The sequence below is a fragment of the Wolbachia endosymbiont (group A) of Phasia obesa genome (genome assembly GCF_964028125.1).
Lineage (GTDB): Bacteria > Pseudomonadota > Alphaproteobacteria > Rickettsiales > Anaplasmataceae > Wolbachia > Wolbachia pipientis.
In genome coordinates this window covers 57,672-519,044 of record NZ_OZ034764.1, presented here as the reverse complement: position 1 = coordinate 519,044, position 461,373 = coordinate 57,672, and the positions used below count along the sequence as shown (strand labels likewise).

General features: G+C 35.1%; 420 protein-coding genes, 18 tRNA genes, 1 rRNA gene, 3 other RNA genes and 19 pseudogenes (1 of these 461 cut by a window edge). 230 read left to right on the top strand and 231 right to left on the bottom strand.

The genetic code is table 11. The annotated features are described in order from the left end of the window. The 3 genes and pseudogenes from terL (ABWU29_RS02605) to ABWU29_RS02595 form a co-directional block, all read right to left on the bottom strand. Positions 1–10, bottom strand: partial view of a phage terminase large subunit gene (gene terL / locus ABWU29_RS02605; RefSeq protein ID WP_353280044.1) — the start only. Its footprint begins 1,442 nt before the window's first position; the window shows 10 of its 1,452 coding nt (coding positions 1–10); it begins with the start codon at positions 8–10; the stop codon falls past the left edge of the window. 982 nt (positions 11–992) lie between these two features. Beyond that, positions 993–2,567, bottom strand: coding sequence for a penicillin-binding transpeptidase domain-containing protein (locus tag ABWU29_RS02600; RefSeq protein WP_353280106.1), 1,575 nt, complete (start codon positions 2,565–2,567; stop codon positions 993–995). Positions 2,568–2,593: 26 nt separating this feature from the next. Then, a pseudogene (locus tag ABWU29_RS02595) lies at positions 2,594–3,361 on the bottom strand (polysaccharide deacetylase family protein); the annotation flags it as partial. A gap of 122 nt (positions 3,362–3,483) precedes the next feature. On the opposite strand from ABWU29_RS02595, the gene ABWU29_RS02590 reads away from it, so the two are divergent. The 4 genes from ABWU29_RS02590 (at position 3,484) to ABWU29_RS02575 (ending at position 7,373) form a co-directional block, all read left to right on the top strand. Further along, the gene (locus ABWU29_RS02590; protein ID WP_264378093.1) at positions 3,484–4,992 is read left to right on the top strand and encodes a YifB family Mg chelatase-like AAA ATPase; all 1,509 of its coding nucleotides are present in this window, start codon (positions 3,484–3,486) and stop codon (positions 4,990–4,992) included. 83 nt (positions 4,993–5,075) lie between these two features. Next, positions 5,076–5,540 carry a hypothetical protein gene (locus tag ABWU29_RS02585; RefSeq protein WP_015589170.1) on the top strand — a complete coding sequence of 155 codons (465 nt, stop codon included), beginning with the start codon at positions 5,076–5,078 and terminating at the stop codon, positions 5,538–5,540. A 238-nt stretch (positions 5,541–5,778) separates the two neighbouring features. After that, entirely contained in the window at positions 5,779–6,975 is a 1,197-nt protein-coding gene (gene ftsZ, locus ABWU29_RS02580; RefSeq protein WP_010962790.1) for a cell division protein FtsZ, read from the top strand. Continuing rightward, the gene (locus ABWU29_RS02575) at positions 6,975–7,373 is read left to right on the top strand and encodes an EVE domain-containing protein (RefSeq protein ID WP_007549395.1); all 399 of its coding nucleotides are present in this window, start codon (positions 6,975–6,977) and stop codon (positions 7,371–7,373) included. Before ftsZ ends, ABWU29_RS02575 begins: the two co-directional genes overlap by 1 nt. 33 nt (positions 7,374–7,406) lie before the next feature. On the opposite strand, the gene ABWU29_RS02570 is transcribed toward ABWU29_RS02575, so the two are convergent. Continuing rightward, a complete protein-coding gene (locus tag ABWU29_RS02570) occupies positions 7,407–7,586 on the bottom strand; it encodes a hypothetical protein (protein WP_022626337.1) in 180 nt (59 codons plus the stop codon). A gap of 15 nt (positions 7,587–7,601) precedes the next feature. Then, positions 7,602–7,733, bottom strand: coding sequence for a hypothetical protein (locus ABWU29_RS06010; protein ID WP_255322244.1), 132 nt, complete (start codon positions 7,731–7,733; stop codon positions 7,602–7,604). 24 nt (positions 7,734–7,757) lie between these two features. Between ABWU29_RS06010 and ybeY the strand changes: the two genes are divergently transcribed. Together ybeY and ABWU29_RS02555 are read left to right on the top strand one after the other, a co-directional pair. Then, positions 7,758–8,210, top strand: a complete 453-nt coding sequence (gene ybeY, locus ABWU29_RS02560; RefSeq protein WP_010082473.1) for an rRNA maturation RNase YbeY — start codon at positions 7,758–7,760, stop codon at positions 8,208–8,210. 86 nt (positions 8,211–8,296) lie between these two features. Beyond that, entirely contained in the window at positions 8,297–9,085 is a 789-nt protein-coding gene (locus ABWU29_RS02555; RefSeq protein WP_010082472.1) for a succinate dehydrogenase iron-sulfur subunit, read from the top strand. Positions 9,086–9,088: 3 nt separating this feature from the next. On the opposite strand, the gene ABWU29_RS02550 is transcribed toward ABWU29_RS02555, so the two are convergent. Genes ABWU29_RS02550 through ABWU29_RS02535 form a run of 4 tightly spaced genes read right to left on the bottom strand, consistent with a single transcriptional unit; the run spans position 9,089 to position 12,522 of the window. Beyond that, positions 9,089–10,225 carry a hypothetical protein gene (locus tag ABWU29_RS02550; protein WP_010962793.1) on the bottom strand — a complete coding sequence of 379 codons (1,137 nt, stop codon included), beginning with the start codon at positions 10,223–10,225 and terminating at the stop codon, positions 9,089–9,091. Between the two features lie 42 nt (positions 10,226–10,267). Continuing rightward, a complete protein-coding gene (locus ABWU29_RS02545; RefSeq protein ID WP_006280097.1) occupies positions 10,268–11,047 on the bottom strand; it encodes a GNAT family N-acetyltransferase in 780 nt (259 codons plus the stop codon). Next, positions 11,037–11,519, bottom strand: coding sequence for a phosphatidylglycerophosphatase A (locus tag ABWU29_RS02540; protein WP_141457025.1), 483 nt, complete (start codon positions 11,517–11,519; stop codon positions 11,037–11,039). The genes ABWU29_RS02545 and ABWU29_RS02540 overlap by 11 nt, the downstream gene beginning before the upstream one ends. 19 nt (positions 11,520–11,538) lie before the next feature. Continuing rightward, positions 11,539–12,522, bottom strand: a complete 984-nt coding sequence (locus ABWU29_RS02535) for an NAD(P)H-dependent glycerol-3-phosphate dehydrogenase (protein ID WP_006280098.1) — start codon at positions 12,520–12,522, stop codon at positions 11,539–11,541. 325 nt (positions 12,523–12,847) lie between these two features. Between ABWU29_RS02535 and ABWU29_RS02530 the strand changes: the two genes are divergently transcribed. Beyond that, entirely contained in the window at positions 12,848–13,618 is a 771-nt protein-coding gene (locus ABWU29_RS02530) for a response regulator transcription factor (protein WP_006280099.1), read from the top strand. A 51-nt stretch (positions 13,619–13,669) separates the two neighbouring features. Here ABWU29_RS02530 and rnpB read toward each other — a convergent pair. Continuing rightward, positions 13,670–14,019, bottom strand: an RNA gene (gene rnpB / locus ABWU29_RS02525) — RNase P RNA component class A. A 157-nt stretch (positions 14,020–14,176) separates the two neighbouring features. Beyond that, positions 14,177–16,192, bottom strand: a complete 2,016-nt coding sequence (locus ABWU29_RS02520; RefSeq protein WP_015589172.1) for a hypothetical protein — start codon at positions 16,190–16,192, stop codon at positions 14,177–14,179. Between the two features lie 224 nt (positions 16,193–16,416). Between ABWU29_RS02520 and nuoE the strand changes: the two genes are divergently transcribed. The 3 genes from nuoE (at position 16,417) to ABWU29_RS02505 (ending at position 20,544) form a co-directional block, all read left to right on the top strand. Continuing rightward, positions 16,417–16,917, top strand: coding sequence for an NADH-quinone oxidoreductase subunit NuoE (nuoE, locus tag ABWU29_RS02515; RefSeq protein WP_010962799.1), 501 nt, complete (start codon positions 16,417–16,419; stop codon positions 16,915–16,917). Then, positions 16,918–18,135: a tRNA guanosine(34) transglycosylase Tgt gene (gene tgt / locus ABWU29_RS02510; RefSeq protein ID WP_015589173.1), complete on the top strand. Its 1,218-nt coding sequence runs from the start codon at positions 16,918–16,920 to the stop codon at positions 18,133–18,135. It begins immediately after the preceding gene. A gap of 732 nt (positions 18,136–18,867) precedes the next feature. After that, entirely contained in the window at positions 18,868–20,544 is a 1,677-nt protein-coding gene (locus ABWU29_RS02505; RefSeq protein ID WP_255498713.1) for a hypothetical protein, read from the top strand. Positions 20,545–20,567: 23 nt separating this feature from the next. Here the strand turns inward: ABWU29_RS02505 and ABWU29_RS02500 are convergent, their stop codons facing one another. Then, positions 20,568–21,839, bottom strand: a complete 1,272-nt coding sequence (locus ABWU29_RS02500; protein WP_010962800.1) for a M16 family metallopeptidase — start codon at positions 21,837–21,839, stop codon at positions 20,568–20,570. Then, entirely contained in the window at positions 21,836–22,456 is a 621-nt protein-coding gene (locus ABWU29_RS02495; protein WP_197907379.1) for a superoxide dismutase, read from the bottom strand. The genes ABWU29_RS02500 and ABWU29_RS02495 overlap by 4 nt, the downstream gene beginning before the upstream one ends. Positions 22,457–23,293: 837 nt before the next feature. Between ABWU29_RS02495 and ABWU29_RS02490 the strand changes: the two genes are divergently transcribed. From ABWU29_RS02490 to ABWU29_RS02455, 8 genes are all read left to right on the top strand, one after another. Further along, a complete protein-coding gene (locus tag ABWU29_RS02490; RefSeq protein WP_006280502.1) occupies positions 23,294–24,700 on the top strand; it encodes a cytochrome ubiquinol oxidase subunit I in 1,407 nt (468 codons plus the stop codon). Then, entirely contained in the window at positions 24,693–25,715 is a 1,023-nt protein-coding gene (gene cydB / locus ABWU29_RS02485; protein WP_015589177.1) for a cytochrome d ubiquinol oxidase subunit II, read from the top strand. The genes ABWU29_RS02490 and cydB overlap by 8 nt, the downstream gene beginning before the upstream one ends. Positions 25,716–25,965: 250 nt before the next feature. Continuing rightward, the gene (era, locus tag ABWU29_RS02480; RefSeq protein ID WP_010082484.1) at positions 25,966–26,850 is read left to right on the top strand and encodes a GTPase Era; all 885 of its coding nucleotides are present in this window, start codon (positions 25,966–25,968) and stop codon (positions 26,848–26,850) included. After that, on the top strand, positions 26,843–27,664 hold the full coding sequence (locus tag ABWU29_RS02475) for a 3'-5' exonuclease (RefSeq protein ID WP_015589180.1): 822 nt from the start codon (positions 26,843–26,845) through the stop codon (positions 27,662–27,664). Before era ends, ABWU29_RS02475 begins: the two co-directional genes overlap by 8 nt. Before the next feature lie 207 nt (positions 27,665–27,871). Then, on the top strand, positions 27,872–29,851 hold the full coding sequence (locus ABWU29_RS02470) for a porin (protein ID WP_012673252.1): 1,980 nt from the start codon (positions 27,872–27,874) through the stop codon (positions 29,849–29,851). 156 nt (positions 29,852–30,007) lie between these two features. Next, positions 30,008–30,187, top strand: coding sequence for a hypothetical protein (locus ABWU29_RS02465; RefSeq protein WP_155975174.1), 180 nt, complete (start codon positions 30,008–30,010; stop codon positions 30,185–30,187). A gap of 100 nt (positions 30,188–30,287) precedes the next feature. Next, entirely contained in the window at positions 30,288–31,094 is an 807-nt protein-coding gene (locus ABWU29_RS02460) for a DUF2163 domain-containing protein (protein ID WP_141457018.1), read from the top strand. Between the two features lie 31 nt (positions 31,095–31,125). Beyond that, positions 31,126–31,212, top strand: a tRNA-Ser gene (locus tag ABWU29_RS02455). Between the two features lie 106 nt (positions 31,213–31,318). On the opposite strand, the gene ABWU29_RS02450 is transcribed toward ABWU29_RS02455, so the two are convergent. The 3 genes from ABWU29_RS02450 to ABWU29_RS02440 all read right to left on the bottom strand — a co-directional run bounded on the left by ABWU29_RS02450 (position 31,319) and on the right by ABWU29_RS02440 (position 32,245). Then, a complete protein-coding gene (locus ABWU29_RS02450; RefSeq protein WP_353280105.1) occupies positions 31,319–31,570 on the bottom strand; it encodes a hypothetical protein in 252 nt (83 codons plus the stop codon). Continuing rightward, positions 31,540–31,689 carry a hypothetical protein gene (locus ABWU29_RS02445; protein WP_285520262.1) on the bottom strand — a complete coding sequence of 50 codons (150 nt, stop codon included), beginning with the start codon at positions 31,687–31,689 and terminating at the stop codon, positions 31,540–31,542. The genes ABWU29_RS02450 and ABWU29_RS02445 overlap by 31 nt, the downstream gene beginning before the upstream one ends. 262 nt (positions 31,690–31,951) lie before the next feature. Further along, positions 31,952–32,245 (bottom strand): transposase, encoded by a 294-nt coding sequence (locus ABWU29_RS02440; protein ID WP_080717625.1) that lies wholly within the window; start codon positions 32,243–32,245, stop codon positions 31,952–31,954. Positions 32,246–32,602: 357 nt separating this feature from the next. On the opposite strand from ABWU29_RS02440, the gene ABWU29_RS02435 reads away from it, so the two are divergent. From ABWU29_RS02435 to ABWU29_RS02425, 3 genes are read left to right on the top strand one after another with little or no spacing between them, the layout of a single operon-like run. Continuing rightward, a complete protein-coding gene (locus ABWU29_RS02435; RefSeq protein ID WP_015589182.1) occupies positions 32,603–33,712 on the top strand; it encodes a PQQ-like beta-propeller repeat protein in 1,110 nt (369 codons plus the stop codon). Further along, positions 33,705–35,084 carry a dihydrolipoyl dehydrogenase gene (gene lpdA / locus ABWU29_RS02430; RefSeq protein WP_015589183.1) on the top strand — a complete coding sequence of 460 codons (1,380 nt, stop codon included), beginning with the start codon at positions 33,705–33,707 and terminating at the stop codon, positions 35,082–35,084. Before ABWU29_RS02435 ends, lpdA begins: the two co-directional genes overlap by 8 nt. A 2-nt stretch (positions 35,085–35,086) precedes the next feature. After that, positions 35,087–36,007, top strand: a complete 921-nt coding sequence (locus tag ABWU29_RS02425) for a tyrosine recombinase XerC (protein ID WP_015589184.1) — start codon at positions 35,087–35,089, stop codon at positions 36,005–36,007. Here ABWU29_RS02425 and ABWU29_RS02420 read toward each other — a convergent pair. The 5 genes from ABWU29_RS02420 to grxC all read right to left on the bottom strand — a co-directional run bounded on the left by ABWU29_RS02420 (position 36,004) and on the right by grxC (position 41,401). Next, positions 36,004–37,521, bottom strand: a complete 1,518-nt coding sequence (locus ABWU29_RS02420; protein WP_141457017.1) for an ankyrin repeat domain-containing protein — start codon at positions 37,519–37,521, stop codon at positions 36,004–36,006. The genes ABWU29_RS02425 and ABWU29_RS02420 overlap by 4 nt on opposite strands. Positions 37,522–37,610: 89 nt before the next feature. Next, positions 37,611–38,549, bottom strand: coding sequence for a thioredoxin-disulfide reductase (trxB, locus tag ABWU29_RS02415; protein ID WP_015589186.1), 939 nt, complete (start codon positions 38,547–38,549; stop codon positions 37,611–37,613). Continuing rightward, positions 38,536–39,135 carry a peroxiredoxin gene (locus ABWU29_RS02410; protein ID WP_012673206.1) on the bottom strand — a complete coding sequence of 200 codons (600 nt, stop codon included), beginning with the start codon at positions 39,133–39,135 and terminating at the stop codon, positions 38,536–38,538. Before ABWU29_RS02410 ends, trxB begins: the two co-directional genes overlap by 14 nt. A gap of 939 nt (positions 39,136–40,074) precedes the next feature. Continuing rightward, positions 40,075–40,947 carry a hypothetical protein gene (locus ABWU29_RS02405; RefSeq protein WP_353280103.1) on the bottom strand — a complete coding sequence of 291 codons (873 nt, stop codon included), beginning with the start codon at positions 40,945–40,947 and terminating at the stop codon, positions 40,075–40,077. Between the two features lie 115 nt (positions 40,948–41,062). Then, complete coding sequence (gene grxC, locus ABWU29_RS02400) at positions 41,063–41,401, bottom strand: glutaredoxin 3 (RefSeq protein WP_007550037.1); 339 nt, start codon at positions 41,399–41,401, stop codon at positions 41,063–41,065. 60 nt (positions 41,402–41,461) lie between these two features. On the opposite strand from grxC, the gene ribF reads away from it, so the two are divergent. The 4 genes from ribF to ABWU29_RS02380 all read left to right on the top strand — a co-directional run bounded on the left by ribF (position 41,462) and on the right by ABWU29_RS02380 (position 45,628). Then, positions 41,462–42,394, top strand: coding sequence for a riboflavin biosynthesis protein RibF (gene ribF / locus ABWU29_RS02395; protein ID WP_010082493.1), 933 nt, complete (start codon positions 41,462–41,464; stop codon positions 42,392–42,394). Next, entirely contained in the window at positions 42,391–42,867 is a 477-nt protein-coding gene (lspA, locus tag ABWU29_RS02390) for a signal peptidase II (RefSeq protein ID WP_006279329.1), read from the top strand. Before ribF ends, lspA begins: the two co-directional genes overlap by 4 nt. Before the next feature lie 303 nt (positions 42,868–43,170). Next, the gene (locus ABWU29_RS02385; RefSeq protein WP_246434407.1) at positions 43,171–44,322 is read left to right on the top strand and encodes a M16 family metallopeptidase; all 1,152 of its coding nucleotides are present in this window, start codon (positions 43,171–43,173) and stop codon (positions 44,320–44,322) included. Continuing rightward, on the top strand, positions 44,309–45,628 hold the full coding sequence (locus ABWU29_RS02380; protein WP_015589188.1) for a M16 family metallopeptidase: 1,320 nt from the start codon (positions 44,309–44,311) through the stop codon (positions 45,626–45,628). The genes ABWU29_RS02385 and ABWU29_RS02380 overlap by 14 nt, the downstream gene beginning before the upstream one ends. 9 nt (positions 45,629–45,637) lie before the next feature. Here the strand turns inward: ABWU29_RS02380 and purN are convergent, their stop codons facing one another. Further along, complete coding sequence (purN, locus tag ABWU29_RS02375; RefSeq protein ID WP_015589189.1) at positions 45,638–46,198, bottom strand: phosphoribosylglycinamide formyltransferase; 561 nt, start codon at positions 46,196–46,198, stop codon at positions 45,638–45,640. 304 nt (positions 46,199–46,502) lie between these two features. Between purN and ABWU29_RS02370 the strand changes: the two genes are divergently transcribed. Next, positions 46,503–46,919 carry a hypothetical protein gene (locus tag ABWU29_RS02370; RefSeq protein ID WP_006279382.1) on the top strand — a complete coding sequence of 139 codons (417 nt, stop codon included), beginning with the start codon at positions 46,503–46,505 and terminating at the stop codon, positions 46,917–46,919. On the opposite strand, the gene ABWU29_RS02365 is transcribed toward ABWU29_RS02370, so the two are convergent. After that, a complete protein-coding gene (locus tag ABWU29_RS02365) occupies positions 46,912–47,442 on the bottom strand; it encodes a Na+/H+ antiporter subunit E (RefSeq protein ID WP_010962821.1) in 531 nt (176 codons plus the stop codon). The two genes, ABWU29_RS02370 and ABWU29_RS02365, sit on opposite strands and share 8 nt — an antisense overlap. A gap of 68 nt (positions 47,443–47,510) precedes the next feature. Between ABWU29_RS02365 and ABWU29_RS02360 the strand changes: the two genes are divergently transcribed. The 10 genes from ABWU29_RS02360 to dapA all read left to right on the top strand — a co-directional run bounded on the left by ABWU29_RS02360 (position 47,511) and on the right by dapA (position 58,224). Then, positions 47,511–49,553: an ankyrin repeat domain-containing protein gene (locus ABWU29_RS02360; RefSeq protein WP_353280101.1), complete on the top strand. Its 2,043-nt coding sequence runs from the start codon at positions 47,511–47,513 to the stop codon at positions 49,551–49,553. A gap of 120 nt (positions 49,554–49,673) precedes the next feature. Further along, positions 49,674–50,123 carry an SsrA-binding protein SmpB gene (gene smpB, locus ABWU29_RS02355; protein WP_007548863.1) on the top strand — a complete coding sequence of 150 codons (450 nt, stop codon included), beginning with the start codon at positions 49,674–49,676 and terminating at the stop codon, positions 50,121–50,123. 6 nt (positions 50,124–50,129) lie between these two features. After that, positions 50,130–50,921, top strand: coding sequence for a prolipoprotein diacylglyceryl transferase (gene lgt, locus ABWU29_RS02350; RefSeq protein WP_015589191.1), 792 nt, complete (start codon positions 50,130–50,132; stop codon positions 50,919–50,921). A 690-nt stretch (positions 50,922–51,611) separates the two neighbouring features. Continuing rightward, complete coding sequence (locus ABWU29_RS02345) at positions 51,612–53,357, top strand: type I secretion system permease/ATPase (RefSeq protein WP_015589192.1); 1,746 nt, start codon at positions 51,612–51,614, stop codon at positions 53,355–53,357. A 466-nt stretch (positions 53,358–53,823) separates the two neighbouring features. After that, on the top strand, positions 53,824–55,263 hold the full coding sequence (locus ABWU29_RS02340; protein ID WP_015589193.1) for a hypothetical protein: 1,440 nt from the start codon (positions 53,824–53,826) through the stop codon (positions 55,261–55,263). 4 nt (positions 55,264–55,267) lie between these two features. Continuing rightward, the gene (locus ABWU29_RS02335; RefSeq protein WP_353280099.1) at positions 55,268–55,876 is read left to right on the top strand and encodes a hypothetical protein; all 609 of its coding nucleotides are present in this window, start codon (positions 55,268–55,270) and stop codon (positions 55,874–55,876) included. Positions 55,877–55,880: 4 nt separating this feature from the next. Further along, complete coding sequence (locus tag ABWU29_RS02330) at positions 55,881–56,696, top strand: hypothetical protein (RefSeq protein ID WP_065094808.1); 816 nt, start codon at positions 55,881–55,883, stop codon at positions 56,694–56,696. A 13-nt stretch (positions 56,697–56,709) separates the two neighbouring features. Further along, positions 56,710–56,783 (top strand) — tRNA-Arg (locus ABWU29_RS02325). A gap of 67 nt (positions 56,784–56,850) precedes the next feature. Beyond that, positions 56,851–57,333, top strand: a complete 483-nt coding sequence (gene ssb / locus ABWU29_RS02320) for a single-stranded DNA-binding protein (RefSeq protein WP_353280097.1) — start codon at positions 56,851–56,853, stop codon at positions 57,331–57,333. A 9-nt stretch (positions 57,334–57,342) separates the two neighbouring features. Then, positions 57,343–58,224 (top strand): 4-hydroxy-tetrahydrodipicolinate synthase, encoded by an 882-nt coding sequence (dapA, locus tag ABWU29_RS02315; RefSeq protein WP_015589196.1) that lies wholly within the window; start codon positions 57,343–57,345, stop codon positions 58,222–58,224. Positions 58,225–58,262: 38 nt separating this feature from the next. On the opposite strand, the gene ligA is transcribed toward dapA, so the two are convergent. Then, positions 58,263–60,251 carry an NAD-dependent DNA ligase LigA gene (gene ligA, locus ABWU29_RS02310; RefSeq protein WP_015589197.1) on the bottom strand — a complete coding sequence of 663 codons (1,989 nt, stop codon included), beginning with the start codon at positions 60,249–60,251 and terminating at the stop codon, positions 58,263–58,265. A 214-nt stretch (positions 60,252–60,465) separates the two neighbouring features. Between ligA and gltX the strand changes: the two genes are divergently transcribed. The 8 genes from gltX (at position 60,466) to ABWU29_RS02270 (ending at position 69,183) form a co-directional block, all read left to right on the top strand. After that, a complete protein-coding gene (gltX, locus tag ABWU29_RS02305; protein WP_015589198.1) occupies positions 60,466–61,788 on the top strand; it encodes a glutamate--tRNA ligase in 1,323 nt (440 codons plus the stop codon). A gap of 805 nt (positions 61,789–62,593) precedes the next feature. Then, complete coding sequence (gene dnaE / locus ABWU29_RS02300) at positions 62,594–65,923, top strand: DNA polymerase III subunit alpha (protein ID WP_015589199.1); 3,330 nt, start codon at positions 62,594–62,596, stop codon at positions 65,921–65,923. A 48-nt stretch (positions 65,924–65,971) separates the two neighbouring features. Beyond that, positions 65,972–66,745, top strand: coding sequence for a 30S ribosomal protein S6 (locus ABWU29_RS02295; RefSeq protein ID WP_065094495.1), 774 nt, complete (start codon positions 65,972–65,974; stop codon positions 66,743–66,745). Then, on the top strand, positions 66,745–67,020 hold the full coding sequence (gene rpsR / locus ABWU29_RS02290) for a 30S ribosomal protein S18 (RefSeq protein ID WP_007548890.1): 276 nt from the start codon (positions 66,745–66,747) through the stop codon (positions 67,018–67,020). Before ABWU29_RS02295 ends, rpsR begins: the two co-directional genes overlap by 1 nt. A 7-nt stretch (positions 67,021–67,027) precedes the next feature. Then, a complete protein-coding gene (gene rplI, locus ABWU29_RS02285) occupies positions 67,028–67,582 on the top strand; it encodes a 50S ribosomal protein L9 (RefSeq protein WP_141457004.1) in 555 nt (184 codons plus the stop codon). A gap of 42 nt (positions 67,583–67,624) precedes the next feature. Then, positions 67,625–67,822 (top strand): hypothetical protein, encoded by a 198-nt coding sequence (locus ABWU29_RS02280; RefSeq protein ID WP_236717745.1) that lies wholly within the window; start codon positions 67,625–67,627, stop codon positions 67,820–67,822. Further along, positions 67,819–69,111 (top strand): adenylosuccinate lyase, encoded by a 1,293-nt coding sequence (purB, locus tag ABWU29_RS02275; RefSeq protein ID WP_012673216.1) that lies wholly within the window; start codon positions 67,819–67,821, stop codon positions 69,109–69,111. Before ABWU29_RS02280 ends, purB begins: the two co-directional genes overlap by 4 nt. Continuing rightward, positions 69,111–69,183: transfer RNA gene (locus ABWU29_RS02270), tRNA-Met, on the top strand. Before purB ends, ABWU29_RS02270 begins: the two co-directional genes overlap by 1 nt. Positions 69,184–69,353: 170 nt before the next feature. Here ABWU29_RS02270 and ABWU29_RS02265 read toward each other — a convergent pair. Then, positions 69,354–70,634, bottom strand: a complete 1,281-nt coding sequence (locus ABWU29_RS02265) for an iron-containing alcohol dehydrogenase (RefSeq protein WP_141457000.1) — start codon at positions 70,632–70,634, stop codon at positions 69,354–69,356. A gap of 42 nt (positions 70,635–70,676) precedes the next feature. Between ABWU29_RS02265 and dapE the strand changes: the two genes are divergently transcribed. Then, on the top strand, positions 70,677–71,873 hold the full coding sequence (gene dapE, locus ABWU29_RS02260; RefSeq protein ID WP_015589204.1) for a succinyl-diaminopimelate desuccinylase: 1,197 nt from the start codon (positions 70,677–70,679) through the stop codon (positions 71,871–71,873). A 117-nt stretch (positions 71,874–71,990) separates the two neighbouring features. On the opposite strand, the gene nth is transcribed toward dapE, so the two are convergent. Further along, positions 71,991–72,629: an endonuclease III gene (gene nth, locus ABWU29_RS02255; RefSeq protein WP_006279797.1), complete on the bottom strand. Its 639-nt coding sequence runs from the start codon at positions 72,627–72,629 to the stop codon at positions 71,991–71,993. Between the two features lie 27 nt (positions 72,630–72,656). After that, a complete protein-coding gene (icd, locus tag ABWU29_RS02250; protein WP_141456998.1) occupies positions 72,657–74,093 on the bottom strand; it encodes an isocitrate dehydrogenase in 1,437 nt (478 codons plus the stop codon). 145 nt (positions 74,094–74,238) lie between these two features. On the opposite strand from icd, the gene ABWU29_RS02245 reads away from it, so the two are divergent. Both ABWU29_RS02245 and ABWU29_RS02240 read left to right on the top strand, forming a co-directional pair. Next, positions 74,239–74,775 carry an RDD family protein gene (locus tag ABWU29_RS02245; protein ID WP_006279799.1) on the top strand — a complete coding sequence of 179 codons (537 nt, stop codon included), beginning with the start codon at positions 74,239–74,241 and terminating at the stop codon, positions 74,773–74,775. A 22-nt stretch (positions 74,776–74,797) separates the two neighbouring features. After that, positions 74,798–75,274, top strand: a complete 477-nt coding sequence (locus tag ABWU29_RS02240) for an RDD family protein (protein WP_006279800.1) — start codon at positions 74,798–74,800, stop codon at positions 75,272–75,274. A gap of 166 nt (positions 75,275–75,440) precedes the next feature. Here the strand turns inward: ABWU29_RS02240 and rho are convergent, their stop codons facing one another. Together rho and ABWU29_RS02230 are read right to left on the bottom strand one after the other, a co-directional pair. After that, on the bottom strand, positions 75,441–76,844 hold the full coding sequence (gene rho / locus ABWU29_RS02235; RefSeq protein ID WP_007549497.1) for a transcription termination factor Rho: 1,404 nt from the start codon (positions 76,842–76,844) through the stop codon (positions 75,441–75,443). Positions 76,845–77,043: 199 nt separating this feature from the next. Beyond that, positions 77,044–77,646, bottom strand: a complete 603-nt coding sequence (locus tag ABWU29_RS02230) for a cell cycle transcriptional regulator TrcR (RefSeq protein WP_015589206.1) — start codon at positions 77,644–77,646, stop codon at positions 77,044–77,046. A gap of 331 nt (positions 77,647–77,977) precedes the next feature. Here ABWU29_RS02230 and ABWU29_RS02225 point away from each other — a divergent pair, with 331 nt between their 5' ends. The 5 genes from ABWU29_RS02225 (at position 77,978) to trpS (ending at position 83,152) form a co-directional block, all read left to right on the top strand. After that, positions 77,978–79,786: a peptidylprolyl isomerase gene (locus ABWU29_RS02225; RefSeq protein WP_015589207.1), complete on the top strand. Its 1,809-nt coding sequence runs from the start codon at positions 77,978–77,980 to the stop codon at positions 79,784–79,786. 401 nt (positions 79,787–80,187) lie between these two features. Further along, positions 80,188–80,508, top strand: a complete 321-nt coding sequence (gene rpsP / locus ABWU29_RS02220; RefSeq protein WP_006279266.1) for a 30S ribosomal protein S16 — start codon at positions 80,188–80,190, stop codon at positions 80,506–80,508. Between the two features lie 10 nt (positions 80,509–80,518). After that, positions 80,519–81,505 carry a polyprenyl synthetase family protein gene (locus ABWU29_RS02215; protein ID WP_015589208.1) on the top strand — a complete coding sequence of 329 codons (987 nt, stop codon included), beginning with the start codon at positions 80,519–80,521 and terminating at the stop codon, positions 81,503–81,505. A 61-nt stretch (positions 81,506–81,566) separates the two neighbouring features. Beyond that, complete coding sequence (locus tag ABWU29_RS02210) at positions 81,567–82,136, top strand: nucleotide exchange factor GrpE (protein WP_141456996.1); 570 nt, start codon at positions 81,567–81,569, stop codon at positions 82,134–82,136. Positions 82,137–82,153: 17 nt separating this feature from the next. After that, positions 82,154–83,152 carry a tryptophan--tRNA ligase gene (gene trpS / locus ABWU29_RS02205; protein ID WP_006280207.1) on the top strand — a complete coding sequence of 333 codons (999 nt, stop codon included), beginning with the start codon at positions 82,154–82,156 and terminating at the stop codon, positions 83,150–83,152. Between the two features lie 175 nt (positions 83,153–83,327). Here the strand turns inward: trpS and ABWU29_RS02200 are convergent, their stop codons facing one another. From ABWU29_RS02200 to ABWU29_RS02190, 3 genes and pseudogenes are all read right to left on the bottom strand, one after another. Continuing rightward, positions 83,328–84,089 carry an alpha/beta hydrolase gene (locus ABWU29_RS02200; protein WP_012673268.1) on the bottom strand — a complete coding sequence of 254 codons (762 nt, stop codon included), beginning with the start codon at positions 84,087–84,089 and terminating at the stop codon, positions 83,328–83,330. A gap of 1 nt (position 84,090) precedes the next feature. Next, positions 84,091–84,618 (bottom strand): c-type cytochrome, encoded by a 528-nt coding sequence (locus tag ABWU29_RS02195; RefSeq protein ID WP_015589210.1) that lies wholly within the window; start codon positions 84,616–84,618, stop codon positions 84,091–84,093. 440 nt (positions 84,619–85,058) lie between these two features. Beyond that, positions 85,059–86,314, bottom strand: a pseudogene (locus tag ABWU29_RS02190) (IS4 family transposase). A 181-nt stretch (positions 86,315–86,495) separates the two neighbouring features. On the opposite strand from ABWU29_RS02190, the gene ABWU29_RS06005 reads away from it, so the two are divergent. The 6 genes from ABWU29_RS06005 to ABWU29_RS02160 all read left to right on the top strand — a co-directional run bounded on the left by ABWU29_RS06005 (position 86,496) and on the right by ABWU29_RS02160 (position 93,184). Next, entirely contained in the window at positions 86,496–86,663 is a 168-nt protein-coding gene (locus ABWU29_RS06005; RefSeq protein WP_242049607.1) for a hypothetical protein, read from the top strand. A gap of 289 nt (positions 86,664–86,952) precedes the next feature. Next, a complete protein-coding gene (locus ABWU29_RS02180) occupies positions 86,953–87,978 on the top strand; it encodes a hypothetical protein (protein ID WP_265027879.1) in 1,026 nt (341 codons plus the stop codon). An 83-nt stretch (positions 87,979–88,061) separates the two neighbouring features. Next, complete coding sequence (locus tag ABWU29_RS02175; RefSeq protein ID WP_041573564.1) at positions 88,062–89,390, top strand: IS4-like element ISWosp9 family transposase; 1,329 nt, start codon at positions 88,062–88,064, stop codon at positions 89,388–89,390. Between the two features lie 315 nt (positions 89,391–89,705). After that, the gene (proS, locus tag ABWU29_RS02170; protein WP_015589211.1) at positions 89,706–90,974 is read left to right on the top strand and encodes a proline--tRNA ligase; all 1,269 of its coding nucleotides are present in this window, start codon (positions 89,706–89,708) and stop codon (positions 90,972–90,974) included. Continuing rightward, positions 90,971–91,327 (top strand): holo-[acyl-carrier-protein] synthase, encoded by a 357-nt coding sequence (locus tag ABWU29_RS02165; RefSeq protein ID WP_007549151.1) that lies wholly within the window; start codon positions 90,971–90,973, stop codon positions 91,325–91,327. The genes proS and ABWU29_RS02165 overlap by 4 nt, the downstream gene beginning before the upstream one ends. Before the next feature lie 360 nt (positions 91,328–91,687). Then, entirely contained in the window at positions 91,688–93,184 is a 1,497-nt protein-coding gene (locus ABWU29_RS02160) for a proton-conducting transporter membrane subunit (protein WP_041573531.1), read from the top strand. Here the strand turns inward: ABWU29_RS02160 and ABWU29_RS02155 are convergent. From ABWU29_RS02155 to ABWU29_RS02135, 5 genes are all read right to left on the bottom strand, one after another. Then, complete coding sequence (locus ABWU29_RS02155; RefSeq protein WP_015589213.1) at positions 93,181–93,834, bottom strand: type IV secretion system protein VirB8; 654 nt, start codon at positions 93,832–93,834, stop codon at positions 93,181–93,183. The two genes, ABWU29_RS02160 and ABWU29_RS02155, sit on opposite strands and share 4 nt — an antisense overlap. Positions 93,835–93,902: 68 nt before the next feature. Further along, positions 93,903–94,697 carry a hypothetical protein gene (locus ABWU29_RS02150; RefSeq protein WP_015589214.1) on the bottom strand — a complete coding sequence of 265 codons (795 nt, stop codon included), beginning with the start codon at positions 94,695–94,697 and terminating at the stop codon, positions 93,903–93,905. A 73-nt stretch (positions 94,698–94,770) separates the two neighbouring features. After that, positions 94,771–95,592 carry an AAA family ATPase gene (locus tag ABWU29_RS02145; protein WP_141457205.1) on the bottom strand — a complete coding sequence of 274 codons (822 nt, stop codon included), beginning with the start codon at positions 95,590–95,592 and terminating at the stop codon, positions 94,771–94,773. 17 nt (positions 95,593–95,609) lie between these two features. Beyond that, positions 95,610–96,197 (bottom strand): L-threonylcarbamoyladenylate synthase, encoded by a 588-nt coding sequence (locus ABWU29_RS02140; RefSeq protein WP_141457207.1) that lies wholly within the window; start codon positions 96,195–96,197, stop codon positions 95,610–95,612. Between the two features lie 118 nt (positions 96,198–96,315). Continuing rightward, a complete protein-coding gene (locus ABWU29_RS02135) occupies positions 96,316–96,786 on the bottom strand; it encodes a hypothetical protein (RefSeq protein ID WP_264378135.1) in 471 nt (156 codons plus the stop codon). Positions 96,787–96,861: 75 nt separating this feature from the next. Between ABWU29_RS02135 and miaA the strand changes: the two genes are divergently transcribed. After that, complete coding sequence (miaA, locus tag ABWU29_RS02130; protein WP_006280293.1) at positions 96,862–97,746, top strand: tRNA (adenosine(37)-N6)-dimethylallyltransferase MiaA; 885 nt, start codon at positions 96,862–96,864, stop codon at positions 97,744–97,746. Here miaA and ABWU29_RS02125 read toward each other — a convergent pair. Then, entirely contained in the window at positions 97,743–98,573 is an 831-nt protein-coding gene (locus ABWU29_RS02125; RefSeq protein WP_141457209.1) for a hypothetical protein, read from the bottom strand. The genes miaA and ABWU29_RS02125 overlap by 4 nt on opposite strands. Before the next feature lie 296 nt (positions 98,574–98,869). Here ABWU29_RS02125 and recG point away from each other — a divergent pair, with 296 nt between their 5' ends. After that, a complete protein-coding gene (gene recG / locus ABWU29_RS02120; protein WP_015589220.1) occupies positions 98,870–100,891 on the top strand; it encodes an ATP-dependent DNA helicase RecG in 2,022 nt (673 codons plus the stop codon). 752 nt (positions 100,892–101,643) lie between these two features. Continuing rightward, a complete protein-coding gene (locus tag ABWU29_RS02115) occupies positions 101,644–101,931 on the top strand; it encodes a hypothetical protein (protein ID WP_007549783.1) in 288 nt (95 codons plus the stop codon). A gap of 15 nt (positions 101,932–101,946) precedes the next feature. On the opposite strand, the gene ABWU29_RS02110 is transcribed toward ABWU29_RS02115, so the two are convergent. From ABWU29_RS02110 to cutA, 3 genes are all read right to left on the bottom strand, one after another. Beyond that, positions 101,947–102,405 (bottom strand): hypothetical protein, encoded by a 459-nt coding sequence (locus tag ABWU29_RS02110; RefSeq protein WP_022626355.1) that lies wholly within the window; start codon positions 102,403–102,405, stop codon positions 101,947–101,949. Between the two features lie 135 nt (positions 102,406–102,540). Then, positions 102,541–102,615 (bottom strand) — tRNA-Gln (locus ABWU29_RS02105). Continuing rightward, entirely contained in the window at positions 102,606–102,941 is a 336-nt protein-coding gene (gene cutA / locus ABWU29_RS02100; protein WP_015589221.1) for a divalent-cation tolerance protein CutA, read from the bottom strand. The genes ABWU29_RS02105 and cutA overlap by 10 nt, the downstream gene beginning before the upstream one ends. Positions 102,942–103,083: 142 nt before the next feature. Between cutA and ABWU29_RS02095 the strand changes: the two genes are divergently transcribed. After that, complete coding sequence (locus ABWU29_RS02095) at positions 103,084–103,275, top strand: hypothetical protein (protein ID WP_081600765.1); 192 nt, start codon at positions 103,084–103,086, stop codon at positions 103,273–103,275. Here the strand turns inward: ABWU29_RS02095 and ABWU29_RS02090 are convergent. Both ABWU29_RS02090 and ABWU29_RS02085 read right to left on the bottom strand, forming a co-directional pair. After that, positions 103,268–103,903 carry a transposase gene (locus ABWU29_RS02090; protein ID WP_264953956.1) on the bottom strand — a complete coding sequence of 212 codons (636 nt, stop codon included), beginning with the start codon at positions 103,901–103,903 and terminating at the stop codon, positions 103,268–103,270. The genes ABWU29_RS02095 and ABWU29_RS02090 overlap by 8 nt on opposite strands. Further along, positions 103,887–104,216, bottom strand: coding sequence for a transposase (locus tag ABWU29_RS02085; protein ID WP_141456678.1), 330 nt, complete (start codon positions 104,214–104,216; stop codon positions 103,887–103,889). Before ABWU29_RS02085 ends, ABWU29_RS02090 begins: the two co-directional genes overlap by 17 nt. Positions 104,217–104,460: 244 nt before the next feature. On the opposite strand from ABWU29_RS02085, the pseudogene ABWU29_RS02080 reads away from it, so the two are divergent. The 4 genes and pseudogenes from ABWU29_RS02080 (at position 104,461) to ABWU29_RS02065 (ending at position 108,643) form a co-directional block, all read left to right on the top strand. Next, positions 104,461–105,844 (top strand): annotated as a pseudogene (locus ABWU29_RS02080) (IS4 family transposase). A 157-nt stretch (positions 105,845–106,001) separates the two neighbouring features. Further along, a complete protein-coding gene (locus ABWU29_RS02075) occupies positions 106,002–107,615 on the top strand; it encodes a hypothetical protein (protein ID WP_141457261.1) in 1,614 nt (537 codons plus the stop codon). A gap of 177 nt (positions 107,616–107,792) precedes the next feature. Continuing rightward, positions 107,793–108,140, top strand: a complete 348-nt coding sequence (locus ABWU29_RS02070) for an IS630 transposase-related protein (RefSeq protein WP_022626382.1) — start codon at positions 107,793–107,795, stop codon at positions 108,138–108,140. 167 nt (positions 108,141–108,307) lie between these two features. Beyond that, the gene (locus ABWU29_RS02065; RefSeq protein ID WP_049973597.1) at positions 108,308–108,643 is read left to right on the top strand and encodes a transposase; all 336 of its coding nucleotides are present in this window, start codon (positions 108,308–108,310) and stop codon (positions 108,641–108,643) included. A 416-nt stretch (positions 108,644–109,059) separates the two neighbouring features. Here the strand turns inward: ABWU29_RS02065 and ubiB are convergent, their stop codons facing one another. Beyond that, a complete protein-coding gene (gene ubiB / locus ABWU29_RS02060; protein ID WP_012673305.1) occupies positions 109,060–110,490 on the bottom strand; it encodes a 2-polyprenylphenol 6-hydroxylase in 1,431 nt (476 codons plus the stop codon). Continuing rightward, the gene (locus ABWU29_RS02055; protein ID WP_015589282.1) at positions 110,487–111,227 is read right to left on the bottom strand and encodes a metal ABC transporter ATP-binding protein; all 741 of its coding nucleotides are present in this window, start codon (positions 111,225–111,227) and stop codon (positions 110,487–110,489) included. The genes ubiB and ABWU29_RS02055 overlap by 4 nt, the downstream gene beginning before the upstream one ends. Between ABWU29_RS02055 and ABWU29_RS02050 the strand changes: the two genes are divergently transcribed. After that, a complete protein-coding gene (locus ABWU29_RS02050; RefSeq protein WP_012673303.1) occupies positions 111,219–112,100 on the top strand; it encodes a zinc ABC transporter substrate-binding protein in 882 nt (293 codons plus the stop codon). The genes ABWU29_RS02055 and ABWU29_RS02050 overlap by 9 nt on opposite strands. A 56-nt stretch (positions 112,101–112,156) precedes the next feature. On the opposite strand, the gene ABWU29_RS02045 is transcribed toward ABWU29_RS02050, so the two are convergent. Together ABWU29_RS02045 and rpmG are read right to left on the bottom strand one after the other, a co-directional pair. Then, on the bottom strand, positions 112,157–112,432 hold the full coding sequence (locus tag ABWU29_RS02045; RefSeq protein ID WP_010082632.1) for a helix-turn-helix domain-containing protein: 276 nt from the start codon (positions 112,430–112,432) through the stop codon (positions 112,157–112,159). A gap of 25 nt (positions 112,433–112,457) precedes the next feature. Next, the gene (gene rpmG / locus ABWU29_RS02040) at positions 112,458–112,658 is read right to left on the bottom strand and encodes a 50S ribosomal protein L33 (protein ID WP_015589280.1); all 201 of its coding nucleotides are present in this window, start codon (positions 112,656–112,658) and stop codon (positions 112,458–112,460) included. 149 nt (positions 112,659–112,807) lie between these two features. Between rpmG and ABWU29_RS02035 the strand changes: the two genes are divergently transcribed. From ABWU29_RS02035 to ABWU29_RS02015, 5 genes are all read left to right on the top strand, one after another. Then, complete coding sequence (locus ABWU29_RS02035; protein ID WP_007549119.1) at positions 112,808–114,580, top strand: ribonuclease E/G; 1,773 nt, start codon at positions 112,808–112,810, stop codon at positions 114,578–114,580. An 86-nt stretch (positions 114,581–114,666) separates the two neighbouring features. Continuing rightward, the gene (gene dnaK, locus ABWU29_RS02030; protein ID WP_012673300.1) at positions 114,667–116,589 is read left to right on the top strand and encodes a molecular chaperone DnaK; all 1,923 of its coding nucleotides are present in this window, start codon (positions 114,667–114,669) and stop codon (positions 116,587–116,589) included. Positions 116,590–116,659: 70 nt separating this feature from the next. Then, positions 116,660–116,944: a BolA family protein gene (locus tag ABWU29_RS02025; protein WP_007549117.1), complete on the top strand. Its 285-nt coding sequence runs from the start codon at positions 116,660–116,662 to the stop codon at positions 116,942–116,944. Positions 116,945–116,951: 7 nt separating this feature from the next. Further along, positions 116,952–118,193, top strand: coding sequence for a cystathionine beta-lyase (gene metC, locus ABWU29_RS02020; protein ID WP_012673299.1), 1,242 nt, complete (start codon positions 116,952–116,954; stop codon positions 118,191–118,193). Continuing rightward, positions 118,168–119,613 (top strand): Mur ligase family protein, encoded by a 1,446-nt coding sequence (locus ABWU29_RS02015; RefSeq protein ID WP_015589277.1) that lies wholly within the window; start codon positions 118,168–118,170, stop codon positions 119,611–119,613. The genes metC and ABWU29_RS02015 overlap by 26 nt, the downstream gene beginning before the upstream one ends. Here ABWU29_RS02015 and ABWU29_RS02010 read toward each other — a convergent pair. The 5 genes from ABWU29_RS02010 to ABWU29_RS01990 form a co-directional block, all read right to left on the bottom strand. Next, positions 119,584–120,294, bottom strand: coding sequence for a ComF family protein (locus tag ABWU29_RS02010; RefSeq protein WP_015589276.1), 711 nt, complete (start codon positions 120,292–120,294; stop codon positions 119,584–119,586). The genes ABWU29_RS02015 and ABWU29_RS02010 overlap by 30 nt on opposite strands. A 115-nt stretch (positions 120,295–120,409) precedes the next feature. Further along, positions 120,410–121,054 (bottom strand): hypothetical protein, encoded by a 645-nt coding sequence (locus tag ABWU29_RS02005; protein WP_141457257.1) that lies wholly within the window; start codon positions 121,052–121,054, stop codon positions 120,410–120,412. 54 nt (positions 121,055–121,108) lie between these two features. Continuing rightward, entirely contained in the window at positions 121,109–123,904 is a 2,796-nt protein-coding gene (gene uvrA / locus ABWU29_RS02000; protein ID WP_141457255.1) for an excinuclease ABC subunit UvrA, read from the bottom strand. 634 nt (positions 123,905–124,538) lie between these two features. Then, positions 124,539–125,051, bottom strand: coding sequence for a hypothetical protein (locus ABWU29_RS01995; RefSeq protein ID WP_015589273.1), 513 nt, complete (start codon positions 125,049–125,051; stop codon positions 124,539–124,541). A 95-nt stretch (positions 125,052–125,146) separates the two neighbouring features. Beyond that, complete coding sequence (locus tag ABWU29_RS01990; protein ID WP_141457253.1) at positions 125,147–128,161, bottom strand: AIR synthase-related protein; 3,015 nt, start codon at positions 128,159–128,161, stop codon at positions 125,147–125,149. 99 nt (positions 128,162–128,260) lie between these two features. Here ABWU29_RS01990 and ABWU29_RS01985 point away from each other — a divergent pair, with 99 nt between their 5' ends. Further along, positions 128,261–130,924: a PD-(D/E)XK nuclease family protein gene (locus ABWU29_RS01985; protein WP_174516936.1), complete on the top strand. Its 2,664-nt coding sequence runs from the start codon at positions 128,261–128,263 to the stop codon at positions 130,922–130,924. A 290-nt stretch (positions 130,925–131,214) separates the two neighbouring features. Here ABWU29_RS01985 and ABWU29_RS01980 read toward each other — a convergent pair. Both ABWU29_RS01980 and ABWU29_RS01975 read right to left on the bottom strand, forming a co-directional pair. Continuing rightward, positions 131,215–132,095: pseudogene (locus ABWU29_RS01980) on the bottom strand (IS110 family transposase). Positions 132,096–132,924: 829 nt separating this feature from the next. After that, positions 132,925–132,997, bottom strand: a tRNA-Gly gene (locus tag ABWU29_RS01975). A gap of 173 nt (positions 132,998–133,170) precedes the next feature. On the opposite strand from ABWU29_RS01975, the gene ABWU29_RS01970 reads away from it, so the two are divergent. The 10 genes and pseudogenes from ABWU29_RS01970 to radA all read left to right on the top strand — a co-directional run bounded on the left by ABWU29_RS01970 (position 133,171) and on the right by radA (position 141,353). Then, a complete protein-coding gene (locus tag ABWU29_RS01970; protein WP_015589270.1) occupies positions 133,171–133,791 on the top strand; it encodes a ribonuclease D in 621 nt (206 codons plus the stop codon). Positions 133,792–133,907: 116 nt separating this feature from the next. After that, positions 133,908–134,231 (top strand): thioredoxin, encoded by a 324-nt coding sequence (gene trxA, locus ABWU29_RS01965; RefSeq protein ID WP_006279168.1) that lies wholly within the window; start codon positions 133,908–133,910, stop codon positions 134,229–134,231. Between the two features lie 42 nt (positions 134,232–134,273). Then, positions 134,274–134,350, top strand: a tRNA-Ile gene (locus ABWU29_RS01960). A gap of 70 nt (positions 134,351–134,420) precedes the next feature. Continuing rightward, positions 134,421–135,077 carry a CADD family putative folate metabolism protein gene (locus ABWU29_RS01955; protein ID WP_141457380.1) on the top strand — a complete coding sequence of 219 codons (657 nt, stop codon included), beginning with the start codon at positions 134,421–134,423 and terminating at the stop codon, positions 135,075–135,077. A gap of 39 nt (positions 135,078–135,116) precedes the next feature. Next, positions 135,117–135,503 (top strand): dihydroneopterin aldolase, encoded by a 387-nt coding sequence (locus ABWU29_RS01950; protein WP_007548841.1) that lies wholly within the window; start codon positions 135,117–135,119, stop codon positions 135,501–135,503. After that, positions 135,500–136,780 (top strand): dihydropteroate synthase, encoded by a 1,281-nt coding sequence (gene folP / locus ABWU29_RS01945; RefSeq protein WP_141457249.1) that lies wholly within the window; start codon positions 135,500–135,502, stop codon positions 136,778–136,780. The genes ABWU29_RS01950 and folP overlap by 4 nt, the downstream gene beginning before the upstream one ends. Continuing rightward, a complete protein-coding gene (locus ABWU29_RS01940) occupies positions 136,777–137,256 on the top strand; it encodes a dihydrofolate reductase (RefSeq protein WP_015589265.1) in 480 nt (159 codons plus the stop codon). The genes folP and ABWU29_RS01940 overlap by 4 nt, the downstream gene beginning before the upstream one ends. 1 nt (position 137,257) lies before the next feature. After that, complete coding sequence (locus ABWU29_RS01935; RefSeq protein ID WP_015589264.1) at positions 137,258–137,995, top strand: putative folate metabolism gamma-glutamate ligase; 738 nt, start codon at positions 137,258–137,260, stop codon at positions 137,993–137,995. A 116-nt stretch (positions 137,996–138,111) separates the two neighbouring features. Beyond that, positions 138,112–139,100: pseudogene (locus ABWU29_RS01930) on the top strand (IS630 family transposase). Positions 139,101–140,009: 909 nt separating this feature from the next. Further along, positions 140,010–141,353 carry a DNA repair protein RadA gene (gene radA / locus ABWU29_RS01925; protein ID WP_353280092.1) on the top strand — a complete coding sequence of 448 codons (1,344 nt, stop codon included), beginning with the start codon at positions 140,010–140,012 and terminating at the stop codon, positions 141,351–141,353. On the opposite strand, the gene ftsY is transcribed toward radA, so the two are convergent. Further along, complete coding sequence (gene ftsY, locus ABWU29_RS01920; protein WP_015589234.1) at positions 141,340–142,251, bottom strand: signal recognition particle-docking protein FtsY; 912 nt, start codon at positions 142,249–142,251, stop codon at positions 141,340–141,342. The genes radA and ftsY overlap by 14 nt on opposite strands. A 203-nt stretch (positions 142,252–142,454) precedes the next feature. Here ftsY and iscU point away from each other — a divergent pair, with 203 nt between their 5' ends. Genes iscU through hscA form a run of 4 tightly spaced genes read left to right on the top strand, consistent with a single transcriptional unit; the run spans position 142,455 to position 145,434 of the window. Further along, positions 142,455–142,838 (top strand): Fe-S cluster assembly scaffold IscU, encoded by a 384-nt coding sequence (iscU, locus tag ABWU29_RS01915; protein ID WP_007548853.1) that lies wholly within the window; start codon positions 142,455–142,457, stop codon positions 142,836–142,838. Positions 142,839–142,843: 5 nt separating this feature from the next. Then, the gene (locus ABWU29_RS01910; protein ID WP_015589236.1) at positions 142,844–143,257 is read left to right on the top strand and encodes a HesB/IscA family protein; all 414 of its coding nucleotides are present in this window, start codon (positions 142,844–142,846) and stop codon (positions 143,255–143,257) included. Continuing rightward, positions 143,250–143,708, top strand: coding sequence for an iron-sulfur cluster co-chaperone HscB C-terminal domain-containing protein (locus ABWU29_RS01905; protein WP_015589237.1), 459 nt, complete (start codon positions 143,250–143,252; stop codon positions 143,706–143,708). The genes ABWU29_RS01910 and ABWU29_RS01905 overlap by 8 nt, the downstream gene beginning before the upstream one ends. Then, positions 143,686–145,434 carry a Fe-S protein assembly chaperone HscA gene (hscA, locus tag ABWU29_RS01900; protein WP_141457223.1) on the top strand — a complete coding sequence of 583 codons (1,749 nt, stop codon included), beginning with the start codon at positions 143,686–143,688 and terminating at the stop codon, positions 145,432–145,434. The genes ABWU29_RS01905 and hscA overlap by 23 nt, the downstream gene beginning before the upstream one ends. 7 nt (positions 145,435–145,441) lie before the next feature. On the opposite strand, the gene lepB is transcribed toward hscA, so the two are convergent. The 4 genes from lepB to ABWU29_RS01880 form a co-directional block, all read right to left on the bottom strand. After that, positions 145,442–146,188: a signal peptidase I gene (gene lepB, locus ABWU29_RS01895; protein ID WP_010962911.1), complete on the bottom strand. Its 747-nt coding sequence runs from the start codon at positions 146,186–146,188 to the stop codon at positions 145,442–145,444. Positions 146,189–146,960: 772 nt separating this feature from the next. Beyond that, positions 146,961–147,092 carry a hypothetical protein gene (locus tag ABWU29_RS01890; protein ID WP_255317428.1) on the bottom strand — a complete coding sequence of 44 codons (132 nt, stop codon included), beginning with the start codon at positions 147,090–147,092 and terminating at the stop codon, positions 146,961–146,963. A 45-nt stretch (positions 147,093–147,137) separates the two neighbouring features. Beyond that, a complete protein-coding gene (locus ABWU29_RS01885) occupies positions 147,138–148,025 on the bottom strand; it encodes an aspartate carbamoyltransferase catalytic subunit (RefSeq protein ID WP_015589239.1) in 888 nt (295 codons plus the stop codon). A gap of 220 nt (positions 148,026–148,245) precedes the next feature. After that, positions 148,246–149,271: an extracellular solute-binding protein gene (locus ABWU29_RS01880; RefSeq protein WP_353280090.1), complete on the bottom strand. Its 1,026-nt coding sequence runs from the start codon at positions 149,269–149,271 to the stop codon at positions 148,246–148,248. Between the two features lie 454 nt (positions 149,272–149,725). Between ABWU29_RS01880 and ABWU29_RS01875 the strand changes: the two are divergent. Next, a pseudogene (locus tag ABWU29_RS01875) lies at positions 149,726–150,311 on the top strand (DUF6444 domain-containing protein); the annotation flags it as partial. Positions 150,312–150,318: 7 nt separating this feature from the next. Here ABWU29_RS01875 and ABWU29_RS01870 read toward each other — a convergent pair. Further along, positions 150,319–151,698: pseudogene (locus tag ABWU29_RS01870) on the bottom strand (IS4 family transposase). An 81-nt stretch (positions 151,699–151,779) separates the two neighbouring features. On the opposite strand from ABWU29_RS01870, the pseudogene ABWU29_RS01865 reads away from it, so the two are divergent. Continuing rightward, positions 151,780–152,004 (top strand): annotated as a pseudogene (locus ABWU29_RS01865) (tRNA pseudouridine(55) synthase TruB); the annotation flags it as partial. Positions 152,005–152,051: 47 nt separating this feature from the next. Here the strand turns inward: ABWU29_RS01865 and ABWU29_RS01860 are convergent. Genes ABWU29_RS01860 through ABWU29_RS01850 form a run of 3 tightly spaced genes read right to left on the bottom strand, consistent with a single transcriptional unit; the run spans position 152,052 to position 152,992 of the window. Further along, complete coding sequence (locus ABWU29_RS01860) at positions 152,052–152,459, bottom strand: transposase (protein WP_051062209.1); 408 nt, start codon at positions 152,457–152,459, stop codon at positions 152,052–152,054. A 19-nt stretch (positions 152,460–152,478) separates the two neighbouring features. Then, positions 152,479–152,679 (bottom strand): hypothetical protein, encoded by a 201-nt coding sequence (locus ABWU29_RS01855; RefSeq protein WP_010082383.1) that lies wholly within the window; start codon positions 152,677–152,679, stop codon positions 152,479–152,481. Then, positions 152,663–152,992, bottom strand: a complete 330-nt coding sequence (locus ABWU29_RS01850) for a transposase (RefSeq protein WP_007548762.1) — start codon at positions 152,990–152,992, stop codon at positions 152,663–152,665. Before ABWU29_RS01850 ends, ABWU29_RS01855 begins: the two co-directional genes overlap by 17 nt. Before the next feature lie 697 nt (positions 152,993–153,689). On the opposite strand from ABWU29_RS01850, the gene ABWU29_RS01845 reads away from it, so the two are divergent. The 3 genes from ABWU29_RS01845 to ABWU29_RS01835 are packed head-to-tail and all read left to right on the top strand — an operon-like array spanning position 153,690 to position 156,177. After that, the gene (locus ABWU29_RS01845) at positions 153,690–155,243 is read left to right on the top strand and encodes a Mur ligase family protein (RefSeq protein WP_353280088.1); all 1,554 of its coding nucleotides are present in this window, start codon (positions 153,690–153,692) and stop codon (positions 155,241–155,243) included. Between the two features lie 6 nt (positions 155,244–155,249). Then, positions 155,250–155,840, top strand: a complete 591-nt coding sequence (locus tag ABWU29_RS01840; protein WP_010082414.1) for a COQ9 family protein — start codon at positions 155,250–155,252, stop codon at positions 155,838–155,840. A gap of 4 nt (positions 155,841–155,844) precedes the next feature. Beyond that, positions 155,845–156,177, top strand: coding sequence for a hypothetical protein (locus ABWU29_RS01835; protein ID WP_006279274.1), 333 nt, complete (start codon positions 155,845–155,847; stop codon positions 156,175–156,177). On the opposite strand, the gene rsmD is transcribed toward ABWU29_RS01835, so the two are convergent. The 8 genes from rsmD to ABWU29_RS01795 all read right to left on the bottom strand — a co-directional run bounded on the left by rsmD (position 156,135) and on the right by ABWU29_RS01795 (position 171,685). Beyond that, the gene (rsmD, locus tag ABWU29_RS01830; protein ID WP_141457227.1) at positions 156,135–156,683 is read right to left on the bottom strand and encodes a 16S rRNA (guanine(966)-N(2))-methyltransferase RsmD; all 549 of its coding nucleotides are present in this window, start codon (positions 156,681–156,683) and stop codon (positions 156,135–156,137) included. The genes ABWU29_RS01835 and rsmD overlap by 43 nt on opposite strands. A 122-nt stretch (positions 156,684–156,805) precedes the next feature. Beyond that, positions 156,806–157,438 (bottom strand): hypothetical protein, encoded by a 633-nt coding sequence (locus tag ABWU29_RS01825; RefSeq protein ID WP_010082417.1) that lies wholly within the window; start codon positions 157,436–157,438, stop codon positions 156,806–156,808. Further along, positions 157,428–160,988 (bottom strand): type IV secretion system protein, encoded by a 3,561-nt coding sequence (locus ABWU29_RS01820; protein WP_015589245.1) that lies wholly within the window; start codon positions 160,986–160,988, stop codon positions 157,428–157,430. Before ABWU29_RS01820 ends, ABWU29_RS01825 begins: the two co-directional genes overlap by 11 nt. A gap of 89 nt (positions 160,989–161,077) precedes the next feature. Next, the gene (locus tag ABWU29_RS01815) at positions 161,078–164,023 is read right to left on the bottom strand and encodes a type IV secretion system protein (protein ID WP_353280086.1); all 2,946 of its coding nucleotides are present in this window, start codon (positions 164,021–164,023) and stop codon (positions 161,078–161,080) included. Further along, positions 164,020–166,407: a type IV secretion system protein gene (locus ABWU29_RS01810; protein WP_174516845.1), complete on the bottom strand. Its 2,388-nt coding sequence runs from the start codon at positions 166,405–166,407 to the stop codon at positions 164,020–164,022. The genes ABWU29_RS01815 and ABWU29_RS01810 overlap by 4 nt, the downstream gene beginning before the upstream one ends. Positions 166,408–166,416: 9 nt before the next feature. Continuing rightward, positions 166,417–168,981, bottom strand: a complete 2,565-nt coding sequence (locus ABWU29_RS01805; protein WP_015589248.1) for a type IV secretion system protein — start codon at positions 168,979–168,981, stop codon at positions 166,417–166,419. Continuing rightward, positions 168,974–171,379, bottom strand: a complete 2,406-nt coding sequence (locus ABWU29_RS01800) for a VirB4 family type IV secretion/conjugal transfer ATPase (RefSeq protein ID WP_010962886.1) — start codon at positions 171,377–171,379, stop codon at positions 168,974–168,976. Before ABWU29_RS01800 ends, ABWU29_RS01805 begins: the two co-directional genes overlap by 8 nt. A 9-nt stretch (positions 171,380–171,388) precedes the next feature. Beyond that, positions 171,389–171,685, bottom strand: coding sequence for a type IV secretion system protein VirB3 (locus tag ABWU29_RS01795; RefSeq protein WP_007548615.1), 297 nt, complete (start codon positions 171,683–171,685; stop codon positions 171,389–171,391). Between the two features lie 108 nt (positions 171,686–171,793). On the opposite strand from ABWU29_RS01795, the gene ABWU29_RS01790 reads away from it, so the two are divergent. Beyond that, a complete protein-coding gene (locus ABWU29_RS01790) occupies positions 171,794–173,329 on the top strand; it encodes a lysine--tRNA ligase (RefSeq protein ID WP_015589250.1) in 1,536 nt (511 codons plus the stop codon). 715 nt (positions 173,330–174,044) lie between these two features. Here ABWU29_RS01790 and ABWU29_RS01780 read toward each other — a convergent pair. Both ABWU29_RS01780 and alaS read right to left on the bottom strand, forming a co-directional pair. Continuing rightward, positions 174,045–174,188 carry a hypothetical protein gene (locus tag ABWU29_RS01780; RefSeq protein WP_153801319.1) on the bottom strand — a complete coding sequence of 48 codons (144 nt, stop codon included), beginning with the start codon at positions 174,186–174,188 and terminating at the stop codon, positions 174,045–174,047. 186 nt (positions 174,189–174,374) lie between these two features. Next, entirely contained in the window at positions 174,375–177,008 is a 2,634-nt protein-coding gene (alaS, locus tag ABWU29_RS01775) for an alanine--tRNA ligase (RefSeq protein WP_141457239.1), read from the bottom strand. A gap of 165 nt (positions 177,009–177,173) precedes the next feature. Between alaS and ABWU29_RS01770 the strand changes: the two genes are divergently transcribed. The 7 genes from ABWU29_RS01770 to gpmI all read left to right on the top strand — a co-directional run bounded on the left by ABWU29_RS01770 (position 177,174) and on the right by gpmI (position 183,117). After that, positions 177,174–177,617 (top strand): PAS domain-containing protein, encoded by a 444-nt coding sequence (locus tag ABWU29_RS01770; protein ID WP_015589252.1) that lies wholly within the window; start codon positions 177,174–177,176, stop codon positions 177,615–177,617. A 98-nt stretch (positions 177,618–177,715) separates the two neighbouring features. After that, on the top strand, positions 177,716–177,922 hold the full coding sequence (gene rpmI, locus ABWU29_RS01765; RefSeq protein WP_015589253.1) for a 50S ribosomal protein L35: 207 nt from the start codon (positions 177,716–177,718) through the stop codon (positions 177,920–177,922). 20 nt (positions 177,923–177,942) lie between these two features. Further along, positions 177,943–178,308 carry a 50S ribosomal protein L20 gene (gene rplT / locus ABWU29_RS01760; RefSeq protein ID WP_015589254.1) on the top strand — a complete coding sequence of 122 codons (366 nt, stop codon included), beginning with the start codon at positions 177,943–177,945 and terminating at the stop codon, positions 178,306–178,308. 12 nt (positions 178,309–178,320) lie between these two features. Continuing rightward, positions 178,321–179,220, top strand: a complete 900-nt coding sequence (gene fmt, locus ABWU29_RS01755) for a methionyl-tRNA formyltransferase (protein WP_015589255.1) — start codon at positions 178,321–178,323, stop codon at positions 179,218–179,220. Positions 179,221–179,300: 80 nt separating this feature from the next. Continuing rightward, positions 179,301–180,812, top strand: coding sequence for a bifunctional phosphoribosylaminoimidazolecarboxamide formyltransferase/IMP cyclohydrolase (purH, locus tag ABWU29_RS01750; RefSeq protein ID WP_015589256.1), 1,512 nt, complete (start codon positions 179,301–179,303; stop codon positions 180,810–180,812). 679 nt (positions 180,813–181,491) lie between these two features. Continuing rightward, positions 181,492–181,563 (top strand) — tRNA-Asn (locus ABWU29_RS01745). 33 nt (positions 181,564–181,596) lie between these two features. Beyond that, complete coding sequence (gpmI, locus tag ABWU29_RS01740; RefSeq protein ID WP_015589257.1) at positions 181,597–183,117, top strand: 2,3-bisphosphoglycerate-independent phosphoglycerate mutase; 1,521 nt, start codon at positions 181,597–181,599, stop codon at positions 183,115–183,117. A 39-nt stretch (positions 183,118–183,156) separates the two neighbouring features. On the opposite strand, the gene fabD is transcribed toward gpmI, so the two are convergent. Continuing rightward, on the bottom strand, positions 183,157–184,137 hold the full coding sequence (gene fabD / locus ABWU29_RS01735; protein WP_015589258.1) for an ACP S-malonyltransferase: 981 nt from the start codon (positions 184,135–184,137) through the stop codon (positions 183,157–183,159). Between the two features lie 128 nt (positions 184,138–184,265). On the opposite strand from fabD, the gene rpmE reads away from it, so the two are divergent. From rpmE to ABWU29_RS01715, 3 genes are all read left to right on the top strand, one after another. Further along, positions 184,266–184,469, top strand: a complete 204-nt coding sequence (gene rpmE, locus ABWU29_RS01730; protein WP_007548602.1) for a 50S ribosomal protein L31 — start codon at positions 184,266–184,268, stop codon at positions 184,467–184,469. A gap of 38 nt (positions 184,470–184,507) precedes the next feature. Beyond that, complete coding sequence (locus ABWU29_RS01725) at positions 184,508–185,302, top strand: NAD kinase (protein WP_141457245.1); 795 nt, start codon at positions 184,508–184,510, stop codon at positions 185,300–185,302. Between the two features lie 315 nt (positions 185,303–185,617). Beyond that, entirely contained in the window at positions 185,618–187,081 is a 1,464-nt protein-coding gene (locus tag ABWU29_RS01715) for a hypothetical protein (RefSeq protein ID WP_015589260.1), read from the top strand. 265 nt (positions 187,082–187,346) lie between these two features. On the opposite strand, the pseudogene tnpC reads toward ABWU29_RS01715, so the two are convergent. The 4 genes and pseudogenes from tnpC to ABWU29_RS01695 all read right to left on the bottom strand — a co-directional run bounded on the left by tnpC (position 187,347) and on the right by ABWU29_RS01695 (position 191,817). Beyond that, positions 187,347–188,709: pseudogene (gene tnpC / locus ABWU29_RS01710) on the bottom strand (IS66 family transposase). A gap of 205 nt (positions 188,710–188,914) precedes the next feature. Next, the gene (gene pnp, locus ABWU29_RS01705) at positions 188,915–191,188 is read right to left on the bottom strand and encodes a polyribonucleotide nucleotidyltransferase (RefSeq protein ID WP_141457247.1); all 2,274 of its coding nucleotides are present in this window, start codon (positions 191,186–191,188) and stop codon (positions 188,915–188,917) included. Positions 191,189–191,202: 14 nt separating this feature from the next. Then, a complete protein-coding gene (rpsO, locus tag ABWU29_RS01700; protein ID WP_006279944.1) occupies positions 191,203–191,475 on the bottom strand; it encodes a 30S ribosomal protein S15 in 273 nt (90 codons plus the stop codon). Positions 191,476–191,487: 12 nt separating this feature from the next. Continuing rightward, entirely contained in the window at positions 191,488–191,817 is a 330-nt protein-coding gene (locus ABWU29_RS01695) for a hypothetical protein (RefSeq protein ID WP_227738555.1), read from the bottom strand. Between the two features lie 229 nt (positions 191,818–192,046). Between ABWU29_RS01695 and ABWU29_RS01690 the strand changes: the two genes are divergently transcribed. From ABWU29_RS01690 to ABWU29_RS01680, 3 genes are read left to right on the top strand one after another with little or no spacing between them, the layout of a single operon-like run. Further along, on the top strand, positions 192,047–192,394 hold the full coding sequence (locus ABWU29_RS01690; protein WP_012673282.1) for a ferredoxin family 2Fe-2S iron-sulfur cluster binding protein: 348 nt from the start codon (positions 192,047–192,049) through the stop codon (positions 192,392–192,394). A gap of 7 nt (positions 192,395–192,401) precedes the next feature. Then, entirely contained in the window at positions 192,402–193,442 is a 1,041-nt protein-coding gene (locus ABWU29_RS01685) for a hypothetical protein (RefSeq protein WP_015589262.1), read from the top strand. Then, the gene (locus ABWU29_RS01680; protein WP_015589263.1) at positions 193,426–193,812 is read left to right on the top strand and encodes a cytochrome c-type biogenesis protein CcmH; all 387 of its coding nucleotides are present in this window, start codon (positions 193,426–193,428) and stop codon (positions 193,810–193,812) included. Before ABWU29_RS01685 ends, ABWU29_RS01680 begins: the two co-directional genes overlap by 17 nt. A gap of 230 nt (positions 193,813–194,042) precedes the next feature. On the opposite strand, the pseudogene ABWU29_RS01675 reads toward ABWU29_RS01680, so the two are convergent. The 3 genes and pseudogenes from ABWU29_RS01675 to ABWU29_RS01665 form a co-directional block, all read right to left on the bottom strand. Then, positions 194,043–195,031 (bottom strand): annotated as a pseudogene (locus ABWU29_RS01675) (IS630 family transposase). A gap of 214 nt (positions 195,032–195,245) precedes the next feature. Further along, on the bottom strand, positions 195,246–195,494 hold the full coding sequence (locus tag ABWU29_RS01670) for a transposase (protein ID WP_182309100.1): 249 nt from the start codon (positions 195,492–195,494) through the stop codon (positions 195,246–195,248). An 11-nt stretch (positions 195,495–195,505) separates the two neighbouring features. Continuing rightward, positions 195,506–196,327 (bottom strand): annotated as a pseudogene (locus ABWU29_RS01665) (IS982 family transposase). An 85-nt stretch (positions 196,328–196,412) separates the two neighbouring features. Here ABWU29_RS01665 and ABWU29_RS01660 point away from each other — a divergent pair. Together ABWU29_RS01660 and uvrB are read left to right on the top strand one after the other, a co-directional pair. Continuing rightward, positions 196,413–196,733: pseudogene (locus ABWU29_RS01660) on the top strand (transposase); the annotation flags it as partial. A gap of 395 nt (positions 196,734–197,128) precedes the next feature. Then, the gene (gene uvrB, locus ABWU29_RS01655; protein ID WP_141457217.1) at positions 197,129–199,036 is read left to right on the top strand and encodes an excinuclease ABC subunit UvrB; all 1,908 of its coding nucleotides are present in this window, start codon (positions 197,129–197,131) and stop codon (positions 199,034–199,036) included. 180 nt (positions 199,037–199,216) lie between these two features. On the opposite strand, the gene ABWU29_RS01650 is transcribed toward uvrB, so the two are convergent. The 3 genes from ABWU29_RS01650 to ABWU29_RS01640 all read right to left on the bottom strand — a co-directional run bounded on the left by ABWU29_RS01650 (position 199,217) and on the right by ABWU29_RS01640 (position 203,593). Continuing rightward, positions 199,217–202,300 (bottom strand): hypothetical protein, encoded by a 3,084-nt coding sequence (locus tag ABWU29_RS01650; protein ID WP_264378139.1) that lies wholly within the window; start codon positions 202,298–202,300, stop codon positions 199,217–199,219. A 21-nt stretch (positions 202,301–202,321) separates the two neighbouring features. Next, positions 202,322–202,549, bottom strand: a complete 228-nt coding sequence (locus ABWU29_RS01645; RefSeq protein ID WP_015589227.1) for a hypothetical protein — start codon at positions 202,547–202,549, stop codon at positions 202,322–202,324. A 93-nt stretch (positions 202,550–202,642) separates the two neighbouring features. Then, entirely contained in the window at positions 202,643–203,593 is a 951-nt protein-coding gene (locus ABWU29_RS01640; RefSeq protein WP_353280084.1) for a hypothetical protein, read from the bottom strand. A gap of 747 nt (positions 203,594–204,340) precedes the next feature. Between ABWU29_RS01640 and ABWU29_RS01630 the strand changes: the two are divergent. The 4 genes and pseudogenes from ABWU29_RS01630 to ABWU29_RS01615 all read left to right on the top strand — a co-directional run bounded on the left by ABWU29_RS01630 (position 204,341) and on the right by ABWU29_RS01615 (position 207,869). Next, a pseudogene (locus ABWU29_RS01630) lies at positions 204,341–205,692 on the top strand (hypothetical protein). 93 nt (positions 205,693–205,785) lie between these two features. Next, positions 205,786–206,013, top strand: coding sequence for a hypothetical protein (locus ABWU29_RS01625; RefSeq protein WP_015589227.1), 228 nt, complete (start codon positions 205,786–205,788; stop codon positions 206,011–206,013). Positions 206,014–206,188: 175 nt separating this feature from the next. Continuing rightward, complete coding sequence (locus ABWU29_RS01620) at positions 206,189–206,707, top strand: hypothetical protein (RefSeq protein ID WP_353280078.1); 519 nt, start codon at positions 206,189–206,191, stop codon at positions 206,705–206,707. Beyond that, positions 206,697–207,869 (top strand): hypothetical protein, encoded by a 1,173-nt coding sequence (locus ABWU29_RS01615; RefSeq protein ID WP_353280076.1) that lies wholly within the window; start codon positions 206,697–206,699, stop codon positions 207,867–207,869. Before ABWU29_RS01620 ends, ABWU29_RS01615 begins: the two co-directional genes overlap by 11 nt. Before the next feature lie 4 nt (positions 207,870–207,873). Here ABWU29_RS01615 and terL (ABWU29_RS01610) read toward each other — a convergent pair. From terL (ABWU29_RS01610) to ABWU29_RS01585, 6 genes and pseudogenes are all read right to left on the bottom strand, one after another. Beyond that, positions 207,874–209,284: pseudogene (gene terL / locus ABWU29_RS01610) on the bottom strand (phage terminase large subunit). Between the two features lie 77 nt (positions 209,285–209,361). Further along, positions 209,362–209,466 (bottom strand): annotated as a pseudogene (locus ABWU29_RS01605) (WPE palindromic element domain-containing protein); the annotation flags it as partial. 117 nt (positions 209,467–209,583) lie between these two features. Then, entirely contained in the window at positions 209,584–211,077 is a 1,494-nt protein-coding gene (locus ABWU29_RS01600) for a DegQ family serine endoprotease (protein WP_264723534.1), read from the bottom strand. A gap of 3 nt (positions 211,078–211,080) precedes the next feature. After that, positions 211,081–211,953 (bottom strand): protease modulator HflC, encoded by an 873-nt coding sequence (gene hflC, locus ABWU29_RS01595; protein WP_015589224.1) that lies wholly within the window; start codon positions 211,951–211,953, stop codon positions 211,081–211,083. 2 nt (positions 211,954–211,955) lie between these two features. Then, a complete protein-coding gene (hflK, locus tag ABWU29_RS01590; RefSeq protein WP_006279849.1) occupies positions 211,956–212,990 on the bottom strand; it encodes an FtsH protease activity modulator HflK in 1,035 nt (344 codons plus the stop codon). A gap of 82 nt (positions 212,991–213,072) precedes the next feature. Next, positions 213,073–213,288, bottom strand: a complete 216-nt coding sequence (locus ABWU29_RS01585; RefSeq protein WP_006279848.1) for a hypothetical protein — start codon at positions 213,286–213,288, stop codon at positions 213,073–213,075. A gap of 155 nt (positions 213,289–213,443) precedes the next feature. Between ABWU29_RS01585 and ABWU29_RS01580 the strand changes: the two genes are divergently transcribed. The 3 genes from ABWU29_RS01580 to ABWU29_RS01570 all read left to right on the top strand — a co-directional run bounded on the left by ABWU29_RS01580 (position 213,444) and on the right by ABWU29_RS01570 (position 216,567). Next, positions 213,444–215,366 carry a hypothetical protein gene (locus ABWU29_RS01580; RefSeq protein ID WP_319606912.1) on the top strand — a complete coding sequence of 641 codons (1,923 nt, stop codon included), beginning with the start codon at positions 213,444–213,446 and terminating at the stop codon, positions 215,364–215,366. A gap of 252 nt (positions 215,367–215,618) precedes the next feature. Beyond that, positions 215,619–215,948: a transposase gene (locus tag ABWU29_RS01575; protein ID WP_141456678.1), complete on the top strand. Its 330-nt coding sequence runs from the start codon at positions 215,619–215,621 to the stop codon at positions 215,946–215,948. Next, positions 215,932–216,567, top strand: a complete 636-nt coding sequence (locus ABWU29_RS01570) for a transposase (protein ID WP_264953956.1) — start codon at positions 215,932–215,934, stop codon at positions 216,565–216,567. The genes ABWU29_RS01575 and ABWU29_RS01570 overlap by 17 nt, the downstream gene beginning before the upstream one ends. Positions 216,568–216,915: 348 nt before the next feature. On the opposite strand, the gene ABWU29_RS01565 is transcribed toward ABWU29_RS01570, so the two are convergent. Continuing rightward, on the bottom strand, positions 216,916–217,893 hold the full coding sequence (locus ABWU29_RS01565) for a quinone oxidoreductase family protein (RefSeq protein ID WP_015589284.1): 978 nt from the start codon (positions 217,891–217,893) through the stop codon (positions 216,916–216,918). Positions 217,894–218,008: 115 nt separating this feature from the next. Between ABWU29_RS01565 and ABWU29_RS01560 the strand changes: the two genes are divergently transcribed. Beyond that, a complete protein-coding gene (locus ABWU29_RS01560) occupies positions 218,009–218,710 on the top strand; it encodes an ankyrin repeat domain-containing protein (RefSeq protein WP_227738557.1) in 702 nt (233 codons plus the stop codon). A gap of 253 nt (positions 218,711–218,963) precedes the next feature. On the opposite strand, the gene ABWU29_RS01555 is transcribed toward ABWU29_RS01560, so the two are convergent. From ABWU29_RS01555 to rlmB, 3 genes are all read right to left on the bottom strand, one after another. Continuing rightward, a complete protein-coding gene (locus tag ABWU29_RS01555; RefSeq protein WP_015589286.1) occupies positions 218,964–219,500 on the bottom strand; it encodes a cytochrome c oxidase assembly protein in 537 nt (178 codons plus the stop codon). Further along, entirely contained in the window at positions 219,501–220,223 is a 723-nt protein-coding gene (locus ABWU29_RS01550) for a Bax inhibitor-1/YccA family protein (protein ID WP_015589287.1), read from the bottom strand. It abuts the gene before it with no gap. Positions 220,224–220,302: 79 nt separating this feature from the next. Beyond that, the gene (rlmB, locus tag ABWU29_RS01545; protein ID WP_015589288.1) at positions 220,303–221,067 is read right to left on the bottom strand and encodes a 23S rRNA (guanosine(2251)-2'-O)-methyltransferase RlmB; all 765 of its coding nucleotides are present in this window, start codon (positions 221,065–221,067) and stop codon (positions 220,303–220,305) included. Positions 221,068–221,159: 92 nt separating this feature from the next. Between rlmB and ABWU29_RS01540 the strand changes: the two genes are divergently transcribed. Then, positions 221,160–221,654, top strand: a complete 495-nt coding sequence (locus ABWU29_RS01540) for a Smr/MutS family protein (protein ID WP_012673308.1) — start codon at positions 221,160–221,162, stop codon at positions 221,652–221,654. Between the two features lie 839 nt (positions 221,655–222,493). Here the strand turns inward: ABWU29_RS01540 and ABWU29_RS01535 are convergent. After that, positions 222,494–223,528, bottom strand: coding sequence for an aspartate-semialdehyde dehydrogenase (locus ABWU29_RS01535; protein ID WP_010962945.1), 1,035 nt, complete (start codon positions 223,526–223,528; stop codon positions 222,494–222,496). A gap of 140 nt (positions 223,529–223,668) precedes the next feature. Between ABWU29_RS01535 and ABWU29_RS01530 the strand changes: the two genes are divergently transcribed. The 3 genes and pseudogenes from ABWU29_RS01530 (at position 223,669) to ABWU29_RS01520 (ending at position 225,386) form a co-directional block, all read left to right on the top strand. Beyond that, positions 223,669–224,121, top strand: coding sequence for a hypothetical protein (locus ABWU29_RS01530; protein ID WP_015589289.1), 453 nt, complete (start codon positions 223,669–223,671; stop codon positions 224,119–224,121). A 320-nt stretch (positions 224,122–224,441) separates the two neighbouring features. Further along, entirely contained in the window at positions 224,442–224,711 is a 270-nt protein-coding gene (locus tag ABWU29_RS01525; protein ID WP_007552972.1) for an IS110 family transposase, read from the top strand. 119 nt (positions 224,712–224,830) lie between these two features. Next, positions 224,831–225,386 (top strand): annotated as a pseudogene (locus tag ABWU29_RS01520) (transposase). A 213-nt stretch (positions 225,387–225,599) separates the two neighbouring features. Here the strand turns inward: ABWU29_RS01520 and ABWU29_RS01515 are convergent. After that, the gene (locus ABWU29_RS01515; RefSeq protein WP_141456681.1) at positions 225,600–226,874 is read right to left on the bottom strand and encodes an APC family permease; all 1,275 of its coding nucleotides are present in this window, start codon (positions 226,872–226,874) and stop codon (positions 225,600–225,602) included. Positions 226,875–227,009: 135 nt separating this feature from the next. On the opposite strand from ABWU29_RS01515, the gene ABWU29_RS01510 reads away from it, so the two are divergent. The 6 genes from ABWU29_RS01510 to ABWU29_RS01485 all read left to right on the top strand — a co-directional run bounded on the left by ABWU29_RS01510 (position 227,010) and on the right by ABWU29_RS01485 (position 230,907). Beyond that, complete coding sequence (locus tag ABWU29_RS01510) at positions 227,010–228,455, top strand: hypothetical protein (protein ID WP_197907256.1); 1,446 nt, start codon at positions 227,010–227,012, stop codon at positions 228,453–228,455. A 200-nt stretch (positions 228,456–228,655) separates the two neighbouring features. Next, entirely contained in the window at positions 228,656–229,822 is a 1,167-nt protein-coding gene (locus ABWU29_RS01505) for an aspartate kinase (protein WP_015589292.1), read from the top strand. Between the two features lie 91 nt (positions 229,823–229,913). After that, positions 229,914–230,117: an IS5 family transposase gene (locus ABWU29_RS01500; RefSeq protein ID WP_007549940.1), complete on the top strand. Its 204-nt coding sequence runs from the start codon at positions 229,914–229,916 to the stop codon at positions 230,115–230,117. A 33-nt stretch (positions 230,118–230,150) separates the two neighbouring features. Next, positions 230,151–230,285 (top strand): hypothetical protein, encoded by a 135-nt coding sequence (locus ABWU29_RS01495; RefSeq protein WP_255324781.1) that lies wholly within the window; start codon positions 230,151–230,153, stop codon positions 230,283–230,285. 25 nt (positions 230,286–230,310) lie between these two features. Continuing rightward, positions 230,311–230,532: a hypothetical protein gene (locus tag ABWU29_RS01490; protein WP_022626388.1), complete on the top strand. Its 222-nt coding sequence runs from the start codon at positions 230,311–230,313 to the stop codon at positions 230,530–230,532. 162 nt (positions 230,533–230,694) lie between these two features. Continuing rightward, positions 230,695–230,907, top strand: a complete 213-nt coding sequence (locus ABWU29_RS01485; protein ID WP_065094389.1) for a hypothetical protein — start codon at positions 230,695–230,697, stop codon at positions 230,905–230,907. A gap of 154 nt (positions 230,908–231,061) precedes the next feature. Here the strand turns inward: ABWU29_RS01485 and ABWU29_RS01480 are convergent, their stop codons facing one another. Both ABWU29_RS01480 and ABWU29_RS01475 read right to left on the bottom strand, forming a co-directional pair. After that, positions 231,062–232,978, bottom strand: a complete 1,917-nt coding sequence (locus ABWU29_RS01480) for an ATP-dependent helicase (RefSeq protein ID WP_015589293.1) — start codon at positions 232,976–232,978, stop codon at positions 231,062–231,064. 100 nt (positions 232,979–233,078) lie between these two features. Then, positions 233,079–233,492: a hypothetical protein gene (locus ABWU29_RS01475; protein ID WP_015589294.1), complete on the bottom strand. Its 414-nt coding sequence runs from the start codon at positions 233,490–233,492 to the stop codon at positions 233,079–233,081. Positions 233,493–233,716: 224 nt separating this feature from the next. Between ABWU29_RS01475 and ABWU29_RS01470 the strand changes: the two genes are divergently transcribed. From ABWU29_RS01470 to ccmE, 8 genes are read left to right on the top strand one after another with little or no spacing between them, the layout of a single operon-like run. Then, positions 233,717–234,304 (top strand): NADH-quinone oxidoreductase subunit J, encoded by a 588-nt coding sequence (locus tag ABWU29_RS01470; protein WP_015589295.1) that lies wholly within the window; start codon positions 233,717–233,719, stop codon positions 234,302–234,304. Next, positions 234,295–234,603 carry an NADH-quinone oxidoreductase subunit NuoK gene (gene nuoK, locus ABWU29_RS01465; RefSeq protein WP_010962953.1) on the top strand — a complete coding sequence of 103 codons (309 nt, stop codon included), beginning with the start codon at positions 234,295–234,297 and terminating at the stop codon, positions 234,601–234,603. Before ABWU29_RS01470 ends, nuoK begins: the two co-directional genes overlap by 10 nt. 4 nt (positions 234,604–234,607) lie before the next feature. Further along, positions 234,608–236,458 carry an NADH-quinone oxidoreductase subunit L gene (gene nuoL / locus ABWU29_RS01460; protein ID WP_353280073.1) on the top strand — a complete coding sequence of 617 codons (1,851 nt, stop codon included), beginning with the start codon at positions 234,608–234,610 and terminating at the stop codon, positions 236,456–236,458. A 3-nt stretch (positions 236,459–236,461) separates the two neighbouring features. After that, a complete protein-coding gene (locus ABWU29_RS01455; protein ID WP_015589297.1) occupies positions 236,462–237,904 on the top strand; it encodes a NuoM family protein in 1,443 nt (480 codons plus the stop codon). Further along, entirely contained in the window at positions 237,901–239,265 is a 1,365-nt protein-coding gene (locus tag ABWU29_RS01450) for an NADH-quinone oxidoreductase subunit N (protein ID WP_015589298.1), read from the top strand. The genes ABWU29_RS01455 and ABWU29_RS01450 overlap by 4 nt, the downstream gene beginning before the upstream one ends. Before the next feature lie 17 nt (positions 239,266–239,282). Continuing rightward, positions 239,283–240,155: a biotin--[acetyl-CoA-carboxylase] ligase gene (locus tag ABWU29_RS01445; protein WP_141456660.1), complete on the top strand. Its 873-nt coding sequence runs from the start codon at positions 239,283–239,285 to the stop codon at positions 240,153–240,155. After that, entirely contained in the window at positions 240,152–240,289 is a 138-nt protein-coding gene (locus ABWU29_RS01440) for a hypothetical protein (RefSeq protein ID WP_167482792.1), read from the top strand. Before ABWU29_RS01445 ends, ABWU29_RS01440 begins: the two co-directional genes overlap by 4 nt. After that, complete coding sequence (gene ccmE, locus ABWU29_RS01435) at positions 240,273–240,665, top strand: cytochrome c maturation protein CcmE (protein ID WP_141456659.1); 393 nt, start codon at positions 240,273–240,275, stop codon at positions 240,663–240,665. Before ABWU29_RS01440 ends, ccmE begins: the two co-directional genes overlap by 17 nt. Before the next feature lie 77 nt (positions 240,666–240,742). Here ccmE and ABWU29_RS01430 read toward each other — a convergent pair whose 3' ends face one another. The 4 genes from ABWU29_RS01430 to ABWU29_RS01415 form a co-directional block, all read right to left on the bottom strand. Beyond that, on the bottom strand, positions 240,743–241,174 hold the full coding sequence (locus tag ABWU29_RS01430) for a hypothetical protein (protein ID WP_174516792.1): 432 nt from the start codon (positions 241,172–241,174) through the stop codon (positions 240,743–240,745). Positions 241,175–241,277: 103 nt separating this feature from the next. Continuing rightward, positions 241,278–241,646, bottom strand: a complete 369-nt coding sequence (locus ABWU29_RS01425) for a hypothetical protein (RefSeq protein ID WP_015589302.1) — start codon at positions 241,644–241,646, stop codon at positions 241,278–241,280. Between the two features lie 109 nt (positions 241,647–241,755). Continuing rightward, positions 241,756–243,243, bottom strand: coding sequence for a magnesium transporter MgtE N-terminal domain-containing protein (locus ABWU29_RS01420; protein WP_015589303.1), 1,488 nt, complete (start codon positions 243,241–243,243; stop codon positions 241,756–241,758). Positions 243,244–243,456: 213 nt separating this feature from the next. Continuing rightward, positions 243,457–243,532, bottom strand: a tRNA-Ala gene (locus ABWU29_RS01415). A gap of 327 nt (positions 243,533–243,859) precedes the next feature. On the opposite strand from ABWU29_RS01415, the gene ABWU29_RS01410 reads away from it, so the two are divergent. Further along, a tRNA-Lys gene (locus ABWU29_RS01410) sits at positions 243,860–243,932 on the top strand. Between the two features lie 19 nt (positions 243,933–243,951). Further along, the gene (gene nuoF / locus ABWU29_RS01405; RefSeq protein WP_353280071.1) at positions 243,952–245,214 is read left to right on the top strand and encodes an NADH-quinone oxidoreductase subunit NuoF; all 1,263 of its coding nucleotides are present in this window, start codon (positions 243,952–243,954) and stop codon (positions 245,212–245,214) included. Positions 245,215–245,242: 28 nt separating this feature from the next. On the opposite strand, the gene infC is transcribed toward nuoF, so the two are convergent. The 4 genes from infC to nuoI all read right to left on the bottom strand — a co-directional run bounded on the left by infC (position 245,243) and on the right by nuoI (position 248,485). Next, entirely contained in the window at positions 245,243–245,761 is a 519-nt protein-coding gene (gene infC / locus ABWU29_RS01400; protein WP_015589305.1) for a translation initiation factor IF-3, read from the bottom strand. Between the two features lie 12 nt (positions 245,762–245,773). After that, positions 245,774–247,675, bottom strand: coding sequence for a threonine--tRNA ligase (thrS, locus tag ABWU29_RS01395; protein WP_141456657.1), 1,902 nt, complete (start codon positions 247,673–247,675; stop codon positions 245,774–245,776). After that, positions 247,672–247,887 carry a hypothetical protein gene (locus ABWU29_RS01390; RefSeq protein ID WP_144054593.1) on the bottom strand — a complete coding sequence of 72 codons (216 nt, stop codon included), beginning with the start codon at positions 247,885–247,887 and terminating at the stop codon, positions 247,672–247,674. Before ABWU29_RS01390 ends, thrS begins: the two co-directional genes overlap by 4 nt. Before the next feature lie 115 nt (positions 247,888–248,002). Further along, complete coding sequence (nuoI, locus tag ABWU29_RS01385; RefSeq protein ID WP_041573606.1) at positions 248,003–248,485, bottom strand: NADH-quinone oxidoreductase subunit NuoI; 483 nt, start codon at positions 248,483–248,485, stop codon at positions 248,003–248,005. Positions 248,486–248,707: 222 nt separating this feature from the next. On the opposite strand from nuoI, the gene mnmE reads away from it, so the two are divergent. The 3 genes from mnmE to ABWU29_RS01370 all read left to right on the top strand — a co-directional run bounded on the left by mnmE (position 248,708) and on the right by ABWU29_RS01370 (position 251,356). Next, positions 248,708–250,036 carry a tRNA uridine-5-carboxymethylaminomethyl(34) synthesis GTPase MnmE gene (mnmE, locus tag ABWU29_RS01380; RefSeq protein ID WP_015589308.1) on the top strand — a complete coding sequence of 443 codons (1,329 nt, stop codon included), beginning with the start codon at positions 248,708–248,710 and terminating at the stop codon, positions 250,034–250,036. A gap of 47 nt (positions 250,037–250,083) precedes the next feature. Beyond that, a tRNA-Ser gene (locus ABWU29_RS01375) sits at positions 250,084–250,171 on the top strand. A 168-nt stretch (positions 250,172–250,339) separates the two neighbouring features. Continuing rightward, on the top strand, positions 250,340–251,356 hold the full coding sequence (locus ABWU29_RS01370; RefSeq protein WP_174516794.1) for an NAD(P)/FAD-dependent oxidoreductase: 1,017 nt from the start codon (positions 250,340–250,342) through the stop codon (positions 251,354–251,356). 735 nt (positions 251,357–252,091) lie between these two features. On the opposite strand, the gene ABWU29_RS01365 is transcribed toward ABWU29_RS01370, so the two are convergent. The 3 genes from ABWU29_RS01365 to rpmF are packed head-to-tail and all read right to left on the bottom strand — an operon-like array spanning position 252,092 to position 254,271. Further along, complete coding sequence (locus ABWU29_RS01365; protein ID WP_141456654.1) at positions 252,092–253,048, bottom strand: beta-ketoacyl-ACP synthase III; 957 nt, start codon at positions 253,046–253,048, stop codon at positions 252,092–252,094. After that, a complete protein-coding gene (gene plsX / locus ABWU29_RS01360; protein WP_015589311.1) occupies positions 253,041–254,078 on the bottom strand; it encodes a phosphate acyltransferase PlsX in 1,038 nt (345 codons plus the stop codon). The genes ABWU29_RS01365 and plsX overlap by 8 nt, the downstream gene beginning before the upstream one ends. A 10-nt stretch (positions 254,079–254,088) precedes the next feature. Next, on the bottom strand, positions 254,089–254,271 hold the full coding sequence (rpmF, locus tag ABWU29_RS01355; RefSeq protein ID WP_041573607.1) for a 50S ribosomal protein L32: 183 nt from the start codon (positions 254,269–254,271) through the stop codon (positions 254,089–254,091). Between the two features lie 339 nt (positions 254,272–254,610). Here rpmF and ABWU29_RS01350 point away from each other — a divergent pair, with 339 nt between their 5' ends. The 5 genes from ABWU29_RS01350 to ABWU29_RS01330 all read left to right on the top strand — a co-directional run bounded on the left by ABWU29_RS01350 (position 254,611) and on the right by ABWU29_RS01330 (position 259,347). Next, positions 254,611–255,393 carry an MlaE family ABC transporter permease gene (locus ABWU29_RS01350; protein WP_015589313.1) on the top strand — a complete coding sequence of 261 codons (783 nt, stop codon included), beginning with the start codon at positions 254,611–254,613 and terminating at the stop codon, positions 255,391–255,393. Next, positions 255,386–256,087: an ABC transporter ATP-binding protein gene (locus ABWU29_RS01345; RefSeq protein ID WP_006279859.1), complete on the top strand. Its 702-nt coding sequence runs from the start codon at positions 255,386–255,388 to the stop codon at positions 256,085–256,087. Before ABWU29_RS01350 ends, ABWU29_RS01345 begins: the two co-directional genes overlap by 8 nt. 320 nt (positions 256,088–256,407) lie before the next feature. Then, positions 256,408–256,905, top strand: a complete 498-nt coding sequence (locus tag ABWU29_RS01340) for a hypothetical protein (RefSeq protein ID WP_007548965.1) — start codon at positions 256,408–256,410, stop codon at positions 256,903–256,905. 82 nt (positions 256,906–256,987) lie between these two features. Further along, on the top strand, positions 256,988–258,151 hold the full coding sequence (gene dxr, locus ABWU29_RS01335) for a 1-deoxy-D-xylulose-5-phosphate reductoisomerase (RefSeq protein WP_015589315.1): 1,164 nt from the start codon (positions 256,988–256,990) through the stop codon (positions 258,149–258,151). A 284-nt stretch (positions 258,152–258,435) separates the two neighbouring features. Beyond that, positions 258,436–259,347, top strand: a complete 912-nt coding sequence (locus ABWU29_RS01330) for an Rpn family recombination-promoting nuclease/putative transposase (protein ID WP_285520336.1) — start codon at positions 258,436–258,438, stop codon at positions 259,345–259,347. 34 nt (positions 259,348–259,381) lie between these two features. On the opposite strand, the gene ABWU29_RS01325 is transcribed toward ABWU29_RS01330, so the two are convergent. The 3 genes from ABWU29_RS01325 to tldD form a co-directional block, all read right to left on the bottom strand. After that, a complete protein-coding gene (locus ABWU29_RS01325) occupies positions 259,382–260,629 on the bottom strand; it encodes an IscS subfamily cysteine desulfurase (protein WP_015589317.1) in 1,248 nt (415 codons plus the stop codon). Positions 260,630–260,719: 90 nt separating this feature from the next. Beyond that, a complete protein-coding gene (locus ABWU29_RS01320) occupies positions 260,720–260,860 on the bottom strand; it encodes a hypothetical protein (RefSeq protein WP_153296798.1) in 141 nt (46 codons plus the stop codon). 55 nt (positions 260,861–260,915) lie between these two features. Beyond that, positions 260,916–262,334 (bottom strand): metalloprotease TldD, encoded by a 1,419-nt coding sequence (gene tldD / locus ABWU29_RS01315; protein ID WP_141456651.1) that lies wholly within the window; start codon positions 262,332–262,334, stop codon positions 260,916–260,918. Between the two features lie 62 nt (positions 262,335–262,396). On the opposite strand from tldD, the gene ABWU29_RS01310 reads away from it, so the two are divergent. From ABWU29_RS01310 to ABWU29_RS01295, 4 genes are all read left to right on the top strand, one after another. Then, a tRNA-Leu gene (locus ABWU29_RS01310) sits at positions 262,397–262,481 on the top strand. A gap of 70 nt (positions 262,482–262,551) precedes the next feature. After that, complete coding sequence (locus tag ABWU29_RS01305; RefSeq protein WP_015589319.1) at positions 262,552–263,043, top strand: hypothetical protein; 492 nt, start codon at positions 262,552–262,554, stop codon at positions 263,041–263,043. 244 nt (positions 263,044–263,287) lie between these two features. Beyond that, entirely contained in the window at positions 263,288–263,995 is a 708-nt protein-coding gene (locus ABWU29_RS01300) for a uroporphyrinogen-III synthase (RefSeq protein WP_141456650.1), read from the top strand. After that, on the top strand, positions 263,995–264,774 hold the full coding sequence (locus ABWU29_RS01295) for an exodeoxyribonuclease III (protein ID WP_141456649.1): 780 nt from the start codon (positions 263,995–263,997) through the stop codon (positions 264,772–264,774). The genes ABWU29_RS01300 and ABWU29_RS01295 overlap by 1 nt, the downstream gene beginning before the upstream one ends. Before the next feature lie 36 nt (positions 264,775–264,810). Here ABWU29_RS01295 and ABWU29_RS01290 read toward each other — a convergent pair whose 3' ends face one another. The 11 genes from ABWU29_RS01290 to ABWU29_RS01240 all read right to left on the bottom strand — a co-directional run bounded on the left by ABWU29_RS01290 (position 264,811) and on the right by ABWU29_RS01240 (position 276,152). Continuing rightward, a complete protein-coding gene (locus ABWU29_RS01290; RefSeq protein WP_015589322.1) occupies positions 264,811–265,833 on the bottom strand; it encodes a hypothetical protein in 1,023 nt (340 codons plus the stop codon). 50 nt (positions 265,834–265,883) lie between these two features. Next, on the bottom strand, positions 265,884–268,460 hold the full coding sequence (polA, locus tag ABWU29_RS01285) for a DNA polymerase I (protein WP_353280069.1): 2,577 nt from the start codon (positions 268,458–268,460) through the stop codon (positions 265,884–265,886). A gap of 214 nt (positions 268,461–268,674) precedes the next feature. Then, positions 268,675–268,839: an IS3 family transposase gene (locus ABWU29_RS01280; protein ID WP_353271419.1), complete on the bottom strand. Its 165-nt coding sequence runs from the start codon at positions 268,837–268,839 to the stop codon at positions 268,675–268,677. Positions 268,840–269,077: 238 nt separating this feature from the next. Continuing rightward, positions 269,078–269,293: an IS3 family transposase gene (locus ABWU29_RS01275; RefSeq protein WP_245836010.1), complete on the bottom strand. Its 216-nt coding sequence runs from the start codon at positions 269,291–269,293 to the stop codon at positions 269,078–269,080. 79 nt (positions 269,294–269,372) lie between these two features. Further along, positions 269,373–269,717, bottom strand: a complete 345-nt coding sequence (locus tag ABWU29_RS01270; RefSeq protein WP_353280067.1) for a transposase — start codon at positions 269,715–269,717, stop codon at positions 269,373–269,375. A gap of 232 nt (positions 269,718–269,949) precedes the next feature. Then, on the bottom strand, positions 269,950–270,756 hold the full coding sequence (locus tag ABWU29_RS01265) for an SDR family oxidoreductase (protein ID WP_015589324.1): 807 nt from the start codon (positions 270,754–270,756) through the stop codon (positions 269,950–269,952). 5 nt (positions 270,757–270,761) lie between these two features. Beyond that, complete coding sequence (locus ABWU29_RS01260; protein WP_015589325.1) at positions 270,762–271,406, bottom strand: alpha/beta hydrolase; 645 nt, start codon at positions 271,404–271,406, stop codon at positions 270,762–270,764. A 397-nt stretch (positions 271,407–271,803) separates the two neighbouring features. After that, positions 271,804–272,169 carry a hypothetical protein gene (locus ABWU29_RS01255; RefSeq protein ID WP_064125381.1) on the bottom strand — a complete coding sequence of 122 codons (366 nt, stop codon included), beginning with the start codon at positions 272,167–272,169 and terminating at the stop codon, positions 271,804–271,806. Between the two features lie 121 nt (positions 272,170–272,290). After that, complete coding sequence (locus ABWU29_RS01250; protein WP_015589327.1) at positions 272,291–273,958, bottom strand: aminopeptidase P family protein; 1,668 nt, start codon at positions 273,956–273,958, stop codon at positions 272,291–272,293. A gap of 8 nt (positions 273,959–273,966) precedes the next feature. Continuing rightward, entirely contained in the window at positions 273,967–275,889 is a 1,923-nt protein-coding gene (mnmG, locus tag ABWU29_RS01245; protein ID WP_141456648.1) for a tRNA uridine-5-carboxymethylaminomethyl(34) synthesis enzyme MnmG, read from the bottom strand. A 187-nt stretch (positions 275,890–276,076) separates the two neighbouring features. After that, positions 276,077–276,152, bottom strand: a tRNA-His gene (locus ABWU29_RS01240). A gap of 150 nt (positions 276,153–276,302) precedes the next feature. Here ABWU29_RS01240 and murJ point away from each other — a divergent pair. Further along, on the top strand, positions 276,303–277,790 hold the full coding sequence (gene murJ, locus ABWU29_RS01235) for a murein biosynthesis integral membrane protein MurJ (RefSeq protein ID WP_015589329.1): 1,488 nt from the start codon (positions 276,303–276,305) through the stop codon (positions 277,788–277,790). A gap of 3 nt (positions 277,791–277,793) precedes the next feature. Continuing rightward, the gene (locus ABWU29_RS01230; protein ID WP_141456647.1) at positions 277,794–280,337 is read left to right on the top strand and encodes an AsmA-like C-terminal region-containing protein; all 2,544 of its coding nucleotides are present in this window, start codon (positions 277,794–277,796) and stop codon (positions 280,335–280,337) included. Positions 280,338–280,391: 54 nt separating this feature from the next. Here the strand turns inward: ABWU29_RS01230 and ABWU29_RS01225 are convergent, their stop codons facing one another. The 3 genes from ABWU29_RS01225 to ABWU29_RS01215 all read right to left on the bottom strand — a co-directional run bounded on the left by ABWU29_RS01225 (position 280,392) and on the right by ABWU29_RS01215 (position 282,293). Next, complete coding sequence (locus tag ABWU29_RS01225; RefSeq protein WP_141456646.1) at positions 280,392–281,585, bottom strand: phage portal protein; 1,194 nt, start codon at positions 281,583–281,585, stop codon at positions 280,392–280,394. Between the two features lie 235 nt (positions 281,586–281,820). Then, entirely contained in the window at positions 281,821–282,063 is a 243-nt protein-coding gene (locus ABWU29_RS01220; protein ID WP_227738598.1) for a type II toxin-antitoxin system RelE family toxin, read from the bottom strand. Beyond that, positions 282,060–282,293: a DUF6290 family protein gene (locus ABWU29_RS01215; protein ID WP_012673333.1), complete on the bottom strand. Its 234-nt coding sequence runs from the start codon at positions 282,291–282,293 to the stop codon at positions 282,060–282,062. Before ABWU29_RS01215 ends, ABWU29_RS01220 begins: the two co-directional genes overlap by 4 nt. Positions 282,294–282,544: 251 nt before the next feature. Between ABWU29_RS01215 and lipB the strand changes: the two genes are divergently transcribed. Further along, positions 282,545–283,162: a lipoyl(octanoyl) transferase LipB gene (gene lipB, locus ABWU29_RS01210; protein ID WP_141456645.1), complete on the top strand. Its 618-nt coding sequence runs from the start codon at positions 282,545–282,547 to the stop codon at positions 283,160–283,162. Continuing rightward, positions 283,162–284,187 (top strand): LD-carboxypeptidase, encoded by a 1,026-nt coding sequence (locus ABWU29_RS01205; RefSeq protein ID WP_015589333.1) that lies wholly within the window; start codon positions 283,162–283,164, stop codon positions 284,185–284,187. The genes lipB and ABWU29_RS01205 overlap by 1 nt, the downstream gene beginning before the upstream one ends. Positions 284,188–284,530: 343 nt before the next feature. On the opposite strand, the pseudogene terL (ABWU29_RS01200) reads toward ABWU29_RS01205, so the two are convergent. The 5 genes and pseudogenes from terL (ABWU29_RS01200) to trmD all read right to left on the bottom strand — a co-directional run bounded on the left by terL (ABWU29_RS01200) (position 284,531) and on the right by trmD (position 290,021). Then, positions 284,531–285,994, bottom strand: a pseudogene (terL, locus tag ABWU29_RS01200) (phage terminase large subunit). An 817-nt stretch (positions 285,995–286,811) separates the two neighbouring features. Then, the gene (locus ABWU29_RS01195) at positions 286,812–287,609 is read right to left on the bottom strand and encodes a phosphoribosylformylglycinamidine synthase subunit PurQ (RefSeq protein WP_141456644.1); all 798 of its coding nucleotides are present in this window, start codon (positions 287,607–287,609) and stop codon (positions 286,812–286,814) included. A 6-nt stretch (positions 287,610–287,615) separates the two neighbouring features. Further along, entirely contained in the window at positions 287,616–288,866 is a 1,251-nt protein-coding gene (gene pstA, locus ABWU29_RS01190) for a phosphate ABC transporter permease PstA (RefSeq protein WP_015589336.1), read from the bottom strand. An 83-nt stretch (positions 288,867–288,949) separates the two neighbouring features. Then, positions 288,950–289,327 carry a 50S ribosomal protein L19 gene (gene rplS, locus ABWU29_RS01185; protein ID WP_006279489.1) on the bottom strand — a complete coding sequence of 126 codons (378 nt, stop codon included), beginning with the start codon at positions 289,325–289,327 and terminating at the stop codon, positions 288,950–288,952. Beyond that, a complete protein-coding gene (gene trmD, locus ABWU29_RS01180) occupies positions 289,311–290,021 on the bottom strand; it encodes a tRNA (guanosine(37)-N1)-methyltransferase TrmD (RefSeq protein WP_007549279.1) in 711 nt (236 codons plus the stop codon). Before trmD ends, rplS begins: the two co-directional genes overlap by 17 nt. A 74-nt stretch (positions 290,022–290,095) precedes the next feature. On the opposite strand from trmD, the gene purC reads away from it, so the two are divergent. Then, entirely contained in the window at positions 290,096–290,818 is a 723-nt protein-coding gene (gene purC / locus ABWU29_RS01175) for a phosphoribosylaminoimidazolesuccinocarboxamide synthase (RefSeq protein ID WP_015589337.1), read from the top strand. On the opposite strand, the gene purM is transcribed toward purC, so the two are convergent. After that, a complete protein-coding gene (gene purM / locus ABWU29_RS01170) occupies positions 290,815–291,852 on the bottom strand; it encodes a phosphoribosylformylglycinamidine cyclo-ligase (RefSeq protein ID WP_353280065.1) in 1,038 nt (345 codons plus the stop codon). The genes purC and purM overlap by 4 nt on opposite strands. 133 nt (positions 291,853–291,985) lie before the next feature. Between purM and ABWU29_RS01165 the strand changes: the two genes are divergently transcribed. After that, positions 291,986–292,279: a hypothetical protein gene (locus ABWU29_RS01165; protein WP_006280049.1), complete on the top strand. Its 294-nt coding sequence runs from the start codon at positions 291,986–291,988 to the stop codon at positions 292,277–292,279. Next, on the top strand, positions 292,264–292,638 hold the full coding sequence (locus tag ABWU29_RS01160; RefSeq protein ID WP_158246746.1) for a histidine phosphotransferase family protein: 375 nt from the start codon (positions 292,264–292,266) through the stop codon (positions 292,636–292,638). The genes ABWU29_RS01165 and ABWU29_RS01160 overlap by 16 nt, the downstream gene beginning before the upstream one ends. A gap of 66 nt (positions 292,639–292,704) precedes the next feature. Here the strand turns inward: ABWU29_RS01160 and ABWU29_RS01155 are convergent, their stop codons facing one another. Next, positions 292,705–293,523 (bottom strand): transporter associated domain-containing protein, encoded by an 819-nt coding sequence (locus tag ABWU29_RS01155; RefSeq protein ID WP_007549273.1) that lies wholly within the window; start codon positions 293,521–293,523, stop codon positions 292,705–292,707. 402 nt (positions 293,524–293,925) lie between these two features. On the opposite strand from ABWU29_RS01155, the gene hemE reads away from it, so the two are divergent. Then, entirely contained in the window at positions 293,926–294,942 is a 1,017-nt protein-coding gene (hemE, locus tag ABWU29_RS01150; RefSeq protein WP_012673335.1) for a uroporphyrinogen decarboxylase, read from the top strand. A gap of 69 nt (positions 294,943–295,011) precedes the next feature. Then, positions 295,012–296,205 carry a pyridoxal phosphate-dependent aminotransferase gene (locus ABWU29_RS01145; RefSeq protein WP_015589340.1) on the top strand — a complete coding sequence of 398 codons (1,194 nt, stop codon included), beginning with the start codon at positions 295,012–295,014 and terminating at the stop codon, positions 296,203–296,205. 53 nt (positions 296,206–296,258) lie between these two features. Here ABWU29_RS01145 and ABWU29_RS01140 read toward each other — a convergent pair whose 3' ends face one another. Then, positions 296,259–296,747 (bottom strand): hypothetical protein, encoded by a 489-nt coding sequence (locus ABWU29_RS01140; protein WP_015589341.1) that lies wholly within the window; start codon positions 296,745–296,747, stop codon positions 296,259–296,261. Positions 296,748–296,889: 142 nt separating this feature from the next. On the opposite strand from ABWU29_RS01140, the gene ABWU29_RS01135 reads away from it, so the two are divergent. From ABWU29_RS01135 to ABWU29_RS01115, 5 genes are all read left to right on the top strand, one after another. Beyond that, entirely contained in the window at positions 296,890–297,051 is a 162-nt protein-coding gene (locus ABWU29_RS01135) for a hypothetical protein (protein WP_006280042.1), read from the top strand. Positions 297,052–297,235: 184 nt separating this feature from the next. Continuing rightward, on the top strand, positions 297,236–298,450 hold the full coding sequence (locus ABWU29_RS01130; RefSeq protein WP_015589342.1) for an MFS transporter: 1,215 nt from the start codon (positions 297,236–297,238) through the stop codon (positions 298,448–298,450). A 75-nt stretch (positions 298,451–298,525) separates the two neighbouring features. Beyond that, a complete protein-coding gene (locus ABWU29_RS01125) occupies positions 298,526–299,740 on the top strand; it encodes an MFS transporter (RefSeq protein WP_353280062.1) in 1,215 nt (404 codons plus the stop codon). A gap of 40 nt (positions 299,741–299,780) precedes the next feature. Further along, a complete protein-coding gene (glyA, locus tag ABWU29_RS01120; protein ID WP_015589344.1) occupies positions 299,781–301,058 on the top strand; it encodes a serine hydroxymethyltransferase in 1,278 nt (425 codons plus the stop codon). A 420-nt stretch (positions 301,059–301,478) separates the two neighbouring features. Further along, positions 301,479–301,619 (top strand): hypothetical protein, encoded by a 141-nt coding sequence (locus tag ABWU29_RS01115; protein WP_174517049.1) that lies wholly within the window; start codon positions 301,479–301,481, stop codon positions 301,617–301,619. A gap of 182 nt (positions 301,620–301,801) precedes the next feature. Here the strand turns inward: ABWU29_RS01115 and ABWU29_RS01110 are convergent, their stop codons facing one another. From ABWU29_RS01110 to ABWU29_RS01100, 3 genes are all read right to left on the bottom strand, one after another. After that, positions 301,802–303,106 carry a collagen-like protein gene (locus ABWU29_RS01110; protein ID WP_353280059.1) on the bottom strand — a complete coding sequence of 435 codons (1,305 nt, stop codon included), beginning with the start codon at positions 303,104–303,106 and terminating at the stop codon, positions 301,802–301,804. Positions 303,107–303,619: 513 nt separating this feature from the next. Further along, positions 303,620–303,775 (bottom strand): hypothetical protein, encoded by a 156-nt coding sequence (locus ABWU29_RS01105; protein ID WP_153296799.1) that lies wholly within the window; start codon positions 303,773–303,775, stop codon positions 303,620–303,622. A 17-nt stretch (positions 303,776–303,792) separates the two neighbouring features. Continuing rightward, a complete protein-coding gene (locus ABWU29_RS01100) occupies positions 303,793–307,170 on the bottom strand; it encodes a peptidase M2 (RefSeq protein ID WP_174516957.1) in 3,378 nt (1,125 codons plus the stop codon). A gap of 251 nt (positions 307,171–307,421) precedes the next feature. On the opposite strand from ABWU29_RS01100, the gene ABWU29_RS01095 reads away from it, so the two are divergent. The 3 genes from ABWU29_RS01095 (at position 307,422) to ABWU29_RS01085 (ending at position 310,266) form a co-directional block, all read left to right on the top strand. Further along, positions 307,422–307,494: transfer RNA gene (locus ABWU29_RS01095), tRNA-Val, on the top strand. Between the two features lie 26 nt (positions 307,495–307,520). Beyond that, positions 307,521–308,417 (top strand): cation diffusion facilitator family transporter, encoded by an 897-nt coding sequence (locus tag ABWU29_RS01090; RefSeq protein WP_015589346.1) that lies wholly within the window; start codon positions 307,521–307,523, stop codon positions 308,415–308,417. A gap of 52 nt (positions 308,418–308,469) precedes the next feature. Next, positions 308,470–310,266, top strand: coding sequence for a hypothetical protein (locus ABWU29_RS01085; protein WP_015589347.1), 1,797 nt, complete (start codon positions 308,470–308,472; stop codon positions 310,264–310,266). Here ABWU29_RS01085 and plsY read toward each other — a convergent pair. From plsY to recA, 7 genes are all read right to left on the bottom strand, one after another. After that, complete coding sequence (gene plsY, locus ABWU29_RS01080) at positions 310,261–310,833, bottom strand: glycerol-3-phosphate 1-O-acyltransferase PlsY (protein ID WP_015589348.1); 573 nt, start codon at positions 310,831–310,833, stop codon at positions 310,261–310,263. The genes ABWU29_RS01085 and plsY overlap by 6 nt on opposite strands. Before the next feature lie 73 nt (positions 310,834–310,906). Beyond that, positions 310,907–311,113, bottom strand: coding sequence for a hypothetical protein (locus ABWU29_RS01075; protein ID WP_081600804.1), 207 nt, complete (start codon positions 311,111–311,113; stop codon positions 310,907–310,909). A gap of 28 nt (positions 311,114–311,141) precedes the next feature. Then, positions 311,142–312,608: an alanine/glycine:cation symporter family protein gene (locus tag ABWU29_RS01070; protein WP_015589349.1), complete on the bottom strand. Its 1,467-nt coding sequence runs from the start codon at positions 312,606–312,608 to the stop codon at positions 311,142–311,144. A gap of 2 nt (positions 312,609–312,610) precedes the next feature. Continuing rightward, the gene (locus tag ABWU29_RS01065; RefSeq protein ID WP_015589350.1) at positions 312,611–313,954 is read right to left on the bottom strand and encodes an alanine/glycine:cation symporter family protein; all 1,344 of its coding nucleotides are present in this window, start codon (positions 313,952–313,954) and stop codon (positions 312,611–312,613) included. Between the two features lie 22 nt (positions 313,955–313,976). Then, positions 313,977–314,747 carry a CDP-alcohol phosphatidyltransferase family protein gene (locus ABWU29_RS01060; protein WP_015589351.1) on the bottom strand — a complete coding sequence of 257 codons (771 nt, stop codon included), beginning with the start codon at positions 314,745–314,747 and terminating at the stop codon, positions 313,977–313,979. Then, positions 314,744–315,436 carry a phosphatidylserine decarboxylase gene (locus ABWU29_RS01055; RefSeq protein WP_007548750.1) on the bottom strand — a complete coding sequence of 231 codons (693 nt, stop codon included), beginning with the start codon at positions 315,434–315,436 and terminating at the stop codon, positions 314,744–314,746. The genes ABWU29_RS01060 and ABWU29_RS01055 overlap by 4 nt, the downstream gene beginning before the upstream one ends. 187 nt (positions 315,437–315,623) lie before the next feature. After that, a complete protein-coding gene (gene recA, locus ABWU29_RS01050; RefSeq protein ID WP_010963008.1) occupies positions 315,624–316,691 on the bottom strand; it encodes a recombinase RecA in 1,068 nt (355 codons plus the stop codon). A gap of 624 nt (positions 316,692–317,315) precedes the next feature. Between recA and ABWU29_RS01045 the strand changes: the two genes are divergently transcribed. After that, the gene (locus ABWU29_RS01045; protein WP_077188321.1) at positions 317,316–318,278 is read left to right on the top strand and encodes a J domain-containing protein; all 963 of its coding nucleotides are present in this window, start codon (positions 317,316–317,318) and stop codon (positions 318,276–318,278) included. On the opposite strand, the gene ABWU29_RS01040 is transcribed toward ABWU29_RS01045, so the two are convergent. Together ABWU29_RS01040 and ABWU29_RS01035 are read right to left on the bottom strand one after the other, a co-directional pair. Continuing rightward, positions 318,246–319,535 (bottom strand): bifunctional folylpolyglutamate synthase/dihydrofolate synthase, encoded by a 1,290-nt coding sequence (locus tag ABWU29_RS01040; RefSeq protein WP_264953985.1) that lies wholly within the window; start codon positions 319,533–319,535, stop codon positions 318,246–318,248. The genes ABWU29_RS01045 and ABWU29_RS01040 overlap by 33 nt on opposite strands. After that, entirely contained in the window at positions 319,532–320,122 is a 591-nt protein-coding gene (locus tag ABWU29_RS01035; RefSeq protein WP_015589354.1) for a phospholipid-binding protein MlaC, read from the bottom strand. The genes ABWU29_RS01040 and ABWU29_RS01035 overlap by 4 nt, the downstream gene beginning before the upstream one ends. Before the next feature lie 101 nt (positions 320,123–320,223). On the opposite strand from ABWU29_RS01035, the gene ssrS reads away from it, so the two are divergent. The 3 genes from ssrS to ABWU29_RS01020 all read left to right on the top strand — a co-directional run bounded on the left by ssrS (position 320,224) and on the right by ABWU29_RS01020 (position 321,606). Then, positions 320,224–320,385: non-coding RNA, 6S RNA (gene ssrS, locus ABWU29_RS01030), on the top strand. 19 nt (positions 320,386–320,404) lie between these two features. Continuing rightward, the gene (locus ABWU29_RS01025) at positions 320,405–320,866 is read left to right on the top strand and encodes a type II toxin-antitoxin system RatA family toxin (protein WP_041573611.1); all 462 of its coding nucleotides are present in this window, start codon (positions 320,405–320,407) and stop codon (positions 320,864–320,866) included. Positions 320,867–320,919: 53 nt separating this feature from the next. After that, positions 320,920–321,606 (top strand): DsbA family protein, encoded by a 687-nt coding sequence (locus ABWU29_RS01020; RefSeq protein ID WP_015589356.1) that lies wholly within the window; start codon positions 320,920–320,922, stop codon positions 321,604–321,606. Positions 321,607–321,635: 29 nt separating this feature from the next. Here the strand turns inward: ABWU29_RS01020 and ABWU29_RS01015 are convergent, their stop codons facing one another. Continuing rightward, positions 321,636–321,914 carry a DUF2671 domain-containing protein gene (locus ABWU29_RS01015; RefSeq protein ID WP_007551133.1) on the bottom strand — a complete coding sequence of 93 codons (279 nt, stop codon included), beginning with the start codon at positions 321,912–321,914 and terminating at the stop codon, positions 321,636–321,638. Positions 321,915–322,165: 251 nt separating this feature from the next. Here ABWU29_RS01015 and ABWU29_RS01010 point away from each other — a divergent pair, with 251 nt between their 5' ends. Next, entirely contained in the window at positions 322,166–322,813 is a 648-nt protein-coding gene (locus ABWU29_RS01010; protein ID WP_015589357.1) for an O-methyltransferase, read from the top strand. Between the two features lies 1 nt (position 322,814). On the opposite strand, the gene ABWU29_RS01005 is transcribed toward ABWU29_RS01010, so the two are convergent. Beyond that, positions 322,815–323,468: a glutathione S-transferase family protein gene (locus ABWU29_RS01005; protein ID WP_141457290.1), complete on the bottom strand. Its 654-nt coding sequence runs from the start codon at positions 323,466–323,468 to the stop codon at positions 322,815–322,817. A 222-nt stretch (positions 323,469–323,690) separates the two neighbouring features. Between ABWU29_RS01005 and ffs the strand changes: the two genes are divergently transcribed. The 9 genes from ffs to dnaN all read left to right on the top strand — a co-directional run bounded on the left by ffs (position 323,691) and on the right by dnaN (position 331,095). Then, an RNA gene (gene ffs / locus ABWU29_RS01000) (signal recognition particle sRNA small type) lies at positions 323,691–323,780 on the top strand. Between the two features lie 21 nt (positions 323,781–323,801). Further along, a complete protein-coding gene (gene dnaX, locus ABWU29_RS00995) occupies positions 323,802–325,403 on the top strand; it encodes a DNA polymerase III subunit gamma/tau (protein ID WP_141457288.1) in 1,602 nt (533 codons plus the stop codon). A gap of 21 nt (positions 325,404–325,424) precedes the next feature. Then, positions 325,425–325,739 carry a YbaB/EbfC family nucleoid-associated protein gene (locus ABWU29_RS00990; protein ID WP_041573540.1) on the top strand — a complete coding sequence of 105 codons (315 nt, stop codon included), beginning with the start codon at positions 325,425–325,427 and terminating at the stop codon, positions 325,737–325,739. 350 nt (positions 325,740–326,089) lie between these two features. After that, positions 326,090–326,419: a transposase gene (locus tag ABWU29_RS00985; protein WP_141456678.1), complete on the top strand. Its 330-nt coding sequence runs from the start codon at positions 326,090–326,092 to the stop codon at positions 326,417–326,419. Further along, the gene (locus ABWU29_RS00980) at positions 326,403–327,038 is read left to right on the top strand and encodes a transposase (RefSeq protein ID WP_264953956.1); all 636 of its coding nucleotides are present in this window, start codon (positions 326,403–326,405) and stop codon (positions 327,036–327,038) included. The genes ABWU29_RS00985 and ABWU29_RS00980 overlap by 17 nt, the downstream gene beginning before the upstream one ends. Before the next feature lie 380 nt (positions 327,039–327,418). After that, positions 327,419–328,120, top strand: a complete 702-nt coding sequence (locus tag ABWU29_RS00975) for a P44/Msp2 family outer membrane protein (protein WP_141457284.1) — start codon at positions 327,419–327,421, stop codon at positions 328,118–328,120. A 318-nt stretch (positions 328,121–328,438) separates the two neighbouring features. After that, positions 328,439–329,332, top strand: a complete 894-nt coding sequence (locus ABWU29_RS00970) for an RNA polymerase factor sigma-32 (protein ID WP_015589362.1) — start codon at positions 328,439–328,441, stop codon at positions 329,330–329,332. Further along, positions 329,325–329,822, top strand: a complete 498-nt coding sequence (locus ABWU29_RS00965) for an invasion associated locus B family protein (RefSeq protein WP_353280056.1) — start codon at positions 329,325–329,327, stop codon at positions 329,820–329,822. The genes ABWU29_RS00970 and ABWU29_RS00965 overlap by 8 nt, the downstream gene beginning before the upstream one ends. 115 nt (positions 329,823–329,937) lie before the next feature. Then, positions 329,938–331,095 (top strand): DNA polymerase III subunit beta, encoded by a 1,158-nt coding sequence (dnaN, locus tag ABWU29_RS00960; protein ID WP_041573541.1) that lies wholly within the window; start codon positions 329,938–329,940, stop codon positions 331,093–331,095. A gap of 88 nt (positions 331,096–331,183) precedes the next feature. Here the strand turns inward: dnaN and truA are convergent, their stop codons facing one another. The 4 genes and pseudogenes from truA to ABWU29_RS00940 all read right to left on the bottom strand — a co-directional run bounded on the left by truA (position 331,184) and on the right by ABWU29_RS00940 (position 334,756). Further along, positions 331,184–331,921 carry a tRNA pseudouridine(38-40) synthase TruA gene (gene truA, locus ABWU29_RS00955; RefSeq protein WP_015589365.1) on the bottom strand — a complete coding sequence of 246 codons (738 nt, stop codon included), beginning with the start codon at positions 331,919–331,921 and terminating at the stop codon, positions 331,184–331,186. Positions 331,922–331,992: 71 nt separating this feature from the next. Then, a pseudogene (locus ABWU29_RS00950) lies at positions 331,993–332,115 on the bottom strand (IS630 transposase-related protein); the annotation flags it as partial. Positions 332,116–332,399: 284 nt separating this feature from the next. After that, the gene (locus ABWU29_RS00945; protein WP_010963022.1) at positions 332,400–333,158 is read right to left on the bottom strand and encodes a cytochrome c1; all 759 of its coding nucleotides are present in this window, start codon (positions 333,156–333,158) and stop codon (positions 332,400–332,402) included. A gap of 368 nt (positions 333,159–333,526) precedes the next feature. Then, positions 333,527–334,756 carry a cytochrome b gene (locus tag ABWU29_RS00940; protein WP_264378160.1) on the bottom strand — a complete coding sequence of 410 codons (1,230 nt, stop codon included), beginning with the start codon at positions 334,754–334,756 and terminating at the stop codon, positions 333,527–333,529. A 342-nt stretch (positions 334,757–335,098) separates the two neighbouring features. On the opposite strand from ABWU29_RS00940, the gene ABWU29_RS00935 reads away from it, so the two are divergent. Further along, positions 335,099–336,628, top strand: coding sequence for an N-acetylmuramoyl-L-alanine amidase (locus ABWU29_RS00935; RefSeq protein WP_223823148.1), 1,530 nt, complete (start codon positions 335,099–335,101; stop codon positions 336,626–336,628). 19 nt (positions 336,629–336,647) lie between these two features. Here ABWU29_RS00935 and ABWU29_RS00930 read toward each other — a convergent pair whose 3' ends face one another. Then, a complete protein-coding gene (locus tag ABWU29_RS00930) occupies positions 336,648–336,899 on the bottom strand; it encodes a J domain-containing protein (RefSeq protein WP_223823149.1) in 252 nt (83 codons plus the stop codon). 169 nt (positions 336,900–337,068) lie between these two features. Here ABWU29_RS00930 and ABWU29_RS00925 point away from each other — a divergent pair, with 169 nt between their 5' ends. Continuing rightward, entirely contained in the window at positions 337,069–337,641 is a 573-nt protein-coding gene (locus ABWU29_RS00925; RefSeq protein ID WP_015589367.1) for a NifU family protein, read from the top strand. After that, on the top strand, positions 337,638–338,861 hold the full coding sequence (gene hisS, locus ABWU29_RS00920; protein ID WP_015589368.1) for a histidine--tRNA ligase: 1,224 nt from the start codon (positions 337,638–337,640) through the stop codon (positions 338,859–338,861). The genes ABWU29_RS00925 and hisS overlap by 4 nt, the downstream gene beginning before the upstream one ends. Before the next feature lie 24 nt (positions 338,862–338,885). On the opposite strand, the gene surE is transcribed toward hisS, so the two are convergent. The 9 genes from surE to rseP all read right to left on the bottom strand — a co-directional run bounded on the left by surE (position 338,886) and on the right by rseP (position 351,506). Continuing rightward, entirely contained in the window at positions 338,886–339,638 is a 753-nt protein-coding gene (gene surE / locus ABWU29_RS00915) for a 5'/3'-nucleotidase SurE (protein ID WP_015589369.1), read from the bottom strand. A gap of 518 nt (positions 339,639–340,156) precedes the next feature. After that, positions 340,157–340,438 (bottom strand): hypothetical protein, encoded by a 282-nt coding sequence (locus ABWU29_RS00910; protein ID WP_174516868.1) that lies wholly within the window; start codon positions 340,436–340,438, stop codon positions 340,157–340,159. A gap of 497 nt (positions 340,439–340,935) precedes the next feature. Further along, positions 340,936–342,279, bottom strand: a complete 1,344-nt coding sequence (ffh, locus tag ABWU29_RS00905) for a signal recognition particle protein (RefSeq protein WP_141457276.1) — start codon at positions 342,277–342,279, stop codon at positions 340,936–340,938. Next, positions 342,264–343,823, bottom strand: coding sequence for a proton-conducting transporter membrane subunit (locus ABWU29_RS00900; RefSeq protein ID WP_015589371.1), 1,560 nt, complete (start codon positions 343,821–343,823; stop codon positions 342,264–342,266). The genes ffh and ABWU29_RS00900 overlap by 16 nt, the downstream gene beginning before the upstream one ends. Positions 343,824–344,126: 303 nt before the next feature. Continuing rightward, complete coding sequence (locus ABWU29_RS00895; protein WP_141457273.1) at positions 344,127–347,009, bottom strand: FAD-dependent oxidoreductase; 2,883 nt, start codon at positions 347,007–347,009, stop codon at positions 344,127–344,129. A 45-nt stretch (positions 347,010–347,054) separates the two neighbouring features. After that, on the bottom strand, positions 347,055–347,486 hold the full coding sequence (gene fabZ / locus ABWU29_RS00890; protein ID WP_006279640.1) for a 3-hydroxyacyl-ACP dehydratase FabZ: 432 nt from the start codon (positions 347,484–347,486) through the stop codon (positions 347,055–347,057). A 4-nt stretch (positions 347,487–347,490) separates the two neighbouring features. After that, on the bottom strand, positions 347,491–348,042 hold the full coding sequence (locus ABWU29_RS00885) for an OmpH family outer membrane protein (protein ID WP_077188197.1): 552 nt from the start codon (positions 348,040–348,042) through the stop codon (positions 347,491–347,493). Next, the gene (bamA, locus tag ABWU29_RS00880; protein ID WP_015589374.1) at positions 348,043–350,379 is read right to left on the bottom strand and encodes an outer membrane protein assembly factor BamA; all 2,337 of its coding nucleotides are present in this window, start codon (positions 350,377–350,379) and stop codon (positions 348,043–348,045) included. Between the two features lie 8 nt (positions 350,380–350,387). Continuing rightward, positions 350,388–351,506 carry an RIP metalloprotease RseP gene (gene rseP / locus ABWU29_RS00875; protein WP_012673365.1) on the bottom strand — a complete coding sequence of 373 codons (1,119 nt, stop codon included), beginning with the start codon at positions 351,504–351,506 and terminating at the stop codon, positions 350,388–350,390. A gap of 99 nt (positions 351,507–351,605) precedes the next feature. Between rseP and ABWU29_RS00870 the strand changes: the two genes are divergently transcribed. After that, a complete protein-coding gene (locus ABWU29_RS00870) occupies positions 351,606–351,884 on the top strand; it encodes a succinate dehydrogenase assembly factor 2 (RefSeq protein ID WP_006279484.1) in 279 nt (92 codons plus the stop codon). Here ABWU29_RS00870 and ABWU29_RS00865 read toward each other — a convergent pair. The 3 genes from ABWU29_RS00865 to ABWU29_RS00855 all read right to left on the bottom strand — a co-directional run bounded on the left by ABWU29_RS00865 (position 351,859) and on the right by ABWU29_RS00855 (position 354,218). Further along, entirely contained in the window at positions 351,859–352,185 is a 327-nt protein-coding gene (locus ABWU29_RS00865) for a cell division protein ZapA (protein ID WP_010082086.1), read from the bottom strand. The genes ABWU29_RS00870 and ABWU29_RS00865 overlap by 26 nt on opposite strands. 72 nt (positions 352,186–352,257) lie before the next feature. After that, the gene (locus ABWU29_RS00860) at positions 352,258–352,536 is read right to left on the bottom strand and encodes an HU family DNA-binding protein (RefSeq protein ID WP_010963035.1); all 279 of its coding nucleotides are present in this window, start codon (positions 352,534–352,536) and stop codon (positions 352,258–352,260) included. A gap of 29 nt (positions 352,537–352,565) precedes the next feature. Continuing rightward, a complete protein-coding gene (locus ABWU29_RS00855) occupies positions 352,566–354,218 on the bottom strand; it encodes a 30S ribosomal protein S1 (RefSeq protein WP_015589375.1) in 1,653 nt (550 codons plus the stop codon). A 139-nt stretch (positions 354,219–354,357) separates the two neighbouring features. Here ABWU29_RS00855 and trmB point away from each other — a divergent pair, with 139 nt between their 5' ends. Continuing rightward, positions 354,358–355,023, top strand: a complete 666-nt coding sequence (gene trmB, locus ABWU29_RS00850; protein WP_012673367.1) for a tRNA (guanosine(46)-N7)-methyltransferase TrmB — start codon at positions 354,358–354,360, stop codon at positions 355,021–355,023. Positions 355,024–355,499: 476 nt separating this feature from the next. On the opposite strand, the gene ABWU29_RS00845 is transcribed toward trmB, so the two are convergent. Continuing rightward, a complete protein-coding gene (locus ABWU29_RS00845) occupies positions 355,500–356,147 on the bottom strand; it encodes a heme exporter protein CcmB (RefSeq protein WP_015589376.1) in 648 nt (215 codons plus the stop codon). A 106-nt stretch (positions 356,148–356,253) separates the two neighbouring features. On the opposite strand from ABWU29_RS00845, the gene ABWU29_RS00840 reads away from it, so the two are divergent. Beyond that, positions 356,254–356,646: a TraR/DksA family transcriptional regulator gene (locus ABWU29_RS00840; protein WP_010963040.1), complete on the top strand. Its 393-nt coding sequence runs from the start codon at positions 356,254–356,256 to the stop codon at positions 356,644–356,646. 296 nt (positions 356,647–356,942) lie between these two features. Further along, a pseudogene (locus tag ABWU29_RS00835) lies at positions 356,943–358,086 on the top strand (transposase). 9 nt (positions 358,087–358,095) lie between these two features. Here the strand turns inward: ABWU29_RS00835 and ABWU29_RS00830 are convergent. Next, a complete protein-coding gene (locus ABWU29_RS00830) occupies positions 358,096–358,305 on the bottom strand; it encodes a hypothetical protein (protein ID WP_353280054.1) in 210 nt (69 codons plus the stop codon). Between the two features lie 131 nt (positions 358,306–358,436). Here ABWU29_RS00830 and der point away from each other — a divergent pair, with 131 nt between their 5' ends. The 3 genes from der to ABWU29_RS00815 are packed head-to-tail and all read left to right on the top strand — an operon-like array spanning position 358,437 to position 360,797. Beyond that, positions 358,437–359,762 carry a ribosome biogenesis GTPase Der gene (gene der / locus ABWU29_RS00825; RefSeq protein ID WP_010963041.1) on the top strand — a complete coding sequence of 442 codons (1,326 nt, stop codon included), beginning with the start codon at positions 358,437–358,439 and terminating at the stop codon, positions 359,760–359,762. Then, positions 359,759–360,280 (top strand): disulfide bond formation protein B, encoded by a 522-nt coding sequence (locus ABWU29_RS00820; RefSeq protein WP_015589379.1) that lies wholly within the window; start codon positions 359,759–359,761, stop codon positions 360,278–360,280. The genes der and ABWU29_RS00820 overlap by 4 nt, the downstream gene beginning before the upstream one ends. Further along, on the top strand, positions 360,255–360,797 hold the full coding sequence (locus ABWU29_RS00815) for a demethoxyubiquinone hydroxylase family protein (RefSeq protein WP_006279362.1): 543 nt from the start codon (positions 360,255–360,257) through the stop codon (positions 360,795–360,797). The genes ABWU29_RS00820 and ABWU29_RS00815 overlap by 26 nt, the downstream gene beginning before the upstream one ends. Before the next feature lie 498 nt (positions 360,798–361,295). On the opposite strand, the gene ABWU29_RS00810 is transcribed toward ABWU29_RS00815, so the two are convergent. Further along, on the bottom strand, positions 361,296–361,931 hold the full coding sequence (locus ABWU29_RS00810) for a transposase (RefSeq protein ID WP_264953956.1): 636 nt from the start codon (positions 361,929–361,931) through the stop codon (positions 361,296–361,298). Then, positions 361,915–362,244, bottom strand: a complete 330-nt coding sequence (locus tag ABWU29_RS00805) for a transposase (RefSeq protein ID WP_141456678.1) — start codon at positions 362,242–362,244, stop codon at positions 361,915–361,917. The genes ABWU29_RS00810 and ABWU29_RS00805 overlap by 17 nt, the downstream gene beginning before the upstream one ends. Before the next feature lie 223 nt (positions 362,245–362,467). Here ABWU29_RS00805 and mraY point away from each other — a divergent pair, with 223 nt between their 5' ends. Both mraY and ABWU29_RS00795 read left to right on the top strand, forming a co-directional pair. Beyond that, the gene (mraY, locus tag ABWU29_RS00800) at positions 362,468–363,448 is read left to right on the top strand and encodes a phospho-N-acetylmuramoyl-pentapeptide-transferase (RefSeq protein ID WP_007548592.1); all 981 of its coding nucleotides are present in this window, start codon (positions 362,468–362,470) and stop codon (positions 363,446–363,448) included. Positions 363,449–363,454: 6 nt separating this feature from the next. Further along, positions 363,455–364,051, top strand: a complete 597-nt coding sequence (locus ABWU29_RS00795) for a ribonuclease HII (RefSeq protein WP_015589381.1) — start codon at positions 363,455–363,457, stop codon at positions 364,049–364,051. Positions 364,052–364,054: 3 nt separating this feature from the next. On the opposite strand, the gene virB9 is transcribed toward ABWU29_RS00795, so the two are convergent. From virB9 to ABWU29_RS00780, 3 genes are all read right to left on the bottom strand, one after another. Next, positions 364,055–364,837 carry a P-type conjugative transfer protein VirB9 gene (gene virB9, locus ABWU29_RS00790; protein ID WP_015589382.1) on the bottom strand — a complete coding sequence of 261 codons (783 nt, stop codon included), beginning with the start codon at positions 364,835–364,837 and terminating at the stop codon, positions 364,055–364,057. 185 nt (positions 364,838–365,022) lie between these two features. After that, positions 365,023–365,478 (bottom strand): outer membrane lipid asymmetry maintenance protein MlaD, encoded by a 456-nt coding sequence (gene mlaD, locus ABWU29_RS00785; RefSeq protein WP_007548591.1) that lies wholly within the window; start codon positions 365,476–365,478, stop codon positions 365,023–365,025. Positions 365,479–365,480: 2 nt separating this feature from the next. Beyond that, complete coding sequence (locus ABWU29_RS00780; RefSeq protein ID WP_007548590.1) at positions 365,481–365,795, bottom strand: NADH-ubiquinone oxidoreductase subunit NDUFA12 family protein; 315 nt, start codon at positions 365,793–365,795, stop codon at positions 365,481–365,483. 64 nt (positions 365,796–365,859) lie between these two features. On the opposite strand from ABWU29_RS00780, the gene ABWU29_RS00775 reads away from it, so the two are divergent. The 3 genes from ABWU29_RS00775 to purF are packed head-to-tail and all read left to right on the top strand — an operon-like array spanning position 365,860 to position 369,894. Beyond that, positions 365,860–367,326, top strand: coding sequence for a proton-conducting transporter membrane subunit (locus ABWU29_RS00775; RefSeq protein WP_015589384.1), 1,467 nt, complete (start codon positions 365,860–365,862; stop codon positions 367,324–367,326). Between the two features lie 53 nt (positions 367,327–367,379). Further along, positions 367,380–368,483 (top strand): rod shape-determining protein RodA, encoded by a 1,104-nt coding sequence (rodA, locus tag ABWU29_RS00770; protein WP_141456677.1) that lies wholly within the window; start codon positions 367,380–367,382, stop codon positions 368,481–368,483. A 25-nt stretch (positions 368,484–368,508) separates the two neighbouring features. Then, positions 368,509–369,894: an amidophosphoribosyltransferase gene (purF, locus tag ABWU29_RS00765; protein ID WP_015589386.1), complete on the top strand. Its 1,386-nt coding sequence runs from the start codon at positions 368,509–368,511 to the stop codon at positions 369,892–369,894. Between the two features lie 21 nt (positions 369,895–369,915). On the opposite strand, the gene ABWU29_RS00760 is transcribed toward purF, so the two are convergent. The 8 genes from ABWU29_RS00760 to rsfS all read right to left on the bottom strand — a co-directional run bounded on the left by ABWU29_RS00760 (position 369,916) and on the right by rsfS (position 376,943). After that, positions 369,916–370,422, bottom strand: a complete 507-nt coding sequence (locus ABWU29_RS00760) for a DNA-3-methyladenine glycosylase (protein WP_141456676.1) — start codon at positions 370,420–370,422, stop codon at positions 369,916–369,918. Positions 370,423–370,538: 116 nt separating this feature from the next. Continuing rightward, positions 370,539–371,351 (bottom strand): hypothetical protein, encoded by an 813-nt coding sequence (locus ABWU29_RS00755; protein WP_353280052.1) that lies wholly within the window; start codon positions 371,349–371,351, stop codon positions 370,539–370,541. 77 nt (positions 371,352–371,428) lie between these two features. Then, positions 371,429–372,409 (bottom strand): Holliday junction branch migration DNA helicase RuvB, encoded by a 981-nt coding sequence (ruvB, locus tag ABWU29_RS00750; RefSeq protein WP_353280050.1) that lies wholly within the window; start codon positions 372,407–372,409, stop codon positions 371,429–371,431. Continuing rightward, positions 372,406–372,987, bottom strand: coding sequence for a Holliday junction branch migration protein RuvA (gene ruvA / locus ABWU29_RS00745; RefSeq protein ID WP_141456674.1), 582 nt, complete (start codon positions 372,985–372,987; stop codon positions 372,406–372,408). The genes ruvB and ruvA overlap by 4 nt, the downstream gene beginning before the upstream one ends. A gap of 863 nt (positions 372,988–373,850) precedes the next feature. Next, complete coding sequence (locus ABWU29_RS00740; RefSeq protein WP_007548583.1) at positions 373,851–374,180, bottom strand: SWIM zinc finger domain-containing protein; 330 nt, start codon at positions 374,178–374,180, stop codon at positions 373,851–373,853. A 963-nt stretch (positions 374,181–375,143) separates the two neighbouring features. Continuing rightward, positions 375,144–376,394 carry a tyrosine--tRNA ligase gene (gene tyrS / locus ABWU29_RS00735; protein ID WP_007548582.1) on the bottom strand — a complete coding sequence of 417 codons (1,251 nt, stop codon included), beginning with the start codon at positions 376,392–376,394 and terminating at the stop codon, positions 375,144–375,146. Between the two features lies 1 nt (position 376,395). Further along, the gene (locus ABWU29_RS00730) at positions 376,396–376,635 is read right to left on the bottom strand and encodes a hypothetical protein (protein WP_041573543.1); all 240 of its coding nucleotides are present in this window, start codon (positions 376,633–376,635) and stop codon (positions 376,396–376,398) included. Further along, positions 376,626–376,943: a ribosome silencing factor gene (rsfS, locus tag ABWU29_RS00725; protein ID WP_015589391.1), complete on the bottom strand. Its 318-nt coding sequence runs from the start codon at positions 376,941–376,943 to the stop codon at positions 376,626–376,628. The genes ABWU29_RS00730 and rsfS overlap by 10 nt, the downstream gene beginning before the upstream one ends. A gap of 173 nt (positions 376,944–377,116) precedes the next feature. On the opposite strand from rsfS, the gene ABWU29_RS00720 reads away from it, so the two are divergent. From ABWU29_RS00720 to ABWU29_RS00710, 3 genes are read left to right on the top strand one after another with little or no spacing between them, the layout of a single operon-like run. Beyond that, positions 377,117–377,722, top strand: a complete 606-nt coding sequence (locus tag ABWU29_RS00720; RefSeq protein WP_353280048.1) for an AAA family ATPase — start codon at positions 377,117–377,119, stop codon at positions 377,720–377,722. Further along, positions 377,715–378,203 (top strand): RNA pyrophosphohydrolase, encoded by a 489-nt coding sequence (locus ABWU29_RS00715; RefSeq protein WP_353280047.1) that lies wholly within the window; start codon positions 377,715–377,717, stop codon positions 378,201–378,203. Before ABWU29_RS00720 ends, ABWU29_RS00715 begins: the two co-directional genes overlap by 8 nt. Next, a complete protein-coding gene (locus tag ABWU29_RS00710) occupies positions 378,200–378,967 on the top strand; it encodes a TatD family hydrolase (RefSeq protein ID WP_006280340.1) in 768 nt (255 codons plus the stop codon). Before ABWU29_RS00715 ends, ABWU29_RS00710 begins: the two co-directional genes overlap by 4 nt. 27 nt (positions 378,968–378,994) lie before the next feature. Here the strand turns inward: ABWU29_RS00710 and mdh are convergent, their stop codons facing one another. Genes mdh through ABWU29_RS00675 form a run of 7 tightly spaced genes read right to left on the bottom strand, consistent with a single transcriptional unit; the run spans position 378,995 to position 382,821 of the window. Further along, positions 378,995–379,945 carry a malate dehydrogenase gene (mdh, locus tag ABWU29_RS00705; RefSeq protein WP_007548577.1) on the bottom strand — a complete coding sequence of 317 codons (951 nt, stop codon included), beginning with the start codon at positions 379,943–379,945 and terminating at the stop codon, positions 378,995–378,997. 3 nt (positions 379,946–379,948) lie between these two features. Further along, on the bottom strand, positions 379,949–380,521 hold the full coding sequence (locus tag ABWU29_RS00700) for an NADH-quinone oxidoreductase subunit C (protein ID WP_007548576.1): 573 nt from the start codon (positions 380,519–380,521) through the stop codon (positions 379,949–379,951). Beyond that, a complete protein-coding gene (locus ABWU29_RS00695; protein WP_006279574.1) occupies positions 380,514–381,020 on the bottom strand; it encodes a NuoB/complex I 20 kDa subunit family protein in 507 nt (168 codons plus the stop codon). Before ABWU29_RS00695 ends, ABWU29_RS00700 begins: the two co-directional genes overlap by 8 nt. A 3-nt stretch (positions 381,021–381,023) precedes the next feature. Next, positions 381,024–381,377 (bottom strand): NADH-quinone oxidoreductase subunit A, encoded by a 354-nt coding sequence (locus tag ABWU29_RS00690; RefSeq protein ID WP_006279576.1) that lies wholly within the window; start codon positions 381,375–381,377, stop codon positions 381,024–381,026. A gap of 18 nt (positions 381,378–381,395) precedes the next feature. Further along, entirely contained in the window at positions 381,396–381,764 is a 369-nt protein-coding gene (locus ABWU29_RS00685) for an HIT domain-containing protein (protein ID WP_015589394.1), read from the bottom strand. A gap of 3 nt (positions 381,765–381,767) precedes the next feature. Then, positions 381,768–382,025, bottom strand: a complete 258-nt coding sequence (locus ABWU29_RS00680) for a hypothetical protein (RefSeq protein WP_006279579.1) — start codon at positions 382,023–382,025, stop codon at positions 381,768–381,770. A gap of 16 nt (positions 382,026–382,041) precedes the next feature. Continuing rightward, on the bottom strand, positions 382,042–382,821 hold the full coding sequence (locus ABWU29_RS00675; protein ID WP_015589395.1) for a hypothetical protein: 780 nt from the start codon (positions 382,819–382,821) through the stop codon (positions 382,042–382,044). A 183-nt stretch (positions 382,822–383,004) separates the two neighbouring features. Between ABWU29_RS00675 and ABWU29_RS00670 the strand changes: the two genes are divergently transcribed. Together ABWU29_RS00670 and ABWU29_RS00665 are read left to right on the top strand one after the other, a co-directional pair. Then, the gene (locus tag ABWU29_RS00670) at positions 383,005–384,534 is read left to right on the top strand and encodes a UDP-N-acetylmuramoyl-tripeptide--D-alanyl-D-alanine ligase (RefSeq protein WP_015589396.1); all 1,530 of its coding nucleotides are present in this window, start codon (positions 383,005–383,007) and stop codon (positions 384,532–384,534) included. A 50-nt stretch (positions 384,535–384,584) separates the two neighbouring features. Then, positions 384,585–385,535: a complex I NDUFA9 subunit family protein gene (locus ABWU29_RS00665; protein WP_015589397.1), complete on the top strand. Its 951-nt coding sequence runs from the start codon at positions 384,585–384,587 to the stop codon at positions 385,533–385,535. Positions 385,536–385,543: 8 nt separating this feature from the next. Here the strand turns inward: ABWU29_RS00665 and ABWU29_RS00660 are convergent. Beyond that, positions 385,544–385,617, bottom strand: a tRNA-Arg gene (locus ABWU29_RS00660). 1,100 nt (positions 385,618–386,717) lie between these two features. Here ABWU29_RS00660 and terL (ABWU29_RS00655) point away from each other — a divergent pair. From terL (ABWU29_RS00655) to ABWU29_RS00645, 3 genes are all read left to right on the top strand, one after another. Continuing rightward, complete coding sequence (terL, locus tag ABWU29_RS00655) at positions 386,718–388,169, top strand: phage terminase large subunit (RefSeq protein ID WP_353280044.1); 1,452 nt, start codon at positions 386,718–386,720, stop codon at positions 388,167–388,169. Between the two features lie 294 nt (positions 388,170–388,463). Then, the gene (topA, locus tag ABWU29_RS00650) at positions 388,464–390,914 is read left to right on the top strand and encodes a type I DNA topoisomerase (RefSeq protein ID WP_353280042.1); all 2,451 of its coding nucleotides are present in this window, start codon (positions 388,464–388,466) and stop codon (positions 390,912–390,914) included. Between the two features lie 57 nt (positions 390,915–390,971). Next, the gene (locus tag ABWU29_RS00645; protein ID WP_353280040.1) at positions 390,972–391,958 is read left to right on the top strand and encodes a leucine-rich repeat domain-containing protein; all 987 of its coding nucleotides are present in this window, start codon (positions 390,972–390,974) and stop codon (positions 391,956–391,958) included. A 41-nt stretch (positions 391,959–391,999) separates the two neighbouring features. Here the strand turns inward: ABWU29_RS00645 and ABWU29_RS00640 are convergent, their stop codons facing one another. Continuing rightward, a complete protein-coding gene (locus tag ABWU29_RS00640; protein WP_015589401.1) occupies positions 392,000–392,806 on the bottom strand; it encodes a rhodanese-related sulfurtransferase in 807 nt (268 codons plus the stop codon). A 129-nt stretch (positions 392,807–392,935) separates the two neighbouring features. Between ABWU29_RS00640 and ABWU29_RS00635 the strand changes: the two genes are divergently transcribed. Continuing rightward, complete coding sequence (locus ABWU29_RS00635) at positions 392,936–394,534, top strand: ABC transporter permease (RefSeq protein WP_015589402.1); 1,599 nt, start codon at positions 392,936–392,938, stop codon at positions 394,532–394,534. 10 nt (positions 394,535–394,544) lie between these two features. Here the strand turns inward: ABWU29_RS00635 and ABWU29_RS00630 are convergent, their stop codons facing one another. Beyond that, positions 394,545–395,438, bottom strand: a complete 894-nt coding sequence (locus ABWU29_RS00630; RefSeq protein ID WP_015589403.1) for an Rpn family recombination-promoting nuclease/putative transposase — start codon at positions 395,436–395,438, stop codon at positions 394,545–394,547. A 234-nt stretch (positions 395,439–395,672) separates the two neighbouring features. Next, positions 395,673–396,074, bottom strand: a complete 402-nt coding sequence (apaG, locus tag ABWU29_RS00625; protein ID WP_179949601.1) for a Co2+/Mg2+ efflux protein ApaG — start codon at positions 396,072–396,074, stop codon at positions 395,673–395,675. Between the two features lie 99 nt (positions 396,075–396,173). Between apaG and ABWU29_RS00620 the strand changes: the two genes are divergently transcribed. Then, positions 396,174–397,238, top strand: a complete 1,065-nt coding sequence (locus tag ABWU29_RS00620; RefSeq protein WP_141456665.1) for a 5-(carboxyamino)imidazole ribonucleotide synthase — start codon at positions 396,174–396,176, stop codon at positions 397,236–397,238. Positions 397,239–398,356: 1,118 nt separating this feature from the next. On the opposite strand, the gene ispH is transcribed toward ABWU29_RS00620, so the two are convergent. After that, positions 398,357–399,286, bottom strand: a complete 930-nt coding sequence (gene ispH, locus ABWU29_RS00615) for a 4-hydroxy-3-methylbut-2-enyl diphosphate reductase (protein ID WP_015589482.1) — start codon at positions 399,284–399,286, stop codon at positions 398,357–398,359. 20 nt (positions 399,287–399,306) lie between these two features. Here ispH and ABWU29_RS00610 point away from each other — a divergent pair, with 20 nt between their 5' ends. Continuing rightward, entirely contained in the window at positions 399,307–401,142 is a 1,836-nt protein-coding gene (locus ABWU29_RS00610; protein WP_141456705.1) for a peptidoglycan D,D-transpeptidase FtsI family protein, read from the top strand. Between the two features lie 2 nt (positions 401,143–401,144). Here the strand turns inward: ABWU29_RS00610 and ABWU29_RS00605 are convergent, their stop codons facing one another. Then, positions 401,145–401,453: a hypothetical protein gene (locus ABWU29_RS00605; protein WP_039963709.1), complete on the bottom strand. Its 309-nt coding sequence runs from the start codon at positions 401,451–401,453 to the stop codon at positions 401,145–401,147. Positions 401,454–401,628: 175 nt separating this feature from the next. Further along, a complete protein-coding gene (elbB, locus tag ABWU29_RS00600) occupies positions 401,629–402,336 on the bottom strand; it encodes an isoprenoid biosynthesis glyoxalase ElbB (RefSeq protein WP_022626165.1) in 708 nt (235 codons plus the stop codon). Positions 402,337–402,472: 136 nt separating this feature from the next. Here elbB and ABWU29_RS00595 point away from each other — a divergent pair, with 136 nt between their 5' ends. Then, positions 402,473–403,507 (top strand): hypothetical protein, encoded by a 1,035-nt coding sequence (locus ABWU29_RS00595; protein ID WP_015589478.1) that lies wholly within the window; start codon positions 402,473–402,475, stop codon positions 403,505–403,507. A 44-nt stretch (positions 403,508–403,551) separates the two neighbouring features. Here the strand turns inward: ABWU29_RS00595 and ABWU29_RS00590 are convergent, their stop codons facing one another. The 9 genes from ABWU29_RS00590 to ABWU29_RS00550 form a co-directional block, all read right to left on the bottom strand. Then, a complete protein-coding gene (locus ABWU29_RS00590; RefSeq protein WP_015589477.1) occupies positions 403,552–404,103 on the bottom strand; it encodes a 5-formyltetrahydrofolate cyclo-ligase in 552 nt (183 codons plus the stop codon). Continuing rightward, the gene (locus ABWU29_RS00585) at positions 404,087–404,707 is read right to left on the bottom strand and encodes a hypothetical protein (protein ID WP_015589476.1); all 621 of its coding nucleotides are present in this window, start codon (positions 404,705–404,707) and stop codon (positions 404,087–404,089) included. Before ABWU29_RS00585 ends, ABWU29_RS00590 begins: the two co-directional genes overlap by 17 nt. Before the next feature lie 103 nt (positions 404,708–404,810). Then, positions 404,811–405,956, bottom strand: a complete 1,146-nt coding sequence (locus ABWU29_RS00580; protein WP_141456704.1) for a SurA N-terminal domain-containing protein — start codon at positions 405,954–405,956, stop codon at positions 404,811–404,813. A 176-nt stretch (positions 405,957–406,132) separates the two neighbouring features. Further along, positions 406,133–406,223, bottom strand: a tRNA-Ser gene (locus ABWU29_RS00575). Positions 406,224–406,612: 389 nt separating this feature from the next. After that, positions 406,613–407,128: an inorganic diphosphatase gene (gene ppa / locus ABWU29_RS00570; protein ID WP_012673395.1), complete on the bottom strand. Its 516-nt coding sequence runs from the start codon at positions 407,126–407,128 to the stop codon at positions 406,613–406,615. Positions 407,129–407,190: 62 nt separating this feature from the next. Further along, complete coding sequence (locus ABWU29_RS00565) at positions 407,191–408,414, bottom strand: hypothetical protein (protein ID WP_015589474.1); 1,224 nt, start codon at positions 408,412–408,414, stop codon at positions 407,191–407,193. Positions 408,415–409,218: 804 nt separating this feature from the next. Next, entirely contained in the window at positions 409,219–410,322 is a 1,104-nt protein-coding gene (gene mnmA / locus ABWU29_RS00560) for a tRNA 2-thiouridine(34) synthase MnmA (RefSeq protein ID WP_015589473.1), read from the bottom strand. 202 nt (positions 410,323–410,524) lie between these two features. Continuing rightward, a complete protein-coding gene (locus ABWU29_RS00555) occupies positions 410,525–411,601 on the bottom strand; it encodes a rod shape-determining protein (protein WP_141456703.1) in 1,077 nt (358 codons plus the stop codon). 23 nt (positions 411,602–411,624) lie between these two features. Continuing rightward, the gene (locus ABWU29_RS00550; RefSeq protein ID WP_015589471.1) at positions 411,625–413,046 is read right to left on the bottom strand and encodes a Thermostable carboxypeptidase 1; all 1,422 of its coding nucleotides are present in this window, start codon (positions 413,044–413,046) and stop codon (positions 411,625–411,627) included. A gap of 275 nt (positions 413,047–413,321) precedes the next feature. Here ABWU29_RS00550 and ABWU29_RS00545 point away from each other — a divergent pair, with 275 nt between their 5' ends. The 4 genes from ABWU29_RS00545 to ABWU29_RS00530 all read left to right on the top strand — a co-directional run bounded on the left by ABWU29_RS00545 (position 413,322) and on the right by ABWU29_RS00530 (position 417,948). Continuing rightward, the gene (locus ABWU29_RS00545; RefSeq protein ID WP_010081889.1) at positions 413,322–413,801 is read left to right on the top strand and encodes an OmpA family protein; all 480 of its coding nucleotides are present in this window, start codon (positions 413,322–413,324) and stop codon (positions 413,799–413,801) included. Between the two features lie 177 nt (positions 413,802–413,978). Next, positions 413,979–415,274: a tRNA lysidine(34) synthetase TilS gene (gene tilS / locus ABWU29_RS00540; protein WP_015589470.1), complete on the top strand. Its 1,296-nt coding sequence runs from the start codon at positions 413,979–413,981 to the stop codon at positions 415,272–415,274. Positions 415,275–415,286: 12 nt separating this feature from the next. Beyond that, entirely contained in the window at positions 415,287–417,125 is a 1,839-nt protein-coding gene (gene ftsH / locus ABWU29_RS00535) for an ATP-dependent zinc metalloprotease FtsH (RefSeq protein WP_012673393.1), read from the top strand. A gap of 154 nt (positions 417,126–417,279) precedes the next feature. Continuing rightward, the gene (locus tag ABWU29_RS00530) at positions 417,280–417,948 is read left to right on the top strand and encodes a hypothetical protein (protein ID WP_007548786.1); all 669 of its coding nucleotides are present in this window, start codon (positions 417,280–417,282) and stop codon (positions 417,946–417,948) included. Here ABWU29_RS00530 and tmk read toward each other — a convergent pair. Beyond that, complete coding sequence (tmk, locus tag ABWU29_RS00525; protein WP_015589469.1) at positions 417,941–418,531, bottom strand: dTMP kinase; 591 nt, start codon at positions 418,529–418,531, stop codon at positions 417,941–417,943. The genes ABWU29_RS00530 and tmk overlap by 8 nt on opposite strands. A 108-nt stretch (positions 418,532–418,639) precedes the next feature. Here tmk and ABWU29_RS00520 point away from each other — a divergent pair, with 108 nt between their 5' ends. Further along, a complete protein-coding gene (locus tag ABWU29_RS00520; RefSeq protein WP_015589468.1) occupies positions 418,640–419,212 on the top strand; it encodes a thioredoxin family protein in 573 nt (190 codons plus the stop codon). 5 nt (positions 419,213–419,217) lie between these two features. After that, complete coding sequence (locus ABWU29_RS00515) at positions 419,218–420,936, top strand: monovalent cation:proton antiporter-2 (CPA2) family protein (RefSeq protein WP_141456699.1); 1,719 nt, start codon at positions 419,218–419,220, stop codon at positions 420,934–420,936. A gap of 30 nt (positions 420,937–420,966) precedes the next feature. Here the strand turns inward: ABWU29_RS00515 and ABWU29_RS00510 are convergent, their stop codons facing one another. The 4 genes from ABWU29_RS00510 to ABWU29_RS00495 are packed head-to-tail and all read right to left on the bottom strand — an operon-like array spanning position 420,967 to position 423,245. Continuing rightward, positions 420,967–421,584 (bottom strand): SURF1 family protein, encoded by a 618-nt coding sequence (locus ABWU29_RS00510; RefSeq protein ID WP_015589466.1) that lies wholly within the window; start codon positions 421,582–421,584, stop codon positions 420,967–420,969. Position 421,585: 1 nt separating this feature from the next. After that, a complete protein-coding gene (gene bfr, locus ABWU29_RS00505) occupies positions 421,586–422,062 on the bottom strand; it encodes a bacterioferritin (RefSeq protein ID WP_007549093.1) in 477 nt (158 codons plus the stop codon). Positions 422,063–422,121: 59 nt separating this feature from the next. Next, complete coding sequence (locus tag ABWU29_RS00500) at positions 422,122–422,607, bottom strand: RDD family protein (RefSeq protein ID WP_015589465.1); 486 nt, start codon at positions 422,605–422,607, stop codon at positions 422,122–422,124. Further along, entirely contained in the window at positions 422,607–423,245 is a 639-nt protein-coding gene (locus ABWU29_RS00495; protein ID WP_015589464.1) for an HAD family hydrolase, read from the bottom strand. The genes ABWU29_RS00500 and ABWU29_RS00495 overlap by 1 nt, the downstream gene beginning before the upstream one ends. 158 nt (positions 423,246–423,403) lie before the next feature. Between ABWU29_RS00495 and ABWU29_RS00490 the strand changes: the two genes are divergently transcribed. The 3 genes from ABWU29_RS00490 to ABWU29_RS00480 all read left to right on the top strand — a co-directional run bounded on the left by ABWU29_RS00490 (position 423,404) and on the right by ABWU29_RS00480 (position 426,277). Then, positions 423,404–424,237 carry a hypothetical protein gene (locus tag ABWU29_RS00490; protein WP_015589463.1) on the top strand — a complete coding sequence of 278 codons (834 nt, stop codon included), beginning with the start codon at positions 423,404–423,406 and terminating at the stop codon, positions 424,235–424,237. Between the two features lie 857 nt (positions 424,238–425,094). Continuing rightward, a complete protein-coding gene (locus tag ABWU29_RS00485) occupies positions 425,095–425,625 on the top strand; it encodes a phospholipase D family protein (protein ID WP_015589462.1) in 531 nt (176 codons plus the stop codon). A 109-nt stretch (positions 425,626–425,734) separates the two neighbouring features. Continuing rightward, a complete protein-coding gene (locus ABWU29_RS00480; protein WP_006279913.1) occupies positions 425,735–426,277 on the top strand; it encodes a hypothetical protein in 543 nt (180 codons plus the stop codon). 338 nt (positions 426,278–426,615) lie between these two features. Here ABWU29_RS00480 and rnc read toward each other — a convergent pair whose 3' ends face one another. The 18 genes from rnc to ABWU29_RS00385 form a co-directional block, all read right to left on the bottom strand. Continuing rightward, positions 426,616–427,314: a ribonuclease III gene (gene rnc / locus ABWU29_RS00470; protein ID WP_006279914.1), complete on the bottom strand. Its 699-nt coding sequence runs from the start codon at positions 427,312–427,314 to the stop codon at positions 426,616–426,618. Between the two features lie 187 nt (positions 427,315–427,501). Next, the gene (locus ABWU29_RS00465; RefSeq protein WP_015589461.1) at positions 427,502–428,578 is read right to left on the bottom strand and encodes a quinone-dependent dihydroorotate dehydrogenase; all 1,077 of its coding nucleotides are present in this window, start codon (positions 428,576–428,578) and stop codon (positions 427,502–427,504) included. Positions 428,579–428,708: 130 nt separating this feature from the next. Then, a tRNA-Cys gene (locus tag ABWU29_RS00460) sits at positions 428,709–428,780 on the bottom strand. Positions 428,781–428,785: 5 nt separating this feature from the next. Continuing rightward, complete coding sequence (locus tag ABWU29_RS00455; RefSeq protein WP_041573616.1) at positions 428,786–429,682, bottom strand: class I fructose-bisphosphate aldolase; 897 nt, start codon at positions 429,680–429,682, stop codon at positions 428,786–428,788. A gap of 64 nt (positions 429,683–429,746) precedes the next feature. Continuing rightward, entirely contained in the window at positions 429,747–432,053 is a 2,307-nt protein-coding gene (locus tag ABWU29_RS00450) for an AAA family ATPase (protein WP_141456698.1), read from the bottom strand. Between the two features lie 203 nt (positions 432,054–432,256). Further along, complete coding sequence (locus ABWU29_RS00445; protein ID WP_015589458.1) at positions 432,257–433,483, bottom strand: DEAD/DEAH box helicase; 1,227 nt, start codon at positions 433,481–433,483, stop codon at positions 432,257–432,259. A 35-nt stretch (positions 433,484–433,518) separates the two neighbouring features. Further along, positions 433,519–433,770 carry a cold-shock protein gene (locus ABWU29_RS00440; RefSeq protein WP_006279919.1) on the bottom strand — a complete coding sequence of 84 codons (252 nt, stop codon included), beginning with the start codon at positions 433,768–433,770 and terminating at the stop codon, positions 433,519–433,521. 174 nt (positions 433,771–433,944) lie between these two features. After that, positions 433,945–435,279, bottom strand: coding sequence for a TldD/PmbA family protein (locus ABWU29_RS00435; protein ID WP_010081974.1), 1,335 nt, complete (start codon positions 435,277–435,279; stop codon positions 433,945–433,947). Positions 435,280–435,297: 18 nt separating this feature from the next. Continuing rightward, on the bottom strand, positions 435,298–436,170 hold the full coding sequence (atpG, locus tag ABWU29_RS00430; RefSeq protein ID WP_010081973.1) for an ATP synthase F1 subunit gamma: 873 nt from the start codon (positions 436,168–436,170) through the stop codon (positions 435,298–435,300). 198 nt (positions 436,171–436,368) lie between these two features. Further along, positions 436,369–437,589, bottom strand: a complete 1,221-nt coding sequence (locus ABWU29_RS00425) for a heme biosynthesis protein HemY (RefSeq protein WP_353280037.1) — start codon at positions 437,587–437,589, stop codon at positions 436,369–436,371. After that, positions 437,586–438,317: a hypothetical protein gene (locus ABWU29_RS00420; protein WP_015589456.1), complete on the bottom strand. Its 732-nt coding sequence runs from the start codon at positions 438,315–438,317 to the stop codon at positions 437,586–437,588. The genes ABWU29_RS00425 and ABWU29_RS00420 overlap by 4 nt, the downstream gene beginning before the upstream one ends. Beyond that, complete coding sequence (locus ABWU29_RS00415) at positions 438,310–439,539, bottom strand: lipoprotein-releasing ABC transporter permease subunit (RefSeq protein WP_012673387.1); 1,230 nt, start codon at positions 439,537–439,539, stop codon at positions 438,310–438,312. Before ABWU29_RS00415 ends, ABWU29_RS00420 begins: the two co-directional genes overlap by 8 nt. Positions 439,540–439,672: 133 nt before the next feature. Beyond that, positions 439,673–440,830 (bottom strand): sugar phosphate nucleotidyltransferase, encoded by a 1,158-nt coding sequence (locus tag ABWU29_RS00410; protein WP_353280035.1) that lies wholly within the window; start codon positions 440,828–440,830, stop codon positions 439,673–439,675. A 17-nt stretch (positions 440,831–440,847) separates the two neighbouring features. Beyond that, positions 440,848–440,961 carry a sugar phosphate nucleotidyltransferase gene (locus ABWU29_RS00405; RefSeq protein WP_353280033.1) on the bottom strand — a complete coding sequence of 38 codons (114 nt, stop codon included), beginning with the start codon at positions 440,959–440,961 and terminating at the stop codon, positions 440,848–440,850. Between the two features lie 112 nt (positions 440,962–441,073). Beyond that, positions 441,074–442,312, bottom strand: coding sequence for a hypothetical protein (locus tag ABWU29_RS00400; RefSeq protein WP_264378172.1), 1,239 nt, complete (start codon positions 442,310–442,312; stop codon positions 441,074–441,076). A gap of 84 nt (positions 442,313–442,396) precedes the next feature. After that, a complete protein-coding gene (gene sdhD / locus ABWU29_RS00395; RefSeq protein ID WP_010963113.1) occupies positions 442,397–442,753 on the bottom strand; it encodes a succinate dehydrogenase, hydrophobic membrane anchor protein in 357 nt (118 codons plus the stop codon). Next, entirely contained in the window at positions 442,750–443,127 is a 378-nt protein-coding gene (sdhC, locus tag ABWU29_RS00390) for a succinate dehydrogenase, cytochrome b556 subunit (RefSeq protein ID WP_015589453.1), read from the bottom strand. Before sdhC ends, sdhD begins: the two co-directional genes overlap by 4 nt. Before the next feature lie 100 nt (positions 443,128–443,227). Continuing rightward, a 16S ribosomal RNA gene (locus ABWU29_RS00385) occupies positions 443,228–444,732 on the bottom strand. A 153-nt stretch (positions 444,733–444,885) separates the two neighbouring features. Between ABWU29_RS00385 and ABWU29_RS00380 the strand changes: the two genes are divergently transcribed. The 4 genes from ABWU29_RS00380 to ABWU29_RS00365 all read left to right on the top strand — a co-directional run bounded on the left by ABWU29_RS00380 (position 444,886) and on the right by ABWU29_RS00365 (position 447,353). Further along, entirely contained in the window at positions 444,886–445,500 is a 615-nt protein-coding gene (locus ABWU29_RS00380; RefSeq protein ID WP_015589452.1) for a hypothetical protein, read from the top strand. Between the two features lie 511 nt (positions 445,501–446,011). Beyond that, a complete protein-coding gene (locus ABWU29_RS06000; protein WP_410529688.1) occupies positions 446,012–446,188 on the top strand; it encodes a hypothetical protein in 177 nt (58 codons plus the stop codon). 216 nt (positions 446,189–446,404) lie between these two features. Then, entirely contained in the window at positions 446,405–446,734 is a 330-nt protein-coding gene (locus ABWU29_RS00370) for a transposase (RefSeq protein ID WP_141456678.1), read from the top strand. Beyond that, positions 446,718–447,353, top strand: a complete 636-nt coding sequence (locus tag ABWU29_RS00365) for a transposase (protein ID WP_264953956.1) — start codon at positions 446,718–446,720, stop codon at positions 447,351–447,353. Before ABWU29_RS00370 ends, ABWU29_RS00365 begins: the two co-directional genes overlap by 17 nt. Positions 447,354–447,469: 116 nt before the next feature. On the opposite strand, the gene ABWU29_RS00360 is transcribed toward ABWU29_RS00365, so the two are convergent. From ABWU29_RS00360 to ABWU29_RS00350, 3 genes are all read right to left on the bottom strand, one after another. After that, entirely contained in the window at positions 447,470–448,321 is an 852-nt protein-coding gene (locus tag ABWU29_RS00360) for a ParB/RepB/Spo0J family partition protein (protein WP_006279814.1), read from the bottom strand. Continuing rightward, a complete protein-coding gene (locus ABWU29_RS00355) occupies positions 448,318–449,160 on the bottom strand; it encodes a ParA family protein (RefSeq protein WP_006280226.1) in 843 nt (280 codons plus the stop codon). The genes ABWU29_RS00360 and ABWU29_RS00355 overlap by 4 nt, the downstream gene beginning before the upstream one ends. Before the next feature lie 90 nt (positions 449,161–449,250). Continuing rightward, positions 449,251–451,734, bottom strand: a complete 2,484-nt coding sequence (locus ABWU29_RS00350; RefSeq protein ID WP_141456695.1) for a response regulator — start codon at positions 451,732–451,734, stop codon at positions 449,251–449,253. A 160-nt stretch (positions 451,735–451,894) separates the two neighbouring features. On the opposite strand from ABWU29_RS00350, the gene hemF reads away from it, so the two are divergent. The 8 genes from hemF to sucD all read left to right on the top strand — a co-directional run bounded on the left by hemF (position 451,895) and on the right by sucD (position 457,618). Next, on the top strand, positions 451,895–452,719 hold the full coding sequence (hemF, locus tag ABWU29_RS00345) for an oxygen-dependent coproporphyrinogen oxidase (RefSeq protein WP_015589449.1): 825 nt from the start codon (positions 451,895–451,897) through the stop codon (positions 452,717–452,719). A gap of 81 nt (positions 452,720–452,800) precedes the next feature. Continuing rightward, positions 452,801–454,012, top strand: coding sequence for an ankyrin repeat domain-containing protein (locus tag ABWU29_RS00340; RefSeq protein WP_227738571.1), 1,212 nt, complete (start codon positions 452,801–452,803; stop codon positions 454,010–454,012). A gap of 68 nt (positions 454,013–454,080) precedes the next feature. Further along, positions 454,081–454,152: transfer RNA gene (locus ABWU29_RS00335), tRNA-Glu, on the top strand. 28 nt (positions 454,153–454,180) lie between these two features. Next, complete coding sequence (locus tag ABWU29_RS00330) at positions 454,181–454,867, top strand: 16S rRNA (uracil(1498)-N(3))-methyltransferase (RefSeq protein WP_015589447.1); 687 nt, start codon at positions 454,181–454,183, stop codon at positions 454,865–454,867. A 209-nt stretch (positions 454,868–455,076) separates the two neighbouring features. Next, positions 455,077–455,150, top strand: a tRNA-Pro gene (locus ABWU29_RS00325). Positions 455,151–455,349: 199 nt separating this feature from the next. After that, the gene (gene rpsU / locus ABWU29_RS00320; protein WP_006279819.1) at positions 455,350–455,550 is read left to right on the top strand and encodes a 30S ribosomal protein S21; all 201 of its coding nucleotides are present in this window, start codon (positions 455,350–455,352) and stop codon (positions 455,548–455,550) included. 37 nt (positions 455,551–455,587) lie between these two features. Further along, positions 455,588–456,739 (top strand): ADP-forming succinate--CoA ligase subunit beta, encoded by a 1,152-nt coding sequence (sucC, locus tag ABWU29_RS00315; RefSeq protein ID WP_015589445.1) that lies wholly within the window; start codon positions 455,588–455,590, stop codon positions 456,737–456,739. Positions 456,740–456,742: 3 nt separating this feature from the next. Beyond that, a complete protein-coding gene (gene sucD, locus ABWU29_RS00310) occupies positions 456,743–457,618 on the top strand; it encodes a succinate--CoA ligase subunit alpha (protein ID WP_015589444.1) in 876 nt (291 codons plus the stop codon). 8 nt (positions 457,619–457,626) lie between these two features. Here the strand turns inward: sucD and dapF are convergent, their stop codons facing one another. Together dapF and ABWU29_RS00300 are read right to left on the bottom strand one after the other, a co-directional pair. Then, on the bottom strand, positions 457,627–458,415 hold the full coding sequence (gene dapF, locus ABWU29_RS00305) for a diaminopimelate epimerase (RefSeq protein ID WP_006279822.1): 789 nt from the start codon (positions 458,413–458,415) through the stop codon (positions 457,627–457,629). Next, positions 458,396–458,983 carry a nitroreductase family protein gene (locus ABWU29_RS00300; protein ID WP_006279823.1) on the bottom strand — a complete coding sequence of 196 codons (588 nt, stop codon included), beginning with the start codon at positions 458,981–458,983 and terminating at the stop codon, positions 458,396–458,398. The genes dapF and ABWU29_RS00300 overlap by 20 nt, the downstream gene beginning before the upstream one ends. Positions 458,984–459,068: 85 nt before the next feature. On the opposite strand from ABWU29_RS00300, the gene ABWU29_RS00295 reads away from it, so the two are divergent. From ABWU29_RS00295 to ABWU29_RS00285, 3 genes are all read left to right on the top strand, one after another. Then, entirely contained in the window at positions 459,069–459,596 is a 528-nt protein-coding gene (locus ABWU29_RS00295) for a biotin transporter BioY (protein ID WP_015589442.1), read from the top strand. Beyond that, entirely contained in the window at positions 459,593–459,982 is a 390-nt protein-coding gene (locus tag ABWU29_RS00290; protein ID WP_006279825.1) for a DUF1284 domain-containing protein, read from the top strand. The genes ABWU29_RS00295 and ABWU29_RS00290 overlap by 4 nt, the downstream gene beginning before the upstream one ends. A gap of 168 nt (positions 459,983–460,150) precedes the next feature. Continuing rightward, the gene (locus ABWU29_RS00285; protein ID WP_174516848.1) at positions 460,151–461,026 is read left to right on the top strand and encodes a tetratricopeptide repeat protein; all 876 of its coding nucleotides are present in this window, start codon (positions 460,151–460,153) and stop codon (positions 461,024–461,026) included. The last annotated feature ends 347 nt before the right edge of the window (positions 461,027–461,373 follow it).

Sequence of the window (461,373 nt, the reverse complement as noted above, 5' to 3'; positions counted from 1 at the left end):
GAAAGTTCATGATATAATGTTGAAACCAACGCGTGACGCTGGGATGACAAAAAAAGGAGCACTGAAGGCTATAGGTGAGACGTCGCGGTATCTCTAGATCCCGCTAACAAGCAGCGGGATGATGAATTACTATGCCGCCGCGAACCGTCATACCGCCGCGGTATCTCAGCCGCTAACAAGTAGCGGAATGACAACAATCCTACGTCATACCGCCGCGGCGCTAACAAGAGATCCCGCTAACAAGCAGCGGGATGATGAATTACTATGCCGCCGTGAACCGTCATACCGCCGCGGTATCTCAGCCGCTAACAAGTAGCGGAATGACAACAATCCTACGTCATACCGCCGCGGCGCTAACAAGAGATCCCGCTAACAAGCAGCGGGATGACGAATTACTTAACCATCATCTACACCGTCATACCGCGATTCATTCGCGGTATCTCAAAGCATAGATCCCGCTAACACGTAGCGGGATGACGGTTGTTGTTTAGCTATAAATATTAAGAAATTTACCAAATGAAAAAAAAGGCAAAAGAAACCCTGGGGTTATTATCCGCTTTAAAATATTGGCGTTTTTTATGTTTTAAACGCTTGACAAGCGAGATTCAGCCGCTTTTAATTGCAACTAACTTACGCTGCAAATGTTTAAGAAATTTACTAAGCAGAAAAAAAGACAAAGAATCCCCGAGTTAGCTAGTCTTTTACTATCTCTGTCGAGTATTGGCATTTTTTGATGTCTTGTAACGCTTTATAAGCGCGTTCAGCTTATTTAGATAAAAATCTAGATGTAGATGAAGTTTTGTAAAGACATACAGTATCTATATACTGCAAAAAATTGAACATAAGACGCCGATACATTAAGTAATCCTTACCTTTTAATCTGCAGATTGGCGAAAGCAAATACAATAGCTTCACTATCATGATAAGAGCGCTGGCGAAGGGTGTCAAGTAAGTTTTTTCGTTTCTATTCCCAATAAAAGTTTGTTATATGGTTATGCAAGAAGTTTAATACTCATAGTTTCAAGCATATACTGAAATATCTCATTAGCAATTGCAACATCTTGGCGTGGGGCTTTGCCGTGTTCTATAAACACAGAGATTGCATAGCGCGGGTTATGGTAAGGGCCATAGGCGATAAATAACTTATGACTTTCGCCCTTAGAGTTTATTTCTGGTGTACCGGTTTTGCCAGCAATTTGTATACCGCTTAGCCCTTTCTTATAGGTTCCAGTTTTAGAATTCACCACATCAAACATAGCTTTTCGAACTATGCTAAGATGCTCACAATCCACATCAATATCGGGAAAATCTTGTATCGTTTTACTCATCTCAATGTGGGGAATTACCTCTTTTCCTGTTGCAATCCTCGCTGCAAGAACTGCAAGCTGTAGTGGTGTTGTAAGCATATACCCTTGTCCTATAACTAAGTTGATAGTGTCACCTAAATACCACTGCGAATATAGCTTTCGTGTACGCCAATCTCTATCTGGCAACAACCCTGGAGCTTCTTCTTTAAACGTTCCAATCAGTGGCCCACTTCCAATACCAAATTTTCTGGCCATTTCTACTAGAGAGTCTACACTTATTTTTTTCCCTATATTATAAAAGTAAGTGTTGCATGATAATGCCATTGCCTCATTTAAAGATACATACCCATGGACTTTGCTTTTCAGACAACGAAATTTCCGCTCACCTATTTTCATATAGCCCTTGCACGAGAATTTCTCTTCTGGTGTTATTATCCCGTCTTTTAAACCCGCAAGCGCAACTATTACTTTAAATATTGAACCAGGTGGAATTTGATATGATAACGCACGATTCACAAGCGGTAATGAAGGAGCATTCAAGTTTTCCCAAGTCTCATTTGATAGCCTGCTAGCAAAAAGATTATTATCGTAAGAAGGTGAATTATATAATGCTAAAATTTCTCCATTATTTACATCAATTACCACTGCGGAGCCTTGGTGATCTTTAAATACCTCTGCGGTTTTCTCTTGCAGATTAATCTCAATTGTCAGTTGTACATCTTGTCCGTCTTGTTGTGGTATGCTTGATAATTCTTTTATGACGCGTTTTTTAGAATTTATTTCCTGCTCAGATTTTCCTGACTTGCCTTTCAATATATGATCATATGTATATTCAATACCGCTGATTCCTACTTCGCTTATGCCTTGCTGTCTTTTTGTATATCCGATTACATGAGAACACATTGAACCAAACGGGTAATAACGTTTATAAAGAGCAGTTATTTTTTCTGACGATTTTGCTATTTTAGACTCGACTTCTGATAATGTCTGCAAATCAACTTCCTTACCAGAACCATCAAACAAAACAACATACGAAATTTTGTTTACCGCAAGTTCAATGCTATTCCTATCTAAAATTTTGCCCCGCTTAGGCATAATAGTAGCAACTCTTATTCTATTACTATTAGATAGTGCTTCGTACTTTTGTCTGTTTCGTATTTGTAAATTATATAACCTGCAACTAAAAACCGCAGAAATGGTAAGCTGAATACCACATAATATGAATGCTCTGCGGTTAAAGACTTTGTTTTTTGTCCACATAACATTCCTTCAAAACACACTTTTTTCCCCTCTTTTATTGTTACACTTCTGGCTTTTACCGTATTACAAACCCTTTTTTCCCACTCACTTAAGGTCACAAACTTATAATCTGATTTTTTTAGTATTTTAATAATATGAGGTAAAGCTTCAATTGTGTTTGACCTGTTATTGTGATCATGAAACAGTATAACTGCTCCATTATGTACATTACTTAAAACTCTTTCAACTAAAGTTTCTGGCTTATCACCTTGCCAATCTAGCGAATCAACTGTCCATAATATTGAATACATATTTAATTGATCAGTATTTTCAATCAGATTATCGTCATAACATCCATATGGCGGACGAAACCATTTTACATCTTGTTTTATTGCATTTTTAATTGCTGTATTTGTCTTTTCCAATTCTTGCAATTGTTCCTCACTTGAAAGTGATGTCAACTTCCTATGCGACCAAGAGTGATTGCCTAACTCATGACCTGATTCATGAATTTTCTTTACTATTTCAGACGTTTTTTCATTTATACGTTCACCAAGCACAAAAAATGTTGCTTTTGCTTCATAGCTTTCCAGAACATTAATAATATCGTTTATTCTATTGTTGGAAGGTCCATCATCAAACGTAAGCGCAACAAACTTATCGTCGTTATTCAATAATTTTTTTATATTACTTAAATTTCTATATGATAGATCTAGATTACAACTGAGCCCACAGTATGGTAAATTAAAATTACAATCACTACAAAAAGCCGTACTTGAATATAGTAAGAAAAAAGTGATTATCCTTATAAACATTTGTAATCAGCAAAGTGATAGAATACTACACTTTTTTGCTAAGTTAAGCCATCTTTAATTGCTGTAGCCTTTACTTCATCGCTTCTTTAATATATTATATTAACAATTTTATATAATATATTATGATTGCAAATATAAATACCGTTGCGCTTCAGGGAATTAGCACAGTAAATGTCAATGCACAAATTCATATGGCAAATGGTATTCCAGCTTTTAATATTGTTGGCTTGCCGGATAAAACTGTTGCAGAATCCAGAGAGCGCATCAGAGCAGCGTTAAATTCAATCAATCTACTACTACCTCCAAAAAGAATTACAGTTAATCTCTCCCCTGCGGATTTGCTGAAAGAAGGCAGTCATTATGACTTGGCTATTGCTATTGGACTACTTGTTGTAATGAATGTGATACCAGTTGAAAAAGTTCAGTCTTATATAATCATGGGTGAACTGGCTCTTGATAGCAGAGTTATTCCAGTTTCAGGTGTGCTGCCAACAGCAATTAATGCAAAAAAGGACAATAAAGGAGTAATTTGCCCGAGAGGAAATGGTGTAGAAGCTGTATGGGTGAAGAATGTTTCAATTCTGGCTATAGAGAAATTAACTGATATTATCAGACACTTTAAGGGTGAGCAATTAATTCAGCCAGTAATTTTTAATTATAGTGATGCACCCAAAGAAAAAAGATTGGTTCCCGATATGAAGGATATCAAAGGCCAAGTTGTTGCAAAAAGAGCAGCTGAAATTGCAGCAGCAGGTGGGCATAATATGCTTCTTGTTGGCCCTCCTGGTACTGGAAAATCAATGCTTGCTAAGCGCTTTATAGGATTGCTGCCTGATTTAACCGAACAGGAGATAATTGATGTTAATATTATTTCCAGCATAACAAAAACTGGTAATGAAATATTCAAAGTAACTCGTCCCTTTCGTGAACCTCATCATTCATGCTCTATGCCAGCGATGATAGGGGGAGGAAAGAATGCAAAACCTGGAGAAATTACCATGGCTCACAATGGCGTGTTATTCCTTGATGAGTTGCCAGAATTTCCAAGACTTGTGCTTGATTCTCTGCGCCAACCACTTGAAGATAGAAAAGTTACCGTTGCAAGGGCAAATGCTCACATAACCTACCCTGCAAATTTTCAACTGATTGCTGCAATGAACCCTTGCAGGTGCGGTTATTTAGGTGATGCAAGCAGATCGTGCAACAAAGCTCCAAAGTGTGGCACAGATTACAAAAACAAAATATCAGGCCCATTGCTTGATAGAATAGACATATGCATTGAAATGCCAAACGTTAGCATACTCTCTCCTGAAATCTCTGTGGAGGGAGAAAGTACTAAAATCATAAGAGAAAGAGTGATAGCAGCAAGAAAAGTTCAAACTGAGCGCTATAGTGAATTAAATATTCGTTGCAATTCAGAAGTAAGCGGTGAAGCATTTAATAAATTTACTGAACCAGATCAGGCAGGGTTAGAATTGCTAAAATACGTACTGAAAGAAAATTACATTTCCAATCGAGGCCACACACGCGTATTAAAAGTTGCAAGAACTATTGCAGATCTTGCAAAAAGTGAAGAAGTAAAAAGAGCACACATTGCTGAAGCGCTCAATTACAGAATAAAGGTATATTAAAAAATTAGTTTACTTGACAGGCAATTTTTTTTACTATATGCTTCCTTAATGAAATTTTAACATTCTATTTAAGGAGTAGAGTTATGGCATTAACAAATTATGAGTATAGAAAAGGGGATGGCATTTTTCATGCTATTTCAGAAGGATATATACGAGCTGAAAAATACTGGGGAATTCCTGGTGCTGCTGGTGGAGCTGGTCAGTACGCTATGCATAATAAAGGGAGAACAGCATTATTTCCGCTTGCAGTTGCAAGTGTTGTCTTTACAGCAATGCATATGAAAGCAGGCTTTGTTAGTGCAGCAGAAGCTTCTGGGTTTCTTGCTAAGACTGCCAGTTACTTTGTTGGAACAAATCAAGCAATAGCTGCTTCATTACCTGGATTTATCGGAACAGGTGTTGCTGGTCAGATAGTTGCGGGTGCCATAATGGCAATTGCTGCAGCTGCTGTTCTTTATGGAACATATCAAATTGCCTCAAAATTAAAAGATGTTGCGGTTGAAGCATTGAAAGGGGAAGAGAAAGATAAGGAAGCTAATAATCTTTAACAAAATAAAAAGGGATAGGTTTCTGTCCCTTTTTATAAACGTTTTCTATTTTTTGCATCGGTTAAGTGATGTCATCTAAGAATCTAGTTATTATAATTAACGGCACTTATTAGTATAAATGTTAAGAATAAGTAAATCCCGTTTACTGTTTACGCCTATAGAAGTGAAAAGTATTTGCATATTATTAAAAAAGCGGTAACTTATTATCAAGTGAATTCGCTAAATTTGAGTAATTTAAATGTCTATTGATCTTAGTCTGCCGGAGTTACCTATATTGCACCCAAGGATTACCGTTGTGGGAGTGGGTGGTGCTGGTGGAAATGCTGTGAATAACATGATCCAATCTAATTTGCAAGGAGTGAATTTTGTTGTCGCAAATACCGATGCTCAAGCACTAGAAAAGTCGTTATGTGATAAAAAAATTCAGCTTGGCATTAATTTAACTAAGGGGCTTGGTGCTGGTGCTTTGCCTGATGTTGGCAAAGGTGCAGCAGAAGAGTCAATTGATGAGATTATGGAGCATATAAAAGATAGTCATATGCTTTTCATCACAGCAGGAATGGGCGGTGGTACTGGAACCGGTGCAGCACCGGTAATTGCAAAAGCAGCCAGAGAAGCAAGAGCCGCAGTTAAGGATAGAGCGCCAAAAGAAAAAAAGATATTGACTGTTGGAGTTGTAACTAAACCGTTCGGTTTTGAAGGTGTGCGCCGTATGCGCATTGCAGAGCTTGGACTTGAAGAACTGCAAAAATACGTGGATACACTTATTGTCATTCCAAATCAGAATTTATTTAGAATTGCAAATGAAAAAACTACATTTTCTGATGCATTTAAACTTGCTGATAATGTTCTGCACATTGGCATCAGAGGAGTAACTGACTTGATGGTCATGCCAGGGCTTATCAATCTTGACTTCGCTGATATAGAAACAGTAATGAGCGAGATGGGCAAAGCGATGATCGGCACCGGAGAGGCAGAAGGAGAAGATAGAGCAATTAGTGCTGCAGAGGCTGCAATATCTAATCCATTGCTTGATAATGTATCAATGAAAGGTGCGCAAGGAATATTAATTAACATTACTGGTGGCGGAGATATGACTCTGTTTGAAGTTGATGCTGCAGCCAATAGAGTGCGTGAAGAAGTAGATGAAAATGCAAATATAATATTTGGTGCTACTTTTGATCAAGCGATGGAGGGAAGAGTTAGAGTTTCTGTTCTTGCAACTGGCATTGATGGTCGCAATAATAAATCAGAAACTTCACCTATAAGTCAGAGCGAAGACTCAGAGAAAGAGAAATTTAAGTGGCCATATAGTCAAAGTGAAAGTACACAAGACAAAACACTGGAAACAAAACCAGCTGAACAGGTAAGCGAAGGAGCTAAGTGGGGCAGCAATATCTATGATATACCAGCTTACTTAAGAAGAAAAAAATAATGCAATTTTGGCTACTTAAGTCAGAGCCAAGTGAATACTCATGGCAAAAAATGGAAAAGGAGCAGGTAGTTGAGTGGGATGGTGTGCGCAATTATCAAGCTCAAAATTACATGAAAATTATGAAAGCAAGCGATCTTGCGTTTTTTTATCATACAGGTAAAGAGAAAGCAATACTTGGAATCGTTGAAGTATTTAAAGAGTATTATCATGTTAATGATCCCAAGTTCGGATTAGTGAATGTAAAGTTTTTGAAACCTTTAAATAACCAAGTAACGTTAAATAATATAAAACAAAACCCACTTTTGAAAAATATGACTATATTAAAACAACCACGTTTATCAATTGCCCCAGTTTCGGAAATTGAATGGAATGAAATAATAAGGATGAGTGATGTGTAATACCTGTCATTTCAGTTCCTAAATGATGTCATCTCAGCACACAACGCACAGCTGTATGAATATTTGTCTCGAAGGCAGTGCATTAAACGTTATAGCCGATTTTGCATCAAACACAAAGGTGTCATTCCAGTGCTTGACACTGGAATCCAGCCTTAATGCAACCACATTAAAGCCGTTGTGTTTTAATATAAGATTAGCTACTTTTATATTCACTAACTTGATGTCTAATCAAAATTCCTGGATCCCAGTGCCTAGACACTGGGATGACATCCTTCTAGTGTACAATATTCGTACAGTTGTGTACATGACACAAGGGTCTATAACTCTTCTTTTTTGGATTCCAGTGTCAGCTATTTGCATGACACCCTTACTGATGTGTCACTCATGTTAGAAGTAAATATTCTTGACAAGAAATGGTGCAGCATTATAGAAAATCCTAAAAATTTTGTATTAGGTGTCATCAATGCTTCTCTAAAAGAATTAAAAATAGACCACTATAAACCAAATATATCAATAGCTCTGGCTGATGATGACTTGCTACATCAACTTAATTTAAAATTTAGAGAAATGGATAAGCCAACTAACGTACTATCATTTCCGTATGAACAATTGTCTAATGAGTGCGATTTAGGAGACATAGCAATTTCAATAGACACAATAAAAAGAGAATCGCATGAGTATTATATACCCATTCTTGCTCACATTGCACACATGTTAGTGCATGGATTACTGCATTTACTTGGTTATGATCACCAAAAAAAAGATGAAGAAATTATAATGAAAAATCTAGAAAGAGAGATTTTAGCTTCGCTTGGCTACAATATGTGTGCGATTTAAAAGGAATTTAATAAAAATATAGTAGATGATAATAAAATATGTTATCTACAAAGGGTTTTAGCTATAAACAATAAAAGGTAAGTGATATGGTTCAGTTTTCTTTGCCAAAGAATTCTAAAATTAATCAAAAGGGCAAAATTTATCCTATTCCTGCTAGAGCAAAAAACATCAGAAGATTTCAAATTTACCGTTGGTCTGCTGATGACGAGAAAAACCCTAGAATAGACACATTTTTTATTGATATGGATAGTTGTGGCCCTATGGTACTTGATGCATTAATAAAAATAAAGGATGAAATAGATTCGACTTTAACTTTCAGACGTTCTTGTAGAGAAGGCATATGTGGATCTTGTGCCATGAATATTGACGGAACCAATACTCTTGCATGTACTAGATCTATACATGATATAAAAGGTGACGTAAAAATATATCCATTACCTCACATGTATGTAATAAAGGACCTAGTCTCGGATTTGAGCCAATTTTATGAGCAATACAAATCAATTAAACCTTGGTTACAAGCAGATAAGCCTGCCCTACCAAATAAAGAATACTCTCAATCTTCTGAAGATAGAAAAAAATTAGATGGCTTGTCCGACTGTATATTATGTGCTTGCTGTTCGACTGGTTGCCCAAGCTACTGGTGGAATAGTGATAAATTTTTAGGACCAGCAATACTATTACAAGCTTACAGATGGATTGCTGACAGCCGTGATAATAAGACAGGTGAAAGACTTGATGTTTTAAACGACCCATTCAAGTTGTATCGTTGTCATACAATAATGAATTGCACAAAAACTTGTCCTAAAGGACTTAATCCAGCAAGAGCAATAGCGAAAGTAAAACAGCTCATGGTAGAGAGAGAAGGAGTTTAAGTATTATCTTTTGCATTCTTCGTAAGAGAACAGCAAACCTTCCGAAGCGTAGGGTATTGTTAATACCCTGAACGCTTTTCCGTTTGTGAAGTGCATCGTATCATCGTACGATTCAAATAATTTTTTGAACAACTCATGTCTTTGGTTACTAATAGTTTGAAAATCCTCTTTTTCTAAAAGCTTTTTAGATTCGAAGAGGTAAAGCATAACTTCGTGATAAGTTGGGTAAGATGCCAAAAATTTTGGGTCAAATTGAAAGGTTTTTATAAAAGCATTATTATAAAATTTTAGCTTTTGATTCTTACTATATATTACTATAGCAACCGGTAACCTCTCAAGCAAATTTTTCTGTGTAGCTAAATAACTGTTTAATTCAGTATATAATTTCTCTGCATCACTAACATCTTTCCCATACATTACTATGCTACCAGAACCTTGTATTGGAATTTTAACAAAATCGAAAACCTTAGGTTCGTTCTTATAAGTTATGACATGTCTTCCTGGTTTTGTGCTATGAGCGCTACCGGTAATAGCAAATTTCTTAGAACCATCTACATATTTATCATAAAACAAGTTATAAAATTCCACCTTTCTACTCTTGTTATATCTTAGTATTGGAAATGGTAAAGAGTTGAAAACGTTTTTATAGCTCTCCACTTCCTGTGTAAGCTTACTATTTTCTAACTCAAGTCCGTTAGCCTTTATCTTACAGTCTGAGACATTCCTTATCCATAACAGCACACCTATCACATTGTTAGAATCATCTATTATGCTTCTACCGTAACATATGCAATAAACCTCACTGTCTTTTGACTTTAAATCTAGAGTAAAAGATTTATTTATTTCCTTTGCCTCAACAAAATTTTTGATTAAGCTTTCTGATTGCTCAAAAAAATTCACAAACTCATTAAATGAGTAAAAAACAGTATTAAGCAAAATTAGTAAATTGGGAGAGAACTTTTCTATACGTTTTTTTGCATCCCAAATATAAAACCCATCATTCACAGTATCAATCAAATTATTTATGATAACATTTTGATGCTGTAAGTTCTTAATCTTATTACTAATTTTTAATTTAGAATAAGAGAGAAAGAATAATATTAGAATCAATATTAAAACCACTTCATACAAAAAAAACATAGCACTTTTAAAACAAATGTAAAAATTTGTAACCGCTCAGAATTATGCTGAAGAGGTATATAAGTAAAGATTGCCTAACATTTGAAAGCCCAATCTCTTATAAAGGTTCACAGAAGATTTCATACAATGTGCTACTATATATTTGCATTCAAGCTGTTTAGCTATCTTTATTCTTTCTAAAACCATTTGGGTACCTATTCCACGATTCCTGTAAATTGGTAAAACTCCATCACTATAAAAACCAGCTACGCTATCTTGAACATAAAGACCGCATGTCCCAATAATTTCATTATTTAGTGTTACAAGAAAAAATCTTAATCTTGAGTTCTTATCATCATAATTTGATAATCCGCGAAAAAATGTGCTGACAATTCCAACGCCATGATAAAAAATTTTAGAAGTGTGTAGATCTAACTGTTCTAAGAGGTTGCTACCATTCACAGCATTTAACCTCAAGTTTGGAATAACATCAGCAGGTAAAAAGTAATTTTTCATATTAAGTAAAGCTTTTTTTGGTGTGCTAACGTGTTTTATTTCACACTTTTCTAAAATATCTCTTATTTTCATATGTGAATTTATTACCCATGTTGCTTCTATATCTCTTGTTCTGAGATAATCTAGAGTTTTTTGTATAGAAAGCTCGGTACATTGATCTCCACAGAACACAAAATTAAATAATGACTCCCTGGTACCATTTATTGTAAATATGATGTTATCAAATTCATCGTGTACTTCCCACTCAGATAAATTCGCTGTGTACAGTATATAATCCTTTAGATTTTGAACAATTAAGCTTGAATAATAAATTTTTTTATCCTGCATACACCAACAATAAACAATAAAAGGCTCCTATAAGAACACAGGCTAAAATTGCAGCTATAACGTCATCTAGCATAATACCTAAAGGACCTTTGGTATTTTTATCGATTAAATTTATAGGCCACGTTTTTATTATATCAAAAAACCTAAAAGAAAAAAAGCACAACAACAATGAAGAATAATTCATCTCTTGGCTTAACAATATCGAAACTAAAAGTATCGTCAGCAATTGACCAACCACTTCGTCAATTACTACCTCTTTTGGATCACATGAAGTCTTGTAATGTTTTATATAATTACCTGTAGACCATAATCCAATTAAGAATAAAAAAGAAATAATTGCTGCACCTAAAATTTTGTTGCTCAGGATTACAGGAACAAGCGGAAAAGAAGCCAAACTACCCACAGTACCTGGCATTTTTTTTACTGTTCCAGACAGCCACCACGTTGATATTAATTTATATAAAAATTTCACAATATATCCAAATACAAAATTAACTTATAAGAACAGAAATAGTATCCTCTATAGAGGCGCTTTCATACAATAATCTATAGACCGCTTCACATATAGGCATTTTTATCTTTAGCTTTCCTGCTAAATTAAATATGGACTCAGCAGTGCTAAAACCTTCAATCACTGACTTGCCTTCTGACAAAATCTGCTGAACATTAAAGCCATTATCACTATTACCTATTTTAAACCCAAAAGATAAGTTTCTTGAATTCAAGGATGTGCATGTCATAATTAGGTCACCCAGACATGCTGGCCCAAGTAGTGTATTTATATCCACACTACCGTCACCAATTTTTGCTGAGTATAAAGCCTTAATTTCGCTCATACTTTTCGTAATCAATGCTGCATGAGCATTAAACCCAAGTTTACTACCTAGAACAATCCCACACGCTATAGCAAAAACGTTCTTTAACGCTGCACAAATCTGTACTCCTATAATGTCGTTACTAAACTCCAATTTAACATTTTCTTGTTGCAGCTCTGATACTAGCTTTGAACCTAATGTGTTATTTTGGCATGCAAGAACCATTGAATAGGGTAATTTTCTTGCAACTTCTACAGCAAAGCTAGGACCTGAAAAAATAGCAATAGGATTGTTAGGTAAAATTTCATTTACTATTTCACTAGGTAATTTTAATGTAGACTTTTCTATTCCCTTACAAGCTAAAATTATTGCTACATCTTTTTTCAGATTACAATTATGCAATTGCTGACATACCTTCCTCAGAGACTGAGTGGGAACAGCGAGGATTGTTACTGAAGCATTAATTGTGTCTTCAATAGCCAATTTTACTGACACATTATCAGAAATTCGACAACCGGGTAGCTTGTCACTTTCTCTTTTCCCGTTGATTGATTCAAATGTAGTTTCATTGCGAGTCCACAAAATCACATCTTTCTTACTACCTAATGAAATTGCGATTGCTGTACCCCATGCACCAGCACCTAAAATTGATATTGCCACACAATATTCCTGAAAATATTACTTATACTTTAAAATAGTAGGATAAGTAAATTAAAAATATAACACAGACATATAGAATAGTTAAATATTTATTAACCGAAGTATTCTTTTAATAATAGTAACTTTAATTCAATATTTACTAAAAATATTATTACTATCATGGTATGTCTATTATATTTTAGATCTATTTATATAACTTTGGAACAATATATTTACTATTAATTAATAAGTGTAATTTTGATCATTTGTTAATAAAAATTTGATTTATTACTTTCCTTAGTTATATATATTACTAAAATTATAAATTATTTATGGGGTGTAAAATATGCGTATATTATTAATTGAAGATGATCAAGTAAGTGCAAAGACTGTGGTTAACGCCTTAACTTCTGATGGACATTTCTGTGACGTTGTTACTTCTGCACAAGATTATAACAATAATATGGTTTCCTCAAACGGAGATTACTATGACCTAGTTATTTTAGATATACACTTGCCTGGTGATATTGACGGATATGATATATTGCTAAGACTAAGAAGTGCAAAAATCAAAGTTCCTGTCTTAATACTTTCATGTATATCCGCTGTCAATCACAAAGCTAAAGGACTCGGGTATGGTGCCGATGATTACTTAACCAAACCATTTCATAAAAGTGAGTTATTAGCTCGAATTAAGGCCATAGTGCGTCGTACTAAAGGCCATCCTGAATCGGTGATAAAGATTGGTAATATAAATATCAATTTTGATCACAGGATTGTTGAGGTGAAAGGTAAAACGGTTCACCTTACTAATAAAGAGTATTCTATGATAGAATTGCTAGCACTGCGTAAAGGAACAGTATTAACAAAAGAAATGTTCTTAAATCATCTTTACAATGGCTTAGATGAACCTTCAGATAACAAGATAGTTGATGTTTTTATGTGCAAATTACGTAAGAAACTTGAAAGTGCAAATGATGGAAAAAGCCACATAGAAACCGTTTGGGGCAGAGGGTATGTTCTGAAAGAGTATATTGATGATGATGAATATTCTAATGTTAATGTAGGCGAAAGTAGTGATGGCTATCAAGCAGAACAAGTGAAGGACAACGCATGAAATGCCTACACATTTAAATATAGCATGGCTTATATCGCACGTATCATGTGAACGCCTAGGTGAAATATAAGCCGAGTTCTGTTTATGTAGCTATTTATCTGGAGTAAATGTTACCATTTACCGCATGCGATTTACCCGAGTAGATATGAGGAAAACATAAAATCTACTTCTATTTAATCTTGCTCCTAGTGTTGGTTACTCGACTACCAATGTTGCCATTGCCATGGTGTGCTCTTACCACACCTTTTCACCCTTACCTAAAAATATTTTAGGCGGTAATTTTCTGTAGCCCTATAACTGGAGTTACCTCCGGCGGGCATTACCCGTCACTATTTTTCCTTGGAGCCCGGACTTTCCTCTGCTATGTTTATCACACAACAGCAGCTACTTATTTCACCTAGGAATTATACTTTAACATGAAAATCACAAAAGCAAAAGACAATTTCCTAACAGTCTACATATTAAAAACATTTAGACAAATAGCTAAAGGTGATATTCCGGCACATCATCACTATCCCAAGATAAGCTTTTTTCACTTTTAGACTCCGCTTCAGTTAGTCAAGAGCCTGGTCCACCGCTTGAAGACGATGAGCTACTTCTTGATCGACTACTACTTTCTACTGATATACTATTTAGCACTGTTTCAGATTGATATATAGTTCGCATTCTGTTACCAGTGGTAAAAATTTCTTCATCGCTACTTGAAGATGATCGCCTTCTATAACCCAAATCAGTTAGTTCTAATACAGAAGCAGCATTACGACCCTTAACATATCTATATGCTATGAATCCTATAATTCCAACAATACCTATTGCTCCAACCAAAGATCCCCCTATCATTCCTGCCTTATTAGACCCTATAGCAAGTTGAGTAGGTTGTGGTGAAGAAGTAGACTGAGGAAGTAAAGTCGTGGTGAATATAGGAGTTGTTGACTCTTTTGTTCTAGTACTTGGTATACTAAATACTGTTTGTGTAGTTTTCTCTGAGCTTGTTGTTGGCGCAGTTGGTTCCACTGTTACTGTGCTTGTTTGAGTCGTTGACTCTGTTGAAGGTTTACTCATCGTAGAAGTCGACGCACCAGTCGCTGCTGTAGGTTTTACAGTACTTGTCTCAGTCCCTGAAGTTACTATCGGCACACTAGTTGACGTTGTAGCAACCGTGGTCGCTTGTGAAGTAGTAGTTGTTTTTGCTACTGTCGTTGACTCCGTTGAAGGTTTACTTATTGTAGAAGTAGGTGCAACGGCTTCCGTTGTCAATTTAGTAGTCTTCACAGCGTCGGTTTCTGCTGTGCTAGTAATTGCAGCAGTCGGCGTTTTCTTAGAAGTCACAACCGTTTCTGCAACAGTTATAGGAGCCACGGTACTACTAGAAATAATATCTGGCGTTAATCGACCGTTAATGATATTAACAAAATCACTGAGAGTTTTGATGCTATTTGCCGGTATTATTGTTGCTTCAGAAGATTTTCCAGAGCCGTTTTGATTAAAAGTTACAATATTTTCTCCACTTACCGCAGTTACGATAAAACCACCCTGACCGTTGCCCTTAATATATAATTGCTCTATAGGATCTGTAAATTGATAGATAGGAAAATCTGACACTGATCCATTTTTAAGTAGAGTTGCTATATGTAACCTCTGCTCATTAGCTGATTGGTCATTTTCAAGAAAAGCAACTAGATCATTTCCTTCCGTTTGTTCAACATACTGCAAAAAGCTTATTTCATGTTCTCTAGAAAGAGATAGTGCTTTATTATCTATTTGACCTTTTCGATTACCAAGTAAAAAGCCATTAACTCCATCCTTCAGACCCTGAATCACTTTAGCCATATCAAATTTAAAAATACGTGTTTTTCTCACCTCTTGATTTTCCTTAGTAATCCTTTTGCTCACTTGCGAATAAAGCATCGTGTTTCCATTTAATGCCAATTGCCCCTGATTATCAAAATTGAACAATTTTCTTTCTGTAACACCTTTTTCTCCAGTCAATACCTTAAATTTTCCGCTCTCGCTTGACTTTAAGTACCAAGAAACTAAAGTTTGATCCTTTAAGTTATGGGCGATTACAATTACGTCACCATTACCAACTTTCACTGCTCTTGGTTGAAAGTAACTATTGCCCACATTTGCAAGACTATTATTATCAATATTCTTTTGTAATTTTCTTTTATCTAAATGTTCAACTGAAGGAGTATTAACTGATTGTTTAATTCCGTAAGTGTTAAAAGATAAGCCTTTAACGCATTTTTCTCCTTCTTCGCTAATTCCTTCTTCAGGAAAGATAACTCCAACTTTATCTATTTCAGCTGAATCTTCTATTAATGTGAGAGATAATTGATCTTTGAATTCATTTGCTACGCTGATATTTGTACCACATTCGTATGTTTTTGATTGATATAATGGACTAATAAGTAATTTTACTTTACTGCTCCCATTACCATTATCTTGATAGCTGAGTCCGTAAGCAACTCCATTCCCCTCAATTAATTCTACGTTTGTTGGATTAAAACCTATCGCTTCTTTAATTTCCGGTGTATTTGAGTTGATCCCGAGCAATCTTCTTAATATAGACATAATTTTATTTAAAATATTAATAAAATGCTATTATGATTACTCCTGTGTGTTAATGTCAATGAAAATTTTAACTAAAATTAAAAAATTAATATAATATTTTATACTAAAAGGTAAATATAAGCTTGAAGAGGGCTAAGAAGCTTTATGCTATTTCTCAAAAAACCAACAATTGCAATCATTGGTTCTACAGGTATAATCTGTTAAAGTTTACACGAGTCTCATGAATGATAGAAAAAGAAGAGCAGTTTAGTTTTACATCAGAAAACCTCAAGAAAGCGGGAAAGTTTATAGAGATGTATCCCAAAGGTAGAGAAGGTAGTGCTGTTATGCCTTTACTATATCTGGTTCAAGAGCAATGCGGATGGGTTTCTGAATCTGCTATGCGTTATGTTGCTGATATGCTGCATATTCCACATATTCGTGTATATGAAGTGGCAAATTTTTACACCATGTATAATTTAAAACCAGTAGGCAAATATCTAATACAAATTTGTAGAACAACTCCTTGCTGGTTGTGCAATAGTGAAGAAGTTTTAAATACCTTTAAAAAAAAACTTGGAATCAATATCGGTGAGACTACTAAAGATAATTTGTTCACTTTAAAAGAAGTTGAATGCCTAGGTGCATGCGTTAATGCTCCCGTTGTGCAGATCAATAATGACTTCTATGAAAATCTTACTCCTGAGAAAGTAGAAAACATCATAACAGAACTTTCAGGCAAATAGATGAAAGAAGAATTTTCATTCAAGAGAATCAAGCAATCAGGTTCTGCAAGAGTTGGAACAATTAAAACTCCAAATGGAAGCGTAGAAACCCCCGCTTTTATATTCTGCGCAACAAAAGCTGCAATTAAAGCTGCAGATATTGAAAGAATAAGTGAAGCTGGTACCCAAATCATACTTTCCAACACCTATCACCTAATGCTTCAACCAGGAGAGAATACTGTTGCAAAACTTGGTGGTTTGCGCAAGATGATAGGATGGAATGGGCCAATGCTAACTGACTCAGGTGGATATCAGATATTTAGCTTAGGCCACGGATCAGTTTCGGAAGAGATAAAAGGAATAAGAAAAAAACAAAAAACTTTGATCAAAATTAATGAGGATGGGGCAATTTTCCGTTCTTACATTAATGGTAAAATTTATTGCTTAACTCCTGAAAAATCTGTACAAATTCAACAGAAATTAGGTGCAGATTTAATCCTAGTTTTAGATGAATGCACTCCATTTCACGTAAGCAAAGAATACACAGCAAAATCAATGCTCATGAGCCACAGATGGGCTGAACGTTCTTTAAATGAATTTGAAAAAAACAATAATGGCAAGCAGGCACTGTATGGAATTAGTCAAGGCGGAATATATCACGATCTGCGTAGAGAAAGTTGTGATTTTATCAACAATTTACCATTTTTCGGTCAAGCAATAGGTGGATCACTTGGTCAAAGTAAAGAGCAGATGTACGATGTAGTTTCTTTCACTATGGACCACTTGAAAAAAGACAGGCCTACTCATTTGCTTGGTATTGGTGGAATTGTGGACATCTTTCGCGGAGTTAGTCTTGGAATTGATACGTTTGATTGCGTGCATCCAACCCGTTTAGCAAGGCATGGTGGTGCGCTGATTAAAGTAAAAAATAGAGATTCTATTTCTTCAAAGTGCAAAGAGCATATCAATTTGCGAAATCAACAATTCGAGCTGGACGATAACCCAATTGAAAGTGACTGTTTATGTTTTACCTGCAGAAAACATTCAAGAGCTTATATACACCATTTACTGAAAGCTAAAGAGCTCCTGGCTTACACGCTCGTTACCATTCATAATATTTTCTTTATGAATAAGTTAATGGCATCAATAAGGCAGGCAATATTAGATGATAGGCTAGATCAGGAGAAAAATAATTGGATTAGTGAAATACCATTGCACTTTGATTTGGCCTCTCTTTAAGTCTTTTCTTCATTAGACTTCTTGCATAACCATATAACGAACTTTTATTGGAAATAGAAACGAAAAAACTTACTTGACAAACTCCGCCAGCCCCCTTATCATGGTACTGAAGCTATTTATTTATCTTCGCAATCTGTGCAGGTTAATGACAAAAAACTTAGGGTATTTGGCGTCTCATGTTTAATTTTTCGCACTACGTGCATCGCATGTCCTTAAAAATTTCTGGGTTTTTACCTATATAAGCCGAAACGCGCTTACAAAGCGTTTAAGACAGCAAAAAACGTCAAATTGACAAGGGAGAATTTGAATACTAGCTACCCTAGGGTTTCTTTGCCTTTTTTCCTGCTTGGTAAATTTCTTAAACACTTGCGGTGTAGGTTAGTTGCAAGTTAAAAGCAGCTAAATCGCTCTTAATCAAGCGTTTTAGAATAAAAAAAACGCCGATATTTTAGTACATAGTGAATAGCTAACCACCACGGGGCTTCTTTTGCCTTTTTTTTCATTTGGTAAATTCCTTAATATTTATGGCTAAACGACAATCGTCATCCCAGCGGGATCTAGAGATACCGCGGCGGTATAGCTATACCTTTTTTCTACTTAGTTTGGGTTATGCAAGAAGTCTATTCTGTTAACTCTTCCTTTTATTATTTTTCCTTCAGAAGTGCTATAATAAATAATTAATCTATTAATGTTAGCCTTTGTCTTGAATTTGTAAATGTTAGAGATAAAGATATGAATATAAAAAATAATGTTCTATTAATATTTGACTTTGATAATACTATTACTAATGGGCACATGCACAATGCTCTTTCTAGGTTAAGCAAAAGTGACTTTAATTCTACTCAAAATAATGCAGCAACTGATAACGACATAAAAAATTTTCTAGAAAATACAGACGGAATAAAAAATAAAGAGGGGTTAAAATCTGTACTGCAATCTGCACTTTCAAGTGGAATAGAAGTTAATATTGCATCATATACAAAATATCCGGATGCTGTAAAAGAGGTTGTAAAGGATCACTTGGGTTTATTTGAAGAACAAACAGGTAGCATTTCTGTATTTGGTGGGTTTCCAGGAGATTATGATAATCAGTTGCAAGAGTTAGATGTTAGAGAACAACAAAGTCAAGTCGGAAAGAATTTGCACATCTGTGAGGCAATTGTGAAGTATAAGAATAAACACGGTGAGTTGCCAAAAACTGTCATGCTAGTTGATGATGATGTAAAAAATATTCAAAAGATTAATGAGTTTGTTGCATCAATGAGCAAAAGAGGGGGATGGCTTAAAGAAAATGGGCTGAGTGTTGAAGATATAAACAATATTAAATTTGAAGGCGTTCAAGTACCTAAAGAGGACAAAAATGTTGGTTATCTAGAAAGAGTACAGGAGTTTGTCAATGCTAACTTGGTACAAGAACCAATTTATGAAAATTTAAGGAAAGAAGAACCTATATACCAAAATCTTCAAGACACTCAGAGACAATCACCTGAAGAAAAGCCACCACAATTACCTCCTAAACTTAAGAATTTAAATGCAGTATCCCAGAATAATGAGGAGCCACCATCATTACCTACTAAAAAAAGGAAATCAAGTGATGGTGTGGTTGTTGATGATGAGAGTAAAAAACAAGATATTAAAGACATGTCATCATCCAAAGCACAACCAACACGCTCAAAACGTCATGCAATGATGCTTGACCCTCAGCAAATAGAATCTATACACCAGAATGCTGAAGAGCCACCACTAGGTAAAAAATACGCACATACTGAAACCATCTCCTTATTAGAGGCATTTGAGACAATCAGAGATTTTTTTCAAGATTGTGGTCAAAAAATAATAAATACTATTCATAGATTATTAAAGAAGGAAGTAATAACAGGAGTTAAAGAGCAAGGCTATGATGTGAATAGTGAAAAAGGTAAAAGTGAAATTACGATTTATGGTAATAAATCGATAGATATTGACAAAATAAAAACGGATTTTATTGATACCTCTCTAATTCGAATAATGGAATTGGGTGAGGAGAAAATCAAAGATCTTAACAATAATTATAAAGGTGATCAGCTAGGGCGAGAGATATCGAAATTATTGAACGCTGGTTCGCAAAAGGAAAATATAAACTCAAACTATAATGATGGGGAGCCTATATTTCAGACTCGTGAAGAAGCATGGAATTATCCTCAGCAAAAGAAAGACATAAACTCAAACTCTGTAAGAGGAAACTACAATAATGGAGAGCCTATATTTCAGACTCGTGAAGAAGCATGGAATTATCCTCAGCAAAAGAAAAATATAAACTTGAATCCTGCAAGCAGCACTACACCTCAAGGTCAAGTATCATCATCTCCTCCTAGAAGCAATATAAAAGAAGCGTGTAGTTCACAGCACACCGCTTCAATTGTAAAGTAGCCAAATTAATGTAATAGAATGCGCTAAGCTTTAAGCATAGAAACCACTTTATCGTAACTTGGTAATGATTCAATTTCTCCAATTGCAGCTAGAGTGGTTTTTTCATGCTGAGATAACAATTCTTCTGCTGCTTTTTTTACGTTAGCAGTGGTAACTGCACTAATTTTTTCTATTAATTCATTTTTACTGATGTACCTATTATAGTTACCGTAGTAGTGTCCCAATGTTTCAGCACGTGAGCTAACACTTTCGCGTGACATTAAAATTTGGGATTTTACTCGCTCTTTCACTCTATTTACTTCTTCTTCCTTCAGATCATCTGTAGACAACTTCTTCAACTCTGTCGTTATAGATTTTAAAAGCTTATCTAAGTTACTACTGTCTGTACCAGCAAAAATGGAAAACATTCCTGTATTAGTATAGCTGGAATTAAATGAATAAACAGAGTAAGCTAATCCCTGCTTTTCCCTTACTTCCTGGAATAAACGTGATGACATTCCGCTCCCTAATATAGAATCAAGCACTTGAAACGTGTGATATTTATCGTCATGGCGAGAAACACTAGGTAGACCAATTAGCAAGTGTACCTGATCTAATTTACGATGTTCTAAATACTCACCACCAGTACAGCTCGCATTTTGGCTTTTTTTCAGCTTTTTAGAATGAATCTTTGAGAGAAAATCTTTGGTTAATGCAACAACTTCTTCATGTTCAACATTTCCTGCAACGGCAAATAGCATATTCTCACCAAAGTAATGCTCATTTATGTAATTATCTAGATCTCCTCGAGTAAAAGATTTTACAGTATTTTGCGTGCCTAAGATTGACCTACCAAATGGTTGGTCTTTATAAGCTGCCTCAAAATATTTGTCGAAAATAATGTCACTTGGTGAATCATTAGTTTGAAAAATCTCTTGTATTACAACACCCTTCTCACGTTCCAATTCATCTTCTGGAAACGTGGAATTCATCAATATATCTATTAATATATCAATACCAGTTTTTATGTCTTTCTTGAGGACTTTTGCATAATAGGTGGTGCTTTCCCTACCAGTGCTGGCGTTGAAAACCCCACCTATGTCATCAAAAGCTTTTGCAATTTCAAAGGCAGTTCTTGTCTTCGTCCCTTTGAAAGCCATGTGTTCTAAAAAATGGGATATTCCATTTTGCTTTGCACTTTCTGCTCTACTGCCAACACCAACTCGTATGCTTAAAGCTACGGAATCAATATCACGCACCTGCTCAGTTATTATGCGCAGACCATTATCTAATTTTGTTACCCGGGGTATATTCATCTCATATATTCTTCTAAGTTCTCTTCTGCAAAATCCCAATTAATCAAATGATCAAGGAAAACTTTTATGTAGTCAATTCTACGGTTTTGACAATCTAAATAATAGGCGTGCTCCCACACATCCATAGTGAGTAGTGGCACTTGGCCATAAATTATTGGCAAATCTGCATTTGGAGTCTTGGTGATTTTGAGCTTTCCTAACCTACCTTTTTCGAGCACTAACCATACCCATCCACTGCCAAACTGGCTTACTCCATGACTCGAAAATTCTTCATAAAATTTATCAAAGCCACCGATATCGTCCTGAATTTTTTTTGCTAAAAGACTACTATCTTTAGGCTTACCACCACCATTTTTTTTCATTGAGTTCCAATAAAAAGTGTGGTTCCAAACTTGTGCTGCGTTATTAAATATAGGCAAGTTGCTGCTATTACCATGAACTTCTGTTATTAATCCCTCAATTTTCACATGCTGATAATCCGTATTTTCAACCAGCTCGTTGAGTTTATTTAAATACCCTTTATGATGCTTATCATAATGAAAGTCTAAAGTTTTTGCAGATATGTAAGGCTCTAAAGCTGTTTTATCATATGGTAATTCAGGTAAAGTAAAACTCATAAAAACCTCTTTATTTCTAACCTACTTGGATGGTAGGGCAATATATGCTTTTGTGCAACATATAATTAATAGCTAAAACATTTAGGTATCTATTGCATTATTCTAAATTATACTACAATAACGATTATTATATAAGCCATAGAAATGGATTAAATGCAAAAGTTACTTGACACCCTTCGCCAACCCCCTTATCATGAAACTGAAGCTATTTATTTATCTTCTCTGTACAGATTAAATGACAAAAAAACTCACGTATCTGGCGTCTCATGTTTAATTTTTTGCACTATGTGCACCTTATGTCTTTATCAAATTTCTGGGTTTTTACCTACACAAGCTGAAATACGCTTATAAAGCATTTAAAACATTAAAAAACGCCAACTTAAAAAATGGATAGTGAATAATTAGCTACCCTAGGGTTTCTTTTGCCTTTTTTTCTGTTTAGTAAATTTCTTAACGTTTATAATTTAGATTAGTTGCGGTTTAAAAGTAGCTGAATCGCGGTTATTAAACGTTTAGAATAAAAAAACGCCATACTTGAAAGTATAATGTAAGTAATTAGCCAACCACGGGGCTTCTTTTGCCTTTTTTTTCGTTTGGTAAATTTCTTAATATTTATGGCTAAACGACAACCGTCATTCCGCTACGTGTTAGCGGGATCTAGAGATACCGTGACGGTATGACAAGGGAGAACAGTTGTATTCCTGCACAATTTATTCTCATGACAAAAACGTCTTAACTTTCTCTCTACTTTTTCTGGGTAAGGTCAATTTTGTGAAAAAATGGATTGAATTATAGGCAGATTTGGCTATTATTTGTAATACATGGGTATTAGGTAAAATGTTTAAATTTGATCCTTTATTATTAGCTCGAATTCAGTTTGCCTTCACAATAGGCTTTCACATTATATTTCCTGCTTTCACGATCGGGCTTGCAAGTTTTCTAGCCTTTTTGGAATGGTGTTGGCTTAAGACTGGTGATACACGTTTCCGTGATGTTTATAAATTCTGGATCAAGATTTTTGCCGTTGCTTTTGGCATGGGAGTGGTATCTGGAGTTGTAATGTCATATCAACTTGGTACCAATTGGTCGATTTTTTCTGACCGCATAGCCAATGTTCTCGGCCCTCTATTTTCCTTTGAGGTTTTAACAGCCTTTTTTCTGGAGGCATCTTTTTTGAGTATTATGCTATTTGGATGGAATAGAGTAAGTTCTCGTATGCACTTTGCTTCTACTTGTATTGTTGCAGTGGGAACGCTTATTTCAGCTTTTTGGATTATTGCGGCCAACAGTTGGATGCAAACACCCGCTGGATTCACGATTGGTGAGAATGGTCTCCTATATCCAACCAATTGGTTAGAGATTATTTTTAATCCTTCTTTCCCTTATCGCTTTATTCATATGGTAACAGCAGCCTATCTTACAACAGCTTTTGTGGTTGGTGGTGTAGGAGCATTTTATCTTTGGAGAAAACGACATGCTCCTCAAGCAAGAATTATGCTTGGTATGGCAACCATTATGGTAGCTTTAGCTGCACCATTTCAGCTGTTCATGGGAGATAGGCATGGATTAAATACACTAAAGCATCAACCTGCTAAGATTGCTGCAATGGAAGGTATATGGGAAACCGAAAAAGGGGCTGGCTTACTTTTATTTGCTTATCCGGATCAGCAAAATGAAATTAATCACTACGAGATAAAAATTCCTAATCTTGCCAGCTTGATCTTAACACATGATTTTTTAGGAGAAGTAAAAGGATTAAAGGAATGGAAAAAAGAAGATAGACCACCTGTAGTATGGGTATTCTGGTCCTTCCGTATAATGGTTGGAGTTGGAATTTTAATGATCATAATTGGGTCAGTAAGTGTTATACAGTATCTTCGTGGCAAATTATTCCAAAGTTGTTTCTTACATGGATGGTGGATATCAATGATGCCGTCTGGGTTCATAGCGTTACTTGCAGGTTGGTTTACTACTGAAATTGGCCGTCAACCTTACACTGTATATGGAATTATGCGCACAATTGAATCATTTTCATCTGCGATTACCGGTCCTCAGGTTGCATGGTCTTTGATTGCATTTATCGTTATGTATACCCTTATATTTGGAGCAGGTAGTTACTATATTCTGAAACTTATATACAAAGGAATTCCTGTCATTAAAGAAGAAGAGCAATTTTATAAACACGGTATTGGAGCTTCAGTGATTGATGCTGGTACATCTGGAAAGGACAACAATCATGTTTGATTTTTCTTCCTTAATTAATTTACCCCTAATCTGGGGATTACTAATTGCCATAGCTGTTTTACTGTATATTTTAATGGATGGGTTTGATTTAGGTATTGGTATTTTACTTCCTTTTGCACCGTCAGATAAATGCCGTGATCACATGATAAGCTCAATTGCACCATTTTGGGATGGAAACGAAACATGGTTGGTATTGGTTGGTGGAGGGTTGTTTGCTGCTTTTCCTCTTGCATATTCAATATTAATGCCTGCTTTTTATATTCCAATCATTATTATGCTGCTTGGCCTTATAGTGCGCGGAGTATCCTTTGAGTTTCGTTTTAAGGCAGAAGGAAAATACAGGCGATTATGGGATTATGCCTTTCATTTTGGGTCACTTGGTGCTGCATTTTGCCAAGGCATGATTTTAGGTGCATTTATACATGGTGTAGAAGTAAACGGACGCAACTTTTCTGGTGGCCAATTTGATTGGGCAAGTGCTTTTAGTGTAATGACAGGCATTGCTGTGATATTTGGATATGCACTTTTAGGTTCTACATGGCTCATAATGAAGACAGAAAATATAACACAAGAATGGGCACGCAAGGTTGCTTCTTATACGCTTGGTTTTGTAGGTATTTTCATGGGACTAGTGAGTGTAGTGACACCATTTTTAAATGAACGTATTAAAAACTTTTGGTTTAGCATGCCAAATTTTTATTATTTATTTTCTATTCCATTACTCACATCTTGGCTATTTTTCATGCTGTGGTTTGATCTTCAGAATACTAAACGGGAGTACCGTCCATTCTTTCTCAGTATTGCTATTTTTTTTATGGGATATTTAGGTTTAGGAATTAGTATCTACCCATGGATTATACCTTTTCAATATACCATTCTGGATGCAGCCGCTTCTGGGCCAAGTTTATCTTTAATGCTCATTGTTATAATACCGCTTTTACCAATCATTTTAACTTATACTGGTTATTGCTATTATGTCTTTCGTGGAAAATCAAATTATGAACACACATATTAAGGAGTTAGTGACCTTATGGTTAAAACGTTACCCTTAAATCAAGCAGTCATTCAGGCAATGGCGTCAACTCAAGAACCTTCATTAGCAAACCCTCCTATGGATTTTCTGAAAAGTTTTTGAGTATATTGTATTTTTAATTTGTAGAATAAGTTTTTTTCCTTTTTGCATGCTAACCAAAAAGGGTTCTGTCATCCTTCTTGTCATATAAGTAGCTTGACGCGGGCATTCAGTTTTCTTTATAATTTTCTTTGTGAAAGAACAAAAATGCTTATTTGTAACCATAGCTGGCTTACCAAATGCTGGGAAGTCTACATTAATTAACAGCATCATAGGCAAGAAAATTGCAATTGTCACCCCTAAAGTGCAAACAACAAGGACGCAAATAAGGGGTGTTGCAACATGCAACAACACACAAATTGTCTTTACTGACTCCCCAGGAATTTTCTCAGCAGAAACAAAACTTGAAAAAGCTTTAGTCAAATCTGCATGGTCGGCAGTTAAGGATAGTGACATCACTTTGTTGCTTGTTGATGTAAGCAATTATTTGAAAAATATAGAAAGAATTAAGACTATATTTATGCGGCTGCAGCGCACAAAAGGCAGATGCATTTTGGTTATCAATAAAACTGATTTGGTAAAAAGGCCTGAATTAAAGATGGCGCATGAGCATCTGAACTTGCTTTATAAATTTGAAAAGGTTTTTATGATATCAGCATTAAAGAATGATGGACTTTCTGATTTGATGAATTACTTGTCTGAAGTTGCATCGGTGAGCCCCTGGTTTTATGAAGAAGATCAAATAACCGATTCCTCGACAAATTTTTTATCAGCAGAAATTACGAGAGAAAAATTATTCTTGAACTTGCGTGAAGAATTGCCATACTCTACAGCTGTTATAACTGAACAATTTGAGGAAAAAAAAGATAAGAGTTTAGTCATCAAACAGATCATATTTGTGTTGAAAGATAGTCATAAAAAAATAGTGCTAGGAAAAGATGGCAGTAATATTAAAAAAATTAATATCGAAGCGCGTGCTGAACTAGAAAAATTATTTGAGTGCAAGGTACACCTCTTTTTATTTGTGAAAGTGCGACCTTGGATCGACCGTCCGGAGGAGTATATAGGCAATGCTTAATTCTTTATTGGTATTTGATATTGAAACTATACCAGATGTAAATTCCTGCAAAAATTTACTCAATATTAGTGATGATAGTAGTGTAGAAGAGAAGAGGGATGCATTAACAAAATATCATCTTGAAATAACAAACGGGCAAAACTCTTTTCTGCGTCAGCCTTTTCACCTTGTTGTAGTTATTAGTTTTTTACTTTGCAATATAAGCTACCAGAGTGGTTATGAGGTGTTCACACTGCAAGAAATAAGATCTGGAGGCACACTAAATTCCAGTGAAAAGGAGCTAGTGAAAGGATTTTTTAACTACATATCAGAGAAAAAGCCAAGATTAGTTTCGTTCAACGGACGCACTTTTGATATACCAGTGCTGAAGTATCGTGCTATGGTCCATGGCATTCAAGCGGAATATTTTCATAAAGCTGGCGATAAGTGGAATAGTTACAATCAGAGATATAGCAGTGATTGGCATTGTGATTTGCTTGAATCCCTCTCTGATTTTGGAGCTTCTGCGAGAGTAAAAATGAACGAAGTTTGTGCAGCATTTAATCTTCCTGGTAAGATTGGAGTTGATGGGTCACAAGTTATGGACTTATACGATAGCGGCAAGATACAAGAGATTCGAGATTATTGTGAAACAGATGTAATTAACACTTATTTGATTTACTTAAGGTTCATGCATCATCAGGGAAGGATTACTACTGAAAGCTACAACAAAAGTGCGGAAGAGCTGCTTTTAGAGTGCGAAAAAAAAGAATACCTAAAGAAATTTAAAGAAGAATGGCAAATAACTTGTGGTGGAAAAATTTTACTTCCATAGAATAAATAGTCGAGTTATAATGCACTAACAAGCGAACCTCTGTACTAAATTTTGGTTAATATACACGTTGAGCATATTAAGAAAGTTGCTTTTAAGGTATTGCATTTTACTTTTATTTTCGTTATAAGGTTGCTTTAAGTTGAATTTTCAACATTTTTATACTATTTACATTTAAGATATGATTTCGAAATTTTTTGGGGGCACTTCATGAAAAAGTCTATGTATACTAGAACTGCTCTAGTTTCTTTATTAACTTTATGTTCTTTCAGCAGTTTTGCAGCTGACTTTCCTGATGAGAGTATGAAGGAAATAAAAAAGCAAGAGAGCACAAAAACTTCTGGAAAAACAGAAGTTATGAAAACATCAAATAAAAAACTGAAAGAAAAGATGGACAGAATATGTAATGCTGATCCAAGAAAAAAAGCTGAAGAGCTTAAGAAAAAAGAGGAGCTAAGATTAGCAGCCGAGCAGAAGAAAAAAGAGGAGATCAGGCTAGCAAATGAGAAAAAAGCAAAGCTTATAGAGGATTCAAAAGCGAAAGCTCTAAACGCTAAGAATTCTAATATAGAAAAAGGTAAAGTTTCAAAAACTAAGCGTTCTAAAACTAAGAATGCTAAAGTTGAAGCTAAAGATGTAAAGAAGGATATAAAAGTTGTTAACAAAAATACAGAGGAAAAAGGTAAGGCAAGTCCTGTTGTTTCAGTTGGTGGAGTTGATATTATCGATACCAATCAAGGGCAAAGTAATTTAAGAATAACTTTTGGTGGTGTTGTTGATGCTCAAGGTTATGGCAAAGCTGGACCAAGTGGCGCAGATTATAAACGTTATAACGTTATGCCAAACAGATCTACAGAGTATTATAATGCCACTCCAGATATAACAAAAGGAGCAAATCCAATATTCTATGAAGGAATAGGAAATATTGGTGATTACAGCAACGATATGGGTATGATTGCTGATGCAATATTGCACCTCAGAGCAGAAAATAAGAATGAAGATTTAGGTCTTCTTTATGGTGCTGACGTGCAGTTTCATGTCCCAGTGACCGAAGGTAAGGGAGCTTCACAGGGTGTTTATGCTGCAAAAGGCAGAAGTGCGCATGTGTTTGTTAACTCAAAATATGGTGACGTGAAGCTTGGTTACCAATTTGGTCCTGAGGCTCTGATGAGGCTTGATGCAACAAGAATTGCGACTGTTGACGGAGCTGCAGATAGTGACTGGTTCAGAAAAGTGAACTTAGAAGGAAGCGCTGCTAGCTTTCCATTTTATGTAACACCACGTCTTTACACTGAAAGTTTTTCGAGTGAAAGTGAAAAATTCTCTTTCCGTATGGCAGGGAAATATAACAAAGGCGTTATGACTACACTGCCATTTAGAGTTGCTTACTACTCACCAAATTATATGGGCGCAAGATTTGGTATCAGCTACTCACCTCGTTATGATAGTGGTTTGTTTACTGTAAAAGAAACAGTTTCAGAAGATAAAGGCGGTAAGATAGAACATAAGGAAACGATAAAGCATGTCGGCCCAGACTATGAGCACATAGTAAGTGCTGGTGCATCATATGAATATGACTTTGATAAACATAACATAAAAGTTAAAACTTCTGCAGTTGGTGAATATGGCTTTCCAAAGCAACCAAGTAAAGATAAGCATCTTTATAAGGAATTTGTGGAGTATAATGACCTGATGGGTGTTAATTTTGGTGTAAGCGCTGATTATAAGATTAATGAAGATCAAGGCGTAAAGTTTGCTGCCTCTTTTGCATACTTGGGCAAATCTGGTCAACCGAAGGGTATTAAAAAATTAATTGGTGATACCTATACGGAAATTGATAGTAAAGATGCTACTGATGGCAAAAGAGTGGAAGGGCTGAAAGCTCAATTTGGTAAAGATAGTATAGATACCATGTATTGGACTGTAGGAGCTGGGTATCAACATGAGAATATCTACACAAGTTTGACGTATTTTGGCAGCAGAATGAATGACAAAGATATGCTTCATGATGGTGCACTTGGCGTTCAATATGATCTGTCTCCTGCATGCAGTAAGAACAAATTTGTTCCTTACGCAGCTCTCCATTATTTTATGACTAACGAAACAGGTAAGCTGAAAGATGAGTCTGATGCTGATGTACCTTCTAACCAAGGAATTCTCCTTCTTACTGGTGTGAAGTTTTCTTTCTAACCAGCCAGTACACACCACAGTTAATTGTGGTGTATTCTTGTCTGTTAGTGTTTATTTGTCGATCAAATAAACATATGGTGTCCTCTCTCCTGTCATCCCAGTGCGTGACACACAACTGTACGAACATTGTGATTTGAGGACACTCCACCAAGAAGGATGTCATCCCAGTGCCCAGACACTGGGATCCAGCTTTCCATGCAACTTCATCAAAAGCGTTTATTCAGCATAAGATCAGCCACTTTTTATGCTCACCAAATCAGTTTGCTTACTTACAAGCAAAATTTCCTGGATTCCAGTGTCAAGCACTGGAATGACACCCTATGGTCACCGGAATGACGCTTTATGGCTACTTAGATGATGAGAAAAGAACACACTGCCCTTATTCTACTGGCCGTATAGCTACTTTCAAATTTAATCAATTAAGCAGGAGGCCCCTATGCAAACCACACTAAAAAATCATTTAGCTGGAGAATTACTTACCACTGCTACGTGCTGGAAATTAACGCTTGCAGGTGGAGAAGTAATGGGATTCACTGACTATGATGAAGACTTAAATATTGATAATATACTCTATAAATCTTCAAGTGGATTTACAGCCAGTAGTATAATATTAAACAGCGATTTAAAGACTGATAATTTGGAAATTGAGGGAATATTAAATAGTGTTGATATCAAAGAAAAAGATGTTTTATCAGGAAAGTACGACTTTGCAAATATTGAGATATTTCTTGTGAATTATAAAGACTTGACCCAGGGAACAATGAATCTACATTCAGGAATTTTTGGTAAAGTGACATTAAGTAGTGGAAGATTTATTGTTGAAATTAGAGGGCTTTCAGCAAAGCTTGAGAGAAGCATAGCAGAATTATACTCTCCTGCATGCAGAGCACAATTTTGCGATGATAAATGTAAAGCCGATACTAAAAAATTTAGTAAAATAAGTACAATCACTAAAGTAATAGACGAAAGAAGATTTGAAGACACGAATTTAACTGAGAGTGATGAATATTATAAGCACGGAGTAGTAAAATTCTTTGGCTCAATAGCGTTTGAAGGTGTAGTAAAAGAATATAAAAATAAAGTAGTTACGTTGTTTACTTCGCCTCCATACCAAATTTTTGCTGGAGATAAATATTCAATACTCGCAGGTTGCGATAAAACATTTCCAACTTGCAGAAGCAAGTTTAACAATACTGTGAATTTTCGTGGTGAACCCTATATACCAGGTTTTTATATTGTTTAGCAGTACAATTTTCAATATTATGAATAAGCATGGAAAGGTGGCTGAGTGGTCTAAAGCACACGCTTGGAAAGCGTGCACATATGAAAATATGTCGGGGGTTCGAATCCCCCCTTTTCCGTATGTTACTTCTAGAATAGTATAAAACCCCCGGTCGCGCACACAACTGTACGAACATTGTAATATGGTACAATGTTACAACTATGCGGTGGTAATTTACGATAAATTCATGTAGCCATTTCAAATTTAGCCATACCAATGTCAGTAAATTGATTAAGCAAATAACACTTGAGTAGCAGTTCCTTCCCACGATTAATTTCAGATCTGTTCCGAAAATTAAACCCGAATGTTTGTTTCAGTCGCGAGAAAAAACTTTCTACATAAGATCTTTTTCCGTAGTTTGTTTGCCTTTTCCACCTCTTCATTCCATCTTCGCTGTATGACTTTATTAGTCTAATTGCAGCATTTCTCTCTGCCATACTTTGGATGCTCTGCTGCATTGTTTTTTTGGAGGAATTTTTGTCTTTATGCCGCATTCATCACACAATTTATAGAGTTTATGTCTGTCATATGCTCTGTCTGCATATAGTGCTTTTATGGCATGCTGAAAATTAACTCCTTTAAGTAAATCGCAAGCTCCATAGTGATCAGACCGTTACTGTATTTTGCAGCTATGGCTTTTTTGCTGTTTATATTCAACATTACATGCAATTTTCTTGTCTGTTCATAGCCACGATATTTTCTATCAGCGCTATTTTCCTTGCTGTGTGTTGTTATAAATGCTGATGCTTGTGCTATCTATGGCAATTTCGATATCTTCCATATTATTTTTATCAATTCTGCAATCATTGATCTTAATATTAAGTTTTTTTTGAAGCTTGCGAATAGCTGATAACTGCCAAATCTCTTCCTATTTGTTGCAAATATCCTTTTATAAACCCGACTGTTTGTCTTAAGCCAATTCTAAAAAGATTAACGATTATATGCACTAAAATCACAACTTTATCACTATAAATATAGTTGCCGCCCTGCATTTTTGGACTATTTTCATACCAATTTTCGATAGCTTTATCGATGTAACGAAAAATATTTCCTCTTTTTTCTAGAAATTTGTTATATTCATGGCAGTTACTAACTCTCATTTTTTGTGGCATATTTTTTCTTCAACAGTTAAATAGCTATTTATAATGAATTTTGTCAGTAGCCACCAGATTTTTTCAGTTGCTATGCAACAAAGCTATCCCAGTGTCAAGCACTGGGATGACAGGAAAAGAGGCTATTTGGATGACATCTTTCTTCTTGGTATAAATTATTTTATATCTCAATGTTCATACAGCTATGCACGTTGCTGCATAGTGGATGAGGTGTACTACCTCTAAGAATATACATTATCTCACATAATAATATAATATTTCGTTCATAAATCAACGTTTTTAACATGCAGCAAGAACATTTCCGTTGTAATTAAGGTTCTTAAGATGTATATTAATGAATCTTGTTTTCAATAAATAATGAAAGTAATAATTGTCATGATAATGTTATTGTGTAGCAGTTACACAATGGCAAGCGAGAGAATAAGTCTAGTGGATAAAAAACTATCTCAAGGATATGTAGCTCCAGTGCTTATAGAAAATAGCGTTATTTTATCAGACAAGCACGGCGCTTTATATTCCTTTGATATTGATAACTCAAAGGCTATGAATTGGAAATTACACCTCTCACATAGGAAAAAAATTGGTAACATGAGCCTATCACATTATGAAAAAAATGTTTTCTTTATAGTGGATAACACTTTACACGCAATAGGCGCAAAAACTGGCAAGATTGAGTGGGAAAAAGAATTGAGAGCTCCAGTAAGAGGAAAAGCAGCAGTAATAAATAATAAATTGGTAGTATTGACTATTGATAATTATCTGTACGTGTTTGATATAAAAGATGGCAGCTTCGTTTGGACTTATCAAAACGGCATCAATGAGGTTCGAGGTTTGTATTCCATATCGCCAGCAATTTCTAATGATAAAATAATAGCACCATTTTCAAATGGTGAGTTAATAGCTTTTAATGAAGACGGTAAAAAATTGTGGAGCCAAAAATTGGCTACAAACCTTTTGGATACACAGCTCACAGATGTAACTACTACACCGAGAGTGCTTGGCGATACTTTAATAGCTACAAATAATTCTTATATTTATAGCATTGACGTGAAATCAGGAAATATTTTATGGTCAAAGTCACTGCAAGTAAAAAGTGTATCAGACATTGAGTCATATTATAGTCCTCTTATTCCTGCAGAGAAACAAAAAGAAGGCGGCAGAATTTTTATAGTTACTAAAGACGATAAAATAATTGGCCTGGATATAAAAAATGGAGAAACAGTCTGGACATCTGATTTAATAGAAAATACGCAATTGTTTGCTCCAATTATGCATGCCCATACACTGTGGGTGACAAGCAATAAAGGTTCAATGTTTGCTTTTCCGGGATCTGAAAGTGCAGGAAAGGTAGTCAAAGTACCTGGTAATGTGTTTCACACTCCAGTGTTTACTCGCAATAAGATATATGTAACAACTGAGGGAAAAGGTGTTTATTCTTTAGAAAATAGGTTTGTTTTTTATGACTGATTATGATTTAATTGTTATAGGTGGTGGCCCAGGAGGCTATAAGTGTGCTATCGCTGCTGCAAAACTTGGATTGAAAGTTGCCTGTATAGATAAAAATAGCATTTTTGGTGGCACATGCCTCAGAGTTGGGTGCATACCCTCCAAAGCATTGCTCCATTCTTCCTATCAGTATGCTCACACGAAAAATGATCTGTCGAAGCTTGGCATAAAAATTAAGGACGCAAGTTTCGATTTAAAAGAAATGCTAGGCTATAAGGACGCCAGAGTTCAGGAACTTGGAAAAGGTATAGAATATCTGTTTAACCTTCACAAAATCACTAAAATCAATGGGCTTGCTTCTTTTGACCAAGGTAATCTTGAAGTTTCAGTTGAAGGTAAGGTGCTGAAGACAAAAAATATAGTAATTGCAACCGGTTCTGATGTTATTTCTTTGCCAGGAATTAATATCGATGAGAAAGACATTATTTCTTCCACCGGTGCACTATCTTTAACTGAAGTACCAAAAAAACTTGTCGTAATCGGAGCCGGGGCAATAGGGCTTGAAATGTCTTCTGTATGGAGAAGGCTAGGGTCTGAAGTCACTGTAGTAGAATTTTTTGACAGAATCGCTGCAGCAATGGATGGAGAATTAAGTAAGTCTCTACTTTCTAGTCTACAAAAACAAGGAATAAAATTTTTACTTAGCACTAAAGTCGAGGAGATAAAACAAAGTAGCAACTCTTTGAGTGTGAAAGTTTGCTCTGTAAAAGATAACCAAACAAACGTTATAGAGGCAGATAAGGTGCTGGTTGCAGCAGGACGCAAACCATGCACTGAGAATCTTGGTATTGATGAAAAAATAGAAAAAGATAATCGCGGTTTCGTTCAAGTTAACAACAGATATGAAACTAATGTAAAAGGAATATTTGCTATTGGTGATGTGATCGGTGGAGCAATGCTTGCTCATAAGGCAGAAGAAGAAGGAGTGGCAGTTGCAGAGATAATCGCTGGGCAAGTACCTCACGTTGATTATGAAATCATACCATCTGTCATTTACACTCACCCTGCGGTTTCTTCAATCGGTAAAACTGAAGAGGAGTTGAAAAGTGTTGGCCGTAAGTACAAAGTTGGTAAATGTCAATTTGCTGCAAACGGCAGAGCAAAAATCACTGATGATGCTGAAGGATTCGTGAAAGTGCTGACTTGTAGCAGAGCAGATACAATACTAGGTGTGCATATCATAGGAGCATACGCTGACACGCTAATAAACGAAGCAGCGGTTGCAATGGCATATGGCGCAGCAGCAGAGGATATATACAGAATTTGTCACTCTCATCCTGATATAAATGAAGCCTTTCGAGATGCGTGCATCGATGCTTTCTTTAAAAAATAATTGTGGACCTCGGTTCAATCATTGAAAAATGGTATGAGTGGCTGAGGTGCAACAGATCTTATTCACCAAATACTTTAGAGTCATACATGAGGGACTTGAAGGATCTTATAAGTTTCCTAAATACTCACATTGGCGGAGAAGTAAATGTTGGTACTCTGAAAAATTTAAGCATACCTGAGTTAAGAAGTTGGCTTACCTCTCGTTACGCAAGAGGTGTAAACGCAAGATCCAACACTCGAGCACTCTCAGTAATCAGAAATTTCTTCAAGTACATAAAAAATAACCACAATATAGACAATGAAGCTGTATTTTCCTTATCAAGGCCAATTCAGAGAAGAACTCTGCCCAAAGCATTATCAATACCTAATATAAAAACTTTATTGAAAGAAATGAAACTATCCGACCTGGGTGAACCTTGGGTGGTAAAAAGAGAAATTGCGATTATCGTCCTGCTATATGGTACAGGCTTAAGAATCAGTGAAGCGTTGAACCTTAGGGTTAGTGATATCAGTAGCGAAAACTTAATAATTACAGGTAAAGGAGATAAACAAAGGCAGGTATTCATTCTCCCCGTAGTAAAAAAATGTATACAAGAGTATATAAAAGCTTGCCCTTACCTTGATGAAGCACAACATCTTTTTTTGGGAGTAAGAGGAAAAAAATTGGGAAGAACTTATGTGGCCAATCGTTTGCAGAAAATAAGGAGAATGTTAAATTTACCAGAAATTTTATCTCCACATGCATTTCGCCATAGTTTTGCTACTCATTTGCTTCAGGAAGATATTGACATAAGATCAATACAACAACTGCTTGGTCACTCAAGCCTGGAAACTACTCAAATTTACACTCACCTCAATTATCAAGATGTTTTTAACATGTACAAAAATTTTCAGCAGGGCCTGGAGAAGAAATCAAAACTTTAACTTCGTTCTAAACCACCAAGCTGAGTGCTTTCAACATCACTAAGTATTGTGTTTGCTTTATATAAATTACAACATCCTAATAAAAAAAAAGCCAGTGCAACTGCTGTAAAGAAAGCACTTATTATCCCTGGATAATCTTCTATTACTAAACATGCAACAACAGTATATACTCCAAGCAATATAAAACATGCAGAAGCGTAGTTGCTTAGTTTTCTACCAGAAGAAATTGCTTGCGAGGATTTTTCGTTTTTATTACTACGGAGCAGTCTATTTTCTGATGAAAGCCTATCTCTTTCTTCCCTTACTTGTTTCAAATCTCTTTTTAATTGTAAAATTTCGACAGTGTCGCTTGCTCTTCCATACACAATTCTATTAAGTCGAGTTACTTCACTATTTAGATCATTGATTTTTGTTTTTTGAGCCGATTTTTCCTGTCTTACTTGCCCTAAATCTCTTTCTAATAGTGAAATTTTGCTAGTTTTATTCGTTAGCTCTTGCTCTTTTTCTACAAGTTGAGCTTTTGTTCTTTCAAGCCCTTGTAAAAACTTCTCAAAATCTTCTGGTATATTATTCGTATTTGCAGGAAATTTTTCATTTAAATAATCTTTAATAGAGTTAACTGGATTATCAACACCCCCCAATGCAGCAGTAACAACTGCACGATTTATAAAACAATTATCTTCTACTAATTTTTTCACATCATCTAAATCTTTTCTATTAATAGTATCAGTTAATCGGCTCTGAATAGCTTGTTCAATTGTTTGCTTTAATTGTGCATACTGCTCGTAACTAAAATCTAGGTCTTTATGTTTTAAAAGTTTTGTCAATACTTCTTTTTCATCTTCTGTTATCGTTCGTAAACATAATCGAATAATTAAGCTAAGTGGTGTTTTTATTCTTCCATCTTGGGTTCTTCTCCAGCAATTAGGATGAAGCTCTTGATTCAATAGTCTTTTCGCTTGGCAAATATTTCCGCTAGAAAGAGCAGCTAATAATTCTTTTCCTTTCTGTGCTTTTTGTATTTCTATTATCAAATGCCCAGCACGATTTTGTCTAGCACATTCCTCAGGATTTTGATGGTTTTTATTGGTTAGATAAGTGTTTATGTTTGGATGACTTAGTAAGAGTTGTAAAGTTTTCTTTTGTTGAAAGCACATTGCTAGATGCAAAACTGTATTGTTATTATTTTGTTCAGAAATATTAACATCTATGCTCCGGTGCAGTAGGAGCAACCTAATCATATTCTGATATTCTTTTTCTGTTTCAGAGCCTGCAGACAAATTAGTAACTATGGACATCAAAGGTGTCATGCCTTCTTTATCAAACGCATTAACATCCGCACCCTCTGCCAGAGCTTCTTTAAAATCTTCTAGGTTTCCATCATCAATAGCCTTAAATAGCTGTTTTGTTGATTCACTTAGCTGTCTTGAAGTTGTCGGATTTCGAGCTTGCGATGCCGTGTTATCACCACCTCCATAAGCTCCATAACATGCTACACCGTTTCTATAAGGCATACTAAACCCTCTTTATTAATGATTTACTAATATAATTATGTAAAAGAAAAGGAAAATTGCAAGCAATTTATCTAAAATCCTAGAATTAACTACGACTCCAAAAACTTTTCTGCATCAAGCGCAGCCATGCATCCTGTTCCTGCTGCAACTACTGCTTGACGATATACCTTATCTTGAACATCACCTGCAGCAAACACTCCTGCCCTACTAGTTAAAGTTGTTCCAGGTTTTGTAATGATGTAACCCTGCTCATCCATTTCAACAAAGCCTTTAAAAATACCCGTATTTGGTGCATGCCCGATTGCAATGAACACTCCATCCACTTTTAATTCTTGGGTTTCTGCTGATTTAATCGCAATACCAGCAACCCTTTTTGGATTTTCTTCTCCAAGAATCTGCTCTACGGTATGGTTCCACATTACTTTTATTTTATCATTTTTAAAGAGCCTATCTTGCATTACTTTTTCCGCTCTTAATTTATCACGCCTGTGTATTAATATCACTTCTTTGGCAAATCGAGTTAAAAATATTGCTTCTTCAACAGCAGTGTTTCCACCACCAATCACAGCTACAACTTTATTCCTAAAAAATGCACCATCGCAAGTCGCACAAGCTGAAACCCCATAACCCTGAAATTTCTTTTCACTTTCTAAACCAAGCCACTTCGCTTGCGCACCAGATGCAATGATAATTGCATCTGAATAGTAGTCATTGATATTACCAGAAGATCTAAACCTATACTCATTAGAATCCTCAAGTTGTTCAACGCTTTTTATCTCATCATCTATTATTTTTGCTCCAACCTTTTCTGCATGCAACCTCATTTGCTCCATTAGTTCTGGACCCTGTATTGAAACAAAACCAGGATAGTTTTCAACATCTGTAGTAATTGTAAGCTGACCACCAGGCTGCATTCCCGTTACTACAATTGGCTCTAAGTTTGCACGTGCTGCATATATAGCAGCAGCATAACCCGCTGCCCCAGATCCAATAATAAGAACTTTTGTACTAAATTTATAATTCTTCACTGTATGAGTTTAGATAATCAGCTACTCCTTCATCGCTTGCCTGCATTGCTGGCTTACCTTTTTTCCACCCTGCTGGACACACCTCACCATGCTCTTCATTATGTTTAATTGCATCAACGATTCTAACGAATTCATCGATATTACGCCCTAAAGGCAAATCATTTATCGATTGATGACGTACAATAAATTTATCATCAATAACGAAAGTTGCTCTCAGCGCAATTGAGTCATCATATAAGACCCCATAGTCTCTTGATATAGACTTTTTGATATCAGACACTAAAGTGTAGCTAATCTCTCCAATACCACCATCATTAACTGGAGTGTTTCGCCATTTATAATGTGAAAATTTTGAATCTACACTTATTCCTATCACTTCAACACCACGCTTTGCAAACTCATTTATTCTATTATTGAGCGATATCAATTCAGTTGGGCAAACAAAAGTAAAATCAAGTGGATAGAAAAAAAGGACAGCATACTTATTTTTTATGCGCTTACTCAGACAGAAATCATCAACAATTTCTCCGTCAGAGAGAACAGATGAAGCAGTAAAATCGATAGCAGATTTTGTTACAAGATTCATAATTAACCTATTCTTTTAAAATAACTTTAATTTTACATCTTGATAAACTTATATGCAAGTTTTCTTTGGTTTTAGTCCTATAAAAACTTCCTAAAATAGCTCTTCTTTTTTACCGATAAGATACAATCCAGGTTGGAATACTGAGTTGGTGAGTATAAAATTCTACGTCATACCGCCACGAACCGTCATACCGCGATTCATTCGCGGTATCTCTAGATCCCGCTAACAAGTAGCGGGATGACGAGGTTATCGTCATGCCACCGCGAACCGTCATACCGCGATTCATTCGCGGTATCTCGGCCGCTAACACGTAGCGGGATGACGGTTGTCGTTTAGCCATAAATATTAAGAAATTTACCAAACGAAAAAAAAGGCAAAAGAAGCCCCGTGGTTGGCTAATTACTTACATTATACTTTCAAGTATGGCGTTTTTTTATTCTAAACGTTTAATAACCGCGATTCAGTTGCTTTTAAGCCGCAACTAATCTAAATTATAAACATTAAGAAATTTACTAAACAGAAAAAAAGGCAAAAGAAACCCTAGGGTAGCTAGTTATTCACTATCCATTTTTTAAGTTGGCGTTTTTTTATGTTTTAAATGCTTTATAAGCGCATTTTAGCTTATATTAGGTAAAAACCTAGAAGTTTTATAAAGACATAAGGTGCACATAGTGCAAAAAATTAAACATGAGACGCCAGATACGTGAGTTTTTTTGTCATTTAATCTGTACAGAGAAGATAAATAAATAGCTTCAGTTTCATGATAAGGGAGTTGGCGGAGTTTGTCAAGTAAGTTTTTCGCTTCTGCGGGCTACTTGAATAACGGCTACAATGTTCATACAGCTATGTACATAGCTGGAACCCAAAAAAAGAACCAAGTAGCCAAGGCTACTTGGATGACAAAAGGTAATACAAGAAATCTATTGGCTCTCGTATATCTTAGTGAAACTTAACAAGTTTATCTATAGTTTTAGTGATGATTCTTGGAGTATCCGGAGAAACTGCTGAGCTCAGCCTATTTAACCGCTCTATAGCGAACTCGCTATTCTCATTTGCTATGAAATCACATAAAATATTTTCTATATCCTTAGTAGCACTTTCATGCTTTCTCAGAGGATGATTATGTGGATACCTACTGATGGTTTTGATACTGGAATACTCAACAAAAGCTTGATCCTTAAAAGCAAGTTGTCTCAATTTCTCTTTGAATTTTCCTTCTTCCTCTTTTGCTAAAAGGCGAGACTTTATCAGTGATTTTATAATCAAATTTATAGCTTGATGTATTTCAGAATGCACTATAACTTTAATGGTATTTTCTTCTACTATACAATCATAAATATTTTTTTCGCTCTGTAACGACTCTATTAATTTCTTGCTACTTTGTGAATTCAATTCCAAATTCTCCTCACTCATAGGAGTTATTATGAAGGTGTTCTTACTCACTCTGATGTTAAATTGTGGAGAGCCTTCAGAAAAGGAAAATGCTACATCCTTAAATTCAAGTGCATGATTGTATGCAGCAAAAAGGGTGTGTGCTATAACACTGCTGGGCACCTTCATTCCATGTTTACTCAGGTGGTTCAATACATTTTCAACCTCATGATATGTAAAGTCTGTATCTTTTAGCAATTCAACAACTTCTATGCCGTTGTGTTGTTTATACTCTATTCTCACTTCTTCTGTAAAAAGTGTTTTAGCTGCTATATGTTTATCAAGCACTGTGAAAATCTTGATGAAATTCTCTAAATCTTGTTTGTTAACTAATTCGATACTAATTAAGTTTCTGCTAATAATTGAAATATTTTTTGTCATTTTTTCCCACTAAAAAAACTCACTGAATGAATTGTATTTTTAATTCATTAAGAATTGTTTAAAGTGAGCATACTAGTTTTCATTTACGTATTACACGACAAAACAAGATAAAAAGTTACATAAAATCATCATGTGGTATAACACACTCTCCACATTCATCATTGCTGTTTGTGTAGGTTGTGACATCAGTGTGATTGTCATTATTATTTAGCATATCATCCAACTTTCCTTCTTTTTCAAGATCCATCAATTTGTCACACCCCCCAATGTGCTTATCGTTGATAAAAATCTGTGGAACTGTTCTAACGTTATACTTTGATTTTATGTCGTTAAATAGATCTGAGTTTTTGAGCACATCAATTTCTTCATACTTCACACCTTTTTTATCTAGTAAATCCTTTGCCCTTATGCAGTATGGACAGCCCTTCTTTACATATATCACAACATTTTTCACAATTTATCTCCGTAGCTTACTAAAATATAGTTATTATATATAAGAAACATATCAAATTGTATGAAAATTATTTATAATTGTGAGCAAGGAATAGAAAATAATATAGCACTAACCTTCGGAAATTTCGATGGCATTCATTTAGGACACGAGTTTGCAATTTCTACTCTAAAGAAGGTAGCACAAGAAAGAGGATTACCCTCTGCAGTTTTAACTTTTGAGCCTCACCCATCAACTGTTTTATTTGGTAGAAACAATTTTAGGTTAATAGACCAAGAACAAAAAAAGGAACTAATCAGCAGCTATGGTATAGATTACTTATATATTATTAATTTTAATAGAGGTTTTTCTGAGGTTAGCTGCGATGACTTTATCAGTGAGATTTTAATAGATAAATATGGCGCTAAACACATAATTGTCGGAGAAAATTGCACTTTTGGTCATAAACGATTGGGTAATATATTAACTCTAGAGAAATATTCTGAAATATATGGATACTCTTTGACTAAATTAGAGCCATTAACAATTGACGGCAAAATTTGCTCTTCTTCTTCAATAAGGGAGTATGTACAAAGGGGCGAAATAGAAATTGCTAATAAATTGCTCGGCAGGCCTTATCAAGTTTCTGGTGTTGTGACAAAAGGTGCATGTAGAGGTAGAGAAATAGGATTTCCAACCATAAATATTCCTATAGAAGATTGCATGATAAAACCTAAGTTTGGCACATATTACGCTAGAGTGACTTTTCCTGATAGTAATCCAAATTGGTTATATGGAGTAGTCAATATTGGTATGAGACCTACTTTTAAGGATCTGAAAAAGCCTATAATAGAAATGCACATATTCGATTTTGATGAAGACGTATATAGTCATAAAGTCAATATACAACTTTTAAAATTCATAAGGTCAGAAAAAAAATTCCATAGTATTGAGGAGTTAACAAAACAGATAAATTATGATATACTTAAAGTTTATAGGTTAAAGGCAAATTTATGAAAAAGTTATGCTTAGTTGTTATATTAATTATAGTATTGATTGACCAAACGAGCAAATTGTACATAAACTCATTGATTGATGAAGGAGAATCAATTGAGATCGCTAGTTTTATAAAACTAGTTGAAGTTTGGAATTCAGGTATTAGTTTTGGAATGTGTAGCGCTTTACCACATGGCGGTTTCTTTTTTTCAGCATTTTCAATACTAATAATTGGTATACTTGCATATTTGATATACAAGTCTGACGATCAGTCAACTTACCTTGGTTTTTCTCTGATGATTGGTGGAGCAATCGGAAACGTAGTTGATAGGATCTATTGGGGAGCTGTATATGATTTCATATATTTTCATATTGATGATTGGTATTGGCCAGCCTTTAATTTAGCAGATTTATCTATAGTTTGTGGAATGTTTACATTGTTATATAAGTGGTATATATACGATATGCTTATTTCTAAACAAAATGAGGAATAAAATAATTATATTCACATAATGTTGACATCGCTATATAAGTGGTATACATACGATATGTTTATTTCCAAACAAAATGGGGAATAAAGTAATTATGTTTATATTAGGTTAGGATAATGCTTCATAAGCTTTTTAGTTTTCTTATACTACCTGCATTTTTTTTTTACTTACCCAATTTCTTCGAATGCTTTAAACATAGAGCACAACATAAAACATGCTAAACTCGATAACGGTTTGGATGTTTATATTGTTCCTAATCATCGGATTCCAGCCGTTTTACATGCAGTAATATACAAAGTTGGGGGAATGGATGATCCAATCGGCAAAGCAGGATTGGCTCACTACTTTGAACATTTAATGTTTGAAACTACAGGAAAGTTCACAGATATAGAAGCCACTATGAGTAGCATTGGGGCTCAATTTAACGCGTTTACCACTAAAGAATATACCTGTTATTTTGAGTTGATCCCCAAAAAAGATTTACCACTTGCAATGGAAGTTGAAGCAGATAGAATGGGCAGCTTTAATGTTACTCAAGACAAAATAGATAGAGAAAAAAACATTGTGTTGGAAGAAAGAAAAATGAGATTTGATAATCATCCTAACAACTTGTTATGGGAAGAAATGAATAGTGCATTTTACCGTACTGGCTATGGTAGGTCTGTTATCGGCTGGGAGAGCGATATCAAAACTTACAATTTGGATGACATAACGAGGTTTCATGATAACTATTATCACTCCGGCAATGCAATATTACTGATTGTGGGTGATGTGGAACTTGATGAAGTAGTGAAATTAGCAGAAGAAAAATATGGCGAAATTAAAGCTAAGCCTGTAATGAGAAATTACCCAAATCAGGATCCAGTGCATAATGCAGGTCTATCGGTGACCTTAGAGAGCACTGAAGTAAAAGAACCAGTTTTATATTTTCGTTATCGTGTACCCTTATTTGAGCATATAAATGAAGCTTCCGCTGCTCATTTAGCGGTTGAAATTTTAGGTGGCGGCAAATCCAGCAAACTGTATAATGATCTGGTTTTAGATGAAGATGTGGCAGTATCAGTGTTTGCTTATTATAATAGCCTAGCTTTTAGTGATGGCTACATTGATATTCAGGTCATTCCAAAAAGCGGAGTTAATTTAGATATTGTTGAAAGAGAGTTAGATAATGCTATTAATAACTTCATGTCTAAAGGAATAACGGATGAGGAGTTGCAAAGCTCGAAATATAGATACAAAGCAGCACAGTTTGATAATCTATCTGACTTAACTCATATAGCGATGTTCTATGTGCCACACCTTGCACTTGGTATTCCACTTGATGAAATAGATATTTCATATAGCAAAATAGATGATGTTAATTTAGAGGATGTAAATAACAAAATTCGTACTATCTTTTCTTCCAATAAGTTAATTGGTCGTTTATTACCAAAAGGAGATAACAATGAGAATAAGTAAATTTGTACTTCTGTTTTTTTTCTGCCTAAGCTTTAATTTACAAGCAAGTGGTAGCTTAAATATAGAGGAGGTCACTACCCGTAAAGGATTTAAGTTTTTATTTGTCGAAAACTGTGCTTTACCAAAAGTTTCACTGAATATATCATTTAAAGATGCAGGTTATGTGTATGAGAATGCAGAAAAACAGGGACTTACCTGGTTTACTTCTCTTATAATTCAAGAAGGGGCAGGAAAAAATGATGCCAAAGATTTTGCGAAAAAGCTTGAAGATAAAGGGATTAGTTTAAATTTTATTGCTGATTTAGAAGCATTTAGGGTTTCATTAAATACTTTGTCTGACAATCTAGAGGAAGCAATTTCATTACTGAGCGATACTATAATGCGTCCTAAAGTTGACCCTGAAGGGTTGAATAGAGTTTTCGAGAAAGCCAAAGTTAATTTTAATAATCTTGAAAAAAGTCCTTATTTTGTTGCTGGAAAAGAATTAGATACGTTATTGTTTAAAAAACATCCTTACTCAAAAAGTGTGTACGGTACTCTTGACACTATAATGAACATTACTAGAGATGATGTTTTAACATACATAAAGCGTAATTTTGCTAAAGATAACATAGTTATCAGTGTTGCTGGTTGTGCAAAAAAAGAAGAAATTATTACATTATTAGATAAATATTTATCTAAATTGCCGTCAAAAAGATCAAAAGTTAGAAAAATACCTGTAAAAAATAATTTTGGTTCTGCAGAAAGTAAGAATATTTTTATGGATATACCACAGAGTGTGATACTTTTTGCTCAAAAAGGTATAGCTTATGAAGATCCTAATTATTATAACGCTGGTGTCTTAATTGATGCACTTGGTGGCATGAGGCTGAATTCAATATTAATGACAGAACTGAGGCAAAACTTGGGTATTACTTATGGTGTTTATGCAAGTATTATTTCCAATAAACATGGAAATATTATATCTGGATTTATAAGTACTGATAGTTCTACTGCTGGCAAAGCTATATCAGCAGTAAAAGATACATTTAGCAGAATAAAAAAGCAAGGAATTGACGAACAATTGTTCAAGGATGCAAAAATTGGCTTGGTAAATAATCTTGTCCTTTTCCTGTCCAATAACACAAATACAGCAACGCTGCTAGATAATATGCAGATAAATGATCGTGATGTTAACCGTATAAATAATTATGCGAATATCATTAATGATGTTAAATTAGAGGAAGTAAACGAACTGGCAAGTTCTTTACTGGAACCTGAAAATTTATTTTTTGTTGAAGTTGGAAAAAACGCTCAAGGTCAATAATTATTACAGTCATATATCTTCTGCTATTGACCTTACTGCTTCTACATAACACTTATGCTCCTTAGCTAGAATGCGTTCTGAGAGGCTTTGAATATCATCAGCTGGTAACACTGGTACAACAACTTGAGCAATTATGGCTCCAGCATCAACTTCAGGAGTGACATAATGTACAGTACAACCTGTAATTTTTACACCTGCTTTTAGAGCTTGCTCTTGAGCGTTTAGACCTTTAAAAGACGGAAGTAAAGAGGGATGAATATTTATAACCTTGTTATGCCATTTACTCAGAAAATCAGCTTTGAGAATTCTCATAAACCCTGCAAGGCAAATTAAATCAACCTTATGTTGAACAAGTATTTCGTGAATTTTACCAGCATCAAGCGGTTTATCTTTAACAATAAACGCTGAGATTCCTGCTTGCTCTGCTATTTTCAGACCAGCAGCTTCGCTATTATTTGTGATAACACATGCAACTTCTGCGGAAAAATTCTGATCTTGACATGCTTCTATTAAGGCCTGCATATTCGACCCCCTACCTGAAATTAGTATTCCGAGTTTTATCTTTTTCATTATAGCACAGTTAGTTTAGAATTTAGTTAATACTAACAAAACAGCTCAAAAGGAAAACTTATTTTATAGCAAAGAAGGCAGACTAAACTCTTTATATAAGTGGACCTCTAATTTTGAACCTCACTGGACAACACAAAATAACGAATAGCCCCATGTACCCAGCTTAAACTAGCTTTAATGCTTAGATATTGTGCTATTTTTGTATAATATACTACTATAAGTATATATTTTTGTAATCGCGTTATTATTTATTTAACAAAGTATTAGTATAATTTATTACACTGGATTAAATGGAGAAAGTTCAATGAGTAAATTACCGAACAATGCAAAAATAGGTAAATCTCAGGTTACTCAGTGGGAGGTAATAAAAAATTGTGAATATGCTGATAATTGCTTGTCAAAAATAGTAACTTTGTACGTTATTAGAATAACTCAGCTATCAGATTTTTATACGAGTGACGAACCTGAAATTAACACTGTTTTAGCAAGAATAAGCGTGACAAGTGAAAATGTATTTTTAAACAAGGCTACTACTATTGAAGTTATGGAAGGTATTTTTCCGTATAAATTCAACAGCAAGAAGAGAAATAACATATTAAGGTTAGAAGATTTGTATAATTATTTATGTTCTATTGTTAACAATAGCCTTCCAAAAGAAATGCTTGAAAGTCTTGTAAGGGAATATAAGGATGCTGTTAACTTATTTAAAGCAATTACTTAACTGAACGTAGTATTTTTAAGATTTTATTTTCTATTTCAGAAATGCCGCTTTCAAGATCTTTATCTATCAAATACATGGTAGAGAAATATGTTTTCTGCTTACTTTCAACATTGATAGTTAAAGTTCCGGGAGTGATTGTGACTGAATTGGCAAATAACGCAATGCTTTCATCATTATGCCCTTTGCATTTTCTTAGAATAATGATTGGCTCAAGCTTAGATTTGAGTTGTAGCACCTTTTTTGTTACATAAACACTTGATAAAATGATTTGGTACATTAACCATGGTATATAACTTACTAACTTATAAAACGACAGTCTACTCGTACTATTTAAAATCTGGCTAAGAGCTCTTTCAGCGTTTATCAACCTTCTAAAGATAAACGATGTGAATATAGAGGAAAACACTCCACAAAAAATAAAAAACGGCTCAAAATAACCAGACAATACAGTCCATAGAACAAATAAAATTATAAATGACAGAGAAAAAAACTTGATTTCCTTCCTAAAGTTGAGGTTTTTCATAGTCTGTAATATAACTTAAATGACTCTTTAAGGAAAGATAATAACGAATATTTAGGTTCTTGACTTCTATGTTAAAAGATATAACAACTAAGTTATGTATTTTAAGTGAGGAAGTTATGAAATATGGCAAATTTATGGAAATATTAAAAAAAATAAATGACCTTTCAGATTTGAGCAAGGACAATATAGTTGAAAAAATAAAAGCTAAGTTACAAGAAGAAGATCCAGATTTATGTCAAGAGTGGGAAAAGAGTAAACCTGACAACGATAGTGGATCTGGCATAAATTACATATTTACTATATCTTGTGGTCAAAATTCTAAGAAAGTCAAATTGTTACATCTTGCTTCTTATTGGAACTATGCAAATGTAGCAAAAGCTCTGATTGAAAACGGGGCAGATATTAATGCAGAACATGATAATAAAATTACTCCTTTACATATTGCTGCTCACTATGGCCACGAAGATGTAGTAACCATTCTAACTGGAAAAGGAGCAATTGTTGATGCAAAAAATGGTGATGGATGGACTTCTTTACATTTTGCTGTTGAAAAGAACCACAAAAATGTAGTAAACACTCTAATTGGAAAAGGAGCAAATGTTAATGCAGAAAATGATAAAGGATGGGCTCCTTTACATCTTGCTATTACAAATGGCCACAAAGAGATAGTACAAGTTCTATCAAAAGCAGAAGGAATCAACGTTGATGCAAAAAATAGTGATGGGTGGACTTCTTTACATCTTGCTGCTGCAAATGGCCGCAAAGATATAGTAGAAACTCTAATTGAAAAAGGAGCAGATGTTAATGCGAAAGACCATTATAAATGGACTCCTTTAACATTTGCTTCTCAAAAAGGCCATGAAGTGGTAAAAGGAGCTCTATTAAAGGCACAAGAGAACATCAAAGCTTTGCATTCAGCTGTTAAACATAATAATGAGGAGGAGGTGAAAAACCTATTAAATAAAGGAGTAAACGTTAATGCAAAAGATGATGATGGATGTACTCCTTTACATCTTGCAGCCAGAGAGGGCCATAAAGATGTAGTAGACATTCTAATCAAAAAAGGAGCAAAGGTTAATGCAGAAAATGATGATAGATGTACTGCTTTACATCTTGCTGCTGAAAATAACCACATAGAGGTAGTAAAAATTCTAGTTGAGAAAGCAGATGTTAATATAAAGGATGCTGATAGATGGACTCCTTTGCATGTTGCTGCTGAAAATGGCCACGAAGATATAGTAAAAACTCTAATCGCAAAAGGAGCAAAGGTTAATGCAGAAAATGATGATAGATGTACTGCTTTACATCTTGCTGCTGAAAATAACCACATAGAGGTAGTAAAAATTCTAGTTGAGAAAGCAGATGTTAATATAAAGGATGCTGATAGATGGACTCCTTTGCATGTTGCTGCTGAAAATGGCCACGAAGATATAGTAAAAACTCTAATCGCAAAAGGAGCAAAGGTTAATGCAGAAAATGATGATAGATGTACTGCTTTACATCTTGCTGCTAAAAATGGCCACGAAGATGTAGTAAAAACTCTAATCGCAAAAGGAGCAGAGGTTAATGCAAACAATGGTGATAGACGTACTCCTTTACATCTTGCTGCTGAAAATGGCAAAATAAAAGTGGTGGAAGTTCTGCTACACACTGAAGCAGACCCTTCATTAAAAGATGTTGATGGAAAAACGCCAAGAGACCTTACTAAATATCAAGGTATAATTCAGCTTTTAGAGGAAGCGGAAAAAAAGCAAACGTTAAAAAATGAGAATAAAAAAACGCCAAAGGATCTTACTGAAAATAAAGATGTAATGCAGCTTCCAGAGAAAAAGGAAGAAAAACAAATTGGAAAAAATGCAATTGTGAAAGAAAAAGAACAATCTGCAAAAAATGCAATTGTAAAAGGTATTATTGTGTGTTTTGTAACTGCAGTGATAGTTGGTGTTGCACTTGCATTTGCTACTGCCCTATCTGTACCAGCAATAATTGGACTAGCTGCAGGATCTGCGCTCATAGTTGGTGCTGGTCAATATATAATGTCAAAGCCTAAAACTGAAATGAAAGAAGTAAAGGAACTTGTGCCTAGAGAGACAGAAAAAGCACTTACTTGATTTTTGTTATCCTGTTGCTATCAGACTAGCCTGGCACCTTATATTTATTGGGATAACTGTTTTATTATGAATTAAGTCAAAAACTCTGTAATATATTGAAGCTTAAAGATATCTTTAGATATGGAAGTTATTGCAGAAAATAGGAAAGCAAGGTTTGAATATTTCATCTTAGAAGAATTTGAAGCGGGTATGGTCTTATTAAGCAGTGAAGTTAAATCGCTAAGAGAAAGAAAAGTAAATATTTCCGACGCCTACGTTGTTGAAAAGAATAGCGAAGTATGGCTGCACAATATGCATATTGCAGAATATAAAGCTGCGAACCGCAAAAATCATAAACCAAAAAGGGAACGTAAATTACTCTTGCATAAAAAGGAGATAAATAAACTAATTGGTCAAATCAAGACTGCTGGGATAACTGTTGTGCCGCTTTCGGTCTATTTTAACGATAAAGGATTTGCAAAAACTAAAATTGCCATTGTAAAAGGAAAAAAACTCTACGATAAGAGAGCAACCATAAAACAGAGAGAGTGGGATCGTGAAAAAAGTAGATTGTCTAAAAATAATTTATAGCAAAATATGTCTTTAAATCCAGTAATTTTCAGCATCGGTCCTGTTTCTATATATTGGTATTCCTTAGCCTACGTTTTGGGTATAGTGTTTGCATATTGGTATTTACATAGGCTAGATGACCAAAAAATATTTACTAAGAATTTTTACGATTCGTTATTAACAGCCACTATTATAGGTATTATCCTTGGAGGTAGACTTGGCTACGTATTGATATATGATCCAGTTCTTTATATAAGCAACCCTATCGAGATATTGAAGACCTGGGAAGGAGGGATGTCATTTCATGGCGGTGCTATAGGAGTTTTGCTTGCAGTAATAATCTCCTGCAGAAGACATAACATTCCTATATTTTATGCACTGGACCTAGTTTCTTGCGGAGTTCCCATAGGTTTATTTTTAGGTCGCATAGGCAATTTTATAAACGGAGAGTTATTTGGCAGAGTTACAACTATGCCATGGGGTATGGTATTTCCAGAGAGTGGTGATAATTTGCTGCATCATCCAAGCCAGCTTTATGAGGCACTTTTTGAAGGACTGCTACTTTTTGCAGTTGCAAATTCACTGTTTTTCTTAACTAGAATAAGACTGTATCACGGTGCGTTAACTGGTATTGCAGTTATGTGGTATGGAATAGCACGTTTTTTCGTTGAGTTTTTTCGCGAACCAGACTATCAAATTGGCTATTTGTGGCTTGATTTAACTATGGGGCAGTTGCTTTCTATACCTATGGTTTTGCTAGGAATGCTTGTATATCTAGGCGCATTAAATTTAAAATTTAATACGAAATCTGTCACATAGAGAAAAGGTGAGTTCAATAGAAAAATGTAGCCAGAAGCCCCACATTATGCACAATTGTACGAATTTTCTGCGTTGCAGTAGAATGAATCGGTGGGCTTTGTTGCATCGCTAGCTATGATGGATTAAAGATAAAAAAGGTGGAGAATATCAGTAGCTTATTATTCTGGTATTTATAACAAGAACGGTCAGTGAATACCTAAATTTGAGTAAAAGAAATTTCACTACCACTCACTAATCTGGCTAAAATTCAAGAATTTCAATGCTTTAGCTATTTTCAATAGAATTAAATTTATTAATATAAATAACAAATTACTATTCTTAAACTTGATCAGATTGATTGCAAAAAAACAAGATTTTCAATAAGTTGCTTATAATCCTAATTATAGTTAGCCTTTCATAAGTAGCGATGCAACAAAGCCATCCCAGTGTCAGCTACTTTCATGACACCATTTGCTGTGCAGTTTACCTTCAAAAATGAATGTTCGTACAGCTATGGAATGAATCGCGGTATGACGTAGCTTCGCTATAGGCAATGAAGGAAATATTAACTATACTTCTTTTTACCATTGTTTATATTTCCTATTCACATATATTAATATTTTACTCACTTAAAGTAAGCTAACTACCGTTATTAATATTTTTGTAATAAAAATTGTATATGGTGCATGTAATCAAATTAAGAGGAAGATTGTGGAAATTACGCCATCAATAAAAAAAGAATTGAAGCAAAGTACTCTATATGTTTGCCTAGAAAAATGCAAAAGTGCATTTTGGTTTATCTTTTGGTTTAGTGCGGGAATCAATTTATTAATGTTATTCCTACCACTTTATACCTCTCAAGTGCTTGATCGGGTGATATCGAGCGAAAGTGTATCAACACTAACTATGCTGACAATTATCACTTTATCTGCATTTGCATGTTCTGCAATGCTTGAAACTTGTCGATATTTAGCCATGGCAAAAATAGGTGATTGGATCGATAAAACTGCAACACCAGATCTGATAGTAAGGTCAATCAGGCTAACGTCAGTGCAGAGCTCAACTTCAAGTGGTGAAGCAATACGAGATCTCGGAGTGATAAAAAATTTCATTACAGGAAATGGTATATTCTCACTGTTTGATACTCCATGGTCGTTAATTTACCTTGTTGTGATTTTCATGATACATACCTCCACGGGGTTTATAGCTATTACTGGAATTATTATATTAGTCTCTATGGCAATATGGAATGAACTTGCCACTAAACGAATATTACAAGAAACCAACGAAGAAACTATACGGAATATCAATGCTATAGATGTTGCAACAAGAAATGCAGAAGTGGTTGAAGCTATGGGCATGTCAGAATTCATAGTCTCTGATTGGTGTAAACGAAATGATCAGAACCGAGCAATGCAAATTAAAGCACAAAATCGCTCTAATGTAATTACTGGAATCACTAAATTTTTGCGCTCAACTCTGCAAATATCAGTGATTGGAACAGGTGCATTACTTGCAATCACAGCTCATAAGACTGCCGGTAGCATCATCGCTGCTTCAATTTTAATGGGTAGAGTATTAGCACCATTTGATGCTGCGGTTCATACTTGGAAGTTTTTAAATCAGGCTAGAATGTCATATGGAAGGCTACAAAGACTTATATTAACATCGCCAAAAAGAGAGCAAACGATGGCTCTACCAGAACCTGAAGGAAAATTGGAATTTGATAGAGTATTTTTTACTCCTTATGGAAGCAATAAGCCGACAGTAAAAGGAATATCATTCATTATAGATCCTGGAGATGTAGTTGGTGTTATTGGTGCAAGTGCTTCTGGTAAATCCACTATCGCAAAATTAACTGTTGGTGTATGGAAGCCAATATCTGGTGTAGTCAGACTAGATGGCGCTGATGTATATACTTGGAATCGAGAAAATTTTGGTAATTATGTTGGCTACTTACCTCAGGATATTGAGTTATTTAACACTAGTGTCAAAGCTAATATTGCTCGCATGAGGCCAGATCCAAATCCTGAAGAAATAATCAAAGCAGCAAAAATTGCAGGAATACATGAACTAATACTAAGCTTACCAAATGGATATGATACAACAATAGGAGGTCCTGGAGGAGTAACGCTCTCTGGCGGCCAAAAACAGCTTCTTGGACTTGCCAGAGCTTTTTATGGTCACACAAAACTTTTAGTACTTGATGAACCAAACGCTAACTTAGATAGCAATGGAGAGGCATGCTTAATTAATGCAATTGGCATTGCAAGAAAACAAAATACTACTACTGTTATCATCACTCACAAGCTACCGTTATTGTCCGTAGTTGATAAGGTGATCCTCATGTCAGATGGTGTCATTTACGCTATGGGACCAAAAGATGAGATTTTGAGCAAATTAGTTGCTCCATCATCAAGTACCACAGAAGATGAGCGCTCTTCAGCAAATGGTTAGTTTATAGCCTTTCTTATAATAGTCCGAATGCGATAAGATATGTGTTTATGGCTATAGCAGGCCAGTAGCATATTACGGTCTGTTCGGATTATTGTAAAAAGAGCTATACTTACAATAAATTCTGTATCTGAAATAACAACTGTTCCAGAAAAATATATATTTCTTTACCATTAGAAATAATATTACAAGAATAGTAAATAGATTAATAACTCTTATTAATTAAAGTCAATCGGCAGATATAGCCAAAGTGGCTTAGGTTTACCTACAATTTGAAAAACAACAAATTCGTCTTAATGAATTTTCTTAATTTGTTATCTAAATAACTTAATATTAGTGGTAATTTTATAAAAAAAATTATAATATAAATAATGTTGCTGCGAAAATTTATAACAATATTTCCCTCTAACGTTTAATGAATTTCAATAAATTGCCTTTTTAATTCTAGATAAGTATATGCTTTGTTAATATGTTTAGTTCAAAATCCAAAAGTAAGTTTATGCTTTCTATTGGAGAAGAAGGCATAATGTTACTATATTTTAAAAATAATACTTTAAATAAAAGGTATTTTGTTAAGGGCAAAAACGATAAAGCAGTTTCCGATTTAATTTCATGTCTTTCGTCAGATAAAAAAGCACCTTTATACCTGGTGCTTAATCATGCAGATCAAAATTACTCGCTACAGTTTATTACAAGGGCAAACAAGATTAGTGCCTATCTATCAGCAAAAACAAAGATGGAGCATTTTTCTCGTAATAATGACATAAGTTCAGTTTTTTTGGTTGAGAAGCCAAACAAATTCAATCAAAACTGGTGCTATCTTCTTGTTTCATCAAAAGCAAAGCATTTAGTAGAATATTGGTTGAATGTGTTTATTGAGATAGGCTCCAACTTTAAGGGAATATTAATGTTTCCTATAGAAATAAGTAATATAACAAAAAAGATTCTACATAAAGATCCTAATAATTGGAAAATTATAGTTGCTGCAACTAAAACGGGAGGCTATAGACAAGTGGTTCTTAAAGAGAATAAAATGGTATTTACGCGCTTAACATCATTTACTAATGATAATTTACCAGGAATTATCGCTGGTGGAATATATCAGGAAGTGCAAGATACTATTCGATCCTTAACTAAGTTTGGGTTTGAAAAAAATAACCCTATCGACCTTTGTATCATAGTGTCAGAAGATATCAAAGCTAGTTTATCAGTCATAAATTTTTCAGAGAACAGTGTGAACATATTAACTCCATATGAGTTAGGCAAACTATTAGGAGCAGAACTAGCTATAAGTGAAAAAGATAACTTTTGCGATACCATAATTTTGTTTCATAGCTTTAAGAATAAATTAGCAGCTATTTTTAATACAAAGGAAACTAAAGAATTTTATCTATTCAATTACCTTTATTTAAACTCTCCTCGAATTTTTCTATACTTCGCCCTGGTTTTAGTTATAACAAACACCCTTTGTTTGCTAAATTTGTATTCAAATTTCAATGTCGCTGATAATTTATCAGCAAAGCAGAACACCTTAAATAACCAATTAACAAAACTTAGCCAAAGCTATAATGTAAAAAAAATAGATGAAATTTATGATTTTATTAATATCAATAATATTTTATCAAAAATAGAATACTCTCCTCTTACACAAGTTAAGTATGTAGAAAAGTTAAAAATACCAGGTATAGAGCTTCGATCATTTGAATGGAATTATAATGAGGCAAAAAGTTATATTACCACAACTTTAAAGTTTAATTTTCAATCCGGTAAAAATATTTCTCATCAATACGAGAAACTACGAAAAAATTTAAACGATAATTTTCGTACCTATGACATTAATATTTCTAGCTTACCTGCTGCTAAAGAGCAAAATCTATCTATTGATGTTGAAATAGGAGAGGCAATGTAGATTAATGACTATCTCTCAATTAAAAAGAAAAGCTACAATTCAGTTTATATCGTATTTGTTATTATCTGTTGGATTAATAGGGTTATTAACATATGTTGTTATCTATAACGAAAAGATTTATAATAAAAACCAAATTGCGATTGATAAAATACGTTCTATTAATTTACAGATTACTGGAATTCAAAAAAAGGAAGTTGTTCTAAATAAAAACCTAGATTTATGGAAAAAAATTTCTTCTTCAAATTTACATAGTAGCAGATACATTGCAAATTTAAATTTCGAGCTTAGCAAGTTATATAAAAAGCACTATATATTAGAACCTGAAATATCAATTTCTATACCCGAAGAAGTTGAGCTCCACAACAAAAGTGAACACACAAAAGTAATAAAAAGTGAAGTGGTCCTAAATTTAAGCTCAATCAGCGATAAGCATATTTTTTTATTTCTACAGTCTATTCCAAATCTGCCCGGTTATGTTATGATCAAATCTCTTATTTTAAATAAGCAGAGAAATATTGATGCTGCAACTATGAATCAGATTTTGAATGGTAATATGATAGAGATAGTGAGAGCTAATATAGTCTTTGATTGGTATACTATATTAAGTAGATAAGGTGATGAACATAAAGCTGTTTTTTATTTTTACGCTACTCATTTCCAATGTTAATGCATATTGCAGTTGTGAAGATATCATAGAAAGCATAGAAATTTGTAAGGAGTATTCTTGCCGACAATATATTGGCAATGAAGATTTTATTGAGCATAAAATATTAGGATTAAATAGTGGAAATTTATGCGTATATATAGAAAAACAAGGTAATGATGAAATGGTTTGTCATCATTCTCAGTATGGAATGATGATAGAAAAAAGATATTTTGAAAGTATTCTTAAAGTTGGCAATCAAGAAATCGACGATTTTATTGATATAGCAAATTTGCGTGCAAAAGAGTGTTTCTTTATCAACAATCAAAAACTAAGCTATACAGATCGGGACGATATAATAAGAGAAGCAGTGGAAAGTGACTTTGACGTTTTGTCACAATATAGTAACGTAAAAAGCATTTTTTTTGATGAAGAGCCAGTTAATAGAATGGTCAATGAAATGGAAAAGTTCAATTTACGATCTTCAAGAGCTGTAAAAGAGGAGGTATCAGATAATTTCAACTGTAAGGTAGTGAGTTTAGACTCAATTTTATATCTTTCTCCCGATACATGGAAAATATGGGTAAATGGAAAACTGTTTATAAATACTAAGGATTTAAAAGTGCACTCAGTCACTGAAAATTATGTAACTTTTGTATGGACCGTAGATCAAAAAGCAATAAAAAAGCATGCGAATGATTCTCAAAATGTATATTTTGGATATGGGAGTATTATGTTTACGCTTTATCCAAAACAAAAATTTGACTTGGATGGCTTATCTATTAAATAACTTAAATATATATGCGCTTGTAGCTCAGTTGGATAGAGCGTTGCCCTCCGGAGGCAAAGGCCGTGGGTTCGAATCCCTCCAAGCGCACTTTTAATTAAATTTGACAATAGTATTTTCACATAAGATAATAAAAGGATTTATTTAGAGCATAATTATGTCTGGTGGTACCATAAACAAAGTCATACTAGTTGGTAATTTAGGAAAAGATCCTGAAATTAGGACTACACAAAATGGAAAAGAAATGGCAAGTTTTTCAATAGCCACGTCTGAAAGTTGGACTGACAAACTTTCCGGTATGCGCTCTGAAAAGACAGAGTGGCATAATATCGTAATTTTTAGTGAAGGATTAGTAAAAATCGTCAAAGATTTTGCACGCAAAGGCAGTAAAGTTTATGTTGAAGGTTCTTTGAGAACTAGAAAATGGACTGACCAAAACGGTGGTGAAAGATACACAACAGAGGTGGTTCTATATAATTTTAATAGCGCTCTTACTCTCTTGGATTCACGAAATAGTGCGCCAAATTCTGATTACAAGCCAAGTGAATACAAACAAGGTGAAACAGAACAAAAAGATAAACACGAAAGTTTTTACAACGATATAAAAGATGAACTACTCGACGATGAAATACCATTTTAACAATTTAAATTGAAATCTACATTTTTATGGACTGCTTGTGTTACTCCTTTTAATTGCAATGGAGATAGTATAGATTATAGCAGTTTGCAGCGTTTACTGACAATGCAAGTTAAAGCTGAAAATGGCGTAGTGTTGCTGGGTAGCACAGGTGAGAGCCTATCGCTTACTGATTCTGAAAAGCGTACATTAGTTGAATTCGTATGTAAGCTAAAATTAAATACGAAAATTATAATTGGCGTACCAGGAGTGAATCTATATCAGACTCTTGAATGGCTTGATTTTTGCAAGGGTATGCCTATTCATGGCTATCTAATGACAACTCCCATTTATGCAAAGCCCGGAATTATGGGGCAGACTTTATGGTTTGAAAAGCTACTTGAGAAAGCACATGTGCCGGTTATGTTTTACAATATTCCATCAAGAGCAGGAATAAATCTTCACGCTGAAACTGTACGCAACTTATCTAGTCACGAAAAATTTTGGGCTATCAAAGATTCAAGTAGCACTGTTGATACTTTAGCTCAGTATAAGAAAGTTGCACCAAATATTGAGGTCTTTTGTGGAGATGATAATATGATATCCGATATGGCCGCTTATGGTGCGGCTGGCCTGGTTTCCGTTGCTTCCAATGTTTGGCCATATGTAGCACATGAATATGTTAAGAAGTGCCTCAATGGCAGGAACCCTCAGGCAGATATCTGGCAACAGGCTTGCGAAGCGTTATTTACTGCCAGCAACCCAATACCTACTAAAGCACTTTTGCATGATATTGGTCTTATAGAACATCAAACTGTCCGCCTACCGCTCAGCACAGAAGACTTGCCTTCTGTTGAAAAATTGAGGCAAGTCAATAAAATGATTCTTGGATGGAAAGAATTGGCTACTCTCTAAATAGTCTTGCAACTTTGATTTAATATACAATCCAAGTTTCATTTGAACACTCCCAAACTTATCACTTTATGCCACTGGTCTTCATCTAAAATTTCTACACCTAATTCCACTGCCTTTTTATATTTGGATCCTGGTTTTTCTCCTGCAATTAGGTAGTCAGTTTTAGCAGAAAGATGTGAGCTGACCTTTGCTCCCAGAGTTTTGGCTCTTACTTTTGCCTCTCCTCTACTCATAGCAAGTAGCTTACCAGTAAACACTATAATTTTATTATTTAAAACAGAGTTACTAGAGTTGGAGCTCACAGGAAGAATTTGAAGACAAGCAGTAAGATCATTTAACATTTTGATGTTATGTTCCTTAGAAAAAAATGATTCCAAAGATTCAGCCACTTTTTTTCCTATGCCGTCTATACTGACTAGCTCAGTATTATCTGATGACAGTTCAATCATCGAATTATACCAGTTATTATAAGAAACATAATAATCTGCAAGCAATTCTGCTGCAACTTGACCAATAAATCTAATACCTAAAGAAAATATAAACCTATCTAGAGTTATTACCCTTCTGCTTTGTATAGAATTTAACAAATTAGCTATAGATTTCTCGCCCCAGCCAGACTGTCCTTCCAGATTAAATTCATCCAATTTTTCTTCTAAAGTAAAAATATCATGGATTTGTTTTATCAGACCAAGGTCGTAAAAAAACTCTATCTGCTTATCACCAAGGCCAACAATGTCAAATGCATCTTTCGATACAAAATGCTTTAGTTTTTCTATTATTTGAGCTTTACAGGCAAATTCCTCAGGACATCTTACTGCCGCCTCTCCCTCAACCTGACGTACTTTACTACCACATTCAGGGCATACTTCAGGAAACACAAATTCAGGTGTATTTGGAAGACGAGAATCTCTGCTTACTTCAACGATCTGGGGAATTACATCACCTGCTCTTTTGATTGTTACAATATCTCCCTCTCTTATGTCTTTACGTTTTATCTCATCTTGGTTATGCAGACTTGCTCTACTAACTAGCACCCCACCAATATTGACTGGCACTAAATCTGCAACTGGAGTTAAAACCCCTGTTCTGCCCACCTGTATAAATATCTTATTTAACTTTGTTTTTGCATAAACCGCAGAAAACTTGTATGCAAGTGCTGAGCGCGGTGCTTTGTGAGTATTCCCTAGACGATTTTGTAGTACCAAATCATTTACTTTATAGACTATTCCATCAATATCATAATCCAAGTTATAGCGACAGTTATAGACCTCGTTATAGAACTTCAGCATTCCATCTAAACTACTCGTTAAGGACTGATGCTCATTTACGCAAAAACCAAGTGCCTCAAGCTTATTTAGTACCTCACTTTGACTTTTCTCTGCTCCACCAATTAAAGAATAAGCAAAATATCTAAGTGGTCTACTTGCTGTAATGTTTGCATCCAATTGCTTCAGAGAACCAGCGGCTGCATTTCGAGGATTGGCAAATTCATCGTTTTCATTTAACTTTAAAAAGTCGCTGTTACCGATGTATATTTCACCTCTTACTTCTAGTCTTCCTTGCACACCTTGCAAAAACTTAGGAAAGCCTTTTATTGTTGCAACATTGTGAGTGACATCTTCCCCTACAAAACCATCACCTCGAGTTGCAGCTTTAACAAATCTTCCATCCTCATAAATTGCAGAAAACGACAACCCATCAATTTTTGGCTCACATAATATCTCTATTTTGTCCTCAATTAAAAACCTCTTTATTTTAGACAAAAATTTCTCTACACCTTGTTCATCATAAGCATTCTCAAGAGAAAGCATAGGTTCTTGATGTTCCACCTTAGAAAACCTCTCATCAGGTGGAGCACCAACACTATCTTGTGTTGCATAAATTTCTGGCTCTATTTCAGCTAACTTTTTCTTCAGTTCATCATATTCAGCATCACTTATTTCTGGCTTATTTTTTTGGTGATACAAAACATTATGATAATTTATTTGATCTTGCAGTTTTTCTCTCATCTTTTCTAAGTTAGTCATGATACCAATATAATGCTACATTAGCCTTTGTCGTCAAGCTGTGAATTTTCTTGAATTTATCATATGGTCTTAATCCATCAAATATCAAAGGTGCCACAATGCTATAGCCATACTTATTCTTCTCTCGCTCAATTGTATTAGCAGATCTCACTTGCTTTAGCCATATATTTATATAAAATTAAAATAAATTAGAGTAAACAATATTGCTGTTTAAATGCTAACAAGATTCGCTCCAAGCCCAACTGGCTACCTCCACGTAGGAAACGTACGAACTGCCTTGGTTTGTTGGATGTACACACGCAATCAAAATGGAAAATTTTTACTCCGTTTTGATGATACTGACCTTCAGCGTTCAGATGTCAAATATATAAATGATATCATACAAGATTTGAAATGGATTGGTATCAATTGGGATGCAAGTTTCAAGCAATCAGAGCGCTTTGAGCGTTACAATGAGGTGTTTTTGCAGTTAATAAAAGAAGGGCATATTTATGCATGCTATGAAACAAGAGAAGAGTTAGACATTAAACGAAAATTGCAGTTAAAACAAGGACTTCCCCCTGTATATGACAGAAGCGCGTTACTTCTAACTGAGCAAGAGAAAATTAGTTATGAGCAAGAAGGAAGAAGACCACATTTTAGATTTAAGTTGGATAGAAATGAGGTTGTTAAATGGAATGATGAAGTTAAAGGTGAAATAAATATTGCAACCAGTAGCATAAGTGACCCTGTGGTAAAAAGAGAAGATGGAATTTACACATACATGTTACCTTCTGTTATTGATGATGTTGACTTTAATGTAACCCATGTTGTACGCGGGGAAGATCATGTAACTAATACCGCAGTTCAGCTCCAAATGATTAAAGCATTAAAAGCGAAAATCCCTACATTTGCTCACCTTTCTCTGCTACATTTTGATGATAGCAAGATATCCAAGCGAGCCGGCGTGCTAGATATCAAATCTATAAAAGAAGATGAAATTGAACCGATGGCACTAGTTAGTTATTTAGTGAAGCTCGGAACATCCAATCCAATTGAAGCTTGTGCCTGTATGCAATCTTTGATTGATTCATTTAATATTAAAAAATTTAGCTCAGCATCTGTACAATTCAGCTTGAGTGAAATATATAAGCTAAATAGCAAAGTTCTGCAACAAATGCCATTTGAAATGGTGCAAGACCGTTTAAATCAAATTGGAGTGGACTCCTCAGAGTTTTGGTATTTTATAAGGAACAATATAGAAAGGTTTTCTGAGGTGGCCAAGTGGTGGAAAATATGCAAATCTGATATAGAGCCTGTGATTCTTGATAAGGAGCTTATAAAAATTGCGTTCAATGCATTGCCCCAAGGTGATTGTAATGAAAACACGTTGTCAGAATGGGTCAAAACTATTCGACAAACAGTGGATATAAAGGCAAAAAACCTATTTACGCAGTTGCGTTCAGCTTTAACAGGAACAGAAACAGGACCAGAGCTCGCTAAACTATTAATTTTTATCGGCAAAGAAAATATCATTGCAAGGTTAAAAGAAAAGTGAAAACTAAAGAATTATAGCTAATGCAATCCCTACGTCATACCGCGATTCATTCGCGGTATCCCTTAACATAGATCCCTTACTTAACCGTCATACCTTAACATAGATCCCGCTAACACGTAGCGGGATGACGAGCTTATCGTCACGCCGCCACGAACCGTCATACCGCGATTCATTCGCGGTATCTCAGCCGCTAACAAGAGATCCCGCTAACAAGCAGCGGGATGACGGTTGTCGTTTAGCCATAAACATTAAGAAATTTACCAAATAAAAAAAAAGGCAAAAGAAGCCCCGTGGTTATTATCCGCTTTAAAATATTGGCGTTTTTTATGTTTTAAACGCTTGACAAGCGAGATTCAGCCGCTTTTAATTGCAACTAACTTACGCTGCAAATGTTTAAGAAATTTACTAAGCAGAAAAAAAGACAAAGAATCCCCGAGTTAGCTAGTCTTTTACTATCTCTGTCGAGTATTGGCATTTTTTGATGTCTTGTAACGCTTTATAAGCGCGTTCAGCTTATTTAGATAAAAATCTAGATGTAGATGAAGTTTTGTAAAGACATACAGTATCTATATACTGCAAAAAATTGAACATAAGACGCCGATACATTAAGTAATCCTTACCTTTTAATCTGCAGATTGGCGAAAGCAAATACAATAGCTTCACTATCATGATAAGGGCGCTGGTGGAGTTTGTCAAGTAAGTTTTTGTATTTTAATTTTAGAATTTTATAGGCTTTTGTTCTCATGAAAATTATGTTCTCATGAGTAAATTAATGTTATCCTTTTTTGTTGATCTAAAGTTTCTTATGTTCATACACTTACGTGTTCATAGTGTTTATTCGCTGCTTGAAAGCTCGGTTAAAATTGAGGAGCTGATCGGCCTTTGTTTGCGAAATAAAATGCCAGCGGTTGCAATTACTGATTCAGGTAATTTATTTGGTTCACTTGAGTTTGCAGAATATGCGGCAAGTAGGGGAATACAGCTAATAATAGGATGCAATATTATAGTTAAACATTCAGAACAAAATTTACCTATATTATTGCTTGCAAAAAATGAGCAAGGGTACACTAATTTAGTCACTTTGGTGAGTGAGTCTTTTAGAAAGCGCAAGAATAACAGCGATATTCCTTACGTTGATTTTGATGAGCTATTGAATTTAAGTACGGGTCTGATCGCTTTAACCGGTGGATGTTTGGCTCAACTATTGTTGGGGCAAGATAAAGAAACGGTTGAAAAACTGCTTTCAGCATTTAATGGTCATTTATATGTTGAATTGCAGCGTCATGGGCTGAGCAAGGAGCTAGAGCTTGAAGAAACTTTAATAGATTTTGCTTATCAGCACAATATACCACTGGTTGCAACAAATGATGTATTCTTTACAAATAGATCTGACTATGAAGCTTATGATATATTAACGTGTATATCAGAGGGTAGTTATGCTCTCGAAAATAACAGGAAAAAGCTAACCTCTGAGCATTATTTCAAATCTGTGGCAGAAATGGAGGAGCTGTTCAGTGATATTCCTGAAGCAATTCATAACACTTTAGTAATAGCTAAGCGGTGCTCTTACATGCCAAGAAGCAGGCAGCCTATTCTGCCTAAATTTCCTTGTAGAGAAAATAAAACTGAGAATGAAGAACTGAGGGAGCAGGCAGTTGCGGGATTAGAATTCCGCATTACGAATGAGACAGACATAGACCTTAAACAATACTACGATCGGCTAAATTACGAACTAAGCGTAATAACTTCAATGAATTATTCCGGGTATTTTCTAATAGTTTCTGACTTTATCCGTTGGAGCAAAGCAAATGGCATTCCAGTTGGTCCAGGAAGAGGCTCTGGTGCTGGATCAATTGTTGCTTGGGGCTTGCAGATTACAGACCTTGATCCAATAAAGTTTGGCCTAATATTTGAAAGATTTTTGAATCCTGATCGTGTATCGATGCCTGACTTTGATATCGATTTCTGCCAAGAGAAAAGGGACCTGGTTATTGATTATGTTCAGAAAAAGTACGGTTATGTTGCTCAAATAATCACTTTTGGAAAATTGCAAGCAAGGGCAGTATTGCGTGATGTTGGTAGAGTATTGCAAATGCCTTACTCTCAAGTGGATAAAATATCTAAAATGGTTCCATTTAATCCAGTAAATCCTGTAACTTTATCACAAGCGATAGAGTTTGATCAAAACCTGCAGAAAGAGCGGGATAGTGATGAGGTAATTGCAAAGCTTCTTGATATATCTCTTAAGCTTGAAGGAATATATCGTCACGTTTCAACCCATGCTGCTGGAATTGTAATATGTGATCAAAAGTTGGAAAATTTTGTTCCTGTGTACTACGATCCAAATTCGGCTCTGCCAATCACTCAATACAGCATGAAATATGTGGAGAAAGCTGGGCTAATAAAATTTGATTTTCTTGGGCTTGGTACGCTAACGCTAATAGATCATGTATGTCGTTTAATTAATCGTGATGGAAAAAAGATTGATATTTCTTCAGTTCCTTTAAATGACCAAAAAACCTATGAGATACTCTCAAGCGGTGATTCAATTGGAGTGTTTCAGCTTGAAAGTTCGGGAATGAGAGAAGCTTTAATTAAACTAAAACCGGACTGCATTGAAGATATTATCGCTTTAATTTCCCTTTATCGTCCAGGACCTATGGATAACATTCCAACTTATGTTGCAAGAAAACATGGACTTGAAAAGCCAGATTATATTCATCCGTTACTTGAGGAAGTATTAAAAGAGACATTTGGGGTAATAATTTACCAAGAACAAGTGATGGAAATAGCCCGTATTCTTTCCGGGTATAGCTTAGCGGAAGCAGATCTGCTGAGACGTGCCATGGGTAAGAAAATCAAGGAAGAGATGGATAAACAACGTGAACTTTTTGTCCAAGGGGCAACAAAAAATGGCGTTGATTATGACAGGGCAAGTTATATCTTTGACCTTGTTGCAAAATTTGCTGGTTATGGGTTCAATAAATCTCATGCTGCAGCATATGCGGTTATATCTTATCAAACGGCTTACCTTAAAGCTAATTATCCATTAGAATTTTTTACAGCACTAATGAATCTGAATATTGATGATAGAGATAAACTGAATTTATTTTATCATGCAGCAAAGTTTAGTGGCGTTACCGTTCTTCCACCTGATATAAACAAATCTAAAGCTGAATTCTCAATAGAGAACGAACGCATACGTTATGGTATTGCTGCCTTGAGGAATGTTGGTTTTTCTATAGCGGAAGGAATAGTGAACGTACGTTCAAGCGCTTGTAAGGACATATGGGAATTCATTCAAAATTCAGGTCATATAATAAATAAGAGAGCGCTAGAAAGCCTGATTAAATCCGGAGCATTCGATAGCGTGCATAAGAACAGAAAGCAGCTATATGAGTCAATGGACACGCTGATTTACTTTGCAAATAAAAACAAACAGGATAGAGAATCAAGTCAAGCTGCTTTGTTTGGTAGCCTTGATGTCCTCAAACCGAAACTTGAGAATGTGGAAGATTTTGATGAAGAGAAAAAATTAGAGCATGAGTTATTTTCACTAGGATTTTATTTAACTAATCATCCACTTGAAAAATTTAGAATTCTTCTGGAAAAGTTAAATATTGGGTTTATCGGAGAAAATAGAACAGCAAAAACTGCTGGGGTAATATTAAATGCACGTATGAGAACTTCAGAGCGTGGAAGGTTTGTTATCCTCACACTTTCCGATCCCCATAACGTTTCTGAAATAGCATTCTATAATAATGAAATAATAGAAGAAAAAAGAGATTTATTTTCACCAGGAACATTTGTGATAATTGATCTTGAAGCTTCGGAAAATACGACAAGATTAGCAGGCAAGGATATATCTGAGTTTACAAAAAGAATCGCTTCTACAATAAAAGAATTAGTTCTCACCACTGAGTGCACGGATTCGCAAAAAGCCGCTATGGAATTAAACGCAATATTGAAAGATGAAGGCAGAACCAAAATAATGCTAAGACTTCTTCTCGAAAAACATAAAGTGAGCATCTTATTACCAGGTGCGTACTCAATTGCTCCTCAAGTTATGTATGAAATATCTAACTTAAGCTGGATTAAAGGCGTAGAAATTAACACAAATAACTTGCTTATATAAAAAAGCTTTATATAATGAAATATTTAATCGGTATTAAAGGAAGATATAGTGAATCTTTATGAATTTACTTTTATAACACAACAAGGATTATTACAGCAAGAAGTAGAGGAAATGGTCCAAGAGCTAGCTGTTTCATTGAAAAATATTAAAGCAGATGTTATGTTCCAGCAAATCAGGGATATTCTGAAAAAAGGAAATGACAAGCTTACAACACAAGAGTTAGAAGTGCGTGCTGAAAACATTAAAGAAGGTCTAGTTGCTTACTCTGATTTCTTGGAAGATCTTACAAAAATTTTATGGGTTGAATTGGAAGAAGATCTTTCAAATTTGAAAGAAGTGAAGTCAAAAATCGATAAAGAGTTGAAAGATGACCTAAAAGATTTAGGAATAACGCAAGATTTTACAAAATTTCTAGGAGGCAGTACTAAAAGTGCGTTTATCCATAACGCAGTAAATGCTTTGAAGAGAAATATTTCAGAACATCTAATAAAGATTTTTCAAGATATTTTGAAAGATTTTAGAATAAACGGTCCAACTCAATCGAGCAAAGCGTTGGAAATGCTTTTGAAAAACATTGAAGCATCAGGATTAATCAAGTATGAACATTGGGGTCTTTTGGATTTTGCATATCACAAAAATAAAATGAAGAGCGGTCATTATTGTATAATGTGCATAAGTTCTACTGCAAGCATTCTGGATGAATTTATGCGTAGAATGAAACTTAATGAGAACGTTATTCGCCACTTTCCTGTGCAGGTTGATAAAATTTTTGAAGGTAAATCTCATATGATGAATAAACAAATTGAGGAGCAAAGCGCATAATGATGAAAAGACGAAATAGTTTTAATAATTCTTACGTATCTGTAAATAATAGGACTGGCTTTAGGCGTTCTAAAGTTTGCCCTCTTGCTGCGTCTAAAGATGAAGACATAGATTATAAGAATATAGATTTATTATCCAAGTTTACCTCTGACTATGGTAGGATATTACCTAGAAGATTAACAGGCGTATGTGCAAAAAAACAAAGGAAGTTACGCTTAGCGATCATAAGGGCACGTTTTTTAGCTCTTATTCCTTACTGTACTAAAAAAGTTTAGGTAATTTATGTTGATAATTTTAAAGGAAAATATAAGGACTTTAGGTAAGCTTGGTGAAGTTGTCAAAGTTAAACCAGGTTATGCACGTAATTTTCTTTTTCCACAAAGAAAAGCGGTGAAAGCTACCAAGGAAAATTTAACAAAGCTAGAGGAGCAACGTTTATTACTGGAAGAAGAGAATATAAAAAGATTAAATGTAGCAAAAGAGCTTGCATTGTCACTACATGATAAGTTTGTGGTATTGATAAAGCAAGCTTCAGAGGATGGTAAAATTTTTGGTTCTGTAACAACACGTGAAATTGCGAAAATTTTACTACAAGAAGGACATGTGATAGACCACCGTAGTTTATCTTTTGGTGGAGTAAGCATCAAAAACTTGGGTGAATACCAAGTAAACGTAGAATTACATAGTGAAGTAGTAGTACCAATTACTATATACGTCGTGAAATCCGAAACAGATGCAAATGAGCTAAGGCAAGTAAAATTGCAAAATCAGAAGTCTGAGCAACAAGAGGCAGAGCAAGATGCGAATAAAGAAGCTGCTGATGGTGATGATAGCTGATCAAAGATGATCCCTTGTTATAGCCGAAAAGAAATGTCTGCCATGGCTAAGCTGGTGTCATCCCAGTGCTTCCCTCATGTCATCCCAGTGCGTGACACTGGGATCCAGTTTATTTCATCATGGACATTATTTTATGCTTCTAGAATCCGTTGTCCATTGAATAATTTGCAAATACTTTTATACCTGGATTCCAGTGTCACGCACTGGAATGACACCATTATTGGAATAAATCAAAAATGATTCCCCGCTATAGCAGAAAAGAAATGTCTTCCATTTGGGAGGAAAATAATAAATTTAATATATGGCTTAAAATAGAAAAATTAGCGTGTGAAGCTCAAGCAAAGTTAGGAGTGATTCCGAATAATATTGCTGAGAACCTCTCTGGTGCTATTGAATTTGATGTTGAATGTATCAACGAAATTGAATCCATTGTAAAACATGATGTTATAGCTTTTCTGACATATATTGCTAAAAAAGCGGGAGTTGATGTTCGTTATCTTCATTATGGAATGACAAGTTCTGATGTTTTGGATACATGCCTTGCGGTGCAACTGAAAGAGTCCTGTGATATTTTGCTCGAGAATCTAAAAAATTTACTTGCAGCATTGAAAAAAAAAGCTGAGGACTATAAAGATATTGTTTGTGTTGGACGCAGTCACGGAATGCATGCAGAACCAACAACTCTTGGAATAAAATTTGCCAGATTTTATGCTGAATTTAAACGCAATTATCAGAGATTAATTAGCGCGCAAAAAGAGATCTCAATTTGTAAAATATCAGGTGCAGTAGGCAATTTTGCAAATGTTGATCCGTTTGTTGAAGAATATGTAGCGAAAGAAATAGGACTCATACCTGAAATCATATCGTCTCAAGTCATTCCTCGTGATAGACATGCTATGTTCTTTTCAGTTTTGGGAGTGATTGCAAGCTCAATAGAAAATGTTGCTGTTGAAATTCGTCATTTGCAAAGAACTGAAATCGGCGAAATTTCTGAGCATTTTTCCACGGGGCAGAAGGGAAGCTCTGCTATGCCACACAAATGTAATCCTATTTTAAGTGAAAATCTGACTGGACTCTCACGTTTAATACGCAGTTATGTTTTTCCTGCGTTAGAAAATGTTGCATTGTGGCACGAACGTGATATATCACACTCGTCTGTGGAAAGATGCATTGCTCCTGATGCTTGTATAACAATGGATTTTGCTTTAGTGCGATTAACAGATTTGATAGATAAATTGGTGATCAATAAGGAAAACATTGAAAAGAACTTAAATTCTTCAAAAGGTTTAGTTTTCTCACAGCGTGTATTGCTTGAGTTAGTAAATAGTGGTTTGGCGAGGGAAGAGGCGTATAAAATTGTTCAGAGCAATGCAATGAAAGTGAAACAAAACAACAGTGATTTTCTGGCCGAATTGAAACAAGATAAACCCTTACTTAAGGTTATTAACTCGGAAAAACTTGAATCTTTGTTTGATTTGAAGTATTATACGAAACATATAGATCGTGTGTATAATAAGGTTTTTAATTAGGCTGAGTAGCTCAGTTGGTAGAGCAGGAGGATCATAATCTCTTGGTCGGGGGTTCAAGTCCCTCCTCAGCCACTCGAACTAAACTATGTTTAGCAAAGCAGTGCTACTGGTGAAACCCAGTGTCAGTTACTTGGAATGAGTTGTATATCCACTCAGGTGAGGAGACAATGGATAAGAGATTGTGAAAAGGGTTTAGCTTTTGGCCTATGATCTCTTTAAATGACAGAATTTCACTACAAAACTTAACTTTCTTCTATGCAGTTAGCTAAGTCAAGAAAGGTGAATCTATCTCTTGTTGTAAACGCAAGATCGACCACTTTACAATATTGTTCTTTATTCCAACTGAGGTGCTCTGGTAAGTGTGGAATTGATAGATCTTCAAATATTTTTTGCAGGTGTTTTGCAGGTAGTAAATTTTGCTTAATTAAACTGGAAATATTATGCCATTCTTTACAAATAATCTCTTGGATTTTTTGCTGCATAATTTGCTTCTGTTCAAAAGTTCTTACAAATTCGATATTATCAAAGCACTGAGTTATATGTTCTACATCTAAAGTGGTCGGTTTGATAATCGGGTTTTGTATTGATAATATCTTTTCCTGCAAATTAGCCATGGTAATCGTCGTAACAGCAATTTTTTCGCCATGTAGTAAGGAATGATCTCTTGTTACCATTTCCATTGCGTGAGCTATCATATGCTCTCCTTGGCTTGCAGAATAGCTGCCTTTTGATATTACCATTCCAAGTCCTGAAATTAGTAGAACTTCCATAAGTAATAGGACCACTTTTCTACTTCTTTTAGTAAGCGCCGTATACTCTCTTAGCAAAATTTGCTCCAAATCGCGAACAAGTGTAAAAGGTAATTCATTGTATTCTGTGCCAAGCAACAAATGAGATAGTAGCCAGTCAGCCTGAACTGTTGAACGACAAATGAAATCTGCAAATCCGCTTAATGTGAGACGCAGTGGTGCATTGGCAAGTATGTCTATATCTATATATACTGCTCTTGGAAGATGTGCTTTGAACGATTTTTTATATCCATTTACTAATATTGAAGCATTTGCAGAGGTATATCCATTCATAGAAGCGGCTGTTGGGAACGATATATAATCTTTTTTCTCGAGGTAGCTTGCATATTTGCAGATATCGTTAACAGTGCCGCTACCAAATGCAACTATTAAGTCACTGTCTTTTGCTTTGTTTCTAACTAGATTTACAGTTTCAAGAGAGGCAGCTCTGCTTGGTGTCATGCAAGTAGCTGACACTGGGATCCAGGAAAACAACTTATGGATTCCAGTGTCACGCGCTGGAATGACAGGTGGAGCTGGAATAATTAAGTTAGGAATTTTATTAAGTACGTTTTTGTTTAAAAGTTTTGCTGTATTTTTATCTGCAACTAGAAAGACGTCATTTCCGTGTCGTGTGCATATTTCATAGATATCATCAGCAAGGTAGTAATCTGTTATTACTTCCCTTAGAAAAGTTTGTTCGGTTTGATGTAATATTTGTTTTAAATAGTGCATAGAGTGTTTACAATATAGCAGTATAAGTATTTTAAGATTGACATGAAAATTGACCCTGTAGAGCTAACTAGGAAATTGATCTCTTTTGAGAGTATAACACCAGAAGACAGCGGGGCAATAGAGTATATAGCAACAATCTTCAAGAAGAGCGGCTTTGATTGTGAGATTTTAGAATTTGGTGATAAAGTTAAAAATCTTTATGCGAAATATATAAATGGAGTACCAAATTTGTGCTTTGCTGGGCACGTTGATGTTGTACCACCGGGTCAGTTAAAAGATTGGGCATTTGGTCCATTTAATCCAGAAGTGAGGGATGGAATGCTATATGGAAGAGGGGCCGCTGATATGAAAAGCGGAGTAGCTGCATTTATTGCTGCTATGGTAAATTTGATTGCAGAGAAGTTTCAATTTAATGGTTCGATAAGTGCATTGATTACCAGTGCTGAAGAAAGCATGGAAGAATATGGAACAAAGGCAGTTTTGGAATGGATGAAAAATAAGCAGAAAAAGATAGATTTTTGTGTGGTTGGCGAACCAACCAGTAGTGAGAAATTAGGTGATACCATAAAAATAGGCAGAAGAGGTTCTGTAACATTTGAATTAATTTGCCATGGAAAACAAGGGCACGTTGCCTACCCAGACCTAGCAGACAATCCAATATATAAGGTAATATCGATATTGAGTAAGGTAAAAAATACTACTTTTGATCATGGTAATAAATATTTTCAGCCTTCACATTGCGAAGTTACTACTATCGATGTTGGAAATAATACTAGCAATCTAATACCTGGCTCAGCAACTACACGTTTTAACATTCGATATAACAATGAACAAACACCGGGTGGCTTATATAAGCTGATTGATGAAATATGCTCCAGTGTAACTAGCGATTATAAACTTTCTGTGCATAGCAGCAGGGACGTTTTCCTCTCTACTCCCGATAGAAATACTGATATTATGCTTGATGCAATAAGTAAGGTTACCAACATTGATGCTATACTTAGCACAAGTGGTGGCACATCTGACGCTGCGTTTATCAAAGATGTTTGTCCAGTGATTGAATTTGGTATAATCAACAAAACCGCACATCAGATAAACGAATGCGTATCAGTAAACGATATACACAAGTTAACAGCTATATATAAGGAATTTATAGAAAATTATTTCAATCCCACTAATAAAATATTGAATCAGGTCAACGTGGTTAGGAATATATCTAGTGGTCCATTGTTAGCTTAGATGTAATCAGATCTCTTGCATAACTGTTGTCTGAATAACAACTGGTGTCATTCCAGCAAAATGTGTCAAGTAAGTTTTTTCGTTTCTATAGCTACTTGGATGACAAAAGAAGAAATACTAGACTTTATACCTTTTGCACTCAAATTCACATAAATCATGAATTATGCACGTTTCACACGAAGGTTTCTGTGCTTTGCAAACATATCTACCATGCAAAACTAGCCAATGATGAGCATAAAGCAGGTATTTTTTGGGAACCACATTTAAAAGAGATTGCTCTGTTTTAAACACATCTTTTTCTTTCACAAGCCCAATTCTATTGCTCACTCTAAAAACGTGAGTATCAACTGCCAATGTTGGAATGCCAAGCCCCGAATTTAAGAACACATTAGCGCTCTTTCTCCCCACTCCAGGCAAAGACACCAAATCATCAAAATTAGTAGGTACTTTGCTGTTGTATCGTTCTACCAATATTTTACTAAGCCCGATTATATTTTTTGCTTTGGAATTATATAAACCAATACTGCTTATGCATTTTTTCAGCTCACTCTGCCCAAAGCTCAGCATTTTTTCTGGCGTATCAGCGATATTAAATAGTTCTCTTGTAATTTTATTAACGCTTACATCAGTTGTCCGCGCTGATAAAACTATCGCAACCAGTAACGTAAAATGATTGGTATAATTTAGCTCTATTTTTGGCGCAGGATTTGATTGTTGAAACTTTTCAAATATTAGTTCTACTTTTTTTGAGTCCATCTCATTTACCACACCTCTTTTAAATATTTAAACAAAGAACCCCTCTTTCCCATCATACAAATACAATTTGTCCATTCTCACCACGTCAAAATTGTGTTCTTCGAGTTTGATTAGCAAGTTATTTACATCACTATTTGTAATAGCTTGCTTTTCATTATTTGCGATAAACCTACAGGTTATTTGGTCACTTGAAGGTTTTGAGTTTCCTGGCCAAATCGCAAGTCCTTTTGAGTATATTGCTATCATTTGCAGATTACTTGATTCAAATAATCCTACTATTTGATCAACATTACTGGATTTGTCCCAAGCGAGAGTTATATCACTACCCACTAGCTTTTTAACTTTGTAATCTTGTTCGTAATTGTCTTGTACTTTATTTATTTTACTATCCAAATTTATTTTACTATCCGAACCACTGCCAATTATAAGCTCAGCAGGTTTCTTTCCTAAATTATCTATAACAGCTTCTGCAAATTCTTTGGTACCAACTTTCTGTTTACTTCTTTTCTCCTTATATAAATCGGCAGTGTGTATTCCATCCTCCAAAGTCTTGAGCCATGCATCGTAGATTAGTTTTGCAGTACCCACTTGACCTATGTAAATTAGCATATGCACTGCAGCATTTAAAAGACCAGAAGGATTGGCTATGTTTTTTCCTGCAATATCAGGGGCAGAACCGTGCACTGCTTCAAACATTGCGTATTCATTCCCGATGTTGCTACTTCCGGCAAGCCCCACAGATCCAGAGGTTTGTGCGACTATATCTGATAATATGTCGCCATATAAGTTCTCGGTTACTATAACATCAAAATTCTCCGGTTCTGTTGCAACACGCGCCATTCCAATATCAACTATATAATGTTCTGCCTTTATATCTGGGTATTCCTTTGCAATGCGATCAAACGCGGCATGGAAAGTTCCGTCAGTCATTTTCATGATGTTATCTTTAGTCAGGCAAGTTACTTTTTTTCTGTTGTGTTTTTTTGCATATTCAAAAGCGTACCTGCATATCTTCTCTGAGCCAGATCTAGTAATAATTTTAGTGCATTGGTAAGAGTCACCAGTGAGCCTATGCTCTATTCCGGTGTAAACGTCCTCTTCATTTTCACGTATCACTACGATATCAAACTTATCGAATTTATTTTCTATAACAGGATGATATGAAATGCATGGTCTGATATTTGCATACAACCCTAGATTTTTTCTGAGTGCAACGTTTAAGCTTTTGTGCCCTTTACCTTGAGGAGTTGTTGTCGGAGATTTTAATAATATTTTTGTCCTTTCAATTGATTCCCAACCACTTGGAGAAATTCCGTGAGACCATTCTTTACTGTAAACACGCTCCCCTATTTCAATAATATCTATTGAGATTTCCGCTTCTGCTTCGCGCAATATCGACAGCACCGCTTCCATGATTTCTGGTCCGATACCGTCGCCATATGCAACTGTGATTAGTGTTGACATAACTTCCCTAGTTATAAATGATTTAATATTAATTTAAATAATAGAGTGGCACAAGTAGCTAATATTACCCAAGTTAGTATATTTACGGTTATTTAATAACGTATTTTTATATCATATGATGATATTATGAAATATAGGTGGGGTTATGAATACTGAAATAAATGTTAAAGTAAATTATGTAGGATTTACAAGGCGTATTGTAGCAGAAATACTTGACCTCATCATATTTTCCCCTCATTTTATCTTCGGTTTTATCTATGGTGTATTCATCGTATCATTACAAGATCAAGATAAAGACTCTTTTCAGGAACTTGCACAACTAGCAACAGAAATACCATTTATAGTTTCTACAGTGGTCGCAACATTAGTACTAACAATATCCAAAATATTAATGGTAACAAAACTTGGTGGTACCCCAGGAAAACTATTGTGTGGTATGCATATTAAAGATGCTAATACATTTACAAATGTTACCCTTATGCAAGCAACAATAAGATGTATTTCTAAGGGAAGCATCTGGATTATTTTTCGCTTTTTGCTTCATCTGCATTATCATGGTTATACTTTTCTATATCTTTTAATTGTGCTAATTTTATTTTTGTTTGCAGTATTTGATCAACGCAAACAGACTTTTTACGATAAAATTGCAAAAACAGTAGTGATAGACTATAAATCTAGTTGATATTTTTCTTTATAGGTAGTACATGGATAAAAAAGTAAACTACTCAACGATGACAAGACGTACTCTAGCATTTATAGTTGATTGTATTTTATTTATCGCAATACCATTTGGTTTAATGGCGGTGGGTTTCTCACTTACACACGCAATACAAGGGATCATGGGTGCAATAATTGTAATCACCACGATTGTATTTTCTTTATTTTTAATGATACCATGTATATTTCATATATTCATGCTAGTAAAATTTGGCGGCACTCCAGGACACTTGTTATTTAGCATGCGTGTAAAAGACAAAGATACATTTGAGTCAATCACTACAATGCAAGCAATGAAAAGGACTATAGCTCTTTTTATAATTTATTGCATATCACTTTGTAATCCCATTTTATTCTTAGCTATACTAATCTTAGTTTTAGTATGTGCAGTAGGTGATGAACATAAACAAGCTTTTCACGACAAAATTGCAAACACGGTAGTGATAGATTATAAACCTAGTTGATATTTTCCTTTAGCTGTCTGCCACCAAGGGTGTCATTCCAGTGTCACGCGCTAACTTAAGGTAAATTGCCAACTTAACTATAAATATATTTTGGTAAATCCAAATTATTTTAGCTATAAGAGCGTTTTACTTTTTGCTCAGCATATCCATCATAACTGGCTTACTTTTAGTGATTCATGGAGTTAAAAAAGTCAGCATTGCTCTTTGTTAAAAGTAGTTTGTCACGTAAAAATTCCATTGCTTCAACGGGTCCCATAGGATTGAGTATCCTACGCACCACCCATATTTTATTTAGTATAGCCTTATCAACTAATAGCTCTTCCTTCCTTGTTCCGGATTTTGTAATATCAATAGCTGGAAATATACGTTTATCAGAAAGTTTTCTATCAAGTATGATCTCAGCATTTCCTGTACCTTTAAACTCTTCAAAAATAACTTCATCCATTTTTGAACCAGTCTCTATAAGAGCTGTGGCGATTATAGTTAAAGAACCCCCATTCTCAATATTACGAGCTGCTCCAAAAAAGCGTTTTGGTCTCTGCAGTGCGTTTGAATCTACACCACCAGTTAGAACTTTCCCAGACGAAGGAATAACCGCATTATAAGCACGTGCAAGTCTAGTAATATTGTCAAGTAGAATTACCACATCTTTTTTATGCTCAACCATTCTTTTAGCTTTTTCTATTACTATTTCAGCAAGCTGTACGTGACGGTAAGCAGGCTCATCGAACGTAGAACTTACTACCTCACCTTTTACAGAACGTATCATATCTGTTACTTCTTCAGGTCTTTCATCTATAAGTAACACTATTAATTCTACTTCAGGGTGATTTATAGCTATAGAGTTAGCCATTTGCTGAAGCAATACAGTTTTTCCTGTGCGAGGTGGAGCAACTACTAACGCTCTTTGCCCTTTTCCAAGAGGAGCTACTATATCTATAGCACGCATGCTTAAGCCTTTTTTATCATCACCATTATTACACTCAAGTACTATGCTTTCCTCAGGATAAAGAGGAAGCAAATTATCAAAATGGACGTACTTTCTTAATTCACTTACTTCAGTAGAGTTTATACTTTGAACCTTAGTTAAAGTAAAATATCTCTCTTTATCACCAGGTGGCCTTATTTCTCCATATGCCATATCTCCTGTACGTAAATTAAACTTCTTTATTTGCCCGTTAGAAATATAAACATCATCGGTACTTGGGGCATAATTTGCACTTGCTGAACGTAAGAAACCAAAACCATCAGGCAATATTTCCACTATTCCACTCCCTGTGGTTATGCCTCCTTCTTCACTCATTTTTTTCATTAAGCTGAATATTATTTCCTGCTTTAGCATTCTACCATTGCTTTTACCATTAGTTGAAATTTTTCTTTCTTCAGCTAACTCTAACAATTCTTCTGCTGTTTTCTCTTTTAATTCGCTCAGATCTAATGTTTTTCTGTTTTTCTCAGTACCTTCATTGACCATCTGTTTTACTGTATCGTTATTGTAAATTTGCTCACTTTTTTCAGGTTGAGCTGTAACCTTTCCTTTTGCCAAAACATCTTCATTGATTGTTGTCATAATCCTCCAAAAATTTTAATTGATGCTTACTAACCTAAAATGTGACTATAAGATAATAAATTAGGCTGAGTTAGTTTCAGTGCGTATTAAGCTTAATTATCATTAAACCCCGTACTTTACTTACATTATACTAATAAACACTAGCAAGTCAAGTTAATTTAATGTTAACAAAGCACAAAAATTTGAGGATTTTCAATAGCTATTCTTTATATTTTTTTAACCTTTCTTGCTTCTCCTCTTCTACTTTTGCTTTTTCCACTTCTGCTTCTAAATTTTCTTGACTACATAAGCCGAGTAGTACAGGATCTTGGGGTTTTATATTTTGCATGTTATGATGAGATCCATCTCTTACCTGCTCAACTGTGTAATTTGTTGTACTAATTAATTTAGCTATAACGTTATTGTCCAAGATAGGAAATTTTTTTACTAAATAATAAATCGCATCAGGTTTATCTCTACGTCTTGCCGTAGAGGCAAAGCCAAGAATGCTACCAATCGCTTTACTCCTTTTTTTTATATTTTTTATAATCAAATTTGGTACACGATTTGGATTTTTTTTGCAATCATCGATTTCTTTTTCAGTAATTATTCCAGAAATAATAGGGTTATATTTTTCTACTCCTATTTCCTCATCAGCTATGTCTTGTACTTCTTCAAGGGCCAATCTGCAACATTGTGCTATTTGATTAAAAGTTAAACCAGTGTTGTCTACTAACCAAGCAGCTATTTGCACTAGAAACTGTTTATTTCTATCGTTATTGCCCTTAGAAGATTCCATTGACATCAAAAAAGCATCTCCCATTTAAAGTATCCCTTACTGTTATACAGAGCTAAAATATAAACTATTAAAACTAAAAAAGCATTAATTTTGTCATTCAATAACTTTTTGTTTGTCATTTCCCACCTCTTAAGTTAATTAAATGCGCTTACCTTTAAGCATATTTCAAACAAAATATTTCCCCTTCCTAAGGTATAGTATAACTCAGTTAAACATATGTTCCTATTTAAGATTAGAGAGTTAAATTTTAAGTTAATATATTGTAATATTATATATATTAGCTAATAAAGCAACAGGTTTACAAGCATTAAATTATCACTATTCTATAATTAATCATTAATTAACTGGGTTTAAAATGAATGTTAAAAATTTTTTCACTAAAGTAACCGTTGTCCTTTTAGCTTGCTTGTTAATCTTCATGGGAATTGGCAACCTTTTATCAGGTGATGATGAAAAAGAAGAGGTAGCTAGGGTTGGAAAAGAAGTTATAATGTCAGATGAGTATAAATCACTATATCAAAATTATGAAAAGCAAATTTCTGGATCTGATGCGAGTAGAGAACAAGTAAAAAAGCTGAAATATGATTTGCTTAACGCACTTATAGAGCAAAAACTATTGTTTAACCTAACTAGTGAGCTGGGGTTGACAGTTGGAGAAGAATCTATAAAAAACCATATTAAAAACACCAAATACTTTCAAAATGATAAAGGTGAATTTGACAAAAATAAATTCTATGAAACGCTAAATGACCTGCATATGACAGAGAAAGAGTATATAGCAAAGCTAGAGAAAGTCCTGCCTGCAATGATGTTCATGACTTCATTATTTAAAGATAATTATCCAGTAACTTTTGGCGAGAAAATTGATGAGCAGATATACAAAAGTCGCTACCAAACTAGAGTAGTTGATATTGTTAAAATAACTGAAGATGCAGTTACAAACATTCCTGAACCAGATGATCAAGCCTTACTTGATTTGTACGAAAGAAATAAATCCCATTTTTATTATCCTGAGTATCGAACTGCGCAATATATTTCCCTAGGCCAAAAGTATTTTGAAGATCAAATCAAGATCTCAGATGAAGAAGTTGATGGTATAATAGAACAACAAGAACTTAAAAATCAAAGAGATATATTCAATGCAATATTTTCTACCAAAGAAGAAGCTGAGACAGCAAGAAGAGCATTTGAGGAGGGTAAAACAAGCTTTGAACAGATAGTAGAAGAGTTTGGCAAAGCAAAACTTGAGGAAACTAGAGTAAATAATATAACTAAGGATTTTTTACCAGAAGACGTGAGAGAGAAGGTATTTGCTCTTAAAGTAGGTGAAGTAAGTGAAGTTTTAGCAAGCAGTTTTGGTTGGCACATAGTAAAAGTGGAAAGTGCGCATCAAATCTCTGATGAAGACTTAGTTGATTTAAAAAAAGACATAAAGTCAGTTCTAACTAACCAAAAGTCTTTTGAAAGAGTCAATGATTTCATAAACCAAGTGAACTATAAGATATACAATGGTTCAGAAATTGAAGAAATATTGAGTGAATATAATTTACCTATACAAACTATTGGTCCAGTAGATGCGAGTGGAAAAGATCAAAGCGGTAATAACGTAGGAGATTCTGGTGATTTGATTTCTTTCATTTTTTCGCGAGAAAAGGATCAGAAAGGTTATTTTAAGGGCGTTGGGGACGCCGTTGTTAGTGTAAAAATCGTCGATATCTTTCCACCCAAATTGCAAAGTTTTGAAGAAGGCAAGGCATTAGCGGTAGAGCTTTGGCGTAGTGAGTTTATAAAAGAAAGAATGTTTAAATTCGGGCAAGAGGTTGCAGTTCAACTAAGAGAAAAAACAGATTTGGAAGAAATTCAAGGTGTGGAATTAGTTAAAGGTCAGCAGATGCACCGCAATAAAGTGGATCAACAAAACTACCCCTTTTCTTTTGTAGAAGAGATTTTCAATATGAAAACAACTGGTTCAGTGACAGATCCTATTCAATACAATAATGAAATTATAATAGGTGTTCTAAAAGAAATGCATTCATCAAATGGCAAATTAAACACGCTTGACACCGGAAAACGTGTGATGATATCGCTAAAAGAGCAATTAATTAGCTATCTGGAATCAAAGTATAAAGTCGAAGTTAATCACGCTATACTTGATGATATATAATCAAAAATCTTATAAGCTGCTTCAAACGCATCCAGTGCCCAGACACACAACTGTACGAACATTGCGATTTGAGAGCAATCTTCACTAGAAAGGATGTCATCCCAGTGCCCAGACACTGGGATCCAGGAATTTTATTAAGTTGGTAAGCATAAAAGTAGCCGTTTTATGTTAAAATACAACGTTTTAATGATTAAAAAAAGGCTGGATTCCAGTGTCAAGCACTGGAATGACACCATTTGCTGTGCAATTTACCTTCAAAAATGAATGTTCGTATAGCTGTGCGCCCGGCACTGCCCTACATTATTGGTAATTATATTATAAGGTGCAAAAGTTGTATAATTCATTTGACTTAAAACGGCTCATTGTATAAAATTGTGGCTAATATATGAATAAAGGTTAACATGGCAGTTAAAATAAGGTTGGCGAGGTTTGGCGCAAAGAAACGCCCTTTTTATAGGATAGTTGTAGCTGATTCACGAGCACCAAGAGATGGGCGTTTTATTGAGAAAATAGGACAATATGATCCAATGTTACCAAAAGACAATAAAAATCGTGTTGTGGTGAAAGCTGATAGATTAAAACATTGGCTAAGTGTAGGCGCGCAGGCAACTGAAAGAGTACTGTGGTTTATCAAAAAAGGCATAGTAACTTTAGAAACAGAACCAAAGAAAACAGAAAAGAAGAAAGTAGAGAACGAGAAAGCACAAGGGCAAGAGGCATAAGTCTCTTAAAATGCTAAATACTGATTTAACAAACAGCGATAAATTAGACGATATTGTATCTTCTGATTTGTCAGCTATGAATGACTTTGTCTTCAAAAATGTCAATGATGAAGATGCTAAGCTTGCTACTGATATTATATCTCATCTTGTTAGGTCAGGTGGAAAAAAAATAAGGCCTAAACTAGTTTTTATTATATGTAAAATGCTAAACTATTCTGGGGAGAATAGGATCAACGTTGCTGCATCGGTAGAGTTTATACACAATGCTACTTTACTTCATGATGATGTGCTCGATGAAAGTGAGGCACGCCATGGAGTTAAAACAGCGAATAAGATTTGGGGAAATAAATCAAGCATTTTAGTTGGTGATCTATTGTTGACTCTAGCATTTAGATGGCTTATAGAGTGTGGAAATTTAAATATTCTCTCTATTTTATCTAAAGCATCGCATTTACTTGTGAAGGGTGAAATAAAGCAGATGACAGCACGTTTTGACCCCCACACAGTCAGGGAAAATTATTTTGATATCATTGGAGAAAAGACAGCATCTTTATTTTCTGCATGCTGTGAAGCTGCATCAACAGTATCTGGTGCAACAAATGACGAAACAGAGAGGCTAAAGAATTTTGGTTTTAATTTTGGTATGGCATTTCAAATAGTTGATGATATGCTCGATTATACTGCTAATCAAGGCACTTCTGGAAAGCAAGTCGGAAAAGACTTTTTCGAAGGTAAAGTCACCTTACCTGCTATTATAGCATACGAAAAGGGCAGTCCAGCAGAGCAAAAATTCTGGGAAAAATGCTTTTCTTCAGCTAGACACAATTTTGACCAAGCATTACACTATATTAATCACCATAATGCCATTCAGCTTTCTATGGAAAAAGCTAGACACTACATTAATATGGCACAAAATGATATTAGTACTTTTTCTGATTCTTTTTATAAAACTACTTTAATTGACTTTTTAAATGCGAGCATAGAAAGACGAATGTAGCTGGCGCTTGATATTTTCGAATTAATTGCTATATATTTATTAGATTCTTAAGGGTAATAATATGTCAGATAGCAGTAAAGAGAAAAAGAAGAAGTTTGCTGATATGGTAAGTAGGCAGAAAGGTGACGACCAACAAAGTGATAACCATAAGCAGACTGATGATTTAAATGAAGATCTCAATACATTAAAAGAACGTGCAGCTCAGCTTGAAGATCATTTACGCCGTGCTGTTGCAGATAATGAAAACGTCAAACGTATAATGCAAAAGCAAATTAGCGATGCAAGTGACTACGCAGTCACAAAACTTGCACGTGATATGATCGACTCGTGCGACAATTTAAAAAGAGTAATGGAAATTTTGAAAGACGGTGATCCTGTTCATGAGGGGATTAAAGTAGCTTATCAAAAAATTATAAATGATCTAAAAAAACATGGAATAGAGGAAGTAGATCCACTTGGTGAGCTTTTTGATAGTAATTTACACCAAGCTGTTGTGGAAAGAGAAGACAATGAAAAAAAGCCTGGCACCATTGTAGAAGTACTACAAACTGGTTATACTATCAAAAATAGGTTGCTCCGTCCTGCAATGGTTATTCTTTCTAAGAAATCTGCTGATTGTGGAAGCGATTAGCATGAGGTAAATGTATAATGACAAGTATTGTCTTTTCAGGTATCCAGCCAAGTGGCGTACTACATTTAGGTAATTATCTTGGTGCAATCAAACAGTGGATAGACTTACAGGATAAATACAAATCTCTTTTTTGTATTGTCGACCTACACGCAATCACAGCAAATAAGCTTCCCGCAAGTGAATTAAAAAGTAATATTTTCAAAACAGCAGCAGCTTATATTGCATGCGGAATAGATACAGAAAAGTCCATTATTTTTAGTCAGTCCACAGTTAGTGGTCATGCAGAACTGGGCTGGCTGCTTGGATGCTATACACCAATTGGTTGGCTTAATCGCATGACTCAATTTAAAGATAAAGCTGGCAGCGATAAACAAAAAGCCTCTCTTGGATTATATAGTTATCCAGTACTTATGGCTGCAGATATATTGTTGTATCAAACTAAATACGTTCCTGTTGGTGATGATCAAAAACAGCATTTGGAGCTTGCACGTGATATTGCATCAGCTTTTAACAATCATTATAAGCTGGATTATTTCATCGTACCTGAAATCTTAACTTTGGATTGCACATCAAGGATAATGAGCTTAAGGGATGGCACAAGCAAGATGAGTAAATCTGATCCTTCAGAACATTCGTGCATTAACCTTGATGATACGGATGACTTAATTGTCAAAAAAATAGAAAAAGCAAAAACAGATTCAATTCTAGGCTTTGCTACTTTAAAGTGCCGACCAGAAATAAGCAATTTGATAAACATTTATTCAGTGCTTAGTAATGTAAATGCAGAAAAAGTATGTGAAGAAGTGAACAAACATGACATGAAGCACTTCAAAAAAGAGTTAGCTGATTTAATTATCAGTGTTATATCACCCATACGTGAGAAAATGAATGATCTTTTAAAAGACCAATTCCATTTACATGAAATATTAAAAAAAGGCACAAAGAAAGCAGCAGAAATTGCAACCCATAATATAAAAGAAATCAAGGATATTATTGGATTTGCTCAATATCTGTAAGGTTCCAAAGTGTGATGGTGCGAACCGTCATACCGCCGCGGTATCTCAGCCGCTAACACGTAGCGGGATGACGGTTTTTCAAATTGTCGGTAAATCTAAGTCAGTTTAGCTATAGGCAGCAATTTTCTGTATTTATTTTAAGTTGAAGAAAGCTCAAATGAAAAATCGTGTTTTGCTAAAAATCACAGAATGCAGTCTGGTTACAAAATTCTCTAATGGTCTTAAATAAAACTTCCAGTGAATGATTGTCAGACATATTGTGCTCTGCTGATTTTATTAAGTGTACTTCAACATCGGTTGACTTAATTTTTTCAGCTAAATTCAATGAAGTTTGATAAGGAACATCTTTATCATTAATGCTATGCAGCAAGCGCACAGGACAGTTTATATCTATTGTCTTTTTGTTTAAAAGAAGGTTCTTTCTGCCATCTTCGATCAAATTTTTAGTTATTTTGTATGTACAATGCTCTGAAGTAAAATCTATTACACCTTTAGAATCTAGTTCTTCTTTTTGCTTGCCTGACAATTGCTTGAATATCAAATCTTCAGTAAAATCGGGAGCAGACGATATACCAATTAGTGCTGCAATTTTTTCTGGAAATTGAAGGGCAGTGAGCAACATCAGCCATCCTCCCATACTTGAACCTATAATTATTTGTTTATCGCTAGTTAATTCACTCATTACTTTAGCACAATTTTTTTGCCAATCACTTATCGTGTAATCAATAAAATTACCACTTGAATGACCGTGACCAAAATAATCAAATAGCACAAGTGCTACGTCATTTTCTTGGCAAAATTTGTAAATAGCAGTTGCTTTAGTTCCATCCATATTGGATGCAAATCCACCGAAAAAAACTACAGAAGCTTTCTTTCCTTGTAGCTTTCGATATGCTATGTGACCATTATTTCCATCAAACAATTTACAATAATCCATACTACTTTGGCAAAGCAACCGGGCTATCACTCAATTGATGCAAATAACTAACTAGATCTGCAATTTCTTGTGGATTGGAAATACCTGCAAATGCCATACGTGTACCTTTTATATAGGCTTTTGGGTTCTTTAAAAAGGCAAATAGCTCCTCATACCCCCATTTTCCACCTCTGTCAAGCACTGCTTTTGAGTAATTGAATGAGTTACCAAGATGGGCCTTTTTATTTCCAACTATGTTCCATAAGTTTGGTCCTACTTTATTCATTCCACCTTTCTCAAAACTATGGCAGGCTATACATTTTTTTGCTGCTGATTTACCTTTCTCAAAGCTAGCATTCTGCATGAGCGCTCCAATATCAAGCGCCACTTGCTCGATTTTTTGCTGGAACTCATTGCTGCCAGCAGCTACTATCGTTTGGTGTTCAATCTTATATTCTTCTGGACTGTAAAGCATATCAACTACATTACTAACTATCATAATGATTAGCCCAGAAAGTAAAATCGATGCTGCAATCTTATTAAGCTCCATAGTTAATTTTTATTAAGTAATGTTACTTAAATTATGCGAATATTTTCGCAAATAGCAACCAATTACCTTGAAGCTCGCTAAAGATGAGAGTCTCTATAGCTGACCCAAGAAAGGTTTTCTTACGTCCATACCGCCGCGAACCGTCATACCGCGATTCATTCGCGGTATCTCAGCCGCTAACAAGAGATCCCGCTAACAAGTAGCGGGATGACGAGGTTCACTGCCATTAAGTTAAGGAAAGAATGGTTAAAAACTGAACTAAAAAGTCAGAAATAATTAAGGATTTATGACAAATGCTGAAACAGAATAGAGTAAACTTTAAAGCAGATAAACTCTGAAGTGTAAATTACTTAAGAAATAGTTTGTTTAGAAGTCATTTTACAGGAGCTATGGCAATAAGCTACCCAGTTATTATCAGAAGATATGAATACTACCTCTAGTCAAAATATGTGTTTTCTAACCCTTTTTTGGTAATTGAACGAACGAAGATAAGGTACCTTATGACGATCAACTTTCCTTCCCTTTCTTACCGCCAAAGTGTTCATCAAAAATAGCTTTGATAATTGATCCATAATGCAGTCAGTATCTGATTCCGTAGCAAAAATGTCGAAAGCCAAGTTTTTGATCGCGTTAAATGAGACAGATTTGTTAATGCTCCTCTTAAGCTTATCATCGGTTAAGTCCATATTCAACGCTTCTTCTACATCTTCTGTCATAACACTTTCTAGGTTGCTAATAAAGATAGCTGACCAAAAATCCTGTTTAACAGACTCAACACTTTTTCCTGTAAAATTTTCTAGACTTAGTCTTCCTTTGAGTTTTGCAAAAAATGTCTCAACTCCCCAGCGTAAAAAATATAACTCCTTAAATCCTCCAGTTTGAAACTTTTGTTCATCCATTAATGATGTAGCTAACACTTCAATTTCACCAGATGGCAGTACCACTTTGAAGCGTTATTCCACTATTTTCTTGTTTTATCTTACGCTGAGCACATATGGTAACCTCAACACTAGATGGGCTTTTTTCTTCAAACATAGCATTCACTTCATTAAAAGATGATCTGGGACATCGAATGACATAAGCAATTTTTCTTTTTGTAAGGCTAGAAAGAAATTTATAAGATAAATATACAAATCAGTAAGTCATTAGTATTTACAACTTTAAGCATTTCATCTGCTAAGTTAATTTCATGAGTGTTACCTCTATCTAACACTGACCTTATGGCAACATTATTTAGCACATCTTAACAAACCGCAAAGGTTGCACTTGCATAATCACCTAAATCTTTTGGTTTTTGGTTACGTATTTTTCTTGAGCCAAATTCATTTTTTATTTCAACGCTTGTTGGTAAAATGATTTTGGAGGCATCAAGAGCTAACACTCTAAAGCCAAAACAAGTTTTAAATTTTTGGTCTTGGTAGTACAAGGAAACCACACCTTCGTTAATTTCTGAAAATGCACTGTGTTTCATTTTTTTTCTTGCTTGACTAAAAGCACTAGCAGTAACGGTATAGTCTTTTTTCCTATATAAAATAAATTCGTTTAGTATTACTTGCAGCGACTTTACACTTTTTCTTAAAATTAAGATAAATATGTCAATAAAAGATAACTTCCTCTTTCTCATAAAATCTTTTGAAGATGATTTATGGGATTCTATAAATTCTAGACTTGCCAATTCATTTTGAATAAATTTTATTACTGCCTTTTTTACTCATACTACCTTTAAACTTATTGGTATACATCATTATCCCATAAAATCTATCTTTTTTCCTTAACTTAATGGCAGTGAGACGAGGTTATCGTCATGCCGCCACGAACCGTCATACCGCGATTCATTCGCGGTATCTCTTAGCCGCTAACAAGTAGCTGGATGACGATTGTCAGGGTGTAATCCCAGTGTCCCTATGATGTCATCCCAGTGCCCAGACACTGGGATCCAGGAAAAAGAATGGTGTCATGAAAGTAGCCTCCTGTCATCCCAGTGCCTTGACTACTTGGATCCAGAAAACTTAACTTTAAATAAGTGGCTGCATAATAAAGACTAGATTCCAGTATCAGCTACTTGCATGACACTATTTGTTGTAAACTCACTTTTACTCTATGGTTATCTTTTTATACTACCTTGTCTACCTTATTTTACCGCTTTCCTAAACGGATACAACTTGGAGCTATTTTGCCTTTTTTCTATGCAAGAAGTCTATTGTATAGCTATTGCCGGTTGTATATTACTTATAGTTTATCTATTCAAATTTTGACTTTATTTTTCATAATTAATTATTGACACTGTTGATAATCTAGTTATTATTAATATTCTAGTGGTTAATGAGGTAAAAAATGTCTACATCTAACCTTAAAATTTCGATTGCTGCTTTATCATTATGTGTATCTGCCGTTGCAATTTATATACATCTCCCTTATGTTATTGCAGCAGTTTCTGGTTCTGGTGCCATTGCAGCAGTTCCTTTAGCAATCTTTGCTGTTTCTGTGGTTGTTGCATTGGCTTCAGTAGCATATCTTATTAAACTTGCCGTTTCTAGAGATGATAATAAGAAAGAAGCAGGTCTTAATGGACAGGAATTTGGCCATACTGCATCTCAAGAACCACAAAAATCTGCGTGTAAAAATTGTAATAATCTGGACAGTGAACTAATTAGAAAAGGATTGTCTGTTAAGCAAGATAGTGGATCACAGACGGAAGTGAGAAGTTCGGAACATGTTCCGAACCTTACTCCTCAACAACCTCCGCTAACACTTGGTACAGCAATTCCTCAAAATAATAATGCACCTCCGCCACCACCTCCACCTCCAAGTTCAAATGGAACTTCTTCATCAAAGAATGCTAGTAGTCCTAGTGATCCTGACGTTAAACCTGACATGAGCGCTGTATTTAATAAAATAACACAACAAAAACCAAATCTCATGAGCAAGGAAGAGCGTGATAAGAAGTTAAAGGAACAGGCAGCAAAGAAGTCAAGCAATAAAGGAGGTGGGCAACAAGAAAAAAATGAAGATCTTATGGCTGATTTGAGTAAAGCACTTCAGAAACGAAGGGCAGGCGTTAATGGAAAGCAAGGGAGCGACGTACAACAGCCAAGTCACCTGGGCAGGGCATTCAGTAAAGTGTTAGCTATGATCCCACCACCACGGAGTCGTAGTAGTAGTGTATCAAGTGATAGTAGTAATGTATCTGATGATGAAAATTGGGAGACAGACCCAGAACCTATTGAGCAGGCATCTTCAGGCTCCCAATCGCTCCATAGAGAAAGAAGCGGGAGTCTTGACAGTGGTATAGGATCTGGTTCTGAACCCACATCTCCGTCACATTCGGGAGTGTTAAATAAACCATACGCGTCAAGTTAAGGAAAAGTGTAAGTAAAGTTGATAGAGTGAAGGAAAATAATAAGGTATAAATTCTCTTGGATATATGAATGAGAGAACTTACAATGGACAGAATAGCTTGCTTATCAAAAGACCTCAATGAATTCTTTAATGAAAAAGCAGACGAAATATCAATTGCAGTAGGTTTTATAAAAAGAAAGAGAAAACTTAATGGCTCATCATTCATAAAAGCTATGGTTTTTGGTAACATAGGAGTTGATGATTGCAGCATAGAAACAATGTGCCAATTGCTAAATGAAGACTCGATAGAAATTACAAAACAGGGTTTAGATTTTAGGTTTAGTGAAGAAGCAGTTGAGTTCATGAAAAAAATGTATAACGAAGCTTTGTGTTTATTTAAAAAAAGTCTACAGATTGATTGCAAAATTTTACAGCAATTTGGAAGCGTTAAATTATTGGATAGCAGCTACATTAGCCTGCCCAGTAGCATGGAAGATATGTACAAAGGATATGGCAGTAGCTATAGAGATTGTGAGAATAATACCAAATCAGGAATAAAGCTACAGTTAGTCTTTGATTACCTGAATCAAGCGCTAGATAAGTTAAATTTTATGGAAGGAATAAGGTCGGATCAAGGTTATAGGGATTATCTGAACGGTTTATCAGCCAATGATTTGCTAATATTTGACTTGGGCTACTTTGTGCCTAGTTCTTTTAAACAGATTGATGAAGCAGGTGCATATTTTGTTAGTCGTTATAAGTCTGATACCAATATATATGATATAGAAACAAATCAAAAAATAGAGCTATTGGAGTATTTGGAAGGTCAATTATCTTCAGAAAAAGAAGTATTATTAGGAAAGGAAGTAAAAATTAAGGTAAGAATTATATGTCAAAAGCTAACTGAAGAACAGTCTATGGCTAGAAGAAGAAAGGCTAATAAATTAGCAAAGTCACATGGATATACATCTTCTCAAAAGAATCAAAAGTTATTAGATTGGTCAATATTTATAACTAATGTTCCAGAGAGTAAAATTAATGCTGAACAAATATTGACGGTTTATAGAGTAAGATGGCAAATCGAATTACTATTTAAACTATATAAAAGTCATATCAATCTTGATAAACTAAAAGGAAAGACAAATCCATTTAGAGTATTGTGCGAGCTATACGCAAAATTATGTGCTATTCTCGTATTTCACGGAATGATTGGCTGTGTAAAACTAAAAAAGAACACGGAGCTCAGTTTAACAAAGGCATTTATTGAATTGAAAAGGCGGGTTAGAGAGCTCTTTTTGATATTAAACAATATTGTCAATAATTTAAAAATTTTTCTAAAAAAGCTTACTATAATCTGGTCAAAGTTTTCTTTGAAAGACAGATATAGGAAGACCAGGGTATCTACTTTAAGCTCTCTACATTCCTTAACTTGACGCGTATGGTTTATTTAACACTCCCTCACATTCTGCGCCAAAGGCAGATAAACCACTGATATCGCCTAAGCCTGTTAATTTAAAAACGAAACCTGAAGCTCTTCCTGCAACAACAGTGACTAATGAAGCAGGAAAGCTACCAGCTTCTTCTGTTAAGGACCGTTGTAAAATGTTTGGTGGAGCGGCTACTAAATTTGAGAGGGGATCGGTATTAGTACGTTAAGGAAAGCACCACACACTTCCCTTCTTTTTCAAAATAAGTTTACCTATAGATCTGATTGTATTAAGATTGTTTAATACAATCAGATCTATTATATGCGTTTATCCAAGTATTACTTACCAACTCTAAAGGAAAAGCCTGCTCATGCTAAAATTATCTCCCATCAATATTCTTTACGTGCAGGTTTAATAAAGCAGATAGCATCTGGCATTTATTCCTGGTTACCACTTGGTCTCTTAGTGCTTAAAAATATTGAAGACATTATCAGAGATGAAATGAACAAATCCGGTGCTATTGAAGTGTTGATGCCTTGTGTCCAACCAGCAAATCTTTGGCGAGAATCAGGGCGTTACGATGATTACGGTAAGGAAATGTTACGTATAAGGGATAGGCATGAGGAAGACATGCTTTTTGGTCCAACGCACGAGGAGGTGGCAACTGATCTAATTAGAGATATGGTAAAAAGTTACAAAGATTTGCCACTTTGTTTATACCAAATTCAATGGAAGTTTCGTGATGAGGTAAGACCACGTTATGGCGTTATGAGGGGCAGGGAATTTTTGATGAAGGATGCATATAGCTTCGATGTAGATTACGAAGGTGCACTGAATTCATATAATTTGATGTACAAAACTTACATAAAAATCTTCAAACGCATGGGACTTACCCCAATTGGAGTTCGAGCTGATACGGGGCCAATTGGAGGAAATTTGAGCCACGAGTTTCATATATTGGCAAACACTGGTGAAAGCACTTTATATTACGACAACAAATTTTCTGAGTTGCTAGAAAGCGAAGATGTTGAAAGTTTGAAGAGTATATACGCAGTTGCAGATGATATGCATGATCCTGAGACTTGCCCTATATCACAAGAGCAGTTAAATGTTAGTAAAGGTATTGAAATAGGGCATATTTTTTATTTTGGCGACAAATACTCAAAGCCTATGAAGGCAAGTGTTACTTCTCAAGATGGAAAAAATGTCAATATACATATGGGTTCGTATGGCATTGGAGTTTCAAGGCTTGTCGGTGCAATAATAGAAGCTTTTCATGATGATAAAGGAATTATCTGGCCAGAATCGGTGGCTCCTTTCAGAATTGGTTTAATCAATTTACAAACGAAAGTAACGGAGGCTGCAGATAAAATATACAAAGCTTTGAAGAGCGATGAAGTGCTTTACGATGACACGGAAGGAAGTGTAGGAGTAAAATTTTCTAGAATGGATCTGATAGGCTTGCCGTGGCAAATAATTGTCGGAAAAAAGGCAATAGATGAAAAGATAGTTGAAGTAAAAAATAGAGCAACTGGAGAGGTAAAGGAAATGCAGATTGAGGAAGCAATAAATCACTTTAGCACAAAATGATACACGGTATCGGCACTGACATAGTATATATACCAAGAGTATCGAGGATATTACAAAAATACGGGGAAAAATTTCTCAATAGAATCTACACTGAGAAAGAAATAGAGCTAAGTAGAAAGTATAATAGTCAAGAAATGCGAGCAAGGTATTTCGCTAAGCGTTTTGCGGCAAAGGAGGCTTTTGTTAAAGCACGAGGTAGTGGTCAGGGTATTATAATGAAAGATATAGAAATATACAATGATGTAAGAGGCAAGCCATATCTTACCGTTAGCAAGGATTTTATCTCCAAAATTCATCTTTCTCTGAGTGACGATGGAGATTACGCTACTGCATTTGTTGTAATTTGCGTCTAGCAGATATTGTTTCAATTTATGCAGTTGACTTTATGCTATCTATATAGCTAAACCGACTTACAACAATTTGAAAAACCGTCATTCCGCTACTAGTTAGCGGAATCTATGCTGAGATACCGCGGCGGTATGACGGTTCGCGGTGGCATGACGATAAGCTCGTCATCCCGCTACTAGTTAGCGGATGAGATACCGCGAATGAATCGCGGTATGACGTAACGACAAATTCGTCATCCCGCTACGTGTTAGCGGGATCTAGAGATACCGCGGCAGTATAGCTATAGCATATGCAACAACTAAAAAAACATAGCAGTTTTTCTATGATTTTAGTATAATTCTAGCTTTACCTAAACAAAAAATTTAATGGACTATATCTTAATGTATCTTTCCTTACCATTTTCAATTACTGAGAATTATTTATTAATTACTGCGTTGATTCCACTTTTAAGTGCGTTAGTTATTTTTTTTACTGGTAAATGGCCCGGAGTGAACAATAGTATTACTGTCACTTCTTCTGTACTTCTGTTTACGTATACGTGTCTGTGCACTTTATATTGGGTGTATGGTGATCATTCTCAATTTATCCTCATGGATTTTGGTAATAATTTGCACATTAGTTTAAAGCTAGAGTCTACCGGAGTAATATTCAGTTTATTAATATCGTTTTTATGGGTGCTGACCAGTATATATGCAATATGTTATATGCAGAATAACTATGCTGATAGCAATCACTCAAGTTTTCTATGCTTTTTTTCAATATCAATTAGCTGTGCAATGTTTATTGCTTTTTCTGGAGATTTGCTCACTACATTTGTCTTTTATGAGCTTCTAACTATTAGTACATACCCTCTGGTTACTTACAACTCAACAAATGAATCAATGATTGCAGGGCGCTATTACTTTGGCGTGCTATTTTTCTCTTCTTTGGTATTGTTTTTTCCTGCAATAGGCCTTTTATATAATGAATTTCATACTTTAGACTTTGTAAGTGGTGGAATATTCAAATTTGATACTTCACTCATCACTTTCATTGCAGTGTGTTTTGCTATGCTGATTTACGGAATAGGAAAAGCTGCATTAATGCCAATGCATTTTTGGTTACCAAAAGCAATGGTTGCACCAACTCCTGTAAGCGCACTACTGCATGCTGTTGCTGTTGTGAAATCCGGAGTTTTCATCATCATAAAAGTTATATTATACACTTTCGGTATCGGTAACATGCAACGTTTTGCGCAGCAAAGTTGGTTTGCTGGAGGGTGGCTTCCGTACGCTGCTGGATTTACTATTATTACTGCATCATTGATTGCATTAAAGCAAAAAGAATTAAAAAAATTGCTTGCTTACTCTACCATCTCTCAATTGTCGTATATTATATTATTCGCTTCAATTTTTAGTGAGCTCAGCATGAGGGTTGCAATTTTCCAATTAGTTTGCCACGCATTTGCAAAAATCACTTTGTTTTTCGTTGCAGGAGCAATAATAACAAGAGCAGGTGAGAAGTATATAGATAAGATTTACGGTATAGGACGCAGTATGCCAATTAGCATGACAGCATTTGCTATAGGTGCGTTGTCTATGATAGGGGTGCCGCCTGCTCCGACTTTTTGGGGTAAATTTCTCATTTTTCAAGCTGTTTTCAACTCTGGCAATGTAATACTTTCTGTGTTTGTAACTCTAGTGTTAATTGTTAGTACTATACTCAACGCTCTGTACTTTTTACCGATAATTTACAACGCCTTTTTCTTAAAACCTTCTCAGAATTACTTTATTAAAAAAACACCAATTCTTCTAGTTTTACCTCCAGTTATTACTGCTACATGCACTTTGGTTATTTTTTTTAGCTACCAAGTAATATTTTAAAATCTGTATTTATAACCATTAACAATAAATTTAAATGGTATTATACCAGCCAGAGTTGCTTTTATATTCGACAAAGTGAAGCTAATCTCCACAGTATCCTCCTTATTTTGCTCGGTTGTAAAAACTACAGTAGCATTTCCAGCAAATGTAACTAGGTCCTTGGTCGATCGGTCAATAGATAATGTTATTACGTTTATGTTGGTAATTTTTCTTTTGGATGAAACAGCTTCATTATTCGTTTTTTCCTGAAAGCCTTGATGGATTTTATGTATAGAATTGTTTCTTATAAAATTTTCTTGGTACTTCGGTTCAACGGTCTTAATGGACTCGTATACTTCAATGTATTTACTTATTAAGTACCTCGCTGTGGAAGTGTATTCATCTTCCTTTTTACTGAAACTAAGCTTATGCATTGCAGAGAACTCATCTTCTGTGTGGTTCATATACTTCACAAAATTTAAATCTTTTTTAACAGGAAATAACAGGTATATGTTTAATGTTAATAAACATAAGCATACTAGGAGAAGCGATACTATTAATGCCATCCAAGATCTTTCTGCTACACAAAACAGATACCTATGGCAGTACCATTCGACTGCTTTACTGAAATAACTTTTGTTTTTTACTGATTCAAGCAATTTATCTTCCATAACACAATACTACCAGACCTAATCGGATCATTATAATAACAATAAGCTTAGATACTCTAAAAAAAACTTTAAAATATGTCTAAATTTTCCCAAATAGGATGAATGATTATATCACCTTGTTCTGCAATGAGGTAGAATTTATCGATTTTGCTCACATCTATATTTATCATTTTTACACTGAAATTTTCAGGATCATAAGTATTACTTTCTACACTTTTGTGATAATTATAATAATGTAATTTATTTTGATCATCAAAATAACCAAATTCATCAGCAAAGGTTCCCACTTTTCTACCTTTACCACTTTTGACTAGCTCAAATAGATCAATTACATGGTTTTGGGATCCAGGCTCAATAGGCCCTTCTGCAGCAAAAAATTTAGGTGCATGACCAACGTATTCCTTAAATTTTAGATTATGAGTCTTTTTTACACTACCAAAATCCACAAACTTATATTCATCTGAAACGCCAGAATATTGTGGATCATACTTTTTATATTCAAAAAACTCATTACCTAAAAAATTACAAAACGTTAATTTATAATTATCATGATCGGATTTTACGACTTTAAGGTAATGAAAATCTCTAGGAATCCTTACTTCCTCTTCCGTGATATGATTACGTACAACAAACTCACCATTTAGCATATGATAGCCAATTTTTGGCAAAGTGGCTATATTGATTGCCTTGTTTAGCTTAAAATTTGCCTCATAGATGCCACTTAATAACTCCTTTCCTTTTTCTAAGGTGACGTCCTGGTCTAAAGCTATATTCTTGATTGAACTCAATTCTTTCTGCATATTCAGTATAGCTTTCGTCAAAACTTCTATTGATTGCCATACAGTTAATTTATTATCAGTCAAATTATATACTTCAAGTATTAAATTAACAGGATTTTATCATGAATTTATGTTAAAAGTATTATACTTTGCAAACTTATGTCATGATATTAACTACATTAGCTAAAACATGCTTTTTATCTAAGTGGAGTTGCTTAGCAACAACAAAAAGTTCATCTATTTTTTTCCACTGACTTAGCAGAATTTCAACATCATTTACCTCTCTCTTTATGCTTTCTAAAATGAAGGCCTGAATTATATATGATGCTAGTTCTAGTTCGATTTCGCTATTAATTACTTTATTAATCATATTGGGATTCTTTAAATCATGAAGAAATTTATAAAAGCACTTGTATGCTTCATAAGCATCACTACTTATTGCATTTATTATCATTCCTGGCATTCCAGGAAATAAAGTAATGATTTCATCAAATATTTGATCATCAAATTTACATTGAGATGAAACAACTTGCTTTGTTTCATCATAAGTTAATGGGAGTAAATTCAGCTGAAAGCACCTACACAAGATAGTGGTTTGTATATCATATGGCTTATGGCTAATTATAAATATCTTAGAATTTTTTGGCGGCTCTTCTAATATTTTCAATATTGCGTTTTTAGCGTTATTAGTCATTGCCTCTAAGCTATCTATTATAGCTATTTTGTGTTCTGATTGAATGGGACTTAAGTGTAGAAAGTTTTTCATTTCTCTGACTTTTTCTATTCCGATAGTATCACCTTCAACAATGTGTAAGTCCAATGCTACTTCATTATAGCTTTTTATGAGTAACCAATTGGAGAAGGATTTTGCAAGTGTTGCTTTTCCTATACCTTTTTTACCACAGATCAGCCAAGACTGAACAGATAAGTTGTTCATTAATTTTTTTTTGGCCTGGTTGTGACCTATTACTTTTTTCATTCTTTCTCCTATAGATCTTAGTTTGAAAATGCATTGTTTACTGTTTGTAATAAAATTGCACCTTCCCTTAAAACCTTAATCTTATCTTCGGTTAAGTCAATAATAGTAGATTCTATACCAGAAACTAATTCGTCATCTTCAATCACTGCAGATAAATGTTGCTTAATGGATTGTGGTATATCGTCTGCCTTACATACACTTTTTTCTCCTGAAATATTTATACTAGTTGCAACTATTGGAACTTTCAGTTTGTTTAGTATTGAAATTGCAATAGGATGCTCAGGAATTCTGATACCTATACTATCTTTAAAGAATTCGTTTGGCAATATGTTGTTGTTTTTAAGTGGTAAAATATAGGTAATTGGTCCAGGAGAAAAGTGGTTTATTAAATCAATATATCTTTCCTTTACCTTTGCTATTTTTGTCAAATTGTAAATATCACTAACAAATATAGACAGTGGTTTATTTTGAGAGCGTTTCTTTATCTGATATATTTTTCCTATAGATTCATTATCTAGTGCATTACAAGCAAGAGCATACACTGTTTCTGTTGGAAAACACACTAATAAATTGTTCTGTATTGCATTTATTATTTTAGATACCATATAGCTAAAAACTTATTCATAACAACTAGATCAGTTTTGTTGCACTGTATCTTATATAGTAACTGCTAGTTTTTGTAAACGTAATGCAACGCAGCTTACCATTTGTTATGCAGATTTGCTACAACCCAAACTCTTCATTGACTTCATCAATTATTGCCTGTGGTGGATCCTCTCCCCATCCTGAATACAAAATCTCTCCATAGTCTGCAACATCTATAGAGCCAGTTCTGCTTTTTGCTAGAAACATTTCTCTTTTCTCTTTATCAACTAACACATAATGCCACGCTGATTTTCCACGATCTTTACCACGGACTAAGTATACAAGATCTGACCTACTTCTTTTTGTTGCATCAGCAAAAGATCTTTCATTGACAGTTCTGCTTTTACTTTTTATGCCGCCACTTTCAGAAAAAGCTTCCTTGGATTCGGTTTTTTTGCCTGCTAATTCAGAAATTTTTCCTTTTTCCCCTAATGCCCGTTCTTTGGTGTTTTGAGACGAATACTTACTGGAAAAACCTTCCCCTGTACCGCCAGGAGTCCTGTTTGTGAAACGCTTAGTAAATGAATTATTGTCGTTGTTTTCTGCCATAAAAATCTCCAAACTTTAGATTGTAGAATCCAAACTTTTACTACACTTTATCATATGTTAATTAAATTAATATAAATGAAAAATAATATAGTAATTATTACAGGAATTACGGCCTCAGGTAAATCAGAATTATGCGATAACCTGATAGAAAAATATGGAAATATTAGTATAATAAATTGTGATTCAAAGCAGGTATATGAAGAAATTCCCATAATTACTGCTCAACCACCAAAGCAAGAAGTATTTTATAAACTATATGGTTATGTTTCAGCAAAAGAAAATTATTCCGTGGGTCTATGGTTAGAAGATTTAGAAAAAGAAGTTAATCACGCATTAGAAAATGCTCAAATACCTATCATCACTGGAGGAAGCGGGCTTTACATCAGCAGTTTAATCAAAGGCTTATCATCAATGCCACAAATAAGTCAGAAAGTGAGAAAAAACGTAAGTGAGCTCAGGAAAAATTTAAGTAAAGAGGAGTTTTACAAATTAGCGCTAAGCAAAGATCCAAGGATTCAAGGTAAAGTGTTCATGAATGACTCGCACCGCCTTTCAAGGGCACTTGAAGTTATCACTGAAACTGGCAAGTCAATTTTTGTATGGCAAGAGAATAGACAGCCTCCTTTATTCAATAATTTTAAGATATATACAATTCTGCCTAAACGTGAAGATGTATACCGAAAAATAAATTCTCGTTTCATTACAATGATTGAAAATGGAGCAATTGATGAAGTAAAAAAGCTACTTAGCATGAACCTAGCCCCACATTTGCCAGCTATGAAAGCACACGGAGTGCCAGAAATTATAAAGTACTTGAAAGGTGAGATTACTTTAGACGAAGCGATACAAATTGCTCAAACAAACACAAGACACTACGCGAAACGTCAGTATACCTGGTTTAAAAAACAATTTCTAAATGCTGAAGTGATTGATTGTGCAAACAAGCTCAAGATATTTTAATTCAGGCCGTGCTCATTACTACGAATAGGGGGTTCCATATTTTCCAGATGGTCGCTTACTTCTAGTGGATCGCCTAAACCATGCTCTATTTTTATTTTAAAAAATCCAAGCCTCTCGCACAATTTCTGAAAGTATTCTTTTATAATGTCAAATAAGCTTTTATCACCTATATTATAGTCCTTCAGTCTCTCAGGAACAGTAAGTGACAAGTTACCATTTGTGTATGTTACATTTTTATCATCTTGAGACTTAAGCGTGAATTCTAGTGAGCTGGATAGATCACACACCTTGTCACCGAATGTACCGTCACTCCTTTGGAAAAATATTGGTAATGTCATATCAGATTTAACACTCACATTATTTTGGCTAACACAGTCAATACTTATCACTTTTTCAGGTCTTTCTATTATGAATGAATGCTGGCTAAGTGCACCTTGAAACTCTATATGTACACCAGCTTCATATCCTGCTTGATTACAATTGATAACTAATTCTTCCAAGATAGAGTCACTTGGAACTTCTGCCTTAGCGTATTTGAACATCTCCTTAAAAACTTTTCTTGCAAATGGGCGGTAGTCTTCATTTTTACCTTCACTTTTTGGCAGTAAACTATCATGTTCTTTGTATAGCTCGGCAATCAAATCTCTACTTATACTTTTGCCGTTAATAACAAAATCCTTTCTCTGAAAATCTAAGAACGCTGTATTACCAGAATTCGCTTCAGCATTGTCTTTACCAGCTCTTAACTTGCTAAAACCAAACTTTTCTGCTTGAGCTCTTAATGTAACTACTGGATTTTCCTTTTCTTCTGATATAGAGCTACTCATTATGAATACCTTGATATAGACTGCTGATAGTATAATAATACATAAAAATGATTAATAAGTTAATAAAATACCTACTATAAGCCCTATGATAGCAAATATAGTTAGGGGTAACTTAGGCTTACCGATGATTTTAAAAACAACAAATTCGTCATTCCGTTACGTGTTAGCGGCTGAGATACCGCGAATGAATCGCGGTATAACGTTAGAGAGCTGTGCTAGCTATAGTGCATACCTGACCATAAGGTGACAAGATTTTAAAAAGGCTCTATAACAGTTTTACACATGTATGAATCTCAATGAGCAATCAGATTTTTCTAAATAGCAGGCTGGAGAATATACCTAAGTTCCATTCCGCAATATTGCCTAAACTTTGTGGTGGGGACAAGGTGGTGGATCTGCTGTTTTATAAGCCACTTAGTTATGTGGATAGAAGCAAGTTACTATCTGATGCTCGAGTTGGAGAATTTACAACTTTCATTGCAAAAGTTTATGAGCATCAGTCGCCCACTTTTAGAGGTAGACCATATAAAATAGTCGTTGAAAGTGAGAGTCAGTATATATTCATAGTCTTTTTTAATTACTCAGTTAAGTATTTATATAAACTATTTCCAATTGGAGCGAATGTGATCATCAGTGGCAAACTCGAAAAATTTGCTGAACATTGGCAAATTACTCATCCAGATTACGTGTCGCTTGACATCAACCAATTTAAAAAAATAGCTTGCATAGAGCCAGTTTACCAATTATGCCGTGGCATTACCAATAAGCGCATTGGGAACATAATAAGCTCTAATCTAAAGGAATTGCCTGATTTACCAGAGTGGATAGATGATACATTAATCAAGCAAAAAAAATGGTTAAGTTGGAGGGAAAGCATCATAAAGTTGCACAGACCAAGCTCATTGGTGGAAGCTGAGGTTTGTAGAAAAAGGCTTGCTTATGATGAATTGTTTGCGTATCAGCTAGCGCTGAAACTTGCAAGAAAAAATCATGTGAAAGAAAGGGGAAGAGAATTTATAATATTGAGTAAATACAAAGAGCAAGTTTTAAATGAATTGTCGTTTCAATTAACAAATGATCAAACTCGTGCAATAGATGAGATCTCAGAGAGACAAAAATCCAAGTATCGCATGATAAGCTTGCTGCAAGGTGATGTTGGTAGTGGCAAAACCGTAGTTGCACTTTTTGCAATGATAAATGTGGTAGAAAACAACATGCAGGCAGCTCTAATGGCACCGACTACTATCTTGGCGGAGCAACATTATAATTGGATTGAGGAAGTTTTATCCTGTACCGATATAAAAGTTGCGCTGCTTACTGGTAAAACTTCGCGCAAGGAAAGAAAGATTATCATGAACGAACTTGCAAGTGGTGTTTTAAATATAGTGATTGGCACTCATGCACTATTTCAAGCTAACGTTACATTTAAAAATTTAGGGCTTGCAGTCATAGACGAGCAACAGCGATTTGGAGTGATGCAGAGAAATCGCTTGGTAGGAAAAGGAGAAAATGCCGATATACTTTTCGTTACTGCAACTCCCATTCCAAGAACTTTGCAGCAAGCTATGTATGGTGACGTTGAATGTTCAATTTTGAAAGAAAAACCAAAATCCAGATTGCCAATAAAAACTGTAACTATGAACATTAGTAGGGTGCCAGATGTTATTGAAAAGCTAAAAGGTGCTATAAACAGGGGCGAAAAAGCATATTGGATTTGTCCATATATAGAAGAAAACGAAGAGACCAATATTGCTGCAGCAGAGATGCGTTTTCAGGAATTACAAAAAACATTTCTTGATAAAGTCGGGATAATACACGGAAAATTGACTCAGGAGCAGAAAGATCAAGTTATGTTTTCCTTCAAAAGGAATGAATTTTCTCTGCTTGTTGCAACCACTGTGATAGAAGTTGGTATAGATGTGCCAGATGCAACCATCATGATTATAGAAAATGCAGAGCAATTTGGGTTATCACAATTGCATCAGTTAAGAGGCAGAGTAGGGCGAGGAAACAAGCCATCTTTTTGTGTATTATTATACGATAATTTAAGTAAAAGCTCATCTTCAAAGTTAAAGATCATGTGTGAGTCACAAGATGGATTTTACATTGCTGAAAGGGATATGATGCTAAGAGGCAGTGGAGATATTTTAGGCACAAAACAATCAGGATGTATGGAATTTAAATTTGCTGATTTATATCAGGACAAAGAGCTGCTCAATCTCGCGTATAATAACGCAAAAGGCGCAATGGCTGATTTTGAATTACTGCTTGATATATTTGAATATAGGAGTAGATTACATTTTTCAAAATTTCAGTAGAAAAACCAGGTAGCCCGCAGAAACAAAAAAACTTCCTTGACAAACCTCGCCAGCCCCCTTATCATGAAACTGAAGCTATTGTATTTGCTTTCGCCAATCTGCAGATTAAAAGGTAAGGATTACTTAATGTATCGGCGTCTTATGTTCAATTTTTTGCAGTATATAGATACTGTATGTCTTTACAAAACTTCATCTACATCTAGATTTTTATCTAAATAAGCTGAACGCGCTTATAAAGCGTTACAAGACATCAAAAAATGCCAATACTCGACAGAGATAGTAAAAGACTAGCTAACTTGGGGATTCTTTGTCTTTTTTTCTGCTTAGTAAATTTCTTAAACATTTGCAGCGTAAGTTAGTTGCAATTAAAAGCGGCTGAATCTCGCTTGTCAAGCGTTTAAAACATAAAAAACGCCAATATTTTAAAGCGGATAATAACCACGGGGCTTCTTTTGCCTTTTTTTTATTTGGTAAATTTCTTAATGTTTATGGCTAAACGACAACCGTCATCCCGCTGCTTGTTAGCTGATGAGATACCGCGGCGGTATGACGGTGTAATGATGGTTAAGTAATTCGTCATCCCGCTGCTTGTTAGCGGGATCTCTTGTTAGCGGCTGAGATACCGCGAATGAATCGCGGTATGACGGTGTAATGACGGTTAAGTAATTCGTTATCCCGCTGCTTGTTAGCGGAATCTGCTGTGGCGACATAAACTCAAATCATTTCAAATTTCAATCCAAAGAGGTATCATTATGTCAAACAACTTCAATTTTAAAGAATTTTTTAACCACTATGAAACAAATAGTACGTCAGATGATATACAAAGGTATTATTTGCTGTGGAAATCAGTAATAGCGCAGGCAATGATTGATGCAGCAAGTCACTGCAAAAAAACAGAAAGCTTGGTAGAAAAACGTAAGGCAATTTCTTGGTTATCAGACTTTAGTCAAGATTTTGTGCACACATGTATATTGGCTGATTGTGATCCGGTATACGTAAAAAATAAAATACAGCCAACCTTAAAAAGCCTTACTAGATAAAGCCTTTTTATATACTTAATGAGGTTTACTCCTTTTACCGAAAAAAATATAATTCAATCTCCTATCTATAGTTGCCTCTATATCTTTGATTAATAGCTGCTTTATCATGTTTACTTTTCGCTTTGCATCTTGAGCTTGACGCTCATTGTTACCACTGTTATTGCTGTAATTATTCTTATCACTATAACTACTGCCACTTGGTTTGCTACTGTTACTGAACTCACTACCCTTTTTTCTTCTTGTGTTGAGTATCTGTATTATCTTTTCCTTTAAAAAGGACTTCCAGCCTGTGCCAAGTAATAATTTATAGAGAAAATGCGGAGTAAGAAACGCCACTAATATTCGAATAGAAATTCCGTAACCGAGATCTTCCCTATTTTCATAATACCACTTGCAATATTGAAACAAACGGTAAAACGCATTTTTGAAAGAGCAAAATTCTACAGCATACCAAAAACCATTGCTGAGAAACATGAGCACAATGCTGAATGTGTAAAGATACATTGTGAAGAGAAACAGTTTCACAATTATATCTTTTAGACTACCTAATATATAATTCAATAATCTTAATTTATAGAAAAGTGATATCATTTCACACCCACTTCAACATGGCTGGGGTGGAAGGATTCGAACCTTCGCGTGGCGGTATCAAAAACCGCTGCCTTACCACTTGGCTACACCCCAATACTACTTACATCAATAACACTATTAGCCCAATTAGTAAAAGATTTATTTGCTTTTTCTATGGGCATCACAGCAATAGCTGGCTGATCATAAGAATGCATTGCTTCAATTTTTTCTACAATTTTATCAACTTGATCATTTTTGCTTTTCATAATTGCTACTACTTCACAACTATTACTAATTTTACCTTCCCATAAATACAGAGAATTCACTTCGGGAAATATATTTACACATACAATTAATTTCTCGTTTAACAATTCTTCAGAAATAGTTTTAGCTTCTTCAAAATTTGAAAAAGTTGTATAAATCAAAACTAAACTACTCATTAGAATCTATATAAACGCACTGCTACTATACTCTACCGAGGTTTATTCATCAAGAGAAAATAACGCCAGCGCGTACTGTATGAACATTTGTTTGCAAAGGTAGTATGTTAAGTGTTATAGCTAGTTTGCCTCAAACGTAAAGGTGTCATCCCAGTGCTCCTATGATGTCATTCCAGTGCTTGACACTGGGATCCAGCCTTTCACGCAATCCCATCAAGAACGTTGTATTTTACATAACACTTTTATGCTTACCAACTTAATAAAATTCCTGGATCCCAGTGGGCTTTGTTGCATCACACTTTATGAGATGGTGATTTATGGTAAATTCATGTAACTATCTCAAATTTAGCCATACCAATATCAGTGAATTTATTAAGCAAATAGCATTTGATTAGCAGTTCTTTTTCTCGATTTATCTCAGATTTATTCCTAAAACTAAATCCGAATATTTGCTTTAATCTTGAGAAAAACCCTTCAATATAAGATCTTTTCCCATAATTTACTTCTTTTTTCCATTCTTTCATGCCATCTTCACCGTATAATTTTATTAACCTAATAGCAGCATTCCTGTCAGACATATAATCTATTTCTGGATGTTCTGCCGCATTGTTTATTGGTGGAATTTTTGTCTTTATATCATATTCGTTACACAACTTATAAAACTTGTGCCTATCACATGCTCTATCTGCATATAGTGCTTTTATGGCATGCTGAAAATCAACTTCTTTTAGCAAATCACAAGCTCCATAGTGATCAGAGTAGACACCGTTACTGTATTTTACAGCTATGGCTTTTTTGTTGTTTATATTCAACATTACGTGCAATTTTCTCGTTTGCTCATAGCCACGATATTTTCTGTTAGTGCTATTTTCCTTGCTGTGACCAGGAGTGTTGTTGTATATACTAATTCCTGTACTGTCTATAGCAATTTCGATATCTTCCATATTATTTTCTGCAATCATTTATCTTAATATTAAGTTTCTTAAACCTTCTTGATGCTTGTGAATAGCTGATAACTGCCAAATCTCTTCCTATTTGTTGCAAATACCCTTTTATAAACCCGACTGTTTGTCTTAAACCAATTCTAAAGAAACTGACGATTATATGCACCAAAATCACAACTTTATCACTATAAATATAGTTGCCGCCCTGCATTTTTGGACAATTCTCGTACCAATTTTCTATGGCGTCATTGATATAACAAAAAATGCTTCCTCTTTCTTGGAGAAATTTGTTATATTCATGGCAGTTACTGACTCTCATTTTTTGTGGCATATTTTTTCTTCAACAGTTAAATGGCTATTTATAATGAATTTTGTCAGTAACTGCCAGTTCTTTTCACTTGAGCGATGCAACAAAGCCCACTGGAATCCAGTTTCACCTTGTGATGGTGTCATGAAAGTAGCTGACACTGGTTTCCATCCAAGACGGTGTCATTCCTTACTATTACCCACAAATATAAATGGACTAAAAAGTAAAATATTACAATATTAAAGTTTGCAAATATTGAGGGTGTAAAATGGCAAGTAAAAGTAGTGAATGGGCTAAAAATGAATTTGGAGATAAAAGATTAACTGACCGATTAGTAAAGATTGCTGATAGTTTGATAAGTTTACCTGAAAGCTCAATTAATGAGGCATGCGGAAGTTGGTCAGAAGCAAAAGCAGCATACCGTTTTTTTCAAAATGAGAATGTAAAAGAAAGTGATATTTTAGCTACACATATTAATAAGACGGTTGAGAGAACAAAAGCTCACAAGAGGGTTCTTGTCATTCAAGATACCAGTTACATTGTATATAATAACCATAAAAAAACAAGCGGATTAGCAAATTTGTCCAGTTATGATACTGCAAAAGGTATTATAATGCATACAGCTCTTGCCGTTAGTATAGAAGGTTTGGTACTAGGGATACTAGATCAAAAAGTTTATTCAAGACCTGAAGAAACTGAGAACCTTAAAAAAAAGAGCGATCGCATTGAAGATAAAGAAAGCGTAAAGTGGTTGGAAACTTTAAGAAAAACAAATAATATTATTGATCCAACTCAAACTGAGACTATAACTGTATGCGATAGAGAAGCAGATATATATGACTTTTTTGAGCTTGCACATAATCTTAATTCGGCAGTGCTAGTTAGAGCATGCAGAGATAGAGCAGTAAATAGAAAATCTCGATATCCTGAAAAAGGTGAGCAGAAGTTATGGGCATTTATTAAATCCTCTCATTGTGCAGGTACGGTAGAAGTTGAAGTTCCTGTAAAAGATAATAAGCCAAAAAGAACAGCACGTTTGGAAGTTAGATTTGGAAAGTTTATGATGAATCCATCTAAGAATAATATTAGGCATAAGACGGAAGAACTACCTAAATTACCACTTTATGCAGTTTATGTTGTTGAGAAAACTCCCCTTCCCTTAAAAAAAACCGCTAGAATGGATGCTATTAACGAATCTTTCAGTTAATACTTTCGATGAAGCTGTTGAAAAAATTAGTTGGTATTGCCTTAGATGGAAAATAGAGATATTACATAAAATTTTAAATTCGGTCTCAAAGTTGAAGAATGTAGGCTTGGAATAGCAGAAAGACTAATGAGATATCTAACAGTTATGAGTATTATTGCTTGGAGGATCTTCTTTATTACATCAATTGCAAGAGCTAACCCAACATTACCATGTACTACCTTATTAGCTGAAGAAGAATGGAAAGTTTTATACGTTAAAATACACAGAAAACCATGTCCAAGTGTAGTTCCCAACATAAAAGAAGCTGTTTCATGAACTTGGAGGCCATTTAGCAAGAAAAAATGACCCAAAACCAGGACCAATTACTCTTTGGAAAGGATATAAACGTCTCTTTGATTTAGCAGAAGGATGGCGACTTGCTCACGAACCTCATATTTGTGGGTAATAGTAAGTTGTTAGGGGGATCTGGAGATACCGCGGCGGTATGACGTAGGGAAATCTTACTTATTATAGCTATAGTTCTACATGAATTACAAAAGTAATATTTACTAGATCTTAATATTTTAGATCTATATTTTAATAAATAATGAGCTGTAATTAGTATGAATAATCCATTTAAAAGTGAGAACTATAAAAAAAATCTCGATTCTCTGATCAAAGCTGTAAAGCTAGGAAATGCAGAGAAACAATATAACAAAACGTTAAGGGATTTATCTCATGCATTAGAAGGTTTTACAGGTGAGGCAAAAGGTATAGCTGAGTTTGTTATATATACTGACTTGAACAATTATGTAGAACAGCCATTAGGTCTTTTTAAAACATTAATGAATAGAATTTTGGGAAAAAATTTTCCAACCAAGAACAGTAGTATAAGTAATTTTGTAAATGATGAGTTGTCAAGTTTCACTTTAGAAACAGCAGCTAAGTATACAAGAATTTTAAAAAAAATTGATCTCTTGGAACAATTAGAAAAAGATTTCAGAAAAAATAATATTTTAAAAGATTCTTTAAATTTAGAACAAAGTGAAAAGAGTCAAGGAAAAGATAGATCACACGAAGTGAGTTTGGAAGGTAGAAAGCAAAAGGAAGGTACTTTTGAGCTGCGAAAAGAAGAACAGCCGAAAGAAAAATTAGGTGGTAATCGCATGAGGCAAATAAAGCGACCAACAACAGCACCTCCGGCTGCTCCAGATTCGAGGAAGGTACGCTTTAAATCAGAAATATCCTCAGATGGAGAAAGCAAGGCAAAGTCTACATCTTCTTTACTAAAAGGAGCTAATAGTTTTAGTATGCCTGATGCTAAGGAAAATCCTTCTGAGGATTCAGGCTATGAAAGTTCATTAGATCAGGGGTCTGAATATGAAGACATATCAAATTATCAAGAGAAAAAGCAAAAGGAAAATCCTTTATATGAGCAGAGAGAAGATTCAGGCTATGGAAGTTCATTAAATGAAGAGTCTGTATACAAAGAGATATCAAATTATCAAGAGAAGAAGAGTAAAATTTTAATAGAAAATTCGCAGAGTTCAAAATCGCCCAAAGAAGAGCCAATTTATGCAACAGTTCCTAAAGAACATATAGAAGCAAAAAGAGAACGTAAGCAGAAACAACAACCTCAATCCCTCGTACCACCAAAACCACCGCAAGTGCCAAAAAAAATGTTTACTACTGGTCAAGAAGTTAGACAAGAATCGAAAGTGGTAATCAAAGATAAACCTGCAGTACCGCCAAAGCCTAAAAATCTAAGCCGTGCTAATCAAAAAGTAAGCACAGAGCCAAAAGTAGTAGGAGTAATTCTTAAAAAATCAGCTGAAAGAGTACCACTAGAATCTGAAAATCAAGACAATAGGAAATCAGCACAAAAAGCTGCTGGTAAGGCGATACCAAAAGTAGCAGCAGCTACTATGAAAGGAGGAGCTAATCGCGAGATGGGCAGTAAAGTAAAGGCATTAAAAGAAAAATTTGAGCAAAATCAAGCAAAAGGAAATGCTAATGTACAGCTTGCTGAAAGCAAAACCACTCCAGCAGCACAAGCGGATATCGGTGTGAAGAAAAAACAATCTCATTCATTTCTAACAGAGAATAAAAGATCTGCAACGAAACACGTAACAGCAAAATCTGATCCAAAATCTCATATCAGCAAAAATTCCCTTCTCACGCATGCAAATGTAAAGGAAATGGTTGCACAAATTGAGAAAGGAAAAGGAGGAAGATAGTAACATTTGGGAAAAAAACATATGTGTCAAGTCAAGAGATTGTGAGCAAATTTAGGAAATTATAGCTAAACTGACTTAGATTTACCGACAATTTGAAAAACCGTCATTCCGCTAACTATAGTATTTTCAAAAGCGAATGATAAAGGTATAATATGTTTTTTTAAAGTAGGGAAAGCGATGGTATATAGTGTAGATTTAAGGGAAAAAGCAGTGTCTTTGGTAGAAAAAGGAAAGTCAAAGGTTGAAGTTGCAGAGGTTTTTGAGATAGGGATAGCAACACTATATAGATGGCTAAAAAAGAAAGCTACTGGCCAAGGTCTCAAAGCGGTAAAAAGTACTGGTTTTATTCGAAAAATAGATCCAGAAATACTCAAAGAATATGTCAAAAAACACCCAGATCACACACTAGCAGAAATGAAACAAAACCTTGGCTTTGGGATAAGTGCAATTTGGTATAGATTAAGACAGCTAAAAATAACCTTTAAAAAAAGTCACATTCTATCAAGAGCGCAATCAAGAAGATAGGCAGCAATTTATCGATAAAGTCTCAAAAATAGACCACTGTAGCATTTTATATATAGATGAAGCAGGAGTTGATAATAGACTATACCGAGAATATGCACGAGCTCCAAGAGGAGAAAAAATATATGCTGATGTTCCAGGAAAAAAGCGGGAAAGAGTGAGTATAATAGGTGGATGAGAAGTTTATTGCACCAATGACCTTCACAGGAGGGTGTAATAAAGATATATTTAATGTATGGTTAGAGCGAAGATTACTTCCACAATTACAGCGTGATACAACCATAGTTATGGATAATGCTACATTCCATAAAACTCCCAAAACAAAGTCATTAATAGAGTCTTTTGGCTGTCATTTGCTTTATCTTCCAACATATTCACCTGATCTAAATCCGATAGAGCATTGTTGGCACACCATCAAAAGTTGCCTCAGACCTCTAATGCATCAATGTACAGACTTACACCTTTTAGTTGGTAATACCATTTTAGACGTTTATCATTCGTTTTAGAAAATACTATAGTTGAAATAGCGCAGTTACTCACCCCATAAATTTGGTGCTCTCTTTCAATCAAAGGTGTCTTGCTGCTTGAAATGTTTTCTTTGTAAAAATTTGGCTTATCTTTATATCATCTCATTCAAACAGCATTAACATAACTTATGCCTTTTTTGGATGTAGAAATTTTCTAGGAATTGTCTTTTTGAATTCTATGGTATTTTGTTTAACATTGAAACAGGAGGCCAGTGTCACGCACTGGCATGACACCCATTTGTTCCTATAGTTGTCTTTTCTCGTCTACCTTATTTTGCCACTCTGCTGAACAGATACATAAAGAAAGTGGAAAATTGGACATTCTCAACTCGGCTCCTGCAGATTAAAAATTAAGTTGAATAAAAATTGGATTTGACGCAGTTTTTTCCCATAGTTTAAGAAATTAAAAGTTTAACGATTAGAATTATAATTACAAACCACAATAAAAAATAGACTTTTCCATTTGATTTATTTTTAATTTGGATGTTTTCTAATTTTTTATCAGCTATTAGGTTCAATTTTTCTATAAGGCTAAATATCCCTTGGATTGTTTTTACAGGATAAGAACTTCTAATTTTTTCCCTATACCCTATTTTACTTTCATGTTGACTGCTTATCCACGCTTCAACTACTTTCCACATATTGATTTCTGGGTAGATCTTTCTACATGTCCCTTCCAGTAAAATCATAGTTTTCTGCAGCAATAACAATTGTGTTTGAACTTTCATATCAAAATCACCAGTTATTTTTAATAGCTGAGCAAGTAAACTAGCAAATGAAATCTTCTGTATAGGCTGCCCAATAATGGGTTCACCTATTGCCCTGCAAGCTGTGACAAAATTTCTATGCTGTGATGAAACGTAACCAGCTTTAAAGTGCATTTTTGCAACGTGATCATAATCCCGATTTAAAAAGCCTTTGAGTATCTCTATAACGTAATAGCATGTCTCACGATCTATTCTACCCATGATTCCACAATCCAGAGCAATAATATTGTTATTACTATCAACCATTAGATTTCCAGGATGCATATCAGCATGAAAAAAACAATCCCTGTATACCTGATTACAAAACGATTCTATAAGATTGATAGCTATTTGCTTATGATTATTCAGTTTTTCAACTTCGTATATTGGCGTTGCTTCTATCCATTCTAATGTTAAAACCTTTTTTGCAGTTCTATTCCAATCTATTTCAGGTACATAAAAACCTCTGTCATTTTTTGTGTTTTCCTTTAGTTCCGAAGAGTGAGCAGCTTCAAAACGTAGATCTAACTCTAATCGGCAAATTTCAGCAAAAGTTTTAACTAATTCAATTGGCCTCAGCCTTTTTGATTGTTCGCTAAATTTTTCTGCAATTTCTGCAAGCCAAGAAAGCATTTTTATATCTCTTGAGAATGTTTTCTCAATATTTGGCCTTAAAACCTTCACAGCAACTTCCTTACCCTCAGTTGTAACCGCTCTATGCACCTGAGAAATCGATGCTGCTGCAATTGGCTTTTCAGAAAAGCTTGAAAAAATGTCGCTCAATTTACAATTAAACTCACTTTCTATAGTTTTAACTGCTATTTTATGTGAAAATGATGGCAATCTATCACATATCAATAACAAGTTATTTGTTATATCTTCATTTAAAACATCAGTACGTGATGAGATAGACTGCCCAAACTTAATGAACACCGGACCTAATTTTTCAAGAGCACACTTTAGCTTGTGGCCTTGTATTTTATTTATTGATTTTTTTGATGGTGGAAGTAAATAAGGTAATATATTGTAACGCGTCAGCACCGTAGTTATGTGCAGAAGACGCAAAATATTTTGAATCATTTCGCTGCGTAACTGCTAAATATTTCATTTAGGGTTCTATTTTTCATAATCTCATCAGGCTTGCCTTGGCAATAGATAGTATTATTTATACAAATTATGTAATCTGAGGATGGTAGAGCAGAGTTAAGATCATGAGAAGTCATAAGAATCGATACCAATCGTTTTTTTGCTATTTTATTTATAATATCATAAAATTTAGCCCGCGCGTTAATATCCATTGCACTAACTGGTTCATCTAGAATGATCAAGTCAGGCTCTGCAATTAAACAACGTGCAAGTAGCAATAATTGTGTTTGCCCTGCAGAAATTTCTAACACTTGATTCTTCAAAATGTTACCGATACTAACCAACTCTATCGTTTCTGTAATAATGGATTGATTTTTCTTTAGTCTTTTCAAGGAGCTATTTAAAAGGAAATATTCAACTGTTATTGGCATCAAATTACTAATACTAAAATTTTGCGGCATATAGCCAATTTTTATGTTGTCAGCAAATACGATATTACCGGTACAGCTTTTATTTATGCCAGCAATTGCTTTCACTAAAGAGGTTTTACCTCCACCATTTGGACCAAGTATTGTAATTATGTCTCCTCTTTCCATGAACATATTGATATTGTCAAGGATTCTTTTACCATCATATGTGAGAGCAAGATTTTCTATTTTTAGAACACGATTATTGACATTATTCAACTTATTGACAAAATTTAACTTCTTCTCAACGTTTATATGAGACATTTACTGACTTTTTTTCTATTACTTTCATTTACACTATACTATAATATCGCCTTTTCATCCAATTTAAAAGTTGTAGCTACAATCAAACCTATCCACTCACTTGTAGCTTCTATTACAGAAGGGATTTTAGAACCGGAATTGCTTGGCTATGCAACATCTGCGCATAATTATATATTAAAGCCATCTGATGCGAGTAATTTAGAATCAAGTGACGTTATATTTTATGTTGACGATAACTTAGAGACGTTTGTTCAAACTTTCGCCAAAAATAATAAAGAACTAGTGCAATTGTCAAAGGCAATCAACCTACTTCCTACTCGGCCACATTCATTTTCTAGAAAAATTACTCACATTAAAGATGAAAAAGATTTACACATTTGGCTGAGTCCCGAAAATGCAAAGAGCATGATACTTTCTGTAAGTGCAACATTGTCTAACATAGATAAAGAAAATTCCCATCGATACAACTCTAATGCAACAAAAGCTATAAAAAAAATAGACCAAGAAGTAAAAGAAATTATGAAAGAACTGAATGATTTTAAAAATCAAAAATATATCGTCACTCACGATGCTTATCAATATTTTGAAAAATATTTTGGTTTAAATCACCCAAGTGCCATTCTTTCCATAGAAGAGGATTCTTACATAGGTATGAGGAGTTTAATGAAGCTAAAAAAGATAATGAAGGAAGAAAACGTTAAATGTATATTTGCTCATTCACAGGAAGACAGCATAAAGCCTAATGCTCTTTCTAATGACGCAAAAATGGTAGTTCTTGATCCTATTGGATCAGACATAGAGCCTGGAAAAGATGCATATCTAGCTATAATCAATAACATTGCACAAAATTTTAAGTCTTGTTTTGTTGAGTAATAAGTTCCCTTTTAGCTTACTGTTTTATTGTTCTGCATTTATTTGTCCTTTACATATTATGCAGGTTTAGAATTATGCTTTATTCTTACGTTTATGTCTTGGCCCAATACAATCAATAAGTTAAGCAAGTATTCTAAGGAGAACCCTTCGATTTTTGACCTATTGATTTGAGATACTTTAGGTTGATCAATCTTTAGAGCGTTTGCTGCTTTTTTCTGTGTTGTGTACTTCTTACTTATTAATTGTGCAATGACCTTTATTAATTTCAGTTTTGTATCTTTCACATCCCCCAACTCTACTATTATAGGATAACTTAATTGTAAATTTTGCATAATAATAAAATCCCTTATAAAAAAATTACTTTAGTTTTTCTTCTTTAAATAACACATGCCTTCTGACTACTGGGTCATACTTCCTAAACTCCAGTTTTTTGGTAAGCTTTTTTGGATTACGCTTTTTTACATAAAAATAACCTGTTGATTTTTCTTCACCAGTTTTTGTTGTCTTGATTGCAGTGCTAACTAACTTAACGAGCAAAGAAGCATTTTTTTTCGCCATACTTATAATGATATAATAAATTCTATGCGAGTTTATTACGCAAAACACTAAAAGTCAACCGAATAATGCAGATCGTAAAATTCTTGACAATCAACAGTGCATTAAGTAGCATGAAGTTAACTTCAGAATGAAAAGCAAACGGTAAATAAGTGGTAAATAGTGGTAAAAGGTTATTATTGATAGAAAATTCCACCTGTTCTAATGAGGTAAGAGTTGCCTTGTCAGTTAATAATAAGGTTGTAGAATTTGAACAAGAATTCAAGGAAAAAAAACAATTAAGAGGTAATATATACGTTGCTTATATAAAGCGTATAGAGCCTTCTTTGCAAGCCGTATTTATCGAATATGGAAAAAATAAGCAAGGTTTTTTGTCTTTTTCCGAGATATCTCTAGATTACTTCAATATTCCAGAAAAAGAAAAGGAAACTATCTTTGAGAGCTACTCAAATGACGATTATACAGAAAAAGGGAACGATACCATAGCAAATGTCTCTTCAGATTCTGCAGCTAGTAAGAATGTCAACGAGTCAGGTAGTGGTTTTGTAAGAGAGGTACCTTTATATAAAAAATACAAATTACAAGATGTTATTTCAGTAAATCAAAAAGTATTGGTTCAGCTAACTAAAGAGGAACGAGGCAATAAAGGAGCTTCATTTACAACATACATAACTTTAGTGGGTAGATACTGTGTTTTCATGCCAAATTCCATGAGTAAAGGTGGAGTGTCTCGCAGAATTGAAGATGCTAATGTCAGAAAGCAGTTAAAGGAGATACTGAGTTCAATAAACTTGCCAAAAAGGTCAGGTTTAATAGTAAGAACTGTTGGTTCAGGAAAAAATAAGAAAGAAATTGAGCAGGATTACAATTACTTATCCTCATTATGGCAGAGCATTCAAAAAAATGCCTTCTCTGTAAACGTTCCATCATTAATTTACAATGAAGCAGATGTAATTATGAGATCTGTTCGTGATTTTTGTAGCGATGGTATAGAAGTTATAGTGTCTGGAAAGGAAGCTTTTGAGGCAGTTAGGCAATATGCTAACAATGCACTAAAAGGTAGTAAGTTGCGCTATAGATTGTATAGAGGTTATGCTCCGATCTTTACTTACTACGGAATCGAAGATCAAATTTCTGAGTTATATAGCAATAGAGTAGAATTGCCATCTGGTGGGTCTTTGATAATAACTTTAACTGAGGCGTTTGTTTCAATAGACGTAAATTCAGGAAAGATGACAGGAGAAGATAGCATAGAAGAAACAGCTTATAGAACCAACATGGAAGCAGTACCTGAAATATCAAGACAGGTGAATCTTAGGGGCCTATCAGGATTAATAGTAGTCGATTTTATTGATATGTTGAAATATCAGTATTGCAGAGCTGTTGAGTCTGCTATAAAGCAAGCGTTTAAAGATGATAAAGCTAAAGTTCAATTTAGCTACATAAATGACTTTGGTTTAATGGTATTTTCAAGACAAAGAATTAAACCAAACATACAAGAAATTAATACTACAGAGTGTTTACACTGCAAAGGTACTGGAAGAGTAAAATCAAACGAAGTAATTGTTTCATCAATACTAAGGGATTTACAACATATTGCTAACAAGAATCGAAATAAGTCTTTTGATTTAGTAGCACACAGTGCAGTTATAGCGCACATTTTTAATAACAAACGCAATACAGTTTCTACAATCGAAAAAGAGTTTAATATTACATTGAACGTTAGTATTGATAACAGTTTAGATGTAAATACATTTGTTTTAAAACAAGGAGATGATGTTAATTTAAACGGTTATAAGCCATTACAGAACTCTGGATACCAAATTGGGGATAGCAGCAATGAAGAAGCTGATAATTCAAATAAACTACGAGGCAATTTTTGGCTGACTAAGTGGCTTTCGCGCCTTTTAAGTTCTAATAACTAATTAGAAACCTAAATTGGGCTTGTAATTAATGAGCCCTATACTTATATATTCTTATATCAGATAATATTTACAATGGGGTACTCATTATGGGAAGAGCAATAGGCATAGATCTCGGAACAACAAATTCTTGTGTTGCAATAATGCAGGGCAAGGATACAAAGGTAATAGAAAATAAAGAAGGGGCAAGAACTACTCCATCTATAGTTGCATTGACTTCTTCAGGAGAAAGGTTGATTGGTGCTCCAGCAAAAAGGCAAGCAACCACCAATGCAAGTAATACCTTTTTTGCTACTAAGAGATTAATAGGCCGTCAATATAGTGATCCTGAGATGAAAAATCTAAGTGTACCATACAAAGTATTTGCAGCAAAAAGTGGTGATGCATGGGTTAAAACAACTGATAATAAAGAATATTCTCCTAGTCAAATTGGTGCATTTATACTACAAAACATGAAAGAGGCAGCAGAAGCTTATCTTGGAGAGGAAGTAAAAGATGCTGTGATAACAGTGCCAGCATACTTCAACGACTCTCAACGTCAAGCAACAAAAGATGCAGGAAAAATTGCCGGATTAAATGTACTCAGAATAGTAAATGAACCGACTGCTGCAGCACTTGCTTATGGTCTTGATAAGAAACATGGGCACACAATAGTAGTATATGACCTTGGTGGTGGTACATTTGACGTTTCAATACTTGAAATAGGTGATGGAGTTTTCGAAGTGAAAGCAACAAACGGTGATACCCATCTTGGAGGTGAAGACTTTGATAATGGAGTAGTGAGTTATTTACTAGATGAATTCAAGAAAAGTAATGGCATTGATTTGAAAAATGATCCAATGGCTATGCAAAGAATCAAAGAAGCTGCTGAAAAAGCGAAAATTGAATTATCAAGTGCAATGGAAACGGAAATAAATCTACCGTTTATTACAGCTGATGCAAGTGGTCCAAAACACTTAAATATGAAATTAACGAGAGCAAAACTTGAAAGCTTAGTGAATGATTTAATCGAAAGAACTATGGCTCCTTGTAAAAAAGCTCTTGAGGATGCTGGTTTATCTGCTAGTCAAATTGGCGAAGTGGTTCTTGTTGGTGGCATGACTCGTATGCCAAAAGTCATAGAGAAAGTTAAAGAATTCTTTGGCAAAGATCCACATAGAGGAGTTAACCCTGATGAAGTTGTAGCAATTGGAGCTGCAATACAGGCGGGGATCATTCAAGGTGATGTAAGAGATGTGTTACTACTTGATGTGACCCCACTTTCTCTTGGTATTGAAACTCTAGGAGGAGTATTCACTCCACTTATTGAGCGTAATACTACAATTCCTACTAAAAAATCTCAGGTGTTTTCAACTGCAGAAGATAACCAAACAGCTGTTACAATTAAGGTGCATCAGGGTGAAAGAAAACTGGCAGTTGATAATAAGCTACTCGGTCAGTTTAGTTTGGAAGGGATACCTCCTGCTCCGCGCGGAAGGCCACAAATTGAAGTGACATTTGATATAGATGCAAATGGAATAGCACACGTTTCTGCAAAAGATAAAGCTACTGGAAAAGAGCAAAAAATACGCATTCAATCTTCAGGCGGTTTATCTGATGATGAAATAAATCGCATGGTAAAAGAAGCTGAAGAAAAAGCGCAAGAAGATGAAAAGCGCAAAAAGTTTATTGAAGTGAAGAATCAAGCGGATAGCTTAGTCCATTCTACAGAAAAGTCTCTGACAGAGTATGGTGATAAAGTTTCACCAGAAGATAGATCTGCTATTGAAAATGCAGTTAACGAATTAAAAGAAGTTAGTAAATCTGATAACATTGATGACGCTGATTCAATACAGCAGAAAGTCACTAATCTTTCTCAATTATCTATGAAACTTGGAGAAGCTATGTATCAAGCATCTCAACAAAATAGTGCTGAAAATGGCTTTTCATCAGAAGGAAATCCAAATGATAAAGAGGAAAAAGTAGTAGATTCTGATTATCAAGACATAGATAATAAAGAAGAGAATAAGTAATTGCGATTGTCATCCAAGTAGCTGATACTGGGATGACAAGAGGAGCATATTGTTGCTTAAAGAAACCATTATGGATATTATTAAAACGATAGAAGAAAAGATACACGATTCGATAGATGTAATTGATATCAACATTATCGATGAATCAGCAAAGCATGCTGATCATTATTTTGCTTCATCTTCAACACTACCTTCACATATCAAGCTAATATTGATATCTGACAGCTTTATCGGAATGAACACTCTCAAAAGGCATAAATTGATCTATGAATTATTAAAGAGTGAGATAGAGCTAATACATGCAATTTCTCTTCACTTGTATACGCAAAACGAGTACAATTTAAAAAATAAATAATAAAAATGTGAAGGAAGAGTCTTTATTAGTTAAAGCAGGAAGAAAATTTAAGGACTATAAAGGTTCTATGAACCCGCCAGTTTATCATTCTTCTACCATATTATTCCCTACTTACAAGGACTACTTAAATGCAGCAAATGGAGAAAGTATATACGATGTAATCAACGATGATGTTGCAAGAGATTACAGCTATAGTAATGTTGGTACTCCCACTGTTCATTATTTTTCAAATGCACTGGCTGAAATTGAAGGGAGTGGACAAGCGCTTATTTTTCCTTCCGGACTATTTGCACTTACTTTTGCTATTTTGACTTTCACTAAAGCAGGTTCTCATGTTTTAATTCAGGATAACAGTTATTACCGACTCAAGAGATTTGCCGAAAATGAGTTACCAAACAGGGGAATAGAAGTAACTTTTTATGATCCAACACAGGATATAACTGATTTAATTCAGAGTAATACTTCATTGATAATGATCGAGACTCCTGGTTCTGTAACGTTTGAGATTTCGAATATAGAGCATATAGTAAAAGTTGCTAAAGAACGTGGAATCGTAACCGTTTGCGACAATTCATGGGCCACTCCTTTGTTATTTAAGCCGCTTGATTATGGAATTGATGTTGCACTATATGCGGTAACAAAGTATCTAGCCGGTCACTCAGATTTATTGATGGGGACTATGATTGCTGAAGGTGAAATTTTTAAATTGCTTTATGAGAGCTATAAAAATTATGGAGTAACCATTCAATCGCACGACTGTTATCTTGCACATAGGGGACTAAGAACACTGCACACACGTATGAAAAAGTACCAAAATACAGCAATGGAAGTGGCAAAGTGGCTAGAAGCACAGCAAAAAGTTAGAAAGGTTTTATATCCAGCACTTCCCTCCCATCCTCAACACGAATTATGGAAAAGTTACTTTAAAGGAGCAAGCGGCGTATTCAGTATAGTATTGGGTAGAGAATATTCATGTGAAGAACTAAGCTGCATGGTTGATCACATGAAAATTTTTGGTATCGGTGCTTCTTGGGGAGGGTGCGACAGTTTGATATTACCAATAGATCGTAGATCTATGTCAAGATCTGTAATGAATTCAGATTATGGTGGAAGTTTTATACGGATATTTTGTGGACTGGAAGATCCTGAAGATTTAATCTTTGACCTTAATGACGCACTAAAAAGGTTACCATGTTTAGACTTTCAAAACGATGAAGTAGGACATGAAACTGAGAGAATTACTGCATAACATTATTGATGTTAACTTTGATATTGAAATCAAAGGCGTCACATGTAATCCCAAGAAAATCAAGGAAGGTTATCTTTTTGTTTGTGTGTCAGAAAGGGATAGGATTTACATAGATCAGATATTATCTTGTGGAGCTAAAGCGATAATTGCAAGTGATTGCATAACAGAAGCTTCAAGCCTTGGTATCATTCCAACGCGTGATGCTGGAATCTGTATCTTCCACCCAAACCCTCAAGAAATATACAGCGAAATAGTCAGCAGGTTTTATCAATTCAAACAGCCAAAATATGTTGCTGCTGTAACAGGCACAAATGGCAAGACTTCAGTAGTAGAATTTTGCCGCCAGATCTGGCAAAACTCTGGCTATAATGCTGCGTCTATTGGAACACTTGGAACATGCATCAATAATGGCAGAAAAGGTAATAGCAACAGCCTTACCACTCCAGGTGCAGAAGACCTTTACGCAACATTGCGTGGTATAAGTGTAGAACACTTAGTGTTGGAATCATCAAGTCATGGGATTGATCAATACAGAATCCATGGATTAAAGTTGAGTGCTGCAGCTTTTACTAATTTCTCGCAAGATCATTTAGATTACCATAAAAGTCTTGGTGGATATTTAGAAACTAAAAAAAGGTTATTTTACGAAGTATTACCAGAAGGAAAAACAGCGATTTTAAATGCGGATATAGATGAATACGGCGCATTGCTTAAAATAGCTGAAAAACGCAGTAATAAAGTTGTGACTTATGGAAAAAAAGGCTCTGATATTACTTTATTAGAGCAAATACCAACTCCAAGTGGTCAATACCTTACAGTAAAAGTTGATAACCAAATTTACAATACATTTTTCCCAGTTTTAGGAAAATTTCAAGCATATAATCTGCTATGTGCAATTGGTATATCTGGATTAAATTACAGAGAAATATGTGTGGATAAACTCATTTTCCCGTCAGGAAGAATGGAGAAAGTGAAACCTTTTGCATTCGTGGATTACGCTCATACTCCAAGTGCGCTTAAACAAGCCCTATTGTCTTTAAAATGGCACTTCAATAAAAAAATAGTTCTAGTTTTTGGATGCGGTGGCAATCGTGATCAAACAAAACGCGCAGAAATGGGTAAAGTAGCACAAATATATGCAGACAAAGTGATAATCACGGATGACAATCCGCGTGATGAGAATCCTGCAGAAATTCGTCGTGGTATTTTACTACATTGCCCTGATGCGCTAGAGATAGAAGATAGAAGAGAAGCTATAGAGAAAGGAGTAGATATTGCCTATAATGAGGGTATGATTCTGCTAGTTGCAGGAAAGGGGCATGAAGGATACCAAATCGTGAGCGGCCAAACTTTTGAATTCAGTGATGTTGAGGTTATTAAAAATCACGTTTTAACATGCTACCGTTCTTGCAAGCGATAGCACTCTCACTTCTCTTGCACCAGAATTTAAAATTTCTTGAGAGCAGGACCTTACAGTTGCTCCAGTTGTTACTACGTCGTCAACTAATATCACGATTTTATTTTCGATAATTTTCTTGTTGCTTATGCTAAAAGCCTTCTTTAAATTTTTTTCACGCTGCTTAAGTGAAAGACCAGCCTGAGGGATAGTATGGCGAGGACGTTTTATTGCAAATGGCGTATAGGATAAATTGGATAACTTAGTCAACTCTTTTGCAAGCAGTGCTGCTTGATTATATTTACGTTTAAACAAACGCATTTTATGTAACGGTATAGGAATTACGACCTCTGCGTTCTGAAACGTATCCTGATTAGCTTGGTGTATCCACTTTGCATAGATTTTTACGTAATTCAAATTATCAAAAAATTTGAAATTTATAATCATGTTTTTACTATGTTGATCATAAGCAAAAACTGATCTTAATACTTTAAACGGTGGAGGATTGATGATGCACTTACCACACGTATAAATATTGTCTGAGATTACTACGCCACAAACATTGCAGTAATGCTTAGTTAGAAAATTGATTTTTTTGTTGCATTCACTACACAGATTAAGATTTTCATCAATGATACATTCGCAACTTACGCATACGCTTGGAAATATGAGATTTGTAGCTTTTTTTAGTAAGAGAAGGTTCACAACTCATTAAATATATTATAAAATAATTTATATAGTATAGCTAAAGTAACTTAAGCTTACACTCTTTCACTTTTTATTCCATTTCAATATAGTTCATGCTGCTGAAAAGCAGAACTTATAACTCAGTTTGTGGTATACCATTGACTGAAGTAGTCTTTGAATTATCCTTAGATAAAAATTGATGTTTTTCTGGCTTCTGTACTTCACTCAACTTACTTTGCACTTTGTCACAAGCCCACACAAGTGGCGTTATGATTGACGCGGCAGCCCAAATGATAGCAGCGCAAGCATAACTTACAATCTTGTTAAATACTCTAGCTACTGCATTAGCACAATCTTGCCCCATTTCTAAAAATATGTTTGAATAATTAACGAATGATTTTGTATCCGTTTTAAAACAATAGTCCCCTGTTATTTTTGACAATAACTTGACTGGAAAGTATGACAAACATGCCACTATCAAAAATAAAGGTTGCAATATTATGTTGGCTGCTAAAATAGCACTCAGTGCACACAATGAATACACTTTCTCTGCTCTGTAACCCACGTATTCACAATTATCATTGTTTTTATAATACTTGTTATAATCATCTTTACTCTCAACTCCACAAATTACATCTTTCACAGGTCCTAGCACATTATCAACGTAATGTACGGACTTATAGAAACTACTTTCTGGAACTAGTGTGCAATCTTCTGCTCTCTTAGCAGGTACAACTCCATATTCAACGTACCTTTTAAAGTATCGATATACTGACATTACCCTCTCCAAATCATAAATATGCAACATAGTCAATAATGATTAAGAAATAGTTTATAATAAATATGTTTTAAGATACCTGCCTGTAACACTTTCTGGAATTTTTACCACTTCTTCTGGAGTTCCAGTAGCAATCACTTCTCCGCCTTTTATTCCGCCCTCTGGTCCGATGTCTATTATATAATCTGCAGTTTTTATAACGTGCAAATTGTGCTCGATAACTATAACAGTGTTTCCCAGATCGACTAATCTATGGAGTATTTTTAGTAAGTTATTTATATCTTCAAAGTGTAATCCAGTTGTTGGTTCATCAAGAATATACAATGTTCTTCCGGTAAATCGTTTTGATAGCTCTTTAGATAGCTTTATTCGTTGTGCTTCCCCCCCAGACAACGTTGTTGACGACTGTCCGAGTTTTATATAGCCAAGTCCCACTTCCTGCAAAGAAACCAACTTTTCTTTTACCATTGGAAGGTTTTCAAAAAAAACACAAGCTTGATCTATCGTCATATCAAGCACATCAGAGATTGATTTTTCTTTATAAGTAACTTCCAATGTTTCCCGATTATACCTTCGCCCTTTACATTGCTCACACTTCACATAAACGTCCGGTAGAAAATGCATCTCTATCTTTAAGTGCCCATCACCTTTACAAGCCTCACACCTTCCCCCTCTGGTATTAAATGAAAACCGGCCTATATTATATCCCCTTGCTTTTGACTCCGAAAGACCTGCAAACCAATTTCTTATATGAGTGAACATACCAACATATGTTGCTGGATTTGACGCAGGAGTTCTACCAATTGGCGACTGATCAACTTCTATAACTTTATCTATATATTCAAGGCCTTCTATTCTATCACACTGACCATACCTTGCAGACGAATGATGTATCTTATGTGCTGAATATTTATATAACGTTTCTATGACTAAACTTGATTTTCCCCCTCCTGATATTCCAGTAACACAAATAAGATTCCCTATAGGAAATTTAACGTTCACATTTTTTAAGTTATTTTCACATGCATTTATTACTTTTATGAACTGAGTTGCTTGCTTTCTTCTCCTTGGAATTAAAATTTTTTTCTCTCCACTCAAATATTGCCCTGTTATGCTCCCCGAATTTCTTTGCACCTGGTCTGGTGTTCCTTCTGCAACAACTTTTCCACCATTTACGCCAGCTCCAGGACCAATATCAATCGCATAATCAGCAGCCATTATTGTATCTTCATCATGCTCAACAACGATTACAGTGTTACCCATGTCTCTTAAGTTTTTTAGTGTGGCAATTAACCGATCATTATCACATTGATGAAGGCCAATCGAGGGTTCATCAAGAACATATAAAACCCCCGTTAATCCTGAGCCAATTTGCGAAGCAAGTCTGATCCTCTGACTCTCGCCGCCAGAGAGAGTGCTAGATTCTCGATCAAGCGTTAGGTAATTCAACCCTACATTCTTTAAAAATGTTAGCCTCTTGATTATTTCACTTAGTATTTTATTTGAGATTTGCTTCTGTTGTTCTGTGAGCTTGTCTGGCAAATTTTCAAACCACTTAAGGGATTCATCGATACTAAGCCCTGATATTTCACCTATATGTTTGCTATCAATTTTTACTGTAAGCGCTTCTTTTCTCAATCTATAGCCAGTGCATTCTCTGCAGTGAGTAACAGAGCAATATCGCTCAACAAGCGTTTCATCATAATCCATCTGGTTTTCTAAGATACTGACCAAACCTTGAAATTTACCGAAGCCAAAGAGTATCATATCTTTTACTTCTTGATCTATGTTCTTCCACGGAACATCAAGGCTAAATTTACAATTTTCAGCCAGTGATAGAATTGCACTTTTTAAAAATCCATAACCTGTGTGCACTTGACGGAACATTGATCCCACTGGCTTTAAAGCGCCTTCAGATATTGAAAGAGTTTCATCTGGCACTATCAGCTTCACATCAATAGCCAGCTTTTTACCAAGCCCATTACACGAACCACATGCACCGTAAGGGCTGTTAAAAGAAAATAATCTTGGTTCTATTTCCTCAAGAGTGAAACCAGACTCGGGGCATGCAAAATTCTCTGAAAAAGTCAGAATTTGACCATTTTTATACTCGGAATGATGGTTGTCAGGTAGGTTTACTATTTCTACATACATTAGACCATTACCAAGTTTTAGTGCGGATTCTATACTACTTGGCAGTCGATTTCCTATATCGCCCAATATTGATATTCTATCTGCAACCACAAAAATGTCGTGTTTCTTGTTCTTATCGAGTTTAGGCAAGTCATCTACATTGTACACTTCACCATCTATTTTGAACCTTACGTAACCTTGTCTTTTAATTTCCAATATCTCTTTAAGATGTTCTCCCTTTCTACCACGCACAACAGGGGCAAGTATATATATCTTAGTTTCTAAAGGTAACGCAATTATAGTATCTACAATTTGAGACACCGTTTGTTTTGTTATTGGTAATCCAGTTGCAGGTGAATAAGGAACTCCTATTCGTGCATATACTAAGCGCAAGTAATCGTAAATTTCGGTAACAGTTCCAACTGTTGACCTTGGATTTTTTGAGATCGATTTCTGGTTGATAGATATTGCAGGAGAGAGACCTGTAATCGACTCAACATCTGGTTTATCCTGAATGTTGAGAAATTGACGCGCGTAAGCTGACAGGCTTTCAACGTACCGGCGTTGGCCTTCTGCATAAATCGTATCAAATGCAAGGCTAGACTTGCCAGAACCACTTAGCCCAGTTATAACAACTAGCTTATTTTTCGGTATATTGACGTCTACACCTTGCAGATTATGTTCCCTTGCGCCCTTAACTCTGATAAAATCGTCCATATTATACCATATAGCGTATTAACCATTATAGCCTCAAAATACGTGAATTTATAGTGATATATTGATTTTCTATTGATTTTTTCAACTGTTACGGAAAATTAAGCAGCGTTTGATAAATCGTCATTCCGCTACTTGTTAGCGGCTGAGATACCGCGACGGTATGACGGTTAAGTAGGCCAGTGTCCCTATGATGTCATCCCAGTGTCAAGCACATAGCTGTACGAACGTTGTAGTTTAGGAGCAATTCCCACCAGTGGGCCAGTGCCCAGACACTGGTTCTATGCAACTTAATTAAAAACGTTTGTTTTAGCGTAAGACAACTACCTTTAGCTCATCAGCTCAGTTATAAGCAAAATTTCTGGATTCCAGACTGGAATGACACCATTTGCTGTGCAATTTACCTTCAAAAATGAATGTTCGTACAGCTATGTGTCAAGCACTGGGATGACACCATTCTTTTTTCTGGATTCCAGTGTCTGGGCACTGGAATGACACCCCCCTGATAGGCTCAAATCATAGTGTTTGTACAGTTGTGGGTTTAGGCTACCTATAAATTCTAAACTGTTGTTACGTATTAGGACCACCAAATACACCCCCAGGACCCAAAGTCAGTTTAGCTATATCAGAAAACAGGTTATGTGGAAATCTTAAAATACTTCTTGTTCGCCAAGCAAAATAAATACATTCCTACAAACAAGCAGATGCTCAATACTGACACATAAGAAAACTTAAAAATTAAATCTCTAATGTATATTGATAAGCATTTACCTGCAGAAAATTTGTATAGTAATCCAACACATACAACGGCACTATCAACCACTGATGCTATAATTAAAGTAATGAAATTTGCCATATGAAAATTCAACTTGGACTTCAATTTTTCAAAAATAATTATGCTTGAGAGAAGAGATACTAAAATTGCAGTATATGAAATCAATATCATCAAATTAAAACTTTGCCATTTAAAAACACAACATAGCGCTATACACACTATTAAGTTGTACGTAGCTTTGCTTCTGCCATAAAATTCAACCATTGAATTTACAACTAAAGCAGCTCCCACAAATAAGGCAGCACATATCATCAATTTATTTGAAGTGTTGAGTAAAGAAAGACTGATAAACAGGAGTATCGATAAAATAGACATAATTACCTACCCAAAATTAATAACATACATTCATTCTAAATAAACATTACATATAGTAAAAGAGTTATTTAGCATAATAAGAAAAATATTTTATATTAGCATGCCACATCTTTCAGATCTACTTTTAAAACATCCTTTATGTTTAGCACCTTTTTCTCTGTTACTTTGCCAATACATGAATAAACTGCACCTTCAAACAATTCTTCAAACCTCTTCTGATTTTGTGGTGCAATAGTAACCAAAATTCTACTTTGCGATTCAGAAAACATTATTATCTTGTTTATTATGTCTGTATTTTGTATTTTTCCTATTGGCACTAGTGAAAGATCGATTTCAGCACCAAGGTCTCCTGCAATTAGCGATTTTGCCAGAGCAATAACTAATCCGCCTAAGTTTGGTGCAATTGCAGAGGCAATTATGCCATCTTTTATTGCTTGGTTGTAACGCTCATACAACTTCCTAGCGCTCTTTGCATCAACTTTTGGTACGTTGTTATTACCTATTCCACTATATAACTGATATTCAGATCTACCAAGTTCATCAAGTGTTTCTCCAAGCACGTATATTAAGTCTCCCGGCATTTTCACATCAAGCGATACCGCATTTTCAATATTTTCTATAATTCCAATTGCTGAAATGAGTAATGAAGGTGGTGCAGATATCATCACTTTCTCGCCATTTTCATCATATCCCTTAAAGTCGTTAAACATACTATCTTTTCCGGATATGAATGGTGCTTTAAATGCGGTTGCGTAATCATAACAAGCCTCTGCAGCTCTCTTTAGCTGCCATAGCCTTTCTGGATTATAAGCGTCACACCAGCAAAAGTTATCGAGCAACGCTAGATGGTCTATATTTCCTCCTGCGGCTACATAGTTACGTATGGCAGTGTCGATCGCACATGCTGCCATATGGTAAGTGTCAATTTCCCCATAACTCGAGCCAAACCCTTGCGATTTTACAACACCTTTATTTGAAGAAAGGATTGGCCTTGAAACAATAGCTTCACTGCACACTCTTCCCTTGCCCTGCAGTGGTTTCAGCACTGACGACCCTTGAACCTCATGGTCATATTGCACCACTATGAACTCTTTACTGCATATGTTTGGTCTGCTCAGCATTTCTTTTAGTTCAACATCTATTGAACTAAGTGGGAGCTCAGAAGCTCGGTCTGGTGTCATGCAAGTAGCTATCCACTCTCCAGTCCACGGCTTTGTCTGTAAATGCATTTTAGGATTACCGTCATGCAGAAATTCAGTTTCGATGTCCATTATTACTTTCCCTTCAGGACATTTAACAACAGCTTTACCACTCTCATTGAACTCTCCAATCACACAAACCTCCACATCATGTTTTTTCATAATTTGCTTAAACATAGGAAGATTTTCTTCTGGCACTGCTAAGGTCATTCTCTCTTGTGATTCTGATATCCATATTTCCCACGAAGCCATACCATCGTTTTTAAGGAGAACCTTGCTCAAATCAACTTCAAATCCGTCTTTTCCCATTTCACCAATAGACGATGATAGACCACCTGCTCCGTTATCCGTTATTGCATTATAAAGACCAAGATCTCTTGCTTTTATGACGGCATTGGATAGTTTTTTTTGTGTTATGGGGTCACCAATTTGCACAATTGTTGAAGGGCTGTTTCCCGACAAAGCCTCTGAGGAAAACGTTGCGCCGTGAATTCCGTCCCTTCCAACTCTTCCACCAATAATTACGATTTTATCGCCATTTTTTGGTCCTTTAATGTGTGAAGGTGCGTTATTTATGTTGCGCGGAATAATTCCGACACTGCCAACAAAAACCAGCGGCTTGCCACAAAATCTATCGTCAAAATATACCGATCCAAGTTGTGTTGGAATACCAGAGCAATTACCAGCAACATTAACACCATGGATCACTTTTTTCATTATATATTTTGGCGGTAAGATCTCATCAGTGCGCTCTTTATCCCTATAAAATTTGCCTTTTGCTTCTTTGGCAAAGCAAAAGTAATAGGTATTCATTATAGGCTCCGCGCCTTTCCCGAAACCAACTACATCACGATTAACTCCAAGCACTCCGGTCATTGCTCCACCAAATGGATCAAGAGCTGAAGGGCTATTGTGGGTTTCAACTTTATCTACAATCAAGTAATCGTCATCAAAAATTATTCCTCCTGCGTTGTCAGAGAAAACTGACACACATATGTCAGAATTTATCTCACGCGTTGCACGCTTGATATAATGTGCGTATAGGCCATCTTTTATTTCATCAATGGGAGAGCAAAAGATATTGTGCTTACAATGTTCAGACCAAGTCTGTGCCAGAGACTCAAGTTCAATATCATATGGATTTCTATTAAGTTTTTTAAAGTAATCCTTTATAGCTTTCATTGCTGCCAGAGAGAGCCCTAAAGTGCCATTACCATCGATTCCATCTCTGCTGATTTTCTCAAGTTCTTGGTCACTTACATTTAGGTTAACAGACTTAGCCCCATTACTACTTGATATCACTCCAGTGCTCTCTTTTGTCATTCCTGTTTCCCCCTCTGTCATTCCAGTGCTTGACACTGGAATCCAGTTTTCATTATACAATTGCTTGAAATTTTCTGGATCCAAGTAGTCAAGCACTGGGATGACGCCTTTTAACTTACCGTAATGCCTCCAATAGTAATTGCCGTTTTCTTTATAAACAAGCGTGCAATACTCAGTGATAGGGTTGAATTCTTGCTTTATATCATCTTCAGTTGCTTGACTTAGAATCAATTTTGAACTTCTTGCTTTTATACAAACATTTTCATCAATGTAGTCCTTGTTTATTAAATATTCTCTAACAATTTGTTTCGCTGTGTTGCCTACATTATCGGTCATGCCAGGTAAGAAGCTTATTTCCAAGCCCCACTTTGCTTGTGGTTCTATGAAATCATACGGAACTTCTTCAAGGTTTTCATTGTAGGAATAATAACGGCAGTCTTGTATGACTTTATTATAAAATAGCCCGCAAATTTCTTCATATAATTTGGATGGTAATCCTTTGCGTATGTAAATCGAGTAAACGTTGACTAACCATCTGCATCCAATTTGCTCGCATTTATTTAAAACTTCTATTCTAATGTTTGCCATGTAATGTTATAAAAAATTTTAATATATAATAGCATACAAGCACGTTTATATTTTGAATAATTTCTATACAATAAAATATTGTATTAATTGTTACTGTTAGTGGGAAGAGTTTTTACCGTTAATGTGGATGAATCCCTTTTTGATGTGCTGGTTCAGCACATATTTTCTGAATATGAAAGAGAAAAAATTCCCGAGATAAAGGTCATACTTCCTTGCAAGAGGGATGTGATAGCGTTACTCAATGCATTCAAGAATTATAACGCTGAAAAATGCATAATTTTGCCAGAGATAGTTTCGCTAGAGAACATTGATGAGGAAGATTTAATATTAAATCTTGATAGAGTTAAAGTTATAAGTCCAATAAAAAGGACGCTGCTACTCATTCAATTCATATTGGAATGGAATAGAAAAAATAACGACAATTTCCCAGTTGATTTAGCTTATAGCCTGCCATCACTGCTTGATAAAATTCAATCTACCCAAACAACGGATTATGATCAATTTAATGAGCATTCAAAAAAAATAGAGAATTTCATAAGCTTACTCACTGAGACTTGGAGTAAAACTTTAAAAGGTTTAGAAGTAGTAGATATATTAAAACATAAGAGTGATTACATAAACAATATGATAATCTCTTTACAAAAAGACCAATATATAATCTTTGTTGGAATTGGAAAGGATAAGTCGTTAATTAAGGCTATATATGACCTGCCATTTGGAAAAATAATTTTGCCTAACCTGAATTTGAAAATTAAAGAGAAAGACTGGAAATTGCTTGATAAAAAACACTATCAATATTGTCTGAAAGATCTGCTCGATTATTTAAATGTAGATAGAAGGGATGTTAGCTGCTTGAACACTATAGAGAATGAAATAACTGACTATGTCTTTGATACAACTGCCGATCTAAGCAAAGTTAGTAGTGGACATGTTGGCAATATTGAAGTCATCACTTGTGATTCCAGAGAGGAAGAAGCACAAGTGACATCATTAATTATAGAAAATGAAGGTTATGAAAACATTTCTTTGGTCGTCTTTGATAAATTACTTGCAGCTCGTATAGCATGTTTATCAAGGCAACACAGTGCCATACCGGAAAATTACCCTTATATAACGCTTCTGCTTTATAGTATCGAAGTTTTGACCTCAAATTGGAGCAGTGTGTCATTACTTTCGCTCCTTAAACATAGGCTAGTGACTTTTGGTTACACTCAAGAAGAGTACACTCGGATTTTATCTGAATTTGAAATAGAGGTATTACGCAACTTTAGTACAAATGGCCTGAGCGATATTATAAATGCTATCAATGCCCATAAAAAGCTAAAACATAAAGAAGATATATTACTTATTATCAGTAAGTTAGAGGTTGTATTTAATCCTTTGCTTAACATTATAAATTGCCCTATTTCTGATGTGGTGGCAACTCATTTGCAGTGTGTTAATATGCTATCTGGTATAAATTTTTCAGAGCTAAATGGTGAAATAGGTAATTTCACCTGTAATTTCTTGAATGCATGTGAGGGTGTAGAAATTAAGTGCTCCTTAGAGTTATATAACCAAATTCTGACCTTATTTTTAGAGAAAGAGTTTTTCTCTGTAGCAAATGACTTAAATAAATTCAGCTTATATCACAACAAGGTTGTAATACTCGCTGGGTTTAATGAAGCGCCAAGCTTTCAAAGTCCGCTTTTGAATGCACTTACGAGAGAAAAATTTAGTCTTCCTTCTGCGCAAGAAGAGCAGGGGTATTTTTTTTATACTTTACACAATTTGTTTTGTGCAAGTAAGGTTTATATTACAAGATCGCTAAGCCATAGAAAACCAATTCTATTGCAGCGTTTGGAAATTATGTTACAGGGGTCAAAATATCCTTATCGTGATTGGCTAAGGATATTAAATACGCCTGAATGTACTGTTCCATGTACTCAGCCTATGCCAAAACCTCAAACCGAAGTTAGAAAAGAAAAAATGCAGGTGATGTCTTGCAGTGCAATAGAAAAGCTAATTCGTAATCCTTATTCATTTTACGTTGAATATATACTGGGCCTTAAACAATTAAGAGACTTGAATTTTAAGCCATCGATGTTGGAATTTGGCACTATGGTGCACAACATTCTTGCAAGATATTTACGCAACAAAAAGTCGCCAATGAGCATTGCACGAGAAACATTCTCGACTAGTCAGTTTAATTTTTCAAATATGTGGTGGATAAGACTACAGAGGGTAATTCAATCTTTTGTCGAACTTGATGAAACTCGAAGCAACTATGTTGAGTTGGAAAAGAGCTTTTCCTGTCCGATATTTCATATTCCAGTGCGTGATGCTGGTTCTTGTGATCAGTATGAAACTGCTGGGATGACAAATAGGCCACAAGAAATTTCACTGACAGCAAGATGTGATAGAGTTGAGTATCTACCAAGTGGGCAAGTGGCAATTATAGACTATAAGCTTGGTACACCACCTTCCAATGAAGAAGTAATGTCGGGATTTTTTCCGCAATTAATTTTACAAGCCTTAGCGGTAGAACATATAACAAAAAGAGAAGTCTCAGAACTTGCTTATTGGAAACTTGATTATGATAAAATAAAAGTTATTTCTATACAAAATTATAGATACAAAATGCAAGAATTAAAAAATGATCTGCCTGGTTTTTTATCTAATTATTTAAGTAATTCCACACCCTTTATTGCCTCTCCATATTTTGATAAATTCCTGAGATTTAACAGCTATAAACAGCTAGAAAGGGTAGGAGAGTGGTTGTAAATGGTGTCATCCGAGTAGCTGACACTGGGATCACCGCGAACCGTCATACCGCCACGAACCGTCATATCAACTATGTTTTTTTTAAATTTTTTGAATTTAGTTTTATTACAACTCTTGTTTATAATTTTGTATTTTTATTCAATTAGAAAATGCATTTTTGACAATAAACACCCTAATTTATCATAGAAAAATTTTATATCAAACAACAGTTACTGCTTAGATTTTATGGTTTGTGCTTTAAGTGTGTGTGGACGCACATATTCGTTAACTTATTTCCTATGCAGATTTTTTTAATTCATATTAACTGCTTCTTTAAGCCTGGCATTAGCAATAACCATAATTTTACGCATTAGAGCTTACCATCTTCTTCTTACCACTTTCAATGAGCTTGGAATAAAATGCACCAAGTGCAGATTTGAGCAGCCATTGCAGCCGTTAGTACGAACATTGCTTCTACCGCCTGTTATTCTTCGATAACCAATAGCTTTTCCACTTTCTTTTGGATGCGCCAGCAAGACTTGCTACTTCTTTTCTGTTTAAGTAGCCAAGCTCTGGCATTAAACACAGAAAGTCTTGAGATAACTTTTCCAGGAACTGTTTTAAGGATTTTTTGACGTTGTTGTAACTCACGGCTTTCATCAATAATTTTTTGTATAGTATTATTGAGTTCATCTATTTGACTATTAAAGAATCCGATAGTTTTTTGACAACTTTCTTTTATATGGTCGTTTTCAGGTGCTTCCATTCTACATTTTTCCTGAGTTCTCATTTGCGTAATGTCATCACGACGTTGACAAAGTGCAACCAAGGTTGATTGTTTTTCAGAAGTGGGGAGAGAGAGTTCCATGACGCATATTGAGCAAGAGCCCTTGCATCTGATTTATCGGACTTTGCTAAAGTTCCGTGTGACAAGATGAAGCTTTTTACTTTACGGGTATTAGCTCGATGTACAGCGATATTCTTGTCAATAAGAAAATGCGATAAACCAATTTCCTGTATTTTCTAAAGTTACTAAAGAATTAGGTAAGATATCTGAAAACTTTTTAAACAATTGTTGCCAACCAGAAGCATTATTATCAAATTCGACAACACTCTTCTGTGTGTGAACCGCAATAACATTTTTAAATTTTCCGATGTCAATACCAATAAAATTTTGATAAGATGTAACCATATTAATAACCTCGATAGTTTATTGATTTAAGATTGTAAACGGGTGCATACATATGTCCCATGCAACTATTCAAACGTATCGAGGGATAGCCTTGATATAAACGGTTGTCAACGCCGCGTCGGTCGCACACGCCCGCTATTCCTATAGTGAGTAGTTCCCTCTTGTTTCTTTTATAACATATTTTTAACTTACAGCCGCCGCGGTATCTCTTAGCCGCTAACACGTAGCGGGATGACGAGCTTATCGTCACGCCGCCACGAACCGTCATACCGCGATTCATTCGCGGTATCTCGGCAATAGATCCCGCTAACACGTAGCGGGATGACGGTTGTCGTTTAGCCATAAATATTAAGAAATTTACCAAATAAAAAAAAAGGCAAAAGAAGCCCTGGGGTTATTATCTGCTTTAAAATATTGGCGTTTTTTATGTTTTAAACGCTTGACAAGCAAGATTTAGCTGCTTTTAATTGCAACTAACCTACGCTGCAAATGTTTAAGAAATTTACTAAGCAGAAAAAAAGACAAAGAATCCCCGAGTTAGCTATTCTTTTACTATCTCTGTCGAGTATTGGCATTTTTTGATGTCTTCTAACGCTTTATAAGCGCGTTCAGCTTATTTAGATAAAAATCTAGATGTAGATGAAGTTTTGTAAAGACATACAGTATCTATATACTGCAAAAAATTGAACATAAGACGCCGATACATTAAGTAATCCTTACCTTTTAATCTGCAGATTGGCGAAAGCAAATACAATAGCTTCAGTTTCATGATAAGGGGGCTAGCGGAGTTTGTCAAGGGATTTTTGACGAAATGATTTTGAAAGTAAAGAGCGGGAGAAGGGGTTCGAACCCTCGACCTCAACCTTGGCAAGGTTGCGCTCTACCAACTGAGCTACTCCCGCAATTAAATTAACCTAAATTTACTTAATTATAGGCATATACAGCAATTTGTAAACCCCCGTGTACACGAAAAATGTGAGAGCCCATAAACTTGTGTGGTTCCTTCTATGATCTTTTCGTATACTTAAGGCTTATTTTTGATTATCATAAGTTTTTAATTATTCCACAAAGCTTTATGGGAATATTTTTATATAAAGACGACTTGCCAGCTAGTTCAATACCAGATGATGTAAGGTCTATAGCTGTTGATACCGAGGCAATGGGGCTACTTCATAGCAGAGATAGATTATGCCTTGTGCAGCTCTCTTTTAATGATGGCAACGCTCACTTAGTTCAACTCAAGAACGATTATACAGCGCCAAATTTGAGAAAAATATTAGAGGATAAAAATATAACTAAAATATTTCACTTCGCGCGATTTGATGTGAGCATAATACGTTATTACTTGGAAACTTGGGCACTTCCGTGCTATTGCACAAAAATAGCTTCACGTTTAGTTCGCACTTACACAGATAATCATAGCTTAAAAGAGTTGTGCTTAGAGCTGCTTGATACCAAACTAAATAAGCAGCAGCAATCTTCTGATTGGGGAAATGAAAATTTAACAGACAAACAAAAAAGTTATGCTGCATCTGATGTTTTGTATCTCCACAGGATAAAGGAAAAGCTAGACTTAATGCTGGAACGTGAAAATAGAAAAGAATTGGCCCAAAAGTGCTTTGAATTTCTTCCTACTCGTATTGAGTTAGACTTAATGGGTTGGGAAAACGTGGATATCTTTAACCACCAGATGTAATAGAAGTTTTTTGTTTGTGCAAAACACTTTAGGGCAATTTTTCAAGCTCTGCGGTAAGAATTTAGTTGATTAACTGCTAATAGATATGCTATATTTTACAAAAATTTAGGTATTTTATGAGTGATGATATTACATCGGTAAATGATCAAAATTTCAAATCTGAAGTCACTGACTATAAAGGGTTTGTTCTGATAGACTTTTGGGCAGAATGGTGTGGGCCATGTAAAAGTCTAATGCCACGTATCGAACAATTGGCTAAAGACAGAAAAGGCAAGATTAAGATCTGCAAATTCGACATAGATGAAGGGACTGAAGTGCCAAGTAAGTATGGAGTGCAATCTATACCCACTTTAATCATATTTCAAGATGGTAAGGAAATTGCACGCAAAATTGGTGCAACAAATGATTTGTCAAGTTGGGTTGATAGTGAAATAAGCTAATAGACAAATTTGCTTTTGTGTGTATTATAAATATTGATAAAAGGGATTGTAGCTCAGTCGGTTAGAGCAGTTCGCTCATAACGAATTGGCCGTAGGTTCGAGTCCTACCAATCCCACCATTGTTAGCATGATCGTAACAATGAGAAAGCTGTAGTATATGAACTATATGTTGATATAATGGAGGAAATAATGAAATTTACTAAGTCTCTAAATAACAAGTTAGATGAATTGCACTTACTAAATCATCCATTTTACCAGTCATGGAATACAGGAAGCTTAAGCTTGCAAGCTTTACAAACCTATGCTAAAGAATATTATCACCACGTTGCTGCGTTTCCTCGTTACATCAGTGGTATACATTTTTTGTGCCCAGATCTAAAAATGCGACAGGTTTTACTTGGTAATTTAATAGAAGAGGAACAAGGTGATGAAAATCATCCAGAATTATGGCAACGTTTTGCTGAAGGGCTTGGCGTTGCGCGATCTGATCTTCGTGAAAGTGCACAGATTAAAGAGACACAGGAGTTAGTTGATGGTTACTTTGATATTGTAAGATCAGGTTTTGCGGCAGGTCTTGGAGCCTTATACGCTTACGAACGTCAAACTCCAGAGGTTTCTAAGTCTAAAATTGAAGGTTTAAAAAAACACTATTCAATAAGTGATGAGTGTTCTCTTCAATTTTTTACGGTTCATATGGAAGCTGATGAGTGGCATTCTGAGGAGTGTGCAAATCTTATTGAAGATCTAGATGAAAAAGAGCAAGATAAAGTTATGCAGGGTGCTCAAAAGGGAGCAAAGCTCTTGTGGGGTTTTCTTGATGGGATGATAAATGCCAGTGTGTGTTAGTAGTTGTAAGTAGCTTAAACTCAGTGATGTTGGAATGCAATGTCTGCATGTAATCTTCTTATATCTGACTTACGGCTTTGGGTTCATTTAGGCTATAGTGCAGAAGAGAAGTATCATTCTCAATTAGTTAGTGTTAATATTGATTTTACCTTTAAATCCCCCCCTTTAGGACTTACAACTGACCGGCTTGAGGATACTATATGCTACTTGGAGGTAGTTCAGAGTATTCAATCTCTCGTTCAAAGCAAGCAATTCAACTTAATCGAGCATTTAACTCATGATATATACAGGACCATTAATAACCTTGTGATGCAAAAAAAGCTTATTATTTCTTCTATAGGCGTAACTATTCACAAAGTTGCACCACCTGTCCCCAGTGTGCATGGAGGTGTTTTCTTTACTTATCGTAATGCGTTGCAAGAATGATTTACATTTCTATTGGCTCAAATATGGGGAATCGCTTTTCCCATTTACAAAAGGCTGCTCAGTTACTGCAGGAACGCTATTTTAAAAATTTAAAATCTTCAATTATTCTGGAAACTAAGGCTATTTTACCAAATGATGCTCCACCTGGGTGGGACAGGCCATTTCTAAATATGGTTGTGTATGGAAGTTGTTCTTCTTCTCCTGAAGAGCTGTTAAAGGGCCTTAAACAAATTGAGTGTGACATTGGCCGCCCGCAGGTCTATGAAAAATGGGCACCTCGCGTTATTGATTTGGATATTTTGTTATGGGATAACCTGACACTTGATACATCCTACCTTAAGATTCCTCACCCAGAATTGATAAACAGACCATTTTTGCTTCACTTGATGGCAATGCTGAGTCCCATGGCAGTAGTTAACAAAACGTTTGGTACTATTAACCCTAACATTAAGGATTGCTTTTTAAGGAGTTTTACGCTTTCACCAGAGCTTGTAGGTATTGTTAATATTACTCCTGATTCATTTTCAGATGGTGGTCTTTATTATGATGCAGATCAAGCAACCAAGCAAGCACTGCAACTGGTATCAGACGGTGCAAGTATAGTTGATCTTGGTGCTCAATCAACAAGACCTGGCTCCTCAATACAAACTCCAAAAGCAGAATATGCACGCTTAAAACCAGTGCTTGATAATCTCAATCAGTATATGAAAGTTGGTGATATTAAAGTCAGCATTGATAGTTTCTGGCCAGACGTTATTTTAAATGTTTTGGAACACTACAACATTGCCTGGATAAACAATCAGAAGGGAGATCTAGATGATAATACCTTAAAAGCAGTTGCTAGTAATGGTTGCAGCATCGTTATTATGCATTCACTTTCAATACCACCACATAGAGACAACATTATTCCAGACGACACTGACCCAATTGATATCATAAATAATTGGGCAGAGAAGAGCATTAGCAGGTTACTTACCCTAGGTTTTGATCAAAGCTCGATAATTATTGATCCTGGTATTGGTTTTGGAAAATCTCTATATCAGAATATCTGGCTTTTATGCAATATAGAAGCATTGCAAAGTTTTGGCTGCAAAGTTCTGGTTGGCCATTCTAGAAAGTCATTTATTTCTTCTTTTTCTACAGAACCTGTCTTTAACCGAGATTTAGAAACAATTGCTTTATCATCTGCATTGCACAACAAGGTTGATTTCCTTCGAGTGCATAATGTGCGTGATCACATGCGATTCTTTGTAGCTCAAGCTGCTTTACAGGGATGATAGTTATCGGAATTATGGCTGTTGATCCCAAGGGGGTAATTGGAATAAATAATGGATTGCCCTGGCATTATCCAAGTGAGTTAGATCATTTTCGTCAGGTGACTGACAAACAAGTTATTGTTATGGGAAGAAAAACATTTGAAACTATGTCTCAAAACATATTAAAGGATCGTATCCCTGTTGTTTTTTCTCGTGACAAATTAAATTCTTGTTTTAACAGAGGAGTAAAATGCACTATTATTTCTTCTATGCAAGAGTTTTTGTCAATCCAAAGTAATTCTAAAGTCTTCATGATTGGTGGAGCACAAATAGCGCATCTTTTTTTGGAGTATGATCTAATCTCAGAATTTATCATAACAGAAATTCACAAACCCTATAAAGGTGATGTATATTTCAACTTAACACTTCTTGATGGATGGCATAAAACTATTCTCACCAAAACGAAAGATTATACTATATGTAGGCTAATACGTTAATATGCATGTTAAAGCAATTTATACCCACCGCATTGAATGTGGGGAAGTATTAGAGCAGGTTCTTGATCGCTATGTTTCAGAGTTGCTAGGAGAGGAAGTTGTTCTTGCTATCACATCAAAAATCATTTCTATTTGTCAAAAACAAGTGGTTTGCAAAACTGCTTGTTCTAAAGAAGAGCTAATCAAAAGAGAAGCTGATGCAATTGTTGATGTAGACCATAATTCTTACGGCATCTATTTAACAATCAAAGACAATATCTTAATTCCATCTGCTGGTATTGATGAATCAAATGGTAATGAAATGTATATTTTATACCCAAAGGATGTTCAGAAAACAGCTCTATCAATATGGAACTATCTCAAGACAAAACACTGCATAAAACATCTTGGTATTTTGATTACAGATAGTAACATAACACCTATGCGCCTTGGGGTTACGGGCGTTGCTCTTGGTTGGTGTGGATTTGAACCATTTTATTCCTATATAGGCAAGCCAGATCTTTATGATCAACCACTGCAAGTAACACAAGTCAATCTTCTTGATGCGCTGGCAACGTCTGCTGTTTTAGTTATGGGAGAAGGGGCGGAGCAAACACCAATGGCAATAATTAGTGGCGCACCAAAGATTCACTTTCTTACTCGTCTGCCAACTACAGAAGAAGAAAAAAGTGTGAAGATATCTATGGAAGAGGACCTTTACTCTCCTCTCCTCATGCGAGCCCGCTGGTTAAAGAGTTAAAGAGGAACTTAAAAATTTGCTATTAGACTTCTTATACCAATTCCTGCTACACAAGTAACGGATAGACAATAATAGAAAAAAAGCCATACTGAAGTAAGTAAAGTAGCGAGGTTTAAATGGCATTAAGATCAAAATTATTGGATGAAAAAGTGGTGGAATCAGCAAAAGAAATGCTGAAGAAAGTAAGAAATAACGCATATGTTGCAAAAAAACTAAATGCTGTAATTGCAGCAAAAAAGCACAGTATAACAGCCGTAGCAAAGATATGCTGCATTTCAAGAAAGGCACTTACTGCATGACCTAAAATTTGGCAGAGAAGAAAAATTATTTGCTCCGCCTCAACGCCGTAGAAAAACTATATTGAATCAAAGTCAACGTGAACAAGTTGAGGTGTGGATAGAGGAAAACCCCAATATTACTATAAAAGAAATGAAAATAAGAATTCAAGAAAAGTTTGGTTTGAATATCAGCAAATCTACAGTACACCGTAATATGCAAAGAATGAAATTCTCATATATCACACCAAGACCAGTGCATAACGGACAAGATAAAAGTAAACAAGAGGAATTTAAAAAAAAATCTTAATGAAACTATTGTCATGTATCCTGAAAAAGAGCTATTTTTCTTCGATGAATCGCGGTTTGGCACACATTCAAAGATTGGACACGGGTGGTTTAAAAAAGGCATTAGGACACAGGTTAAGGTAAAACTAGGTAGGCAAAATTTTTATCTCTATAGTGCAGTTAATCCCAGAAATGGAGAAAGTTCTAGCTCAAACGTCAATACTGATTGTATGAATATATTCCTTGAGCAGATGTCACAATATTTAGGAACAAGGGAGGCATTTCTTATCATGGATTGTGCTAGTTGGCATAAGTCAAAAAATTTAAAAGTACCTAAAAATATCGACATTATATACCTACCACCATACTCACCTGACCTCAATCCTGTTGAGAGGTTTTGGTTATATATAAAACAGAACATTTTGCGTAACAAAATCTACGACACAATTGCTTTGCTTGAGAGCGCTTTGTGCAAATTTATTACCTCTCTTTCTCACTCCACAATTAAAAAACTCTGCAATGCCGCTTATTTGATTCACTAGTAATGAGAATTGGTATTACATAACCATATAACATTGGGAATAGAAACAAAAAACTTGCTTGACACCCTTCGCCAGCCCCCTTATCATAAAACTGAAGCTATTGTATTTGCTTTCGCCGATCTGCAGATTAAAAGGTAAGGATTACTTAATGTATCGGCGTCTTATGTTCAATTTTTTGCAGTATATAGATACTGTATGTCTTTACAAAACTTCATCTACATCTAGATTTTTATCTAAATAAGCTGAACGCGCTTATAAAGCGTTACAAGACATCAAAAAATGCCAATACTCGACAGAGATAGTAAAAGACTAGCTAACTCGGGGATTCTTTGTCTTTTTTTCTGCTTAGTAAATTTCTTAAACATTTGCAGCGTAAGTTAGTTGCAATTAAAAGCGGCTGAATCTCGCTTGTCAAGCGTTTAAAACATAAAAAACGCCAATATTTTAAAGCGGATAATAACCCCAGGGTTTCTTTTGCCTTTTTTTTCATTTGGTAAATTTCTTAATGTTTATGGCTAAACGACAACCGTCATCCCGCTACGTGTTAGCGGCTAAGAGATACCGCGGCGGTATGACGGTTTGCGGCGGCATGACCTCGTCATTCCCCTACGTGTTAGCGGGATCTAGAGATACCGTGACGGTATGACGGTTCGCGCGGTGGCATGACCTCGTCATCCCGCTACGTGTTAGCGGGATCTATGCTTTGAGATACCGCGAATGAATCGCGGTATAACGGTTCGCGGCGGCGTGACGATAAGCTCGTCATCCCGCTATTTGTTAGCGGGATCTAGAGATACCGCGAATGAATCGCGGTATGACATAGGGAACCCTTTCTTGGGTTAGCTATAGATTTACTTCGCATATTCAGCTAATTTTTATTACAATTACAACAAAATAATTTTGGCTTTGATGAAAACTGTATATGTATGTCAATCCTGTGGTCACAGCACTGGTAGGTGGGTAGGGAAGTGCATCGCATGTGACAATTGGGATACAATTGTTGAGGAAATAGCAGTAAAAACGGGCAAAAGAAGTATATCTGCACCAATTTTAATAAAGACGTTATCGGGTAGCGAAATTATCACTCCAAGTCGTTTTTTAACAGGAATAGAAGAATTAGATAGAGTTTTTGGTGGGGGTATCGTTCAAGGTGCTAGCATTTTAATTGGTGGCGAACCTGGTATTGGAAAATCCACCCTTTTGCTTAGAATTGCAGCTAATGTTGTGCAACTTTCCTCTTTTGAATGTCTTTATGTATCCGGCGAGGAGTCTTTAGAGCAGGTGAGTCTCAGAGCAAAGCGTCTTAAGATAAATGAACCTAAAATTAAGCTTTTATCTACAGTGTCTTTAACTGATGTAGTAGCAACAATAAAGGAAAACAAAAGTATTAAATTCTTAGTAATTGACTCTATACAAACAATGTATGATAGCAGAATTACATCGGCACCAGGAACTGTAACTCAGGTTCGTACTTGCGCACATGAATTAACTATTCTTGCGAAACAATATGGTGTTTCTCTTTTAATAGTTGGTCATATAACTAAGGATGGACAAATAGCTGGACCCAAAACTCTGGAGCATATGGTGGATACGGTATTATATTTTGAAGGTGAAAATAGCAATCAATATCGCATTTTGCGTACTATTAAAAATAGATTTGGCCCTGCAAATGAAATTGGTGTTTTTGAGATGTCTGAAGCAGGACTTGTGCCTGTTGATAATCCATCATCATTGTTTCTGATGGCCCATGACAGAGAAGTAGTTGGCAGCGCCGTATTTGCAGGAATTGAAGGTTCAAGACCAATTTTAATGGAAGTGCAAGCATTAATAGCAGGGACTAATATGGCAACCCCAAGAAGGGCAGTAGTTGGGTGGGATATTAATCGATTGGCTATGATCATTGCGGTGCTAAATGTTCGTTGCAAAATGTTTTTGCATGATAAAGAGGTATACCTAAACATTGCAGGGGGACTCAAAATACAGGAACCATCGGCTGATCTTGCTGTTGCTGCTTCCCTTATTTCAAGTGTAGTAAATTTACCGCTGCCAACTTCTTCAATAATCTGCGGTGAAGTTGCACTTTCAGGAGAAATTAGGAATGTCTCGCATGCTGATCTCAGACTAAAAGAAGCACAAAAGTTAGGATTCAAAAAAGCAATTATGCCTAAAAATGGCAATTATTCTTCTCATGATATTGAGATAATTAAGCTTGGTCATGTAAGGGAATTAAGAGAAGTCTTTAATTACAATTAAATAATGCTTCAGCAAATTCTTTACTAGTAAACTCCCTTAAGTCCTCTATATTTTCGCCAATTCCTATAGCATGTAACTTTACCTTATAAGCTTCTGCAAGTCCAATTACTACTCCGCCCTTAGCGGTGCCATCTAGCTTTGTTACGATTAGCCCGGTAACATGGACCATCTTACTAAATGCCTCTAATTGGCTATAAGCATTTTGGCCGGTAGTTGCGTCAAGAACTAAAATAACGTCATGAGGGGCAGTATCATCCAATTTCTTTATCGTTCTATATATTTTTGATAACTCCTCCATAAGGTTCACATTATTTTGCAGCCTTCCTGCTGTGTCAATTAGAACAACATCAACGTTATCTTTTATAGCTTGACTTACAGCTCTATATGCCACACTTGCAGAGTCGCTACCGTACTCTCCAGTAACAATCAAGCAATCAGAACGTTCTGCCCAAATGTTTAACTGCTCACTAGCAGCAGCTCTAAATGTGTCACACGCAACAAGCATAACGGATTTTCCCATCTCCTTATATTTATATGCAAGCTTACCTATAGTCGTGGTTTTACCATTACCGTTTACTCCGCATACCATTATTATATGTGGTTTTTTATTTAAAATTAACGGCTGTACAACTGGGCTCAATATAGCTTCTATTTCGTTCATTAACTGCTGCGAGATAATATTATGTTCAACTTCCTTGTCAAACTTGATGCTTGTGAGCCTATCGATAATCAACTTAGAAGTTTTATGACCAATGTCCATGCTAATTAGCAATTCCTCTAATTCATCTAAAAGCGACTGATCTAATTTTTTTTTGCCAGAAAAAATACTTTTCACCCCGTCGCTAAAGCGAGAAGAAGTTTTTAACAAGCCTTTATAAAGGTTACTAAACAAACTCAAGGGAATACTCCTTTTTAAATTATAAACTTAATGACAACATAGAGACGCTGATTGTAAAGAAATACACGTATTATGTGTATTTGTAAAGTTAAACAGTCGTTTTACGGGAATTTTGAAAGTAAAAATCACGTAAAACGATTGTTTTCCTTTAGTTTTTAACCTAAATATGTTATAATGTAAAATAGCAGTTTATAGGTAATTTTATGAGTTATAATGAGAAAATTTTAGATCATTATGAAAATCCAAGGAATGTTGGCTCTCTGGATAAAAATGATCCAAATGTTGGTACTGGTTTAGTTGGTGCACCATCGTGCGGTGATGTAATGAAATTGCAGATAAAGGTCAATGACAAAGGTGTTATTGAAGATGCAAAATTTAAAACTTTTGGTTGTGGTTCTGCCATTGCTTCAAGTTCCTTGTTAACAGAGATGATAAAGGGAAGAACCATCAGTGACGTTACACAGATAAAGAATACTCAAATAGTGGAAGAGTTGTCTTTACCTCCAGTGAAGATACACTGTTCGGTACTTGCTGAAGATGCTATAAAGGCTGCTATTCATGATTATCAAAGTAAGCAAAAGAATTAAGAAGCATGAGTGAATATCAAGAAGTAGGCGGAGGTGAAACTGTAAAAAAGAATAGAAAACTTATCACTATAACTGCGGAAGCAGTAGAAAGGATAAGGTATTTATTGGACCAAAAGAAGCATACTAACCTTGAGAAACCGGAAGAAGCAATAGGAATAAGAGTGCTAATTAAGCAAAAAGGATGTTCTGGTTTAAAATATGATATTGAATATGCGTATGATACTCGTCCTTTAGAGTCGATAATTGAGGAAAACTGCAGTGATGACCAAAAAGTTAAAGTGTTGATCGATCCAAAATCCGTCATGTTTATTCTTGGCTCTGAAATGGATTATGTAGAAGAAAAATTTTCATCGGGTTTTGTTTTCAAAAATCCTAATGAGAAAGGAAAATGTGGTTGTGGAGAGAGTTTTCATGTCTAGCAGCTATTTTACATTGTTTGAAATTGAACCAACTTTCAATATCAGCTTTGATGAGTTAGAGAAAAAATATATTGAGCTAAGCAAAACTGATATAAATGAAAGACAGTCCCAAAACATGGAAAATATTAACAGAGCTTATCAGATACTAAAGTCACCGCTAAAACGTGCCGAGCATTTGCTAGATTTTTTTGATGTGAAAAGCCAAAAGGACCACTTAAATTCTGAAATATTAAGTGAATCAATGGAAATAAGAGAATATTTGCTGGACTGCGATGATTTACAATTTGCAAGCAGGATGATTGATGAAAAAATAAAAGATTGCGTTAAAAACCTAATTAACACTTTTGCTATAAAGAATTTTGATGGAGCTGCTACACAAGTCTTAAGATTGAAATATTTATATAAGTCATTTGAGGAGGTGAAAAAGAATGCAACCAATTCAAATTTCTGAACCAAATTCAAGTGAAGTAATTTTTGGTATAGATCTTGGTACTACCAATTCTTTGATTGCTATGGTAAATAAAGCTGGTAACGTGGAGATATTTGAAGATGAACAAGGAAGAGAACTGCTGCCTTCTGCTCTTTCATATGAAAATAATACATTAAAAACTGGCTACGATGTCGGTCAAAATGCAATCTACTCAATAAAGCGTTTAATGGGTAAAAGTGTTGAAGAATTAAATAAAGAAGGCGTCAATTTTGAAATAGATCATGAAAGCGAAAAAGTTATTAGAATAAAATGCGCAGAGGAAAAGTATCTTACTCCTGTTGAGATTTCTGCTGAGATATTAAAAGCTTTATGTGAGAGGGTAAAAAAGTCTAAGGGACTGGAAGTAAAAAAAGCAGTGATTACTGTGCCAGCTTACTTTGACGATTCAGCACGTAACGCAACTAAATATGCGGCAAAATTAGCTGGAATAGAAGTTCTTCGCCTCGTTAACGAGCCAACCGCTGCAGCGCTTTCTTACTCCATTGAAAAGAACAATAGCAGTGGAATATATGCAGTGTATGACCTTGGTGGCGGAACGTTCGATATTTCGATATTGAAATTGCATCAAGGAGTGTTTCAAGTTCTTGCAGTTGGTGGTGACACCAAACTCGGCGGTGATGATTTTGATCATTTGCTGAGTTCAATTGTGATTGATAAGTATAGAGAAAAGACGGCCAAGCAACTAAATTCCTTACTTATCGAATCACGCTCTGTGAAGGAATATCTGAGCAAAAACACCTCAGGCATTTTTGAATTCAGCATTAACGGCAAGCCATTTGAATGTGAAATTACCAGAGAAGAATTCGAGCAGGCAATCAGTTCTTTGGTCAATAAGACTATCAATATAGTCACTCGTACTATAAGCGACATAGATCTTAAAATTGATAATATAAAAGGAGTAATTTTAGTTGGTGGTGCAACTAGAACACCATTGGTTCAAAATTCACTAGTCAAACTCTTTGGAAATAAAGTGCTGAATGACGTGGATCCAGATAAAGCAGTTGCCATTGGGGCAGCTCTGCAAGCTCATGATTTAACTTCGAGCTCAAAAGATAGGAATATTCTCCTGGATGTTCTACCTTTATCACTTGGCATAGAAACTATGGGAGGCATAGTTGAAAAAATCATACCAAGAAATACGCCACTACCAGTTTCAGAAACAAAAGAGTTTACAACTTATTTTGATGGGCAAACAGCAATGAAAATTCACGTTTGTCAGGGAGAACGTGAAATGATAGAGGATAACAAATCTCTAGCGCAGTTTGAACTAAAAGGTATACCGCCACTACCTGCAGGTTCTGCAAGAGTTGAAATAGAATTTACAGTTAACGTTGACGGAATCTTGACTGTTACTGCAAGAGAAAAAACTACTGGAATCGAGCAGACAGTTGAAGTAAATTCAAGTTTTGGCTTGAGTGAAGCTGATGTTCAAAATATGGTTAACCAGTCAATAAACAGCTTTGATGAAGATATGAAGGCTCGTTCCCTTGCAGGCGCTAAAATTAATGGAAATAAACTCATACACTTGGTTGAAAACAATAATAACCTTTCCACTGATCAAAAGTTGAAAAACCTATTACAAAATGCAAAAAACGCTTTACAAGGCAATGACTTGAATGAAATTAACAACACTATCGCCGAGTTAGAAAATTCTTCTTTAGAGTTGTGTGAATTAACAAATAGGTAGAAAAAGCTTACACAACCTTGTGCAATACCCTATTTAATCTCAAAGCAACAGGTAACCTGAAATTAAATGGTAACCAATCGACCTTCCCCAGTTTAAACGATAAACCAACTATACTTACACGCCCAATGATATTTTCCATTGGTACAAAACCAACTTCAGGAAACCTGCTATCCAAAGAATTATTTCTATTGTCTCCCATAACGAAAAATTGATCGTTAGGTACATAATAAACCGGAGTGTTATATGATAGCTTATTAGAAATGTCATCTACCAAAATCTCATGTTCCTTGCCACTTAAAAGCGTTTCTATATATCTTGGTATGTTACGATTTGACTCATAATCAAAAAAACTTTCAATTTGCCTTCGCTCTACTTTCTGATCATTTAGGTATAATTCTCCCTCTATCATTTGCACTTTGTCACCTGGTGTTCCTATTACTCGCTTAACAAACCTGATGCTGTCATTTCTTGTGGGTTTGAAAACTACTATGTCGCCACGCTTTGGAGGGGTATAAAAAATCCTGCCGCTAAAAATGTTTGGAGAAAATGGAAATGAGTGTTTACTGTAACCGTATGAATATTTACTAGTAAAAATGTAATCCCCTTCAAGTAGGGTGCTTTTCATTGAACCAGAAGGTATATGAAATGGCTCGAATAAAAAACTACGTATTGACAGCGCAATCAACAGTAAAAAAAACAATGAAGATAAAAATCTTCCCGTTCTTATCACCCAGTTTTTGCTTAGTTCTTCCAACTTTTCCAACTTTGTTTTTCTTATAGATTAAGCTTATTATAATACATAAATTAAAAAATGGTAATATGAAATTTTACTTGTGAATGTTATTCCTCTATTCAAAACGATTTTGAAAAGGCGGTTCATTTCTTTCAACGGTGTCATCCAAGTAGCGTGACACATAACTGTACGAACATTGCAATTTGCAGGTGGCAGATGAAAGTAGCTGATGCACATCTGTACGAACATTTGCTTTTGTTAAGGTAATATGGTGTTATGAAAGTAGCTGACACTGGAATGGCTTTGTTGCATCGCTACTTATGAAAGGCTAACTATAGTTAGGATTATAAGCAACTTATTGAAAATCTTGTTTTTTTGCAATCAATCTGATCAAATTTAAGAATAGTAATTTGTTATTTATATTAATAAATTTAATTCTATTGAAAATAGCTAAAGCATTGAAATTCTTGAATTTTAGCCGGATTGGTAAATGGTAGTGAAATTTCTTTTACTCAAATTTAGGTATTCATTGACCGTTCTTGTTATAAATACCAGAATAATAAGCTAATGATATTCCCTATCTTTTTTATCTTTAATCCATCATAGCTAGCGATGCAACAAAGCCCACTGGAATCCAGGTTGTAACCGTTCACGGATTGTGAGAATGAATAAAGAACTAAGCAGTCGTAACTTTTGGAAGGGATTTTGGCCATTGAGACGTGATGTCAAAAATATCGACAACATTCTTTCCACAAATCTTTCTCCATGTTCCGACCAGGTGAAAAAGCTGTTTTTACGATAGCCTTCTAATTTGCCGTTCTGCAAGGTTGTTGATTGACTTCAGGCTTTCGTAAAAACTTCCACACCATATCCTCGGCCTTAACATCTTAATGGCCATTCTCAAACCATTTACAAGCCTTGTCATTTCATGCCCCCCCTTTTTGCATTAGTTGTGTAGCATCTTTTAATATTAGCAAGGCCTATAATAGTGCAACACTGCCTTACGTATTGCCAATCCAAATTCTACTTGCTGTAAAATAACACAATCTGCTACATCGCTGCTAATCTCAATCCCTCTATTTATTGGCCCTGGGTGCATAACAATCGCATCTGGTTTTGCGTATGATAGCTTTTGTAAATCAAGTCCATACAAATGAAAATATTCTTTCTCTGAAGAACTATTATTCATGCGCTCTTTCTGCAATCTCAAAAGCATAATTACGTCAGCATCCTTTATACCTTCAATTAATGAATAATGGACTGAATCTACTTCAGGAAAATGCTTACAAATCAAAGTTGGTGGTGCGACCAAGTTTATCTCTGCTCCAAACATTTTTAGCAATCTTATATTTGATCTTGCAACTCTACTGTGCAGAATATCTCCACATATCACAACTTTGAGGTCCTTTATTTGCTTTTTGTGATTGCTGATTACAAGATAGTCTGCAAGAGCTTGAGTTGGATGTTCACTACTTCCATCGCCTGCATTGATTAGCGAGCAGTTAACATACTTTGCCAGTGTATTAATGATACCACTACTTTTATGCCTGATTATTATGTAATCAGGATTCATTGCATTTAATGTTTTGATCATGTCTTTTAGATCTTCTCCCTTGTTAATAGAAGAAGATCTTATTGGCAAAGTTACAACATTTGCTCCAAGGCTTTTTGCTGCTATTTCAAAAGACGCAAGTGTACGCGTTGAATCTTCAAAGAATAAATTTATTACTGTCTTATTTTCCAAGATATGACTATTTGCAACTTCTTTTTTAAGGTACTGGTTGGCCAACTTAGTTATATTTTCTACATCATCGACTGTAAGGTCTGAGATGTTTAACAAATTCCTTCTCTTGTTCATAATTTCCTTTTAACATGCAATTGTTATCCAACTACTTGAACCAATTCTACTTTCTTATTATCGTTTTTCAATAGACCTCTTGTGCAGCAATTGTTTTGGTGGAAGAACGGAAAAAGATAGTAAAGTCAAAATTAAGTTAGAAGGAAGAAAAAGTTCAGCAAGTTAAGAGTAAGGTACATTAGCATAAATCTTTCATCCCAATGTTTAGTGGCACTGGAGATTACTTCCACTTACACTCATCCGCTATCATAACAGCCTCAAAAAGATGCTTCTCAAGTTCACTTAGAGGCAAATCACTTTGTGAATAATTTCCCCAAGATTTTAGTATATCGGAAGTTTCAACGCCTTCAATAATAGGATATTCTTGGTTTTTTTTAGCGTATAACTCTTGAGCCTGCTTGCTTACTAAAAATTCCAATAAGACTATAGCATTTTCCCTGTTTTTTGCGTTTTTTGTTACTGCTGCACCACTGATGTTTACCATTACACCGTGATCGTTGCGATTAGGAAAAAAAGCCCCTAGCTTGTCTGCAACATTCTTTTTATTTTCTGATGAAAGAATTCTCGCAAAGTAGTAGCTGTTTACTATTGCAACATCTCCCTCACCCGCTGCTACGGCGTAAATTTGATAAGTATCACCACCACTTGGTTTTCTTGCCATATTGCTCACAATTCCGCTTACCCATTCTTTCGTCTTTTCAAAACCATTATTTGCAATCATAAAAGCAATTAACGATCTGTTATATGGACTTGTAGAAGAACGCACTAATATTTTTCCTTTCCATTTTTCATTTGCTAAATCTTCATAAGTACTTAAGTCCTTAGGGTCTACTGACTCTTTATTGTAAACCAATATCCTAGCTCTTTTTGTAAGACCAAACCAATAATCTTCACTGTCTCTAAATCTTGCAGGTATAACACTTTTTAAAACCTCTGAATCTACTTGAGATAAAAGTCCTCTTTTTTTTGCTAGAATTAAGTTGATTGCATCAGCAGTCAAAAATAAGTCAGCTTCACCACCGTTTTCCATTCGTGAAAGTAGCTGAGAATAATCATCAATGATGTAACGTACTTTAATACCTGTATTTTTCGTGAATTCATCAAACAAAGTACGTACTAATTCTTCTTTGCGCGATGAATAAACATTTACCACTTGTGAGTCATTAGTTCCGTCGTTTCTGTATAAATAAGTAATAACTATCAATATAATTGCTATTAAGGATGTGAATATAAAGGCTTTTTTCATATTGGATAAAAAATAACTTCTTTCAGTTAAAGTTACCAAGATGGTACAACTTTAGCAAGTGTAAAGTTCGTTAGATAAATCATAAAAACTTCCTTGACAAGCTTCGCCAGCCCCCTTATTATAACACTGAAGCTATTTATTTATCTTCGCAATCTCTGCAGTGGATTAATGACAAAAAACTTAATGTATTTGGCGTAAATCATGCTTAATTTTTTGCATTATGTGCACCTTATGTCTTTATAAAATTTCTAGGTTTTTACCTAATATAAGCTGAAATGCGCTATTTAAAACATTAAAAAACGCCAACTTAAAAAATGGATAGTGAATAACTAGCTACCCTAGGGTTTCTTTTGCCTTTTTTTCTGTTTAGTAAATTGTATCCGTTCAGCGGAGTGGTAGAATAAGGTAGACAAAGTGATCTAAAAAGATAATCATAGAGCAAAAGTGAGGTAATGTGGTAAACCTTTTAGAACTTTGCAAAAATTTACAGCAAAAAATAGAAAAACTGGAAGCAGAGATAGAAAACTTAAAAGCAGAAAATAAAGCTTTAAAGATAGAGAACGCTGAATTAAAGGAAAGGCTTGGTTTAAACTCGAAAAATTCATCTCTACCGAGCTCTAAAGAATTGTACAAAACAAAAAAGGACAAGCCAAAAAGCGAAAGGAATGTTGGCGATCAGGTTGGGTATAAAGGAAATTTTCATGCCACAATGGAAGCGGATAAAGTAGTAAAAATAGAGTTGCCTAATATTTGCGAATGCGGAGGAGAGCTTGTAATATGCGAAAAACCTTATGTTCACCAAAAAGTTGATCTTCCGGAAATTAGGCCTTATGTAGTAATTGGAACATGGTCGTTGTTGGAGATGCAGAAAAAGAAAAAGTAGCAAGTTACCAGAAGGTGTTACGCCAGATACATTTGGTCCAAGGGTTAAGTCTATAATTGCAGCACTCAGCGGATTTTACAAAAACTCAAAGCGTGAAGTGGCTAGTATCATAAATGACATTTTTAATTTGAACATAAGTGTTGGCAGCATATCAAATCTTACTATTACCCACAAATATGAGGTTCGTGAGCAAGTCGCCATCCTTCTTCTAGATCAAAGAAACGTCTCCACCCTTTCCAAAGAGTAATTGGTCCTGGTTTTGGGTCGCTTTTTCTTGCTAAATGACCTCCAAGTTCACGAAACGGCTTCTTTTATAGTAGGGGCTATATTTGGACATGGTTTCCTGTGTATTTTAACATATAAAACTTTCCATTCTTCCTCAGCTAATAAGGCAGTACATGGTAATGTTGGGTTAGTTCTTGCAATTGATGTAATAAAGAAAATTCTCCAAGCAATAATGCTCATGACTGTTAAATACCTCATTAATCTTTCTGCTGTTCCAAGTCTACATTCCTCAACTTTGAGACCAGATTTTAAAATCTTATGCAATATCTCTATTTTCCATCTCAAACAATACCAACTAACTTTTTCAACAGCTTCTTCAAAAGTACTGACCGGAAAAAAGCATCCACTCTAGAGGACTTGCTTCGGGAGGAGAGTTTTTTTCAACAACATGAATTGCGTGAAGTTGTAGACTCTGTCGGTTTATATTTTATGTGACCTTCTTTACATTTTATATGGCCTTCATGTGATAAATTTTCCGAATCTAATTTCTAAAAACGCTGTCCTTTTTTGCTTGTTATCTCTAGCAGGGATTTCAACTTCTACTTTTCCAGCGCAAGGGAGGCCTTGGATAAATGACCATAATTTTTGCTTGTTCCTGGTATGCATGAATTTTTTATTTACATTTCTGTTGTGGCGAGCTCTTACTAAAATTGCTGAGTTAAGATTATGTGCAAGTTCAAAAAAATCATGCATATCTGCTTCTCTGTCACATACAGTTATAGCTTCGGTTTGGGCCAGATCTATAATATTATTTGTTTTCTTTAAACTTTCTAGCCATTTCATACTTTCTTTATCCTCAATATGAACGTTGTTACGATGGCTCTTTAGTCTTTTTTCTTCTTCAGAAATGAGTTGCCTCGAGTAAATCTTTTGATCCAGTATTCCCAGCTTCCGTACTAACAGCAAGGGCTGTATGCATTACTGCTCCTTTTCCAGCAATAGTTCCCAATCCGCTTATGGCTTGAGTATGAAATATAAGTTGTATCTTGAATCACAAGAATTCTTTTATGAGCTTTTGTTCTTTCAACTGTTTTATCAATGTGTGAAGCTAGAATATCGACTTCTTTTACGTTCTCATTTTGAAAAAAACGTTATGCTGCTTTTGCTTCTGACCAACTTCCGCATGCCTCATTAATTGAGCTTTCAGGTAAACTTATCAAACTATCAGCAATCTTTACTAATCGGTCAGTTAATCTTTTATCTCCAAGTACAGCATCTCCAAATTCATTTTTAGCCCATTCATTACTCTCGTTTGCCATTTTTATACCCTCAATATTTGCAAACTTTAATATTGTAATACTTTATTTATAAGTACATTTATATTTGTGGGTAATAGTAAGATAAATAATAGTGCAAATTTTTCTATGATATGCGGTAGTGGTGTATATGTAAGATCAATTGCTCGTGATCTTGGAATTGCATTAAATTGTTTTGGACACATTACAAAATTAAGAAGAACTATGGTAGGTGACTTTAGAGAAAATGAATCAGTGACAATTGAGCAACTTACTAAAAAAAACACAACAACTTACTCTCCGATGTCATCCCAGTGCTTGACACTGGGATGGCTTTGTTGCATCGCTCTTCGGATAGTAGGTAACGCACAATAAATTTATGAAGCTATCTCAAATTTAGCCATGCCTATTTCAGTAAATTTGTTAAGCAAATAACATTTGAGTAGCAGTTCCCTCTCACGATTCATTTCAGATTTGTTCCTAAAACTAAATCCAAATGTCTTTTTTAATCGCGAGAAAAAACCTTCTATATAAGATCTTTTTCCATAACTCATCTCTTTTTTCCACTTCTTTATACCATCTTCATCATATGACTTTATGAGCTTGACTGCAGAATTTCTCTCAGCCATATAGTCTAACTTTGGATGCTCTGCTGCGTTGTTTTTCGGAGGAATTTTCGTTTTTATACCATATTGATTACACAGCTTATAGAGCTTTTCTCTGTCATATGCCCTATCTGCATATAGTACTTTTATGACATACTGAAAATCGACTTCTTTTAGCAAATCACAAGCTCCATAGTGATCAGCCGTTACTGTATTTTACAGCTATGGCTTTTTTGCTGTTTGTATTCAACATTACATGCAATTTTCTTGTCTGTTCATAGCTGCGATACTTTCTATCTTCGCTATTTTCTTTGCTATGACCAGGAGTGTTGTTGTATATACTAATTCCTGTACTGTCTATAGCAATTTCGATATCTTCCATATTATTTTCTGCAATCATTGATCTTAATATTGAGTTTCTTAAACCTTCTTGATGATTGTGAATAGCTGATAACTTGCAAATTTTTCCCAATTTGCTCAAGGTATCCTGCTATAAACCCAACTGTTTGCCTCAGGCCTATTCTAAATAAACAAGTTATTATGTGCACCAAAATTACAACTTTATCGCTATAAATATTGTTGCCACCTGGTATTTTTGGACCATTCTCGTACCACTTTTCTATGGCTTCGTTGATATAATGAAAAATATTTCCTCTTTTTTCTAGAAATTTGTTATATTCGCTATGGTTACTGACCCTCATTTTTTGTGGCATATTTTTTCTTTCAAGGTTAAATGGCTATTTTATAATGAATTTTGTCAGTAGCCACCAGATTTTTTCAGTTGCTATGCAACAAAGCCATCCCAGTGTCAAGCACTGGGATGACACCCTCCTAGTAGAAACGCTTTTGTAATTGCAACATTCGTGTAATCTTTAGCCATAAACATTAAGAAATTTACCAAATGAAAAAAAAGGCAAAAGAAACCCCGTGGTGGTTGGCTATTTACCATGTACTAAAATATCGGCGTTTTTTTTATTCTAAAACGCTTGATTAAGAGCGATTTAGCTGCTTTTAACTTGCAACTAACCTACACCGCAAGTGTTTAAGAAATTTACTAAGCAGGAAAAAAGGCAAAGAAACCCCGTAGTAGCTAGCATTCAAATTCTCCCTTGTCAATTTGACGTTTTTTGCTGTCTTAAACGCTTTGTAAGCGCGTTTCGGCTTATATAGGTAAAAACCCAGAGATTTTTAAAGACATGCGATGCACGTAGTGCGAAAAATTAAACATGAGACGCCAAATACCCTAAGTTTTTTGTCATTAACCTGCACAGATTGCGAAGATAAATAAATAGCTTCAGTTTCATGATAAGGGGGCTGGCGGAGTTTGTCAAGGAAGTTTTTTGTTTCTATTGAATGACAGTTGTAACCTACGAAAGAAGTCTGTTGTAATTTGTACGATATCTTTATAAAATGGTTCGCATAAGTTATCTAGCAGTGCAACTAAACAAATACAAAAATCAAAACGTCGCGGTTTTTGGTCTTGGTAAAACTGGTTTATCCACCATTAACGCTCTAACAAAGAGTGGTGCAAGAATATATGCATGGGATGATCATGAAGAGCAAATAGCAAATACAAAAATGATGTATAAAAAATGTAATTTTATTCATCCCAAGGAATACAATTGGCATGAGATCAGTGCATTGGTTTTAAGCCCTGGAGTGCCAACAGAGCCACATTGGATAGTAAAACTTGCAAGGAGATTTGATTGCAAAATAAAATCAGACATTGAGCTATTTCTTGAAGCTAAAACTACGAACCAGAAGGTAATAGGCGTCACAGGAACAAATGGTAAATCAACCACTACATCACTAATAGGGCACATATTAAAATCTGCAGGGAAAAAAGTAGCTATTGGTGGAAATTTAGGCGTTCCTGTTTTGGATCTAGAAAGAGATGCAGAAATTTATGTAATCGAACTCTCCTCTTTTCAATTGGAGTTGATGAATGAAATTAACGTGGACATTTCAGCACTGCTCAATATTACACCAGATCACATAGATAGGCATGGAAGTATGGAGAACTACATAGCAACTAAATTAAAACTGATAAACGGTAGTGAGGTTGCCGTAATAGGATGTGACAATGAGATTACTGCTGATATATTCAACAAATTCACTGGAGACAAAATTCCAATCTCAGTAACATATTCCCCGATGTCATTCCAGCGCGTGACGCTGGAATCCAGAAAAGAAAAACCATTGCCAACTACTCAGATGACAGAGGGTGGTGCAAGAGATCTAATATCATTGGCAGGTAACAATTTGCTTGATTATAGTGAACAGATTACTGGTATAGATCGAAATTATCTGGATCCCAGTGTCAGCTACTTGGATGACAAAAGGGGCACTGGGATCCAGAAGATCTCGTTAAAACTAGAGAATCATAGCTTATCAGTAAGCGACGTGAAAATAAACCTAATATCCAACGCAGAAAACATAGCAGCCACATATGCCGTATGTAAGGTACTTGGAGTAGATAGCAACACTATTATCAATGGAATCAAGTCCTTTTCAGGACTGAGGCATAGGAATGAACTGCTTGGCAAAATAAGAAATGTGTTTTTCGTGAACGATAGCAAAGCAACTAATGCAAAATCGAGCGAAAAGGCGATCTTATCTTATGAAAACATAAATTGGATCGCTGGTGGAAGAAGCAAAAAAGGTGGAATAGAATCATTAAGCAAGCATTTTACAAGGGTTAGAAAAGCTTTTCTTATTGGAGAATCAACCGAAGCTTTTGCAAATGTTATGGAGAATAAAGTAGATTATGTTAAATGTTGCAATCTAGAAGATGCATTCAGATTGGCTTTTGAAGAGGCCTTAAATAGCGCAGAAGAAGTAACAATATTACTTTCTCCCGCGTGTGCTTCTTTTGATCAATGGAAAAATTTCGAGGAACGTGGTGAAGCATTTTGTAGAATGTTTGAAAATCTCAGGTACAATCACACATGCTGTTTAGTATGATGTTGCGTGGAACAAAAGTTAATAATAGATAAGCTAATTAGGGTTATTCCATTTGAAGGGATAAGCGATGAAACCCTATTAAAGGTGTGCACTGACCTTAATCTAGCTAATAGCTTTTGCAAATTTCAGAATGGAATATATAGCGCTTTGGAGCACATAGCAGAGGACTTAAATAGCTCAATGGAAGCTGAATTAAGAAATTCTAATTTAGAAGATATGAAAGTGCGAGAGCGAGTAAAGTTAGCTATTCAAATACACCTTTCAAACTATGCTAAGCTACCGAATTATAGAGAACTTTTAAAAAATGTTTTATCATTTTCTGTATCACCAAAAAATACATATTTTTCTAGTAAACTTTTATACAGAACTATTAGTGCGATTTGGTATGGCATTCATGACCAATCAACAGATTTTAACTACTATACAAAAAGAGCAATATTAGCTGGAGTGTACTTAAGTACGATACTTTTTTTTATCAATGATTATTCAGAAGATTTTGTGGATACTTTATCGTTTCTTGATAACCGTATCAACAATGTCATGACATTTCAAAAATTCAAAACTCGCTTAAAAGGAATCATAGGAAATTTCTTATAAGCTATTGATTGTTGGTAGAAAAGTACTTGAGCACGATCCTGAAAAGGTTTGTGAAAATAAAAATATTCATGCTGATCATAAAGAACATTTAGTTTATCGTGAGGATAATAATGGTACAACAAAATACACCAGTTACGAAGAAAAAGAAAATAAATTTATTGAAGAAGCACATGAATATTTAATAGACTCTGAATTTAATAAAAATTTTGATCTAGGGCAGTACAGAATAAGTAATTTCTCCGGAAACTTGACGAAAATAGAACTGGAACTCATCAATGAAAAGTATATGCAAGTTCAAGTTAATAGAGAAAGAAAAATTATTCTCGCTATACCGTAGGTGCGTTCCAAGATTATACTGAAGTTTTTATTGCACTCAAAATCTTCGTTTTTCCTAATCTCTAGAATTATCAATGCATCATCACTTAACCAGCCTGAGTGAGCTAGTCCATTCAACGTTGATTCAACTAGATTGCTATTGTAAGGTGGGTCTATAAAAACTATGTCACATTTTGAAATAGGTTGTGGTAAGCAGTTAGCACTGCAGCAAATTAGCGTAACATTGTCCGTAATTCCAAAATCTTCTGCTGTTTTTTTAGGCAATTGCAAATTGTAATAATCTGAATCTACCATAAATGCATGTTTAGCGCCGCGAGAAAGCGCTTCAAATGAAAAAGAACCACTACCACAGAATAAATCAAGTACATTCAAGTTATAAATAGGTTTTCTTGAGGAAAGCATATTAAATATTGCTTCTCGGACAATACTCATAGTTGGCCGTGCAGCTAAATGCTTACCTGTAGTTATTTTTCTTCCGCGATATTTGCCTGCAATGATGCGTAGCATATTAAATAAGCTCCAAAATAATTAATTATTTATACTATATGATTAATGTCAATATGGCTTTAGCAGTTTAATAGAGAGAAGCTATCGAGTCGCTTGTAAGAAAAACACAAACACAAGACTCATCAGTTATCTTTTTCTGATTTGCCTGCTGCATTAATTGCTTGACCAATCTCATCTTGTAAATCATCATGATCATTTTTTTCATCATGATTTAGCCCTTCAATTCTGCTTTCTAACTCTAACTTAATTATAGTATTGATTTTATCTATATTATCAAGAAAGCCTCTACATTCTTCTTCACTATACTCTTCACCAGATGCTTTTTTTTCAATAAATAGGTTTTTAAATCCTGCTAGATCAGAATTCTGATCGGTATTTAGTACAACATTTCTCTCTATGAAGCTAAGATCTGACAGCAGTAAGCTAACCTCTAACAGATCTTCACTTTTCACGCTTTTAAGGTCTTCAAGACTTTCTAAAATACTAAACACCTTAATCCTTTCTTGTACAATCTCTTTGTCTTCCTTATCAAATTCAGACAATAAACTATGATTATCTACAAATTTCTCACTCAAAGCTTTATTCAATTTAGCAAAATTGACATCCTTGTCAAGTGATGTGTTATCCCGCAACAAGTCTACCCTTGCCCTACGCGCATTTAAAATGTCGTCGTAGTCATTTAACTTTATGTTGCCATCTTTGTCTTGCTGCAATTTATAATAATCAAGGCCTTTGAAATTTTTATTAGTCTTCATCTTCAATCCTCTTCTCATCTCCTTTTGCATCTGGTTTCCTCATTGGTTCCGGTAATTTCCTTTTACTGTCTTCTCGATTTCTTTTTTCCTCTCTTTCAGCACGTTTTTCTACAGCTTCTGGAGTGTTCATTTCAAAAAGTGGTGAGAGGTTATAAACTTTATCTTGATTTCTTCTGCCTTCTCTTTCAGCACGTTTTTCCATACCTTCAAAAGCAGATCCAAAATCATCAATTTCATCTGAACCTTTTGGTTCCGTGCCTAAATTTCGTGTCACTTCATTTGATTGATCAGGCTTATCTTCTTCTGTTGGCTGATCATGCTGTAGTTGATTAGGCTTGTCTTCTTGTTCTGTGCTTAGTTCTCGTACTACCTTATCTGGCTGACCTCCCCCTCGTAGTCGAAGAGGGTCGCCTTCTTCTAGTGGCTGATCATGGTTATCTCTTACTAGTTCCGTGCCTAACTCTCGTTCTACCTTATTTGATTGATCAGGATTGTCTTTTTCTGGTTCTCTCTTACGGCCTATGGTGTCATCATGAAGCTTATTCAAGAAATCTTGCCTATGCGATTTTGCTCTAAAAAGTAAGTTATTTGGATAACCATCTTTTTCTCCTGTACGACGGCTAACTCCTATAGAATCAAGGCCATGCTCCCAAGTAAACTTCATAGCATCTTCTATTGTATAGCCCAAATGTGATCCTACGTATCCTTTATAATAATCTAAATATTTACCGATCCTTCTGTGTGTAATATCTTCCTTATCAACTCCAAATGCCCTGTAGATCTTTTCCTCAAGTTTATCAACGTCATTTTTAGGTGATGTTGCAAATTTTGTTGCTTCAATAGTAGCACCTACAAATTTACGTGGCACATCAATAGCGTATTTCAGCACTCCTCCAACTCTTGGTACTCTCCCCAGCAGATTAGCTGCACCTCCGGCTAATCTATCCGGTAAATGAGTAGCCCAACTGCCTAAAGACTCAAGTCCTCTACCAGCAAAATTTTGCCACTGCTGTTTGAATTCTTCCATTATGCCAGTCAAAGGCGATGCCTGATACATACTAGATATATTGTAAACGCTGAATCCACCACCAGCGATACTTGAGCCCATTTGTTGTACGAACTCGCGTAAAGAGAACATTAAAAATGAAAGCAGGAATAATACAAAGATTTCCCCTGCATTGATTAAATAACCTCTCTGTATGTCTTGCACCCTTTGGTAATCACTATTTTCTTGATAGTTTCTATTTACCTTATAAAAATTCTGTGATTGGCAGCTCCCATCTTGTCTAATTATATCTTGCACTAAAGACTTTATTTCACTTTTTAAACTTGGCTGTAGAATTACTTTTTCTATGATTTCCTTGTAATTAGTACACCTGCTTTCATTTCCTGGCTGCTTACAATAGATTTCTGTCTTTTTACTTATATTATTAATCAATAATAAGATATCAGCTTTTTCTGATGCATGGGATAAACTATTTGTTAAACGCACTAAATCTTTTACACTACAGCTATTATCTACTACCATATCACTTTCTGCAATATAATGGTCTGCTGGATTCTCTTTAGTACCAGGAATTGGGTTAAAGAAAGGATAATCTATATAACGAAACCCTTTTTCAATGTAATCCGGTGGAAGAGGGATATACCCAGCACCGCCAGTAAATTTTATTGTACCACCTTCTCTGCTTATCTTTTCTATACCTTCTATGTTCTTATCTACGTTCAGCGGAGAAGCTTCTCCAAGAGTGTAAGGTACGAAAATTTGCCCTGGGGTCCAACCAAAGTACTGCTTATCAACGATACAAAAACCACCAAACACCCATTTTGGAGCACATAACTTTACCTCGAACCATTTATTGTAGCATACAGTAAAACCTAACTGCCTATAAAAGGTATTCATTATAATGGAAGCCAGTAATGACAAGAGAGCAAATATCATAATCGACTGTAAACAAAAGCTGATGCAGAATTTTATCCAACCTTCAAATAGACTTTTCAGCGGTGAAAATAAAATAGAAATTAGAAACAGTGGCATAATGGCTATAAGAAAAGCTATACCCATAAAACCAGAGAGAAATATTATGTAAGCATATAAGCACAGCAAGAAGTATAGCACAATCCCTATGAAAATTGCCGGTATCATAAGAAGGCTTGCCCACATTTGGTAATGTAAAAACGCTGCAAACTTTTTCCAAACAGAATAAGCAAAAAACTTATTGAACATGTCCTCCATGAAGCTAAACAACTTAGCTTCATCTCCTTGAACAATACTTCCGGTGTTCATGTTGGGAGCAAAATTAGTAATTATACTTATCAATTGTTCAAGACCTTTAACAAATAAAACAAGAAAATGATCATAGAAAAATCTAAAACTTCCAGGAGATATAAGCACTATTACTAGAGTGATTTTCATCATTCTGATGAGCATATCATGCTTAGTTTCTTGTATCATGCCAAAAAGATAAAGAAGCGATGAAATCATTACAAATAGAACAAGCAAGGAAAGAACAAAATTGTGAAAGCTCGTACTTTTTTCAGCTATATTTTCGAACATAGCTTGTGCAACTGCAGGATCATTGCTATTAAAATGTTCTTTGCAATTTTCGTTAATCAATAATACACATTTTAGATAGTTATAAATATAATCAAAAAACTCAACCCCACTCGGTTGCCGCACTCCACTTAAGAACTCAAAAGAGTAGCCACCTACATTATCTAAGTAATATCTATCTAATATTTTTACATATATTTTCCATCCCTTTTTTAATTTCACCGGGTCACAATTTCTGTCCTTTAATTTAGTGCTATCTCTGTCTAAAGCAAAAAGACCGCTCCCATTCTCTGCCACGGAGTTGTAACCTAGATGTACAGTAGGAGATGAAGGATTGCGCATAGATTTCAAATCTTTGTTAGGACTATCGTCACCAGGCCTTTGAAACAAAAGATAAGCACCATGACCGTTGGTAAACCAACATGGAGCACCACGTGATACTGTATTTGCGCTATCATCTTCATTAATGCACTTGCACTTTACAGTGCAACTTGCATTAGACTTACTTGAAATTTTCTGTGGCGCACTAGGTTTGTAATCATTACAAACTAAGTGAAAGTCAGGTAGACTATTATCACCTGACTTGCCTTCAAATTTAGTTGCATATTTTAACTGCTCCAAGCTTTGTAAGGTATAACTGCCTTTTTTAGATTCCTTCTTGTTATTATTACTCCAAGATGTCCATGCACCATTCACTCGCACTTTTAAACTATCTCCATTGGTTTCGAGCCCGGTATCCTCCCACTCCACCACTTGGTTATGGTGAAAACCATAATTAATTTCACCAGTTTCAGGATCAACAACTTCTCCATCTCCTGGAATAAACGCATCGTGGTCGCTTGAAAAATGAGCGCTTACTGCAATAGGTTTAGGACCAAAATAGTCAGCAGATATACACCTTGGAAAAGGCATATCGTTTTTACTACAACCTGTGATCAGCACATAAGCTGCAAGAAGTAATACCCTAAACCAACATTTGCCTAAACGTGATTGCATATCTAAACTTTTTCCAAATACAGAATAAATTTCTAAAACTTTACTTAAAATATCTTTTTAATTAGTTACTCCATAATATCATTTATATCTTACTCCTCTCCATTTTCTTCCTTGTTTTTAGCTTTAGCACTAGGATCACTTCTTATTGTTTCATCAAAATTTTTTTGCTGATCTGATTGTTTTAATGTTTTAGGTCTATCACTCGTTGTTTTATCAGAACTTCCTTTAGAATCTTCTTTTTTGTCTGGTTGCTTTGGTGTGTTAGGTAATTTAGCCTCAATTTTTCCCCAATCTTTACTCATTTTCTGCTTGATACTCTGTATCATACTTTGGGTCTTATCATCAAGGCCAACGGTTGACAGCATAGCTTGCGATGCGCTCTTAGCAACTGTACCAACACCGCCAGTAACTCCATAACCAGAGCTAAATAGTGTTTGTACCATAGTTTCCGATATAGAAACAAAAGCTTCCATTGCACCGGCAATAATGAGGTATATAAACGCCTGGATTAGGTCTATAGGTAATGCTGCAAAGTGTCCACCAGCCCTTTCTCCGGTACTGAGTGCAACATCAACGCTAGTGCCAGGACTGTATCCAAGAGGCAGTATTGATTTCATCAAGCACAGATCATACGATAAGAAATTTACGCTAATTAAACATTGATAGCATGCAGAAAAATTTGTGAGGTTATATAAAACTGAATACATCAACTGATTTAAAAGAGATAAAAATGAAAATAAAATGACTGGTTCTAATGAAACATGAGCCAACGTTTTTATCCAATTATCAAACAAGGGTTTAGTCTTTTGAAATAGAATAAATACGATAAATAAAGGTGTTAATGACAGTAAAAACGCTACTAGAACAGTAGATATTACATATTTCAATGTAGCACTAATAATGCATTTTAAAAACGCATAAGTAGCGCAGAGTATTGCCAAAAATGCAATAACGCCAAAAGGACCAGAAAGCATCAACGATAAAAACTTTAGCCAAGTTTCTGCTGTGAATAATACTCCTGCTGTCAAGTCTAAGAATGCAAATTTTCTCTCCCCTTCTCCTACATAGCCAGAAAAACTATCAACTAAATAAGTGCTACCATCTATAAAAAGTCTGGATAAAGTTGTACCAAAAAGTTCCCAGCTTCTATCGCTAAAGGCAAAAGCTATAAATGCTATCTTGAACATTCTTACAATGAAATCAAATTTACTTAGCTGTATTGTTCCAAGCATATAGCCAACGACAGTAAATATAACGTATAGAGTAAGCAAAGCTCTTACCCCTTGAAGAAGACCTCTTGCATATCCTTTGTATGAATCTTTAACGCTGTCCCCAATTACTTCTTCTTTTATAAGTTTAAATACCCCGTTTACATTCGATGAAATAAAATCATTAATTTTTCTTTTAACAAATAAAGTTACTGTGTACTTATTATTTTCATAATATTTGCCATTTTTATCTGTAATGTCATCTCTCTCTACGTTGCTTACATTGATGCCGAAATATATCTTCTTAGATTCTTCGTTCTGAAAGTGTTCTCCGCTTATTACATCTAATATGGTGTACTCATCTTTTCCGTTTACTCTTTCTCTCACTCCTACCACTTTAAAATCATTAGTTCCCACACCATGCAAATCTTTAGGTGGCTCATCACCTAAATATACATATAATTTTTCGCCATTAATATATTCACATGATCTAATCACCTTAACATGGTACCCTCCTCTATTATAGTAATAATGACCATAATCTGCGATAGCGAGCATCACACTACTACCGGGCGTTACCTCGTCATTTACTGGATAATCATTGTTCAATTCCAGAGAAAAATCCTCGAATTTATTGTTATCGCCAATTTGCAAACACATATTATCCCCTTTTGCACCCTCTTTCTTTGGAAGACATTGAATACCTTTAGCGATATTTTTATCATCAGGATCACCAATTTTTGCAACAAGAGCCTCAGCCCAAGATTTATCATCTTCAGTAAAACTACCTGCTTTAACATTCCCTTCCATTTTTTCTAGATAAGAATACATATCACATTTATTTCCTTTATCGTACTTCTTATACCTTATAGAGGAGACACAGTTCCGTTCTCCTGCTTGACCTAAACCATAGTTCCATATACCCTTCTCAGTATAGCATATATTTTGATGGTAACAGTTAAGCTCATAGGAGGAGTACTTTTTTCTCTCATCAAGACTACAGTTTTTTCCATCACATAACTCGTTCAATCCTATTTTAGCGCGGCGTAAATCAAGTAGTGAACCATATACCCATGGTTCGTTGTCTTGAATATAACCTTTATTAAAATGCACCTTATTATCATATGGGGTATACCCATTGCCAACTAGCACTTTGCTTTCCTTTGCTTTTGTTTTATCAAGAGGTAAAAATTGTATTTTATTTTTTGTACCATCTTTACCATCACAAAAAAACTCTCCCCCCTGATGTACTTCACTCACTGTAGCTTTCTTATATACAGTTTCCTTACGGTCATTTTCTACAGCTTTATAACAATTGTCATCAAAATTGATGCCTTTCCCTTCTGGATTGTCGTAATCAATTGTTATTTTTCTGGGAACTAAGCTGAAGCTTAACTTGTCACCAGGATTTACTTTAATTCCAGTGTCCACATAACGTCTATTGCTGCCAAATCCTTTGCCACCACATAGTTCGTTTTTACTTTCATTAACACCATAATTGTTAGGTACACTATTAATATCCGCAGCCTTACTATAATTTGGTTCTGAGCCATCAGCACAAAAGCTAGCTGGCACAAGTACTTTCCTTGGATTTTTGTCTTCTTTAAAAGGGCAAAAATTTACTGATCCATCGAGGGTGAATTTGATTTTCTCACCCTGACTAATTACCTGACCAGAATCAACCCAATGAATTTTATCGGCTTTACGAACTGGAACATCCACATTAACGCTGGTGTTTTTGCTCTGCAACCCAGGCTCGACACAATCCATATTACAACCAGTGATTGCAAGACACAGTATCAATAATAGTGATCTTTTACTTATCATTGCTGTCTTCCTGGTTGTGGTATCTGAGGCGTTGACCTTTGAGTCCCTTGTGGTATTTGAGGTCTTGACGTACCTGACTGTTGAGAGGCATCTCCTCTTTCTCTTCTTTGAACGCTTCGTTCATCTAACCCTACTGTTCCCATTAAGCTTTGTTGATACTGTCTTCCAGGTTCGCTTGCTACATAAGCACCAAACAACGAGTCAGATATTGCCGAAGAAGCTTCAACTAAAGCTTTCATAGCGTGTCCCAAAATAACAAAAGCCATCATAGCGGTAATATTAGGTGTATATTTGGAAGCATAACCATAAAAAATACAAGGGTTAAAAATCTTTAGGTTAATATTAAGTATACATGTAGAGCAGACCTCAAAATCAAATACTGAATACACAATATAATCCATAACCTGACTTATCAGTGATATAAAAATTAAAAGGACCACTGGATGAATTGCAAATCTTGCTAAATTTTTAACCCAGTTTTGAAACATCTGCCTAGTATACGCAAATAAAAGACAAATAATAAAAATAGGTGCTAAAGAAAGTAATAACGCAACTATTGCTATAGATGTAATAAAAGAAAATAAGGCATTAAAAATAGATAAGCTCACTGTGATTAAACCCCAAATCACCAAGCAAAAAGATACAATGCCCAAAGGGCCAGAAAATATAAGAGATACTATTAACAATACTGAATGCGATGACAAGAACCTATTGAGCGGCAAATCAAGAAACTCAAAAACATTTGAAGTAGTGCCTCTAAAATTTGCTATTTCTATTAGTTGTTTTGGAGTGTTAATAAATATAGAGAATGCGTTGTTATAAAAAAAGTCCCAGCTATTATCCTGCAATAGCTGAGCGATGATTCCTATCTTTACGCATATAATTAAAAACTCATATATAGAAATATGAGTTAATCCAAAAAAGTAATAAAGAGTATATAAGATTATATATAGTACTAATAGTGATATTATAGTAGATCTAATGGTATTTGTTCTGCTTGATTTTATAAAACTTTCGTAAAGAGACTTTACAGGACTAGTATCAGAGTGAATTGCGTTAGGGTCTTTATAATTAGAGCCGAAAAATGCAGTTTTCACTTTTTCATCAAAGAAATTATATATTGCACTAAAAGTTTTTGTAGGTGGCTCTTGAGTTGTTAGGTTAATGCTAAACTGACCTTCATTTTTGTAATCGCAGCCATGGTCTCTTATTCCGTAATATATGGTGCCTGTTTTGTCTTTTAATTTTCCTTTCAAGTTTTCCATGTCATGAACTTTGCTGATATCTACAGATATATCCGCTTGATTTTCACCAGGCTTATGCTCAGGGAATTTATCGGAAACACTTATATACAAGCTATTTTCCAGACTATGGTTCTTCGTTACTCTTATGTTGAACCCGCCTTTGTCATTTGTATTGTAGCAGCTCTTGTCATTTCTGCTACATAGACTAAAAGTTAAACTTGGTATTTGATGGTCATTCTCCATCTTATGATCACAACTAGTACATAAACCACCACCTGGAATGTGTTCAAGAGTTTCATTATCCATACCAACTTTTAGAAATGTAATGTCAGTTTTTACCTGTTTTCCCTTTAATACGTTACTAATAATTTCAGCAACAACAGATTCACCACTAGAATTTAAAGCATTGAATAGCTCAATTTCTATATTATTATATTCAATATACACGCAATCCTCGCCTCTACGACCAGAAGAAAATTTACATATACGTCTACAGAGTGAATTTAAAATGTGCGTATCTATCTTACTTGCACTGCTCTCTGAAAGCTTGCTGCAATCTATATTCTCTCCTTGTTTTATAGAGTTAATAATATTTTCAATTTCCTTTTTTCTTTCATCTTGATCTAACTTCGAAAACCAGTACTCTCTTCCACTCAACCATTGCGCATCGCCTATTATATATTTATTAGGACATATCCCATCCTTGCCACCTTGGCATTTCTCTTGATTTAAAACATGTGCAAAATGTTCCGTTTCTTGCTCGCTACACTTTTCGTCGATTTTCAAATACCTGATTTTTGTCTCACTCTCTTTATCTTTACACACTTTACTTCCAATCACACTAAAGCTTATCGTATCGCCTTTTTTAAGTGCAAATGGTAATGCAACGTCATTTCTCCCAGGCCCAATTGCAAAATCTGCATACTGCTTAGGACAAAAATTAACCTTACTAGGCACTATATCAATCTCTGTTACTCTTATTCTATCTGAGATATTAACACCAGAATCAACCCATTTCTGCTCTGTTGACACTATATCTAGTTTTTCACGCAAACCTGATAAATTTTCTGGCTTAATACAGTGATGTTCCCCGCAGCCTGACAGAAAAAAAAACGGTATTATCAGCAAAAATTTTAGCATAAATCCAACTCATTCAGTGCTTTTGTTAACACTCTCGGAGCTACTAGAACCAGAACCTCGAGATTTACTCTTGTCTCCACCACTCAACTTCTTAGCAGCAGCACCAGCAACTCCAGCAACACCCCCAGCAGCAGCTTTGGCAGCAGATAAAGCTTTGCCCACCATTTGTCCAGGTGTCTGACCTGAGCCAAGTGCTGCTCTATGGTTACCAGCAAGTTCAGCAGCCATGCCAGGAAGAATGTTTAAAAAGTGGTAAAAGAGGAATAATACTAAACACAATTTTAATAATTCTCCGATGAGAGAGCTGCCAAACTCCATGTATGTAAAGTCGAATAGACCAAGTATGCTGCTCTTTTTAAAGCTATAATTTTGCATCATACATGCAAGAGTAGTTTCATTTTTATCACATTCCCCATCTTTCAATTTAAACCACTGTTTTTTCTTACTATATGAGATTTCTGCTTGTTTCTTTTCATATGACTTGTCCGGTTGTTCATTTTTATATGACTCGTCCAGTTCAAAATTTAAATTTTTAAAATAGATTTTATCACATGCTATGAACATAAAGGACAAAAACGCAAAAAGGATAACCGGGTATAAGCTATAGGTAATCAACTCTTTCACCCAGCCTTCAAAATATCCTTTGGTGTGTTGGAATAAAACCATAGGAATGAACAAAGGTGATAAAATGATGATTACACTTAAAGCAACTAGAGATAAAATAAATACATAGCACAGCCACAAAATAACCATCATCATCAGAACGGCCATAAATATACAGACAAGAGCTACTAAAATTTGTCCACCAGCAAAAATAATACCGATTACCGAACCTGCAACTAATAAGACAGGAGCAGCACCAAGCAAGACTGCTAACGTTGCAACACCTCCAGTACCAATTTTGCCACCAATTCCATCTAAAGGGGCACCTAAATAAAATAAAATTCTACAATCAAGCCTATCCCAAGGTGCAAGATAACTGTAAGATACCCTCTTTCCTGCACGAGTATATTCATAATCTGTACCTGCTTTATAATTACATATGCCTTTACTTTCAGATGATGCTTTTAGCACTATCTCTGACAAACCATTTGAGAGACGAGTTAATTCTCCATAATAATGAGACATGGTACTGCCTGTTGTGAAGTAAATCACTAAAGCGAATTTTATGATCAACATATACATTTCTTGAGGCCTCTGAACTCCACCAGACATGGCTTTTATAGAGAACAGTATTAAAGCTAAAACTAAAACAGCAGTTACAGTGTTTTTCAGCCTTTTCTGTGCTACAGATATAAAACTCTCACCATTTGGTGCACCTTTACCTGCAACTAAATTATCTAATGATTCCTTAATGCATTGCACTATCATAGAAGTTACGGGAATAGGAGCTAATGATTTACTCCCTGCCTGGTTATAACAAGCTTCAGAAACATACGAGCTAAAACAGCCAGCATTATCATAACCTACAAAAATTTTCCCCCCTTGTCCGTTGAGTCCTTTTTCTTTAGATCTGATAATAGTTTTATAGTCATCATTATTACCAATAGTAACTTTTTCCTCTCCTGTACCATCTTTATTTTTGAATATCATCACAGATTTTTCACACATAGGAGCAAGTGGGTCAGGTGGCAATTCCGTGCACCCCATATCAACCCCTTGCGGCCAAGGAGTCATTTCGATACCAAGCATGCTAACACTGGCTAACTCCACACATAATCTGCCCGTTTTTCTCACTGCTTTGAATGTAGCTCCATGTATGGGTTCGCTCTGTCCTGCTTTGAGAACTCTACATTCCAGACCACCATCAACCTTCGAGGACCATGACCCATCTACGTATCCAGTGTCTTTCTCCCTGACATCAAAGTCTATGTATCCAGGTTTTCCTCTGGAATTAAAGTCTACCTTATTAAAAAGATTACCAAAAGTTAAAGGGTTTCGATGACATACTTCTATATATTCACTGTATTGCACACCATTTTTTGGCCAGTAATAACTCTCTGTACTCTCCTGAACGTTAGAATTTAAGGCTTCTTTTTCTGCTCTTTTCCCGTCATAATCTTTTTTGTTCACGTCTTCCCGAGCTTTATTTTGCAAACAAGAAAAATATTCCTCTTCTGTTTGGTAATTTTCATTGGTGCAGCCACTATAACCTGTGTCTTCTAATTTAAAATTTTTGTATTTTCCATCATGGTCACGTGCAACTGGGTGTTTAACAAAACTATGTTCACAAACAACAAGTCCTCCTATAGCTTTCCAGACTCCAACAATTGCAGCTATCATTCCAACAATAACAAGAGCGGTAAACAAACCAGCAGAAGAAACGATCAAAACAATGCCAGTAAATATTGCGCCAACAGCAATCGCTATTCCAGCAAGTGCTGCAGCTGTTTTAAACGCTCCACAATCAGGATTAGAGGCACGACTAAAACTGCCAGTGGAATTAAATCTGCTAACAAATTCTGTCTTGTCAGTACCACTTACTCCATCTGCAAGCACTGGATATGAGAGTAAAAAGTCTATATTTAGTAAAAATATCGCAATTAATAGCAATGACAGCTTAGTCTTAAACATTTTTTACCTTCTGATAAAATATAGGCAACCATACTTTTGGGTTGTCCCCAACTTCATTTAATATATCGTGTAACAATAGAACACTTTCTGCACGTCCGGATAATACGTTGATTATATCATCCAGGCCTTTTAAGTCTATTCTAGCTACTACAGCATTGACTCCTTGTTTCACCAAAAAGAATCTAGTACTCGGATCTGTGTGCTTAATTAATATATATTCACGTTCAGTTAACATAAAAACATCCCGATAGACACTAGTAGCTTTCAGATTTGGTAAAAAAATCTGTGTCGCTGTTTGTTGTACAAGCGTATCGCTAATAGTACTTTTACTTGCATCCTCAACACTCTGAGTAGCAAAAATCACAAAAGCATTTAGTTTTCTCAGTACCTTCAACCAGTCTTTTATCTTGGGTGCAAAAACTGGATTATCTATTAACGCCCATGCCTCATCAAGAACGATAATAGATGGAGTGCCATCAAGAGATATACTAATCCTATGAAATAAATAAATCAAGACCGGTCCAAGAGCAACAGGATCTTTGAGCAAGCTAGCCATCTCAAAACCAAATACTCTTGCTCGTGAAAAATCTAGCAAATCTTCTTTATTGTCAAATATTGCAGCATGAGAACCATTATCATGCCACATAGATATTGCCCCAGCTAGAGTATCAGGACCTGCAAGCCCTAAAAACGGTACGAGGTTTCTCAAGAATCTGTCTTCTTTTCTTAATTTAAAATTTCCTTCAATTGCATCATTAATTCGTGCAATATCTTCTGAAGTAAATTTATCATTATATACCGAAATTAAAGACTTTATCCACTCCATTAAAAATGTTCTATTATCAGAGGTATCATCAAGTTGTAAAGGATTAAAATTTGTTTTAGTTCTTGGTTCTATTACAGTATAGATACCACTAAGTGCTCTTAAGAAAATCTCTGCACCGCGATCTTTATCAAAAAAGAATATCCTTGGAGAAAACTTCATCGCTTGGGCACACAGGAAATTCATTAAAACAGTTTTACCAGCACCAGTTGGACCAATTATCATAGTGTGTCCAACATCCCTTATATGAAAGTTGAAAAAAAATGGAGTACCAGATGTCGTGTCAAAAACTGTAACGGCATCTCCCCAGTGGTTATTGAATTTATTACCAGTAGGATAATTATGTTGAGATGCAAATCCAGCCAAATTAAGACTACTTATTGTAGCTTTTCTCACTATATAATCGAAATTACCAGGAATTTGCGCCCAAAATGCTGGTTCAAGGTTAACTCTCTCACGTATAGGGTAAACACCGCAATTAGAAAGCTCTGATTCTACCAACGACAGAGCGTTATCCAATGATTTAGGACTTTTTTCTATACATAAAATAGTCAGGTGATGTTGACCAAACGCAATCTTACCACTCATTGCGTCATCAAGCGCTTGAGAAATTTCTGCTATTTGAGAAATAGCTTTATCTGCAGACTGTATCATTCGATTTTGCTGTATCTGCATTTTTCCAATCGCCATTTGCCTGTTTATAAATTGAAAAGATTGCGTAATTATAAACTCGTAAGGAAGTTGTAAAAACGAATCAAGCATTCCTGCAGAAGTATGATTTCCATATTCTTTGATACTAATTATTCCAGCATATTTACTCTCATTATGAGTCACAACCTGTATCATCTTACGGCCAAAGAATAACCTATGTACTGGTAAGTATCTTGATATTTCAGTTCTTAGCGGAAAAAGCGTATTTGTAACGAAGCCACAATTTACGATTCTAGATAGAAACTCCATTATTTCGCAGAACAAACCATCTGGAGTTTCTTTTACTCCAAGAATTTTAGGCGAATAATTTCTAAGGCTTGTCACTACACGATTTGTCGTTTCCTCTAAATCTTCATACGTGGCACGTATATCACTTTCCCAAGCATGTTTTGAAGTTACATGTCCGAATTTTTTTAGTAGATGTGACAAAAATTCTACTCCTTTTGTGTCCGCTCTACGGATAATCGTAATGTATAGGTCATTAATAAATGATTGCCTTGTTGCGTGTTTTTCTCTCCATTTTAGATTTACGTGATTAGCGAAAAAATTCGGCAAACCTTGACTTGCAAATTCATCAGAAAAAATATTTTTCTTACGTCTGATAGTATGAAAATACAAACTAAATGCCGGAGATGAAATGCTTCTTAGCATCTGATTCCTGATGTTGTTCTGTATGACTAAATCCTCGTCATCGGCAGTTTCAAATGCAAAACCACTTAATTTTATAACCTTAACCAACCAATTTTCTTTTGTCATCAAGGTTGTGCTATTCCAATAGCAAGAATAAGGAATAAATTCAGCAGCGTGAACTTCCCTGTTCAGAGTAGATTTATTCTTTGATTGAATAGCCCTAAACCTCAGCATCACACAACGTTAAGCAATATCATAAGAATTGGCTCCATGGTAAAAACGATTTAAACATTTCGAGCACTTTCCCAATTTTACCATAAATAATTCAATAAACAACGGTTCTTTTGCAGAAGCTATATAACCAAGTCCATGTATACCTGGTAACATTAAGAGAATCACTCTTAAATCATTTGAATTAATGAAAATTAGCATGCAAATCAGGACGTTTAATATTGCAAACATATAACTCACACCAAAGAGCATTGCAGGTCTTGTAAGACCTTTAAATAATTGATCTGTTTGTATACTACCTGTGGACATATCTTTAACCTTCTAATAATAGCTCTAACACTAATACTATATCATTATATTAAAAATCCATTGAAACTAGTAGCACTTTAAGTTAAGATACATTATTTAATCCCGATAATGACAAGTTGGCCATTTCAAGAAGCAGAAAAAATATTGCAAGAGTTTCCTAATAAAAAAGAAATAATATTTGAAACTGGTTATGGACCCTCTGGTTTACCCCACATAGGAACCTTTGGAGAGGTTTTCCGCACTACAGTTATTGTAAATGCATTAAAAAAAATAGCTCCTGGTATAAAAACCAAAATCATTGCAGTTTCAGATGATATGGATGGTTTGCGAAAAATACCAGATAATGTGCCAAATCAAGAGATGCTAAGAGAGCACTTAAATAAACCATTGACTATGATACCTGATCCATTTGGCACTCATCAGAGTTATGGTCATCATATGAATTCATTGTTGTGTAAATTTCTTGATATGTTTGAATTTGAATACGAGTTCAGGAGTGCAACAGAGTGTTATAAATCTGGCGTTTACGATGAAAAACTTTTACTCTTACTGAAAAATTATGATAAAGTGATGGACGTAATGCTTCCATCATTTCGGGAAGAAAGACAGCAGACTTATAGTCCATTCTTGCCAATATGCCCAAAAACTTCTCAAGTTTTACAAGTTCCAGTAATTGAAACAAATACAGAGAAAGGAACAATCACATATGAAGACCCAAACGGGGAAAAAATAGAAGTTCCAGTGACAAAAGGAAAATGTAAACTGCAATGGAAACCTGATTGGGGAATGAGGTGGGCCGCATTTGGAGTAAATTACGAAGCTCACGGAAAAGATTTAACTCCATCTGCTGTGCTTTCAAGTCAAATATGTGAAATACTTGGAGAAAAGCCACCACTTCTGTTTTGCTACGAGCTTTTCCTTGATAAAGAAGGAAAGAAAATATCAAAATCAAAAGGAAATGGCATTTCAATTGAAGAGTGGCTAACTTACGCACCAACAGAGAGCTTAGCATTGTACATTTTTCAGAGTCCTAAAAAAGCTAAACGTTTATATTTTGATGTGATACCAAAATCAACTGATGAATATTTAGAATTTGTAAAGCGTTATCATGAGAACAAAGAAAAGGATATAAATAATCCTGCTTGGCACATTCACCAGGGCAATGTTCCCAGTATAGAAACTTCAGGCATAAATTTCTCACTACTTTTAAACCTAGCAGCAGCTTGTAATGCTGAAAACAAAGAGATCCTATGGGGTTTTATATCCTCTTATGCACCAAACGTTACACCAGAAAATAATAAAATGCTTGATAGACTTTCAGACTTCGCAGTAAAGTATTATCACGATTTTATCAAGCCAACAAAATCATATAAAACTCCAAATGAAAAAGAAAAAGCAGCGTTACTAGATTTGAAGGACACTTTACATTCTCTATCTACAACTGCTACTGCTGAAGAAATTCAATCTCAGGTATTTTCTATTGGAAAAAAATATGATTACACCAACTTACGTGACTGGTTTCAGCTATTATATGAAACGTTACTTGGCCAAAAAACCGGTCCAAGAATGGGATCTTTCATAAAGCTTTACGGAATAGGTAATACGATTTCTCTCATAGAAAGCGCTACTAAATGTATACTTTAGAGTTTACCTCCTTTCATTTGAGCTCTTTAGTTTTAATAAGAATTCCTTGACAAACTCCGCTAGCCCCCTTATCATGAAACTGAAGCTATTGTATTTGCTTTCGCCAATCTGCAGATTAAAAGGTAAGGATTACTTAATGTATCGGCGTCTTATGTTCAATTTTTTGCAGTATATAGATACTGTATGTCTTTACAAAACTTCATCTACATCTAGATTTTTATCTAAATAAGCTGAACGCGCTTATAAAGCGTTACAAGACATCAAAAAATGCCAATACTCGACAGAGATAGTAAAAGACTAGCTAACTCGGGGATTCTTTGTCTTTTTTTCTGCTTAGTAAATTTCTTAAACATTTGCAGCGTAAGTTAGTTGCAATTAAAAGCGGCTGAATCTCGCTTGTCAAGCGTTTAAAACATAAAAAACGCCAATATTTTAAAGCGGATAATAACCCCAGGGTTTCTTTTGCCTTTTTTTTCATTTGGTAAATTTCTTAATGTTTATGGCTAAACGACAACCGTCATCCCGCTACTTGTTAGCGGCTGAGATACCGCGAATGAATCGCGGTATGACGGTTCGCGGCGGCATGACGATAAGGTTTATACCTTGTCATCCCAGTGCTTGACACTGGGATCCAGCTTTCTTTATAAATTCACCAAAAGTGCTTCATTCTATAACGCAAAACCCATACTCACCAAATCCAATGCATTACTTGCAATTAAGTTTCCTGGATCCCAGTGTCTGGGCACTGGGATGACACCATCATAAAGGAATCAGTGTCAGCTACTTTCATGACACCATTCTTTTTCCTGGATCCAAGTAGTCGAGCTACTTGGATGACAGCTAGCCTGACAACCGTCATCCCGCTACCTGTTAGCGGGATCTATGCTAAGAGATACCGCGAATGAATTGCGGTATGACGGTTTGCAACGGTATGACGGTTCGCGGCGGCATAGTAATTCGTCATCCCGCTGCTTGTTAGCGGGATCTCTTGTTAGCGGCTAAGAGATACCGCGAATGAATCGCGGTATGACGGTGTAGACGATGGTTAAGTATCCCGCTGCTTGTTAGCGCCGCGGCGGTATGACGGTTCGTGGTGGTATGACGTAGAGTGCTTAGAAGCTGCTATTTTGCTACAAATGGCTGTAATGGCATCATCTATTTTATTGCTATCACAGCCTGTTTGTGCAAGTTCAGCGTTCCCACCACAATTTTTTTCAACTGCTATTGATACTAGTTCTTTTGCACTAATTTTATTAGCTAAGTCTTTACTTACTTTAATAATCAAGACTGTTTTATCTTTTTCTGTTGCCGTGAAAGCTATTATCGTTTTTGGTTTTTGTTGCTGCAAAACAAACTCTCTTATTATATTCGCTGGAATATTGGTAAAAGCATGACTTACAAAATTTATTCCATTTATTTCAGTGCTTTTTATGCTCTCTGCGCTTATAAGTTTTTTATATAAATTTTTTATTTTAGCTTCAGATTCTTTGCGCTCTTGATTTAAAATATTTAATCGGTTTATTATTTCACTTGCTGGTGCTTTTACGAATTCTGCAACTTTTTTTAAGTTAATTTCATTATCACGTACATAATTGATTGCTTCCTGACCAGTTAAAGCTTCAATTCTTCTCACTCCAAAAGCAACAGAACTTTCTGTTACTATCTTAAATAAACCAATTTCTCCAGTATGTTCAACGTGCGTGCCACCACACAGTTCTCTTGAATCTCCAATCTTCACTACTCTTACTTGGTTGCCATATTTTTCACCGAATAACGCCATAGCTCCTTCGTCTATTGCCTGATTCATGCTCTGAATTTTTGTAGACGTAGAAAGGTTTTCTCTGATTAGAGAGTTTACCATATCTTCTACTAAGAATAGCTGATCCTGAGTAACTTGAGTGTTATGACTAAAGTCAAATCGTAACTTATCCGGTGCAACTAGGGAACCTTTTTGAGTGACATGGTCACCCAAGATTTTTCTCAATACAAAGTGCAAAAGGTGTGTAGCTGAATGATTTCTTCTTAAGGTTTGCCTTCTTTCCTTGTCAATGCTTGCTGCAACTGTGTTACCTTTACAAATTGAACCGAACTTAACTATGCATCTGTGCAAATATAGGTCATTAACCTTATTGGTATTCTCGACTATAATAATACTTCTATCAGATTTGATCAGACTGCCAGTATCTCCCACCTGTCCACCTGACTCGCCATAAAAAGGTGTTTTATCAAGTATAATGGTTATCTTTTCTCCCTCCTTTGCAGAATCAATTACTTCATTTTTAGAGGAAACTATAGCTAGTATTTTCGCATCATTTACTTCATTGAACTCATAACCAACAAATTTTGTTTTGCCAAATTTATCGATCAAATCAAACCATACTTGCTCAACAGATTTTTCACCAGATCCAGCCCATTTAGCACGTGCTCTCTCTTTTTGTTCTCCCATTGCATCATCAAAACCCTTCTGGTCAAAATTTATTTTTTTCTCTTTTAAAATATCAAGTGTAATATCCAAAGGAAATCCATAAGTATCATATAGCTTAAACGCTAATTCTCCAGGCAGAGTGTCACCTGGTTTTAAATCTGCAGTGAATTTTTCCAATAGACTAATGCCTTTCATCAAAGTGTCTTTAAAGTTTTCTTCCTCTGATTTTAACGTCGTTTCTATTAAGCTTTTAGCTCTGACTAATTCAGCTCCCATATAAGCCGAACTCGTGCTATCTATCAACACTGGAAAAATACGATGGAGTAGGGAATCATTATATCCAAGCAGGTGAATATAACGTGTGGCTCTCCTAATTAATCTGCGTAATACGTAATTCCTGCCCTCATTTCCAGGAAGCACTCCTTCTGCGATGAGAAATGCAGCCGCGCGAAGATGATCTGCTACGATCTTATGCGCTATTTTATTTTCTGTTCTTCCACAATACTCTTGAGATTTATTTATCAAAGCAGAAAATAAATCAATATCATAGTTATCATGGACGTTTTGCATAACAGCCGCTATTCTTTCAAGACCCATTCCAGTATCGATGCATTTTTTTGGCAATTTGTGTAAATTACCTTCTTCATCTTTGTTAAACTCCATGAATACCAGATTCCAGATTTCAACAATTCTATCGCCCTCTTGTAAATTAGGACTCCCATGGTCATAAAAAATTTCAGAACATGGACCGCACGGACCAGTGCTTCCCATACTCCAAAAGTTATCATCCGTTGTAATTCTTATGATTTTATCACTTGAAAAGCCACTTATCTTACGCCAAATCTCGTACGCCTCATCATCAGTATGGTAGACGGTTATGGATAGTCTGTTTTTATCAAGAGATAACTCTTTAGTGATAAATTCCCACGCAAATTCTATCGCAGTTTCCTTAAAGTAATCACCGAAGCTAAAATTTCCGAGCATTTCAAAAAATGTGTGATGCCGAGTTGTATAGCCAACATTTTCCAGATCATTGTGTTTACCGCCTGCTCTTAGGCACTTTTGACTTGAGACAGCACGTTTCATTTCAGTTTTTTGAGCACCAGTAAAAATATTTTTAAACTGCACCATACCAGCATTTGTGAACATGAGCGTTGGGTCATGTTCTGGAATCAAAGGAGAAGAAGAAACCTGCTCGTGGTCATTATTTACAAAAAATTTTATAAATCTTTCTCTGATTTCGTTTAGCTTCATCGTTTTTATTGAGGTTATCTATAAATAATAAGTTGTAATGGAAATAAAATCAATACCACTCTCTAGATCTCAGAACTTCTAGTGACATGCACCTTGTGGTAAGAAAAAATCAATATATTCACGATAAATTTACCTCATATCTGTGTTTTATATGTGGAAATTGGAATGGAAATTTATGTAGGCAAAGAAAAAAGAATAGCAAATGTGGTGACTCAACACTGGAATGACATAAAAGGATCAGACAGAGATTGGCCAGAAAGGCATGAAATAGACACTGCAGAAATAATGGAGTCATGGCAGCATTGTTTTATCATTGAAGTCAAAGATCAAGGTTATATTTGCGAAAATGCAGGAGAAAAGGCTGTTGAATTCTATGGTTTTGAGAACAAGACGCGTATTGATAATAAGTATGCAATTGATGCACCATTTTTGCGACTATATAAAATAGATGCAGTCATTGATAAACTTGATACTGTAATAGAGAGTAAATGTCCAATCAACGAAGAGGAAGAAAGTGAAAGTGTTAAAATGAGGCAAGTATTGTTGCCACTTGGGAATAAAGAAGGTATAACACATATATTGGGCGTAATTACTTTTAAACTCCTTTAATATACAATTTTAATTTGATTCTTTAATAAAATTATTTATACTACTACTTAATTACTATTAAAGAACTCAATAGTAGTGCTTGTAAATTTGTTTAGAATATGAAGAAAATAAAATTAAAAACCAAATCCTCTGTCAAAAAGCGCTTTCACCTTACAGCTAAGGGTAAAGTCATTTCTACTCAGTCAGGCAAAAGGCATGGCATGGTAAAGAGAAGTAAATCTAATATTCGTAATCAGCGCGGTACAACGATTCTTGGTAAATCTGACTCGCGTATAGTTAAGCTTTATATGCCTTATGGTATTTAATAAAATGGAGGTAAAATAAAATGGCTCGGGTAAAACGTGGAGTCACTACTCACGCTCGTCATAAAAAAATATTGAAACTGGCAAAGGGTTATAGAGGGCGCGCAAAAAGTTGTTATAGAATTGCATTACAAAGAGTTGAAAAAGCACTGCAATATGCTTATAGAGACAGAAGAAATCGTAAACGTGATTTTCGTGGTTTATGGATAATACGTATTAATGCAGCAGTAAGAGAGCATGGGCTTACTTATGGTAGGTTTATGCATGGTCTTACACTTGCCGGCATTGATTTAAATAGAAAGATTCTTGCTGAGATGGCCGTTAATTATAAGGATGATTTTGCCAAATTAGTAGAAGCTGTAAGTGGTAAATTAGCAGAGAATTCTTAAAGCAAAGACACCATGAGAATTATTTTCATGGGGTCACCAGAATTCGCTGTTAGTACGCTAAACTTACTATTGAAATCACAGAATAAAATAGTAGCAGTATACACCAAGGCTCCAAAACCTTCAGGGCGTGGACAGAAGCCAACGAAATCTCCAGTACATGTTATCGCTGAAGAAAGTAACATAGAGGTATGTACTCCTATCTCTCTAAAGTTTTCGGCAGAGCAAGAAAAATTTAGAAATTTCAAACCAGACGTTGCAGTTGTAGCTGCGTATGGATTGATACTTCCAAGAGAAATTTTGAATATTCCAAAATATGGTTGTATTAATATTCATCCTTCATTACTACCAAGGTGGCGTGGTGCAGCCCCGATACAGCACACAATTTTAGCAGGAGATCAAGAAACCGGGGTTAGCATTATGCAACTGGATGAAGGATTAGATTCCGGCCCTATTTTAAAACAGGAAAAATTTCTTATCGAAAAGAACGATAATTACAAGACATTGCATGATAAATTGTCTGAATTAGGCAGTGATTTACTGCTGGAAGTGCTAAACGAAATTGAAAAACAGCTTCTCTTAAAACAGAACGATAACGATGCATGTTACGCTAACAAAGTGGAAGACTATAAAATTTATGCAAGTGATGCCTGTGAAGTTGCTTATAGAAAGGTTAAAGCGTTTTACCCAAAAGCATTCATTAAGATAGAAAATAAACGTATCAGGATACTTGATGCTGACTTTGAAGCTCTCGCTTCAGAACAAGGTAAGATTGTTAACGATAATATGCACATAAGTTTAAAAGGTGGCACTTTAATTCCTAAAGTTGTACAAATGGAAGGGAGAAATCCTTGCAGTATTGAAGATTTTATTCGTGGCTTGAAATCAAGCATGGTAAAAAAATTTATAGAATAGACTGCTTTAAATTAGTGTAGAAATGTAATAGCTAAATTTCCTTTTCTTAGATATAATCTTATAAAATTTTCTGTACAAAAATGAAAATCAAAAGAGCTTTAATATCGGTATATGATAAAACGAATATAATTGATCTTGCATCGTTTTTAATGCAGCAACAAATAGAAATTCTTTCAACAGGAAATACTTATAAAGCACTATCTGATGCCGGAATAAAAACGCAAGAAGTATCAGATTATACGCAATTTCCAGAGATACTGGGTGGTAGAGTAAAAACTTTACACCCTAAAATTCATGGAGGAATACTTTATGATCGAGAAAAGCACAAAAAGGAAGTGCAAGATCTAGAAATTGAGCCAATAGACCTGCTTATAACTAACCTATACCCATTTTGGGAAACAGTAAGTAGCAGCTCAAATGAAGAGCAAATTATAGAACAAATTGATATCGGCGGAGTGGCATTAATTAGAGCTGCAGCAAAAAACTTTCGTTTTACTTCAGTTATTTCTAGCATTCAAGACTATGAAGCACTGAAAGCTGAGATGATAGAAAATAACAATAAAACAACATTGGAATATAGAAAACACTTAGCAACCAAAGCATTTGCTCTCACTGCACACTACGATTCTAATATTCACAGTTGGTTTTTATCCCAGAGTAAAAATAATGAGTTACCAGAGTTTTTTGCTCTATACGGGCATAAAGTACAAGAACTCAGGTATGGTGAAAATCCCCATCAAAAAGCTGCATTTTATAGTAATCAATTTACAGAATATCCGTTGGAAAAACTACATGGAAAAGAGTTGAGTTATAATAATATAGTAGATATAGAATCCGCACTTAACATAACTTCTGAATTCGAAGAACCTGCAGCAGTGATAATCAAGCATAATAACCCATGTGGCGCTGCTATTGGTAATAATGCTTTGGAGGCATATGAAAAAGCTCTATCGTGCGATGAAGTAAGCAGTTTTGGTGGTATAGTTGCCTTAAACCGGGAGATAGATTTAAAGCTAGCGGAAAAATTAAACGAGATATTTTTAGAAGTAGTGATAGCACCATCGGTAAACAATGAGGCACTAAAAATTTTACAAAGAAAGAAAAATTTAAGAGTGATTATTCATAAATCTTTTCAACAAAATGTGAAATACCAAACTAAAAATGTTGTTGGTGGGTTTTTGGTGCAAGAAAATAATGACCACACAATAAAAGCAGAACAAGTAACAGAATGCACTGCAACAGACAAAGAAAAAAAAGATCTTATTTTTGCCTGGAAAATATGTAAGCATGTGAAATCCAACGCAATAGTTATAGCAAAAGATGGTTGTGCTATTGGCATCGGCGCAGGGCAAACAAGCAGAATAGATAGTGTGAACATTGCAGTGAAAAAAGCAGGTGAAAAATGTAAAGGTGCGGTGCTTGCTTCAGATGCATTTTTCCCATTTCCAGATAGCATAGTAGAAAGCACAAAACATGGAATTACAGCTATAATTCAGCCCGGTGGCTCGCTAAAAGATCAAGATGTGATAAAAGCTGCAAATGAAAATAAAATTGCTATGTTTTTCACTGGCGTTCGCAGTTTTTTCCATTAGGCTTTGTGTCTTATCGTCATACCGCCACAAACCGTCATACCGCCGCGATATCTCAGCCGCTAACAAGAGATCCCGCTAACACGTAGCGGGATGACGAGCTTATCGTCACGCCGCCACGAACCGTCATACCGCGATTCATTCGCGGTATCTCAGCCGCTAACAAGAGATCCCGCTAACAAGCAGCGGGATGACAGCAGTCCTACGTCATCCCACCGCGAACCGTCATACCGCCGCGGTATCTCAGCCGCTAACAAGCAGCGGGATGACGGCTGTCGCTTAGCCACAAACGTTAAAAAATTTACCAAATAAAAAAAAAGGCAAAGAAGCCCCGTGGTGCGAGTTTTGACCCTCTAATACTTTAAATTGGCGCTGTAATAATGTGCTAACGCTTAAAATAAGCGCGATTTGGCTGAATGTAGAAAAAATTAAAAAGACATGCAGCCGCTATAATTTTATGTAATCCGCCAATAGATACTCCAAGTTTTTTACTGAATTTTTGTTATTGAACCCGCGCGGATCAAAAACAAGTTTTGAGTCAGAAATACTCTTAATACTACAATAAGGGGGCTGGCGGAGTTTGTCAAGTAAGTTTTTTCGTTTCTGTGACCAGTTGGACTTAAAGTCTACACAAAAAACGTTTACAACCAACGTTCAACATGGTAAATTAAAAACGGTTTATTCCTCGGTAGCTCAGTGGTAGAGCAGTTGGCTGTTAACCAATTGGTCGCTGGTTCGAATCCGGCCCGGGGAGCATTTCTCTGTGAAATTCTAGTGTTGATTTTATATGAACATTAAATCAGTGGTTTTATGTATACTAGATGGCTGGGGAAATGGAATAGAGAATAATAAATACAACGCTATTAGCAACGCAAATCCACCTTGTTGGCAATACATTAGCTCTAATTATCCAAAATGCAGTTTATCCGCCTGTGGAACTGATGTTGGGTTACCTGGTGGTCAGATAGGTAACTCAGAAGTTGGCCACATGAATATTGGCAGTGGTAGAGTAGTAATGCAAAGCCTTCAGCGCATTAATCAAGAGATTGGAACAATAGAAAACAATGTAAATCTACAAAGTTTTATTAATGATCTAAAAAGTAAGAATGGTATATGCCATCTAGTGGGATTGGTGTCAGATGGCGGTGTTCATTCGCATCAAAAGCATATTTCAACTTTAGCAAATAAAATATCACAGCATGGAATCAAAGTGGTGATACATGCATTTTTAGATGGCAGAGACACATTGCCAAATTCAGGAAAAAAATGCATTCAAGAATTTATAAAGAGTATAAAGGGAAATGACATAAGAATTGCTACTGTTTCTGGGCGTTACTATGCTATGGACCGTGATAACAGGTGGGAGAGAACAATTGAAGCTTATGAGGCTATCGCATTTGCAAAGGCACCTCGTCATGATAATGCAGTATCGTTGATTGATGAAAATTATCAAAATAACATAACTGATGAGTTTGTCAGGCCTGCAGTAATAGGTGACTATCAAGGTATAAAACCAGAAGATGGAGTGCTGTTGGCTAACTTTCGTGCTGATCGAATGATACAATTAGCAAGTATTTTGCTAGGCAAAACAGACTATATTGAGGTAGCAAAACTCTCTTCAATTCTAAGCATGATGAAATATAAAGAAGATCTCAAAATTCCTCATATTTTTCCTCCTACTTCTTTCGCTGATACTCTAGGACAAACAATAGCAGACAATAAATTGCAACAATTACGTATCGCCGAAACCGAGAAATACGCTCATGTGACTTTCTTTTTCAATTGTGGAAAAGAAGAACCTTTCTCTGGTGAAGAAAGAATACTCATTCCCTCACCAAAAGTTCAAACTTACGATTTGCAGCCCGAAATGTCAGCCTTCGAGCTCACAGAAAAGCTTGTAGAAAAAATTCACTCCCAAGAATTCGCACTGATAGTTGTAAATTACGCTAATCCTGATATGGTAGGGCATACAGGTAATATAAAAGCAGCCGAGAAAGCTGTGCTAGCTGTAGATGATTGTCTTGCGAAAGTGCTGAGTGCTGTTAAAAAGTCAAGCAACACCGCATTAATTGTCACTGCAGACCACGGTAATGTGGAATGTATGTTCGATGAAGAAAATAATACACCTCACACAGCACACACTCTAAATAAAGTGCCATTTATTGTGTCTTGCGATAATCTAAAACTAAGAGACGGAAGGTTATCTGACATTGCCCCTACTATTTTACAGCTACTTGGAATTAAAAAACCAAACGAAATGACAGGCAGTTCGTTGATTTCTTGCATTACCCTCTGTCATTCCAGCTAGGCAGCGTTATGCACCGGAATGACATCAAATAGATGTGTTTTAACTTAATCCAACTTTTAAATTTTTCGCTGTTAGTACTAATGATTCATTAAAGAAGCTGTCAATATCACCAATACTATCTATATTTTTTGTACTGATAGATTGGTCAATTCTTTTGACCAAATTAGATAAAACTTTATTAGGGCCAATTTCAACAAATTTGTTAATGCCACGGCTTGACATATACAAAACCATTTCTCTCCATTTCACTCTGCTTACAACTTGCTTGGCGAGTAAAGTTTTTATAACTTTGGGATCACTCTCCTCTTTAGCTGTAACATTTGATATCAAAGGAACTATAGGACGGGTTATTTTAATACCCTTCAAAAACTCCAAAACTTTTTCATCAGCAGGTTTCATAAGAGATGAATGAAAAGGCCCACTAACCTGTAATTTAATTAGTTTCCTCACACTCGAGTTTTTGAATAAATCGGGTAACATTTCAAGAGCTTCTCTAGTGCCACTTATAACCACTTGTCCGCCACCGTTATCGTTTGCAATTTCACAAATTCCGTCAATTTGAACTGATTTCAATATATCTTCCACTTCATTTATCTCTGCTCCAAGCAACGCAACCATTCCGCCTTTACATTTCAGTGAAGCTTCATGCATTGCTTCGCTGCGAACTTTCAGCAGCTTGATTGCAGACTCAAGCGTTAACGCTCCTGCAGCACACAGCGCTGTATATTCGCCAACTGAATGCCCACAAACATATTTAACATTGTGATCAGTGAAAAGAGATTTGCCAAACACATGCTCCATAACACGTAGCATTGCAATTGATACTGCCATTATAGCTGGCTGAGCGTTTTCTGTAATGGTTAATTCTTCAATAGGACCGTTGAAGATTAAATGAGACAGCTTTCCATCCAATATGCTATCTACTTCATTAAATACTTGTCTTGCAACAGAAAACTCACTATATAAGCTCCTGCCCATTCCTACAAACTGAGAGCCCTGACCAGGGAAAGCGAAAATCATGATAATTATTACTTATTCCTTATTAAGTATAACATTTTATTTATTTTTTGTCAATATTTTAGAATAATGATTGACTTAGTGAATTAAGTTCACTAGAATGTTAACTGACTAAAAGTTTATAAACAACAATGAATTATCATAAAATTATTATAGTTATGACAGACGGTCAAGAGTTTGAAACTCGTTCCACTTATGGAAAGGAGGGAGATAGGGTAAAACTTGATAGAGATCCTCTTACTCACCCTGCATGGACTGGAAGTTTGACAAGCGGGTTAGCAAGTAAAACTAGCAAATTAGCTAAGTTTAACGATAAATATGGAAGCATTTTCTAATTCTCCTCCTCTTTAAGTTTTAGAGAGTTTACTGAAGCATGCATAAATACAAAAATATAGGCTATGTTGCTTCTCCATCACCAAAATCGCAGGAAGTATCTAAACTATTAAAGAAACTTAATTTTATCAATATAACAGAAGAAAATAAGTCCGAAATCGATCTATTGATAGTTGTTGGCGGTGATGGCTTTATGCTACGCACCTTGCATAATTACGTTATAGAAAATAAAAACATGCATGTGTATGGGGTAAATACCGGCAATGTTGGGTTTTTGATGAATAAATGCTTTAGCCGCAGTGAAGATTTAATTGATCATATAGAACATGCAACTTCAACTCAGTTAACTTTGCTAAAAATGGAAGCAACAGACACAAGTGGCAAGAGGTATCACTACATAGCGGTAAACGAGGTATATGTTTTTAGAAAAGCAAACCAAATAGTAGAAATGAATATCACTATTAATGATAAGCTAAAAGTAGAAAAATTTAGAGGGGACGGAGTAATATTATCTACTCCCACAGGTAGCACTGCATATAACTTCTCTGCCGGTGGCCCAATCTTGCCGCTAAATTCAAATTTACTTGCATTAACCTCTATCAATAGCTATTACCCAAGGCATTGGAATGGAGCGTTAATATCAAACGATACAATCGTACAAATTGACATTAACGACACAAAAAACCGTCCAGCACTTGTAGTATCAGATTACAAAGAATTTCATGATATATCACAGATAAAAATACAAAAAGACCATGAGAACACAATCACTTTGCTTTTTGACAAAGATTACCCTCTGAATGAAAGAATCTTTGATAGACAATTTCTATACTAATAATGTATCTGTTCAGATACATGGCTAATGTACAAATATTGAAACAAAAATTCCAGTGCCCCTGTGATGTCATTCCAGTGCTTGACACTGGAATCCAGCTTTTGATCAAAAATGTTGTATAGTACACAATCAAATTTTCTGGATCCCAGTGTCTGGGCACTGGGATGACACCCATTTGTTCCTATAGTTGTCTTTTCTCGTCTACCTTATTTTGCCACTCTGCTAAACAGATACATTATCTGTAAATTGGTATTTACTACATCTTAATAACTATAGCGTAATCAATGCAGCATAGTAATTAACTTTGGAGTGAATATGCATGGGTCAGTCGAAAAATCAACAGTAAAATTAACTTCTTACGAACAAACAGGTGACAATAGCAAGATAACACTAAAAGATCCACCATCGCCTGAAGAAGCAGGAAATGCTATCTCAAGTGTACTGAATGTAGTACCACGTGTGCAGGGAATGTCACATGAAGAATCAGATGATGAGGAAGTGGATCCTACTTATGCATCTGTAAATCGACAAAAAGATGGTGATGGAGCACCACCGATTTTGCCAAAAGCTCCAGGTTTACAAGACAAAGAAGACAAAAATTTGTTTGGTCTTAGTACTGAAGTACTACCTCCTTCCCTAGAAGAAACAAAAGGTGAGACTCATGATTGGGTATCACAAACAGCAAGTTTAGGTTTAGGAGGATTATCTGGTAATGGATCAGAAGAACATATTTATGCAGCTATAGACCCAAATGCAAAATCTTCGAAAAAGAGTTTAGACAGTGGAATAGGTGGTCAAAACTCAAAAGATGATTTAGGTGCGTCTTCAAATACTTTACCATCGTATAAAAGCAAAGATGACTCTGAAGAGTCTTTGTCACTAAATTCTGATATAGGTAGCACAACAAATAAAAAAACAAACAGATTCTTGCCAAGAGCAAAGTATGCCATGCAGCAGAAGGGTTTTATAATTTTTGGTGCAAGTGCTATTATACTCAGTATATCTGCAGCTTTATTATATTTACAAGATAAAGCAAAATTTATTGCATTTTTTACAAACAGCCCAAAATATATCACTATACCAGTTATCGCACTTGCTGCATTGCTTGCAATTGGTCCAATATTTTTTGCAACAAGGCAATTTATAGATACTGAAGAACATTCCATTCAAAAAAAAGATGCGGATAAAATTTTAGCTGAGGTGTTGGAGCACCAGCCAAAAGATAAAGCTATAAAATCTGTAAGACTGGAATATAGCAATGGCACTCATTCAAATTTTGTACTTAATGCTTGGGAAGCTAAACAAGGCTTCACTAACATTGACGAAAAAGTAATTACTAGAACTAATAAAATAAAATCAGTAATTAACGACAGACCAATATTTACTGCATTATTTACTGGTGTAGTTGCTGCAAATATAGCGTTTCCTCTAGGGCTACTTGCAACACATGGTGTTAATGGTGTACAAAAATTTTACCAAAACCCTTTGACTAATAACATAGGATTATCATTACTTATAGGTTCTGGTATACTTGCATTACTCATTGTGGGTTTTGGCATACATTATTATAGAAAAACAAATTGCACTAATCTTATATATTCGCAGGAAAAGATTGACCCTGAAAGCGTTAACAAGAAATTCATTGAAGAAATAAAACACGAAAGAACAAATGTTCTTGGGGAAAACCACGGTAAAGACGCTAAACGCAGCAGCTTAACGCTTGAGCAAGTTGTGGTTCAATCTCATAATTGTAAGGATGTTGTTTATAGTGTCGGTTAATAAAATGCATGATATAGCTAGTGCAGCCCTACGTCATACCGCCGCAGACCGTCATACCGCGATTCATTCGCGGTATCTCTAGATCCCGCTAACACGTAGCGGGATGACGATTGTCAGGGTAGCACCTCCCTCCCCTGTCATCCAAGTAGCTGACACTGGGATGACAAAAAAAGGAGCACTGGAATGACATCACAGGGGCACTGAAATGACATCCTCCTAGTAGAGATCGCTTTTGTAATTGCAACATTCACGTGTATCCGTTCAGCTAAGCGGTGTAAGAGATGATAGATAAGAGGTTTTGGAAAGGATTGAGACCCCTTTGTTTCCATGTCAAGTATAATGAAATTATCCGTTCAAGGAATGCATTTCCCCGCTTCGATTGGGTAAAATATGAATTTTTGCGATAAACGACATAATGCCGAATTTGCTGTTCAGCATGGTTATTTGTCAGCGGAATATTTTCTGGGTCATCTAAAAATTTCCACATCATTCTTTCAGATTTCAAAATATTCTTTGCAACTCGAGAAGCTCCAATTGCTTCAGGTAAGCGAGATATTTCCTTCAAATAATACCTTGTACGTTTTCGCAATTTTCTTGCACGTCTGGCAAATCTTAAAATGTCTATCTCATTTTTTAGTAAAGCTTTTTTTAGTGCAAATAATTCAGTAGTGACATCTCTTACATAACAGCCAAGAATCTTAACTTCAATGTTCCAGCTATGAGCCAGCCTTTCAAAATCTCTTATTAAATAAGCCCAGCAGATTTGCCTTTTCTTATCATTAAAGTAGTTGTAGGCTGAATATCTATCAGTTACTATCAAACTATTGCGATTGCAAAATGTGCTGTCTTGCAAAACCTTCATTCCTCTTGATTCTGTCAATTTTACAAAACTTGCCGTATTGCTTGCAAACATCCAACACCAGCCAAGTTTTCCTTTGTTATAGTGACTGGTTTCATCGATATGCAAAACCTCACTTCTGCTTATTTCTTGTTCGATTTGCTCATATGTTTTTTCGCATTTTAATGCAACTCTGTGTTCACTATTTGATATGCTGCCAACACTTATGTTCAAATTAAAAATGTCATTTATGATACTAGCCACTTCATGCTTTGAGTTTTTGTAAAATCCGCTGAGTGCTGCAATTATAGACTTAACCCTTGGACCAAATGTATCTGGCGTAACACCTTCTGGTAACTTGCTACTTTTTCTTTTTCTGCATCTCCAACAACGACCATGTTCCAATTACTACATAAGGCCTAATTTCCGGAAGATCAACTTTTTGGTGAACATAAGGTTTTTCGCATATTACAAGCTCTCCTCCGCATTCGCAAATATTAGGCAACTCTATTTTTACTACTTTATCCGCTTCCATTGTAGCATGAAAATTTCCTTTATGCTCAACCTGATCGCCAACATTCCTTTCGCTTTTTGGCTTGTCCTTTTTTGTTTTGTACAATTCTTTAGAGCTCGGTAGAGATGAATTTTTCGAGTTTAAACCAAGCCTTTCCTTTAATTCAGCGTTCTCTATCTTTAAAGCTTTATTTTCTGCTTTTAAGTTTTCTATCTCTGCTTTCAGTTTTTCTATTTTTTGCTGTAAATTTTTGCAAAGTTCTAAAAGGTTTACCACATTACCTCACTTTTGCTCTATGATTATCTTTTTAGATCACTTTGTCTACCTTATTCTACCACTCCGCTGAACGGATACCTTGGGTTAGCTATAGCTAACACCACAATTGTACTAACATTGTGATTTGAGAACAACCTTCACCAGAAAGGGTGTCATTCCAGTATTAAGCACTGGAATGACGAGAGGTAACGCAAGAAGTTTACTCTTAATAAAAACCTGATGATGAATCATTATTACCAAATTTCGGCCTATTTCTGTTGCTGAAACCAGAACGAGGACGAGGAGGCCTCTTATGGTGACTTCCTCCAGGTTTTCTACTAAATGAATTATTGTAATAATTATCCCTGTCATTTGGACCATCTTTCCTTTCCTCGTTGTAAAGCTCACCTTCAAAAAACTCTCCCGTCTCTTGATCAACCCGACGTCTTGACAACTTTGGACACCCACCTTTTTCGAAGTCAATTACTAGTGCTTTGAAAGTATCATCTTGTTTAAGTACGCTCTCTATAGAATCTATATGTTCATTAGCTACTTCACTTATGTGCATTTTTCCTTTTCTGCCATTAAGAAATTCAAGCTCTACAATAGACTTCTCTATTCTTACAACCTTGACATCAACTATAGAACCTTGTTCTAGTTCTGTTATTGAATCAATCATCATACTCTTTGCAATTTCAGCTTCAGTGCCACTCGTAGCAAAAACAGAAACTTTACCATCATCTCCTATTTCAATTTTTGCATTACTTCTTTCACACACACTGCGTATATTTTTCCCCTTAGAACCTATAGCAGCAGAAATTTTGTCTTTATCTATGTAAAATGATAACATCCTTGGTGCATGGTCTTTGACATCATCACTGTGTTCTGAAATCACTGCATTCATTTTTTCTAAAATAAGTAATCTTCCAGCTTTTGCCTGTTCTAAAGATTTTTCAACAATTTCAAAGCTTATACCAGAAATTTTCATGTCCATTTGTAGCGCCGTAACCCCTTCACTAGTTCCTGCTACTTTAAAGTCCATATCACCAAGATAATCTTCATCACCAAGTATATCGGAAAGTATTACATACTCGTCTTTATCTTTGATGAGACCCATAGCAATTCCAGCAACAGGGGCCTTTATTGGCACACCCGTATCCATTAAAGCAAGAGAAGTCCCACAAACTGTTGCCATAGAAGAAGAACCATCAGACTCCAAAATTTCGGACACTACTCTTATTGTATAAGGAAATTCAGACTTATCGGGTAAAACAGGATGAATTGCTTTCCAAGCAAGTTTGCCATGACCGATTTCTCTTCTTCCTGGTGCACGCGCAGCAGAAGTTTCTCCAACAGCAAATGAGGGAAAGTTATAATGCAACATGAAATGCTCACGTCTATCCCCTTCAATATCATCCACAATTTGCTCATCTTGAGTGGTGCCAAGAGCAGTAACAACCAGTGCCTGAGTATTGCCTCTTGTAAATAGTGCAGAACCGTGAGTTTTGGACAGAATATCAACTTCAACTTCTATCTGACGTATCTCATCATGCTTACGACCGTCTATCCTTACACTTTTCTTCCTAATTATTTCACGTACTAAAGATCTTTCAAAATTTTTTACTGCATACGTAATTAACTTTTCGTCTTTTCCAGTTTCTTTAAGAGTATTCAATATATTCTCTCTGATCGCTTCTAGAGCTTGAACTCGCTCTTGTTTTACTGTTTGCGAATATGCTTTTTCAAAATCTTTACCGTATTTTTCGAGCTCTTGTGTTATATCTGATGCATCAATAGGGGCAAAGCTCTCAGGTTTATTGCCAATTGTATCAGCAAACTCTTTTATGAGCTTAATGACAGGCTTAAGGTGTTCATGGCCAAATTTTATTGCATTAAAAACATTTTCTTCAGAGAGCTCTTTCACTTCTGATTCAACCATTAAAATTGAATTTTCATCACCAGACAAAAACAGATCCAAGCTGCTTGCTTTCATCTCTTGAACAGAAGGGTTGAGTATATAGTTATTATTTTCATCACAACCAACCATCACTCCAGCTATAGTAAAGTGAAAGGGAACACCAGAAATTGCAAGAGCTGCAACAGCACCAATCAATGCTGGCACTTCAGGAGGATTGACTGTATCATAAGTTAATAGATTGCACACCACACTAATTTCATCATGAAATCCTTCTGGGAATAGTGGTCTTATACTTCTATCTATTACTCTTGAGATTAAAGTTTCTCTATCAGATGGCTTGCCTTCTCTTTTAAAAAACCCGCCAGGGATCTTACCCATGGCATAGCTTTTTGCGATAAACTGCACATTTAAAGGTAGGAAATCAACGCTTTCTTCCTTCTTTTTACGTACAACAGTTACTAAAACAGAAGTATCACCGTAATTTACAACTACTGAACCATGAGCTTGGCGTGCTATTTTTCCTGTTTCTAAAGATAAGGCACGACCACCCCACTCTATAGATTTTTTTATAATTTTAAACATATTAAATTCCTCGATTATTTTCTAATGCCTAACTTCTCTATTAATTCCTGATAGGCTTCATTACCAAATTTACGCTTTATATAATTTAAGTGCTTGCGTCTTCTACCTATCAATATAAGTAAACCACGCTTAGAGTGATGGTCATGCTTGTGCACTTTAAAATGCTCAGTTAAGTTACTGATCCTCTCGGTCAAAATTGCACATTGTACAAAAGATGAGCCTGTATCATCTTCTTTAATTGCATATATATTTATCAAACTCTTTTTCTTTTCGGATGTTATCGACATCTAAACCTCATTTTAAATATTAAAAACACGAATAGGTTTCACACAACCATAAATAAAACTGCAGATTGCAATAGGTACACTACCCACCACCGTACAACAAATATCATGATTCTTTAAATTACGCAAGTTATTTAATACAACTTCCTGACCTTTTCTGATTTTCCCCGCATCTTCTAGGGAAATTTCAACTTTGAACATCGATTTTAAAGCCGATTCAATGGGGATGACGAAACTTTTTGTATTACTCCCTGTCACTCCATCATCTTCTGTCATCCCACCCCCCTCTGTCATCCAAGTAGCTGACACTGGGATGACGAGAAAGGAGCACTGGAATGACATCATAGGGGCGCTACCATCATAAAGGAACCAGTGTCAGCTACTTGAATGACATCATAGGGGCGCTGGGATGACACCCTGACAATCGTCATCCCGCTGCTTGTTAGCGGGATCTATGCTAAAGGAGATACTTGGATAACAAGAAATATAGGTACTGGAATTGTAAAGAGTTTGCAAATATTAGTTATTACCTGTAGGATATAAAGAAATTAGTAAGGATTTTAATAGGAATAATATGCCATCTGTTACTTTTATTTTACCTGATGGGAGTAAGAAAAGCTATGAAGCTGCAGAGGGAGAAACTCTGCTCAATTTAGCCCACAGAAGTGATCCAGATCTGCTTGAAGGTGCATGTGAAGGTTCTCTTGCTTGCTCTACATGCCATGTAATTGTTGATCCAAAGTTTTATAATGCTGTAGAAATACATAACCCTATATCTGATGAGGAAAATGATATGTTAGACCTAGCTTTCGGCTTAACAGAGACGTCGAGGCTTGGATGCCAAATAAAAATCACAAAAGATATCGACGGCTTGTGTGTAACCATACCAAGGGGTACAAGAAACATATCATTAGATAAATAGGGGAATCATGCGTAAGATTTTTATCTATATTATCATCTCTTTACTTTTGTTTATTCCTGTAGCGTATAGTGGTTTTTGGTATTTTTCTGCATGTAAGGTAAAAAATCTTTTAGCTGAAACAATACTATACATTAACGACGAAAAATTTGATATTTCACATGATTTTAGTGGATTTCCTTCTAACCTAATTTTCCGTGTGACAAACCCAAAATTTTCCAATGAGCAATTAACCATCTCATCTGATGCTTTATTGATAAAAAATAGATTGTTTGATAAATCAGTATATATCTACATACCAAGCAATGAAGTCAACATTGCTGTTCATGATGATGAGAAAAAGAATATAAAATGCCACACAAACGATAGCAGCCACTTTGTTGTTAGACTAAACGATTTACCATCTTCATTGCGATTCAACAAAAATAGTACCGTGATAGACTATATAGATACACTTCGTTACGAAGATTATGGATTAAAATGTGATGTTTTAGAAAATCAGCAAAGTGTTATAACTGAAGTGAATGATAAAAGCAATTACATTCAATTTCACCTCGATAAAGAACCAAGTGGAAATACTAAACTAGGATTTGATTTTTATACTTATCGGTATAAAAATACTGCAAGTCCTGAAAGTTACCTTAGTATCGACACTAAATTTGATTACGAATTTGTAAACCACATCTCAGCTTCCAGAATTAATTTCAACATAGAGAAATTTTTAATTCAAAGTAATAATTTTTCTCTTGCTGCAGATGGTGGAGTGCGAAATTATAATTTGGTTACGTCTTCATTTAAAGACAAAATCAACGTGGCTATATCAAATTATAAAGAATTAATCTCGTTTATGATTGGTGACTCAAAAACTTCAGATGCGTTTGAAAAATTAATGTCTTCCTTATCAGAAAAAACAACTGATGATGGCATTCAATTTTCAATAAAGTACGATGATGATGTAGGGTCAAGCTTTATTGGAAAGTTATCCACCACTGATTTTATGAACCAGCTCAGTAAAATAACCCAATTAACCAAGGATGAGAGCAGTAGTTAGTTTACTTTTCATATTGATATTCCACTCAGGCGTAAACGCTTTTACTCTGGATAATAAACTCAGAGATAAAAGCATGGAAAAACGAGCAACCAGTTTATTTGAAATAATAAGGTGTCCAATATGTTCTGGCGAATCATTGTCTGAATCTGGATCTCAGATCGCGTATGATATGCGAGAAGCAATTCGTAAAAAAATCAATGATGGATACACAGATGAAGAGATAATCTCAGAGTTAAAAAATTCTTACGGCAATTCAATTATAATCGTACCGCCTATAAAATCTAGCACTTACATTTTGTGGTTTATTCCACTTACAACTCTGCTTATTGGGTGTTTTTTAATACAAAGATACATCAATACAACCACTTAAACCTTTTATATATAGCTAAAGTGACTTAGGTTCTCTAATTGCACATAAGTCAACAATAATTTTCACACAAATCAAAACAGCATATCTTCTCCATAATCCTTGGTAATTTTACATAAGTTAAAAGTAGCATATGGTTCTCTCCGCGGTCTGAGATGACAATAAATTTGTCAAGCCGCATTATACTTGTTAGGCGGAAGTGGACGGCAACATGTTTATACCAATTCTCATTACTAGTGAATCAAATAAGCGGCATTGCAGAGTTTTTTAATTGTGGAGTGAGAAAGAGAGGTAATAAATTTGCACAAAGCGCTCTCAAGCAAAGCAATTGTGTCGTAGATTTTGTTACGCAAAATGTTCTGTTTTATATATAACCAAAACCTCTCAACAGGATTGAGGTCAGGTGAGTATGGTGGTAGGTATATAATGTCGATATTTTTAGGTACTTTTAAATTTTTTGACTTATGCCAACTAGCACAATCCATGATAAGAAATGCCTCCCTTGTTCCTAAATATTGTGACATCTGCTCAAGGAATATATTCATACAATCAGTATTGACGTTTGAGCTAGAACTTTCTCCATTTCTGGGATTAACTGCACTATAGAGATAAAAATTTTGCCTACCTAGTTTTACCTTAACCTGTGTCCTAATGCCTTTTTTAAACCACCCGTGTCCAATCTTTGAATGTGTGCCAAACCGCGATTCATCGAAGAAAAATAGCTCTTTTTCAGGATACATGACAATAGTTTCATTAAGATTTTTTTTTAAATTCCTCTTGTTTACTTTTATCTTGTCCGTTATGCACTGGTCTTGGTGTGATATATGAGAATTTCATTCTTTGCATATTACGGTGTACTGTAGATTTGCTGATATTCAAACCAAACTTTTCTTGAATTCTTATTTTCATTTCTTTTATAGTAATATTGGGGTTTTCCTCTATCCACACCTCAACTTGTTCACGTTGACTTTGATTCAATATAGTTTTTCTACGGCGTTGAGGCGGAGCAAATAATTTTTCTTCTCTGCCAAATTTTAGGTCATGCAGTAAGTGCCTTTCTTGAAATGCAGCATATCTTTGCTACGGCTGTTATACTGTGCTTTTTTGCTGCAATTACAGCATTTAGTTTTTTTGCAACATATGCGTTATTTCTTACTTTCTTCAGCATTTCTTTTGCTGATTCCACCACTTTTTCATCCAATAATTTTGATCTTAATGCCATTTAAACCTCGCTACTTTACTTACTTCAGTATGGCTTTTTTTCTATTATTGTCTATCCGTTACTTGTGTAGCAGGAATTGGTATTACCACGAAGTCTAACTAAGTTCTTGCTTGTCCCTTCCATCGGCATTGCTATCTTTATTTTCAATAAAATTATTGTCCTATGCTCTTTTGATGTTTATTGATAATAAAATTCTGTTTTATCAACCAACATCCTATGCATAATTACAGCTAATTTTCTTGCTACTGCTACAATTGCTTTTTTCATTCCTTTTTTCTTCGCAACCCCAGTTTTTTAATTTAAATGTCCTCTTGGTAACTGTAAGCATTGTTTGTGCAGCTTCATATAACATACTTCTACATTCCGCTGGTCCCATCTTTGATATGCTGCCATGCCGATCAACTTCTCCAGAAGAATATTGCCTTGGTGTCAACCCTATATACCCCAGTTGCGGATTAGCCAACGAAGTAAAGCTTAGAAATGCAGCGGCTGTATGGAATATGAAACAAGCGTAGAAAAAATGTGTACCAAAAAATTTATCGGTGATCTATGGCGAGTATGCTCAATCTCAAATTTGTTTTTCAGAGAGCCAAAAACTGTCTCAATAATCGATCTTTTTCTTAACAAAATCTTCTCATTTAGCGCCATTAATGAGTTTTTCATACCCTTTTTTATACTGGTTACAAGCTTTAACCCTCTATCGAATAATTCGTGAAAAAGATCTTTTTTGATATATCCTTTATCTCCAAACAATAATCCAGTCAATTTCTTAGTTAAATTTGGCACAGGTATCAACGTTGCCTTTTATCACCGTAACCCCTTGAATTTCGCCAGTTTCATTGATTACTAGATGTACCGAAAAACCACCCATAAGTAGTCTTTCCAATCTTTGCCAACCCTTTGAAAACTTTGTTTCTCGAGGTCCTTTTTGGATGGCAAACAGCGATAGATGTTGCATCTATGTACGAAATCCCTGTCACTTTTGACTGTTCGCAAAACCATTGCATTAAGAGCGCTAAATACCATAAAATCCGCGATTTTAACCTGATAAACCTACTATAGGATGGCAATTTTGGAAACGCTGATTCGTATAATAATTTCAAATAATGCACATAGAAAATTTTAAAATTGTCGCACTTGATATAGCAATATTATGGTAAAAATCTCTGAATGCGTAATCTCTGGCGTCCTGGTTGGTTTTTTGCCACTTGGTAGAAGTTTTTCTGCAAAATTTTCATCGACTGTATTGCAAAAATCATCGACTATACAAAAGATTTCTGTTACTTTCTCTTTCATTGGTAACCTCCTATTTTAGGAATGAATATCAAATACCTCGGAGTTTACCCTATTTCCTTACCCTTTCTATTTTTTCTAATTTACAACTGGGGTTAGCAGTGCTGTGAGAATGGTTGAAAGCGCAAAAGAAAACCTCTCGGAAGTTAAAAATATACTGGTCGATGCAGGTTATACAGGAGAAAATTTTGCAACTAAAATAAAAACGATTATTGGAGCAACTGTAGAAGTAATAAAACGAAGTGAATTACATTCCTTTGCTGTATTGCCACAAAGATGGGTTGTAGAGCGATCTTTCGCTTGGTTAGAAAAATGCAGACGATTGTGGAAAAATTGCGAGCGAAAACTTAACACTAGCCTACAAATGGTCGTTCTTTCCTTCATTTCTCTTCTATTGAGAAGATTTTAAACAGGTTCTAAATCTTTATTTTAAAAATGTCATATTGACCACCGGTACCTGAAAATACTATTCCAATTGATCAGAGCTATCCATTTCCTTAATTTTTGTAACGTTGTCATAGGAGTACTATAACTTTAGTATCAACTATGTTTTATTGTTTTTGCATCTAAAAAAATTTAGCTTATTCAAGCAGCATTTTGCCTTTTTTTGGATGTAGGGATTTTTTAGGAATTGTCTTCTTGAATTCTATGGTATTTTGTTTAACATTGAAACAAGATTCCAGTGTCAGCTACTTGCATGACATTGTTGGTTAATGTTTTATGGCTTTACGATAGCTATACAACTTATCTTAAAAGCAATATAGTGTTTACTATACAATGAATCAAAGATAGTAAGTAAAGTCTATGGAATTTCAAATCGCTACACATTTTCAACCGGCTGGGGATCAACCACAGGCAATCGATAGCTTAATTGCAGGGCTAAATAGCAATAAAAGAGATCAGGTTTTGCTTGGAGTTACTGGTTCTGGGAAAACTTTTACTATGGCAAATGTTATTGCAAGGACAAACAGGCCTGCATTAATTATGGCACACAATAAAACTTTAGCAGCACAGCTTTATGAGGAAATGAAAGGATTGTTTCCCCATAATGCTGTTGAATACTTCATTTCTTATTATGATTATTATCAACCTGAAGCCTATTTACCACAAACTGATACTTATATCGAAAAAGATTCTGCAATTAACGAAAGAATTGAGATGCTGCGTTATTCCACCGTCTGCTCCCTTTTGGAGCGCAGGGATACGATCGTAGTTGCCAGTGTTTCCTGCATATACGGTCTTGGTTCGCCTGAGAGCTACCGCAGCATGATCATACCGCTTAGTGTTGGAAATAAAATTCGTATTAATGATTTCCTGAGCAACTTAACTGATCTTCAATACAAGCGCTCTGATGCCAGGTTTGAGAGAGGATATTTCAGAGTGCGCGGCGATATTATTGATATATTTCCTTCCCATTATGAAAATAAAGCTTGGCGTTTATCGTTATTTGGCGATGAAATAGAAGAAATTTCTGAAGTTGATGCTATAACGGGCAATGTTACCAAAGGCGTAAATAAAATCACCATTTTTCCAAATAGCTATTACATAACCCCGCGTGAGGCTTTGTTGCAGGCAATTGAACTAGTCAAAAAAGAGCTGCATGAACGCTTGGATTATTACTACTCGCAAAATAAGATTGTTGAAGCAAAGCGCCTCGAGCAACGCACTAATTTTGATATCGAAATGATGAGAACAACAGGAATATGTAAAGGTATTGAAAATTATTCGCGTTATCTCTATGGAATGGAAGCTGGGGATCCACCGCCTACTTTGTTTGAATATTTACCCAAAGACGTAATTTTATTTGTTGATGAGAGTCATGTCACCGTTCCTCAGGTTGGTGCGATGTACAGTGGTAATGAGGCGCGTAAAAAGAAATTGATTGACTATGGCTTCAGGCTCCCTTCCGCTTTTGATAATCGTCCATTAAAATTTGAAGAGTGGGAGGGAGTTAGGCCGCAGACTGTTTACATTTCAGCCACTCCAGGAAAGTATGAGTTGGCAAAGACCAATAATGTATTTATAGAGCAAGTTATCCGTCCAACAGGGCTTACAGACCCAATCTGCATTGTAAAACCAATAGAGAGTCAAATTGATGATGTAATTCATGAGGCACAAGTGACAATAGGGAAGGGATTTTGTGTTTTAATCACTACATTGACGAAAAAGATGGCTGAAAATTTAGCTGAATATATGAGTGAATTGAATATGAGAGTGAGTTATTTGCATTCTGATATTGCTGCGCTGGAGAGAATAGAAATTATATACAAATTGAGATCTAAAGAAATCGATGTTTTAGTAGGTGTTAACTTGCTGAGGGAAGGTCTTGATATTCCAGAGTGTGGGTTGGTTGCAATTTTGGATGCTGATAAAGAAGGATTTTTGCGATCGGAAACTTCATTAATTCAAACGATTGGTCGTGCTGCACGTAATGCTGAAGGTAGAGTAATTTTGTATGCAGATAAAATCACTGGTTCTTTAGATCGTGCATTGAGAGAGACCGAAAGAAGAAGAAAAAAACAAGAAGAACATAATATATTGCACAATATTATCCCGAAGACTATAATAAAACCTATATCAAACACCTTACAGGAGAGGGCAATAGCAGAACCGAAAGTAAATACTAATAAGGATGATTTGAGAAAGCAAATGATAGAGCATGCTAAAAATTTGGAGTTTGAAGAAGCAGCAAGAATAAAAAAATTATTGTAAGGTTAAGTAATATATGATGCTATGGGCATAGCATGAAAGTGTAAATAATTTTATTGATATCTTTATATTAATACTTTTTAAACATTTAGTACCATGCAATACTTACAATGGATGAGAAAAATTAACACCAGTGCTCTCAGGGTCAGCTAATAAAACACTTAGGTGGCTGAGAGCAGTGGATTAGGTACAACTGTTAACTTTTTTCTCCTGCAAGTATTGCTCGATCTTAGTAGCATCCATTTTAGTTCTAACAGTGGAAGTACTGGAGTTCGATGAGACTGACGACCCACCACTAGCTTCTAGTCCATCTTCATCACTTCCAGTATCACTAGTCGATTTTTGTGAAGACGATCCTGAATAACCACTATCTTTAGAATTTGTAGAAGTGTTACCACTAATTTCTTGTTCATCAAAGAACTTAAAAAGTAAGCCTTTTTCTGCCTCCGAAGGTAAACCTGGGTGTAGTTGCTTTCCCTCCTTCTCAGGAGAAGAAAGGAGTAAGTTTAGCTTCTCTTTCCCACCAGGAGTATACAGCAAGTATTTTAACTGTGCATCCTCAAGAGAGTTGGAATCTAGTTTCTTCTGCAGCTTAGGACAAAGAAATGGGCGTAGTTCCTTCTTCTCGTCATTAGTAAGAGGTTTTTCTTGAGGAGAAGCCACTTTTGAGAGTGAAGAATTACGGTGAAGCCATTTTGCTAATTTGTCACGAAATGAACGGTGTGACATATTTTTAGGTTCTACACGAGAATAAATAAGTAAGGATATTATATTGCCTGCCTCAGGAGAGAAAGGTTTGGATATTCGCTCTCCCTCAGGAGACAAAAGTAAGGGTAATCGCTCCTTCCCTTCAGGAGAAAGAACTAAAGGTATCGTCTTTTGCCCCTCAGGAGAAGGTGAAAACAGCAGCTCTTTTCCCTTAGGAGAAAAAAGTGAATGCAGTTGTTGTTTATTCTCAGAAGAAAAAAGCGAGCATAGTTGCTTATTCCCCTCAGTAGAAAAAAGAAAGTCTAGTAGGTTTTCCTGTTCACGAGGATCCGAAATCGAGGATAACTGCTTTCCCGCCTCAGAAGAAAGAAGTAAGGGTAGTTGCTTCTTCCCTTCAGAAGAAGAAAAATAATCTAGAAAACACAAAAAAGCTTTTACTGTTTCATTACTAGCACAAGTAGAAAAATCCGCAAGTGGCAGTGACTGTGGCCGCTTATTGTCTACGGGAGGATTTAGATCTTTCCTTGATTCAGATATCCCTGGAACAGTACTAGTAGTTATAGAAGAATTCGACTGTGGCCGCTCAAGCGACCCTAAACCACTATCTACAGAAATTTTAGAACTACGGTCCCCGGGCACATTTGGCTTGCTTACGGCATCTTGTGGCAAGTGTTCTGGAATACCACCAAAAGACGTGTTCTCTAGAGACTCTAATATACTAGATTGTCGTACCTTTGATGGAGTGCTACTACCTGAAAACGAATTACTTTCTGACCCTTTCCGGCTACTCGGAGATTCACTCTGTGGCTTTGCTTTAGAACACTCATCGTTACTTTCTAGATCACTTTCATCAGTAACTTGCTGTTTTTCAGGTTCCTCATTAGAAGCCACAGAATTTAAGGACATTGAATCATTCCATGCTGTAGGAAAAGGAGTCAATGATGGCCTATAGCTCACTTGCTGACCCTGAATCTTTATTAGCATACTTTCATCATCTGCCTGATCACCTTCCAATGCTCTCACACCCACCTGTGAGCAAGCCCCTTGCTCGCTTTTATCATGTTCTTCAGATTTCATACCCAAAATGTTCACATCTTTCAAACATGGAGAACGTGCAGAAAACTCAAGACTTGAGGACTTTTGATCATTCTTTGTCGTAAGTAGAATTGGTTTCGTCGATATTGTGTAATGAACTGGAGGAGTTATAACACGTGGAAAAGAAGTTAACGTTGATGGCAAAAAGTACGAATCCTCTGGCATACTTTCATCTCGTTTATCTATGTACGCGTATGAACTGGATGGCATGTCCGTTTGCTGAGAAGAAGTACTAGCCTGACCTATCTCTTCCCCCAGCACCCCCCGAAAAGGCTCTGTTTCTTTCTCTCTTTCTGATCCTTGCCTGGGATGCTTCTCTAACCCTTCACCACAACTTCGCTTGGGAAACTCCTGTGTCGGTGATGCTTCAGCTAATAGCGTTCGAGGAAGCCCAGGATCAATCTCTATTTGACCATCTTTATTGATTACAGAGTTTTCTATAATTACAGGAATTAAAAGAGCAATCTGTCTATTGGAAAAAGCATATACACCACCAAATCTACCTGATCGTGTGGTTTCAGTTTGACCTTTAATATCAGTCAAAAGATCATAACCAAATTGAGCATTAATCTTATTTGCCTCACCACGATTTAGGTACCTTGAAATATTACCCTCTTTGATTGTAGGTATAAAAGCAAAGCGATCTCCATTACTTATCTTGTCTTTATCGATAAACTCATCATAGTAATACCTGTGGATTGATATTTCAGTTAAGCGAAAGATTAGCTCGCCTATAGCATCCTTGTAGTGTTTAGCTTTCACTTTTAAATTATCACTGTGCTGAAGGTAAAAATTATACCCCACCTCTTTTTTAGAAGCTTCTGTTATATTTCTAATGAAACCAATATTTTCAACATCTTTAACATATACCTTATTGCCATCAATATGATAGAAATCTGAATAACTACAACCATGCTCCTCCATTTGTGCTTGAAGTGCCATCACAAAATACGTTTGCAGATTTGGGCCATTAAACAACAGACATTTTATATAACTAGATGACGGATCCATTTTTGCCTGCTTTATACTTGCGTTTAAAGTCTCTTCAATGCGTTTTTTACCAAGATGATGTTTTTCATCAATTTTCTTAATCACTCGGTCTTCGACATCATTTTCAAATTCCTCAGCAAAGTGCACCTTGAGATTAAAAATTACTCTAGAGTCTATAGGAACTGTGAGCTTAGTTATTCTTGTTTTCTTGTCATACTTTAACCATTTCTTATCAAAGTGAAATGGAAAAGATTCAAGATCAAAAACGTGACAAGCTACAAACTCATCAGAATAATATTCTCTTACTAAGTCTCTTGCCATCTGTGATAAGTACCTCTTTGCAGAGCGCCGACCACAATTAAACTTAACGACGATATTATCGCCCTCCACAACAAAATTAGTGTTGACTTTAGAGCCGTAATTACTAACGTTAAATGCATTAACCAGCTCCTTAACAAAATCTAAACTAGTCATAACTCCTCCCCTATCAAAATATTACTTTTCTTTATTTTTACTCCCAGCCTTATCAGCTTTAGTACCACTCATCCTCGTATAAGGATACTTACCACAATCATCAAACCTACTACGACCCTCGTGCATGTCTGGTCCACCACCTTCTCTAGGATTAGCTTTTAGCCAGGCAGCAGAATCATACCCACCAGAGCCTACCTTAAAACGAGGATCTCCTTGTGAACTAGAGCTCGCTTGTTGTTTTTTATCCATAATACCCTCCGTTAATAAAAATATTATGTAATCTATATATTATAAATAAATCATAAGTGCAACAACTTTTTTGCATTTTCATAAATTTTTTTTTCATTTCCCTTTATAACCTCCTTTAGGCTGAACATTTATAGAATTAAGTTCTGATTCTGGTGAAATTTGATCCTGCTCAGCAAGTAATTCACCGCAAATTTTATCTATATCAATTGTTTCTTTGCCAGTATTACTACTCTTTTGTCCACCAATTGACCCTACTGTTTCTTTGCTAGCATTACCACTATTTCTCATATTTTGCTCACCAGTTGACCCTACTGTTGGTGTCTGCCCGCTAATATTCATGCTTTTCTTTTCTGATTTTTCACTAGACCGCCCTGTCTTTTCAACAAATATTGGCCCCTTCTCCGCAGGTTTCTGTGGACACACCTCTTTCTTCTGTTCCTCCGGCTTCGCTTTTTTCTCTTCTTTGTCCACTTTTTGTTTTTGTGAATTTTCATGAGATTTTCTTTCAAGCTCAGTAAGACGCAATAGATGTTTCAAAGGATCTGACACAATTTCAAGTTCTGGTTTGCTCAGAACAACCGGCCTTACAAATCCTGGTGAAATTTCAAAAAGGAAAACTGGCACTTTAGGTTTTTCTCTTTCATCCACTTTCATTTCTACGTTTTCGCAAACTTCTTTATTTTCTTCCTTTAATGATGTTTTTTCTGCTTTTTTATCTTCTTTTTCTGTAGATGCCTCTACCGCAGCCGCCAACTCAACTCCAAACATCTCTGCGAACATTGTAACAATCCATCCGACAACAGCCATTTGTAACCTGAGTTTCAGATCTTGCAATGCAGTTAATCTTTCTAACGCCCTTGCAAACTCTTCTTCTGATAACTCACCACTGCCTAATTTCTCCTGCAATTCTTTTATCTCTTTGTCCAACCTCTGATTGAAACTTAAATCGCGTGCAAAAATCTTCTTGATTAACTCCTTAAGCTTATCACGCAAAAACTTCATTATCGCAGCAATCAGGTTTTTTTCTTTCTTCTCCTTGAGCATTTGGTAGATTTTCGGATCATCTACATCTACTTCAAAAAGGGTAAAGAGAGATTCAAAGAAATTCCAGAAATCTCCGAGTACTCTTCCTTTTTCACCAGTGAAGTAATCCTCATCATCACCTTGCCCGATATGTAGCTCTGCTTGAGATGATATTTCATCGATACAACTAGAAGCCTGACGCTCACAACTCGAGCCTCCTGAGCAAATCTTGTCTGGTGAGCTCCTCTACGCACTGCCTCTATTGTCTGATATAGCTAAAGTGACTTACGATAATTTGAAAAACAAAAATTCGTCATTCCGCTACTTGTTAGCGGAATCTATACCGCGAATGAATCGCGGTATGACGTAGGACTGCTGTCATCCCAGTGCGTGACACTGGGATCTCGTTCCTTAACTTTATAGTGTAAATTATTTCAAATTGTGTCTAGCTGCAAGTATAATAATTTCCATTTATAGATAAAGTATGTTGCAAATGTTATGCCAAAGAGTATAATAAAATCTATATCAAATACTTTACAAGAAAAAGTGGGATAGAGGCAAAAGCAAATATTAATAAGGATAATTTAAGAAAAGTGCATGCTAGAGTTTGAAGAAGCAGTAAAAATAAAAAATATTATTGAAAGGTTAAATAGCACATGATATAATATATATATAGTGTAAAAATGTAAATAATTTTATTGACATCTTTACATTAATAGTTCTTAAATATTTAGTACTGTAGAATTAAGTTTTATGAAGGAAGTAAAAATGGTGGAAAGCTTTTCAGGTAACAACAAAGGCAGTAATTTTATTGAGGAGGCAAAAATAATGGAAAATTTTTCAGATAATAACGGAAACGGGTAGCTCGATCTTCCAAGGAAAAATCAGGGAGCAAGATTTCTCTGCAGAGCAGAAGCTAAATGAACTAAAAGCAGCCATAGAGGAGCTCACCAGACAAGATTTGCTCAGGAGGCTCGAGTGTGAGCGTCAGGCTTCTAGTTGTATCGATGAAATATCATCTCAAGCAGAGCTACATATCGGGCAAGGTGATGATGAGGATTACTTCACTGGTGAAAAAGGAAGAGTACTCGGAGATTTCTGGAATTTCTTTGAATCTCTCTTTACCCTTTTTGAAGTAGATGTAGATGATCCGAAAATCTACCAAATGCTCAAGGAGAAGAAAGAAAAAAACCTGATTGCTGCGATAATGAAGTTTTTGCGTGATAAGCTTAAGGAGTTTACATTCTAAGAAGATTTTTGCACGCGATTTAAGTTTCAATCAGAGGTTGGACAAAGAGATAAAAGAATTGCAGGAGAAATTAGGCAGTGGTGAGTTATCAGAAGAAGAGTTTGCAAGGGCGTTAGAAAGATTAACTGCATTGCAAGATCTGAAACTCAGGTTACAAATGGCTGTTGTCGGATGGATTGTTACAATGTTCGCAGAGATGTTTGGAGTTGAGTTGGCGGCTGCGGTAGAGGCATCTACAGAAAAAGAAGATAAAAAAGCAGAAAAAACATCATTAAAGGAAGAAAATAAAGAAGTTTGCGAAAACGTAGAAATGAAAGTGGATGAAAGAGAAAAACCTAAAGTGCCAGTTTTCCTTTTTGAAATTTCACCAGGATTTGTAAGGCCGGTTGTTCTGAGCAAACCAGAACTTGAAATTGTGTCAGATCCTTTGAAACATCTATTGCGTCTTACTGAGCTTGAAAGAAAATCTCATGAAAATTCACAAAAACAAAAAGTGGACAAAGAAGAGAAAAAAGCGAAGCCGGAGGAACAGAAGAAAGAGGTGTGTCCACAGAAACCTGCGGAGAAGGGGCCAATATTTGTTGAAAAGACAGGGCGGTCTAGTGAAAAATCAGAAAAGAAAAGCATGAATATTAGCGGGCAGACACCAACAGTAGGGTCAACTGGTGAGCAAAATATGAGAAATAGTGGTAATGCTAGCAAAGAAACAGTAGGGTCAATTGGTGGACAAAAGAGTAGTAATACTGGCAAAGAAACAATTGATATAGATAAAATTTGCGGTGAATTACTTGCTGAGCAGGATCAAATTTCACCAGAATCAGAACTTAATTCTATAAATGTTCAGCCTAAAGGAGGTTATAAAGGGAAATGAAAAAAAAATTTATGAAAATGCAAAAAAGTTGTTGCACTTATGATTTATTTATAATATATAGATTACATAATATTTTTATTAACGGAGGGTATTATGGATAAAAAACAACAAGCGAGCTCTAGTTCACAAGGAGATCCTCGTTTTAAGGTAGGCTCTGGTGGGTATGATTCTGCTGCCTGGCTAAAAGCTAATCCTAGAGAAGGTGGTGGACCAGACATGCACGAGGGTCGTAGTAGGTTTGATGATTGTGGTAAGTATCCTTATACGAGGATGAGTGGTACTAAAGCTGATAAGGCTGGGAGTAAAAATAAAGAAAAGTAATATTTTGATAGGGGAGGAGTTATGACTAGTTTTAGATTTTGTTAAGGAGCTGGTTAATGCATTTAACGTTAGTAATTACGGCTCTAAAGTCAACACTAATTTTGTTGTGGAGGGCGATAATATCGTCGTTAAGTTTAATTGTGGTCGGCGCTCTGCAAAGAGGTACTTATCACAGATGGCAAGAGACTTAGTAAGAGAATATTATTCTGATGAGTTTGTAGCTTGTCACGTTTTTGATCTTGAATCTTTTCCATTTCACTTTGATAAGAAATGGTTAAAGTATGACAAGAAAACAAGAATAACTAAGCTCACAGTTCCTATAGACTCTAGAGTAATTTTTAATCTCAAGGTGCACTTTGCTGAGGAATTTGAAAATGATGTCGAAGACCGAGTGATTAAGAAAATTGATGAAAAACATCATCTTGGTAAAAAACGCATTGAAGAGACTTTAAACGCAAGTATAAAGCAGGCAAAAATGGATCCGTCATCTAGTTATATAAAATGTCTGTTGTTTAATGGCCCAAATCTGCAAACGTATTTTGTGATGGCACTTCAAGCACAAATGGAGGAGCATGGTTGTAGTTATTCAGATTTCTATCATATTGATGGCAATAAGGTATATGTTAAAGATGTTGAAAATATTGGTTTCATTAGAAATATAACAGAAGCTTCTAAAAAAAGAGGTGGGGTATAATTTTTACCTTCAGCACAGTGATAATTTAAAAGTGAAAGCTAAACACTACAAGGATGCTATAGGCGAGCTAATCTTTCGCTTAACTGAAATATCAATCCACAGGTATTACTATGATGAGTTTATCGATAAAGACAAGATAAGTAATGGAGATCGCTTTGCTTTTATACCTACAATCAAAGAGGGTAATATTTCAAGGTACCTAAATCGTGGTGAGGCAAATAAGATTAATGCTCAATTTGGTTATGATCTTTTGACTGATATTAAAGGTCAAACTGAAACCACACGATCAGGTAGATTTGGTGGTGTATATGCTTTTTCCAATAGACAGATTGCTCTTTTAATTCCTGTAATTATAGAAAACTCTGTAATCAATAAAGATGGTCAAATAGAGATTGATCCTGGGCTTCCTCGAACGCTATTAGCTGAAGCATCACCGACACAGGAGTTTCCCAAGCGAAGTTGTGGTGAAGGTACGCTAACAGAGGCTAATATTCAGGATCAGAAAAGATCATCATCGATTCCTTCTTTTAGAGCATGGGATAGTTCAACATTCTTAAATTCTGAAGATTCTCTAAAAGATACGGAGAACATTTGTAATGAGGAACCTGAAAAACAGCAAGTTACTGATGAAAGTGATCGAAAAAGTAGTGATGAGTATTCTGAAGCAAAGTCACAAGATAGTAAATCTCCGAAGAAACATGGGGGTGGTGTTCAAAAAATAAAAAAATTTTTCTTTTCACATTTTAAGAAGCAACATGACGTAAACCTTAAGCGACATGATGAAGGGCGTGATTCGGTGTGTTCGATATCTTCAAGTGTAAGTGCTCCTGGGGGTTCTGTAAGTAAAAAGCCACCTATTTCTAAACGACTTTCATTACCAAATAGAGTAAGAGCAGAAAATAATTCACCCTCAAAAGAGACTTCTCCTGTAAGTTCTCTAGATGGTAATCCAGGCCCGTCACAAGGTACTATTTCGGGGAAAGGGGAGGTACTACCTGTAGAGTATAGATCTGATAACTCTAGTTCTAAAAAAGTTGATAGAGATAGTGGTTTTTGTTCTATGGGTTCTCCTGATGTGCAACATAAGGGAAGTGTCTCTTCAGAGCTTAAACATCCGCAACAGGTAAAGCATACGTCAGAAGCTTTGGGGAAAGAAATTTAGGTTTTTAGATATATCTTAACCACCCAAGTGTTTTATTAGGGTTGGGACCAAAATCCCTGACCCTGAAAGCACTGGTGTTAGTTTTTCTCATCCATTGCAGATATTGCACCGTACTATCCACTTGATCATCGTAGCGAGCTTCTGGGAACATTAAAATTTCGTACTCAAAATCATTGAGCCATACCGCTTGATGCGGCAGAAAAACCCTGCCAGACTCTATCACCGGAACAATTTGATAAAATCGAGTGAGTTTGTCATTGTGTGGCACAATTTCAATAATCGGTAGATCGCTATTTGCTTTTAGCTCTTGTGTTAATTGTTGACTACTCGTTTTTGCTTCGATCAAAATTGCGTGTGGTGCCCATCTTGCAGCTAGTGACAGAACTTGCTCTTTAAGCTTTGGGTACTCAAGCTTTGCTCGATATACATCAAGTAAATAGAATTTATTATCTATTTTTGCCCAGGTGGTGCAGACGCTAAAGTCGCTGGAATCGTTTGTTGAAACTGCAGTGTCCCAGCTTTGAGTTACATGTGAGAGATTATCAGGGAAATTTTTATAGCGCTTTAGCCACTCTTGTTTTATTATACCACTTGAAAGCGGCAGGGGGTTTTGTTGATATTGAGCAGCAAAAGCGTAACTCCCGAGTTCAACTTTTATCATCTCAACTTCTTCTCTTCCTCCCTCCAGGGGATATAATAACTCATTCTCTTCTCTTGAATATAAACCTTTTTCTTGTGTTATAATTGAGTCGATTATCTCCACTTTTTCAGAAATCATTGGCAAACAAATGTGATGCCATATGTTTTTTGGCTTGGATAAGAGGTGCCCTGTTAAGTCTTCCAGGTGGAGCCTATGCATCACAAGCACAATTACTCCTTTTTTTCTATCGTTGAGTCTCGTTACTAAAGTCTGATCGAACCAGTTTGTGGCACGTTTTCTAAATGTTTCACTCAAAGCTTGAGCAGGGTTAAGCGGATCATTCACAATAATAAAGTCACCACCTTCACCGGTTAATGTTCCTCCAACTGATGTTGCGATTCTGTATCCTCTCTGTACTGTTTGGAATTTGTATTTAGTGTTCTGGTCTTTGGATAGTTCTACCTCTGGAAATAGCTTTTTATACCAATCAGATTGCATTATGCACCTGGTATCGAGCGAATGTTTTTCACTAAGCAACTTAGAATAACTTGCAACTATTATTCTTGCAGTTGCCCAGTATCCATGCGGGCCACGCAACACTCATACATATGGACTTCATTGAACGCGGAGGCATATTGAATATTATGCGCCTTACTTCGCCAGCATTCGCTGCTTCCAGCCTGTCTGCTATGACTTTTATGTACTGATAATCATTATACTCACATCCCGGCACCACTGTTTGAAAGCACAGTTCAATGAATTTTAGAAAGTTCATGTTAGACCTCCTATAGTATCACCCAAGTAACCCCTATGGTGTCATCCAAGTAGCCGACACTGGTTCCTTTATGACGGCGTCATGCAAGTAGCTGACACTGGAATCCAGTTTTTATTATACAGCTGCTCAATGTGCTCATTACAGTGAAGTTTCCAGTGTCTGGGCACTGGGATGACATCCTTTGGTTTTTTATATGGTTATGCAAGAAATCTAGTGTAGATTTTAATTTATTTTATAAGATTGAAGTGTTACAGTAGCGAGCTTACAACACTACTGTTTTGTAAATTTAGTGAATAAAATTACTTCTTTAACTTTATTGAAGCGAAAAATTGATTTCCATTGCGGTAAATGAGCAACATTATTGAATCTTTACCGTTTTTCTTTACTGCTGAATCAACTTGTTTTTGAAAATCATTAGTATTTTCTATATCGGTTCCATCTAATTGGATAATAATGTCTCCTTTTTTAATACCACGCAACGTGGCATTACTGTTACTATCTACATTGGTAACTATCACACCTTTTGTAGGTACATTATTTTTACTTTCTTTTGATTCTTTTGGCAGATTTGAAACAGTTAAACCGGTTACATAATCAGATGTTGATTTATTTTCTTCTTGATTGTTATCTTGGCCATCATTTGTAGATTCTCCGATCACAACTTTAATATTAACCTCTTTGCTCTTTCTAAGTAACTTAACTTGCACTTTTTTCTCAGGTCCAGCTCTTGAAACCATTTGAGGTAATTGTGTCATTCTATCGATTTTTTTACCGTCAAATTCTAATAATATATCACCTACTTTAATCCCACCTTTTTCTGCAGGACTATCCTTTACTATACTTGCAACCAATGCGCCTTTTATATCTTTTAAACCCAAGGACTCAGCAAATTCTTTCGTTATAGGCTGAACTTGCACACCAAGCCAACCATGTTTTATTTTTTTGCCACTTTTTAATGTGTCAATAATTGACATAGCTAAATTAGATGGTATGGCAAAACCTATACCCACATTGCCGCCAGACTCAGATGGAGAATAGATAGCAGTATTAATACCTATAACTTTTCCATTTAAATCAAATAACGGTCCTCCAGAGTTACCCCTATTAATTGCAGCATCAGTTTGAATAAATTCATTCATAGTGTCAATACTAATGTCCCTGGACCTTGCAGATATAATTCCTGTGCTTACAGAGCCACCCAAACCAAATGGGTTACCTATTGCCATAACCGTATCACCAACCCTTGCTTTATCAGAATCACCAAATGCAACAGAAGAAAGATCTTTATCAGAATTAATCTTAAGCACAGCAAGATCAGTTCTTGCATCATAGCCTAAAACTTCTGCTTTGAAATAAGTATTATCGTTCATAGTAACTGTGATATCTTTGGCGTTTTTAATAACGTGATAATTGGTTACTATAGTTCCACCTTTATCTATAATAAACCCAGAACCAAGCAACACCACCTCTTTGTTAACACTAGGGCCCCTATCCATAAAAAACTGATCAAAATGCTCAAAAAACTCTCTAAAATCATCAAAAAAATTATTTCCCGGCATAGATGGAACTCTAGTTCTGCTGTTATTTTCTTGTTTGATGATTTGTTCGCTTGAAATATTTACAACCGCAGGAATGAGTTCTTCCACTAAATCGGCAAGTCCTTGATTACAGTTGCATGCAGTAGTGCTAGCATCAACGACCTTTTTTGCATTCCAATCAAACATATTAGCATACGAAGAAAACGCAATTAGAAAATATGCAAATATAGATAAAATAAATGCCTTACTTTTCATAAATTATTTCCATCCTTTATTTAAAATATCTAAAAAGTTATTGTTTGGTGAAAGTACAAATTTAGTATTATTTTCGGCAAATGATTTACTGTAAGCGCTCATAGAGCGATAAAAGTTAAAGAACTCTTCATCAACCTTAAATGCCTCATTATAAATTCTAGTTGCTTCAGCATAACCACGGCCCCTTATTTCGTACGATTCTTTTACTGCACTGGAGATAATTTCCCTTTTTAATTTATCAGCTTTTGATCTAACTTCCTGCCCAGCTTGCTCTCCTTCTGCTCTAATTTCTTTTGCTTCTTTTTCCCTTTCAGTTTGCATACGGCGAAATATTGCAGAACTATTTTCTTCTGGTAAATCTGCTCTCTTAATTCTTACATCTATTATTTCTATGCCAAATTTTTCAGCTTCAGAATAAACTCCACGCTGAATCAATTGCATAACCTCTGATCTTTTTTCATTCAACAAGCTAATCAACGAAAATCTGCCTATATTTTCTCTTATGTGAGCTTCTATAACCGGATATAATCTTCTAACCAGACCTGATTCATTCCTCACAGCCTGGTAAAAAGTAATAGGATTCGTTATTTTATATTTTGCATACGCATCTACTATAATACGTTTTTGATCTGCAGTTATCACTTCTCTTGGAGTTTTGTCAGGACTTAAATCTAAAACTCTTTTATCAAGAAACTCTACACTATTTATGAATGGCAACTTAAAATATAAGCCACTTTCCCTAACATCCCTTACAACTTTACCCAGTTGTATAACTATTGCTTGCTTTGTTTCTTGCACAACAAATATTGAATTAGATAAAGCAATCAATAAAACAACAAATACAGAAACAAAAACAATTTTAATATTACTACTCATGGTTATTTTCCTAAATTTGTAAGAGGTAAATAAGAAAACATACCTTTCAGATCATCAGTTACAACAACTTTGTCTACCTTACTGAAAATATTTTCCATAGTTTCAAGATAAATACGATTCTTAACGAGAGAAGGATTCTGTCTATATTCCTCATAAAGAGATAAAAAGCGATTTGCATTACCTTTTGCTTCATTTATTACTTCATTTTCATATGCTTGTGCATCTAATTTTATCTTTATCGCTTCACCCTTTGCTCGAGGTATAATATCATTATTATAAGCATATGCTTCGTTTATAGTACGCTCTTTGTCTGCACGAGCACTTTGTACATCTCTAAACGAACTGATTACTTTTTCTGGTGGATCAATTTTTTTCATTTGAACAGATAAAATCTCTATACCCATTTGGTATCCATCAAGAATCTGCTGCAATAGAATTCTAGTATCTCTAGAAATTTCTGGTCTGCCTTGACCAAGTGCAAAAGAGATCGTGTTTTTACCTATTATTTCTCTCATGGCACTTTCAGCAGCATTTTTAACACTGAAACCGGGTTTGTAATCCCGCACTTTGAATAAATAGTCCTTAGCATCTCTAACGCGCCATTGAACCTCGAAGTTAACGTTGACTATATTTTCATCTCCAGTTAGCATCACGCCTTCACCGCGATCTGTATCTCGCCCATAAGAACTACTTACCCCAATTTCTTCACGATTTACTTCCTTAACGTTCACTTTAAAAACCTTGCCAATAGGGTAGGGGAAGTGATAACGCAAACCAGGTGTTTCCGTATTAGAATATTTACCAAAGGTAAGTTCTATACTTTCTTCACTAGGATGGACAATATAAAAGCCAGTGCAAGCATAGAACAGCAAAATAATGAAAATGATGAAATAAGGTTTTTTGCCCCTGTTTCTGGTTAATCCATTAAGAAAGAACCTTATATCAGATACAGCTTTACTTAAAATATCTTCATTATTAGGAGTTTTGTTCCCTACCGGTTTCTTTCCCAGATTCCAAGGATTATTATCATCAAACATAATGATTGATTCTATAATTAATACGCTAATATTACTTCTTTAATAAGAAAATGCAAACATAAATTGCTATTTTATTTACAAATTAATCATCAGGATGGAAAACATGATCGTACACTTCCTTTTCTCTATGTAATATGGTCGACTCTATGGAATTTTCTGGCTTTTTTTTGAATTCTTTGTTGTCACTCTTTAAGTGCACTACGTCTTTGTGAAAATGGGAATTATACCTAAATAGTAAAGCTATTATTATTAAAGTTATAACAGCCAAAAAGATGAGTGTTCTTTTTCTATACTTCATAAATGCTGCAGCTTCTTGACCTAATTTTCTATGTTACCACAAAACACGTCAAGCGAAATTATTTGAAGACAAATAAATACTGGCAATCAATTTAACACTAACTTAAGAATCAAGGAATACAATTATAATATATTTAATTAATAGTGAGGTTTAAAATGTTACATAATGAAAAAAATTCAAATTCTGTTGGAACTCAACAAAACCAACCAGAAGATAGTTTTGATTTGAATAAAACGATGCAAAATCTACCAAATTCAGATATTGCTAATGATCCCAAGAAGCTAAAAGAAAGAATTACTGACCTGTTAAAAGGGGATACAGAATTCTCTAAGATGAAACAAGGAGATAAGATTCTTGTAGTAAGTGCAGCAAGTGGATTATTTACGGCAGTACTACCACTTTTGGCAGTTGGTGCAACACTTGCTATACCAGGTGCTATAGTTGGTCTTGCTTTATATTTCGCTGTAAAAGTCGCTGTAAAAACAGTTCAATCTGGATATAAAGGGCTCAAGTGGTCAGCAGAAAAAACAGTTGATGGGGCAAAATATACTGCTGGGAAAGTTAAGGACGCATCAACATACGCTGCCGGAAAAGTTAGAGATGGTGCTGTGCATGTTAAAGATAAGGTGAAAGAAGGTTATGAACATTCAGTAGATTCACTGAAAAAAGGCGCTAGTTTTGTAGGCGAAGGAGTGGCAAATAAATTCCATAAGGCATCTGGTGAGACGGACTATTTAGATAAGGTAAAAAGGTTTACTCCAGATGCAATTAAGAAATCTGACGAAATAAGAAATGATATGAAAGCAATTTTTGCTGATAAAGGAAATAATTCTGGGTTAGTGAAAAATGTACTTTCTGGAATATCGTCAGAAATTGATTTAAAAATGGCAGAGAAGGCAAAATCAGGGGAGATTGAACATACTTCTGGATGGCAAGTACAGAAAGAATTCATTAATAATTTAAATGAAAAAAGCTTGCATAACTTGTTAACACAAAGGTCATTACCTAAAGGTAGTTATTTCATCGACAGTGTTTTCTCTGAACATTACGATGAAATTAAGAAGGTTATTAAAGAATGTAGAGAAAATCATTTGTACTCAAGCGTAAGCAATATGTTTGACAGAGCAGAGAAAAAAGCTAACAGGCCTTCTGTCAAAAGTTTAACTAGGTCTGTGTCATCATCATTCTCTTCACTGGGAAGAAAAGGCTCTGAACAATCTAACAGCTTGTCAAAAAGCAATTCACTAAATTCTGTAAAGACTGACAGTACTGTTAGCAGCGAAGCGGAATTGTTAAATCCTGCGGAGCATAAAGAAGTAAAAGCACCTTCTTCACTTTGGGATAGGGTTTCATCACCTTTCAAAAGTGGCAAAAAGTCAGAAAAAACTTCTGAAGTTAAATATCAAGTTCTTTCTGAATCAGACACGTTGCCTAGAAAAATAGGAAATAGCACTTTTTACGTTGATACTCCTACTCCAATTGAGAATACTAATAAAACTGCAACAATAGGAGGAAGACCAGGAGTTGCACGACGTAATAGTACTAGCAACCTTACTAGGGTAGGAACTCCAGAAGTACCAACTAGAAGCGCCTCATTGACTAACTTAAATGGACAAAGTTCTTTCAGTGAAGATGTTCTCAGTGATCCTAAAGTAAACCAATATCTTGGTAATTCGAATAAAGGAACTCTAACTCGCAGTAATTCTTTTGATAGTGCAAGAGGTTCATCTGGTCCTTCTACACCAACAAGCTCATTAGAAAGATTGGAACAATCTTTCAGTAAAGATGAAGTTGGGGCAGCAATGGAGAAAAACTTAAAAGAATTTAGTTTAAGTGCTAAAACTGAATCTACATTACACAATTCTTTTAGTAATCGTAATGGTTCTGATAGTGGATTCAATTCACCAACTTCTTCTCCAACACATACAATGTTTACTGAAAATGGCAAGGCAAAAACCCAAGCTGACTTAAGAAAGACAGGTCATCTGGACAAACTGGTGGGACAGCCTTCTACGAAAGTAGCTGTTGACACTGACGTTCAACAGCAAGCTGCACAAACAGCTGTGAAAACGAACTAAACAAAGCTATCCACCTTCTCCAAAAGGATGTTACTCAATGAGTAACATCCTTTTTTGTTTTTAAATTATAGAAAAATCCTAGATCCCAGCGGTATGCGTACAACCGTATGAACATTGTGATTTCTCTGCTAGGAAAGGTGTCATCCGAGTAGCTGACACTTGGATGGCTTTGTTGCATCGCTCAAGTGAAAAGAACTGGCAGTTACTGACAAAATTCATTATAAATAGCCATTTAACTGTTGAAGAAAAAATATGCCACAAAAAATGAGAGTCAGTAACTGCCATGAATATAACAAATTTCTCCAAGAAAGAGGAAGCATTTTTTGTTATATCAATGACGCCATAGAAAATTGGTACGAGAATTGTCCAAAAATGCAGGGCGGCAACTATATTTATAGTGATAAAGTTGTGATTTTGGTGCATATAATCGTCAGTTTCTTTAGAATTGGTTTAAGACAAACAGTCGGGTTTATAAAAGGGTATTTGCAACAAATAGGAAGAGATTTGGCAGTTATCAGCTATTCACAAGCATCAAGAAGGTTTAAGAAACTTAATATTAAGATAAATGATTGCAGAAAATAATATGGAAGATATCGAAATTGCTATAGACAGTACAGGAATTAGTATATACAACAACACTCCTGGTCACAGCAAGGAAAATAGCACTAACAGAAAATATCGTGGCTATGAGCAAACGAGAAAATTGCACGTAATGTTGAATATAAACAACAAAAAAGCCATAGCTGTAAAATACAGTAACGGTGTCTACTCTGATCACTATGGAGCTTGTGATTTGCTAAAAGAAGTTGATTTTCAGCATGCCATAAAAGCACTATATGCAGATAGAGCATGTGATAGGCACAAGTTTTATAAGTTGTGTAACGAATATGATATAAAGACAAAAATTCCACCAATAAACAATGCGGCAGAACATCCAGAAATAGATTATATGTCTGACAGGAATGCTGCTATTAGGTTAATAAAATTATACGGTGAAGATGGCATGAAAGAATGGAAAAAAGAAGTAAATTATGGGAAAAGATCTTATATTGAAGGGTTTTTCTCAAGATTAAAGCAAATATTCGGATTTAGTTTTAGGAATAAATCTGAGATAAATCGAGAAAAAGAACTGCTAATCAAATGCTATTTGCTTAATAAATTCACTGATATTGGTATGGCTAAATTTGAGATAGTTACATGAATTTACCATAAATCACCATCTCATAAAGTGTGATGCAACAAAGCCATCCCAGTGTCTGGGCACTGGGATGACAAGAAGAGAGCACTGGAATGACAGGAGAAGGGGGGCTACTACCGTCATAAAGGAACCAGTGTCAGCTACTCGGATGATACCTTTTTCTACTTAATTTGGGTTATGCAAGAAGTCTATTCGCGGTATAGATTCCGCTAACACGTAGCGGGATGACGGTTGTCGGTAAGCCTAAGTCAGTTTAGCTATATGCTTTTAATTCCCTCAAAAGGAGAATTAAATATGTGAAGTTCTAGTTGATATGATTTAATGAATGGTTAGTTTAAATTACTAGTTTATTTAAGAGATTTTGATAATATTTAACCCACTTGCTTTTCTGTTTTCCATATCGCGATGGGCTTGAATTATTTCATCAAATTTATATTTTTTATTGATCCGTACAGTTAAAAGTTTTTTTCTTATCATCTCGAAGATTTCCATTGTGGTAAGCACTAATGTGAATCTATCATGCTTATAATGATATATTAAGGTTCCAGTTGCAAATAACGAGCGTGAACTAAGTAAAGAAAAACTAATAGGAGCGTTACCTGATATCTGCCCATAGGAAACGTATATGCCGAACCTGCCTAAAGATTCAAAAGAGAGCTTGCTTGTAGCGTAACCTATGGGGTCATATACTGCACCTACTCCTCTGTTTTGCGTAATCTCCATAATTTTAGAAACGAAGTCTTTATCATTGTAGTTTATTGCGTATGTGCAGCCACTTTGTAAAGCTATCTTCATTTTTTCATCAGAGCTTACAGAACCTATCACTACACCTTTTTTATCCTTCGCCCATTGACATATTATTTGCCCTAAGCCACCATTAGCTCCATGAACTAGCACAAAAGCACCAGGCCTGATTTTATAAGATTGATTAACTAAATAGTGAGCTGTCATACCTTTAAACAGCACTGCAGCAGCAACTTCATCAGATATGTCATCTGGGATTTTTATCAGATATTTCTGGTGTATAATGCGCTTTTCACAATATGCCCCTGGAGGAGCTGTGCAATATCCAACTCTATCTCCGACCTTCAACCCATCACTGATTTTTTTACCAAGCTTTTCAATAACTCCCACTGCTTCTACCCCAAGCACTGATGGTAAATTTTTAATTTTGCGCGTACCTTTTCTGTGCTCTAAATCATAACGATTTAAGCCGATAGTTGTGTGACGCACTAAGACTTCCTCGCCTTTTGGCTCACCTATATTCTTATCTACAAATTCTAATACTTCTGGTCCCCCAGTTTTTTTAATTTGTATAGCTCTAACCATGATGAATGTAAGATAAAAACTTTGATTATGTTATCTAACAATTAATATTTTGCAAAATGTTATTTAGAGTTTATATACTATATAAGTGCATATTAATAGTTTTAAGGTATAAATTATGATGGATAGAGAAAATTTGCTTTATAGTGTTTTGTATAATGTGTTGTACAAAGTGGATAAAGATAACGGTTTAGATACTAGTAATATAATAAAAAAAATAAAAGAAAGGCTAGAAAGTGGAATGCGAACTTCAAGCAAAGAAAACTATTATGAATATTTATATGCTTCTTGGGAAAAAAAAGGTTTTGATATTAATCACAAATTTGATTTGAAAGACTATGATGGCTTTCCAGTAGATAGTCTTTTTTCTATTGCTATTAATAACAAACCTCACGCTTTACCAAATCTAGCGCAAGTTTTAATAAAAGCAGGTACTAACGTGCAAAATGAAAAAGGATATTTACATGCCTGCGCTTTGACTCGTTCTCCAGACGTGTTAAAGGCTCTCATAGAAGCGGGGGTAAGTGATAGCCCACATGAACACTACGGTGGAAATACCGCTTTAGATTGTGTTACTGAATTATATGATGCAGAGAAGTCAATTGAATGCAAAGATTGCTGTAAGATTCTAATTAAGCATACATTGGAAAAAAAACCTCATGAAAAAATGCCAGATTCTGTAAAAAATAATAAGGAATTGGCTCAATATTGGAATGCTTGTGAAGCAAAGAATGAAGGATGGGAATTGATAACACCAAGCACTGAGACACAAGTAGTCGGTGCGCAAAAAGCAAATAAGAACTCCTGCTCAATTCAATAGATCTGTTGCATAATCATTATTTGAATAACAACGCACTCCTTCTATAGCTAACACGTCATACCGCCGCGGAGATCCCGCTAACAAGTAGCGGGATGACGAGGTTTACCTTATCGGATTACGTCATACCGCCGCGGTATCTCAAAGCATAGATCCCGCTAACGGGTAGCGGAATGACAGTTTTTCAAATTGTCGGTAAATCTAAGTCAGTTTAGCTATAGCTCACGCTGCTTGGGTGACAATAGGAAAAAGTTTATTACTTAAGCTTAAAAAACGTGTATGATAGTGTTATTTCGCTCAAATCTTTTGTATTACTATCAAGCATTATCTCAGGATCTATATAGAAAGATACGGGCATAGCTGCTTTTTGTTTTGCTAGCAACATTTGCTCTTCAAAACAAAAGCATGCAACTTTATTGAAATACTTACCTGCTTTGAAAGGCGTAACATTATACACCGCCATACCAAATGAAGGCTGATCAGATAGATTTTTTGCGTAATAAAACGCTAAACTTTGTTCTCCTATGTTTACGTCAACGTAGTTAGTTTCTGATTTAAACTCCCAAGGTAGATCGGACATTATATCAGCATTGAAATGGACCCTGATCTTTTGGTTAGTTATATTTGTTGTTGTGTTAGTTACTTTTCTTATTGTGCCACCATACCCAGTAGCTTTACAAAAAATGCTATATAGAGGCACCGATGCATATGCAAGACATAACATCAATACAACTAGAGATATTAGAAAGAAAACTATAGAATTCTTACTGCCTTTCCTTAAAAAGGAAAACATCTAATCCCTATTGTTGAACAAGTTAAGTAACCTGAGTAGATTGAGAAATATATTAATAAAGTCAAAATAAAGATTAGTTGCACCGAGTATTGCCAATTTAGTAGTAGCAACTTCTGATCCGTCATTATGTTTATAATAAACGTCCTTGATTCTTTGAGCATCATACGCAGTCATTAAGGTAAATACTATTACTGATATAAACGATATTGCAAAGTAGAGAGGACTACTTCCAAGGAATAAATTTACTATAGACGCAATGATTAACCCCCAGATTCCCATAATCAAGAAAGAGCCCATACTTGTAAGATCTCTTTTTGTAGTATTACCATATAAAGCCATAGAGCCAAACATGATTGATGTAATGAAAAACGCCCTTGCTATATTTTCTGCAGTATAAACTATAAAAATATAAGATAAGGAAAGCCCCATTAACACTGAGAACGAGAAAAATATAGTAACGGCAGACTGAGCACTTAGGTGTTGAATTCTATAAGACATGTAGAACACCAATGCAACTGGAGATAACATTACCACAAGCGATAGGACGGGATTAGAATGAATCACCTGAAAAAGACCAGAAAACACTGTTAGGAATGCAACAAGCCCTGTGACGCCCAAAGCTAAAGCCATGTAATTATATACTTTAGTTAGGTAACTTCTAAGCCCAGCACTATAATAAGCGCCTTGAGAGCGAATATCCTGTTCATTTCTCATATAAGACATAATATAACTCCTTTTATCCATTACTTAACACATTATAATATAAAACCATATTTTTATCAAGTGTTTTTATTATAAACAGCTATGCGCTGGCATTTGTTTTAATATAAATAGAATATAGGCCTATTGCTGCTGCATTTGAAACATTTAAGCTGTCAATTACGTTTGATATTGGGATTTTTAAAAGATAATCACAGTTTTCTTTAACTAGTCTTCGTACCCCTTTCTCTTCAGAGCCAAAAATGATTACTCTTTTTTTTTCAAAGCTCTTTATTTCATCTATATTTTCTTTAGCATTGCAATCAAACCCGTAACACCAGTAGCCGACCTTTTTTAAATACTCCATAGTTTTCACTATATTTGTAACGTATATTAGCGGAACGATATCTAAAGCTCCACTTGCTGCTTTTGCAATAGATGCATTTTCACTCGGTGAGTGGTTATGTGGTAAAACCAATGCATTGACATTAAAACAAGCTGAAGTTCTTAAAATTGACCCAATATTGTGCGTGTCAGTGACTTGATCTAAAATGACTATAGTAGAGCTGTCGTTTGAGCTTTCAGCTACTTCTTCGATGCTTAAGTTATGAAGGATAGGAGCAACTTTTAAAGCAATCCCTTGATGATTAGCACCTTTGGGTAAAACGTCATTAAGTATTTTGTTTTCTACTAATCGAACTTTAATGCCCTTACTATTTGCACATTGCTTAATTTCTTTTTCGTGTTCTCTATAGAAATTTTCTGTTACTAACAGTTCTATACACCGCCTATTTTTATTCTTCAGTGCTGACATGCAGGTGTGCTTTCCATACAGCCAAAAATTCTCATTAGTTTTTGACGATTTCATCGTATTATCGAAAATCTGGTTTTTATAGAATAAGCAACATTTTACTATGTTTGAATATTGTTGTAAAATTATACAATTCGATTAATGCGTTTATGTCGGACGATGAGTTGGATTGGCAAAAAAATGTTAAGCCAATAAAATGTGGAAAAGTTACTTTGAAAGTTGATCATAAAGTAAATATAAAGTCTATGGTTGATAAAGGTACCTCCGACTTACAAGGGAATTTTCTTAATACCAATAATGGTAACTCATCATTTTGTCTTGACCAAAACACAAAATCAAAAGTTGATAGGGGTAAATATTTTATAAGCGACAAGCTCGATTTGCATGGCTATAATATAGAGGATGCTTACTGTAAATTGATAGATTTTATTATCAAAAATTATCGAGCAGGGAATAGATGTTTATTGGTAATTACGGGATACGGCAGTGCAACAAATAAAACAGACACTATAAAGAATAACTTAAATAAGTGGTTAAATGATACTAAAATCCAGCATATGGTTCTATACTACCAGCAAGCTACGAAAAAACATGGTGGTAAAGGAGCTTTTTATGTTTTATTAAGAAGGCTTAGGTCCTATTAGCTGCTTAAGTTTCCTTTTAAGCCTTAATTTTTCTTGTATAACCATACAGTGTTCGGCAGCGCGTGACGCACAACTGTGCGAACATTGTGATTTGGGTCTACCAGGAAGGATGTCTCCCAGTACCTCTTTTCCCGTCATCCCGCTACGTGTTAGCGGGATCTCATTTCACTTTATGAGGGTGTCATCCGAGTAGCCCCTTTCTCGTCATCCCGCTACGTGTTAGCGGGATCTCATTTCACTTTATGAGGGTGTCATCCGAATAGCTTGACTACTTGGATCCAGATTGGATACTGAGTTGGTGAGTATAAAAGTATAGCTTCTACGTCATACCGCCGCGGTATCTCAGCCGCTAACAAGTAGCGGGGTGACGAGTTACTATACCGCTGCGAACCGTCATACCGCGATTTATTCCATAGCTGTACGAACATTCATTTTTGAAGGTAAACTGCACAGCAAATGGTGTCATTCCAGTGCTTGACACTGGAATCCAGCCGGCTTTGTTGCATCGCTAGCTATGATGGATTAAAGATAAAAAAGGTGGAGAATATCAGTAGCTTATTATTCTGGTATTTATAACAAGAACGGTCAGTGAATACCTAAATTTGAGTAAAAGAAATTTCACTACCACTCACTAATCCGGCTAAAATTCAAGAATTTCAATGCTTTAGCTATTTTCAATAGAATTAAATTTATTAATATAAATAACAAGATTTTCAATAAGTTGCTTATAATCCTAATTATAGTTAGCCTTTCATAAGTAGCGATGCAACAAAGCCATTCCAGCGTCACGCGCTGCCATGTGATATACAATTTCCTTCGAATTACAACGTACGTGCGCTCTATATGCACTTGATTGACAAATGCTCTCTTATCAAAATCTCAAGAATCTGCACTATATTTAATGCTGCGCCTTTGCGCAGGTTGTCAGCCACTATCCACATATTTAATCCGTGCTCAACAGTATTGTCTCTTCTAATACGCGATACATATACAGCATTCTCCTGTACAACATCAATTTGAGTTATGTATTCACTATCTTCACGCCTGTTGTACACTAAAACTCCACTATCTTCGGCTTCACTTAGCACTTCACGAGCTTGTTCTTCAGTGATATGTTGATCAAATTCCACATTTACTGCCATAGCGTGACCGATAAAGACGGGTACCCTTACACAAGTTGCAGTAACTTTTATATCTTCCTCTAAAATTTTTTTTGTCTCCTCTTGCATTTTCCATTCCTCTTCTGTAGAACCATTTTCCATGAATTCTCCTACATGGGGAATGCAATTGAATGCTATTTGCTTAGAGAATATCTTGGGTTTTTTAGCTTCGTTCATAAAGATTTTTTTTGTCTGGTCATAGAGCTCATCCATTGCTGCTTTGCCTGCACCAGAAGTTGATTGATAAGTTGAAGCAACGATTCTCTTTATTTTTGCTTTTTGGTGTAATAGATGTAGTACTAGCAGCATCTGTATTGTAGTACAGTTTGGATTGGATATTATGTTGTGGTTTTTATATTCCATAATTTTTTCTTTATTAATCTCTGGAATAATGAGTGGCACACCCTCTTTCATTCTAAAATGGGAACTGTTATCTATCACGATGCATCCAGCCTGTGTTGCAATTGGTACATACTCTTCAGAAACATGAGATCCAGCACAGAAAATGGCTACATTAGTTCCAACGAAGTCATAATCCTCAAGGCATAAAACTGTTAACTCTTTGTCACCAAAGCTCACCTTCTTCCCTTCTGATTTTTTCGATGCAAGTGCAATAACGCAATCTATCGCCTCATCTTGAAATTCAGCAAGCGTGCTTAATACCTCACGCCCTACTCTTCCGGTTGCTCCAATAACAGCAATTTTGTATCTCATATAGATGAACCTCTAATTTTAAAGTTCTATTATATTTTTACTGACAAAATTTACAATTGTTTTAATATTTTTACCTTGCAATTAATTGTAATTTAGCTATTATTATGCAATATTAGTAATATTACATAATGAAATGAAAGATGAGTAAGGAATACGATGAAACTAAGGTTAAACCTGCAATGTCTACACCTCAAGGGCCTGAAGGAACCAATGGATCAAAGGCCCAAAGTGTTCTTTCAAATAAAAGAAAGCCTACAATAAATTTTGATGATAAAAAGTATGGTGTAAAAACCTCTAAAATAGACCAACAGTCTCTAAACAAAAGACAAGAATCTTCAAAGCTAAGAGATCTCTTAAGGTCAATACCAATAATAAGGAGATTTTTAGCAAGGATTTTCACACCTGAAAAAATAGAAATCATCAGTAACCCTATATATGACAACATGGAAGCATATAAAAAATCGCAGGAAGATTACCCTAGTAAGATAAAAGATGAAACTAGTATAGATGATGAACACACAAAAGAAGTAGATAGTAAACTTGAGAAGGGTAATGTTGAACAAGTGGACAACAAGAAAAGTCGTAGTTCATAAATATCAATCATTTAAAAATTATCTCTAGTTATAACATTGTATCTGTTCAGATGCATGGCTCATGTACAAATATTGAAACAAAAATTCCAGTGCTCCTTTCTCGTCATCCCAGTGCGTGACACTTGTATCTTTATGATGTGAGGCATTAGAGCTAAAATACCTCACAGGGAGGGTGAAGCTGATGCGACACTAATGCCATTAAGCCAGATTTTGCTTCCCTCCCATAGAGTTAAAGACTGAACAGTATCTTTTGGAATTATATCCCGTATTACAAGGTTAGTCTAAACTCTCAGTTTATTTATAGTCTTGGAGGCAATTTTATGCAAGTAAATGCTATTTTGGGTGTGGATATTTCAAAAAAGAAATTTGATGTTTGTTTGTTAGTGGACAGTAAAAAACGACACAAAGTCTTTCAAAATAATCAAGATGGTTTTGCAAAACTTGTAGTTTGGTGCAATGGCCATGGAGCAAATCTTACTCATTTATGTCTTGAAGCAACTAGTTGGTATGGAGAAGATTTGGCTACTTTTATGCATGATTTAGGACATAATGTCAGTATAGTAAACCCAGAAAGCTTTTGGCAAAAGTGAGCTGCTCAGAAATAAGACAGATAAATCAGATGCAGCTATGATAGCTAGATTTTGTATCGCCAACAAACCTGCTCTTTGGAAGCCCATTGCACCTGAAATGAGGCATTTGAGGGCGTTGCATGCAATCGCTAAAAGATGATAAGGTGCAACAGACAAATCGCTTGGAAAACAAAAATATGCATTCCAGTTGCAAAGAAGCTATATCTAAAGTAATTTTGGCAATAGAGGAGCAAATTATTGTTCTCGAAAAAGAAATTAATGAGCATATAAATAACTATCCACATCTAAAAAATATGGTGGAAAACCTTAAGACTATAAAAGGTATAGGATATCTTACTGCTGTTGCTGTTGTCGCAGAAATGCCATCAGTTGATAACTTTGACAATGCTAAACAATTTACAGCTTTTGCTGCCAGGACATTATCAATCGGGATCGTCAGTAAGTAAGAGAAGTTGCATATGCAAAATAGGATCTGAGCGTATTCGAAAAGCTCTTTATATGCCAGCTATAGTAGTCAAAAACCATAATAATCATTTTCAAAAGTTTTGTCAGCGTCTAGCAAGTAAAGGCAAATGTCCAAAAGTCATAGTTCTTGCGTTAATGCGAAAATTAATGCATGTCTTTTTTGGTATTCTTAAAAAGAATCAACCATTTAATTGTAATTTTGTTGGATAATTTGTTTGACAGCAGAGACAGTATCTGGGATCCAGATTGGGCACTAAGTTGGTAAACACGAAAGCGATTAATCCTTTACAACGTTTTTGATGGAACTGCGCGAAAGAACTGGATGCCAGTGTCACGCACTGGCATGACACCCATTTCTTCCTATAGTTGTCTTTTCTCGTCTACCTTATTTTGCCACTCTGCTGAACAGATACATAACATTTGCTATACAGAAACTCTGCGATACCAAAATAAATAAAGAGGTACGCCACTTGCAGTGAATAAGCTTGCGATCAGCAAGGTATTCACAGAAGTTTCAAATATTACCCAGCAGCAAAAGGTTGTTGCTATACTGCCAATTAAAAATTTGTAACAACTCTTTTCTTGCACAATAACTTTGAGAAAAGCAAGACTGCATGCAAGGTAAACAAATAAAAATGAAACTACAGAAAAGTCGATAATTGATGTGATCTGCTTAGCAAAATTGTTGCTTGAAGTGAGGATTAGTAGAACTGAAGTGCCAACGGAGCTGATTGTTATGCCCCAGAAAGGAGAACCGTGCTTGTTTCTTTGAGCAAAAAACTGTGGCATCAGTTTATCTTTTGCAAGGCCAAGGGCCACTTGTCCACTAGCTAGTACCCAAGCGTTTAAAGTACCAACACAAAAAATGAACGCAGTTATAGAAATAATCAAGTGCCAATTGCCAGAGGCCATAATTTTTATTGCGTCAACATATGGTGCTCTTGAACTTGCTAAATCATTGCCATTTATTAATCCCATAATTGCAAGATTGTTGATAAAATACACAACAGCAACAGAGATTGTTCCAAGTACCACAGCTCTTGGTATTGTTCTAGCTGGATTATCAACTGACCCTGCAGGTGCTGTTGCCAATTCAACTCCAATAAAACCCCATAGAGTAATAAGTGTAGAACGTGCAAGAATCTGCGATGTTGTAAGATTTGATATTTCTTCACTTATGATGAAGTTATTTCTATCAAAAAAAAACAATGCTGCTATAGGTATTACAAGCAATACAGAAATTTTTATCACCGTCAATAAAAACTCAACACGTCCAGCAGTAGCTACTCCTCTAAAATTTATTAGTGTAATAATTGTAAGTAATAACATCTCTAAAAACAGATGTACGTTTTGAATATCTTCATGGAAAAATGGTGTAAGATAACCAACACCCACAACTATTACGGCTGTTGTGCTAACCCATGAGATCACCCAATACGTCCAACCAACAAAAAAAGCTGCAGCAGGGCCAAAAGCATGCTTTACATAGACGTGAGGGCCACCCGTTTCCGGAAATTTTGCGCAGAGTGAGGCAAAAACTAAAGCAAGAGATATAGCACCAAGCCCTGATATTATCCAGCTTATAAGGCTATACATGCCATATGGAGCAAGGCTAATTGGAAGCATAAAAATTCCAGAGCCAATTTGGCTGCTAATCACTAAGGCAAAAATAGCCCAAAAACCTATTTTATTTGACACAATAATTCTTATCTAAATAGATTAACAATATACCCTAAACTCAGAAATTTCAATTGATCTTTTAACATAAAAACTTGCATTTTTTTCAATTTATTCCTAAAATAGATTATATTAACAGATTATTAAGAGGGGGTTATGAATCCGAGATTAAAAGCATTTTTGGTTGTTTGTAGTATTATTGCATTTTTGATTGCACTTTTGTTTCTCGTGTATTATTTAAATCTTCTTGTTAACTATATCCTTGACCCGATTCTAGTTCGTCCCTTTGAAAGATTATACAAAAACTTAATTGTTGATGGTCTTTATGCCTATTTATCTACAAGCACTTCTAGCCCTGCACTAGCATTTTTGGCTACAGGTTTTATTGTTATTGCTGCGTTTATTTGCCTGAATAAAATGCTTCTTCCCTTGCAAGAGAAGATCATAAACAACTATACCTCCTTTAAAAACAACAATATTGATAGCAATAGCATGTTGTTTGAGGTTTATAAAGATCCAACAATAAAATTAAAGGACAAAATCTTATTCTTCAGTATACACTTGATATATTACCTACAGCTTCCATTTTTGTATATTGCATCAAAGGTATCAGCTCTACGTGGGTTTCTTATATTTAATTTTGGTTTATTATTGTTAAATTATGCACTGCTAATTCCAGTGGCACTTCTTGAATTGATAAAGTATCCATTAGTGAGGCTTTTCTCACCTTTGGGTTTGAATGTAAAGCAGCTAAGCTTTTTGTTTAATGTAAGTGATGTGGGCACTGGCAGTCAGAGCGTTCACACGAGTAGTTTTGAACATAGTATTCTCCAATGCGCTCAAGAGTTAAAACAGAAATTTGGAGCTCAACCAAATGTACTCAATAAAGAGTTTGAAGACTACATAAATAATTCAGATGAGCTTACAACTGAGCAAAAAGAGCAATTAAAACTTTATCTTAACTTTAATGGTTCCAATGAAGCAGCTTGGCAAGAATCAAAAACTGGACTAACTCTCACACAAGCTGCAAACTTAGTTTCAACTGCTGCTAAGAATCAAAAATCAGATGTGAATTCACTATTACTAATGAATTTAAAGGATGGACTTGGTTTATGTACTCTGGGAATGTTCGATCGTATTATTTATTCGCTTAGTTGTCTTGAAGCGAAAAATAATTTCTTGGTTCAAATAAATGGAGCAGTGAACGTATTAACACCTAAATTTACTGAAAGATTTTTAAAAGAATATTGCAATTATAAAAAATTAAAAATTTTGGTAGACAAGTTTGAAGATTTTTACTCCGAAGATTATGCGGATAAAAATAATATAAGCGATGAGGTGAAGAGCAACATTAACCAATCAATAATAGAAATAAGAGAATTTGTCTTTAAAGAGCTTTACATAAAATTTTACGAAGAGTATGGAAAAAGTATTCAAAGAGGTGCCATAAAGCAAAAATTAAGGGAATTAGTTACAGATGATAGTATAAAGGAAGCAGTGTATTATTCAATGTATAATATAGAAATCCCTGCAGAACCACCTACTTATCTTGAAAGAGTAAAAGCATTTTTTGGAGGTCATGCAAGGTCTTCTGCTGCTTAGTGGTTTAGTTCGTGCTATATAGCTAAACTAACTTAGATTTACTGACAATTTTAAAACAACAAATTCGTCATTCCGCTACTAGTTAGCGCCGCGGCGGTATGACGTGTTCTATAGCTTTGTCTTCCCTTTTCTGAATGGCTTGCAAGCTGCTATCTCTACAAAAACTATATTTTTCTTCAGAAGAGAGTTATATTGTAACTATGGACAAAATAATCATAAAAAAATTTGGTGGGACTTCGCTAACTGATTTAAACCGAGTTGCAAATTTGATAAAAAACGATATTGAGAAAGGTTGTAATGTAATCGTTGTTGTATCTGCTGTTGCAGGATTTACTGACCAAATGGTTTTTCAGGCTAGGCAAATCTCAAATTTAAGTTATAGACAAGAGTTATCAGAGTATGACGTTATGCTTTCAGCAGGAGAACAAATCTCTTGCGGTCTATTAGCTATCACTCTCCAATCGATCGGAGTTAATGCTAAATCGTGGCTTGCCTGGCAGTTACCAATTGCAACTGATGATTTTTATTCTGAGTCTAAAATAAAAACAATAAAGATTGAACGTGTGAAAAGATCTTTTGCTGAGGGTTATACTGCTGCGATCATTGCTGGTTTTCAGGGTATAAATGATGATAGAATCACTACTTTTGGAAGAGGAGGCTCTGATATATCAGCAGTTGCCTTCGCGGTAGCCTTTGGTGTTAGAACTTGCGAAATTTTTACTGATATTGATGGAATATATACAGCAGACCCGAGAATTGTTCCAAAGGCACGCAAGCTCAAATTTATCTCTTACGATGAAATGTTGGAAATGTCGTCATCTGGTGCTAAAATACTGCATAATCGTTCAGTACAACTTGCAATGAAACATAACATTAAAGTGCAAGTGCTATCCACTTTTAAGGAAGTAGAAGGCACCACAGTGCTACACAAAAGGGATGTACTAGAGAGATACTTAATTACTGGAATAACTTATAGCACTAATGAAGCTCTTGTAACTTTCACTAACCTTGCAAATAACTTGCGTACTTTAAGAGATATAGCAGGAGCAAACGTTAAAATTGATATGATACATGGGTCAAGTTTTGTTATCTCCAAATTTGATATTGATTCAATGGAAAAGTTACTGAATAAGAATGAAAATTATGCTATAAACGATAATGTAGCTAAAATTTCAATAATTGGTATTGGTGTTATGTCTAACACTGAAGTGATGCACCGCACACTCAAGGTTTTAAGCGAAAAAAAGATAGAAATACTTGCTATCACAACATCTGAAATCAAAATCAGTATAATTGTTCAAAAAGAATGCGCTGTAGCTTTAGTCAAAGATTTACATACTGAGTATGAGCTTGATATGCAGCACTAGGATAGGCTTGACGTCCAGTTGTCTAAGAGTATGTCTTGAAAAGGAATGAGGAAAAAAATATGATAGTGTAAGTAAAAAATAGGAGGGAAAATTGTATCCAAGTGATATAAGTGATAAGGAATGGGAAATTTTGGAGCCACATGTTGCACAAGGAAAGATAGGGAGGCCAAGAAAGCACAATATCAGAACAATTATTAATGCAATAAGGTATATAATGAGAGGTGGTTGTCAATGGAGAATGCTGCCGAAAGATTTTCCTCCATGGAAGACGGTGTATGACTATTTTCTCAGGTGACGTAGTAATGGCAAATTGGAAAAAATACATAATATGCTAGTAAAAGAGGTAAGAAAAATGTTTGGTAAAAATGAAACACCTTCAGTAGGAATAATTGACAGTCAATCAGTAAAAACCACTCAAAAAGGGGATCCAGAGGATATGATGCTGAAAAAAAATAAAGGGTAGAAAACGTCATATTGTTGTAGATACAGTGGGCTTAATTATTGCGGCTGATGTTCATAGTGCAAGTGTTCAAGATCGTGATGGTGCTCTAAATCTTTTCACTCAAGCTAAATACAAGGCTCCAACTTTACGTAAGTTTTTTGCTGATCAAGGATACATAGCAAAACCGCTGTTTATTGGAGACAGGATACGATTACCAAGAAAGCTGTTGATGTTACAGGATTTTTCGACAATCTGGACCACAATTTAGCACTGCAGGCTATCAAGAAGCACACAGACTGCAAATGGGTCATACTGTATGTTGAAAGGTGGATGAAATCCCCTATTCAGCAAGCAGATGGCAGTAAGGTAGTTAGGGAAAAAAGGAGTTCCGCAAGGAGGTTCAATAAGCCCAATCATTTCAAACATATTTATGCACCATGCATTTGATATATGGATGAAACAAAATCACCCAACAGTACCATTTGAAAGATATGTGGATGATGCGATAGTGCACTGCAGAACTAAAAGACAGGCAGAATTTATGCGAGCAGCAATTGAAGAAAGATTGGCACAATGTAAGCTAAAATTGCAACCTGATACCAATGCCATTCCAAAACTCCATCATTATACTGCCTTAGTATAACCTTCTCACTTCTATTGTCTATTTGTTTGTTATGTAATAGAAATTGGTATGAGATTGAAGAATTAAGTGTGAACGGTTACAGAATTTTTGCCAAGAGAAACATATAGTTAAAGTAATTCAGATTTGTAAGATATGTTTATCTGCAATTATAGCTTCAACAGTAGGCAATGTTGCTTTTAATTACCTCAACATTTTCTCTTGGCAATTCTTTAATGAACCGAGAAGTGCGCATCGGTTGCCACTGGTTGTTAATTTCCCTCCTATCTGCACATGAAATGATTAACCTTTCTTTGGCTCTGGTTATGCCAACATATGCGAGTCTCCTTTCTTCTTCTAAAGCTTTACCACTTTTGTCATCAAAAGATCTTTGATGAGGAAATAATCCCTCTTCCCAACCAGGTAGAAACACGCACGGGAATTCAAGTCCTTTGGCTGCATGAAGAGTCATAACATATACGGTGTCATCGTTATTCATATTATCCACTTCCATCACCAGACTTATATGCTCCAAGAAAGTTGTGGCATTATCGAAATTTTTTAAAGATGAGATGAGCTCTTTAACATTTTCTATTCGTGCTAAGCCTGTTACCTCCTCATTTTCAAGCATTTCAATATATCCTGATTGGTTTGCTACGATTTTAACGAATTCATGCAGTGGTTTTACGCTTACTATTTCTTCCCAAGCTTTAATTTTATTTAAAAAATCGTTGAGTGAGAGTTTAATTCTTTCGGTTACCTGATTACTATTAACTAATATTTTTGCTGCCTCAAAAAAAGAAATTTTGTTATCCTGAGCAGTCGTGTATATTTTCTTTAGAGTTGTAGCTCCTATGCTTCTTTTTGGCCGATTTACTATCCTTTCGAAAGCTAAGTCATCGTTATTGTTTGTAACAAGTCTTAAATATGCAATTATATCCCTGACTTCCTGACGTTCGTAGAATTTTACGCCACTTATAATCTTGTAGGGAATTGAATATTTTATAAAATACTCTTCGAGAACTCTAGTTTGAAAAGTGGCCCTTACCAGCACTGCAATGTCACTAAATCTGTATTTATTGAGTTTCAATATCTGTTCGCTTATGAACCTTGCTTCAGCTTTCCCATCCCATAATTTTATTAGATTTACCTTTTCCCCTTCAATGTTTGTTGTCCACAATTTTTTTTCTAAGCGAGTCTTATTGTGATTGATAACATATGACGCAGTTGCAAGTATGTGGGATGTTGACCTGTAGTTACACTCTAGTTTAACGGTTTTTGCATTTTTAAAATCATCAGAAAACTTCAAAATATTTTCAACTTCTGCACCACGCCAACTATATATCGACTGGTCATCATCTCCTACACAGCAAATATTTGAGTGCTCTTTTGCAAGGTATTTTAGCAAAAGATATTGTATCGCATTTGTATCTTGATATTCATCTACCATGACATATTTAAACTTGTTTTGGTAGTAGGACAGAACTTCGGTCTTTTGATTAAAGAGTTGTATGTTATATAGCAATAAGTCACCAAAATCGACAGAGTTAAGGAATTTCAACCTTTCCTGATACTGGTGATAGACCTTGAGTGCAGTTACATATACTGGCCTAAATGATTGAATATCTTCCACTTCAGATGGCAATAAGCACTTCTCTTTCCATTGCTGAATAATATTCATAATGGTCTTACATTTTTCTGATAGGTAATCAGGATTTATTTCATTGATAATATTTTTTATTACCTGTAATTGGTCATCCACACCAATGATTGTAAAATTGGGGTTTAAGCCCACAATTTCTGCGTGCATGCGCAAAATTTTTGCTGCAATTGCATGGAAAGTGCCAAGCCATGGTATGTTTGTGCCCGTTAGCTCAAGTACCCTTGATACCATCTCATTTGCTGCTTTATTTGTAAATGTAACTGCTAATATCTCATCAGAATAAGCGTGACCGTTTCTAATTATGTGTGCTATTCTTGAAGTAATCGTTCTTGTTTTTCCCGTCCCGGCTCCTGCCAGTATCAAAACTGGTCCATCTATGTTAGTTACAGCTGATTGTTGTTCTGGATTTAGCAGTGAGAGATAATCGTTCATCGTAGCCCTATAGATTATAACTTCGTAAAGTTAAACCTATGATTGAAATATTGTAAAGGTTTTATTGAATAGAACAGTTAAAGAATGCTTCACTCAAGTGTTACGTTTTGTATATACCTTTGTTAGGCAGCTTGGATGTGGTGGGTAACGATAAATTGATCTGATCTAGGCTGCTGTTTGTTAGGTGGATAGGTGGAGTTTGGAATGACTTATATGTACGGTTTAGCTCCTCCATTTCTCTTTCTTCAACTTTAACAGGGAACTTTGAGGCATAGTGGTTATGCGTTGCAGGTCGTTCAGTGAGATTTTCATATGTTTCTTTCAACCAAGTTCCGATATCATACATAAATCCATACGCTTTTTCTTTAAATTCTCTCCATGATCTACTGAAACTTGCTAGTGTGTTATTGAAGTAAATTGTCATGTAATCTCTTGTAGTGTACTGATAACTTTCACTATTTAATTTACCACTTTGTGTGTTACAAGTTTTGAAATAACCAAATATGTTGTACATTTCGCGCTGCCATTAATTATGAATATACATATATTATACGTTAATAAATTAAAATTATCAAGAACAAGTTAAGTGTTTATTGCATTACTGAGAAAATGCTCTATATAATAATTTAAAATGGAGCTGGAGCTTTGTAGTACAATGTTTTTAAACGTTTAATATAATATTGACTTTACCACGATAGTTACTTTAAATTAGTAACTATTGTTGCAGTTAAAGTATCGATGCCTTTTTTCTTTTATTTTTTTGCAATTCTTAGCATTTTATCTGCTGTATGCGTAATTAGTGTAAGAAATCCTGTGCATGCAGTATTATTTTTAATTTTCACCTTCGTTAACTCTGCAGTGCTTTTTATTCTCCTTGGAGCTGAATTCATTGCTATGATGGTGCTGATAGTATACATCGGTGCGGTTGCGGTGTTGTTCCTCTTTGTAGTTATGATGCTCGATATTGACTACATAAGGTTGCGCCAGGGTTTTGCAAAGCATTGCACTCTTGGTGCTATGTTGTGTGTTGTGTTTTTTCTAGTCATCAGCTTTGTAATCCGCAGCTCAGCACCGAATATAAGCAATGTTATAAACTATAATACCAATAATGTGAAAGCTATTGGTAATTTGCTGTATACCGACTACATGTACGCTTTTCATCTTTCTGGAATTTTGCTACTTGTTGCAATTGTCGGTGCAATTGCTCTTACTTTGCAGGACAAGAAAAAAGGAGTTAAAAAACAGAATGTATTAAAGCAATTGACGCAATCTTCATCTGTAAAATTGGTTAAGGCTAAATTTGGAAAAGGAGTGGAATGGAAATAGGATTAAATCATTTTTTGATAGTTGCTGCTATTTTGTTCACTGTTGGGGTGTGCGGTATTTTCATCAACCGTAAGAGCATAATCAATATATTGTTATCAATAGAAATATTATTGTTGGCGATTAACATCAATCTAGTTGCTTTTTCTGCCTTTATGAATGATATAGTTGGGCAAATCTTTGTGATGTTTGTGTTGACTGTTGCGGCAGCAGAGTCAGGAGTTGGACTTGCAATATTGGTTGTATATTATAGAAGCCGTGGCAATATAGATGTTGAACAAGCGAACTTAATGAAAGAATGAAAGTATGATGGATATACTGAAATTAATAGTATTTTTGCCACTTTTTGGTTCACTATTTGCAGCACTTTTTAGAAACGATGTTTTTGGTCAGTTAATTACAACGGCAGGGATTGGAATATCTGCAGTTTTATCTTGGTATGTTTTTCTTACCTTCTCTGAAAATTATCACTTGAGTTTATTTCCTTTATTTTCATTAAGTGTATTAAAAGTAAATTGGGCAATTAGTGTGGATGCTCTCTCATCCTTAATGCTGATTGTTATTACCACCGTTTCGCTGGTAGTGCATCTCTATTCTATCGGCTATATGGAGCATGGGAAGTCGAGGTTTTTTTCTTACCTATCGCTGTTCACATTTTGCATGATTGTGCTGGTTGTAAGCGATAATTTCGTGCAGCTTTTTTTTGGCTGGGAAGGAGTTGGCCTGTGTTCTTATTTACTCATAGGATTTTGGTTCCAAAAATATTCTGCAAATAATGCAGCAATTAAAGCATTTGTTGTGAATAGGGTAGGAGACTTTGCACTATTGATTGGAATCTTTCTTATTTATTATACATTTCACTCTTTGAAATTTACTGAAGTTTTTGACACAGCTGATCTTCTTGGCGCGCAGAACATTAGGGCATTCTGCTGTGAATTCAAAGTAATTCATATAATATGCATATTACTTTTTATTGGCTGTATGGGTAAATCTGCACAGCTTGGTTTACATGTTTGGTTGCCAGATGCAATGGAAGGGCCAACCCCTGTTTCTGCACTCATTCACGCAGCAACGATGGTAACAGCCGGTATATTTTTAATAGCAAAATGTTCTTCATTGTTTGAGTTATCAAATGTGGCACGAGAATTAATAGTTATCGTTGGTGCACTTACTGCTTTTTTTGCAGCCACCGTTGCGATTACTCAGAATGATATAAAAAAAATAATTGCTTATTCAACCTGCAGTCAACTTGGTTATATGTTCATGGCATGTGGGCTTTCTGCTTACAATGTTGCTATTTTTCATTTAATGACCCACGCTTTTTTTAAAGCTCTACTATTTCTTGGTGCTGGCAATGTGATTCATGCAATGCATCATGAGCAAAACATTCAGAAAATGGGAAATTGCTGGAAGAAAATCCCTTGCACTTACACTCTCATGTGGATTGGGTCTCTTGCGCTTTCTGGAATATTTCCATTTGCAGGTTTTTACTCAAAGGATTTGATAATTGAACATGCTTATAGCACGGATAGCTTTGCTTTTGTAATAAGCTTAGTTGTTGCATTCTTCACAGCGTTTTACTCTTGGAGGTTATTGCTTCTTGTGTTCCACAGCCAAAAACAAAGTAAAATTAATATACATGAAGCACAGAAGATTATGCTTATACCATTACTGATACTTGCTTTTGGATCGGTATTTTCTGGAGTGTGGGGAGCAAATATTTTGAACATAACTAGTAATGCGTTTTGGAAATCAAGTTTAGTGGTGGTTGATGAGCATGGAGTTCATAATTTCTTTATAAAACTACTGCCAACCTTGGCGAGCCTAAGTGGAATAGCACTTGCGTACCTAATTTACCAATATCAAGTAATTAGGCAAATTAAGAGTAAATTTTTACTTAAATTTTTGCAGAATAAATGGTACTTTGATGAGGTGTATGAGTTTGTTATAATTGTACCAATAAGGTTTATATCTAGGCTTCTATGGAAGTTTGATGTTAAGGCTATTGATTCATTTGGACCAAATGGTGTTGTAAGGTTGGTTAATGAATGTTCAAAAAGTTCTATAAAGTTGCAAACTGGTTATATATTTGATTATGCACTTATTATGTTTGTTACTTTAATAATCGGTGCTTTATATATTATTGGAATTAAATAGAAGGTGTTGTTACTTAGTATATTCTTGCTTCCACTGATAGGAGCGTTGATTTTATCCTTAATCAGGATTAATCATCAATCTATACACCTAAGATTCCTTGCCCTATTTTTTGCTGTACTTCCATTTTTGCTTAGCATTGTAGCTTGTATAGAATTTGATTATAACAATGCGGACTTTCAGTTTGTCAGCTACCCAATTAGAAATGTTGGAATAGGGATAGATGGTATATCGTTGCTTTTCCTTCTGCTTACAACTTTCTTGTTTGTAATTTGTATACTCTACAACTGCAAAATGAGTTATACGACCCTCAGTCCATATATGGCATTGTTTCTACTGCTTGAGAGTTTTGTAGTCGGTTTTTTCGTTTCACTGAATGCTATAAGCTTTTATGTGTTTTTTGAAGCTGTTTTAATACCAATGTTCTTTATTATTGGCATCTGGGGAGGAAAACACAGGGTATATGCAACGTTTAAGTTGTTTCTTTATACATTAACTGGCTCATTATTATTCCTACTTGGCTTGGTGTACATCTATAGCACTTTTGGGACGTTTAATATACAAAAATTAGCTACATTAGTGCCAAGTCTTGATCTTGAAGTGCAGTCATTGCTATGGATTGCATTTTTTATTTCTTTTGCAATAAAAGTACCGATGTTTCCATTTCACACTTGGCTTCCTGATGCGCATGTGCAATCACCAACTTCTGGATCTGTGATTTTAGCTGGCTTGCTTATTAAAATGGGGGGATATGGATTTTTAAGGTTTTCTATTCCAATGCTTCCTCAGGCAAGTTTGTATTTTTCAAATTTCGTTGTTGTGCTGAGCATTATTGCGGTAATATATGCTTCTCTAGTTGCGTTTGCTCAAGATGATATAAAGAAGTTAATAGCTTATTCTTCAATAGCACATATGGGGATCGTTACTGCTGGCCTCTTTTCATTTTGTGAGGAAGGAGTACTGGGTAGCATATTTCAAATGATTAGTCATGGCCTTATTTCTGCTGCTTTATTTTTGTGTGTTGGAATGCTATATACTCGAACTGGAACTTTGGAGATTGCAAAATATTTTGGCATAGTAAACACAATGCCAAAATTTGGTTTTATGTTCATTTTATTTTCAATGGCTTCAATAGGGCTACCTGGAACATCTGGATTCATAGGTGAGTTTTTGGCTATGGTTGGAATGTTTAAGAGCATAGGGTTTTTTACAGGATTTATCGCACTTGGCACTATTTTAAGCGCAGTTTATATGCTGAATTTATGTAAGCAAATAATATGGGGGGTTAGCTATTCTAAATTATTAAATAACCGCTTGGATAGCATAGAATTTTCTGTCTTAATTCTGCTTGCAGTGTTTGTTATTTTGCTTGGATTCTACCCAACCCTTGCACTGAATTATTTGAAGCCATGTATGGCAAATTTGTTAGTCAAATATAATGCGCTATGAATTATATACAGATATTGCCGGAAACGTTCTCTATTATCTCCTCGTTAGTGTTGCTGCTGCTTGGAATTATATTTAACCGCCGAACTATCAACTTATTAGCACTTGGCTGCACAGTGGTAACTTTGATTATTTTAATTATTTCGGCAGAAAACAATGAAATTTTTCTCTTTAATTCGTTGTTAAAACTCAATTTATACATCAGGTCAGCCCAAGGGTTAATTCTCAGCACAGGAATTTTAATACTTTTGATGCTGAATTTATCAAAATATGACTATAAATATGAATTTTCAATACTGATTCTTTTTGCGCTATTTGGCATGATAACTTTGGTTTCAGCAAATAGTCTGATTTCTTTTTATTTAGCTTTTGAGTTGATGAGTATATCTTTGTATGTTCTTGCGAGCTTTAATAAAGATTCAGCTTATTCATGTGAAGCAGGAGTGAAATATTTTACACTTAGTGCACTATCTTCCTGCATTATGCTATATGGAATGTCGCTGCTTTATGGATATACAGGACAAGTCAATTTCTCTGAGCTCGGTTCATTCTTGCAAAGCCATCAGATAACTTATGGAATAGTTTTTGGATTAGTCTTTATCCTAATTGGTTTGTGTTTCAAGCTTGCTATTGCTCCTTTTCATATGTGGGCTCCAGATGTCTATCAAGGTGCACCTACCATAGTAACTGCGTTTTTTTCTACAGCTCCAAAAGCTGCACTTGTAACATTTTTAATTCGATTGATGAATGAAGAGTTAGTAAATGTAAAAAGTTATGTTCAGCCTATTTTCTTATACGTTTCAGCATTGTCTGTGCTTATCTCAGCTTTTGGGGCCTTGCGTCAGCAAAACTTAAAAAGGCTGCTTGCTTACAGTTCAATTGGTCACATTGGTTTTATATTTGCTTCACTTTCTATTTTTACACAAGCAGGAACAGATAGTGCCTTAATGTATCTGGTGATATATATCATCACAAGCATAGGGCTATTCTCATATCTCGTACAAATTGACGATGACGATTGTGATATTGCAAATTTATCTGGTATAGGGAAGAAACGCCCAATTGTAGCATTTCATCTTTCTGTGCTGTTACTCTCGATGTCGGGAATACCTCCACTTGCAGGTTTTATCGCTAAATTTTTTATATTCAAAAGTTTAATAAATTCTGGCTTTATCAGCCTGTCCTTGATCCTTGTAATAGCGAGTGTGATATCATGCTACTATTATTTAAATATCATGAAAGTTATGTATTTTGATAAAGCTAGTGGTAATAAGGTTGCTTATTCTAAGGGTCTATTCATTATTACTTCAGTGGCTTCACTGATCAACCTCGTTCTTTTCTTGTACGTTTTACTCACTCATTGAACTAAAGGACTGACAAGGTGATCCCTGAGGGTTTTCATATTCATCATTACAAAGAAGTTTCAAGCACTAATAAAGAAGCGTTGGATTTAATTGGGAGAGGAATATCAAATGAAACCGTTATTATTGCCGATAAACAAACAGAGGGTAGAGGGCGCACTGGAAAAAACTGGATTTCTCCAGAGGGTAATTTTTATGCGAGTTTGGTAATAAACCTCTTTAACGATTATCTTAATGAAAGCCAGCTTTCGGTGTCATTCCAGCGCGTGACGCTGGAATCTAGAAAAAAAGAAGAATGGATCCCAGTGTCAAGCACTGGGATGACATCAGAGGGCATTGGGATGACAGAGAGGGGTTTGGTGAATAAAATTGCGGATGTCAGCAAATTAACAGAATTGACTTTTGTTACTGCTCTTGCTGTTGGAAATACTATACTGTCATTTATAAATGGTCTAAATCTCCAGTATAAATGGCCAAATGACATTCTAATCGATGGCAAGAAAATAAGTGGAATATTGCTTGAAAAAAGATCCAATTCGAATTGGCTCATTATAGGAATTGGAATTAATGTCAATCATGCACCACTTCCAGGAACAACGTGCATTAGCAATTACGGTGAGTCTGTGTCTAACATAGATCTACTAAAAAAATTAATAATAAATTTTAATAAGCTAAGAAAGCAATGGCTATTTGATGGGTTTTATGCTATAAGAGAAATGTGGTTAAAAAAAGCATTCAAAATGCATGAACAAATCAGTGTAAAGTTAGCTGACAAATTGTATGAAGGAATTTTTGCTGATATAGATAAAAGTGGTAAATTGGTGTTGCAGCAAAAGGATGGAAGCTTAATTTATTTTGATGCAGGTGAGTTATTTATTGGCAGTGCATTATGAATACATATGTAATTTTTGCTTACCTTATTAGTTTTACGTTGATTACCGGAGAACTGATTTTTACCATTTCTTGCTATATTAAAAGTAAAAAAATTCTAGAAAGCCTGAAAGATAATAATGAAGAAGAAACATAAGCGATTACTTATAACTTCAGGAATTTTCTGCTTTTTAAGCTGCATAGTCTTTTTTATTTTAACAACGCTCAAAGAAAATATCTCATTTTTCTATACAGTAAGTGAGGCAATAGTTTTACCAAATAGTCAAAAGCCAATCCATATTGGTGGAATGGTTGTTGAAGATAGTGTGATACGGAGCGAAAGTGAAGTAGTTTTTCAAATGACAGATTTTAACAAAAGCGTTGTGGTAAAATACCAGGGAATACTTCCACCAATGTTTTCAGAAAAAAGTGGTGTTGTTGTGCAAGGTAAAATGTTTGATAATAATACCTTTCTTGCAGATACGGTGTTTGCAAAACATGATGAGAACTATATGCCGAAAGTTTTAAAATAGATTCCTTAACCTGGCTGTATTGAAACGGTATGTAGAGAGAGTCACAGCCTGCTAGCAAGCTGTGACTTTCTTAACTACTATAATATATCATGGTGAGTTGGTGCTTCCCATTCATCTATGTTGTCATCACTAACCGTTCCTATTTTTAATTTTTCAACTTCTTCTCTTAGATTATTAAAGTTTTTTTCCAAAATTTCATAATTCTTACTAGTATCGATAACTACCTTGTCCAAATCATATAAATCCTTACTCAATTTATTCTGAACATAGTTTGCATTAAGCCTCAATTGGTAATCCAAGTCAGAAACAAATGTGTCGTTTAATTCTGTGATTAGTTTGTCTAGAACTTTGTGAACATAACCAACCGACGCATTCTTTTCTTTATTGCTCTCAAAAGATTTAGGCTTAATTTTGACTTCTATGTCATCTATTATTCTATATTCGTCTTCGACTATTCTTCCTATTGATTCATAGTCTTTTTCGCTTTCTTTTACACTGTAATTACTCATATTAACTCCTATAAAAAATTATACTTTTAAAATCAACTCAGCTACACTGAAATGGTATGTGGAAAGAGTAACAGCCTGTATCAGGCTGTTACTTTCCTAACTACTACAATATATCAGGATGGGTTGGTGCCTCCTCAGGTAACATACTATTTACCTTACCTGCTAACTCACTTAGATCTTTTTTTAATCCTGCATCATCGTTGCCTATAATATCTTCCAAACTTTTAACTTTAGCTTGCTCTTCTCCTAACATAATATTCAACCCACTAATAAGTTGTTCATTTATATTATTAACTAATGCATCAACTGCTTTTTTAACAGTATGACCACTTGCTGTTTTGCCAAGGTCTTGTATATCCTTATCAGTACCTGTCTTAAGTATAATAAGATCAAGAGCGCTTATAAGTTTTTCTTTATTACCAGTAGTAAAATTATCCTCATTTTGTACAAGGTTTTGCGAGTTCTTGCTCATATAAATTACCTCCATAAATTATTAAAGTTTAAATTATTTTTTAGTTTCACATGCAAACTGTTTTTTCTTTTAACTTATAAACATTAATTTATAAGTATCCAAGTTCGCACTAAACATCTATTACTGTAAATTCAGTATTAGTATCTTGAAAGACGTAAGGTGATAGATGTGCATTATCCCAATTTGCTTCACTTTGCTCAGGAAGCATCTGGTCAATCTTATCCATAAGCTCTCCTATCTTTCCATTTTGCTCTTCAAGTTTCTCTTTTAATGCATCAATAATAGCTTTAGACTGATCCTTACTGCCGAGATCACCAATCACAGCTGTCACTTTCTCATAAGGCAGTTTGTGAATGATATCTTTAAGCTCTTCTGCACCCACGTTATCCAAAAGTTCCTTAAACTGCTCATTAGACATATTGCGAGCAAAAGCTTGAAGTTTTTCTGGGTTGTTAGCTAAAGACTTAATGATAATCTGGATCCTATTAGAATCAGTTAAATCCTGAGCAATTATGCCAAGTTTATCATGATCAAGCTTATTAACTAAGTCTTTCAGTTGGTCTTCTTGCAGACTATTTACTAAAGCTTTCAACTGGTCACCTTCTAATTCTTTAGAAAGTATTGTCAAGTGGTGCTCAGCCAAGTCTTTTGCAAGCACTGTAAATTGTTCGTCATTTAAAGTTTTAATAAGTGCTTTGAACTGATCCACTTTTAAGTGAGGTAAAATTTCTTTTACTTGCTCTGGATTTAAGTCTCTAACTAGAGCTTCAAGCTGAGCATCATTTAAAATAGGAACAATTATTTGTAACTTTTCTGGATTTAGTTCCTGAGCAAGAGTTTGTAATTGGTGATTGGTTAGATGATCCACTAAAGCTTGGAGTTGTTCATCTGTTAAGTTCTTTGCTAAGGTCTGTAGTTGGCTTGAGCTCAGTTCAGGAATTATTTTTTGCAGTTGCTCGTTACTAAGAGTATTGGTAAGAGTTTTTAGTTGGTCGTCTGTTAGGCCCTGAATAAAAACTTTGGTAAACGTGCTTGATAGCAACAGTAGCACATCTCTTATATGTCTCTCACCGTAGTATAACATAATGTCTTGTAATACCTCATTGTCAGGTGAATCGATTATATTTCCTGCCTCGTCTGAAAAATAATATTTATTGTTGCCAGTATCTGAATCTTCCCATGTTACATATTTGTATTCCAATTTTTTTGATTTAATAGAACTGCTACACATAGTTTTGAAAGGCTGCACAAGTTCTCTTGTATATGATAACTTAGCCAACTCATTACCGTAATATACAAATGTATGGTTACTTTTTACATAATCTAAGTTAGAATCACTTTTATAATCTTTGGCTACCAGATTTCCTTCATTTTCTTCCTCCAGACATATGTAACTGTCTAGGCAAGAACTGCCGCAAAGTTTTATAGGTAATAAGCCTAGTGCTACATCGTTTTTATCATCCAGCGATACAAGCTCAACTTTTTTAATAGACATTGTAGGATCATAACCTTCAGGCCACTTTATCAATTTAGTCGGGGTTTTTCTAAACACCTCTTTTCCAGGTACCATCTTAAAAACATGCTTTTTTCCACTCATAGGCGTTACCAATAAATTAATTGTTAGTATTCTAACATTTATTGATTAATTTATTGTTAAGTTGGTATATATTACAATTGTAATAACCAACATTACTTGTGTAGAGAAAAGTTACGAAAAGAAATAGGGATTTTCAGGGAAGTAGTATAAAATCCTCATAGATTAAAATAAGCTGCTTTGACAGGTTTTGTGGCGGCTAGAGCTAATATAGACTGGTGGAGGCAAGCGGGATCGAACCGCTGACCTTCTGCGTGCAAAACAGATGCTCTACCAGCTGAGCTATACCCCCAGGTAATTCTTGCTTAAAGCATAAATCACTCAGGCTGAAATGCAAGAAATATTTATCTGTTAGGCTATTGCTAAATAGTGCACAAATTCTGCAGTTATGTACAATTCTCTATCTTTTTGTCTTCTCAGATTTTTACATCACACTATAAGCTTTGCCAAATGAATCTGTGAATTGAAAATTAACAAGAAGTTTTCCTTTAAAAATTTTTTAACTAAATTATCACTAACGCAGTATATTATATAATTTATTTAACCACACATGAAAATTTTAGTTTGATTAAAATGGATAAAAACTGTATTGATGTTTAGTATAGCTGAAAAATGAAATGATCCCGTAGCTCAGCCGGTAGAGCAACTGACTTTTAATCAGTGGGTCACGCGTTCGAATCGCGTCGGGATCACTCACAAATTTTGAAAAACATGCTAAAAGAACAAGACAAAATATTCACCAACCTAAATGGTAAAGAAACTCCACTACTTGAGGGTGCAAAAAAACGTGGTAGCTGGCAAAAAACAAAGGAGTTACTAGATTTAGGATCAGAAAAAATCATTGATGAAGTAAAGAAATCTGGTTTGAGAGGTCGAGGAGGTGCAGGATTTTCTACCGGCCTTAAGTGGAGCTTTATGCCCAAAAATCTTCCAAAAAAACAACCAACATATTTAGTAGTCAATGCAGATGAGTCAGAACCTGGTACATGTAAAGATAGAGATATATTGCGATATGAGCCACATAAGTTACTTGAGGGAATTCTCCTGGCCGGCAGAGCGATCAGCGCATCAGTTGCATATATTTATATCAGGGGTGAATTTTATAATGAATATTTAGTTCTAAAAAAGGCACTTGAGGAAGCCTATAAAGAAGGTTTAATTGGAAAAAATGCCTGCAAATCAGGCTATGATCTTGATGTGTTTATCCATAGGGGTGCAGGAGCTTACATATGTGGAGAAGAAACAGCTCAACTTGAATCAATTGAAGGAAAAAAGGGCTTTCCTCGCATGAAACCTCCATTTCCTGCAGGTGTTGGACTTTTTGGCTGCCCAACTACAATAAACAACGTTGAAACTATAGCCATGGTTCCAGATATTCTGAATCGCGGAGGAGAATGGTTTGCATCTCTTGGTAAACCAAATAATACTGGTACCAAGGTCTTTTGTATTTCAGGGCACGTAAACAACCCGTGTAATGTTGAAGAAGAGCTCGGAATTCCATTACGTGAATTGATTGAAAAATACGCAGGTGGAGTGCGAGGGGGTTGGAATAATTTACTTGCTGTAATACCTGGTGGGTCTTCAGTGCCATTAATTCCAAAATCTATATGCGATACTATTGAAATGGATTTTGATTCATTAAGAACTGCACAATCAGGGCTTGGTACTGCTGCTGTAATAGTGATGGATAAATCAACTGATATAATAGCTGCAATAGAGAGGTTATCACACTTTTATATGCATGAGTCCTGTGGGCAATGCACACCATGCCGTGAAGGTACTGGATGGATGTGGAGGATTATGAAGAGGATGGTGGCAGGAGATATTAAACCTGATGAAATAGATAAGCTGCTTGACCTTACAACTCAAATAGAAGGACATACAATTTGCGCGCTTGGCGATGCTGCAGCTTGGCCGATTCAAGGATTAATAAGACATTTTCGCCATGTTATCAAAGAGAGAGCGATAGTTTAACTCTACTTATACTTCTTAAGCCGTCTTGCTACTTAGCAACCAGAGCTAAAAAATATTGATTCCCTTCCCTTTTAGGTGCTAATTCTACCTTTGCGATATCTTCAGTGTCTCTAATTAGCCGTTCTAATTTTTCCAATCCAACTTCAGTGTTTATAAGCTCTCTGCCCTTAAATCTCATTGTAACTTTGATTTTATGTCCGTGGGCAAGTAAGTCTCTTGCTTGACGCAATTTTGTTCCGTAATCGTGATCACCAATATTGGGACCCAGTTTAATTTCTTTTATAGTTAATGTTTTTTGTTTCTTTTTTGCTTCACTTGCTTTCTTTTTTATATCATACTTTTGTTTGCTATAATCCAGTATTTTACATACTGGAGGAGTTGAATCAGGTGCAATTTCTACCAAGTCTAAACCAACACCCTGTGCAAGTTCCAAAGCTCGTTCTATTAGCACGATTCCGACCATTTCACCACTGTGATCAACTAAGCGTACCTCCTTAGCTGTGATGAATCCATTAATTCTGTTTTTATTGTTCTTTTTAACTTGCAAACTTTAACTCCCTTAATTCAAATTAATACTTTTTAACAGCGATTCATTAGCCTTTTCCAAAGAAAAAGACTCCTGTCTTTCCGATCCTAAATTTCTCACTGACACAGTTTTACTTGTAACTTCATTTTTGCCTACAATCCACAATATAGGAACCTTGTTTAGACTATGCAAACGTATCTTATAACTAATTTTTTCATTGGTCAAATCAGTCTTGACTCTCACACCTTGTTCTTTTAAGACATTGCTGATTTCTGTGGCGTAACCGTCAGCCTCATTTGTAATGGTCAGAATAGCAAGTTGCGTTGGAGCAAGCCAAACTGGAAATTTTCCTGCATAATTTTCTATCAAAATTCCAATAAAACGCTCAAAAGTCCCAAGAATTGCCCTATGTAGCATAACAGGGTGATGCTTGTGTCCATCTGCCCCTATATAAAAAGCTCCCAGACGTTCTGGTAAAATGAAATCAACTTGCAATGTTCCACATTGCCAGCTTCTGCCTATTGCATCTTTTAAAACAAACTCTAGCTTTGGACCATAAAATGCACCTTCACCAGGATTAAGTTTATAACTCAAGCCCGCTTCTTTAACGGCTTCAAGCAGCGCTTTTTCAGCTCTATCCCATACTTCATCATTACCTGCTCTAATACCTGGACGGTCTGAAAATTTCACAGAAATTTCATTGAACCCAAGCTCTGAATATACTTCTTTTAAAAGGTCACAAAACTTTATAGTCTCAGAATTCACTTGTTCTTCCATACAAAAAATGTGTGCATCGTCTTGCGTAAAACCACGCACTCGCATCAGTCCGTGCAATGAGCCTGAGCTTTCATTTCTATGGCATGTGCCAAACTCTGCCATACGTATTGGTAAATCACGATAGCTTCTGGTGTGAGAATTAAAAATCTGCACATGACAAGGACAATTCATGGGTTTTATTGCTAGCTTTTTGCTTTCAGATTCATCAACAATAAACATATTTTCACGAAACTTATCCCAATGTCCAGATTTTTCCCACAGCTCTTTGCTTACTAAAATAGGAGTTTTTACCTCAAAATAGCCATTATTTATTAGCTTCTTTCTGATGTAAGACTCAAGAACATTATATAGAATATATCCTTGTTCATGCCAAAAAACCTGCCCAACAGCTTCCTCTTGGATGTGAAATAAATCCATATCCTTGGCAATTTTGCGGTGATCACGTTTCTCTGCTTCTTTGAGACACTCAAGATAAGCGTTTAATTCATCCTTATTTCTCCATGCTGTGCCATATATTCGCTGCAACATTGGGCCCTTTGCATCACCTCGCCAGTATGCACCCGCTACTTTCATAAGTTTAAACGCTTTAACTCTGCCGGTTGATGGTGAGTGCGGACCACGACATAGGTCAATAAAATCACCTTGCCTATAAACAGTTAGGTTTTCACCCTCTGGTATGGATGAGATAATATCAACCTTATATTTTTCGCCTATACCACTAAAGAAATCAATTGCCTGCTTGCGAGTCCAAACTTCTCGAACAAATCTGTGGTTACTTTTTACAATCTCTTTCATTTTCTTTTCTATTGCGGTAAGATCGTCCGTAGTGAAGGTACGATCTGTAGCAAAATCATAGTAAAAACCGTCCTGAATTGTTGGGCCGATAGTAATCTGAGTATTAGGAAATAGCTCTTTCACTGCCTGCGCCATTATATGAGCAGCATCATGCCTTATTATATCTAAACCCGCTTCGTCACTCAGTTGTATTACCTCTATCTCTGTATCAGATTCAATTTCACGTGAGAGATCATATAACTCACCATTTACTTTCAATGCAACTGCTTCCTTTAAAACATTCGGCTGTAGTATATCAAAGCCAGTGACTTTACCACTGTATTCTTTTACTTTTTGTTCGGTTGAGAAAGTAATCCTAATCATTTATCGACCCTTTTGTCTAACCCTCTCTTTGTCATCCCAGTGCGTGACACTGGGATCCATCTTATTTTTATAATGGAAATTAGTTTAACGTATGCTCCTAAAATCTGTTGTCCATTGCACAATTTGCAAATATTTTTATACCTGGATCCCAGTGTCAAGCACTGGGATGACACCTTTGTGTTTGAGGCAAAACAGGCCATAACATTTAACATACTGCCCTCGCAAACAAATGTTCGTACAGTTGTGTATCAGCTACTTGGATGACACCACCCCTAGTGGGCACTGCCCCTAAATCATAATGGATAACAGGGTTATAAGCTCTGAACATTAATAATAAGGTCTATTCTTTTTTAACCTGAGTGCAATTGCGTCTTCCCAAATTTCACCATTACGCAATAACTTTTCTTTATTGTACATTAGCTCCTCTCTCGTTTCAGTAGCAAATTCAAAGTTAGGACCCTCCACAATTGCATCAACTGGACATGCCTCTTGGCAAAGCCCGCAGTATATGCATTTTGTCATGTCAATATCATAGCGTGTGGTGCGACGACTACCGTCTTCTCTTTCCTCTGCTTCAATAACTATTGCTTGAGCAGGGCAGATAACTTCGCATAATTTACAAGCTATGCACCGTTCTTCACCGTTTGGATACCTACGCAACGCATGCTCACCACGAAACCTTGGACTTAAAGGGCCCTTCTCCATAGGATATCTTAACGTAACCTTTGGTTTGAACATATATTTCAATGTAATAGCAAACCCTTTGATTAACTCTGCAAAAGACCAATACCAAGCTAATTTCTTGAGCATAAAATATTTAAAACTTGTGTCAGTCATTATAAATCATATTATCAGTTTTCAAAATAAATATTTTCACCTGGGTGACTTTTACAGCTTTTCTATATAATACATTCACTAGTATGATAGTACTGCATTAATATAAACTAGCAAGATAGATAAAAATTTTGAATATTTTCAAATTAGGTATTTTGGTTTCTTAAGTGTAATATTGCTAAGTAGTTTATATAAATAATGACAAACACAAATGAAACTATTTTCGCTTTGTCGACCGTATTTGGTAAGTCAGGAGTTGCAGTAATCAGAATTTCAGGCAATTACGCGCTTAAAGCTTTAAATCATTTTCATATTAAGAAAGAAATTAAACCAAGATTTGCTACTTTAGTTGATCTATATGATGATTTCAATCAATTGATAGATAATGGAATAATCATCTATTTCCCTGCTCCAAACAGTTTCACTGGCGAGAATGTTATAGAGTTACAAGTGCATGGAAGTAAGGCAGTCATAAAAATCATCTTGGAGGAATTATCAAAAATTTTCGTTATGGCCAGGCCTGGAGAATTCTCACTTAGGGCTTTTCTAAATGGTAAATTTGACTTAACTCAAATAGAAGGAATTGCAGACTTAATTGACGCTGAGACGAAAATGCAAGCTAAACAAGCGATTAAGCAGATATCAGGAGAATTGGAGAGACTATACAGCAATTGGAGGCAAAGATTGATAACGATACAATCCAAAATCGAAGCATATATAGACTTTCCAGAGGACATTTGGGCAGAAAAAAGTGAGTTGGAAAAAATTAATAATGAAGTGCAATCTCTCGTGCGATTGATACAAGAGCATTTAAATGATAATAGACGGGGCGAAAGGTTGCGTGAGGGTTTACATATTGTAATAACTGGTAAACCAAATGTCGGTAAATCAACTCTGTTTAATTTCTTAGCCAAGCGTGATATTGCTATTGTTTCTGAATATGCAGGCACAACAAGAGATATACTTGAAGCTCATATTGACATTGGCGGATACCCAATCATTCTCTCTGATACTGCTGGAATTCGTGAGAGTTCAGATCCAATAGAATCAGAAGGTATAAGTCGAGCGAAAAAGAGGTCTTTTGAAGCTGATTTAAGAATAGAACTATTTCCTTTTGAACAGCGTCATAATATCAATTGCAACGTTGTAAATAGCGATACTATTTATGTATTGAGCAAAGCTGACGATGTTATCAATAATCACAATATAAAAATTAATGGCATAGATCTTTTACCCATTTCTATTCTAAAGGAAATAGGTACAAACAAATTGATCTCTCTCATAAAAGAGAAGGCAGAGGAAAAATTTGGGCATGATAGAGACACCCCTGTAATCACTCGGCAAAGACATAGGAATCACATGAAGAAAGCACTGGAACATTTACAACGTTTTAATATCGATAATCCAATTGAGTTGATATCTGAAGATTTGAGGCTTGCTGCATTTGAACTTGGTGCGGTGATTGGAATTATTGATGTTGAGGAAATATTGAGTAGTGTGTTTAGCAACTTTTGCGTGGGCAAGTAAAGCTTTTATAGATTGCTTAAAATCAAATGTTGTGATAGAAAAGAAATGGACGGATGGCCGAGCGGTTTAAGGCACCAGTCTTGAAAACTGACGTACGTGATGAGCGTACCATGGGTTCGAATCCCATTCCGTCCGCACAGCATCTCGCTATGCTAGCTGATTTTTAGAGCTTATTTGGACTATGTGGTTCATAACGCTGGAAATCTTGTCTAATCTAGCCACATCTTTTAAAAATACATCCCTTTGTAAATTGACCTTGTTAGCAAAGAAAGCTAATATCTATAAATAGATCACCATCTGAATATGAAAACCGATATAGTAATAATAGGTGCAGGACCTGTTGGAATATTCACTGCTTTTCAAGCGGGAATGCTTGATATGAAATGTCATATAATAGATGTTTTGGATCAAGCAGGAGGACAATGCACAGCTCTTTACCCAGAAAAGCCAATATATGATATACCTGGTTATCCTGTAATTACTGCCCAAAAATTAATTGAGCAGCTAATGGAGCAAGCTTCGCCATTTAAGCCTATTTACCATTTAAGTCAAAAAGTAGAAAAGATTTCGAATAACTGCGATCAAAGCTTTATTATCATAACTAATACAGGTACAGAGGTAAAATGCAAAGCCGTTATTGTTGCTGCAGGTAACGGAATGTTTGAACCTAACCGTCCGCCCTTGAATGGTATATTAGAATATGAAAATAAATCTGTATTTTACAGTGTAAATAAAATTTCTGATTTTCAGGATAAAACTATAGTCATTGCAGGGGGGGGTGATTCTGCGGCTGATTGGACTGTAGAACTTTCTAAAGTTGCGAAGAAAATTTATGTGATACATAGGAGAAAGGAATTTCGCTGCACTCCTGAAACTAGAAATAAATTAGAATCACTTGAAAGTGATGGAAAGATAGAACTGGTAGTGCCATATCAATTACACGAACTAGCAGGAGGTAATGGGCAATTGAGCACAGTGATAGTAAAAAACATTGCCTCTAAGGAAGAAAAAGAAATATCCGCTGATTTTTTGCTGCCATTTTTTGGATTGTCAATGAATCTTGGTCCAATAAACAATTGGGGTATACAGTTAGAACATAGCCGCATAGTTGTCGACCCAGCTACACTTAAAACCAGTAGAGATAGGATATATGCAATCGGAGATATAGCTATTTATTCAGGCAAACTAAAGTTAATATTAAGTGGTTTTGCTGAGAGTGCCATGGCTTGTCATGACATATACAAAGTAATCCACAATTCTCCAGTCAATTTTCAATACTCGACTTCGAAGGGAATTCACGGGAAAGAAAAACTTCCTTGACAAACCTCACCAGCTCCCTTATCATGAAACTGAAGCTATTGTATTTGCTTTCGCCAATCTGCAGATTAAAAGGTAAGGATTACTTAATGTATCGGCGTCTTATGTTCAATTTTTTGCAGTATATAGATACTGTATGTCTTTACAAAACTTCATCTACATCTAGATTTTTATCTAAATAAGCTGAACGCGCTTACAAAGCGTTACAAGACATCAAAAAATGCCAATACTCGACAGAGATAGTAAAAGACTAGCTAACTCGGGGATTCTTTGTCTTTTTTTCTGCTTAGTAAATTTCTTAAACGTTTGCAGCGTAAGTTAGTTGCAATTAAAAGCAGCTTAATCTCGCTTGTCAAGCGTTTAAAACATAAAAAACGCCAATATTTTAAAGCGGATAATAACCCCAGGGCTTCTTTTGCCTTTTTTTTCATTTGGTAAATTTCTTAAATATTTGTGGCTAAACGACAACCGTCATCCCGCTGCTTGTTAGCGGGATCTAGAGATACCGCGAATGAATCGCGGTATGACGTAGGACTGCTGTCATTCCAGTGCTCCTTTTTTTGTCATCCGAGTAGCTGACACTGGGATCCAGGAAACTTAACTTTACACCAGGTGAATGTACAATAAGAACTGGATTCCAGACTGGAATGACACCGAAGGGGCTACTGGGATGACAGGAGAAAGAGGCACTGGAATGACAAAGAGGGTACTTGGATGACAGGAGGTAATGCAGGAAGTCTAATAGTGCAGCAACACGGAACCCCAGGTCAGGCCTGCACCTATTGAAATCAGCAGTACCAGATTTCCTGATTTTATTTTTGATTCTTGTATTGCATAGTCTAAGGCCAGTGGAATTGATGCCGCTGAGGTGTTTGCATGCTTATCAACGGTATTAATCACTTTCTCTATAGGAAAATCTAATTTCTTTACTACTGCTTCAATAATACGAATGTTTGCTTGATGGGGAATTAACCAGTCAATATCAGTGATTTTCAAATTATTGCATTTCAGAGTTTCCTCTACTGAGGCTGTTAACTTATCCACTGCATGTTTAAACACTTCTCTTCCATTCATGCATATTTTTCCAGAATCACCAGTAGAGGATACCCCTCCGTTCGTACATAGTATGTCCACATTGCCGTCAGAGTATAAGTTTGTTGATATGATGCCGCTTCTACCCATTTCTGATTTCATCACCACTGCACCAGCACCATCACCAAAGAGTACACAAGTTGACCTATCTTCCCAATCAACAATCCTAGACATTATTTCAGCACCTATAACCAATGCATATTTAATTCTATTGTTAGATTTTATGAGCGAATCAGCAACTGTAACTGCATATATAAAACCAGAGCATGCTGCTTGTACATCAAAAGCAAATGCGTTTTTACATTTTAACTTACTTTGTACAATCGTTGCACAGCTAGGAAAAGTTTTATCAGGAGTTGTTGTAGCAACTATAATCAAGTCAATTTCATCTACTGAAATTTTAGCTTTTTCTATAGCACTTTTTGCTGCATTTACAGCTAGATCTGACGTTAGTTCTCCTTCATCTGCTATATGCCTTTGAACTATTCCTGTTCTCTGCCTTATCCATTCATCGCTCGTCTCAACTATCGATGCAATTTCGTTGTTACTCAACATTTTTCTTGGTAGGTAAGATCCAGTGCTTAATATGAAACTTTTATTCAATATGACTTACCCCGTTAATTATCTTTTGATTTAAATTTTCACTAATTGCATTTACTGCAAATTTTATGGCATGGGCAAAAGAAATAGCATCAGAATTTCCATGACTTTTAATGATGATACCATTCAGCCCTAAAAACATAGCTCCACTTCTAATTTTGGGATTAAAACGCGTTAAAGCTTTATTTAGTTTGGATTTTAACAATATACCAACAAGCATTTTCGCTATCCACGAATTGAATACTTCCTGCTTTATTAGATTGATAAAGGTACTAGCGGTTGCCTCAGCCGTTTTGAGCATTACATTGCCAACAAAACCATCAGCAACAATCACATCTATACTACCCTCTAAAAATTCACTTGCCTCTATATACCCTTTGAAATTAATGCCTGGAGCGTTTTTAAGCAACTCAAAAGCGCCGCGCACTGAGTCATTACCTTTAACTTCTTCTGTGCCGATATTTAGCAAAGCAACTTCAGGATTGTCAATTTTTAATGCTATTTTTGCAAATATACTACCCATTAACGCAAATTGAAATAATGAGTCGGCATTACAATCAACATTTGCACCAAGGTCAAGCAAAGCGAAGCTTTTTGTCTTAGTTGGACAGATAGAGGCAATAGCAGGACGATAAATGTTTGGTAATGTTCCTAAAATAAATCTGGAAATTGCCATCAATGCTCCGGTGTTGCCTGAAGACACCACTCCGAAAGCTTTACCTTTTTTTACTGCCTCAATGGCAGCTTTCATACTTGAGTCTTTACGATGCCTCAGTGCAAAAGATGGCTTATCATTTGCAAGAACATTGTCAGAACAATGAGTAAACTCAGAATTGTTACTTACTTTTTTGTATTTTGAAAGCAAAGGAGATACTTCTTCCTTATCTCCATAAATATGAAAAAAAACTTTAATGCCTGGGTCAACAAGGTTGTCTAAAAAAAAACCAGCACCATGAATTACGGAAAGAGGCGCAAAATCGCCCCCCATAGCGTCAAGTGCAATAACTATATTATTATTGACCGTAGGTAACATATCATAATAGTCACTCTGCCTGTTGCTTGATGAAAACCCGTTTTCCTTTGTAACTGCCATCAACTGCTACGTTATGAGGCAACATGAATTCCCCAGTTGTTGAACATACCACAATATTCTTAGGCTCAATAGCATGATGAGAACGATGCATATTACGCCTTGACTTTGACTTTTTTCTTTTTGGAACTGCCAAAACTTCCTCCATTCTACTACAAAATTCAATTCATTAGTAACATGTTTTTTACAGGAAGTAAACAGGGATAGTAAAATAAGTAAGGTTTGCTTATGTAATTGAGTTCTATAGCTAAAGTGGCTCTACAATTTGAAAAACCGTCATTCCGCTACTCGTTAGCGGAATCTATACCGCGAATGAATTGCGGTATGACGTAGGGAAACCTTTCTTGGGTTAAGCTTTAAATTAAAACATCAAGTATATTGAACTTAAAACATATCTCAGCTATACTTTGCGATAAAGTTAATAAAAATTTTAATAAAATCAGTAAGACTAACCTCTAGCTAAAATGAATACAAAGTGAGCTTTTTTGATATAAATAGTGTTAGAATAATTGGTAGGTACTTTATCAATTTTTTGTTAAGGCTTGGTAGTGCATTCATATTTTTTATTCAATCTCTATACCACTGCCTTGTGCCACCATATTATTTTAGCAACATAGCAAGACAAATTATAGAGATAGGCTTTTTCTCTCTGCCAATTGTTGGGCTCACTGGAGTTTTTATAGGAGCGGCAATAGTTTTACAAAGTAGCTTGAGTGACCCATTAATTAACCAAGAACAGATAATACCCAAACTTGTTACGATCACTATCATTAAAGAGTTAGGACCAGTTTTGATCAGCTTAATAATGGTAGGAAAGGTTGGATCATCAGTTGCAGCAGAAATTGGTACAATGCGCATCACCGAGCAAATAGATGCACTTACAACCTTGAACATCAACCCTTTTAAATATTTAATTGCACCAAGGATTTTAGCGTCAATCATAGTATTTCCCATACTTACAGTATGTGCAGATTTAATAGGAATATTTGGAGGATGTATCACTGCAGTCTTCGAATTTAACCACAATTTAAATATATATATTAAACACACAGCTCAGTTCTTTAATACGTATGATTTTATAACTGGGCTAATAAAAGCAACTGTATTTGGCGCCATAATTTCTGTCTCAAGCTGCTATTACGGTTACCATTGCAAAGAAGGTGCACGAGGAGTAGGTGTTGCTACAACATCAACTGTTGTTTTATCGTCCATACTGATCATTTTAGCAAACTACATGATTACTTTGATACATGCGTAACCCCATAATATCAATATTGAACTTAAGCTTATCTTTTGATGATAGGACAGTACTAAAAGATCTAAATTTTGATATATTAAAAGGGGAATCATTAGTCATACTTGGTGGCTCAGGAAGCGGCAAATCTGTATTAACAAAAACAATTATCGGCTTGCTTGCTCCAGACTCAGGGTCTGTTAAAATAAATAGTAAAAGCAAAAATAAATTTGGGGTTTTATTTCAAAATTCCGCTTTATTTGACTACGTTACAGTGTGGGAAAATATATCTTTTAATTATAAAAAGCGCTTTAATATCAGCAAAAAAGAGGCAAAACAGCTAGCAATCGAGAAGTTAAATGATGTTGGACTGGAGGAAAGCATAGCAGATATGTTTCCAATAGAGCTATCAGGTGGAATGAAAAAAAGAGTGGCACTTGCAAGGGCGATTGCACACAATCCAGAAATCATTATTTTGGATGAACCAACTTCAGGATTGGACCCAATTATGTCAGATATAGTAAACGAGATAATAATAAAATTATCTAGAGATCTTAACCCTACAATTATCACGATTACACATGATATTCATAGCGCATTTAAAATAGCTGATAAAATAGCAGTATTATATGAAGGGGAGATCATTTCCCATGGAACTGTTCAGGAAATACAAAATACTAATAACGAATATATAAAAAAATTCATTCATTATATATAGCTAAAGATATATACACTATTGCTAACAGTCATATTTTTAAGTTTTAACTTTGTAAAAGGTAGTGGACATTGGAATTCAGATTTTTTTCAAACTGGATCCTATAGCTAACACGTCATACCGCGATTCATTCGCGGTATCTCGGCATAGATTCCGCTAACTAGTAGCGGAATGACGAATTTGTCGTTTTTCAAATTGTCGTAAGTCAGTTTAGCTATATATAGGATGACAGAAATTGTTTGTATTAGCTATATTCAAAAGCTCTATTGATATTTTGCAATATTTGTGATAAAATAATAGCTTAAGGTTGAGAGTAAAAATTTATGAGTGAAGCTCAAGGTCCAAATATTGCAGAATGGCAAGCGCAGCAGCAACACCAAGAGGCTGCTGGTGAGAAAAGTGGTTTTGGTCTTGGTCATAGTGACTCTGTTTCAACAGTCGTGGATGGAATGAAATGGTTGTTCAACTTTCATGAAGGAGCAATTGCTGCTTATAGTAACGTGTTTGAAGGTTTGGTGAGTGGTAGTAGTCTAGTAACGCTGTTTGGAAAATCAGGTAATATGTTTGGCATAAAATTTCTTGAAGGCCTTGCAGAATATTTTTCAGGTGGAGGTGGGGAAGATATGCCATCAGAAGGAATGGATATGGCTCATGGTGATGATGGACATCACTCAGATGATTACCCTCATGCCAATAACGAAATAGCTCATAATGCTGATGGTTTGCAAGACATGCATGATGCAGGTGATCACCATGGTCAATCTTTTTCACCTGGTCCTTCACCATCTGTTGGCGATGACCACGGACATGAACTTGGTTAAACGCTTAAAAACTGCTGAATAGTATGCGAGAAGGCCTAATAAGAAAAGTTGCTGTTGTTATAATTAACATGAGTTTGTCTTAGTGAAAAAGGTTTCAGTTTTAGGGTCAACAGGAAGTGTTGGAAAAAAGACTGTAGATTTGCTCTCAAAGAGAAAAGAAGAATACCAAGTGGAAGCACTAAGTGCCCATTCGAACTTTGCTCTACTGGCACACCAAGCAAAACTGCTAAATGCAAAATATGTTGCTATCTCCGATGAAAGGCTTTACAAAGATTTAAAAGAAAATCTACTTGGTACAGATGTAAAAATAGCAATTGGTGCTACAAATATTGCTACCATACCTGTTGATCTCTCAGTTGTTGCAATAGTTGGCATTGCAGGCCTTGAGCCAGTTATGGAGGTTATAGAAAGCGGTACCAAAGTCATTGCATTGGCAAACAAAGAAAGCATTGTTTGCGGTGGAAAGTTATTACTTAAAAAAGCTAAAGAAAAAAACGTACAAATAATCTCTATTGACTCTGAGCACAACGCAATTTTTCAAATTTTGCAAAATGACGACAAATGCATAGAAAAGATCATACTTACTGCTTCTGGTGGACCATTCTTAAATTATAGTTCTGAGCAATTAAGAAATGTCATAGTAGATCAGGCGCTTAGTCACCCCACTTGGAATATGGGAAAGAAAATCTCGATTGATAGCGCAACAATGATGAATAAGGCACTAGAGATAATAGAAGCACATAACTTGTTTAACATCAGCCCGGATAAAATTGAAGCAATAGTGCATCCTGAGTCAATAGTACATGGAATTGTAACTTATAAGGATGGGTTCAACTTTGCTGTGCTTGCAGAGACTGACATGGCAATTCCCATTTCATATGCTTTGTCTTGGCCGGAAAGATCAGCTTTAAATCGTAAATTAGATTTAACAAAGCAAGGAAAATTGACCTTTCAAGAACCAGACCATAAGCGTTTTCCTGCGCTAAAGCTTAGCATGGCAGTGTTAAACTCTTCTGCTCCACAAACAAACAGTATTGTGCTCAATGCTGCAAATGAAATAGCTGTTAATGAATTTTTGAAGTCACGAATCGGCTTTTTAAAAATAGTAGAAGTAGTGGAATCAACAATGGAAAGTTTTGATAGTTATACTGATATTAATTCACTATCTGATATAATAAATATTGATTGTGAAAGTCGTATTATTGCTCACAAAATTGTTGAAAGTAAAGTTGTTGCGTATAGCTAGAGTAATGTAACCAGACTGCATTCTGTGATTTTTTTTTTAGCAAAGCACGATACACAATCGTCATTCCGCTACTAGTTAGCGGAATCTATGCCGAGATACCGCGGCGGTATGACGGTTCGCGGTGGTATGACGGTTAAGTAATTCGTCATCCCGCTGCTTGTTAGCGGGATCTAGAGATACCGCGGCGGTATGACGGTTCGCGGCGGCATAGCTATCTTCAAAAATATGGTTGAATAATTGTTAATAATAGTGTATAATTATTAATATTTTTAAGCACTTTGGCTATGGCTTTATCTAAGTTTCTCGACCCTAAGCTGGATTTAACCTTTAAAAGAATCTTTGGCACTGAAAAAAATAAGAATATTCTCATACATTTTTTGAATGATATTTTAGGGTTTACTGAGATAAATACTATACAAGAAGTGGAATTCCTCAGTACTATAATGGATCCTGAAATTGCATCTGATAAACAAAGTATAGTTGATGTTCTTTGCAGGGATTCTAGTGGGGCCAGGTATGTGATTGAAATGCAGCTTACTCGCGATAAAGGCTTCGAAAAACGAGCTCAACTATATGCTGCTAAGGCTTACTCAAGGCAAGCTGATAAATCTGGTAAGTACATTGATTTAAAGAAGGTTTTCTTTATTGCTATCTCTAATTGTAATTTATTTCCTGATAAGCTTGATTATATATCCAGCCACACTATAAGAGACGAGAAAACCAATGAGCATGACTTAAAAGATTTTCAATTTGTATTTATTGAACTACCTAAATTTCCTAAGAATAAGGAAGAACAGCTAGAAAGCATAGTGGATCGTTGGTTATTTTTCTTCAAATATGCAGATGAAACTACGGAAGAAGACTTAAGGAAAATAGCAGAAAAAGCACCAATAATAAAGTTAGCCTACGATGAATTAGACAGGTTTAGCTGGAATGAAAAAGATTTAGTAGCTTACGAAGAAAGAATAATGGATCTACGGAAAGAAGAAGCCATTCTTGAATACAGACTTGATCTTGCTACTGAAAAAGGCAAAAAAATTGGTAAAGAGGAAGGCAAAATTGAAGGCAAAATTGAAGGGAAAATCGAAGTCGCAAAAGCAATGCTGGCTAATAATGTTGATGTTAACACTATTGTCAAGTTTACTGGCCTTTCTATTAGTGAGATTGAAGAATTAAGTGTGAACGGTACAGAGTAATTTCAAAGTGCATTTGCAGTTGGAACGGATACATTTAATGAGAGTCCCATTTCACGGTGTTCAAATCTACTCCTTCTTGTACCATCTCCCAAAGTGGGCTCATTTCTCTCAGTCGGCCAACATTTTTAGCAACAAGATCTGCTGCATACAAAACTTCTTCTTTAGTTGTAAATCGGCCTAGGCCAAATCTAATTGATGAATGCTCAAGGTCATGGCCATTATTTAGCGACCGTACGACATAGGAAGGCTCAAGAGACGCAGACGTGCACGCAGAACCAGAACTTACTGCTAAATCCTTGATTGCCATGATGAGAGACTCACCCTCAACATAGGGAAAGCTCAAGTTTAGGTTGCCAGGAATTCTATTTTCATAATCACCATTTAAAACGATATCAGGAAACGCTTCTTTTATCTTGTTATACAAAATATCCCTTAATTCTTCCACTCTAGTTGTTTCTTTTTTCATTTCTTCTTTAGCAATACGTGCCGCTTCACCAAAACCAACTGCAAGAGGTGTTGGAACTGTTCCAGAACGCATGCCTCTTTCCTGTCCACCACCACTAATTAGTGGTATCAGCCTAACACGAGGATTCTTTCTACGGACATATAATGCACCTATTCCCATAGGCCCATAAATTTTGTGGCTAGAGAGACTCATAAGATCAATGCACATCTCATTAACATCAATTGGAACTTTTCCAAAGCTTTGAGCTGCATCTGTGTGGAAAAATATATTACGCTTCCTGCATATTTCACCAATCTCCTTTACAGGCTGAATTACTCCGATTTCATTATTTACCATCATCACTGAAACCAGGATTGTTTTATCAGTAATTGCTTCCTCAAGCTTTAATAAATCTATAATTCCGTTTTGCTTAACAGGCAAATATGTAACTTTAAAGCCTTCATTTTCCAGATGCCGACAAGAATCCAGAACACACTTATGCTCCGTGCAGACAGTTATTATATGATTTCCTTTATTTTTATAAAAGTGAGCAACGCCCTTGATTGCCGTATTATTTGACTCAGTTGCACCTGAGGTAAAGATAATTTCTTTGCTATCTGCGTTCACCAGATCAGCGATGTGTTTCCTTGCTTTTTCCACTGCTTCTTCAGCAGTCCAACCAAATGAATGGCTGCGAGAGTGTGCATTACTGAACTCACCAAAGTAAGGTATCATCACCTCTAAAACACGGGGATCTACTTTAGTAGTAGATTGATAATCAAGAAATATTGGTAATTTTATTTTAGCATCGTGTATTTTTTTACTTTCAACATTCATAAAGCTACCACGGAGACAAAATTTAAAATTATTTTATAGCATTAAAACTTAATTTTTTCAAGATATAATCTTGCATCAAGTACAAAAGTGTCATCCAAGTAGCTGACACATAACTGTACGAACATTTATTTGCGAAAGCAGTGTGTTAAATGTTATAGCCAGTTTTGCCTCAAACACAAAGGCAGTGCCCAGACACTGGGATGACACCCTATTGGTGGCAATTGCTTCCAAATCATAATGTTTGTACAGCTGTGCGCCGTGCGCTGGAATCCGTTTTAGCCCTTATCTATATCTCAGTTCCACCAACAGTTATTGCGTCGACTTTGAGTGTCGGCTGACCAACTCCAACGGGCACATTTTGTCCATCTTTCGAGCATGTGCCAACACCAGGATCTAACTTTAAGTCATTACCAACCATAGATACTTTTTTCAACACTGTTTGACCGTCACCAATTAGTGTTGCTCCTTTTACTGGCTGTGTAATTTTGCCATTTTCTATTAGGTAAGCTTCCGAAGATGAAAAAACAAATTTTCCTGACGTTATATCAACCTGCCCACCACCGAAATTTACTGCATATAGACCTTTCTTTACGCTAGATATTATTTCCTTCGGTGTATACTTTCCGGGCAACATATAGGTGTTTGTCATGCGCGGCATAATAACTTCTTTATAACTTTCTCTTCTACCATTACCAGTTGGGCTTACACCCATGAGTTTAGCGTTCATATGATCCTGCATGTATCCTTTTAGGATCCCATCCTCTATCAATATATTATAACTGGGTGGAGTGCCTTCATCGTCTACGCTGATAGAGCCGCGCAAATTGGGCAGAGTTCCGTCATCAACTACTGTGATGTCACTAGCTGCTACTTGTTTACCCACAGAATTTGAAAATGCTGAGACTTTTTTGCGATTGAAGTCGCCCTCAAGTCCATGACCCACGGCTTCGTGTAACAATATTCCTGGCCAGCCTGGACCTAAAACGACTGTCATTTCTCCGGCTGGAGTTGGAATTGCTTCAAGATTTACCAGTGCTTGTTCTAACGCTTGGTTTGCAACTTCTTTCCACTTTTTCTCAGAAATAAACTTACTATAAGAGTCCCTTCCACCATGCCCTGCAGAACCTCTTTCGGTACGGCCATCTTTTTCTACAATGACTAGCACATTAAAACGTACCAGAGGCCTGATATCGCTTAATCTGTGATCACCCTTTATTATTTGTACAACTTGCCATTCTCCACTTAGAGTTATTTTTACTTGCTTCACGCAGTTATTTTTGGACCTTACATACTCATTAACCTCATTGAGTAGCTTAATCTTTGAATTCAGATCCATTTCATTTATAGGGTTAATCCTCGAATATAGGCTTTTTGTCTCTTCGTTTAAATTTATTGAATTTGTCTTGTTTAAAGACACTGAGCTTTTTACCATAGAAGCAGCATTACTAATTTCTTTTTCGCTGATCTCAGAAGAACAAACGAAAGATGTACTATCTTCACAAAAAGACCTTAAACCAAATCCCCTTCTAGTATTCAAGTCCATGTGTTTTAATATGTTATCCTCAAAAACCAGGGACTCCGACTGGCAAAATTCTAGAAACAGCTCACCACCATCGCTATTGCTCAAAGCGTTATTGACTATTTTATATACGTTATTAATATTAACATTGTTTTGAGCAAAAAATATTTGATCTAGATTTGGCATTACCTTTGAACTAAAAATTGTTTAAGTATATTATTTAACTTTAACATAGTAAACTATAAAAAGCCCGGGTGGCGGAATTGGTAGACGCGCTAGCTTCAGGTGCTAGTAACTTTTTAAGTTGTGGAAGTTCAAGTCTTCTCTCGGGCACTCTTAGCTTCCATATTGCTTATTGAATTAATTAATGTTATAATATAACATATTAGGTAATATTCATGCTATGTATAGTGAAAAAAATAAGTTAGCCTGCAGAAAGAAGGTACGAACTTACTCGAAACGCTTAGTTACTACACTATCTACTATCTCTTTCATTGGATACATAGCGGCATTGGTCTTGAATATTCCTGTCTTAAGTCTGTATTTTAGTATTGCCTGCACTATATTAAGTGTACTTTCATCTACCTTAAACATATGGTCATTAGCTGATCATTTTAGGCAGCGTGATCTTAATAAGCAGCTTGGTGTAGAAAACACTCCTGGACAAGAAAAACTAACGAAGATCTGTCTTGATATTACATCTAACGTTTTGTTTTTAATAGGAGGAATTACACCTATATTGCCCTTTGAATCTCCTATCATTCCTTTTGTTTCCACTGCCTTTTTTATTCTAGGCTGTGCCTTTATGGCAACTAATATCGTTCGGACTAGGATTAGCGAACCACAGGCAAAAAAACCTACTGATGACCACTCCCTAACTGCAAAAGCAGCTTAAGTATTAACTTATACAGGAATATTAGCTATATAATTCCACTGAAGAGAGCCATTCAAAAGAGTTCGATGTAATTAGCGTCAAAAAAGTGTAAGCAGAAATTGTGGGCTTATTGGGGTAGGAGCGCTTAGTACTCCTACTTCCACATCAATTACTTGAATAATTGCTCAAGCTATCAAAATAAAAGTTTTTATTCAGTAATTTGTGTATAAAGGGTACTATTTTACTAGTAGTGAAATAAATCAGAATGAAGTCTATTTTATTAACGAGGCCTTTATTGGACTCGTTCAATACAAGAAATATATTGAGAAAGTATGGATACAAAGTTTTTATAGAACCAGTATTCACAATAAAGTACTTAAATCCTGATATATCTGCGTACGAATTTGACGTTGTGATATCTACAAGTAAAAACAGTGTAAAGGCTCTTAGTCAAATATGCAAAGAGGATGACTTTCCGATTATTACAGTTGGTAATTCAACCATGCAGGCTGCAAAAAATTTGGGATTTTCTGATATAATCTCAGCAGACAGCAACGTTGATGGTCTGATATCATTCATAAAAGCTCATTATTCAAACGCAATAAAGTTCTTGTATATAAGGGGACAAGAAGTATCATGTGATCTAAAAAAGAGATTATCTGAAGAAGATTTTAACATAAGAGAAGTTGTACTCTATAAAACAATTATTAAAAGGAGTCTAACTAATAGGTGTAAAAATTTGCTGTTGGATGGTAAAATTGATAGTGTTGCTTTTTTTTCCTCACAGACAGCAAGGGTATTTTGTTCATTAGTTCTAAAAAGTGGGCTATCTCATGTGATGAGCAATATAACTGCATATACCATGAGTAAAAACATTGCTGATAGTTTAAAGTTAATCAAATGGAAAAAAATTATAACATCGAGGTTGCCTACTGGGGAGAGTTTAATTGATATAATTAATAAGGATTGTTGATGCTAAAGATTGCAACTTGGAACGTAAACTCTATACGCAAAAGAGTTAACCAACTTTGTAGTTTTATAGTTGATAGTCAGGTAGATATAATTTTGCTGCAAGAGATAAAATGTACAGAAGAGCAATTTCCTTACGCAGAGATAGAAAAGTTAGGATATGAATATGCTATCTATGGACAAGTTGCAAGAAATGGCGTTTGTGTCTTATCTAAATATCCGATACTGGAGAAGTTTAAAATTGACATTGTGGAAAGTCATCAAGAAGCACGTTATATAGAGTGTGTGATAAAACACACCAATCATAAGGTAAGGGTAGGAAGTGTATACGTTCCAAACGGTCAAAGCCCGGACTCTCAAGCATTTGAATATAAACTCAAGTTTTTTGATAATCTATATGAAAGGATGAGCACTTTGTTAAAGAATGAAGAGTTAACTATTATAGCTGGCGATTATAATGTTGCACCGGATGAAATTGATGTCTTTGATTCAAACTTATTGAATGGCCAAGTGTGCTTTCATATAAGAGAACGTGAGAAGTTAAGAGCGATCTTGAATCTTGGGTTTAAAGATGCGTTTAGAATATCTCACCCAAATTTGCAACAATTCACTTGGTGGCATTATCAAGGCAATTCACTCAGAAATAATCAAGGAATGCGAATAGATTATATGCTGTTATCACCACAAGCTGTAGATAAATTGGAAACATGCTACATAGATGATAGATTGCGTAAGCTAGAAAATCCGTCTGACCATACTCCTGTTGTATGTGCTATAGAATAATAGTAGACCTCTTACACAACTCACTTTTTGGCAAACTTAGGTAATCCCTGCTTGTTTGTTGCTTGTGTTTTCTTCCCTTCGTTTGTTTTCCTTTCTTGTCCAAGGTTGATCTTGCTGTTTGCTTTCTTCGTTTCCCCTGTTGTTTTCCTGGGAAATTTGCTCAGGAACAGGTTGTTGTTCACTCTTTTCTTTTCCTTGGGAAATTTGTTCAGAAACAGAGGTGCCTTTCTCAACTTCTGTAACTGGGGTTTTTAAAATATCATCAATGCCCTCGAGAATTTTTCCATTCAGTTTTGCTCTCTTTTCTGTATCATCTTTATCTTGTGAGCTAGGGTCATACAAAGTACCTTTTTTGTTATTTGAAAAAAGAACCTCCACTCCTCCTTTTATGGCAAATATTGTGCCGATAGCAGTAAGAACTACTCCGAGTGTAGTAGGACCAAAAATTAACATTGGAATAGTGGAAAGAAGGACAGGAAAAAAGATCTTGCTTAAGAACGTTGTTACCATCTCTTCATCACTGAGTGGTGGTTCATCCTCTTCTTTCTTGTCTTTACCTAAGAATGGTATTTTTTCTTTCATCCCATCCATAAAGGAGCCAGAAATATTTTTCGGGTCTATTTTGATCCCTCCAATTAGCAGCAGCAGCATTTCCAATACAAACTTTATGGATGAATCTTTAGCTTCTGTACCGCGTATATCAGCTACACAGTCATCTACTACTTCTTTTATTTTACCATTCTTGAGATTCTCCTCATTAGCTAATTTTTTCTCTCTAATTTTCTCAAATACGGAAAGTAAAAACTGAGAAAAATTCTCTTCACTGAGTGGTTTTATATCTTTTGGATTGACATTATTAAGTAGTATGTCCTTATAAGCTGATATAAAATAATCAGTTATTTCTTTGTTCTCCTTTAATTCGGCTTTACCTTCTAATACTTTTACAAAGTAATCATAGATTACCTGATGTTCCTCTTTTTCAAAAATTTTCTCATCTTTGTTAGTTACCTGATTTGAAGGTTCCAAATTCTTTGTTTGTGGAGTTAATATTTTTGTCATAACTGAGTTACTCACATTTACTATACTTCAATTGTAGCATATTTTTCATATTAATTCAAATAATCTATACTCTTAGAATCCGCCATGTTTAAGTCATAATTAAGAGCCCAGTTGTCGCCAACTTTTATTTCTACTTCAAGTGGTATAGAAATTTCTACTACACCTTCCATTATATTTTTCACAAGTTTTGCTGTTTCTTGCACCTTTTCGTCTTCTACTTCAACCAGTAGTTCATCGTGAACCTGGAGGATTATTTTACCTACTTTCAATTGATCAAAAAGCTGAATTGTCGCACGTTTTATTATATCAGCAGCGGTTCCTTGCAGTGGTGCGTTTATTGCTGCCCTTTCTGCAAATTGTCTTATATAAGGAATTGTATTGTTTATGTCTCTTACAAAGCATCTTCTGCCAAACAAAGTTTCTACATAACCATGCAATCTTGCGATAGACACTGCTTTTTCCATATAGGCCTTTATTTCTGGGTAACAGGAAAAATAGTAATTAATGTATTCAGCAGCTTCCGCAATGGTAATTCCAAGCCGCTTTGCAAGACCAAATGGGCTAATGCCATATATAATTCCAAAATTGATGGATTTTGCTTTGCGTCTTAATTGCTCATCTATTTCTTGCACTCCAAAAACTTGCCTAGCGGTGATCTCATGAATATCTTGTCCGTTTGCAAAAGCTTCTTTAAATGCTGCAACGTTTGCAACGTGTGCCAGGAGTCTCAATTCTATTTGTGAATAGTCAGCAGAAATTATCTTATGCCCTTTTGGCGCAATAAATGCTTGTCTGATAAGATTTCCCTCTTCGCTTCTGATAGGAATATTCTGTAAATTAGGATTGCTGGAGCTCAGCCTTCCAGTTGCAGTTGCAGTCGTTGAAAAGCTTGTGTGTATTCTACCATCAATGGAATCAACTTGCTTTATTAGCGCATCAGTGTAGGTGCCTTTTAATTTACTTAAATGTCGCCAATTTAAGATTTTACTTGCGATTTCTACCCCTTCTTCTTCGAGTGCCTCTAGAACTTCATAATTGGTGCTATACGATCCAGATTTTTTTGACTTTTTCTTTTTATTAAGCCCCATTTTATTAAATAAAACATCACTTAATTGTTTTGGCGACGCAATATTAAATCTTTCCCCTGCTAAGTTATATATCTCATCTTCAAGCACGGCAATTACCTGCTGAAATTTATCGGACAATTCCTGTAATTTTTGTATGTTCAGTAATATCCCATTTTTCTCCATATCAAATATTACTTTCATAAGTGGCTTATCGAAGCGCTCGTAAATTGTGAACAATTTTTCCTGAAACAACCTTTGCTTTAGCTTTTCGCGAATTGCTATTAAAGTTTTTGCCGAGAAAATTTCTACATCTCCACTCAAATTATGTGCAACTATGTTTGGAATACTGTGATCATGCTTTCCTGTATCCAAGCTATACGACATTATCATCAAATCATCAACTGAATCTAACATCTTCTCTATTGCAGGGAAGATTTTCCTGATCTCTTTAATGTTATGTATTATTTTAAGCACTCCATTTGAGAGTAAAGTTGAGTTAATTGTAATAAGTGCATCTTGTATGCTGTCTTGCTCTATATAAAAAATATTACTTTCGCTATAAGATAAGGAAATTTTATTTAATAAGTTGTCTTCAAAGTGGCAATGAATTGCAATTCTGCCTTCATATCTACAATGCTCCAAAAATTTCTCTAACTCTTCACTACTATATTCTATTTTCTCTTTTGTGCTAGACCCATTATAGGAAAAAAGCTTTTCCATTTTACCTATTAAAGAATTGAATTCATACTTCTTTAAAAAGGATAATAGTTTTTCCATATTTGGAGAATGGACTTCATATTTTGCAATATCATGTTGAAGGTCTACTTTTTCGCATAGTGATAAAAGTTCTCTTGAAATTAGAGCTTTTTCCTTATGTTCGGTGAGAATATTACGAATCCTCGTTTGCTCGATATTATCAATGTTCTCTATAATATTATTCAATGAATCAAATTCATCTAGTAATTTAGCTGCAGTCTTCGGACCTATTCCCGGAACGCCTGGAATGTTGTCAGATGCATCACCAGTTAGAGAAAATAAATCAAGAAGCTTGTGTGAGTTTACACCAAATTTTCCTATTACTTGTTTTTCATCTATATATATATTTTTAATGGGGTCGAATATTAAAATATTGTGGTTCAAGAGTTGAAATAAATCTTTATCTGATGAAACGACTACCACTTTAAAGTCTTGGTGGTTGGCGTATTTTGCAGCTAGTGTTGCGATTATATCATCTGCTTCATAACCTTCAATCTCTTCATAGCTGAGGTTAAAAGCTTCTACCGCTTCTCTCAGTATGGTAAACTGTGGAGTTAGATCCTCAGGAGGCGTTACTCTGTTCGCTTTGTACTCAGGATATAAATCGTGCCTAAAATTCTTTTTTCCTGCATCAAGTGCTATAGTTAAATAGTCCGAATGGGCAATGTACTTAAGAACCATATTCAGAAAGCCATATACACCACCTATTGGCATTCCTGTTGTGGTAATTAAGTGAGGTAGTACATAGTAAGCTCTGAAAAGAAAACCATAGCCATCGATGATTGTGAAAGTTTTTTCTTTCATTGTAGATATTTATGCGTGCTTTTGATGGTCCACTATTTAGCTGAGAAAATCAAGTTTTTGTTTTTCTGCTTTTGAGCGTTGTAAGAGATTTTACCGAAAATAGCATTCATGATGGGGATGTACACATATGACCTTACCCAGAAAAAGTGGAGAGAAAGTTTGGAATGTTTTTTACAAAAAGAATGATGCATCAAATTGTTCTGGAATGCAATAGTTAATAGTGACGTTGTTTGTTATAAAAAATTTCTATATATTCAAATATAGCAGTTTTGATATGCTGTTTAGAGTGCCGAGAGGTGTCTATTGGTAACTCCCTTTTTAGAGAACTGAAGAAGCTTTCCACAACAGAATTGTTGTAACAACAACCTTTATGACTCATCTATGTTTTTTATGGATAAGAGATATTGATAACCTTGCGAAGTATATTGTGAACCTTGATCACTATGTAATAGTAGATTTTTGGCAGGTTTACGCTTGTTAACGTCCATTAATAAAGAGTCCATAACCAATTGTTTATTTATTGAACTGCTCATTAACTACCATGCGTGAATATAGATCGATTATTGTTGCCAAATATAGCCATCCTTCTTTGGTTTTTATATAAGTAATCCCATACTTTATTTGGTTGATCGACAATAAAGTTTTGGTCTAATATATTGGGAGCTACTGTCCGTTTGTTGTTTCTTAATTTTAAATTTTCTTCTCAATATAGCCTGAATACCATTTTTCTGCATAATACTTTGCACTGTTTTTAAGTTGCAACTTTTACCCAAAGCCTTTAATTCAGCATGAATTTTAGGAGCTCCATATCTACATTTAGAAGCTTGATATATTTTTTGAATATCTGCTAATAACTCTTTATTTGCTGATTCTCTACTGCTTATTTTCCTTGTAGTCCACTTATAGTAGCCACTAGCAGAAAACCCTACATAATTCCTGCACTTTATAGTGTTTACTATGCTCTTTTATGAAAAAATATTTTACTCTTTTTGACTGGCCAGGGCTTTTTTTAAAATGTCTCTTTCCCTTGTTACTCTTGCTTTGTAAATCAAATCTCTCTTTGTCATAAGGTGCTACATCTGGAAATGCATTTGCCGCTGACTTTTTTTCGTTATATTTCTTCATCCATTTTCCTAATACACTATCCCTTATTCCTAGATCTCTTGCTACTTTTGCAACTGGTTGACCTACCTTTCTTTGTTCATTTGCCAGCTTAACAGCTTCCAATTTGAATTCTGCCGTATATTCTCTTGCCATTTCTAATCCTCCAAAATTTTATTTTACCCGAAAAAACTCCTTTCTTTCTCTCCACTTTTTCTGGGTAAGGTCACTATTTGTTAAGTAATTTACACTTCAGAGTTTATCTGCTTTAAAGTTTACTCTATTCTGTTTCAGCATTTGTCATAAATCCTTAATTATTTCTGACTTTTTAGTTCAGTTTTTAACCATTCTTTCCTTAACTTAATGGCAGTGACAATAAGCCTATCTATCATTCTGATGTGATTTCAGTTTTGTTTACGTGCAAACTCTCTAATCCCACCTTGTAGTTAGGATAAATTAGAGAGACATTAAGATCTTTTTTAATTTTAACATTACTTACTCTCTTTGATCCTAAATAAAAACTCTGTGCATAATCTGGTAACTCAATTGGTTCTGGAGGGCTAACATTGAGAAGTTTGGTTGCATATATTACCACTTCAGATTGTGTAGTGGGTAAATCGTCTGCACAATTGTATATTTCACCAGGTTTTATGTTTTGCATGGAAGAAAATAAAATATTTGATATATCTTCAACGTGAATACGAGAAAAAAAATGCCCTTCTTTTTTCACATTTCTTGCTTTGCCAAGCTGCAAGTCAATTAACACGTTCCTACTAGGGCCGTATATTCCAGCTAAACGAAAAATATGTACAGGCAATCTGCTATTCAGCCACTTCCTTTCAGATTTAAGGCGCTTTTCTCCTCTGATTTCTATAGGTTTTGTTTCAGATTCCTCATTCACCCAATTACCAGAGTGATCACCATAGACGCTAGTTGCAGACAAATAACCAAGCCATTTTACATTTTGCAGGCAATCACCGTATCTCTCCACAACATCATCGCCATCTGGAGGAATAGAAATTAAAACGTGCGTTGCGCTTTTAAGCAGATCTTGACTAACTTTCTCATAATTAAAGAGGATTACATCTTGTATATTTTTACTTCTTGATGTGCCACTAACTTTCCAACCTAAGTTCAGTAGTTTTTTCGATAAAAATTTAGCTACATATCCATAACCAAAGCAAAACAAGTGCATGAAAATTAATTTTTAAAATTCTTCTTGATAAATTCTACTCCTAATTTTATTCCCTCTTCATTAATAATATGCCCTAATGCATGAATTGGGTGTCCTTCAACATTTACTCCATTTTCTTTCAGAGCTTTAACCGCTAAGTCGAGGGACGAAAAAGGTACCACGTCGTCAGCATCACCATGGATAACACATATGTTAGGTTTTGACTTGATCTCTGGTGCAGTTTTTGAAGGTGAAAGAAATCTACCAGAGTATGCAACAACTGATGCACAGGATTGAGAGCGGGTGAGAGCTGTATGTATTGCAAGCATTGCTCCTTGAGAAAATCCAACTAAAGAAAGTTGCGTATCTTTTAAATTAAGCTCCTTTAATTTTGTATCAATGAAATGATTTACAATTGATGTAGCATTTTTTACTCCATTATATAGCGCTTCCTCACTACGATCTTCCAAGCTGAACCACTGATAACCATCACCTATTTCTCTTTCAAACGGAGCATTGGGTACTGCAAAATATGAACCCAGTAAAAACTTGCTCATAACTTTAGCAAGGTGAATGAAATTATCGCCACTTGAGCCCCAACCATGTAAAAAAATAATCAAATTTTTCTTATTTCCGCCTGCACAAATTTCTGGGCCTTTAAGTTCAATCATTTCTTTTCCTTTTGCGTTTATATTTTTATTTAACACTAATTTTCAAATTTGTAAAACCAATGTGCAATTACGTTCCCGATACTACAGATAAAGTAACTTAGGTTCATCGACGATTTGAAAAACCGTCATTCCGCTACTCGTTAGCGGCTGAGATACCGCGAATGAATCGCGGTATGACGTAGGGAAAACCTTAGCTATAAACCTCAGAAATAAGAAAACAAACTAGAAAAAATACCTCACTATAACTGCAGCCTTAAGCAACGTACCTTATTTATTTACGAAAACTGGTATAAATGCTATGCAAGTAGCTACACTACTTGCATGGCATCAATAATTGACCTCGACTTACCGTCCAACTAGAAAGTTGTATATAGAATGACAGAAATCCAGATGTTATTTATTTACTTTCGATCTTTTCTATCAATTTTTTAACTAAGCCTCTTAGCTTTTTACTGGATTCATCAAGCTCTTGAATCTGCGAGCTATGCTCTTTCATTAGTTCCTTATAGTTACCTCTTATGTAGTCAATCATTTCCTTCATCTGAGCAATCATCTTGTTAACATCCATACTGCCCAAATCAGGTATCATGCCAGGCATAGCCCCTTCTAACATACCGCCAGCCATAAGCTGCTGAGACATTTGCATAAATGGTTTTAAAGTCTGATTAAGCAATTCAGGATCCTTGGCTAATTTTTCTATTTGCTCTTTGCAAGTATCCATATACTGCTTCATAAATTCATCTTCTTGCCCTTTGTCTATCATAATTATAACCTACCTAAAAATACGTGTTCTTTATTATATATTATTTTAAAATTAAAAACAATACAAAATACCTGTCACAATTGCATTAATACTTTTTAAATAATAAAAAATGCTCCTTTGCTTATAAAGGGTCACATACCTTCTTTAACCATTCCTTATCTTTTACGCTATTTTCTAAGTTTTTATAGACAAATTGATGGTAGCCATTTATCCATTCAATTTCATCCTTAGTAAGCATTTGCACATTTATTAGTCTTCTATCATATGGAATAGAGGTCAGTTGTTTAAAGTTTAAGAAGCCATTCTCTTGCCTGTCAACATATATCAGATTTTCAATTCTTATTCCATACTCTCCCGGAATGTAATAGCCAGGTTCGTTGGAAAGTATCATCCCTGGCGTGAGTTTCACTTTATTACTTTTTGATATTGCTTGTGGTCCTTCGTGTACTGATAGGTAACTTCCTACTCCATGCCCTGTACCATGCATATAGTCCATTCCAAATTTCCATAAATGCGTACGTGCCAATATATCCAATTCTCCACCAGTAGTGCCGGGGGGAAAGATGACACTTGCTATAGCAATGTGAGCTTTCAACACTATTGTATAGTGGATTATTTGCTCATTGGTCGGATTACCAACTACTACAGTTCTTGTCACATCAGTTGTGCCACTAAGGTATTGGCCACCAGAGTCAATCAAATATAGTCCATTTTTCTGAATTACCTTATTCGTCTTACTGCTTGCACGATAGTGAATTATTGCACCATTTTCATTAAATGCGGAAATTGTTGGAAAGCTCAATTGTTTAAACAAATTCTGCTCTTTTCTGTATTCTAAAATCTTTTCTTCAGCTTCAAGTTCTGTACCAACATTATTTTCAAGCCAAGATAGAAAATTTGTAACTGCCACTCCATCTCTGATATGCGCATTTATAGCCCCAGCTATTTCAGTTTGGTTTTTTGCTGCTTTATAAATTAGACAAGGATCTTCTCTCTCAGCTACCTGTTTATCTTTTATTACAGCCATGATACTCATTGGAGTTGTGCTTGGATCCATGACTATTGAATTTAGCTTGTGCAGCGAATTTTCTAGCTCACTAATATCAAAAATATTTATATGATTGCCTAAATTTGCTTCTATAGTTGAATGTTCTTTATCTTGAATAAACAAATTAACATTACCGCTTTTATACAATATAGCACGGCCCAATATACATGGAGTATATTTAGCATTTTCATTTCTTAAATTTAATAACCATGAAATTGAATTTGGATCAGTTAAAAGCACTGCTTCAGCTTCTTTATCTATGCTTTTGGCAACTTTTTCACATTTGTCCTTACTACTTTCACCAGCATGTTCAATAGAATGTAAAACCACTGCTTGTTTTCGATAGTCACTTTTTTTTCCAGCTAAACAGGGTATTAATTTACAGATATTCTCATACTTTCTTATATCTTCTATGGTAAAATATTGCAAATAATAACCTAGTGAGGCAGTCGATGTTAAGTTTGCTTTTATCCATTCGCGTGGATCCTCTTCTTGTATATTATATACTTGAAAATTGCCCTGATCGAGCTGATTGTGAGCTTGTGTGATATAGCGTCCATCCGTAAAAAATGGGCACTTGTTGTTTTTTGTAACAATGAGCAGCCCATTTGTTCCTGTGAAGCCACACAGCTTTGTTAGCTCCTCTGAATACTCATTTAAATATTCATCTTTGGTGTGCAACATAAACGCCTCAGCATTTATTGCACGCATAAAAGAACGAAATTCTTCGATTTTTGACATAGAACACCTCACACAAAATTAGCAGCCACTTTCGTTTTCCTGTTTCTCAAATACACTAATATACTCACTATCGCTGCAGGAGTGATGCCTTGTATTTGCTTTGCAATGCCAATCGTCGCTGGTTTTATCGTCTGCAACTTTTCTATTACTTCACTTGACAGGCCTTTAACTTGTGAATAGTTAAAATCAATTGGAATTTGAGTGTTAATTTCCTCTCGTAAAAACTTCATATCCGCTTCTTGTCTTATTAGATAAGGTTTGTATTTTGCTTCAATTTCAACCGCTTCGCATATTTCATTCTTAGTTATGCTACCCATTGCGGTGCCATCCCAGCGCGTGATGCTGCTTAACTCCGGCCATATTTCTTGTAATTTATTCCAGTCGATGTTTGGATAGCTAAGTAAATCTAGTGCCGTTTTTCTTATCCCATCATAAGATATTTTGATACCATAAGACCTAAGCTGCTCAGGAGTAATCGTCAGACTCCCTAACTTCTCTTCAAGCTGCTTAATGGATTCAAGTTTATTCTGTAAAACAGAGTATCTCTCATGCGAAACAAGGGAAATATCATAACCTTTTTGTGTTAATCTTCTATCTGCATTGTCTGACCTGATAGCTAGCCTATATTCTGCACGTGAGGTAAATAATCTATAAGGTTCGATCACCCCTTTGGTGACTAGATCATCTATCATTACGCCGATATATGAGTCTGTGCGATGAAGAACAAAGCTTTCTTTTTTTTCAGATGCAGAGAGTGCTGCATTAATTCCGGCAATAATTCCTTGCCCTGCTGCTTCTTCATATCCAGTAGTGCCATTAATTTGGCCAGCAAAATATAGGCCTTTAATTTTCTTAGTTTCAAGAGTATGGCTTAGTTCTCGTGGATCAATATAGTCATACTCAACTGCATATCCAGGTCTTAGTATTTCTGCATTTTCAAGTCCCTTGATACTCTTTATCATTTCACACTGCACTTCAATAGGCAATGAATTTGAAATTCCGTTCGGGTATATAGTATCATCATTCAGGCCTTCTGGCTCTAGAAATATTTGATGACTACTTTTTTCTGCAAATTTTTTAACTTTAACTTCAATTGATGGGCAGTATCTTGGTGCAACAACGTCATCTAAATATGAAGAAGCTGACCTGTGGAGATTTTCTCTGATTATTTTATGCGTGTTTTCATTAGTATGGGTAATAAAGCATGATACCTGAGGTTGGTTAATTTTTTCTGTTAAGTAAGAAAACGGCACAGGTGGGTTATCACCCACTTGTTCTTGCAATATTGACCAGTTTATAGTGCCACGATCGAGCCTTGGTGGAGTTCCGGTACGCAGTCTACCTAATTTGAAATTATATTTCTTCAACGTATTTGCAAGTTCTACGGCAGACTTATCTCCCATTCTCCCTGAAGGAGTTGCTTGCTCTCCTATATGAATCACACCTTGCAGGAAAGTCCCTGTAGTTAAAACGACTTTGCTTGTCAGTATATGCTCCCCTGAGCTTGTTATTACAGCTTTAATGCACAATTCTCCATTGTTATTACTCTCTATAAGAAAATCGTCAACCGACTCTTCTTTTACCGTCAAATTATTATAATTTAGAATAATTTCCTGTATTGCTTGCTTGTATAATTTTCGGTCTGCCTGTACACGCGGGCCCCATACTGCTGCACCTCTGCTGCTATTTAAAATGACTGAGTGTATACTTGCTTGATCGATTGCTCTTCCCATTATTCCATCAAGAGCGTCAACTTCCCTGACTACAACACCCTTTGCAACTCCTCCGATTGCTGGATTGCAGGACATTTCCCCTATAGTTGAAATTTTATGAGTTATAAGCAGCGTGTTTGCACCAAGGCGAGCTGCAGCAGCAGCAGCTTCGCACCCTGCATGACCACCACCTACTACTACTACATCATATTTATGCATGCCTTCTTGAGTAATTCTTACTCTACTAATATTCTAACTATTAGCGGTTAATGTCAAATTTTACAGTAATTAACTATTTCAATCATCAGTGGCCAATGTATAGCTAACTCACGTCATACCGTCACGGTATCTCTAGATCCCGCTAACAAGCAGCGGGATGACGGTTTTTCAAATTATCGGGTTTTAGTGGGGCGAGCGACCAGGATCGAACTGGCGACATTCAGTACCACAAACTGACGCTCTACCAACTGAGCTACGCCCGCCAAGATATAAAATTTCTAACATAAGAGCGCAAATAGTCAATTGATTATTTAACTCTCTTTTTGCAGAGGGTTTTAAGTTTAGCCAATAAATATTTTCATTGATACTTTTACCATTATAGTTAATCGTATTGACACTAATGAAGTAGTGGTATGTTTAAAAGTATTTTCACATTTAGTTTTTTTACGGCTATTTCAAGGATCTCAGGGTTAATAAGGGATGTATTAATTGCTACGGTTATTGGTGCGAACTCTCTTGCAGACATATTTTTTTCTTCGTTTCGCTTTGCCAATCTATTTCGAGCATTTTTTGCAGAAGGAGCGTTCACTACCTCATTCATACCGTTATATTCGACAGAATCATATGATAATAAAAAGGCATTTAATTTTGCAAGTAGTGTAATATCCATTACGTTTATTATCTTAGTAATTTTTTGCCTTATTATGCAAACTTTCTCCCCTTATATGATTCAAATTTTTGCTCCTGGATTTGACCAAAGTAAGTTTACCCTTACTGTTACTTTATCAAGAATTATGATGCCCTACATAATCTTTGTTTCAATTGCATCACTTATTGGTGGAATGCTGCAAGTAAAGCAGCATTTTGCTTCAACAGCTATTGCACCAATTGTTTTGAATCTCTGTTTAATCATCAGTTTATTTGTGCCTTACGTAAAAACTCCAGCGCACAACCTTTCTATAGCTGTGCTGATAGGAGGAGTTTTTCAATTGTTGCTGATGCTATTTAGTGCATACAAGTTAAAGGCAGCTTTTTCTTTTAGCCTTGAATTAAGCAATGAAGTAAGGTTGTTTTTTAAGCGTGTGGTACCTGCAATTATCAACAATTGTGTAACTCAAATAAGCTTATGGATTGATACAATCATGGCGAGTTTTATACCAAATGCGGTGTCCTATATATATTATGCCGATAGACTAAATCAACTACCGCAGGGAATAATCGGTACTGCAATTGGTACAGTGCTTCTTCCTTTAATTTCAAAACAGGTGGATAATACTGAAAATATAGTCAAAATACAGAACAAGGCTCTCAACATAGGATTAATGTTAATTATGCCAACAACTGCTGCCTTTATCATTATTCCCGACATAATTTTACTTACGCTTTTTTCTTACGGCCGGTTTGATCATTATGCAGTGCAGCAAACTGTTCCCACTTTAATAGCATTTTCTCTTTCTTTACCTGCATTTATTATAAATAAAGTATTGCTACCTACATTTTTTGCTAAAGGCAATCTGAAAATACCAACCATATTTTCGCTAATGTGTCTTGGAATTAATGTAGTGCTAAACCTTTTGTTAATGAACGAGTATCAGCATACGGGGATTGCTATTGCTACTTCCGTTTCCACTTGGATAAACTCTATTCTATTAATTAGTTATTTAACAATAAATAAAATGTATAAGGTTAGCCAAGCGTTATTGTTAAATGTCATGAAAATTTTTGTAGCAACGGCAGTCATGTCAATAGCCCTTTATATTTTTAATTCTTTGTTGGCAGGATTATTTTTTGATAAAATGTTGGCTCGTATTGTTTATTTAACGACTTTAATAGCTTTGAGTGTTATTGTTTATTTTGGTATTCTCTATTTAATATTTAAGGGAAACTTTAAGCATGTGTAAATTATGAGACTTTCTTTATATGCTATATTATCAATCTCACTGCTATTAATTCTCATGCATGTTGCTGCAACTTTTAAGGATTGGAGTGGCTACAGGAAATATATCATAAAAGAGTTAGAGAAGACGTATGATGCTAAAGTGCATATTGGGGGAAAAATTAAAGTTTCGTTGATTACCCCAAAGCTCACTATTTATAATGTATACGTACAATACAACGAAAATAAAGAGCAAAAGTTGTCAGATTTAATTAGTGTAAGAAAAATTGAAATAAGGCCATCGTTCCTATCGTTGTTTTTATTTTCGTTGCAACCAAAGTCAATCACATTGTTTGGCATGAAAAGCAACAAAGAAAATTTACTTAATATTATAAATACAAACGCCAGTGGTAACACAGTCGATATAGTAATAAAAGACAGCCAAGTAAGTTTCAAGAATGATTTCGCTGATATTGTTAACATAAAGGAAGTTGCTGTAAAAAAAAATAAGCAGTTTTTTGGTAAAGTAAAGGTAGGTGATAATAATTACGATTTTTCAGGAAAGGTTAATATCACAAAAAGGAATGTACACATTAGTGTTGAATCAAATTTTGTAAATTTGCTATTTACAGGTAATAGAAATCAAGAAGAACTCCAGGGTAATTTAACATTAACAATTAATAACAGTTCCGGTTCTGTGAGTGATTTAGCAAAAATCATTAATCTTAGCTTTCTCTCTTGTGTTATTCCTAGCGAAAATATCAAGATATCATCCAATATAAGTCTTAATGAAAGTGAGTTTACGGCAACTGACTTAAAAATTGATTCCAAAAGCATGCAAGCCAGCGGTACAATACAAAATGATAGAAAAGGCAATCACACTAATTTCAATATTAGCTTCAGTAAAGTTGATTTAGATTCCATACAAAATGATTCACAAAGAACAATGAATATGAAGGATCTTCTGGAATGTTTTAGAGCAGTTGTGCCAAAGAACTTGAGCTTAAATTTTAATATGGAAGCTTCTAACATTCAATATCAAAACAAAATATTGGACAATTTCCGTGCTGTACTAAAATCCACTGATGGCAAAGTAAAAGTTAATACGCTTCTTAAATTTCCTGGAATCAATAATATATCTTACTTATCAGGAGAGATCTCAAACAATAATGTCCTATCTGAATTCAACGGTGATTTATTAGTCGAAGGAAATGATTTTGAGTCATTCATTTCATGTTTTTTCCCTTCTATAAAGATGAAAGAAAACCAGAAAAATCAATTTACACTAAGTTCTAAACTGCACCTTGCACCAAGAATATTATCTATCTCAGACATTAGACTGCTAAATAATAAGGAATCCTTGCAAGGGTCAATTAGAGTAAGCCATACAAAAAAACACAATGTGGTCAATGGTGAATTTAGCATGCATAATCTTGATGCAGATAAATATGATCATTCATTATTTAGCAGTTTACCTAAAATGCAATGGCTGAAAAATTTTCAGTATGATGCAAATATAAAGGCCCGTGTTAATAACCTTACATTGAATGATACGAAAATTAAAAATTTGGATTTTTTGCTGAAAATGGAAAAAGGTAAGCTAGTTGCAGATAAAATAAAACTATCTGGAGAAGATTTCGATATTACCGGTAATGCAAAAATATTAGCAGATCAAAAATACGCCAAACCTTTATTAGATGTTAACCTTACGGGCAGTAAATTTAATGGAAATATCTTTAAATTACCGAATTTAGTAGAGACGAAAAGAAATTCAAGAAATGAGATAGATCAAATTCAATGGTCAACAAAGCAGCTTGATTTTTTGGATGATAAAGAAGGCTTTGATGCAAATGTGCAAATCAATACTGCAGAATTTAAAACCGAGCAGAATGTTTTAAAAGATTTTAATTTGGATGCGGTAATGAGAAACAACACTATCACTATCAGGCAGGCAAGTTACGTATTAGAACACGGGCAAGTGTTTTTTCAGGGTTATTTAAGATCAGACTCAATAAATACAAGGTTTTCTATTGTAAATTTGGACACTAAAAAGATTGGTAAGGTTATAGGAATTGACAATGTAAATGGTCAGGTAAGCTTAAATGGTGAAATCAAAACTCAAGGAAAAAGTTTTCATGATTGGGCTAGTAACTTATCAGGAGATGTAAACTTACAAGCGCAAGGAATAGAAGTTACTAATGTAGATTTCAATTCATTTATCACTAATTTGTTAAGCAGTAAGAATAAATCTGAAATTTCCACACTTGCTTATGTTGATATATATAACGGTAAAACATCTTTTGAAAATATTAGCGGAAAAGCAAGTATTAAGAGTGGTATATGTTCAACTAGTTTACAATTCGGGATTGATCAAGCATCAGGGTCAATCTCTTCTAATTTAACCTTATCTAACTTCGCTTTAGCTTCTATATTCAGGTTCTTTTTCATACCACCAAATTATAGTAATCCAATCTATATCGATATGCATTTGGATGGCCCTATTTGGCGTCCTAAGATGAGTTTTGATGTAGACCAAATCTTCACCGCTCTGGTTGGCAAGAAAAATAGTTGATTTACTTAGGCGTACGGTTTAGGAGACAATGAACTCATCTGAACGGGTACAAACTTAACCTAACTCATCACCACCTGGCAGTGGTGGCAAGCCAAATGCTTCTCTCTTTTCGTTGAGCGTCATGAAGCTTGCGTTTTCTACGTATTTCCACAACTTTTGTCTCTTTTCCATGAGAATCTCTATTGCATCTTTGTCGTACGACAAGCACAGATCTTCACCAAATTTTGGTGTTAGCCAAGAATTCAGGTGACAGATAATACTTTCTAGCGTTGGTAAAACCGTCTGTTCCCAAAGGGACAAGCGTGCTTCGACTAAATTGCTATAAGTGTTATCACCTGGTATGCCAAGCAACTGCGGCGGAACGCCAAAAGCCAGGGCAATATCACGAGCTGAACTGTGTTTGGACTCAATAAAATCCATATCCCTTGGTGATAAGCTCATTTCTTTCCACTCCAAGCCTCCTTCAAGCAATATCGGCCTCCCAGCATTGACAGGACCTGAATAATGATCATTTATCTGTGCTTTTAAGCGTTGGTACTGCTCTTGACTTAAACTTCCACCACTTCCATCTTTTGCTGATTTTACAACTATTGCACCACTTGGTCTTGCTCCGTTTTGCAACATCGCTTGATTCCAAGCACCAGCCTGATTATGCTGATCTATACTATATGCAGCCGCCTCAATTGGTGATAACCCATACCAATCATTCAAAGGGTTAAAGGTCTTTAGGTGCAACACTGCTGAACGTCCGGTTAGTTTATCAACTTTAAAGTCATAACTGTTGTTATTTATGGCATAACGATAGTTATAAGGAACGTTATTTCTCCCTGGAACAATTTCAACCCTATCGGGGCGCAGAAGATAAAGCTCTGTTGGTGGTTTTCTATTGTTCTGCGACTCAACCATCAATATATAAGAATTGCCGTTAACTAACCGATAAGTTACAATCCCCTCAATAAATTCCGATTTTGATGTCATTGGATTAGGAGAATAAAGTAATTTCAGTAATGGATGGGCTTTTAGTTGCGATTTTCCCTGTTCAGTAAGCTGGCAGAGAGTAAGAGGTACCGAAGATGCAGCACTTGCAATCATATTGATTGCTCGAAAGGCAATAACATTTTTTATGTAACCTTCCTCAGCAAAACTTACATAATCACGCTTACTCCAACTTGGCTCCATCATTAGTTGCAAAGCAGAATATTTAGTAAATACTGCGCTTTTTTTTCTTTGAAAGATGTTGAAATTCATATGTGCCTCCTAAAAAATTGAATTTGTGGTAGAATTATATCAATTGGTGTCACAGGAAGGATATACTAACGTACGAACATTATGTTTGAGAGCAATCTCTACACAGTAGTTAAATGGCAGGCACAATAAGGGGTAGCAAAAAGAATGAGCTTTTTTTTTGAGCTGAGCGAAGCCACCTAAGGTAGAAAATGAATCAGGAAGGAGTAAAAATATATTTAATATTTATATGATGTACTTACTTATAAATATCTTTTCTGTGTCCTATCTCTGTGATAACCACTTCATATTTTATAATATTTACGGAATAGATAACGCGATAATCACCTACCCTTAATCTTCTTTGTCCTTTAAATCTGTAATATAATGGCTCACCAAGGTTAATGGGATCAACTGTAAGGCGCTTATTTATCGCATTTATGATCCTTAATCTTATTGTTTTTGGAAGAGCTGGAAGGTCTTTCTCAAGAACGCTTTCTATGAAGATAATATTGTATTCCAGTCTACATCCTCACTTCTAATTTTCTTCACACCTGAAACATTACGTCTAGCAGCACGCTCAATTAGTATTTTATCTTCCTCATTTTCAATTGCTTCTTGTATTAGCTTCTCTGCTAGTTCTTTAATGGACTTATTTCTTATTTTAGCCAGTCCAGCAAGACACTCTGAAATTTCGTTGTTGAAAGTTATGCTAAATTTTGAGTTTGCCATATATTTTACCTAAAATCTACTAATAATTATACAACATTTTTCTGAATTTTTCAATAAAAAAAGTTGCCTATACGTAAAGAGGACCTGTGTTGACAAATAATTAAACATTTGTCATGTACTATGTTTGTTAAGGAGAAATAGCACAGAAGTTAGTATTAAGTATATTAGGAATAAGAAAGGCTGCGCCCAGTGTCACACACTGGAATAACAGGAAAAAACGAACTGCTATACTAAAAAAAAAGAAATAGAATATGACAGAATGGCTAATATCTAATCAGCTTATTGATTATAACTGTGCTGTAAAATCCATGGAAGAGAAAATTCAACAAATTCACAATAATTCAGCAGACGAATTGGTATGGCTACTCCAGCACCCTCCACTTTATACTGCAGGAATCAGTGCAACAGCTGATGATATTGTTGAAAAACTATTTCCCATATATAAAACAGGAAGGGGTGGTAAACACACATATCATGGTCCAGGACAGCGCATTATATATTTAATGTTAAACCTTAAAAAAAGAAACAAATGCGATATAAAGCTATATATTAGAGATCTAAGTAAGTGGATCATAAATGTTTTAAAGCAATTTAATATACTTGGAGAGTTTAGAGAAGATAGAATAGGTATTTGGGTAAACCATAACGGAGTAGAAAAAAAAATTGCAGCTTTTGGTATCCGTTTAAGAAAATGGGTAACTTATCATGGCATAGCGCTTAACGTCTTTCCAGACCTCTCTCATTATAAGGGTATTATTCCTTGTGGACTGCAAGATTATGGCGTCACGTCAATGGAAGAACTAGGAGTGAAAGTTCCACTCTCTGAATTGGATGATATACTAAAAAAAGAGTTTTATAAGATATTTTAATGATTGTTTACCTTTTATATTTCATTCTCACTTTATGTGCTAACACAGGTATTCATGCAATCGACCAAGTTGATATTATTGCTCCTTCTTCGAAGGGAAAAGAATCAGATCTGACTACTATAAAAGAATATGTAGAAGCTTTGGATTTTAATCCCCATATTTCGGAGAAAATATATAGTAATGATAATCCATTTTATTCCAACTCTGATGAATTCAGAGCAAATGATTTGATTAGTGCACTAACTAATGACAGTAAAATAATTTGGTGTATCAGAGGAGGAGAAGGGGCTTCTCGGTTAATTCCCTATCTAGAAAAGTTACCCAATGATAAAAAAGAAAGGATTGCTCAAAACAAAAAAATCCTCATAGGCTATAGCGATATAACTGCCTTGCACACCTATCTACAAGCTAAATATAATTGGCAAACTCTTCACGGCACCATGTTGGAAATGATAGTAAATAACTCCATTTCTGAAAGCTCTGTTAAAAAATTGAAAGAGTTAATTCTTAACAAGCAGGATTCTATCAGATTTGATAAGCTAAAGATGATAAATAATGGCATTAGACTAAAAGATGGCAGATTAAAGTCTAAAATCATCGGTGGTAATATGACTTTAGTTGAAAACAGTATAGGAACTGTTTGGCAAATAAATGCGAAAGGTAAAATTCTATTTTTAGAGGACATAAGAGTCTACCCATACGCAATAGAGCGCAGTTTAGATCACCTAAAACAAGCTCACATCTTTGATGGAGTACATGCAGTAATCTTTGGGGATTTCGTTAACTGCTATAACGATAACCTTGTTGAAGTTGTAAAAGAAAGGTTTGCAAAAAGTGTTAACTTTCCTGTATTTACAATGAAAGGGGTAGGCCATGGACATACAAATGATCCTTTACCTTTTAACACTCACGCTATTATTAGCGTTCAAGACGAAAAAGAAGGTTTGTTTTTTATGGACGTGCAGAATTTAGCTAATCTTATAGCTAACGCGAGCTCTACGTCATGCCGCCGCAGTATCTCTTAGCCGCTAACACGTACTTAACCGTCATACCGCGATTCATTCGCGGTATCTCATCCGCTAACAAGAGATCCCGCTAACAAGTAGCGGGATGACGAATTGCTTAACCGTCATTCCGCCGCAGACCGTCATACCGCCGCGGTATCTCTTAGCCGCTAACACATAGCGGAATGACGAAGTTATCGTCATGCCACCGCGAACCGTCATACCGCCACGAACTGTCATACCACCACGAACCGTCATACCGCGATTCATTCGCGGTATCTCTAGATCCCGCTAACACGTAGCGGGATGACGGTTGTTAGGGTGTCATGCAAGTAGCTGACTACTTGGATCTGGTAGGCTTAAATCACAATGCCCGTAAAGCTGCGACCCTAGAGCTACTATCTCTCACCCACTGCAAATATTGCACGGTACTATCCACTTGATCATCGTGTCGAGTTTCAGGAAACATTAAAATCTCATACTCAAAATCGTTCAGCCATACTGCTTGGTGCGGCAGAAAAACCTTGCCAGACTCTATAATCGGAACAATTTGATAAAATCGAGTGAGTTTGTCATCATGTGGTACTATTTCGATAATTGGTAAATCACTGTTTGTCTTTAGCTCTTGCACCAATTGCTGACCACTTGTTTTTGCTTCGATTAAAATTGCGTGCGGTGTCCATCTTGCAGCTAGTGACAGAACTTGCTCTTTAAGCTTTGGATACTCAAGCTTTGCGCGATATACATCGAGTAAATAGAATTTATTGCCCACTTTTGTCCAGGTGGTGCAGACGCTAAAGTTGCTCATGCTGCTTGTTGAAACTGCAGTGTCCCAGCTCTGAGTGACATATGAGAGACTATCAGAAAAATTTCTATAGCGCTTCAGCCACTCTCGTTTAATTATACCACTTGAAAGTGGCAGAGGGTTTTGTTGATATTGTGCAGCAAAAGCGTAACTTCCAAGTTCAACCTTTATCATCTCAACTTCTTCTTTTCCTCCATCGAGGGGATATAGCAACTGACCTTCTTCTCTTGAGTATAATATTACGGGTGGTGTCATTCTAGCACTTGATGCTGTAATCCAGCTTTTGTACTCATTTGTAGTTACTCGGGTGACAGGAACAAGAAAAGGAGGCGCTGGCTTTTTGATTGAATAGATAATCTCCTTATTTTCAGATATCATCGGTAAACAAGTATGGTTCCATATGTTTTTCGGTTTGGAGAGAAGGTGTCCGGTCAAATCTTCCTGATGTAGCCTATGCATCACAAGAACAATTACTCCTTTTTTTCTGTCGTTGAGCCTGGTTACTAGAGTCTGGTCAAACCAATTTGTAGCACGCTTTCTAAACGTTTCACTCAAAGCTTGGGCGGGACTCAGTGGATCATCCACGATGATGAAATCACCACCTTCACCTGTTAACGTCCCTCCAACGGACGTTGCAATTCTGTATCCTCTCTGCACTGTTTGAAATTTGTATTTGGTATTCTGATCTTTGGATAGTTCTACCTCTGGAAACAGCTCTCTATATCAACTAGACTGCATTATGCATCTTGTATCGAGCGAGTGCTTTTCGCTAAGCAGCCGAGAGTAGCTTGCAACTATTATTCTTGCAGTTGGCTGATTTCCCAGTATCCATGCGGGCCACGCAACACTAGCGCACAGGGACTTCATTGAACGCGGAGGCATATTGAATATTATTCGCCTCATTTTGCCAACATTTGCCGCTTCAAGTCTGTCTGCTATGACTTTTATATACTGATAATCATTATACTCACACCCCGGCACCACCGTTTGAAAGCACAGTTCAATGAATTTTAGAAAGTTCATGATATAATGTTGAAACCAACGCGTGACGCTGGGATGACAAAAAAAGGAGCACTGAAGGCTATAGGTGAGACGTCGCGGTATCTCTAGATCCCGCTAACAAGCAGCGGGATGACGAATTACTTAACCATCATCTACACCGTCATACCGCGATTCATTCGCGGTATCTCTTAACATAGATCCCCTACTATACCTTAACATAGATCCCGCTAACAAGCAGCAGGATGACGAATTACTATGCCGCCGCGAACCGTCATACTGCTGCGGTATCTCAGCCGCTAATAAGTAGCGGGATGACGGTTGTTGTTTAGCTATAAATATTAAGAAATTTACCAAATAAAAAAAAGGCAAAAGAAGCCCCGTGGTTGGCTAATTACTTACATTATACTTTCAAGTATGGCGTTTTTTTATTCTAAACGTTTAATAACCGCGATTCAGTTGCTTTTAAGCCGCAACTAATCTAAATTATAAACATTAAGAAATTTACTAAACAGAAAAAAAGGCAAAAGAAACCCTAGGGTAGCTAGTTATTCACTATCCATTTTTTAAATCGGCGTTTTTTGATGTTTTAAATGCTTTATAAGCGCATTTCAGCTTATATTAGGTAAAAACCTAGAAATTTTATAAAGACATAAGATGCACATAGTGCAAAAAATTAAACATGGGACGCCAGATACGTGAGTTTTTTTGTCATTTAATCTGTACAGAGAAGATAAATAAATAGCTTCAGTTTCATGATAAGGGGACTGGCAAGGCTTGTCAAGCAAGTTTTTTGCAATATCAGGGGATAATTTCGACCATAAATCCCTATCAATAAATTTTAACAAAAATACTTCAGTGCATTTTCAAATATAAGCATTCCATCACCATATTTTGGCATAGCCACTCCTAAACGTTTACATTTTTCTTTTTCAAGAGGCCAATTATCTTGCTGAGTAAAAAATATTCCCCTTTCTGGATGGGGCATTAAAGCCAATACTCTCCCACTTTTATCTGATAAAGCTGCCAGATCGTATGTAGATCCGTTTGGATTGTGAGGAAATTGTAGGTTAGCGTAGTTGCCATTTTCATCAATGTAACGTAATGCGGCGGAATTGCTCTCAATCAATTGGTTCAAAGTATCTTGATCCATAAAAAATTTGCCTTCCCCATGAGCAATAGGGAGATATAGTTCACTCAGGCCCCGTAGCCAAACAGAATTACTCTTTGAATTAACTCTCACTCTAATCCAACGGCATTGATAATTGCCTATATCATTATGGATTAAAGCTAGATTAGAGAACTCTGGAATTAATTTTACTAATATCTGACAACCATTACATATTCCTATAATCAGCTTGTCCTGAGATAAAAACTCTTGAAACTCATCCAACAAGTTGTTTTTAATGCGTAAAGCAAATGCATTACCAGCACCAGTGTCATCACCATAGGAAAAACCCCCTGGAATTGCAAGTATATTGCTTAATTTCAGTTCACCTGGATTATCTATGATATCGTTAATGTGAACGATTTTTACTTCAATATTACCAATACCAAGTTTTCTGCTGCATTCCATAAATGCAAATGCAGTTTCTTTTTCGCAATTTAAGCCATAACCAGATAGGACTGTGATTTTCATGAATTGCTAAAAATTAAAAAATTCGAATTTCCTTTTTACAAAATTTGCTACTAAATTTAACGCAAATAACACCAATAATAAAGCTATAATTGCGATAGCAGCAAGTTCAACAAATGCAATTTCAGGATTGCTTGACCATATGTATATTTGCACAGGTAGAACAGTTGCCGGATCGAAAAAGGACGTAGGTGTATCAGCAATAAATGCCACCATACCCATCATAAGTAAAGGAGAAGATTCACCTAAAATCCTTGCAATTGCAAGCACAGTACCATGTATTATTCTTGGTAACGCAATCGGTAAAGAGTGATCTAATATCACCTTGATGTGAGGTGCACCGAGCGCAAACGCTGCATCTTTTATCGTAATAGGAACATTCGCAAAGGCATTTTTTGTTGCAATTATAATATTAGGTAACATCATAAATGAAAGAGTCATTCCACCAACAAGTGGTGAAGAGCGTGGTAGCCCAAATATGCCAAGATAGAGAGTTAAGCCCACTACACCAAATATTATTGAAGGCACTGCAGCAAGATTATTTATGCTAATTTCTACAATATTAGTCATTAGCCTATTTTTAGGCATAAATTCGTAAAGACAGATGCCCGACATAATTCCTATTGGTAATGCTAATGCTAGGCACACTATAATTGTCATTAATGAACCGATAAACGCTCCTAAAATCCCTGCATTCTCAGGTTCACGAGAGTCAGATTTAAGGAATAAAGACTTATTAAAAAATTTTTTCACTCTCCTCTTTTCTTTTAGCCAATCAAGTAATTTAGCATAACGATCATTCAAATATTTATCTTTATTTATTGAATTAATTATACTTGACGCGGTAAACCAGATCTCATATTCACCACTATCTTTTACTTTCTTACGAAAAAATTTCTCTAGTTCTTTGTAAGAATTACGACTTAAAATTTCGTCACCGTCTTTAAAATCAGTTCCTCCAAACACCTTACGTAAAGAATCGTTGAGTAAGCCAATGGACTTATACCGCAAATCACTAGGATTACTCGCCAAAGTAAGATCAGCATTTATTTCAACTGGCAATAAAATTTTCGTTACTGTTAAGGCACTGTAAGAGTTAACTAATATACTCAACAATATACACACAGGACAGCCAAGTGAGATAACTAGTGCCGTGAAAGAACAAAAGCGTAGCGCTCTGTTCTTTTTATTTTTCCTTTTTATACGAGCATGTACACGCCTTGACTGAAGTAATTTAAGGAATTTTTTCTTTATACTCATTTATTTTTCCTGGATCCCATCGTCAAGCCCACAGCTGTACAAACGTCCAGTTTAATAACCGTTGATGTCATTCCCTATTGTATCTACTTAGATTTCTTTTTAACATAAGTAGTACGTTCTTTGATCCTTGCAGCTTTTCCAAATAGTTTGCACAGATAATACAGTTTTGCTCTACGAACCTTTCCTTTTCTTGTCACTTGCACTGAAACCAGTGCAGGAGAATAAACAAAAAACTGAGACACTATACTTTCTCCATGGCTAACTTTTCTGACTGCAAAAGAAGAATGTAACCCGCGGTTCCTTTTTGATATACATACACCTTCAAATATCTGTATACGTTCACTTGTACCGTCAACTACTTTAAAAGTGACCTTCAAATCATCGCCAGGACGAAATTCTGGTATTTCTTTAGCTAACACTTGCATTTGCTGTTCGTTAAATTTTTTAAGTAAATTTGTCATTTATCTCTCCACTCAATAATTCAGGCCTACGCTTTTTTGTTATAACATGAGACTGCTTCTGCCTCCAATCACTTATTTTTTTGTGATTGCCAGATAACAAAACCTCAGGTACTTTATATCCCTTCCACTGCTCAGGTCTAGTATATTGAGGATATTCAAGTACACCACCACCATAATTAAAACTTTCTTCAGTAATACTATCGGTATTATTTACTACACCTGGAAGAAGTCTAATGCATGCATCAAGAACCACCATTGCAGCTGGCTCACCTCCTGAAAGTATATAATCTCCAATACTTAACTCATAAGGAGTATACGCATCAATTATCCTTTGGTCAATACCTTCAAATCGACCACACAATATTGTTATATGAGGAAACTCTAATAATTCTCTGGCAATATTCTGATTAAACTTAGTTCCAGATGGAGTCATGTAAATAAACTTAGTGTTTTTATGAACAGAGAGCATACTATCTACTGCATCACCAACTACATCAGAACGCATAACCATTCCTGCTCCACCTCCATATGGAACATCATCCACAGTTGAATGTTTATCTTTCGCAAAAGAACGAATATTTATTACTTCAAGGTTCCATATTTTTTTTTCTAACGCTTTTCCGGCAAGAGAATAGTTCAAAAACCCCGGGAACATTTCTGGAAATATGGTTAATATTGTAACATTGAATGCCATTAAGGTTTATTTTAAGTTATTTGGGGCTATACTCTAAGAACAGTAAATTGATATAATATATAGTTAAATTAAACATGTCACTGAATAAAACGATATACGAAGGTAAAGCGAAAGCCATTATTGAAACTGAAGATTCATCAACTGTCATACAGCACTTTAAAGATGATGTCACAGCATTCAATAAGGAAAAATATGAAATTATTGAGGGCAAAGGAATAATTAATAATCATGTTAGTGCTTTTATCATGGAAAAGCTCGAAGAAGCAGGAATTAGCACGCATTTTATAAAAACTCTGAATGAAAGAGAACAGCTAGTCAAAAAGCTCAAGATAATACCTCTTGAGGTGGTAGTTAGAAATGTTGCAGCTGGCAGCTTTTGCAAACGTTTTAATATCAAAGAAGGTGAGAGGCTTGCATCTCCTATAATCGAGTTTTTTTACAAAAATGATGACCTAGCCGACCCAATGGTAAATGAAAATCACATACTGTATTTTGATTGGCTATCTAGCAAAGAAATGGATGAAGTAAAAACTACAACTTTAAAGATCAATGAAATCCTAACTGATTTATTCTCAAATGCAGGCATAGATCTAGTTGACCTTAAATTGGAATTTGGCAGATTGATAAATGACAGTACTAAAATCATTTTAGCCGATGAAATCAGCCCTGATAACTGCAGGTTATGGGATAAAAATACTTATAAAAAGCTAGATAAAGACGTCTTTCGTTTGAATTTAGGAGATTTAAAGGAAGCATACCTAGAAGTTGCAAAAAGACTGTCAGTAAAGTTAGGTTAACTAAATACTACTCTATCAAGTGGAGGGTTACATGCCTCATCAAGTTTTCCAATAATTTCAATTTTTTCTCCACGTTTTTGGAAATGATTTTTCACGTTTTGCATATTCTCAGAACTTACGATCAATACCATACCAATACCACAATTAAATGTTTTTAGCATTTCTTTCTTCTCTATTTTACCCTCCTTTGTTAGCCATAAAAATATATCTGGCCATTTCCAGGAATTAATGTCTATGTTTGCAAATAAGTTTTTTGGAAGAATTCGCGGAATATTGTCTACCAAACCACCACCCGTGATGTGCGCAATACCTTTTACTTGTGACATGATAGGCAGCAAAGAATCAACATATATTTTTGTTGGTTCAAGTAGTATTTCACTCCAAGATTTATTATTCCATAGAGATGTATCGTTATAATTTATACCTAAGCTTTTGAAAACATGGCGCACTAAAGAAAACCCATTTGAGTGAATTCCACTTGACTTTAAGCCAACTATATAATCACCTGCTTTCATCATACTACAGTTTGGAAGAATTTGCTTTCGATCAACTACACCAACCACAAACCCTGCAAGGTCATAGTGATTATTACCATACATTCCAGGCATTTCTGCAGTTTCCCCACCAACCAATGCTATTTTAGCTTGCTTGCACCCCTCTGCAATGCCCTTAACCACAGATAATAAAACATCTTTGGTCAAAACGCCTGTTGCAAAGTAATCAAGGAAAAACAAAGGCGTTGCTCCTTGTGCAAGTAAGTCATTTACACACATTGCAACTAAATCTATACCTATAGTATCATGTTTATTCACTTCTTGAGCTATCAACAGTTTCGTACCTACTCCATCAGTTGAGGAAACGAGTACTGGATGGTCATACTTCTTACTTAGTGCAGCAAAATCAAATAACGCAGAAAATGAACCTATTTCGCTGATTACTTCTTCTCTAGTAGTTTCTTGAGCAATAGGCTTGACTTCTTTTATTAACTTATTATATAGTTCAATATCTATTCCTGATCTGGTATAAGTATTCATAATCCTTTTATAAATTTTAAAATTGTTAATACTATATTAATGCCTTGATATAAAAAGTGCAACGAAACTTTCTCTTAATTGACTATTATATACTTACCAATATAGGGTAACTTAAATCATTTATAATTATCCAATGAACGAAAATACCAAAAACATACTGTTAATAACGGAACTGCTATCAGGACGGCTGCTTCATGACTTTGCTAACTCTATGAATGGAATAACGTTTGGCGTAGAAGAGCTTGAAGTAATAGATAAGAATGATGCTGATGCGCAGAAGGAAGCGTTGTTGTTTCTTAAAGAAAGCTCCGATGATTTAATATATAAACATAAAGTTATGAAGCAGGCATATTCTTCTTCAATGGATAATTATAGCTTTGATAAGACCAAATCTAATATCGAAAATTATTTATTAAAAAAAAAGTAAAGCTTACGTGGAAAATAGACGCATACTCTGCAAAAAATAAGGAAGATTTAATTGAAAAGATAAATAAGATAATTTCTAATATGGTGCTAACTATAGCCAGTGCAGTGGCGGAAGTTGAACTAGTATCTGTTTTACTGAGTCAAACAGAAGATAAAATGCTATTAACTATAAAAATTCTAAATGAACACAAACCAATAAGCAAATCATTAGTAGACAAATTAATCAAAAAAAATGACACTAATTTAAATACAAAAGATATTAATATCTATATGACCTCTTTATTATTAGAGTACTATAACACTGAAATGCATTATACTTGCGAAAATAATTTGCTGGAAATAGGTTTAACTATAACTTGAGTTGCATATTTGGTTATTACAACTTTTTCTTCGTGTCAAGGCATTCCCCGACAAGGGGTACCAAATCTAATTTTTGTAATCACTTAAGTCTAGTACTATTTTATTAATGTAGCGCTCATTTGCATCTTTGATGATAAACTTCATACCATTTTTATATTTAATGACTTCATCTACAGAAGGCACTTTACCAGCAATCGAAAGAATCAAACCACCAAGTGTAACATAGTCTTCTTCAGGGTCACGTAATTCTATTTTTAGATCCTCTTCTATATCTTTTATAAGAGCCCTTGCTGATACTTCAAACTTATTTTGAGACAATTCAGTAATGGTATATTCTGAATTTATTTCGTTTTCACTATCAATGTTTGGTATTAGTTCCTCTATAAGATCAGTCATTGAAATTAAACCATCAGTTCCACCATATTCATCCAATACGATAGCTAAGCATGATTTAGAAGAGTTCATCCTAACAAAAAGATTAGTTGTCTTCATCGAGGGTGGAACAAATATTACGCTTTGTATAATATGTTTCAGATTAAAATTTTTATCCCTATTAAAAATAACATCTTTTACATAAAAAAAGCCTATTACGTTATCAAAGTTATTTTTATAAATTGGTATTTTAGTGTGGCAAGTGTTTTTTATCTTCTTTATTATTTCACGCTCGCTTGACTCAATGTCTACTGCGCATATCTCTGTACGTGGAGTCATTATATCCATTATACCACAATCGCGGAATTTTAATAGACCATTAAATATATTAAGGTCTGGCAGATCTTTCATTAATGCCTCAGTCGCACACTTTTTCAACACAGAAGCTTTTTTGAAAAGGAAGAGAAAAATTCTATATGCTATTTTTTCTACTAAGGTTCTTTTTTTACTCAATTTATTCCCTGTAATGGCAAAAACGTTTTCAGATTAGATTTATCAAGAAAACTGTTATTAAATGTTTAATAAGCATGTGAATAATGTCAAATTAATTTGTGAATTATTTGTTGATATAAAATACCAACAATTGATCAACAACTTTTTCAACAACATATACATAGTTGTGTAACAATGCATGATGGTAAAGTATTTTCCATAAAAGAAAATTACTAACACTCTAAACACCTTACTTATACACATAAATCATAACAGAAAATCAATAATATACGAAAGTTACTCACATATTTATCCACAAGTTGAACAACGCCAATTTTTACTGAATTTTAAGTTAGTAACAAGTTATTGATAGAACTATTATTATTGCTATACTTTAATATACAAAAGAATAAACAGAATAGATTGGAAAGCGGCAAAACAACAATAGCGAAAATTATTAAGAGAAATGAGCCGGGTGGAAGAGTGCCTATCTGGCTAATGCGTCAGGCTGGCAGGTCTCTTCCTGAGTACCGCAAAGCAGTAGAAAATATGAATAATTTTATGGAGATATGCTACAACACAGATTTAGTGACAGAATTGACGTTACAGCCGGTGACAAGATTTGACATGGATGCGGCGATAATTTTTTCAGACATTTTAATAATAGCTGATGTTTTGGGTTGTGACGTGAATTTCGTACGCGGTGTAGGTCCAATAATAAAACCCGTGGAAAGTCCTAAGGAATTGAAGGGTCCACAAGAAATTGAAACTAAAACCTTACCAATTCTAAACGCTATAAAAAAAGTCAGAAGCCAATTACCAAAAGAAAAATCTCTCATAGGATTTGCTGGTGGACCATGGACAGTAGCCTCATACATCATAGAAGGTGGGAGCAGCAAAACTTTTTCCAAAGTATTAAATTTTTATCCTTCGTGTTTGAAGGAAATAATTGAACGAATAACGGAAGTAACGATTATTTATCTAATTAAACAGATAGAATTTGGAGCAGATGTTATTCAGCTATTTGACAGTAATGCTGGTGCGTTATCGGAACCATTGTTTAAAGAATATGTTATCGAACCAACAAAGAGAATTATCTTGGCAATAAAGGATAGATTTTCTGATTTTCCAATAATAGGTTTTCCAAGGTCTGCTGGAAATCTTTATAAAGATTACTGCGAACAAACAGGTGTATCTGCAGTAAGTATAGATTATAATGTTCCAATAAAATGGGCGAAAGCGAATCTAAACATCCCTCTACAAGGAAACCTTGATCCTAATCTTTTAGCCTATAATAAAACGGAAGCAATCAAAGAAGCAAAACGTATAATAGATTGCTTTAGAGATTTACCCTTCATATTTAATCTCGGACATGGAGTACTCCCTGATACTCCAGTTGAAAATATTGCTGCGTTGGTAAACCTGGTAAAAAGCTACTAATACAATACACAAAATTCCTAGCTTTTTTGTTGTACGGGGTTTATCATTTAAATTTAGCTTCAGTAAAATATGTCAGACCTTGCAAAAAGAATGTTCCTAATAAAACCATCACCTACGATTGCTGTAACTGATAAGGCAAATAAGTTGAAAAATGAAGGAAAAAAGATCTGTGTTTTAGCTGCAGGAGAACCGGATTTTGATACTCCAGATCATATAAAAAAAGCAGCTATTCAAGCAATAAGTGAAGGTAAGACTAAATATACTGCTGTTGATGGAACGCGTGAGCTGAAAGAAGCAATAATTAATAAGTTAAGAAAGGATAATAACCTCGAGTACACGCTTAACCAAATCTGTGTTGGTACAGGTGCTAAGCAGGTGTTATTCAATTTGTTCATGGCAACAATTAACTCTGGAGATGAAGTTATTATTCCAGCTCCTTATTGGGTTTCATATGTTGATATGGTAAGTCTTTTTGGCGGCTTGCCAGTTGTAGTAGAATGCAAACAAAATTTTAAACTGACAGCGGAATTATTGAAAAGCAGGATAACTAAAAAAACTAAATGGTTAATTCTTAACTCACCGAACAACCCTGCAGGAGCTGTGTACACATGTGATGAATTGAAAGACATAGCACAAATATTGCTTGAATATCCACATATGAATGTCGTTACAGATGATATTTATGAGCATATAATATACGACGAAAAGTTTTTTACTATCGCTCAGGTTGAGCCGAAGCTTTATGATAGAGTTTTTGTAGTCAATGGAGTATCAAAAGCCTATGCAATGACAGGCTGGAGAATAGGGTATATTGCAGGTAGAAGTGATGTGGTAAAAGCTATCTCTACGCTGCAGTCTCAAAGCACTTCTAATCCAAATTCGATAGCACAAGCAGCAGCAGCAGCAGCATTAAACGGTGATCATAGTTTTTTGAAAGAAAGAACAAGGATTTTTAAGAGTCGTAGAGATTTTATGGTGAAAGAGCTAAATTCTGTCCCGGGATTATCAGCGTCTGTTCCACAAGGTGCGTTTTATTTATTTGTCTCATGTGAAGGATTGCTCAGTAAAAGCACAAAAAGTGGTAAGATAATAAATAATGATTTAGATTTTACTGAATACTTACTGGGAGATCATTTGGTTGCTGTGGTTCCAGGAATTGCATTTGGTCTAGAAAATTTTATCAGAATTTCTTATGCAACCTCTCAGGAACAATTAGAAATTGGATGTGATAGTATTACTAAAGCGTGCCAGGAGTTAAAATGAAATAGACTATCCATTAATTACCCATTTCACCGCGTCAAAAATATTCACTAAGGTTATCTTGAATGCTCTAATTTGTGTTTTTCTATGGAAGGCATTTTTATTGATTGAGCAAGTGTCTTTCTAATATTGAATTCCTCATTTTTTTCATTTTGTTGCAGTAAGTTAATGTTATTTATTTTATTTACTAAATCTTTCCCCTTTTCCAGAGTCTTTAAATCACTTTCGTTAATGTGATGTTCATTGTAAAATTCTGCAACAATTTCTTTTCTTTTCGGATAAGTATTTAAAAATTCCAACACCTGATGTTTAGCAACAGCTTGAATAAATTTCTTATTAAATCTTGAATCGTTATATAGATCTTCTAAATTTTCATCGTAGTGTTTTGCTTCATTTACAGCAAGCTTTATTATCTCTTCTATACCACTTAGAAGTTTCCTATACAATTTGTCGTATCTATTGCCTAGCACGTGTGTAGCGAATGTTTGTTCAATGTATTTTGTTATGTAATTTTGCAGCGTATTATCTATCGTGCTTATATTCATCAGCCTGCTTTAATATTATATTAACTATTTTACACATAAAAAGGTTAATATTGAATTAATAGAATACTTCTGAAGTCAAATTTTACTGAAAATTATGGTATTTAAGATATAATTGTCAGCATGAAATAAAAACATAAATAAAATGGATCTTGTAACAAAAGTGAAGCTCAAGATAAAGATGAATAAGGGTAAAATCATAAATATACTTATCATTTGTGGTGTAATTTTTTTTATATACCTTATTCATGAGCCAGTTGTAGATATGGTAGAAAAAATTATAAGTAAAATAAAAGGTCTCTTTTAAAAATAGAAAAAGTGAACTTTTTCCATCATCCAAACTTGAACCTGGAAAATTTAGTTAATGCATAAACTACTTATGTTGGCTATGAGTTCAACTGTATAAAATTCCGGTAAATTAAAATAAGTATTCATAAAAATATTGTTTTCTATAAACAGAGTATCTATAATACTAGCTTTGGGGTAAAGTATTGCAGAGGAATTTTTTAATCTGGTTGTTGGCGTCACTGTTTTATGCATACCAATATATATTACGCGTAATTCCAAATATTATAATTCCTGAATTGGTAGTAAGGTTTAATATAGGAACAACAGAAATAGGACAATTTTGTGGACTGTATTATGTAGGTTATGTGTTAGCACATATTCCTGTAGGTATTCTTTTAGATAGATTTGGTTCTAAAATTGTTATACCGATTTGTATTGCATTAACATCTTTAGGTGCTTTACCTTTAGTCAGTTCTAATGATTGGAGTTATTCTATTATTGGAAGAATAATTACTGGTATTGGATCCTCTGCTTCAGTACTTGGACTCTTTAAAATAATAAGTATTTATTACCGTAGAGAAAAATTTGCCATGATGTTTAGTATATCAGCTATTATTGGCATCTCAGGTGGTGTATTTGCCACTAAACCGTTACATATCTTATTTAATAAGTTTGGGTGGGACTATGTGTTTGTTACATTTATAACACTGGGATTGTTGCTTGCTCTTGTTTCCTTTATGTTTATACCCAAAATTGATACTTCAGAAGAAAGATTAAATATTAAAAGTTTAAGTGAAGTTATATTCAATAAAAATGTTCTATTAATAAGTTTATTTGGTGGCTTTATGGTTGGACCATTGGAAGGGTTTACAGATGTATGGTCTGCAACATTCTTGCATGAGATGTATGCTATAGATAGACAGGTTGCATACAATATTTCAAAATGGATACTGATAGGCTTTGGTTTTGGATATTTATCACTTTCTTACTTACTAGAAAAAAAACCAACCAAACACTATGAGATAATAATTTCTTGTGCTATGGCTATGATAATTGTGTTTTTATTACTTTTTATATGTAACATTAATTCACTTTTAGCATCCATATTACTATTTATAGTTGGTTTTGCTTCTGCGTACCAAATTGTTTTGACTGCCAAAGTTGTAAATCTTGTGAAGGATGATGCGGTAGCAAGTGCAGGATCTGTAAGTAATGCTATAGTTATGAGTTTTGGCTATTTTTTTCATACCGTTATTGCAAATATAATGAATTTTTATTGGGATGGTAAGATCGTTGATGAAAAACCGCTTTATGGAGCCGATGTAATGGTTAAATCTATGTTAATAATACCTATATGTTTACTAATAGGTATGATAGGCTTTTGGCTACTTAAAGTTATAAGCTGTAAAAAGAGCTAAGCAGATTTAGATGATTAATATAGTATTGTTTTTTATAACTAAAGTATCTATAATCCTAAATTTTAGCTGAGATTCATGTTGCAGAGGAATTTTTTAGTCTGGCTGTTGGCGTCACTGTTTTATGCATACCAATATATATTACGCGTAATTCCAAACATAATTGCGCCTGAATTGATAACAAAATTTAACATAAGTATTACAGATGTTGGCCAGTTTGGTGGGTTATACTATGTAGGCTATACGCTGGCTCACATACCTATTGGTCTTGCTCTTGACAAATTCGGGCCAAAATTTGTTTTGCCTATTTGTATTATCTTAACATTTACCGGAACATTACCACTTATATGCTTTGATGAGTGGTATTATTCAATACTTGGCAGAATAGTCGTTGGAATTGGGTCATCCGCTTCAGCAATTGGGCTTTTTAAAGTTGCAAGCATGTATTTTGCGCAAGAAAAATCAGCAAGAATGGCCAGCTTATCTATAATTATAGGAATTTTGGGAGGGATATGTGGCGGGTTACCTTTAGACTTCTTACTCGATAAATTTGGCTGGAATTATGTTATCTATACATTCTCAGCATTTGGGTGTTTACTTGCTCTGTTGCTGTTCTTAGTAACGCCTGAAAGCAATGCTCAACAGGAAAAAGTTAGCATTAGAGACTTAAAAAACATACTTTTCAACAAGCATATTATTCTAATTAGCTTTTTTGGTGGACTCATGGTCGGTCCAATGCAAGGTTTTGCCGATGGTTGGGTGAAAGCATTCTTTTTTGAAGTATATAAAATGAATGAAGACTTGGCATCTTCTCTCTCTTCCGTAATATTGATAGGAATGTTAATAGGATCATTCTCTTTGGCTTATTTATTGGAAAAATATAAAAATAAGCATTATGAAGTAATAATTGCATGCTCATTTGCAATGATCGCTAGTTTTCTTTTGCTTTTTACTCAGATTGGTGGCTTGTATGTTGTATTACCTACGCTTTTTATTATTGGCTTCACATCTGGATATCAGGTGGTTACCATTTACAAAGCGATAAGTTATGTAAATAATAACTTAATAGGATTAACTACAGCTGTGTCAAATATGATAGTCATGGTTTTTGGCTATTTTTTTCACACTGGGATCGCAAAAATAATAGATTTGTGTTGGGATAGGACAGTGATACAAGGAAATCCTGTGTATAGTGCTGAATTGCTGATAAAAGCAACATCTATTATTCCTGTATGTTTGCTGATAGCTGTTTTTGGGCTCTTATGGTTAAAAAAGCAGGATAAGCAGTCTTAAAATTGCTTGTGCATCTTAAAATTAAAGCGAGGTTTGATCTATGATGAGTGTTTTAAAAAAAATCTGTGGCTCTAAAAATAGTTTAAAGTCTTTTGATAACGAGGTTTATCAGTCTATAGAAAAAGAATTACAACGCCAAAAATCACAATTGCAATTAATTGCATCAGAAAATTTTGCAAGCAAAGCGGTAATGGAGGCACAAGGCTCTTTTCTGACTAATAAATACGCAGAAGGTTATCCAGGTAAAAGATATTACTGTGGTTGTGAGCATGTGGACAAAATTGAAAGTCTGGCTATAGAGAGACTTTGTAAGTTGTTTGGTGTAAAATTTGCAAACGTTCAACCTCACTCTGGTTCTCAGGCGAATCAAGCAGTGTTTGCTTCACTACTTGCTCCAGGTGATACGATACTTGGATTGTCACTGAATTGCGGTGGGCATCTAACTCATGGTGCGGCACCAAGCCTTTCTGGTAAATGGTTTAAGTCAGTTCAATATACAGTGAATAAAGACACTTACTTGCTGGATATGGATGAGATAGAAAAGCTGGCGCTGGAGCATAAACCGAAATTGATCATAGCTGGTGCTTCTGCTTATCCGAGAAAAATGGACTTCAAACGCTTTCGCGAAATTGCAGATAAAGTTGGTGCTTATTTGCTTGCAGACATTGCTCACTATGCAGGGCTTATTGCAGCGGGCGAATATCCATCCCCTGCTGAATATGCACATGTTATGACTTCCACAACTCACAAAACTTTGCGTGGTCCTCGTGGTGGAATAGTGATGACCAATGATGAAGCATTACACAAAAAAATTCAATCTGCAGTTTTTCCAGGATTGCAGGGCGGGCCACTTATGCATGTGATAGCTGCAAAAGCTGTTGCATTTAAAGAAGCATTAGCACCAGAGTTTAAGACTTATAGCAAGAAAGTCGTGGAAAATGCGAAAGTGCTGGCTCAAGAATTGCAAAAGCATGGACTTGACATTATAACCGGTGGCACTGACTCTCATATAGTGCTAGTTGACTTAAGATCGCAGAAATTAACTGGAAAAGACGTTGTAGATAGCCTTGAGAGAGCCGGTATTACCTGTAATAAAAACTCTGTACCATTTGATACAGCAAAGCCGACCATCACTTCAGGGCTCCGTTTTGGCACCGCTGCTGAGACAACACGCGGACTTGAGGCAGAAAATTTTAAAGAGATAGCTGGTCTAATAAATGAAGTAATTCAAGGATTAATCAGCGGAAATAGCTCAAGTGTCGAAAAAGCAGTAAAAGCTAAAGTTGAAAGGATTTGTAGTAATTTTCCTATTTATTAATTTATGTGGTGTCATCCAAGTAGCTGGTAGAAACGAAAAAACTTACTTGACACCCTTCGCCAGCCCTCTTATCATGAAACTGAAGGTATTCATTTATCTTCAATCTGTGCAGATTAAACGACAACAGTATTACGTAATTGGCGTCTTATTTTTAATTTTTTGCACTATGCGCACCCTACGTCTTCACAACATTTCTGGGTTTTTACCTATATAAGCTGAAACGCGCTTATAAAGCGTTTAAGACAGTATAGCACGCCAATTTGCAGGATTAGAGAGTGACAACTAGCTAATACGGGATTTCTTTTGCCTTTTTTTCTGCTTAGTAAATTTCTTAAACATTTAAACTAAGATGAGTTGCATTTAAAAGCAGCTAAATTGCAGTGTTTAAGACTTAAAAAACGCCAATACTGAAAATAGACAATGACTAGGGCTTCTTTTGCCTTTTTTCGTTTGGTAAATTTCTTAATGTTTGTAGCTAACATGAACAAACATTTGAGAGTAACTTCTGCTAGTAGGGTGTCATCCCAGTGCCCAGACACTGGGATCCAGGAATTTTATTAAGTTGGTAAGCATAAAAGTAGCCGTTTTATGTTAAAATACAACATTTTAATGATTATGAAAAGGCTGGATTCCAGCGTCACGCGCTGGAATGACATTGTAGGGTGTTATCCGAGTCCTTTTTCCGTCATCAGAGGACCATATGACGTCATCCAAGTAGCGTGACTACTTGGATCTAAGCTGTATTACCAAGTCCAATTAAGTGCAGCATCATCACTTGTTGGAGGCTCAAAATACGGTTGTGACATTTCCTCTTGCACAGCTCTTTTAAATTCTGGACTTTGTATGCTTATCTTTGTTACATGCTCTTGTAAGGCTTTCTCAGCAGCTATTTCAGCAGCTGTTGGACTTTTACCATCTGCTCCTGTCTCCCCTGTCTCTCCTTGTGGGCCTTGAGCTCCATCTTTACCATCTGCTCCTTTAGGACCAGTGGCTCCTGTCTCCCCTTTTAGCCCTTTACCTCCTAAGAACACCTTTGCTGTTTGATCATTTTTGTCACCATACGCTGTGTCAGTAGCATCAAGAAATCCTCCTAATTTATCCACTAAAATTGATTTGTCGCCGTCTTTTGCATCAAATATAGCATTCACGACATCTTTCGCTGCAGCTTTTGTTTTAAGCTCTGTAGCTTTAACAAAAGCAGTCTCTGCAGCAGTTTTAGTGTAAACTTCATCGGCTGGAGCAGCTTTAATATATACCTTATTTGTAAAATCAGGAGAAGCAGTTATAGCATCCACAACAGGCTGTTTTACTACTTCTGTTTTTAGCGTATCTGTAAGTCCTAAAGTTTTAACAAATGCATCATCAACACCTTTTTTGGTATAGATACCTTTATCATCAGCACCTTTTGCTAATTCTGGTATTAAAGCATCCACAACAGCTTTTTCTGCAACTTTTGTTCCAAGATCTGCAGTTTTAAGAAACGTGTCATCAACACCTTTTTTAGTATAGATACCATTATCATCAGCACCTTTTGCTAATTCTGGTATTAAAGCATCCACAACAGCTTTTTTTGCAACTTTTGTTGCAAGATCTGCAGTTTTAACAAACGCAGTATCTGCATCATTTTTAGTGTATACTTTATCGGTAAAATCAGTAGAAGCAATTATAGCATCCACGACATCTTTTGCTGCAGCTTTTGTTTTAAGCTCTGTAGCTTTGACAAAAGCAGTATCTGCATCAGTTTTAGTGTAAACATCTGCAGTATTAGCTTTGTTGGCTAGATCAGCTGCACCAGCTTTCTCTCCTAGCTCAGCATCGACGTAATTCTTGTCAGCTTTTTTTGCCAACTCATCATTTACATTTCTTTTAGTGTAAACATCTGCAGTATTAGCTTTCTTTCTCAACTCATCATCCACACCTTTTTTAGTATATATACCTTTATCATTAGCACCTTTATTGAGTTCCACTATCAATTTTCCTAAAAAATTTTTGTTAGTTGCAAGGTTTTCTATTGTATCTATTGTACTCAATTTTTCACTCAACGCCATATCACCCTCCATTAATTACAAAAACCATAGCATGCATGAAAATAGTATAATTTTCGTTAATGTTAGATTTTACATAAGATTTCCTTGAAACTTGTTGTTTCAGAATTCTTCTCTTGTCATTCAAGTGTGTAGCAGATGATGTCATTCCAGTCTGGAATCCAGCCTTTATTATGCAGCCACTTATTTAAAGTTAAGTTTTCTGGATCCCAGTGGGCTTTGTTGCATCGCTAGCTATGATGGATTAAAGATAAAAAAGATAGGGAATATCAGTAGCTTATTATTCTGGTATTTATAACAAGAACGGTCAGTGAATACCTAAATTTGAGTAAAAGAAATTTCACTACCACTCACTAATCTGGCTAAAATTCAAGAATTTCAATGCTTTAGCTATTTTCAATAGAATTAAATTTATTAATATAAATAACAAATTACTATTCTTAAATTTGATCAGATTGATTGCAAAAAAACAAGATTTTCAATAGGTTGCTTATAATCCTAACTATAGTTAGCCTTTCATAAGTAGCGATGCAACAAAGCCATCCCAGTGTCTGGGCACTGGGATGACACCGAAGGGGCTACTCGGATGACAAACCCTGTCATTCCAGGGCGTGACGCTGGTTTCCATCCAAGACGGCAGTGCTTGACACTGGAATGACAAGAAGAGGGCACTGCCCTCCTTGTATGTATTAGATATAGGCCGAGTTGTGGTCGTGATAAATGTGATCGCTTGCGCAATCGAACATTTTCACAAAACCATTCTCTAGATAAAGATTATATTCGTGATGTTGATCTGATAATACAATATTATCTTGCTCCTCTGAATTGAAATGACTTGAATCTGACAGCAATTCGTAATTTGGATTATCTATTTTACTAATGCTGCTTATTACTTTGCCATTACCACTTGATATAGCTAAACTATAACTATCACCATCCTTCATTATCTTGATGGACACCTTATCTTCAGGTAACACTATAAGCTTTTTCGTATCACTATCGTGGATTACGAATTTGCCTTTTTCAAAATAGTATTTGTCTTCCGGCAAAGCACCAACCTTGTATTCTGATGTGTGCAGTTTGTTCCAAAAATCTAACACAGATTGCTTTTCTGCTCCTTCCGCTCTATCATATAAGGCTTTTACATCATTATAATCTATCGTTACATTTGCCTTATGCTTCCCTTCTGAGTCCTGCTCGTAGCTCTTTTCTATTTTGAGAATTGTGTCTTTTAATACTACCTGTTCTTGCTCTTTCTCCTCCACTGAAGCTGACCTTTTTGCCCTTGTTGGAATTTGTGGCTGGTCAGACTGCATTTCACTATTGTCGTTTGATGCAGTTTTCTCTTCAGCAGCTTGTGCAACAACATTAGTAGTACTATGAACTTCTGTCTTAGTTTCACTTACTTGCCCTTTTGGACTTTCGGTTTTTGTATATATTCTCTGATAGTCCGTGTAGCCTCTATTAGTATCACCGATATCACCACTACCTTGATCGAAAGTTATTTTTTTACTTCCATTTCCCATATCCTCAATTTCAACTTGAGGAGAAACAGATGCTAGGAAATCGTTATAACTGTAGTTGTAGTCAGCAGAAAAGAATATTTTACCTTTGAAGTTATGGAAGTTATTAGATAACATTCCAATTTCTTCGTCGCCATCAAACAATTTTACTTTAGTGAAATATGTTTGATCTTTTATTCTAACTATTTCACCGCTAGAGTTTCTTTGTATGTGGTAATCATTTGGGTCGTACTTTATAGCAAAAAGTTTGCCAGAGCCATATTTCTCTAAGTTTATAAGGCCCACATTTACATGTTTATGGGAATAATCTCTCTTTTCATATTCATGTGCAAATATTGGATCTATGTATCTATATTCATCTGATATATTTGGCATACCTATTGGATGTTCATTACCATCTTTTGTCACCGGAACAAGCTTATATGCTCCGTCTTTTTCCACTAATTTTAGATGAGTAATACTTTGTGGTAGTTGAAACCTTACATTTGCTCCATGGTCATGAATAAATAGATCACCTTTCTCGGTAATATAAAAGCCCATATTTTTAAATTCATGTAAGCGCTCGTCTCCTTGCTTTACGACAGCTTCATATACATCATCGTCTGTCCTATCTGTTCCCTTATTATCCAGTAATTTTCCTTTTTCCACGATTACTCCATTTGCCTTTTGCTCATCAGAATATTGTGCATGTTCTGAATCCTGATGATTCAAAATTTTGGTACCTCTAAGAAGCAGAGAATCTAAATCTTTTTGGATGTGTCCAGTGCTAGGATGCAACAATTCATTTTCATGTAAATGCGCTTCATCAAAGTATTCATCGCGTTCAACTGTTCTGCCATCTATTAGGGAAGCTTTATAATGACCATTTTCTTTTGTAACTGCCATGTAAGCACCGCCTTCGTATGAAACATTTAAGTTGTGTAATATATCCTCAAAAACGAAAGTTTCTTTAGTTTGGCCTTCAACTTGCTTAAAAAATCCTGATTCGCTCAATAATTCTCCAAGCTTTGTATTTCCGTCATATATAGACAGTGCACCCATATCTCCTTGACCATGAGCTTGCATAGAAAAAATCTTACCTTCTTGTAGATCAATATGATTTGTACCTCTTATCAAGTTTGAATCGATATTGATCATCTCTTCTAACATCTTTTCTACATCGATGTTCTTAGTCGCTTTTACTTGTTCTAAGCCAGTGTTTATGGTTTCATCAAGTAAGGTACTTTTTAATTCCTCATATTTGGAGGGAATTGAATAATATTTGTCTGAATACTCTTCGTAAGAAATCTTCCCTTCGCTATATTCTTTATTTATCTTGGGATATTCCATTTGCCTCTGCTCATCCAGATTTTTTAATGCATCATCATAAGCTTTCTTTAAATTTTCATCATACTTTGATAGCATTCTAAAAGCCTGATTTTTATACTCTAGACTGTTTCGGTACTCATTACCTTGTTGGTCAGAGTAAGTTAGTTTATCTTGTCCATCGGAAGTTTTTACTACCTTGAGGAAATGATATTCCTTTGATATATCAAGTGTATCATTTGTTGCCCTATTTATAGCACGAGCAACATCATAAAATGCAACGTGTTCTACAGGAGAAAAACTTCCAACGTTTTCTCCATCCATTTTTTCTATATTTGCTTTATAGTAGGATACGTTTTTAATTTCTCCACCCACTATTTCTTGACCAGTTGCTATGAAATCTCCTTTTGTAACTTGCAAAGCGTTGAGATGTTCCATTGCAGTTTCTGTATCATTCTCAGCAAGCCAACTTTTGAAGTCAGTATCGTGTCCTTTTATGTCTTTCAAGAAACTTTTTGACTCATCTGAGTTACCTTGACGTAAAGCATCTAGGTAGTCTCTTAATAAACTAGGATCTTTTTCCTGTAAGTACATTATCAACGCATGACCTGTTTTATAAACTAGGCTATTTGCTTCGCTGTCCTTTGAGTATTCTAAACTTAAAATTTTATCTAAATCCAAATTTGCAGCTTCGGTCTTGTCAATACTTGATCCTTGAGAATTGAATTTATGATCTGAATGATGCTCAAAGTAATCTGCAATTCCTTCCATTAATACTGTAGGTAAAGATTTGCCTCCTGTAGCCAAGTAAGTTAAACCATGTGCAAATTCATGCTGAAGATTATGAACGCCACCTTGCTGGTAGACGTACATTTCAGCAAAAACATCAGCTTTCCCTTTGTAGTAACATTTACCACCTTCGTCTCCAAGGTAAGAACCGAAACGCTCGCTTCCACCAAGGTGAGTGTAATCATCCTTGTCATCAAACATGTAAATTTTAAATGTTTGTTCTGAACTGCCGCGTTCTAACTTGAATGTATCTTTAAAACTAGTAGCTGTTTCTCTTATCTCACTTTCAATGTTAGCAACTTTACTTGCTCTTAAATTGTGAGAATAAACCTCTACTTTAATATTTAAATCTTCAACTTCTATAACATGTGGCGAATTAAACCCTTTGCCGTTATTGTTGAAGTATTCTTCTTTAGTTATATTTTTATTTACTTGTTGATTGATTGCCATGATTCTAACCTATAATTTATTAACTCTTCAAATATCAAGCATAAAGTAATTTCCCTAAAAAAAACGTAAATTCCTGTATTAATATAATTTATATCTTAATAAATAAAGTATAGATAGTTAACTTAATATGTAAAATTTAGAATATGGCTGAAATTCTATACAGCTATATTTCGGAATCACATTGGACAAGGACAAAAGCAAAGTGGTTTATTGACTTTCATTCCACCAAAGCACTATACTAAAACCACGATGGGTAATTAGCTCAGTTGGTAGAGCACTTGCTTGACGTGCAAGCGGTCGCTGGTTCGAACCCAGTGTTACCCACGTTTTTGTTCATGAAAAGATTTTATATGACAGCAGTGCATAACGGTAAACACTCAGCAGCGCAGTCCAAGCGCTTAATCTATTCCATAATAATAGTTGCGATAACAATGTTTATGGAAATAGTAGGTGGAATAATTTCACATTCGCTTGCTCTATTATCAGATGCAGGGCATATGCTCACTGACCTCTTTGCCTTGGTTTTAAGCTGGTTAGCACATAGGTTTTCAGCTAAGAAATCCGATTTGCAGAGATCATACGGGTATCATCGGTTGCAGATAATTGCAGCATTTGTTAATGGTTTAACTCTATTCCTCATTGCAGTAATCATTATAATTGAGTCAATAAAAAGGTTTATTTTTCCAGTCAATGTTGAGTGGAAAGTAATGTTAATAATTGCTACACTTGGCCTGATCTCTAATATCATAGTCTTTTTTATATTACATAGTAAATGCGAGAGCAATATAAACATAAAAAGTGCTGTACTACACGTTATAGGAGATATCTTAGGTTCTGTAGCTGCTATACTTGCATCCATAATTATCATGCTTACTGGATGGCAAATAGTAGATCCAATCTTATCAGTATTTGTTAGTGTGATAATTCTAAATAGTGGCTACAAAATTCTAAAGAATTCTTGCCATATACTCCTTGAAGGTACACCTGAGGGTATATCTGCTGAAGAGATAAAAAGTAAGATCACATCAGAATTACCTGAAGTGATAGATGTGCACCACATACATACATGGTCGCTGTCTGATAATTATTTTATAATTACCATGCATGCTAAAATAAAGCAAAATGTGCAGCACACCAATGTTTTATATGAAATAAAAAAAATATTGCTAGATAAGTTCGAAATAGCACACTCTACAGTTGAAATCGAGTATGATGAATGTGCGGATAATAAGATACTTAAACATTGACGTTTTAAATTATTATGCTATTACTAAAGTGTAATGATGTTGAAGGTAAGCTATGATAGGTATTTCTCAAATACAATTTCCTTCAAAGGAATCTAGCAGGCTAAAGTTTGTTAGTTATTTTGCAACTTTTGTTTCTTTAAGCATTATCACTAATCCCGTTAATGTTCTTTTTTCTCTTGGTACTATATTCTTCAGGTCTGAAATTAAAACTCTTTATATCTACAAAGAAATAAAAACGGCAAAACAGCAAAAGATGAGCAAAAGGGAATATTGGGAAATATTTTTTAAGAACAATACAATCAAGGTAGCAGCCTTCCTCTTGTTTTCTGCTTTTATAACATATCTAACTTTCACTACCACTTTTTTGCTTATTTCGTTACTGGGAACTATACCACTTACAATGCTATTGGTTTTATTGCAGAGTGAACTGAGACCAAAAGATTTTAACCCATTTACGCTGCTTAAAGCTTCTATAAATTTCTTTTTGGAGGGTATAAAAGAGAATTTACGTGGTATGGTTAATAGTTTTGATGTTAAGCTTGAACATTTACTGCCCCATCAATTAAATGATGATATCATTAAAAATATTGATAAATTAAAAGATAAGTATGGTGAAAAAGTATCCGAAGACGTTATTAATGATAGAGAATTTAAGCAATTTATTGAATATATAAATGATTTAAATGAACTTAATTATCGTCAATTTAGTGATGAGGATAAAGGAAGAGTAATTACATTTTTAAATGACTTTTGCAAAGATGATCAAAAGCATAGCTCCGGCTTTACAGGTGGACAGATTTTACTTTTAGTTCTGAAAGCCTGCAATGATGGAGACAGAGAAGCTGTAAAAAATAAAAAAGACGCGTTAATTACAAATTTGCTTGATAGCCAAACTTTCTCTAGAAAAGAGCGAATCCCTAACACCTGTTTTACCGGTATTGTCTACAGAATGTTAAGCACACTAGAGGGTATTCATCCTGATCCAGAAATTAGATTTACTGCTCCGCAGCAAATATCAATTTCAGAGGCAAAAAATGAAGCACGTAAGTTCATGTTAGACAGGTTAAAAAACAAAAAAAACAGTAAAGAAATTCTTAAGGCTTGGTACAAAGCTCAGAATGACCCTAACGATGAAAGTCAGAAGATAGTTGATAATTTTATTTCAGAAGTAAGTATTCCTTTAATGAGAAAATTATTGAGTTTCACTTCTCAATATAGTGAACAAATTGTGCTGATGTTAATGAAAGATATTAGTTCTATAAAGTTAGTAGAATTCTTGGATGAGCGCTTATCTTTTTATATTGCACAAGAAACAAACACAAGATGTTGTGCTGATATAAAAGAAAAAGTTTTTCTAGAGCTTTTAAACCAAAATTTACTCAAGACAGATTTTTCTCTCAAGGATTCATCTGTGGATGAAGCTAAAAGAATAGCTAGCAAAATAATAATAGGAGAAGTCGAGAAATTTAGGTCAGAAGCTGTTGAAAAGGCTAGGAAAGTTAACCCTATAGAAGTTCAAGTAGATGCTACATTGCAAAATCTGTCAGCCTTGCCACGAGAAAAGAAGTGTTGCATTGCGTATAGCAGACTAAGTAGCCAGTATAAAGGTGATGAAAGAGAGATAATGGAGAACATCTTACTAAAAAAATTAGAGATAACGAAAAAAGAAATGAATAAGATGCTAGAAGAGAATGATATACGTAAGCTAAAATTAGCACTTGATGATGCATGTAAGAAAAGTGGAAAAAGCATGGAAGAAATGATAAAAGAAGTAGAGGAAGTAGTCTCAAGTCGTTTCTCGCATGAAGTATCTGTTAGTAATATAGCAGCAGAGTCAGCATGCTTATAAAAATTTATTTTCCTTACCTTGCAGAAGATTCACAATATTTCTGTGGTGCTTTAAGAAAACTAGTGCTCCTATAATTAGTAATGTTAAGAACAAATTCCTCTGAAAAAAAAAGGACCATGCTACAGCCGTTGAAGTAGCACTGAGTGAAGCAAGGGAAGAGTATCTAAAGGCAAGAAAGACTATTATCCAAATTATTACGAATACTAAAGTAATATCAATGTTAAATGCTATCAGTATCCCTAGAGTGGTTGCAACGCCCTTTCCTCCACTGAATTTTAGCCATACAGGAAACATGTGTCCTAAAACTGCTAAAATTGCAGATATGTATATACAAAGATTATCATCAAAAAATTGTTGTGCTATATAAACGGCAATAAATCCCTTAAAGGAATCCAGAAGTAATGCCAAAGCAGCAAGAAATTTATTTCCTGTTCTTGCAACGTTTGTAGCACCAATATTACCTGAACCTATTTCTCTTAAGTTTATCCCTTTTATTCTTGTAATGATTAAGCTAAACGGTATTGAACCGAGTATGTAGGATAGTATAAGGATTACGTACCTCTCCATCATATCCACAGTTGTTGTAATTTGAAGGCAATTTGTTGCCTTGAACGACGTCGTTCCAGCGTTTCTTTTCGTATCATCTGAGTACCAGAAGGGTGTCATTCCAGTGCTTGACACTGGAATCCAGATATAAAAGTATTTGCAAATTATGCAGTTGACAACGGATTCTAGGAGCATATCTTAAAAATAATGTCCATGATGAAATAGACTGGATCCCAGTGTCACGCACTGGGATGACAAGAGAGAGTTCTGAGGTAACAAGAAGATGGTACTGAAATGACATCTGTTGTTGTACCTTCATATGCCAAAATTTAATTAATTTTATTATTCCTCAGCCTTTTTAGGTAGCACTGAACTTCATCGTTAATCTGATTGCTAAACAGTATAAGCGCTGTCATGTTGATCAAAGCTAAACAAGAGAACAAAGTTCCACCGATATTGGCAATAGCCATTATATCTTTAGAAAGGCCAGAGAAAAACGCCACAATTATTACCGCTATGCGGTATATCACTATACTTTTTGCACCGAATAAATATAGCCACCCCATTTCACAACAATATACAAATGAAATTACCGAAGAAAATGCAAACAAAGGAGCAGCTACTGTTAGAAGGATAGGAAACCATGGAGAAACTGTCTCAAATGCCTTTTGAGTAATTAATATTCCCTCACCAACACCTGTTTGGTATGCACCTGTTATTACTATCGTTATTCCAGTTAAACAGCAAATGAGCATTGTATCAAAACACGGCTCTATCATTGCAACAAGCCCTGTTCTTACTGGTTCTTCATCTTTAGTTGTTGCATGAGTAATTGAAGCAGAACCAACACCCGCTTCGCTGGCAAAGATTGCCCTTTGAATTCCAGCAACAAATGCTCCTACCATCCCTCCGCCAACAGCATTGAAATCTATCATAGTGGAAAATAATATTTTCAACGTATAACCAAGGTTATGAATATTAAATGCAATAATAATAATACAACTAAAGATATATATAAGTGACATAATAGGCACTAGTGCAGAAGATACTCTAGCTATCCTTTTAATTCCACCAATAATCACTAGAGCAAGCAGCGCAGAGATTATGGAAGAAAGAAACCAAGAGTGACCATCTACCCAACTTGAATAGCCAGATAATATGGAAACCATTTGGTTGGTTTGAAACGCTACACTTCCACCAAGACCTGATAATACAAAGAATACTGCATACATGGCAGCCAGCACAATACCAAGTTTTTTAAATCCAAATTCCTCCAGACCATTCCTTATATACTGAAAGGGACCACTAAACAATTGGTCCTGATCTTCTGTTCTATGTCTAAACGCCAACGTTACCTCAGCAAATTTTGCTGACATACCAAAAAAACCTGTAATCATCATCCAAGGCACCGCTCCTGGCCCTCCCATTGAAACTGCAATTGCGACTCCAGCAACAGTTCCAAGGCCTACTGTGCTTGAAAGTGCAGTCATAAATGCCTGAAAATGCGTAATATGACCATCATGGTGATTCGTGTCATATTTTCCACATAAAATAGCAAATGCATGCTTAAACATTCTTATGTTGAGAAATCCAAAACGTAATGTTAGAAACACATAACCAAAAACTAGTAGAAGGATTATAAATGGCACGTAAAGGATCTTGAAAAACAGCACTTCATTCATGAAGTTATTTATTCCATTCAACACAGCGTCATAACTTTCGTAAAAACCTGAAGCAGCATGCGCATCATTAAACAATAGACAAAATAACACCATACAAAGTAATCTATAAGTCATGTTTAATACCTTTTAGAATTGTAATAGGAATCTATTGTACTCAAGACTTCCCTTCTCAGTAGATATATTGCAACAGCATTTGGAATCATAAGGCACATAAACAAACTGTCACCTAGATAAGATATAAATTCTATATTCTTTGACATACAACTGATATACACTGAAACCACTATAAGAATTTGGAACGGTATCAGTATTTTTTTACTACCAAATAAATACAGCAAAGCAACTTCACAGTAGTAACAATAAGCTATTATTGTGGAAAATGCAAAGGAAAACATCATTAGCGGAAAAACTAACTTGCTGAACAAGGGCAAAGCTGTTGAAAATATCGAACTAATTAGTGTAATATCACCCACGTTATCAGTGCTATGCATACCAGTGATAATTATCACAATACCAGTCAAAAATGAGATTAATATTGTGTCTATAAGTGGTGCAATCATTGCAACGCACCCAACTTTAATTGGATCTTCTTCTTTTACAGCTGAATGTGCTATAGCTGCTGTTCCGGTACCTGCTTCGTTAGCAAACACTGATCTTCTCACTCCGGCTATTAATCCGCTCAATACTCCGCTTCCTATAGCTGATTTATTGAAGATATCTTGGAATATTATGGATAGAGCATTCAGCAAATTACTTCCGTTTACATAAATTAAATATATACACATACCCACATATAGCACTATCATAATTGGTGCTAAGCTCGTTGAAACGAAAGCAATGCGCTTTATTCCTCCCAATATTACAATAAAGACAAGCAGGGATATAATAATGGATGCGTTGTATTCTAGGAGGTTATTTGATAGTGCTGCTATTTGATTTGCTTGAAATGGTATACCGCCCAAAATCATTGCAATAAGTAGCATAATCGCATAAGTGAAGGCAAGAAATCTACCAGTTTTTGCAAATCCAATTTTTGCAAGCCCGTACTTCATGTAATAAAAAGCCCCGCCAGTTGTATTTTCAGAGCGATAAGTAAATGCAAGCACCACCTCGGCAAACTTTATCGACATACCAAGTATTCCGGTAATTACCATCCAAAAAACTGCACTTGGGCCCCCTATTGTGATAGCTATTGCAACTCCTGATATTGTTCCAAGACCAACTGTTCCTGAAATTACTGTTGCAAACGCTTGAATATGAGTGATTATGCCATTGTTGCTGTTATTACACTTTAGATTGAATAGCGTCTGTATTCCATATTTAAGTAACCTAAAGTTAATGAATTTGAACTGGGCAGTACAAAAGATTCCAGTTGCAATTACCCAAATAATTATAAATGGAATGTTGAATATCTTTATATACAGAAATGAATTTAATAGTTCACTTATCTTCAAAATCATGCAGTTTTCTATTTTTTGTTAGCTAACGAGTTTTATATGTAAAATATATGTAAAACCCGATGCTTATTGGAATAGTAAGTGTATACACTATACCTAAAATTGGTAGAGTCATCCAGGGCTTACTGATGAAAAATACAATAAGTACTCCAAAAAATGACACAAATATATAGGATAGGCTTTTGGGAATATAAATATATTTTGCAGAGAAAGTTGGAATGTGACTTATCGAAAAAAATGAAATGGCCAGAAAGTAACAAGCTACGTTTCTTGTGTTAAAAAATCGCTCTATGAGAAGTAAGTATTCACTCTCATGAGATTGAAAGGTAATAATTATTGGTAACAAAGAAAGTAAAGCACACACTGGAGCTGGAACACCAGAAAAGAAAAATTTTTCCCAGTATGGTTGTTCTGAGTGTAGCGAAACATTAAATCTTGCAAGTCTTATTGATATGCAGATTACGTATATCATTACTAAAATCCAACCTATGACTTTGATTTCGTTTAGCTTCCAAAAATACAAAAGAAATGCAGGCGCTGCACCAAAATTTAGAAAATCTGCAAAAGAATCAAGCTGGGCTCCAAAATCGCTAGTTGATTTTAGAATTCTAGCTATTCTGCCATCCATTCCATCTATTATTGCTGCAATGATGATAAAAATTACTGAGAATTCCCATTGTTCATTAAATGTAAATTTAAGTGAAGTGAGACCAGAACATAAACCCAATAAAGTTATAAAGTTTGGGAATAATTTAGTAATAGGTAAGAATCTACTGTTACTTCCATCGTTATTCATATAACGTCAAAAGTAAGCTTCTCTTGAACGTTTTCCTTATTTAAGTTTGCTATAATTGTTTCACCACCAATAACAGTTTGCCCTTCTGAAACTCTGACTTCTGTATCAGCAGGAACATAGATATTCACTCTACTGCCAAACCTTATAATTCCAAACCTTTCACCTGCTTTTACGTTCTGGGATATTCCTAAATTACAAACGATACGACGTGCAATTAATCCAGCTATTTGCTCCACAATAATTTCTTTCCCCTTTTCGTATTCAATTACAATAACCTGCTTTTCATTTTCATTACTAGACCTATTGCTCATTGCGGATACAAACTTGCCTTTTTTATAACTCATTTCCTTTATCGTACCAGATATTGGTATACGGTTCACATGGACGTTCAAAACACTTAAAAATATGCTAACAAGCGTAAACTTCTTCTCCTCTCCGTTTTCTGCTGATAAAGGATAATTAACTTCTTCAATTTTTGAAATCACACCATCAGCAGGACTTAATATAAGATTCTTATTGTTTGGCACAGCTCTTGCTGGATCACGAAAGAAATAAGTACACAATAATGTCGGAAACAAGCACGTAACGCCAAACCCCCAAGATATAGAGAATGCTATACACGTTACTATAAAGGAAACTACTATAAATGAATAACCTTCCCTGTTTATATTAGGTAAACCAAAACACATAATCTTATTAACAATAACCTATTGTTAACAATTTATCATTTATAATTTCTCATGAAAAGCTTTTTTTAACTGCTTCAGCAAAGTCTTTTTGATACAAGGTAACATTACAGATTGTTATATTAGCACATAGAATTACCGTCATACTGTAACAACCCGTCCAACACAAAATCTAATGCCTAAGTTTAGATCAGAAAACTGATTCTTCTAAAAGTTGCTCACTATCCTCGTCTATTATGATAGAATTATCATGATTTCTGAGTAAATCTCTGATTTTCGTTTCTATTTCATTTGCGACTTCTTTGTTTGTTTTTAGGTAAGTTTTTACATTCTCTCTTCCTTGCCCAAGACGTGTGTTGTTATATGAATAGTAAGCGCCTGCTTTTTCAAGCACACCAAGCTTTGCTCCCATATCTATTATTTCTCCGAGTTTTGATATACCTTCATTGTACATTATATCAAATTTCGCTTCTCTAAATGGAGGAGCAACTTTATTTTTTACAACTTTAACTCTTGTTTCATTACCTGTAATATTTTCTTTGTCTTTTATTACACCAACTTTTCTTATATCAAGCCTTACAGAAGTATAGAATTTTAATGCATTTCCACCCGTGGTAGTTTCAGGATTTCCATACACTACTCCTATTTTCATACGAATTTGATTAATAAATATCAATATACAGTTCGCTTTTGAAACGGCAGAGGTTAGTTTCCGTAGCCCATGACTTAGAAGCCTTGCTTGCAGCCCCATATGTTGATCACCCATATCACCTTCAATTTCAGCTCTTGGAGTTAATGCTGCGACAGAGTCAATAACTATCACATCAACCGCACCAGAACACACTAAATACTCAACAATATGCAACGCCTGCTCTCCAGTGTCTGGTTGTGAAATCACTAAATCATCAGTGCTTACCCCAAGTTTACGAGCATATAAGACATCCAATGCATGTTCTGCATCGATAAATGCGCATGATCCTCCTTTTTTTTGTGCTTCAGCAATCACGTGCAAGGCAAGAGTGGTTTTACCAGAACTCTCGGGGCCAAATATTTCAATTATACGCCCTTTTGGCAGACCTCCAACACCTAGAGCCGAATCAAGCGCAATTGATCCTGTGGATATTGTGTCTATTTTTTCTACAGGGTTTTGCTTCAACTTCATTATTGCACCTTTACCGAATGCTTTTTCAATCTGGCTTATTGCGTTATCTAGCGCTTTTTGTTTATCACTATTTCTTTCTTCTGGGTTACTTGCCATAGATCATTTATTAATTTATATAATTCTCTATGATAATCAAACGCGAATAACCTGCCAAGGTTTTTCTAGTATTTATGTATTATTTCAATGAAAAATATTAACGTTTTCATAAAGCAGATATTTGTTTGCCTTCGTTAGTAACACACTATACTTTAGTGTACGAACGTTGCAATTTGCAGCATAGCAGGTGGTGTCATCCAAGTAGCCAACACTGAAATGACTAAATTCGAAATGGCTACATGAATTTATTGTAAATTACTACCGTATAAGGTGCGATGCAACAAAGCCATTCCAGTGTCAGCTACTTGAATGACACCTCTTAGATGGGTCAGCTACTCAGATCTGCCATGAAAACTGCAACCCTAAATGTTGGAGCACTGTCGTACACTAAGCGCTGTAATGACAATTTTAGTCGCTTCATACACTTATCATGCTAGTCATAACAGAAATAATTTTTACCAAAGATATTTATGAAATAATTGACATAGTTTGGAAATATGTATATTATAGAACATTAATAGTTAGTTAATTTGTAGGTGTAATGTGGCTAGAAATGTTTTGAATGAAAATGAGTACCACGCTTTAAAGCAGTTGTTTTTAACATTTAATATTCAAAAGGAGGATGTGGTAAATTCTGACATTAAGAATATTAAGAAAAAGCTTAGTCAACAATACCGTAAATTATCGTTAAAATATCACTCAGATAAAAACCCAAACAATAAAGAAGCGGAGGAGAAATTTAAGGTTATTGCATTAAATAAGCCATTTTTTGAAGAATTTATAATAGAGCCATTGGAGAAAGGTCTCAATAAAAGAAATAATTTAATAAAAGAATTACGCGGTAAGTTGTGGAGTCGCAGTTATGAAGAATTGCAAAAATACTTAGATGATAAGTGCAGAAATAAACTCTATAATAAGCAGCAGTCAATTAACAATAATGTAACTGCTTATGTAAAATATTCTTCTTATTCAAATCTCTTAGGAGTTCTTTTAGTATCCTTCACATCAATTGCATTTTTAATAATTAATGGTATTTCTTCTAATGTACCAATAGCAGTAGGTTTTCTTGCTCCCTTGTTAGCAGGATCTATTTTGAGTCTAGCTGTTAAGAGCATTTATACTAGAAATGGGAAAGAGTTTAATCATCAGACTAATATTTTATTATTGTTTAACTTTGACCAAGAATGCGAAAATTTTTCAAAGAGTGATAGGACTAAATTAAAGTGGCTAAAAAATTCAGTTATTTTGAGCAACACAATCTGTACATCTTTAATGTTTTTCGGTGTGGGATTAGATTTAGTTGCCAACGGCTTTGGTATAACTAACTCTATGATGTTATCCGGCTTATTACTTTCATTACCATTCACGCTTTTAATTGTTACTTCACCTATTTTAAATGCTGCAAGTAATTATATTCTCAAAAAGACAGCTATAAATTCAATTGAGGAGCAATTTAAAGGTGATGATCAGTTTATAGAAGTCGATAACGAAAAGCCAAGCAGTACTATGAGCAATCAAAGTTATTTCCCCATCGGTCAGTTAATATCATCAAAGTTAGCTATTCTCCATAGCGAAGTCTCTAGCTAGGAACAATGAGCCACAGATTAGTATGGTTTTGACGTTTTGGATAGAGGCTTTTAATATGTGATTTGATATTGCATCGCCAATTGACTCACACTCAATTGCTTTTATTCCTATGTTATTGGCTTTTTCCCTAATCAAGTTTGTATTTGTTGCTTTGGGCTCAGACTTAACACAAACCGCACATAGTAGCTTGATATATGGCTTTAAGTGCTCTAAGAACTCTTCCACATTTCTGTTACGAGTAACACCAAAAATTATATAGATACCTTCAGCAAAATTATCTTTTACCCACTGAAATAGTACTCTAGCACCATCATTATTGTGCGCACCATCTAAAAATAATTGCCAATCTTTTGGTAGTAAAGAAATTAAATTGCCCTCTTTTATACGCTCCAGTCGTGCAGGCCAATAAGTGCACTGTAAACCTGAAGTGATATCCTCTTCTCCAATATCAAATCCATATTTTCCACTCAAAATGCTACATGCTGCAATAGCATTGCCTGCATTGATTATTTGGTGATCACCCTTTAAAGACGGCAAAGGAAATTCTATTGATTGAATAGCTGATTGGAAAACCATTTTGTTGTTCTTTTTTTTGCAATTCCATTCAAAACCTCCTCTATATAAGGGAGATTTCTTATTTATTGCGTGGTATTCTAGCGTGTTCATTATAGATTTTTCTTGTGGTGCTATCACGCAAGGAACATTAGGTTTCATTATTCCAGCCTTTTCACCTGCTATAATTTCTATAGTAGGGCCAAGATATTCCGTATGATCAAGTGCAATGGAAGTAATTATTGTTAAAATCGGACTATCTATAACATTTGTTGTATCAAGTCTTCCACCCATACCCACTTCAATTAAAGTTATATCGGCTTTGTGACGAGAAAAAGCTAAAAAAGCTGCAATAGTTGCAGCTTCAAACAGAGTGATAGGTTGTTCTGCAATTACGGCACGGCATTCTTCTAACAAGCTATATAATTCATTATCGTCGATATAACTGCCTGCAATAACTATTCTTTCATTAAAATTCACCAAATGTGGAGAAGTGTATGCGTGTACCTTATACCCTGCTGCTTGCATTATATATCTTATAAATGCTAGTGTTGAGCCTTTCCCATTAGTTCCAGCTATATGAATTACGGGAGGCACTTTTTTCTCGGGATTATCTAGTTTACTAAGAAAGCTTTTTATGCGATCAAGAGAAAAATCATTCGGCCTGCTACCAAGTGGCTTAGGCCAATGAGGCATATATATCATAGATTATTGTTACATTTTAATTCACCTATCACACTTGCTATGCCATGCGTGTCAATCTTCTCACTAAATTGAGAACGTTGATTAATAGCAATACTTATTCCACTCATTACAACATCACTTATCAAGAAAGAACTGTGATTTTTAGTAACTTTAAAATCAATATTTGTAAATTCTTCATCACCGTAAGAGAACCTTGTGCCAATTAAGCAAGTTTCATCGTCAACTGCTTTTGTACTCATTATGATCATTTCACTATTACTCATGTATTTAGATAAAATTTTAACGCACAAACGTGTAAGATACACTTCATACTCTCTTAAGAAATCTTCCCTTTCCTTCCGGGTAGTCAAAACCCAATATTTTCCCATGACAAATCGAGATATTTCTTTGAGGTTAACATTATTCTGAATGACCTCCTGAAGCTTTTCGTGTACATGCTCTAGGTTTTTTCTATTTCCTTTTGTAGATATGCTGTCTACTTGTTGTTTCATAGTATGCACAAAAATTTTGTGATCTGTACAATTAGTGTAAGCACTTGAAGAAATTACAATAAAAACAATAATGATTAAAACTTTAGTAATATTCATAAGATATACTTAAAATGCAAAGTTTAATAAAGATTAAATAACAATTACTGACTTTAATATACCTATAGACATGCCCTGTGTAAATCATCTATAATTCAAGTAGGGGTCTGTGCTATGCGTTATGAGTTAAGTTAAATTTCCCGAGCGATAATTTCTAGAGAAGGGAATTGCCTCTGCTGGTTTCGTTGAAACTAATATGCGATGCCCACCTTAACTTCAGGTCTCAGGAATCTACTAAGGCTGACGGTAGATACGGATCCTTTTTTGATTGGTACTAAATTTATGCTTCATCAATACAGAGAACAAGGTACCTTCCTATGTTCGCCTAATGAAGTATTCCAAATTGTAATTGATGTTGAAAGGTATCCTGATTTTGTTCCTTGGTGCAAAGCCGTTTATATAAAAGAAAAAATTGACAATCAAATGGTTGTGGACCTTCTAGCAGCTTTTCATGGAATTAAAGGAAGATATACATCAGAGGTAACCTTTCTTTCTCCAAGTAGAACAAACGAAGGTTGGATAAAAGCTGTATCATCAAATGGAATATTTAAACATCTATGCAATAAATGGCAATTCATTCCCATAGATGAAAATAAAACTATGGTAAAGTTTTATATAGAGTTTAAGTTTAAGTCCAACTCATTTTCAACCCTATTAAACTCAGTATATAAATATACACAAAGTAAAATAATTGCTGCATTTAAAGACAGGGCTGAAAGCCTTGCTAAACAAAAGTTACCTTGACACTATTTATATAAATATATAATTTTTTTAGTAAGTTAAGTATTTATATCGTAATGATTTTTAGACTATTGCTTTTATCAATTTTTATAAGTGTTAATTCTTATGCAGTTGTTAACCAACATATTCAAAAAGAAACTAATGAAATAACATCAAAGGAGTTACTATCACTATTACCCGATGATAAATTATTAGGAGATCCAAAAGCACCAATTCTAATGATAGAATATGCTTCATTAACTTGCTATCACTGCTCTCTTTTTCATAAGAATGTTTTTCCTAAAATAAAAGAGAAATATATAGACACAGGTAAGATGTTATATATATTTCGTCATTTTCCTTTGGATTACAGAGGGCTAAAGGCTGCAATGCTAAGTCATTGCTACGAAAAACAAGAAGACTACTTTAATTTTAACAAAGCTGTTTTTAACTCAATAGATTCGTGGAATTACTACAATTTAAGTGATTTGACTTTACTACAAAGAATTGCTGCACTAAGCAACTTAAAGCAAGATGCATTTAACCAATGCATTAATGATAAGAAAATTATGGATAAAATCATAAATGATAAATCACTGGCAATTAATAAACTTGGTATCACAGCTACCCCAATATTTTTCATCAAGCTTAACGATGGTAAGTCATATATAGAGCATAATAAAGTTAAACATGAAGGGTATAAAGAGCTGAAATACCTCACTGATGTAATAGATAAATTATATGGAAAAGCTATAGTGAAGTAATACCACTGTAGCTTACCATATAAAAGACTCTATGCTGAGTCATTGTTTTTTACGACTGTTTGTTGTTTTTTACGCTCAAATTCTCTTTTTTTACTGTGCCAAGCGTAGTAATACATAGCAATTTTATTCTCTATTAATACTATTGTTCCATCATAAAACTGAACCATATCCATAACTTTTCTCTGAGCTTCATCAAAACGTTCTTTATACTTTTCACGATAAGCTGGATTATTTAGTAACATAACCCCTTCATTCTTGTTAGATTTTTTGTTTAACGTTTCAACTTCGCTAGCAATAGTATAAGACATATAACCCCCTCTAATTGATTATAAAAATTATATTTTAATAAAGAGAAATGCGCATAAACAATCTCTTTAATTCCAGCACAATAATCGACTGCTTATTATACTAGTTAACTATAGTACAATATATAATAATTCTTGTCACTTAAAATTTTATACTATGAAATAATAACTTAAAATAAATGTTTTTATTATTTCAAACTATATTATTATATTTATAAATTGTGTATGAATTAAGCTTCCCTAATTTATAATCTATGCGTAATAATTTTAGTATAAAATTGTCATACATAAGAAATCTATTTGCAAAAGAATTTAAAACAATAGAAGAATATTGTATTCTTGAAAAAAAGCAACATATTCAGATCGGCCATGAAGAAGGAAAGCTATTAAGTTTATTTATAAAAATCCATAAAATCAAAAGTATTGTTGAGATTGGCACGTTATACGGTTATTCGTCGATTTGCATGGCAAAAGCTCTACTGGAAGATGGTCACATATATACAATAGAAAATAACCCTCAATACTCAAGAATAGCAAAAAAAAATTTTAGTGCTTTTAATCTGAGTGATAAAATTACTCTAATAGAAGGCAATGCATTGGAAAAACTTAATGAATTATCAGCAAAAGCACCATTTGACATGATATTTATCGATGCTGATAAAGGTGGTTATCCTAAATATTTAGATTGGGCAGAGTCATACATTAAACAAGATGGGCTAATCGTTGCAGATAACACTCTATTGTTTAACACAGTATTTTTAGAATCGCCTCCAAAAGAAGTATCAGAAAAATCATGGCATGCTATGAGGGAGTTTAATAATAGATTATCAGATGAAAAAAAATATTTCTCTATATTGATTCCAACTGATGAAGGAATGACTGTAGCTTTAAAGCTAACATAAGTTAAAAATCAAGGTCAGCATAATGTTTAGGAGGGATTAAACCAGAAATCCTCTCTAATAATATCTCACGAAAACAAGGCTTTGATTTAACAATGGAGTACCATTCTTTTAAAATTTTACTTTTTTCCCATGGAAAACTACTTACATAGTCTATTACAGAAATATGCGATGCTAAAGTAATATCAGCCAAAGTGAACTTATCGGTTGCAAGCCAAATGTTCTTGTTAATTAAGTGTTCAACATATTCTATATGGCAAAGCAGATTATGCTGAGCTGCATAGATAAACCTAGAATCAGGGCTGCGGTTAGTAATTACTTTTTCATTCATAATATACTTAGTAACTTCATTGTAAAATTTGTTATCGAACCAATTGATTAGAGCGCGTATTTTAGACTTAATAATAGTGGATGAACCAAATAATTTGACGTCGCTATTGTAAGTTTCTTCTATATATTCACAAATGGCATTACTATCCGCTATTACAAAGTTATTATCTATTAATACTGGTACTTGCCCGGTTGGATTGATCTCCATAAATTCATTCCGTTTTTCCCACGGATTTTCATACACTAGATCACAGCCCAACTTTTTTTCTTTGAGAAGGGCTCTAACTTTTCGTGAAAATGGACAAAGAGGAAAATGATATAAAATCATAATATTCCTCTTTTCTTATCCCAGTACCTATAGGTTGTTATTCCAGTGTGTGACACTGAAATCCACATCTTTTTTCTCTGGATCCAAGTTGGGATGACAAGAGAAGAGTATTTTAGGTAACAGTTGTTTACTCCAAAGTAATGTTGCAAGAGGTCTAACATATAAATTATAAGACTAATATAGGATATACCTTGCTAAATAAAAAAAAAAGTATAATATTTTATAAGGTATGCAGGCAAAAACTCTGTAATTTGGTCAGATCAGAAATGAAGCAGCCATATCAGAACCTTTTTGGGTTGCATACCTACTTCATTATTTGTTTTATCCGAAGCTGTGAATATAGCATTAAAACATCGTCCTAGTAGCTTTAAAGATCTAGTAGGTCAAGATATATTAGTGCGTGTATTAGAAAATGCTTTTATTTTAAACAAAATCCCACAATCTATACTGCTCTCTGGTAGTAGTGGAGTTGGTAAAACCACCACTGCAAGGATAATAGCTTTATGTTTGAATTGTTCCCTGGGGCCAATTTTTGAACCTTGCGGATCATGTGAAAATTGTCTAGCAATAAAAAATTCAAGCCATCCAGATGTGATTGAAATCGATGCAGCAAGTCACACTAGCATTGACGATATTAAAGTAATCCTGGGAGATATTTGCTATTCACCTATAAGCTCTAAATTCAAAGTCTACATTATAGATGAAGTACATATGTTATCCAGCAGTGCATTTAACGCATTACTTAAAACCCTAGAAGAGCCACCATCTAGTGTAAAATTCATTTTAGCAACTACGGAAATAAAAAAGATACCGATAACTATTATTGCACGTTGTCAAAGATTTGATTTACACAACATTCCTGTAGCTAAAATAGTGGAACGTTTAAATGATGTTGCACAAAAAGAGAGTTATTCTATTGAAAAGGGAGCATTAGAATTAATTGCACGACACTCTGGAAATTCAATGCGTAACGCCTTGTTTTTGATGAATCAAGCAGTGCTATATAGCAAAGATGGTGCAATATCCACTAAAAATGTGACAGACATACTTGGCCTAGTGGATAAAGATATTATATTTGATCTATTAGGGGCAATATTAGAAGGTGATTTACAGAAAGCTCTATCAGTGTTTGACAAGGCGATAAAAACAGCAAACCCACTTAGTATTTTTGAAGGTCTATTGCAAACAATTCAGTTAGTATGCCGTTTTTTAATTACGAAAGAGATTGATAGTGCAGTTACAGAGTATGAAAAGAATAGGATAAAAGATTTAAGTATAAAGAGATCTTTAATATTTTTTTCAAGATTGTGGAAGGTGTTGCTTAAAGGTATTCAAGATATAAAAACTTCAACATGCAACGATGTTGCTGCTGAAATGATGCTAATTAGTCTTTGCTATCTCTCTGATCTACCTTCTCCAGAACAGGTGATCAAAAAAGTTCTTTCACAAAATGTAGAGCAAGGAAATAGACAGGGCAGACCTGTTGCACCTTCCCCCTCTGTCATCCAAGTAGCTGACTACTCAGATCCAAAAAAATATGTGGAAAGTAAACAACAACCCCACTCTGTCATCCCAGTGCGTGACACTGGGATCCATGTGGAAAATAAACAACAAAATTACGATTTTGATAAGATTTTGCAACTATTAAGGCGGAGTAACCAAATTTATCTTTACAAACAACTGTGTAATAATCTACAATTAATAGATTGTAAACCTGGGTATTTAAAATTAAAAGCTGTATCTAAGTTGGACAGTAATTTTTGCAATGATTTAAAAAATTACTTAAACCAGGCAACTCAGCAGGAGTGGGTTATTACAGTTGATACGGGTTATATAAACAGGGAAGTGAGTAATTTAAATTATGCACCTGCAGTCAAGGATATACTTGACATGTTTAAAGGTGCAAAAGTAGTTAATATAGAAAATAAGGAGTAAGTTGTGGATTTTAGTCAAATAATGAAACAAGCGCAAGAGATGCAAAAAAAGCTTGCAGAAGCTCAAGAAAAATATATTGGAAAAGAGTTTCAAGGTATTTCTGGTGGTGGCAAAGTTTCTGTATTAGTGGAAGTCATAAAAATAGGTAGCTATAAAGCTAAAAAGGTGAACATAGACTTAGAACTTATGAGAAATGAGGAAAAAGATATAGTAGAGGATTTAGTAACAGCAGCGTTTAATGATGCCGTTAAAAAAGCAGAAGAAGATATGGCAAATGCAACTTCTGATCTCGCAGGTATGATGGGTTTACCACCTGGATTTAAACTTCCTTTTTGAATTTACTACTGAAGTTTCTTTTAGTGTAAGTATTTTTTTTCTAATACTAGACTTCTTTATATAATGCGCCTATAGCTAGCACAGCCCTATGTCATACCGCAATTCATTCCACAACTGTACGAACATTGCAATATGGCACATAGTAAACGATGTCATTCCAGTCTGGAATCCAGCCTTGCCGTAATCTCATCAAGAACGTTGTGTTTTAACATAAAACGGCTACTTTTATGCTTACCAACTTAATAAAATTCCTGATCCCAGTGGGCTTTGTTGCATCGCTCAAGTGAAAAGAACTGGCAGTTACTGACAAAATTCATTATAAATAGCCATTTAACTGTTGAAGAAAAAATATGCCACAAAAAATGAGAGTCAGTAACTGCCATGAATATAACAAATTTCTCCAAGAAAGAGGAAGCATTTTTTGTTATATCAATGACGCCATAGAAAATTGGTACGAGAATTGTCCAAAAATGCAGGGCGGCAACTATATTTATAGTGATAAAGTTGTGATTTTGGTGCATATAATCGTCAGTTTCTTTAGAATTGGTTTAAGACAAACAGTCGGGTTTATAAAAGGGTATTTGCAACAAATAGGAAGAGATTTGGCAGTTATCAGCTATTCACAAGCATCAAGAAGGTTTAAGAAACTTAATATTAAGATAAATGATTGCAGAAAATAATATGGAAGATATCGAAATTGCTATAGACAGTACAGGAATTAGTATATACAACAACACTCCTGGTCACAGCAAGGAAAATAGCACTAACAGAAAATATCGTGGCTATGAGCAAACGAGAAAATTGCACGTAATGTTGAATATAAACAACAAAAAAGCCATAGCTGTAAAATACAGTAACGGTGTCTACTCTGATCACTATGGAGCTTGTGATTTGCTAAAAGAAGTTGATTTTCAGCATGCCATAAAAGCACTATATGCAGATAGAGCATGTGATAGGCACAAGTTTTATAAGTTGTGTAACGAATATGATATAAAGACAAAAATTCCACCAATAAACAATGCGGCAGAACATCCAGAAATAGATTATATGTCTGACAGGAATGCTGCTATTAGGTTAATAAAATTATACGGTGAAGATGGCATGAAAGAATGGAAAAAAGAAGTAAATTATGGGAAAAGATCTTATATTGAAGGGTTTTTCTCAAGATTAAAGCAAATATTCGGATTTAGTTTTAGGAATAAATCTGAGATAAATCGAGAAAAAGAACTGCTAATCAAATGCTATTTGCTTAATAAATTCACTGATATTGGTATGGCTAAATTTGAGATAGTTACATGAATTTACCATAAATCACCATCTCATAAAGTGTGATGCAACAAAGCCATTCCAGTGTCATGCTACTTGGATGACAAGAAGAGGGTACTTGGATAAGAGGCATTGCCCTCCTGGTAGGCCCAAATTGCAATGTTCGTACAGTTGTGGATTTCTCATCCGCTAACAAGCAGCGAGATGACGAGGTCTTTCGATAGTAAATCTTACCTGTGTTAGCTATACCAAAAAATCAAAAGTCGTATTTATTCATTAATAAAATCTTTGTCTTCTCCTAAAAATTAGTTAAAATGTAGAATATTTTGTGTTATTAAGTTAGCACTTGACTTAACTTTAGTTGTTACTTAGACTGCTAAAGTGGAATTTTAATTTTTTTTACGAGGACAATTATGCATTATAAAAAGTTTTTTTCAGCAGCCGCTTTAGCAACGTTGCTAAGTTTATCAAACTCTGCTTTTTCAGATCCTGTTGGTCCAATAAGTGATGAAGAAACTAGCTACTACGTTCGTTTGCAATACAACGGTGAAATTTTACCTCTTTTCACAAAAGTTGATGGTGCTACAGGTGCTAAAAAGAAGACTGCGGATACTGATACAACTACTGACCTTTATAAAGCTTCTTTTATGGCTGGTGGTGGTGCATTTGGTTACAAAATGGACGACATCAGAGTTGATGTTGAAGGGCTTTATTCGCAGCTAAGCAAGGATACACTTGATGTAGCTCCTACTCCAGCAATTGCAGACAGTTTAACAGCATTTTCAGGATTAGTTAACGTTTATTACGATATAGCAATTGAAGATATGCCTATCACTCCATATGTTGGTGTTGGTGTTGGTGCAGCGTATATTAGCACACCTTTGGCAACCGCTGTGAGTAGTCAAAATGGTAAATTTGCTTTTGCTGGTCAAGCAAGAGCTGGTGTCAGCTATGACATAACTCCAGAAATCAAACTCTACGCTGGAGCTCGTTATTTCGGTTCTTTTGGTGCTCATTTTGATAAAGATACTGCTGCAGCAAGCAAAGACAAGGGGGAACTCAAAGTTCTTTACAGCACTGTTGGTGCAGAAGCTGGAGTAGCGTTTAATTTCTAGTCTATCTCAGTCTTGTTATCCCAGTGGGTTTTTTCTTGTCATCCAAGTAGCATGACACTGGGATCTAGAAAAAAGAAATGTGGATTCCAGTGTCAAGGCACTGGAATAACACTATTTGCTATGTGTTTAAGCTATAACGTTTACCATTGTACTGGTAGAATATCATCTAAAGTTACATAATGTTATCCAATTAGCTAACACTGCGGCCTACTGTCTCCAAGAAATTAGATGGAAAATTTGTACTTTTTTCAAATCAAAGCTTGAATTTTTGCTGGAAAATCAATATATTATATGCATGAAGTTTTAATTTAAGTTGTTATGTTGACCCCAATGGCAAGCTTATGTGTCGATAGCAGAACCAATCTCATGCAATATATTGCTAGGGTGCGAAAATTTCCCATGCTGTCTCAAGAGGAAGAAGTACAACTAGCAAAAAATTGGAACCAATACAAGGATATTTCTTCTGCTCATAAATTGATTACCAGCCATTTGAATTTGGTAGTGAAAATTGCAATGAAATTCAAAAATTATGGACTATTGTTGATGGACCTGGTCATGGAAGGGAATATGGGTTTAATGCATGCAGTAAAAAAGTTTAATCCTGATTTAGGGTTTCGTTTTTCAACTTATGCAGTGTGGTGGATTGAAGCTTCAATAAAAGACTTTATATTGAAATCTTGGTCATTTGTGAAAATAGGCACAACGCAAGCACAAAGAAGATTATTTTTTAGTTTACGTAAAATAAAAAAAAGAATTTTACAGTATACAAACAGAGAAACTTTAAATAATGAAGAAATAAAAGCAATATCTAATGAGCTTTCTGTATCCGAAGGAGACATTATACAGATGAATTACCGTTTGGCTTGTAAGGATCAGTCGCTAAACGATTGCATAAAAATAGGTGATGACTCTAAAAGGGAGCTACAAGATATGATCCCATGTAACTTGGTCAGTCAAGAAGTAACTTACCAAAATCATGAAGAGAAAGAATTAAAAGAAACAATTTTAAACAATGCACTAGCAAGTCTCAACGAAAGGGCGAGAGACATTTTTATCAGTAGATATTTGTCTGAAAACACTCAAACTCTGGATGAACTTAGTAAAAAATATTGTGTTTCAAGAGAAAGAATAAGGCAGTTGGCTGAGCAGGCGATGGCTAAGGTAAAACAATATATACAATCAGAAAGTTTGAAATTTGGTTTGCATGCGTAGTTTTTTTATATTTCTAATATTTTTTTCAATAGGCGCTTTTGCATCAGTTAGTGATGTGCAATTGAAGGAAAAATATAAAGATTGGCTCTTGTATACTGCATTGGAAGATGGAGAGAAGGTATGTTATATTGTATCCTATCCTAAAAAAAAAAGCGAACATTATACAACCAACCGAAAGCCATATGTAATGGTTAGTTATGTTGATAAAAAAGCAGATGAGGTAAGCGTTACCTCTGGTTTTCAGTATGATAAGGAGCCTGTAGCTCTCAATATCGACAAAAAAATTAAATATACACTGCCTATAATACAGGGAAGTTTTGCGTGGGCAGAGCATACAAAAATAGATCAAGATCTCATTCTAAAAATGAAGCAGGGATTATCAATGGTAGTGAATGGGAAAACAAAAACAGTGACCATTGATGATACTTATTCCCTACTTGGGTTTCAAAAAGCGTATCAAAAAATGCATGATTCATGCCATACAAAGTAAATTATTGTAACAGAATACCCAGCTATAGTATAAAATAGACTACTCTTTCAATGAATAGCACTTTACTTTATATGGAATGCGGATATCATTTAAAATATATTTTTGAGAGTTAGTAATGTCAGAGGTTGCAGGTGTAGACACAGAAATCAAAAAGCAAAATTCTGTGTGCGAGCAGATGCGTTTTAGCGTGAGCCGCACAAGTCTTTTAAATACATTATCCAGAGTAAGTGGAGTGGTCGAAAGGCGTAATGCAATAGATGTTTTGGCATGTATAAATATCAAAGCACAACATGGCAGCATAAAATTAATGGCAACTGATCTTGACATTTCAATGTTTGCCTCACTTGCTGCAACCGTATTAACAGAAGGAGAAGTAAAAATTTCAGCGCATACTTTACATGACATAGTGAAGAAGTTACCCGCTGATTTGGATGTCAATTTTGAAGTAAACAACCAAGGAAAATTATTGATGTCTTGCGGAAATGCAAACTTTTCTTTACCGAATGTAGTTTCAAGCAGTTTTCCTGCTCTTGAAGAAGACAATTATAAATATGATTTTACTCTACTCAATACGGACCTGATAGACTTATTAACCAAAACAAAATTTGCTGTATCACTAGATGATACAAGGTATAATTTAAATGGAATATATCTACATACAGATGAGCAGTTTCTGTACTGTGTTGCAACTGATGGCCATCGTTTATCGTGTATAAAGAGGCCAAAGCCTGGAAATATCAATGGCGAATTCGGTGTGATCATTCCACGTAAAACTGTTATGGAGTTGTTAAAAATATTGGACGATTGTAATGAAATTAAAGTAAAACTCTCAGACAGAAAAATCAAGTTTACATGCGGTGAATATATTCTAATATCAAAATTAATAGATGGAACTTTTCCAAATTATAAAGCAGTTATTCCAGCATCTCAAGATAAGCATATGATTATTGAAAGTAAAAAACTTTCAGATGTTATAGATCGAGTTTCCGTTGTTGTATCTGATAAAGTAAAATCCATTAAATTCTCACTACAAGAAAAGCTGCTAACTCTGCATTCAAACTCCCAAGAGTGCAGTGATGCAACTGAATCCATAGAAGTGGACTACAATGAAGCCCCTATAGAAATAGGGTTCAACTCGCGTTATTTGCTTGATGTTCTATCTTGCATAAAAAATAAATGTAAGTTTAGCTTAGCCGATGGTAATAGTGCTACAATTATCACTGATGAAGATGATTCAAATGTATTATATGTAGTGATGCCAATGAGAACTTAAACTCGTCATCTCGCTGCTTGTTAGCGAGATCTGGAGATACTGCGGCGGTATGACACTTATTTCACTAAGAACGTTACTTTTTATTAAATTAGTAATCTATCTTTACCAAATACAAGCCAAAAGGCGGCGCGGTAACCCCAGCAGCACTTCTTTTGCATTGGCTTAATATATGTAGCATTTCTTGCGGATTGGTTCTATTTTTTCCAAATTCAACTAAAGTACCCGCAATAATCCTCACTTGGTTATGTAAAAAGGAAATAGCAGATATTTTGATGTGTATATGATTCCCGTTTTGTACTATATCGATATCATCAATTGTTCTTATCGGATTTGCGGCGTGACAATCTTTTGAACGAAAACTTGAAAGGTCATGTTTTCCAAGTAGATGTTTAGCAGCTTCACGCATAATATTTACATCAAGTGGGTTAAACACTTGCCATACATAACCCGTCTCCAGAGCGGCAGGAGCATAGCGATTAACTATTCTGTATTCGTAATATCTTTTTTTTGCTGAAAACCGTGCGTGAAACGCATCATCTACAACTTCTGCATTAAGCACAACTATAGGAATTGATTTTAAATGATAATTTATTGCGTTTCTTATTCTATAAAGCTCACATTCCTTTTCCATATCAAAATGAGCAACTTGTCCTAAAGCATGAACCCCAGCATCGGTCCTTCCACCACAGTACAAAGCAATTTTCTCACCACTAAAATTAAATATAGCATTTTCTATCTTCTCCTGGATTGAGTTAGCAGAGTGTTGCTGTTTTTGCCAACCAGAGAAACTACTACCATTATATTCTACCGTTATTTTGTATCGCACTGCATTACATCAAGCTCTATCTAAAATAGTCATTTTCTATCTTAACATAATTTATGGTCAAGCCTACAGTGCTGCCACTCCCATAAAGTAGTTCGTCCAATCTTAAATCTTGCTGCCACTGCTTCTCTGCTTTCTCCTTCGTCTAGCGCCTCCATTGCTTTTTTTCTTAAATCATAACTATATGCTGCTGGCATTCAACCTCCTTATCATTATCTATCCTTATCACATCCGGACTTCTATGAAAAGAGCTATAAATCGTGAAAAAGAACTGCTCATTAAGTGCTATTTGCTTAATAAATTTACTGACATTGGTATGGCTAAATTCGAAATGGCTACATGAATTTATCGTAAATTATTACCGTATAAGGTACGATGCGACAAAGCCATCCCAGTGTCAGCTACTCGGATGACACCGTCATAAAGGAACCAGTGTTAGCTACTTGGATGACAACCATTGTGCTTGAGGCAAAATTGACTATCACTTCTTTTTATAGAGCTTGCTCCAAACTTTGTTGTTAGTTAATACAAAAAACACTGTTAAAATTATAAAATACGCCACTACTTTTAATCCAAGTTTATGCCGGCGCTCTAATTCTGGCTCTGCTGCCCATTGTAAAAAATTTATCACATCATACGCCATATTTTCAACTGTGGCTTGCCTTGCACCATCATATTCCACCATTCCTTCAGAAAGTGGTGGCGCCATAGCTAATCTGCCTGTTGGAAAATACGAATTAAAATATAAATCATTTTCATCGTGTTCGCCGTTTTGATAGCCTGTTAACAATGAATAGACATAATTTGCACCATCATGCCTTGCTTTAATAATTAATGATAAGTCTGGTGGGACTGCACCATTGTTGCTTGCTGCAGCTGCTTCTTTTGTATCAAAAGGCGCAATAAAATAATCCGAAGGTACTCCAGGTCTGTCAAACATTTCACCCAAATCATTCGGACCATCTTTAACTTGATAAGAAGCTGCTATTTGTTTTACATCTTCTTCAGAAAAACCGACATCTTGCAAATTACGAAATGCTACCCTATTCATTGAATGACAAGCAGCACAGACTTCTTTATACACTTTATAGCCACGCTGAATTGACTCTCTATCGAAAGATCCGACAATTCCATCAAATTTCCAGTCTATTTTCTTATTTGGTGATGATTTAAATTCTTCTGCAGATATAAGACTAGATAGAAATAACATGCAGAAGATTGCAAATACATTAGATCCCATGCATAACCACTGTTTTAGTAAATTTCGAATTGATGTCATGCAAGTAGCTGACACTGGAATCCAGCTTATTTCATCACTGACATTATGGTTATCATGCACTCCTAGAATCTGTTGTCCATTGCATGATTTGTAAGTATTTTTATACCTGGATCCCAGTGTCAAGCACTGGGATGACAACGGAAGATAGTGGAATGACACTGTGTGTTGTATACAACGTTCATACAATTGTGTACATGATGCTGGAATCCATTTATTTTTTTTCTGGATCCCAGTGTCAAGTACTGGGATGACAAAAGAGGGCTCTGGGATGACAGAAGAGAGCTCTGGGATGACAGAGAATTTTGTAAGAGATCTGCTTTGAATTGACATCACCTCATCTCCGGCACAGAATCACTTAAGGTTTTTGGTGGTTCTTTTGGCTTTTCATACTTACTAAGCAGTGGTAAAACTATCACAAAGTATGCAAAGTAATAAAGAGTAGATAGCCTACTCATAGTGATGTAAGGCTCTTTTACCTCTTGTCCTCCAAGCCAGGCAAGAAGTACAAAATTTATTGCAAAAACCCAAAAAAATTTCTTAAACACCGCGCGATAAGCACCACTTTTAACTTTTGATTTATCAAGCCAAGGTAACAAAAACCACACTAAAATAGACGCAAACATGGTAAGCACACCAGTAAGTTTATCTGGAATTGAACGTAGCATTGCATAAAAAGGTAAAAAATACCACTCTGGCACTATATGTACCGGAGTGACCATAGAATCAGCTTCTATATAATTGTCTGGATGCCCAAGATAATTGGGAGCATAGAAAACAAATGCGAACAAAACTACAAAAAACAGACCAAAAGTTATGCAATCCTTGACTATATAATAAGGATAGAGAGGGATGGTATCCTTATCTGATTTTACCTCCACTCCACTTGGGTTACCAGAGCCAAACCTATGCAGAGCTATCACATGAAGCATAGCTAAAGCAATAATAACAAAAGGCAGAAGATAATGCAGAGCGAAAAAACGGTTAAGTGTTGGGTTATCCACTGAAAAACCACCCCATAACCATATAACTATTTTATTGCCAATTAAAGGTATAGCAGAAAATAAGTTGGTTATAACTGTTGCACCCCAGAAACTCATTTGTCCCCAAGGCAATACATATCCCATAAAGGCAGTTGCCATCATTGCAAAAAATATAAATATTCCAATAAACCACACCATCTCTCTCGGTCTTTTATAAGATCCGTAATATAATCCACGCATTATATGAACATAGACTACCATAAAGAAGAGCGATGCTCCAACAGCGTGAGTGTAGCGTATTAACCACCCGTAATTCACATCCCGCATTATGCGCTCTACACTATTAAACGCATAATCAACATGCGGAGTGTAGTGCATAGCAAGAAATATACCTGTTATTATTTGTAAAATCAGCGCTATACCAGCCAAAGAGCCAAAGTTCCAAGCATAATTTAAGTTTTTTGGCACTTGGTAAGAAGCAGTGTGTCTTAGAAAAGAAAATATAGGCAATCTATATTCTATCCATCCTAATATGCCTTTTTCTTCTTTTATTGTTTCTTTTTTGTTATCTTCCTGCATAACTTAAACCTTTCTGAACACATGTCCATTGCTACTTTTATCTTATTTTTTTATTGTAGCAACTTATCCTTTACGCACAAATAAAAACTTTAAAGCAATATTAATTACCTCTTCAGCAACCTGTCACGTGCTGCGTTTAATTTTTGTGCAAAATATTCCGAGCCTCCTTTATCTGGGTGAACTAATTTCATTAAATTTTGATTGCTTTATTGATTTCATTTTGGTTCGCTCCAGAATCTATTCCTAGCACTTTAAATGCTCCATCTCTGAACATGTTACTACTACCAGACTAGTATGATTTTGTCTTGTAAATTTATTCAACAACCCTATTCTAACTATATAATGAAAAATTATCTACAAAGTGTTTATGAAGATGGTATGAAAATCCAACTATCTAAAGTCAACAAATATTTATTAGTTTTACTGATTACTGTCTCAGCATTTCTCATATCTGGGCAAGTATCCAGTTCAAGCAATATCGAGAATGATTTTCAAGATTTACAAGAAAAATTACCATTATTGAAAGATCAGGATTTGTTATTTTTAGATCCAGCTTCAGCTTTAAATTATGGTGATAGGGCAGGTAAAAAAGTGTTAATGGTTATAGTTCACCATACTGAAACATCAACACTAAAAGGTACAAAAGATACGCTGAATGCTAGAGGATTGTCAGTTCATTTTATTGTCGATAGGGATGGCAGCATCACCTTAATGGTTCCATTAGAGAAAGAAGCATGGCATGCTGGTATTAGTTATGCAAGAGTTAAGGTAGATAGTAAGCTTGAAGAGTTACGGAAGCTTAACAACTATTCTGTAGGTATTGAAATTGTAAACACAGGACTTGAGCCTTTTCCGGAAGAGCAAATGAGATCTGTTAAAGAGCTGATTTTATACCTTATGGAGCGTTTTAAAATTAAAAGGGATATGATATTTAGTCATTCTGAAATAGGAACTATAGTGTATGATCCAGAGCTTGGCTATACAATGCGTAAACCAGATCCACACAAATTGTTTGATTGGGAGTTATTAGAGAAAAATGAAATTGGATTGCACATAAGTGACAGAATAAACCCTAAAGATGCTAAACACAAAATGGGCAAAACATTGTATAAAGCAGGTGATAGAAATGAAGGTATTTTGAAATTAAAACAAAGGCTGAACAGATTTTTCTATAAGATAGAACCTTGGAATGATAAGAAAGGTAATGTAATTTTTCCTGATAATAATGCTGATTACTCAGATGAGTTTGATGAGAATTTTGTATGGGTTATTTATCAGTTTTCAATACATAATTTACCAAGAGAAATTAGAAAAGATCTACCTCTTAAACTAGAACAAGCAGATATATTTCCTGAATTCTTTAGTGAATATAGTCATGGCATTTCTTCTAGTTATCTAACCTTTAGTGAAAAAATTAAATCGACTCTACAACCATGTTTAAGCAAAGTAGATTATGAGAATTTATTATCTTCTCTTGCACAATATGAGAATAACATTTCTCCTGATGCATCTACCACTTTAATGTACAAAATTAAGTTATACTATGATTCTTATTTAAGATATCGCATATGGTCTTCACTCTATAAACCATTTAAGCTTAATGTATTGGAAGAGTTAGAGATTTTAAAGAGTGGAGTGTTATCTTTAAAATCACTAGATAGCTCTAAAGCTGCAGAAGTTTCCAGTTTAATTGATAGCTTTAAAGTAGATATTTCTTTAGAATTTCAGGGTTTTGAAAAACAGTGGTTTCAGGAGTTTAAGAATGCTTGGAGACAAGAATTTATACCTTCCCTGGAAGAACAGATAACATGGACTGCACTACATGAAGCAATATTGGAGTATTTAGAAAAAGCAAAGGAAGAAATTCGTTAAACGAAAACTTTTTTTAAGATCACTTTTTTAACAATTTATCACGTGCCGCATTTAGCTTTTGCGCAAAATATTCCGAGCCTCCCTTATCTGGGTGAACTAATTTCATTAAATTTTGATATGCTTTATTGATTTCATTTTGACTTGCCTCAGGATTCAGCCCCAGTATCTTTAATGCTTCATCCTTGGACATGTTATCACCAGTGTAATTTTCAGTATAACTTCTACTGCTACTAAATTCGTTCAAAAACTTACTCAATATAGAGTTCATCATGAAACTCATATTATTTTTTTTTGTCAGGAAAAGAAAAAATATAACAACGCTAGGCAAGACAAATGTAACTACTATGAATATCAAAAAAAGGAAAAAGATGAATGACATGTATATTTTTTTATCATTTTATGATTAAATAGTAACAATTATAATCGTCATGGTAAATAACATGTTCATTCAGATTGAAGAAACACCTAATCCAAACACACTGAAATTTCTCCCTGGATTTGCAATTCTAAACGAAGGAGAAACGGCTGATTTTTCAAATGCAAATGAGATAAAAAATTCTAAACTAGCAGCAAATCTTTTTCAAATAGAACATGTGGTAAGAGTGTTTTTTGGTCATGATTTTATTTCAGTAACAAAATTGGGTGAAATTAATTGGGATACATTAAAAGTAGAAATTTTAACTACAATCATGGATCACTTTACTTCAGGTGGAAAAGCGCTAAATAAAGAAGGAGTGAATGATAATAACATACCAAATGAGGAATTTTTTGATGAAAGTGATATAGAAATTGTAAATAGAATAAAAGAATTGATGGAAAGTTATATCAAACCTGCAGTTGCTCAAGATGGTGGCGATATCAAATTTCGTGGCTATAAAGATGGAATAGTTTATGTTGAATTACAAGGAGCTTGCTCTGGATGCCCAAGTGCTGCAATTACTTTAAAGCAAGGAGTGCAGAATATGCTGAGCTACCACATACCAGAGGTTGCAGGTATAGAGACCACACTATGACTAATCAAACAGTTAGAGGAACGAAAGACCTTCTATTTGATGAGTGGTATAAGTTTAAATACATTCAGCAAACAGCAAATAGAATCTCAAGTCTATACGGCTTTTTGCCCGCCCAAACTCCAATATTTGAGTACACGGAGGTTTTTACAAAAACTTTAGGTGATAGCTCAGATATCATCACTAAAGAGATGTATAGCTTCAATGATAAAGGGGGAAAGAGCATAACTTTACGTCCTGAGTTCACTGCAGCGATTGTCAGGCTATTAATTGAAAAAAAACTGCAAACGCCGATAAAATTATTTTCAACAGGGCCTGCATTTCGCTATGAAAGACCGCAAAAGGGAAGACAAAGGCAATTTCATCAGATAAATTTTGAGGTTTTTGGCATAGAAGATCCAAAAGCCGATGTTGAATTGATATCACTCGCTCAGCACTTACTAACTGAATTTGGCATCAATAAAAATGTAAAGCTGGAAATCAACTCTTTAGGTGATGGTGAGACAATAACTAAGTATAGAGAAGCTTTGATCTTATACTTTACAAAGTATCAAAATGATCTATCAGAAGATAGCAAAAATAGGTTGATCAAAAATCCACTCAGAATACTAGATTCTAAGGATGAGAAAGATAGATTAATAATCTCTGATGCGCCTAAAATCAGCAATTATTATACGAAAGAGTCCTCAGATTTCTTTGAACAAATACTAAATGGATTAACAATTCTTGATATACCTTATACCGTAAACAATAAACTAGTTCGAGGTTTGGATTATTATTGCCACACAGTGTTTGAGTTTGTTACAGAGGATTTAGGTGCACAAGGGGCAGTTTTTGCCGGTGGAAGATACGATAATTTAGTATCTTCAGTAGGTGGAAAACACACTCCAGCAATAGGATTTGCAGGGGGTATTGAGCGCATAATGGAGTTAATCAATTATTCTCCGAAAGAAGAGCGACCTATTTACCTAATTCCAATCGGTAGAGAGGCTGAAAAACATGCTTTAACACTTGCAAATGAATTGCGCAGAAATAGTTTATATGTAAGTTACGAACACAGTGGAACAGTTAAAAATCGCATGAAGAAAGCAAGTCAAGCAAATGCTAAAATTGTATTGATCTTTGGGAATGATGAGTTAAACAACAATACTGTTAAAGTAAAAAATATGGATACAGGTGAAGAAAAAATAATTGCTCGCGATAACACAATAGAAAACATCTAATTAGGAGCAATGCAAATGTTTTTCTCAGTCAGCTATAGAAGAAAATTCGTCTGCACAAGAATTTTTCATAGCATTCAATGTATCATAATCTGTAAAATCTAATTTTACTGGTGTGATAGTAATAAATCCTTCTTTTATTTTATTTATACTACCACTGCCTGAGTGCTCTCGAGACCAATTTAAGCTAAAAGAGCCATTCGAATTTTCAGTAAAAATTAAATCCCCATCAATGTTATATTCACCTTGTTCAGCAAATTCTACTCCTTTTACTTTTTCCGTAGCAGGAAAATTTACACTCATCACTATGTTTTTAGGCCAACCAACCTTAACTAGCTTGGCAATAACCTTTGGTGCAAAAACCTTTGTATTGTGCCAGTCTATTTTATCATGATAAACTTGGCTCAGTGCAATAGAAGGTATAGACCTTGCAGCACCTTCCATTACAGCACCAATTGTTCCTGAATAACAAATATCGTCCCCAACATTTGATCCAATATTTACTCCGGACAATATTAAGTCTGGTTTTTTATTCATAACTTTATTTAGCGCAATAATGACACAATCTGCAGGAGTACCAGACACACTAAATTCCCTTTCACTATGTTGGTTTATTCCAATAGATTGTTTCACTGGATAATCAAGAGATCTTGCAGCCCCGCTTCTATCAGTATCTGGTGCCACTATCCATATTTCTGACGCAAAATTCCGTGCAATCTCTTTGAGTAATTTTATTCCTTCACTTCCAAAACCATCATCGTTTGTTATTAATATTATCATATACAATACTCAGCTATACAGCTCCAAATTATGTAAACCACTGGCTGTAAATAAACTCATGAGGCTTTAAGTTTCTTTGCATAACTACGAACTGTAACAAAGAACCTGCTGTAAATCAATAGATTTCTTGCACAGGCCATAACTGTCATTACAATAGAAACGAAAAAACTTGCTTGACAAACTCCGCCAGCCCCCTTATTATAGTGTTAAGGGTATTTATGACTCAAAACTTGTTTTTGACCTGCAGGCTCAATGACAAAATTCAGTAAAAACTCAGGGTATTTTTTGGCGGATTACATAAAATTATAGCGGCTGCATGTCTTTTAAAATTTTTCTACATTCAGCCAAATCGCGCTTATTTTAAGCGTTAGCACATTATTACAGCGCCACTTACAGTAATAGAGAGTCAAAACTCGCACTACGGGGCTTCTTTTGCCTTTTTTTTCATTTGGTAAATTTCTTAATGTTTGTAGCTAAACGACAACCGTCATCCCGCTGCTTGTTAGCGGGATCTCTTGTTAGCGCCGCGGCGGTATGACGGTTCGTGGCGGCGTGACGATAAGCTCGTCATCCCGCTGCTTGTTAGCGGGATCTAGAGATACCGCGAATGAATCGCGGTATGACGTAGGACTGCTGTCATTCCAGTGCTTGGCACTGGAATCCAGCCTTTCTGCAATCTCATCGAAAATGTTGTAACCACTTTCTGTGCTAGTTTGCTTGCCCACAAGCAAACTTTCCTGGATCCCAGTGTCTGGGCACTGGGATGACACCCTTTTGGATAGAAACCAGTGTCTGGGCACTGGAATGACACCGAAGGGGCTACTGCTGTCTTGGATGGAAACCAGTGTCAGCTACTTTCATGACACCCTGACCTCGTCATCCCGCTACTTGTTAGCGGGATCTAGAGATACCGCGAATGAATCGCGGTATGACGGTTCGCGGTGGCATGACGTAGGACTGCTGTCATTCCAGTCTGGAATCCAAAAAAAAGGATGACACCTCTGGGCGCTGGGATGACAGGAGAAGGAGGCTACTTTCATGACACCATTCTTTTTTCTGGATCCAAGTAGTCAAGCTACTCGGATGACACCCCACTGGTGGCCCACACTACAATGTTCGTACAGTTATGAAATGAATCGCGGTATGACGTGTTGCTTGGGTCAGCTATAGTATTTCTTAAAATTAATAATAAATTTCTTGGCTAGCAAGAAGCTGTAAATTTTTTTGCGAGACCTAAGCCGCTTTTGATATAGCTAAAGGTTTACTGATGATTTGTCTCATTCCACTACCTGCTGACTTACTTTCTGCTTAGCATATCCATCAAATCAGATTCTTTGAGTTTACTATGGTCAACTTTACTGAACTTATTTACCATAGAGCTCATTTGATTATACTGCTTAATTAGAAGATTAATGTCAGTTACAGTTGTTCCGGACCCCTTAGAAATTCTAAGTCTTCTTTTGCCATTTAAAATATCTGGATTTTGCCTTTCTTTTTCAGTCATTGAGTTTATGATGGCTATATATTTTTTCACTTTATTGTCATCTGGCACACTGCTACTTAGCTTTTTTGTAAATGAACTAGGAATGAATTTCATTATGTTGCTAATGCCATCCATTTTACTCAGAGTTTTTAACATTCCCACTAGGTCGTTTAGGTCGAATTTACCTTTTTTCACTTTCTTTTGTAACTTATCAATTTCTTCCTGACCAACAATCTCAGCAGCTTTTTCAACCAATGAGACAACATCACCCATGCTAAGTATTCTTTTTGCAATTCTATCTGGATAAAAATCATCGAGGTCACTTAATTTTTCACCACAAGCAATAAATTTAATTGGACAATCGGCGATCATTTTCATAGAAAGAGCAGCACCACCACGTGCATCACCATCAACACGGGTAAGAATAATGCCGGTTACACCTATTACCTCATTGAATGATTTGGCAATGTTGACCGCATCCTGGCCTATCATTGCGTCGGCTACTAAAATAACTTCTGCAGGTGAAGCTATTTCCTTTACGGCTTTCAACTCATTCATCATATTATTGTCAATATGAAGCCTGCCTGCGGTATCTAGTATTAATACATCACAATTATCGTTCTTTGCTGTTGCTAGTGCCCTTTTTGTAATTGTAATGGGCTTCTCGTCTATTACTACAGGTAAAGTTTGCACATCTATTTGTTTACCTAGCACTTCAAGTTGTTTTTGGGCAGCCGGCCTATAAATGTCTAAAGAGGCAAGCATCACTTTTTTCTTTTGCTTTTTTAGCTTTAAAGCAAGCTTTCCTGAGGTGGTTGTTTTACCTGCACCTTGTAAGCCCACCATCATAATCACAGCAGGGGGTTTAACTGCTAGATTTAAGTCACTTTTCTCTGATCCGAGAACTGCAACTAAATTATCCTGCACAATTTTAATTATCATTTGTGCTGGAGAAACACTTTTTATGACTTTTTCCCCAATCACTTTATCTTTAATGTCATTGATGAATTTTTTTGCAACTTCAAGTGAAACGTCAGCTTCAATTAAGGCTATGCGTATTTCACGCATGGCAAGATTAAAATCATCTTCAGAAATGATCGACTTTCCTCTTAGTTTACTAAATACAGAATTTAAACTTTCGGTTAACGACTTAAACATAATAGCATTAGTAGAATACTCATTAAAAAGAGAGAAGAAGCTGAAACAAAACTCACTGAGTTATAACCCAGCACTTCCTTAAGTTTAGTAATATTATCAAAGTATAAACTAGTAAGTGAATTAGTCAAGTTTTGCAGTACGTTGGCAGACATTTCTCTCACTTTAAAGACCAATTGATTGAACAGCAAGATAATATAGGGTATGAAAGCTCTAAAAATCCAATCAACATCCATTTTAAAATTTATTCTCGGGTAAAATAACTTGCGTAAAAGAATGAACAATAAAGTGGTACATAATAACAAATTAAATTGCGACAAAATATTTTTTGTGTTGTACACAAAATCGAAAATCGAAGGTTTATTGTAAATAGGTAAGTAAGGGTTGCCAGCAATTACGCATATAAATGCTAAAATAATCATAGTCATTTTGCCTCCCCTCTCTGCTAAAGGTTTTGACTTACTTTTTGCAATAAATATGTAGTAAAGAAACTTGAGCCCCACGCTTAAATAAAGCAGTAAATTTAGAATCTTGTATAAGTTTTTATACACTTCTAAATTAGCACCACTTGCTTCAATCTCGGCTGTAATGTATGATTTGCTAATAAATCCAGCGGTTCCAGGAAATGCAGCCATTGTAAGTATTGCGATTATAGCACACATGCCTTCCACTGACATCAGTTTGCCTACTCCATTAAAACTAATTGTTTTTGTTCGTGAAATAATCGAATTGCTGACTACAAACAATAATGATTGATAAACAAGAGAGAAGATTATATGCAGTATCAAAATTGGTATTGCCTTTTCCGAAGGGCTGAGTAAACCTCCTGCAATAATCAGCAAGCCCATTTGTCCTACAACGTTATAGCATAAAAATCTACGAATATTTTGCTCGAGAGAAGCAAATATAATGCTGTAAATTGCAGTGATGGTGCCTACAAGCGCTAATATTTCAGTACAATCTTGCCATAGGTTATAAGTGTGTAAAAGCATCACTAAAAAAGAGACTTTAGTGGTAAATAAAGAGAGATATGTGGTGCCATGTAGCGATGCAGCAGGATATGCATCAACAACCCAAAATGAAAAAGGAAAACAAGCGCAGTTTATCAATAAACCCAAAATTATCAGGTTAGTGCTTTGAAGTGCCAATCCTGCTATTAATATAACTCCAACGAAAAAGTGTACACAAGCGTACCTTATTGCAGGTCCACTATCTCTACAGCTAGCTGCGATAATAAAAAATGCACTGATGGTCATTAATTCACAGAATATTATAACCAATATCATATGTTCAGATAAAACTGCATAAAGTGAACTAATAGTGTAAGCAGCAAAAGATAGCATCTCTGAAAAAGTCAAATTTTGTGCTGGTAGAACAGCTAAAAATGCAACTGATAAAAAAGATATTAGTATGGTACGAAAAGATAAATCAAAATCTAGAATTGGGAGAGACCAATTTACTGCAATGCTCAAATTTTCAGGTAATTTTAGGACTATAACTATTAATACAGTCAGTAGAAGTAACAGTGACGATTTATAAAGTTGCACAATAATTAAAACCAATATGGTTTATGCTATCTCAATATATGAATAAAATCAATTTGCATATTAACCACTAATTAAACTAATTATCATATAATTATATCAGAGTTTAGAGGGTTATAGAGAAACCGGTCAGATTAGGTTTTTAATCTAATCTGACCGATAGCTTTAATAGTGAGGTAAGCTTTAATATAGCACTCCTAATTCATAACGCTACACTCGTGCATAATTTATTTTTAATTTGTGCACGAGCGTTAGTAAATTATTTACTTTTTGAAATAAAATTTGACATCACTTTAATATTGAGACTTAGTAAACCTCAGTAGGTCTGCCAGTTGGGCCCATAAGAATTATTTGCTCGCCTTCTCTTAAGTGTCTGCATAAATTAGTGGAGCCGCCGATTTCCAGCACAATAGTGGAAATAATTCCTTTTTTTTTGTCTACTTCAGTGCCGGTTACGGCTATACCTTCCATAGCAAGGTTTGTATTATTGGCTTTTCTGCCATTGGTTTCAAAATTTTGCAATCTAAAGAATTGCCCAGGCTTAAAATTCTTTGCCGCAAGTGGTGCTTTGATCACTATTTCCACAACTTTGTCTGTTAAATATTGAACTTTTATAACCTTTGCAGTGAATTGCTCTTTGATTCTATTAAATAATTCTTTATTAGCCAGGTCTTCAACACTTGGCCACGCATTTTTTTTCTGGCCCACAACATCACACACTGGAATGACAGAAACGAAGCTATTAACTCTATTCAAAAGCTGGGAAATAATAGGGTAGCCGTTCTTAGCACTTGCCATAGCTTTCACAACGCTGCCGCTATACGAAGGATGAAGATCACCAAAAAAGCTGATTGTTTTATTGCCTTGCTTATACACTAATATTCTATCTTTATTTTGCATTTTTGGAGAAAATATTGGATCTATTTCTTTTCCCAATGAATTCAATTGAGTAAAATACCCATTACTTAATTTAAAATGCTTTTTATCTTCTGTTGCAATAACTGTATTTGGCTCAGTACCTGCTGCTATAAAAATAGAACGTGCTTTTATACGTTTGATTTCGCCGGATTTTGTGTCTATCAGTTTTATTAATTCAGCATGGTTATATTTATCCGTCACAACTTCAACTGGCTCTAAGTTTTCAATAAAGTAAATCCCTTCTGATAATGCGTTTTGCACCTCTTCGCTATTTAATCGATAACTTGGTGAATCTTTTAGCTCTTTTCTATATATAACTTTCACTCCCCCGAGGCTCTGCATTAACTCTAATATTTTTATTTCTCTATTCTCTTTTTTTGCTAACTTTTGCTTTTCTCGGATCAATTGTGCGTGCGATATAAACTCATTCGCAATTTCGCGCTCTTCTTCTGTCCAATCTTTTTCAACACAGTCCTTTCCATACTTATCAACTAATATCTCATAACGAAGAAGAAATTTTTCTACTTGAATTGGATAATACGCTAAAGCTTCAGTGGCAGTGTCAATCGCAGTAAGCCCCGCACCTATGACAACTATCGGCATACGAACTTGCAGATTTGCTATAGAATCGAATTTAAGAGCGCCAGTCAGTTGTAACGACATCAGAAAATCAGATGCCATGCGTACTCCACGAGCTAGTATGTTTTTTATTTTGATCATTCGTGGCTTACCAGAGCCAAGTGCTAGGGCGATGTGATCAAAACCCAAGTTGAACGCGTCATCAGCATTAATCGTGCCACCAAAACGAATGCCTCCATAAAGTACGAAATTCTCACGTCTTTCCAGCAGTAATCTAATAATCTTTAAGTAATTCTTATCCCACCGAGAAGTAATACCATATTCTGCCACCCCACCAAACCCTCCTGCCATGCGTTCACTCAATTTTTCGTGTTTGAAATCTTTAATTAGCTGGAAATTATCGATCAAAGGCTCAATTTTTAGTCCATCAATGGCAATAACGTTATGCCCATCATTCAACAAATGATGAGCTAAATTAAAACCAGCAGGACCAAGGCCTACAACTAGAACGTTTTTTCCAGTGTTTCCTCTTGGCAATGAACGCTGAAAATTTAAAGGATTCCAACGGCTGAGCAGAGAATATATTTCAAATCCGTACGGTAAACTGAGCACATCATCCAGAATCCTTGTTTCAATTGCTGGCACATTTACGGGTTCTTGTTTTTGATATATGCACGAATTCATGCAGTCATTGCATATTCTGTGCCCAGTGGCTGCGCATAATGGGTTATCTATCATCACAATTGCAAGACTTGCTATGCTGTACCCTTCGCTTTTCACCAGATTCATTTCTGATATTTTCTGCTCTAGTGGGCAGCCGTGCAGTTCAACTTTTAGTGGAGATTGTTTAAAAGTATTGTCGTTATTAATTAGCCCCTTTGAGCAGCTGTCCTTACTTTGCTTATGACAAAATATGCAGTAGTGAGCATTATCTAGTGCTTTATTCAAACTCACCTTTTTGCTTGTTAGATCAAAACCGTATCGTCTTTTTACTTCATTTGAATACAGCACTTCAACTTTGTCCACTTCTTTTTTAGAAAATGGTATGAGGTTTTCGTGGTCGATTTTTTTATGAATACTGAATAATATACTCTGTTTATTTTTTACTCTCCACACTGCATATTGTGCTGCAAGTTCTATTTCTTCTTTGTGATTTTCTTTATCTTCAAACCAATGCATCACCTGCTCAGCAAAATTTTTTTCTGTTGTTGGCAAAGTGAGAAAATGACTTAGTTTGTTAGTAATATCTATATTCGCCACATTAGTGTATTTCTTCAATGCATAGCGTTGGACAAATAACCTTTTGCATTTATATATTACAGCAAAGTCGTTGTGCTTTTTCTTTAGCTCCTCTATTTCTTTTTCAACATTGAAAAGTTTTGCAATAAATTCATCAAGTAAATATGAGAGGTCTACTATTAACTGACTATCTGTCATCCAAGTAGCTGACCGTCCTTCTTGTTTTCTAGATCCCAGTGTCAAGCACTGGGATGACGGGGGGTGACACTGGGATGATGGGAGGTGACACTGGGATGACATCGAAGAAGAAGCTGCTTTTTCTCTTGCTTCAATTAATGAACAAAACAAGCTCTCATCACATGATTTGATATAATTCAAAAATGTCTCATCTAATTTTATTAATCCATTGCGAGTATATAGATTCGAAAATGAGATTTTGAAATTCAGCTTCATTGCTATACTATACAGTGTACATGCTGTTTCTTACAGATGAAGATTTTATTTATTTTGCAATACTGCTGAGATTGTTGCTTCTGCAACTTTTTCTTCGCTAACAGATGCAATACACCTAAATTTGTGTACACCTAAACACACACTTTGAATGTTAGCTTGAAGAATCAATGTGTCCCCTGGAGTAACTGGCTTTCTGAATTTTGCATTTTCAATGGATCTCAAGTAAACAACTTTATTTTCTATTGTTTCTTTACCTAGAACACATATAGCAGATGCCTGAGCTAGAGATTCAATTATCAAGACTCCTGGCATTATCGGATGACCAGGGAAGTGGCCAATAAAAAATGGCTCATTGAAAGTCACATTTTTGATTGCTTTTATACTTTTACCAGGATCACACTCTATAACTCTATCTACTAAGAGAAACGGATAAGAATGTGGTAATATTTTTATAATATCACTGATATTAAATTGCATAAGCCTACTCAATGCCTTTCAAAGCAAATTCAGGTATTTTCTTGTTTATATTGTTTAATACCACATCTGATAAATCAACTTCATCCATGGAGTATAAAACTTGGTTCTTTTTTGAAATAAATAGTACCAAATCTATGTTGTTTTTTTCTGCCGTTTTTTTAGCGACTTCTTTTATCTTGTTAAAAACACTCTCTACTGCGTCTCTATAGCTTTCTTCTAAATGTAACATTTTTTTAGCGTAATTATCTCTAGTATTTACAGTGTGCTTATTAAACTGTTCTGTCTTTTCTTTTTTTGCTTCTTCTGACAAAAGTTCAAATTCTTCTTTTGATGGCTTAAGTTTTTCTAACTCACTTTCAAATTCTTGTTGTAATCTAGAATTCTGCTCCTTTATTTGTTGTTGTATGTTTTGCAGAGCAAGAGATTCATTGATAACTTTATCACTATCAATAATGGCAGCCTTTGTGTTCTGAGGTTGATATCCTACAAACTTATACCCCACAAATAAGGAAATAATTAAGGCAATAACTGATATAAATAACTGTATATATTTCATTCAAATCCCCGCTTCAATAGAAAATTTAACATTTGGTGATGGTATTATATCATAAGATTCCTTTACTAAAGGAAACCCGAAATCCAATCTAAGTCTACCAAAAGGAGAAAGCATTGAAAAGCCAAAACCTGGTGACACTCTCACAAGCTTGCTATCATAGTATTTCCCTTCATACTTCTTATTTTTATCATCTAAGCCAAAAAGTGTCGCATAGTCAACAAATAGTGAGCCTTTGATACCAGCATAGTCATATAGTTTTGGTAGAGGAAAATCCACTTGCTGTGTTAGATTAAAATAAGTTTTGCCTCCTAATGAGCTTTTATTTTTGTCTTCTGCTCTTGGTCCAATACCGGAAAGGTCAAACCCTCTAATCTCATTACCCCCTTTAAAAAAGTGCTGGCCAATGTTTAGATTTTCATCAGTATAAGAAAAAATATGACCTGCCGCCATCTTAAAGCGTAGAGTTATATCATCGTCAATTTTGCTTAATATAGGGTGCGTATAAAAAGATAAGAATTCAGATTTTAGGAAATTCACGTTTCCTCCCAATCCTGAAATATCCTGACTTAAGCGCAGTAAATACCCTTCTTTTGGAGTATAGAGGTTATCCAGTTTATTATGTGCCAACGTGTATCCCACTGATGAAATCTGATGTTCACCTTTTCGGTCCAGTATTATTTCAGAGATATCGGTGTCTTGTCCACCCTTATTATCCATGTGTATATGATTATACTTATAAGAATAGCGAAGGGAATTAGTTAAGTTCTCTGTGACTTTATATGATAACTTTGTAAAAAATCCCATATCGCAACTATCAAAAGTAGTGTTTGGCTTATCTTGTTTTTCGTAAAATACGTCTACACCTAGTGACGTATCAGAATCATTAAAATTATTTTCAACAAACTCTAAATCAGTAGAAAATACGTATTGACTTTTTTCAAGAGCAAAAGAGAGCTCTTTTCCAGTACCAAATAAATTACGGTCTTTGAGGTCAATTTTAATCAATGCTCCACCAGGAAGAGACACACCGCCTCCCAAATACAACGAAGTAGTGTTTTTTTCTTTAACATTTAAGTCAAGATTTACTGTATTGTCATTAACTGCGTAACTATTTACTTTCACTGTTTCAAAAAAATCACTACTCATTAGTTTTTTACGTGACTTTTGAATCTCAGATATATTGTACGCATCACCTTCTGCTACACTTAGCTTACTTCTGATCACTTTATCTAAAGTGCGATCGTTACCATCAATTGTAATTTGATTTATATAAATCTTTTTACCCGGCAGCACTCTGTAGGTTACATCTACAACGTTGTCACGTTGTGCATACTCTGGATTAACTTTTGCAAATATATATCCTTTTTCATTTAAATATTTGTTTATTTTTTCTACTGTATTATTAATTTTAACTCTATTAAATATCTTATCGTTTTCCTCTGTTATAAAATCCAATATTTCTTCTTTTAGGCTCAAATCCTGAATTTCAGTTTCAATATTAACCTCATTATTTCCAAACAAATACTGCTGTCCTTCGTCAATCAAAAAAGTTAACTCTGTTTGATTGTTATTATCAACCTCAACAATTGGTTGAATATTATTTTGAATATATCCCTTAGACGAATAAAAACGATCGAGCAATTCTGTGTTAATCAATAGATATTGCGGTGAATAATGATTTTCGCCTTTAAAAATGGCTCTAAATAACTTACTAAATATGTCATTACTATGTCTTTTAATAACTTGCTCTAGCTCATTTTCAGAAAAGTTTTTATTGCCTATAAATCTTATATCCTTAATTTTAGAGGTTTTGCCTTCTTTTATTTTGAAAATTAGATTGACCCTATTACTATCGAGCTTCTCCAACTCATATTCAATTTTAACGCCAACCTTACCGTTATTTCTATAAGTAGTGATTAAATTCATTAAATCGTTTTGCAATTTTGTTTCAGTGAAAATAGTTAGCGATTTTGACTGAATCACATTATTTAGTAACTCTTTGCTATTAAATAACTTATTACCCTTTAATATTATCTTGTTAATTAGTGGATTTTCTTGAATTTTTATTACCAAATTTTTTTTATCATCTATGTAAGCATTAACACTAGCAAATAACTTTGTTTTATATAGATCTTTTATAATTGAGTCTATATCATCGTCGTTTATATAATCACCAGATTTTAGTTTTATATAGAACCCTATTGTCTGGTTGCTTACCCTCTCATTACCAATACATTTGACATCTTTCACCTGCACTTTTTCCGCAGTTCCTAAAGCAACAAGCAGGGCAGGAAAAGAAATAAAAACCACTACCAGTATATAAAATAGCTTTTTCATATTTTATTTCAAAAAAGATCCCTAATATCATTTGACATTCCAGTTGCCATAAGCAAAAACAACACTAAAGCACCAAAAATAGCTGCATATTTTTGACATTTCAAGCTTAAATCCCTACGTATAACCGCTTCTATGATATAATGAAATAAATGCCCACCATCTAGCAGTGGTATTGGCAGCAAGTTAATTGCAGCTAAATTAGCTGAAATGATTGCCATAAAATATAGAACCATAATAAATCCCTTTTTAGCTGATTGTCCTGAATATTTTGCGATTTTTATTGGTCCACCTATTTCATTGATACTCCTTTTACCAACAATAATGTGAAAGAGAGCTTTGATCGTTAAGCACATAGTGTGGTAAGTTTCACTTACTGATAAGCTCACAGCCCCAAGAAAAGACGACTGCTTTAATGTATTGACTGAAATAATCCCTATAGTTTCTCTTTCTATTGTGTTGCCAAAAACGTCTTTGTCCTTGATTATTAATGGAGTTAAACTGGTCCTGTGCTTCTCATTATTTCTGCTATACTCAATCTCCATTCTTGTTTTAGGATTCGACATTATCACACGTGAAATATCTTCAAAGTATTTTATTTTATGCTCATTGATTTGTGTAATAGTGTCACCTGGCAACAAACCAGCTTGCTTAGCTGCACTACCTTCGATTACATTTTCAATCACCGGTGGAGTGCGATAATAACCTGCTATGCTAAAGAATATTGTAAAAGCTATAACAGCAAATACCATGTTTGCAAAAGGCCCTGCAAAAACTACTGCTGCTTTTTTATGACGCGGTTTTGTATGAAATGAATACAATTTTTCTTCTTCCGTTAATTCTTGTTGATCAGCTGGGACACTCGCTGCATTAGTATCTCCTAGCATTTTAACATAACCACCCAATGGAACAGCGCTTAATTTCCATCTAGTTCCAGACTTATCGTTAAAACCAAAAATTTCAGGACCAAAACCTATGGAAAAAGATTCAACTTTAACTTTGCATGCTTTGGCAACAACATAATGCCCATATTCATGCACGAATACTATGACAGAAATTATTAAAGAAAATGATAAAAAATAATATATTCCATCGCTAAATTGATGGATAAGATTAGAAATTAATTCCACCTGTATATTTAGATCTTAACAAAATGTTAAGTATATTAAAATGCGCCTCGCTTGACAAGTATTTAGTTTAACTTTTAAATTAAAAAAAGTTTAATTGTAATGACAGATACCTCACTACTCAGAAGAAAATTAATATATAGAAGCTGGCATAGGGGTTGCAAAGAAACCGATATACTTTTAGGGCATTTCGCATTGAAATATCTTGATAAATTTTCCTTAAGCGAACTAATCGAATACGAAAAAATAGTTGATCTTGATGATTACGAATTATATTGTTACATAACTCGTAAGACAAACCTCCCTCCTGGCTTGAATAGTCAGATAGTCAATTTAATTGCTTGCTTTATTGAAGCTAATCCTTTATGCACTCAAGATTAGTGATAATCTTATTTACCTTATCTAGTACCTCAGTATATTCTATTCTTTTCTCGTTTCTATACTTTTCGCGCTCTTGATTTACTTCATCTAATCGCTTTGTTAATTCTAAAATTTTATCCTCAAGAATTAGTGCTGCAAGTAAGAAATTTAATGCATCCGAACCCTTACCTCCAGTTTTTTGAGATACAGAACTAACTAACTTGTCAAAACTATTAGCAAGGCGTAATAAATGATTCCCCTTCCCACTTTCGCAAGATATTTTATATGTGTTATTACGTATAACTATTTCTACTACTTGCATATGGTGCTAAAAATTTCTATCGTACAGTATAAACTCAAACCCCTACTTTCATCTTATTTATGGTATAAATTTTTATTCATTTATCAAATCAGATAATTTTTTACTGCTACGAAAATATGTTTTAAAGTATTGATTCTTTGTAAACTTCTGTAACATTAAATGGCTTGTTTCTTTCAAGTTATAACTTCTAACTGAAAAAGAACCAAACCCCCTAATTTCAACTCTATTATGATGTTTCAATGTGCTTGAAAGTATCCCAAAAAATCTATCAACTATAGCTGCTATAACAATCTTATCTAAAAAAGGATGTCTTTTTGCTACCCTCGCTATTATATCAGACTTTGTTGCCATTTATATGAAGCCAAAATAAGTAAACCTTATCACTTAGCAGATAATGCTATGTTATATTCTTCAACACCCAATACTTCAACTTCTATTTTTTCTGATATAGAGAATTTTTTATTCTCTGGTAAATGCTCTTGATCTATTAGAAGGGTTACATCGTTCTCAACTTCAACGACTAGTCCATTATCTTCTCTCTTACCTACAATAACCTGTATTTTATCACCTACCTTAACTTTCTTTATCAGTTCTTCAAGAGGATCATACTCTATTTGTTTTATTCCAAGATAAGTTCTTGCCCGATTCACGTTAGCCCTTATTACTTTTGCTTCTATTTTATCACCTACATTATACTTCTTTATCTCATCTGAACCATTTTTAGACCAACTAAAATCTTTCACATATATTGTCCCTTCTACGTTCTCATCTATTTCAGAATCACCGAAAGCAACAGATACATATGAGCCGGTATTATTCTTCACTTCACCAGAAACAATAGAACCAGGAGGATATTTATTGATAAATACTTGCCAAGGGTTGTCTACACACCTTTTCATGCTTAAACTCATCCTACTCTTAGCAATGTCAATACTGAGAATTTTTACATATACTTCTTGTCCCCTTGTTACGAGACTACTAACTGGTAAATTACTCTTAACCCAAGTTATTTCTGACGAGTGCACTAAACCTTCAATTCCAGGTCTAAGCTCAACAAATAATCCATAATCTTCTATGCTTGTTACATAACCCTTATTCACACTATCAACTGGATATTTTGACTCTGCATCTTGCCAAGGGCTATCTTCTAGCTGCTTCACACCCAAGGAAATTTTAGCATTTTCCTTATCTATTTTTATAATTTTAACTTTTATAGTCTGACCACAAGTAAAAACTGCAGACGGATGACTTACCCTACTCCAAGAGATATCTGTAATATGTAACAATCCATCTATAACTCCCACTACATCTGATTCATGAATACCGACAAATACACCGTAATGAGTGATACTTTTTATTTTCCCTTCTATTATATCGCCTTCATTTAAAGATTCTAAAAATTTAATTTTTTCACCAGCGTGCAATTTTTCTAACACCAGCTTTCTTGATACTACAATATTGCCCTGCTTCTTATCCATTTTAAGCACGATGAACTTTTGTTCAGTTTCAATAAGGTGCTTCGCATCTTTTACTTGCTTCAAATCCACATGACTCAGCGGTAAAAAAGCGCTTATTCCGTCACCAAGATCAACAATAAAGCCACATTTAATTGAGCGTTTAATAACTCCGCTTACTTCAGCCCTTGTAACTGTATCTTCTTCCAACTTATTCCATTTTTCGTCCCTAATTGCTTTTTCACGACTAAGAACAACATTACCATGATAATCTTCAATTCTTTCCACATAAACTCTGATTTTCGAGCCAATAATGACCTCATCATTACAACCGAGTTCCTTGATCAGAATTCTCCCGTCAGATTTTAAACCAATATCAACCACAACGTCGTTAGGGTTTATTCTTGTAATTACACCTTCTACCACATCTCCTTCTTTAATTTTGTTAACAAAAGAATCTTCAAACAAGGTATTATCTTGATCCTCAAATTGGCCTTGACATATCTCTTCTATAAATTTGTTTGATGATAGCTTTCTGATAGTAACCGGTAGATTTACGACTGGATTATTATTATTCATACCTTTAACTTAAACTTTATTAGAACTCATATATTATATAATATTAACAATTATTGACAAGTAATTTTTCATTAACTCATTTCGAGAATTGTTTAAGCTATATAAAATATAGTGAGAAAATTATATATGTATCAAGAATATGCTATTTAAGAATAGCAAGTGGATTAGATCGTTCTCCAGAAGGTCCAGGCTAAAACCTGATGTTGATGAAATATTGGAAAAATATTCTATTCAAAACAGCAAGGAATCTATAGAGAAAATTGTAAATTCACAAAAAAGAATATGGGTAGAAATAGGCTTTGGCAACGGTGAAAATATGCTTTACCAGGTGCTCAATGAACCTGATCTATTATTTATAGGATGTGAGCCCTACTTAAAGGGGGTTTCTCGCTTGCTGACAAACATAGAAATACAGAACATAAAAAATATTTTAATGTGGACAGAAGATGCAAGAGAATTGATTGCAAATTTTCCTGATAACAGTGTTGAAAGATTCTTTATTCTCTTTCCAGATCCATGGCCAAAAAGAAGTCACAATAAAAGACGATTAATTAATACGGAATTTTTAAATTTATTAGCAAAAAAAATACTTATAACAGGGGAAATATTCATTGCAACCGATCATCAGGACTATGCAGAGTGGATAGCATCACATATAAAGCAGTGTAACTCTTTAATCTATAGGGAAGACGATTTCACAAGTTATACTCTTACAAAATACCACAGAAGAGCGCTCAAAGATCAGCGTAAAGTGAGGTTCTTTAAAGTAAGTGTTATTAATAATTTGCAGACTATGGATCAATAGAGTTTTTGCATATCTCTTTTACGTTAACTATAGATTAAAAATAATAAAAAAAGAGGGAGAAATAGAGTAAATTCCTTTAACTACTTCTCCTTATGAAGGAATAGACTTCTTGCATAACCCAAACTAAGTAGAAAAAAGGTATCATCCAAGTAGCCCCTTTCTCGTCATGCCGCTGCGAATCGTCATACCGCCGCGGCGCTAACACGTAGCGGGATGATGAGGCTTATCGTCATGCCACCGCGAACCGTCATACCGTCACGGTATCTCTTAGCCGCTAACAAGTAGCGGGATGACGGTTGTCAGGTTAGCTGTTATCCCAGTTTTTGACACTGGGATGACAACGAAGGGCTACTTGGATGACAGGGAAGGATGCTGAAATGAAGGTTTTTCAAATTGTCGATAAACCTAAATCTATAATAACTATTTGCCTTTTTTCTAGGTTATGCAAGAAGTCTACTGAATAACAGTAAGATTTTTCAATCCTGTTCCACAGCAAATTTTAGTGCCATGTGAGTAGTTACAGTGCTGTTAACAATCAAAATAACAAAAACTAAGATGGTGATTAGTAGTGTATAAATATTCAAGGATAAATTTTCAAATTGAGTTAGCATTTTAAAATACACAAAGGTTGGCATTATCATTGGCAAAACAAGAATTTGCGATACTCCTGATGCTAAGTTGTTTTGACCAATCATCAATGCATTTCCAGTAGCTGAAATATTAGTGATTATCAGCGTATTAAATAATAAAGACACTCCAACTGCTATTGAGTGTTCAATACTATTGCCTAGAATTGCAAAGCTGAATATGGAAGAAATTACTGAAATCGGTAACCCAAATAATAACCAGTGAGCGAAAATTTTATAAGCAACTATAAGCCTAGAAGAGAGTGGCTGTACAAAGATTTGCTCTAATATTCCATCATGATAATCAGATGTAAACAAATTATTTGTAGAAATCTGCAAAACAAATGTAGCACATATCCATGTTAATGTTAACATAACTTCTTGTTTATTGTTGTTTTTAAGTGTAAATGAAGATAAACTTAACATTATGATAAAAATACATACTATATAGGTAAAGTTCTTATCATCTATTACTAATTTTTTTACTGAGTCGATCATACTAGGCTTTTAAATGTTTATTATAAATTATAGTGTTTACTTTGAGGTAGTATAATTTTTTGTTCATAAATTATATAGGTTTTATTATTTTTTTGATAATGCAATTATGGAAAAGTTACCAAAAATAAAGTCACCAGAAGATTACACTCCTTCAGAAGATGAAGAATATATGAGCGTAAAACAACTGGAATACTTCAGCTTAAAGTTACAATCAATACTCGCTGAGTTAGAGAAACAAGAACTAGAAGATAATAGTATTGATACATACTATTCTGATGAAGATAGTGGAAACGAGGAATTAATCAAGCGTCGAAAAGATAGAAAAGAAAAAATTAAGGAGGCGTTAGAAAAAATAAAATTAGGCACTTATGGTTACTGCGATGGAACAGGAGAAGAAATAGGAGTCGAAAGACTTAAAGCTAATCCGCTTGCTATATATTGTATTGAAGAGCAAGAGAGAGTAGAAAAAGAAAAGAACGTGTACAACATTAACGATTAATTTACACATAAGTGGTGAGCCCATTGGACTTCAAGAGGAGCAAGAGGCGCTGAAGTATGTTATGCTATAAAGAAAGTGGAAAATTGGACATTCTCAACTTGACTCCTGCAGATTAAAAATTAAGTTGTATCCGTTCAGGCAATGGCGTCAACTTAAGGAAAAATATCAGCGATAGTGTATAAAATTTCTCTCTAAATTTTTTATCATTAAATTATCCAAAGAGTGCAAGGGACAGCACTTTTGTTTCTGTTTTATTTCAACAAAGAAGTCTAAAATGTGTCCTTTTTAGGTGAAATATGCAAAAAGGAAAAAACCTTATTCTACAAATTAAAAATATAATATACTCGAAAACTTTTCAGAAAATCCATTGTGTTGAGTTTTACACGAACAAGAAAACTTCCTTTTTCGACAGTATTTTCTATGATTTTAAAGTTAGTTAAAAAAAGTTTGGGAATAGAATGTGAACTTATGGAGCCATTGACATGTACCCTCAAAGCAAGCTTTTTCTAAAGCAAGGTATAAGATTTGCCATACAGGCTTTCAAGAATTTAAGCATCCAAACAGCCTATCAGGATGAACCTGAGTTGGAGAGGCTATAGACTTATTGCAGCAGATGGTTCTGGTATGAGATTACCCAGCTCTGGGGAAATTGTATCCGAGTTTGAACCAAATGGAACAACAGGCACCATTGGCAATTTGTTTGTTGATTTGTGTACTTCGCTAATTTGTAGTGCTCGTCTTGCAGCTTGGAATATAGGTGAACAAACGTTGGCGGCAGAGCAATTACCCGAAGTTATCACTCAAATGCGTTTATTAAATCAAGAGAAATTATTATTTATCTATGATCGTCTTCAGTAAAATTCATTCAGCAGCATTATGATTTGGAAGTAGATTTTATTTTTCGCTTGCAAAAAAGAAATTATAGTAAGCTATGGGAACGCTGGCGAATTAGATTTTGATTTTATATTAGAAAATGAAAAGCTAAAAAATAAAATGAAAGGACAGAAAGTAAGAGTTATAGTGCTGACATTAGCCAACTGAGAAACAGAGTTTTTGACCGAGACTTTGGAGCAAAGCTTATGTGTTAAGGTGGCACATAGAGGAGTGCTATAAACGACTCAAAGTAGGAGCAGAGTTAGAGAATTTTTCTGGAGAGGCTGTATTACAAGAATTTTGGGCAAACTTGGTCATGTGCAATATATTATCGCTTCATATATGTGATGCACAAGGGCCTTGGAACCCAGATCAAATTACTGAGTATCGTTTAAATTTTTCAGTTTTATTTGGTGTAATGAGGCAGAAACTCTATCAGGTACTTATTGCGCCAAAAAACTTTCAAGCCCTTTTTAAGTATACGCGCTAAAGTTAAAATCCGACCGGGACAGCCGCAATAAAGTAGATAAGCCTAAACGCCATCATGTCTTTAGGAGAGTTTGCTAATGAAAGTTCTTAAGTTGACGTCATTGACTGTTCCGATTCGTTATATGACATAAGAGCATCATATATTTCATGCAATATATTTGAGATGTTTTTTTCCATATGTTGATTAATATGCCCATATATTGTCGTCTCTTCCGAACACTCTGTATCTTTATGTATATGATTTTGTTGCTTTAATTCTTCTCTATCTACACTCTCTATTTGCTCTGACACTAGCATAACTACCCCATATTTTACATAACGAAATAAAAAAATTCTAACTGTAGTATGCTTATATAATCTACGAAGTCAATAGTTAAATTGAAAAGTTTCGGTTATAATTTACTTCATATAGAACATGCCCTTGAATTATGCTAAAAATCGCCATAGTAGGCCTACCAAATGCTGGAAAATCGACCCTATTCAACAGATTAGTAGGAAGAAAAGCAGCAGTAGTGAGTAACATTCCAGGAGTGACAAGGGATAGGCGAGAGGGAATGGGGAGAATTAGCGATTTGGAGTTTAAAGTTATAGATACAGGAGGATGGAACGACCAAACTAATTTTTCACTACAAGTTATTGAACAAATCGAATTTTCTTTATCCAATTCAAACATAATTTTCTTTCTTGTTGATGCAAAAGTGCAAAATGAGCGAAATGAAGAGTTTGCAAAGTGGCTGAAGAGAAAAATAAATAAACCTGTAATACTAGTAGCAAATAAATGCGAGAGTCATAAATCCGAAAATGTTGATTATTTGCAGTTTTTTGATTTTCTTGGCCCGGTGTATATCTCTGCCGAGCATAATCTTGGCATGGTTGATCTTTATGATGCATTAGCTGGTGTTATTGAAAATTTTAACGAGAACACTGAGTTACCTAACAATGAACTGAGTAGGCTGAGGATCGCGATCATCGGCCGTCCGAATGTTGGAAAATCAACTTTTTTAAATGGTTTACTTGCAGAAAACAGACTAATAACAAGTTCAGAGCCAGGTACCACACGTGATTCTGTGGATATTACATATGATCATGATGGAGAGTTAATTACTCTAATTGACACTGCCGGAATCCGCAGAAAGGCGAATGTTGTAGATGGCTTAGAATCAAGATTTGTTGAGAAAAGCATGGAATCAATCAAGCGCTCTCATGTGGTAGTTTTAATGCTAGACTCCCTAGTTGGTATTGAGCAGCAGGATTTATCAATTGGTGAAGCTGCAATTAAGGGAGGGAAAGGGATTATTGTTGTTTTAAATAAGTGGGATTTAATAGGTAAGGATGACAGAAGCAGGTTAATAAAATTTGTCAAACAACAGGAAGTAACCAGGTTATTCTTGGAAGTGCCAACTATAACAATTTCTGCGTTAAAAGGCATGCGCTGCGGTGATGTGATAGATAAGTGTCTTGAAGTGAGTGAATCCTTGAACAAGAAGATCAGCACTGCAAAACTGAATAAGTGGCTCATAGATGCTGTAGGAAAACATTCTCACCCTCTTGTAAAAGGCAAAGCAGTTAAAATGAAGTATATCGCTCAAATTGGTACTAAACCTCCAGCTTTTTCTTTGATATGTAACATACCTGAAAGTGTTGATGAAAGTTACAAACGCTATTTAATTAACGATCTCAGAAAAAATTTCTTTGCAGACGGTGTGCCAGTTAGATTGCTTTTGAAAAAAAATAAAAATCCCTATGTAAAATGAATACTCTGCTTTATACTTTCAGGGATAATTTACTTAAAGTTATGTGTAATAATTCCAGAATTCCTGCAATCTTTCTGCTGTCGAGTGCCGCTGCTCTAATTTTTGCATATGTGCTAGAATATTTTTTCAACATGCTGCCATGCAAGTTATGTACATACGAGCGAATAGTTTACTATATCGCCGGATTACTTGCAGTAGCGTGCATGCTTAAAGACAACAAAATTCTAATCTATGCAATGTTTTGCAGCTACCTCATAGGTGCAGTAATATCTTTTTATCATATAGGTCTTGAACTCCACTTATTTCATGATGTTTTAGGTTGTACAGAGCAAGCAAGTGGTAACGTTAGTATAGAAGAGCTCAGAAATAATCTACTAAATCCTAATTACTCTCCATCTTGTGACAGACCTCATTACGTTCTAGGTGTTTCCTTAGCAACATGGAATCTAATTTATCTCATAGTAGCTCTGTTCGTATCAGGTAAGGTGTATTGTGGAGAAAGAAAGAAATCTAAATAATTTAAGGTACAGCAACAATCAGTTCTTGCAACAGGCAATTAGAGTAGATCACGCTGGAGAATATGGAGCTATTTGCATTTATTCTGGTCAAAAATTTATTCTTAAGAAATCTTCTATAATCAATGAAATAATTGAAATGGAAGAGCAGGAAAAAAAGCATTTTCACTATTTTAATGAGAAAATCAAAGAGCAAAAAGTTCGTCCTACTGTTTTGTTGCCTGTTTGGCGTGTTTTAGGAGTGTCGCTTGGCGTTGCAACTGCCATTATGGGCAAAAAAGCTGCTATGGCTTGCACTGCTGCAGTTGAAGAAGTTATCGGGGAGCACTACAAAGAGCAAGTTTCACATTTAGAAGATGGGGAATTAAGAGAAACTATAAGTAAATTTCGCGACGAGGAGTTAGAGCACAAAGATATTGCAATTCAGCACAATGCTGAAAGCGCATTTGGCTACAACATTTTATCATCATTCATAAAAACAGGCTGCAAAACTGCTATTTACTTGTCTAAGTTAATTTAACTAAGCAGCTTTCTTAAAGTGTTTTAAATGTTCTGATAACAACAGAAACCAGGAAGGAATTCAAGTGTAACAATTATTTTATAACTATATTTACATATCACCATTATTAATAAATAATTAGTATTTGTAAATTAAATACATCTAAAGTATAGACTGCAAAGGAGGCAAAAGTGCGTTTTAATTTAGAAGAGGGAAATGCTCTTATGTAATACCTGCCACAGGTTCACAACTGTACGAACATTCATTTTTGAAGGTAAATTGCACAGCAAATGGTGTCATTCCAGTCTGGAATCCAGAAATTTTGCTTATAACTGAGCTGATAAGCTAAAGGTAATTGTCTTACACTAAAACAAACGTTTTTAATTAAGTTGCATAGAACCAGTGTCTGGGCACTGGGATGACACCCCACTGGTGGTCCAAACTACAACGTTCGTACAGTTGTGGATTCCAGACGGCTTTGTTGCATCACACTTTATGAGATGGTGATTTATGGTAAATTCATGTAACTATCTCAAATTTAGCCATACCAATATCAGTGAATTTATTAAGCAAATAGCATTTGATTAGCAGTTCTTTTTCTCGATTTATCTCAGATTTATTCCTAAAACTAAATCCGAATATTTGCTTTAATCTTGAGAAAAACCCTTCAATATAAGATCTTTTCCCATAATTTACTTCTTTTTTCCATTCTTTCATGCCATCTTCACCGTATAATTTTATTAACCTAATAGCAGCATTCCTGTCAGACATATAATCTATTTCTGGATGTTCTGCCGCATTGTTTATTGGTGGAATTTTTGTCTTTATATCATATTCGTTACACAACTTATAAAACTTGTGCCTATCACATGCTCTATCTGCATATAGTGCTTTTATGGCATGCTGAAAATCAACTTCTTTTAGCAAATCACAAGCTCCATAGTGATCAGAGTAGACACCGTTACTGTATTTTACAGCTATGGCTTTTTTGTTGTTTATATTCAACATTACGTGCAATTTTCTCGTTTGCTCATAGCCACGATATTTTCTGTTAGTGCTATTTTCCTTGCTGTGACCAGGAGTGTTGTTGTATATACTAATTCCTGTACTGTCTATAGCAATTTCGATATCTTCCATATTATTTTCTGCAATCATTTATCTTAATATTAAGTTTCTTAAACCTTCTTGATGCTTGTGAATAGCTGATAACTGCCAAATCTCTTCCTATTTGTTGCAAATACCCTTTTATAAACCCGACTGTTTGTCTTAAACCAATTCTAAAGAAACTGACGATTATATGCACCAAAATCACAACTTTATCACTATAAATATAGTTGCCGCCCTGCATTTTTGGACAATTCTCGTACCAATTTTCTATGGCGTCATTGATATAACAAAAAATGCTTCCTCTTTCTTGGAGAAATTTGTTATATTCATGGCAGTTACTGACTCTCATTTTTTGTGGCATATTTTTTCTTCAACAGTTAAATGGCTATTTATAATGAATTTTGTCAGTAACTGCCAGTTCTTTTCACTTGAGCGATGCAACAAAGCCATTCCAGACTGGGATGACACCCTACTGATGGGCCCAAATCACAATGTTCGTACAGTTGTGGGTCAGGCTATAGGATGACAGAAATTGACTTTATTAGCTATAGGTGGTATGACACTCAGTCAATTTAAGTAAGCAGATGATCTTAGCTACAAAAGTATTTTTTACCTCATTTGTTTTTGGGTTTATTCTTTTTCCCTATTTTATAAAGCTTCTAAAAAAAATAAGCAAAGATGGGCAACCAATTAGATCATGTGGACCAGAAAGTCATTTAATAACAAAAAAGAATGTACCACCTATGGGCGGAATAATAATACTGACTTCTTCTTTATTACCAATTTTACTCTGGGTTCAGTTAACACCAGAAATTTTGCTGCTGATATTGATAACTCTATTTTTTGCTCTACTTGGATTTATTGATGATTATTTAAAATTGAAGACAAATCACTATCGAGGTTTAAGTGCAAAAACCAAAATACTTATTCAGTTTATTGTTGCTCTGGTTGGTGTGTTTATACTTAAGCTATACTCTGCTGAATGTTTTACAAAAACGTCCCTATTTAAAGGAGTAATAATAGATTTTGGCTATCTATATGTTCCGTTTGCTGCGTTTGTAATTGTCGGCTCTTCTAATGCTGTGAATCTCACAGATGGTTTGGATGGCCTTGCTGCAACTCAAGTCATCACTTCCTTTGCTTTTTTGGGGCTAATTGCATATATAACTCAAGCAGATATGAATATTACTTTATTCTGCATTGCATTTATAGGAGCTATTCTAAGTTTCTTGTGGTTTAACACACATCCAGCAAAAATATTTATGGGTGATGTTGGTAGCTTGTCGGTAGGCGCAGCCTTAGGGTTAACTAGTGTCCTAATTAAAAGAGAAATGCTTTTTGCCGTTATTGGAATAATTTTTGTAATAGAGACTCTATCTGTTATTATTCAGATATCATATTTTAAATATACAAAGTTTAAATATGGAGAAGGAAAAAGAGTTTTCCTTATGGCACCAATGCATCATCACTTTGAAAAGAAGGGATGGTCAGAAAATGTAATCGTTATGAAATTTTGGATAATTTCTATTATCTGTTCAGTTTTTACTATAACTTTCTTATTATAAAAACCTATGAAATACCCAGACTTTACATTAGAAAATAAATTATCAGGAGTGATAGCAGGAGTGGATGAAGTTGGAAGAGGTCCGCTAGCTGGTCCAGTAATATCCGCAGCCGTAGTGTTTATTGATAGAAATACAATTATTGATGGAATCAACGACTCGAAAAAGTTGACTCCTCAATGTAGGCAAGTCCTATATGAAAAAATAATATCCGTTGCAAAATTTGGTATAGGAATGGCAAGCGTAGAAGAAATAAATTCATACAATATCTTGCAAGCAACAAAACTTTCAATGAAACGTGCGTTGATAGACTTGGACCTAGAATTAGATTATGTGCTAGTTGATGGTAATCAACCACCTGAAGTGAAATGGCAAGTGAAATCCATAGTAAATGGTGATAATTTGAGTACATCAATTGCAGCAGCTTCAATCGTTGCAAAAGTTACGAGAGATCGGCTTATGCAAGAATTGCACAATAAGCATCCTGAATATAATTGGTATAAAAATAAAGGATATGGGACAAAAGAGCACCTTAACGCTATTGGCCTTTATGGAATTACAGAACATCATAGAAAAAATTTTGCACCCATATCTCGGGCATTATAGCCTTTACCCTTTTTTGAAAGGTATGGTTTCATTAAATAGGCAAACTGTACTCGATCCATTCCTTAAGGTAAACACTGAACTTACCCTTTCGATTATCAGGTAGTTATCAACTGTACGGAAATTTACTAAAGACTCATATCCTGCAGAATCAACCATAAAAACTGCCGGAAAATCAGAGTTTATTTTATTGAATTGTAGATATGTAAATTTTCCGTCATCAAAAACCTTAATTGGTATTATTGACTGACTACCTTTGACGTGCGAGATGGAATAATTAAAATTTAATCCCTTCTTTACAACTTCAATATCATTGATATCAGGAATAATGGTATGACTAGCTTGTTCGAAGATATCACCGTTATTTGTTGTGTAAATCTCATCACTGCTAAATAGTGGATAAAGAAACCTTACTTCATATGCTAATCTTGGATCATCTAGTCCAGTTGCTTCTTCAGCATGAAGTTCAAAGTAATAAACTCTTTTATTGGTAATTATAGTTGCATTAGTATCAGCAATATCATCTATGGGCTTAATAAACAATCTGTTACCTTGAGGAAGAAGTTGCCAACCAGTTGAATCACCCATTGAAAGGTTTTGTATTATCTCCCCTGGTTCAAACAATATACTGGACTGATAACCATAAAAACCCGTATACTTATGTATAGCCTGTGGGTTATAATTTATTACCTTTATGTGATTATCTCCAGCTATTGAACGTGGCTCCTGTTTTGCAAGTGCATCACTACCACAGAGGAACAATAGTACGGCAAACAGTAAACCAATCATAATATCAAAATGAATTAATCTTCATTTTATCATTAATAGACATGCACTGCAACTGTTAAGGCACTTTCTATACTATAAACCCCAAAGCAAGCGGTAGAAAAGGCAAGAAATAAGGTAAACTCCTTAAATACTTTAGAACTACAGGAGGCTTCACCTGAACGGGTACACTTGGAATCCTGCCATTTTCACTTCGTAAACATACCAAGAATTCTGTCCATTATTCCACCCATGTTTGCTTCAGCTTGAGTATACTCTATTTTACCACCATGCAAGATTAGTTTAATATCTGATCCAGGTGATATATTAACAAATTTACTGCCAACAACTCCACTGCTAGTGATCAGAGCTGAACTATCAATTGGCAATTTTATGTCTTTGCTTATACACATATCGATTCGTGCTACGTAGGTAGCTTTGTCAAGTGATACACCAGTTATGCTTCCAACATCTACACCAGAGATCTTGACACTATCACCAACTCCTATACCGTTAGCGTTAGCAAAAAGACCATATATTTTATAGCAATCCTTATAGTTTTTCTTTATGTAAGATAGCTTATCAATAGCAAAGAAAATCAGAAAAATAGTAAAAATTAATACAAATAATCCAGCGGTTATTTCAAGTATATTTGACCTTCGCATCTTTAGTTATCAGGACTCCAGCTTTTATAGTAATTTTTCACTTTTTGGTTTGGATAGTATGCATCTTTTGTACCCGTTAAATTAGGAGTATGTTTTACTTTTCTTTTTTTATTATTAACTGGTACTACATTATCAGTATAGTGAAGCCATATATGCCATTCCGGAGGCACTGTTGTAGGCTCAGAAACACTGCTATACATAACCCACCTTTTTCCTTTACTTGATTCATAGTAAGAATTTCCATTTTCATCTCTTCCTACAAATTTATCTTCTCTTCGTAATAGGCGTTTTATTGCATTACAAATTTTAGATAACATAAGGGTATTAAAACAAAAAGTATTATATATACTAATACTTTAACGATATATTAACAACAATTTAATGCAATTACCAATCTTACAAGTTATTATCCCAATAATTGCATCAATGTTTTGCTTTCTTGCCAAGAAACACAAGGTATCTTGGTTTATTTCTTTTATTGCAACAACAATCACTCTTATCATTTCATCAATACTACTCATTAAAACATATAAAGGTGAAATTATAACTTATCACCTTGGAAATTGGGCTCCTCCGTATGGAATAGAGTTAAGAATCGACGTGTTAAATTCCTTAATTCTAACCCTAGTGAATTTTATAGCGCTGATTAGTGTGCTTTATAGCTTTTATATTAACGAAAAAGAGATTAGCAAAAACAAAATCACTGGTTTTTACTCTCTATTTCTACTGTGCTTAAGCGGACTGCTCGGGATTCTAGTAACAAACGACATATTTAACCTTTACGTTTTCTTGGAAATTTCATCTCTTTCTTCTTATGTATTAGTTTCAATGGGAAGGGATAAAAAAGCCTTGGTTGCAGCATTTGAATGTCTAATTAGTGGAACAATAGGTGCAACATTTTATTTATTTGGCATCGGGCTCTTGTATTCAATGACTGGAACGCTCAATATGTCTGACATGGCTGAAAGAATAGTTCCATTATACGATAACAACATCATAAAACTTGGCACGTTGTTCATTTTTGTTGGTCTCTCAATCAAAATGGCACTGTTTCCATTAAGCAGGTGGCTGGTTAATGCATATAGTGAGGCGCCAAGTTTCATTAGCATATTCTTTTCAGGCACAGTGACAAAAGTGATGATATATGTTTTCATCAGAATCTTTTATACTGTTTTTCATCAAAATTTTTTCTTGTTTAAGCCGCTACTGGACAATGTGATAATTATCCTCGCACTTTGCGCTATTGTATTTGGGTCGATATTTGCAATAACCGCAAAAGACATAAAAAGACTGCTTGCTCACTCTAGTATTAGCCAAATTGGTTATATAATTTTAGCACTGAGTTTTAACTCAAAAACAGGTGTATTTGCAGCAATTCTTCACATAGTAAACCACAGCATAATAAAAACATCTTTATTTATGGCTGCAGGATGTATTTCTTACAAATTTGATACAACAAAAATAGAGAATTTATCGGGACTCAAGAAATCAATGCCTTATACAGCACTTGCGTTCACTCTATTCAGTTTAGCATTAATCGGTATGCCTTTAACAAATGGCTTTATAAGCAAGTGGTATATAATGAAAGCAATTATCGAATCTCATGCGTGGATTTCCCTTGTAACATTTGCTGCTGGCTCTTTCCTTGCATTGATATATATGTGGAAGATGGTAGAGAAAATGTATTTTGAAAATGATGCAACGTCACGCACTGGAATGACACCGGACAAAATTAATGATGTGCCATTTCCTATGCTTTTCTGTCTATTGTTTATGGCAGCTTTAACAGTAGTAACTGGAATATATAGTACTTCAATTCGGTTAGTAGTTGAGAAGTTGGTTTTTTGATTTTTATCTTTGTTTCATATTTTACTATACTTTAAGGTTATAAGGTCTTTATTGTGGATAGGCTGAAGAAGATTCATTGGTTGTTAGTCATTAACGTGATAGCGCTGTTTTGCGTTGGCATTGTTGTTCAATACTCTTCTGCTGGAGGAAAGTGGGTGCCATTTGCGATTCACCAACTGGTCATATTCTCCTTCTTTTTCCTATTCGCTATAGCTATGTCATTCATAGAGCTAGATTTTTACTTGAAGTACGCCTACTTTTTTTATATAGCAGCAGCGATTTCGCTATTAGCAGTAAATTTTTTTGGCTCACACATAATGGGTGCAACAAGGTGGATAAGAATTGGATCAATTAGTTTGCAGCCATCAGAATTTGCAAAAGTAGGCTTAATACTTGCGCTTGCTCGCTATTTTGATAAGCAGAGTGTATATAAAATGATGGAATTTAAAATATTGCTTAAGGCACTTATAATTATTTTCTTACCCGTGTTCTTGGTGTTAAAGCAACCTAATTTAGGCACAGCTGTGATAATGTTATTTATAGGGATATCAATTATATTCACAGCAATAATAAAAAGATCTCATTCGGTAATATGTGGAACGCTTGGCATTTTTGCAGTACCGGCTATTTGGCCTTTTTTACGTCCTTATCACAAGCAAAGGATATTGTCGTTTTTGGATTCATCAGTGGATCCACTTGGGATAGGTTATAATGCGCAGCAATCTCAGATAGCTATTGGTTCAGGAGGTTTGCTTGGTAAGGGCTTTGTTAACGGAAGTCAAACTCAACTTGGATTTTTGCCGGAAAAGCGTACAGATTTTGCTTTTGCAGTGCTGAGTGAGGAGTGGGGCTTTTTAGGTAGCATGGCTTTAATTTTGCTTTATACCTCATTACTTGGCATAATTTTCTCTATCGCTTATAGGTCGAAAAATTATTTTTCTAAGTCGGTATCTATCGGCATTTTCGCCTTTTTTAGCGCTCATTTTTTTATAAACATCGGAATGACAATGGGCCTCTTACCTGTGATAGGCGACCCATTGCCATTTCTTTCCTATGGAGGAAGTACAACTGCTGCAAGCTTGATATGCATAGGATTATTGCTGGCAATAAAAGCAGATGAACAACAAAATGCTTGTATTTTACCTATGCTAAAGTAAAATTAAACTTTACTTAATAGTTTTTATGCTAGATGAAATGCGTGAGGAGTGTGGGGTATTTGGCATAAGTTGCAACCAAAGTGCTGCTTTTAACTCTATACTTGCTCTCCACGCTTTGCAGCATAGAGGTCAAGAGTCTTTTGGCGTAGCAACCAGTAACAACGATAAGCTGCACTCTTATCACTTTCAAGGTCAAGTGAGCAGCGTATTTGATGATATAGATGAAATAAAGAAATCCTTACCTGGAGATTGTGCAATAGGTCATGTTCGATACTCAACAAGTGGTAGTAAATTTGGAGTGCAGCCCATGTTTGGCAAAAGTGGCAAATTTGGGGATTTTGCCATAGCACATAATGGTAATTTAATTAATATTTCTCCGATACGCAAACAATTAATTAAACAAGAGTGCGTTTTTCAGTCAGATATTGATACAGAAGTAGTAGTGCATCTGACAGCAAGCGGTGAAAAAGATAGCTTCTTAGAGAGTTTTATATATGCATTAAAGCAAATACAAGGTGCTTATTCTTTTGTGGCAATCAATCAAGAAGTAGTTATTGGAGTACGTGATCCGTCTGGAATCAGGCCTCTTGTTTTAGGAAAGTTAAACGGTTCTTACGTTCTTGCATCTGAAACTTGTGCTCTTGATATAGTAAATGCAGAGTTTGTTAGAGAAATAGAACCAGGTGAGTTAGTCACCATTGATCGAAATGGTAATCTAGCTTCAGCATTTCCTTTCCCACAGCAAAAATCAAGTTTTTGTATTTTTGAATACGTTTATTTTTCAAGACCAGATAGCATAATGGAGAATAGGTCCATATATGATATAAGAAAAGAAATAGGAAAAATACTTGCAGAAGAGAGCCCACCAAAAAACAATGTAGATATGGTTGTACCAATACCTGATTCTGGAATACCTGCAGCTATTGGATATGCAAAGCATTCAGGATTACCTATGGAACTGGGAATAATTCGTAATCATTACATAGGAAGAACTTTTATACAACCAACCGCTGAAGTACGTAAAGTTAGAATAAAATTAAAATTCAATGCTAATAAGCACACTTTGAAAGGTAAAAACATAATTTTAATAGATGATAGTATAGTGCGTGGTAGTACGTTAACAAATATAATAGTTATGCTAAAGGATGCAGGAGTAAAAGAGATTCACCTCAAAATTTCAAGCCCACCAATTAAGCATTCTTGTTTTTATGGAATAGATACACCAGAGTGCAAAGATTTAATTGCTGCAAATAAATCTGTAGAGGAAATTAAGGAAGTTATAGGAGTAGATAGCCTAGCCTTCTTGAGTATTGATGGACTATATCAGGCTGTTAAAGGAGAGGTGCGTAACAATGCTACACCACAATATTGTGATGCTTGTTTCACTGGTGATTATCCGATTGGCAAATAATCTACGTAAGATCACTGGAGCTCAGATCTTAAACCGCCAAAATTTCTCTTGGCCTTTACTAATTCCGATTCTCGGGGTGCAAATATAATCTGGTTTGAGGTGAGATTCATAAACACAAAATTTGTGGCTTATAGTAAGGTCCTGTTTGTTATGTTCTTTTGTAATATTTAATCTTTTACACAATATTCCTGGCCCACCTAAATTTGCTTCAAGCGGTTCAATGAGCTTTAATCCTCGTATTAACACTGCTGCTGGGAATCCTTCTGCTTCTGTTACAATATTTAGACAATAGTACATCCCATATATAAAATATACGTACGAAAATCCCGGCATACCAAACATTACTGAAGTTCGATTAGTATAGCCTCTTGCCGCGTGACAAGCTGGGTCATTCATTCCTATATAGGCTTCAACTTCGGTTATTACTCCACTAAAGTTAGAAAATTTAAGGACTTTTCCCAATAACTCTCCAGCTACAGTTAAGGTCGGCCGCTCGTAGAAATTTCTTGGTAGTATTATGTTGCTCATTATAAGAGTATAAGTTACTTGCAGGTGCAAGCAACTTATACTAATTATTACTTTTGTTTTTTCTTACTTACTCATTTGAGCAGCAGGAGCTTGATGCTTTTGTGTTGTGCTCTCTGTTACATCTGTTGAAAGTTGCTCCAAGATTTTACTTCTTCAGAACTTTGTTGTAATTGTGTTTGTGGCAATTGTGATGCTAATGCTTCATGTAAAGGCTTTGCTTCATATTGCCTTCCCACTTTTACTTCTTGGTTTGCACGTAACTGTTCTTCAGTTACGCCATTACCCTCGATGGGCTTTATAGTACCATCATCACTAATGAGGATTTTAATTTTGCATTCTTGTCCATCAACATACCACTTTAGAGCCATTTGATATGATCCATTAGCCACTTCATAAATTCTTGCCCCATCCTTATCAATTTGGCAACGTACCCCCCTTGTTTTTTGGTCAGGTAGTAGCAACGTAACTGTCTTTACATCGTACTTTTTGCACATATTACCACTTAGAATATCATGCAAGTTTACTTCTTTTATATAATCGTTCAGCGCAATTCTTATGACAGGCTTAACACTGTTATCTATATTTTTAGTTTCTCTTAATTTTATAAGCTTTGCATCAATATTTTTAGATATCTCTTCTTCAATTTGTTTAGCAGCTTTGCCTACAATTTCCCGAGCATGATATTTGGTCTCCTCAGCAGTATATCTATACATACCATCGCTATTCTTATGAACATGAGGTTTCACTATTACTTTATTAGTAGTATTCGTAGAAGGGTTGTTCTGATCTACAAAGAACCTCTTCCATGTTTCTTCATCATCAAGAGTGACGTACCTACATTTATCCTTATTCGGTATTGACCCAGATACGCTACCAGCAGCAATATTTTGATCAACAATCAAAGATACAGTTTCATTACTATCTAACATATATGCCTCCATTATCCTTAATACACAAATGTCAACATACGAGCATTATCTCAATTAGTCAATATAAATTATGACGTTTAATGTTGAAAGCTCAAATACTCCTTTGCTTGATCGGTTAGAACGCGCCCTCTTGGTGTGCGCTTTACAAAACTAATTTTGATTAAATAAGGTTCTACTGTTTCTTCAATATTGCCAACATCTTCGGATAGCGCAATAGATATGGTGTCAATTCCAACAGGGCCTGAAGTGTTGAATAAAAATCTTAGATAATTCATATCAAGTTTATTGAGTCCCATTTTATCTACACCTAATTTTAGTAATACAGAATCAGCGACTTCATAAGTGATTTTTTTATCATCTTTCACTTCAACAAAATCCCTTATTCTTCTGAGTAACCTCAAAGCAATTCTTGGAGTACCGCGCGCACGGCAGGCAATTTCCCGTGCAGCACCCTCTTCAATTTCAGCAGAAAGAACTCTTGCGCCTCTTTTTATAATATCGACTAGCTCCTCAAAAGAATAAAACTCAAGATGCAAAGGAATGCCAAAACGATCTCTGAGTGGCGCAGAAAGTAATCCAAGCCGTGTAGTTGCTCCAATTAGCGTAAATGGTGGTAGATCTATCCTTAAAGTGCGAGTAGATGGACCTTCACCTACTAATATGTCCAAGCAAAAATCTTCTATAGCAGTATATAAAACTTCTTCGATGCTGCGATTTAATCTATGGATTTCGTCGATAAATAGGACATCTTTTGCATTTAAAGTGGTAAGCACTGCGGCCAAATCTCCAGCTTTACTGAGCAATGGACCAGAAGTTGCGCGGAAGCTGACCCTTAATTCTTTAGAGACAATTTGTGCTAAAGTTGTTTTGCCAAGTCCTGGAGGACCGTATAATAAGACGTGATCTAAGGCTTCAGTTCTCGTCTGTGCAGCGTTTATAAACACTTTTAAATTTTGTATTAAGTCTTTTTGCCCGACAAAATCATCAAGTTGCTCAGGCCTGATGTTGATATTGCGCACATCTTCAGTATATTCTTTACCGCACGATATTGATTTCATAGTATTGAAAGCTCCTTAAGCGCTATGCGAATAATATCCTTAGTGTCCAGATTTGACGATTTGTCTTGTATTTTCTTTATCGTATCATAAGCTTTCACTTTTTCATATCCAAGATTGATCAATGCTGAAAGGGCATCTTCATTAATTGGATTAAAGTTATTGTTATTTATTTCTAGTTTACTCACTTTGCCACTCAATTCAGTGATGATTCGATTTATGAGTTTCAGGCCAAGTCCACTCATCTTGAGTGCTACTTTATCCTCATTCATAATTGCCAAAAATAGCTGTTCTGGAGTTAATTTACTCAAAATTGACATTGCAGTTTTATAGCTAACGCCGCTTACTTTGACAAGCAACCTCAAGCACTGCTGTTCTTCTTCGCTTATAAAACCATATAGCTGAGTAGTGTTTTCTCTGTTATTTGCATAGGTTTCGATAAGTAATTTGATTCTACTTCCAATTGCACAAGCACTTAAAGTTTTGGCTGAAAGATACACCATATAGCCAACATCATTCACATTCAGGATTATGTGATCACTGCGCACTTCATCAACTATTCCGCTTAGATTTCCTATCATTTTTAACACTATATAGAGTTCAGTTTAAATACTCCCGGATCTTAGGTCAAGCAAACGAACATTATAACAGGGAAACGTGGCTAAAAAACCACTTGACAAACTCCGCCAGCCCCCTTATCATAAACACTGAAGCTATTTATTTATCTTCTCTGTACAGATTAAATGACAAAAAAACTCACGTATCTGGCGTATCATGTTTAATTTTTTGCACTATGTGCACCTTATGTCTTTATCAAACTTCTACCTACATAAGCTGAAACGCGCTTATAAAGCGTTTAAAACATAAAAAAACGCCAACTTAAAAAATGGATAGTGAATAACTAGCTACCCTAGGGTTTCTTTTGCCTTTTTTTCTGTTTAGTAAATTTCTTAACGTTTATAATTTAGATTAGTTGCGGTTTAAAAGTAGCTGAATCGCGGTTATTAAGTGTTTAGAATAAAAAAACGCCATACTTGAAAGTATAATGTAAGTAATTAGCCAATCATGGGGCTTTTTTTGCCTTTTTTTTCGTTTGGTAAATTTCTTAATGTTTATAGCTAAACGACAACCGTCATCCCGCTGCTTGTTAGCGGGATCTATGCTAAGAGATACCGCGGATGAATCGCGCGGTATGACGGTTCGTGGTGGCATCTCGTCATCCCGCTACGTGTTAGCGGCTAAGAGATACCGCGGCGGTATGACGTCTTAGCCATAGATTACCTGATCTCACCATCTTTCCGGTTGTTTTATACATAATTCTCGGATTTTGAAAGTTCACTTTGAATAAATTGCTCATATTCTTTATCCTCTAGTTCTTCAAAAATCTCAGGATAATGTTTACTGGAACGAGTAATTATTGAAATTAGCTCTTGCTTTGTTTTTCTTAGTAAAACCTTTCAAAGAGAGTCTGTTCATCTGGGCGCGCAGACGATCGATACTCCTTTCTATCAAGTGCAACCAAAGCAAAACCTGTTGCAGCCATATGCTTACATGGACCATAATACACAAATGCAGGACAGGAACATGTTCCACTCAAAAGAGGACCATCGTGCTTTAGTGTTACTCGATATACATTTGATCCAACTACCTTTGATTTAGCTTGAGATTCATTAACAGATATAATCTGTACCTTTCTTTTGTCAAAATAATCCCTTCCTCTGGAGCGGTAGGGTTCTTTGATAAGACCTGTGATATCTTTATAATACAGTCTCATTTTTACCTCCTTTAAAACCCTCAATTTTCTAATATATCCTTTCTTCCATAAAAATTTATTAACTCACCACAACTTTTATATGGCCCTGCGGACAATTTTATAGTGCTATAGCTAACTCAAGAAAGGTTTCCCTACGTCATACCGCGATTCATTCCATAACTGTATGAACATTCATTTTTGAAGGTAAATTGCACAGCAAATGGTGTCATGAAAGTAGCTGACACTGGAATCCAGCCTTGCCGTAATCTCATCAAGAACGTTGTGTTTTAACATAAAACGGCTACTTTTATACTTACCAACTTAATAAAATTCCTGGATCCCAGTGGGCTTTGTTGCATCGCTACTTATGAAAGGCTAACTATAATTAGGATTATAAGCAACCTATTGAAAATCTTGTTTTTTTGCAATCAATCTGATCAAATTTAAGAATAGTAATTTATTATTTATATTAATAAATTTAATTCTATTGAAAATAGCTAAAGCATTGAAATTCTTGAATTTTAGCCGGATTAGTGAGTGGTAGTGAAATTTCTTTTACTCAAATTTAGGTATTCACTGACCGTTCTTGTTATAAATACCAGAATAATAAGCTACTGATATTCTCCACCTTTTTTATCTTTAATCCATTATAGCTAGCGATGCAACAAAGCCATCCCAGTGCTTGACACTGGGATGACAAGAAGAGGGTACTTGGATAAGAGGCATTGCCCTCCTGGTAGGCCCAAATTGCAATGTCCGTACAGTTATGGATTCATTCGCGGTATAGATTCCGCTAATGAGTAGCGGAATGACGAATTTGTTGTTTTTCAAATTGTAGGTAAACCTAAGCCACTTTAGCTATATATAATAGAATTTCGCTTTCTACTATCTTTCCAGTTGTTTTATACATAATTCTCGAATTTTGAAAATTTGCTCCATATCTAATTTCTCACTTGTATAAAATTTGTTTTCTTACTTCGAGACCTAATCTACCACAACTTTTATATGGCGTTTCTTTCCTGCAGATAATTTTATAAATGGCTGATCTTTAAAGCTTTCGAAATTTATTACATGATCAATATTGTTTACAACATTATCATTAATCTTGCATCCGTTGCCCTGTATTAAACGCTTTGCAGCGCCTTTTGAAGGTTCAAAACCGGTGTCATGTAGTAGGTCTACTAAGGATATGCCGCTTGCAACTTGTTCTTTTTTTATGATGTAATCAGGAAGTAGTGAGCTATCTTCATTCTCAAAAGCAGAAATTGCAGCAAATTGTGCAAGTTCCGCTTCTTTGTCACCATGACATATTTTTGTCACTTCTGTTGCCAAGACCTTTTTTGCTTCATTTATTTCTTGATCCTTTAAAGACTCTAATTTTCTAATCTCATCAATTGGCACATCAGTGAGCAATCTTAAAAAACGTCCAACATCTTGATCATCAACGTTGCGAAAATATTGCCAGTAGTCGTAAGGCTTTAGCATATTATCATCAAGCCACACTGCTCCACTTTCAGTTTTGCCCATTTTTTTTCCTTGTGCATTTAATAAAAGAGGCATGGTAAGGCCAAATAGCTCAGGTAAATTCAACTTTTTTCCAAGTTCAATTCCGTTTACTATATTTCCCCACTGGTCTGACCCTCCAATCTGCAGACGACAATCATATTTTTTGTTTAATTCAATAAAGTCGTAAGCTTGCAATAGCATGTAATTAAATTCCAGAAAGCTTAAGGTTTGCTCTCTATCCAGCCTGGTTTTCACACTATCAAAACTTAGCATACGATTTACAGAAAAATAAGCTCCTATATCACGCAAAAAATCTATGTATTTTATGTTATCCAACCAATCTGCGTTATTTACTATCATTGCACCAGTCTTGCTGTCATTAAAAGACACCATTTTCTCTAATATTCTCCTTATACTGGATGTATTTTGATTGATGTTCTCTACAGGCAAGATGCTTCTTGCTTTATCTTTGAAGGATGGGTCACCAATTTTTGTTGTGCCACCTCCAAGTAAGACTATCGGCTTATAACCAAATTTTTGTAGGTGACAGAGCATCATAATCTGAATTAGGTGACCAGCATGAAGACTTGGTGCTGTGCAATCAAACCCAATGTATGCAACTATATAATTGCTCTGCAATAATAATTGATCTAGTCCTTCAATGTTTGTGCATTGGTATAGGTACCCTCTTTCTTGGATGAAATTTAAAAATTCAGATGCGTGTTTCATTTTATAAACCCCAGTCTATCCTGTCATTAATGCTGAAGGTAACCCTAATAGAGAAGCCAGTGCCCAGACACTGGAACTTAATTATAAACAAGCACACTATACAACGTTTTCGATGAAATTGCATGAAAAACTGGATTCCAGTGTCAGCTACTTTCATGACACCACTACCTGTGCAGGAGTTGCCTTCAAAATTACAACGTTTGTGCAATTGTGTACCAGCTATCTGGATAATCAATTCCATAACTCTTCTATTTTATAATACTCCCTTACTTCCGGCCTGAATATGTGAACCATTATGCCTTGAAAATTCAAAACCACCCAATTGCCTTCATCCATACCTTCTACATCTATTTTATCATGTGGCTTGAGGCTTTTTATTACGTGCTCAGCTAAAGCTTTAACGTGACGGCTTGAATCACCAGATGCAATAATCATATATTTTGCAATAACGGTTTTATTCTGCACATCAAAAGTTACTATATCATGACCTTTATTTTGATCTATTATCTCTTCAATTGTACTTCTTATCGATTTCATATCGCTAAGCATTGTTTACAGGTTATATGATTCATTTATAATTATATACTCAAAATTTCTAAATATGAACTATTTTCAACCGTTAAAAAGGTGTTACCTGCATCTATTTTATCATCATGTTTTTAGCATGTACAATGTATATACTTTTATGTATAATTGAGAATAGCTTTTTACTAGTATTCATTATGGGCAAGACTCTCATCTACTTAATCGGCTTTCCAGGTAGTGGTAAGTTTACTACTGCAAAGGAACTGTGTAAAATCATTGATGCGGTGATAGTAAGCAATAATCTATTCAATAATATTATATTTGATATTGTTAAATTACAAAACGCTGAAGTTCCAGATGACCTATGGGAAAAAATTTTTGCAGTTAGGGAAAATGTATTAGCAATACTGGAAAAACACTACGTAAAATCAAAACATTATATATTTACAAATGAATTGATAGAGGGTGATCCCTATGACCAAAGATTATATAACTCAGTGGTAAATTTAAGTAAAAAAATGGACATGGAAATTTTTTCTGTAGTATTACATTGTAATAATGAAAAACTAGTAAGACGTGTCCAATCAGAAGAGAGATATCAGGAAAATAAAATTACTGATCCGGATTTTGCTATAAAGAAAATTGAAGGGAAAAGGCTATTTATACCTGAGGGTTCGCTTGAAATTGATAACTCGAACTTGAGTGCAAAGAAAATTGTTGAAGAGATGAAGAAAGAAAAAAATGGAAAATTAATTAAAACTTCTGTAACAAATCATTTAAAAACAGAGCGTACTCGTGGTTGAGCAGAAAGATAAGTACCGTCCTTGTGTTGGCATAATGCTATTTAACAGACAAGGACATGCCTTTATTGGAAAACGCTTTGATAGCGATTCTTACTGGCAGATGCCACAAGGAGGTGTTGATGATGGTGAGGAACTGGAACAAGCAGCGTTACGTGAGTTGCTAGAGGAGGTTGGTACTAATAAAGTAAAGGTTATAACTAAAAGCAAGGATTGGATATACTACAACTTGCCTGAAGAAGTTATACCAATATGCTGGAATGGAAAATATTCTGGTCAAAAGCAAAGGTGGTTCTTAATGAAGTTTTGCGGAGAGGATGAGGACATTGATATTAATTATACTGGTCATCCAGAGTTCAAAGAGTGGAGTTGGCAAGGTATAGATAGTTTAGTAGCCAGTGCTATATCATTTAAAAAAGAAGTTTATAAAACAGTGATAGAAGAGTTTTCTTCTATAATAAAAGCCTCAACAATAAGCTCATGATAGTAGATTCTCATTGCCACTTGATTTATTTTTCTGACGATGAAATACCAAAAGTAATTTCAAGGGCAGAGCAAAATGGTGTAAAGGTTTTGCATAACATATGCGTAAGCATTGACGATGTTCCTAAGTTATTAAAAATTTCTTCATCCTATGATCAGGTCTACTCCTCTGTTGGTATACATCCGCTTGATGCTGCTATAGAAAATGGTGAGTGTATACATGTTGATGAATTAGTTGAATTTACCAAGAACCAAAAGGTAATTAGTATCGGTGAAACCGGGTTAGATTTTTATAAATCTGACAACAAAGACAATCAGAAAAAAAGTTTTGCATTACATATAGAAGCGTCAAGAATAACTGGACTACCTTTAGTTATTCACACAAGAAGCGCTGATAATGAGATGATCGATATGTTAAGGTCAGAAATGAAAGCCGGTGCTTTTAGTGGAGTAATGCACTGCTTTGCTTCCTCTAAAGAACTTGCTTATCAATCTATAGATTTGGGGTTATGTATTTCATTTTCTGGAATTATTACTTTTAAAAATGCGAGCTTACTCAGAGAAATTGCACAAAATGTACCACGCGAGCGTGTTTTAGTCGAAACTGATGCACCATATCTATCACCTGAGCCTTATAGGGGAAAAAAGAATGAACCAGCAATGGTGAAATACGTTGTTGATTGTTTGGCAGAGTTGTGGAATGAGTCACCAGAACAAGTAGCGAAGGTAACCACAAGCAACTTTTTTAGGCTGTTTGAGCTATAAAGAAGTTCTATAAAACCATTAATTTGCTTATGAACCTAAAGATTTCACCAGCTCTCTCACCGAGTTTACAGACTTATTAAACATTTCTTGTTCACTATCATTCATTTTAACTTCTAGGATCTTTTCAATTCCGTTTTTTCCAATAATTACAGGAACACCAATAAACAACTCTTCTACACCATATTCACCATTAAGGTAAGCAGCACATGGTAATATGCGCCTCTTATCTTTTAAATATGATTCTAACATGCATATAGCTGAAGATGCAGGAGCGTAGTATGCAGATCCAGACTTAAGCAGATCAACTATTTCTTTACCGCCATTGCGAGTGCGTTCAACTATTTCATCGACTTTTTTCTGTGTGATAAGACCCATATCGATAATTTGAGTAAGTGGAACTCCAGCAACTGAAGCACAATTGATTAGTGGTACCATAGTGTCGCCATGTCCTCCAAGCACAAAAGCAGATATATCTTCAACTGAGATATTTAACTCACTTGCAAGAAAGTAACGAAAACGGGAAGAATCAAGCACTCCTGCCATGCCAACAATCATATTAGTTGGAAGGTTTGAAAATTTATGCACCACTGAAACCATGGCATCCAAAGGGTTGGTAACCACTATTACAAACGCGTTTGGAGAATATTTTTTAATATTTTCGCCAACCTCCTTCATTACTTTAGCATTGGTTTGCAGGAGGTCATCCCTGCTCATTCCAGGTTTTCTAGCGATGCCAGCGGTTATTATAATTGCATCGGAGTTTTTTATATCTTCATACCTATTTGTGCCAGTAATATTGACATTAAATCCATCAATAGGGGATGATTCTGCTATGTCGAGTGCTTTACCTTGTGGTATTCCATCACTAATATCAAGTAAAACAACATCACCGAGTTCCCTTAGTGCAATCATATGGGTGAGAGTTCCACCGATATTTCCTGCACCGATTAAAGATATTTTTTTTCTTTGTACTGTCATTTTCTACTCCTTTGTATTTACTTTTATGGTTTTACCTTCCCAAGGCGATAAGCTATCAAACATACGAAAATCTTGCGGTAAATCTATAGGATTATACACAACCTTTTTTGTCTCTATATCATATCTTACTTCCTCATAACCAGTGAGAGGGAAATCTTTTAACATTGGATGACCTTTGAATCCATAGTCTGTTAGAATCCTACGCAAATCAGGGTGATCAGAAAACTCTATTCCATACATATCAAACACTTCACGCTCAAACCACAAAGCCGTACTAAATATCTTCGCTACACTTGGAGGCATGTCGCTTTCACATAACTGAAGCTTTATGTGTACTCTAATATTATGCACAATGCTGAGCAGATTGTATATTAGCTCGAAACGCTTCTCTCTATTTGGATAGTCAACCCCAAAAATATCAACTAATAGTTCAAACCTACACTTTTCATCATCACGTAGAAAGAATAGGTGCTTTTCAATTTCATCTAAAGTTGAATATATTACAATAATGCCATCATCTTTTTGAATGCACTCGCATTTGGTCTTTTTTTGTATATACTTTGCAGTTTTATCCATTCCGAGTCCGTTTTATTTTGTTTTGTAGGCATAGCATTCCATATAGCAACGCCTCAGCGGTTGGTGGGCATCCAGGGACATACACGTCAACTGGCACAATTCTATCACAGCCTCGGACCACTGAATAAGAGTAATGGTAATAACCACCACCATTTGCACAACTTCCCATGGAAATAACATACTTCGGGTCTGCCATTTGATCATAAACCTTGCGCAATGCTGCTGCCATTTTATTAGTTAGTGTGCCAGCAACAATCATCACATCTGATTGACGTGGGCTTGCACGAAACATTATACCATATCTATCAAGATCATAACGGCTGGATGCAGTATGCATCATCTCAACTGCGCAACATGCAAGACCAAATGTCATTGGCCACAATGAACCAGACCTTGCCCAATTCATTACATAATCTGTTAAATCACCAAATTTAGTGACAAGAAACCCTTCTTTTTTATAACGACCCCAGTCATCATTAGATAGAATTTGATTTGTCATAAACTACTCCCACTCTAATGCACCTTTACACCATTCATAGATAAAACCTATAGTGAGTATTGCAAGAAATACCATCATAGACCAAAATCCACCATAGCTTATCTTAGATAAAGAAACAGCCCAAGGAAAAAGAAAAGCAATTTCTAAGTCAAATATTATAAATAATATTGAAACTAGATAAAATTTAATGTCAAAATTTTTTCTTGCACTGGATAGTGGATTGAAGCCACACTCATATGTGGAAAGCTTTTCACCATCTGGCTTACTCACTGCAAGAAACATAGGCAATATACCTAAAGCAAAAGATACTACAATTGATACGCAGATAAAGATTACTATGGTTAAATATTCGCTCATTTAACAAAACATATAACACTATGAGTTTACATGCTTTCCTAACTTTTTACCACCTAAAATATGCACGTGAAAGTGTGGTACAACCTGCTCTCCATTTTCACCGTAGTTAGTGACTAATCTATATCCTGTTTTTTCTAGATTATATTTGTGTGCTATCTCTCTTACAGTTTTGAAGAAATCCGCTATTTCCTCTTCAGGAGCTTTTAGAATGAAATCATCATATGAAATATATTGATTTTTTGGTATAACTAAAATATGAACTGGTGCGTCAGGGTACTTATCATGAAAAGCTAGTACATTTTCATTTTCATGTACCTTCTCACAAGGTAACTCACCTCTTAATATTTGAGCAAAGATGTTATCGCTATCATAAACTTCATTGCTCATATTTTAAGAGCGACCTTTCCCTCTTTCTTCGTTTTTCTCTACATTAGGTGTAGATAGTGGTTTTATCGCTTCACCAGAAGCATCTTCAAGATTTAAAGAGCTTACAAGTTCCCTTACTTTTACCATGTCCTGCTGTTCTTTCAAAAAGGGTTCTATTCCACTTACCCTTTTTCCAGTAATAACTCCTGGTTGTAAGTGATACATATCCCCAGGAACAGTTAGACTATGATGTCTTTCCTCTATTTTTTTAGCTTCACTCATAATACTCCCCTATAACTTATTTTTGCATTCCACAACTTTGCGACTTACCTGGCTTTATAGCTTCTTGCGCCCATTTTTTCTCACCTGAAGCTATAGTTTCTGAAGGCTGACCAACATCAGACTTCACAACTTTGTCTGATGACTGCTTTTGATTATCATATTCCTTATACAATTTTTCTGCAATACCATTCAGCAATTTTAAGTCTGTATGAATTTTAAATTCTCCACCAGTAATTCCTGCCAGCTTCTTAAGGTCGCCATTAATGCTATCAGCAATTCCTTGAAGAGCAAGCTTTTTTATCTCCTCTGGACTCTTTCCTTTATTTTTAGAGTCAGTTTTAATGTCTTCAATTATTTTTTTAACATCAACTTCAATTACAATTTTATTTTCTTCTCTAAAAATAGTTACATTCGGTAAATCTTTTTTTATTTTATCTAATTGCTCTGGGCTCAAATAAGGTATATCTCCCGTAAGAGTCCTTGATGCTAAAAAACTTACCTTTCCTGTCCCTTTCTTTTGCTCTGTTATTTGTACGCCAAGATCCTTACTAGCTTGTGTGGTTTTTATGGGTGGATCATATTCTTCATGTGGGTTGCCAATAATAGAACGCCCGCCATTTTTTATGTCGTGCCGCATTTCATCCCAGGACTTAAACCAATTCTTTGGCCATATAGGGTATATTGCACCCTTGACTAGGACTTTTACACCTCTACCCAGAAAACTCCCTACTCCCGAAGCTGCATTACCAACTTTAGCTAGTATAGAAGTAGATTTTTCATTTTCTCTTGTTAACATACATACCTCCAAGGTACTTTCTATAACTAAATACATTTTAATTATAGACGAAAAAATTTAAACTTCTATATCCATTATAAGATAGAATTATAGGGATTGCAACCATTATTTGCACATTGTCTAAAACATGTAGTATTCTCGCTACTTTTATTGTTCAATTTATTATAAAGAATACTCTAAATTATGTTTAAATGGAACACAAATAATATCATTGATGCAACTGGCGGAAGAGACGTAAATGGTTGTAATTGGATACATAGCTCAAATATTTCAACGGACACAAGAAGCATAAAAAAAGGTGATTTATTTATTGCACTCAAGGGAAGGAATTTTGATGGCCATAATTTTTTGCATGAAGCGTTTTTAAAAGGGGCTGTCGCTGCAATAGTAAGTGAGGGTAAATATAAAAATTTCCCTCTCATTATTGTACAAGATACCCTGAAAGCTTTGCACGATATGGCATCATACTACATTAGAAATGTTCTTATTGACGCTAAAGTTATTGCAGTTACAGGCAGTGTCGGAAAAACCACTACAAAGGATATGCTACACACTGTTTTATCGCAATATGGAGTGTCCCATGCAAACGAAGGTAACTTAAATAATAATATAGGGTTGCCTTTGACAATTCTAAAAGCTCCAAAAAACTGCCAGTACTTAATCCTTGAAATGGGAATGAATAAAGCTGGTGAAATAAAAGAATTATCAAAGATTAGTAATCCAAATATTGCAGTTATTACCAACATCGAACCTGCACATACTGAAAATTTTTCATCACTATTTGACGTTGCACAAGCGAAGTTAGAAATTCTGTATGGTATGAAAAATAACGGTACTTTGGTTTTAAGCAGAGATAATAAATATTATGATTATCTCTCATCACACGCCAATAGAAATGTAATAAGCTTCGGTAAAGATAAAAATGCTGAAGTTTGTTTACTAAACTTAATAAGAAACGATGAATCTTCTGTCATTTCAGCACTATCTTCTGTCATCCCAGTGCTTGACTACTTGGATCCAGGAAGTTCAATTGCAAATGAGCATATCAGACGGTTGTATAATAAAGACTGGATTCCAGCGTCACGCGCTGGAATGACATCAAACCGAGTTGCTAATAGATTAAGTTTAAAAATCAGGCTGAGTGATAATCAAATTATAAACTGTAATTTACGTGTACAAGGTGAGCATTTTGCTTATTCGCTACTTGCTGTTGCAGCAGTTGTGCAAAGCCTCGGACTTGATTTATCAAAATTACCACTTGCACTTAAGAATTTTAGTGTAGCGAAAGGTAGAGGCAATATTCATAAGATCAAATACAATAGAAAATATATACATTTAATTGATGACTCCTATAACGCCAGCCCTGCTTCGATGAAAACTGCAATAAAAACTTTGAGTACATATTCTAATCAGAGAAAAGTAGCTTTGCTTGGTGATATGTTGGAACTTGGTGATGAAAGCATAGAGTTTCATACAGATTTGGTTAAGATTATCACAGAAAATAATATAGATAAAGTTTATACAGTTGGTAAATTTATGTTAGAATTGCATGAGCTTTTGCCAGATAATATAAGAGGCACGCATTTTAATGATTCTAATCAATTGAAAAGTGATTTAGCTAACATTATTCAGAATAATGACGCAATTCTAGTTAAAGGCTCACGAGGAATGAAAATGGATCTTATTGTACGGGAATTCGTAATAAAATATTAAGCGAAATCATTGTATTAATTTACAGTAACAAATTATTAGGAACTTTAATTGTGACAAAACGTGTAATTATTTTTGGTGGAACGGGGTTTATAGGGAAACACATCGTAAGACGCTTGGCAGCAGAAGGATATTTAATAAAGATATTCACTCGTAATCAGGAAAAAGCTGCTTGTTTAAAATTGTGTGGCAATTTAGGACAAATATCAATATTTAAAGGCGATTTTTTTGATGAAAAATCAGTTCTGGATGGTATGGAAGAATGTGATGTAGCTATAAACTTAGTGGGAATATTATATGAAGCAAAAAAGCACGATTTTTACGCTGTTCACGTTAAAATAGCTGAAAGGATAGCAAAAGCTGCAAAAATGAAAAATGTACCTATGATGATACATTTTTCTGCTATGGGAATAGAAAATAGCAAGTTGTCAAAATATGCCAAAAGTAAATTGGAAGGTGAAAAAGCTGTAACTTCAGCATTTCAAGAAGCAATAATAATTAGGCCAAGCCTTGTATTTGGTAAAGAAGACAACTTCTTTAATAAATTTGCAAGATTAGCAACTATTCTTCCTTTCTTACCACTAATTGGCAATGGAACAACTAAATTTCAGCCAATATGTGTAACAGACTTAGCTGAAGTGGTATATCGTATTATCAGTTTTAATAAGCAAGACAAGAAAATTTATAACATGGGTGGACCAAAGGTTTACTCTTTCAAAAGCTTATTGAAGTTTATTCTGAATGTTACTAACAGAAAGTGTTTGTTGGTCAATGTATCTTTTCCAATGGCAAAGTTAATAGCTTTCTTTTTAGAAAATAAAATTATTTCTATGCTGCTAAAACCAATAACCGGAGATACGAACCCTATGCTTACTCAAGATCAGGTGAAAGTTATGATGAATAGTTCAATCGAAAAGTCAGTTGACCTTGAAACAATGAAGGTTCGACCATTAGCAATTGAAAATGTGGTGCCAGAGTACTTGAAGATTTATAGAAAGTATTGATAAAAGAGTGTGCCCGGTGGGATTCGAACCTACGACCCACAGCTTAGAAGGCTGTTGCTCTATCCAGCTGAGCTACGGGCACACAACATATATAAAATGCTTCTTAGTACAAGTGAAGTCAAGTACTTCGTGTGAATATGATGTTTATCTTGCGACACCTTGTCATTGCAGTTGTGTGTCGCGCGCTGCCAAAATTGGATGCGAGAAGTCTATTTATTTTAGAAAATATTATATAGAAACTTACTTGACACCCTTCGCCAGCGCCCTTATCATGATAGTGAAGCTATTGTATTTGCTTTCGCCAATCTGCAGATTAAAAGGTAAGGATTACTTAATGTATCGGCGTCTTATGTTCAATTTTTTGCAGTATATAGATACTGTATGTCTTTACAAAACTTCATCTACATCTAGATTTTTATCTAAATAAGCTGAACGCGCTTATAAAGCGTTACAAGACATCAAAAAATGCCAATACTCGACAGAGATAGTAAAAGACTAGCTAACTCGGGGATTCTTTGTCTTTTTTTCTGCTTAGTAAATTTCTTAAACATTTGCAGCGTAAGTTAGTTGCAATTAAAAGCGGCTGAATCTCGCTTGTCAAGCGTTTAAAACATAAAAAACGCCAATATTTTAAAGCGGATAATAACCCCAGGGTTTCTTTTGCCTTTTTTTTCATTTGGTAAATTTCTTAATATTTATAGCTAAACAACAACCGTCATCCCGCTACGTGTTAGCGGGATCTATGCTTTGAGATACCGCGAATGAATCGCGGTATGACGGTGTAGATGATGGTTAAGTAATTCGTCATCCCGCTGCTTGTTAGCGGGATCTCTTGTTAGCGCCGCGGCGGTATGACGTAGGATTGTTGTCATTCCGCTACTTGTTAGCGGCTGAGATACCGCGGCGGTATGACGGTTCACGGCGGCATAGTAATTCATCATCCCGCTGCTTGTTAGCGGGATCTCTTGTTAGCGCCGCGGCGGTATGACGTAGGATTGTTGTCATTCCGCTACTTGTTAGCGGCTGAGATACCGCGGCGGTATGACGGTTCGCGGCGGCATAGTAATTCATCATCCCGCTGCTTGTTAGCGGGATCTAGAGATACCGCGACGTCTCACCTATAGCCTTCAGTGCTCCTTTTTTTGTCATCCCAGCGTCACGCGTTGGTTTCAACATTATATCATGAACTTTCTAAAATTCATTGAACTGTGCTTTCAAACGGTAGTGCCGGGGTGTGAGTATAACGATTATCAGTATATAAAAGTCATAGCAGATAGGCTGGAAGCAGCGAGCGCTGGTGAAGTGAAACGAATAATATTCAATATGCCTCCGCGCTCGATGAAGTCCATGTGCATAAGCGTTGCGTGGCCCGCATGGATACTGGGAAACCAACCAACTGCGAGAATAATAGTTGCAAGTTATTCTCAGCGGCTCAGCGAAAAGCACTCGCTCGACACCAGGTGCGTGATGCAGTCTAGTTGGTATAGAGCGCTATTTCCAGAGATAGAACTATCCAAAGACCAGAATACCAAATATAAATTTCAAACAGTGCAGAGAGGATACAGAATCGCAACATCAGTTGGTGGAACACTAACTGGTGAAGGTGGTGATTTTATCATTGTGGACGATCCGCTCAGTTCTGCTCAAGCTTTGAGTGAAACGCTTAGAAAGCGTGCCACAAACTGGTTTGATCAGACTTTAGTAACCAGGCTGAACGATAGAAAAAAAGGAGTCATCGTTCTTGTAATGCACAGGCTACACCAGGAGGACTTAACTGGACACCTTCTCTCCAAGCCAAAAAACATATGGCATCATATTTGTTTGCCAATGATTTCTGAAAATAAGCAGGTTATTTATTCAATCAAAAAGCCAATACCTCCCGTTCCTATCATCCGAGTAGCTCAGCACTGTGCGACCAGGCGATTATATAATAAACCAGCGTCACCTGTAAGGATATTATATTCAAGAGAAGAAGGTCAGTTGTTATATCCCCTCGATGGAGGAAAAGAAGAAGTTGAGATAATAAAAGCTGAACTTGGGAGTTACACTTTTGCTGCTCAATATCAACAAAACCCTCTGCCGCTTTCAAGTGGTATAATTAAACCAGAGTGGTTGAAACGCTATAAAAAATTTCCTGATAATCTCTCGCATATAACACAAAGTTGGGATACTGCGGTTTCAACAAGTAACATGAGCAACTTTAGTGTCTGCACCACCTGGGCAAAAATAGATAATAAATTCTATTTACTCGACGTATATCGCGCAAAGCTTGAGTATCCAAAGCTTAAAGAACAGGTTTTGTCACTAGCTGCAAGATGGACGCCACACGCAATTTTAATCGAAGCAAAAACAAGTGGTCAACAATTGGTGCAAGAGCTAAAGACAAACAGTGATTTACCGATTATTGAAATAGTGCCACATGATGACAAGCTCACTCGATTTCATCAAATTGTTCCGATTATAGAGTCTGGCAAGGTTTTTCTGCCACATCAAGCAGTATGGCTGAACGATTTTGAGTATGAGATTTTAATGTTTCCTGAAACGCGCCACGACGACCAAGTGGACAGTACCGTGCAATATTTGCAGTGGGTGAGAAACAGTACCTACAGGGTTGCAGTTATACGAGCATTGTGATTTGAGTCTACCAGTACTGGGATGACAGCTAGGAGACAACCGTCATCCCGCTACTTGTTAGCGGGATCTATGCTAAAAGATACCACGGCGGTATGACGTAGAACTGCTGCTTGTTAGCGGATGAGATACCGCGAATGAATCGCGGTATGACGTAGGACTGCTGTCATTCCAGTGTCAGCTACTTTCATGACACCGTCTACTTTGTAAAATTCACAAGAACCATTAAAATATTTTTTTACTTTTCATTGTATATTTCTCAACATATTATCTTTAAGTACTAAAATAATTAACAATATGGCATTATTAATAGTTGAATCACCTGCGAAAGCAAAGACAATAGGTAAATATTTGAGTAAAGAGTTCAAAGTAGCTGCATCCTTTGGACATGTGAGGGATCTTCCAGCAAAAAACGGTTCTGTCGATCCGGATAATGATTTTGCTATAAAGTATGAAACCATTGAAAAAGCAGAAAAGTATATAAAAGAGCTAGTAAAAGCCGCAAGCAAAACATCAGATATATATCTTGCAACAGACCCAGACAGAGAAGGGGAAGCAATGGCTTGGCATGTGATAGAGACATTAAAAGAAAAGAAAGCAATCAGTAATGAAAACAACATTTATAGAGTAGTCTTTAATGAGATAACAAAAAGAGCAGTACAAGAAGCAATAAAAAATCCACGTGAAATTAATATGGATTTAGTGCGTGCACAACAAGCACGTAGAGCTTTGGATTATCTAGTTGGATTTAGTTTGTCACCACTGCTGTGGACAAAATTGTCGGGAAGCAAGTCTGCAGGGCGAGTGCAGTCTGTTGCATTAAAGATTATATGCGAACGAGAAGATGAAATTAGTAAATTTATAACACAGGAGTATTGGAGCATAAAAGCAGAAATGCAAAATAGCAAAGATGAGGCTTTTTTTGCTATGCTAAGCCACTATGACAATAAAAAGCTAGAAAAATTTGATATTAAGAATGAAGAAGAAGCAAAGAACTTAGTCAGGGAGATTGAATCAAGGCAATATGCTGTAAGCACAGTAGAACGCAAGCAAGTTAAGAGAAACCCGCTTCCTCCGTTTATTACTTCAAGTCTTCAGCAAGATGCAGTGAATAAACTGTATTTTAATGTGAAAAGTGTTATGCGCATAGCGCAAAATTTATATGAAGGTATCGATATTGGTGGTGAAACTGTAGGGTTGATAACTTACATGCGTACAGATGGGTTTCATATTGCAGATGAGGCTATAAACTCAATTAGAGGGTCAATTAAGTCATTATATGGTGATAAATATTTACCGCAGTCTCCTCGTAAATATGTAAAAAAGGTCAAAAATGCTCAAGAAGCACATGAAGCAATTCGTCCAACTGATATCAATAGAACGCCGGGTAGTATTAAGGATTACTTAACGCCAGAGCAATTTAAATTGTATGATTTAATCTGGAAAAGGACCATTGCAAGTCAAATGGAGTCGGCGATTCTTGATCAAGTGGTAGTCGAAATTAGTTCTACTGACCAGAAAGTAATTCTGCGAGCAAGTGGATCAAGTATATTCTTTGATGGTTTTTATAGAGTCTACCAAGATAACATAGAAGCCGAAAATGAAGGCCTGCTACCTGCCATGAAGGAAGGGGAAGCGTGTAAGCTGATTTCAGTTGAGCCAAAACAACATTTCACTCAACCGCCACCTCGTTATAGTGAAGCAAGTATCGTAAAAAAAATGGAAGAAATCGGTATAGGTCGACCATCAACTTATGCAACAATTATTTCGGTATTACAAGATCGTGAGTACGTTTCATTGGATAGCAAAAGGTTTATTCCAAGCAGCCGCGGTAAAATCGTTACTATATTTTTAGAAACTTTTTTTCAGCGTTGTGTAGAGTATGATTTCACAGCACAAATGGAAGAGAAGCTTGATTTAATTTCAAATGGACATGCAGATTGGAAAAAAGAATTAGGCCACTTTTGGGTGCCATTTTTTGGTCATGTAAACTCTGTCAAGCAAATGACGCATGATGAAGTTTTCAGCGGCATTCACGATTTGGTAATCGATTGGTTTTGTTCAGAAGAAGGAAAAAAAGAGGTGAATACAAAATGCCCTGCTTGCTCTGATGGCATATTGAAATTGAACTTTGGAAAAGTCGGGGTGTTCCTTGGATGTTCTAATTATCCTGAATGCAACCATACAAAAGAAATTACGGGCAGTAACGACAATTCAGAATATCCAAAAAGTTTAGGTATAGATGATATAACAAACCAAGAAGTGATGATCAAAAAGGGTCCTTTTGGACTTTATCTGGAGTTTAATAACGAGTTAAAAAAGAAAAAAACGGTTTCCATACCAAAAGATATAAATGTTAATGAGATTGATCTGAGCACCGCTACTCAGTTACTTTCCTTGCCAAAAGTAATCGGAGAACACCCTGAAACCGGAAAGGAAGTAAAAATAGGCCTTGGGCGATTTGGGTACTATATTTTCTATGATGGTAGATACTTTTCTCTTAAGAAAAGCTCCAAAGAGGTGCTGAATAGAGAATTGAGCGAAGTTGTACAAATTATTGCAAACAGTCCATGCAAAGAGTTAAAATCTCTCGGGGTTAATGAAAAGGGAAAAGAAGTTTTTATCTGCAACGGTAGGTACGGATTCTATATAAAATGCGGTAAAACAAACGTTGCTTTGGGCAAGAGTGCAGATATTGAAAGTATAGATCTGGAGAAGGCTTTAGAGTTGATTAAGAATAAGAAGTAGACTTTTATTGAAATATTAGGTAAAGTTAAAATATACTCTAATAATGCGGTGGGATAAATGATATTTTACACACAGGGCGACACTCCAGCTTTATATAGGTTAGATTACACGGATGTAAGTAAGTTAGTAGGCATACCAAATATCACAAGACTTGATTTAACTGAGTGCAAGATTAGTGTTGAAGTTGCAAGAGAATTAGCTAAGCTTATAAATCTTACTTCACTTGATTTAAGTGAGTGCAAGATTAGTGTTGAAGCTGCAGGAGAATCAGCTAAGTTCACAAATCTTACTTCACTTAATTTAGCTGGGCACAAGATTAGTGTTAAAGATGCAAAAGAATTAGCCAAACTTACAAATCTTACTTCACTTCATTTAGGTAAGTGCAAGATTAGTGTTAAAGATGCAAAAGAATTAGCCAAACTTACAAATCTTACTTCACTTCATTTAGGTAAGTGCAAGATTAGTGTTGGAGTTGCAAAAGAATTAACCAAACTTACAAATCTTACTTCACTTCATTTAGCTGGGTGCGAGATTAGTGTTGAAATTGTAAAAGAATTAGCTAAGCTCAAAAATCTTACTTCACTTCATTTAGCTGGGTGCAATATTGGTGTTGAAGTTGCAAAAGAATTAACCAAACTTACAAATCTTACTTCACTCAATTTAATTGGTTGCAAGATTAGCAATGAAGTTGCAAAAGAATTAGATAAACTCAAAAAAAATCTTCCTTCACTTAATATAATTGGTTACAAGATTAGCGGTAAAGGTGCAAACGTAAAATTGCAGGATGAGGTATCAAACTCGCAAGAAAAACTTAAAAGCAGTAGCAAATACTATATTTGTGGAGCAACAGTTGGTTTAGTTATTGGTCTAGTTGCAGCATATTGTTTAGGGGCTGCTGCTTTAACTCCTGTTGGTGTTTCTGTTGCAGCGTTTATTGCATCTGCTGTGGTTGGCGCGTTACTCGGAGCTGGGGTGGGTTATGCTGTGAGTACATATCTTGAAAGCACTGAATTAAACAATATGCAACCACGAAGGAGTTGTTGAAGATCCGTGTTAAATTCTAGTACAGGAGCTTTTTTCTAATGCTAAAGTTTACAGTTGAAACAAACCACCTGGCCACGTGGAACTGATTTCAGTTTATCAGTTGAAACTTGATTTGAGCAGAGTATGCATTTTATTGTGTTGCTTGGAGTAAGTGAGTTATCAACAGCAATTCTATCATCAAAAACAAAACACTCACCTTCCCAATTATCATTTTTATTATGAGTTTTTTCGAGGTAAGAAAGAATGCCGCCTTTCAGGTGGTACACATCGTTAAATCCAAGATTTTTCATGTACGCTGTTGATTTTTCGCATCTAATTCCACCAGTGCAGTACATAGCTACTTTCAGGTCTTTACTCTCAGAAAATGACTCTGTCCACTGAGGAAACTCACGGAAACATTGTGTGTGTGGATTAATTGCATTCTTAAACTTGCCTAATTTCACTTCATACTCGTTTCGTGTATCTATTACTAAAACGTCAGGTTGAGAAGTAAAATCATCCCAATGCTCTGGATCAACATATTTACCCTTCAGGGAAATATCAAGATTGCTTACACCAAGATTCACAATCTCTCTTTTTAATTTTACCTTCATCTTGCTAAATGGTTGATATTCTGCTGCACTCTCTTTCCATGTAAGGTCCCTTAGCCTATAATCAGAACGTAGAAAATCGAATATTTTATCAATTGCGTTTCTTTCACCAGATATTGTTGCATTAACACCCTCTTCTGCAAGGAGTATAGTGCCCTTTAACTCAACGTTGTTGCATGTAGCTTTTATTTCGTCTTTCATGTCATAATAATTAGAAAGTTCTACAAAATGATAGAAAGTTGCAATGACGAAGCTCATGATTATTCACTTATCAACTAAAAACATGATATACAAAATTATAAAGATATTCAATAGTACGGCTGTTAATTACTGGATATCTTCAGTTTTTACATATAACATTTTAATATAAAATATAGATTCAAATTAATGTTTTTAAGAGTATTTAAAAATATATTCTTATTTCTAGTAAGTATATTATTCGTCTGTCCAATATTATCATTAATATCAATTCTATTTACAGATACAGCAAATTCCGGATGGGTAATCAGCACACTTTTCCCTGAATATATACTGAGTACGTTAATTTTGATGATAGGAGTGGGGGGAATATCTTTCATATTTGGAGTAATTCCAGCGTGGCTCACCACATTTTTTTCATTTCCTGGAAGTAAAATTTTTGAGATTGCTTTGTTCTTTCCGATATCGATTCCTGGATATATAGTAGCGTTCGTCTATGTAAATACACTAGAATTTTCAGGTCCAGTGCAGAGCTCATTAAGAGACATTTTAGAGTGGAGCAAAGGTGACTATTGGTTTCCTGAAATAAAATCCCTAGGTGGTGGAATATTAGTAATGGGATTTAGTTTATATCCATACGTTTATATGTTAGTCCGCTCAAGTCTAAAGAATGTTAGTAACTCAGTCACTATTGCATCAACACTTGGGTTCTCCTCATTGAAGAGCCTGTTTTCTGTCATCATACCCTCCATACGCCCATCGATTATAGCTGGGTTGTCTTTGGTACTAATGGAAGTAATTACAGATTTCGGCACACCACAGTTTCTTGCTATCGATACTTTTACGACGGGAATATATCGCACCTGGTTTTTACTGCATGACAAATATTCAACTACTGTTTTAGCAGTTGCAGAATTAATTTTCGTTGTGATACTAATAGCTATCGAAAAAAAACTACAAAAAAAAGGAATATCTTACTCTTCAATCAATACCAATTCAGATTATCACAATAAACGGAGTATAAGTGGCGCTATACCGTTGATCTTTGCTTATCTTATGTGTGTATTGCCGATATTAATAGGTTTTATTTTGCCAATGATTCCGCTCATATATTGGAGCATAGAGAAGGGGTTTTTCATATACGAAGCAAGATTCTATAACATAATAGCAAATAGCATTAGTTTATCATTTATCACCGCATTAATCTCAATTAGCATTGCAATAATGATTGGATATACGGCGCGTAAAAATAAGGTAATCAACAATATAGCGCGTCTCATTTCTTTAGGCTACGCAATTCCAAATGCAATTATCGCAATTAGTATAATAATATTTTTAAGCAGAATATCCTCTTTCATTACTCAATATGTTGTGGAAATTAGCTTAGTAGGAACTATTGGCGCATTAGTTTACTCATATTTATTCCGTTTTTTTGCTATATCTTTCAAGGCGGTAGAGTCAGGGCTCAAAAAAACACCAAATGAAATTGAGTGGACTGCATATACCATGGGTCACGGACCTATTTCCACATGTTTGAATGTTCATATCCCTCTCATCAAGAAGAGTATATTATCGGGATTTTTGCTCGTATTTATGGATACTATCAAAGAGCTCACAGCAACACTCATTATAAGACCATTTAATTTTGAAACTATATCAACTAGAATATATGAACTTGTAAGCGATGAGCGCTATAGAGAAGCTGCCCCATTTTCGTTAATAATAGTTATAATAGGCTTAATCTCTACAATAACCTTATTTACACTTGATGATAAGGATAAAAAATAAACGTAACTGTTCACAGATTTCCACTTAATTCTTCAATCTCACTAATAGAAAGGCCAGTAAACTTAACAATAGTGTTGACATCAACATTATTAGCCAGCATTGCTTTTGCGACTTCAATTTTCCCTTCAATTTTCCCTTTCTCTATACCTTTTTGTATACCTTTCTCTTCAGCAAGATCAAGTCTGTATTCAAGAATAGCTTCTTCTTTGCGTAGATCCATTATCCTTTCTTCATAGGCTACTAAATCTTTTTCGTTCCAACGAAACTTGTCTAATTCATCATATGCTAGCTTTATTATTGGCGCTTTTTCTGCTATCTCTTTTAAGTCCTCTTCTGTTGTTTCTTCTGCGTATTTAAAAAAGAAACACCACCTTTCTACTATACTTTCTAACTGCTCTACTTTATTTTTTGCGAATTTAGGCAACTCAATAAAGACAAACTGAAAATCTTTTAAGTAATGGCCGTTAGTTTTTATATCACGTATATTGTGAGTAGAAATATAATCAACTTCTTCAGGAAGTAAGTTACAATTTGATATAGCAATAAAGAAGACTTTCTTTAAATCAATGTAGTTGCCAGATTTATCTAATTGTCTTGAGTAGGCTTTAGCAGCATAGAGTTGTGCGCGCTTTTCAAAGCCCTTGTCTCTAGCGAGCTGCATTTCTGCTATATATCTATTTCCGTGAGAATCCTTGCAGAGAACATCAACAATACTTTGTTTATCAGAGGCAACTTCGGGATCCATAATAGTGCTAAGAAACTCAACTTCTTGTATTGCATTTATCTCAGTAAACCCTAAAATATCGTTCAAAAAGTGGGTCAGGATATTCTTATTTTTTTCCGTTCCAAAGATTTTTTTGAAACACAAATCATTGCGAGGATCGAGAAATTTTGAAAGAGCCATAGCCAAAGTGCTTAAAAATATTAATAATTATACACTATTATTAACAATTATTCAACCATATTTTTGAAGATAGCTATAGCTAACACGTCATAACCGCCACGAACCGTCATACCGCGATTCATTCGCGGTATCTTAGCATAGATCCCGCTAACAAGTAGCGGGATGACGATTGTGTATCGTGCTTTGCTAAAAATCACAGAATGCAGTCTGGTTACAAATAAACTATTTTGATAGTTAATGGGGTCTAGTTTTGACGTATGAACTATCCAAAGAAAAGGGTGGTATCATAACCTCAAAAATTTTTATGCTTTCTTCATTCAGAAATTCATACTTACCCTGCATTATTCCTGACGGTGCATTTAAGTATGTTCCACTTGTGTATTTGAATACCTCTCCAGATTTTATCACAGGTTGTTCTCCGATAACACCAACTCCGGCAATTTCATTTACTTTTCCCTTATAATCTATTATTTGCCAATGACGACTTAACAATTGAATAGTTGATTGGCTTTTGTTTTTTATCTTAACGTTATACATCCATACATAGCAATTTTCATAAGGAATGGATTGCTCTTCAATATAAATTGGTAAAACTGTAACTTCAACAAAGTTGGTAGTTAGTGTGTATTCTAGAATCATTATAGAATATTCATGATAAAAAGATAGTATCCTAATTATATACTTTTTTCATAGATTTTTCAAGTATACTCTAATTAGGAAATATCAATTTATAGTATGAATGAACCAGATGCGCTTAGCAAAAAAGTAATAGGAATAATAGGTGGTGGACAATTAGGTAAAATGACTGCTATCGCTGCAACAAAACTTGGACAAAAAACACATGTTTTTGCCAGTGCTAAAGACGATCCGGCTTGCTCTGTTGCTGATGATTTCACAATAGCAGATTTCTCTGATAAGAAAGCGCTTGAATCTTTTGCACAGAGTGTGGATTTGGTCACTATTGAGTCTGAAAATATTCCATGTAGTGCAATTAATATCGATGTAAATTTTTATCCGGGTAAAAAAGCGTTACACATTGCGCAAAATAGGCTTAGAGAGAAAGATTTCATTAGAAGCTTGAGTATAAAAACTGCTGAATACAAAAGTATACAAAATTATAATGAGCTACTGGAAAGCAGTAGAGCTTTTGGCTATCCAACAAGGCTGAAAACAACAGAAATGGGTTATGATGGAAAAGGGCAATATGTGCTTGAGAATGATTCTGAAGTGAAGCAATTTGCTTCCTTTGATTGGAATACAGAGTACATTCTTGAAGCAAGTGTTGATTTACTGAAAGAGGTTTCAATAGTCGTTGCAAGAGATAAAAACGGTAAAGTAGCTTTTTTTCCTATAGCAGAAAATTACCACGTTGATGGAATACTTGATACTTCAACAGTGCCAGCTAAAATAGATAGCAAATTAACTCAAGAGGTACAACGAGCTGCAAAGAAAATAGCAAATGCGCTTGATGTAATAGGAATTCTGGCTATTGAATTTTTTGTTACTAAAGATAACGAATTGTTAGTTAATGAACTAGCTCCCAGACCTCACAATTCTTGCCACTGGAGCTTGGATGCATGTAACGTTAGTCAATTTGAACAGCTGGTTAGGATAATATGCGGGCTACCTATGCAGGAAGTAGTATTACGCTTTCCTTGTATGACGAAAAATATAATAGGTAATGATATATATGATTCTCATAAGTATTTGAGCAACGAAAAAGCTAGTTTAACCATATACGGGAAAAAAGAGGTTAGAGATAAGCGTAAAATGGGACATGTCAATATAGATTTAAGTTAACAGTTTTTCTACGTTATACCGCCACAACTGTACGAACATTGTGATATGATGAGATGTTACATAGTAAACGGTGTCATTCTAGCACCTCTTTTCCCGTCATCCCGCTGCTTGTTAGCGGGATCTCATTTCACTTTGTGAAGGTGTCATCCCAGCACCTCTTTTCCCGTCATTCCGCTGCTTGTTAGCGGGATCTCATTTTACTTTATGAGGGTGTCATCCGAGTAGCCCCTTTCTCGTCATCCCGCTGCTTGTTAGCGGGATCTCATTTCACTTTATGAAGGTGTCATCCGAGTAGCCTGACTACTTGGATCCAGGAATTTTATTAAGTTGGTAAGCATAAAAGTGGCTGATCTTATGTTAAAACACAACGTTCTTGATGAGATTACAGCAAGGCTGGATTCCAGCGTCAGCTACTTGAATGACAGCAGTCCTACGTCATACCGCCGCGAATCGTCATACCGCGATTCATTCGCGGTATCTCTAGATCCCGCTAACAAGCAGCGGGATGACGATTGTCGTTTAGCCATAAACATTAAGAAATTTACCAAATGAAAAAAAAGGCAAAAGAAACCCTGGGGTTATTATCCGCTTTAAAATATTGGCGTTTTTTATGTTTTAAACGCTTGACAAGCGAGATTCAGCCGCTTTTAATTGCAACTAACTTACGCTGCAAATGTTTAAGAAATTTACTAAGCAGAAAAAAAGACAAAGAATCCCCGAGTTAGCTAGTCTTTTACTATCTCTGTCGAGTATTGGCATTTTTTGATGTCTTGTAACGCTTTATAAGCGCGTTCAGCTTATTTAGATAAAAATCTAGATGTAGATGAAGTTTTGTAAAGACATACAGTATCTATATACTGCAAAAAATTGAACATAAGACGCCGATACATTAAGTAATCCTTACCTTTTAATCTGCAGATTGGCGAAAGCAAATACAATAGCTTCACTATCATGATAAGTGGGCTGGCGGAGTTTGTCAAGGAAGTTTTTTTGTTTCTATTCCCAATAAAAGTTTGTTATATGGTTATGCAAGAAGTCTAATGAATCGCGGCATGACGTCTTAGCTATAGATGCTGGTCTGTGTGATTTCAAGAGAAGCTTAGTAGATAAGTTGTGTTTTAAACCAGATTCGGTATTTTAAACTGAACATTTTCAATAATACCACCTGGCATAACTGAAATTTTTACACTCAGGTTTACTTTTAGGTAGTCCATTAATTCATCAACTAATATGTCAGGAGCGGAAGCACCTGCAGTGATTCCTATCTTTTCTACGCCCTGGAACCAGCTTTTATTTACACATCTGTAATTATCAATCAAGTAGGCTCTTTTTTCTCTAGCAGTGCACAGATCTAATAAGCGGTTTGAATTTGAGCTATTTTTACTTCCTACAACTAATACCATGTCTACAATTTCAGCTAGCTTTTTAACAGCATTTTGTCTGTTTTGCGTTGCATAGCATATGTCCTTTAAATCTGGACCTGTTATGCTTGGAAACCTGAGCTTCAGGGCAACAATAATTTCATGGGTATCGTCGATGCTTAACGTGGTTTGTGTAACATAAGACAAATTATCTGGATCTTTAACCTTTAAATCATATACATCCTGCAAAGTTTGCACTAAAGTGATAGGATTGTTTACTCTTCCCCTAATTCCCTTAACTTCTGGATGGTTTTCATGCCCAATGAGAATTAATTCTTTACCACTGTTTTCATACCTTTTTGCTTCTTTATGCACTTTGCTAACTAAAGGACATGTTGCATCAATCACTTGAATACCCTTTCTTTTTGCCTCATCTTCTATATTTTTTGATACTCCGTGCGCGCTGAAGATCAGTATTCCTTCATTATCTTCAATTTCCTCGATACTGCTTACAAAAACCACTCCTTGTTTCTTAAAGTCCTCTACTATATATTTATTGTGAACAATTTCGTGTAGCACATAAACTTGGCGCTCGTTTTTATATTTTTCTAAAGTAATAGCTAATATGTCCACAGCTCTTTTTACCCCGGCACAAAAACCTCGTGGTTCAGCTAAGATGATTTCCATTTTTGTCAAATCAAGTAAATATGCAAGCATTACTTAAAAATAAGCTCCGCTCACTGTGTTTCATAGTACCATTATTTATATTTTATATAATAATTATTTTTCGCATATTCTCTTTAACATTTGATCAACCTACTACTTCAGAAAATTTTAGAAAAGATAATATAGTACATAAACAACCTGATATTTTAGATAGAAATGGAGTGGTAATAGCAACAAATGTGCCCACAACATCACTATATATAGATGCAACCAAAGTAAAGAATCCGGACAGTATAGCAGCACAACTGTGTTCTACTTTGCATGACCTCGAATACAAGAACTTATATAGAGTACTTACTTCAGAAAAGAAATTTGCTTGGATAAAGCGGCACTTGACTCCAAAAGAATTACTAGCGATCAAAAACGCTGGTGTACCAGGAGTAAATTTTTATGACGACATAAAGCGTATATATCCTCACAGTAATTTATTTTCACACGTGCTTGGTTACACTGACATAGATGGCAATGGTATTGCAGGAGTTGAGGCGTATATAAGTAAAAACAAACAACATTCTGTTATCCAAGTACCTGATATACAGTTGTATGAATGTTGCAACTTGAAAGCAATTCCTGCACAGCAATTCCCCACACAACAGATCCAGTGCGTGACACTGGGATCCAGATATAAAAATACTGACAAATTACGTGATGAACAACGGATTCCAGAAACATATGTCAAAAACAATGTTTGTGATGAAATTGCGCATAAAACTGGATTCCAGTGTCAGTGCACTGGAATGACACCAGACCAAGCTTCTGCACAATCTTCTGTCATCCGACAGGGATGGTCACGCTCTGCTGATCAATATGTTCAACTATCCTTAGATACACGAGTGCAAAGCATAGTGCATGAAGAGCTAACTAAAGCTGTAAGCAGATATCAGGCACTTGGCGGAGTAGGAATTGTTTTAAATGTGAGAAATAGTGAAGTTATCTCGATGGTCAGCCTACCTGATTTTAATCCCAACTTACAGAATAAGGCAGAAGACGTACAAAAGTTTAATCGCGCCAGTCTTGGGGTATATGAGATGGGGTCGGTATTAAAATACTTTACAATAGCCGCAGCGCTTGATGCGAACGCTACAAAAACTAGCGATTTATATGACGTATCAACACCAATCACCATTGGAAAGTATAAAATTCAGGATTTTCATAAATCTAAAATTCCAAAAATTACTGTGCAAGATATATTTGTAAAATCATCCAACATTGGTGCAGCAAAAATTGCAGTCAAACTAGGTATTGAAAAACAGGTAGAATACTTTAAAGCTATGAAGCTATTTTCTCCTTTGAAAATAGAAATACCAGAAAAATCCACACCGATAATCCCGGATAAATGGAGTGAAAACACTTTAATAACAGCATCTTATGGTTATGGCATAGCTGTAACTCCTATACATCTTGCACAAACTGCAGCAGCATTAATCAACAATGGGATATTTCATAACGCAACCTTGATGTTGAATAAAAGAAGTATAGGAGAGCAAATTATCTCAAGAAGAACTTCCAGGGAAATGAGAAAATTATTACGTGCAGCAGTAACAGATGGCACTGGCAGAAAAGCAAAAATAAAGGCATATTCAATAGGAGGAAAAACTGGATCGGCGGAAAAAGTTGTAGATGGTAAATATAGCAAAGATGCAAACATAGCATCATTTATAGGAGTGCTAACTATGCTTGACCCAAGGTACATAGTGCTAATTGCTATTGATGAGCCTCAAGGGATGCACCATACCGGGGGAGTAATTGCTGCGCCTATAGTAAGAAACATTATAAATAGAGTAGCACCTATACTAAATGTTACACCTGAGATGTAAAATTATGATTGCTTTACTATAATTTCAAATTTATCATTACCAAAATCCTTATTAATATACCAAGAACCATCATCTTTAGTTACAAATTCAAGACCTTTAAGGTCTTTTTTTATTGTCTTTCCATTTTGACCATCAATAGCGATATTAATATCGAATGTAATAATGTCTAGATTTATCATAGCTTCTTTCCCGCTGCACGAATTTAGACTGAACTTGCCTAACATGACATCATTAAAACTCACTTCCCCTGTATAGACATCACACTGACCGTCCACACAACACGTAGTTTCAATATAGAAAAGATCTGACATACAAAATACCTTAAAAAAAAGAACTAAACATATATGGCCACTACACCACACCGCTAACAAGTAGTAAAGCGTCGATAAACCTAAGTTACTTTAGCTACGTAGCCATAATACAGCTAGAAATGTAAAATTCAACAGTTAATTGTGTGATTAATAGAGAAGTCTTATTTAGTACACCTTATAGGAATGGCTGTTTAGTTTTTTTGTTAATCTTTTTTACCATGCTGTCAATCATATGCTTTATCCCTTGATATACAGAGTATGTACTTTCGTCGCTACGCATATAAGCAGAACAGGAAAATACATTATGTTCTTCGTCTTCTATTGATAACTCTGTATCGCATTTTATGTGCTCGCCGCCAAGCCTTTCTATCAACTGTTCTCTGTCATCTCCTATAGTTACCTTAACCTTACTTTCTTCTTTACCTATCTTGCTACTTAAAATTGAAACAATGATGGCTGGAGATATGCATATCGCTCCTATTGGCTTTTTTGTAACAAAAAATTCTGAAACTAATCTTTCAAATTCAGGCATTACTGTCACCATGTCTTTACTTTCAGCTAAGTCAGATAAATTTTTCGCAACCCCGTATCCACCAGGTACAACTAGCATGTCAAAATTTTCAGCTTTGGCTTCTTTTAAGTCATATATTTCGCCTCTTGCGATTCTTGCTGCTTCTACAAGTACATTCCTTTTTTCTTTTGTTGCCTCTTTTGTTCTATGATTCATAACTTGTGTGATATTGATATCAGGTGCAAAGCATTTAACATCCACTTCCTGCTGATCAAGCACAAGCAAACTTAAAACCGCTTCTCTTACCTCTGCACCGTCAAGGTGACCACACCCTGATAAGACCACAGCAGCTTTTAATTTTTTTTCACCCATAAAGTACCTTGATTTCATATAATCTAGATATTTTAATACAAATTCTATATTTGGAAAGGGGTATGTTATATCAATTATAATATAATTAATGATTAGTATGTATAATTAGGCATATTTATAATCAACAAAGCTGAATATGGAATCTAGCAATAGTATGTTTTTTGACACTGACTATCCAGAACTAAGAAAAGCTATTTCAGATATAATAGAAAGTATTGCACAATCCTCACAAGAGGGGAAAAAAGAGTTATTTACAACCCTATCAGAACAAGTTAAAGGGATGAACCTCAAAGATTTAGGTTTAGCAATTAATGACCAAGGCTTGCAAAAGGAGGTAAATAAAGAATTATTTATAAAACTCATTGAAGAAGCACTTAAAGATTTAACTTCTGAAAATGTTAACTCAAAAATAATAGAAGAGGCGTTAAAATCTGTTAATCAGCAAGCAATAAGTAATGTTATAAATAATAATAAAGGTCCACTGGACAATCTAGTCAATTATTTTAAATCAGCCTCTGCAAATGAAAAAATAGGAATAGCTTCTGCTGGAATGGTATTAGGAGTAGCATTTTCTCCGCTTATTGTGCTTGCTACATTAATAGCGCTTGTAGCTATTGGAGCACGTTATGTAGGAATAGGTATAGGAAAGGCAGGGGAAAAAATAAAAGAAGGTGCGATTGATGCAGGAAAAGCAGTGAAAAGTTTATCTAAAAATTTAGGGGATAAATTGCCTGAGGTTGGGCCAAAAAAAGATAACTTTAGTAAATTATACAACAGTTTGGCTCAAGAGATTATAGGCTATAATATGTCCGAAGAAGGTGAAAAAATAAAAAACGCCCAGAGTAAAGCAAAGGTCATAGGCATGCTTCAAAATGAAGGGCAGCGATCTGCTATACAAGAGTTAGTAAAGAATGGAACTATTCAAAATTTTTCAGAAGATGACATGAAAAAGCTTAGAGAAAAAGGTACTAGTACTTATGAAAGTGATAAGGAAGCACTTGAGGAACTTATGGAGAAATTTCAATCTAAAATTATGGCCATTGGTGAGGGTAAAATAGAGGAGGTAGAAAAAATTGTTGATGAGAAAGTTGCAGCAATGAAGCCATCTTCTCACTTAGGTATTTCAAGTGCTGCACGAGTTAGTGAAGGAGGAATCACAGGACCAAGTTGATGCATTTTTTTACGCAAAAATTACTATCAGAAAGTGGGGTTACGCTACTCCTTTTTATCCACTTTTTTGAGCAATCCACTTCCACATCTAACACACATCTCAGTGATTATAATATCCAATTTTTGATCATGTTTTTCTACAGGTAAATCTTTACAATATTGTTTCTCATAGGCTACACCTATAAATATTTTTCCAAGTGGCCGCAGTTTTTCTATCATTGTATCATACCAACCACCGCCAAAACCCAATCTATTAAAATGATCATCAAAAGCAATAACAGGAGTAATGATTGTGTCGGGAATTACATCTTCATTTGTTTTGTTCCATTCCTCAAATTTTAGTAACTTATTTTTATTAGGAATTGCTACTTTATAATCTAAATCGAGTAAACTATGCATCAAAGGTACAACATTTATTTCCCCGTCCATTGGAATGTAAGCTGCTATTGTTTTGCCTTTAACGTAGCTTAAGTTCTGATTAAAGAGATTAATAAGGGAATTTGCTGCATAACTGGAATAACTTTCATCAATATCTTTTCTTATAGCTCTATATTGCTCTCTTATTTCCTTTTTGTGCTGTTTAATATCTTTGAACATGATCTATCCATTTTGCAGTAAGTTTTTCTTGTAAACTATTTTGCTTCAAGCGCTCACTTAAAAAGTCAAAGTCAATAAACTCCATATCCTGGTCTTGATTACTGCAGCTATAAACAAAACTTCTTTCTCCTGTTTCCTTATTTATATGTTGCTGAACACATTGAGCACAGATTTCTTTCATCATACACTGCATAGGAGAATTAACTGACGATATTGCTATATGACTTGACTTCAGATATGGCTTTAAAATTGTTTTTCTAGCTTCATTCACAGCTTTCATCATTTTATCAGAACCAATAGTGATAATTTTATCTATAACGTTCAAATTAATACCTAATCTTCCTTGTTGATAAGAGACTATTGCATCAACTATATTACCATGAAAGGATTTATCTTGATCTCTGCTTGTTTCTATCAATCCTTCTTCACATGCCCAAACTACTGCATTTGATGCACGCTCTATCAGTGCTCGTTTAAATACATCACTTAACTTCTTATAGCCAGCGAAGTACAAAACCTTGTTATTATTTTCAAGACATGCCTTCCCTATCGAAAATAACACTGCATTTCCAACTCCACCACCAATTAGCATTATATTCTTCATGTGCTATTTTAACTACATTTGTTCAAATTTTTTGAAATTTTATAGAACAAAGTAATTTATATAGTTCTATACACAAAGACAGAGACAAGGACACTCTCTGACTTCAACTATACCGATAACTGATAGCTGCATTTTTACGCATATCATCTAATAACAAGTTGCTTTGTATCATAATCTTTTGTTGGTACATTTTCTGTTTGATTGCTTCTATACCCGCTACATTACTCTTGATATCACACAACATCATCAACTTTGCAGTGCCATTTTCTCTCAATTCTACTATTTCATTCACACTTGTTTTACTAAATAAAATCTGTAAATCAGGATTTAAATCTCGCATTTTTATTTCAAATTCTTTTGCGTTTGGCAGCTTAAAATTATCTGCTAATTTATCAAAATTTAAACAATTAACTTTTTGCTCCTTGAGATTATCTAATAAACTTTCTGAACCTTCAACCACAATCTGTTTTAATTTTAAAGTGCTTTCCAGCAGTGCATGATTAAGTTGTACTTTATCTATTACTTTTATAACAGAGTAACCTTCACTAAAACTGAATGGACCTGCTATGTCGCTGGTTTCTAATCCTTCTAAAACGTTCTTGAGTTTTCCTTTTAGCTGACTTAAATTAACTGTTGCTTTACGCATCTTTATTGGAGATTCTGGGTTATTACTGTTGCGTAATTTTTTTACTAAATCTTCAGCTATACCATAAACGTCCTTGTCTTTTTGATCAGGAATTATAAACTCTTGGAACGTGATAAGATAATCCGGCTTTTCTGTTTGCCTTTTTACATCATTTACTTCTTTATCGCTTATATTAATAAATGGCACAATTCTTACTTCAATAATTTTGCTCCACAGTAACTGACATTTTATTTGTTTTCTTAAAATACCAAGATCTATATTATGCTTCTCTATGTATTGATCAACCTCATTAGCCTTAAGTTTAAAACTTTGGGTTAAAAATAACATGATAGCATTATCTAACTCCTCGTTGCTCAATTTTATATTCAGCCTCTGCGCTTCATTGATAATGATAATTTCGTCTATTAGCTCCCTAAGAATTTGAGGCTTTGCTCCTTTTTGATCAACACTTTGAGTGCCAAACAATGAATTTATAAAGTTGATGCGTTTTTCGATATCTAAATTTGAAATTGGCTCACCATTTACATCTGCAACAATTTCAATCTCGATTGCAAGCAACCTAAGTGGCAACACTATTAACAGTAAAATTAGTATTTTATGCATATAAGTAAGGTTAATAACCAATTCTATAATAAATACTGAGTCAATGCTAGCCAACTTTTTAATAGTGATCTCAGTGACAATGGAAATAAAAACCATTGCAACAAAATCAGGTACGCTGGTAAATAGGCTAAAAACATGCTAATATAGCGAATTTAGACCGTGCTCAAAACAGTATACGGAAGGAGAGGGATTCGAACCCTCGATACGACTTTTGGGTCGTATAACGGTTTAGCAAACCGCCGCCTTCAGCCGCTCGGCCACCCTTCCAAATTTAGAACCTAAAGATTATATAATACCAAGACCTCTACCACCTGTCTAATGCTTTTAATTGCAATATTTGTATCTGTTCAGATGCATGGCTAATGCTGAAACAAAAATTCCAGTGCTCCCTTTCTTGTCATCCCAGTGCGTGACACTGGGATCCAGGATTTTGATTAGCACTAAGTTGGTGAGCATATAAGTGTTATGTTAAAATATAACGTTTTTACGGAAAGTCTGGATCCCAGTGTCACGCACTGGGATGACATCGTTTACTATGTGCCATATTGCAATGTTCGTACGGTTGTGCGCGGTATAGATTCCGCTAACGAGTAGCGGAATGACGAATTTGTTATTTTTCAAATCGTAGAGCCACTTTAGCTATAAATCAACAAAAACTAATTTCCGCTTTTAATAGAGCTTGCAACAATTTGTTTTGCTTCTTCTACACCAACCCATTCTCCAACTGCTACCGTTTTTCCCTTTTCTAGATCTTTATAATGAGAAAAGAAATGAGTAATTTTATCTAGTAGGCTTTTAGATAAGTCAGAATAGTCCTTTATATTGTCATAATAGCTATCAACACTGGAAACAGGCACAGCTAATATTTTCTCATCTTCTCCTTTTTCATCTTTAGTGAGTAATGCGCCTATTGGACGCACCGATATTAAAACACTAGATGCTAAGGGAAATTGAGTTAGCACCAAAACATCCACAGGATCACCATCACCTGCGCAGGTATTTGGTATAAACCCATAATTGCAAGGATAAGTCATTGAGGTAGACAAAAATCTGTCAACTTGTAACAACCCAAACTCTTTATTAAATTCATACTTTACAGGCTCAGCATTCGCACTTATTTCAATTACCACATTCACCGCATTTGGTCCCGCTGTTATTTTACTTAAATCCATAAATTACCTCTTAACTTAAGATTATACAATATGTACTTTTAAGTTGCTACATTTATGTAGTTCTAAGCTTGTTTTGCATGGAGCGGTCCTAAATTTTCATTCATCATCTTATTGACTGTTGAAAGTGGTGGTTCCTGTGGTGGTTTCAATAATTGAAATAAGGCATATACTATTACAATAGTAAGCACCGCACCAATTATCAGGTTAGTAAGGTTGTCTTGTGGCAAAACATTTTTTATTGAGTTGAGCAATTTTTGCTCCATAAGGAAATAATCAGCAACAGATAACCCAACAGACAATATAAACATACCTAAAATAAGTTTACAGACTGTGTTTTTATAGTCTTTTTCTTTTTTCTTGCTGGTGATAAGATTTGGCCTATATTCATTCTCTTCTGGCAACACTGAGTAGTATATATTCTCAGGGCTCATTACTAATTGTTCAAATTCATCACTATTTTGGTTTTTTAACAGTTGCTCTAGGGTGTTTTTTGTATTTATAGGACATGTTAATCCATCCATTTTCAATGCTTTCTCTTGCCGATCCACATTCTCATGGTCGATTGTATATTTATCTCTACTTGATAATCCGATCATGTGTAGTTTGCTAGCTAAGTGCACTATATAGTTCTCTATTAACTGATTCTCACATATCTCTAGTACTTCTCTTCTTACTGTTTTGTTAGATGGTGAAAGTTCTTTATAGTAACTACCTATGGAAAACAACAATGCAATATCTTTATCTACTTTTATATTATGAATAGAGTAGTAACAGCCAATAACGCACTTATTTAATGCAAATTCTCTGTCATATTTGTTTAATGTATTTCCTTCACTTAGTAACTTTCTAAGACCAATGAGTACTTTATTTTCAAAATCTTCTTCTGTTTTAAATATTGGTTCTCTCTTTGGATTTGCTAAGATGTTAAGTAAATCTAATTTTCTTCCATCTACTACTTCATTTATATATTCATTTAACTCAGATCCTTTAATAACTTCATATATTTTATCTATGACATCTTTAGTATTCAGGTTATTGTTTTCACTTAGAATTTGATAAGCTTGAGCATAAATTAAAAACAGCCCTTGTAGACTAAATTTTAAGTTAAAATATTTATCTAATGGTTCCTCTTTTTTTCTAATGAATTCAGACAAACCAAAATGATTTCTGTGATCCATAAAACGACCTAAGTCAGCATGTTGAAAGCTACCTAAAAAAATAAATAACGTCTCTAATAAATTACCCTTACCAACAATTTTTATTAGTTCTTCAATTTCTTTTATCATTGCTGAAACCTATAATGTTCTACTTTATAGTATAAGGGATACATGGCAAAATAGCAATAAATGTTATTAGACTTCTTGCATAACCTAAACTAAGTAGAAAAAGGTATAGCTATACCGCCGCGGCACTAACAAGAGATCCCGCTAACACGCAGCGGGATGACGAGACTTATCTTTATGCTGCCGCGAACCGTCATACCGCGATTCATTCGCGGTATCTCTCAACATAGATCCCGCTAACACGTAGCGGGATGACGGTTGTCGTTTAGCCACAAACATTAAAAAATTTACCAAACGAAAAAAAAGGCAAAAGAAACCCCGTGGTGGTTGGCTATTTACCATGTACTAAAATATCGGCGTTTTTTTTATTCTAAAACGCTTGATTAAGAGCGATTTAGCTGCTTTTAACTTGCAACTAACCTACACCGCAAGTGTTTAAGAAATTTACTAAGCAGGAAAAAAGGCAAAGAAACCCCGTAGTAGCTAGCATTCAAATTCTCCCTTGTCAATTTGACGTTTTTTGCTGTCTTAAACGCTTTGTAAGCGCGTTTCGGCTTATATAGGTAAAAACCCAGAAATTTGATAAAGACATAAGGTGCACATAGTGCAAAAAATTAAACATGAGACGCCAGATACGTGAGTTTTTTTGTCATTTAATCTGTACAGAGAAGATAAATAAATAGCTTCAGTTTCATGATAAGGGGGCTGGCGGAGTTTGTCAAGGAAGTTTTTTTGTTTCTATTCCCAATGTTATATGGTTATGCAAGAAGTCTATTGTATGTTTACACTCTGCATTAAAGCTTTTAGTTAAGAGCATATCCATCCACCGCCGATAACTTGCTCATCTTTATACGCTACACAGGCTTGACCTGGACTGATGCCAAAGTAATCGTCGTTTAAAATGACACAGGCTTTATTTTTTTCGTCAGTTGAATGTATTGTTGCTAAACTTCCCGCATGTGATGATCTCAGCTTCACAGTTACTTCCATACCTTCCTTTGGTTGTTCTAACCAATTTAACTCCTTGATCAATATTTTTTTTTGCATTAATACGTTGATCGGACCTACTATAACCTCATTATTTTCTGTATTAATTTTTATCACATAAAGAGGTTCATTGTGTGCGATACCCAAGCCCTTTCTTTGCCCCACTGTAAAATTTACTATGCCACTGTGCTCGCCTAGCACTTTTCCATTAACATCCACTATTTTACCTTTCTGTACAGATTGTGGAGCTAATTTAGCTATTGTTTTACTATAGCTTTCGGAAACAAAGCATATATCTTGACTGTCCGGCTTTTCAGAAATTTGTAAGCCAAAATACTTTGCTAATTTTCTTATATCACTTTTATAGAACCCACCTAGTGGAAATCGCAAAAGCTTCAATTGCTCTTGAGTTGTAGCAAACAAAAAATAACTTTGATCTTTACTTTTATCAATGCTTCTACACAACTTTACCTCACCATTTTTTTCTAACCTTCTCACGTAATGTCCTGTTACGAGCACATCCGCACCAAGATTTTTTGTAACTTGCAATAGATCACGAAATTTTACCGTTTGGTTACATCTCACGCATGGTATGGGAGTTTCCCCACGCATATAGGTACTCGCAAAATCCTCTATTACTTCCTTTTTGAATATTTCCTCATAGTTTAAAATATAGTGAGGAAAGCCAACACTTTCAGCCACACGCTTAGCGTCATAAATATCTTGTCCAGCGCAGCATGCGCCCTTTCTTGCACCATCGGTGCCATAGAGTTGAAGAGTTACACCTATCACCTGGTACCCAAAGTTATATAGCAGTGCTGCAGCAACGGAGCTATCAACTCCCCCGGACATTGCAACAACAGCCTTGGTCTGGTGCGGAGCTTTATCTTTTAGCAGAGGTTCAATTTCAAATTCTTTTAGCATAATCGCCTTAATTTATAAACACAAACTTGGTGTCATGCAAGTAGCTGACACTGGAATCTAGTTTCTATTACACAATTTCATCGAAACAGCATACTTGTTTATAGTCAATTTTTCTGGATCCCAGTGTTGGCTACTTGGATGACATCTTTATGCTTGAGGTAAAATTTGCTATAAAATTCGATGAACTACCTTTAAAAATAATTTAATCCTGCTTAAATAAAACATGGCCAAAATAATCCATGTTTTCAAGCACTTTTCCGCTACCCAGAGCAACACAACAAAGTGGGTCATCTGCAACACGAACTGGTAGTTTTGTTGTTTCACTGATAACTTTGCCCAAGTTACGCAATAATCCGCCGCCACCGGATAAAATTATTCCTTTATCGACTATATCAGAAGAAAGTTCAGGTGGAGTGCTCTCCAGTGCAGTCCTAATAGCAGAAATTATCTGATGTACAGGCTCTATTAAACTCTCTGCAACTTGGTATTCTGATAAAAGCATTTCTTTTGGCATGCCACTCACTAAATCCCTGCCTTTAATTATCATTCCCTCTTTGTTATTTTCACCTGGCAAATTGGCTGAACCTATGCTTTTCTTAATTTTCTCAGCGGTTGTTTCACCGATTAATAATTTATGATTTTCACGAATATATGATTTTATTGCTTCATCCATAATATCGCCACCTACTCTGGCAGAACGTGAATAAACAATTCCACCTAAAGAAATAATTGCAACTTCAGTTGTACCGCCTCCTATATCAACGATCATAGAACCCTCAGGTTCAGTAACCGGGAGCCCAGCTCCGATTGCTGCAGCCATTGGTTCTTCAATTAAAAATACTTCATTTGCACCAGCACTTTCTGCTGCATCTTGTATAGCACGCCTTTCAACTGGCGTGGATCCAGATGGAACGCATATGATAATATTAGGTTTATTAACAGTGAATTTTGTGTTTGCACTGCGTATGAAATATTTTAGCATTTCTTCCGCACTTTTAAAATCAGCAATGACTCCATCTTTTAAGGGCCTTATCGCCTCTATTTCTCCAGGCGTTTTTCCAAGCATCATTTTAGCTTTTTTACCAAAAGCATAAGGAACGTAGCTTCCTTTTTCTTTTATTCTTGCTACAACTGAAGGCTCATCAAGCACTATTCCCTGATTTTTCTGATAAACTAAAGTGTTTGCAGTGCCAAGATCTATAGCAATATCGCTAGCAAATAAACCTTTGAAAGTGAAAAGACTACAAAACTTTTCGGTTAATTTTCGAACAAAATTCATACGCAACTCAAGAAAATCATTTATTAAGACAAATTATACTTTCCAGATAAGTAGCTAATGCAGCACTCAACGTCTAAACCCTTACCTGTTACTTTTTTTAGCAGTTCCAGGCCACACTTTGCACTGTATATATTTTGAGATAACCAACTGATAAGTAAACTAAAATCTCCTTTTATTATAGCACTTAATGATTCGTAATGATTCTTTTTAACGCAAGAGAAAATCTGCACAGCAGCAATTAAAGCAATAATTTTTATAGGAAAGTAGCCCATAACACCGCTTGCCCAATATTCATCTTGAAAATAAGTGTTTAGCTCATTTTCAGCTTTTACTGGAATTTTATAGTGCTTCATACCTTCCAGCCACGCATCATGCAGGTCTTTGACTTCCAATGTACCATTTATTATATCTTGTTCTAACCTAGTTCTCAACATAATATGAGCTAACAGACTAAATTCATCTGCATTTTTTAAAAAAGAAGAAAGGTTTATTTCATTGAAAATCAAGTACAAATTTTCAACACTGCTAACTTTCTCGTTAGTTTTGCCTTTTATAGCAAATTTCTCTTTTATGTGTGGTTGAATGAACTCAATAAATTCTCTGGATGTTCCAATCATCCTTTCCATGAATAACCCTTGAGTTTCATACATAACATGTCTCGTAATTGGGCTACTTATAGAATTTTGCGCTAAACATTTTTGATAAATTGCATAACCACTATGCCGTAAAAGAGAAAATAAACCATAACAAAAGTCAGATTCATCATAATCTATAGGGTAGTAATAAGAAGTACGAACCTCATGCAGTGCGACACCCATTTGCTGTAAACATGACGAGCCAAGTTCAATCTGCTTCTGAGTAGCAACTTTTTGTATATTAGTAACCTTATCCTTTTTCTGCTTTTCAATTATTTTATCTACATTTCCACTAAAGAATTTGCCTACCTTGGGGAATACTTCCCTTATATTCTTTTCTGTGATATCAGAGTCATAGTCAGCAAGCAGTGAGTCGTATTTTGAGCATTTTAATTGCTGCGATTTTATAGAAGCTACTTCGCGAATGAGTGTGATTAAATCAGTAAAACGTTCTTTTAGTTTTTCCAAGTTACTGGCTTCAGAATTGTTTAGCCTCCATAAACTTTGGCATTCAACTTTAGCTTTGGACAAAGATTTTACTAAATCAATAGGAACAGCACTGTTGCTCTTATGTATTCTCTCTATTAACTTTAGCTGCCAAGCATCTGCACTCTTTTTGTTGTCAAGAGCATCTGCTAATGATTCCTTTATTACGTCATGAGAGATAATTTCATGTCTGATTTCTTCTAGAAGACTCATTTGTTCAACTTTGTCCTCTGCATTCAATTGGCTTTGGTTTAGTACTTTTAGCGTATTTTCGATATTCTTTACCCTATATAATACTTCCTCTAAAAACTTATAAGATTTCATATTTGTTCATTATTTTAGAAAACATCTGTTTAACATCGTGATAGATTAATAATAAAGTTAAAAGTATATTTGCTTAAAGTACAATAAAAAATTGTACTTTTTATTCTTTTATTGGATTTTTCTACTCAGAGTCCAGCATATTATAGGAAAATTAATTGTAAGGTTGTAGAAAAAGTATTTAGTATTTTATTTCTCTTGACTATATTACAATATGGAGAGATATTAGCTACTGAAATTAAAGTTACGCACTATTTAAAATTTATGGAGGTTTAGTAATGTGGAGTAGACTGGTTATAATGTGCTGTTTTTGTTTATTACTTACTGGTGTAAGTTCTTGCCCAAAAAAAGGAGCAAATACAACAAATAAAATAAATTCTGTTGTTAAGCAGATAGGTGATAAAAGAGTTTTCTTTGGTTATGATGAATCTAGTATTGCTGAAGTAAGTGCAGATGCATTACTTGACGTAATGGAGGTGTTACAAGATAACCCTGACGCGAAGGTTACTTTAACTGGTCACACTGACAACCGTGGTTCTCATGAATATAATCTTGCGCTAGGCGCTAGAAGGGCAGATGCAGCTAAAAAATTTATGGTTAGTTGTACACCCTACATAGAAAACAGAATAAAAACTGCTTCTAAAGGTGAAACTGAGCCTTTGGTTAATGTAAAAGATGATTCTAGAAATTCTAAATATGAAAAAGAGCATGCTAAAAATCGTAGAGTGGAATTTTCATTTTCTGGAATAAAGAAATAGTTTCTTGCATTAAAACCTGGATCCCAGTGTCAAGCACTGGGATGACATAAAGAAAGGGCACTGGGGTAGACAAAAAAGGACAAACTTGTCATATTTCGTTGCTTGTTAGCGGGATCTATATATACCACAAATAAGTCGCTGTATGACGTAGAGACTATCTGGCCATCAAGAGGCATAATGGAATTAGAGTTATTATTTCAAAATGTGGTTAATAGTTTTGCTTTCTATAATAATCAAGTTGCAGTTGCAGTATCAGGTGGTGTAGATAGTATAATCTTACTGCACTTAATGAATAACTGGGCAAAAAAAAACAAGCTTCCACTTCCTATAGCATTAACAGTAAATCATGGGTTACGTTCAGAGTCTCAAAAAGAAGCTGATTTTGTTGTAAGTTATGCAAAGGAACTTGGAGCAAAGGAATCGTTCATATTAAATTGGGAGAAGCAAAATATTAAAGGCAATATTCAGTTACAGGCACGAAAAGCACGGTATAAGTTACTAGCAGAGTGGTGTAAAAATAATAATGTTAAATATTTACTTGTTGCTCATCACAAAGATGATCAAGCAGAAACGTTCTTGTTAAGATTAGAGCGAGGTAGTGGCGTAGATGGATTATCATCAATGGACTACAAGTCTTTCCTAAATGGTATTTATATATTTAGGCCATTGTTAAATTTTAGTCGTAGTGAAATAGAAAAGTACGCTAAGCTTCATCGGTTAAAATGGATCGAAGATAGAAGCAACTATGACTTAAAATACAGGCGAACTTTATACCGTAACTTACTTAAAGCAAGTGATAATCAAGAGATTTTAACAGAGCGAATATGCCTCACAGCCCTTCATATGAAAAGAGCTGCAAAAGCGTTGATGCACTACACACGCCTTGCGTTTAATGACTGCGTTAATGTGCATGATCTTGGTTATATTGAAATTAAACTAAGTGAGTTTTATCAATTGCCAGAGGAAATAGCCTTGAGGCTTCTTCTTTACTCCATAATGGCAATTGCCAGTAAACATTATAAACCAAGGTACAACAGCCTTATCGTAATATTTAATAAAATATTGCAAAAGGATAGTAATGTTAATTGTACACTTTCTGGGTGTAAAATAAGAAAACATGGAGAAAATATCTTGATAATTAGAGAATCGTCAAAGATACAAGAAATTACCTTAAACCTACCTTTAAATGAACCTACTCAATGGGATAACAGATTTAGCTGCACAATACTCGGAAATCAAGAGTGTTCAGTTATCATCGCTCCATTAAAAAAAACACAAAAAGTTCCTGAATTTCTGAAGGATTACAACTGCTGCCCTGAAGTTTTCTATTCTTTGCCTGTAGTGCTAAAAGATGGAAAGGTGCTTGCTTATCCTGATGTAAATTATAACGGAAAAAATACCAATGACGATAAGGTTCAATGCATTATTAATAGCACGATAAAACAAAATTTGGTAAGCTTGATTAGTATTTAGTTAGAAATAGAAATGAAAAAATTTTTAGAAGGCTTATTGATCTGGTTAGTAATTATTGTTCTTATTTCAGTTGCTTATATTCAGTTCAGCGGAAATGTAGGTAAAAGTAAAACAATTATACCTTTTTCGGAATTTTTAACTAGACTAGAAGACAATGATGTAGAAAATATTGTCATAAAAAACCAGAGCATTGAAGGCAAGTTCAGGGACGGTTCAAGTTTCAATTCAAGCGGTGTCATATATAGCGACCTAATAAAAAATTTACATGATAGAAAAGTGAGATTCTCCTTTTCAACTGGAGATTCTGCCATGAACGTAATTGGTGGATTACTTATCTCATGGGTCCCAACATTTATCTTTATTGGCTTCTTGCTATTCTTTCTTAAACAAACACAAGCGGGGGGCAACAGAACTATAAGCTTTGGCAAGTCAAGGGCTAGACTCATGACTAGTGGAAAAAAAGTAACATTTGATGATGTTGCCGGAATTGATGAAGCAAAAGAAGAGCTAGTAGAGATCGTTGATTTTCTTAAACAAAGGCAAAAATTTCAAATATTAGGTGGAAAAATACCAAAAGGGTGCCTTTTGATTGGCTCTCCTGGAACTGGTAAAACTTTACTTGCTCGTGCAATTGCAGGAGAAGCTAATGTGCCATTCTTTAGTATTTCTGGATCTGATTTTGTTGAAATGTTTGTGGGTGTTGGTGCAAGTCGTGTTCGTGATATGTTTGATCAAGGCAAGAAAAATGCTCCTTGTATAATTTTTATAGATGAAATAGATGCGGTGGGTAGACATCGTGGCATTGGTCTTGGTGGCGGCAATGATGAAAGAGAACAAACATTAAATCAGTTATTAGTTGAGATGGATGGCTTTGAGTCTAATGAAGGTGTAATAATAATTGCTGCGACTAACCGTCCGGATGTCTTAGATCCAGCACTGCTTAGACCTGGTCGTTTTGACCGACAGATTACTATTTCTTTACCCGATATAAATGGGCGTGAAAAGATATTAAATACTCATATAAAGAAAATATCAATAGCACCAGATGTAAACGTGAAAACAGTTGCAAGAGGAACACCAGGTTTTTCAGGGGCTGATCTAGCAAATTTGGTGAATGAATCTGCACTTATCGCTGCAAGAAGAAACAAGAAGATTGTTACCATGGATGATTTCGAATATGCACGTGATAAAGTGATGATGGGCGTAGAAAGGCGATCTCTCATTATGACAGAAGAGGAAAAGAGACTGACTGCATACCATGAAGCTGGTCATGCGATGATTGCTGTTAATATGCCTGCTTCTGATCCTATACACAAGGCAACAATTATTCCACGCGGTAGGGCACTCGGTTTAGTTATGAGACTACCAGAAACAGATAGAGTGTCCCTCACAAGAGAAAAGATGCTAGCAGATATAACTGTTGCAATGGGTGGAAGAGTGGCAGAAGAGCTAATTTTTGGCTACGATAAAGTCACAAGCGGTGCATCTTCGGATATAAAACAAGCATCTGATTTATCACGCGCTATGGTAACAAAATGGGGAATGAGTGACAAAATAGGCCCGATCTATCACAATCGCGAACAAACCATACATGGTTCTGAGATAATTTCTGAAGATACGTTAAAACTTATAGATGAAGAAGTGAAGAAAGTTGTATCTTCTTGCTATGAAAAAGCAAAAGACATTTTGACCAAGCATAAGAAAGGCTTAGATCTCATTGCCGAAAATCTACTGGAGTTTGAAACTTTAACAGGAGATGAAATAAAGGACATATTAAATGGAAAAAAAATTGTTAGAGAGGAAAATGAGAAGAATGAGAAAATAAAAAAATCCTCTCTCTATGAGAGTTGACCTCATCTTAAAAATGCTAATCAGCTAACGCTGCAATAAAACATTCAGAATTGTAACTGTCAATATAAATTGTATTAAAATATTCATAATATTGCATTTTCATCACAATAATGCTATCATTCAGTTAGTATTAATGTTTAATGAGGTGTGAGTAATGATTGATATAGCTTCTATTGGTGTAAGTACAGTTATTGATCAGAATTATAGAAGAAAAGCACAATTATGTTTATCAGGATTATTTGTAACTGTGTCAATAGCAACTGTTACCTGGTTTATTTTCCCTGCGTCACAAAATGTATTAGCTCCGTTTTTACTTCCGGCTATGTTCTTGCTCTTCACTTTATCGATGGGTTATTACATGTTCATATTTAGTTGTGAAGAAAAATCTTTGGTAAAGAATGTTCTTGGTATGGTTGAACCGGCTGAATCGGTAAAGAGAGTGCATTGCCAAGAAAATATTAAGTCCTTATTAGCAGAAGTGAGAAGTACTACGAAAGATAGGTTTCGTAACGTGCTTGTTAATCTTTGTTTTGAAGATCGTAGTAAAGCACACAAACTTGCATTATATGTGAAAGAAATTGACAATATTGTGTCTTCAATAAAAAATAAAGACCTCTTAGACCATTTTGATCAATTTTTTACTATTACTGAAGTAAGCAATAAAAAAAATAGAAGTGAATTAATGAACCTCGCAAGGGCATATAAGATGATAAGTGAAGAAGATCCAGACAAAATACAGGATTTTTTAGCTACTCAAACAAAAAGTTATTCATATGAAATAATGTTACCTGAAATTGATAATTTTCTATCACAAGCTAGGTGATTTTATCAATAATTTCATTGTGTACGTGATTATCATTTTTTGTTTCAATTCCAGTGATAACACTGCACCTAACGGGCTCTTTTATGGCTATTTCCTGAAATCCTTTTCTGACCTTATTGTAAAAATTAACATCCATTTCTTCATATTTATTCTTGTCTTTTGCTCTATTTAACCCAACTTTAACATCAATATCTAGAATAAATGTAATATCTGGACATTTAATTTCTACTAACTTATGTAAGTCCCTTATTAGCCCTAAATCAACACTAAGCCCATATCCTTGGTATGCAATAGTTGAATCAATAAACCGATCACAAATCACTATTTTTCCTTCTGCAAGAGCTGGTAATATTAATTTTTTCATATGTTCGCGCCTCATCGAAATAAGTAGCAAGAGTTCAGAAATAGGATCAATATTATTCGTTAACAACACTCCTCTTATCTTTTCTGCAAAGTTAGTGCCACCTGGTTCTCGAGTCAATACCACATTATTTTCGCCGTGAATTTGCTTAAAATGATTTGCAAGTAGCTTAGATTGTGTTGTTTTACCAGAGCCGTCTATTCCTTCGAAAGTTATGAACATAAGTTTTATAATTATAATACTAAAAAAGAATATGCAAACAGTATACATAGAAACCGTTTGACATTTAAATAATAAGACCGTAAATTACATGTGGTATAATAATAGTCTATGGTTGCTCTGAATACTCCTAAAGTCGATTTTAGTTTTACTGCAAAAGATTTTAATCTTTTGGGAGTAGACAATAAATACTATACATTAAGTGACTGTTGTGGAAAAAATGGTCTTATTGTAATGTTTATATGCAATCACTGTCCTTACGTTCAGTCAATTATTAGTAATCTGGTAAGCGATGTTGATCAATTGAAAAAAGATTATCAGGTAAACACCATTGCAATAATGCCAAATGATGTAAATGAATATCCAGAAGATTCCTTTGAAAATATGATTAATTTTGCCAAGGAAAATAAGTTTACATTTCCATATTTAATTGATAGTACACAGAAAATAGCTAAAGAATACGGGGCTGTTTGCACTCCTGACTTTTTCGGCTTTAATTCCAATTTAAACCTTTGCTATCGTGGACGTTTTAACAACGCAAAAAAAGAAAAGGTTCAAAGCTATGAAGTAGGAAGTAGTGACTTATTTCAAGCTATGAAATTTATTGCAGAAACTGGTAATTCTCCAATTGACCAAAAATCAAGTATTGGCTGCTCAATTAAATGGTCTAATTCTACAGGTTAAATATCATGCACAGTGGCTCTCAGCATTTGTTTGATATTATAATTTTGCTTTCTGCTGCTGTGTTTATAGTCATAGCATTTTGGAAAATGAATATTAGTCCAGTGCTTGGTTACTTCGTTGCAGGTGCAGTTATTGGTTCTCACGGATTTAATCTGATACACTCAGCTGAAGCAATGGATAATCTTGCAGAATTTGGTGTAGTTTTTCTATTATTCATTATAGGCCTTGAATTGACATTTGAACGCCTGATCGCTATGCGTATTCATGTATTTGGGTTCGGTTCTCTTCAAGTTATAGTTACCATGGTAGCAATATGGTGCATCGCTCTTGCTTTCGGAGTGAATACGAATATAGCAACAGTTATTGGTGGTGGGCTTGCGCTATCCTCAACAGCAATAGTGTTGCAGGTTCTGCAAGAAAAAGGTTCTCAAGCAAGTCAGGTTGGTAGATTGTCGATAGCAGTGCTATTAATGCAAGATTTTGCAGTGGTACCATTAATAGTATTGGTACCTTTACTTACTGGCAATTCTGAGCACAGCCTGATAAGCTCATTGGCAGGTTCATTGGTGCAAGCAGCTATTGCATTAGTGCTGATATTTATAACTGGTAGATTATTGCTTAGACCTTTATTTTCGGTTATTGCTAAAATGGAAAGTAATGAGATCTTTATATCAACAACGCTTTTAATAGTATTAGGAGCAGCATTTATTACTGAGCAATTCCATTTATCGTTAGCATTAGGTGCATTTGTTGCTGGATTGTTAGTTGCAGAAACAGAATATAGACACTCAGTAGAACACGCAGTATTGCCATTTAAAGATTTGTTTCTTGGCTTATTTTTCATGACTGTTGGTATGTCCATCAATACCGAACTTTTACTCAATAAGTTACCACTAATTACTTTATTATCGATTATCCTTATCGTTTTAAAAACATCTATTATATATATATTGTGTAGATTTTTTGGGTTTAAGAGTGCACCTGCTATACAAGCTGGGTTACTGCTTTCACAAGGCGGTGAATTTGCGTTTATTTTATTTCGCTTAGCAGATGAGCTAAATGTGCTACCAAGTGAAATCGCTCAAGTACTTATGATGGTAACTACAGTAACCATGGCTTTCACTCCTCTTTTATCAGGGCTTGGAGATTGGATAGCAAACTCATTTAGCACTGAGAAAACAATATTAGATGATGAAGCTGTTGAAACAGATACACAAGATCTTTATAACCATGTGATAGTTGCTGGATTTGGTAGAGTGGGATATATGGTAACAAAAATGCTTACGGCAGAGCATTTAAGTTACGTTGTTGTAGATATTCAATCGAAAATAGTCAAAGAAGGAAAAAGTGATAGTTTTCCTATATATCTTGGAGATGTTACAAGATGTGAAATTTTAAAATCGGTAGGAATAGAAAGAGCTCAAGCTCTCGTTATTTCAATAAAGAATGAAGTTACTATAAAAAAAGTTGTTTCTTTAGTTGCAGCAAATTTTCCGCATGTAAATATTGTAATACGCTTACCAGATCTGAGTAATGTGGAGGTTTATAGAGATCTAGGAGCTAGTAAAATTATTCCTGAAACATCTGAGATAGGATTGCAGCTAGGTGGAGCTGCACTGAGCCTTAGTGGTATTAGCGAAAGTGGAGTTATGTCTTTAAAAAGTAGATTCAGAAAAGGCAATTACAGTATGTTAAAAGACCTTGGTAGTGATAAAGATGAATAACTACTTCTCTAATTTTATGTACAGAAAGCTTCAAGCTTTATTGAGGTTTTGCCTATAGTAAATTACGCACATAATCAACCAAATTAAGGAAAGTGCAAACCAAGTGATTGCATATTCCAAATGCTTCATTGGCTGTATAGCTACTTTGCTGCCAAAATTGTTCGGCCACAATATACACTTCTCTAGCTTAATACCTAACTCATTGGAAATTTCTTCTGTACTCAGGGTAAACCATGTATTCGAAGTAGTATCGTTCTTGATAAACCAATTTTTGCTTTTACTGCTATTGCAATATAAAACTCCACCTGCAGCTACTTTTTCAATTTTTGCTCTTTCCTCTTTTTTTTCTTTAACTATTCCTTTGTTCACTAGCATATAATTTCCAGTAGTAAGTAGCATAGGAGATAACACATGATATCCATATTGCCCTGCAAAAACATATAGTTCTATGTCACTTAGAATCCCATCGATCTTGACATGCCTATAGTTAAATTTTTCAAGGTCGTTATTGGGCAATAGATGAACAACTGGAAGACTCATATTTTTGATAATATTATTCTTCCAGTTCAATCTGAATACTTGCCATAATCCTAATAAAAAAAGGAGCAAGCAAGGTACAATTAAAATAAATACTATTTTTTTTAACACTCTATATTTGTGTTCTTAAATAGTTTTCAACACCCATTAGTTCAATAAGGTCAATCTGTTTCTCAATCCAATGGAAGTGCTCTTCTTCATTTTTTAACATCTCTTCTAATAACATTACACTAACAAAATCTTTTTCTTTCTCAGCGATAGAAATCGTTTCTTTGATATCCTTAATACCTTTTCCCTCTAATTTCAAATTAGCTTCTAAGATTTTCCGTATTGTGTCTTTTGTAAACTTTCCATCATGCTTTGATATTTCGTTTGTATCCTGAAAATTTGGAACTCCTTTAAATAACAAAATTCTTTCTGCCAACTTGTTTGCATGTTCAAGTTCTTCGTTAAGCTCATTTTTTACCTTTTCTGCAAGTCTATTAATTCCATTATTTTTGAGAATCGCAAAATGCAAAAGATACTGGCGTACAGAAGTCAGCTCATTGGTCAATAATTTATTCAAATGTTTTACTATCTCTTCATTCATAATCTTCCCTTAGTTCAATTCATCAGCATAATTTATATGATAACGATAGTTATAGCAACTCATTTAATAGTTCCTTTGATAACAACCGTATTAAATAGCATGTCGTGGTATGTCTGTTTCTTTTTAGAAAAACAAGCAACTAGATACCAGCAGAGAGTGAGCAGCACTATCATTACTTTCAATGCACTCAAGACATTCACTAATACTTCCTGATCTTGCAAAAATTCAGTAAGGATAACTGCTACACTGTTTAACAAAGGAAGAAAAAACTGGGAAGTGCTTCTGTCAAACGCTAAATTCAAGTCTATTTTAGAATTATCTAAATTGATAGTATATATATTCAGTAACTGTTGGCCGGGAGTTGCTTGGGCCTTTGAAGATATAAAATATGTGAAGTAACTACAATTTACACACATGTATGATAGATGTAAGATCAACGGAGAATCCTCTAATAGCAGTATAATTAATAAAGTTGGAATTAATAAAATTGCTACATCTATTAAATACGCGCAAAAGCGCCTTTTTATGCTGGCAATCTCTGTCATTACCTATCTTCTAAATACTTTATTACAAAATCTGTAAGTTTATCAAAATGTTGAAAACATAACAAATCTTCATAACCGCTTATTGATTGACCGTATATAATAGGTAAACAATTGGCATTTTGTGCACACAGAACATCTGTGATGCTATCACCAACGAAAAACACATTTTCTCTATTTATAGGCAACGTACTCTCTTCTAGTGCAAATAGCAGTGGGGTTGCAGATGGTTTATCTTCCGCGGTATCGCATGACCCAACCACTCTTTCAAAGTAAGAATCCAGTTTAAAATAGGTAACTTCTTCACGTAAATTAGTATTTTTCTTATTACTTACTATTGCTAGATAAACATTGTGGCTTTTCAGTGTCTGCAACATTTCCTCTACTCCTTGATTCAGAGCAATGTTTTGTAATAGCGCATTATCTAAGTATTGTTGATATATCTGATTCGCTTTTTTCCACTGATCGCCAAATAAATTGACCATATAGCTCTTTCTCGACTCATGGGAATTTCTATCAGCAGCTTTATTACTATACCCCATTGAGTTTATGGTATGCTTAATAGCATTAAAAATATTATCTTGAGTGTCAACTAAGGTATTATCCCAATCGAATACTACTGCTAATGGGCTGTTTTTCATTTCTATATTGTTATATATTTTAAGTTAATAAATAAATAGCATTTTAATGAAAAAGATATAAATAGGACGCTCTACCACAAGTTATGTTAACTGTTTTTTATATAATTAGCTAATATACTGGTTATATGATATGTTTTAATAGGTAATAGGTAATAGGTATGGCCCAGACATCTCAAGAAAGTGTTGAAAAAAAGTTTAAAGACGTCTTTGAACGTTCTCCAGGTGCTTTTCCAGAAGGTACTTCATTAGAAGAGAAGGTTAATTATATCGCAAAAGGAACAAAGGCTCTAAAAGCTGTGAAAAGTAAGGAGCTTGAGAACAAAATGAAAAACGTTGCAGAATTGAATCAGAAACTTGAAAGTCAAGAAGGACGTGCAGATGAAAAAGCACGTCAAGATTTTGAAAGAATTGCTGAGCTTGACCAACAATATAAAGGGAAGGGCATCTTCACAAGTGAAAAAGTTGCAGAATTAAAAAATGACAAAAAATTTCAAGAAGCAGCTAACACTCTTAGAGAAACTACAACAGAAGGTAAAAGTGTTGAACAGAGTGGACAAAAAAAGACTTCTGAGGCTTCTGTACAAACAGATACACAGCCATCAGAGCACATCGTTAGTCCCTCAGTGAGCAAGAGTTCTGTAAAAGAGAAGCTCAACACTGAGCCGGACAAAAAAGATACCACGCCTCAACCACAAGAAAATCAAAAAGAAGAAGGGTTTTTGAGTCTTCTGAAGCGCTTTGTTAAGAAAATATTAGAAAAACTTTTGGGTGAGGATGAAAAGAGTGTGGAGAATACTCATGACATGAGAGAAGATGCTCAAAGAGATACGTCAAATAACGAAGAGCAACAAAAGAGTAAGCAGCTTGATGAAATTTTAAAGGACAAAAGTGTAAGCGAGGGTTTGAAGCAGGCAACAAAGCTTGAGAACCCGGCAATAACGCCTGTTAATACTCCTAAAGTGAATGAAGTAAACACGGGTCGTGAAAGGTGATCCGCTTTCAAGCTTCATTATACCACCACGAACCGTCATACCGCCGCGGTATCTCATCCGCTAACAAGTAGCGGGATGACGATTGTCAGGGTGTCATCCCAGTGTCCCTATGATGTCATCCCAGTGCCCTGACTACTTGGATCTAGCAAGCTTTGCTTGCAAATAAGTCTAATACGCGTCGCGTTTTATGCCAAAACACAATTGGAGTTACATGCAAAATAGATCCCAGTGTCAGCTACTCGGATGACAAAAAAAGGAGCACTGGGATGACACCATTTGTTGTATTTAACAAAGTTCGTACTTAGCTTCATGTTAGCTATAAACATTAAGAAATTTACCAAGCGAAAAAAAAGGCAAAAGAAGCCCCAGCTAATATCTATTTTAGAACATTGGCGTTTTTTAAGTCTTAAACACTGCAATTTAGCTGCTTTTAAATGCAACTCACCTTAGTTTAAATGTTTAAGAAATTTACTAAGCAGAAAAAAAGGCAAAAGAAACCCCGTGTTAGCTAGTTGTCACTCCCTAATCCTGCAAATTGGCGTACTATACTGTCTTAAACGACTTATAAGCGCGTTTCAGCTTGTGTAGGTAAAAACCTAGAAATATTGTGAAGACATAAGGTGCACATAGTGCAAAAAATTAAAAATAAGACGCCAACTACGTTGTTTTCTTGCTGTTTAATCTGCACAGATGAAGATAACTGAATACTTTCAGTTTCATGATAAGGGGGCTGGCGGAGTTTGTCAAGTAAGTTTTTTCGTTTCTAACGGTTGTTGCCAAAAACTATGCAAGAAGTCTATTGACAGGTGATTAAATTATAATGTAGCCTATCGCCGTATATCCGGGGGTGGGTTGTTGTGAGGCTTTTTCACTTTTTATTCTTGTTAATGTGTTTTTCTCTGTATTACTATGCGGGTTTTATATTTTCGCCCTGCCCAAAAGCTACGGTTTGCTTTTCACCTGGAGAAGATTGTGCTGTACCGATAATCAACGTAATAGATCAGTCTAAAAAATCTATCTTAGTTCAAGAATATACATTTACTCTTGGAACAGTTGCAAAATCTTTGATTAATGCTAAAGAACGCGGTGTTGATGTTAAAGTCATCTTAGATAAATCGCAACTCTACTCAAAATATAGTGTTATAAATGAATTATTTTCAGGTGGAGTACCAATTTGGATCGATGATAAGCCAAAGATTGCTCATAATAAGATAATGATTGTTGACAATCAAAAAGTCATCACAGGGTCATTTAACCTTAGTAAGACAGCTAAAAAAGGAAATGCTGAAAATTTATTAATTATTACAGATTATCCTGAATTGATTCAGCAGTATGTGAAAAACTGGGAGGCACGAATGTCACAATCTTACAAATACGCTCCCAACTAATCGAGAGCGCTTGCTCAAAATCAGTTTTAAAAACAGCAAGGGAGAGCTTTTTTGATTGATTGGCATAATGATTATGATATAATGAACTAAAAATTTAAGGAATAAAGTAATGGATTATATAAATGATGCTGCCGGTAGCTACACTGCTATTCATGATTTTTTTCAAAACAACGGTGTTGGAGATTACAAAGTTCAATGCAATTATGGTGGGGTGCCGTATGCTACTGATGAGTACGTGCATTCTGGCGATAAATTTTGGAGTAATAATTTCATAGACTCACATTTTGGCAGGGAAATAAAAATGTATCCTCAAAGTGAACTTTTAGCTAAAGAATATGCTGGAAATACGTTGCCAGTTTCAATATCACTAGATAAGGATTTAATAAAAATGAAGGAATGTCAGAAAAAAACGAAATTTGTGGAACTAGAAAGGGAGTCAGGTGATTTAGTGCATGATAAGCAAAAGTATGTAAAGTGTTACACAACAAAGCTATCATATGATGATGTACATATTTACAATAACGATAAAGTTTCAACATTTAGCATAAAATACGACGTGCCAAATGATCCGAAATACAGTTTAAATATAACATTTACAAAGGTTAATGATAATAAACCAGGATTTTGGCAGAAATTTAAAAATATGTTTTAACGTGACCATTCACTGGTTTTTACTCAATCAACCAACAACAGTTAATATCAAATTTTTATAATTAAAAAATATGCTATTTTTTAAAACTTTCATTCTCCTTGACTCTGTCAACTTCACAAAACAACTCTTGGACCAAATGTATCTGGCATAACACCTTTTGGTAACTTGCTACTTCTTTTTTTCCGCATCTCCGACAACAGCCATTGATATTCCACTACATAAGGCTTGATTTTTGGTAGATCAACTTTTTTATGAATAATACTATGCTTCTCCTTAAATTGACCATTTACCCTAAACGCTATTAGCTTCCTTAAAATTTACATTAATGCCTATTTTGCCTAAACTGAAGCGTCTTTTCCAATTTTTTCTAGCATCAACTCAGCAGCTTTTTGTTCAGCAATCTTTTTACTAGAAGCGCATGCAGAAACTTTACCATAATCTTCTATGCAAACTGATATAGTAAATTCAGGATTGTGCGCTGGTCCAGTTTGTTTTACAAGCTCATACTCTGGTAAAGGCAATTTGTTTTTCTGAGTCCACTCTTGCAGTGAGGTTTTAGGATCTTGAGGGGGGTCAAGCATGCCTTTAGCTAGCTTTTCCCAATATTGGATAATAAATTTTTCAACATTTTCAAGCCCGCCATCAATATAAATTGCACCTATTAGTGCTTCAAGCGAGTTTTCTAAATTTTTTAAGTTACATCTCCCTCCATTGCAGCGTTCACTATTATTCATGATGATAAAGCTGCCTAATTTTATTTCTTTAGCAACATTAGCAATGGTGTTGCCACAAACTAAATCCGTCTTTCTTTTTGCCAATGCTCCTTCTTTTTCTTCAGGAAATAGTTTAAACAGTGTGGCAGATACAACCATATTCAAAACACTATCGCCCAAAAACTCTAGTCTTTCGTAGCTTACAATCTGGTTTTTGCTATTCCTTTTATTTACGCTTGGGTGAGTTAGTGCCTCTTCTAATATTGCATAATTTGTAAATTTATAATCAATGATCTTAGATATTGCATCATTCAAACTCTTCATACCCATTATTTAAAAGAATAACACTTCCTACCACACCTTTATACCAAAGAATTAGTTTTGTTTTATTAAAATAATACCAACAACTTCCAAAATATACAGTTTAATAGACTTCTTGCATAACCATTATTTGAATAATGATTCATCGATGTTATTCCAGTGTCGGCTACTTAGGTGACAGAGAAGATGTTTAATGTATACAACCCACCACCTCACTAATGTTACTAAATCCATCTCTCCTTATTAGTTCTGCAAGTTCTAGATTAATTTTGTTTACAACTTGAGGTCCGTGGTATATGAGAGCAGTGTACAACTGCACCAAAGAAGCTCCTGCCTTTATTTTTTTATATGCATCAGCACCACTTGAGATTCCTCCGCATCCTACCAACAATATTTTGCCCTTAGTAAGTTTGTACATATCGCTCAATAACTCGGTTGAAAGTTTAAACAGCGGTTTGCCACTCAACCCACCACTCTCGTTGTGGTGGGAATGTAAGTTATTCCGACTGATCGTAGTGTTGCTCACTGTTAATCCGTCAATCTTATATTCCAACGCAAGCTCAGCGATATTTTCTTTCGTTTGCTGATCTATATCTGGTGAGATTTTTAATATTATTGGTATGGATTTAGAATTATCAATTGATTTCCGGGTTAGAGTTACGGATTTCAACAATTCCAATAATTCTTGCTTATTGTGCAGATTGCGTAAATTAGGCGTGTTTGGGGATGAGATGTTCAGCACTATATAATTGCTTTTTCCATATACTATCTTTATTAAGTCAACATAATCGCTGATTTGGTCCTTTGATGTACTGTTTTTTCCTATGTTGATGCCAAAAATGCAATCATCAAGCTTGGTTTTATCTATTTGTTTAAGAAAGTAGTCTATTCCTTTATTGTTAAATCCCAATCTGTTAATTACCCCTTGATCTTTAATTAACCGAAAAATTCTTGGTTTTTTGTTTCCATATTGTGGATTACGAGTTACAGTACCAGTTTCAATAAATCCAAAACCAAATGAAAGCATAGGCCTTATAACTTCTGCATTCTTGTCAAAACCTGCAGCCAGACCCACGGGGCTTCTGAGCTTATTACCAAAAAAATTCACACTCAAAGATTCTGGTAGCTCTATAGGATTCTTATAAGGTATTTTCTTTAATGCCATAATTGCCAAAGAGTGAGCAACTTCGGGCGGCAGTAAAAACAATAAATCACGTAATATCATTTTGTAAAACACTTTGCTTATTTTTAGTTTATTTTTTACCATGAAACGCTATAAGAGTATAACCATAACTTGAAAAGAAATTGATTTTACTTATGAATAATTTTCTCTATAGGTTACACACTTAAAGCTACTGTTGAATTGAGCAACTTTTACAAGATATAGAAAATGAAAGAGGCCGGGACCGGAATTGAACCGGTATAAAAGGATTTGCAGTCCTCTGCATAAGCCATTCTGCCACCCAGCCGTTTTTTATGTGTAGATATCCATTATATCTTTTAGCATAGATAAAGCTTCCTCCCTTTTGCGTTGGAAAGTGTTACGTCCAATGATTGAACCATTACCACCACCCTGCTTAATTTCTTTCGCTTCATTGCATATGTCATTCACTGATTTCGACTCGCCACCAGAAAAAATTACTATTCTTTTTCCTGCAAAACAAGATCTTTTAACATATTCAATTCTTTTAGGTAATGATTCAATATTTTCTGTTTCTATTTTCTCCCTTTCCAAATATTTAGTTGGAAGTTTTACTTTTATTATATTAGCGCCAAGCAAAGCTGCCATGTGTGCAGCATAGGCAATAACATCAACCGCTGTTTCACCTTCTTTGGAAATTCCTTCACCGCGTGGATAAGACCATAGCACTACTGCAAGCCCATAAGATTTGGCTTCAGCTATGATTCCACGGGCTTCTTCCATCATATCGAAACACTTAGCAGAACCAGGATATATAGTAAATCCGACAGCTAAGCAGCCCAAACGCAGCGCATCTTTCACAGAAGAGGTTATTGCCTGATCAGAGGTTAGATCCTTTGAATGTAAAGAGTTGGAACTATTAAGTTTCAAAATAAGTGGGAGCATTCCAGCATAAGTTGCAGCACCAGCTTCAATCATACCAAGTGGAGCAGCATATGCACTTACTCCCGAATCAACCGCAAGCTGAAAATGATAATGTGGGTCATAAGCATCAGGGTTAACTTCAAAACTTTTAATTGGACCATGCTCAAATCCTTGATCTACTGGCAGAATCACTAACTTGCCAGTACCGCCAAGCTTTCCATGCATGAGAATACGAGTAAGATTTGCTTTTACCCCAGGGTTTTCACTTTCGTAGTAGCTTAGGACTTGTTTTACTTTATCACTTATCACTATAATTCAAATTGAATTTAAGTTATAGATTGTAACAAAGATGAAGTTCAATACAAGGATTTTAAACTATATCAAAAGCAATTTTATTTTCTACTTTATTCATATAGATTCTTAATTTCTTTCCTTTTATTAATTTACGATTCAGTATTTCTTCCGCTAAGTAACTTTTTATCTCTTTTTCAATAAGTCTCTCTATCGGACGTGCTCCCATTTCCTTACTATAACCCATTTGTACAAGATAAGATTTCACTTCATCCTCTACCAAGCAGTTTATGCCTTTTTGTGTCAGTTGCTTTTTCAGTTCTAGGACAAATTTATCCACAATATGCAAAATCACATCCGTACTTAAGTCGGAAAAAGAAATAATCGCATCAAGACGATTACGAAATTCAGGGCTAAAAACCTGTTCTATCGCTTTTTCACTATCACCAATGTTAAAATTTTTATGCCCAAAGCCAACAAAACTTTTGCTGCGTTCAACTGCTCCTGCATTAGTTGTCATAATTAAAATTATATTGGAAAAGTTAACTTTACGTCCGTAAGTGTCTGTAACGCAGCCATAATCCATAATTTGTAGCAATATATTATAGATATCGCTATGAGCCTTTTCAATTTCATCAAGCAGCACAACACTATATTGATTGTTAGATACAGACTCTGTGAGTAATCCACCTTGATCATAACCTACATATCCAGGAGGAGAACCAATCATCCTTGATATCGTATGAGATTCAATATATTCGGACATATCAAAGCGTATAAGATTCATGCCCATGCTTTCTGATAATTGTTTTGCTAGCTCGGTTTTACCAACACCGGTTGGTCCTGCAAAAAGATAATTTGCTAAAGGCTTATTGTAATTTCTCAACCCAGATTTAGCAATTTTAATAGAACTAACAAGAGATTCTATTGCCTGCTCTTGGCCAAAAATCACCTTCTCTAGATTAGCTTTTAAAGATTTTACTTTCTGCAAATCATCAGATTCAGATCCACAAGGCACATTTGTAATTCTAGTAATGGTATTCTTAATATCTCTACTATTTACAATTTTACCCCTGTTTCTTAGCAATTTACAATATGCCCCTGCCTCATCAATAACATCAACCGCTTTATCAGGTAATATTCGCCCAGTAATATACTTATGCGAAAGTTCAGCCGCAGACCTAATGGCATTCTTTGTATAATATACTCCATGATACCCTTCATAGTAGTGCTTTATGCCATCTAGTATCTTTATCGTTTCATTAACAGAAGATTCTTTAACATTAATTTTTTGAAACCTTCTCGCTAGTGCTTTATCTTTTTCAAAACTAGCGCTGTATTCTCTATATGTAGTTGCACCTATACAACGCAGTGTACCTCTTGCAAGCGCAGGTTTGAGTAGGTTACCTGCATCAAGAAAGCTACCACTTGTAGAACCTGCTCCAATGATAGTGTGTATTTCGTCAATAAAAAGGATAGCACCTGGTTTTGCCTCAATTGCTTTTATTATAGATTTTATTCTCTCTTCAAAATCACCTCTGTAGCGTGTCCCTGCAAGGAGTGATCCTAAATCCAAAGCATAAATTATACTGGACCTGAGCGCACTTGGAACACTGCCTTCAATGATCTTGAGTACCAAACCCTCAACTATTGTTGTTTTGCCAACACCTGGGTCTCCAACATATAAAGGGTTGTTTTTTCTACGCCTCAATAATATTTCTATAGTGCGATTTAACTCATAATCACGACCAATAACATAATCTATTTTTTTGCTTCTTGCATAGTCATTTAAATTTTTACAATAACTTTGTAGAATTTCCTCATCTTTTAGTAGCTCACCTTTATTTACTGTAGTAGGAGCGTCATTATTTTTATCAAGTTTTACTTTATGATTGGTGGTGTATTCATCTATATCGCTCAAGTATTTCATATTAGATATATGGTAAATCAAATTGGAATCTTTCGCATTTTGTTTCTGCAATAGATTTTCAACGTATAAGTCTTGCCTAGACAAAATTTCTACTAGAACATTTGCTCCATTTATTTCTTTTTTTCCCAAGCTATGAGCCCGTATTATTGCTCTGTGTATTATGCATTGAAACATTGAGCTAGGTTTAACTCCACTGATAATCAATTCAGAACTGCTTTGTAAAAACCCTTTTATATTATTATTATAATCATTAGCCTTAATATTGCATCTTGATAGAATGTTATCCATACTGATGATTTCATCGGCTCTGATATTACATCTTGATAAAACGTAATTTACATCCACGTCTTTAGTTAACGCCAGCAATAAATGTTCTACTTTCGCATATTTAAGATTAAAATTAGAAGCAATGAATAGTGCTCTATTCAAACTTGCCTCTAAGTTTTTGGAAATCATCTCCTATTCTCTTTAAAAGTGGGAACTCATATATAATGAATAGCACACAATTATTAAAAAATTTGAAATCCAGCAGTTCGCTGTAGCCAATTTGAATCCCACTCTGGATCTACGTCATAGCACCGCAATATCTCAGCATAGATTCCGCTAATGAGTAGCGGAATGACGAGTTTTACGCTTATCAAATTGTAGGTAAATCCTATTTAATACGCTTTTTCTAGTACTCTGCTTTTCTTCTTAAATGCATTGATCTTTTTTCTACCGTATTTAGTCTTTAACGTACTTGGCCTTTTAAAGACCTTTTTGCTGTTACGTTTTTTAAATTGCACACTACAATCAAAATTTAGCTCTCCTTCTTTGTCTGCCAGTACAGGCAGTCTTCTCTTATCTTGAGGTGTAACAAAAGATAGCGCATACCCTTCAGCTCCAGCGCGTGCAGTTCTACCTATACGATGAATATAGTCAGCTTGCGATTGTGGTGCATCATAATTGATAACATGTTGAATGTGGGGAATATCAAGGCCGCGAGAAGCAACATCTGTTGCAACCATGATTTGATTACGGCCACGACGAAAAGAATTAATGACCCTTTCGCGCTTGTGCTGCCTTAAATCACCATGAATTGCTAAAGCGCTATAGTCATCTTTGTGCAATCTGTTAGCTAGCTGATCCGCTCCTCGCTTTGTTTTGACAAAGATAATGATTGATCCTTCGCGCTGACATAGTTGTGTAACAAGCTTTTCATATTTTTCTGATTCTGATGCATAAACAATTTCTTGCTTAATTTTTACAGAAGTTGTAACCTCACAATCAACAGAAATACGTTCTGGTCGATTAAGGTACTTCTCAGCAAGTTTTACTATATCTCCAGGAAGAGTTGCAGAAAACATAAGAGTTTGCCTTATTTTAGGCAAATGCTTCATAATTTCTTCAATCTGAACTCCAAAGCCCATATCAAACATACGATCCGTTTCATCAAGCACAAGAACGCTAACATTGCGAGTAATCAAAGTTTTACGCTCAATATGGTCTATAATACGACCAGGAGTACCTATTACAATTTGTGGTTTTTTCTGAAGCTGATTTAGCTGCCTAAAAATAGGCTCACCACCAATCAACAAAGCGACCCTTAGTGCAGAATTTTGAGATAAGAGTTTTCTTATCTCATTTGTTACCTGATGCGCAAGCTCTCTGGTTGGCACGATGACTAAAGCTGAACCAGTGTTAGGCTCATTCAGCAACTTAGCAACCAACGGAATAGCAAATGCTAAAGTTTTTCCAGTCCCCGTTTGAGCAGATCCGAGAATATCTTTACCTTGTAGCGCTAAGGGAATCGCTTGTATTTGAATCGGAGTTGGGACGAAAAGATTATTTTTATCTAGAGCTTGTCTAAGCGAAGCTGGGAGACCCATCTCATGAAAATTATTCACAATACGTTAATCCTGTTAAAAGACTTCATAATAGATTAATCTTCCAATCTTAAATTTATTGCAGATTTTTTATCTTCTCCGTTTCTACCGCGCTCCTCTTTAACCTCATAACTCACCCTTTCTCCTTTTATTCCCTTCTCTTTATTCTCTCCTTTAAGTGCCTCAGGTCTTATTCCCGAACGTTCCAATGTGCTAATATGTACAAAAACGTCACCCCCTTTACCTTCTGGCTTGATGAAACCATAGCCTTTTTCGGCATTAAACCATTTTACATTACCAAATTCCATTTAAACAACTCCTAAATTATTAACTAACATTACTAATGTGATGAAAAACTTTGAAATTACGATTGAGAATGCTTTAAGCTTAGCTATTGAAACTAAACCTTTATACTCCATAGTCTATTCTTAACATTACATGACAATAATACACAATTGTTGTACTTGATGCAAATAAATTTTTTAATCGTTAAGCGAACCTGCAACCGTCATTTCGCTAACTTTAATCGTTGGTGAATTAAATTGCCCACAAAAAGTTAGATCATCTGCAACGACTAAATTGCTAAACATATCCTTCAAATTGCTAGCAATGGTAATCTCATGTATTGGATACGTTATTTTTCCATTTTCTATAAAAAATCCGGAAGCGCCTTGGCTGTAATCGCCATTGATTAAATTGACACCAAAACCAAATAAATCAGTTACATATATTCCCTCTTTCACTTCCTGAATTAATTCTTCAAACGATACATCACCATTCTCAATGTAGAGGTTACTAGCTGCAGGAATAACTGCAGCATTACTTGCACGAGTTGCACTTCCGGTTGTTTCTGAGTCTAATTTTCTAGCCGAGTATAAGTCTAAAATCCAATTTTGTAATATTCCGTTTTTTACAAATATATTTTTCTTGCTAGTTATCCCTTCTCCATCAAATGGTCTCGATGCTATGCCTCTTGGCAACAATGGATCATCGATAATATTAATTCTATCGTTGAAAATCTGAGCGTTTAAACTACCCCTCAAGAAAGAACTGTTGCTTATAATACTGCTCCCATTTATAGCAGAAGCAAAACTTTTTACTAGCCCTTTTGCTGCTCTTTTTTCAAAAATAACTGGAAATTTACCAGTTTTCATTGTACGTGAATTCAATTGATCAACTGCTCTTTTTGCTGCTTCTTTTCCCATTAACTCTGGCAACTTTAAATCACTAAAATTACATGCTATATCATAATCGTAACCAACCTTCATTTCACTTTCTCTTCCAGCAACAACAGAGACCTGATTAGCAAAGGTTGATTTACTAAACGAGCCAATAAAACCAGAAACAGTCGATAATACTGTATTCACTAAAGCGTATGAAGAAGAGGCTCCTTCAGAATTAGTGATACTCTTATGTGCAAGGGCTGAATTTTCTGCAGCTTCAGCAATTTCTTTTAGGTTATCAACGGTTACAACATTATTATCTGAGATACTTAAATCTGCAGAAGAGATATAATTACTACCATTTACAGCAAAATTAATGCAAGGATCTTCTGGCGCATTCTTTGCCATTTCTACCACTTGGCTTACTGTATCACTCAGATTATTCAAATCGTTTGTAGAAATATACGCAGCTTTGTTTTTACCTGCTATAGCTCTGATTCCTACAGTGCAATTTTTAGATTGTGATATTTGCTCAATTTTTGATAGACGCTGAGAAACTGAAGTCTTATTAGTTTCATATATTGTAACTTCCGCATCTTGATTTTGCTTTTTTATTAGTTTAGTAATATCTGCTGCAATATTTAATATATTCATTTTCTATTCCTTAGATTTCTATAAAGATTCTGCACCACCTATAACTTCAATTAAATCAGTCGTAATCGCTGCTTGACGAGAACGATTATAAAGCAATGCTAATTTGTTCAGTATCTCTTTAGTGTTTCTGTTTGCTGATTCCATAGCAACCATTCTAGCACTATTCTCACTCGTTGCACTTTCAAGTAAAGCAGAGTAAAGAGCAATTACAACGTAATCTTGAACCAAAGATTTTAAAATAAATTCAATATTTTGTGGTTCATACTCATAGCCGTAATCTGTTGTTGGACCAGCCAGAGAGCTATCAATCAAGGATGAGTCTTTACTCCATGGTTTTATTGTTTCCAACATTGGTTTTTGCGTGAAGGTATTATAGAATTTACTATAAAAAACTTTAACTTTATCGTATTTACTTAAATCTATACCATCAACCAAAGCTTCTACGTGCTTTAACGTGATTCCCTTACTATTTTCAATTTTTAAGATACTTTTAGAGTCAAATCTATTTTTACCTACATCAAAAGCTTTTTTACCAAGAAATACAATATCTACTTTTTTGCCATTTGCGATTGACTTATTTACACGCTCTTGACTAAATTTGACAATAGAAGAGTTAAAGTTGCCGCACAAGCCACGATCAGACGCAATAATGAATACTAGGTAAGAACCGTCGTTACTGACATTTAGAATTTTTGCCAGTAATTCTTGATCAACTGATAGCATTAATGAAAAAATAATGTTATGCAGCTTAGATACATATAATTTTGAATTTAATAACTTCTTTTGGCTTTGTAACAACTTTGCTGCAGAAACCATTTGCATTATTTTCGTGGTTTTCTGTACAGACCTAATATTCTTAATTCTTAAGGATAATTCCTTTAAGCTCTTCATTTTGTATACAACCCTGATTTATTAAAATATATAACTGTTAGTGTCTAAAAGCAAGTTTTTTTGACATTAAAACCAAGTCTAGCTAAGAAACTTGCAGGTTTATTGTTTGGAGATAAGGATTATATTAAGAAAGTGCTCTAACTTCAGCAATATCAATGTGAAAGTAGCCTAATGGTAATTTCTACACTTTGTGGAATTTTATAATATATAATAAACACAATTAAAACTATTACAACTTGAACACTTATGATCCCATTGTTCTAGTTCCCTGTTACAATTTTTACATTTCCAGCCTGGACCAGGCAAAGCTTCTGAGCCCATCTTGTTTAGCCAATAAATTACCTTGTCGTGTTCTTGCAATGTAACCTTGAGTTGTATTACAATAAAGTAGATTGACATGTAATTAGCTTTTTTCATAGCAGTGTCTAAATATTGACTTGCAAGATCATATTTACCTGAACTCATTGAGGACAAAGCAAGTAAACAGTAACTAAAATAATAATCAGGGCGTAAGTTGTATAGTCTTTCAGCACCTTTACTATTTAAATTGATGTACATTTTAGCTGACTGAGGAGTAGGATTTACTGTATACTCTGCCTCTAGCACTGCAGAAGCTTTTCTGATTTTTCCAAGTTTAATATATAATTCTGCCTTTAAATAATTGATGGGCTGAAAAATTGCACTATAACGTTGTGCTCTAAATAAAGACTTTATAGCCTCCTTAAAATTTCCTTTACTTTCATATTGCTTTGCTAAAGCGCAATAAAACACTGCAAACATTTCTTTATGATCAAAGGGGAGAAAAATATTGGACTTAACTGCTTCCTTCAACCTCAAAATTGCATTAATCCAATCTTCTTTCAATATGCAATGCTCTATTTGAAAGGGAATAGATAGCATTTTATCGTTAATTGAACTAGAGCAATATTCTATAAATTTTTGAAAGACTACTTTTTCTTGTTTGAGGTGGACAATCAGCTTATTGGCTAGAAGTAGAGCTAAGTTACGATTTTTATTTGCAATATTTGTTAAACCGTTACTGAAAAAGCTGTAATTTCCCGTCTTACCTGAGTTAAAGAGCTTTATTAAAGACAACCTATCGCTCTCCTCACTCAGACTTTTAACTAGCTTTTGGGCATTCTCTATATTGTCTAAGTCTATGCTAAAGAAAGCTTCAAAGAGAAGCAATTCTTCCCTATCCCTTCTTCTATTTCTTATGTTGGCAAATGTTGATGAAATGGAGGAAAAAAAGCGTACAAGTGTAATTAATAAAAATAATAAAACTACACAAGTAAAAATAATGAAATATAGATCAATACTTATAGTGTAATTGCCTAATTCCAATTTTATTACTTCACCACTTACCTTGACCCATATACCAAATAAAAACGAAAAAGCGAAAATTATAAAATAAATCATGAGATATATTGTAATAAGCGATGATATATTGTTGAAATATTCTTAGAAGCTACAATAAAACCATTCAATTTATTCAGCCATGGCTTGAATTCTGAATGCGTTAAATTGCTTACTGTAACAGTTATATTTTGCCAATCATTATCATTTATTGACTCCTCAATTTCTGCGAATTTTACTCTTAATGGATCATTTCGGTCGTCTACCTTTATCCAGTTTGAAATGATTTTTTTAGACAATGTACTTTTGTTGTAATCGATAGTATCAATAGTTTTTTCAAAAGATAACTTCAATTCGTGTAAGGTATTTATCTCTTTCAAATTTTCTAATTCATCTACTGCATTTTCTATCTCTGGATCGTCAAGCTCTGATATCAAAGGCTTTATTGAATTTATATGGTTATCAAATTTTGCTTCTCGCAATAACGAATTCTTCATTTTAACCACAAGTAATAGCAATTTTGCAAGGTTCTTACATCTTGAGTTATTATCACCTTGCTCACATTGAGTATGCTGACTTCTCTTGAGGTCAAATATCTTTTTTTCTATTCTAGATTGATTAACTTCAAGCAACATTCTAAATTCATCCATGTTTTCCGTTAAAGCTTTCACATTGTTTTCACTCTCTTGCTGATTTATTTTTAAAAAGATTATGTTATTTATTGTGATGTAACCGGTAAATAACAATACAATTAAGAACCAACCTATGTACTTTTGCTGAGTATCATTCATAACGTAGTATCTCCGCAGGATCTTGTGCAGCTGCCTGCAACGCAGGAGCAATTGTCGCTAAAAATGATAAGAGTAACGCAAGTGCAGAAATATTTACTACGTCTTGGGGTACTAATATCACTGGCAAACTTGAAAAAAAGTATATCATAGGATCAAACAGCTTGACGTTAGTAATGTTTTCTAAAAACACTCTAATGCTTTCGATATTGAGAGAAAAAACGACACCTATAATACAGCCAAGACAAGTTCCCGTAAAACCGATTAATAGACCACAAGCGCAAAATATACGCATAATGCTTCCACTTGTTGCACCAAATGTACGCATAATTGCAATCGCGGATTTCTTTTCTTGCACTATCATCATTAAATTTGAGATAATATTAAACGCTGCTACAACTATAATCAAAGTGAGAATTAAAAACATCACATTTCTTTCAGTTTTTAAAGCACTAAAATAATGGCTTTGCTGTGATTGCCAACTTTCAGCTTCCATTCCTATTTCTTTTTCTATAGCATCTGCCAGCTTATCAGCTCTAGTAACGTCGTCTACAAGTACTTCTATATTTTTTATGCTATTTTTATAATTAAAAAAGGCTTGTGCTGATTTTAGAGGCATATATATCAAGGTATTATCATACTCAAACATACCCATATCAAATATTGCTATAACTTTATATTTTTTCATTCGCGGCATTTCACCAAGTAATGCATCAAATTCTTCAGATGATATAAACGTAATTTCGTCGCCATAGTCAACGTTCAAAGCTTCTGCTAAGCGTGCTCCTATTATTATTCCTTCATCAAATTTTTTTACATCACCTATAATTACATTATTTGTAACGGCAGTACTATCAAGCAAGTCTTTAGTTGATACACCTCGCACTACGCTACCTGCAATTTTACCGTTTGCTACAATAATAACTTGATCATTGGTCATAGGAGTAGCTTTTAATATACCAGGAATTCTCTCAATAGATTTTGAAACTGCGTAGTAATCTGAATTTATGTTCCTATCAAAATAAACATTAATATGGCCATCAATGCCAAGTATTGAGTCAAGCAACTTTGCTCTGAATCCGTTCATCACAGACATCACCACTATTAGTGTTGCAACTCCAAGGGCAATGCCGATAATAGAGAACAAAGTCATTATAGAGCAAAATCTGGCATTTTTCGCTCGCAAATAGCAAGCAGCCATAGTAATTTCAAAGGCAATGGACATTACAAAATATTTTGAGGTTAAACATTATATTTTTGAAACTTCGTATAATTGTAGACTTTTCTTTATTTGAAAACTAGAGATTTTTGCTTCCTTAAATTTAGCAGGCTTATAGAGTATCTTTAACATTAGAATTTCAAAATCTTCCATATACATCATCCAACCTCACTATATCATTATCAGATAAATGCTCTCCTATCTGAAATTCAACTATTTCAAGTGGAGAGCTTATGCTTCTATTTTCAATCCTATGGGAAACTTCCCTTGGGATTTCTATCATATGGTCTTTTGCTATAGCATATTCTTTGTCTTCTAAACTAACATACCCAACTCCTGATAGCACTATATGGTATTCATCTCTATAGTGATGGAATTGCTTAGAAGTGCAGCTTAATGGATTTATAAAAAGATATTTTATAAGAAAATTTTCGCTCATTAAAATTATACTACAAAATCCCCATGGTTTAACTTCTTTCCTTATCACCTTTACTTTCTTAACTTTATGAATAAATGAAATTAGACTTTTGTTTGGTTGCTTACAAGCTCCACCCAATAAATTTTTATTACTTTTTGTCGTTGAAACTGGTTCTTTTTCTCTAATCACATGCTGAAATGACACCGGTTCTTTACTAAACTTCTCACTCAATTCTAAAACTGAATTCCAAGTTCCAACATCCAACCAATCGAAATTAGCTTCTATCATTGCAACGTTTTTTGCTTTCTCCATCACCAAGTAATCAATGGATATGCCTTCAATTCCTGCAAAATCTCGTTGTTTTAAATACAGAAATCTCTCTTGCGGTGTGAAATATTTAAAACATAAATTGTAAAGATTCGGGGCAGATTTTTTAATCTCATCTATGTAGCGTTTTGCTTTAAACACAAATATTCCAGAGTTCCAATAATGATCGTTACTTAACTTACGCTCGGGCTTTTCTGTAAAATCTTTCACTATATGACATTTTTCTTTCTGATCATATACTGCATTTATATAGCCGTATTCAGAATTGAATTCATGAGGCTTAACCCCAAAAGTGACTATAGAGTTAGTTTCAGAGGCTAACTTAGACGCTTTTTGAGTAGAAGCATAAAAACTATTCAAATCACCTATAAAATGGTCTGAAGGCAGAATTAACATTGTCTCGTTTTCATTGCAGAGAAGTGCAGCAATTAATATTGCCGCTGTTGTTCCAATTTTCACTGGTTCGAAAATCACTTTATATTCTTGCAGTGCATGCAATTCCTCCATCACTAATGACTCGTACTGTATATTTGTAGCAATTATGGGCGGCATATAATCGCTTTTTAGCCTCAAAAAGTGTTGTGAAACATAGTGTTCTGACTAAATATTTTCTGAAATTGCTTTGGCTTAGATAAAGGCCAAAGTCTGCTACCACTACCACCACACAATATTACAGGGCGCATTTAGTTAAGATATTAATTAAATAATTAATATCTTATACTGAGGGCAAAATACATGCAAGTTTTTGTTGTGGAATAGTTAATAAAGAAAGTAAATGTTGATTTAAAGTAATTGCTAATGAGAGTGATCATGTGTAGCGCCTTGCCCTTGCTGTGAATTTCTTCTATTTTGTAATTCCTCAACATGACCTTTTCTTTTATCACTTAATATTTCATTACCCTTATTTTGTTCTTCCTCAGGACTCTTTAGTATTTCATTACTCTTGCTAACTTCTTTATCATCCCCTTGTTTCTTTGGCCTTCTAGCGTTAAGCTCATCCCATGTGCCCACTAGTGAATCACGATTCCCATGATCCGGCTTTAGCCTTTCTTCACCTTTAATAACATTAAAGTCACTTTTTGCTTCTTCCAAACATCCTTTCAGTTGGTGTTTCCACATGGTGTAGTAAGCATCACCATATTTTTTCTCATTTGCTACAAACAATAAAATTGGAGCCTTAAGTATAGTAGCTCCCATATTCACTAAATTTTTTATTGCCATTGCAGGAGTAAATAAAAGATAACCAAAAGACTTTGCAATTGGGTTTTGTTCGCTTATTAAATACTTCCCTAACTTTATAGGAAGAGAAGTCAACAATTTAGTACAAACTTTAGCCAAGCTTGTAGCAAAAACGATAGGAACAGATATAAGACTTTTATCTAGCTCTAGATTACCATTCTGATCTCTAATTTCTGAAAAATGGGTGCTTAGCTTTTTGTCATCACTAGTGTATAATAATTCTCCATTTCTTCCTTTTTCATCAACAACTTCCTGAACTTTACCTTCTTTATTTTTCACCTCTTTAGTTAGCACAGAAGAGTTAGTTAATTCAAACGGATATTGAGGATTCTTAGTTTTTTGAGCTTCGAAAATTGGCGCGTGTTTTTTCAAATCCATTCTCGAAAAGCCTAATGGCTCAAAGTATGACTTATTTAACCAATCTATAGGAATTTGCTTACCCTGATTGTCTATATAATTGATAGTAAAATAAGATCTATCATTATCTTCATTTTTGGGAACTAAAGATAATCTGAAACTTGGTTGTTTTCTATTCTCATCTTTTTGACCATACAAAAGTTTATAGGTTGGATTTTTATCTTTATCTAGTATAGCATCTCCATGCATATCCCTGTTTTCTATGATTTTAGCAGACTGTACAATTTGATCATAATTTTTTGGATACTGGCATTTCCTTCCATCATACATCATTACCTTTCTAAGGTCTTCGACGTAAACTTGAGATTCAGGTGAAGTAAGCAGACCTTTTGCTTTAAGTGTAAGATCTATTGCTCCCTTTTTTAATGCTTCAAACATATTGTCAAACCAAAATCGCTATAATGCTATAGTTCAATAATAAAACTAGTACACTAATAATATATTAACACAGCACCGGTGATTTTACAAGAAAATATGCCTGTAGAAGATAAAGATTGTAAAAGCGAGGGTTATATAAGTAATGCTTGATAAGTACTTTATGCATGTAATTGTAAAAATCCTCAAAGGTACGCTGTGTATATAATCTTCGCATACTACCTGCATTCCAAGAACTGCGTGCCAAAAAATGCAAAACAACAATACAACAAAAAATAAAAGCTCTAGAGGGTGATTAATAAATTTTTCACTAAAAGACAAAGAGCTATCAGTATAAAATGTGCAAGAAAATGAATAGATAAACCAAGGAAACAGGAACAGTAAAATTACCGCAGAAACACGCTGAACCCACCAATGATGTACTGAATTTCCAGACTGACTCATATAAACATAAATAAAAAAGCCATAGTAGAAAGAAGTAGCGTTACTGTCAGCAGTATAGCACCCCTTGAAACGCCAGTAATTTCTAAATTAAGCCCAACATCCCACAATAAATGACGAATACCATTAAGAAAATGATATACAAAACTTATAAAACATAAGACATAAGCTAATTTAGCAACAGGAGTGAATAATAATGCATTTAAGTACCTTACTATAAGTAACTCAGGAAAGTAAACATGTAATATGAAATACCAAGAAAGTATCATTAATAAAAGGAATAGCAAGATACCAGTCAATCTATGCATAATAGAGAAAAAACTAGTAACTTGTACTTTATATATTTGTAAATGTGGAGAAAGAGGTCTATCACTCATAAAATTCCGTTATCGGGAAATTAAAATAAAGTAGAAGTAAAGACAGCAGTATAGCACATAACAACACCATCATTAAAAATGGTAAATTATGTGCAAAGCCTAAGGAGGTAATCCAGCTGCAGATTCCCCTACTGCTACCTTGTTACGACTTCACCCCAGTCACCGATCCCACTTTAAATAACTCCCTCCTTGCGGTTAGGTCGTTAGCTTCGAGTGAAACCAATTCCCATGGCGTGACGGGCAGTGTGTACAAGACCCGAGAACGTATTCACCGTGGCGTGCTGATCCACGATTACTAGCGATTCCAACTTCATGCACTCGAGTTGCAGAGTACAATCCGAACTGAGATGGCTTTTAAGGGATTAGCTTAGCCTCGCGACTTTGCAGCCCATTGTAGCCACCATTGTAGCACGTGTGTAGCCCACTCCATAAGGGCCATGATGACTTGACATCATCCCCACCTTCCTCCAGTTTATCACTGGCAGTTTCCTTAAAGTCCCCAGCATTACCTGATGGTAACTAAGGATGAGGGTTGCGCTCGTTGCGGGACTTAACCCAACATCTCACGACACGAGCTGACGACAGCCATGCAACACCTGTGTGAAACCCGGCCGAACCGACCCTATCCCTTCGAATAGGTATAATTTCCATGTCAAGGAGTGGTAAGGTTTTTCGCGTTGCATCGAATTAAACCACATGCTCCACCGCTTGTGCGGGTCCCCGTCAATTCCTTTGAGTTTTAATCTTGCGACCGTAGTCCCCAGGCGGAATGTTTAACGCGTTAGCTGTAATACAGAAAGTAAAACTTCCCATATTTAACATTCATCGTTTACAGCGTGGACTACCAGGGTATCTAATCCTGTTTGCTCCCCACGCCTTCGCGCCTCAGCGTCAGATTTGAACCAGATAGACGCCTTCGCCACTGGTGTTCCTCCTAATATTTACGAATTTCACCTCTACACTAGGAATTCCTCTATCCTCTTTCAATCTCTAGATTAGCAGTTTTAAAAGCAATTCCAAGGTTGAGCCTTGGGATTTCACTTTTAACTTACTAATCCGCCTACGCGCCCTTTACGCCCAATAATTCCGAATAACGCTAGCCCTCTCCGTATTACCGCGGCTGCTGGCACGGAGTTAGCCAGGACTTCTTCTGTGAGTACCGTCATTATCTTCCTCACTAAAAGAGCTTTACAACCCAAAGGCCTTCTTCACTCATGCGGCATGGCTGGATCAGGCTTTCGCCCATTGTCCAATATTCCCCACTGCTGCCTCCCGTAGGAGTCTGGACCGTATCTCAGTTCCAGTGTGGCTGATCATCCTCTCAGATCAGCTATAGATCATTGCCTTGGTAGGCTATTACTCCACCAACTAGCTAATCTAATATAGGCTCATCTAATAGCAATAAATTTTTCCCCCGTAGGGCGTATACGGTATTAGTTGCCGTTTCCAACAATTATTCCGTACTACTAGGTAGATTCCTATACATTACTCACCCGTCTGCCACTAAGTTATACCATAGCAGGCTACAATATAACTCCGTTCGACTTGCATGTGTTAGGCCTGCCGCCAGCGTTCATTCTGAGCCAGGATCAAACTCTCAAATTTAGACTTCAACCTATAAAAGGTTGAGGGTACATCGGATAAATCCGACAAAAAATAATTTAGCTTAATACTGCTGTCTTTATTTCTACTTTAGAAATATTTTAATCTCCAACTATTCAAACAACTTTAAGAATATTATTATGTGATATAATCACTATGTCAATATGTTTTTGCAAATCAAAAGCATTAATGTATAAATATATAACTATTTGGAATATTACCATGAAAAAATACATCTTTCTGCTTGCACTCGCGCCAATGTTAGTTGGCATCACATTATACTTATTGCGCAACATTGATAACACAAAACAATCTATAACTGCAGGTGACAAGTTTTACGAAGTATTATTCTTAAAAAAAGATAATAAGCCGCTGCTAGAAGAAATAGATTCAAATTGGGAGTATTTAGCAAATTTTGAACGCGCATTCAATCATATCTCAGATTCAATGCCAACAGACACAGCATCTATTTATAATGATTTGGCAGATGATAAAGATGCTCCTAATGTTTTGCGTGAGTTAGCACAATATTTAGAAGTAATGAGCTTACTTCACTCCAACGGTGAAAAAATAAATAAAGATAAAATTGATAATTTAGAATCAAGTGCAGTGTATCCTTATTCAAGCCAAGAAGCTATTGCTGTAGTAAAGATACACAATAACGACGTTAAGGGTGCAACTGAAATATTGCGTTCCCTATTAAATGATAGAAAATGCCCTATCCTAATCAAAGCTAATGCACAAGAATTACTCAGGATATATGGGAGTTAACTCATTGGACTTTTTGCATAGCTTTTGGCAGCGCATCGGATGAAACGAAAAAACTTACTTGACACCCTTCGCCAGCGCCCTTATCATGATAGTGAAGCTATTGTATTTGCTTTCGCCAATCTGCAGATTAAAAGGTAAGGATTACTTAATGTATCGGCGTCTTATGTTCAATTTTTTGCAGTATATAGATACTGTATGTCTTTACAAAACTTCATCTACATCTAGATTTTTATCTAAATAAGCTGAACGCGCTTATAAAGCGTTACAAGACATCAAAAAATGCCAATACTCGACAGAGATAGTAAAAGACTAGCTAACTCGGGGATTCTTTGTCTTTTTTTCTGCTTAGTAAATTTCTTAAACATTTGCAGCGTAAGTTAGTTGCAATTAAAAGCAGCTTAATCTTGCTTGTCAAGCGTTTAAAACATAAAAAACGCCAATATTTTAAAGCGGATAATAACCCCAGGGCTTCTTTTGCCTTTTTTTTCGTTTGGTAAATTTCTTAATATTTATGGCTAAAGATTGCACGAATGTTGCAATTACAAAAACGATTTCTACTAGGGTGTCATCCCAGTGCGTGACACTGGAATCCAGCCTTTATTATGCAGCCACTTGGTTGAAATTAAGTCTTCTGGATCCCAGTGTCACGCACTGGGATGACACCATTCTTTTTCCTGGATCCAAGTAGTCAGGGCACTGGGATGACAGCTACCCTGACAATCGTCATCCCGCTGCTTGTTAGCGGATACCGCGGCGGGATGACGTAGAAGTTATACTTTTATGCTTACCAACTTAATAAAATTCCTGGATTCCAGTGGGCTTTGTTGCATCGCTCAAGTGAAAAGAACTGGCAGTTACTGACAAAATTCATTATAAATAGCCATTTAACTGTTGAAGAAAAAATATGCCACAAAAAATGAGAGTCAGTAACTGCCATGAATATAACAAATTTCTCCAAGAAAGAGGAAGCATTTTTTGTTATATCAATGACGCCATAGAAAATTGGTACGAGAATTGTCCAAAAATGCAGGGCGGCAACTATATTTATAGTGATAAAGTTGTGATTTTGGTGCATATAATCGTCAGTTTCTTTAGAATTGGTTTAAGACAAACAGTCGGGTTTATAAAAGGGTATTTGCAACAAATAGGAAGAGATTTGGCAGTTATCAGCTATTCACAAGCATCAAGAAGGTTTAAGAAACTTAATATTAAGATAAATGATTGCAGAAAATAATATGGAAGATATCGAAATTGCTATAGACAGTACAGGAATTAGTATATACAACAACACTCCTGGTCACAGCAAGGAAAATAGCACTAACAGAAAATATCGTGGCTATGAGCAAACGAGAAAATTGCACGTAATGTTGAATATAAACAACAAAAAAGCCATAGCTGTAAAATACAGTAACGGTGTCTACTCTGATCACTATGGAGCTTGTGATTTGCTAAAAGAAGTTGATTTTCAGCATGCCATAAAAGCACTATATGCAGATAGAGCATGTGATAGGCACAAGTTTTATAAGTTGTGTAACGAATATGATATAAAGACAAAAATTCCACCAATAAACAATGCGGCAGAACATCCAGAAATAGATTATATGTCTGACAGGAATGCTGCTATTAGGTTAATAAAATTATACGGTGAAGATGGCATGAAAGAATGGAAAAAAGAAGTAAATTATGGGAAAAGATCTTATATTGAAGGGTTTTTCTCAAGATTAAAGCAAATATTCGGATTTAGTTTTAGGAATAAATCTGAGATAAATCGAGAAAAAGAACTGCTAATCAAATGCTATTTGCTTAATAAATTCACTGATATTGGTATGGCTAAATTTGAGATAGTTACATGAATTTACCATAAATCACCATCTCATAAAGTGTGATGCAACAAAGCCATTCCAGTGTCAGCTACTTTCATGACACCAACAGTTGATATTGGTTTGTTGCTTTGCTAGCCAACTACTAGCTATGCCTCAAGTTTCCTATTCAAAATTTTCAATATCAAATCCAATTCATTTGGATTATCATACCGTATCATAACTTTACCCTTAGAATTGTTGTCATTAATTTTGATCTTTAAACCAAGTTGAGAAGATATAGCGCCTTCTATTACTGTCATATCTTGATTTCTAGTATATCTCTGCTCTTTTTGATTGTTGTTTTGATGTAGGTCCTTTATCAGTTTTTCAGTTTGTCTAACGCTTAAGCCCTGAGAAACTATTTTTTCTGCAATACTTTCCGCATTTTCAACATTAATCAACGCTCTTGCATGACCCATAGACAATTTTTTCTCATTGATCATTGTTTTCACCCTATCAGGGAGCAACAACATCCGAATCATATTGGTTATGTGGCTGCGGCTTTTGCCTATAGCTGAAGCTAATTCCTCATGTGTATAGAAAAACTCATCTATCAGTTTTCTGTAAGCTTCACCTTCCTCTATTGGATTAATATCTTGCCTTTGTATGTTTTCAATAATGGATACTTCCAAGCATTCCTTGTCGCTCAGATCTTTTATGATAACCGGTGCACTATCAAGATTTGCAATCTTGCTTGCTCGCCAACGACGTTCTCCAGCTATTATTTCATAACCATCATCATTTGAATCTTTGCGTACCACGATAGGCTGTATAATGCCACTTTTCTTTATCGAATTTGCAAGTTCTCTTAATGACTCCTCGTCAAAATGTTTCCTCGGTTGAAATTTGCTTGGGTGCAGTAATGAAATAGGCAAATGCTCTTGTCGATCTTCTTTATTATCATAATTATCGCCTATGAGGCCGGCAAGACCTCTGCCGAGGCGTCTATCATCCTTCATACTACGCCCTCGCTTACTAGTTTCTTCTCCTTACAACTGCTCGCGTGCTTTTTTAAAATTTCCCTTGCCAAACTTATATATGCTTGTGCACCAGGACACTTAAGATCATACACAATAGCGGGTTTTCCATGAGAAGGCGCTTCTGATAACCGTACGTTACGTGGAATAACAGTCTCATACAATGGGATGATAGTTTTGTATACTTTATCATTTAAATACTGGCAAATATCGTTTTTAATCTGTTCACTGAGTTTGTTGCGCCTGTCATACATTGTTAACACTATCCCTTCTATTGCCAAAAAAGGGTTTAGGTTATTTCTTTTTATCAGCTCTACAGTTTTAACTAAATGGCTTAATCCCTCCAAAGCAAAAAATTCACACTGAAGAGGGACAATAATAGAATTAGCAGCAGTCAAAGCATTTATGGTTAGAAGCCCAAGTGATGGAGGGCAATCGATGATTATATACTCATAATTATCGCGTATCTTCTCTAATGCGCTTTTTAGCACAAATTTTCCTCGCTCAAGTTGCGATAATTCAATTTCTGCAGCTGATAAATCAACTACTGACGAAATTAGTGATAAATTTGGAATTTCCTTTATATTGAAAATTGCCGATTCTATCAATTTATTTTCGCTGCTTAGTAGTATTTTGTATATATTTTTTTCTTCCCTACTACGATAAGAAATCCCGAGCCCGGTGCTAGCATTTCCTTGAGGATCAAGATCTACCAATAAAGTGCTTTTTCCCACAGCAGCAAAGGCTGTCGATAAATTTATACTAGTTGTGGTTTTGCCAACTCCACCCTTTTGATTTACTATTGCAATAATCTTGCTCACGCCTTTTATCTTATGTATAAAATAATTCTATTGTATATATGCAAGAAACTTTTGCATTAGAAAATTTTTTTGTTGTTAACCACACTAAAATTAGACTGTCTTTTTTGCTTTGTGTAACACACTTTGAACCTTGTTTCCTAATTCATTCAGAGTGAATGGTTTTGGCAAAAAGTGAAAATCTTCTATATTGATGTCATCACTCTTTAAAAAAGCATCTTCTGCATACCCAGAAATAAAAATAACGTTGATATTTGGCCTATGGATCAATGCTTCTTTAACTATTTCTGGGCCGCTCACCTCTGGCATGATTACATCAGTGATTATAAGATCTATGTGTTGACTTTTTTTACTGATTATTTCTAGCGCCTCGCTGCCTATGCTTGCTTCTATTACATCAAATCCTTTTCTTTTGAGTGCTTTAGAGATGAATTCCCTTACTGAATCTTCATCTTCGATTAATAAAATTATACCATTACCTTTAATTTCACTTACTACCGGTTTTTCTGTTTCTTCACTATCTTCCTCTCTATCATTTTCATCTGATATGTAAACCATGGGCAAAAATATGCTAAATTTAGTTCCATGATTTACTTTGCTAGCAACATAGATGTATCCTTCAGTTTGTTTAATAATGCCATATACAGTAGAGAGGCCAAGACCTGTACCAGAGGTAATATCTTTGGTAGAAAAAAATGGATCAAAGATCTTTTCAGTTGTATCACTCGTCATTCCACATCCAGTATCAATTACTTCAATCACAACATAATTTCCATGTTCAATCGCTTCCTTGTCTGGAGAAAACATATCCTGAGGTGTAGAATTTAATGAGTCAATCTTTTGATTAAAGGTTCGTATAGTTAATTCTCCGCCCTTTTCCATAGCAGCACTAGCATTGACTGCTAAGTTAAGTATAACTTGCTCTAATTGCCCTTGATCAGCCCTAACAGCACCCAAGTCTCTACCATAATAAATATTAAATTTTATATTTTCACCTATTAATCTTTTTATCATTTCATAAAGATTAGCTATAGTATTATTTACATCAATAATTTTTGGCTGCAAGGTCTGTCTTCTTGAGAAAGCAAGCAATTGTCTTACTAAATTTGATCCACGCTTTGCATTTTGCTGTATCTGTATTATATCTCCAAAAGATGGGTCACCAGCTGAGTGTTGGAGTAAAAGCAAATCGCAAAATCCTATTATCCCAGTCAATATATTGTTGAAATCATGCGCAATACCACCTGCTAACTGCCCTATAGCTTGCATCTTTTGATAATGCTCAAGCTTTATCTCTAGGTTTTTGTGTTCAGTATTGTCAATAAAATAACAAAGTATGAAGATCATTTTATTATGAAGAAACTTATTGAAATATATTTTTATGTTATTACCGCCGTTGAGCTGTACATCAAAGGACGCATTATTTATTCTATTACTCGAAAAATATTCACGTATTTTCACATGATAACTATCCAATATCAATGTAAAGATTGAATTATTATCTGACCCTGCAAGCTTTATTAGTGCCGTATTTTTCTTTACAAAGTTGCCGTTTATGTCACATTGTGCAATAGCAATTGATGAATTTGCAAAACAAGGGTGTAATTGATAATCAACAAGATTTGATTCGGTTGGTGTTATAAAGCCATATATATAGCTATGGTTGTATTTATCACAAAATATAGCAGTGCTCATATAAGCCTTGAATGGAATACCACTTATAGTAAAAAACAAAATTTCATTATCGGTTATTGTATTGTTATACTTAGATTGAGATATAAAATCACTGATTGAGCTACCTTTTTCCAGTTTTTTCAGTTCAAATATGTCTAAAAATCTTTTATTTACAGATAAAATCACTCCTTTGGCATTTGCAATGTAAGTTCCTATACTGTGTTTTTCTATTAACTCTTCATATATCTGCTCCTTGTTTATCTGTGTTGCTTTTAACACAAAATACCCATCTGGCCTTGCTATTGGCACTAATGATAAATTTAAAATCTTATTACTATTTATAGCAATTTGGGGATTATCTGGTATTGGCTCAAAGAGCAAAAGAAAGTTAGATACTCTATTCTTCTTGTTTAAGGAAATGCATACCTGTACAGAAGAGTTATTTTTTAGTGCATGATAGAGTACTTTTTTGTCTGCTTCTGAAACATCTCCTATTTCAAGAATCTTGCCTAACGTAATGTCATCATCTATTATATGATCTTTAAACCTTTCGTAGAACCTTGCATCAGCATAAATAACACCCTCATCTTTATGTAAAATAAGGCAAAATTCTGTATTATGATTTAGTGCATTTGCAAATATTGCATTTTGAAATTCTATAGTATTAAGTAGGTATCTGTAGCGTTTTACATTATACATCATAAAGAGAGTTGTTAGAATGCTAACTAATAAATTAATCTCTATATTAATATGCTGACTATATATATCAAAAAAGTAGAGTATCGATATTGCTACTGGAGGTAAGAGCATAATAACTGCCATCACAACAATTGACATTCCATAATTTCTTAGTATGAAGTCAACCCTGTTCTCTTTTTTGTTATCTATGTATCTTTTACTCATTATTGTTACTTGGCATTGTTGTACATACGAAAATGTTTTATTATATTGATTTAATTATTATAGATTTATTAACGTCTTTGATAGATAATTATCATCCAAATCTAATTAAGTTCCTTAAATATCAGATATAACAATGTTAATAAGCTAGCGAGAGGGTATTATGGAAAAACAAAGAACACAAGCATTTAAATGGTTCTGTGCACTAAGAGATAAGATCATAGAATCTTTCTTATTAATTGAAAAACAATCATCCGCAGAGCCAAAGATCGAAAAGAGAAAGTGGGATCGCCCAGGTGGTGGAGGTGGTGAATCTACAATTATTTTTGGTAATGTTTTTGAAAAAGTTGGAGTAAACGTTTCAAAAGTACACGGAAAATTTGCAGATTCAGCCATCAATGAAATTCCTGGTGCAAGTGAAAGTAACGGAGAGTTCTGGGCAAGCGGTATATCTTTAGTGTCTCATATGCAATCGCCCCTTATCCCTGCAGCGCATATGAACACAAGGCTGATATATACTTCAAAACAATGGTTTGGTGGAGGAATGGATTTTACGCCAATATATAGAAATGAAGAAGATTGCAAGTATATTCATGAATCAATCAAAATGACATGTGATAGATTTGACACCGGATATTATCCAAAATTTAAAGAGCAATGTGACAATTATTTTTTCTTACAACACAGAAAAGAGCCACGTGGCATTGGTGGCATTTTCTATGATAATCTGAGTTCTGGCAACTGGGAAAACGATTTTGAGTTCACAAAAGCAGTAGGTGAAGCCTTTTTGGAAATTTATTCGCACGTCATACGTAAACATATGCAAAAATCTTGGACAAAAGAACAACGAGAAAATCAATTAATAAAACGTGGCAGATATGTAGAATTCAATCTGTTATACGATCGTGGCACAAGGTTTGGTTTAATGACGGACGGCAATCCAGATGCAATTATGATGTCAATGCCACCACTTGTTAAGTGGTTATAGAGAGCTGCTATTAGTAGAAAATAAATCATCATAGTTTAAAATTGCACCATGATAGTGAGCTTTTATATAGGGGGTATAATCATGGGCATAATAGATAATTTTTTAATTAAATCTGTCAAAAACAATGACATAAAAGGTGTTAAACTGACTCTAATTCTCTATGATGCATTAAATAGTTTTAGAAAATTCTTTTCAAAGACTATGTCTCTCAAGAATACAGGATCATTTGATATAAATAATAATCAAGCTTTAAATCAGGCTTTAGGACATGCTACAGATCACAAAATAATGGAATTGCTGATTAATCGTGGAGCTGATATCCACTCAATAGATGAGAATGGAAAGAATGTTATAATTCGTGTTATTGAGAGTTTAGCAGAATCAAAAAATCTAAAATTGGATAGTGAGAAAAACTTACCAGCAGAGATAATTCTTCACCCCACAGTTTCCTTTTTACTAGGAAAAGGCGCAGAGTATTATTCTACAGATGATTTGAATGTTGAAGCTATACAACAAAAACCTCCTAGAACCTCTGAATATGAGCCAATAACTATGTACGCTGAGGTGAACAACAATGTAATACCACCTCAAAAACCTTCTAGAACTTTTGAGTATAAGCCAAAGAGCACTAATTATGATGCTTTGCCTTCAAAAGAGCCAATTTACGCTGAGGTGTATGATGCTAAGGTTAGTAACTCATTAGGGGAGAATGGTTATTTGAGTGTATCAGAAGAATCTATTTATGCTGAAATATATGATTCACATAAAAAATCCACTGAAAATTTATCATTGGAAGATAGTGGTTATTTGAGTATATCAGAAGAACCTATTTATTGCACTATAGATGATCTTTCAGAACAAAAAAAGCCTGCTAGCCTAAAACAGAAAGAGCCAGAACAGTCGTCAGAACCTATTTATGCTAGGGTAGATTTGTCCAAGAAAAGAGCAGAAAGAAAAGCAAAAGACATAAAAGCTAATTCTGGAACTTGCCATGGGTTAGTGCAAGATAAAGTGAATGATTGGCAAGTGAAGCTAAATGAGCTAAGTGCTAATAAGTCGATAAGTCAGCAACAGACTAATGATCAAAAAATTAAGACCAAGGCTGGCTTTAGTGTAGAAGAAATAAGGCAGAAATATGAGCGTAGAGATTCTGGCTACGATTCTGGCTATGATTCCGATACAAAAGTTGAACAACAATTAGAATTAGCTCCTAAATCTGAGATAGGTTCAGTGAGTATTGAGCATGGAGTAATAGGAGGCTGTCGATATAAGATTACTGATATATCCCTCTAACTATGTGATTCAAAATAATTGAATTGACTTTATATATGTAATCGATATAACCTAGTTAGATTCAAGTTGACTCTTTCGTCTAGTGGTTAGGACACCACCCTTTCACGGTGGTAACACGGGTTCAAATCCCGTAAGAGTCACTCAAATAGAATATAATTAAAGTTTTAAATGGGAAAAATTAGGCTTTATGTTGAAGAAGCTTTATCACAAGGCGTGAGTTTAGCACTTAATCCACAACAAAGTCACTATATTTGCAATGTAATGCGGCTTAAGAAGTATGATAATCTCTCTCTTTTTAATGGAAAAGATGGAGAATGGTTAGGAGAAGTAGTTAATATATCGCGTAAATTGACAAAAATTACACTCAAAGAATGTGCCAAACAACAGCAATATGAGGAAAATTTATACCTGTATTGTGCCATGGTAAAAAGTGCTGCTTTGAACAACATAGTAAGACAGGCAACTGAAATGGGAATAACTTGCATTCAATTTATTTCAACGGAACGTACAGTAGTAAAAAACATTAACCTAAGTAGAGCAAAATTACAAGCAATCGAAGCAGCGGAACAATCCGGTAGGATGAGTATACCAGAGATTTTGCCTCCTATTAACTTTTGCGAATTACCTGATTCCCAGAGTAAAAATTTTGTTTTATGTGATGAAACAGGTAAAGCTGATAAAGTGCTGAAAGGTAAGAAAAATGTTGCTATTATTGTTGGCCCTGAAGGTGGTTTTTCATCTTATGAACTTGATCTTGCCGATAAGTTTTGTCAAAAATTGAGTCTAGGAAAAAGAATTTTAAGAGTCGATACCGCTGTGGTTGCTGCACTAACTTTCACCAATTGGTGTAGCTAGATTTTTAAATATGGCTAAGATAAAGAAATCTGGTTCAGTGTTGCGCGCACAAAAACCCTGTAGACTTTCTACGAAGCAGTCTGTTGTTAAAGAGGAGCTAATAAAAAACATATTCTAAGATAATATTAAATCTCATATTATATTTTTTCTAAAGTAAACAAATGAATCTTGCATTTTGCCTGAGTTATTGATACTCTGAGTAAAGAAGTCGGGGCGTAGCGCAGTCTGGTAGCGCATTTGGTTTGGGACCAAAGGGTCGGGAGTTCAAATCTCTCCGCCCCGATGTTAGTATAATTGTAAGAACGCTGTAACATAAGAGTAATCTCCATCAGTAAGCAAGTAGCTGACACTGGAATGACATTATTCACCATGTAAATTATGGCATATTACATTTTAACGCTCAAGTTTATAAAATAATTGACAATGTTAATTTTCTAATTTATAAATAGATTTTGAAATGATTACCGAAGGAGGTATAGAGTTTGATAGAAGTATCAGTCCATTATGGTGATGTAGACAGAGCTCTTCCAGTATTGAAAAAAACAATTCAAAAGGAAGGAAGAGGGTTGAAAATGAAAAAACAATATCATGAAAAAAAATCAGAAAAAAGAGCTAAAAAGAAAGCTGAAGCTAAAAAAAAGAGGTACCAACAAGAGTGCAGAAGGCAGCGTTATGGTTGGTAGTTTGTACTCAGGTTAATAGTTTATCATTGGTTATTTTATGAATATTCACGAATATCAAGCGAAAGAAGTTTTGCATAAATTTAATGTCCCAGTGCCAAAAGGTTTTGTTGCTACATCTGCGGAAGAAGTAAAGACTCAAGTAAGTCAATTAAAATCTGACGTGTTTGTAGTTAAAGCTCAAATTCATGCAGGTGGTAGGGGTAAAGCCGGTGGCGTAAAGCTAGCAAAGTCAGTTGAAGAAGCTCAACAGTTTGTAAAGGACATGATTGGTATGACTTTAGTTACTCATCAAACAGGGCCAAGCGGGCAGCAAGTAAGAAAAGTGTACGTTGAAGAAGGCTCAAGCATTAAGAAAGAGTATTATTTAAGCCTGGTAATCGACCCGAAGCTCAGTAGGCCAATATTCATATTTTCCTCAGAAGGTGGAATGGACATTGAAGAAGTGGCGAAAAATTCTCCTGCAAAAATTGTGAAATTTGATATTGATTCTGCTACAAGTTTTGATAGCAGCAAGTTAAGCAGCAGTTTTGATTTGAGTCCAGAACAAATAGAAAAGATATCGAACATTGCAAAAAAAATATATGATGCGTTTATTGCAACTGACGCGAGCCAAATTGAAATTAATCCACTGGTTGAAACAAATTCTGGAGATTTTATTGCGCTCGATGCGAAAATTAATTTCGATGACAATGCTTTATATCGTCACCCAGAAATTATGGAACTTCGTGATTATGATGAAGAAGTGAAAGAAGAGATAGAGGCTTCAAAATATGGGCTCAGTTACATCAAAATGGATGGCAGTATTGGTTGCATGGTAAACGGTGCAGGTCTTGCTATGGCAACAATGGATATAATAAAATACTACGGAGCAGAGCCTGCTAACTTTTTGGATGTTGGTGGTGGAGCGAGTAAAGAAACTGTAACTGAAGCATTTAAAATCATATTGTCTGATAGCAACGTAAAAGGAATTCTGGTTAACATATTTGGTGGTATAATGCGTTGCGATATTATCGCAAGTGGAATTGTTGCGGCTGCAAAAGAAATGAGCATTAAAGTTCCTCTAGTGGTTAGATTATCAGGTACTAATTTTGAAGAAGGAAAAAAAATCTTAGAAGAGTCAGGATTAAATATTATTGCTGCAGATGAACTGGGTGATGCTGCACAAAAGATAGTAAAAGAGGTAAAATAAAGCATGTCCGTTTTAGTAAACAAAGATACAAGATTAATATGCCAGGGTTTTACTGGTGCACAAGGCACATTTCATTCAGAGCAAGCAATTGATTACGGAACGAAAATGGTGGGAGGTGTAACTCCTGGAAAGGGTGGTAGCACTCACCTTAATTTACCGGTTTTTAATACTGTAGCAGAAGCCAAAGAAAAAACCGGTGCAAATGCTACAGTTATATATGTACCTGCTAAATTTGCTGCTGCTGCAATACTTGAAGCAATAGATGCAAAAATAGAATTGATAATTTGTATTACAGAGGGCATTCCTATACTTGATATGGTGAAAGTTAAGCGTGCGCTTATCGGCTCAAAAAGTCGATTGATTGGTCCCAACTGTCCGGGAATTATTACACCTGAAGAATGCAAAATAGGAATTATGCCTGGCCATATCCATAAGCGTGGACACATAGGAATTATGTCTCGCTCCGGAACTTTAACTTACGAGGCAGTAGCACAAACAACCGCTGTTGGTCTTGGTCAATCCACGTGTATCGGAATTGGGGGGGATCCAATTCATGGTATGACATTTGTCGACTGTATGGAGCTCTTTTTAAAAGATGACGATACTCATGGTATTGTAGTTATTGGTGAAATAGGTGGAAACGAAGAAGAAGATGTATCACATTTTGTGAAAACAGAAAAAACTAAAAAGCCAATCGTTGGTTTTGTAGCAGGCCAAACGGCACCTCCAGGAAGACGTATGGGACACGCTGGAGCAATCATCTCCTCCAGCGGTGGAAGTGCTGGTGCAAAACTAGAAGTTATGCGGAGTGCCGGGATTGCAATTGCTGAAACCCCTGCAGTAATTGGTAAGAAGGTATTGGAAGTAATGCATCACTAGAATTAGGGTCACAAAAACCCTATATCACCGGTCATGAATACGTTATTTGCCCATTCGATTAATAACTTGCCTCCTGGTAAATTTACTGAAGTCTGTTGGGCAACCAGATATCCACGTAGTGTGGATGCAACAAGTGCTGCACAGGCTGCACTACCGCATGATGCAGTAATGCCTGTACCTCTTTCCCAAACTCTTAAAGCTATTTCTCCAGACTTTTCAACTTGTGCAATACTAACATTAATTTTCCGAGGAAATAATGCGTGATTTTCTAGCTTTGGTCCTAAATTTCGCAATGGTATTTCACTTATGTTATCAACAAAAAAAACTATGTGAGGATTGCCAATATTTACTGCAACAGGATCTTTTAGCATTTCAAGCTCTATAGGTAAGTGAAGAGTGTCACACTCAGTAGACAAGGGAATTTCATGCCATTTTAGCAAAGGTTTACCCATGTTAACCTTTATGGATTTATCACCCACTTTAAAACACTCTAAAATGCGTTTGCTTGTTAGCTCAATAATGGAGTATTCAGCACCTTTTTCTGACATTATCAAATATCCAACACAGCGTGCTGCGTTTCCGCACATTTCAGCTCGACTGCCATCAGCATTATAGATATGCATAAAACAGTCTGCAGCATTAGACATTGTTATAATTATCACTTGATCACAACTGCTTTGATCAGCAATTTGTCTATGGTTCCAGTCTAAATTGTTTGTTGAACGTGAGTCTATGATAACGAAATTGTTACCAGTGCCGTGCATTTTGATAAAATTTTCAGAATTTTGGCCACTCATCATAAAAAAATATTTCTTCTATTGGTCTTCTTTTCTTCTTACTTGTTTCAGCACCCTCTTCTTCGTAACCAACCGCTATCACTGACATTACGTTAAAGTCATTGGGTATATTGAACTCTTTCACTATTTTATCTCTATCAAATCCACCCATTTGATGGGCCATTAAGTTCATAACTGCAGCTTGTAACATAAGTCCATAATTTGCTGCACCAGTATCATGATTAGCCCAAAGATTTTCTCCTTTACCTTGTTTACGGAAGTTTTTAGCACTTAAAGATATGATTAACACTTGTGCATCTTTTGCCCATTTTTGATTAGATTCATCAAGGCAATTTAGCAGCTTTTCCCATGCGCTTTGATTGTTCTGTTTGTTGCATATTACGTATCTCCAGGGTTCATCACCAAAACATGAGGGAGTCAGCCTTACAGCTTCCATTAAAATATCCATGTCTTCCTGAGATATTGCTCTTGTAGGATCGTATGAACGTCCGCTGTGTCTTGCTTTCATCAACGATAATAGATCTTGTTTACTCATCATTTTTAATTTAATAGTGCATAAATAATTCATTGTAGCACAATATAAGCAAAATTTAAATTGCAAAACCTCTCATACACATATATTACATTTAATAAGTTATTTTTATTGGGAAGGTATGTTTATAACACAATCTAGCAGCAGATCAACACTGGCTGAAATATTGTCTTGCGTTTTACTTTTATTCTTGATGGCTCAAATAAGCATACCATTGCAGCCTGTGCCTATCACATTGCAAACTTTAGGAGTAATGCTTATTGGGCTTAAATTTAACCGCAGAACAGCATTCTATTCTGTGCTTACATATCTATCACTTGGTGCAGCAGGATTGCCTGTTCTTGCGAATTTTTCTGGTGGTTATCACGCTCTTCTTGGACCAACCGGTGGATATTTAATTGGCTGTTTAGCTGCTGTTATGGTAATGAGCAAAGTAAATGAATTACTGAACTCTAAGTATAAATCATTTGTATGTAATTCTTTAAGTTGTCTGGCTGGTACAGTTGTAATCTTTATTTGTGGTGTTAGTTGGCTTGCTGTTTACTTGGGTCTGGGACAAGCAATAATGGTGGGTGTTTTACCATTTATCCTTCCTGGTTTGATAAAAATTTTTCTACTTGTAGCAGCTTTGCAATATTTGAAAAAATGATAAAATTTCGCCCTCATCATTTCATGTGCACCCTCGCGTTTCGGGGATATGGGTATTCTCAGGGTTTTGTAGAAAATTATAAAAGGATAGCAAGCAAAGTAATTAGTACTCAAATCGAAGTAGTTGGTAACCTTGATAATATCTGTAGTGCTTGTCCAAATCAGACTAAACAAGGTAAATGCACCACACAAGCTAAAGTTTTAGAGCTAGATAGAAGGCATATGGAAATTTTAGGAATTAAAATTGGCGAGACTTTAACTTGGAATGAGGCAGTAAAAAAGATTAGGGAGAAAATGTCTTTAAAGAAATTCGAGTACGCATGTGAGGGGTGCAACTGGCAGCCATATGGAATATGTAAAAATGCCCTTTTAAATCTACAAAGGTAGTTGACAAAATGTTAAGATAAATTGAAGCATTTTTGTGGAAATAAAGCGAAATATGGAAGACAAAAGATAAATGCATTCTGAAAAGCTACACAGCATGTTCGTCCCGCTAATTAATAATATCTTTATTATTGTATGAGATAGGTAATTTAGCATTTATGAATTTGTAATGTGTTACGCATAGCTCAAAGAAATAAGGTTTACTGGTTACACGCTGCAGCCAATGCCACAACACTAGGACCTATGTTTATCTGCATGTTAATTTGCGTTGTGATTTTATGGAGGTCTTCTGTTACCTATGCTAGTGAAAATTTGGAGATACAAAAGGCCTTCGATAGTGTTGTCAAGCATATAAAAGCTGATAAAAAATATAAAGATTTTGATGTTATTGAGAGAAAAAGTGACAAATTTAATATCAAAATTTCGCAGAATTCTGGCAAGAGTTTTGACATATACTCTACTTTAAAAAAAGCAAAAGATTCCTTTGAATCAGGAGATAATGAAGCAGCTATTTCTCTCCTTAATCAGATTATCGCAAAGTTTCCTTATCATAAAAATGCTTTAATTGGATTGGGAAATATTTATTACGCTAATAAAGAATACAAAAAAGCTGTAGAGATTTACACAAGACTGTTAAAAGAACACCCTAGTAACCCTTACATATTAAAAAATTTTCTGACGATAATCTCACAATATGATCCTGATCTGGCGTTGAGTGAAATGTTAAAATTGTATGATATACATAAAAATTATGCTCCTTTATTAGCAAATTTAGGTCTGATCTATATGAAAAAGGAGGATTATGTAAAAGGTAAAGAGTATATGATAACTGCTATTTCCCTCGATGAAAACAATATTTTTTATACTTATAATTTAGCTGTTATTCTAGATAAACTTTCAGATTTTCAAAATGCTACAATATTCTACTTAAAGTTGTTAAACATGGCTACAACTTCGAAAGATGTGAGTGAAAAAATACCTTTATACAAAGTGACAGCAAGACTAAAATTTATAAAACTTCACAGCACGCACCCAAAGATTTCATAAAAGCTTATAGCTTACCTAAAGCTAATTTATCGTATCTGTTCAAGGGAGTGGCTAATGTGCAAATATTGAAGCAAAGTGTGTGACACACAGCTGTACGAACATTTGTTTGCAAAGGTAATTTGCACAACAAATGCATAACTGTACGAACATTGTGATTTTGGCCCATCAGGAGGGTGTCATCCCAGTGCTTGACACTGGGATGGCTTTGTTGCATCGCTACTTATGAAAGGCTAACTATAGTTAGGATTATAAGCAACCTATTGAAAATCTTGTTTTTTTGCAATCAATCTGATCAAATTTAAGAATAGTAATTTGTTATTTATATTAATAAATTTAATTCTATTGAA

What these genes read in the sequence shown, in the direction of transcription:
- ABWU29_RS00480 (WP_006279913.1), top strand. Translation starts at nt 425,735, where the DNA reads ATGGATTATATAAATGATGCTGCCGGTAGCTACACTGCTATTCATGAT.
- sucC (WP_015589445.1), top strand. Translation starts at nt 455,588, where the DNA reads ATGAATATTCACGAATATCAAGCGAAAGAAGTTTTGCATAAATTTAAT.
- rlmB (WP_015589288.1), bottom strand. Translation starts at nt 221,067, where the DNA reads ATGAAATCGTCAAAAACTAATGAGAATTTTTGGCTGTATGGAAAGCAC.
- ABWU29_RS01525 (WP_007552972.1), top strand. Translation starts at nt 224,442, where the DNA reads ATGCAAGTAAATGCTATTTTGGGTGTGGATATTTCAAAAAAGAAATTT.
- ABWU29_RS01475 (WP_015589294.1), bottom strand. Translation starts at nt 233,492, where the DNA reads ATGTACAACATATTTGGTTATTTCAAAACTTGTAACACACAAAGTGGT.
- mraY (WP_007548592.1), top strand. Translation starts at nt 362,468, where the DNA reads ATGATCTTAGCTACAAAAGTATTTTTTACCTCATTTGTTTTTGGGTTT.
- ABWU29_RS01885 (WP_015589239.1), bottom strand. Translation starts at nt 148,025, where the DNA reads ATGAACAAGAGAAGGAATTTGTTAAACATCTCAGACCTTACAGTCGAT.
- ABWU29_RS01205 (WP_015589333.1), top strand. Translation starts at nt 283,162, where the DNA reads ATGATTGTTTACCTTTTATATTTCATTCTCACTTTATGTGCTAACACA.
- ABWU29_RS01125 (WP_353280062.1), top strand. Translation starts at nt 298,526, where the DNA reads ATGTTGCAGAGGAATTTTTTAGTCTGGCTGTTGGCGTCACTGTTTTAT.
- murJ (WP_015589329.1), top strand. Translation starts at nt 276,303, where the DNA reads ATGTTTAAAAGTATTTTCACATTTAGTTTTTTTACGGCTATTTCAAGG.
- ABWU29_RS00795 (WP_015589381.1), top strand. Translation starts at nt 363,455, where the DNA reads ATGAAATACCCAGACTTTACATTAGAAAATAAATTATCAGGAGTGATA.
- ABWU29_RS01910 (WP_015589236.1), top strand. Translation starts at nt 142,844, where the DNA reads ATGAGTGAATATCAAGAAGTAGGCGGAGGTGAAACTGTAAAAAAGAAT.
- ABWU29_RS01090 (WP_015589346.1), top strand. Translation starts at nt 307,521, where the DNA reads ATGACAGCAGTGCATAACGGTAAACACTCAGCAGCGCAGTCCAAGCGC.
- ABWU29_RS02225 (WP_015589207.1), top strand. Translation starts at nt 77,978, where the DNA reads ATGAATGTTAAAAATTTTTTCACTAAAGTAACCGTTGTCCTTTTAGCT.
- ABWU29_RS01880 (WP_353280090.1), bottom strand. Translation starts at nt 149,271, where the DNA reads ATGAAAAAAGCCTTTATATTCACATCCTTAATAGCAATTATATTGATA.
- ruvA (WP_141456674.1), bottom strand. Translation starts at nt 372,987, where the DNA reads ATGATAGGAAATCTAAGCGGAATAGTTGATGAAGTGCGCAGTGATCAC.
- ABWU29_RS02265 (WP_141457000.1), bottom strand. Translation starts at nt 70,634, where the DNA reads ATGCACTATTTAAAACAAATATTACATCAAACCGAACAAACTTTTCTA.
- alaS (WP_141457239.1), bottom strand. Translation starts at nt 177,008, where the DNA reads ATGAAGCTAAACGAAATCAGAGAAAGATTTATAAAATTTTTTGTAAAT.
- ABWU29_RS02550 (WP_010962793.1), bottom strand. Translation starts at nt 10,225, where the DNA reads ATGTTTTTTTTGTATGAAGTGGTTTTAATATTGATTCTAATATTATTC.
- ABWU29_RS01810 (WP_174516845.1), bottom strand. Translation starts at nt 166,407, where the DNA reads ATGCTAAAATTTTTGCTGATAATACCGTTTTTTTTTCTGTCAGGCTGC.
- bamA (WP_015589374.1), bottom strand. Translation starts at nt 350,379, where the DNA reads ATGAAAAAGCTATTTTATATACTGGTAGTGGTTTTTATTTCTTTTCCT.
- ABWU29_RS02280 (WP_236717745.1), top strand. Translation starts at nt 67,625, where the DNA reads ATGGCTAAGCTGGTGTCATCCCAGTGCTTCCCTCATGTCATCCCAGTG.
- ABWU29_RS01650 (WP_264378139.1), bottom strand. Translation starts at nt 202,300, where the DNA reads ATGACTAGTTTAGATTTTGTTAAGGAGCTGGTTAATGCATTTAACGTT.
- plsY (WP_015589348.1), bottom strand. Translation starts at nt 310,833, where the DNA reads ATGGAGAGGTACGTAATCCTTATACTATCCTACATACTCGGTTCAATA.
- ABWU29_RS01995 (WP_015589273.1), bottom strand. Translation starts at nt 125,051, where the DNA reads ATGTCTATTTTATCGATACTCCTGTTTATCAGTCTTTCTTTACTCAAC.
- ABWU29_RS01770 (WP_015589252.1), top strand. Translation starts at nt 177,174, where the DNA reads ATGGAAATTTATGTAGGCAAAGAAAAAAGAATAGCAAATGTGGTGACT.
- ABWU29_RS01110 (WP_353280059.1), bottom strand. Translation starts at nt 303,106, where the DNA reads ATGGCGTTGAGTGAAAAATTGAGTACAATAGATACAATAGAAAACCTT.
- ABWU29_RS01195 (WP_141456644.1), bottom strand. Translation starts at nt 287,609, where the DNA reads ATGAAAATCACAGTCCTATCTGGTTATGGCTTAAATTGCGAAAAAGAA.
- ABWU29_RS01805 (WP_015589248.1), bottom strand. Translation starts at nt 168,981, where the DNA reads ATGTTTAAGACTAAGCTGTCATTGCTATTAATTGCGATATTTTTACTA.
- lgt (WP_015589191.1), top strand. Translation starts at nt 50,130, where the DNA reads ATGTCTTTAAATCCAGTAATTTTCAGCATCGGTCCTGTTTCTATATAT.
- ABWU29_RS01060 (WP_015589351.1), bottom strand. Translation starts at nt 314,747, where the DNA reads ATGAATAACGATGGAAGTAACAGTAGATTCTTACCTATTACTAAATTA.
- ABWU29_RS00495 (WP_015589464.1), bottom strand. Translation starts at nt 423,245, where the DNA reads ATGAAAAACAGCCCATTAGCAGTAGTATTCGATTGGGATAATACCTTA.
- ABWU29_RS00700 (WP_007548576.1), bottom strand. Translation starts at nt 380,521, where the DNA reads ATGGATAAAACTGCAAAGTATATACAAAAAAAGACCAAATGCGAGTGC.
- ABWU29_RS01695 (WP_227738555.1), bottom strand. Translation starts at nt 191,817, where the DNA reads ATGATGTCATTCCAGTGCTCCTTTCTCGTCATCCCAGTGTCAGCTACT.
- ABWU29_RS01580 (WP_319606912.1), top strand. Translation starts at nt 213,444, where the DNA reads ATGTTACATAATGAAAAAAATTCAAATTCTGTTGGAACTCAACAAAAC.
- ABWU29_RS02165 (WP_007549151.1), top strand. Translation starts at nt 90,971, where the DNA reads ATGATACACGGTATCGGCACTGACATAGTATATATACCAAGAGTATCG.
- ABWU29_RS01085 (WP_015589347.1), top strand. Translation starts at nt 308,470, where the DNA reads ATGATAGGTATTTCTCAAATACAATTTCCTTCAAAGGAATCTAGCAGG.
- ABWU29_RS02050 (WP_012673303.1), top strand. Translation starts at nt 111,219, where the DNA reads ATGAGACATTTACTGACTTTTTTTCTATTACTTTCATTTACACTATAC.
- ABWU29_RS02435 (WP_015589182.1), top strand. Translation starts at nt 32,603, where the DNA reads ATGAAAGTAATAATTGTCATGATAATGTTATTGTGTAGCAGTTACACA.
- ABWU29_RS00500 (WP_015589465.1), bottom strand. Translation starts at nt 422,607, where the DNA reads ATGACAGAGATTGCCAGCATAAAAAGGCGCTTTTGCGCGTATTTAATA.
- ABWU29_RS02075 (WP_141457261.1), top strand. Translation starts at nt 106,002, where the DNA reads ATGAATAATCCATTTAAAAGTGAGAACTATAAAAAAAATCTCGATTCT.
- ABWU29_RS00630 (WP_015589403.1), bottom strand. Translation starts at nt 395,438, where the DNA reads ATGGCTCTTTCAAAATTTCTCGATCCTCGCAATGATTTGTGTTTCAAA.
- ABWU29_RS01100 (WP_174516957.1), bottom strand. Translation starts at nt 307,170, where the DNA reads ATGGCAATCAATCAACAAGTAAATAAAAATATAACTAAAGAAGAATAC.
- ABWU29_RS01020 (WP_015589356.1), top strand. Translation starts at nt 320,920, where the DNA reads ATGATTTTTAGACTATTGCTTTTATCAATTTTTATAAGTGTTAATTCT.
- tgt (WP_015589173.1), top strand. Translation starts at nt 16,918, where the DNA reads ATGAAAGAAGAATTTTCATTCAAGAGAATCAAGCAATCAGGTTCTGCA.
- nuoK (WP_010962953.1), top strand. Translation starts at nt 234,295, where the DNA reads ATGGAAATAGGATTAAATCATTTTTTGATAGTTGCTGCTATTTTGTTC.
- ABWU29_RS01495 (WP_255324781.1), top strand. Translation starts at nt 230,151, where the DNA reads ATGCTAGTAAAAGAGGTAAGAAAAATGTTTGGTAAAAATGAAACACCT.
- ABWU29_RS00845 (WP_015589376.1), bottom strand. Translation starts at nt 356,147, where the DNA reads ATGATCGACTCAGTAAAAAAATTAGTAATAGATGATAAGAACTTTACC.
- rpsR (WP_007548890.1), top strand. Translation starts at nt 66,745, where the DNA reads ATGATGAAAAGACGAAATAGTTTTAATAATTCTTACGTATCTGTAAAT.
- proS (WP_015589211.1), top strand. Translation starts at nt 89,706, where the DNA reads ATGCGTTTATCCAAGTATTACTTACCAACTCTAAAGGAAAAGCCTGCT.
- miaA (WP_006280293.1), top strand. Translation starts at nt 96,862, where the DNA reads ATGAAAAATAATATAGTAATTATTACAGGAATTACGGCCTCAGGTAAA.
- nth (WP_006279797.1), bottom strand. Translation starts at nt 72,629, where the DNA reads ATGGACTCAAAAAAAGTAGAACTAATATTTGAAAAGTTTCAACAATCA.
- ABWU29_RS01470 (WP_015589295.1), top strand. Translation starts at nt 233,717, where the DNA reads ATGCCTTTTTTCTTTTATTTTTTTGCAATTCTTAGCATTTTATCTGCT.
- ABWU29_RS01290 (WP_015589322.1), bottom strand. Translation starts at nt 265,833, where the DNA reads ATGACAAAAATATTAACTCCACAAACAAAGAATTTGGAACCTTCAAAT.
- ABWU29_RS01560 (WP_227738557.1), top strand. Translation starts at nt 218,009, where the DNA reads ATGATGGATAGAGAAAATTTGCTTTATAGTGTTTTGTATAATGTGTTG.
- fmt (WP_015589255.1), top strand. Translation starts at nt 178,321, where the DNA reads ATGAGAATTATTTTCATGGGGTCACCAGAATTCGCTGTTAGTACGCTA.
- ABWU29_RS02495 (WP_197907379.1), bottom strand. Translation starts at nt 22,456, where the DNA reads ATGAGTTTTACTTTACCTGAATTACCATATGATAAAACAGCTTTAGAG.
- mnmE (WP_015589308.1), top strand. Translation starts at nt 248,708, where the DNA reads ATGACAAACACAAATGAAACTATTTTCGCTTTGTCGACCGTATTTGGT.
- nuoL (WP_353280073.1), top strand. Translation starts at nt 234,608, where the DNA reads ATGATGGATATACTGAAATTAATAGTATTTTTGCCACTTTTTGGTTCA.
- gltX (WP_015589198.1), top strand. Translation starts at nt 60,466, where the DNA reads ATGCTAACAAGATTCGCTCCAAGCCCAACTGGCTACCTCCACGTAGGA.
- ABWU29_RS01330 (WP_285520336.1), top strand. Translation starts at nt 258,436, where the DNA reads ATGGCTTTATCTAAGTTTCTCGACCCTAAGCTGGATTTAACCTTTAAA.
- ABWU29_RS02055 (WP_015589282.1), bottom strand. Translation starts at nt 111,227, where the DNA reads ATGTCTCATATAAACGTTGAGAAGAAGTTAAATTTTGTCAATAAGTTG.
- ABWU29_RS01855 (WP_010082383.1), bottom strand. Translation starts at nt 152,679, where the DNA reads ATGATTGCAGAAAATAATATGGAAGATATCGAAATTGCTATAGACAGT.
- ftsZ (WP_010962790.1), top strand. Translation starts at nt 5,779, where the DNA reads ATGTCTATTGATCTTAGTCTGCCGGAGTTACCTATATTGCACCCAAGG.
- rpmE (WP_007548602.1), top strand. Translation starts at nt 184,266, where the DNA reads ATGAATTATCATAAAATTATTATAGTTATGACAGACGGTCAAGAGTTT.
- ABWU29_RS01845 (WP_353280088.1), top strand. Translation starts at nt 153,690, where the DNA reads ATGGTTCGCATAAGTTATCTAGCAGTGCAACTAAACAAATACAAAAAT.
- ABWU29_RS01970 (WP_015589270.1), top strand. Translation starts at nt 133,171, where the DNA reads ATGGGAATATTTTTATATAAAGACGACTTGCCAGCTAGTTCAATACCA.
- ABWU29_RS00925 (WP_015589367.1), top strand. Translation starts at nt 337,069, where the DNA reads ATGTTCATTCAGATTGAAGAAACACCTAATCCAAACACACTGAAATTT.
- trmB (WP_012673367.1), top strand. Translation starts at nt 354,358, where the DNA reads ATGCTATTTAAGAATAGCAAGTGGATTAGATCGTTCTCCAGAAGGTCC.
- ABWU29_RS02145 (WP_141457205.1), bottom strand. Translation starts at nt 95,592, where the DNA reads ATGAAAAAAGTAATAGGTCACAACCAGGCCAAAAAAAAATTAATGAAC.
- sdhD (WP_010963113.1), bottom strand. Translation starts at nt 442,753, where the DNA reads ATGAGTCAGTCTGGAAATTCAGTACATCATTGGTGGGTTCAGCGTGTT.
- rpsO (WP_006279944.1), bottom strand. Translation starts at nt 191,475, where the DNA reads ATGTCGATAACATCCGAAAAGAAAAAGAGTTTGATAAATATATATGCA.
- ABWU29_RS00940 (WP_264378160.1), bottom strand. Translation starts at nt 334,756, where the DNA reads ATGCAGGAAGATAACAAAAAAGAAACAATAAAAGAAGAAAAAGGCATA.
- ABWU29_RS02175 (WP_041573564.1), top strand. Translation starts at nt 88,062, where the DNA reads ATGGACAGAATAGCTTGCTTATCAAAAGACCTCAATGAATTCTTTAAT.
- cutA (WP_015589221.1), bottom strand. Translation starts at nt 102,941, where the DNA reads ATGAGTAGTTTAGTTTTGATTTATACAACTTTTTCAAATTTTGAAGAA.
- ABWU29_RS00975 (WP_141457284.1), top strand. Translation starts at nt 327,419, where the DNA reads ATGCATTATAAAAAGTTTTTTTCAGCAGCCGCTTTAGCAACGTTGCTA.
- atpG (WP_010081973.1), bottom strand. Translation starts at nt 436,170, where the DNA reads ATGAAGAGCTTAAAGGAATTATCCTTAAGAATTAAGAATATTAGGTCT.
- dnaK (WP_012673300.1), top strand. Translation starts at nt 114,667, where the DNA reads ATGGGAAGAGCAATAGGCATAGATCTCGGAACAACAAATTCTTGTGTT.
- ligA (WP_015589197.1), bottom strand. Translation starts at nt 60,251, where the DNA reads ATGACTAACTTAGAAAAGATGAGAGAAAAACTGCAAGATCAAATAAAT.
- polA (WP_353280069.1), bottom strand. Translation starts at nt 268,460, where the DNA reads ATGAAAGAAAAAACTTTCACAATCATCGATGGCTATGGTTTTCTTTTC.
- ABWU29_RS02245 (WP_006279799.1), top strand. Translation starts at nt 74,239, where the DNA reads ATGAATACTGAAATAAATGTTAAAGTAAATTATGTAGGATTTACAAGG.
- sucD (WP_015589444.1), top strand. Translation starts at nt 456,743, where the DNA reads ATGTCCGTTTTAGTAAACAAAGATACAAGATTAATATGCCAGGGTTTT.
- ABWU29_RS00730 (WP_041573543.1), bottom strand. Translation starts at nt 376,635, where the DNA reads ATGGAATTGATTATCCAGATAGCTGGTACACAATTGCACAAACGTTGT.
- ABWU29_RS01535 (WP_010962945.1), bottom strand. Translation starts at nt 223,528, where the DNA reads ATGAGATACAAAATTGCTGTTATTGGAGCAACCGGAAGAGTAGGGCGT.
- ABWU29_RS00585 (WP_015589476.1), bottom strand. Translation starts at nt 404,707, where the DNA reads ATGAAGAATATAATGCTAATTGGTGGTGGAGTTGGAAATGCAGTGTTA.
- purB (WP_012673216.1), top strand. Translation starts at nt 67,819, where the DNA reads ATGATTCCCCGCTATAGCAGAAAAGAAATGTCTTCCATTTGGGAGGAA.
- ABWU29_RS00695 (WP_006279574.1), bottom strand. Translation starts at nt 381,020, where the DNA reads ATGACAAATCAAATTCTATCTAATGATGACTGGGGTCGTTATAAAAAA.
- ABWU29_RS01225 (WP_141456646.1), bottom strand. Translation starts at nt 281,585, where the DNA reads ATGAATTTCAACATCTTTCAAAGAAAAAAAAGCGCAGTATTTACTAAA.
- ABWU29_RS01270 (WP_353280067.1), bottom strand. Translation starts at nt 269,717, where the DNA reads ATGGCAAGAGAATATACGGCAGAATTCAAATTGGAAGCTGTTAAGCTG.
- ispH (WP_015589482.1), bottom strand. Translation starts at nt 399,286, where the DNA reads ATGGAAATCATCTTAGCTGAACCACGAGGTTTTTGTGCCGGGGTAAAA.
- ABWU29_RS01115 (WP_174517049.1), top strand. Translation starts at nt 301,479, where the DNA reads ATGACTAGGGCTTCTTTTGCCTTTTTTCGTTTGGTAAATTTCTTAATG.
- pnp (WP_141457247.1), bottom strand. Translation starts at nt 191,188, where the DNA reads ATGTTTAAAATTATAAAAAAATCTATAGAGTGGGGTGGTCGTGCCTTA.
- ABWU29_RS02210 (WP_141456996.1), top strand. Translation starts at nt 81,567, where the DNA reads ATGTCAGATAGCAGTAAAGAGAAAAAGAAGAAGTTTGCTGATATGGTA.
- virB9 (WP_015589382.1), bottom strand. Translation starts at nt 364,837, where the DNA reads ATGATTGGTTTACTGTTTGCCGTACTATTGTTCCTCTGTGGTAGTGAT.
- ABWU29_RS00515 (WP_141456699.1), top strand. Translation starts at nt 419,218, where the DNA reads ATGCACAGTGGCTCTCAGCATTTGTTTGATATTATAATTTTGCTTTCT.
- ABWU29_RS01540 (WP_012673308.1), top strand. Translation starts at nt 221,160, where the DNA reads ATGTCGGACGATGAGTTGGATTGGCAAAAAAATGTTAAGCCAATAAAA.
- ABWU29_RS00635 (WP_015589402.1), top strand. Translation starts at nt 392,936, where the DNA reads ATGTTTTTAAGAGTATTTAAAAATATATTCTTATTTCTAGTAAGTATA.
- ABWU29_RS01715 (WP_015589260.1), top strand. Translation starts at nt 185,618, where the DNA reads ATGCATGGGTCAGTCGAAAAATCAACAGTAAAATTAACTTCTTACGAA.
- uvrB (WP_141457217.1), top strand. Translation starts at nt 197,129, where the DNA reads ATGGAATTTCAAATCGCTACACATTTTCAACCGGCTGGGGATCAACCA.
- mnmA (WP_015589473.1), bottom strand. Translation starts at nt 410,322, where the DNA reads ATGCTAAAAGAATTTGAAATTGAACCTCTGCTAAAAGATAAAGCTCCG.
- ubiB (WP_012673305.1), bottom strand. Translation starts at nt 110,490, where the DNA reads ATGATTCAAAATATTTTGCGTCTTCTGCACATAACTACGGTGCTGACG.
- icd (WP_141456998.1), bottom strand. Translation starts at nt 74,093, where the DNA reads ATGTCAACACTAATCACAGTTGCATATGGCGACGGTATCGGACCAGAA.
- ABWU29_RS02465 (WP_155975174.1), top strand. Translation starts at nt 30,008, where the DNA reads ATGTCATCCCAGTGCCCAGACACTGGGATCCAGCTTTCCATGCAACTT.
- bfr (WP_007549093.1), bottom strand. Translation starts at nt 422,062, where the DNA reads ATGAATGAAGAGATAGTAAAACATTTGAATAAATTATTGACCAATGAG.
- mdh (WP_007548577.1), bottom strand. Translation starts at nt 379,945, where the DNA reads ATGACAGTACAAAGAAAAAAAATATCTTTAATCGGTGCAGGAAATATC.
- mlaD (WP_007548591.1), bottom strand. Translation starts at nt 365,478, where the DNA reads ATGCGAAGGTCAAATATACTTGAAATAACCGCTGGATTATTTGTATTA.
- ABWU29_RS02240 (WP_006279800.1), top strand. Translation starts at nt 74,798, where the DNA reads ATGGATAAAAAAGTAAACTACTCAACGATGACAAGACGTACTCTAGCA.
- glyA (WP_015589344.1), top strand. Translation starts at nt 299,781, where the DNA reads ATGATGAGTGTTTTAAAAAAAATCTGTGGCTCTAAAAATAGTTTAAAG.
- ABWU29_RS00945 (WP_010963022.1), bottom strand. Translation starts at nt 333,158, where the DNA reads ATGGGATCTAATGTATTTGCAATCTTCTGCATGTTATTTCTATCTAGT.
- ABWU29_RS01570 (WP_264953956.1), top strand. Translation starts at nt 215,932, where the DNA reads ATGATTGCAGAAAATAATATGGAAGATATCGAAATTGCTATAGACAGT.
- ABWU29_RS01010 (WP_015589357.1), top strand. Translation starts at nt 322,166, where the DNA reads ATGCGTAATAATTTTAGTATAAAATTGTCATACATAAGAAATCTATTT.
- ABWU29_RS00520 (WP_015589468.1), top strand. Translation starts at nt 418,640, where the DNA reads ATGGTTGCTCTGAATACTCCTAAAGTCGATTTTAGTTTTACTGCAAAA.
- ABWU29_RS00405 (WP_353280033.1), bottom strand. Translation starts at nt 440,961, where the DNA reads ATGCGCCCTGTAATATTGTGTGGTGGTAGTGGTAGCAGACTTTGGCCT.
- lpdA (WP_015589183.1), top strand. Translation starts at nt 33,705, where the DNA reads ATGACTGATTATGATTTAATTGTTATAGGTGGTGGCCCAGGAGGCTAT.
- ABWU29_RS01295 (WP_141456649.1), top strand. Translation starts at nt 263,995, where the DNA reads ATGCTAAAGATTGCAACTTGGAACGTAAACTCTATACGCAAAAGAGTT.
- ABWU29_RS01135 (WP_006280042.1), top strand. Translation starts at nt 296,890, where the DNA reads ATGGATCTTGTAACAAAAGTGAAGCTCAAGATAAAGATGAATAAGGGT.
- ABWU29_RS02025 (WP_007549117.1), top strand. Translation starts at nt 116,660, where the DNA reads ATGGATATTATTAAAACGATAGAAGAAAAGATACACGATTCGATAGAT.
- ABWU29_RS00360 (WP_006279814.1), bottom strand. Translation starts at nt 448,321, where the DNA reads ATGAAGGATGATAGACGCCTCGGCAGAGGTCTTGCCGGCCTCATAGGC.
- ABWU29_RS00330 (WP_015589447.1), top strand. Translation starts at nt 454,181, where the DNA reads ATGGGAAAAATTAGGCTTTATGTTGAAGAAGCTTTATCACAAGGCGTG.
- hscA (WP_141457223.1), top strand. Translation starts at nt 143,686, where the DNA reads ATGCAACCAATTCAAATTTCTGAACCAAATTCAAGTGAAGTAATTTTT.
- ABWU29_RS02470 (WP_012673252.1), top strand. Translation starts at nt 27,872, where the DNA reads ATGAAAAAGTCTATGTATACTAGAACTGCTCTAGTTTCTTTATTAACT.
- rpmI (WP_015589253.1), top strand. Translation starts at nt 177,716, where the DNA reads ATGAAGAAAATAAAATTAAAAACCAAATCCTCTGTCAAAAAGCGCTTT.
- ABWU29_RS01430 (WP_174516792.1), bottom strand. Translation starts at nt 241,174, where the DNA reads ATGAGTAATTACAGTGTAAAAGAAAGCGAAAAAGACTATGAATCAATA.
- lipB (WP_141456645.1), top strand. Translation starts at nt 282,545, where the DNA reads ATGACAGAATGGCTAATATCTAATCAGCTTATTGATTATAACTGTGCT.
- ABWU29_RS00490 (WP_015589463.1), top strand. Translation starts at nt 423,404, where the DNA reads ATGGCCCAGACATCTCAAGAAAGTGTTGAAAAAAAGTTTAAAGACGTC.
- rpmG (WP_015589280.1), bottom strand. Translation starts at nt 112,658, where the DNA reads ATGGCGAAAAAAAATGCTTCTTTGCTCGTTAAGTTAGTTAGCACTGCA.
- purH (WP_015589256.1), top strand. Translation starts at nt 179,301, where the DNA reads ATGAAAATCAAAAGAGCTTTAATATCGGTATATGATAAAACGAATATA.
- ABWU29_RS00830 (WP_353280054.1), bottom strand. Translation starts at nt 358,305, where the DNA reads ATGCTAGTGTCAGAGCAAATAGAGAGTGTAGATAGAGAAGAATTAAAG.
- ybeY (WP_010082473.1), top strand. Translation starts at nt 7,758, where the DNA reads ATGTTAGAAGTAAATATTCTTGACAAGAAATGGTGCAGCATTATAGAA.
- ABWU29_RS02090 (WP_264953956.1), bottom strand. Translation starts at nt 103,903, where the DNA reads ATGATTGCAGAAAATAATATGGAAGATATCGAAATTGCTATAGACAGT.
- ABWU29_RS01510 (WP_197907256.1), top strand. Translation starts at nt 227,010, where the DNA reads ATGAATCCGAGATTAAAAGCATTTTTGGTTGTTTGTAGTATTATTGCA.
- ABWU29_RS01280 (WP_353271419.1), bottom strand. Translation starts at nt 268,839, where the DNA reads ATGAGTCATAAAGGTTGTTGTTACAACAATTCTGTTGTGGAAAGCTTC.
- ABWU29_RS01165 (WP_006280049.1), top strand. Translation starts at nt 291,986, where the DNA reads ATGAACGAAAATACCAAAAACATACTGTTAATAACGGAACTGCTATCA.
- ABWU29_RS00865 (WP_010082086.1), bottom strand. Translation starts at nt 352,185, where the DNA reads ATGCAAGTAGTAGAAATAGTTATACGTAATAACACATATAAAATATCT.
- ABWU29_RS02450 (WP_353280105.1), bottom strand. Translation starts at nt 31,570, where the DNA reads ATGGCAGAGAGAAATGCTGCAATTAGACTAATAAAGTCATACAGCGAA.
- ABWU29_RS01990 (WP_141457253.1), bottom strand. Translation starts at nt 128,161, where the DNA reads ATGGCAAACATTAGAATAGAAGTTTTAAATAAATGCGAGCAAATTGGA.
- ABWU29_RS00620 (WP_141456665.1), top strand. Translation starts at nt 396,174, where the DNA reads ATGAATGAACCAGATGCGCTTAGCAAAAAAGTAATAGGAATAATAGGT.
- ABWU29_RS01640 (WP_353280084.1), bottom strand. Translation starts at nt 203,593, where the DNA reads ATGCTCAAGGAGAAGAAAGAAAAAAACCTGATTGCTGCGATAATGAAG.
- ABWU29_RS00720 (WP_353280048.1), top strand. Translation starts at nt 377,117, where the DNA reads ATGGGCAAGACTCTCATCTACTTAATCGGCTTTCCAGGTAGTGGTAAG.
- ABWU29_RS02575 (WP_007549395.1), top strand. Translation starts at nt 6,975, where the DNA reads ATGCAATTTTGGCTACTTAAGTCAGAGCCAAGTGAATACTCATGGCAA.
- ABWU29_RS02110 (WP_022626355.1), bottom strand. Translation starts at nt 102,405, where the DNA reads ATGTTTCTCAGCAATGGTTTTTGGTATGCTGTAGAATTTTGCTCTTTC.
- ABWU29_RS01390 (WP_144054593.1), bottom strand. Translation starts at nt 247,887, where the DNA reads ATGTTAAATGTTATGGCCTGTTTTGCCTCAAACACAAAGGTGTCATCC.
- ABWU29_RS01140 (WP_015589341.1), bottom strand. Translation starts at nt 296,747, where the DNA reads ATGAATATAAGCACGATAGATAATACGCTGCAAAATTACATAACAAAA.
- trpS (WP_006280207.1), top strand. Translation starts at nt 82,154, where the DNA reads ATGACAAGTATTGTCTTTTCAGGTATCCAGCCAAGTGGCGTACTACAT.
- purN (WP_015589189.1), bottom strand. Translation starts at nt 46,198, where the DNA reads ATGAAAAAGATAAAACTCGGAATACTAATTTCAGGTAGGGGGTCGAAT.
- ABWU29_RS01265 (WP_015589324.1), bottom strand. Translation starts at nt 270,756, where the DNA reads ATGCACTTGTTTTGCTTTGGTTATGGATATGTAGCTAAATTTTTATCG.
- ABWU29_RS01725 (WP_141457245.1), top strand. Translation starts at nt 184,508, where the DNA reads ATGCATAAATACAAAAATATAGGCTATGTTGCTTCTCCATCACCAAAA.
- ABWU29_RS01040 (WP_264953985.1), bottom strand. Translation starts at nt 319,535, where the DNA reads ATGATATATATGCCTCATTGGCCTAAGCCACTTGGTAGCAGGCCGAAT.
- ABWU29_RS01300 (WP_141456650.1), top strand. Translation starts at nt 263,288, where the DNA reads ATGAAGTCTATTTTATTAACGAGGCCTTTATTGGACTCGTTCAATACA.
- ccmE (WP_141456659.1), top strand. Translation starts at nt 240,273, where the DNA reads ATGAAGAAGAAACATAAGCGATTACTTATAACTTCAGGAATTTTCTGC.
- ABWU29_RS01790 (WP_015589250.1), top strand. Translation starts at nt 171,794, where the DNA reads ATGACAAGTTGGCCATTTCAAGAAGCAGAAAAAATATTGCAAGAGTTT.
- ABWU29_RS00755 (WP_353280052.1), bottom strand. Translation starts at nt 371,351, where the DNA reads ATGTTAGATAGTAATGAAACTGTATCTTTGATTGTTGATCAAAATATT.
- ABWU29_RS00365 (WP_264953956.1), top strand. Translation starts at nt 446,718, where the DNA reads ATGATTGCAGAAAATAATATGGAAGATATCGAAATTGCTATAGACAGT.
- ABWU29_RS01145 (WP_015589340.1), top strand. Translation starts at nt 295,012, where the DNA reads ATGTCAGACCTTGCAAAAAGAATGTTCCTAATAAAACCATCACCTACG.
- ABWU29_RS02440 (WP_080717625.1), bottom strand. Translation starts at nt 32,245, where the DNA reads ATGCCACAAAAAATGAGAGTTAGTAACTGCCATGAATATAACAAATTT.
- ABWU29_RS00870 (WP_006279484.1), top strand. Translation starts at nt 351,606, where the DNA reads ATGACAGATACCTCACTACTCAGAAGAAAATTAATATATAGAAGCTGG.
- pstA (WP_015589336.1), bottom strand. Translation starts at nt 288,866, where the DNA reads ATGAGTATAAAGAAAAAATTCCTTAAATTACTTCAGTCAAGGCGTGTA.
- ABWU29_RS02335 (WP_353280099.1), top strand. Translation starts at nt 55,268, where the DNA reads ATGACTATCTCTCAATTAAAAAGAAAAGCTACAATTCAGTTTATATCG.
- ABWU29_RS06010 (WP_255322244.1), bottom strand. Translation starts at nt 7,733, where the DNA reads ATGCAAATAGCTGACACTGGAATCCAAAAAAGAAGAGTTATAGACCCT.
- purM (WP_353280065.1), bottom strand. Translation starts at nt 291,852, where the DNA reads ATGAATACTTATACCAGATCAGGAATAGATATTGAACTATATAATAAG.
- uvrA (WP_141457255.1), bottom strand. Translation starts at nt 123,904, where the DNA reads ATGGACGATTTTATCAGAGTTAAGGGCGCAAGGGAACATAATCTGCAA.
- elbB (WP_022626165.1), bottom strand. Translation starts at nt 402,336, where the DNA reads ATGGGTGAAAAAAAATTAAAAGCTGCTGTGGTCTTATCAGGGTGTGGT.
- hflK (WP_006279849.1), bottom strand. Translation starts at nt 212,990, where the DNA reads ATGTTTGATGATAATAATCCTTGGAATCTGGGAAAGAAACCGGTAGGG.
- ABWU29_RS02420 (WP_141457017.1), bottom strand. Translation starts at nt 37,521, where the DNA reads ATGCCTTATAGAAACGGTGTAGCATGTTATGGAGCTTATGGAGGTGGT.
- ABWU29_RS01015 (WP_007551133.1), bottom strand. Translation starts at nt 321,914, where the DNA reads ATGTCTTATACTATTGCTAGCGAAGTTGAAACGTTAAACAAAAAATCT.
- ABWU29_RS00410 (WP_353280035.1), bottom strand. Translation starts at nt 440,830, where the DNA reads ATGCCGCCCATAATTGCTACAAATATACAGTACGAGTCATTAGTGATG.
- ABWU29_RS00300 (WP_006279823.1), bottom strand. Translation starts at nt 458,983, where the DNA reads ATGAATTATTTATGCACTATTAAATTAAAAATGATGAGTAAACAAGAT.
- ABWU29_RS01905 (WP_015589237.1), top strand. Translation starts at nt 143,250, where the DNA reads ATGTCTAGCAGCTATTTTACATTGTTTGAAATTGAACCAACTTTCAAT.
- ABWU29_RS02365 (WP_010962821.1), bottom strand. Translation starts at nt 47,442, where the DNA reads ATGAAAAACCTCAACTTTAGGAAGGAAATCAAGTTTTTTTCTCTGTCA.
- dnaE (WP_015589199.1), top strand. Translation starts at nt 62,594, where the DNA reads ATGTTCATACACTTACGTGTTCATAGTGTTTATTCGCTGCTTGAAAGC.
- ABWU29_RS06000 (WP_410529688.1), top strand. Translation starts at nt 446,012, where the DNA reads ATGGCTAAAGATTGCACGAATGTTGCAATTACAAAAACGATTTCTACT.
- ABWU29_RS01530 (WP_015589289.1), top strand. Translation starts at nt 223,669, where the DNA reads ATGAGTAAGGAATACGATGAAACTAAGGTTAAACCTGCAATGTCTACA.
- recA (WP_010963008.1), bottom strand. Translation starts at nt 316,691, where the DNA reads ATGGCAAGTAACCCAGAAGAAAGAAATAGTGATAAACAAAAAGCGCTA.
- purC (WP_015589337.1), top strand. Translation starts at nt 290,096, where the DNA reads ATGTCACTGAATAAAACGATATACGAAGGTAAAGCGAAAGCCATTATT.
- ABWU29_RS00810 (WP_264953956.1), bottom strand. Translation starts at nt 361,931, where the DNA reads ATGATTGCAGAAAATAATATGGAAGATATCGAAATTGCTATAGACAGT.
- ABWU29_RS00640 (WP_015589401.1), bottom strand. Translation starts at nt 392,806, where the DNA reads ATGAGCTTCGTCATTGCAACTTTCTATCATTTTGTAGAACTTTCTAAT.
- dnaN (WP_041573541.1), top strand. Translation starts at nt 329,938, where the DNA reads ATGTCAGAGGTTGCAGGTGTAGACACAGAAATCAAAAAGCAAAATTCT.
- ABWU29_RS01940 (WP_015589265.1), top strand. Translation starts at nt 136,777, where the DNA reads ATGATAGTTATCGGAATTATGGCTGTTGATCCCAAGGGGGTAATTGGA.
- rplT (WP_015589254.1), top strand. Translation starts at nt 177,943, where the DNA reads ATGGCTCGGGTAAAACGTGGAGTCACTACTCACGCTCGTCATAAAAAA.
- ABWU29_RS01230 (WP_141456647.1), top strand. Translation starts at nt 277,794, where the DNA reads ATGAGACTTTCTTTATATGCTATATTATCAATCTCACTGCTATTAATT.
- ABWU29_RS01260 (WP_015589325.1), bottom strand. Translation starts at nt 271,406, where the DNA reads ATGATTGAACTTAAAGGCCCAGAAATTTGTGCAGGCGGAAATAAGAAA.
- ABWU29_RS02405 (WP_353280103.1), bottom strand. Translation starts at nt 40,947, where the DNA reads ATGACAAAAAATATTTCAATTATTAGCAGAAACTTAATTAGTATCGAA.
- gpmI (WP_015589257.1), top strand. Translation starts at nt 181,597, where the DNA reads ATGAACATTAAATCAGTGGTTTTATGTATACTAGATGGCTGGGGAAAT.
- ABWU29_RS00610 (WP_141456705.1), top strand. Translation starts at nt 399,307, where the DNA reads ATGCAAGCATTACTTAAAAATAAGCTCCGCTCACTGTGTTTCATAGTA.
- ABWU29_RS02155 (WP_015589213.1), bottom strand. Translation starts at nt 93,834, where the DNA reads ATGGAAGATAAATTGCTTGAATCAGTAAAAAACAAAAGTTATTTCAGT.
- sdhC (WP_015589453.1), bottom strand. Translation starts at nt 443,127, where the DNA reads ATGAGTGATAGACCTCTTTCTCCACATTTACAAATATATAAAGTACAA.
- rsmD (WP_141457227.1), bottom strand. Translation starts at nt 156,683, where the DNA reads ATGCTACGCATCATTGCAGGCAAATATCGCGGAAGAAAAATAACTACA.
- ABWU29_RS01340 (WP_007548965.1), top strand. Translation starts at nt 256,408, where the DNA reads ATGAGTGAAGCTCAAGGTCCAAATATTGCAGAATGGCAAGCGCAGCAG.
- nuoF (WP_353280071.1), top strand. Translation starts at nt 243,952, where the DNA reads ATGCTAAAAGAACAAGACAAAATATTCACCAACCTAAATGGTAAAGAA.
- ABWU29_RS00425 (WP_353280037.1), bottom strand. Translation starts at nt 437,589, where the DNA reads ATGATTTATTTTATAATTTTCGCTTTTTCGTTTTTATTTGGTATATGG.
- ABWU29_RS02070 (WP_022626382.1), top strand. Translation starts at nt 107,793, where the DNA reads ATGGTATATAGTGTAGATTTAAGGGAAAAAGCAGTGTCTTTGGTAGAA.
- ABWU29_RS01620 (WP_353280078.1), top strand. Translation starts at nt 206,189, where the DNA reads ATGGCAAGAGACTTAGTAAGAGAATATTATTCTGATGAGTTTGTAGCT.
- ABWU29_RS01575 (WP_141456678.1), top strand. Translation starts at nt 215,619, where the DNA reads ATGCCACAAAAAATGAGAGTCAGTAACTGCCATGAATATAACAAATTT.
- ABWU29_RS01955 (WP_141457380.1), top strand. Translation starts at nt 134,421, where the DNA reads ATGAAATTTACTAAGTCTCTAAATAACAAGTTAGATGAATTGCACTTA.
- ABWU29_RS02330 (WP_065094808.1), top strand. Translation starts at nt 55,881, where the DNA reads ATGAACATAAAGCTGTTTTTTATTTTTACGCTACTCATTTCCAATGTT.
- ABWU29_RS02555 (WP_010082472.1), top strand. Translation starts at nt 8,297, where the DNA reads ATGGTTCAGTTTTCTTTGCCAAAGAATTCTAAAATTAATCAAAAGGGC.
- mnmG (WP_141456648.1), bottom strand. Translation starts at nt 275,889, where the DNA reads ATGCATAAATATGATGTAGTAGTAGTAGGTGGTGGTCATGCAGGGTGC.
- ABWU29_RS01065 (WP_015589350.1), bottom strand. Translation starts at nt 313,954, where the DNA reads ATGATTTTGAAGATAAGTGAACTATTAAATTCATTTCTGTATATAAAG.
- ABWU29_RS00545 (WP_010081889.1), top strand. Translation starts at nt 413,322, where the DNA reads ATGTGGAGTAGACTGGTTATAATGTGCTGTTTTTGTTTATTACTTACT.
- ABWU29_RS00645 (WP_353280040.1), top strand. Translation starts at nt 390,972, where the DNA reads ATGATATTTTACACACAGGGCGACACTCCAGCTTTATATAGGTTAGAT.
- ABWU29_RS01055 (WP_007548750.1), bottom strand. Translation starts at nt 315,436, where the DNA reads ATGTGTTTTGGTTTACCTAATATAAACAGGGAAGGTTATTCATTTATA.
- ABWU29_RS02230 (WP_015589206.1), bottom strand. Translation starts at nt 77,646, where the DNA reads ATGGGAGATGCTTTTTTGATGTCAATGGAATCTTCTAAGGGCAATAAC.
- ABWU29_RS00435 (WP_010081974.1), bottom strand. Translation starts at nt 435,279, where the DNA reads ATGAATATATTAAATATTGCAGCAGATATTACTAAACTAATAAAAAAG.
- ABWU29_RS00450 (WP_141456698.1), bottom strand. Translation starts at nt 432,053, where the DNA reads ATGATTTCCAAAAACTTAGAGGCAAGTTTGAATAGAGCACTATTCATT.
- ABWU29_RS02085 (WP_141456678.1), bottom strand. Translation starts at nt 104,216, where the DNA reads ATGCCACAAAAAATGAGAGTCAGTAACTGCCATGAATATAACAAATTT.
- tyrS (WP_007548582.1), bottom strand. Translation starts at nt 376,394, where the DNA reads ATGAAACACGCATCTGAATTTTTAAATTTCATCCAAGAAAGAGGGTAC.
- ABWU29_RS01550 (WP_015589287.1), bottom strand. Translation starts at nt 220,223, where the DNA reads ATGTCTTATATGAGAAATGAACAGGATATTCGCTCTCAAGGCGCTTAT.
- ABWU29_RS00860 (WP_010963035.1), bottom strand. Translation starts at nt 352,536, where the DNA reads ATGGCAACAAAGTCTGATATAATAGCGAGGGTAGCAAAAAGACATCCT.
- ABWU29_RS02505 (WP_255498713.1), top strand. Translation starts at nt 18,868, where the DNA reads ATGAATATAAAAAATAATGTTCTATTAATATTTGACTTTGATAATACT.
- ABWU29_RS00605 (WP_039963709.1), bottom strand. Translation starts at nt 401,453, where the DNA reads ATGTCAGATCTTTTCTATATTGAAACTACGTGTTGTGTGGACGGTCAG.
- ABWU29_RS00990 (WP_041573540.1), top strand. Translation starts at nt 325,425, where the DNA reads ATGAAACAAGCGCAAGAGATGCAAAAAAAGCTTGCAGAAGCTCAAGAA.
- thrS (WP_141456657.1), bottom strand. Translation starts at nt 247,675, where the DNA reads ATGATTAGGATTACTTTCTCAACCGAACAAAAAGTAAAAGAATACAGT.
- ABWU29_RS01420 (WP_015589303.1), bottom strand. Translation starts at nt 243,243, where the DNA reads ATGAGTGGAAAAAAGCATGTTTTTAAGATGGTACCTGGAAAAGAGGTG.
- ABWU29_RS00710 (WP_006280340.1), top strand. Translation starts at nt 378,200, where the DNA reads ATGATAGTAGATTCTCATTGCCACTTGATTTATTTTTCTGACGATGAA.
- ABWU29_RS02385 (WP_246434407.1), top strand. Translation starts at nt 43,171, where the DNA reads ATGGATGATCCAATCGGCAAAGCAGGATTGGCTCACTACTTTGAACAT.
- ABWU29_RS01370 (WP_174516794.1), top strand. Translation starts at nt 250,340, where the DNA reads ATGAAAACCGATATAGTAATAATAGGTGCAGGACCTGTTGGAATATTC.
- radA (WP_353280092.1), top strand. Translation starts at nt 140,010, where the DNA reads ATGAAAACTGTATATGTATGTCAATCCTGTGGTCACAGCACTGGTAGG.
- ABWU29_RS01255 (WP_064125381.1), bottom strand. Translation starts at nt 272,169, where the DNA reads ATGATAGACAAAGGGCAAGAAGATGAATTTATGAAGCAGTATATGGAT.
- ABWU29_RS02195 (WP_015589210.1), bottom strand. Translation starts at nt 84,618, where the DNA reads ATGGAGCTTAATAAGATTGCAGCATCGATTTTACTTTCTGGGCTAATC.
- ABWU29_RS01505 (WP_015589292.1), top strand. Translation starts at nt 228,656, where the DNA reads ATGGACAAAATAATCATAAAAAAATTTGGTGGGACTTCGCTAACTGAT.
- ABWU29_RS00370 (WP_141456678.1), top strand. Translation starts at nt 446,405, where the DNA reads ATGCCACAAAAAATGAGAGTCAGTAACTGCCATGAATATAACAAATTT.
- ABWU29_RS02410 (WP_012673206.1), bottom strand. Translation starts at nt 39,135, where the DNA reads ATGAATCTTGTAACAAAATCTGCTATCGATTTTACTGCTTCATCTGTT.
- fabD (WP_015589258.1), bottom strand. Translation starts at nt 184,137, where the DNA reads ATGATTTTCGCTTTCCCTGGTCAGGGCTCTCAGTTTGTAGGAATGGGC.
- ABWU29_RS01555 (WP_015589286.1), bottom strand. Translation starts at nt 219,500, where the DNA reads ATGTTTTCCTTTTTAAGGAAAGGCAGTAAGAATTCTATAGTTTTCTTT.
- topA (WP_353280042.1), top strand. Translation starts at nt 388,464, where the DNA reads ATGGCATTATTAATAGTTGAATCACCTGCGAAAGCAAAGACAATAGGT.
- ABWU29_RS02370 (WP_006279382.1), top strand. Translation starts at nt 46,503, where the DNA reads ATGAGTAAATTACCGAACAATGCAAAAATAGGTAAATCTCAGGTTACT.
- ABWU29_RS00820 (WP_015589379.1), top strand. Translation starts at nt 359,759, where the DNA reads ATGAATACTCTGCTTTATACTTTCAGGGATAATTTACTTAAAGTTATG.
- plsX (WP_015589311.1), bottom strand. Translation starts at nt 254,078, where the DNA reads ATGTTACCTACGGTCAATAATAATATAGTTATTGCACTTGACGCTATG.
- ABWU29_RS02360 (WP_353280101.1), top strand. Translation starts at nt 47,511, where the DNA reads ATGTTAAAAGATATAACAACTAAGTTATGTATTTTAAGTGAGGAAGTT.
- ABWU29_RS02015 (WP_015589277.1), top strand. Translation starts at nt 118,168, where the DNA reads ATGAAACTGAGAGAATTACTGCATAACATTATTGATGTTAACTTTGAT.
- ABWU29_RS01690 (WP_012673282.1), top strand. Translation starts at nt 192,047, where the DNA reads ATGCCATCTGTTACTTTTATTTTACCTGATGGGAGTAAGAAAAGCTAT.
- ABWU29_RS02340 (WP_015589193.1), top strand. Translation starts at nt 53,824, where the DNA reads ATGTTTAGTTCAAAATCCAAAAGTAAGTTTATGCTTTCTATTGGAGAA.
- ABWU29_RS02530 (WP_006280099.1), top strand. Translation starts at nt 12,848, where the DNA reads ATGCGTATATTATTAATTGAAGATGATCAAGTAAGTGCAAAGACTGTG.
- ABWU29_RS00295 (WP_015589442.1), top strand. Translation starts at nt 459,069, where the DNA reads ATGTTTATAACACAATCTAGCAGCAGATCAACACTGGCTGAAATATTG.
- ABWU29_RS01565 (WP_015589284.1), bottom strand. Translation starts at nt 217,893, where the DNA reads ATGGTTAGAGCTATACAAATTAAAAAAACTGGGGGACCAGAAGTATTA.
- fabZ (WP_006279640.1), bottom strand. Translation starts at nt 347,486, where the DNA reads ATGCAATTTAATATCAGTGATATTATAAAAATATTACCACATTCTTAT.
- ftsH (WP_012673393.1), top strand. Translation starts at nt 415,287, where the DNA reads ATGAAAAAATTTTTAGAAGGCTTATTGATCTGGTTAGTAATTATTGTT.
- rsfS (WP_015589391.1), bottom strand. Translation starts at nt 376,943, where the DNA reads ATGCTTAGCGATATGAAATCGATAAGAAGTACAATTGAAGAGATAATA.
- ABWU29_RS00465 (WP_015589461.1), bottom strand. Translation starts at nt 428,578, where the DNA reads ATGGTAAAAAATAAACTAAAAATAAGCAAAGTGTTTTACAAAATGATA.
- smpB (WP_007548863.1), top strand. Translation starts at nt 49,674, where the DNA reads ATGGAAGTTATTGCAGAAAATAGGAAAGCAAGGTTTGAATATTTCATC.
- ABWU29_RS01600 (WP_264723534.1), bottom strand. Translation starts at nt 211,077, where the DNA reads ATGAAAAGTAAGGCATTTATTTTATCTATATTTGCATATTTTCTAATT.
- ABWU29_RS02500 (WP_010962800.1), bottom strand. Translation starts at nt 21,839, where the DNA reads ATGAATATACCCCGGGTAACAAAATTAGATAATGGTCTGCGCATAATA.
- ABWU29_RS02590 (WP_264378093.1), top strand. Translation starts at nt 3,484, where the DNA reads ATGATTGCAAATATAAATACCGTTGCGCTTCAGGGAATTAGCACAGTA.
- ABWU29_RS01035 (WP_015589354.1), bottom strand. Translation starts at nt 320,122, where the DNA reads ATGAATATTACTAAAGTTTTAATCATTATTGTTTTTATTGTAATTTCT.
- ABWU29_RS01780 (WP_153801319.1), bottom strand. Translation starts at nt 174,188, where the DNA reads ATGACGGTTGTCAGGCTAGCTGTCATCCAAGTAGCTCGACTACTTGGA.
- hemF (WP_015589449.1), top strand. Translation starts at nt 451,895, where the DNA reads ATGGAAAAACAAAGAACACAAGCATTTAAATGGTTCTGTGCACTAAGA.
- ABWU29_RS01850 (WP_007548762.1), bottom strand. Translation starts at nt 152,992, where the DNA reads ATGCCACAAAAAATGAGGGTCAGTAACCATAGCGAATATAACAAATTT.
- ABWU29_RS01585 (WP_006279848.1), bottom strand. Translation starts at nt 213,288, where the DNA reads ATGAAGTATAGAAAAAGAACACTCATCTTTTTGGCTGTTATAACTTTA.
- ABWU29_RS00340 (WP_227738571.1), top strand. Translation starts at nt 452,801, where the DNA reads ATGGGCATAATAGATAATTTTTTAATTAAATCTGTCAAAAACAATGAC.
- ABWU29_RS01825 (WP_010082417.1), bottom strand. Translation starts at nt 157,438, where the DNA reads ATGAAGACTAATAAAAATTTCAAAGGCCTTGATTATTATAAATTGCAG.
- ABWU29_RS02160 (WP_041573531.1), top strand. Translation starts at nt 91,688, where the DNA reads ATGGACTATATCTTAATGTATCTTTCCTTACCATTTTCAATTACTGAG.
- ABWU29_RS00930 (WP_223823149.1), bottom strand. Translation starts at nt 336,899, where the DNA reads ATGATGAACTCTATATTGAGTAAGTTTTTGAACGAATTTAGTAGCAGT.
- ABWU29_RS00935 (WP_223823148.1), top strand. Translation starts at nt 335,099, where the DNA reads ATGAAAAATTATCTACAAAGTGTTTATGAAGATGGTATGAAAATCCAA.
- ABWU29_RS01345 (WP_006279859.1), top strand. Translation starts at nt 255,386, where the DNA reads ATGCGTAACCCCATAATATCAATATTGAACTTAAGCTTATCTTTTGAT.
- ABWU29_RS01215 (WP_012673333.1), bottom strand. Translation starts at nt 282,293, where the DNA reads ATGGCAAACTCAAAATTTAGCATAACTTTCAACAACGAAATTTCAGAG.
- ABWU29_RS01800 (WP_010962886.1), bottom strand. Translation starts at nt 171,379, where the DNA reads ATGCTGAGGTTTAGGGCTATTCAATCAAAGAATAAATCTACTCTGAAC.
- ABWU29_RS01950 (WP_007548841.1), top strand. Translation starts at nt 135,117, where the DNA reads ATGTCTGCATGTAATCTTCTTATATCTGACTTACGGCTTTGGGTTCAT.
- ABWU29_RS02135 (WP_264378135.1), bottom strand. Translation starts at nt 96,786, where the DNA reads ATGGCAGAAAACAACGACAATAATTCATTTACTAAGCGTTTCACAAAC.
- nuoE (WP_010962799.1), top strand. Translation starts at nt 16,417, where the DNA reads ATGATAGAAAAAGAAGAGCAGTTTAGTTTTACATCAGAAAACCTCAAG.
- trmD (WP_007549279.1), bottom strand. Translation starts at nt 290,021, where the DNA reads ATGGCATTCAATGTTACAATATTAACCATATTTCCAGAAATGTTCCCG.
- lspA (WP_006279329.1), top strand. Translation starts at nt 42,391, where the DNA reads ATGAAAAAGTTATGCTTAGTTGTTATATTAATTATAGTATTGATTGAC.
- ffh (WP_141457276.1), bottom strand. Translation starts at nt 342,279, where the DNA reads ATGTTTAAGTCGTTAACCGAAAGTTTAAATTCTGTATTTAGTAAACTA.
- ABWU29_RS02585 (WP_015589170.1), top strand. Translation starts at nt 5,076, where the DNA reads ATGGCATTAACAAATTATGAGTATAGAAAAGGGGATGGCATTTTTCAT.
- ABWU29_RS01685 (WP_015589262.1), top strand. Translation starts at nt 192,402, where the DNA reads ATGCGTAAGATTTTTATCTATATTATCATCTCTTTACTTTTGTTTATT.
- ABWU29_RS00530 (WP_007548786.1), top strand. Translation starts at nt 417,280, where the DNA reads ATGATTGATATAGCTTCTATTGGTGTAAGTACAGTTATTGATCAGAAT.
- ABWU29_RS01425 (WP_015589302.1), bottom strand. Translation starts at nt 241,646, where the DNA reads ATGAGCAAGAACTCGCAAAACCTTGTACAAAATGAGGATAATTTTACT.
- ABWU29_RS00885 (WP_077188197.1), bottom strand. Translation starts at nt 348,042, where the DNA reads ATGAAATATATACAGTTATTTATATCAGTTATTGCCTTAATTATTTCC.
- rnc (WP_006279914.1), bottom strand. Translation starts at nt 427,314, where the DNA reads ATGAAGAGTTTGAATGATGCAATATCTAAGATCATTGATTATAAATTT.
- ABWU29_RS00805 (WP_141456678.1), bottom strand. Translation starts at nt 362,244, where the DNA reads ATGCCACAAAAAATGAGAGTCAGTAACTGCCATGAATATAACAAATTT.
- ABWU29_RS01450 (WP_015589298.1), top strand. Translation starts at nt 237,901, where the DNA reads ATGAATTATATACAGATATTGCCGGAAACGTTCTCTATTATCTCCTCG.
- ABWU29_RS01250 (WP_015589327.1), bottom strand. Translation starts at nt 273,958, where the DNA reads ATGTCAAAAATCGAAGAATTTCGTTCTTTTATGCGTGCAATAAATGCT.
- ABWU29_RS00970 (WP_015589362.1), top strand. Translation starts at nt 328,439, where the DNA reads ATGTTGACCCCAATGGCAAGCTTATGTGTCGATAGCAGAACCAATCTC.
- ABWU29_RS01075 (WP_081600804.1), bottom strand. Translation starts at nt 311,113, where the DNA reads ATGTCATTTCAGTACCATCTTCTTGTTACCTCAGAACTCTCTCTTGTC.
- ABWU29_RS00775 (WP_015589384.1), top strand. Translation starts at nt 365,860, where the DNA reads ATGCAATTACCAATCTTACAAGTTATTATCCCAATAATTGCATCAATG.
- ppa (WP_012673395.1), bottom strand. Translation starts at nt 407,128, where the DNA reads ATGGATTTAAGTAAAATAACAGCGGGACCAAATGCGGTGAATGTGGTA.
- ABWU29_RS00400 (WP_264378172.1), bottom strand. Translation starts at nt 442,312, where the DNA reads ATGTTTGAAGCATTAAAAAAGGGAGCAATAGATCTTACACTTAAAGCA.
- ABWU29_RS01625 (WP_015589227.1), top strand. Translation starts at nt 205,786, where the DNA reads ATGGATAAAAAACAACAAGCGAGCTCTAGTTCACAAGGAGATCCTCGT.
- purF (WP_015589386.1), top strand. Translation starts at nt 368,509, where the DNA reads ATGCTAGATGAAATGCGTGAGGAGTGTGGGGTATTTGGCATAAGTTGC.
- ABWU29_RS00685 (WP_015589394.1), bottom strand. Translation starts at nt 381,764, where the DNA reads ATGAGCAATGAAGTTTATGATAGCGATAACATCTTTGCTCAAATATTA.
- ABWU29_RS01480 (WP_015589293.1), bottom strand. Translation starts at nt 232,978, where the DNA reads ATGAACGATTATCTCTCACTGCTAAATCCAGAACAACAATCAGCTGTA.
- cydB (WP_015589177.1), top strand. Translation starts at nt 24,693, where the DNA reads ATGTTTGATTTTTCTTCCTTAATTAATTTACCCCTAATCTGGGGATTA.
- ABWU29_RS00550 (WP_015589471.1), bottom strand. Translation starts at nt 413,046, where the DNA reads ATGAAATCTTATAAGTTTTTAGAGGAAGTATTATATAGGGTAAAGAAT.
- hflC (WP_015589224.1), bottom strand. Translation starts at nt 211,953, where the DNA reads ATGAGTAGTAATATTAAAATTGTTTTTGTTTCTGTATTTGTTGTTTTA.
- ABWU29_RS02115 (WP_007549783.1), top strand. Translation starts at nt 101,644, where the DNA reads ATGTCAAACAACTTCAATTTTAAAGAATTTTTTAACCACTATGAAACA.
- ribF (WP_010082493.1), top strand. Translation starts at nt 41,462, where the DNA reads ATGAAAATTATTTATAATTGTGAGCAAGGAATAGAAAATAATATAGCA.
- rplI (WP_141457004.1), top strand. Translation starts at nt 67,028, where the DNA reads ATGTTGATAATTTTAAAGGAAAATATAAGGACTTTAGGTAAGCTTGGT.
- ABWU29_RS00350 (WP_141456695.1), bottom strand. Translation starts at nt 451,734, where the DNA reads ATGAGTAAAAGATACATAGATAACAAAAAAGAGAACAGGGTTGACTTC.
- ABWU29_RS00855 (WP_015589375.1), bottom strand. Translation starts at nt 354,218, where the DNA reads ATGAATAATAATAATCCAGTCGTAAATCTACCGGTTACTATCAGAAAG.
- recG (WP_015589220.1), top strand. Translation starts at nt 98,870, where the DNA reads ATGAGCAATCAGATTTTTCTAAATAGCAGGCTGGAGAATATACCTAAG.
- ABWU29_RS01795 (WP_007548615.1), bottom strand. Translation starts at nt 171,685, where the DNA reads ATGTCCACAGGTAGTATACAAACAGATCAATTATTTAAAGGTCTTACA.
- ABWU29_RS01025 (WP_041573611.1), top strand. Translation starts at nt 320,405, where the DNA reads ATGCTTCATCAATACAGAGAACAAGGTACCTTCCTATGTTCGCCTAAT.
- ssb (WP_353280097.1), top strand. Translation starts at nt 56,851, where the DNA reads ATGTCTGGTGGTACCATAAACAAAGTCATACTAGTTGGTAATTTAGGA.
- ABWU29_RS02125 (WP_141457209.1), bottom strand. Translation starts at nt 98,573, where the DNA reads ATGAGTAGCTCTATATCAGAAGAAAAGGAAAATCCAGTAGTTACATTA.
- ABWU29_RS00380 (WP_015589452.1), top strand. Translation starts at nt 444,886, where the DNA reads ATGTCAATATGTTTTTGCAAATCAAAAGCATTAATGTATAAATATATA.
- ABWU29_RS00565 (WP_015589474.1), bottom strand. Translation starts at nt 408,414, where the DNA reads ATGATAAAAGAAATTGAAGAACTAATAAAAATTGTTGGTAAGGGTAAT.
- ABWU29_RS02380 (WP_015589188.1), top strand. Translation starts at nt 44,309, where the DNA reads ATGAGAATAAGTAAATTTGTACTTCTGTTTTTTTTCTGCCTAAGCTTT.
- ABWU29_RS02475 (WP_015589180.1), top strand. Translation starts at nt 26,843, where the DNA reads ATGCTTAATTCTTTATTGGTATTTGATATTGAAACTATACCAGATGTA.
- der (WP_010963041.1), top strand. Translation starts at nt 358,437, where the DNA reads ATGCTAAAAATCGCCATAGTAGGCCTACCAAATGCTGGAAAATCGACC.
- ABWU29_RS02545 (WP_006280097.1), bottom strand. Translation starts at nt 11,047, where the DNA reads ATGCAGGATAAAAAAATTTATTATTCAAGCTTAATTGTTCAAAATCTA.
- ABWU29_RS00675 (WP_015589395.1), bottom strand. Translation starts at nt 382,821, where the DNA reads ATGTTAACAAGAGAAAATGAAAAATCTACTTCTATACTAGCTAAAGTT.
- ABWU29_RS00595 (WP_015589478.1), top strand. Translation starts at nt 402,473, where the DNA reads ATGGAATCTAGCAATAGTATGTTTTTTGACACTGACTATCCAGAACTA.
- rho (WP_007549497.1), bottom strand. Translation starts at nt 76,844, where the DNA reads ATGACAACAATCAATGAAGATGTTTTGGCAAAAGGAAAGGTTACAGCT.
- ABWU29_RS00290 (WP_006279825.1), top strand. Translation starts at nt 459,593, where the DNA reads ATGATAAAATTTCGCCCTCATCATTTCATGTGCACCCTCGCGTTTCGG.
- ABWU29_RS00590 (WP_015589477.1), bottom strand. Translation starts at nt 404,103, where the DNA reads ATGTTCAAAGATATTAAACAGCACAAAAAGGAAATAAGAGAGCAATAT.
- tilS (WP_015589470.1), top strand. Translation starts at nt 413,979, where the DNA reads ATGGAATTAGAGTTATTATTTCAAAATGTGGTTAATAGTTTTGCTTTC.
- dapF (WP_006279822.1), bottom strand. Translation starts at nt 458,415, where the DNA reads ATGAGTGGCCAAAATTCTGAAAATTTTATCAAAATGCACGGCACTGGT.
- ABWU29_RS01815 (WP_353280086.1), bottom strand. Translation starts at nt 164,023, where the DNA reads ATGATAAGTAAAAGATCACTATTATTGATACTGTGTCTTGCAATCACT.
- ABWU29_RS01325 (WP_015589317.1), bottom strand. Translation starts at nt 260,629, where the DNA reads ATGAATGTTGAAAGTAAAAAAATACACGATGCTAAAATAAAATTACCA.
- trxA (WP_006279168.1), top strand. Translation starts at nt 133,908, where the DNA reads ATGAGTGATGATATTACATCGGTAAATGATCAAAATTTCAAATCTGAA.
- terL (WP_353280044.1), top strand. Translation starts at nt 386,718, where the DNA reads ATGAACTTTCTAAAATTCATTGAACTGTGCTTTCAAACGGTAGTGCCG.
- ABWU29_RS00840 (WP_010963040.1), top strand. Translation starts at nt 356,254, where the DNA reads ATGGAAAAGTTACCAAAAATAAAGTCACCAGAAGATTACACTCCTTCA.
- ruvB (WP_353280050.1), bottom strand. Translation starts at nt 372,409, where the DNA reads ATGAAATCAATATCGTGCGGTAAAGAATATACTGAAGATGTGCGCAAT.
- ABWU29_RS02005 (WP_141457257.1), bottom strand. Translation starts at nt 121,054, where the DNA reads ATGTCAGTATATCGATACTTTAAAAGGTACGTTGAATATGGAGTTGTA.
- ABWU29_RS01890 (WP_255317428.1), bottom strand. Translation starts at nt 147,092, where the DNA reads ATGACAAGGCTTGTAAATGGTTTGAGAATGGCCATTAAGATGTTAAGG.
- dapE (WP_015589204.1), top strand. Translation starts at nt 70,677, where the DNA reads ATGAAAATTGACCCTGTAGAGCTAACTAGGAAATTGATCTCTTTTGAG.
- ABWU29_RS00690 (WP_006279576.1), bottom strand. Translation starts at nt 381,377, where the DNA reads ATGAGCGAATATTTAACCATAGTAATCTTTATCTGCGTATCAATTGTA.
- ABWU29_RS00985 (WP_141456678.1), top strand. Translation starts at nt 326,090, where the DNA reads ATGCCACAAAAAATGAGAGTCAGTAACTGCCATGAATATAACAAATTT.
- nuoI (WP_041573606.1), bottom strand. Translation starts at nt 248,485, where the DNA reads ATGCTCAAGAAATTAGCTTGGTATTGGTCTTTTGCAGAGTTAATCAAA.
- ABWU29_RS01680 (WP_015589263.1), top strand. Translation starts at nt 193,426, where the DNA reads ATGAGAGCAGTAGTTAGTTTACTTTTCATATTGATATTCCACTCAGGC.
- ABWU29_RS00895 (WP_141457273.1), bottom strand. Translation starts at nt 347,009, where the DNA reads ATGAAGCTGAATTTCAAAATCTCATTTTCGAATCTATATACTCGCAAT.
- ABWU29_RS02490 (WP_006280502.1), top strand. Translation starts at nt 23,294, where the DNA reads ATGTTTAAATTTGATCCTTTATTATTAGCTCGAATTCAGTTTGCCTTC.
- ABWU29_RS01935 (WP_015589264.1), top strand. Translation starts at nt 137,258, where the DNA reads ATGCATGTTAAAGCAATTTATACCCACCGCATTGAATGTGGGGAAGTA.
- tldD (WP_141456651.1), bottom strand. Translation starts at nt 262,334, where the DNA reads ATGCCAAATCTAGATCAAATATTTTTTGCTCAAAACAATGTTAATATT.
- ABWU29_RS00415 (WP_012673387.1), bottom strand. Translation starts at nt 439,539, where the DNA reads ATGTCCATTGCCTTTGAAATTACTATGGCTGCTTGCTATTTGCGAGCG.
- iscU (WP_007548853.1), top strand. Translation starts at nt 142,455, where the DNA reads ATGAGTTATAATGAGAAAATTTTAGATCATTATGAAAATCCAAGGAAT.
- tmk (WP_015589469.1), bottom strand. Translation starts at nt 418,531, where the DNA reads ATGTTCATAACTTTCGAAGGAATAGACGGCTCTGGTAAAACAACACAA.
- ABWU29_RS02180 (WP_265027879.1), top strand. Translation starts at nt 86,953, where the DNA reads ATGTCTACATCTAACCTTAAAATTTCGATTGCTGCTTTATCATTATGT.
- ABWU29_RS02200 (WP_012673268.1), bottom strand. Translation starts at nt 84,089, where the DNA reads ATGGATTATTGTAAATTGTTTGATGGAAATAATGGTCACATAGCATAT.
- rplS (WP_006279489.1), bottom strand. Translation starts at nt 289,327, where the DNA reads ATGACAAATTTACTTAAAAAATTTAACGAACAGCAAATGCAAGTGTTA.
- ABWU29_RS01485 (WP_065094389.1), top strand. Translation starts at nt 230,695, where the DNA reads ATGCACCATGCATTTGATATATGGATGAAACAAAATCACCCAACAGTA.
- ABWU29_RS00980 (WP_264953956.1), top strand. Translation starts at nt 326,403, where the DNA reads ATGATTGCAGAAAATAATATGGAAGATATCGAAATTGCTATAGACAGT.
- ABWU29_RS00680 (WP_006279579.1), bottom strand. Translation starts at nt 382,025, where the DNA reads ATGAGTGAAGCTAAAAAAATAGAGGAAAGACATCATAGTCTAACTGTT.
- surE (WP_015589369.1), bottom strand. Translation starts at nt 339,638, where the DNA reads ATGATAATATTAATAACAAACGATGATGGTTTTGGAAGTGAAGGAATA.
- ABWU29_RS01440 (WP_167482792.1), top strand. Translation starts at nt 240,152, where the DNA reads ATGAATACATATGTAATTTTTGCTTACCTTATTAGTTTTACGTTGATT.
- ABWU29_RS00965 (WP_353280056.1), top strand. Translation starts at nt 329,325, where the DNA reads ATGCGTAGTTTTTTTATATTTCTAATATTTTTTTCAATAGGCGCTTTT.
- ABWU29_RS00760 (WP_141456676.1), bottom strand. Translation starts at nt 370,422, where the DNA reads ATGAGCAACATAATACTACCAAGAAATTTCTACGAGCGGCCGACCTTA.
- rpsP (WP_006279266.1), top strand. Translation starts at nt 80,188, where the DNA reads ATGGCAGTTAAAATAAGGTTGGCGAGGTTTGGCGCAAAGAAACGCCCT.
- folP (WP_141457249.1), top strand. Translation starts at nt 135,500, where the DNA reads ATGATTTACATTTCTATTGGCTCAAATATGGGGAATCGCTTTTCCCAT.
- ABWU29_RS00670 (WP_015589396.1), top strand. Translation starts at nt 383,005, where the DNA reads ATGTTTAAATGGAACACAAATAATATCATTGATGCAACTGGCGGAAGA.
- ABWU29_RS00555 (WP_141456703.1), bottom strand. Translation starts at nt 411,601, where the DNA reads ATGAATTTTGTTCGAAAATTAACCGAAAAGTTTTGTAGTCTTTTCACT.
- ABWU29_RS02600 (WP_353280106.1), bottom strand. Translation starts at nt 2,567, where the DNA reads ATGTGGACAAAAAACAAAGTCTTTAACCGCAGAGCATTCATATTATGT.
- ABWU29_RS01645 (WP_015589227.1), bottom strand. Translation starts at nt 202,549, where the DNA reads ATGGATAAAAAACAACAAGCGAGCTCTAGTTCACAAGGAGATCCTCGT.
- ABWU29_RS01005 (WP_141457290.1), bottom strand. Translation starts at nt 323,468, where the DNA reads ATGATTTTATATCATTTTCCTCTTTGTCCATTTTCACGAAAAGTTAGA.
- ABWU29_RS00740 (WP_007548583.1), bottom strand. Translation starts at nt 374,180, where the DNA reads ATGAGACTGTATTATAAAGATATCACAGGTCTTATCAAAGAACCCTAC.
- ABWU29_RS00420 (WP_015589456.1), bottom strand. Translation starts at nt 438,317, where the DNA reads ATGAATGATACTCAGCAAAAGTACATAGGTTGGTTCTTAATTGTATTG.
- ABWU29_RS01820 (WP_015589245.1), bottom strand. Translation starts at nt 160,988, where the DNA reads ATGCAATCACGTTTAGGCAAATGTTGGTTTAGGGTATTACTTCTTGCA.
- ABWU29_RS00780 (WP_007548590.1), bottom strand. Translation starts at nt 365,795, where the DNA reads ATGTTATCTAAAATTTGTAATGCAATAAAACGCCTATTACGAAGAGAA.
- ABWU29_RS02045 (WP_010082632.1), bottom strand. Translation starts at nt 112,432, where the DNA reads ATGCAAAATTTACAATTAAGTTATCCTATAATAGTAGAGTTGGGGGAT.
- hisS (WP_015589368.1), top strand. Translation starts at nt 337,638, where the DNA reads ATGACTAATCAAACAGTTAGAGGAACGAAAGACCTTCTATTTGATGAG.
- ABWU29_RS01305 (WP_015589319.1), top strand. Translation starts at nt 262,552, where the DNA reads ATGTATAGTGAAAAAAATAAGTTAGCCTGCAGAAAGAAGGTACGAACT.
- ABWU29_RS02215 (WP_015589208.1), top strand. Translation starts at nt 80,519, where the DNA reads ATGCTAAATACTGATTTAACAAACAGCGATAAATTAGACGATATTGTA.
- ABWU29_RS02520 (WP_015589172.1), bottom strand. Translation starts at nt 16,192, where the DNA reads ATGTCTATATTAAGAAGATTGCTCGGGATCAACTCAAATACACCGGAA.
- ABWU29_RS00440 (WP_006279919.1), bottom strand. Translation starts at nt 433,770, where the DNA reads ATGGAATTTGGTAATGTAAAATGGTTTAATGCCGAAAAAGGCTATGGT.
- ABWU29_RS01070 (WP_015589349.1), bottom strand. Translation starts at nt 312,608, where the DNA reads ATGACTTATAGATTACTTTGTATGGTGTTATTTTGTCTATTGTTTAAT.
- ABWU29_RS00580 (WP_141456704.1), bottom strand. Translation starts at nt 405,956, where the DNA reads ATGCATAAAATACTAATTTTACTGTTAATAGTGTTGCCACTTAGGTTG.
- ABWU29_RS02460 (WP_141457018.1), top strand. Translation starts at nt 30,288, where the DNA reads ATGCAAACCACACTAAAAAATCATTTAGCTGGAGAATTACTTACCACT.
- ABWU29_RS02140 (WP_141457207.1), bottom strand. Translation starts at nt 96,197, where the DNA reads ATGGTATCTAAAATAATAAATGCAATACAGAACAATTTATTAGTGTGT.